The sequence below is a fragment of the Klebsiella sp. CN_Kp073 genome, assembly GCF_040065495.2.
Taxonomy (GTDB): Bacteria; Pseudomonadota; Gammaproteobacteria; order Enterobacterales; family Enterobacteriaceae; genus Klebsiella; species Klebsiella aerogenes.
In genome coordinates this window covers 800,669-1,262,041 of the sequence record NZ_CM198051.1, presented here as the reverse complement: position 1 = coordinate 1,262,041, position 461,373 = coordinate 800,669, and the positions used below count along the sequence as shown (strand labels likewise).

Below are 461,373 nucleotides of genomic sequence, written 5' to 3'. Positions count from 1 at the left end.
GTGTTAATCAAATCAGAGGCCATTGCATCCAGACCGCGATAATCACCTTTGTCATCCAGTACAACCGGATCGGTAATAATTTGCTTGCCACCTCCGTATGACTTCATACGTTCATGCCAGCCTATATTCACATCTTCGCCGTTCGGGTTTTCGTCCGGATTAGTGGTTTTGGCCACACTGGTACCATTGAACCCGATCCGCAACATATCGAGCGCAAAAGCCTGATTCGAGAAGGTTTGAACAAGATTGAAAAACTCGTTCTCATCCTTACCGGCATTAGCCCATACGGACAGCAAATCCCAGCGCAGCGCAGCACAGCTGTCAGTTTCTACCAGCTTGTAATCATTCCCATCCACACCCACGCGGCGAATGAAACGACTGGTTTCATGGCGTCCGGTATGCAGGGCGGATGAACCCACAGAAACAACCTGGCCGGACAGCTGATCCACATCTGCGCAGGTCAGCATGTCCAGGAATTCGACGGACTCAAGCAACGCCTGGCGCAAAGTCGTTTCCTGCGGATCAGTCAGTGAAAAATATAGATTCGCGGATTCCTGCCCATAATTGTCAGCCAGACCAGCGCAATATTGCGCCATCAGGCTTTTTGCTCGTTTATTTAAAAACATAAAGCTCCCTCGCTATAACGCGATAAAAAGTTAATCGTTAATTTGTTTAGCGGGGTGAATTAAAGAAATTTAAATTTCCCGGCTTTTCCCGGAACCGTGCGCCCCGGCTGACGTGAATTCTTTTTCCCCAAATCGCTAAATCGCTTAACAATCTCGGAAGCATTATCACGAATAGCCGCAAACTCTTCCGTATCCACCACTTCAGAAATAGTATCCACATCTTCTGTAACTGAATTAAGCTGGTTTTCAATCGTCGCCACACGACCTTCCAGATCATTAAGAGCACTGGCCAGCGCCTGCAATTTATCATCATCCGGTGACGGATTATCGCCTGGATTCTCTTCTTCAAATTTCGGTTTAATACCAAATAATTTCTGCCAGTTCTTCATTCTTTCTTCCTGTTTAATTTTACCGTCGCGGGAAATTACGCAACTGTAATAACCCTGTTTCGTTAATTTATTGCGCCGACTACTAAAGCGCAGCCGTGTGGTGCCAACGCTGGCCGGGGTATCTGTCACCGCCAGCCCTTTCAGGTAAGTACGCCCACTGCCGCGCCAGTTCTCTTTCGGCTCAATTGAAAAGAACAAAAGCTGGTCTTCATGGTTGGCAAAGATAAGGCGCATATTCGGGCACAGGCTGACAAACAGCCGCGCTAACCCATCGTCGCCATCGTGCCAGGTGGCCTCCAGTACTTCACCAAAATTACCGCAATCATCTTCATGTTCTGGCCAGATTAAAGCGACATAGTGGTTATAGTTGTAGGTTTCCCCCATATCGATAATCCACTGTCTTTTAATCTTCCTGCCGTCTACGGTATCCCCTTCGGTAGCAACACACAGCCAGTCAGTTTTTAAATGCGACACATATTCCCTCCCCTGCCGATTAACTGATTTCCTGCTGTGATTCCAATTATTGCCGGATTGCAGAAAGCACGCACTCGACTTAATTCTGCTTAATTCGGATAACCGCCCTTTGCCGAACAGGTACGAATTAACACCACCGTTTTTTCGTCATAGCCGCGGCATAATTAAATCTATGGCTAAATACTCTGAAGAATTAAAAGGCGTAGTACGGGCGCTGTATTTGCGTCGCTATACGCCAAAAGAAATTGCATCTGAATTAAATCTGCCGAATGCGCGGATCGTTTACTACTGGGCGGAGAAATACAGCTGGGCCGATTTACTCAGCCATGAAAGTACTGAAGAGGCGATTGAACGCCGTTACCAGTTGCTGGCCGGGCGCGATAATAAAACCGATCTCGACCTGAAAGAGATGGATTTACTTATTGCTCATGCCACTAAGCTGCGAGCGCAAAGTAATAAACATAAAGAAAAGATGCTGGCAAACCGGGGGAACGGGCAAGCAGCTGCGGCACAAGACAGCGACGATGGCGAACCCCGCAGCAAACGCAGGTACAAGAAAAACGATATTTCATCGCTAACACAGGAGGATTTTGACACCTGGGCGGAGGAACATCTTTTCGGCTACCAGAAACACCTGCGCCAGAATATTGGTCAGGCGGTGCGCAATATCCTGAAAAGCCGCCAGATCGGGGCAACCTGGTACTTTGCTTATGAGGCATTTGAAAACGCGGTCATGACCGGCGATCCGCAAATTTTCCTGTCAGCGTCCAAAGCCCAGGCAGAGGTTTTTCGCTCGTATATCGTCAATATCGCCGAGCAGTATTTTGGCATCACACTAACCGGCAATCCGATCCGTTTAAGCAACGGCGCGGAATTACGCTTCCTTTCCACCAACAAAAACACCGCCCAGTCCTACAGCGGCCACCTGTACTGTGACGAATATTTTTGGGTACCGAACTTTGCCAGGCTGAATGAAGTGGCCAGCGCGATGGCCACACACGATAAATGGCGTACCACCTATTTTTCCACTCCATCCGCCAAAACGCACCAGGCTTACCCGTTCTGGACTGGCGAGGAATGGAAACAGGGCAGTAAAAAACGCGCGGCTATCAAATTCCCGTCATTTGACGAAATGCGCAACGGTGGCCGGCTCTGCCCGGATGACCAATGGCGTTACATCATCACACTTGAAGATGCAATCGCCGGTGGCTTTAACCTGGCCAGCATCGAGAAGCTACGCCGACGTTATAACGACACTGCATTCAATATGCTGTATATGTGCGTTTTTGTTGATAGCAAAGACTCCGTTTTCAGTTTCTCCGATCTGGAAGCCTGCGGCGTGGAAATTGAGACGTGGCAGGATCACGACCCCAACGCCGCCCGGCCATTTGGCAATCGCCCGGTATGGGGTGGTTTTGACCCGGCACGCAGCGGCGATTTGTCCTGCTTTGTCATTATTGCCCCGCCTGAACTGGCCGCAGAAAAATTCCGCGTACTGGCGGTGTTTAACTGGAAAGGCATGAACTTCCGCTGGCAGGCAAAGCAGATAGAAAGCCTGTTTAAAAAATATAACTTCACTTATCTGGGTGTTGATGTCACCGGCATAGGCCAGGGCGTTTTTGACAATATCCAGCACTTTGCCATGCGCGTGGCCGTGCCTATCCGCTACGACCTGAACACCAAAAACCAGCTGGTACTGAAAGCCGCGGATGTGGTCGAAAGCCAGCGTATCGAGTGGGATAAAAACCTGAAAGAGATCCCGGCCAGCTTCATGGCCATCCGACGCACAACCACGCAAAGCGGGAATGCCATGACCTTTGTCGCAGACCGCAGCCCCGAAACTGGCCATGCAGAATCGTTCTGGGCGATCACGCACGCCCTGCATAACGAACCGCTTAACTATGAAAACAAACCAAAATCCCGCTGGAGAATGAAGAAGGCAGCATGACGAAAAAACGATATAACGCCCGGAATAAGCGCGGCGACAAAGCAAAAAAAATGAGCATCATTTCTTTCGGCAAACCGGAACCTGTACTGACTACCGGCACGGATTACCGGGATATCTGGTACGACAATGCCGCCGACCATTTTACCCAGCCTATTGATCGGCTGGCGCTGGCACAGCTGATTAACCTGAACGGCCAGCACGGTGGCATTATTCATGCCCGTAAAAATATGGTGACGGCAGATTATCTGGGCGGTGGTCTCACGGATGATGAACTGGAAGCGGCCGCATTTGATTATCTGACGTTTGGTGATGTGGCCATTGTGAAAATACGCAACGGCTGGGGTGACGTTATCGGCCTGGAACCTCTTCCCGGCCTTTATCTGCGCCGTCGCAAAGTCCGGGATGATGATCGTAATGTGCCTGGTGATTACGTGGTACTGCAGGAAGGGGAACCGCTGGTATTCCCTGAAGAAGACATCATTTTTATCAAGATGTATGACCCACAGCAGCACATTTACGGCCTGCCGGACTATATCGGCGGCATTCATTCCGCCCTGCTGAACAGTGAAGCGGTGATTTTTCGCCGCCGCTACTACCACAATGGGGCACATACTGGCGGCATCCTGTATACCCGAGACCCCAGCATGACGGATGAAATGGAAGAAGAGATTGAACAGCAGCTGCGTGACAGCAAAGGGATCGGGAACTTCTCCACCATTCTGGTGAATATCCCTGGCGGCGATGGTGACGCCATTAAATTTATCGAAATGGGGGATATTTCTGCAAAGGATGAATTTGCCAGTGTGAAAAATATCAGTGCGCAGGACATTCTGAACGCTCACCGCTTCCCGGCCGGGCTGGCAGGTATTGTGCCGCAGAATACCGCAGGACTGGGCGACCCTGAAAAAGTGGAACGCACCTACAAAAAGAATGAAATTCGCCCCATTCAGCGACGCATGGCCAAAGCAGTGAACAATGATCCGGAAATTCCGGCGTATCTGCATCTTAAATTCGCAGATGAATCAACGGATAAGGATGCAGCATGAGGCGAAAAGGGTTAAAATCCAGGCATATTTTGACAGCCGGAGAGTGGAATATGAGAGTCCTGAAGATTGAATGCCCGGAATGCGGCTCAAAGGCTGTAATTCGAAAGACGAACCGGAAACACCGGCAGATTGCTGATATTTATTGCGCCTGCGCAGATGTGGAGTGTGGGCACACTTTTGTAATGAATTTGACGTTTTCCCACACTCTTAGCCCCAGCGCGAAAACGGGTGATGCTTTAGTACAAACATTGCTAAAAAATCTGTCACCCGATCAAAAGCAGATGGCGCTGGACTTACTGAAAGCGGCACCGGCTGCGTGAATCGCCCCCGTTACGGGGGTATTTTTTTTCATACTCATCCAGTCTTTTACCCAGCGCCATTGTCATTTCACTTAACCAGGCTAACGCTAAATCTTTCTCTTCTTCTGAGCAATCCGCAGTTGCCATAAGTTTTGCAACCAAAGCGATCCGTTGAAAAGCAACGGTTTCAAAAAACAAATCCTGCACAGCATCCTCCCACGCAAAACAACTGTATAAACATACAGTACACCTAAACGCACAATATGTGAAATGAAAATTCATATGATCAATAATTTACGGTATGCATATCACACACTTACACAGCATCACCTCCAGCCTGGCCAGATTTCGTCTTCCGGTTTCATACGGTTTTCCTGCAACCTGTCATTACGGTAAATCAGCGAACTATTGCCAAAACTCAAACCGCCGCCGCGCATCAGAATGGCTATTTCTTCATCCGTGCCGGCAAGCCCCCGGCCAGTTAATTCATTTTTTAACCTTCTCCGGGTTCCTCCCTCCGTACAGTTATTGACAGAACTCCTAGGCGGCGCATTCGCGCCGCTAACAGCTGCCGCCTGTTCGGCGGCTAACTTCGGAACAATCTTCCACTTTGTAATCCGGGTTAAAATGGGCACACCCATGCCAACGGCAGGAGAGAAAACCCCCTTAACCCGCACAATTTCCTCACCATATGCGTTAAATTCCGGGCTGGTTTCATACCATGTGCGTGCGATCAGCTCATCCCGCCTTACGAATGGTCCGCCCTGCTCATTGATATATTTCGCCCAGTCTCCGCTGTCAGCAGCATCATGTACCGCAGCAAATTCAACGCTTAACCCCATCGCGGTATCGTGATCAGCCATCCTGCGCAATTCGCGCCATACCGTTACCGGCGCACCACCTACAAACTGAAACTGGCGGATACGCCAGCATGATGCCCATGCAGCAGCTGCGGCGGCGGCTTCTTTCATTGGCTTGCCGCTTTCGTCGTCCAGTTCATCATCCAGCGCATAACCATCAATATTTTTTGATATGTATTTGGCTACATAACCGGTTGCTGACCCTTTTTCCGGATCGATACTTTCAGCATGAAAGCGTGCCTTTCTGGCTTTATCGGTGATCAGCTCGCCATGGTCTTCATCCATCGCATAATCACGCAGAATGCCGCGCACCTGTTCAACCTCTTCAGGACGCATAAACAGCAACATGTGCCAGTGTGGCGTGCCATCGTGATGCGGCTCCGCAACCCTGATTCCGAACACGCGCAAGTCTTCCCGGTGAAGCTTTGCCCTGATCCGTCCCCAGATTTTACGCAGATATCCCTGGGTATCAGCCGGACTGCTGCCATTCCATTTACGGTTGCGGTGGCCATGAATAGTAGTCGCGTGATATTTAGACGGCGCAGTGATGGTGTAAAACTCCCCCACATACCCCAGCTCATTACAAACGTTTTCAAATCCACGAATACGCACCATCATTTCTGTACGGCGGATCGCGGGATTGGCCACGCTCCCCCAGTACTTATCAATCAGGCTAATCCGGTTGCCGAATTCATCCTCAAGCTCCATCGACTTCAGGAATTCCCGCGTGCGGCGCTTCTGCTCCTTCCAGTCACGAATAAGCTGTTTGCTGGCGTAAGTGCTGACCTTTTTGCTGACGTGATTCAGGGCGATATGTAAATGCTCGCGCCACTCTGACGCATGGCGGCGCAGGCGAAGCGCCCACCACTGATCAGACATCATTTTGGCAAGAGAAGCGGCGGCTTTTGGCTCCTCGAAGCAACGACGCATTAACTTTTCATAATCCGGCGCAGACTGGCGGAATGCATGAGTAATGGCAGCAGCACGGACATAAAGTGCATGCAGCAACTTAAGCGCACCGGCATCCGGCATTTCATCGTTTATGCTACTGAGTTCCATTGTGATGAACGTCGAAACATCCTGCGCCAGCAGGTCAATATCCTCTTTCGACATATCAGGCAGGTGGTTGAAGCGGTACATAAGGCGCACGGTATCGGCGGTCATTTTGCCGATGTGATAACGCTCTGAAACAATATTGATACGCGGCAGAATGCGTTCAAGGAAGGTTTTAGCCAGGTAAGCATTTGCGCGCTTTATACCCTGTTCTTTTTCCAGCTTGCTGGCTGTCGCATTTACCGACATACGAACAATTACAGATTGCTTTTGTAGCAAATCCTGGGCGCAAGCCAGCGCCGCATTCTCTCGATCTCGGCGCTGTAGTTCTTCGTATGTGGGTATCGGGCTTGCAATGGCCTTGCGGGGTGCATTCCAGGAATACGCCCAGTGTGTGATGGCGTGTGCATCTTCAGACTGATTAGCATCACGCCGCGCTGAATCGGCGGCGCAATGTTTGTCTAAGGCCAACGTCATGCGATGGCCTTTGCAATTGAATCAAGTGGGGATTTCAGGATCAGCTCACTGGCCATCTTCTGACTAACAGCCGATGCCCCAACGCTACGGGGCGCATTCACCTGCACCGCCTCAAAACCGGCATACAGGTAATGCACCATCTCCAGATTACTGTTTGAGGCAACAACACTAATCCCTTTACGTGCCAGGCGGCGCAACTTCCGCGCCAGCCTCCCCTGATCCATATGCGTAAAACCGCTTCCATGGTAAGCGGTAAAATTATCGCTTTCCGTCAGGTATGGCGGATCACAATAAATAACGTCATAACCATCCCGGACTAATTCAAGCGTTTCCGAATAGTGAGCGGTGATAAACGTTGCCCGCTTTGCCTTTTCCTTAAATGCATGAATTTCATCTAACGGAAAATAAGGTTTCTTGTACTTACCAAACGGTACATTGAACTGCCCGCGCCGGTTATAGCGGCACAGACCATTAAAACCGTGACGGTTCAGGTACATGAAACGCGCGGCCGATTCCACGCAATTTGCGCCCCCCTTCTCTGACTGATTGAACAAATCCCGGACTGCATAATAGAAAACAGCACGGCTTTCTTCTTCACCCTGCGAACCGGCAGAAAATAGCGTTTCCAGCTCAACAAGGAACGCATCGGTATGATAGGCCATGGCCTTATACAGATTGACCAGATCAGGATTAATGTCACCAATCAGGTACTCGTCATAATCCGTATTCATCATTACGGCGCAGGAACCGGCAAACGGCTCAATCAGGCGTTTACCTTCAGGTAAATGCGGAAGCAGCTGCGGCATAAGGCGGGCTTTACTGCCCACCCATTTCAATGGGGTTTTAACGGTCATGATCCACCCCATTATCAAAGATATAAAACAACGCCTCGGACGGTGACAATGCCTGTACTGACAGGATTGACCATCCCTCTGCTGCCGCGATCACGTCACCAGCGGGCAAAATGTGAGTAATGACAGCTGCCCATTCTCTGCCGGTGTATTTACCGTGCTTCCACTCACAGAGAGTCAGCAGATCACCAACCCTATAATCCCTGTCATGGCGTCGTACCTCAGCCCTTTTCTGACCAGCCACCACTGCGTCCAGATATTGCGGTGCAATTTTTATACTGTGAATTTTTACTGCCATGCTGCACCACCTTTACTGCAAATAGCCTCAGCCTCCTGGCGGATTAATTCGACAATCTCAGCCGCGCTTAAACCTTTATTTGCGGCATGGGTGGCCAGCTTATCCAGACGGGTGGAACACAAATCGGCGGCAACGGCTTTACCTTCGGCAGTTGCTTTGGCCAGCATGGCAAGCAGATCGGTACCGGAATTAATTACGGGCAAATGGTTACGTGTCATATTCATTTTGGTTTCCTTAAGGCAAAAGAATCCCCGGCCACCACAGGGATGGCCAAAAAATCAGGCGATTAATTAGTGGAAAGAAAAGGTAATAGGTACGGCGGTATAACTAGGCGCAGGAACCTTATGCAGCTCATAAGTATTGCGCCACCACTCCTGTATCAGCGCCTTGATTTCACCAGCGCCCAACGATCCTGCGACGTAATACATGGAACGGATGCTGGCCAGCGCTTCCACCTGCTGTAACTGGCTTTCTGCCTCACGGTATACACAGCACCAGTAAGCTGCATTGACTGCCAGCCAGTGGCGCTTGCTGGTCATATGCTCAGTGTCATTAAAGAAAAACGGATGCAGGGCAACACGATTATTTTTTACAGTGCTTTTTTCCACAAAGAGAATGGCGTAATTGTGTGGTACGCCCCATGCGGCCAGCTCGCGCCCCAGCTCTTTAGCGTCTACTGAAATAATGGACATTAGTGATTCTCCTGCTGCATTTTGCTTACGATATGAGGCGCAATAATCATCTGCACCCCGTTGCGGCTATTAATCGGATGCGCTTTTTTAATCGGTCTGTCATGTGCTGTACGGGCTGAAAAATCAGAGTCCCGCAACGATCCGAATCCCTCAAAAGTCAGACGCGCCCTGGATATGCCCTGGCGCAAGTGGATCATGGCGCGATAGTCCAGACGTTCGAAAAGTTCACGCCAGCAACACTTGCTAAGACTGGCTTTAAACTCCCCGGATCCGGAAGAGACGCCCGCAGCATGAAGGACAACCCCGCGCCACTCCGGCGTTAACTTGTCCCACCAATCAGCGGCTTCACTGCTGTTACTGAAATATTTGCGGCGTATGTTGCGCAGCTGCGCAAGCCCCAGCTTTTGCTGTTCCTGATTAATGGCCATACTGCCCCCGGACTAATCCCATCAGGCGATGCCACCAACGGCGGCGCGGTTGATGCGCCGTAAATTTATATACGTGGCTGGGATTCCAGCGCTGACCATCTGGCAGCTCAATCCAGCCAGTTGAACCGCAGGCTAGCTGCATAGGTGGTGACTGGTGCTTCAAATAGGTAACAAAGGCTTTCATTGTTTTCCCTCACATCATTCCTGTGACGTTAGTTGTCACGATATCGACAGCAGCAGCCAGCACCGGCGCGGACTGAATACGGCTTTCAACGGTATAAGCCAGCACGGAAAGGCTGCGGATGGCATCGCGGGCGCGATCAAGGATTTGAGTTCGGCGGGCGGAGGTCATGCACTCCGTTGATACGGCTTCCCCAGCGATCGCACCGACACTGGCGGTGGCGGTCAGGGCACAAAACTGCATATTCCCCGGCGTGGCATTGTTCACTGGAACTGACGGCAGGCAATTAATCTGGCTCAGAAGCCCATCCAGCAGGCGGGCATCTTCTGTGTGGTCAGTAATTGCCAGCAATTCATCGCACGTCAGGCGGTGCGGTTGCACCGGATTCAGTTTATTGCGCAGCATTTGTGGGCGCATCCCTACAGCCGCTGCAACTTCTTCCAGGTTATGTACCATCGCAAACGCTCGGCAAGCAGCATCAAAATGCGCATGTTTAGAAGTTTGATAATCAAACATATGCTTCGCCTCTAACTTAATTCAAAATGAACAAATCAATTCGCTATATGTGACAATTATTTGGCCTGTAGCCAGTCAAACCAGTCGACATATACATGCTCTTTCGGTTTTGACTTAGGAAGGATTCTTATCCGTCCAATCGACACCCAATAACGACCAGTGCGGACTTTTATACCTACACGTTCACAAAATGTTTTAAGGGGTACGTAACGACTTTCTTGATGTGTTGCAGCTACAGTTTTCATAAGGCAAAATCTCCTATCCGATTGTCACTAGCGGTCACTACTGACAACCATCGTTAACAAACTACATTCGACAAGCAAATAAACTACAAACGAAACAATGCGAAGAGTATTTATTAATTTGTCGTTTGTCAACCATTGCGAACTACAAACATGAAAAACTACAACATTAAAACTGGTGCCAGAGAAGCAGTCGAACGCATCTGCGAGGCATATGGTTTTACTTCACGACTGCAGTTATCCAACTACCTAGGCATGTCAGCTAGCGCACTTAGTACAAGGATTATGCGAGATAATTTCCCTGCTGACCTTGTCTTACTTTGTGCTTTAGAAACAGGAGCTTCCATTGAATGGCTGACTACTGGTGAAGGGGTTACATTCGATCCAGTGGCTAGCGATACAAGCCGAATCCCAGCATTCAAAATTGATGGTGCTGACCTAGTCAGACAATCATCCTTCCTTTTTGACAAGGCAATGTTGCCTAACTACAAAGGTGAACTACAAATAATTACAGACGGCAACACACGATATTTTGTTGATATTGCAGCCCATTCAAACACTGATGGAAAATTCCTTATCGAATACTCAGGAACCAAAAGCATCAAAGATTTAGTTGTTTTACCTGGCGATAAGCTACGAATTGATTGGGGTAAATACCCCCTGGACTGCAACGTTTCTGATGTGACTCTTTTGGGGAAGGTAGTTGCCACCTACCTGATTAATGAAAAATGACTGTAAGAAAAACACCAGAAGGGGAATGGTTATGCGATTTACGTCCTAATGGCGTAAAAGGAAAACGCATACGCAAAAAATTCGCCACAAAAGGAGAAGCATTGGCTTATGAAAAGTTCATTTCAAATGAACTAGAAGAAAAACCTTGGCTTGGAGAGAAACAGGACAACCGGCGACTTTCTGAATTAATTGAGCAGTGGCATGCCTTATATGGTCGTACTCTTTCTGATGCAGACCGTATGATGTCAAAATTGAAAGGTATTTGTGCTGGCATGGGAGATCCAATTGCATCACAGATTACCGCCGCTGATTTTAGCGCCTACCGAGAAGGTAGACTTAAAGGTGAAATACCCGATATTAACGGGCGGTGTATGCCCATACAACCACAAACTGTCAATCATGAGCAGCGAAATTTATCTGCTGTATTTGGGACATTGAAAAAACTAGGACATTGGTCTTTAGCAAACCCTTTAGCGGGGATTCCAACATTCAAAGTAGATGAAAAAATGGTCTCTTTTCTTTATCCACAGGAGATCAGAACATTGTTGGAATATTTATCAGACTCCAATAGTCCTCATGTGCTAATCATAGCAAAAATTTGTTTGGCCACTGGTGCCAGGTGGAGTGAAGCAGAGAATTTAGAAGGGGCACAGGTTACTCCTTATCGAATCACATATAAAAACACCAAAAATGGCAAAGTGCGCTCAATTCCTATTTCCAAACAACTTTATGAAGAAATTCCTAAAAAACGTGGGCGGTTATTCACGCCATGCAGAAAAACTTTTGAGCGTGTTGTTGCCAAAGCAGGCATTGAACTACCCGAAGGACAATGCACACATGTGCTTCGCCATACATTCGCCAGTCACTTCATGATGAATGGTGGCAACATACTGGTACTTAAGGAAATTTTAGGTCACTCAGATATTAAAATGACAATGATTTACGCTCATTTCGCACCTACGCATTTAGAAGATGCAATAACAAAAAATCCATTAACCATGCTTGATTAGAGATATCAAAATGTTCACAGCAATTAATCAGTGCATTATTATAATTAACATAATATTCATAATAAGTTATATTTTCTATTTGTTTAAAAATAACTCTTTCGATATGAATGCTGAACCATTGACACGCCAACCACTTTTCAAAGCCGCGCTTCTCATTCCGATTGTTAGCTTTTTACTATTAGGTGGCATCGTATGGAAAGGGCATAGTTTTCAAATTGATGCTGATGGATTTAATAACTTCCTGACAATAAGTAAACTACCTTTAGCAGTTCTTTCGCTGTCAATACCTTTTGGCGTAATTGTTAATAACATACACAGAACCATTCAAACAGACAAACAAATAAAAGAAGCTCAGAAAAAAAACACTATGGATGGATTTTATTCCCATAGAAAAAACACTATGGAGATTATACAAAATATTGAGTTCACCTATACATATTATCTTGCGAGTAAGAAACCATTAGAATTCAGAAATAGCTACTCTTGTTATAAAGTATTCTATCCATATGCCAATGCATCAAGTTTAAACTTTAACACTTCCATATCATTTATTACAAAATCAGAACGTCTTTGGGCACGTATGGCAGAATTAATCATCAAACCTTATATATTAGGAACAGCACAGTATTTTATCCATATTAATAAATTAGAAGAATGCCTGAGAGAAATTCACATTGCATACATGTTTAAAGATATTGATAATGACCAGGTATTTACATATAACTTCATAGAAAATGATGACATCTACGAATTTAGAACCCGTTTCAATTCAGAAAAAGACTTTAGACATAGCTTAGGTGCATATTGGCACGCTCATCTTTCAATTATGGAATTACTTGAACATAAACTTACTGATGATTTTAAAATAAAAGTTAAACCCGTAGTTGATTACACCCTTGAACAAGAACCTCGATTTTCTATATGGGGCGGCAACCGTCTTGTCAACGCAACCATCCCACAAATAGTTAAGACCTGATCCATATTTTGTCCATCCAAGGTGTAAACGACTGTCTACCAGTGTTAACCGTTGTCATTCATTCTTTTGATTTTATTGATAAATATATGTTTTTAAAAGACTAACAAAAGAATGTAGGAATTTCGGACGCGGGTTCAACTCCCGCCAGCTCCACCAAAATTCTCCATCGGTGATTACCAGAGTCATCCGATGAAGTCCTAAGAGCCCGCACGGCGCAAGCCCTGCGGGCTTTTTTGTGCCCTCAATTTGTCCCGTGAAGTCCGAAGAGAACTAATTAAATCCGAACCTTTTAGGCCCATTGATAGGCCCAACGAAAAGCTCTATTGTTTTCGTTGGGCCTAAACGCATGGAGACTCCCCATGGCAAGAAAAACCAAGCCGTTAACCGATACGGAAATCAAAGCCGCCAAACCTAAAGATGCCGATTACCAGCTGTATGATGGTGACGGGCTTACTCTGTTAATCAAGTCCAGTGGTAGTAAGCTCTGGCAGTTCCGTTACTATCGACCTCTGACAAAGCAACGAACCAAGCAGAGCTTCGGTGCCTACCCTGCCGTCTCACTTTCTGATGCGCGTAAACTCAGAGCTGAATCTCGAGTTTTATTGGCGAAAGACATTGATCCTCAGGAACATCAGAAAGAACTGGTGAGAAATTCTCAAGAGGCCAAAACCAACACTTTCCGGTTAGTTGCCGAGCGTTGGTGGAATGTGAAGAAAGCCAGCGTAACAGAGGACTATGCCGACGATATATGGCGCTCACTTGAGAGAGATGTTTTCCCAGCAATCGGTGATATCAGTGTCACTGAGATTAAGGCTCATACTTTGGTTAAAGCAGTTCAGCCGGTTCAGGCCAGAGGTGCATTAGAGACAGTCCGCCGCCTTTGTCAGCGTATTAACGAAGTCATGATTTATGCGCAGAATACAGGCCTGATTGATGCGGTTCCCAGCGTAAATATCGGGAAAGCATTCGAGAAACCGCAAAAGAAAAACATGCCAAGCATCCACCCAGATCAACTTCCACAGCTAATGCAAACTATGCGTACGGCAAGTATCAGCCTGTCCACACGATGCCTGTTCATGTGGCAGCTTCTCACCATCACCCGCCCTGCCGAAGCTGCTGAGGCTCGATGGGATGAGATCGATTTTGATGCTAACGAATGGAAAATTCCGGCAGCTCGAATGAAGATGAACCGGGAGCATACAGTTCCATTATCTGATGGAGCTCTCGCTATTCTGGAAATAATGAAGTCATTCAATGGTGGCCGAGAATTTATCTTTCCCAGTCGCATCAAACCTACCAAGCCAATGAACAGCCAAACAGTGAATGCAGCACTCAAGCGTGCTGGCTTAGGGGGCTTACTCGTATCACACGGTTTACGTTCTATCGCTAGTACGGCACTCAATGAGGAAGGATTTCCGCCTGATGTCATTGAAGCAGCACTGGCTCATGTAGACAAAAATGAGGTACGTCGCGCTTATAACCGCAGTGATTACCTTGAGCAACGTCGCCCTATGATGCAATGGTGGGCTGATTTCGTGATGGCAGCGGATCGCGGAAGCGTGATTGCAGATGGGATAAAAGGGATGCGGTTAGTGGGATGATAAGAATGGGTTAAGTCCAGCTCAGATTTTCCCCATAGATAGGTTAAAACTTAATCTTTGAATCAAATACTTACTGGATCTGACTGTCCTTAACTGGACTAACCCTACCTCAGTAGACATATTCTGTCCTCACGACGAAACCGGTTCTTAAGCCTCCGGACTGACGCCTCCGAGGTTGCTTTGAACCGCTCCAAGTTTCCGGGAGAATGTTGAACCTGTAAACTCAGCCACGGGACCGCTCAACCTACTATCGAACATCTGGTATGAACGTTGCCTCCATAGACGATGGAACCTCCGCCAGCCCACGAAGACTGCTCCTATGTGCTTGTTCCGATGACACAGGTACTAAGTCTATGGGGACGATTCCAGCTCATGGCATATCGGTCCGCCCCCTAGTATATCACTCACGTATTTTTCTTGATTAAATATAACTGCTATGATCGGCACAACTATTCTGATGGTATAGAATAAATTGCAATTCGTAATATTAAAACATTAATGGACGAGGAAATAATATGCAAGGTTTAAATTACCTTTCAGAAATTGAAAAATTAAAGCTTTTCAAAAACATTCGAATTGGAATGAGTTCAGAAGAAGAATTTGATGCTTTCCTTACCTCTGTAGGGAATGATGAAAATAAAAATGAAATAAAAAGGCGAATTAACGGTTTGTTTTTAGAGGATGAATTCGCTTTGCTGTGCTTTTTCATGGAAGTATGTACAAGTCTAACCTCTTTAGGTCAATCACCAGTAAATAACACTGGCATTAAGGTGCCAGATTATCTGGCTAGTTTTAACATGCCAAAAGGGAAGGAATTAAAATGTTTTATTGAGGTAAAGACGAGCAATGCTCTAGAAACTAAAAAAATATCAGGCTCTTTCTTAAATAAGTACAGTGAGTTTTGTCATAAATTCCGACACCCTTTATTTATTGCATCACGCATACATCAAAACAATCTTCTTTTCTGGATATTGCAAAGCGAGAGCGAGTTTATAAACTCTGGTCGAAAAGTAGATGTGAGTAACATAACAAATAATAGTGGATGTATTCTTTTGGATGATTGGTTTATTTCCTCAATTAATGTTTTAACAGTGACAATTAATTTTAGCGAGCACCCTTTAGTATCTCAGGCCAGATATGAGGACAAGGGATATTTACATCAAATTACCGTATCGCAGAAGCATGAAGGAAGTATTTGCGAGTTTGATCTTAACGAGAAAGAATTCGTTTTAAATGCATTCCTAGATGAGTTTCAGTCTAATGATACTTATCATAAAGAAAAAAATATATTAGTAAGAGAAATACCTGAACACTCTTCTAATTTAATAAGCAGTTTATTACTAAAAATGAATATGCGAGTAATTGATTCAGAAAGTCCAGATGACAGATTGAATGCCAGTAGAATGTTGGCAAAAATAGAATCAGGTTATAGTACTTACATAAACAAAAGTTATCTTAAAAAAATAATAGATAGTTTGAATAAAAAATCAATCGTAAGTGGTGCTGGTATTATTTTTGCCCCAATGGGGCTTGGGAGTAGCCATGATAGAAAAAAGAAATTGGGTGAATTACTCAAAATTTCTAGATGATCTAATTATGTACTTAGATGTCTGATGTCCAAGGTTTCTGTTCTGCGCCTTTATTGGCGCTTTTTTTCTTTAGCGTTGCGTTAAAGGCAGCCTTAACTACGGCGTCATTTCTAGACCAATCTTCAATCAACCGGGGAATTCTTGCAAATAATACAGCTAAGTCTTCCTGTTTTTCTTCAGGGGAACCGGGATAGCCATGCTCTTGAATAAATATGCTTACATCCTCATCAATCAACTCTATAGCCTCTCTCCTGTTTCTCCAGCCATCCGCAGGCTTGTTGCAATACAACAAACGGATAATTTCAGCTTTTAGAGGAGCGTAAAGCGATGCTTTTGCTTTACCCCCATTAGTGGCCTGTTCTTTTTTTTTCGCCTCAGTGTTTTGCCATATTTCATGGTGAACAATTCCATGGCACATGTCGAGAAGTTCTGTCGATTTGAGCAACAACGTGAGACCATCACGCCAATCTGAAGCCACGAGATGTATCCCTAGGCACCAGTATATTGCAGCCAGAAAGATCCACTCATCTATTGATTCCTGGATAGTGTCAACCTCTTCATACAATATATGGTACGACTGATTTTCCAATTCACGACGCTTCGCTGTGTCCAGCATAATATCATTGACTATTTTGTTAATATGAGTATCGCCATCATTTAAACAGGTTATACAGCTTTTCCATCCAACCGCACGTAGAGCGAGCACCAGTCTACTTTTCTTTAAGTTGAATGATTCCTTTATCGCATCGACAAAAAAACAGAGATTAAAATCATCCATAAATCAATAACCTAACTCGTGTAAAAAATGAGGTAACGCAGCCGTATACCTTATACCCGCGTTAATGAATAACCTTCCTCTCATCCAAAGCAAACTAAATTAGAGGAAACAACACTATGCAATCATCTACTGTAAAAATCCTACGCATGCGAGCAGTTACGGTCAAACTCGGCATCGCCCGCTCCACCATTTACGACTGGCTCAATCCGAAATCACCACGCTACGATGCAACTTTTCCGCAGCAGCGGCGCTTAGGGCAACAATCTGTGGGTTGGTTGGAGACAGAACTGGATCAATGGCTGCTTCAACGTGAAATACCACCGACATCTATCTAACCGCATGTTGCCTTGACATTACCGGAGGGAGCGCCTCCGGTATGTCATGGCGGATATCGAGAAAATTCCTAGCTATACTTTTAAAACCATGCGTTATTTAAGCAGCCCTTTTGCTGAACTCATTATGCCAGACAAGAATTTTTGTTATATCTGCATTCAATTCATCTGGAGTTGGTAATTCAACAGGAGCTTCGGGTGATTGGCTATGTTCATAGCATGAGTATTTAGTCATTATCTCCTCTATTAAATCACAGTCAGCAACGCTGATTTTAGCTAGCTGATGAATTTTTCCTTGAGTGTTTACGGCACGTCGGTGTCTTTGTATCACGTCAGCTAAAAATACGCACTCTACTATCCGCTCCGTTAATATTCTTAAATCACTGCATATTGCTTTTGCAAGTGGATAGTATGCTTCCTGGCCCAACTCGTCATAGATTTTGCGAGCTTGAGAAACTCTTTCTCCTTGCAAATTCTTAAGAGCTGATTCAGGCTTTTTACCATATAAAGGTACCTCTCCCGATTCACCTGCTCCCCATGGTTCCTGACGTATATGGATAGTATGAATTTCATCAGCTTTCTCTGACAGCATACCTAACATACTTAAACGATGAGTGAAAATTATAACTTGGCGAGTTTGGCTCAATGCAACTAGCCTCTCAATAGTTTTTTCTTCCCATGTTTGATCTAACGATGATATCGGGTCATCAAAGATAAATGGAGCTATATACGGTTTATCAATTACATCAGCAAGAAATGCTGCAAGAGAAATAATTCGACGCTCACCCTCACTAAGGATCGATTCAACACTTACATTATGTTCAGCTGATTTTAATTGTAACCTATGAAGAGATTTACCTTTTTGTGCCTTTGTTTTGACAAGCTCCACTCTCAAACGAGTAGCCCCAAGAGAAGTCAATTCTTGGTTAAATCTTTTTACATATGCGTCAGTAATTATTGCATCAGCGATTACACTTGCTTTTGTTGATATTGAACGTGAGCTTGCGGATGTAATCCACTTATCATACTGTTTTAAACTATTTAATCTAAGTATCTCTTGTTGAACTTGTTCTATTTGCTGAGATATAAAGTATTTAGCTTCAAGGTTAAGTTTTTCTTTTTCCGCTTGAGCTCTATTGAATTGTTGTGAATCTTTCTCAAATTGAAGCGCCTCTGCCTCAATCTGAATACAGTATTTTTGAAGTATGCCTTCATTTTGAGAGAAATCTACTAATTCCTCTAATTGATGTGATGGTTGTTTATCCAGTAAGCCGAGCCTGATTTTTCCTGCTGACTCCCAGAAACTTTTAGCGAATTGTTTCCAATCCTCACCAAGACCTGCGGCTTCGCATTGAGTTTCTATTTGTTCAGATGTTGGTATAAGAGGCAAACTACTTAACATATTAGAGTACAAAACTTCAGACTGCTTTGCTTCTGCTTCTAACTTTCCTTGAATAAATGTCTCAAATTCACGAAGGCGCAATTGTGCTTCAATAGAAAGCTCTTGGTGACATAAAACACAATGAGCATTCTCTATTACAGGAAAATCTTGTGTAGGATAGGCTGAGGCTTGAGAGTACGCTCTGGCAGCTTCCCACATTGCTCGCCATGTTTCTGAACCGATCCCTTCAAAGATGCCGGCACTTACTGATGCCGCTTCGCTTGCCATTCTTCTTGCTTTTTCTGCCTGTTCGCGTAGTGTATCAATATTATTCAGATTATCTTTTTTATATTTTAAAGTAGCTTGCTGTAATTTCTTAATGAACAACTCAACCTGCAGTTTTGTAGCTCTTAACTGCTTTGCTTTTGCCTCTGGATCTGTCTCTTTTAATCGATTAGTTAGTAACGTAATATTTTTTTCATCATCTTCTAACCACGATAATTTGCTACAAACAGATTCTGTCGTGATATTGGGTTTTAATGAATTGTAAAATACAGCAAGGTCTGTATTAGAATAATTAGCAGGAAGCATAGGAAGAGCGGTAGTAAGCTTTCCTTGCTCTTGTTGAAGCCTGCTTTTTACCACATCACAAATCTTAGCTAACTCTTCAAACATACCTATGAGTGGAGGAGTATATGTTGCAGGACTTTCCTTACTGAGGTAATACGTAGCCTCATCGCTATCAAAGATATCAATCCCTTTAAGATTATTGATGGCCCCATCGTTTACAAACCATTCTTGGGTACTCTCTTGTGATGAAACCATATACGACACATCACATTTTTGATGCTTTGGAATAGGCTGAAATACATTATGCCTAATAGATTCAGCCCTTGACTTACCCGTTATATTTTTTAAAATCTTTGTGTAACTAGATTTACCAGAACCATTATTGCCATAAATCACAGTCAAGTTACCAGTTCCAAAAATCAATGGCTTTCTGGGAGCTAGATTCTCAATACCTTGAATATTCTCGATCCTGGTAAGTCTCAACTCAATAGGAATGGATGCTGTTGAAATTAGCTCCACAAATTGCCTATGTGATGTTATTGCTTGCCCGTCCGAAGTTTTAATCTGTTCAGTTAATCTTATAAGATCTTCTTCAGCAGCAGCCCCCTTCCTTAGAAGAATTTCAGCAGCTTCTTGCAGCCAGTCCTGCTGTCCATGTAACCACGTTATTACATCTTGCTGCAAATCATCCATATAGTAAGTCCTTATAAAACAGAGTATTACTTAACTTCTTCTAAGTCGCTCTAAATCGAATAGCAAACACTAGCATAAAAAACAATCGGTTAGGTGTGATAGAGCTCAATAATTGTAGTCGCTACAGGAGTCACAAACCACTTAACTGCAAATGTATAAGGCATGCAGTAGAGTAGCTGACATGATCAACAGTACCTCAACGTTCTACCCGCGGCTCATCCCAATGGAACGATACCCATCGTCATAACATTTGGTATGTTCTTTAGCCAAGTACTCCATACGGTCCAGTAATTCGATAACGTGTTGCATATAGTTAGGTGAATTCCTGTTTAAATAATAACATCCATTTAGAGTCATATTCGCTAAAGCCAAATATTGTACCGGATTAAGTCCTAACGCACTGCACCATGCTTGTTGGATTAAAGCAGCCAGACTGTCATCTGCATCATATCTCCCGGCACCATGGTAGAAGTCTTTATTCAGCAATAGCAGAACATGGTAATGCTTACGACGGTTACGCTCACCGACTTCACGTACCCATACGTACCGTAACCGGTTAGCCCAGTTACGTTTCCAGCGTTTGTTCTTACGCTGACAATCCACCAGCAACTTAGCCTTCAGAGATTCAATAAAACGAGTAACCTCTCGGTTCGAATCACCATACTGATAACGACGAGGAAAACGTAAATCAACACGTAACGCTACGGTACGAGGAAACTCATTTGTTGCATTACGAAGAACATCGTAAAATGCCTGCTGGTAATCAGCACTCAAGGAATTACTTGGCATATAAACACCTGAATAAATAGTTCACTCAATATGTAAAATTGAGAACAGTAAGAGTAAGTAACCATACGATTAACAATCATGGTAATGTTACATGCAGATATGCATATGAACATTATCGGGTGATAGTCATTAACCGTATGATGTCAAATACTTAATATAACTAGCTGACTGCATGGGGTATAGTGTATTAGTATATTAACAACAATTAATCTGGATAAAGAGTAGATGTATTACTAATAAACACCCACCAGTAACAGGTATATATTACCCACAGACACCACTAAATATTCGTAGTGTATATTACTAATAAACATATATTACTATACCGACAATAAATCCATCAGTGGAAATATAACAATAAGCCCCTCCACCTGAGTAAATCTTACGGAAAATGGTAAGTTAGATAATCATTTTACTCTGATATTATTTTTCAACAATTTTGGGTATTTCCACAGGCAAACCTCGCGATTAGTTGCGATCAGTCGCAACTATCGCGGCCAGTAGTGCTTATACGCTGCATTTTTTGTAACCGGATTGTTGCGAAAATAACGGCCTGCATAAACCATTCGTGCCTTGCGTCTTGAGCGAACGATGTTTATCGCGCCTTCCTTTTCAAGTCTCTCAATGACTCTTTCCAGTAACTTGCCTTTACGTAATACATTAGGCCCGGCATTTCGTATTGTATTAAATCTGACATGATCCATCTCTGTTTTATAGTACTCACGACGAATCCATGATAATAGCAGCACTTCATAGTAACTCTCCTGAGCCCCAAAGACCTTTATTGCCTGTTGCATGTACCATTCACACAGCAACCAGGCATTTTCGACATATTCTTTTTTTATCGCGCATTCACCTTCAGTGACAGAAGCGGAGACACTACAAAACAGATTGCTAGGTGGGCTCGATGTAGCAATGAGTACTGTTGAATTAGCCGGAGCTACGATTTTATGCGCGGCTCCTGACCCAACTATGTTGACCAAAGCGGCCTGTGTCGTCGTTGGCGCCCATGGACTCGATAGCCTTCATGCATCAATTGACCAAATCATCACAGGCCGCGATACCCGTACAGCGGCTTACCAGTTAGCTGTTGAAACTGCACGTCAGTTAGGCGCCGACGAAAAGACAGCAATGAGCATTGGCCTGACCGTAGATATTGCTGTCCCGGCTGCATTTGGCCTCGCTTTAGGCGCTGCTCGTGTTGCTTATGTCCGCGCAGGAAATTTTAGAATCATAGATCATGAAGCCGTACGCCCAGTAAAAATTGGCGGTCACACGCTATCCAAACACGTATCGATTTCAGAAAAAGAGTTACTGGAACGTCTGGCGCGAAGCCCTCAGATGAGGTCTGTATCATCATTTTATTCTGTACAACATGCGGAAAAGGCTATCAGTAACGCATTAAAAGCCAATAAACTCAAAGTAGTATATTGGGCAAATTCAGGCGCAGGTTCTCGTCCACTTGAATTGACCTATAAAACCGGTAGTGCAATTGGATACGGGTTCCGGCAAGGACTAAATGTCAAAGAAACCAGTTATACTGTCCGTGTAGTGTTACTGAAACAAGTTTATCAGGGGAAACCGTACTATGTTCTCACGTCTTACCCATATATGGGATAAAAAACCGGGTCGTAAGTACCCTGCCATACAGGATATGCTCACTATTTATTTTAGTAACGAGCACGATGATTTTGGCAATTCGATTAATGAGATTATCGACAGATATCGTGACTATAGTATTTCATCAATTGAAGATGCTAAATTAGAAATTTCCTCTTTATTAGAAATCGAAGATGAAGAAGCGCTTAGCTCCATTATGAAGAAAATTGCGAATGACAGGTTCCATCCCGAACCGTGGGGTGAAACATGGCGTAGCTTCCTGGAAAAAATCCTTTTTTTATTAAAACATTAGCATCAAAAAGATCTTATTCAGTAAGTTCTAATCTGCATTAAGAAGATCGCTTACTGTTAATATTATTTCAGAGTATCGAGTTATTTATATTCAGGCCAGATATTTTTGCCTTGTAAGTCCGGTGCTATTTCTGACTATCGTTTATCCAGATATCTGACATACACTGTAGCATCGGGCCATTGGGTATTGCCGGCCACAGGGGAGAAACTAATATGCAACTAACAGAAGCTCAACTGATGACCCGAGTTCCTGTCTGGCACGCATTATCGGAGCTGTTTACCGGGCGCGAACTCCAGGACTACGACTACCGATGGATGGCGCAGAAGTTAAAGGAGTCTGGTTTAAGTCGGGAAGAGATCTTTGTGATTCTGGATGAGGAGGTTGCCCCTGCCCTCCGGTCAAATCTTCTCTACAACCCAACGCCGGTGATGGACGGTTGGTCAGAGGAAGATATTAAACAGCTCGTTACAGAGTATGTATATAAGAAGCCGACAATTATCGAGCGCATTATTCCAACCCGCTTACTGCTGAAACAGCGACGTAAACATATTCAGGATGAACTCACCAAGCTTTTCGATGAGCTGGATAAATGCTTCTAAAAGGGTTTTAAGCGAAGCGATTGGCATACGTTTAGGTATACACCCAAAAGCCAGGTTCAAGCAGTACAGGAAATAAGACGTTGTGGAATTAGAGATGCCGTGAATATATTCACTTTCACCTGATAAAACGGACACTCCCTTACGGAAGTGTCCGTTTTGTCTTTCAAACGTCAGCTGCGGGTTACGCGCCTACCGGCACATCGTGCGCGGTGTTTTTCAACGCCGGTCCGGTGTACTTCTCGATCTGCAGCTGCGACATCTGGCCACAGTTCCCCTGCGCCAGGCTGGAGGAGCCGACGTCAAAGGTCAGACAGTTGACGTTACCGTTTTTACACAGCGATCCCGGCTGCGACGGATCGGCCGGATCAAACCATGCCCCTTCACTGATGCGCACCACGCCTTCGCGAACGTTATCGGTAATCACCGCTCCGACCAGGATCTGCCCGCGATCGTTAAAGGCGCGAACCAGATCGCCTTCGCTGATGCCGCGTGCGCTCGCATCTTTCGGATGGATCCAGATAGCTTCACGATCGGCCACCGCATATTTCTTGCGCAGCGGCGTATTATCGAGCTGAGAGTGCAGACGGTTAATCGGGTGACCGGTATTGAGCGACAGCGGATATTTCTCGGCTTCCGGCCCGCGATACCACTCGTGCGGCGGCATCCAGGTTGGAATCGCTTTACAGTCCTCGTAGCCCATTTTGGCGATGGCGTCAGAGTAGATCTCGATTTTCCCTGACGGCGTTCCCAGCGGGTTGAGCAGCGGGTTCTCGCGGAAATCGGCGAAACGCACCCATTGGGTGTTCTCTTGCGGGATCGGGAAGCGAATGTAATTGTTGGAAGCCCAGAACATATCAAACGGCGGCAGCGCCACGCGGGCGTTGCGCGCCTGGGCTTTCATCTCGTCATACATGCCCTTCAACCACAGCATCTCATCTTTGCCTTCGGTAAAGGCCTCATGCACCCCAAGGATCTCGGCAATCCCCGCAAAGACATCAAAGTCGTTTTTCGCTTCGTTCTGCGGCGGTACGCACTGGCGCAGCGGGAAGACATAAAGCTGCGAATAGTCGCCGCCCATGTCCATGTCGTTGCGCTCGTAGGTGGTGGTCACCGGCAGTACGATGTCGGCGTGTTTCGCCGTCGCCGTCCAGTACGGTTCGTTCACCACCACGGTTTCCGGATGCTGCCAGGCTTTCACCAGGTTGTTGGTATCCTGATGCTGGTGGAAGGTATTACCGCCCGCCACGTACACCATTTTAATATCCGGATAGGTGACTTTCGTGCCGTTATAGTCGATGGTCTTGCCTGGATTCGCCAGCGCATCGGCGATGCGCGCCACCGGGAACGGCGTAATATCTTTCGCCGCCGGCGACGTTGGGCTACCAGCGGAGATCCCCGCCAGAATGCCGCCGCGCGCGGTTGGGCTACCGCCGGAAGAGTAGTGATAACTAAAGCCGAAACCGCCGCCGGGCAGGCCAATCTGCCCCAGCATCGCCGCCAGCGTCACCATCATCCAGTGGGCCTGTTCGCCATGATGCTGACGCTGAATGCCCCATCCGCCCATGATCATGGTGCGATGCTTCGCCATATCTCGCGCCAGCTGCTTGATGGTCTCAGCATCAACGCCGCTGATATCCGCAGCCCAGTTGGCATCTTTGACGACGCCATCTTCTTTACCGTTCAGGTAGGCTTCAAATTTATCGAACCCTACGGTGTAGGTTTTCAGGAAATCTGGGTTATGTAGATTTTCTGCCAGCAGCGTATGGGCTACCCCCGCCATCAGCGCGCAGTCGGTATAGCTGCGCGGGGCGATCCACTCGGCGCCTAACTCACGCGCGCTGTCGCTGCGCACCGGGTCGATACAGATCATCCGGGTGCCCTTTTTCTTCAGCGCTTCAAAACCCGTCTGGCCGACGTGATCCGGCAGGTTCCAGCTGTTTTTCAGCGTGATCATTGGGTTACAACCGATCATCACCACCAGCTCGCTGTTATCAATCACGTTTGGCCACGCGGTCTGCTGTTCGTAAACTTCAACAGAGCCGACCACGTGCGGCATAATCACCTGCGCCGCGCCGGTGGAGTAGTCACCGGAATAGCCGACAAAGCCGCCCGCCAGGTTCATCATGCGCTGCAGCAGCGTTCTCGGGTTGTGGAACATCCCGACGCTTTTCCAGCCGTAAGAACCGGCATAAATAGATGATGGGCCATGCTCTTTTTGCAGACGGCTGATTTCTCCCGCCACCAGATGCAGGGCTTTATCCCAGCTGACGCGGACCCACTCATCGCGGCCGCGCAGCTCTGGCTTACTGTTTTTCGCTCCGCCTTCTAACCAGCTTTTACGCACCATCGGATATTTAATCCGGTTTTCGGCGTGAACCTGATACGGCGCCATGGTAATCAGTTCGTTGGGATACGGATCGTCTTTGATCGGGCGAACGTCAACCATTTTGCCGTCGCGGACGATGGCTTCAAACGCGCCCCAGTGAGCGCCGGTGAGAATCCCACTTTCCGCCTGGCGCAATGCAATAAACTGCGGCATCGCCTGGCTGATGGCCTCCGCCAGCGCCGAACGCGGCCACAGCCCCGCCAGCAGCGGCGCCGCCATCAGGGCGCTGGCGCCAGCCAGAAAACGGCGACGCGTCAGATTCATACCGGATTCCTGGCTCTGATCCGCCATGTCATAATCGTTATTCTTTTTCATCATGGCTCCTTATTGTTTGTCCTGATTGGCCGCTGCTGGCATGTCGCTCGCATGTTTTTGTACGTACTGGGTCAGGAGACGAACCTGTTCCTGAGTCAGTGAAGTACGGCCGGACATACCTTTAACCACCCCAATCCACTGGTTGGCGTTAAAGCGATTCAACTCGGTCAGGCCATGACAGCCGGTACAGTTGTTAGCCATTAATTCAGAAGCGTAACTCCAGATTTTTTGCTGATCGCCAATCAGATTTTTCGCAGGCAGCCAGACCTGCAGATCGACTTCATGCCAGACCTGTTTAGTCTCTTCATCGGTAACGGAGCCAGACACTTTTAACGCTTTGCGAGCTTCTTCGCCCAGCAGCGCGCTCATGATGCGTTTACCGCGCGCGGCGTAGAAGGCTTCGGTAACGCCATCCTGTTGCCAGCCATGAACATCCGCCAGCACCATGTCGCCTTCACGTTTCACCACTTTCACTTCAGTGGAGGCCATCAGGTTACCGTCGTTATGGTCGCCCGCTTTCTCGCTCAGCCAGAACGGCTGGGTCTGAATGGTGTAAAGGGTGGTCGCGGTCGCCGGGGTTTTCGCCGCCGCGTTAGCGAGCTCGCTCGCCCCTGCCGCCGCCAGGCCGCTCATGTTCGGCAGAATATGCGCCACGCCTTTATGGCAGTCGATGCAGGTTTCGCCCTCTTTGATCGCGACCGGATGCTGCTTACGGGCTTCAGGAGTCTGTGCCAGAATATCCATCGCTTTATAGTCGTGGCAGGAACGGCAGGTCGCCGAATCGCTCTTCTTCAACCCATCCCAGACGCTCTGGGCCATCGCCAGTTTATGCGCCTCGTATTTTTCCGGGGTGTCAATTTTGCCGGTCATTTCACCCCAGACATCTTTCAGGGCGCCAATTTTGGTCAGCATATAATCGATCGGCTGATGAGGAACGTGGCAATCGGCGCACTCGGCGCGAATACCTTTATCGTTCTGGAAATGCACGCTGCCCTGATATTCCGCCAGAGGCTGCTGCATGGTATGACACGACACACAAAATTCGGTATCGCTGGTTTTATGCATAATAGTCGCAGTGCCGGCCAGCAACACCACGCCAATAATGATCCCAACCAGCAAGGCGATAAATATAATTTTTCGCCTACCAGAGCGTTCCAGTGAAAGTTTACTCATCTTATTATTTAACCCTTTTCCTAAATGAAAGACGCAAAAGTCCCTGCCAGATGGCAATCGTTATATAAATAAATTTATAACGATTACACTCACCTTCTAATCCAACTGTGTTTTTGGAGATTTTCGGAGCCAGGATAATCAGCCGGGGATGATTATCCTGTGATTTCAGAGCGATAACCCATTGCAAATCCAATATGCCTTCGAGCAATACTCACGTTATTTTAATTATTTCAGTGTAGCGGCTTGTTCTTTTTTCGCCCGGTCAATACTACGAATGATAATTTCACGTTGAGTATCATCCGCCGGTAACAGTTGCAGCATCAGCTGCCACGCCGCGATCGCTTTGTCATACTGCTGATGTTCAAAGGCGTTAAACGCCGCGAGGCTAAGCACCCGCACATCGTTATGATTATTCTTCAGCAACGTATCGAGCAGTTGCTGGGCTTCACGGCTATCGTTGGGATCCGTAGAGTGAAGTAACGCTTCGGTATATCCCAGCTGCGCATCGGCGTTGCCTGGCGCCAGCTGTCGTGCCTTATCAAACGCCTGTAACGCGGCGCCTGGATTATTGAGCACCAGTTGCAGCCTGCCGAGCATCGTCCAGCTCAGCTGGTCGGCCGGGTATTGCTGCAGGCGGGTACGTAACCCCAGCGCCAGTCGAAACAGCTCTTCTTCCGACAACGGTTTGCCCTGCGGATCCATCACCCGCTGCATCAGCTGCGGCGTTTGCTGGACAACTTGCTGCCACTCAACCACGCGGGTCATGTAACTCGTTCGGATAAAAACCCCTACGCATAAAGAGGTTAGTATAATAACCCCAAGAATATACACCCAATAACTACTATTTTTGTGATTCGTTTCGGCAGATTCAGGCAAATCTTCCAATAAATTCAAGCGTAAATCGTCAACCAGCTGCTGTTGCTGCGCCGCGTTCACCGCTGAAAGATCCTCATCAAGCTCCTGCAGGCGCGCCCGATAAATCATATGGTTCATGGTATTGCGGTCAACGCGCTGCCTGCCGCTCCACGGAATAAACAGCAGCGCCGCGGTTCCCAGCAGTAAAACCAACATGATGAGCAAAGCGACAATCATTTCAGGGTCCTTTTATTGTCATCAAGCAGCGCCTTTAGGCGTTCCTGTTCCTGCGCGCTCAGTTCGCTGACGCGTTCAGCCCGCGAGCGACGGCTTAAACGAAAAATCACCAGCGCGCCGCCCAGTACAAAACAAGCCGGCAGCAGCCAGAGGATAATCGTCGCGGGAGTCACCGGCGGTTCGTAGGTCACGAAGTTGCCGTAGCGCGCCACCATATAATCGGTGATTTGCTGATTGCTTTGTCCCTGCTCCATCAATTGCCAGACCTTTTTGCGCATGTCGGCGGCAATCATCGAGTTCGAATCGGCAATACTGTTGTTCTGGCATTTCGGGCAGCGCAGCTGTTCGGTCAACTGGCGGAACTGCTGCTCCTGGGCCTCATCTTTAAATGGATAGGTATCAATCGCCGCCAGCGCCTGAAACGAGAGCAGCGCCGTCAGTAAAGTGATGAGCGGATATTTCACGCGCCCCCCTGCTGGCTGTATTTATTCCACAGCGGCAGAATCTCCTGCTGCCAGACCCGCTCGTTCACATCGCCGGCATGGCGATAGCGGATAATGCCTTTGCCGTCGATGAGGAAAGTTTCCGGCGCGCCATACACCCCAAGATCCAGCCCCAGCATACCGTCGCCGTCAAACACTCCCAGCGCATACGGGTTGCCCAATTCGTGCAGCCAGTTCACCGCTTTCTGGCGATCGTCTTTATAGTTGATGCCAACGATGCGAATGCCCTGCGCCGCCAGAGAGCGCAAATACTGATGCTCCGCCCGACAGGTGGGGCACCAGGTGGCCCAGACGTTAATCAGCACCGGTTTAACATTGATAATGTTAGAGGGATCCAGCATGACATCCGGTTTTTCCAGTGACGCCAGGCGGAAATCCGGCAGAGGTTTACCCACCAGCGCAGATTCAAGCACGGTAGGATCGTCGCCGTCGCTATTGCGCATCAGTTGCCACATCAGCGCCGCCGCCAGAATCAGGAAGATAGCCAGCGGTAAATATAAGACTTTGCGGTTCATCACGCGTTCTCCGGCAGTGATTTACGTAAGCGGTAACGTGGGTCCAGGATGCACAGCACGCCGCCAAACGCCATTAACATCCCGCCGAACCAGATCCAGCGAACAAAAGGTTTATAGTACAAGCGCACCGCCCAGCTACCGTCGGCCAGCTCTTCACCCAGCGCAGCGTACAGGTCGCGCGCCAGCCCGCCGTCGATGGCGGCTTCGGTCATCTCCATCCGGCTGCTGCTGTAAATGCGTTTCTCCGCCCGCAGCGTACTCACGTGATGGCCATTCTGCGAAACTTCGATCACCCCTTCACCGCCAAAGTAGTTCGGCCCGGTGATATCCCGCACGTCACGGAACACAAAGTGATACTGGTGGATATCGACGCTATCGCCCGGCTTCATTCGCACGTCGCGTTCGATGCTGTAATTCTGACTGAAGGCGATGCCAATGACGGTGACCACCAGCCCCACATGGCCGGCGACCATTCCCCAGTGGCTGCGTCCGAGGCGGGTCAGCCCGCGCCAGAAGGGGTGGCGGTCGGTGGCGCGCTCCACCACTTCCATCACGGTAAGCACGAATGCCCACAGCGACATCAGCAGGCCAACTACGGTCATGGCTTTAATACGATCCTGCATCAGCCACGGCAGTGCGATGGCCAGTACGACGGCAACCACCGCGGCAATCAGCAGCCGCTTACGCAGCTTGTGGAATTCATCGCGACGCCAGCGCACCAGCGGCCCGATCCCAAGCAGCAACGAGAACGGGATCATCAGCGCAATAAAGAGGGAATTAAAGAACGGCTCGCCGATAGAAATGCTGCCTAGCCCCAGTAGCTTGTGTATCAGCGGCAGCAGCGTCCCCAGCAGTACCACCAGCATGGCGGCAATCAGCAGCACATTGTTGCCCAGCAACAGCGACTCGCGCGACCACAGTTCGTGACGCACCCGGGAACGTACCTTGCCGCCTTTGATGGCGAATAACAGCAGCGAACCGCCGATAGTGATCACCAACAGCGCCAGAATAAACATGCCGCGCGTAGGATCGGAAGCGAAGGAGTGTACGGAAATCAGTACCCCGGAACGCACCAGGAAGGTGCCCAGCAGGCACAGCGAGAACGCCAGAATCGCCAGCAGCACGGTCCAGGATTTAAAGCTGCCGCGCTTTTCGGTTACTGAAAGCGAGTGAATCAGCGCGGTTCCCGCCAGCCACGGCATCAGGGAGGCGTTTTCTACCGGATCCCAGAACCACCAGCCGCCCCAGCCGAGCTCATAATAGGCCCACGCCGACCCCAGCACGATACCGACCGTCAGAAAGCTCCACGCCGCCAGCGTCCACGGCCGCGACCAGCGCGCCCACGCGCTATCAAGGCGCCCGGTCATCAGCGACGCAATGGCGAAAGCGAAAGCCACGGAGAAGCCCACGTAGCCCATGTACAGCATAGGCGGGTGGAAGATCAGCCCGATATCCTGCAACATCGGGTTCAGATCGCGCCCTTCGATGGGGAAATCAGGTAGCGTGCGCACGAACGGATTTGAGGTCAGCAGGATAAACGCCAGGAAGCAGAAGGAGATCATCCCCATCACCGCCAGCACGCGCGAAGAGGCTTCCAGCGGAATATTACGGCTCAGGGCCGCGACCGCGCAGGTCCAGCCGCTCATCAGCAATACCCACAGCAACAACGATCCCTCGTGCGCCCCCCAGGTCGCCGCGACGCGATACCACACCGGCAGCAGCGTATTCGAGTTACTGACGACATACAGAACGGTGAAGTCATTCACCACAAAGGCGTACACCAGAATGAGAAACGCCCCGAGGATGGCGGCAAACATCGCTACCGACAGCGGCTTCGCCAGCGCCATCATCCGCGCATCCTGCCGCATCGCGCCCCAGCTGGGAAATAGCGCCAGCAGGCAGGAAATGCCCAACGCCAGGCACAGTAGGAAGAGGCCGATTTCAGGGATCATTGCGCGGCTCCCTGCGGCTTCTCAGCCGGATGATGATTCTCTTCCATCGCTTCTTTCACTTCCGGAGGGGTGTAATTTTCATCGTGTTTCGCCAGCACTTCTTTCGCGCGGATATGCGTCCCGTCCTGCAGCGTCCCCTGGGCTACGACCCCCTGCCCTTCGCGGAACAACGCCGGCAGGATCCCGGTATAGCTCACCTCGACGACGCCGCGGGCATCATAGAGTTTGAAGGTCACATCGAGGGTTTTATCGTCACGCTTCACGCTGCCGGGCATCACCATGCCGCCGATACGTAGACGCTGCCCCGGCTCTGGCTTCTGGCCATTTTCCCGTTTGCCGTATATCACTTCGCCCGGTGTATAGAAGAGATCGATATTGGAGCTTAATGCATACATCACCAGACCAACGGTCAGCGCCAGCCCCCCAATCACTCCGCAGGCGAGCCAGAGACGTACTTTACGCCGAGGATTCACAACGCATCTCCCTTCATTGACCTTTGCTTACGCGCCGCCGATACCCGGCGCTCGCGCGCCATCTGCCGGCGTATATCCGCCAGTAGCGCCCGGCGCTGCCAGCGGGTGTGGATGAACAAAATCAGCAGCGCGATGACCGTCACTGCAACCGCCAGCCAGACATAAAAGGCGTAGCCGCCCATCTGCCAGAAATCGCTCCAGGAGTGAAAAGCGCTGGTCATGAGTTCTCCTCACGCTTACTTGCGCCAGCCAGCGCCACGACCCACGGGCGGCGGCGCTCCTGCAACAGAATTAAATTACGCATACGCATTAATGTCAGAGTAATAAAGAGGAATAAGAAACCGAAAATGGTTAAACGCAACGGCATGCGCATCGACGGGTCGATGGTTTTCTGCATATTGGTCGAGCCCTGATGCAGGGTGTTCCACCACTCCACGGAATAATGAATAATCGGCAGGTTGACCACCCCGACCAGCACCAGTATCCCGGCGGCGCGCCCGGCCAGCCGGCGATCGTCAAAAGCGTGATACAGGCCAATCACCCCGACGTATAAAAACAGCAGGACCAGTTCGGATGTCAGACGCGCATCCCACACCCACCAGGTTCCCCACATCGGTTTTCCCCACGCGGAACCGGTCACCAGCGCAATAAAGGTATAAACCGCGCCTGGCAGCGCCATCGCCATCACCGCTTTATCCGCCATTTTCATCTGCCAGACCAGGCCGACAAAAGCGGTCACGGCCATTGAGCCGTAAATCCCCATCGACCACATCGCCGCCGGGACGTGCAGATACATGATGCGATAGCTTTCACCCTGTTGATAATCTGCCGGGGCGTAGACAAATCCCCAGACGCAGCCCACCACCAGAAACAGCGCGCTGAGGATAGCCATCAGCGGAATGCATCGTCCGCATACGCTATACAGGCGCTCTGGAATGGCGAGTTGATGTAACACTTTCCACATTTTTTTTGCCTCATTGCCCCGAGGGAACGGGAATTATTGCACGCTAATTCTGAGTGCCGCCGCGGTAGCAAACGGACTTAAAGTGGCGCTTCCTGCCAGAAAGGCGCCAAGGATGGCCATATAGCCGTCAACCGGTAACTGCATCTGCGCCGCGCCCACGGCGGCGGTGGCGAAAATCAGTAACGGAATCATCAGCGGCAGCACCAGCAGGCTCAGCAATACGCCGCCGCGCCGAAGGCCGACGGTCAGCCCCACGCCGATGGCACCAATAAAGCTCAGCGTTGGCGTGCCCATCAATAGCGTCAGGGCCAGCACCTGCCACTCCGCCGTCGAAAGTCCGAATAACATGGCGATCAGCGGAGAGATTATCAGCAGCGGCAGCCCGGAGACCACCCAATGCGCCGCAATCTTTGCCAGCACCACCAGCGACAGCGGTACCGGCATCAGCATCATTTGCTGCAGCGAGCCATCCAGCCAGTCATCGCGAAACAGCCGGTCCATTGCCAGCAGCGAAGAGAGCAGCGCCGCCACCCACACAATGCCCGGCGCAATCTGCCGGAGCAGCTGCGGTTCAGGGCCGATACTGAGGGGGAACAGGGTGATAATAATCAGGAAAAACCACAGCGGGTTGATAATTTCGGCGTAATTGCGAAAGGCAAGGCGCAGGTCGCGCCAGAAGATCTGCTTGATCATGCCGCAGCCGCCTCATCGTCATTCAGCATAATCGTGCGTAAGGGAACGCAGAGCGGGCGCAGGGGTTGATGGGTGGTCAGGATGACCGCACCGCCCTGGCCGACGTGCTGCTCCAGCCGGGTGGTCAGCGTTTGTACGCCAGCCGCATCGAGCGCGGTGAAGGGTTCATCTAAAATCCAGAACGTCGCCCGGCTGAGCCATAGTCTCGCCAGCGCGACGCGCCGCTGTTGCCCTGCGGAGAGTTGCGCTACGGGAACATCTTCAAAGCCCACCAGCTCAACCTGCGCCAGCGCCTGCCAGCGCGCCTCAATGGTCGCCTCGGGATGGTAAAAGCGCAGATTTTCGTCCGCCGTGAGCGCCCCTTTCACACCAACCTGATGACCGAGCCATAAGAGCTGCGCGTGCCAGCTATCGCGAGTACGCCGCAGCGGTTTGCCCTGCCAGAGAATTTCCCCTTCTTCTGGCGTCGATAACCCGGTTAAGAGATGTAATAACGAGGTTTTTCCCGCGCCGTTGGGGCCTGAAATTTGAATAATCTCGCCTGGCTGTACCGAAAACGATAAGTGGGTAAAAAGGGTTCGTTCATCCCGCAGGCAGGCGATATTTTGTATGTCCAGCATCAGAAAGCAGGTCCAGTCCGGGCGTCAGCGCATTCAAGTGCCTTATTATAACGAAAGAAAACAATCTGTTTTGCTGAATGTATTAAAAATTTTATACCGGAGCTAAGCGGGTAAAAATGCTAAAAACACATAATCGAACATGCCAGTAGCGGTTGCATTTTCACCACTACCGGCATTCCCTTCTTTAGCGATGCAAGCGTAAGGTGCTGGCAATAGAGGATATTGCCGCAATAGCGCAGGCGAAGCCAAACACATAAACGGCAAACTGTGCGCCGTCTGGGCCGGTTAAGCCGTTCAACAGCGCAATGACCATCGCCACCAGCGCCGCCCCGATGGACTGCCCTGTCGTCCTGGCTGTTGATAGCACGCCGGAGGCCGTTACCGTGCGATTTGCTGAAACATTGGCAAACATCTCCTTGTTGTTTGGCGGCAGGAATAAGCCATACCCCACCCCGCAAACGGCAACGCGCCACAAGAAATCATTCACCGTCGCGGCGTGCGGCAATAGCGCCAACGACCCTAAGCCAAGACAAAAGATAACCACCCCGACGGTAGAAATTTGCGTCGGATTAAAACGGTTTGACAGTCTTCCCGCTACCGGGGCGCAGAAGGCGACAGCCACCGGCCACGGCGTAAAGATAAACGCCGATTCAAGCACTGAATAGTGATAGCTATGTTGCAACACAAACGGTAAGCCGACCAGCGCCATTCCCTGAGCCACGAACATAGAGACGGATGAAAGCACCGCAAAGCTATATTGCCGTGAACGAAATATATCAAGCGGCAATAAGGGGTGCTTTGCTCGTGTCTGGACGATAATAAAGAAAGCAAATAACGCCACTGACGCCGCCGCGCAATAGATAAGCGTCAGGCTCTCCCAGCGGCCAATTTGATCGACTGCCACCACCATCAAGCCCAATGCTGCTGCCGAACTCAGAGCCCCTGCCCAATCAAAGCCCTTCTCCTTTTCGTTATCCGCCCCTAATGAAATCAGGGAGAAAATAATCGCAGCGCCGCCAAGCGGGATATTGATATAGAAAAGCCACGGCCAGGAAAGATACGAAATGATAAGTCCGCCCAACGCCGGACCGATTGCCGTGCCAACCGCAAAGGCCAGCGCATTCAGCCCGAATATCGTTCCTAGCGCGCGAGGTGGAAAAATAACCCGATATAATCCCAGCCCCACGCTTATCATGACCGCATAACTTACCCCTTGTAGTATCCGCATGGTAACCAGTACGCCAAAGGTCGGCGCAAGGCTACAGCCCAGCGAAGAGAGCGTAAATAACACCATTCCCGCCGTGTAAAAACGCTTCTCACCGATTCTGCTGCCCAGCGACGCGCAAATCAGCATCGTCGCCGCGCTGGCTACCTGATAGCCGTTGGTGATCCAGATACTGGACGCCGAATCGACCTGTAACGCACTGGCAATGGTGGGCAATGCGATATTGACAATAGAGCTATCCAGCGCCGCCATCAGCACGCCAATTAATATGGCCGCGGCGGCTAAATAGCGCCTCGGCGCCTCAAAACCTTGATCAAGTGTACTACTACTTACCAACGACATATCCGCAGGTCCTTTATTAGAATGAAATTACGCGCACAGACTTTCGCTCGCGACGCTCGCCCCTTCGAGATAGGTCAGCATCCCAAGCATAAGTACCTCCTCAGGCCGGGCGATAACCGGAGAGCGCGGCGTTTTCCACGGCTGCTTGCTGCCATTAATACGGATGCTCCTGAGGAAGCAGTAAGCGGTGAGGACATAAAAGCGATGGCGCATATTCTCGCCCATTATCGGCAGCAGCCCGGAAATACCGCCAATTTCCGGAATTTCGCTGAGAATATTGCCGTAATCCTGTTTCGCCAGAACAAACATGAGAGCGTCAGACATCGGTACCATTTTCACTGCGTCTTCAACCTCGGCTGCCAGCTCATGCCAGAACGAAAAAGCAAAGCGCGAAAAGCCGAAAAGGGGATCGAGGCCACTGACGGAAAAATCAGGATCGATGAAATGAGTCAATGAACGTTCTTCGTCATAAAGCACGTTGCCAAAGTGAAAATTGAAATGAGCCTTTTCTACCGATCGAAATTCTTCACCACGCGCCATCTCGATCGCTTTTTCGATAACCTCTCTGGCGGTAATGCTAAAACGGACGCCATTCAGTAAAACCGGTTTATCAAACAGATCGTGCGCAAATCGCGTAGCTTCCCACTCCTCCTGCAACCTGGCAGGCATATCGCTGACCCGTGCAGGTTGGTTTTCTATCTCCAGTCCAATCGCGGTTTGGATGTTCTCCAGGGCATTCAGAACTATTTTGCGCCGCGCCGCGAGCGTCCTTTGTTCATCAAGCACGATAGCCGATAGCGGAAGTGAGGCTTTCTTTTCCAGAACATAAAACTGACGTCCGGCGGCAACTCCCTCGTGTAACACCGGCACCATCAGTTCCGGATAAAGAGCATGTAACGCGCGGATTTGCTCAACCTCAGCCTTTAGCTTGCTATTAAAATCAGGAGACATGGCGGTTTTCACCACAAAACCAGAATTTAAAAAATCAACGGTATGGGAACGTGTCATTTTTCAATCTCCTGAAAGGTTGCCACCGGTAGACCTTGGGCAATATTGCGCGCAACGGCGCGAACAACTGCGGTATACCCTACCGAATTGTTAACAAAGGACTGGATAATCACTTCGCTCAGATTCTGCTTCGCCAGATATGCGGGTCGAAGAATGAGTAAATGGTTAGCGTCAGAGAGAATTGTCGAACAGCGGCGCTCATAAGCATAAGCGCGTCCCCCAAGAGGCGACCGCGAGGCCATCACTACATGAGGATGCAGCTTGTTCACGCGCTCAATAGCGGCTTCAATTAAACCAGTCGTTAAAGCACCGTTATCTTCGACGATAAAGCGGTTAATCTGATAGCCAGGGGCATGAACTGGCGCGCGAAGCGACACCGTATTCACCAACGGCGCCCACGGCATAACTTTTTTCTGGCTCATGGCAATTTGCGAGAAGCTGGGACGCAGATTGTCGCGAGCATCCTGCATACGGCCTTCAAAGGAGCGAGTGCCAAGTACGCCATTCGGCGTATCTGGATGCACAATATCGGTTTCAACCGACACAATTTGCGAAGCGTTGCCATGGATAGCATTTAGTGCCTCAACCACAACACGTAATGAAGCATGCATCCCATTGGTCTGGCAGGAACCCAGACAGTACATACCAGAACTTACTACCTTACGCTGAATCGTACTGATATCGTCACTCGTCAGATCGCCAAGGCAGCCATAAATACTTTTTAGGCTATCAGCCTCAGCGACACCCAGCACTACATTGGCCAGCTCCTGCATGTTGCGAGCCACAGGACTGTGCTGATCCATATCCTGTTTGCTGGTGGCAATAAAACCGATATCAAAGCGCCCGTTAACGGGTGGGCACACTTTGGCTAAATCGCCAAAGAAGAAATGAATTTCACGACCGTCAATTTGCAGCGTATCGTCATTGATTATCTCGACCCGGGATTGAATGCCAGGTTGCGCCATCGCCAGACGCGCCACAATGCCATCAATCGGACGTAACTCCGGATAGTGTTTATCAGTAGCAGGCGGATTCGTTACTACGGTCTGCACCACGAAACCATCATTCTGCGGATCGTTTTGAATCAACAGATTTGCGCCAATCTCTGCACCACAGCCAACCAGTATTGCCTTTTTCACTTCATTCACCTTTAGCGTTATAAATTTATGTCAATGATTCAGAAATGGATTAATGCCAGGAAAAAAGTTTCAGGAACTCATTAACAGACATAGTCTCAAGCGCCGGGCCAGTGGTCAGGATATCGGCCAGTCTGTCCGCCCGATCGCGTAGCGGGCTGTCTGAAAGATTCAGATGGAATTTGGTTAACAGTGCGTCAAAACACTCCTCACGACGGCGGACGTGACCAAGCGGATATTCAATAAGCTCGGCAATCTCCTCCGTCATTCCACGACATTTAATGTACAGCGCATTCGGGATCGCGCGTTTTTCTGGGTCGTAGTAGCTTTCGGTAAAAGAAGGACGTTCAGTGCAGGTAATTTTGTGGCGTAAGGCTTCCAGTTGCGGATCGCAGGCCAATGGCTCATGGAAATCCCTAATCGTCAGATTTCCAGTTTGTAGCCCTACCGCTACCATATATTGCAGGCAGTGGTCGCGATCGGCTGAGTTATTCAGCATACCTGATTTATCAATAATTTGAATCGCCGGACGCGTCGTTTCTACGCGAACATATTCGATTGATTCAGGTGAATAACCGGCAGCAAGTATTTTTTCACGCAGGTTAATTGCCGCCTCGACCGCGGTCTGAGCATGATATTCAGCAGGATTGGGAACTTTAAACAATATATTATTGATGACGAAGTCTGAGAGATCTCGCGTCAGGTTGAACGACTGACCGCGTAGCACCGCATCATCAAATCCCCAGCGTTTAGCCGTTAACGCCGTCGGATACCCCATCTCATCTGCCTGGGCAAACAGCGCCAATTGCAGTCCGCGAGCTGTGGCATCGCCGGCGGCCCATGATTTACGGGTGCCTGCATTAGGTGCATGTCGGTAAGTTCTGAGCGCATGGCCATCAATTATCACGTTGGAAAGCGCACTCAGCGCCTGATCCTTCGATAATCCCATGATCTGTGCAGCTGCAATCGCCGAAGCAACCTTGACCAGCACGACATGATCAATACCTAGCGCATTAAAACAGTTCGACAGGCACAGTACGCCATGAATTTCATACGCCCTGACCATGGTGTTCAGAACCGCCGCCATACTTACCTCTGGCTGGGCGCTATCGGAGAGGCTCCGCCACGCGGCAGCGGCCAGGATTGCCCCAAGGTTATCGGACGGATGTCCCCACTCTTGCGCCAGCCAGGTATCGTTAAACTCAAGCCAGCGGATCATCGAACCAATTTGAAAAGCCGCTTCGATTGGCCCTAACCGCAATGACGTCCCCATGACCGGGACCCCCTGAGGGTTGCGACTGAATTGCGCGCTGCGCATGAGTCTGGAACAGTCGGCATCTGTAGAGGCGGCTATCGCGCAGCCTATTGAATCCAGCAGACAAAAACGCGCCATCCGGAGCGTCTCATTATTAAAGGCTGTTTGCTCGTAGGCATAATCAACCAGATCGATCATTATTTTATCAAACTCAGCGTGCGCCATGTTTTATCCCATAAACGAAATGAAGGTTTCATCAATACGAGTAATAAAGGCCAGAAAAGCGAGATGACTGAATACAAGAGGATGCGTAACCACTTGATTATAAAATGAATAATTGGCCTTACTGATTAAATCGTAATTGGCGCAGCAATAAAAAACCAGCGAATAAAATCGAGGTATTCATCGAAAAGATTGATACCTTAATGATATTCAACAGAGCATGGCTCATTGCAATGGAGATTCAGGGCATACGAATTGATATACGAATAAGCTTATTGATGTCGAACGTCTTCGCTGTGACGCTCTCTGGCCAGCACTACCAACACTGGCAATTAGAAACATGATGACAAAACAAACGTCACAAATTATAAATACAATTGCAACATTAAACTAACTTTTAGCATGAGGTCTCAAATGAAGCTAAGTGAACTTCTTGCGTTCGTGACGGTGGTGGAGACAGGGAATATAACCCAAGCCGCAGAGCGCCTGAATCGAGTGCAATCAAGCATTTCCCACCGAATACGAAGTCTCGAGGACAACCTGGATGTCACCCTGTTAGACAGGAAAACCGAAGGATGCACTCCCACAGCGCAAGGCCAGATACTTTATGAGTATGCACTCAAAATTCTGAACCTGGCGGACGATTGCAAAAACAACATTTCCTACTCTAAAAGCAGTCAGTTGACGATAAGAGTTGGAATAATTGAATGTTTACCCCCCTATATTATTAGTTCCTTGATTGATTTAGGCCAGGAGCTGGGCTGGAACATCGACATATCAATCGGCAACACAATTAGTTTGCTCAGCGCCTTTGATAAAAACGAATTTGATGCGGTAATTATTGGCGCCGGATTTTCCAATACACAACATGCACGTTCCATATTGCTCTCAAGCGAGTTGGTAATTATCACCGACAAAAATCAACCTCCCATTACTGATATCTCCAGTCTGGATGGCGAAGTCTTTTTGCTCAGTAGTAAAAAATGTGCAACGTCTACGCGCAACTTCAATGTGCTGTTCAATGAAGGCAATATCACGCCAAAACGTGTCGTTGAATGCGGATCTTATCCAGTGCTGTTCTCAAGCATTGCCGCGGGTAAAGGGGTATCGTTGGTGTTGCGCTGTTCTATTAGTAGTGAAGTTAAGAGCAAGATTAAGATTCATCAGCTCTCCGGGCAGTTCAATGACTTCAAAATAGAGTTGGTGTACCGAACAGACTGTGCCTATCTGGATATCGCCAAATTCACCGGTATGATGACCTCTGTGTTCCAGGATCCTCGGCTGCGCGATATCGGTTATTAACTAACTCATATGAACTGCATAAATTATGCTCGCACCACATTATAAAATACACCTACCTATTGAAGACGATCGGTAAAGGTGATTAGCGGGGATATGTTGTCATTCAAGGAAAATCTTGTAGAAAGCTGCGGCTTTCATACTGATTAAGCAGTAAAGCGTGGGAGTGCATCTCATTGACGCATGCCTCCCACCAGAAATGCTGAATATTCAATCTGTCATCATGAGGGTTCGCGCAGGCTGACCAACCTTCTTTCCCGAAACTTTGCCAGAATCGTTTTCATCATCGGTACTTCGAAGTATTTGTATAAAAAAGCGGCGAAAGCAATTGACAGAACCAGAGCAACAGCGATAAGCCCAATCCCTTCAGCTAAATCAAACTTTCTCCCTGCCGTTAAATTCAAAAAATAAAACAGTACTAAGAAATGAACCATATAGAATGCATAAGAGATCTCTCCTAACCAAACCGAGGTTGGCGAATTCAATGCAGTTTTCCTGGTTTTCAAGTCATCGCCGGCAAAAGAGGTAATTAACAAGCAAACAGGAATGATAAATACGACACTCATACTAAATTGGTATGGAATATACATAGAAGCAATATACGTTGCCACCAGTAAGGCAAGTGATACCGTTTTCGACAACATAATTGCCCGGCCATTGATGAGTAGTCGTGCAGCAAACATACCGGCCAGAAACTCAAAAATACGTGCCGGAGGGAAAATATACGAAATCCAGAAATGATGTTGAGAAATAGGGAATGCTCCCATCATTTTATTCGGTTCAGCCCACAGATAGATCGCAACCTGGACTGCTAACGATGCCATTGTGACCAACAACAGAGCAAATAAATCATGCTTTGTCGGGATCGTCTTCATAATCCGGTAAAGGAATGGAAAAGAGAGATAAAACATAGCTTCGATGCATAAAGACCAACTCGGCCGGTTACCAACGAAAAAGTAATGTACATCGTTAAACCAGGTATTCACCAACAGCAGATTGGTCGACCATAATTTATATTGATAAATACTGACTGCACCAATTAAAAATGCAACCAACCATGTCAGGAAATGTGTTGGATAAATTTTAGCAAAACGCCGCAGATAAAAATCACCAACGGTATCCGTATCTTTCGCGGACCATACCATGATAAACCCGCTCAAAATAAAGAAGTATGACACTCCCAGCCAACCAGCTTTACCGACAATAACGGTATAGATATGTTGAATCGTCGGATTGGCGAATGGGGCGAGATCGCTGGGCAGTGATGCATGAAATAAAAAAACTAAAAAAGCAGCCCAAAACCTGCTTCCGGTGATGGAAGGAAGCTTAGGCCGCACTGAAAATGCTCCTGCCGCTATTGATTGCATCCCTGGCGTGATATGTGCTTCACCGTAAAGCTTATCACTACTCATTTCTTTTGTTATTACAGAACTCATTACACTCCTCCACAGATGGTATTTTTATATCACCAAGTTATTCTGAAATAGAAAGATGATTACTGGTATAAAAATTAATAACGGCAAAGCAGTATCGACTCAGATTAATGTCTATTACTCATCGGTAATAATGCAATATCCTGTGTTAAGCTTTTTAATATAACCAAAACCCTGCTGACCAAAATGCATACCGCCAATAAGAACTTGATCGGAGCTGGCCATCTCAAGGATGCGCGCACGCGTCTCCGCTGCCAACTGTGGATCATAATCAAAGGCGATAGTGACATCCGGCTTTAATAGCTGAATATGTGGGAAATGCACAATATCCCCCCAAATCAATAGGCTGTTATGACTCCCGACAATGCTATAGCCGGTATGTCCAGGTGTATGGCCTTTCAAGGGAATAGCATGTATGCCGGCAAGCACTTCACCATCATCAATTAACTGAAGCCGATCTTGATACTGTTTAAAAACGCTGCGCGCCAACAGGAAATTACCTTTAACGCGATCGCTGACCGTCGCAAACTGGTTATCGTCTTGCAGATAATCATATTCATCACGACTGATGAATAGCTCCGCGCGAGGAAATATAGCTTCTCCCTGAGCATTAACCAGGCCACCAATATGATCGGGATGAGCATGAGTGAGTAGAACGGCATCAATATCATCTGGTTGCAAGCCCAGTTTAGCTAAATTCTTAACTAAACCGCCCCCCCAACCTTTAATGCCACCAGCACCGCTATCAATGAGGATATTCTTCCCCTGCTGTTGCACTAAAAAGGTATTGATATGAACTGAATTTGGTTCCTCAGGACAGGATTTTTGCTGAATGGCCCTGCACTCCGTTTCATCTACATTTGCCAGTAGCCCGAAGTCAACCTGCAAGTAGCCATCGCTAACCGCAGTCACTAAGACATCCCCAAGGTCCTTCATTGGCAATTTTTCATTCATATTTTATCCTTTAATTTTTAGCGAAAATATTATTGGCTTGATAAAGGAAACAGCGAATTCTCGCCACAACGCCGATCCTCTCTTTAATTAACAAATCTACCTGATGTAAAAATTCATTCATCACCGGCTCGCTACGAAATATTTCTTGTCTGAGTTTTGCCTCGACATAAACTGGCGTACCATAGCCGATTTCAGCAGTGAGATAAGTAATGTGGATATTATTGTCTTTAGCTTGCAGTATCTCTTTGGCTAAATTTGCCAGGGCAATCGAAAATTCAGCAAAGGCGGCGGAATCCAACCGATATCTTGCTGATGTAGATACAGTAATACTGGGCATTTAGAAACTACTCCTGCAACAGGTATTTTAGCAACGTGGAACTACACGGTATGGGTAGTCACCAGACGCATGCGTTTAATCACATCCGGATTAACCACCGTGCCCAACTCGGCATCACCACGGCGGAGTTTATCCACCCATTCCATTCCTTTGGTAACCTGACCAAAGACGGTATAATTTTGATCTAAATATCGAGCGCGGGTTGAGGTGATAAAAAATTGATGGCAAGCACTGTGCGGATTTCGCGATCTGGCCATGCCAATAGTGCCGCGTTCAAACGGCAAATGATTAATCTCCGCAGCCAGTTTTGGCATTACGCTGGGATCAAACCGTGTATTTTGTAGCGGCTCACCAGTTTGCGCCATAAACCCATCAATAACCCTGGAAAAAGGCATACCATCATAAAATTTAGACTGTACGAGTGTCTTAATCCGCGCCACATGATTAGGGGCAATATCAGAAAATAACTTTATCGTGACGATGCCACTATCCAACTCCATCTCAATAGTATCATCTGCAGAACCTAGCCATTTTAACGCGGCAGGCAACGCGACGGCTCCCGCACATAATCCCAGGCAGCCGCCAATAAATAACCGACGATTCATATCATTTACTCCATTCTGGCGACAGAAATTACCGCCTGTCGCTGCATTTGCTCATTAGCCGCGCTGATTGGCCCCTTATCGCGGCATTGATCTATTAATGTGTTTGCGCTTTCTCAATAAATGTAATGATCTCATCGGTAAGCGCATCCGGTTTTTCTAAATTAGGTAAATGTGAAGCGCCGGGGATAACATGTAATTCGGCATTACGCTTTTTCGCCAGACGTTGCGCGTAGTCTTGCGGAGTCAGCTTATCTTCCGCTCCCCTGACTATAACCGCACTAACGCCATGGATATTCATATTAGTCAAATCAGTATCGGCAATAGCTAAAGAACACCCGGAGAAAGCTTCGACCGTTGTATTGCGCAGCATTTTCCTCAGACCGTCAGCCTCAGGCGAGTCGATAAATTGCGGCGTGACCCAATTACTGATAATTCCTCTCTCAAGGTGCTCAAGACCATGCTGGAAAACATCCTCCGCCCTTGCGCGCCATAGCGAGGGCGGAGCGGCATTCACCAGCGAAGTATCAATAATCACCATTCCCTGTACGCGTTGCGGTAATTTGAAGCCAATCCATTGTGCTATCGTGCCGCCAATTGAAACACCGACGACATAGAACTTATTGATGTTCAGATGATCGACGACAGCAATAACATCATCGGCAAGATCTTCCATTGAAAAAGGCAACGCGTCGACGGCACTGAGTCCATGTCCGCGAATATCCAGGCGAACTACTCGATAACGCTCGGTTAATCGCGGCATTTGCAGATCCCAAAGATGCATATCCGTTCCTAAAGAGTGAAGAAGAATCACTGTCGTCGCATTTTCTGGGCCCTGTACATCGACGTGCTGAGTTAATTTCAGTGGTCGGATAAACATTTAAAATCTCCGTATGCTTATTTTTACTTTTATCATTGACTCCGGATGCCGGTACACAGGCTCAGACGCACGGTTATACCAAAGTAATGTTTATCTGTTTAAGCTATCCCGCAAGCGCACTCATCAGGAAAAACGTGAGGTTATTTCCCGCATTAACATCGGATAAATGTTCTTATCTTGTTAGTACTGCTAGTATTATTAGAGTAATTTAATCCTGTGCTCTAACGGATAATTTCGATATCGCTATCGAATTTCTTGATGTGGTAAAGCCCCCCAATTCCCACCTGCTACGCTTACTACTCCATTCCATAAAAAAGGCTCAACCATGAATATTGATTTATCGGGGAAAGTCGCGCTGGTGACGGCGTCCACGGCCGGTATTGGTTACGCCATTGCGAAGGGGCTGGCGGCCAGCGGCGCGGAAGTGATTATCAACGGCCGCAGCGAACATAGCGTTAATGCGGCGATGGCGCGGCTGCAACAGGAGGTGCCGGGATTCAGGCCCTATCCCGCAGTGGCCGATCTCAGTGACGCCGCCGGGGTGAGTCAACTGCTGCAGGCGGTGAATGAAGTCGATATCCTGGTGAATAACGCCGGTATTTACGGCCCGCAGGATTTTTACGCCACCGATGACGCCACCTGGGAAAACTACTGGCAAACCAACGTGATGTCAGGCGTTCGCCTGTCACGCGCGCTGTTGCCCGCCATGGTGCGTAAAGGCTGGGGACGGGTGGTCTTTATCTCCTCCGAATCGGCACGCAATATTCCCGCCGATATGATCCACTACGGCGTGACCAAAACCGCGCAGCTGTCGCTGGCCCGCGGGCTGGCGAAATACGTCGCCGGCAGCGGCGTCACCGTAAACAGCGTGCTGCCCGGCCCGACCCTCTCAGACGGTTTTGCCGAAATGATGAAAGAGGAAGTCGCCCGCACCGGTAAGCCGCTGGAACAACTGGCGAAAGAGTTTGTTATGGCGCAGCGCCCCGCTTCCGTTATTCAGCGTGCGGCCTCGGTGGACGAGGTGGCCAATATGGTGGTCTATGTCTGTTCGCCGCAGGCTTCTGCCACCTCCGGCGCCGCGCTGCGGGTCGATGGCGGCGTGGTCGATGATATTGTCTGAATTACCCGCTAAGCAGGGTGAGCAAAGCCCCCCTGAGATTGATGACAAACCTCATGCAACCGTTGGACTTACAGATTGCAAGAGACAAATAACAAGGAAAATCAATTTATTGGTTTTCGGCTGATAACCACAAAGAAGGAAAAACCACGCTTTTTCCTTCTTTGTCAGCAGTCTGGGGGGAGCAAAGCTCCCCTTTCTCACCTGCAGTTGCGCTATTTAGCGCTAAATAGCTCAAAAGGTTTAAAACACGCCGCGATGTCGCACAAAGTGAACAGGAAGCAACATTCATGATACTTATCATTGCTGTTTTGAACATAAATAGTGGTGTTAATGTCTGTCATCAGAAGCTTACTTTTCTTTCTCGGCGCGGCGGCGGCTTCCGCCATCGCGGTACTTTGTCTGTGGGTGGATATCCGGGTGTTTGGCAACGATATTCCGGAGATTTCGCTTACCGAGGTGGTGCAGGAGGGCGTGCTGGCGATAATCGTGCTGATTCACTTCCTGCTGGCGAAAAAATATGAGCTCCTGCGCTACTGTAATATCCTCGTTGGCGGCTTCTTCCTGGCGATGCTGATCCGCGAACTGGACGCGCTTTTTGACCTTATTTCTCACGGTAGCTGGGTATGGTTCGCGCTGGCAACGACAATAGCCGCGCTAATCGTTCCACTGCGCCACTCTCGTCAAACGCTGTCGCAACTGGCGCAATACACCCGCACGCCTTACTACGGCATGATGATAAGCGGCCTGCTGGCGATTCTGGTCTTCTCACGGCTGTTCGGAATGCATGGCTTATGGTACGCCGTACTTGATGAGAACTACGCGCGGGTGGTGAAAAACACCGTTGAAGAGGGTAGCGAGTCGTTCGGCTACATGCTTTGCCTGACCGCCTCGATTGGCTACTACTGCTACTTCCGCTATCAGGCGCGACAGAAAAGCTAATCCACTGCGCCGCCAGAATCTGATGCTCTGGCGGCAGCGCGAATCATGAATTACCCCTGAATTTTCCACTTCCGCTTGAGCACATTTTTGTCCTGGCTGTCCAGCCAGTGGTTCACTTTCTCAAGCAGCGCCGGATTATCCTTATTCATCATATAGACCTTATAGCTGGCGGTACCGGGAAACGGCGTCTCATTCGCTACGCAGAACACGCCGGGCTCCTTGCTCTGGTAATACTCCCCTTCAATCAGGTCGGTCACCATCATATCGGCCGTTTTTTGCCGTAACGCCTGCAGATTATCGACATTGTTCTGCACGCGAATGATCTGCGCATGCTTGATGTGCTCATCAACGAAACTTTGGTTAGTGCCGCCGGGGTTCACAATCACCTTCACATTCGGCTGGTCGATTTTTTCAAGGCTGCCGAGCGCTGGCGCGGCGCTGCAGTTAGCGAGGGCGATTTTGCCATTGGCCACCACCGGATGGCTCAGGGAGAAATCTTTCGCCCGTGCCGCCGTCTCCGTTACGCCGCCCATGGCGATATCAAACTTATCGGCTTTTAAATCAGTCGATAACGTTGGCCAACTGGTGATAATAAACGTCACCTTCACCCCCAGCGTTTTACCCAGATCGTGCGCCATATCGACGTCGTAGCCGATAAGTTCGCCAGCGCCGTTATGAAACGCCAACGGCGCGTAGTCCCCCGGTACGCCGACTTTTAACTCGCCGCTTTGTTGAATCGACTGCATATCGCGCGCATGGCCCGCCAGTGCGGCCAGGGATAGCGTCAGGGCAAGCACCGCCTTCACTTTCATTTTATGATCCTTTTTTAATCATCAGTTTTTTGGTTATCACTCTGTCTGTCGCTGACGGCAAGCAAAATTATCTCTCTACCGCTCCGGCCCACAACCACATTGTTAACGATATGTTTTATTTTTGTGATGCACAACCAGGATTCATTGCACCTGATTTGTGCAATGAATAACCAAATCCTACGCTCAGGATCCGCTCACCTCCCAATAGATTAGCGATATTGCTGGAAATACTATTTCCCGCAATAGCTGGCACACATCGTGCTTTGTTAATTGAGTATCAGAATTCTGTTAAATGAGAGCAAACTATCATTAAGGGCAGAGATGAACGATAGCAACGGCTTGTTTCACATTATTGAATCCACTTTCAGCCAGCTCACGCCGAGCGAAAAGCGTATTGGCAGTTGGCTGTTAAGCCATCGGGAGCATATCCCGTTTGAGACCGCCGACAGCATTGCGCAGGCCACCGGCACCAGCGGGATAACCGTAGGCCGCTATCTGCGCAAGCTGGGCTATCGCAATCTCGATGACGTAAAGCACAGCCTGAAAGAGCCCGCATCAACGCCCTATCGCCAGTGGGGAGTGATTGACCGGCTTGACTCCTGGTCACAGCAGCAGACGCAGCCGGATCGCGCCAGCCTGTCGTTGCAGATGGAGCTGGATGCCATTCGCTATGTCTACCAACTGGCGCAGGAACCGACCTTCGCCCGCGTCAGTCAACGCATCGCCGAGGCCGACGCGGTTATCATCATTGGCATTCAGTCGACTCGCGGCATCGCCAACACGTTCTTCAGCCATCTGGAATACCTGCGCCCGCGCGTGACCTACGCCGACGGCAGCTCCGGTAGCTGGCTGGAATCATTGAATTCTGAATACCAGCACCCCTATGTGGTGCTGACCGATACCCGCGCTTACTCCGTCGCCGCGCGCCAGTTTTGCCGGGTCGCCTGCGAACGCGGAGTTGCCACCGCGCTGGTCACCGATATCTGGTGCCCGTGGGCGCGCGACTATCCGGTTGATTTACTACAGGTGAAAACCGATACCGGCCACTTCTGGGATTCGCTGGCGCCGATCGGTTGTCTTTTTAATCTGCTGCTCTCCGCGGTGGTGGAACGGCTGGGGCCGAGCCTCTCCAGCCGCCTTGCCGCGAACCGCGCGCTGCAGCAGGAATTTGGTCAGTTTGAACGTTAAGGAAATTTTCGATGAGCCATCTTTCCCTGGTGGATATCGCCGCGCGTTTTCCCACGCTGCCTGTCGACCTGAAATACGCCACCGCCGATAACATTACCGGCCAACCGATTTATCGCGAAGCCCGCTGCCTGCTGCACCCCGATGCGGCCGTCGCGCTGGAGAAATCCATCGCCATCGCTGCGCTTGCGGGCTATCGCCTGCTGGTGCTTGACGCCTATCGTCCACAGCGCGCCCAGCAGCTGCTGTGGAATGCCTGCCCGAACCAGGATTACGTCGTGCCGGCCGATATCGGTTCCAACCACAGCCGCGGCACCGCCATCGACGTAACGCTACTCGATGACCACAACAACCTACTCGACATGGGTACCGCCTTTGACGAAATGGACGATCGCTCGCATCCCTACCACCCGGCGGTGGCGCAGGAGGCGCAGCGTAATCGCCTGTTGCTGAACGCCATTATGTTCGGCGGCGGCTTTAAAGGCATTACCACGGAATGGTGGCACTTCGAACTACCGGGCGCGGCCGGTTATCCGCTACTCGACGATGTTTTCGCCTGTTTCTCCCCCGCTCAGATTGACGGAGTTTCACCATGAACATGACTCGCCCAGCATCCTTAGGTTTTCGCCCGTTACTGTTAGCCGCCGCGCTCTGCGCCGCCATCCCTTCCGCCTTTGCCGCGGTGCCGAAAGATATGCTGGTGATCGGCAAAGCCGCTGACCCGCAAACGCTCGACCCGGCCGTCACCATCGATAACAATGACTGGACGGTGACCTACCCGGCCTATCAGCGGCTGGTCAAATACAAAACCGATAATGGTAAAGGTTCCACCGATGTCGAAGGGGATCTCGCCGAAAACTGGCAGGCCTCCGACGACGGCAAAACCTGGACCTTCGCCCTGCGCAAAGGCGCGCAGTTTGACGACGGCTCGCCGGTGACGGCAGAGGCGGTCAAACTCTCTTTTGAACGCCTGATGCGTATTAAACAGGGGCCATCGGAGGCGTTTCCCAGCGGGCTGAAGGTAGATGTCGTCGATCCGGCCACCGTTCGTTTCACGCTGCCGGAATCTTTCGCGCCGTTCCTGCATACCCTCGCCAATGACGGCGCCTCCATCATTAACCCGGCGGTGCTGAAAGCCAACGCCGCCGATGACGCCCGCGCCTATCTGGCCGAGCACACCGCGGGCTCCGGCGCGTATAGCCTGCAGCGCTGGCAGAAAGGCCAACAGTTGGTGCTGGTGCCCAACCCGCACTTCAGCGGCAATAAGCCGGCCTTTAAGCGCGTCACGGTGAAAATCATCGGCGAAAGCGCCGCCCGTCGTCTGCAGTTGACTAAAGGCGACCTGGATATCGCCGACGCCCTGCCGGTCGATCAGTTTGCGGCGTTGAAGAAAGAGGACAAGGTGGCGGTCTACGACTACCCGGCACTGCGCGTCACCTACCTGTATCTCAACAACAGCAAAGCGCCGATGAACCAGGCGGATCTGCGCCGCGCGGTGTCGTGGGCAACGGACTATAAAGGCATGGTCGACGGCATTCTCGGCGGTAACGGTAAGCAGATGCGCGGGCCGATCCCCGATGGCATGTGGGGCTACGACGCCAGCGCCATGCAGTATTCATTAGATCTCGACAAAGCCAAAGCGGCGCTGGATAAGGTGGCGGATAAGCCGAAAACGCTGACGTTCCTCTACTCCGATAACGATCCGAACTGGGAGCCGATTGCGCTCTCCACCCAGGCCAATCTGCAGGCGCTGGGTATCCAGGTCAAGCTGGAGAAACTGGCCAACGCCACCATGCGCGAGCGCGTGGGTAAAGGTGATTACGACATCGCTATCGGTAACTGGAGCCCGGACTTCGCCGACCCCTATATGTTTATGAACTACTGGTTCGAGTCGGACAAAAAAGGGCTGCCGGGAAACCGTGCGTTCTACGACAACCCGCAGGTTGATGCGTTGTTGAAACAGGCGGTCGCCACCACCGATCAGGCGGCGCGAACCAAAGATTATCAGCAGGCGCAAAAGACCGTCATTGATGACGCCGCCTACGTCTATCTGTTCCAGAAAAACTATCAGGTCGCCATGAACAAAGAGGTGAAAGGCTTCGTTTTCAACCCGATGCTTGAGCAGATTTACAATATCGCCGACATGCACAAGTAGCGGGCCGTCTCTCCATCTTGTCTGGTCGGGCCGTCACAGGCCCGGCCGAGGAGCGTCATCATGAGTTTCTGGGGTTTAATACGACAGCGCTGTTGGGGGCTGATATTAGTCGTCGCCGGCGTCTGCGTGATTACGTTTATTATTTCGCACCTGATTCCCGGCGACCCGGCGCGACTGCTGGCGGGCGATCGCGCCAGCGATGAAATCGTCCGCCATATTCGCCAGCAGCTGGGGCTGGATTTACCGCTCTGGCAGCAATTTGCCCGCTACGTTGACGCCCTGCTCCACGGCGATCTCGGCACCTCGATTCGCACCGGCCGCCCGGTACTGGAAGATTTAAAAACCTTCTTCCCGGCGACGCTGGAGCTGGCCTTTTGCGCGCTGCTGATTGCCCTGCTGGTCGGCATCCCGCTCGGCGTGCTGTCGGCGGTATACCGCAATCGCTGGACCGATCACCTGGTGCGCCTGATGGCGCTGACCGGCATCTCGACTCCGGCATTCTGGCTCGGTCTCGGAGTAATCGTCTTGTTTTACGGCAAGCTCGACTGGCTGCCCGGCAGCGGCAGGCTCGATGACTGGTTCGATCCGCCCACCCGCGTCAGCGGTTTTTATCTGCTGGATTCACTGCTGGAAGGCAATGTCGAGGTCTTCTTCAATGCCCTGCAGCACCTCATTTTACCGGCGGCCACCCTTGCCTTCGTTCATCTTGGCATCGTCGCCCGGCAGATCCGCTCGGCGATGCTCGAGCAGCTCAATGAGGACTACATTCGTACCGCGCTGGCCAGCGGCCTGCCGAAATTCACCATTGTGGTGCGCTATGCGCTACCCAACGCGCTGATCCCCTCTATCACCGTGCTCGGGCTGGCGCTGGGCGATCTGCTGTACGGCGCGGTGCTCACGGAGACGGTGTTCGCCTGGCCGGGGATGGGCGCCTACGTGGTGTCTTCGATTCAGGCGCTCGATTTCCCCGCCGTGATGGGCTTCGCCATCGTGGTCTCCTTTGCTTACGTACTGGTCAACCTGGTAGTCGACCTGCTCTATTTATGGATCGACCCGCGCATGGGTCGGGGAGAAAGCTAAGTGATGATGACTCAGGAACAACCGCTTCCACGGCCAAAGGCTGAAAAAAGCGGCCACTGGAAGCGTCGTTGGTGGTTGATCCGCCAGAGCCCGCTAACGCTGATTGGCGCGGCGATCATGCTGGTTATGCTGTTTTTAATGATCTTCTCGCCGTGGCTGACGCCGCACGATCCTAACGCCATTAATCTTGCCGCGCGTCTGCAGGCGCCGTCGTTCGCTCACTGGTTTGGTACCGACGAGGTCGGCCGCGATCTGTTCAGCCGCGTGCTGATCGGCAGCCAGCAGTCGGTGGCCGCCGGGCTGGCGGTGGTATTGATCGCCGGGATCAGCGGTTCGCTGCTGGGCTGCCTATCCGGGGTATTGGGCGGGCGCAGCGACGCGCTAATTATGCGCTTGATGGACATTATGCTGTCGATTCCGTCGCTGGTGCTGACCATGGCGCTGGCGGCGGCGTTAGGCCCGAGCCTGTTCAACGCGATGCTGGCGATCGCCATCGTGCGTATTCCATTTTACGTGCGACTGGCCCGCGGCCAGACGCTGGTCGTGCGTCAGCATACTTTCGTCGAGGCCTCGGTGACGTTTGGCGCCTCGCGCTGGCATCTGATCAGCTGGCATATTCTGCGTAACGCCCTGCCGCCGCTGGTGGTGCAGGCCTCGCTGGATATCGGCAGCGCGATCCTGATGGCCGCCACGCTCGGTTTTATTGGCCTCGGCGCCCAGCAGCCTACCGCGGAATGGGGCGCGATGGTCGCTAACGGTCGCAACTACGTGCTCGATCAGTGGTGGTACTGCGCCTTCCCCGGGGCGGCGATCCTGATCACCGCCGTCGGCTTTAACCTGTTTGGCGATGGCATCCAGGATCTGCTGGATCCCAAGGCCGGAGGACGCAACTAATGGAAAATAGGGTCTTAACTATCGATAACGTTCGCCTGAGTTTCCCGGTCTATCAGGGCCAGGTCAACGTGCTGAATAATATCTCGCTGCACATCGATCGCGGCGAAATCGTCGGCGTGGTGGGCGAGTCGGGTTCCGGTAAATCGGTGACCGCGATGCTGGCGATGCGTCTGCTCTCCGCCGGCAGCTATCATATTCATAGCGGCGCTATCACCCTGATGGGCCACGATATGCTCACCCTGACGGAAAAAACGCTACGCGATATTCGCGGCAGCAAGGTCGCGATGATTTTTCAGGAGCCGATGACCGCGCTTAACCCCACCCGACGCATCGGTAAGCAGATGGTAGACGTCATCCGCCAGCACCGTCCCATGTCGCTGCGTGAGGCGCGCGCCCGCGCCGTCGAGCTGCTGGCGGATATGCAAATCGCCGACCCGCAAAGCGTGCTCAAGCGCTATCCTTTCGAACTCTCCGGCGGCATGCGCCAGCGGGTGATGATCGCTATCGCCTTTTCTTGCGAGCCCGACCTGCTGATTGCCGACGAACCGACCACCGCGCTGGACGTCACCGTGCAGCGTCAGGTGTTGCGCCTGCTGAAGCAAAAGGCCCAGGCGACCGGCACGGCGGTGCTGTTTATCAGCCACGATATGGCGGTGGTTTCTCAGGTGTGCGATCGGCTGTACGTCATGTACGCCGGCGCGGTCATTGAAAGCGGCAAAACCGCAGAGGTGCTGCAACATCCCCAGCATCCCTACTCTATCGGTCTGTTAAACAGCGCCCCCGATAATGGCGAACCGCGCGCGCCGCTACGTTCTATCCCCGGCACCGTGCCGAATCTGGCGCGTCTTCCCGCCGGCTGCGCCTTCCGCGAACGCTGCTTCGCCGCGGGTGAAGCCTGCGGTATTACCCCTACGCTGCAGGCTCATGATAACGCCGCCGACAGACAGGCTGCCTGCTGGTATCCGCAACGGGAGAATGCCCATGTCTGAGACGCTATTAACCCTCAATGATGTGCACCTGACGTTCGCCGCGCAGAAAAACTGGCGCGGGAAAGTCATCGAACGCGTCTATGCGCTAAATGGGCTGGATATGACGGCCAGACGCGGCGAAACCTTAGGGATCGTGGGCGAATCCGGCTGTGGGAAAAGCACCCTGGCGAAGCTGCTGATGGGCATGCTAAAGCCCTCTTCCGGCCACTTCACCCGCGCGCCGGCGCGCGGCGAAAACCAGAGTGGACGCATGCAGATGGTGTTTCAGGATCCGCTCTCGTCGCTGGATCCGCGGCTACCGGTCTGGCGCACCATCACCGAACCGGTGTGGATCCAGTCGCGCATGCCTGAAAAGGCGCGTCGCGATCTCGCCGAGCAGCTGGCGCTACAGGTGGGGATCCGTAGCGAATATCTCGATCGGCTGCCGCACGCTTTTTCCGGCGGCCAGCGCCAGCGTATCGCCATCGCCCGCGCGCTCTCGTCGCAGCCGGAGATTATCGTGCTCGATGAGCCGACTTCGGCGCTGGACATCTCGGTGCAGGCGCAGATCCTTAATCTGCTGGTCGAACTGCAGCAGCGGCAGAATCTCACCTACGTGCTGATTTCGCACAACGTCTCGGTGATACGTCATATGAGCGATCGGGTGGCGGTGATGTATCTCGGGCAAATCGTTGAAATGGGCGAGGCGCGGCAGGTGCTGGATAATCCTGCGCATCCTTATACCCGGCTTTTGATGGAGTCGGTACCGCGCATCGGCTCACCGTTAGGCGAAGGCGTGCGCAATACCGAACTACCGGGCAACCGCCGGCTGCCGACGGGCTGCTACTTTCGGGAACGCTGTCCTCACGCCAGCCAGGGCTGCGAACGGCCTCAGCCGCTGGAGGCGCAAGCGAATGGCGCGCAGGTCCGCTGCTGGAAAGCGCAAACAATAAGATGAGACCGGGCGCCGCCCGGTGCTACTGTTATCGGTTTGCAACGGTTTTGTGTACGGAAAACATGTGCTTTGTGTTAATTCAGAGCACATTGCGCTCCCGATATTTCTTCTGCGTTATGGCTCTCATGGTGCAGGGAGCGCACAGAGGGCGGCCAGTCGCCGCCGCCCTCTGTACTCCCGGGCTCTGGCCGCCAAAATCGCCACTTCGTGGTACCTTCGACTTATCCCTGCAGGCTCCGGGTCGGGCCGAGGCTGCGTCCCTGCAAGTCACGGCCCTCAGCCCGCATCCATGCGGGCTGCCCCGGCCTTCCGGGAACGTCTCAGCGATTTTGAGGCCACCAACACCGGCAGTTTCAGCCAGCATGGTGAATAAATTAAAGGCAGGCCGCACAGACCGTAGGCCGGATAAGGCGAAGCCGCCATCCGGCGCAAAAGCGGCGCCTTATCCGCGGATATTGCCCGGCGGCGCTGCGCTTGCGCGGGCCTACAGATCCAGTGCAATGAGTGGCCCAGTGCCATAGGTAGCCCGGGGAAGGAGCTTACGCCGCCCCCGGGTCAGCCGTTATAAATGAATCAGAACAGCCCCAACGGCGCAGTGCCGTAGCTCACCAGCAGGTTTTTGGTCTGTTGATAGGCTTCCAGCGCCATCTTGTGGGTTTCTCGCCCGACGCCGGACTGCTTATAGCCGCCAAACGCGGCATGCGCCGGATAAACGTGATAGCAGTTGGTCCACACTCGACCGGCCTTGATGCCACGCCCCATGCGGTACGCCAGGTTGGTATCCCGCGTCCATACCCCGGCCCCTAAACCAAACTGCGTCTGGTTAGCAATCGCCAGCGCCTCAGCCTCGTCCTTAAAGGTGGTCACGCCGATGACCGGGCCAAAGATCTCCTCCTGGAAGCTGCGCATCTCGTTGTGCCCTTTAATCAGCGTCGGCTGAATATAGAAGCCGCTATCCAGCTCGGCGGTAATGCTCGCGCGATCGCCGCCGGTGAGGATCTGCCCGCCTTCATCACGAGCAATCTTGATATACGACAGGATCTTATCGAACTGCTGGCGTGATGCCTGAGCGCCGATCATCGTTTCGGTATCAAACGGATCGCCGCGACGGATCTGCATCACTTTCGCCATTACCCGCTCCATAAACGGCTCGTAGATCGATTCGTGGATCAACGCGCGCGATGGACAGGTACAAACTTCCCCCTGATTGAAGAAGCCCAGTACCAGCCCTTCCACCGCCTTCTCGATAAACTCCTCCTCACCATCCATTACGTCGGCGAAATAGATATTCGGCGATTTGCCGCCCAGCTCAACGGTACAGGGAATAATATTCTCCGCCGCGCAGGCCATAATATGACGGCCCACCGGCGTCGAACCGGTAAAGGCAATTTTGGCGATCCGCTTGCTGGTGGCTAGCGCTTCGCCGGCCTCTTTGCCAAAGCCCTGTACCACGTTCAAGACCCCAGCCGGGAACAGATCGCCGATGATTTCCATCAGCAAAGTAATACTTAGCGGCGTCTGCTCCGCCGGTTTTAAGACCACGCAGTTACCTGCCGCCAGCGCGGGCGCCAGTTTCCATGCCGCCATCAGCAGCGGGAAGTTCCACGGAATAATTTGCCCGACCACGCCCAACGGTTCGTGGAAATGATAAGCCACGGTGGTGTCATCAATTTCGGCGGTACTGCCTTCCTGCGCGCGTAGACAACCGGCGAAATAGCGGAAATGATCGACCGCCAGCGGCAGGTCGGCGTTCAGGGTTTCGCGGATCGGTTTGCCGTTATCCCAGCTCTCCGCAACCGCCAGATACTCCAGATTCTCCTGAATGCGGTCGGCAACCTGCAGCAGAAGATGGGAACGCTGCTGTACCGAGGTTCGCCCCCAGGCGTCCGCCGCCCGGTGTGCCGCATCAAGGGCAAAATCAATATCTTTGGCGTCGGAGCGGGGAAACTGCGCAATGTTGCTCCCATCGACGGGAGAAGTATTCATGAAATATTCGCCGCTTAACGGCTCGACGAATTTACCATCTATGAAGTTGCCGTAGGCCGATTTGAATGAAACCAAAGCGCCCGGTTTGCCAGGATGAACATAACGCATAGCAATCTCCTTCTGTAGGGTTAAGGCGCAGCGGCGTGGTGTTTTTTGCTATTGTCCGCTGCACGCTTTCTCCTGTAGCAGGGGTTATGCCAACTTTATGCACTCCTAATAAACTTAATAATTTTCAAATAATTAAATATATCCCCTTGCCAATTCGCGTCCTCTTTGTCGCACAGGATCCCGCTTCTGTGTTGCGAATCGCAACACCAATAAAACCAAATAGCTACAATATTGCAACACAACCCAGCCGACCACGAGGTGCGCCGTGCAAGGAAATCCGTTCACTATCACCCCCGAGGCGCAGTCCAGCGCGCTGCTGAGCGACTCCTGGCAACGCAGCCAGCGCTACGGCCTGCAGCCAACGAGCGACGAGTTTCCGCGCCTGCGCGGCGGCGAACTGGCCGACGTGCTGGAAAGCAACCGCAGCCTACAGCGGCTGGCGCAACCGGTGGCGACGCCGCTGGCGCAACGTGCCGCCGGGCTGCAATCGGTAGTGATTCTTTCCGATGCCAGCGGGCTGGTGCTCCAAACCTTCGGCAATAGCGCGGCAATGAAAAAAGCGCAAAGCTTCGCGCTGGAGCCTGGCAATATCTGGAGCGAAAGCGGTCGCGGCACCAACGCTATCGGTACCGCGCTGGCGATTGACGACAGCTGCGAAGTCGAAGGCCGTCAACACTATTTAACCCGTAATCAGGATTTGTACTGCGCGGCGGTACCCCTACAAAGCCCCGATGGCCAGATTGCCGGGGCGCTGGATATTTCCGGCCCGGCGCATATCCCGCATCCCCACTCTCTGGCGTGGATTAAAGAGGCCGCCAAACAGATTGAATATCTGTGGGTGAAACAGAGCCTGCATCCGCAGCAGTGGTTAATGAGCCTGCACTCGCGGGTGCAGAAGCTCGATAGCGCCGAAGAACTGCTGCTGGTCTTCTCCGATAACCTGCTGACCGCGGCCAATCGGCTGGCCATCCGCGAACTGGGCCTGCAGGCTGGACAGATAGGGCAAATGACCTTCCAGCAGTTGTTCCCCCGCCTGACGCAAACGGCGGTTAGCGTGCCGCTGCCGATGACCTTCCAGCAACGTGGCTACTACTACCGTCTGCGCGCGCCAACCCGCGCCAGCGTCGCCGTCCCCGCGCAACCAGCGCTCAACCTGCCGTTTTGCGCGTCCGGCGAAGGCGAGAAAATGGTCCGCTTACTCAACGCCGGTATCGCATTGTGTATCGAAGGGGAAACCGGCTGCGGTAAAGAGTTCCTCAGCCGTGAGCTGCATGCGCATAGCCGCTGGCGCAGCGGTAAATTCGTCGCCATCAACTGCGCGGCCATCCCCGAATCGCTGATTGAATCGGAGCTTTTCGGTTATCAGGCGGGGGCCTTTACCGGCGCGAATAAAAACGGCTATATCGGCAAAATTCGCGAAGCCGATGGCGGAGTGCTGTTCCTCGATGAAATCGGCGATATGCCGCTGGCTCTGCAAACCCGACTGCTGCGGGTATTGCAGGAAAAAGAGGTCATGCCGCTGGGCGGGAATCGCAGCGCGCCGGTGAACTTCGCCTTAATTTGCGCCACCCACCGTCATCTCGCGCAGCGCGTCGCCGAAGGCGCGTTTCGCGAGGACCTGCTCTACCGCCTGCGCGAATACGCTTTTACCATCCCGCCGCTACGCCAATGGCCTGAACTCAAACATTTTATTCCTGCGCTGTGGCGCTCGCTTGGCGCGGCAGAACGCCATATCACGCTCTCCGATGCGCTGATTCATCAACTGACATTATGTCGTTGGCCGGGTAACGTGCGTCAGTTGCAAAGCCTGCTCAAAGTCCTGTTGGCGCTGGCGGACGATGGCGAATGCCTGGGCGTCGCGGCGCTGCCCGAGGAGTATCAAAGCGCGCAGCAAACCAGCGCTCCAGGCGGGCTTCAACAACATGATGCAAAGCTGATTGCCGATACGCTGGCCCGCTTTAACGGCAATGTGAGTAAAGCGGCGCAGGCGTTAGGCGTCGCGCGCAGCACGCTGTATCGACGGGCCGCGCGCGTACAAAGGAAGTGACTACGGCGTAAAGCGCGCCGGCAGCCAGGAAAAGAGACGGCGACTCAGCGCTTCGCACAGCGCCACCAGCGTCTGCCCCAGCCGTTGCCAGATCACTTTTGCCACGCAGAGGCCCAGTGCTGAAATCAGCGCCGCGCCCAGCATATCCAGCGGGAAATGGACGCCGAGAAAAATACGCGCCCACGCTACCGGTAGCGCCGCCGCCAGCACCAGCAGCCCCATGCCGCGCAGGCGTAATGACAGCAGCGCGAAGGCGGCGCTGAACATTACGGTGCCGTGATCGCTTGGGAAAGAGTTATCCGCCGGGTGGCTTATCCAGGTATGGCCCAGCGGCATCATAAACGGCCGCGGATGGAACCACAGCGTTCCACAGGCAAACCCCAGCCCTAACGCTATCAAAATCGTCATGGCGCAAAACAGCGCCTGTCGATGCCCCTGCCGACCGCCAAGGAACCATAATCCCAGCAATATCGCCGGGACTAAAAGGATAATCCAGCTGGCGGAGAATCGCGCCAGCAGCAATAGGCTGTCCGGCGTACCAGGCCCGGCATTCAGCGCGAGGAAGGCGCTCTGGTTAAACGTTTCTAACAGGTTCATGGCGAGTTCTCGTCACAGTCATCATGCTGTCATTATCGCCAGAATACCTTAAGCCCGGATTAACCTGACGCTGAAGAATCCTCCTGGTTTTTACCACCGGCTAACTGCTGCGGCAGCCGCGCCAGCAGTTCATCTACCACTACGCGAATTTTCTGCGGCACCCATGCCGCTTCCGGCCAGACGGCGCTGATCGCAAAGCTGCCGCTGACCGACGACGGCAATATTTGCTGGAGTTCTCCCCGCACTAGTTCGTCGGCCACCAGCCAATCCGGCAGCCAGGCGATTCCCAGCCCGCTTTTTGCCGCCGCGGCGATGGCGGCGAAATCATCCATTGCCAGTCCGGGCTGAGGGCGAAACGCGAGCGCCGCTCCCTGCGCATCGCGCAAATGCCATTTCTGCATCTGCCCGGCGTAGAGATAGCCAATAGTAAGATGCTCGTGCAGTTCTTCCGGCGTCTGCGGCGCTGGCCGATGTCGTAGATATAACGGCGATGCGCAAAGAATCATGCCGTGCTGGCCTAAACGCCGGGCCTTAAGAAAGCTGGAGTCGCTCAACGCGCCGATACGTATCGCCATATCGAACCCTTCTTCAAACAGATTGACCTGGCGGTCGCTAAACGACAGCTCGAGCTTAAGCTCAGGATAACGTTGGCTAAGAGGAAACAATATCGGCGCCACGCAGCGCTGGCCAAACAGCACCGGCAGGCTGATTCGCAGCCGCCCTTGCACCTGGGTTTTCCCGCGCTGAATTTCATTTTCCGCATCCCGCAGGTTATCCAGCGCCCGGCGGGATTGCAGATAAAAGACCTCGCCTTCTTCGGTCAACGCCTGCCGACGCGTGGTGCGCTGAAACAGCGCGACGCCGAGCCGCTGCTCCAGCCGGGAAATGGTCTTGCCGACGGCGGAGCGCGTCACGCTCAGCTTCTCAGCGGCTTGCGCAAAGTTGCCGCACTCGACGACGGCGACAAATACCGGGATCGCATTTAAATCACTGCGCATTGATTGGTTCCTGAGTGGATACAATGATTAAAAACAATGTCACTACTGGAGAAAAAAAGACAGTGTTACCCTGCGGACCATCAACTTTATAAGGAGTCCGTCATGAGTAACGTATTGATTTTAAAATCCAGCATCAACGGTCCGGCGTCGCTAACCAACCAGCTAATAGATGAATATATGCAGACCCGCCGCGAGGCCGGTCATCAGGATTCGGTCGTCGAACACGATCTGACCACCCTCGCCTTGCCGAAACTCGACGGCGCGCTGTTTGCCGCGCTGCGCGGCGCGCAAGACTCGCGTCCGGCGATTCAGCAAGGGGTTGCCCTCTCTGATTCACTCATCGCCGAGTTAAAGGCCAGCGATCTGCTGGTGATCGGCGCGCCGATGTATAACCTCAACGTGCCAACCGATCTCAAAAACTGGTTCGATCTGGTGGCGCGAGCGCGGGAAACCTTCCGCTATACCGAGGCCTGGCCGCAGGGGTTGGTTGAAGGCGTGCGTGCAGTAGTCATTAGTTCGCGCGGCGGCGTCCATGACGGGCAACCCAGCGATGCGGTCACCCCTTACCTGCGCGCGGTGCTGGGATTGATGGGGATTAGTGACGTTGAATTTATCTATGCCGAAGGGATGGATATTCGCCCGCACGGCCGTGATGCAGGTATCGCCCACGCCCGCCAGCATATTGCCAGGGCCGCTCAGCTGGCGTGAGATCCGCTGCTTCTGCGGGCTGGTAAAGGGTCAGTTTTTATTTTAGAATAATCTAAATTTAGAAAAGACTAAAATAAAATGACCACAGCACAACAACTGCAGGCCAGCGCCGGGGAAGCCGCTGTCCTGCTGAAAGCGATGAGTAATCCCCACCGGCTACTGATTCTGTGCATGCTTTGCGAAGCCCCGCGTACAACCGCGGGAGACCTGGCGCAAATCACCGGCCTGAGCCCTTCCGCCACCTCTCAGCATCTCGCGCGGATGCGCGATGAGGGGCTTATCGACAGCGAACGCGACGCCCAGCGCCTGCGCTATTTCATTACCCATCCCGCCGTTCAGCAGGTTATCGCCACGCTGAAAACCATTTACTGCCCGTAAGGAGTCCTTATGACTATCGCCACCGTTACAGCCAACGAAGCCCAGGCGCTTATCGCCCAGGGCGCACGGCTGATTGATATCCGCGCTGCCGACGAATACGCTCGTGAGCATATTCCGGCGGCGACGCTGCTGCCATTAGAGCAACTGACTCACGGCGCGGCGCTCAATGCGCAGCCGGGAGAAACAATCATTTTTCACTGCCAGGCCGGCTCGCGCACGCAAAATAACGCCAGCCTTCTGGCCACCGCCGCCGCGCCCGCGCAGGTTAAGCTACTGGCTGGCGGTATTCAGGCATGGCGAGCGGCGGGTTTGCCGATAGTCGAAGATAAATCCCAGCCGCTGCCGCTAATGCGCCAGGTGCAAATCGCCGCCGGCGCGCTGATTTTGCTGGGAGTAGTGCTGGGATACGCCGTCAACAGCGGCTTTTTCTTGCTGAGCGGTTTCGTTGGCGCGGGGCTCACTTTCGCTGGCCTCACCGGTTTCTGCGGCATGGCGCGCCTGCTGGCGGTCATGCCGTGGAACCGACGTTAAAACGCCTGCCAGATGAGTAGCGCAATGCCGCCGAAAAGTAGCCATTTGACGATGTAGTAAACCGTTTTATTCCATTTTTTCAAACGCTTGCCGACAATGCGGATTTGATAAATGTAGCGGAAGCTGCGGTTAATCCCGCCGGTACGGTCGCCGATATCGTTCGGCGCGGCGGCGGCGCTCATTAAATTTCGCCCCAGCCAGTGGTTCACCTTCTGCGCCCAGCGGTAACGCATGGGCCGTTCGATATCGCAAAACAGAATCAGCCGGTTCTCACCGCTGGTATTTTCCGCATAGTGAATATAGGTTTCGTCAAATAGCACGCCTTCGCCATCGCGCCAGCTATAGCGTTCGCCGTCCACTTCAATAAAACAGCGATCGTCATTCGGCGTCGCCAGCCCAAGATGAAAACGCAGCGACCCGGCATAAGGGTCACGGTGGCGAGGCAAACGGCTACCATCAGGTAACGTGGCGAACATTGCCGCTTTAACCGAAGGAATGCCGCGCAGCAGTTCAGTCGTTTTTGGACATAGCTGGCTTGCGGAGGGATGCGCGTCTTCATACCATTTCAGGTAAAACCGTTTCCAACCGGTTTTAAAAAATGAGTTAAATCCGGCATCATTATATTTTTCCGCCGCTTTTATTTGCTCCAGACGCTGCAGATTAATCCCCTCTTCACGAATAACCAGCCAGTTCTTTTGTAATATCGCAAGTTCCGGAAACGTCTCCGGACGCAGAAACGGGGTATTCGGCACACGCGAAAAGAGGTACATAAACCCGTTAAGAGGAGCGGTAAAAGTTGAATGGTCGGAAAGCTGACGCCAGAAACGATAGCGAACTTTTCCGCGATAATGGACGTAGAGCACAGCAATTATAATAATAAGTAAAATGATATACTTCATATTCGCTTATCTGACCATGTTCTGTTTTGAATCATTCTGCGCCAGCAGTCTCAGTTTCACTCACCGCAGCGCCACAAAAACCATTAACAAAGATAATACATCTACCCATAAATTGTTTTAACAAAAAGCAGCACGATCGTTGAATCCGTCAGCATCATTGAGCTATCGTTTAGGTTCTTAGTTGTTACCAATGCTCAGGAGAGACACCATGTTTACAACAGGCGATCTGGTACAACCGCGCGTCGGCGGGCCAAAATTGAAGGTAGTGGAAGTGAATGGCGATAGCCTGATCGTTGTTCAGGCGAGTAACGAGCAGGGTGAGAAATTTACTCTGAAAGCGGTTGATGTTACGCCTTATACCGAAGAAGGCGATTTCGGCGTTTGCTAAGCAAAACGGTGGGTTTCCCCACCGTTTAAACAATCTCTGTTTAGATCAGGAAGCTCTCAAGTGATTGCCCCTGCGCGACGGCCAAAGCGATCGGCTTGGGCATACGGCCCTGGCCAGTCCAGGTTTTTTCTGCGCCGGTATGATCGGTGTAACGATATTTAGCCGGGCGCGGCTGACGTTTTTTACTGCTTTTCGCCGGGGCCATTTCATGCAGCGCTAATTCATCAGGTGAAATACCGTCAGCAACCATTAATTCCAGCCAGGTATTAATTTTTTCCTGATATTCCGCCTGCTGCTGTTGCGTCTTCTGCTGCTCTTCACGTTTTTCTTCAGTGACGATCCTGAGTTTTTCCAGCATCTCTTCAAGCACGTCAGTGGAGAATTCACGCGCCATAGCACGCAGTGAGCGAATATTATTCAGTTTTTGTAACGTAAAAGACATAAAGATCAAAAATCCCAAATCGAAAAAATAAAACAAGAATTACCTGGTCAGTTTAATAGATATGTATATTTATTTCCAGCCTTAGCTTATTCAAATAAATATGTACAGGATTACGCCTATGAACGCGCTGAAATTTATTGGTGGGCAATATCGAAATAGAACACAAACTCTGACTGGCGCGGATGAATAATGCATAGCGCGACATAATAATATTCATAATATTATATTTATAGCCACGTCAGTGAGTTATAAAATCATCGCCGGTAAAACAGGAACGCCAATGGCTTTGCGGTGATGAATGAAAATTCACATAATCCGAATAAAAACCATTTTTTACATACAGCAGTAAATGCTAATGAACCGGTATTTATACGGTAAATAACGCCAAAAGCGACAGCCATCACATAATGCATTCAGATACCCGCTTTATCCACCACACTTCTCCTGCCACGCCCGATCGCCATCTGACAAAGCGAAATCATATCTATTTGATATAAAACGAAATAATAAAACAAAGGAACAAAAGTAGCGCAAGTTAAACAAAATGCCAGCTCGCAGAGTGTTTTATCGACAAAAAGGCGATAAATAAAAATTTATAGCTAGTTGTCACTTACTATGCAGAGATATACTCTACACACATCAAAACAGGCAGCCCAAAACCGCTACACCGTGCGCACTTTTCGGCGTTATTGACTTCATTTTTCGAGGAGCATACCGATGTTCTCTGCTCAATCCCGCTTGCGTCATGCGGTAGCAGACACCTTTGCAATGGTGGTCTACTGCACCGTTGTCAATATGATGATCGAAATTTTCCTCTCCGGAATGACTTTTGAGCAGTCGTTATCTTCACGACTGGTCGCGATCCCGGTCAACATTATTATTGCGGTGCCTTATGGCTTCTATCGCGACTTCGCTATGCGCCAGGCGCGCCGAATCAGCACCTCGGGATGGATGAAGAACATTGCTGATGTCGTCGCGTATGTGACTTTCCAGTCGCCGGTGTATGTATTAATTCTGCTGTCGGTAGGCGCAGACTGGCATCAAATTGCCGCCGCGGTCAGTTCAAACATTCTGGTATCAATGATGATGGGTGCAGTATACGGCTACTTTCTCGACTTCTGCCGCCGCCTGTTCCGCGTCAGCCCTTATCAGCAAGCTAAAGCCTGATCCTCATCTTTCGGCGACTGGCCGCTGCCAGTCGCCTGCTTCAAAGCAGCCCGCATTAGATTATTCAGCCGTGAGACATCTGCGGCTGCGCCTCGCCAAACAGACCGTTCAGAAAACGCTCAAGCGCCATCCGCGAACTAAAACCATGTGGAATACCGTAATGCTGCTGCGCATCACCCGCCAAATAGAGCGGGAACTGTTCATAATGGTCGCAAGTTTTAATCTCGCTGGCGGGTTCCGCCAGTGAATTACTGCGCTCTTTAAGCGCCGGATGAATAACTAAAGCGGTACGCCCCATGCGCGCTTCGCGGTTCACATAAACATAATTATCGCCACGGCGATATCCATACGCTTTTTGCGTCACAACATCCATGGTGAAGCCGGCTTTTTCAAGAACACGCGCCACCTCATCGGGTCTTAAATACATACTGATTCCTCGTTATCTTTTACCGCACATTTACCTTACCTTATTCACGAATAGCAGCGCTTTCAGAAAATTCCATAAACTCCCGCAAAAGCATAATGCAAAATCATGTCCTACACTTAATAACTCGAATGGAAAAGAGGGAGAAACCAATGGCTAACCGTGTGAACCGCAACGACATTGATGAAAGCGCCGAGGATATTCATAACGAAGTCAGCCAATTAGCGGATACGCTGGAAGAAGTGCTGAAATCATGGGGTAGCGATGCGAAAGATGAAGCAGAGAACGCGCGTAAAAAAGCGCAGTCGCTGCTGAAAGAGACGCGCGCCCGCCTGAACGGCAATACCCGCCTGCGCCAGGCGGCCTATGATACCGTTGAACGCGCCCGCGATGCCGCCGGCTGCGCCGACAGCTACGTGCGTGATAAACCCTGGCAGAGCGTTGGCGCCGCCGCCGCCGTTGGGGTGTTTATTGGCGTTTTGCTTAATTTGCGTCGATAATAGTATCGATAGACTACATGTGAAGATAACAAATACGCGTCTGACCCTGCGTCCCAATGGTGCGCAGGGTTTTTTATTATTCCACGCTGGCCAGCGCTTGCTTAAGTTCGCCTACCACTTCACGTGCCATCACCGCCGACGTGATATTGGTAAAACTCATCAATAGCCCGCCCTCACCACGGCTAAGCATGCGCCAGTCGCTCAACGCCTGCACCGCCAGCCCGGCACGTTGGCAGCGACGGGCCTGCTCGCGATCGTCCCCCTTCACCGCCATCACCAGTTGGATCCCGCCGGACTGCGGTACCACCTGAAAACCCTGCGCCTGCAGCGCCGACTCCAGCCACTGCCTGCGCAACGCGTAGCTGGCGCGCATTTTTTTTAGATGACGCCAGAAATGCCCGTCAATGATGAAGTCAGCTAACGTCTGCTGCCATAAGGTCGGCACATTACAGTGGCTCAATTCGGCCTGACGACGAAACCGCGCCGCCAACGGCTGCGGTACCACCAGCCACGCGACGCGCAGCGCGGGAAACATCGATTTACTAAATGACCCGGCGTACAGTACCCGCTGCGGCGCATCAAGGCTTTTCAGCGGCGGTAGCGGCTTCCCCTGATAGCGAAATTCACTGTCGTAGTCATCTTCAATAATCCAGCAATCGCGCTGCGCCGCCCACTGTAATATCTGTCGACGTCTCTCCAGCGATAGGGCCACGCCGAGCGGGCTTTGATGCGCTGGAGTTAACAGCGCAAAGCGCGCCTGAGGATAGTGTGCCTGCGCCCAGTCGATATTCATTCCCTGTTGGTCAACCGGTACCGGATCGATATTGACCCCCGCCGCGCTAACCACCGGGCGAATGAACGGATATCCCGGATCCTCCATCCACATATGCTGCCCCGGCTGCGCAAGGGTACGCAAAATCAACGCCATCGAGGCCGCATAGTTGCCGCTAATCACAACCTGCTCCGGCTGGCACTCGATGCTGCGCGACAGGCGCAAATAGTCGACAATCGCCTGACGGAGAACCGGTTCGCCGCAGGGATCGCCGGGCGCGAGGTCGAAGCGCGATTGCGTCCGTAGCCGCCGCCCCATCACCCGCGCCCACAGCCCGCGCGGGAAAAGATCCAGTGCCGGCAACCCCATTTGAAAAGGCAGCGGCGCGGAGGATCCCCGGCCCGTCGCCGGTCGCTGAGCCGTGACCTGCCGCGGGCTCAGCCGCTCGCTGACAAAGGTGCCCGCCTGGCCGCGGCGCTCCAGCCAGCCCTGGGCCACCAGCTCGCCCCAGGCATTTTCAATCGTCGCCCGCGATACGCCAAGCTCCTGCGCATAAACTCTGCTCGCGGGCAGACGGCTTCCCGGCGCCAGCTCGCCATTCTCAATCGCTGATTTCAGCTGGCGGGCGATACGCTGGTAGTGCGGCACTTTTTTGGCTTCCATTATGGTCTGCTTTTTTCATCACAATATGGCTATCTTATGCAGTCCATTATAGTGCTATTTTGCCCGGGTCTTAGAGAGGAGAACTGCAAGATGACCACATTACGTCAGCCGTATAGCGAACTGAGCCCGGAAATCTATAAGGGGTTGGTTCAGGCCAGCATAGCGCTGGAAAAAAGCGAATTGGGCAGCACGATGGTGGAGCTGGTCTATTTGCGGGTGTCGCAAATTAACGGCTGCGCTTTTTGCCTTGAGATGCACAGCAAAGCGCTACGCAAAGCCGGCGTTGACCAGAGCAAACTGGATGCGCTGGCAGGCTGGCGCGTAAGCGCCCACTTCAGCGCTGCGGAACGCGCGGCCCTCGCATGGGCGGAATCGGTAACCGATATCGCAGCCAGCCACGCCGAAGATGAGGTGTACCTGCCTTTAGAAGAGCATTTTACCCCACGCCAGATTAGCGATTTAACCTTCGCCATCAGCCTTATGAACGCCTTTAACCGTCTGGCGGTCGCGATGCGGATGTAATTTTCGCGTATCGACTTCCCTCCCCCGCCGGGCTAGTTGGTGGGGGATAACTTATCGAAAAACTCTATATATTGCGTGGTTGAAGTTTTAAATAACTACATCTAGTATTTCCTGAACGGTAAGCCCATAACGTTCGGCGCGATGTTTTACGCCGTCTTGTTATCTTAAATGGAAATACGAATCATGCGCATTATTATTTACACTCGAAATGACTGCGTGCAATGCCATGCCACCAAACGCGCGATGGAGAGCCGCGGTTTCGCCTTCGATATGGTCAACATCGACCAACACCCGGAAGCCATCGACATGCTGCGCGAGCAGGGATTCCAGCAATTACCGGTGGTGATAGCCGGGGAAACCCGCTGGTCTGGCTTCCGCCCCGATATGATTAATCGCCTGCGTCCCGCCGCGGCTACGGCCAGCCTATGAGCCTCATCGTCTACTTCTCCAGCAGCTCTGAAAATACGCATCGCTTTGTGCGGCGTCTGGCGCTGCCTGCCGTGCGCATCCCGCTCAACGAGCGCGAGCGAATTCAGGTAGACGAACCCTATATTCTCATCGTCCCCAGCTACGGCGGCGGCGGAACGGCAGGCGCCGTGCCGCGCCAGGCGATCCGCTTTTTAAACGACCCGCATAATCGCCGGCTGATTCGCGGCGTCATCGCCGCCGGTAACCGTAACTTCGGCGAGGCCTATGGCCGGGCGGGAGAGGTCATCGCGCAGAAATGCGGCGTGCCGTATCTGTATCGTTTTGAGCTGATGGGTACCCAGCAAGATGTCGACAACGTGCGTAAAGGAGTAAGCGAATTTTGGCAACGACAACCGCAGAACGCGTAACCGCCGGGGCGTCTGATTTCCACGCCCTCAATGCGATGCTGAACTTATACGACAGCAATGGCCGCATTCCCCTGGAAAAGGACCAACAGGCGGTCGAAGCATTTATCCATAGCCACGTGCGCCCCAACAGCGTACCGTTCGCCGGTCTGGAGGAGAAACTGCAATGGCTGAGCGACGAAGGTTATTACGATCCGGCAGTGCTGGCCCGCTATGAACGTCGTTTCGTGCTGGCCCTCTTCGCCCACGCGCATCAACACGGTTTTCGCTTCCGTACTTTCCTCGGCGCGTGGAAGTTCTACACCAGCTATGCCTTACGCACTTTCGACGGCAAACGCTACCTGGAACATTTCGCCGACCGCGCCTGCATGGTGGCGCTAACCCTGGCCCAGGGTGATGAAACCCTGGCGCGACAGCTGGCCGATGAGATCCTCTCCGGGCGCTTTCAGCCAGCGACGCCGACCTTCCTCAACGCCGGTAAACAGCAGCGCGGCGAGCTGGTCTCCTGCTTCCTGCTGCGTATCGAAGATAATATGGAGTCGATTGGCCGGGCGGTGAACTCCGCCCTGCAGCTGTCAAAACGCGGCGGCGGCGTGGCATTTCTGCTCTCCAACTTGCGCGAAGCGGGCGCGCCGATTAAACGTATCGAAAACCAATCCTCCGGGGTGGTGCCGGTGATGAAAATGCTGGAAGACGCCTTCTCTTACGCCAATCAGTTGGGAGCGCGTCAGGGGGCCGGCGCGGTTTACCTGCATGCTCATCACCCCGATATTTTACGTTTCCTCGATACCAAGCGGGAAAACGCGGATGAGAAGATCCGCATCAAAACCCTGTCGCTGGGAGTAGTCATTCCGGATATCACCTTCCAGCTGGCGAAAGAAGACGCGCAGATGGCGCTGTTCTCGCCCTATGACGTTGAGCGGCTGTATGGCAAAGCCTTTGGCGATATCGCGGTCAGCGAGATGTATGCACAACTGGTGGCCGACGACCGCGTTCGCAAACGCTGGATCCGCGCCCGCGATCTGTTCCAGCGGCTGGCGGAAATTCAGTTTGAATCCGGCTATCCGTACATCATGTTCGAGGATACGGTGAACCGCGCCAATCCGATTGCCGGTCGCATTAATATGAGCAATCTGTGTTCGGAGATCCTGCAGGTCAACAGCGCCTCCACCTTTGACGAAAATCTCGATTACGCCACCGTTGGCGAGGACATTTCCTGCAATCTCGGCTCGCTGAATATCGCCCACGCCATGGATTCGCCGGACTTCGCCCGCACCGTCGAAGTGGCGGTCCGCGGCCTGACGGCGGTCTCCGATATGAGCGATATCTGCTCGGTGCCATCGGTGGCGGCGGGTAATGCCGCATCGCACGCCATTGGCCTTGGGCAGATGAACCTGCACGGCTATCTGGCCCGCGAAGGGATCGCCTACGGCAGCCCGGAGGGGCTGGACTTCACTAATCTCTATTTCTACACCGTCACCTGGCACGCCCTGCGCACTTCTATGGCGATGGCGCGCGAGCGCGGAGTACGTTTTGCCGGGTTTGAGCAGTCGCGTTACGCCAGCGGCGACTATTTCCAGCAGTATTTGCAGGGTGAATGGCAGCCGAAAACCGCCAGGGTACGCGAACTGTTCGCCCGTGCGGGGATAACCCTGCCCGACCGTGAGATGTGGCGACAGCTACGCGACGACGTGATGCGCTACGGCATTTATAACCGCAATTTGCAGGCGATCCCGCCGACCGGTTCGATCTCTTATATCAATCATGCCACCTCCAGCATTCATCCGATTGTGGCGAAAATCGAGATCCGTAAAGAAGGTAAAACCGGCCGCGTGTACTATCCGGCGCCGTTTATGACTAACGACAATCTGGCGCTGTATCAGGATGCCTGGGAAATTGGCCCGCAAAAAATTATCGATACCTATGCCGAAGCCACGCGACATGTCGATCAGGGGCTGTCGCTGACGCTGTTCTTCCCGGATACCGCCACCACCCGCGATATCAACAAAGCGCAAATCTACGCGTGGAAGAAAGGTATCAAGACGCTGTATTACATTCGCCTGCGCCAGCTGGCGCTGGAAGGTACCGAAATCGAAGGCTGCGTGTCCTGCGCGCTGTAAGGAGAACAGGATGACCCACTTATCGCGCATCAGCGCCATCAACTGGAACAAAATCGAGGATGACAAAGACCTCGAGGTGTGGAACCGCCTGACCAGCAACTTCTGGTTGCCGGAGAAGGTACCGCTGTCCAACGACATTCCACACTGGCAGACTCTGACGGCTCAGGAGCAGCAGTTGACCATCCGCGTCTTTACCGGACTGACGCTGCTCGACACCATCCAGAATACCGTCGGCGCCCCGGCGTTGATGACCGACGCCCTCACTCCACATGAAGAGGCGGTGCTGTCGAACATCAGCTTTATGGAAGCGGTGCATGCTCGCTCCTATAGTTCGATATTCTCGACCCTGTGTCAGAGCAAGGATGTCGATGCCGCCTACGCCTGGAGCGAGGAGAACGCTCCCCTACAGCGCAAAGCGCAGTTGATGCTCAATTACTACCAGGCCGATGAGCCGCTGAAGAAAAAAATCGCCAGCGTGTTCCTCGAATCTTTTCTTTTCTATTCAGGGTTCTGGCTGCCGATGCATTTTTCCAGCCGCGGCAAGCTGACCAATACCGCCGATTTAATCCGTCTGATTATTCGCGACGAAGCGGTGCATGGTTACTATATTGGCTATAAATATCAAAAAGGGTTGGAAATCGTCAGCGCCGCGAAGCGCGAAGAGTTGAAAAATTTCGCCTTTGATCTGCTGATGGATCTGTACGATAACGAACTGGCCTATACCCGCGAATTGTATGCCGACAGCCCGTGGTTCGACGACGTCAACGCGTTCCTCTGTTACAACGCCAATAAAGCATTGATGAACCTTGGCTATGAGGCGTTATTCCCGGCGGAAATGGCCGCCGTAAACCCAGCCATCCTCGCGGCGCTGTCGCCAAACGCCGATGAAAATCACGACTTTTTCTCCGGCTCCGGTTCTTCTTATGTTATGGGTAAAACCGAAGCAACCGCCGACGACGATTGGGACTTTTAACCGCGCGATCGCTGGGGGATATATCAACATATTCTCCAGTGATCTATTTCACATTATTCTTTATTATCACACAAATAATCTACTGACTATTCCCTCGTCATATTTCCTTCATTTAAGCCAATTTTCCCATTCATTATTCATGCATAATCAAAAAATATCATCAGCCGTATATGATGGCTCAGCCCTTATATCATGGGCAATTCAGCCAGAGTTCTCCTTTCAGATTTTGGCTAGCTATTCACATCGAGGGTTGTCACAGAATCTCAGTATGTTAGGGTGTAAACAGGTAATAAACTTCACCAGGTACGATATCGATATAATTAAAGACAGGAAATCATTTATTGCATGGCAATTAAATTAGAAATTAAGAATCTCTATAAGATATTTGGCGAGCACCCGCAACGCGCGTTCAAATATATTGAAAAAGGACTTAGCAAAGAGCAAATACTGGAAAAAACGGGGCTATCGCTTGGCGTTAAAGACGCCAGTCTGGCCATTGAAGAAGGCGAGATATTCGTCATCATGGGACTTTCCGGCTCAGGAAAATCCACCATGGTTCGCCTTCTCAATCGCCTGATTGAACCCACCCGCGGACAGGTGCTGATTGACGGCGTGGATATCGCCAAAATCTCAGATGCCGAGCTTCGCGAGGTGCGCAGGAAAAAGATTGCGATGGTTTTCCAGTCATTCGCCCTGATGCCGCATATGAACGTGTTGGATAACACCGCCTTCGGTATGGAGCTGGCCGGCGTTTCCGCCGAAGAGCGCCAGCAGAAAGCGCTGGATGCGCTACGCCAGGTGGGGCTGGAAAATTACGCTCACGCCTATCCCGACGAGCTTTCCGGCGGGATGCGCCAGCGCGTCGGCTTAGCGCGCGCATTAGCGATCAACCCCGATATTCTGCTCATGGATGAGGCCTTCTCAGCGCTTGATCCTTTAATTCGTACTGAAATGCAGGATGAGCTCACCAAATTACAGGCGAAGCATCAACGTACCATCGTCTTTATTTCCCACGATCTTGATGAAGCTATGCGTATTGGCGATCGTATTGCCATTATGCAAAATGGCGAAGTGGTGCAAATTGGCACCCCTGACGAAATTCTGAATAACCCGGCGAATGATTACGTTCGTACTTTCTTCCGCGGCGTGGATATTAGCCAGGTATTTAGCGCTAAGGATATTGCCCGCCGTAGCCCGGTTGGCCTGATTCGTAAAACCCCCGGTTTCGGCCCGCGTTCGGCGCTGAAATTATTGCAGGATGAAGACCGCGAATATGGTTACGTCATTGAACGCGGTAATAAGTTTGTCGGCATTGTCTCCATCGACTCTCTGAAAAGCGCGCTGAGCGAAAATCAGGGGCTTGATGCGGCGTTAATTGACTCCCCGCAGCCGGTGGAAGCACAAACGCCGCTCAGCGACCTGCTCTCCCACGTCGGCCAGGCGCCCTGCGCCGTCCCGGTGGTGGATGAAGGGCACCAGTATCTCGGCATTATTTCAAAACGCATGCTGCTACAGGCTTTAGATCGCGAGGGGGCAAACAATGGCTGATCAATCGAATCCATGGGATACCGCTGCGCCAGCGGATAACGCGGCGCAGTCCGCCGACGCCTGGGGCAACCCAACACCCGCGCCCGCTGACGGCGGCGGCGCCGACTGGCTTAATAGCGCGCCTGCGCCGCAGCCAGAACATTTTAATATTATGGATCCGTTCCATAAAACGCTGATCCCGCTTGATAGTTGGGTCACCCACGCCATCGACTGGATCGTGCTGCACTTCCGTCCGCTGTTCCAGGGGATCCGCGTGCCGGTGGATTATATTCTCAGCGCTTTCCAGCAGCTGTTGCTGGGGATGCCGGCGCCGGTGGCGATTATTCTCTTCGCCCTGATCGCCTGGCAGATCTCCAGCGTCGGCATGGGTATCGCCACTCTGGTCTCGCTGGTAGCCATCGGCGCTATTGGCGCATGGTCGCAGGCGATGGTCACTCTGGCGCTGGTGCTTACCGCGCTGCTGTTCTGCATGATAATCGGCCTGCCGCTGGGGATCTGGCTGGCGCGTAGCCCGCGAGCGGCGAAAATCATCCGCCCGCTACTTGACGCGATGCAGACCACACCGGCGTTCGTCTACCTGGTACCGATCGTCATGCTGTTCGGTATCGGCAACGTTCCGGGCGTGGTGGTGACCATTATCTTCGCCCTGCCGCCAATTGTCCGCCTGACCATCCTCGGGATTAACCAGGTACCGGCAGACCTCATTGAAGCTTCACGCTCCTTCGGCGCCAGCCCGCGCCAGCTGCTGTTTAAAGTCCAGCTGCCGCTGGCGATGCCGACCATCATGGCCGGCGTCAACCAGACGCTGATGCTGGCCCTGTCGATGGTCGTTATTGCCTCGATGATCGCCGTCGGCGGCCTCGGTCAAATGGTGCTGCGCGGTATTGGCCGCCTGGATATGGGGCTGGCGAGCGTCGGCGGGGTCGGGATCGTTATCCTCGCGATTATCCTCGACCGCCTGACCCAAGCCGTCGGCCGTGATTCCCGCAGCCGCGGTAATCGCCGCTGGTACGCCACCGGACCTCTGGGGCTGATTACCCGCCCTTTCTGTAAATAAGAGAAGGAATAACGATGCGACATACTACACTCCTTGCCACAGCGTTTACCGCCCTCGTCACGACCAGCGCGTTTGCTGCCGAGCTGCCGGGTAAAGGCATCACCGTGAAACCGGCGCAGAGCACCATTTCGGAAGAAACCTTCCAGACGCTGCTGGTCAGCCGCGCGCTGGAAAAACTGGGCTATACCGTCGAAAAGCCGAGCGAAGTCGACTATAACGTCGCCTACACCTCCATCGCCTCTGGCGATGCCACCTTTATCGCCACCAACTGGCAACCGCTGCACGATGATATGTACGCGGCGGCGGGCGGCGATAAAAAATTCTACCGTGAAGGAACCTTCGTTACCGGCGCGGCACAGGGCTACCTGATCGATAAGAAAACCGCCGAGCAGTACCATATTAAGTCCATCGACCAGTTGAAAGATCCGAAGATCGCCAAACTGTTCGATACCAACGGCGATGGCAAAGCCGACCTCACCGGTTGTACCCCAGGCTGGGGCTGCGAGGCGGTCATCAACCATCAGATTGATGCCTACGGGCTGAACAATAAAGTGGTCCATAACCAGGGCAACTACGCGGCGATGATGGCCGATACCATCGCCCGTTATAAAGAAGGCAAACCGATTCTTTATTATACCTGGACGCCGTACTGGGTCAGCGACGTGCTGAAACCGGGTAAAGATGTGGTCTGGCTGCAGGTGCCGTTCTCCTCCCTGCCGGGAGAACAGAAAGATATCGACACCAAGCTGCCGAACGGCGTCAACTATGGCTTCCCGGTGAACACCATGCACATCGTCGCCAACAAAGCCTGGACCGAGAAGAACCCGGCGGCGGCGAAGCTGTTTAGCCTGATGAAGCTGCCAATTGCCGATATCAACGCCGAAAACGCGATGATGCATGCCGGTCATGCTTCAGAAGCCGACATCAACGGCCACGTTGATGGTTGGATTAAAGCCCACCAGCAGTTGTTCGACGGCTGGGTAAAAGAAGCGCTGGCGGCGCAGAAGTAATTTCTCCCCTCTCCCCACGGCGGTTTGCCGTCGTGGGGCTGCCCTTTCCCCCATAGCAGCATGAAACGAATATGCCTAAAAAAGCGGATATTCTGATTTCCCATTTTCGCGATTGTGAAGCCATCACGCCGTCTGCTAAGGTGAGCAAATCTTTCCAGGCGTAATTTTCACCAGCGTTATCAATAAGTCACCGATATGGAAACGCCTGCTCCCCGACGTCAGCGCCATTGGCTACCAACACGGGTAGGTTGCGCCGCGTTCAGGTTGAGCTTACAGGCGACGAACAGCATTATTATCCCTACGCAACTCAGCGCTTTAGCCTATGGTTTGGCATGGAAAATCGGCGTCTCGCCGGAGATTTTAAGTATTAATAGTGACCGATAATTCATTTGCTTTATTTGTCACAATAGTTATTATATCGGCTGTAATTAATGAGGTTATACCCAAATGGATAGTTCGTTTACTCCCATTGAGCAGATGCTCAAATTCCGCGCCAGCCGCCATGAAGATTTCCCTTTCCAGGAGATTCTCCTCACCCGTCTCTGTATGCACATGCAGGGTAAGCTGCTGGAAAACCGTAACAAAATGCTGAAAGCGCAAGGGATTAACGAGACATTATTTATGGCGCTGATAACGCTTGAGTCTCAGGAAAATCACAGCATTCAACCTTCCGAGCTGAGCTGCGCGCTGGGTTCGTCACGCACTAATGCCACCCGTATCGCCGACGAACTGGAAAAACGCGGCTGGATCGAGCGTCGTGAAAGCGACAACGATCGTCGCTGCCTGCATCTGCAGCTAACCGACAAAGGTCATCAATTCTTGCGCGAGGTATTACCTCCGCAGCACAACTGCCTGCACCAGCTGTGGTCCTCTTTGAGTACTGCGGAAAAAGACCAGCTGGAGCACATCACCCGCAAACTGCTTGGCCGCCTCGACCAAATGGAAGAAGACGGCGCGCTGGCGGGATCCCTGCGCTAAGCACGGAGCCGCACAACATTTTGAGTTGCAAGGAACACGGTCAGGCCAGCAGATTTTCTGCTGGCCTTTCTGGTAAACAGGTCGGCTCAGCCGATGTGAAATAATAAGAATGTAAAATTGTGGAGAATCAGATGAGCGAAAATGCGGCGAGCCAAACTCCGCAGCAATCAGGCAGCAAGAAAGGGAAACGCAAAGGCGCCCTTCTGCTCCTGACCTTGCTCTTTGTTATTGTGGCCGTAGCCTACGGCATTTATTGGTTTTTAGTCCTGCGTCATTATGAAGAGACCGATGACGCTTATGTGGCAGGGAACCAGGTACAGATCATGGCGCAGGTTTCCGGTAGCGTCACCAAGGTCTGGGCCGACAACACCGACTTTGTGCAACAAGGCGATCCGCTGGTCACCCTCGACCAGACCGACGCCCAGCAGGCGTTTGAAAAAGCCAAAACCCAGCTGGCGGCAAGCGTGCGCCAGACTCGCCAGCAGATGATCAACAGCAAGCAGCTGCAGGCGAATATTGACGTCAAAAAAACCGCCCTCGCCCAGGCGCAGGCAGACCTTAATCGCCGTATCCCGCTGGGCGCCGCGAACCTGATTGGCCGCGAAGAACTGCAGCACGCTCGTGACACCGTCGCCAGCGCCCAGGCCGAACTCGACGTCGCTATTCAACAGTACAACGCCAATCAGGCGATCGTACTGGGCACCAAACTGGAACAGCAGCCTGCGGTGCTGCAGGCGGCGACCGAAGTCCGCAACGCCTGGCTGGCGCTGCAGCGTACGCAAATCGTCAGCCCGATTAGCGGCTACGTTTCCCGCCGCTCGGTGCAGCCTGGCGCGCAGATTGGCACCACTACCCCGCTGATGGCGGTGGTTCCGGCTACCAACCTGTGGGTTGACGCCAACTTTAAAGAGACCCAGCTTGCCCATATGCGTATCGGCCAGCCGGCGACCATCGTCAGCGATATCTACGGCGATGACGTGAAGTACACCGGTAAAGTGGTCGGCCTGGATATGGGTACCGGCAGCGCCTTCTCCCTGCTGCCGGCGCAAAACGCCACCGGCAACTGGATCAAAGTCGTCCAGCGTCTGCCGGTTCGTATCGAAATAGATGCTAAACAGCTGGCGCAACATCCGCTGCGCATCGGCCTGTCGACGCTGGTTGAAGTAGACACCAGCAATCGCGAAGGCGAGATGCTGGCAAGCCAGGTACGTAGCTCGCCGGTCTATGAAAGTAATGCCCGTGAAATCGGCCTTGAGCCGGTAAATAAACTGATCGACGGTATCATCCAGGCCAACGCCGGATAATTCGGGGTGAGCGTAATGCAACAGCAAAAACCGCTCGAAGGCGCGCAACTGGTCATCATGACCATTGCGCTGTCGCTGGCGACTTTCATGCAGGTGCTGGACTCCACTATCGCCAACGTGGCTATTCCGACCATTGCCGGTAACCTTGGCTCGTCGCTAAGTCAGGGGACCTGGGTCATCACCTCGTTTGGGGTGGCGAACGCTATCTCCATCCCAATTACCGGCTGGCTGGCTAAGCGCGTCGGCGAAGTGAAACTCTTCGTCTGGTCGACGGTGGCATTCGCCATCGCCTCCTGGGCCTGCGGGGTGTCAAATAGCCTGACGATGCTGATTTTCTTCCGCGTGATTCAGGGGATCGTCGCCGGTCCGCTGATCCCGCTATCGCAGAGTCTGCTGCTCAGCAACTACCCGCCAGCGAAGCGCTCAATCGCGCTGGCGCTGTGGTCGATGACGGTCATCGTCGCGCCGATTTGCGGCCCGATTCTCGGCGGCTATATCAGCGATAACTACCACTGGGGCTGGATCTTCTTCATCAACGTGCCGATTGGCGTGGCGGTGGTTCTCATGACGCTGCAAACCCTGCGCGGCCGCGAAACCCGCACCGAACAGCGGCGTATCGACGGCGTCGGGCTGGCGCTGCTGATTATCGGGATCGGCAGCCTGCAGGTTATGCTCGACCGCGGTAAAGAGCTCGACTGGTTCGCTTCCAACGAGATTATCATCCTGACCATCGTGGCGGTGGTGGCGATAAGTTTCCTCATCGTCTGGGAGTTGACCGACGATAACCCGATAGTCGACCTGTCGCTGTTTAAGTCGCGTAACTTTACCATCGGCTGCTTGTGTATCAGTCTGGCCTATATGCTCTACTTCGGCGCCATTGTATTGCTGCCGCAGCTTCTACAGGAGGTATACGGCTACACCGCCACCTGGGCCGGTTTGGCTTCGGCGCCGGTCGGGGTGATCCCGGTCATTCTGTCGCCGATTATCGGCCGCTTTGCCCATAAGCTCGATATGCGGCGGCTGGTGACCTTCAGCTTTATTATGTATGCGGTGTGCTTCTACTGGCGCGCGTGGACCTTCGAACCGGGAATGGACTTTGGCGCATCGGCCTGGCCGCAGTTTATCCAGGGCTTTGCGGTGGCCTGTTTCTTCATGCCGCTGACCACCATCACTCTCTCTGGCCTCCCGCCGGAGCGGCTGGCGGCGGCATCGAGCTTGTCGAACTTTACCCGAACCCTTGCCGGCTCCATCGGTACCTCAATTACCACCACCATGTGGACCAACCGCGAGGCGCTGCACCATGCGCAGCTCACCGAGTCGGTGACGCCGTTCAACCCCAACGCCCAGCAGATGTACGATCAACTACAGGGCATGGGAATGACCCAGCAGCAGGCTTCCGGCTGGATTGCCCAGCAGATAACCAACCAGGGGTTGATTATCTCCGCCAACGAAATCTTCTGGGTCTCAGCGGGGATCTTTATCCTGCTGCTAAGCCTGGTGTGGTTCGCCAGGCCGCCGTTCAGCGCCGGCGGCGGTGGCGGAGGCGCGCACTAAGTATCAACAAAAGGGACCTACGGGTCCCTTTTTTATTGCCGCGACCTTGTCCATTTCGCGCTAGCTTCTGTCCATTTCGCTAAAGCCGCCGATGCGTTATGTCATGCAGGATAAAGCTCCGACTACAGGAGAACATCATGCTGACCAATCCTTGCGAAAAATACAGCCCTTATCCGCCTATCGCCCTGCCCGATCGCCAGTGGCCCGAGCGGCAAATCACTACCGCGCCGCGCTGGCTTTCCACCGATTTGCGCGACGGCAACCAGGCGCTGGCCGAACCGATGGATGCCGCACGCAAGCTGCAGTTCTGGGATCTGTTGCTTGAGTGCGGTTTTAAAGAAATAGAGGTCGCCTTCCCCTCCGCCTCGCAAACCGACTTCAACTTTGTGCGCCAGCTGATTGACGAGCAGCGCATCCCTGAAGATGTCACCATTCAGGTACTGACTCAGGCGCGGGAAGAACTCATAGCGCGAACCTTTGAAGCGCTGCGCGGCGCCCGACAGGCAACCATCCATCTCTACAATGCCACCGCGCCGCTGTTTCGCGAGCTGGTTTTCGGCATGGAAAAGGCCGAAGTGATCGAGCTCGCCACTCGCGCCACCCGGCTTATTCGTCAGCATTGCGAACATCAGCCGGACACCCGTTGGCAATATGAATATTCACCGGAAACCTTCTGTTTTACCGAGCCGGAATTCGCCCTTGAAATCTGCGAAGCGGTGGCGGAAATCTGGCAGCCCTGCGGCGAACGGCCAATGATTATTAATCTTCCGGCAACGGTCGAAGTCAACACGCCGAACGTCTACGCCGATCGGATTGAATATTTTTGCCGCCACTTCTCGCGCCGCCAGGATGTGTGTATCAGCGTGCATCCGCATAACGATCGCGGTACCGGCGTCGCCAGCGCCGAACTGGCGGTGATGGCCGGCGCCGATCGCGTGGAAGGCTGTCTGTTCGGCAATGGCGAGCGCACCGGCAACGTCTGTCTGGTCACGCTGGCGATGAATCTCTATAGCCAGGGCGTGGATCCGCAGTTGCGCTTTACGCAGATGAATCGGGTAGTGGAGATCGTCGAGAACTGCAACCAGCTCCCGGTACATCCACGGCATCCCTGGGCAGGCAGTCTGGCCTACACCGCCTTTTCCGGTTCGCATCAGGATGCCATTAAAAAAGGGTTTGATGCCCGTAAGCCGGGAGATCGCTGGCAAATGCCGTATTTACCTATCGATCCACAGGATATCGGCTGCAGCTATGAAGCGGTGATCCGTGTTAACAGCCAGTCAGGTAAAAGCGGCAGCGCATGGCTGATTGAGCAGAACCACGGTCTTAAGCTGCCGCGGGCGTTGCAGCAGGACTTCAGCCAGTACGTTCAGCAAGAAACGGATAGCCATGGTAAAGAAATGACCCATAACGCATTATGGCAGCTGTTTCGCAGCCGTTACGGCCTGCTGGCGCAGCCGACGCTGGCGTTACTCGACTATCAGAGCGACGGCCAGCAGGATGGCGAACTGACGTTACAGGCTGCGCTGCGGATGAATGGCGAAACCCGCCGCCTGAACGGACGTGGTAACGGTTTGTTATCCGCCGCCGCTAACGGCCTGAGCGCGCTGTTAAAACGTCATTTCGTTATCAAGGACTACCACGAGCATACCCTCGGGGCGCGCAGCGACAGCCGCTCCGTTGCCTATATTCGCTGCGTCTTTGCCAATGGCGAAAGTCGATGGGGCGTCGGCATTGATAATGACGTTGCCCGCGCCTCGTTACAGGCGTTGTGTAATGCCGTTCACGCCAGGGATTAATCCAACGGGCGAAAATAGTCGCTGGGCGCGGTCCCCATGACCCGGCGGAACATGGCGCTAAAAGCGCTGTGGCTGCCGTAACCCAGATCCAGCGCTACCCGTAGCACCGACTGCCCCTGCGCCAGGCGAACCAGCGCCTCCATCAGCTTCGCCCGGCGCACCCATTCGCTCCACGTCAGGCTGGTCTGCTGTTGAAAATGGCGGTTCAGCGTACGCTCGCTCATTCCGCCTGCTTGCGCCGCCTCACGGCTGCCCCACGGTTCACCGGGCGCTTCGCGCACCCGCTGGCATAACCGACGCAGGCTATCGCTATGCGGTTCCGGCAAACCGAAAGGTAATACTGACATCCCGCGAATTTCATCCAGCATCAGCTCATAGATACGTTCATCGCGGGTGCCGGGGAAATAGCGCTCTTCCAGCGCCAGCGACGCGACGATAAGCTCACGCAGCAGCGGTGAGATCTGCACGATCTGGCAGGTAGAGGGCAGATCGGCACGGGCTAGCGGATCGATAAATAGCGTCCGCGCGGCCACATTGCCGGTTATGCGCAACGCGTGCGGCGTATGTGCCGGTAGCCAGACGCCGCGCCCCGGCGGTACGACCCAGAACCCGACCGGCGTTTCCACCCGAACCACGCCGCTGAGAATATGCAATAACTGAGCGCAGTCGTGGCAATGCATCGGTTCGCTATCGCCGTGGGCGTAATCATGGGCAAATGGCACCAGCGCGCGGTGCTGGAAGGAAAAGGAGAGCGTTGTCGACATGATAGGCGAAGAGCGGCCCGACGCGATAGCCGGGCCGACGCAGGCGCACTAGATGTGCAGTTCTTGCAGTTTTTCTTTCGGCAGCGCCAGCTCATCGTTGCTGTTGATGCGAACATCACGCTCAATGATGTGGCGGGCGATATCCTGCGCTTCTTCCAGCGAGTGCATGGTGTAGGTTCCGCACTGGTAGACGTTCAGCTCAGGGATCTGATTCTGATCTTTGACTTTCAGCACGTCAGCCATCGCCGCTTTCCAGGCATCTGCCACGCGTTGCTCTTCCGGCGTGCCAATCAGGCTCATGTAGAAACCGGTACGGCAGCCCATCGGAGAGATGTCGATAATTTCCACGCCATTACCGTTCAGGTGATCGCGCATGAAACCAGCAAACAGGTGCTCCAGAGTATGAATGCCGCGCTCCGGCATCACTTCCTGGTTCGGTACGCAGAATCGCAGATCGAAAACGGTGATTTGATCGCCGTGCGGCGTGTTCATTTTCTTCGCGACGCGCACCGCAGGCGCTTCCATTCGGGTATGGTCGACTGTGAAACTATCTAACAACGGCATTCTTCACCTCCGATAGTGATTTTTTTTAAAATAAAATGAACTCTTCGTTCAACAGCGAGTCTGAGTATATGAAAGACGCGCATTTATTATCATCATCATCCCTGAATCAGAGATGAAAGTTTGGCCACAGTGATGTGGCCTTTTTCTTTTGTAGCGCTTTTTACTACGCGTGTCGTGCTAAAAGCGCCTCGAACGGCTCGCTATCTTCCGCTTCCACTTTCTTCTGTCGCGCGACCGACGCATCCCGTTCGGCGATAAAATCATCTTCGCTTAAAATTTCCAGCGGTTCATCGCGCAGCATCGTACGATACTCATCAGCCAGCTTACGCCCGGTACCGCCAATCCCTTCTTCAATCATAGAACGCAGAATGCGCGCTGAGAACGTTAATTCCGGATCGTCGAAGCACGCCAGCAGCTCATCGCACACTTGTTGATAGGCCTCGCCGCCGTGGATGCTGTCCAGCGTTTGCGCCACGCGACGTAAATCACGGAACAGATCTTTACCCACCTGCGCCAGCGGGAACTGCGCGCTTTCGCAGCCAATTCCCAGCGTCAGGCCCGGTTTGCGGCCTTCAAGAATCACCCGGTTCCAGTTAGTACGAGTACACAGCAGTTCGCTGCTGCTCATCTCCGGCGCATCGGCCAGTACGCACCAGACCATAAACAGATCGAGGAAGCGCACCTGCTGCTCATCGACGCCGATTGGCGAGAATGGGTTGATATCCAGCGAACGCACTTCGATATACTCAATGCCGCCGCGCAGCAGCGCATCCGACGGCGTTTCACCGCTACGGGTCACCCGTTTCGGGCGAATCGGCGCGTACAGCTCGTTTTCAATCTGCAGAATATTGCTGTTGATCTGCAGATGCTTACCGTCTTTCTCAAGCCCGATTTTAGCGTACTCTTCCGATGGCGTTTTAATCGCCCGCTTCAATCCTGCCACATACTCATGCAGATCGTTAAACGTAATTCCGAGATTGCTTTGCGACTTATTGGTATAACCGAGGTCGCTAAGACGCAGAGAAGTGGCGTATGGCAGGTAGTACATGCCGTTTCCGGCCTTCTCAAACGGCAGAGTCGTCGGTTTGCCTTGCAGGAACGAGGAGCAAATCGCCGGCGACGCGCCGAACAGGTACGGAATTACCCAACCGAAACGGTAGTAGTTACGAATCGAGCGGAAATAACCGGCCGAGATCGCCTCTTTGCCGCTTTCCGCGTCTTCCACGCCGCACTTGGCCTGCCAGAACGCCATCGGCAGCGAGAAGTTATAGTGCACGCCAGAAATGGTTTGCATCAGCGCGCCGTAGCGGTTTTTCAGCCCTTCGCGATACAACGTCTTCAGACGGCCAACGTTAGAGGTACCGTACTGCGCCAGTTCAATTTCCTGACCCGGCGCGATATAGCACGGCATGCTCAGCGGCCACATCCGCTCGTCTCCGAGCTGGCGGGCGGTGAAGCGATGCACATCGCGCAGGAAAGTCAGCATATGATCGACATCGCCATCCACTGGGGTAATAAACTCCAGCAGGGCTTCGGCAAAATCAGTGGTAATCCATTTATGGGTCAGCGCCGAACCTAAAGCTAAAGGATGGCCGGTAGTGGCCAGCGTGCCGTCGGCGTTAACGCGCAGCGTTTCGCGCTCAAGCCCACGTTTAATGCCTTGCAGCGCCTGCGGATTTTTTTCCAGCCAGGCCAGCGCCTGTGATACATCCGGGATCAATTTGACCTCCCGCCTGTCGAAATCGTTTGAATTAGCATAATTGTAATGGTTGAACAATCAGTCCAATTAGTGCCACCACGTCATGCCCTGAAGGGTTGCCGCCGCAATGACGATATAACGCAACGCCTTACCAAGGCATAAAAAAAAGAGCACTGGTCCCCAGGAAATGCGCATCCATCCCGCCAGTAAACACAGCAAATCGCCTATAACAGGCGCCCAGCTCAATAATAATGTCACCGCGCCATAGCGTTTAAGCCAGCCGGTTGCCCTCTCCTGCCAGCGCGACTGCTTGCGCAGCGGAAACAGGCGCCCCAGAATAACGTTAGTTACCCCTCCAAGGCTATTGCCGATTGTTGCTATTAATACCAGCAGCCACGGTTGACTTGCCCCCGTAAGAAGCATAGCAACCAGCAACACTTCCGAGTTGCCGGGCAGTAAAGTGGCGCTTAAAAAGCTGCTGGCAAAAAGCGACAGGAGCGACAGCGCGTCGCTCACAACAGACGCACATCCACAGCATCCATACCCGCGCGCTTCGCCGCTTCCAGACCGAAGTCGGCATCTTCAAAGACCACGCAGGTTTCCGGCGCGACGCCCATGCGCTCCGCGCATAGCAGGAAGGTATCTGGCGCAGGTTTATGTTGCGTCACGTGATCGGCAGCCACCACCGCGGAGAAGTAGTGGCGCAGGCCGAGATGCGCCAGTAGCGCTTCGGCGACGGCGCTTTCGCTACCGGTGCCGACCGACATCGGGCGACGGCCATGCCACTCCTTTACCACGTCAATGAGCGGTAACGGGCGCACGCTATCCAGCAGCATCGCTTTAACGGCCACAGTTTTTTCCTGCGCCAGACGATGCGGATCTAAATCAGCCTGATTCAGCTCAATGATCGCCTGGGCAATACGCCAGGTTGGAGAACCGTTGAGCGCGACCACGGCCTGTTCATCGAAACGCATACCGTAACGGCCCAATACTTCACGCCATGCCTTACGATGCGTCGGCTCGGTATCGAGGATGGTGCCATCCATATCGAAAATCAGTCCTGCGTAACGTTGGTACATCGTGTTCTCACAAACAGGATAAGGAAACGTTACTGTATCGCAAAAGGCGGGTTTTGTCGCGGGGGGCCAGAGACCGCAAAGGCGCCCGCAGGCGCCTTAAGTAATTAGGGAGTGCAAAAATCGCTTTATTTGATTCGCAGGTCGTTCTCAACCACGCGCACGCCCTGTACGCGACGGGTGACCTCTACCGCACGTTTAGCGCTCTCAGCCGACGATACAAAACCGCTCAGCTGTACGCGGCCTTTAAAGGTCTGCACGCTAATTTCTGAGGATTTGATATCTTTTTCGTTAAACAGCGCGCTTTTAACCTTGGTGGTTACCACGGTATCGTCAATATAACCGCCGGTGCTTTCTTTGGTGGACGATCCGGCACAGCCTGCCAGAGATACGGCGACCAGAAGCGTTGCGCAAAAGGCAGGTATTGCTTTGAACCATTTCATTGATTTCTCTCCTTGCATTCATCACACCCGGTTCAGGTAGATCTACAGGGATAAATTATAGTGGAAAGAGCGACTTGCCAATAAGAAATGTGTTGATTATCGAGGAGATAAAATGCGTCGTACTGAGGAGATGAAAATTGGAGAGTTTTATTGAAGAGAAGATGGTGCATCCGGGAGGATTCGAACCTCCGACCGCTCGGTTCGTAGCCGAGTACTCTATCCAGCTGAGCTACGGATGCATCGGAATAACTAGTTTACTACAGAGTTCATCTGAATAATTCAGAATCAGGCAAGAATGGTGCATCCGGGAGGATTCGAACCTCCGACCGCTCGGTTCGTAGCCGAGTACTCTATCCAGCTGAGCTACGGATGCATCGGAATAACTAGTTTACTACAGAATTCATCTGAATAATTCAGAATCAGGCAAGAATGGTGCATCCGGGAGGATGACTCGTCTACGCCTCGCCCTACGGGCCGTTGCTTACGCAACGTTATCCTCCCTGGTGCTGACGAAAATTTCGCAGACCATGTAACAACGATATTGCTGTTACTAAGGAGAATATGGTGCATCCGGGAGGATTCGAACCTCCGACCGCTCGGTTCGTAGCCGAGTACTCTATCCAGCTGAGCTACGGATGCATCGGGAAACTTGCTTTACTACGCGTCAGTGTCACAACTAACACATGCCACACTGAGTATGATGGAGTAATCGGTAGAGTGACTCGATTACGCCTCGCACTGCGGGCCGCTGCTTTCACAGCGTTCTTCTTTCTGTTTACAGAGAGAAGATGGTGCATCCGGGAGGATTCGAACCTCCGACCGCTCGGTTCGTAGCCGAGTACTCTATCCAGCTGAGCTACGGATGCAAAATGGCGGTGAGGCGGGGATTCGAACCCCGGATGCAGCTTTTGACCGCATACTCCCTTAGCAGGGGAGCGCCTTCAGCCTCTCGGCCACCTCACCACACAACACGCCTCTTGCGAGTGCTTCGAAGAACTTGTTTCTGCTCTTCGTCGCTGCGATGGCGCACATATTACTTTCTGAGACTTATAAGTCAAACAATTTTTCGAGAGCTTTTTCCGTTTGCACACTTCACGCGCAATTAGCCTGCAAAAACGGCAAAAAGAGTATTTTATCAACAGGAAATAGCCCTTTACGGCCACTCAAAAGCGACAACGAAAAATGACGCACGGCGAATAAAAACAAAAGAGAGGATGTCGCGAGAGAAGAAAAAGGAGAAGAAAAGAGAAAAACGACCGCCGGAGGGATGCGCCTCACAATAAAGCGAGGCGCGGAAAGCTTAGTAACTGGACTGCTGGGATTTTTCAGCCTGGATACGCTGGTAGATTTCTTCACGATGTACAGAGACTTCTTTAGGGGCGTTGACACCAATACGTACCTGGTTACCCTTAACCCCTAAAACTGTCACAGTGACCTCATCTCCAATCATGAGGGTCTCACCAACTCGACGAGTCAGAATCAGCATTCTTTGCTCCTTGAAAGATTAAAAGAGTCGGGTCTCTCGCATCCCGGCATTATCCATCATATAACGCCAAAAAGTAAGCGATGACAAACACCTCGCGGTGTAAGCAGTCACGGCATCACATTCTGTTAAACCTAAGTTTAGCCGATCTACACAACTTCAACCCGACTTTATCGTTATCAGTACTTATGACGCAAGATGCCGCTCCCATCAGGTTACAGCACCTATACCCGTCATACTTCAAGTTGCATGTATGTTGGCTTTCCTCACTCACCCCAGTCACTTACTTGAGTAAGCTCCTGGGGATTCGCTGCGTCGCCGCCTTCCTGCAACTCGAATTATTTAGGGTAAATGCGTTTATAGTTATTACAGTTTTGCGCTGACCCAGCCTTTCACACTGGCTAACGCAGCAGGGAGAGCAGACGCATCGGTACCGCCGGCTTGCGCCATATCCGGACGACCGCCCCCTTTACCGCCCACCTGCTGGGCGACCATACCAACCAGCTCCCCTGCTTTCACGCGGTCTGTCACATCCTTAGACACACCTGCAATCAGAGAAACCTTACCATCCGCTACCGTAGCTAATACAACGACCGTCGAACCGAGCTGGTTTTTCAGATCATCAACCATGGTACGCAGCATTTTCGGCTCAACGCCAGCCAGCTCGCTAACCAGCAGCTTAACACCGTTAATTTCTTCCGCCTTACTGGAGAGATTAGCGCTCTCCTGCGCCGCAGCCTGCTCTTTCAGCTGCTGCAGCTCTTTTTCCAACTGACGGGTACGCTCAAGCGCCGCGCGAACTTTATCGCCGATGCTGTGGCTATCGCCCTTCAGCAGCTGGGCGATATCGCTGAGCTGATCGCTCTGCGCATGCAGGCTGGCAATCGCCCCTTCGCCGGTCACCGCTTCAATACGGCGCACGCCTGCGGCGGTACCGGATTCAGAGGTAATACGGAACAGGCCGATATCACCGGTACGCGCCGCGTGAGTACCGCCGCACAGCTCGGTGGAGAAATCGCCCATCCGCAGTACGCGAACGCGATCGTCGTATTTCTCGCCGAACAGCGCCATAGCGCCGGATTCACGCGCGGCATCGATATCCATGATATTGGTTTCGATAGCCAGGTTACGGCGGATCTGGGCGTTCACCAGATCTTCCACCGCTCTAATTTCTTCCGGCTTCATCGCTTCAAAATGCGAGAAGTCAAAACGCAGCGCTTTATCGTTAACCAGCGAGCCTTTCTGCGCCACGTGGGTACCGAGAACCTGGCGCAGCGCCGCGTGCATCAGGTGCGTCGCGGAGTGGTTGAGACGAATACGCTGACGGCGAGCCTGATCGACATCGGCCTGCACCGCGTCACCCACTTTCAGGGAACCGCTGGCGACTTTACCGATATGACCAATAGCCTGGCCGTACTTCTGCGTATCGCTGACCGTGAAGGAGAAGCCAGCGCCTTTCAGTTCGCCTTTATCGCCTACCTGACCGCCGGATTCCGCATAGAATGGCGTCTGGTCGAGGACTACAACCGCATCCTGACCCGCGCTGACGCTATCAACCGCTTTGCCGTCGATGAACAGCGCAGTAACTTTGCCGTTCAGTTCCAGATGATCGTAGCCTTTAAATTCCGATGCGCCGTCAACGCGAATCATCGCGTTATAGTCAGCGCCGAAACCGCTGGACTCGCGCGCGCGGCGGCGCTGCTCTTCCATCGCGGCTTCAAAGCCTGCTTCGTCAACCTTGATGTTGCGCTCGCGGCAGACGTCCGCCGTCAGATCAACCGGGAAGCCATAGGTGTCATACAGACGGAAGGCGGTTTCGCCGTCCAGCGTGTCGCCTTTAAGCTTCGACAGTTCCTCGTCCAGCAGCGCCAGTCCGCGCTCCAGTGTGCGCGCAAACTGCTCTTCTTCGGTTTTCAGCACCTGCTCTACCAGAGCCTGCTGCTGTTTCAGCTCTTCACCGGCGGCGCCCATCACGTCGATAAGCGGAGCAACCAGTTTCCAGAAGAAGGTGTCCTTCGCGCCCAGCATGTTGCCGTGACGAATCGCGCGGCGAATGATACGACGCAGCACGTAGCCGCGGTTTTCATTCGACGGGATCACGCCATCAGCAATCAGGAATGCGCAGGAACGAATGTGGTCGGCGATAACACGCAGCGACTTGTTAGTCAGATCGGTCGCGCCGGTGACTTTCGCCACGCTCGCAATCAGATTGCGGAACAGGTCGATGTCATAGTTGGAGTTAACGTGCTGCAGAACAGCGGCAATACGCTCCAGCCCCATACCGGTATCAACGGACGGCTTCGGCAGCGGCTCCATGGTACCGTCAGCCTGACGGTTGAACTGCATGAAGACGATGTTCCAGATCTCAATGTAACGGTCGCCATCTTCTTCCGGGCTTCCCGGAGGGCCGCCCCAGATGTGATCGCCATGGTCAAAGAAGATTTCGGTGCACGGGCCGCACGGACCGGTATCGCCCATCTGCCAGAAGTTATCAGAAGCAAACGGCGCGCCTTTGTTGTCGCCGATGCGGATAATACGCTCGCGCGGAACGCCCACTTCATTGGCCCAGATGTCGAAAGCTTCGTCATCGGTCTCGTAAACGGTAACCCACAGTTTTTCTTTCGGCAGGGCGAACCAGTTCTCACCGGTCAGCAGTTCCCATGCATATTTGATGGCATCCTGCTTGAAGTAATCGCCGAAGCTGAAGTTGCCCAGCATTTCGAAGAAGGTGTGGTGGCGCGCAGTGTAACCGACGTTTTCCAGATCGTTGTGTTTACCGCCCGCACGCACGCAACGCTGCGCGGTGGTCGCGCGCGAATAATTACGTTTGTCGAGACCAAGGAAGACATCCTTGAACTGGTTCATCCCGGCGTTGGTAAACAGCAGGGTCGGATCGTTGTGCGGCACCAGGGAGCTGCTGGCAACTACCTGATGTCCCTTACTATGGAAAAAGTCGAGAAACGCCTGACGGATCTCAGCGGTGCTCTTGCTCATAATTATCCTGAAATCAAGCTACACTTCATCCTTCAAGTCGCCTCTGACCTGGCGGAACGTCCTCTCCCGGTAGTGAACTCACGTACGCCCCAGAAGCTGTTCTCTCTTGCCGCCGTGATGCAGCTTGAATGATTTTGTGTATAAGGAATAATCGCCCTGGACGCTGATTATGCAATCACAAGCAGCGGCCCGACGGAATAAAGTGGGAATAAGATAAGTTTTCTTTAGAGGGAAGTAAAATCCCCGATGGGTCAATCTGCAAAATTTCGCCAGATTTCCTGGATATCTTCCATCAGATAGCCGCGGTAGAGCAAAAAGCGCTGGATTTTAACTTTTTCAGTAAAGGCGGAAGGTAACGGTTCGCCGTATTTACGCTGCGCCTGCTCTTTGGCCAGCGCCGCCCAGTCGATTTCACACTCGCGCATCACGCTTTCGATGTCGCTGCGGCCAATGCCCTTTTGATTCAACTCCTGGCGGATACGCGCCGGGCCGTAGCCCTTGCGGCTCCGGCTGACGATAAACTGGCGTACAAAACGTTGGTCATCAAGATAGCGGTTTTCCAGGCACCAGCCGACCACCTGCTCGAGCTCTTCCGGCGTGATGTCCAGCTTTTCAGGGCCGTTTTTACTCATTACCGGCGCCGCCAGCTTACGCCGCAGTTCCTGTTCGCTATGATCGCGCATCGCCAGAATACGAATTGCGCGATCCAACAGACGCGCGTAGCCGGAGCGGCGTGGTGAAGTCTCAGTCACAGGCACCTCGATAATCTTAGAAAAGCAAAAGGGCCGCATCAGCAGCCCTTTGTCACTCTTTTAGACGATATCAGAAATCTTGTTCGGTTTCTTCTGCATCGTTGCCGTCAACCGCGAAGTCCGGCGTGGAATCCTGGTTGTTGAGCAGCAGTTCGCGAACTTTCTTCTCAATTTCTTTCGCCGCCGCCGGGTTATCTTTCAGCCAGGAGATAGCGTTCGCTTTACCCTGGCCGATTTTGTCGCCGTTGTAGCTATACCAGGCGCCCGCTTTTTCAATCAGCTTCTCTTTCACGCCGAGGTCAACCAGCTCGCCGAAGAAGTTGATACCTTCACCGTAGAGGATCTGGAATTCAGCCTGTTTGAACGGCGCGGCGATTTTGTTTTTCACCACTTTCACGCGGGTTTCGCTGCCGACGACGTTGTCGCCCTCTTTCACCGCGCCGATGCGGCGAATGTCCAGACGCACGGAGGCATAGAACTTCAGCGCGTTACCGCCGGTGGTGGTTTCCGGGTTACCGAACATCACGCCGATTTTCATACGGATCTGGTTGATGAAGATCAGCAGCGTGTTGGACTGCTTCAGGTTACCAGCCAGTTTACGCATCGCCTGGCTCATCATACGCGCCGCGAGGCCCATGTGAGAGTCGCCGATTTCGCCTTCGATTTCCGCCTTCGGCGTCAGCGCCGCCACGGAGTCGACGACGATAACGTCTACCGCGCCGGAACGCGCCAGCGCGTCACAGATTTCCAGAGCCTGCTCGCCGGTATCCGGCTGGGAGCACAGCAGGTTGTCGATATCAACGCCCAGCTTGCGGGCATATACCGGATCCAGCGCGTGTTCGGCATCGATGAACGCACAGGTTTTGCCTTCACGCTGCGCTGCGGCGATAACCTGCAGCGTCAGGGTAGTTTTACCCGATGATTCCGGCCCGTAAATCTCAACGATACGGCCCATTGGCAGACCGCCTGCGCCGAGCGCGATATCCAGAGAAAGCGAACCGGTGGAGATGGTTTCCACGTCCATGGAACGGTCTTCACCCAGGCGCATGATGGAGCCTTTACCGAATTGCTTTTCGATCTGGCCCAGTGCTGCCGCCAACGCTTTCTGTTTGTTTTCGTCGATCGCCATTGTTACTCCTGTCATGCGAGGTGAAGCGCGTTCGCTTCGCCGTTAATATTTGTTCAGTTGAGGCAATTATACTGTATGGTCATACAGTATCAAGTATTTTGTAGAAATTGTTGCCAGAGCAGATTTAACGCATAGGCCGTCGCCTGACGACGCACCGCTTCGCGGTCTCCGGCAAAGCATTCGCGGCGGGTCACGCCCTGCCCGTTCGCACAGGCGACGCCGAACCACACGGTGCCGACGGGCTTCTCCGCGCTGCCGCCGTCCGGGCCGGCGATACCGCTGACCGAGACCGCATAGGTGGCGCGAGCCGCGCGTAGCGCGCCAATCGCCATCTCGACAACCACCGGTTCGCTCACCGCGCCGTTATCCAGTAACGTCACTTCACTCACGCCAATCATCTGCGATTTGGCTTCGTTGCTATAGGTTACGAAACCGCGCTCAAACCACGCTGAGCTACCGGCAATATCGGTCAGCGCTTTGGCTATCCAGCCGCCGGTGCAGGACTCCGCGGTGGTCACCGTCGCGCCCTGCGCTTTCAGCGCCAGCCCAACCTGTTCGCTTAGCTGCATTAATTCTGAATCGGTCATTTTTGCCCCGCTTAAGCCAGATAAAGAGGCCATCAAAGATAGCACTTTCGGCAGAGATATGGGGACGAGGTGGTGATTTTACGAGGGGGGATCCAAAAATGGGCCGTCCCGCTGCAACCGGGACGACCAGACAACCAGTTACTTCATACTGTTGGCGATGAGTTCGACGTTATGGCGCAGCATTTTAACGTAGCTATCGGCTACACCCCCCGGCTTAGACAGCGCTTCCGGATAGAGTTCGCCGCCCGGTTGCGCCCCCGTTGCGCCAGCGATTTGCTGCACCAGACGCGGGTCCAGCTGGTTTTCCATAAACCAGGTATGCACGCCATCGGCTTTGATTTGCTTAATCAACGCCGCCACCTGCGCCGCGCTGGCTTCGCTCTCGGATGAGAGCCCCTGCGGCGCGAGGAACGTCACGTGGTAAGCGCGGCCAAAATAGCCGAAAGCGTCATGGCTGGTCAGCACTTTACGCTTCGCCAGCGGAATAGCGCTAAACTGCGCCTTCGCCCAGCCGTCAATTGCCGTCAGCTGCTCGATATAACGCTTACCGCTGCTCTGGAGCGCCGCTTTATCCTGCGGGTCGGCTTTCACCAGGCCATCAAGGATATTCTGCGCGTACAGCGCGCCATTGGCGGCGCTATTCCAGGCGTGGGGATCGGTCACCGTTTTCCCGTCTTCATCGAGGGTATGCGTCTTAACCCCTTTTGACGCCACCACTAATTCGCCCTTAAAACCGGATGCTTTCACCAGCCGATCCAGCCACCCTTCCAGACCAAGCCCGTTGACCACCACCACGTCGGCTTTGCTGAGCAGCGCGCTATCCTTCGGTGAGGGTTCAAAGGTGTGCGGATCGCCATCCGGCCCTACCAGCGTATCGACATGAACATGCTCGCCGCCTATCTGCTGCGCCATATCGCCCAGCACCGAAAAGCTGCTTACCACGTTCAGCGTTTTTGCCATCGCCCCCTGCGCCATCAGCCCCACGGCTAACACCATCACCACTGCACTTCGTTTCATCATTTCCTTACCCCATTAATTTGCGCCAGCCAACGACCAGCCGGCTGCGCGTGCCAAAAAACACTGAAATAAAAAACAGTACGCTGGCGGTCAGCACGATGGCGGGCCCGGCGGGTAAATTCACTGCCCACGAAAGGCTCAATCCCATCCAGGCGCAAAACGCGCCGATCGCCGCCGCCAGCAACAAAATGCCCGGCAGCGTCCGCGCCCAGCAGCGCGCCGCTACCGCGGGCAACATCATCAGCCCTACCGCCATTAGCGTGCCGAGCACCTGAAACCCCGCCACCAGGTTCAGTACCAAGAGCGCAAGAAACAGGCCGTGCAGCAGCGCCGGTAGCCGCCGCGCGTTGACCTGTAGCCAGGCGCTATCGAACGCCTCGCTGACCAGCCCGCGATAAAACAGCGCAATGCACAGCAGCGTCAGGCTCGCCACGCCGGTGACAAAGAACGCCGCGTCGCTATCCACCGCCAGAATCGAACCAAACAGCAGATGCAGCAGATCGACGCTGGAGCCGCGCAGCGAGACCAGCGTGACGCCAAGGGCCAGCGAGCCGAGGTAAAACCCGGCAAAACTGGCGTCCTCTTTGAGCGGCGTTCGCCGGCTGACCCAGCCTGCCACCAGCGCCACCGCGATCCCGGCGATAAATCCGCCGACGCTCATCGCCAGCAGCGACATACCGTTAAGGAGATAACCCGCCGCCACCCCCGGCAGAATGGCGTGCGACAGCGCATCGCCCATCAGGCTCATCCGCCGCAGCAGCAATAGCACGCCCAGCATGGTGGTGCTCAGCGACAGCGCGAAGCACACCACCAGCGCCCGGCGCATAAAGCCAAATTCAATAAAAGGTTGAAAAAAGGTATGCCAGATCATGCCTGCCTCGCGGTGTTGAAGGCGGGAAGCACGCTTGACGTCTCGCCCCAGCGCGCGTGCTGGGGTTCAAGTAGCAGCGTCTCTGGGAAGAAATCGGCCACGCACTGGTTGTCGTGCAGCACCGCCAGAATCGTTTGCCCCTGGCGATGCATATCGACGATAAGCGCCATCAGCTCGCGGCTGGTGGCCTCATCGATGCCGGTAAACGGCTCGTCCAACATCACCAGCGGCGCCTGTTGCACCATCACCCTGGCAAAGAGCATGCGCTGGAACTGGCCGCCCGAGAGTTCTTCAATCGGCGTATTGGCCATCGCGCTGAGCCCCACCCGCTCCAGCGCCGCCGCGATGCGCCGGCGCTCGCCGCCGCCCAGACCGCGCAGCAGCGAGACCCGCGGCCAGGCCCCCTGGCTGACGACATCGTGCACCAGCAGCGGAAACTGTGATTCCAGGGCATGGCGCTGCGCCAGCCAGCCGACCACGGGCCGCCCTTTGCACCAGTTCAGCCGGCCGCTAACCGGCGGAATAAATCCAGCCAGCGTTTTCAACAGCGTCGATTTACCGCAGCCATTAAGGCCGACTATCGCCGTCAGGCTTCCGGCCGCAATCACGCCGCTCATCGCCGGAGTGATTGCCATGCCTTCATACCCGGCAACCAGATGATCCAGCTCAATCATGGCAGCGCCACCGCCCACCATGTGGCCAGCCATAGCGCCGCCAGCAGTACGCAGGCAATTGCCACGCGCGCCGCGCCGGATGCCATAAAAACCGATGTGAACATATTCCTGCCCCATTAAAATGTTATAACATAACAATATGAGATTCAGAAAAGAATGTAAATCTGCGTCAGCGAGAGGAAATGTAACAAAGGTCAACAACAGGCATGCAGACGGGAAAAACCGGAGGATAAGCGCGGCGTCACGGGGAAGATGTCCCCGGTCGCGCTGCGCTTACCGGGGCTACCAAACGGATACCAGACCGTAGCCCGGATAAGGCGCTACGCGCCGCTATCCGGGGAACTCGAAATATGTCGGCTGGATGAAAGGATCAATACCCGCCGCGGGCCTGCGAAACCGCCAACCCCAGCTGCCAGACAGCCATCGCGTAGTGGGTGCTGTGGTTATATCGGGTGATAGTGTAGAAGTTCGGCAGGCCATACCAGTACTGGTACCCGGTACCGATATCCAGCCGCAGCAGGCTGGCCTGCTGATGGTTGCCCAGCGGCTGCGTTGGGGTTAACCCCGCCGCCGACAGCTGTGAAATGCTGTATTTGGTTTTAAAGCCGTTATCCAGACCCGGCGCCTGGCCCAGCGCCTGCACCGCAACGGTATCGCCGCTCACCCAGCCGTGCTGTTTAAAGTAGTTCGCCACGCTGCCGATGGCATCAACCGGATCCCACAGGTTGATATGTCCATCGCCGTTGAAGTCCACCGCGTATTGCTTATAGGACGACGGCATAAACTGGCCGTAGCCCATCGCGCCGGCAAAGGAGCCTTTCAGATCCAGCGGGTCATCGCTTTCGCTGCGCGCCATCAGCAGGAAGGTTTCCAGCTCAGAGGAGAAGTATTCCGCGCGGCGCGGGTAGTTGAACGACAGCGTCGCCAGCGCATCGAGGATGCGCGTTTTGCCCATCACCCGGCCCCAACGGGTTTCCACGCCGATAATGCCGACGATGATTTCCGGCGGTACGCCGTAGACCTGATACGCGCGGTTCAGCGCGTCCTGATACTGGTTCCAGAACACCACGCCGTTCTGCACGTTATCCGGCGTAATAAACTGTTTCTTATAGCGTAACCAGGCGCCGTTTGGCCCGGTCGGCGGCAGCCCGCTTGGCGCCTGGCGATCCATCAGTCGCAACACGTAGTCCAGGCGCTTGGCCTGCGACAGGATCTCCTGGAGCTGCTGTCTATCGAAGCCGTGCTTCGCCACCATCTTATCGATGAACTGCGCCGCCGCTGGGTTATTGGCGAAATCGCCGCCCATCTGCATCACGTTATGCTGCGGTTCCAGCAAAAAGCCGCCGGTTCCGCTCGCCATCTCCGCTTCCGCGGGGGTCTTAGGTTTGCTGCTGCAGGCAGCGAGAAGTGCACATAAAGGGAGTAAAGCCAGATAGCGACGCTTCAACATGGGAATTCCATTTAACAAAATCGGCAAAGGGTAATTATGGTAAAGCATGCGCCCGCCAACAAGGAAGCGGCAATACATTTGCAGACAAAATAGTTCTTTTTTTGCACGTTCTCCGCATTCGATCCGCACGTTAATTTTTTCACTCATCGCGCATAAACTTTCAAAATAAAATATTTATCTTTCATTTTGCGATCAATTTAACACTTTTAAACCTTTCAAAGTGATTAAAATCAGCCTCCAGTTAGCAAGAAAAATAACACGCTGAAGGAGAGAACAATGATTGAAATCGTTACCCACGGCGCTGAGTGGTTCATCGGCCTGTTTCAGAAAGGCGGCGAGGTGTTTACCGGTATGGTGACCGGGATCCTACCGCTGCTGATAAGCCTGCTGGTGATCATGAACACGCTGATCAACTTTATCGGCCAGCAGCGGATCGAAAAGCTGGCGCAGCGCTGCGCCGGCAACCCGCTTACCCGTTACCTGCTGCTGCCCTGCATCGGCACCTTTGTCTTCTGCAATCCCATGACCTTAAGCCTTGGCCGCTTTATGCCGGAGAAATACAAACCGAGCTACTACGCGGCGGCCTCCTATAGCTGTCATTCGATGAACGGACTGTTTCCGCACATCAACCCCGGCGAGCTGTTTGTTTATCTCGGCATCGCCAACGGCCTCACCACGCTAGGCCTGCCGCTTGGCCCGCTGGCGGTGAGCTACCTGCTGGTTGGCCTGGTAACCAACTTCTTCCGCGGCTGGGTCACCGACCTGACCACCTCTATTTTCGAGAGAAAAATGGCGATTCAACTTGACCAGAAAGTGCGTCTGTCAGGAGCGACATCATGACCCGTATTCGTATTGAAAAAGGGACCGGCGGTTGGGGCGGCCCGCTTGAGCTCGACGTCGTTGAGGGCAAAAAGATTGTCTATATCACCGCAGGCACCCGCCCGGCGATCGTCGATACGCTCGCCAGCCTGACCGGCTGGCAGGCGGTTGATGGATTTAAAGAGGGTGAACCGGCGGAAAGCGAAATCGGCATCGCCATTATTGACTGCGGCGGTACCCTACGCTGCGGCCTCTATCCGAAGCGCCGTATTCCGACCATCAACATCCACGCCACCGGTAAATCCGGGCCGCTGGCGCAGTACATCGTCGAAGATATTTACGTCTCCGGAGTAAAAGAAGAGAACATCAAACTGCTGGAAGATAGCGGCGAGACGGCAGCGCAACCACTCCCCGCCGCGGGCCGCGATTACGATGCCAGCAAGAAGATTACCGAACAGAGCGACGGCCTGCTGGCTAAGGTCGGAATGGGGATGGGTTCGGTGGTCGCGGTACTGTTCCAGGCCGGGCGCGACACCATTGATACGGTGCTTAAAACCATTCTGCCGTTTATGGCCTTCGTCTCGGCGCTGATCGGCATCATCATGGCCTCCGGTATCGGCGACTGGATTGCCCACGGCCTGGCGCCGCTCGCCAGTCATCCGCTGGGGCTGGTGACGCTGGCACTGATCTGCTCCTTCCCGCTGTTATCGCCGTTTCTCGGCCCCGGCGCGGTGATAGCCCAGGTGATCGGCGTGCTGATTGGCGTCCAGATTGGCCTTGGCAACATTCCACCGCACCTCGCCCTGCCCGCGCTGTTTGCCATTAATGCCCAGGCCGCCTGCGATTTTATCCCGGTAGGTCTGTCGCTGGCCGAAGCCCGTCAGGATACCGTGCGCGTCGGCGTGCCGTCGGTGCTGGTCAGCCGCTTCCTCACCGGCGCGCCAACCGTGCTGATCGCGTGGTTCGTTTCCGGATTTATTTACCAGTAAGAGGTTCCTGAAGATGACCGTCATTTACCACACCACCATTACCCGTATCGGCGCCTGCGCGGCGACGGCGCTGGAAGAACAGATGCTCATTACCTTCCGCGAAGGCGCCCCGGCCGATATCGAAGAGTACTGCTTTATTCACAACCACGGCGAGCTGTGCGGCGAGCTGCGCCCGGGCGCAGAGCTACAGCTCGGCGATCGGCGTTACCCGGTGACCGCCGTCGGCGAGGTCGCCGAGCAAAACCTGCGCGAGCTGGGCCACATCACCCTGCGCTTCGACGGCCATCGTCAGGCGGAGTTTCCCGGAACCGTTCACGTCGCGGGCCCGGTGCCGGACGCCATCGCGACCGGCTGTGTACTGAAATTTGTTGCATAGAAGGAGAGAAAGATGAATCAGGTTGCTGTTGTCATTGGTGGCGGACAAACCTTAGGAGAGTTTCTGTGCCGCGGTCTGGCCGCCGAGGGCTACCGCGTGGCGGTGGTCGATATCCAAAGTGAAAAAGCCAGCCGCGTCGCCCAGGAGATCAACGCTGAATATGGAGAAGGTACGGCATACGGCTTCGGCGCCGACGCCACCAGCGAAGCCAGCGTCACGGCGCTGGCCCACGGCGTAGATGAGATTTTCACGCGCGTCGATCTCCTGGTCTACAGCGCCGGTATCGCTAAGGCCGCCTTTATTAGCGACTTCGCGCTGGGCGATTTTGACCGCTCGCTGCAGGTCAACCTGGTGGGCTATTTCCTCTGCGCCCGCGAGTTCTCACGGCTGATGATCCGCGATGGCATCAAAGGTCGCATCATTCAGATTAACTCGAAATCCGGCAAAGTCGGCAGTAAGCATAACTCAGGCTATAGCGCGGCGAAGTTCGGCGGCGTCGGGCTGACCCAGTCGCTGGCGCTGGATCTGGCGGAATACGGCATTACCGTGCATTCGCTAATGCTCGGCAATCTGTTGAAATCACCGATGTTCCAGTCGCTGCTGCCGCAGTACGCCACCAAGCTCGGCATTAATGAGAGCGAAGTCGAGCAGTACTACATCGATAAGGTGCCATTGAAACGCGGCTGCGATTACCAGGATGTGCTGAACGTATTGATGTTTTACGCCAGCCCGCAGGCGTCGTACTGCACCGGGCAGTCGATTAACGTCACCGGCGGCCAGGTGATGTTTTAAAAGGTTCCCGGATGGCGCTGCGCTTATCCGGGCAACAAAACTGTAGGTCGGGTAAGGCGTTAGCCGCCACCCGACAAAAAACGGTACCCGGGTTGTACCCGGCATCACACCTTCAGGAGACATTATGGTTACCGCACTCATTACCGTCGCCGCTATTGCCTGGCTTTGCCAACTGGCGTTCGGCGGCTGGCAGATCCGCCGCTTCAATCGCGCCTTTGATAGCCTTTGCCAGCAGGGCCGCGTTGGCGTCGGCCGTTCCTCTGGGCGCTTTAAACCGCGCGCAATTGTCGCTATCGCCGTCGATGAAAACGATCGTATTTGCGATACGCTGTTGATGAAGGGACTCACCGTCTTCGCCAGCCCGCGAAAAATTCCCACGCTTACCGGTAAACATCTCGAGGAATTGCAGCCTGATGTGATCTTTCCCAATGATCCGCTCTGTCAGAATGCACTATCATTAGCGCTTAATCCGAAACATGCATAATTTCGTTGTGAAAGTTAATATCTTGCGAAATTATCACTTCGAAACTTAAACGCAGGATACAACGCCTATGAAACCACGTCAGCGCCAGGCAGCCATTCTCGAGCACCTGCAATCGCAGGGCAAATGCTCGGTCGAAGAGCTGGCGCAACACTTCGACACCACCGGCACCACTATCCGCAAGGATCTGGTGATTCTGGAGAATGCCGGGACCGTCATCCGCACCTACGGCGGCGTAGTGTTAAATAAAGACGAGGCCGACCCGCCTATCGACCACAAGACGCTGATCAACACTCATAAGAAAGCGCAGATTGCCGAGGCCGCCGTGCGATACATCCACGATGGCGATTCAATTATCCTCGACGCCGGCAGCACCGTGCTGCAGATGGTGCCGTTGCTGAGCCGCTTCAATAACATTACGGTGATGACCAACAGCCTGCATATCGTCAACGCGCTTTCCGAGCTCGATAACGAGCAGACCATCCTGATGCCGGGCGGCACCTTCCGTAAAAAATCGGCCTCTTTTCACGGCCAACTGGCGGAAAATGCCTTCGAACAATTCAGCTTCGACAAGCTGTTTATGGGCACCGACGGCATTGATCTGGTCGCGGGCGTCACCACCTTTAACGAGGTCTATACCGTAAGTAAGGCGATGTGCAACGCCGCCCGCGAAGTGATCCTGATGGCCGACTCATCAAAGTTTGGCCGTAAAAGTCCCAATATTGTCTGCGGCCTTGAGCGCGTGGATAAATTGATTACCGATGCCGATATTGACCCTGAATTCCAGCGGGCGCTGGAAGCAAAAGGTATTGAAGTCATTATTACTGGAGAACATCATGAGTAACTTTTTGTTAGAGGCCGGACGCCAGACCCTGATGCTTGAACTACAGGAGGCGAGCCGCCTGCCGGAGCGCCTGGGCGACGACTTCATCCGCGCGGCGGAAACCATCATCCACTGCGAGGGCAAACTGATTGTCTCCGGTATCGGTAAATCCGGCCACATCGGTAAAAAGCTGGCGGCAACCTTCGCCAGCACCGGCACCCCGGCCTTTTTCGTCCATCCGGCGGAAGCCCTGCACGGCGATCTCGGCATGCTCGATAGCCGCGACGTGATGCTGTTTATCTCCTACTCCGGCAGCGCGAAAGAGCTGGATCTCATCGTGCCGCGGCTGGAAGAGAAATCCATTCCGCTGCTGGCGATGACCGGCAAATCCACCTCGCCGCTGGCGCTGGCGGCGAAAGCGGTGCTGGATATCGCCGTGGAGCGTGAAGCCTGTCCGATGCATCTGGCCCCGACCTCCAGCACCGTCAACACGCTGATGCTGGGCGACGCGCTGGCGATGGCGGTGATGCAGGCGCGCGGTTTCAATGAAGAAGATTTCGCCCGTTCCCACCCGGCGGGCGCCCTCGGCGCGCGTCTGCTGAACAAAGTGCATCACCTGATGCGCCGCGACGAAGAAGTGCCGCGGGTCAATACCGAGGCTAACGTCATGGACGCCATGCTTGAACTAAGCCGAACCGGACTCGGCCTGGTGGCGGTCTGCGATGAAGCCAACCGCGTGCAGGGCGTTTTCACCGACGGCGACCTGCGCCGCTGGCTGGTTGCTGGCGGTACGCTCAACGATGGCGTCACTCAGGCGATGACCCGCAACGGCGTGACGCTGCAGGCGGAAAGCCGCGCGGTGGAAGCCAAAGAGCGGTTGATGAAACACAAAATCAGCGCCGCGCCGGTAGTGGATGAAAACGGCCAACTGGTCGGCGCCATCAACCTGCAGAACTTTTACCAGGCAGGGATCCTTTAAGCCCCAGACGTTTCGCCAGCCGATGCAGGTTGGCGACGTCCAGTTCCAGCGCACGGGCGGTCGCCGCCCAGTTGCGCTGGTTCGCCTCCAGCGCGCGGCTAATCGCTTCTCGCTGAAAAGCTTCGGTCGCCTCGCGCAGATTGACGTTTCCCGTCGCTGGCGCCGCTGCCGCCGTCTCAGTCGGCAACATCGGCGCCGCCACCGCAAACTGGAAATGCTGCGGCTCCAGCACCACTTCATCGCCGGCCTGGGTGGCCCGCGCCAGCACCACCGCCCGGTGAATAGCATGCTCCAGTTCGCGCACGTTGCCCGGCCAGGACCACTGCTGCAGCCTGTTTCGCGCCGCCTCAGCCAAAATGACCCGCGCCAGCCCCATCCGCAGGCGACACTGCTCACAGAAATAGCCCGCCAGCAGCACCACATCGTTTTCTCGCTCGCGTAGCGCCGGAACCGATAGCGGGAAGACGCTCAGCCGATGGTACAGGTCGGCGCGAAAGCGCCCTTCCACCACCTCCTGGCGCAGATCGCGGTTAGTCGCCGCCAGCACCCGCACATCGACCCGCAGGCTGCGGTCATCGCCGACGCGCTGAATATCGCCATACTGCAGCACGCGCAGCAGTTTCGCCTGCAGCGCCAGCGACAGTTCGCCGATTTCGTCAAGGAACAGGGTGCCGTTATCAGCCATCTCAAATTTACCGCTGCGGTTGCTGATAGCCCCGGTAAACGCCCCTTTCACATGGCCGAACAGCTCGCTCTCCGCCACGCTTTCCGGCAGCGCCGCGCAGTTGAGATAGACCAGCGGATTAGCGGCTCGCGGCGACCCCTGATGCACCGCCTTCGCCACCAGTTCTTTACCGGTGCCGGTTTCGCCGCTAATCAGCACGTTTAAATCCGAGGCGGCGACGATATCGATCTCTTTTTTCAGCTGCAGCATGGGCGCCGACAGGCCGATAATCTCCTGACGCTCAGGCTGCGCGTAATTCACCGGCTGCGCCGGCAACACGTTTTGCGCCTCAAGGCGGGCGATGAGCAGCGCGTTATTCAAGGCGCCAGCCACCAGCGCGGCAATCAGCCGCAGCTCTTCATCGCTGAAACTATCGAAACGGTCGGCATCCATGCCGTCCAGGGTCAGCGCGCCAATCAGCGTCTGCCCGGCAAACAGCGGCAGGCCAACGCAGGCGTGAACCTTCAGGCTCTCATGACCGGGGATCAGCCCGTCGTAGGGGTCGGGCAAGTCGCTATCCGCCGGGAAGCGCACCACATCCCCGGCACGCGCAATCGCCTCAAGCCGCGGGTGCCCTTCCAGGGCAAAGCGCCGACCTAGCACATCCTGCGCCAGGCCATCAATCGCCAGCGGCACAAACTGATGCGCCTCATAGCGCAGCAGCGCCGAGGCATCGCAGCCGAGAATCTGCCGCAGGGTAGTAATCAGGCGCGAAAAACGGTCGCTGTGACCGATATCGCTTTGTAAATCAATGGCGATTCTCGCCAGCGCGTCGACGGAAAAACTCATTGCCGCTCCATTGTCATTTTGACAATACACATTGTCATATCGACTATTTTAACAATAGTCATTTTGACAGCAACCAAAATCAGCAAAAATTAAAAATAGATAATTATCAATGAATTAAAAAGTTGGCACGCAACTTGATATAAGCCAATCAACTGAATTTAAACACACTGTATTGATTGAGGTTGCTATGTCTATTGCGGTTAAAAATAACATTCTTTGGGTTGGCCAACGCGATTGGGAAGTGCGTGATTTCCACGGTACCGAATATAAAACGCTGCGCGGCAGCAGCTACAACAGCTATCTCATCCGCGAAGAGAAAAACGTGCTGATCGATACCGTCGATCATAAATTCAGCCGCGAGTTCGTGCAGAACCTGCGCAGCGAAATCGATCTGGCTGACCTCGACTACATCGTCATTAACCACGCCGAAGAGGACCATGCCGGCGCGCTGACCGAACTGATGATGCAGATCCCGGATACGCCGATTTACTGCACCGCCAACGCCATCGACTCGATCAACGGCCACCATCATCATCCAGAGTGGAACTTCCACGTGGTGAAAACCGGCGATACTCTCGATATCGGTAATGGTAAACAGCTGATCTTCGTGGAAACGCCGATGCTGCACTGGCCTGACAGCATGATGACCTACCTGACCGGCGACGCGGTGCTGTTCAGCAACGACGCCTTCGGCCAGCACTACTGCGACGAACACCTGTTCAACGATGAAGTGGACCAGATTGAACTGTACGAACAGTGCCAGCGCTACTACGCCAACATCCTGACGCCCTTCAGCCGCCTGGTGACGCCGAAAATTACTGAAATCCTCGGCTTCAACCTGCCGGTGGATATGATTGCCACCTCCCACGGCGTGGTCTGGCGCGATAACCCGACGCAAATCGTCGAGAAATACCTCGAGTGGGCGGCGGATTATCAGGAAGATCGCATCACCCTCTTCTACGACACCATGTCCAATAACACCCGCATGATGGCGGACGCCATCGCTCAGGGGATCACTGAAGTCGACCCGCGGGTAGCGGTAAAAATCTTCAACGTCGCCCGCAGCGACAAAAACGACATTCTGACCAACGTTTTCCGCTCGAAAGGCGTACTGGTGGGCACCTCCACCATGAACAACGTGATGATGCCGAAAATCGCCGGGCTGGTGGAAGAGATGACCGGGCTGCGTTTTCGCAATAAACGCGCCAGCGCCTTTGGCTCGCACGGCTGGAGCGGCGGCGCGGTAGACCGCCTGTCCACCCGCCTGCAGGATGCCGGTTTTGAGATGTCGCTGAGCCTGAAAGCCAAATGGCGTCCGGATATCGACGCGCTGGAACTGTGCCGCCAACACGGACGCGACATCGCCCGCCAGTGGGCCCTCTCTCCGCTGCCGGTTGCTGAAGCAGCGACAACGCCGGAACCACAGGACTGCGCCTGTGCTGCCGCCGCGGCCGCCGATCTCGGTCCCATGATGCAGTGCAGCGTGTGCCAGTGGGTCTATGACCCGGCGAAAGGCGAACCTAACCAGGATGTACAGCCGGGTACGCCGTGGAGTGAAGTGCCGGACAATTTCCTCTGCCCTGAGTGTTCTCTTGGCAAAGACGTCTTTGACGTACTGGCGACGGAGGCAAAATGAGTGATGGCATCGTCATCATCGGCTCGGGCTTCGCGGCCCGCCAGCTGGTGAAAAATATTCGTAAGCAGGATACGCAAATTCCGCTGACGTTAATCGCCGCCGATAGCATGGATGAGTACAACAAACCGGATCTCAGCCATGTCATCAGCCGCGGGCAGAAGGCCGACGATCTGACCCTGCAAAGCGCAGGCGAGTTCGCCGAGCAGTACAATCTGCGTTTGTTTCCCCATACCTGGGTAAGCGATATCGACGCCGAAAACCGGTTAGTGAAGAGCCAGGATAACCAGTGGCGCTACGACAAACTGGTGCTGGCCACCGGTGCGACGCCGTTTATCCCGCCGGTGCCGGGGCGCGAGCTGATGCTGACGCTGAACAGCCAGCGCGAATATGGCGCGGCGCAGAGCCAGCTGCACGACGCGAAGCGCGTGCTGATCGTCGGCGGCGGCCTGATTGGCTGCGAACTGGCGATGGATTTCTGCCGCGCCGGTAAAGCGGTAACGGTCGTCGATAACTCAGCCAGCGTGCTGGCGGCGCTGATGCCGCCGGAGGCCAGCAGCCGCCTGCAGCATCGGCTTACCGAGATGGGCGTACATCTGATGCTCAAAACGCAGCTTGAGGGGCTGGAGCAAACCGCCGACGGCGTTCGCGTCAGCCTCGACCGCCAGCGCGCGATAACCGTCGATGCGGTCGTTGCCGCCGCCGGCCTGCGCCCGGAAACGTCGCTGGCGCGTCATGCCGGATTGCGGATTAACCGCGGCGTGGTAGTCAATAGCCAACTGCAAACCAGCGATCCGGCGATCTATGCGCTCGGCGACTGTGCGGAAATCAACGGTACGGTACTGCCGTTCCTGCAGCCGATTTTACTCAGCGCCATGTGCCTGAGTAAAAATCTACTGGCGCAAGCGGGCGAGCTCACCTTGCCGCCAATGCTGGTGAAAGTGAAAACGCCGGATCTGCCGCTGCATCTGGCCGGCGACACCCGCCGCGACGATCTGACGTGGAATATCGTGGCCGCTAAAGAGGGGCTGGTGGCGAAAGGTCTGGATGCCGAAAACCAGCTGCGGGCCTTTGTGGTGAGCGAAGATAAAATGAAGGAAGCCTTTGCGCTGCTCAAGCAACTGGTGAGGTGATTACCGTCCAGGCGACCCTGTTATGCCGGGTGGCGCGCTACGCTTACCCGGCCTACGGTCCATGCGGCCTGCCTTTAATTTATTCACCATGCTGGCTGAAACTGCCGCTGTTGGTGGCCACAAAATCGCTGAGACGTTACAGGCAGGCCGGGGCAGCCCGCATGGATGCGGGCTGAGGGCCGTGTTTTGCAAGGAGGCTGCCTCGGCCCGACCCGAAGCCTGCCGGGATAAGTCGAAGGCACCACGAAGTGGCGATTTTGGCGGCCAGAGCCCGGGGGTACAGGGGGCGGCGGCGACTGGCCGCCCCCTGTGCGCTCCCTGCGCCACGGAAAACATATTGCAGAAAAATTAACCGGGAGCGCAATATCCTCTGAAACGACACGCGATAAACGTTTTTCTAAAGCGAAAAAGTTGCAAACCGATAACAGTATCTACAGTTCTGGTGAGGTGATGGTTTTCCCGGCTCGCGGCGTAAACGCCTTAGCCGGGCTACAGTCGGGCTACAGTATTGTCCTGGTAGCCCGGCTAAGCGCAGCGCAAGCCGGGAAAATAACCAGCCTAGCGCGCCAGATTATCGTAGCCGCGCCAGCGATAATTTAGCACCGACAGCGCCCAACAAACGACGAACAGCCCCACCACCACAAACCCGGCATCGCCGAGGTTATCGTTTAACGCCCCTACCCAGCGCCACACCCCGCCGCTTAAGGCGAACTTATCCATTAACAGCCCCAGCGCCTCCAGGCCGCCGATAAACAGCGCCACCACCACCGAGGTACCGGTGATGGTCATATTGTAATAGAGCTTGCGCTGCGGCTTACTGAACGCCCAGCCGTAGGCGCCGACCATCAGCACATTATCAAGCGTATCCACCAGCGCCATACCGCTGGCGAACAGCGCCGGGAAGACCATTATCGACCAAATCGAAATGCCGCTCGACGCGCCGGCGGCGGAAATACCCAGCACGCCGATTTCGGTGGCGGTATCAAAGCCGAGACCAAACAAAAAGCCCACCAGATACATCTGCCAGCTGCGGCTTATCAGCCGGAAGGTTTTGCCAAACAGCCAGCTCATCATGCCGCCGCCGCTAACTATCTCATCGCTGACCTTTTCACCGCGCTTCCACGCCTGGAAGCTGCGCCACACGCTGCGCAAAATCACCAGATTGACCAGCGCCATCGCCAGCAGGAACAGCGCCGATACCGCGGTGCCAATCACGCTGCCGGTATCGTGTAGCCAGCTCATCTGCTGGCTGAAGGCGGTGGCCGTCGCGGCAATCGCCGCCGACGCCAGCACTACGATCGACGAATGCCCTAGCGAAAACCACGCCCCGACGCCAAACGGCCGCCGCCCCTGCTGCATCATCTTGCGGGTGACGCTATCAATCGCCGCAATATGGTCGGCGTCGACCGCATGGCGCAGACCGTAACCCCAGGCCAGCAGACTGGCGGCCATCAATGCCCCGCTATCGCCAAACGCCTGAAACGCCCATAGCCAGGCCAGGGCGTTCGCGGCGATAAGTCCCAGAACCAGCGCCGCCGCACGCGGCTGTTGGCGTAAAATCATCGTTATCATCTTAAATCCTTTGAGACTGCCAGCGGGCGGCGGCCACCACCGCCTGACCGTAGGCGATCGCGCCATCGCCAGCGGGAAGCTGCTGCGGCAAAAGCAAAGTAAAATCAGAAAGGTAATCGCTGAGGCGGGCGGCGAGCAGCTGATTATGCAGTACGCCGCCGCTACAAACGATTGTCGCGATCCCGCGGGAAGCGGCGCAGTCACGCGCCATCGCCGCCAGCCCGCAGGCCAGCGCATCATGAAAGGCCCAGGCTTTCTGCGCGGGCGTCGCCTGCCAGCGCAACCACTGTCGCCAGAAGGTGGATAAGTCCAGCTCGCCGCCGCGCCAGGGCAGCGTGACCGGATGGCTGACGCCCGGACAGCTGGCGGCCAGCGCCTCCAGCCGACAGGCCGCCTCGCCTTCGTAGCTCAGGCTCTCCGGCGCGCAATCCAGCGCGCAGGCGACGGCATCAAACAGCCGTCCGCAGGAAGAGGCGCGCGGCGAATTAATGCCGCGTTCGATGGCCTGCGCCAACAGCGGCCAGTTTCGCTGCCCCAGCGCGGCGGTTGGCGGGTATGACTGCCAGTCGGGAATAAATGTCAGGCACTGGGCCAACAAATTTCGCCACGGCTGGCGTGCCGCCAGATCGCCGCCCGGCAGCGCAACGGCCGGGAGGCCGCCAAGATGTTCACATTCGCGGTAGTTCACCCGCAGGCATTCGCCGCCCCACAGCGCGCCGTTTTCCCCCATCCCGATGCCATCAAGGGTCAGGGCGATCACATCGCCGCCGTCGAGCGGCCAGCGGTGTTCCGCCAGGCAAGCCGCCGCGTGGGCATGGTGATGCAGTACCGGCTCGACCGGTAACGACATTGACGCCGCCCACTGCGTCGAGCGATAGCCGGGATGGGCGTCAACCGCCACCCGCTGCGGCGCAAACGCATAAATGCTCTGCATTAACCGCAGTGCACTGCGCCACTGTTGCTCGACGCCCTCCTCGCCGAGATCGCCAAAATGCTGGCTCAGCACCGCTTCGCCGCCGCGCGCCAGGCAGAAGGTATTTTTCATATCCGCCCCCAGCGCCAGCAGCGGCGGAATATTATCCAGGCCCGGCGGCAGCGGCAGCGCATCCGGCACATAGCCACGGGCGCGGCGCAGCATCTCACCGCTTGAGCGCACCAGCGAATCGTCCATACGTTGCACGATATCGCGATTATGTAGCAGAAAACCGTCGGCTATATCGGCTAAGTCGGTGAGCGCTTCTTGATTACTCAACGCCGGAGGGCGGCCGCTGAGGTTGCCGGAGGTCATCACTATCGGGCGCGCCAGCGCCTGCAGAAGTAAATGCTGCAGCGGATTAGACGGCAGCATCACCCCGACTTCCGCAAGCCCTGGCGCAATCTCGTCACACAGGCCGGGAACCTGCGCTTTAGCCAGCAATACAATCGGCGCGGCGGGCGAGCGCAGCAGCGCCGCCGCCGCCGCGGGTAACTCCGCTGCCGTCGGCAGCATTACCGCCAGCGGTTTTGCCGGGCGCCGTTTTCGCGCGCGCAGCGCTGCCACCGCCACGCTATTGCCGGCATCGCAGGCCAGATGAAAACCGCCAATCCCTTTTATCGCCACAATATCGCCCGCCGCCAGCCGCGCGATGGCCGCCTGCAGCGCCGCTTCAGCGAATAGCGTTAGCGTTCCCGCCCGCCACTCCAGCTGCGGGCCGCAATCGGCACAGGCCACCGGCTGGGCGTGAAAACGGCGATCGGCAGGCTCCCGATACTCGGCAGCGCAGCGCGGACACAGCGGGAACGGCGCCATCGCGGTAAAGGGGCGATCGTATGGCATGGCGCGAATAATGGTGAAGCGCGGCCCGCAGTGGGTACAGTTGATAAAGGGGTAGCGGTAGCGGCGTTCTTGCGGATCGTTCATCTCCGCCAGGCACGCCGGGCAGGTTGCGGCATCGGGAACAATCTGCGTGCGCATACTGCCGCCGCCGCTGTGGCGTATGGTGAAATCCTGAGGAAGCTTATGCCAGTGAAACGGGGTGCAGTCGGTGCTGTCAATACGCGCCAGCGGCGGACAGTGACGGGCCAACGCGGCGGTAAAACCACCGTCGTTGCCGATCAGCCTGACCAGCACGCCGTCGCCGTCGTTACAGACATCGCCGCCGCGCGCCATTTGTCGCGCCAGTTGCCAGACGAAGGGGCGGAAACCCACCCCCTGCACTTTACCGCGAATGCGGATTTGCACCCCGTTCATGCGGCGTATTACCAGGCCAGCGCCGTACGGCGACGTTTTTCGAGGTTCATCTGCTCAAGCTTGTTGCGGTCAACGCAAACCAGCGCGTGCGTCGGACAGGCTTCAATGCAGGCCGGGCCGCTATCGCGCTGGTGGCACAGGTCGCACTTGTTGGCTTCGGCTTTTTCCGCCATGACGTTCAACCCGGCACCGCTGTGGCGAACGACCGGGCGCACCACCACTTCCATCGCCCCATACGGGCAGGCGACAACGCAGGTTTTACAGCCGATGCAGCGCTCCTGCATCACGTGGACAAAGCCTTTATCGCGGCTGATGGCGCCGTTCGGGCAGACGTTGGCGCATGGCGCGTCTTCACATTGACGACAGGCCGTCGCCGTCGACACATTGACGCCTTTGATCACATGAATACGCGGCAGGAACGACTGCGGCGTCAGCGCGGCGCAATCCTGATTTTCCTGATGAGAGACCACGCAGGCCACTTCACAGGTGCGGCAGCCGATGCATTTGCTCGCATCGGCGATAATGAAACGGTTCATCCATTTCTCCAGCGGAAAGAAGTTAACGCGCCGGATTATGCATAATACGTTCCAACTTTTATTTCATTGAAATTTAAGGGGATTAAATTAACAGCCGCTGTCATCGTCACAACTGACGATGACAAATGACGACATCAGGCATGCGGGCCGCGCGCCAACGACTCGCGTTCAATCAGCTCGCCGGGGAAAGTTTGCTGATATTTAAATTCGCCGCCGTCGAGCATAAAGATCAGCCTGTTGATGCTCTCTTTCATCATTTCGGTGACCGGAATTTTAACGCTGGAGAGCGAGGGGATCACATACGGCGCCAGCGCGATGTCATCGAAACCGATCACCGATACCTGCTGCGGCACCGCGATCCCCTGCTGGTGCAGTTGCTTAATCGCACCGATCGCCATGTCGTCATTACTGGCGACCAGCGCGCTGAAACTGACGCCGCGTTGGCTGAGCGCTTCGACAGCGGCGGCGCCGGTGTGCGGCGTCCAGCGCCCTTCAACGATCAGTTCTTGCCGCACGGGAAGCCCCTGGCCTGCCAGCGCGTCTTTATAACCAGAGAGACGCTCAACCCCGGTAGGCGAATCCAGCGAACCGGTGATAAACGCAATGTCGCGATGACCGCTGGTAATTAACTTTTCAACCGCCATCCGCGCCGAGGCTTTGTGATCGGACCATACGCAGTGGCTGGCGTGGCGGCGCAGGCGACGGTTCAGCACCACGATCGGCTGCTCATGATTGTCGATGATCTCATCCATTTCATCGACGCTTAGAAAGCGCGGATAGATGATGATCGCGTCGCAGCGCAGGTCGAGCAGATACTGAATCGCCTCGCGCTCTTCTTGCGCGCTGTGTTTGCCGTCGGCAAGGATCAGCTGCCGCCCCTGATCTTCCGTCAGCCGCGCCACGTGAAACAGCAGTTCGCTGAAATAAACGCCGTGATAAAGGGTGTTGGTTACCACCAGCCCGATGGTCTGGCTTTTTTTGGTCGCCAGATTGCGCGCCAGCAGATTCGGCCGATAGCCGCTTTCGGCAATTGCCTGAAACACCCGGTCTTTGGTTTCCTGGCTGACATAGCCGTTGCCCGACAGCACCCGCGAAACGGTCGCCTTTGATACTCCCGCGCGCTTCGCAACCTCCAGCATCGTTGCCATGGGGTTCTTCCTGTAACTTAAGTTGCCTGCAGTGTACTGCACGTCTCGCCGTTTTTCAGCAGTCGGCATCGCCCTGATGTTGCTCTGCCCCTGCTTATAAAGCGATCAAAATCACAAATTTGCAAAGTGAGTTTTTTAGTTCTTGTATGACTCAATGAAACTCATCATGATTTTGTGGAACCGGTTTCCTATGCATATACCGCGCATAGCCGCCGTCAGGCGCTGGCGTGTAATCAGTACCCTATTGATAAAACAGGATAAAATCCGATGTCTAAAAATTATGCAGCCCTGGCGAACCAGATCCTGACGGCGATCGGCGGCGCAGATAACGTCGTTGCCGTGACCCACTGCATGACCCGCCTGCGCTTCGTGGTGAAAGATAATCAACGCGTGGACGCCCCTGCGCTGAAAGCGCTGCAAGGGGTACTTGGCGTCGTGCGTAGCGATAACCAGTGCCAGGTGATCATCGGCAATACCGTCTCGCAGGCGTATCGCGAGGTGCTGAATTTGCTGCCCGGCGAGTTGCGCCCGGCGGAGCCGCAAGGGAAACCGCCGCTGACCTTAAAACGCATCGGCGCCGGGATCCTTGATGCGCTGATCGGCACCATGTCTCCGCTGATCCCGGCGATTATCGGCGGATCGATGGTCAAACTGCTGGCGATGATCCTGGAGATGAGCGGCGCGTTGCCAAAAGGCTCGCCGACGCTGACCATTCTGACGCTTATCGGCGACGGCGCGTTCTTCTTCCTGCCGCTGATGGTTGCCGCTTCCGCGGCGGTAAAATTCAAAACCAATATGTCGCTGGCTATCGCCATCGCCGGGGTGCTGGTGCATCCGGGGTTCATCGAATTAATGGCTAAAGCCGCGCAGGGCGAGCACGTTGAATTCGCCTTCATTCCGGTTACCGCGGTGAAATACACCTACACGGTGATCCCGGCGCTGGTGATGACCTGGTGTCTCTCTTATATCGAACGTTGGGTCGATCGCATCACCCCGGCGGTGACGAAAAACTTCCTTAAACCGATGCTGATCGTGCTGATTGCCGCGCCGCTGGCGATCCTGCTGATTGGCCCGCTCGGCATCTGGATCGGCAGCGCAATCTCCGCGCTGGTGTACACGATCCATAGCTATCTCGGCTGGCTGTCGGTGGCGATCATGGGTGGACTCTGGCCGCTGCTGGTGATGACCGGGATGCACCGCGTCTTTACGCCAACCATCATTCAAACCATCGCCGAAACCGGCAAAGAAGGCATGGTGATGCCATCGGAAATCGGCGCCAACCTGTCGCTGGGCGGATCGTCGCTGGCGGTGGCGTGGAAAACCAAAAACCCGGAGCTGCGCCAGACCGCATTAGCGGCAGCGGCATCGGCGATTCTGGCCGGGATTTCCGAACCGGCGCTGTACGGCGTGGCGGTACGTCTGAAACGCCCGCTGGTCGCCAGCTTAATCAGCGGCTTTATTTGCGGCGCGGTGGCGGGGATTGCCGGGCTGGCCAGCCATTCGATGGCGGCGCCGGGGCTGTTCACCAGCGTCCAGTTTTTCGATCCGGCCAATCCGATGACTATCGTTTGGGTCTTTGGCGTGATGGCGCTGTCGGTGGTGCTCTCCTTTGTGCTGACGCTGCTGCTCGGTTTTGAAGATATCCCGGTAGAAAATGCCGCCGCCGACGCCAGACAGCGCCAGGGCGCGGCCACTCACGCCTGAACACTTTTTTGAACGCGAGGTAACGCATGTCGAGTTTTCCACACGGATTTTTATGGGGCGGCGCTCTGGCCGCCAACCAGTCTGAAGGCGCTTGTCTTGAAGGCGGCAAAGGGCTGACGACCGTTGATACTATTCCGCACGGCGCCCATCGCCTGGCGGTGAAGCTGGGCCAGGAGAAGCGCTTTACGCTTCGCGAAGATGAATTCTACCCAAGCCACGTGGCGATCGATTTTTACCATCGCTATAAAGAGGATATCGCCCTGATGGCGGAGATGGGGTTTAGCGTCTTTCGTACCTCTATCGCCTGGAGCCGCCTGTTCCCGCGCGGTGATGAACAACAGCCAAACCCGGAAGGTATCGCTTTCTACCGTGCGATGTTCGAGGAGTGCAGAAAGTACGGGATCGAACCGCTGGTCACCCTGTGCCACTTTGATGTACCGATGCATCTGGTGACGGAATATGGCTCCTGGCGTAATCGGAAGATGGTCGATTTCTTCAGCCACTATGCGCGCACCTGCTTTGAAGTATTTGACGGTCTGGTGAAATACTGGCTTACCTTCAATGAAATCAACATCATGCTGCATAGTCCCTACTCCGGCGCCGGTCTGGTGTTTGAGGAGGGAGAAAATCAGGAGCAGGTGAAATACCAGGCCGCGCATCACGAGCTGGTGGCTAGCGCGCTGGCGACAAAAATCGCCCATCAGGTCAACCCGCAAAACCAGGTCGGCTGCATGCTGGCGGGCGGTAACTTCTACCCGTATTCCTGTAAGCCGGAAGATGTCTGGATGGCGCTGGAAAAAGATCGTGAAAACCTGTTCTTTATCGATGTACAGGCACGCGGCGCCTATCCGGTGTGGGCCGCGCGGGTATTCCGCGAGAAAGGCGTCACTATTGCCAAACAGCCGGGCGACGACGAAATCCTTAAAAACACCGTCGATTTCGTCTCCTTTAGCTATTACGCCTCGCGCTGCGCGTCAGCGGAGATGAACGCCAGCAACACCAACGCCGCCAATATCGTCAAGTCGCTGAAGAATCCGTATATTGCCGCCAGCGAATGGGGCTGGGGCATCGATCCGCTCGGCCTGCGCATCACCATGAACATGATGTATGACCGCTATCAGAAACCGCTATTCCTCGTGGAAAACGGGCTCGGCGCGCGCGATGAGATCGACGCCAACGGCGAAATCAACGACGACTACCGCATTAGCTATCTGCGTGAACACATCAAGGCGATGCGCGACGCCATCGATGATGGCATTCCGGTCATCGGCTATACCAGCTGGGGCTGTATCGATTTGGTCTCCGCCTCCACCGGCGAGATGAGCAAGCGCTACGGTTTCGTGTATGTCGATCGCGACGATGCCGGAAACGGCACGCTTGCGCGCAAGCGCAAGAAATCGTTCTGGTGGTATAAGAAGGTCATCGCCAGCAACGGGGCGGATCTGGAGTAGTCGGTATTGCCGGGTGGCGGCTTACGCCTTACCCGGCCTACGGTCCGTACGGCCTGCCGTTATTTTATTCACCACGCTGGCTGAAACTGCCGGTGTTGGTGGCCTCAAAATCGCTGAGACGTTCCCGGAAGGCCGGGGAACGCCTCTTCCTCGGCCGCTTCCAGCGCGGCAAAACCGCCCTGCTCCTGCCAGCCATCAAGCCGCGCGTATACCGTCGCGACGGCATCCTTAACAGGCTGAGTCATCGGGTAATAGAAACCGACTATATCGGGCTGAATGCCCACAAAAATCACCTCGCCAACATCCTCTTTTAACTGATCGATAAGATAGTTAAGCGGCATGTTGTGGGTGGTCATCATAAACATGTCGGCGATATCGTCCGGGTCGACAATACGGATTTCGCCGGGATTAAGCCCCATATCGGTCGCGTCGACGATCAGTAGCCGGGTCGGGCGCAGCTCGCGGATGGCGACGATATCGTTTTCCGGCGCGCTGCCGCCGTCAATCACCACCCAGCCGCCGACCGGATTGGCCGCGCACATTTCCGCCAGCAGCGGGCCTGCGCCGTCATCGCCCATCATGCTGTTGCCGACACACAGTAAAACGTCAGTCACGTAGTCTCCTCACCATCAGATAGATGGCGCTTTCCTGGTGAATATCGTGCAGCATGCTGAGCAGGGTTTTACTCCACGCCTGCTGCTCCGGGGTCTGCGCGGACTGCGCTTTATCAAAGGCATTAGCCAGCATCGCCACGTGATTACTGTCGATAACGATCTCGCCATACTTCGGTACGCCTTCCATTTTGCGCCGCGCGGCGCTGCCCGCCTCCAGCGTACCGATCCACGCCAGATAGTCCTCCCACGGGCAGCTTAACGCCGCTTCCAGGCAGTCGATGACGCCGAGGTGGTGGCCAATCGCCAGGCTGTAATAGACCACCTGCTGCGCCTGATCCGGCGTCGCGTCGTTCTCATCAATAAATTTACGGCTCAGCTGACTGAACACCACCGTCTCGCTCATCGGATACGCGCCCCCTCGACCACCTGATTCAGGTGCGTAACGATCTCGGTCAGACGCGGATCTTTCTCCGCCTCCAGCCAGCGCAGTACCTGATTATCTCCCTGCCCCAGAAGACGCATATAGTCGTCGGCGATCTGGCGGCCATAGCGATAGCCGGCCAGACGGCGCGCTTCGCGATCGATACGTACCCGCAGCGGCTGAACCATGTTGGGATGCAGCAATTCGGTTGGCTGGTCGTCAAGCTCGCCCGGCTGACGGGCGTGGATTTTTTGCTCCAGCAGACCGAGCGCCATCGCAAAACCGTACAGCGTGGCGGCAGGCGTCGGCGGACAGCCCGGAATATAGACATCGACCGGCACAATTTTGTCGGTGCCGCCCCATACGCAGTACAAATCGTGGAAGATACCACCGCTGTTGCCGCAGGCGCCGTAAGAGATGCAGATTTTCGGATCCGGCGCCGATTGCCAGGCGCGCAGCGCCGGCGAACGCATCGCGCGGGTCACCGCGCCGGTAAACAGCAGAATATCGGCATGGCGCGGCGACGGAACTACTTTAATTCCGAAGCGTTCGGCGTCGAATAGCGGCGAAAGGGTGGCGAAAATCTCGATTTCACAGCCGTTACAGCCGCCGCAGTCGACGCGGTAAACATAGGCGGAACGTTTGATTTTTTTCAGCAGCGAGGCCTTCATGCTGGCGATGGATTCATCCACCGTCATCGGCAGCGGAATGCCGTTTTCATCGCGCGGGCCTAATAAATTGCTCATCAGCTGGCCTCCCTCATGTGGCGAGTCAGTTCAATACGATCGGACGGCACCAGGCATTTCTGGCGTTTGCATTCCGGGCAGGTCTCAAAACTTTCGCGGTGCAATTCGGCGCGGGTATCGCCGTTGTGCTTAAGCAGCGCAATGGCGTAGTCGATCTCTTTTTGTACCGCGAAAGGCCGCGCGCAGACCCGACAGTGGCAAATGGCAAAGCGCGATTGCTGGAGGAAATCCTCTTTTTTCCACACCGCCAGTTCATACTCCTGCGACAGCTTAATCGCCGCCGTCGGGCAGACCTCTTCACAGCGGCCGCAGAAAATACAGCGCCCGAGGTTGAACTGCCACGCCAGCTGGTTAGTCGCCAGATCGGTCTCTACCGTCAGGGCGTTAGACGGACAGGCATTCACGCAGGCCGCGCAGCCGATGCACTGCTGCGGATTGTGCTCCGGTTTGCCGCGGAAGTTTTTATCCACCGGCATCGGCTCCAGCGGATAGGAGTGGGTCACGGTGCCGGTCTTGATGACTTTTTTAATAAAGGTAAACATTGTTGCTCCCAGGTTGTGTGCGGCCTTTTTCCCTCACCCTAGCCCTCTCCCTGAAAGGGAGAGGGGACAGCTCTGCCCTTCCCCCTCTCCCCTGTGGGGAGAGGGTCGGGGTGAGGGGCCCCACGCAATGGCTCAATTATTTCAGCGGCGAGTTTTTACGCTCGATGCTGTAGCGCTCCAGCTCTTTGTACGGCACCACTTTGCTTTTCTTCTTACGCACATCGACCACCGTCATGCGGTCGGTACAGGAGTAGCAGGGATCGAGGCTGCCGATAATCAGCGGCGCGTCGGAGACGGTGTTGCCGCGCAGCATATAGCGCAGGGTCGGCCAGTTGGCGTAGGTGGCCGCACGGCAGCGCCAGCGGTACAGTTTTTGGTTGTCGCCGGTCATGCTCCAGTGGATATCGTCGCCGCGCGGCGCTTCCGAGAAGCCCAGCGCGAAGCGGTGCGGAATATAGGTGAAGCCATCCACCATCAGCGGGCCGCCGGGCAGATTGTCGAGACCGAAATCAATCATATTCAGCGCGGTATAAACTTCGTTGATACGCACCTTGAGGCGAGAAATCACGTCGCAGCCCTGCTCACTATGGACTTCCATCGGCAGCAGACCGTAACCGACGAACGGGTGATCGGCGCGGGTATCGCGGGCGTGGCCGCTGGCGCGGACCATCGGGCCGACGTTACTGAAGTCGCGGGCGATTTCTGGATCCAGACGGCCAATACCGACGGTGCGCTGTTCCATGTTCGGCGTGCTGAGCAGCATATCCACCAGTTCCTGCACATCGCGACGCATCTGCTGCGCCAGCTGGCGGGTCTGGATCATGTCCTCTTTCAGCAGATCGCGGCGAATCCCGCCGATCAGGTTCATGCCGTAGGTTTTACGCGCGCCGGTGAGGATCTCCGCCATCTTCATTGAGGTTTCGCGCACGCGGAAGAACTGCATAAAACCGGAGTCAAAGCCGGTGAAGTGGCAGGCCAGGCCAAGGTTCAGCAGGTGCGAGTGCAGGCGTTCCACTTCCAGCAGAATGGCGCGGATCATCTGCGCGCGCTCCGGCACCACGATGCCCATCGCGTTCTCCACCGAGGTGGTATAGGCGGTGCTGTGGGCAAAGCCGCAGATGCCGCATACCCGGTCCGACAGGAACGTTACTTCGTTGTAACCCATGCGGGTTTCCGCCAGCTTTTCCATGCCGCGATGGACATAGAACAGGCGGTAATCGGCGTCGATAATGTTCTCGCCGTCGACAAACAGACGGAAGTGTCCAGGCTCATCGGAGGTGACGTGCAGCGGGCCAATCGGCACCACGTTGTTTTTCTTACTGCCGAGCTCGTTAATGAACTCGTAGGTCTCCGCGTCGGTGGTCGGCGCCGGGCGCTGGCGGTAGTCCATGCTGTCTTTACGCAGCGGATAGAGTTCATCCGGCCAGTCGTCCGGCAGCACCAGGCGGCGCTCGTCCGGCAGGCCCACCGGCACCAGACCGTACATATCGCGCACTTCGCGCTCGCCCCATACCGCCGCCGGCACGCGCGGGGTCACCGACGGATATTCCGGTTTGTTGGCATCGACTTCCACGCGCACGGTGATCCAGCATTTAGTGCCCTGCTCCATCGACAGCACGTAGTAAACCGCATAGTGGCCGTTCAACTTACGTTCGTCGTTGCCGAACAGTACCGACAGCCAGCCGCCCTGTTTGTAGTACAGGAACTCGACCACTTCCGGCAGGTAGTTAACCTTCACGGTGACGGTTAGCTGATCTTTGGTCTGCCAGGCTTCGTCCAGCACCACGCCAGGAAAGGCCTGGTGCAGCGCCGCAAGATAGTGTTGACCGATTTTTTCTTCAGACATGCTCAAATTCTCTTAATCACGCCACCAGCAAGGAGACGAAAGCTAAAAAGGCGAAACCAAACCCGGCCCAGGTGACGCGGGAAGTGGCGCAGAAGCGTAGACGCGCCATGCTGTTTTCGAAGAGCGCGATAATCAGCACTCCCGCTACCAGCTTGACGATGGCGACCACCAGCGCCAGCAGCAGGCCTGGCGCGCTAAAGCTGGTCATCTGTCCCCACGGGATAAATACGCCGACGAACATCTGCAGCACCACCAGCTGTTTCAGGCTGATGCCCCACTTCAGCACCGCAAAACCGCTGCCGCTGTACTCGGAAAGCGGCCCTTCCTGCAGCTCCTGTTCGGCCTCGGCTAAATCGAACGGCAGTTTGCCCATTTCGATAAAGGTGGCGAAAGCGCAGGCGCACAGCGCAAGGATCAGCGGGATGCTGCGCGCGGCGGGCCAGTGGTAAATGGTGTCGGTAATCGCGCTAATATGGGTGGAGCCGGATACCTGCGCCGCGACCCACAGCCCAAGCAGCAGGATCGGTTCGACCAGCACGCCGAGCATCGCTTCACGGCTGCTGCCGATAGCGGTGAACGGACTACCGGTATCCAGGCCGGAAATGGCGAAGAAGAAACGGGCGATGGCGAACAGGTAGATAAGCGTAATCAGGTCGCCCAGCCCCGGCAGCGGTGAATCTACGGTCACTACCGGCAGCGCGGCGGCGATGGTCAGCATCACGCCGACCATCACAAACGGCGTCAGGCGGAATACCCAGCCGGAAGCGTCCGGGCCCACGCTCTGGCGACCCAGCAGTTTCAGGATATCCCGATACTCCTGCAGTACGCCCGGCCCGCGGCGGTTATGCAGGCGCGCGCGGGCAACGCGGGTCAGGCCGGACAGCAGCGGCGCGACGGCAAACAGTACCAGCGCCTGTATTAATGCAACGAATAGGTTCACTCTCAGGCTCCTCGCGAAATCACAATCACCACCAGTACCGCCAGCTCGATCAGCGCCACGCCGCGCAGCAAGGCGGGCGCAGCGGCGTTCTGCCAGCCGGGCACCAGCCGTACCGGATTCAACCAGTGACGCAGCTTCAGCAGCGGCGCAAAGGCTTCTTTCACCGGCATGGCGAAGCCGTGGGCGGTGACCACCATCGATTGTTCATGATCGTAGCCGCAGACCCACGCCGCGCCGCGTGAGCGCGCCGGCAGGCGGTCGCCTTTGAAGAAGATCATCAGCAGGAACGGCAGCAGCGGACAGGCAATCAGCAGAATGGCGATCAGCGGCTGCGATACGACGCTAGTGGCCTGCGCCGGAACCGGAATGACGTGGCCGACCAGCGGCAACAGCCACGGCGCCGCCACGCCGCCGATGACGCAGCACGCGGCGGCCAGCACCACGCTTAAGGTCATCAGCCAGGGCGCGCAGGTGGCGTTTTCCGCCTCTTGACTGCGCGGCGCGCCAAGGAAGGTGACACCGTAGACTTTGGCCATACACATCACCGCCAGCGCCCCGGTAATCGCCAGGCCAACCGCCAGTAGCGGCCCCAGCAGACGGCCGATAAACACCTCGCCGGTGCTCAGCTTGAAGAAGGATTGATAGATAACCCATTCGCCGGCAAAGCCGTTCAGCGGCGGCAGCGCGGCCATCGCCATCAGCCCCACCAGCATGGCGAGTGAAATCAGCGGCATTTTTTTACCGATGCCGCCCAGCTTCTCGATATCGCGATGCCCGGTACGGAACCACACCGCCCCCGCGCCAAGGAACAGCGTGGTTTTGAACAGGCTGTGGTTGATCAGGTGGTACATGCCGCCGATAAAGCCCAGCACCATCAGCGCATTGTTGCCGGTGGCAATACCGGTGACGAAGGCGCCGAGGCCAAGCAGAATAATGCCGATGTTTTCCAGAGTGTGGTAAGCCAGCAGGCGCTGGATGTTATGTTCCATCAGCGCGTACAGCCCGCCAATAAAGGCGGTAATCATCCCCAACACCAGCAGCAGCACGCCCCACCACAGCGGCGGCACGCTACCTGCCAGCGACACGGTCAGGATGCCGTACAGACCGACCTTCATCACCACCGTTGAAAACAGCGCGGCGGCCGGGGCGCTGGCGCCCGCATGCGCCTGCGGCGCCCAGCCGTGCAGCGGGATCACCCCGGCGAGCAGGGCAAAACCGAGCAGACCCGGCAGCCACAGCGCCATGTTCTGCGGCGCGCCGGCGGCCAGCTGGCTAATCGCCGCCAGATCGAGAGTGCCGTAGAACGACCACACCAGCCAGCAGGTCCACGCCAGCAGTAGGGTACCGAGACGCCCCAGCGCAAACCACAGTTTGCCGGACTGCGCGCAACCGGTGAGAAACGCGGCGCACAGCGCCATGATTTCCGCCATCACCACCAGGCTGCCGAAGTTAGTCACCACCACCGCGCAGGTGGCGGCAGCCAGCAGCAGGTTAACCAGCAGGCCATTCGATTTGACCTGCGGATGACGATGCCAGGAAATGTTAAACAGCGAAATCGGCAGCGCCGACAGGCCGATGGCCAACAGCCACAGAGCGTTAATCCCGCCCACCCGCATCGCCAGATGCAGATACTGCAGCATGCCGCCGTTGATCCGCTCCGGCGCGATCAGCGCCGAGAAACCGGCGACGATTAACATCGCGCTGGCGACCGCGCCGCCGATCCCGGCAATCGCGCCGCTCAGCGGTTTACGCAGACTAAACAAAAACGCCAGCACCGCGCTGGCGGCATACCAGGCAACCGCCTGATTCACTAATGCAACCACGCTCATTTCACGCCCCCTTGTTGCGCCTGAAACAGCGACAAATCGCCGAGGTCGGTATTAAAGGTCAGTTCGCGCTTACGCTTGCTGGACTTAGCAATATCGCGAATATCCACCAGCAGTAAGGCTTTGGTCGGGCAGGTCCGCACGCAGGCCGGGCCCTGCTCATCAAAGTGGCAGAGGTCGCATTTCACGGCGATAGCGCGAACGCCAGGCACCCAGTCGAGCAGCGAGCTGACGCGGGCCGGAGCCGGCGGCGCGGCGGGCGCCATCGGCGTGTTAGCGTTGGCGGGAATATCCAACGGGCGGCTGCCGGAGAATTCAATCGCGCCGAACGGGCAGGCGATGCCGCACAGTTTGCAGCTCACGCACAGGCTTTCATTGAGCTGTACCGCGCCGTCAACGCGAGTAATGGCGTTGACCGGGCACACCGCGGCGCAGGGCGCGTCTTCACAGTGGTGGCACATCTGCGGCGCAGACTCTTTTTCATTACGCATGACCTGCAGGCGCGGCATACTTTGCAGGCCATACTGGCGGTGCGTCTCGGAACAGGCGGCTTCGCAGGTGCGGCAGCCAATACAGACGCTGGAATCAGCAATTACAAAACGGTTCACCGGGTCATCCTCGGGTGAAAGTCACTTTTGACGAAATCAGGCCGCGCAGGTGTCGGTTTCGACACTTGTCGACACTTCACAATTAATGGACCTGCGCCAGATGGCTTAAATCCACCGGCTGGTCGCGCTCCATGGCCTCATACAGACGGTCATAGACGGTGGCGATGATCGCCAGGTAGTGTTCCAGCACCGCTTCGCGGGAACGGTTACTGATGCGACCGTCAATTACGCCTTCCGCATCCAGCGTCGCCTGGGCGATCAGCCGTTTGTCATCGCCATTTTTGCTTTCTACGTAGTATTCGATGGTGTGGCTGTTAAAGCCTTCCGCCAGCGCGACATATACCTGAAAGTGGCCGAACAGCACGAAGCACAGCTCTTTGTCCGGCGCGCAGCTCATCGCGTGATGCAGACGCGCTTTCGACAGGGTGATGCCCTGAACCAGCGAGTTGCAGTAGGTGTGCCACTGCTCCTGATGCTGGCGGTGACGATCGGCGATGTAGTCCGCCTTTTCACTTAATTCCCAAATTGTCATCCCGGATCCTCCCGTTACATGAGATGCACCGGTTAAGCATTTTCCATGCCAATATTTATTTATTTGAATTTAAATGAATTATTAAAAACTCGCGCGCCATCACGACATGTCGATGACAGCCGCACGTCGTCGTCATCGACAGTTCCCCCACCGTTTATGGTCTCCTGGCATCGTTATTGCATATAGCCGCCATAGTATTAACGGAGGCCAACATGCACGAAATCACGCTAAGCCAGCGGGCGCTGGAAATTATTGAGCAACAGGCGCGGCAAAACGGCGCGCGCCGGGTCACCGGCGTGTGGCTGAAGGTCGGCGCGTTTTCCTGCGTGGAGGCCAGCGCCCTCACCTTCTGTTTTGAACTGGTGTGCCGCGGCACGCTGGCGGAAGGCTGCGCGTTGCACATTGCCGAACAACAGGCCGAATGCTGGTGTGAACGCTGTCAGCAGTATGTGCATCTTGTCTCTCAGCACGTCCGCCGCTGCCCGCACTGCGATAACGGCCAGTTGCAGATCGTGGCGGATGATGGCTTACAGATTCAGCGTTTAGAATTGGAGTAAAAGATTATGTGTACGACATGCGGCTGCGGAGAAGGCAACCTTTATATCGAAGGCGATGAACATAACCCGCACTCGGCGTTTCGCAGCGCCCCCTTCGCCCCCGCCCCGCGCCAGACCATGACCATCACCGGCGTGAAAATCGATAACTTTGCCCCGACCCGCAGCGCGCAAGGCGATCTGCATTACGGCCACGGCGAAGCGGGTACCCACGCGCCGGGGCAAAGCCAGCGGCGGATGCTGGAAGTCGAAATCGACGTGCTGGATAAAAACAATCGCCTGGCGGCGCGCAACCGCGCGCGCTTCGCGGCGAACAATCAACTGGTGCTGAATCTGGTCTCCAGCCCCGGCTCCGGTAAAACCACCCTGCTCACCGAAACCCTGACGCGCCTGAAAGGCATCGTCGACTGCGCGGTCATTGAAGGCGATCAGCAGACGGTCAACGATGCCGCGCGTATCCGCGCCACCGGCACGCCGGCGATTCAGGTCAATACCGGCAAGGGCTGCCATCTCGATGCGCAAATGATTGCCGACGCCTCTGCGCGTCTGCCGGCTGGCGATAACGGCATTCTGTTTATCGAAAACGTCGGCAACCTGGTCTGCCCGGCCAGCTTCGACCTTGGCGAACGTCATAAAGTGGCGGTGCTGTCGGTCACCGAAGGGGAAGATAAACCGCTGAAGTATCCGCATATGTTTGCCGCCGCCAGCCTGATGCTGCTCAACAAAGTCGACCTGCTGCCGTACCTCAACTTTGACGTCGAGAAGTGCCTCGCCTGCGCGCGGGAAGTGAATCCGCATATCGAGATTATTTTGCTCTCCGCCACCAGTGGCGAAGGCATGGACCAGTGGCTCAACTGGCTGGAGACGCAGCGATGTGCATAGGCATTCCGGGGCAAATTCGCACGATTGACGGCGTGATGGCGAAGGTTGAAGTGTGTGGCATTCAGCGCGAAGTCGATCTGACGCTGGTCGGCGCCGTCGACGAACAGGGCCAGCCGCGCATCGGCCAGTGGGTGCTGGTACACGTCGGGTTCGCCATGAGCGTGATTAACGAAGCCGAAGCGCGCGATACCCTCGAGGCGCTGCAAAACATGTTCGAGGTTGAACCGGACGTCGGCGCGCTGCTGTACGGCGAGGAGCGATAATGCGTTTTGTTGATGAATACCGCGCGCCGGAGCAGGTGCTGCAGCTGGTCGAACATCTGCAGCAGCGCGCCCGGCTGCTGGACTATAGTGAAGCCCGCCCGCTACGGATGATGGAGGTCTGCGGCGGTCATACTCACGCCATCTTTAAATTCGGCCTCGACCAGCTATTACCGAAGAATATTGAATTTATTCACGGCCCCGGCTGCCCGGTGTGCGTCCTGCCGATGGGCCGCATTGACGCGTGTATCGAGATAGCCAGCCGCCCAGAGGTGATTTTCTGCACCTTTGGCGATGCGATGCGCGTGCCGGGAAAAAACGGGTCGCTGCTGCAGGCGAAGAGTCGCGGCGCCGATGTGCGAATCGTTTACTCGCCGATGGACGCCCTGCGGCTGGCGCAGCAGAATCCGCAGCGCGAGGTGGTTTTTTTTGGTCTCGGTTTCGAAACCACCATGCCCGCCACCGCACTGACGCTGCGTCAGGCCCGCGAGCGCAACGTCGACAACTTCTACTTTTTCTGTCAGCACATCACCTTGCTGCCGACGCTGCGCAGCCTGCTGGACCAGCCGGACAACGGTATCGATGCGTTTCTCGCCCCCGGCCACGTCAGTATGGTGATTGGCACCGACGCCTACGGTTTCATCGCCAGCGACTATCATCGGCCATTAGTCGTTGCTGGATTTGAACCACTTGATCTACTGCAAGGCGTGATCATGCTGGTTGAGCAGAAAATAGCGCAGCGCAGTCAGGTAGAGAATCAGTACCGTCGCGTGGTGCCGGATGCCGGTAACGCGCTGGCGCAGGCGGCAATCGCCGAGGTCTTTTGCCTGAGCGGCGATAGCGAATGGCGCGGCCTGGGGACGATCAACGATTCCGGCGTTTGCCTGACGCCAGATTATCAACGCTTTGACGCCGAGGCCCATTTCCGCCCGGCGCCGCAGCGCGTTTGCGACGACCCGCGCGCCCGCTGCGGTGAAGTGCTGACCGGGCGTTGTAAACCACACCAGTGCCCGCTGTTTGGTCGCGTCTGCAACCCGCAGAGCGCCTTTGGCGCGCTGATGGTCTCCTCAGAGGGCGCCTGCGCCGCCTGGTATCAATATCGCAGTCAGGAAAATAAAGCATGAAAAGCATTCAGTTAGCTCACGGTAGCGGCGGTCAGGCGATGCAGCAACTCATTGGCGAGCTGTTTATGCAGGCCTTCGCCAACCCCTGGCTGGCCGAACAGGAAGATCAGGCGCGTTTAGATCTCGCCGGGCTTGCCGCCCAGGGCGATCGGCTGGCCTTCTCAACGGACAGCTACGTCATTGATCCGTTATTTTTCCCCGGCGGCGATATCGGCAAACTGGCAATTTGCGGCACCGCCAACGACGTGGCGGTCAGCGGCGCCGTGCCACGCTATCTCTCCTGCGGGTTTATTCTCGAAGAGGGGCTGGAGATGGCGACGCTGGAAGCGGTGGTGCGCAGCATGGCAACTACCGCTCAGCAAGCAGGGATTGCCATTGTGACCGGCGATACCAAAGTGGTGCCGCGCGGCGCGGCAGATAAAATATTCATCAATACCGCCGGTATTGGCGCCATCCCCGGCGATATTCACTGGGGAGCGCAGCAGATTAGCGCCGGCGATGTGCTGCTGGTCAGCGGCACGCTCGGCGATCACGGCGCCACCATTCTTAACCTGCGCGAACAGCTGGGGCTGGACGGCGCATTATCCAGCGACTGCGCGGTGCTGACGCCGCTTATCCAGACCCTGCGCGAGATTCCGGGCATCAAAGCGCTGCGCGACGCCACCCGCGGCGGCGTCAATGCGGTGGCGCACGAGTTTGCCGCCGCCAGCGGCTGCGGTATCGAACTGCATGAAGCGAAGCTGCCGGTCAACGATACGGTGCGCGGCGTCTGCGAACTGCTGGGGCTCGACGCCCTGAATTTCGCCAACGAAGGTAAACTGGTGATTGCCGTCGCCAGAGAAGCCGCGCCGCGCGTACTTGAGCATTTACGGTCTCACCCGCTCGGGCAGAATGCCGCGATAATTGGTGACGTTGTCGAGCGCGCCGGCGTGCGCTCTGTCGGGTTATATGGCGTTAAACGTACGCTCGATCTTCCCCACGCCGAGCCGCTGCCAAGAATTTGCTAACCACTGAACCGGCCCGGAGGGCGGCAGCCGCCTTATCCTGGCGACTTCAAAGCGGCAACAATTGTTTTATTAACAGACTATTATTTGATTCATCTCTTTATTCTGCGCCGCGCTGCGGCGCTTTTTGGACTTAAGCAATGTCGTATACACCAATGGGCGATCTCGGGCAGCAGGGTCTGTTTGATATCACCCGTATTTTATTACAGCAGCCCGATCTGGCCGCGCTGAGCGAAACGCTAACCCGTCTGGTGCAGCAATCCGCGCTTGCCGACCGGGCGGCGATTATCTTGTGGAACCACGGCAACCATCGCGCCGCCAGGTACGCCTGCGACGACGCCGGGCAGCCGGCAAGCTACGAAGATGAAACCGTACTGGCGCACGGCCCGGTACGCCGCCTGCTGTCGCGCCCCGACGCGCTACATTGCGACAACGCGACCTTCGCCGAAACCTGGCCGCAGCTGGCCGCCAGCGGCATTTACCCGGAATTCGGCTACTACTGCCTGCTGCCGCTGGCGGCAGAAGGCCGCATCTTCGGCGGTTGTGAGTTCATCCGCGACGACAACCGGCCATGGAGCGAAAAAGAGTCCCAGCGCCTGCATACTTTCGCGCAGATTGTCGCCGTCGTCACCGAGCAGATCCAAAACCGGGTCAGCAACAACGTCGATTACGACCTGCTGTGCCACGAGCGCGATAACTTCCGCATCCTGGTGGCCATCACCAACGCCGTCCTGTCGCGCCTCGATATTGACGAGCTGGTCAGCGAGGTGGCGAAAGAGATCCACCGCTATTTCCGCATCGACGCGATCAGCGTGGTGCTGCGCAGCAACCGCAAAGGCAAGCTCAATATCTACTCCACCCACTATCTCGACGCCAGCCATCCGGTCCACGACCAAAGCGAAGTCGATGAAGCCGGCACGCTAACCGAGCGGGTGTTTAAGAGCAAAGAGATGCTGTTGCTCAATCTGCATGAGCACGACTCGCTGGCGCCGTATGAGAAAATGCTCTTCGAGATGTGGGATAACCAGATCCAGACCCTATGCCTGTTGCCGCTCATGTCCGGTAATACGCTGCTCGGGGTGCTGAAGCTGGCGCAGTGCGATGAGCAGGTGTTTACCACTACTAACCTTAAACTGCTGCGGCAAATCGCCGAGCGCGTATCGATAGCTATCGATAATGCCCTCGCCTATCGCGAAATCCAGCGGCTGAAAGAACGGCTGGTGGATGAAAACCTGGCGCTCACCGAACAGCTCAACAACGTCGAAAGCGAGTTTGGCGAAATCATCGGTCGCAGCGAAGCGATGCACAGCGTGCTCAAGCAGGTGGAGATGGTGGCGCAGAGCGACAGTACGGTGCTGATCCTCGGTGAAACCGGCACCGGTAAGGAGTTGATTGCCCGCGCTATTCATAACCTGAGCGGACGCAACGGCCGACGGATGGTGAAAATGAACTGCGCGGCGATGCCCGCGGGCCTGCTGGAAAGCGATCTTTTCGGCCACGAGCGCGGCGCTTTTACCGGCGCCAGCGCCCAGCGCATCGGCCGCTTCGAACTGGCGGACAAAAGCTCGCTGTTCCTCGATGAAGTCGGCGATATGCCGCTGGAGCTGCAGCCGAAGCTGCTGCGCGTTCTTCAGGAGCAGGAATTCGAACGCCTGGGCAGTAATAAACTGATTCAGACCGATGTACGGCTGATCGCCGCCACCAACCGCGATCTCAAACAGATGGTTATCGATCGTGAATTCCGCAGCGATCTTTACTATCGGCTCAATGTGTTCCCGATCCACCTGCCGCCGCTGCGCGAACGGCCGGACGATATTCCGCTGCTGGTGAAAGCGTTCACCTTCAAAATCGCCCGCCGTCTGGGGCGCAACATCGACAGTATTCCGGCGGAGACCCTGCGCACGCTTTCGCGCATGGAGTGGCCAGGCAACGTGCGCGAGCTGGAAAACGTCGTCGAGCGCGCGGTGTTGTTAACCCGCGGCAACGTACTGCAACTGTCGCTGCCGGAAATGCATATTGAACAGGAGACGCTGGCGCCGGAAGTGCTGCCGGAGGAAGGCGAAGATGAATATCAGCTGATCGTCCGGGTATTGAAAGAGAGTAACGGCGTGGTGGCCGGGCCAAAAGGCGCCGCCCAGCGCCTGGGGCTCAAGCGCACGACGCTGCTGTCGCGCATGAAGCGTTTAGGCATTAATAAGGATCGATTAGTCTAGCCCGGCGATATGTCTCTCATGGCGGAGGGATTTTCCCGGAGGCGGCGCATTGCGCCTTCTCCGGGCTACCAAATCGCACAGGACCGTCGGTCGGATAAGCGTAGCGCCATCCGACAAAATAACGGCACAACCGCTTGCGCTCTCCCCGGTGGCGCTTACGCTTACCGGGGCTACCAAATCGCGCATGGACCGTAGGTCGGATAAGCGTAGCGCCATCCGACAAAATAACGCAGCGACCCATCGAATACCGGACCGAACCCGGATTACCCCTCCCAGCCAAATCCTTCTCAACCTAATCATTACCCCAACATCTAAATAAGAATTATTTTCATTTATAAATAGCTTGTGCTATATAACATAGCAAAGGCTATAAACGATGATTAATTAATCGCAATACCGTGAGGGATCCTATGCCGCATCTGCCGCCATTCAAGCACCTGTTGTTCTCCGCCGCATTAGCGCTGCTTGCTATCGCCCCCGCTCAGGCGCAAGAAAAATTCAAAGTCATTACCACCTTCACCGTGATCGCCGATATGGCGCAGAACGTCGCCGGCGACGCCGCTGACGTCAGCTCAATCACCAAACCGGGCGCGGAAATTCACGAATATCAGCCGACGCCGGGCGACATCAAACGCGCGCAGGGGGCGAAGCTTATTCTCGCCAACGGTCTCAACCTCGAACTGTGGTTCGCCCGTTTTTATCAGCACCTGAACGGCGTACCGGAAGTCGTGGTCAGCAACGGTATTCAGCCGATGGGCATCAGCGATGGCCCCTACAACGGCAAGCCCAACCCGCACGCCTGGATGTCGGCGGATAATGCGCTGATCTACGTCGATAATATTCGCGATGCGCTGGTGAAATACGATCCCGTCAATGCCGACACCTATCGCCGTAACGCCGAGGCCTACAAAGATAAAATCCGCCAGACCATGGCGCCGCTGAAGGCCGAACTGGCGAAACTGCCGGCGGACAAACGCTGGCTGGTCACCAGCGAAGGCGCATTCTCCTATCTGGCGCGCGATAACGGCCTGCAGGAGCGTTATCTGTGGCCGATTAACGCCGACCAGCAGGGCACGCCGCAGCAGGTGCGCAAAACCATCGACACCATGAAGAAGGAGCATATCCCGACCATCTTCAGTGAAAGCACCATCTCCGACAAACCGGCGCGACAGGTCGCCCGTGAAGCCGGCGCCCACTATGGCGGCGTACTGTATGTTGACTCGCTGAGCGCCGCCGACGGCCCGGTGCCGACCTATCTTGACCTGCTGCGCGTCACCACCGAAACCATCGTCAAAGGGATCAACGATGGCCTGAGGAAACAGTCATGATTGCGCCACAAGCGGGACTTATCGTCGACCAGGTCACGGTGACCTATCGCAACGGCCACACCGCCCTTCGCGATGCAACGTTCAGCGTACCGCGCGGATCGATTGCCGCGCTGGTGGGGGTCAACGGTTCCGGTAAATCGACGTTGTTCAAAGCGCTGATGGGCTTCGTGCGCGTCGGCCACGGCGATATCGCCATTCTCGGCCAGCCGGTCAACCGCGCGCTCCGGCAAAACCTTGTCGCCTACGTACCACAATCGGAAGAGGTGGACTGGTCCTTTCCTGTGCTGGTGGAAGATGTAGTAATGATGGGCCGCTATGGTCATATGGGCTGGCTGCGGCGGGCGAAGCCCCGCGACCGGCAGATTGTCGATGCCGCGCTGGCCCGCGTAGGGATGAGCGAATACCGCAAAAGACAAATTGGTGAGCTCTCCGGCGGGCAGAAAAAGCGCGTGTTTCTCGCCCGCGCCATTGCTCAGGAAGGCAAAGTGATCCTGCTCGATGAGCCGTTTACCGGCGTCGATGTGCAGACTGAAGCGCGGATCATCACCCTGCTGCGAGAACTGCGCGACGAAGGCTGTACCATGCTGGTCTCTACCCATAACCTCGGTTCAGTCAGCGAATTTTGCGATTACACGGTGATGGTGAAAGGCACCGTACTGGCCAGCGGTCCGACGGAGACCACCTTCACCGCCGAGAACCTGGAGCTGGCCTTCAGCGGCGTGTTGCGTCACGTCACACTCACCGGTGCGGAAGAACGCATTATTACCGACGATGAGCGGCCGTTTATCAGCCATCGCGCGGCGGGGGGCCAACGATGAGCTGGCTGCTGGAGCCGTTTGGCTATCAATACATGCTCAACGCGATGTGGGTCTCGGCATTAGTCGGCGGCGTCTGCGCCTTTCTCTCCTGCTACCTGATGCTCAAAGGCTGGTCGCTGATTGGCGACGCCCTCTCCCACTCGATCGTTCCCGGCGTCGCCGGCGCTTATATGCTCGGCCTGCCCTTTGCGCTCGGCGCGTTTCTCTCCGGCGGCCTGGCGGCAGGCAGCATGCTGTTTCTTAACCAGCGTTCGCGGCTTAAAGAGGACGCCATCATCGGGCTGATTTTCTCATCGTTTTTCGGCATCGGCCTGTTTATGGTGTCGCTGAATCCGACCTCGGTGAACATTCAAACCATTATTCTCGGCAACATTCTCGCCATCGCTCCGGAAGATATTATCCAGCTGGCGGCGATTGGCTTTATTTCGATGGCGATCCTGTTGCTGAAGTGGAAAGACCTGATGGTCACCTTCTTCGATGAGAACCATGCCCGCTCAATTGGCCTTAACACCAGCGGCCTGAAGCTGCTGTTCTTCACTCTGTTGGCTGCCTGCACCGTGGCGGCGCTGCAAACCGTCGGCGCGTTTCTGGTCATCTGTCTGGTCGTGACGCCCGGCGCCACCGCCTGGCTGTTAACCGACCGCTTCCCGCGTCTGCTGGCCATTGCCGTCGCTATCGGCAGCCTGACCAGCTTCTTCGGCGCGTGGCTGAGCTACTATCTTGATGGTGCCACCGGCGGCATCATCGTGGTGGCGCAGACGCTGCTGTTCTTAGCCACCTTTGTCTTCGCGCCGAAGCACGGCCTGCTGGCCAACCGCCGCCGCGCCAGGGAGGCCTCATGCTAACGATGCTCCTTGAACCATTACAGTTTCCGTTTATGGTCAACGCGATGCTGGTGGCGACGATCGTCGCCGTCCCCTGCGCACTGCTGTCGGTATTTCTGGTGTTAAAAGGCTGGGCGCTGATGGGTGATGCCATGAGCCACGCGGTGTTCCCCGGCGTGGTGGTGGCCTACATTATCGGCATCCCCTTCGCCATCGGCGCGTTTATTGCCGGCTTATTTTGCGCCGTCGCCACCGGTTTTCTCGACGATAACAGCCGCATCAAGCGCGATACCATTATGGGGATCGTCTTCTCGGGGATGTTCGGCGCCGGGCTGGTGCTGTACGTGGCGATTCAATCCGAGGTCCATCTCGACCATATTCTGTTTGGCGATATGCTGGGAATATCCGCCAGCGATATCGGGCAAACGGCGGTGATTGCGCTGGCGATTGCGCTGATTATCGGGCTAAAGTGGCGCGATTTTTTACTGCACGCTTTTGATCCGAATCAGGCCAAAGCCAGCGGCCTGCGCTGCGGGCTGCTGCATTATGGCCTGCTGTGCATGATCGCCCTGACTATCGTCGCGACGTTAAAGTCGGTGGGGATTATTCTGTCGATTTCGCTGCTGATAGCGCCCGGCGCTATCGCTCTGCTGCTGACGCGGCGCTTTGTCAGCGCATTATTGCTGGCAACGGTAATCGCCGTGGGCTGTTCGCTGGCGGGCGTCTGGCTGTCGTTTTATCTCGATAGCGCGCCGGCGCCAACCATCGTGGTGCTGTTTACCGCGCTGTTCGTGCTGGCCTTTGTCGCCAGCACGATCCGTGACGGTCAGAAACAGAAGGCGTCAGCAACGCTCTCCGGTAGCGGCTAACGCCAGCATGAATGCCAGGAGCTGTAGCCCTGCTAAACGCAGCGCGAGCAGGGAGAATTGTCGGATGGCGCTACGCTTATCCGGCCTACAGTCCGTGCGGCTTGCCTTTAATTTATTCACCATGCTGACCGAAACTGCCGGTGTTGGCGATCTCAAAACCCCCGGTGGCGCTGCCGCTTACCGGGGCTACAGCGCTGTGCGATTTGGTAGCCCGGAGAAGGCGCAACGCGCCGCGTCCGGGAAAACCCCTTAAAAAAGTTGCCAACCGATAACAGTATCTACGCTCCTTCAACCGCGATCCCCGGTAGCGGCGAAGCGCAGCGCAAGCCGGGGAAAGGCCGCTATTTTTTCGGCCGGTATTTTTCCGGCAGCTCCGGCACCGGCCGCCTGTCGTCAATCAGGTGACGAATGGTCAGAATCGGATGCCGCCAGAGCATCCGCGGCCCGGCCCAGCGCATGATCTGCTTCATCTCTTCCCGCTTCGCCGGTTGATAGCAGTGTACCGGACACTGTTTACAGGCCGGCTTCTCTTCGCCAAATACGCACTTATCCAGGCGCTTATCGGCGTAGGTATTGAGCGCCTGGTAATGTTCATCCTCGTCAAGGGCGTCCGGGCAGCGGCGTTGATACAGCCGAATCATACAGCTGATAGTCTTTTTTTCACGTTCGATGCGCTTACCCATGCCACAGCCTCAAGTTAATAAGACGCATTCATTATACACCTTTGTATCTATCAGGGCATCTCACTGCTTCAGATGCTGAATTAGCTGCAGCGCGGCTCCGGATAACACGCCAAAATGGCTCCAGGCATAGAAATCTCTGACAAACACGCTGCCTTCCGCTTCCAGCGGGCGCAACAATCCAAGCTTCTCTTCCAGTCGATAGACGGGGGCGGGCATTGACGTTAAAAGATCGCTCTCAGCGATAAAGGATTTTATCGCCGCGGATGAAGCGCACTCGATAATCGGAACCGGACAGGGCAGCTGATGCGAGCGAAAAATATCTTCGAGGATAAGCATCGGCGTGCTTAACGGCGGCGGCATGATCCACGGATAATCCAGCATCGCTGCAAGCGACAGGCGCTTGTCTTTTTGCAACGGATGGTCTGGCCTTGAAATGATACAAATACGGTCCTGCCAGTTAATTTTTCCGCGAACCACGATTTTATCGTCGTGGGGCAAGGGCCCGCAAAGGGCGATATCTATTTCATGCATCAGCAGCAGTTTAAATAACTCTGAGTCAATGCGGTCGAAGATTTTGATATGTATCCGGGGATGGCTTTTATGAAAGGCGGCTAATTTATCAATAAAGTGGCTGGTTAACAGGCTGGATACGCAGCCGATTCTCAAAATCCCCTTGCCCGCTCCGCGGATCAGCGCCATCTCCTCTCTGGCCTTGTTCTCCGTGTTCAACATTGTCATGGCATAGGGTAAAAACGCGCTGCCATACTCGCTTAACGCCATTCCATGCTTGTGCCGTTCAAATAAGGTGGCATTCAGATCCTCTTCCAGGGACAGCAACAATCGGCTGAGTCCGGATTGCGTAATCCCCATTTTCTCCGCTGCCAGGGTCATATTCCCTTCTCTGGCGACGGTCAGAAAGGCTTGTATCTGTTTAATTTTCATAGCCATGACAATTACTCATTGAACGGATTGTTTTTACATTTCCCCCTCGCTTCTTTTTGCGTCAAAAATGCAGTAATCAAGGAAAATCAATATTGCAACAGCGGCGAATTTCCAGGGGGGAATCATTCTCAATATTTATAGTTCAACACTCTGTCTCTAACAATAATTTATAATGAGAATACATCACTATGACACAGAACAACATTCTATTAATTCTTGGCGCTATATTACCCGTTATCATTACCGTTCTCATTGGCTATATCAGCGGTAAACGTAAAGACTTCAATTGGCAACAGGCTGGTGATATTAATAAAATTGTAATGCTGTATGCTTTACCACTGAGTATTTTCAGTAATATGGTCATGACGCCGCGGCATATCGTGATGAGCATGGGCCCTGTCGCCATCGCCATTATCCTTGCGCTAATTCTGAGTTTTGTTATTCCTTTAGTTATTGCCCGTTATATCGGCAAACGCTCCCTGGCGCTCAGTACTTTACAGGCTCTGGCCATCGGCTCGCCGGCCGTTCCCTTCATTGGCACCTCGGTACTGGCTTTTTTATTCGGCACCGTCAGCGCCTCATTAATTACTGTTTCCAGTATTACGCAAAATGTCTTCCAGCTTCCGCTGGTGATGATTCTGATGTCCGTTGCAACGGGGGATAAAAGCCAGAATATCTCTTTTACCACGCGGGTCATCAACGCCATCAAGCAGCCGGTGGTATGGTCGCCGGTTGTCGCGCTGATATTAGTATTAATGGATATTCATATTCCTGAAACCGTATCAATGTCGCTAGGCCTGCTGGGTAAGGCCTCCGGCGGACTGGCGCTGTTTGCCGCAGGCATCGTGCTTTATACTCGCAGCATTGTCATCACCTCAGCCACCATTATTACCGTCATCGCTCGTAATATTCTGGTGCCCGGCGCCTGCTATCTCATTTTGTTAAAAATGGGTTTCAGCATGGAGCAAATAAAACAAGTGGTATTAACGATGGCGATTCCTGTGGGTTCGATCGCCATTATTATCGCCATGCAATATAAGTCCGGCGAGCAAGAAATGGCCTCGACCATGGCGCTAAGTATTATTACTTCCATCATTACGATGGGCGCATTTATTTTCCTGACCTTTTAATCACGGCGATAACATCGCGTTAATCCGGAGAGAATATGACTTCTATCACTGTATCGGCCGCTGAATTATTACTGCACCGGCTTCAGGCCCTCGACGTGGCCTATATTTTTATTAATTCGGGTACCGATTATCCCTCGGTTATTGAAGCGTGGGCCAAAATGCGCGCCACGGGACAACAGGTACCGGAGCTGGTGATATGTCCCCACGAGAACGCCGCCATCGGCATGGCCCACGGCTATTATCTCGGGAGCGGGAAAGTGCAGGCCGTCATGGTTCACACCAACGTAGGCCTGGCCAATGCCGCCTGCGGCGTCATCAATCTGGCCAACAGCAATATTCCGGTGCTGATTTTTGGCGGACGCACGCCGATTAGCGAGCATTCACACTTTGGTTGTCGCAACACGCCGATTGGCTACGGCCAGGAGATGCGCGATCAGGCGGCGCTCATTCGTGAGTCGGTGAAATGGGACTTCGAATTACGCATTGCCGATCAGGTCGGCGAGCATGTTGACAGAGCATGGGCGATAGCCCGTTCATTGCCAAAGGGGCCGGTGTATTTGAGCCTGCCCCGCGAGCCGCTATGCGAAACCTTCACCATCGATGAACAAGCGCTTTATGCCTCCCCCACCCAGCAGCCGGTCCGCTATGCGCCAACGCAGGCGGATATTGCCAGCGCCGCCGATGCGATAGCCAATGCCAGACAGCCGGTCATCTTCGCCCAGCGCGGCGCAAGAACGGCTGGAGGCTTTGCGCGGCTCAATACCCTGGTTAAGGAGTGGGCTATTCCGGTGGTGGAATACTGGGGTACTGAAGTCACCCTTAGCAGCGACAATCCTATGCTGGCCGGCAGCGATCCCAAAGGCTGGCTTTCCGCCGCCGACGTCATCATCATTATCGACTCACAGGCCCCGTGGATCATCGAAGAAAGCCGCTGCAACGAAAGCTGTAAGGTGATCCAGATCGGCCCCGACCCGCTTTTTTCCCGCTACCCCGTCCGCGGCTATCGCGCCGATATCAATCTGGCCGGAGAAACCGACGAGGTATTCGAACTTTTACAAGAGGCGCTCCAGCCGCTTGTGGCGGCGAAGCAACAGCAGGTGGCTGAACGTGAAAAGCATGTGCTTAGCCTGATACAACACGCGAAGGACCAACGTGAAGCCCTCCTCCACGCCGGCCAAAAAGGAGCGATTGGCAAACCCTGGCTGAGCTACTGTCTGGGTCAGCTTGCCAACCAACATCAGGGGAAGATCGTCTCCGAACTGACAACAATGCCGCAGTTTGCCGGCCTGATTCAGGCGGACAGTTATTACCAGGAAGCGCTGGCGGGCGGTCTGGGTGAAGCGTTGCCCATCGCCTTAGGGCTGCAGCTCGCCCGACGGGATGAGCTTATCATCGCCGCCGTAGGCGACGGCTCCTATCTCTTTGCCAATCCGGCGGTATGCCACCACATCGCGGAAGTGATGAAGCTCCCCGTACTGGTGGTGGTCGGCAACAATGGCGGCTGGGGAGCGGTGGCGGGCGGCACCAAAGCGCTCTATCCCGACGGCTATGCCGCCAAAATGGAAGCTATTCCGGCCACCGCGTTCTCGTCGTCGCCAGATTTCGCCGCCCTCGCCGCCTCCAGCCGCGCGGCTGCGCTGACGGTTTCGTTGGCGGAAGATCTCCCCGACGTACTGGAAGAGGCGGTATCCATTATCCGCACCCGCCGACAAAGCGTGCTGGTCAACGTTGAGCTAGGACGTTAATCACAGCCAGCCGTTTTAGACCTGCTTCCCGGCATTATCCACGTGCCCCAGCGCTTTTTCCGGGAAGCAGACGTCCCTCACCCGCCGTTTCAGCTCGGCAGCGTCCGGGAAACCGCCGTCCCGTTTGCGCTCCCAGATAAGCGCCTCATCGACGCTCACCGTAAAAATGCCGCCGGTACCGGGCACCAGCGTGACCGAAGCGATATCGGTACTAAAGGTATGCAGCAGCTCCTGGGCCATCCAGCTGGCGCGCAGCATCCAGTTGCATTGGGAACAGTAGGTTATGGTAACCGCCGCTTTATGAGTCATGTTGTGTTGCTCCCGTCCGAAGGAATGTAAACAAAATGCAGAATATACCCGTCAGACTGCAAGTTGCATGTGCGTTGGCTTCCTCGCTCACCCCAGTCACTTATTTGAGTAAGCTCCAGGGGATTCTCTGCGTCGCCGCCTGCCTGCAACTCGAATTATTTAGGGTATAGGTAAATATTTTGTTGCAAACGATAATACCTATCATTACCATTCGCAATTACTAAATCAGGAATACCACTGTCCGCCAGGGAAAACACGGACCAACCTGCACTCTGGAAGTAACGCGTGAGCCGATACTAATAATTATCAAGGCGTGGCTACAAATGTACAAATCGACTCAATCAGCAGCATGGCGTAAGAAAAGCCTGCTGGCGACTTCTCTGCTCGCAGCAATCGCGCAGAATGCCGCTATCGCGGCCGTGACCCAAGATAACACGACGGATAGCGCGGAACAGATGGTGGTGACCGCCCCGGCCCCACAGCTGAAAGCCGGCAACGAGCACTCGGTGAGCGCGCAGGAACTGCAGGACAAAGGCGCCAACGACTTCGGCTCAATCATGCGTTATGAACCCCTCATCAGCGCCACCGGCGCCAGCGGCGGTTCCGGCAACGGTAAAAGCGGTTTCGATCGCGGCGGCTATACCGGCTACAACATCCGCGGCCTCGAAAGCAACCGCGTCGGCATCGATGTTGACGGCATTGCCCAGCCAAACGCCACCGGCCGCGGCTACGTTGGCCGTTCCGGCCTCAACACCTTTGGCATTGGCCGCGATTATATCGACCCCTATATGTACGGCAGCGTGGATATTCAGTCGGGCGCCACCTCAACCGAGACCGCTAACAGCTCAATCGGCGGCAACGTCTCCTTCCGCCCGAAATCAGCGGATGACTATCTGCGCCCGGGCAAAACCAGCGCCTTTGGCTACCAGAGCGGCTACGACTCTTCCGACCGCAGCTGGCATAACGGCGTCACCGTCGCCGGCGGCGATGAAACGCTGCGCGGCATTTTCGTCTACAGCCGCCGCGATGGCCAGGAAACCGAGAACAACAGCGGCAGCGTCGACGCTTACCCGGCAAACTGGCACTCTGACGCGTTTATGGCCTCCGGCATCTGGCAGCCGAACGATGAACATAAGTTCACCAGCACCTTCGACTACTATCACAAGACCAACCACAGCCACTTCGACTCATGGGACTCCAGCGGTAACAGCGTGATCGGTACCGCCAACCAAACCAACCAGACGCGGCGCTGGGGGTTGAGCCTGAAAGACGACTGGACGCCGATGAACGATTACATCGACAGCGTCTCGACCAAGGTTTACTACCAGCATACCGAGGCTCACGACTGGACCTGGATGCCGGATAGCGTCACCCGCAAAATGCAGACGGTCAATTCCGACTACGATACCGATACCTGGGGCCTGCAGACCGCGCTCGCGAAAAGCATCGGCCGTCACGACCTGAGCGCCGGTTTTAACGCCAGCACGACCAAAACCCAGCGGCCGTTTAGCCAGTCGCCGATCCCCAGCGTCTACAGCGAAATTATGCAGCCGGAAGCAGACAGCCGCAGCTACACCCTCGGCGGCTACTTGCAGGATAAGATCAACTTCGATCTCAATAGCCACAATTTCGCGATTATTCCCGGCGTACGCGTGACGCATCAGTCGACTAAACCGGAAGATCTGTCCGATCTTAGCGCCAACAGCAGCGTGCTCACCGAATCGTCGGTGGCGAATCTGTATGGTAAAAACAGCGATACCCAGGTGCTGCCGTCACTGGCGTTCCAGTACGACATCACGCCGCGGCTGATGACCTATCTACAGTACCAGCGCGGCGCACAATTCCCGAATGCCAGCCAGCTGTATGGTTCGTGGAACCTGGGCTCCAGCTATGCCGGCAGCCAGCAGTACGCGTTAATTGGCAACAACGATCTGAAAACCGAGACCAGCGACAATATCGAATGGGGTATCAAGGGCGAAGTCACCGAAGGCATCACCGTGCGTACCGCGCTGTTCTACAACAGCTATAAGAACTTTATCGCCTATACGCGTTATTCGCGCGCCAACAATCCGGGCAAATTCACTAACGTCCCGTCGAATATTTACACCATTTATCAAGCGGAAAACCGCGATAAAGCCTATATCTACGGCGGCGAGATCAGCACTAAATTTAACTTCGGCACCTGGTTTGAGCAGGTGGATGGCCTGAGCGCCACCCTCGCCTGGGGCTATAGCGAAGGGAAATCGAAATCCAGCTACTACGGCGATAAATACGTCGACCTCGACAGCGTCGCGCCGATGAAAGCGATCGTCGGCGTGGCGTGGGACGATCCGGCTAAGCGCTACGGTACGGCGCTGACCGCCACCTTTGTTAAGGGCAAACAGGCCACCGCCACCAGCCGCGAGAGCTATAACAATACCGGCTCCGCCATCGCCGATTCCAGCACCGAATATATGCGCGTGCCGGGCTACGGCATGCTGGACTGGACCGCTTACTGGCAGGTGGCGAAGAACGTTCGTCTCAACGGCGGGGTTTACAACATTACCGACCGTAAATACTGGGATTACCTGAGCAGCCGCAACATCGAGACCAGTACTAATCAGGATGCCAACGATAAAGCGCTGGCGGTGATGCCCGGAAGGACCTGGCAACTGGGCGTGAATATCGATTTCTGATCGCCCGAATAATAACAAACCTGCACCCCGGCCCGCGGGCCGGGGATATTCATCGTAGAGAAGGATGTGGATTATGCAAAACGCACACGACGATCTGTGGCAGCGCTACCAGGCCACCAAAGCCCGCTCCACCGCCAAATATGCCCGCGACATCGCCGCAGAGATGGGAATTAGCGAAGCCGAATTAACCGCCGCGCGCGTTGGTCACGATGCCGTGCGTCTACACGACGACGTACGGGCGATTATCGCCGCCCTGGAGAGCGTCGGCGAAACCAAATGCATCTGCCGCAACGAATACGCGGTGCACGAACAGGTCGGCGAATTTACCCATCAACACCTGAGCGGCCACGCCGGGCTGGTGCTCAACCCGCGGGCGCTCGACCTGCGCCTGTTCCTCAGCCAGTGGTCGAGCGTGTTCCACCTCAACGATAACGGCCGCCAGAGCATCCAGTTCTTTGACCCGCACGGCGATGCGCTGCTAAAGGTTTACGCCACCGGGCAAACCGATATGGCGGCATGGCAAACGCTGGTAGCCAAATTCAGCGAGACGGCGCCCGGCGCGCTGACGATTCGCCCGGCCGACCGCGTAAAGTACGCCGACTCCGCCGACGCCGCGGCGCTGGAAAACGAGTGGCGCGCGATGACCGATGTGCACCAGTTCTTCGGTTTGCTGCGTAAACACAATCTTTCCCGTCAGCAGGCCTTCCGCCTGGTGAGCGACGATCTGGCCTGCCGCATCGACAATAATGCGCTGCCGGGACTGCTGGAAACGGTGCGCCAGGACGGCAATGAAATCATGATCTTCGTCGGCAACCGCGGCTGCGTGCAGATCTTCACCGGCGCGCTGGAAAAGCTGGCGCCGATGCGCGGCTGGATCAACATCTTCAACAGCGCCTTCACCCTACATCTGCGCGAAGACAGCGTGGATGAAATCTGGGTCACCCGTAAACCGACCTCCGATGGCCACGTGACCAGCGTCGAACTGTTTGCCAAAGACGGTACGCAAATCGCCCAACTGTACGGCCAGCGCAGCGAAGGCCACCCGGAGCAAGAACAGTGGCGCGCGCAGGTGGCGCGTCTGTGTGCGGAAGGGCAGCCGGCATGAAACGTTGGGGAATACTGCTTGCCGCACTGCCGCTGTTCGCCAGCGCGGCCGCCGAACGGGTGATTTCCCTCGGCGGCGACGTTACCGAAATCGTCTACGCGCTGAACGCCGGGCAGCAGCTGGTGGCGAAGGACAGCACCAGCACCTGGCCTGCCGCCGCGCAAAAGCTACCGGACGTCGGCTATCTACGGCAATTAAGCGCCGAGGGGATCCTCTCCTTACGCCCGCAGCTGGTACTGGCCAGCGCGCAGGCGCAGCCGTCGCTGGTGCTGCAGAAAGTGCAGGAAAACCAGGTTAAGGTCGTCAACGTGCCGGGCGGCGATAACCTTGCCGCTATCGATAACAAAATCGCCGTTATCGCCGAAGCGTTAGGTAAAACTCCGGCAGGCGACGTGCTGCGCCAGCAGGTCCGGCAGCAGATAGCCGCCCTTCCCACGCGCCCTATCGCCAAACGGGTACTGTTTATCCTCAGCCACGGCGGGATGAACACCATGGTGGCCGGGCAGCACACCGCCGCCGATGGCGCGATTCGCGCCGCCGGGCTGCAAAATGCGATGCAGGGTTTCGACCATTATCGCGCGATGTCGCAGGAAGGGGTGGCCGCAAGCCAGGCGGATCTGGTGGTGATTTCCGCCGATGGCCTCAAAGGGATGGGCGGCGAAAGCGGGCTATGGAAATTGCCCGGTCTGGCGCAAACGCCGGCAGGCCGCCATAAACAGCTACTGGCGATCGACGATATGGCCCTGCTCGGCTTCGGCCCGCGTACGCCGCAGGCGATCCTCGAACTGCGGCAAAAAGCGGAGCAGTCACCCTGATGCGCCCTGCCCTCGTTCGCCATCTGCTGTTGATGACGCTGCTGCTGGTCGTATTGACGCTCTACGCGACCACCCTCGGCGCAATGCAATTGCCATTGATCAACCTGCTACCCTCCGGCGATGAAATCCTGCGCCATATCTGGCTGACGATCCGTCTGCCGCGAGTGCTGCTGGCGCTGCTGGTCGGCGCCGCGCTGGCCCTGTCCGGCTGCGTGATGCAGGGGCTGTTTCGCAACCCGCTCGCCGATCCAGGTCTGCTGGGTATCAGCAGCGGCGCGGCGCTGGCGGTGGCCTGCTGGCTGGTGCTGCCGCTCAGCGTGCCGGTGCTGTTAGCCCTGTATATGCCGATGCTGGCGGCGTTTATCGGCAGCCTGGCGGTGATGGTGGTGATTTTTATCCTCAGCCGCGCAGGCGACGGTTCGCTGTCGCGGCTGCTGCTGGTGGGGATCGCCATCAACGCCTTATGCGGGGCGCTGGTCGGCGTGCTGGCGTGGCTAAGCAACGATGCTCAGCTACGCCAGCTGTCGCTGTGGGGGATGGGTAGCCTGGGCCAGGCCGAATGGCCGACGCTGTTGGTGGCGGCCAGCTTGATTATTCCGGCGTCAATAGCGGTGTGGCGGATGGCAACACGACTTAATCTGCTGCAACTCGGCGATGAAGAGGCGCACTATCTCGGCGTTAACGTGCGGGCGCTGCAGCGGCTGCTGTTGCTATGCAGCGCGGTACTGGTCGCCGCGGCGGTAGCGATAAGCGGCGTCATCGGCTTTATCGGCCTGGTGGTGCCGCATCTGATGCGACTGTGGCTGGGGGCGGACCACCGGGGTCTCATCCCCGGCTCGCTGCTGGCGGGCGCGATTCTGCTGCTGATTGCCGATACCCTGGCACGCACCGTCGCCGCGCCGGCGGAGATGCCAGTGGGGCTGCTAACCAGCCTGTTGGGCGCGCCGTGGTTCCTGTGGCTGATATTTCGTCGGGAGAAACCAATCCATGGATAAAGACTATCGGGCGCAAGGTCTGTCGCTGCGGCTCGGCCAACGACAGGTGATTGACCAGGTTTCGCTGACGCTGCGCGGCGGCGAGATGACCGCGCTGATCGGCCCGAACGGCGCGGGCAAATCCACCCTGCTGCGGCTGCTAACCGGCTTCCTTACCCCGGACAGCGGCGAGCGCATAATGGACGGCAAAACGCTGGAGCGCTGGTCGCCGCAGGCGCTCTCGCGCCGCCGGGCGGTGATGTTGCAGCGCACTCCACTCCAGGCCGACTGGACGGTGGAAACGGTTATCGCCATGGGGCGCTCGCCGTGGGAAGCGACCGCCAGTCCGCAGACTCTGCGCGATGTTATGGCGGAAACCGGCTGCGATCATTTGCGCGGCAGGCGCTATCCGTCGCTTTCCGGCGGCGAGCAGCAGCGGGTACAGCTGGCCCGCTGTCTCGCTCAGCTGTGGCAAAACGGCGCGCCGCAGGGATGGCTGTTTCTGGATGAACCCACCTCGGCGCTGGATCTCTATTACCAGCAGCATCTGTTACGCCTGCTCAAGCGGCTGACCGCTTCCGGCCAGCTACATGTCTGCGTGGTGCTACACGATCTCAACCTCGCCGCCCTGTGGGCCGACCAGATTCTGCTGCTGCACCAGGGACAGGTGGTCGCGCAGGGCACGCCGCGTCAGGTTATCCAGCAGGAAATCATTAGCCGCTGGTACGGCGCGGACGTGCGCCTCGGCCAGCACCCGGAAAAAGCGATTCCACAGGTTTATCTGGCGCCCTGAACGTCACGCGCGGCCAGCTTAGCGATGGCCGCGCGTTTGCATTTGATTAACCAACTGATATTAGCAATATTGTTAAGTTACTCGCTGGAAGTTATGCTTTTATTTCTTACTGATGACGTTCCCTATGAAGAAGCACTCAAAATCGTACTACTCGATGTAAATGATGGCGTGAAAGAAATATTGACGCTGGGTGGCGCGTACCTGACAGATTCGTTCACTGACCTGAAAATACATTCAAATTCAGTCGAGTTCAGCTTTATTGGCGATACGACATGGCGGGTTGAAATACCCTTAAGGCCCTTCATTCAGCTCCCATTCACCGGCGACCCGCGCGGCGTTTCACGTCCTCTGATGTTAAAACATTATATTAAAATCTGCGCTCACCCTGCACCTGCACGCTTCGATGGCAGCCGCTAATATTGTAAGTATCCCGGCAAACGAACCAATCTTCCAAAATGGGTAGAGGGGGCTGGTATTGAACACAAGAGTAAACAGACTAGAGTTCTGGCTAAATAGCTGTGTGAAATAGTACTCCACTTTTAACCAGCTTTTATGAAACAAGAGTTCTATCCATACCCTATCTGGTGAATTAATGTTGGCCCAGCATCAAGATCCCATTGTATTCAAATAGAAACATCAGCATCTGCAGGCGGACGTTTGTTGGGAGGATTACCGGGAGCGCTTTTGCTATACCGTTATTTCAATAATTCACGGGAGTTCAGAGATGCGATATCGGTATTCTTCAAACAGATACTACCGGATATAGCAGGATCTCTTACATATCGAATTAACGATCACTTTCAGGTGCTTAAATCTGCGCCTTGAGGTTTATTGAGTATAATTGTATAGTGGTTGCGCATTTGACTGTAAGGGATTTATTTCAAATGAACGTAATCGACAGTAGACTTATAATCTTCTCAACCCAAAAAAAATTCAATGACAGAAATGCCGATGATATGCAAAGCGGCGATATTGATGTTGACACACTAAAAAAGCATTATCATCTTGGGCAAGTATCAAATTTCATCGACTGGACAACTTTTGGTCCTTCCTATAAACACCCCTATCTGAATTCAATACAGCCCGTAAGCAGAGAAAAAGCCATTGCAATGCTATATGATGAGTTAAGATCGCAGTCGTATGTATTTTCTTTTCAGGGACCATACCAGGGTTTAATCAAAGATCTTTTCAATCATATGCAACGAAATAATGGAAGAGATTATCAAAATCCAGCAATGAATACTGCGTACAGAAATTTAATCCTGGCTGATAACTTCCCGAACAGCGCCAGAGCCATAATAAAAAGAGGCATCGAACAGTTTGATTTTAGCAAATCGAAACTGACCAAAGAAAATTTCACCAATGATCTATATAAAAGTCATTTACCCAAATACACAAGATGGAAAGACTGGGTTAATGGAATGGGTATTACCGTTCATGATGTAAACAGTACAGAGATTTCCATTGAGAGCCTCACTCTCGAAGGAAAAAAATACACTGCGGTTGTTAAATACAGGGCACAGGATCATTTTGGATTAGACAGAGAAGATATAATGAAAGCTAAATTCAATTCGATTGCCTTTTTTAGGATATGGTTTGTTCTGCAGCGTGCAAAGCATTTGGCTCAAAAGCCATTCTTCACTAATTTTGAAGCCACAATAACACTGACAGGAGAAACCAATGTTCAAATATAAAAAAACCGTAACGACTGTAATTGTTTTAATCGTTGCATATTGCATATGGCTGGCTGTCAGACCAACAAAAATTGTCAGAGTCGATAATAGTGCTGTTTTTGTAGAACACTTACCAATGACAACAGAAGGAAAACTAAAATGGTGGTTGAAAAACAAAGAGCTATTGCAGGAAAAATATCACATCATTAATAAACCGTATAACTTCACGGTTACCATCATGAGCTTTGATGGTTATGACGAATTACCTAAAGGAACAATGGACGGTTCTATCGATGATTATACCTGCTTTGATGATACTAATGGAAAGCATGAAAAATGTGTTTATAACAATATAGCTATAATTGTCAGAGGTCAACTTAAAGGAAAACAGTTCATAAACATTGACGGTAAAACATATATCCAGAAAGATGATGGGAAAATTGAATTACAATGAATATTGCTTTCCACACCTAACCATATATATTAAAATGAAACAATGAGAGTCTACTGTATTTCGAAGCATCGCCCAAAAATTGTTTAATCGTGCATTGTGGAGCGGTTGTGTTTAAGTATATAAATTGAAAAAAACAATCTATATACTCATAAAAGATTAATTAGGCACTGATACGAAGGTCGCAGGGCACGCCGCATCAGGTTATCCAGCAGGAAATCATTAGCCGCTGGTACGGCGCGGACGTGCGCCTCGGCCAGCACCCGGAAAAAGCGATTCCGCAGGTTTATCTGGCGCCCTGAACATCACGCGCGGCCAGCTTAGCGATGGCCGCGCGTCTGAGAAGTGGAATCAGGATCGCTGCGTCCACTTCGTCACTTTCCCTCAAATGCCTATCTCCGTTATCATGTCTTCCTCATGCGATAACGACGACAATAATAAAATCGCACTCCATTAAAAATCAGGGACCTGGATAACACCCTATGAGCACAATCGACAATTTAGACGCCCATACCCCCATGATGCAGCAGTACCTGAAGCTGAAGGCTCAGCATCCGGAGATCCTGCTGTTTTACCGGATGGGCGACTTTTACGAGCTGTTTTATGACGACGCCAAACGCGCCTCGCAGCTGCTCGATATCTCGCTGACCAAACGCGGCGCTTCCGCGGGCGAACCGATTCCCATGGCCGGCATCCCCCATCACGCGGTGGAAAACTATCTTGCTAAACTGGTGAATCAGGGCGAGTCGGTTGCGATTTGCGAACAGATTGGCGATCCGGCCACCACCAAAGGGCCGGTAGAACGCAAAGTGGTACGCATCGTTACGCCGGGCACCATCAGCGATGAAGCGCTGCTGCAGGAGCGCCAGGATAACCTGCTGGCCGCCATCTGGCAGGACAGTAAAGGCTTCGGCTACGCGACGCTGGATATCAGCTCCGGTCGCTTTCGCCTGAGCGAACCGGCCGACCGCGAGACCATGGCGGCGGAATTACAACGTACCAATCCGGCGGAACTGCTGTATGCGGAAGATTTTGCCGAATCTTCCCTGATTGAAGGCCGCCGCGGCCTGCGCCGTCGCCCGCTATGGGAGTTCGAAATCGACACCGCACGCCAGCAGCTCAACCTGCAGTTCGGCACCCGCGATCTGGTGGGCTTCGGCGTCGAAAACGCCCCGCGCGGGCTGTGCGCCGCCGGCTGCCTGTTGCAGTACGTCAAAGATACCCAGCGCACCTCGCTGCCGCACATTCGTTCCATCACCATGGAACGCCAGCAGGACAGCATCATTATGGATGCCGCCACCCGTCGCAATCTGGAGATCACCCAGAATCTCGCCGGCGGCGTTGATAACACCCTTGCCTCGGTACTCGACTGCACGGTCACGCCGATGGGCAGCCGCATGCTCAAACGCTGGCTGCATATGCCGGTACGCGATACCGCGGTGCTGGTTGAACGCCAACAAACGATTGGCGCCTTACAGGAACGCTATACCGAGCTGCAGCCGGTGCTGCGTCAGGTCGGCGACCTTGAGCGTATTCTGGCGCGTCTGGCGCTGCGTACCGCCCGCCCGCGCGATTTAGCCCGTATGCGCCATGCCTTCCAGCAGCTGCCGCTGCTGCGCGAGCTGCTGGCCGACGTTGACTGTCAGCCAGTGCAACAGCTGCGCGAGAAAATGGGCGAGTTCGCCGAGCTACGCGAATTGCTGGAACGCGCGATCATCGACGCGCCGCCGGTACTGGTGCGTGACGGCGGCGTTATCGCTCCGGGTTATAATGAAGAGCTGGATGAGTGGCGGGCGCTGGCCGATGGCGCGACCGATTATCTCGACAGACTGGAAATCCGCGAACGCGAGCGGCTTGGCCTTGATACCCTGAAGGTCGGCTACAATGCCGTTCACGGTTACTACATCCAGATCAGCCGCGGCCAGAGCCAGCATGCGCCGATCCACTACGTGCGCCGCCAGACGCTGAAAAACGCCGAGCGCTACATTATTCCGGAACTCAAGGAATACGAAGATAAGGTCCTGACTTCAAAAGGCAAGGCGCTGGCGCTGGAAAAACAGCTCTATGACGACCTGTTCGAAAAACTGCTGCCGCATCTGGCCGACTTACAAACCAGCGCCAGCGCGCTGGCCGAGCTGGACGTACTGGTGAACCTCGCGGAACGTGCGGAAACCCTGAACTACTGCTGCCCGACCTTTATCGATAAACCTGGTATTCGCATTACCGAAGGCCGTCACCCGGTGGTGGAGCAGGTACTGAAAGAGCCATTTATCGCCAACCCGCTGCAGCTGGCGCCGCAGCGCCGCATGCTGATCATCACCGGGCCCAACATGGGCGGTAAAAGTACCTATATGCGCCAGACCGCGCTGATTGCGCTGCTGGCCTATATCGGCAGCTACGTGCCGGCGCAGAAGGTAGAAATTGGCCCGATCGACCGCATCTTTACCCGCGTCGGCGCGGCGGATGACCTGGCGAGCGGCCGTTCCACCTTCATGGTGGAGATGACCGAAACCGCCAATATTCTGCACAACGCCACCGAACACAGCCTGGTGCTGATGGACGAGATTGGTCGCGGCACGTCCACCTACGATGGTCTGTCGCTGGCGTGGGCCTGCGCGGAGAATCTGGCGAATAAGATCAAAGCGTTGACCCTGTTCGCCACCCACTACTTCGAGCTCACCCAGTTGCCGGAGAAAATGGAAGGCGTGGCTAACGTGCACCTCGATGCCCTGGAGCACGGCGATACCATCGCCTTTATGCACAGCGTGCAGGACGGCGCGGCCAGCAAGAGCTATGGCCTGGCGGTCGCCGCGCTGGCGGGAGTGCCGAAAGAGGTGATCAAGCGCGCGCGGCAGAAACTGCGCGAGCTGGAGAGCATTTCGCCAAATGCCGCCGCCACGCAGGTTGATGGTACGCAGATGTCGCTGCTCTCCGCGCCGGAAGAGACCTCACCGGCGCTGGAAGCGCTGGAGAATCTTGACCCGGATTCACTGAGCCCGCGTCAGGCGCTGGAGTGGATTTACCGCCTGAAAAGCCTGGTGTAGCTCCATTAATGTGAATTCTTGATTTAAGCTTCCATAATTGTGCTAAATATAAAAAAGGCCCGTCTTAGCGGGCCCGTTTTATTAACGTTTATCTTCCGGTAATAGCGGCGGTACGTGCGGTACCTGCGGCGCCTCATCAATATCTTTCTGCGTCATGCGGAACGCTTCCGGATAATGTTCGCGGCTGGTACGACGCAGCGGTTCGGTATTACGCCAGGTATAGAGGCAGTGCTGGCACTGATAAACAATCCATACCCCTTTTACCGGCGACGTCGCCATCACTTCAATCTTTTCATCAGCGCAACGTGGACAAATCATCTTTTTCTCCTTATTTACGGTTGGCCAACATGGCGGTCAGTTTTTCAGCCCAGGCTTTGGTTTCCGGTAAATCCTGCACCGGCTGGCTGTAGTGACCGCGAAGGTCCGGCGCAACCGGAGTGGTGGCGTCGATAATCAATTTGTCGGTGATCCCCGCCGGGCTTGAACCAGGATCGAGCTCCAGTACCGACATGTTCGGCAACTGCACCAGGTCGCCCGCCGGGTTGACCTTCGAGGAGAGCGCCCACATCACCTGCGGCAGGTTGAACGGATCGACATCTTCATCGACCATAATGACCATTTTCACGTAGCCGAGTCCGTGCGGGGTAGTCATCGCGCGTAATCCCACCGCGCGGGCAAAACCACCGTAGCGTTTTTTGGTGGAGATAATCGCCAGCAGGCCATGGGTGTACATGGCGTTGACCGCCTGCACCTCCGGGAACTCCGCCTTCAGCTGCTGGTACAGCGGCACGCAGGTCGCCGGGCCCATCAGATAGTCGATTTCGGTCCACGGCATACCGAGATACAACGATTCAAAAATCGGTTTTGTGCGATAAGAGACTTTATCGATACGCACCACCGTCATATTGCGGCCGCCTGAGTAGTGGCCAGTGAACTCGCCGAACGGCCCTTCGATTTCACGCTTGCGCCCTTCAATCACCCCTTCAAGGATCACTTCCGAGCCCCACGGTACGTCAAAGCCGGTCAACGGCGCGGTGGCGATCGGATACGGGCTTTCGCGCAGCGCGCCCGCCATCTCATATTCTGACTGGTCATATTTCAGCGGCGTCGCGCCCATCAGGGTGATAATCGGGTCGTTACCCAGGGTGATGGCAATGGGCAGATCCTCACCGCGCTCTTCCGCTTTATGCAGATGCAGCGCAATATCGTGCATCGGTACCGGCTGCAGGCCCAGCTTGCGCTTGCCTTTCACTTCCATCCGGTAAATACCGACGTTCTGTTTACCGAAGTTGTCCGGGTCAAGCGGATCGCGAGAAACCACACAGGCTTTGTCGAGATAGAAACCACCGTCGCCATCGTTCAGGCGGAACAGCGGCAGAATATCGAACAGGTTGATATCGTCGCCATCAACGGTGTTTTCCGCCCACGCTGGATTAGCGCGACGCTCCGGTGTTATCGGGAATTTATCCCAGCGGCGAATAAATTCATCAATCTGTTTTTTCACCGGCGTGTTTGGCGGCAGCCCCAGCGAAATCGCGTGGTTTTGCCAGGAACCGATGGTGTTCATGGCGACACGGGCATCGGTAAAGCCGCGAATGTTATCGAACCATAGCGCTGGCGCGCCGTCACCGATGCGCCCTGTGGCGTTAGCGGCAGCGGCGAGATCCGGCTCGGCATTCACCTCTTCGCTAATTTTTAGCAGTTGCCCCTGCTCATCAAGCGCCTGCAAAAAGCTGCGTAAATCATCAAAAGCCATGATTAATTCTCCTGTGATAAATTCTCGACCGCGCGCAGGCCGTTCCAGCGGCGCGCTTTGTGATATTCGAGACCAAACTGATCCAGCACCCGGGTCACGATATGGTTGGTGATATCCTCGACCGTTTCCGGATGGTTGTAGTAGGCAGGCATCGGCGGCACCATCGCCACGCCCATGCGCGACAGCGCCAGCATGTTCTCCAGATGAATGGTGCTCAGCGGCATTTCTCGCGGCACCAGAACCAGCTTGCGCCCCTCTTTCAGCACGACGTCCGCCGCGCGGCCGACTAACCCTTCCGCATAGCCAGCGCGGATACCCGCCAGCGTTTTCATGCTGCAGGGGATAACAATCATGCCGTCGGTACGAAACGATCCTGATGAGATGGTCGCGGCCTGATCCGCCGGGCTATGGCAGAAATCCGCCAGCGCGGCGACTTCACGAGCGCTATAGGGCGTTTCCAGCTCAATGGTGGTTTTTGCCCATTTCGACATCACCAGGTGCGTTTCCACATCCGGCATTTCGTTCAGCGCTTGCAACAGCGCGACGCCCAACGGCGCGCCGGTCGCCCCGGTCATCCCAATAATCAGTTTCATTCACTACCTCACACATTGTTCGTATACGAACCTTTGTATTAAAACTACGCTCATTTTTACGGGATCTCAATATCGTTCGCATACGATCCGCATCAATAATCAAAAAAATGAGATGTGAAAAGAAGCCGTAAATGCGGCTATCATAAAGGTGATATTTTTGTGACGGAGTGTTCATGGAGTTACGTAACGAAGCGTTCCACCTTCTGCGCCAGCTTTTTCAACAGCATACCGCGCGCTGGCAACATGAATTACCGGAACTGACCAAGCCGCAATATGCAGTGATGCGCTCGGTAGCCGAACATCCTGGAATCGAGCAGGTGACGCTTATCGAAGCGGCCGTCAGCACGAAAGCGACGCTGGCGGAGATGCTAAGCCGGATGGAAAAACGCGGGCTGGTGCGCCGCGAACACGATCCGACCGATAAACGTCGCCGTTTTGTCTATCTGACGGATGAGGGGCAGGCGCTGCTCGCAAATTCCATGCCGCAGGGCAACCGTGTCGATGAAGAGTTTTTGAGCCGCCTTAACGAAGAGGAGCGCGCGCAGTTTTCCAGGCTGGTCCTGAAAATGATGGAAAATAAAAACGCGGATTAAGCGGTTCGTTCACGCAGAAAATCGATAAATGCCCGGACCTTGGTTGGCACATGCTGCGCGTCCGGGTAGACGGCGAATACACCCTGGGAGGGAAAAATATACTCCGGCAATACCCGCACCAGCTCCTGCCGCGCGATGGCTTCGGCCACCAGCCACTCCGGGAGTAGCGCCACCCCGCTTCCCGCCAGCGCAAAGCCCATTAACGCTTGTGCGCTATCGGCTGAGATCCGCGGCGGTTGCGTAATTTCAAAAGCGATCGATTGCCCTTCGGCGGTCAGGAGCTGCCAGCGTAGCGGCGTCGCCAGGCGCTCGTTAACAATCCACGCCGCCTGCGCCAGGTCGGCAAGCGTGCGCAGCGGATGTTTATCCAGCCATCCCAGTGAGGCCACGGGCACGATGGCGAAACGCGAAATACGAGCCGCGTGATAGCGCGAATCGGCCAGGGTTCCGAGACGTATCGCGACATCAAACCGTTCCGAGATCAAATCCGCATGATACGACGATGAGACGTGGCGCACCCGCAACGCCGGATGTCGACGAGCGAATTCCGCCAGCGCCGGGATGATCACCTGCGCGCCATATTCCGGGGTGGTGGTGATCCGCAGTTCGCCGCTTAACCCGGCGTGGCTGGCGCGCACCTCGTCCTGTAAATTCTCCGCGGCTTTCAGCAGTCCGACGCCGCGCTGGTAAAACACCGCCCCGGCTTCGGTGAGCGTTAACCGGCGCGTCGAACGCAGAAGCAACGTCACTCCCAGTTCACTCTCTAGCTGACGAACGTTAAAACTGACCACCGCTTTGGTTTGCCCAAGCGCCGCCGCCGCCGCGGTAAAGCTCCCGGCATCAACAACGGCGACAAACATGGTAACGCGCTGCAGGTTTAGCATTTGAATGACGCTTATTGTCAAAAAATTTTAGACAGTATATCCCTGAAAAGCGCATTTATCCGCCCCTGACGCGCGGTTTACAGTACTCATCTGCAATCGCCTGCTGCTTAACCCGGAGAAAACATGAACCCATGGATCCAAGAAGTTATCGACGCCCACGTAATCATTGAACAATGGCTGGGCCGGAAAGAAGGTAGCGCGCAAGCGCTGATGAGCCGCTTTGCGCAAGAATTTACAATGGTTCCTATCAGCGGCGCTAAGATGGATTACCCGACGGTAAGCGGTTTTTTCCATAGCGCGGGCGGCAGCCGCCCGGGATTAAGCATCGTGGTTGATAATGCGCAGGTATTGAGCGAATGGCAAGACGGCGGCGCGGTGCTGTACCGCGAAAGCCAGACCCTGCCGGAACAAGGCGAGATCGTGCGCTGGTCCACGGCGATATTTCAGCGCATTGAGGGGAAAATCTTCTGGCGTCACCTGCAGGAAACCCGCATCGGTTAATACAAAGGAAAAGGCCCAATCGCAGGATTGGGCCTTTTTGAGAGAAAACGATTTATTCGCGGAATAGCGCTTCGATGTTTAGCCCCTGTCCCTGCAGGATCTCCCGCAGGCGGCGCAGGCCTTCAACCTGAATCTGACGCACGCGTTCGCGGGTCAGGCCGATTTCACGACCCACATCTTCAAGCGTTGCAGATTCATAACCCAGCAGCCCAAAACGACGAGCCAGTACTTCGCGCTGTTTGGCGTTCAGTTCGAACAACCATTTGACGATGCTTTGTTTCATATCATCGTCCTGCGTGGTGTCTTCCGGGCCGTTGTCTTTTTCATCGGCCAGAATATCCAGCAGCGCTTTTTCTGAGTCACCGCCCAGCGGGGTATCCACTGAGGTAATGCGCTCGTTCAGACGCAGCATACGACTAACGTCATCAACCGGTTTATCCAGCTGTTCGGCTATCTCTTCAGCGCTTGGCTCGTGGTCCAGCTTATGCGACAACTCGCGCGCGGTACGCAGATAAACGTTCAGCTCTTTCACAATATGGATAGGCAAACGAATGGTACGGGTTTGGTTCATAATCGCCCGTTCAATCGTTTGACGGATCCACCAGGTAGCGTAGGTTGAAAAACGGAACCCACGTTCCGGGTCAAACTTCTCAACTGCGCGGATCAGGCCGAGGTTACCTTCTTCAATCAGATCCAGCAGCGCCAGACCACGATTGCTGTAACGACGAGCGATCTTCACCACCAGACGCAGGTTACTTTCAATCATGCGACGGCGTGAAGCAACATCTCCACGTAGTGCGCGACGGGCGAAATAGACTTCTTCTTCGGCCGTCAGCAGCGGGGAATAACCAATCTCACCAAGATACAACTGTGTCGCATCGAGAACGCGCTGGGTGGCGCCTTGCGACAGCAGCTCTTCCTCAGCCAGATCGCTATCACTGGGTTCCTCTTCTACTAAGGCTTTCTCGTCGAAAACCTCCATTCCGTTCTCATCAAATTCCGCGTCTTCATTTAAATCATGAACTTTCAGCGTATTCTGACTCATAAAGGTGGCTCCTACCCGTGATCCCTGAGCAAAGCACCTTCCGCGACCCATCACTAAACGACGCCGGAGTTATCCTCTTTATGCCTCCACTGAAGGAGGCATATCGCGACCGCCCTGGCGCCTTTCATGGTGTTACGCTTATCCGTACTTTGCCAAATTATCGCTGCGGTAAGTACTGCAGCGGGTTGACGGATTTCCCCTTGTAACGAATTTCAAAATGTAATCTTGTTGAGCTGGTTCCGGTGCTACCCATGGTAGCGATTTTCTGCCCCGCTTTGACTTCCTGTTGCTCCCGAACCAGCATGGTATCGTTATGAGCGTAGGCACTCAGGTAATCATCGTTGTGTTTGATGATAATAAGATTACCGTAACCGCGCAGTGCGTTACCGGCATAGACGACGCGCCCATCGGCGGTCGCGACAATAGCCTGTCCTTTACTGCCTGCAATGTCGATACCTTTATTGCCGCCTTCCGCGCCGCTAAAGTTCTCGATAACCTTGCCATCAGTCGGCCAGCGCCATGATGAGATCGGCGAACTGGTAGACGTACTGCTTGCAGTCGGTTGGGTTGTGCTAACGGTTGATGGCGCCGTAACCGGAGCGACCGTCGTCGTGGTCGTTGCTGGTTTATTATTCGGCAACATCTTAGTAGCACTCTGTTCACCTGAAGATTCAGAATACGTAATAGTCGGTTGTGACGCAACCACTGCGGTGGATTTTTGTGCAGAAGTTGTGGTGGCCGTCGCACCGCCGCTTGCCTGCGCGCTAGCCTGAGATACCGGATTTTCGCCGGTGATCGGCTGGCCTGCGGAGTTGCCGACCTGCAGCACCTGACCCACGTTCAGCGCGTACGGCGCCGGGACATTGTTGCGTTCCGCAAGGTCGCGGAAATCGTTGCCGGTGACCCACGCGATATAGAACAGGGTATCGCCGCGCTTAACGGTATAGGTACTACCGCCGGTATAGCTACCTTTCGGAATATCGCCATATTTACGGTTGTAAACAATCTTACCGTTCACCGTCTGCACCGGCTGCTGTGCCATCGGCTGAACCTGGGTCGGCTGAGTCTGAATTGGCTGGGTCTGCATCGGTTGAATCGGCTGAGCCGGAGGAACTTGCTGCCCGCCGGAAGATGGCGGTGTAATCAGCATCCCGGAATTGGTGCTGGAGGACGCAGCGCCGCTTGCCGAATTCACCGGCGCAGGCGGATTATTGGTATTTGTACACCCGGCCAGCCAGAGTGAAACCAGTGACAACGCCGCAATACGGCTTACGGTAAATTTTGGGCTTCCCGCGCTCATTTATCCCCCAGGAATATGTTAACTGCCAATATCTTGCTTACCGGGCAGCGCCCGGCCAGGACACTGAAAAATGTGTCCACCCTACGCCTAAACTTAGGCAAAAAAAACCTGGAATAATCCGGGTTCAGGCCAGCTCCCCTCTGACGAGCGGAACAAAGCGAACGGCTTCAACGGTATCGATGAAAAACTCGCCGCCGCGGCGACGGATCCGCTTCAGATACTGATGTTCTTCACCGACCGGCAAAACCAGCACGCCGCCTTCATCAAGCTGCGCCATCAGCGCGGCCGGAATTTCCGGCGGCGCGGCGGTGACGATAATCGCGTCAAAAGGCGCGCGAGCCTGCCAACCCTGCCATCCATCGCCATGACGGGTTGAAACATTATGTAAATCAAGTTGTTTAAGACGCCGACGCGCCTGCCACTGCAGGCTCTTAATCCGCTCGACCGAGCAGACGTGGTGCACGAGGTGCGCCAGGATCGCCGTCTGATAGCCGGAGCCGGTGCCGATTTCCAGCACCCTTGAGTCCGGCGTCAATTCCAGAAGCTCCGTCATCCGCGCCACCATATAGGGCTGCGAGATAGTTTGCCCCTGGCCAATCGGCAGCGCGGTGTTTTCCCACGCCTTATGTTCAAAAGCTTCATCAACGAATTTTTCGCGCGGAACCTGCGCGATTGCCTCGAGGACTCGCTCATCGACGATGCCCTGAGTGCGTAGCTGATTCAACAAACTTTCAACACGTTTACTTACCATTGCGTATCAACCCCGACGCGTTCTAACCAATCGGTCACCACCTCATGTGCCTGATGAGCGGTTAAATCGACATGCAATGGCGTTACGGAAACATAGCCTTCATCCACCGCCGCAAAATCGGTCCCCGGCCCGGCATCGCGCTTATCACCCGGCGGGCCGATCCAGTACAGCGTATTACCGCGCGGATCTTTTTGCGGAATGACCTGGTCGGCCGGATGGCGGTTGCCGCAACGGGTAACGCGAATACCTTTGATTTGCTCGAGGGGAAGATCCGGCACGTTGATGTTGAGGATCCGCCCGGTACGCAGCGGCTCGCGGCTTAACGCGCGCAGAATGGTGCACGTCACTGCCGCCGCGGTGTCGTAATGTTGATAGCCGTTCAGCGAAACGGCAAGGGCGGGAAAACCAAGATGGCGGCCTTCCATCGCGGCCGCGACGGTGCCGGAATAAATGACATCATCGCCAAGATTAGGGCCCGCGTTGATTCCTGAGACCACGATATCCGGACGCGGACGCATCAGCGCGTTAACGCTGAGATACACGCAGTCGGTCGGCGTGCCCATCTGGACGGCGATATCGCCATTTTCAAAGGTGAACGTGCGTAGAGAAGATTCCAGCGTGAGCGAGTTTGAGGCGCCGCTGCGATTACGATCGGGTGCAACAACCTGGACCTCGGCAAATTCGCGTAAGGCCTTCGCCAGGGTTTGGATCCCCGGCGCGTGGATACCGTCATCGTTACTCAGCAATATTCGCATAGTCACCCGTTGTATTGATAAGTTCCCTTACCACGCTGGTGGCAAAACTTCCCGCTGGCAGCCAGAAGCGCAGTTCAACAGTGACATCATCCCACCAGTTCCAGCACAATTGCTGCGGATACAGCAGCATCGCCCGGCGCGCGGCTTCAACTTTTTCGCGCGCCAGCAGCGCCTGTAGCGACGTTTCTTCGGCTATCGCGGCTTGCTCGGCGGCCAGCGCGTCGCGTTGGCTGCCCCAGTCGCCGCTGCCCGGCAGCGCAGCGGTAATCATCAGCTCGCGGTTATCGACCCGCGCCTGTAATTCCGCCAACTCTTCGGTGGTTGCCACAAACCAGCTTCCGCGCCCCGCTAATTGTAGCGCATCGCCATCAACAACCTGATTAAATTCCGTTTTTTTTAATCTAATTGCAACTTGCTGATTAAACAACGCGCTGCGTGCCGCCGACAACCAAAAACTGCGTTTATTGCGATCGCGCACCGGCTCGCCGCTCTCGGCCCAGCGCAATGCGCCCTGCAGGTTGCTACCGCCGATACCAAAGCGCTGCGCGCCGAAGTAGTTCGGCACGCCGCCGGCGGCAATCGCCTGCAAACGCTTTTCGACATCGTCGCGATCGCTGATTTCCCGCAGGATCAGCGTGAACTGGTTGCCCTTCAGCGCGCCTAAACGCAGCTTACGCTTATGGCGGGCATACTCCAGCACCTGGCAGCCTTCGAGCTGAAATTTGCTCAGATCCGGCATCTCTTTGCCCGGCACGCGGGCGCACAGCCACTGTTCGGTGACAGCGTGCTTATCCTTTTGCCCGGCAAAGCTCACTTCGCGCGCATGGATTTTAAGGAATTTCGCCAGCGCGTCGGCAACGAAACGGGTGTTGCAGCCATTTTTCAGAATCCGCACCAGCACATGTTCGCCTTCGCCATCGGGGGCGAAACCGAGGTCTTCGACCACCAGAAAGTCTTCCGGATTGGCCTTCAGCCGCCCCTGGCTGAGCGGCTTGCCGTGCAGGTATGTTAAGTCATCAAAGGCGATCATTGCGTAACCTTACGCAGCAGCGCCACCGCTTCACAGGCGATGCCTTCGCCACGGCCGGTGAAGCCAAGCTTCTCGGTGGTGGTCGCTTTCACATTGACGTCGTCCATATGGCAACCGAGATCTTCGGCGATAAATACGCGCATCTGCGGGATATGCGGCAGCATTTTTGGCGCCTGGGCAATGATGGTGACGTCAACGTTGCCAAGGGTATATCCCTTCGCCTGAATCCGCCGCCACGCTTCACGCAGCAGCTCGCGGCTATCCGCGCCTTTAAAGGCCGGATCGGTATCCGGGAACAGTTTGCCGATATCGCCCAGCGCCGCGGCGCCCAGCAGCGCGTCGGTCAGCGCATGCAGCGCGACGTCGCCATCGGAATGGGCGAGCAGCCCTTTCTCATAAGGAATACGTACCCCGCCAATAATAATTGGCCCTTCACCGCCAAAAGCGTGTACGTCAAAACCGTGTCCAATTCGCATTAAGCCTTCTCCTGGTGTCGGGAACGGGTAAGGTAAAATTCGGCCAGCGCCAGATCTTCCGGGCGCGTTACTTTAATATTATCAGCTCGTCCGGCGACCAACTCGGGATGGAAGCCACAGTACTCCAGCGCCGACGCTTCATCGGTGATGGTCGCGCCTTCATCCAGCGCGCGCGTCAGGCAGTCAAATAGCAGTTCTCGAGGGAAAAATTGCGGCGTCAGCGCATGCCATAAATCATTGCGTTCGACGGTATGGGCGATCGCGGTTTTGCCCGGTTCGGCACGCTTCATGGTATCGCGCACCGGCGCCGCCAGTATGCCGCCGACGCGGCTGGTCGCGCTTAGCGCCAGCAGCCGCGAGAGATCATCCTGATGCAGGCACGGACGCGCGGCATCATGAACCAGCACCCATTGCGCATCCGCTAAGGCTTTCAGCCCCGCCAGAACCGAATCGGCGCGCTCAGCGCCGCCGTCAACGACGGTGACCTGCGGATGGTGGGCTAAGGGAAGTTGACTAAAGCGGATGTCGCCAGGGCTGACGGCGATCACCACCCGCTGAACGCGTTCGTTCGCCAGCAGCGCGGCGACCGAATGTTCGAGAATCGTTTTGTTACCGATTGAGAGATATTGTTTCGGGCACTCCGTTTGCATACGGCGGCCAAAACCGGCTGCCGGCACCACGGCGCAAACGCCCGGAAAAGTGGCTGCCATATTGTCATCCTGGGCTTGTTTATCGATTATTCTGCGCAGAACCCTGATTGCGTTTTGAGGCATCCGGCACCAGACGATAGAACGTTTCGCCCGGGCGGGTCATGCTGAGTTCATTGCGCGCGCGTTCTTCGATCGCTTCCTGACCGCCGTTGAGATCGTCAATTTCGGCGAAAAGCTGATCGTTGCGCGCTTTTAATTTGGCGTTAGTGGCCTGCTGAGCGGAGACATCGTCATTAACCCGGCTATAGTCGTGCAAACCATTTTTGCCAAACCACAGCGAGTACTGTAGCCAGACCAGCAAAGCTAATAATAGCAGCGTTAATTTACCCATCCTGCCCCCTGAAAAACGGCATCATCATCCCATAACTCGCCGGAGTACTCTACCCTGGCGCGCGGACGATGCCGCGTAACGCGGGGACTGTACCACATTTTTGCGATGGATACCCAGGCTTGATTCATCCCAAAAAGGCTATCCCAACAGCCAGAGGAACAGCAGACCAAACATTAGCCCGACGGTTAAAATCGTCGCGCAAACGCTGTAGATCAGTTTGCCGTCCAGTAATGAATGTAGCGCAATACCGACCACCACGGCGACCGGCATAATGGCAAGAAAGAAAGGCCAGGTATAGAGGAAGAAAAAGAGCGTATTACCGCCATACATGAGGAAGGGAATACCCAGCGCCAGCAGCCATGAAATAAAGCCCACGGCGGCGCCTGACAAAGACCAGGTGGTCTCGTCGCCGGCCGCCGGAGGCGGTTCTGAACGAATAATACTGAGGTTCTGGGTATTGCGCATATTGAATCCTGTTGACCGGGCGACCGGCATCCCTCGATGCCGTTGCCTTTTCAGGATCTGATAATATCGCTCTGTCGAAGCAGGTCTAATAGTTGGTGCACCAAATTTGTTACCAATTGTTCACCATCCAGATGAATTTCAGCATTCTCCGGGGATTCATAGACCGAATCGATACCGGTAAAATTACGCAACTCCCCTGCCCGCGCCTTCTTGTACAATCCTTTCGGATCCCGCGTCTCACAAGTGGCCAGCGGGGTATCGACAAACACTTCGATAAAGCGTCCTTCCCCCAAACGCTCGCGCACCATCTGCCGTTCCGCACGATGCGGAGATATAAACGCGGTCAATACAACCAGCCCGGCATCGACCATCAGCTTAGCTACTTCACCGACGCGGCGAATGTTCTCTTTGCGATCGTCGTCACTGAATCCCAGATCGCTACACAGCCCGTGACGCACATTATCGCCGTCAAGCAAGTAGGTGCTAACGCCAAGCTCGTGCAGCGCCTCCTCCAACGCCCCGGCGACGGTGGATTTACCCGACCCCGAGAGGCCGGTAAACCACAGCACCACGCCGCGATGGCCGTGATGCTGCTCGCGCTGCTCGCGGGTCACCGGATGCGCATGCCAGACGACGTTTTCGTCATGCCGGGCCATTACTTGCCTCCCAGCAGATCGCGCGCGTCCCAGTGCGGGAAGTGTTTACGAATCAGCTGATTCAGCTCCAGCTCAAACGCGCTGTACTGCGACGTCGGCGCCTGCGCCTGCAGGTGCGGTTCGTTGACCATTCCCGCGCCAACCGTCACATTGCTCAGGCGGTCGATAAAGATAAGGCCGCCGGTCACCGGGTTGTCCTGATACGGATCGAGCACCAGCGGCTCGTCAAAGGTCAGCTCCACCAGCCCGATGCCGTTCAGCGGCAGCGCTTCGACTTCACGCTGGGTCAGATTATTGATGTCGACCTGATAGCGGATAGCGTCAACGCGGGCGCGGGTTTTCTTGCCAGCCACTTTAATGTCATAGCTCTGACCCGGCGACAGCGCCTGTTCCGCCATCCACACGACGTCGATGCTGGCACTTTGTACCGCAGGCAGCGAGGCTTCGGCGTCAACCAGCAAATCGCCGCGGCTGATGTCGATTTCATCTTTCAGGACGATAGTGATCGCTTCCCCCGCCCCGGCCTGCGGCAGGTCGCCGTCAAAGGTGACAATACGCGCCACGTTCGACTCCACGCCCGACGGCAGCACCTTCAGACGCTGGCCAACGGTGACCGTACCGGAAGCGACGGTACCGGAGAAGCCGCGGAAATCCAGGTTCGGACGGTTCACGTATTGCACCGGGAAGCGCAGCGGCTGGCTTTCAACATCGCGCTGGATGTCAACGGTTTCCAGCACTTCCAGCAGCGTCGGGCCGCTGTACCACGGCATTTTGTCGCTCTGTGTGGCGACGTTATCCCCTTCCAGCGCCGACAGCGGTACGAAACGGATATCAAGCTTGCCCGGCAGCTGTTCGGCGAAGGTCAGATAATCTTCACGAATTTCATTGAAGCGCGCTTCGCTGAACTCGACGAGATCCATTTTGTTCACCGCGACCACCAGGTGCTTAATCCCTAATAACGTGGAGATAAAGCTGTGGCGGCGAGTCTGGTCGAGCACGCCTTTGCGGGCGTCGATCAGCAGGATCGCCAGATCGCAGGTGGACGCGCCGGTCGCCATATTACGGGTGTACTGCTCGTGGCCCGGGGTGTCGGCAATGATAAATTTGCGTTTTTCGGTCGAGAAGTAGCGATAGGCGACATCAATGGTGATGCCCTGCTCGCGCTCAGCCTGCAGACCATCCACCAGCAGCGCCAGATCCAGTTTCTCGCCCTGAGTACCGTGACGCTTGCTGTCATTGTGCAGAGAAGAGAGCTGATCTTCATAAATCTGGCGCGTATCGTGCAGCAGACGGCCGATCAAGGTGCTTTTGCCGTCATCGACGCTGCCGCAGGTCAGAAAACGCAGCAGGCTTTTGTGCTGTTGCGCGTGCAGGTAAGCTTCTACGCCGCCTTCATTAGCAATTTGTTGTGCAATCGTAGTGTTCATGGCGGCTCCTTAGAAATAACCCTGACGTTTTTTCAGCTCCATGGAGCCTGCCTGGTCGCGGTCAATGACGCGCCCCTGACGTTCGCTGGTGGTGGATACCAGCATCTCTTCAATAATTTCCGGCAGCGTTTGCGCGTTGGACTCTACCGCGCCGGTCAGCGGCCAGCAGCCGAGGGTACGGAAGCGTACCATCTGCTTTTTGATCATCTCGCCCGGCTGCAGATCGATACGGTCGTCATCGATCATCATCAGCATGCCGTCGCGCTCCAGTACCGGGCGTTCTGCCGCCAGGTACAGCGGGACGATTTCAATATTTTCCAGGTAGATGTACTGCCAGATATCCAACTCGGTCCAGTTAGAGAGCGGGAAGACGCGAATGCTTTCGCCTTTGTTAATCTGACCGTTGTAGTTGTGCCACAGCTCCGGACGCTGATTTTTCGGGTCCCAGCGGTGGAAACGATCGCGGAAGGAGTAAATTCGCTCTTTAGCGCGGGATTTCTCTTCATCGCGACGCGCGCCGCCGAATGCGGCATCAAAGCCATATTTGTTCAGCGCCTGCTTCAGGCCTTCGGTTTTCATGATATCGGTGTGCTTAGCGCTGCCGTGAACGAACGGGTTGATGCCCATCGCCACCCCTTCCGGGTTTTTATGCACGAGCAGTTCACAGCCGTAGGCTTTGGCGGTACGGTCACGGAACTCGTACATCTCACGGAATTTCCAGCCGGTATCGACGTGCAGCAGCGGGAACGGCAGGGTTCCCGGATAAAACGCTTTGCGCGCCAGATGCAGCATTACGCTGGAATCTTTACCGATGGAGTACATCATCACCGGGTTAGAGAATTCGGCGGCCACCTCACGAATGATATGGATGCTTTCCGCCTCCAGTTGCCGCAGGTGAGTGAGTCGTTTTTGGTCCATAACCGTTCCTTAAGCCAGATTTACCACCGAAGAGTTAAACCCCTCGCTAGATGTTGTGTGTTGAAACCAGGCGAGCTGCTGATGCAGCTGTACCACTTCGCCCACCACCAGTAGCGCGGGCATTGGGGCATCTTTCGCCAGATGTTCGAGCTGTTGTAACGTGCCGGTCAGCGTCTGCTGATCCTCGCGGGTGCCGCGGGAAATCACCGCCACCGGGGTATTCGCGTCGCGGCCATGGGCGATCAGCTGAGCGCTGATGTCCGCCGCTTTCATGGTGCCCATGTAAATCGCCAGCGTTTGTTGGCTCTTCGCCAGCAGCGCCCAGTCAAACGGCGCGCTGTCAGATTTATAGTGACCGGTGACAAAGACAGCGCTCTGCGCATAATCGCGATGGGTCAGCGGAATGCCGGCATAGGCCGTCGCGCCCGCCGCGGCGGTGACGCCGGGCACCACCTGGAAGGGGATCCCGGCGGCCGCCGCCGCCTGCAGCTCTTCCGCGCCGCGCCCGAAAATAAACGGATCGCCGCCCTTCAGGCGCACCACCGTTTTCCCGGCTTTGGCGGCATCCACCAGCATTTGATTCGTTTCGTGCTGCGGTACGGAGTGCTCGCCCGCGCGCTTACCTACGCAGATCATTTCGGCATCACGGCGCACCAGCTCGCGCACGCTCTCGGTCACCAGGTGGTCATAAAACACCACGTCCGCCTGTTGAATCGCCTGCAGTCCGCGTAGCGTCAGCAGCCCGGCATCTCCCGGCCCGGCGCCAACCAGAATAATTTCACCCACGCTGCGTTCCGGTCTGTCGAGTTCATCCTGCAGCGCCCGTTCCGCAGCCGCGTGGTTACCGGCCACCATCAGGCTGGCAAAACGCCCGGTGAATACGCGCTCCCAGAAGCGACGACGCGCTTCGGTGGTGGTCAGACGGGTTTTCAGATGATGGCGCCAGTAGCTCGCCGTTTCGGCCAGCCGCCCCAGATTGGTGGGCAGTAGCGCTTCGATTTTTTCTCGCAGAATGCGCGACAGCACCGGCGCCTTGCCGCTGGAGGAGATCGCCACCAGCAATGGCGACCTGTCAACAATAGAAGGAAAGACGAATGAGCACAGCGGCTGGTCATCCACCACGTTCACCAGACGGTAGCGGGCGTTAGCCGCGGCAAACACCCGCTGGTTGAGCTCACGATCGTCGGTTGCGGCAATCACCAGAAATACGTCGTCTACCTGCTGTTCATCAAAGGCGGTCGCTCGCCAGCTAATTTGCTGACGTTCCACCTGTTCAGCGAGCTCCGGCGACAGAACGGCGGCGACCACCTGTACCTTCGCCTGCGCCCGCAGCAAGAATTTAATCTTGCGGACGGCAATTTCACCGCCGCCGATAACCAGCACGGGTCTTTCTTTCAACTCGGCAAACAGGGGCAAGTAATCCACGGCGCAACAACTCTCTTACATTCAGCAATAGAGGGACTATAGGGGGCTGCTTTGAGCAAATGAAATTACGAAATGGAATGAGTTGTGACGCAAAAGAATAACGAGCTGGAAATCTAAATATCAAAAAGTGCTTAACGCGCGCATTTTCCGCTATTTAAGAGCAAATGAAATTGTTTAAGCGGCGTCACAGTTTCATACTAACGCCGTCGAAATGTTTTGCTCGTGTAAGGACCCACTATGTTTTCCGCGATGTGCCGCCGTCTGCTTCCGCTGGCGCTTGGCACAGGTTTTGTCTTCTCCGCCGCTCCGGCATTCAGCGCCCTGGGCGACACCGCAAATACGCAGGCCCGCCATATTGCTACCGTCTTTCCTGGAAGAATGACCGGTACGCCGGCCGAGATGCTGTCAGCCGATTATCTTCGTCAACAATTTGCCCAGATGGGTTATCAGAGCGACGTGCGCAGTTTCAATACCCGCTACATCTATACCGACAGCAACCAACGTAAGAACTGGCACAACGCCACCGGCAGTACGGTAATCGCCGCGCATGAGGGCCAGTCTCGCCAGCAAATTATCATTATGGCGCACCTCGATACCTATGCCCCGCAGAGCGATAAAGACGTAGAGAACAACCTCGGCGGCCTGACCCTGCAGGGGATCGACGACAATGCGATGGGGCTCGGCGTATTGCTGGAGCTCGCGGAACATTTAAAGAACGTCCCCACCCGTTACGGCATTCGCTTTATCGCCACCAGCGGCGAGGAAGAAGGCCGCCTGGGCGCGCAAAATTTGCTGAAACGCATGAGCGAGGCGGAAAAGAAAAACACGCTGCTGGTGATAAATCTCGATAACCTGGTGGTCGGCGATAAGCTCTATTTCAACAGCGGGCGCAGCACGCCGGCATCGGTACGTAAGCTGACCCGCGATCGCGCGTTGGCGATTGCCCGGAGCCACGGCATCGCCGCGTTCACCAATCCAGGGCTGAATCCGGAGTTCCCGAAAGGTACTGGCTGCTGTAACGACGCCAGCGTTTTTGACAGCGCCGGGATCCCGGTACTCTCCGTGGAAGCGACTAACTGGTCATTGGGTAAAAAGGATGGATATCAGCAGCGCAGTAAAACCCGCAGCTTCCCGCAGGGTACCAGCTGGCATGACGTGCAACTGGATAACCAACAGTATATCGACAAAGCGCTGCCGGGAAGGATCGAGCATCGCGGGCGCGATGTCGTCAAAGTGATGCTGCCGCTGGTGAAAGAGCTGGCGAAGGCAGGAACGGCTCATTCAGGAAAGTAGTCTCTCTATTTTTCGGATTGCGAGAATAGCGTCGCCCATGAACAATAATGTCTCTACTTAAGACGTTATATCGTTTTAGCCAACATTAAGCGCCGGCCTGGCAGGATGCCAGGCATCTTCGCAAGGAATGCAATATGTCTTTACGCAAATTGTCCCTGGCTGTATTTCTGATTGCCGCGCCTGGAGCAGCCAGCGGCCACGCCTGCGAATCTCCATTGTCGGAATGCCCGGACTATTTTTTTCTGACTAACCGCGAGGCCCACCTGCTCGAATTGCCGCAGGGCAACTTTGCATTTGTCAGCAGCCACCTGTTACCGCCCGACCCGCTCCTGCCGCAATGGCGCGACACCGCCAAAGATAAGCTCGCCACTTCCGCTCAGGGCGCCCAGTTGAAAGCGATCCTCGAGAGCGGCTCAGTAGAGGCCGCCGAGAAGATGACTACTAGTCTTCCAACCGCCAAGCGCCTGTACGCGCTCGGCGCCGTTGCGTACGACAGCGATCGTGAACTAGCACGTGAATATTTCCGCCAGCTGCTTGCGCTACCGGCGGACCGGCAAGGCGAATGGGGATTAAAAGCGCTTTTTGCGCTGGGGCAGGATTTAATCCAGGAGAATCCGCTAGCCAGCTTAAGCGATCTGGAAGCCTTGCCCGACACTAGAGATATTGAGGGTAGCCGTCATGAATCAGCAGAGGCCTTTGCTCTCTTTCAGCAAATTATCGATGCTGTACGTAACGGCCAGGACGATCCGCAGTTACTTTCACTGGCAGGTTTAGTACAACAGGCGCGTATCGCCAGGCAAAATGAAACGGACGGCTTTGTTGCAGAAGCCCATTTTAATGCCCGGCTGGCGGCACAGGGCTCGCTCCCCAGCAGCGTACGTTTGTATCAAGTGGCCGAGAATATCAATCATCCGGAAAATGATGTTTTCCTGCAAAAGCATATTGCTGACCCGCTTGTCCGGCGGTTGCTTATTGCCCATCTGAACGCCACCCCCGTTGATGCTTCAGCCAATGACGGCACCTTTCAGATTGGCGCTTACTACCCTAAAGTGGTGGCCGCGCTGTTAAAAACGGCCAATGATGATTTGCCTTCGGATGTTCATCTTATCGCCCTGGCCTACCGTTACGGGCGATATTCTACGGTTACGCAGCTATTACAACATGCGGAAGAGAATATGCTGACCTCATGGCTGAGGGCTAAAATGGCATTGCGGGAAGGTGATCTAAAAAAGGCGACCGTCTGGTACGAAAAAACGGCCAGTTCACTTCCTGTGGAAGGCGAGAGATGGGTAAATCCATTACTCAGTCAGGAAATCGAAGGGTACTTCTATCAGGTTCCGAGTGAGCGAATTAGCGCAGAGCGGGCATTAGTGGCGTTGAAAAATAATAATTATGCTCAAGCAATGGAGCTGATGTATCGCTCTGGTTACTCCTGGCGAGATCAGATCTGGATCGGCGAGCGGCTGCTCAGCGTAAAAGAGCTAACGGCATTTGTAGACAAACATTTTCCGCCATCAGACTCGTCACAAGCGCAAAATCCACAGCCCGGTAAAGAAGATATAAACGATATCAAATTTCGTACTCTCCTCGCCCGTCGTCTGATGCGCGATGGCCAGTATCAAAAAGCCTTACCCTATTTTGATAATCAGCAGGACCGCCAGCTTGCACAGTCATTTGTTGATTTGCTTCCCGAAAGCGTCTCTAAAATAACCCAGGCCGAGGGCTGGTGGCAGGCAGCGGTCATTCTACGCGAGCATGGCAACAACCTGATGAGCTATTTATGGGATCCAGACCTCACATCTTTTGCTGACACTAGCACGTACTTGTTTTGCGCAGACGCCACAAACAATATCTCTGGAGTACACTCCTGGGTTGGTAGCGAGGAGCAATATCGCATACAGCAATCACGACCCAAACCATTCAATAATGTTGAGCATTATCGCTGGAGGGCGGCAAAACTTGCTGAAAAAGCAGCCAGTTTGCTACCGCGAAAATCTCAGGCTTATGCCGCTATACTTTGCAATGCCAGCAATTGGGTCTCGAGCGACCAACAATCGGTTAAGCGGCTGTACCAGCTTTACGTGAAAAACGGGGCGCCATTCCCCTGGGCTGAGAAATTTGGCCGACAGTGCCCATCTCCGGATTTTTCTGAGCGAAAGGTTAGTGGAGAAAGCTAAAGAGTCGAGAATGAAATGGGAATGAGAAGTGGCAATCGTAACCTAAAACAAATCTACGGTTTGTCCCCGCTGGTGCGGGGAACACGCGAACTACGTAAGGTTTCGACCTGGGAAGCACGGTTTATCCCCGCTGGCGCGGGGAACACAATGCTGAAATCAGCGTCGTCCTCATGAAGGGCGGTTTATCCCCGCTGGCGCGGGGAACACTCCACTACGGTCAGCGGGATAACGTCCAGCGTCGGTTTATCCCCGCTGACGCGGGGAACACCGCCCGAACTGGCGAATGCCGGAGTGGATCCGCGGTTTATCCCCGCTGGCGCGGGGAACACATTCCCACGTCACCCCGACAGACGTCGATTTGCGGTTTATCCCCGCTGCCGCGGGGAACACCCGTGGTGGTGAGCAGCGCCGCGCCCGAATCGCGGTTTATCCCCGCTGCCGCGGGGAACACGGCGGTCAACTTCGTCACTTTCGGCGACGTGGCGGTTTATCCCCGCTGCCGCGGGGAACACCTCCCCGCCCGCGCCCATCCTCAGATCTGCGCCGGTTTATCCCCGCTGCCGCGGGGAACACGCGCTGGTATTTAGCAAAAATTTCAAATCAATCGGTTTATCCCCGCTGGCGCGGGGAACACTTGGGGGCGGGGCTTCTTCAAGCGAAATGCAGCGGTTTATCCCCGCTGGCGCGGGGAACACCATTGAATGCTCACTTGAATCCCTCCCTACGCCGGTTTATCCCCGCTGGCGCGGGGAACACATCGGGACTACGATGATTTATACGCGGCGACCCGGTTTATCCCCGCTGGCGCGGGGAACACGTGTAGTTATAAAGAATGGTAACCCTCCCTTCCGGTTTATCCCCGCTGGCGCGGGGAACACCGTTCACTAACGGTCTGAAATACCTGGCTAAACGGTTTATCCCCGCTGGCGCGGGGAACACCCGACCCGGCCTTAAGGGTAAAAATGAAGATGCGGTTTATCCCCGCTGGCGCGGGGAACACGCAGGGTCTATGCCTACGGCGCCCTGTGTGGGCGGTTTATCCCCGCTGGCGCGGGGAACACGTGGAACGGCTGATGTCTGCCAACCACCCAGACGGTTTATCCCCGCTGGCGCGGGGAACACTCTAAACATATATTACTGTTTTTTAATGCCTTTTTAAGGCACCAACAATCTACCAACTTTATTCCAACAATTTCATATTATTAAAGAACATTCAACTCATTGATTTTCAATGGGAAGAAATGACACCAGTCGTAAGCCATCCAAATCTACCGGCATGCGGCGGTTCTCTCCCCAGGTTTGAAACTCAAAACCAGATTCGCTGTTCGTTGCCCAGGCCATCACCACATTTCCGCAATCGCTAAGCTGTATCACCTGCTGCCAAATCATTTCCCGGATCCGCTTTGAGGTATCGCCAACGTAGACTCCCGCCCGAACCTCCAGCAGCCAGATGGCAAGCCGCCCCCGCAGACGAGGAGGGACATTTTCCGTCACCACCATAAGCATACTCATCAGCCATGCCCTCGATGCCCGCTATCCCCCATTGATTCAGGCTCAGGTATCGCTGGCGGCAGCATATCCGGCGGTGGTTGAGGCGGTTCGATTTCGCCTGCCGACAACACCTCTTCAATCAACGGAATCAATTTTCCTGTCAGTTTTGTGCTGCGGAAAATATCGCGACAGGCCAGCCTTACTTCTTTATCCGGTTCAGCAGGATGACGAGCGGCGATCTCAAATGCCTTGGGCACCACGGCATCGAATTTAATAATGTCAGCAATATCATAAACGAACGAAAGCGGCTTACCGCTGTGGATAAAACCGATGGCTGGCGCATAGCCAGCCGCCAGTATCGCCGCCTCTGAAATGCCATACAGACACGATGTCGCCGCGCTGATGCACTGATTGACGATATCCCCTTTGGCCCAATCTTTCGGATCATAATTACGCCCGTGCCATTTCACGCCGTAACGTTTCGCTAACAGCGCATAGGTTTGGCGAACGCGGGATCCTTCAATGCCGCGCAGCTGTTCAACGGAGCGGCGCGCGGGCGGCGCCTCGCGAAAACGCAGTTCATACATTTTACGCACCACCTTCAGCCGCAAATCGTCATCCAGCGCCAGCTTAGCCTGGTACAACAGTTTGTCGGCCCGCGCACCGCCGGGTTGCCCGGAGGAGTATACCCGTACCCCCGCCTCTCCTACCCATACCAGCAGCGTCCCGACGGTCGAGGCCAGACGCACCGCCGCATGCGAAACCCGCGTTCCCGGCTCCAGCATAATGCAGGCTACCGACCCTACCGGGATATGGGTACGGATCCCGGTTTTGTCGATCAACACAAATGCGCCATCCAGCACATCGATCTGCCCATACTGGAGAAAGATCATCGACGTGCGATCTTTTAGCGGGATAGGATTTAGCGGCACAAAGGTCACTCGTCATCTCCGGGTTTGATCATCATCATCCCACAGCCAAAAGCCCGGCTTTTACCGTATCCCGACGCCTGCCGCTGCAAAAATAACGCAGGATCGCTAATCACCAGCGTGCCGGTATAGTCCACGCTGCTGAACTGGATCGCCTGGCGTGATTTTTCGCGGCGTATCAGCTGCTGACGATAAGCATCCACGTCGGCCTCCGCTAAAGCGAATCCGCTTTGCTCGCCCTGCCGGGTTAACCAGTCCTGCGCGGCCTGCCGTTGATACGCCCAGATATCCTTAGACTCAACGAGCCCTTTAACCTGCCGTTTGGCATCCATTAGCAAATCGTGGCGTTTGCCTGATTTGCAAATCGTTGGGTTTGCCCGCAGGCTAAACCGCAATTTCTGCCCGACACGGAGTTGCGGGTTGAACGCGCGGCTTTGGATCTCAAAAATTTCGCTCTCTGCAGGCAGCTGCGCTGACAGTACAAAGAAACGAAACGCCCCCTGTAGCTCTTCGCGCCGATATAAAAACTGCCGCTGTTGTTCTGCGGGAAAAAGCTGCCACAACCACTGATGCATGACATATTCACCGCGGTCCACCAGGTGCAAGAGACGTAATGGCGATAGCTGCGCGGTATGCAACGTTATTCTTGAGAGGTACACGTTTCCTCCTTGCTAAGCCAGGATCCCTGATTAACGGTACGCTCGCCAAACAGCCACTGCTGGCGGTTCAGCGGACAATCGCGACGCCGCAGTATTTTGTTCGCGACTAAACCGGCGTGCTCGCCCTCCCACCAGCATTGATCCTGCAACTGCCTCAGAGAAAGCCTCAATAGGCTAAATTTCTCCTGATACTGGCGATAAGCCTGGCGAAGTACATCCGCAGCGTGGCCCGCAAGCAACAGCGGCATTAACGGCAGCGCCAACGGATGGCTTTTGCGCCCCAGGTATAGCGGAAATACCGGATGGCGCAGCGCCTCATGCAACTGCTCCAGCGTGTAAGGCGCATCCGGCGTAACCGCAACGGCAACCATCCACCAGGCATCGGTATAATAATCGCGCCGGGAGATCAGCGCGCTGAGCAGTTCAGGATCCTGCAACTCTTCACGGCGACTGAAATAGCGCGCATTACGCACCTCTTTCGGCACCTGTACGGTGTGATAGTCTCGCGCCCAGCGCGGTTCGCTGCTGGCGCAGAGCAAAAAGGTATAGTGCTGGTTAAAGGCCCTTAACCGCTGCTCTTCTTCACGGCGGATCCCTAACGACGCCGCCAACAGCCCCAGCAGCGCAGACCGGGATGGCAGCTCATGGCTGTGACGGACTTCGCCGGGGGCGTCCACGCCCCACGACGCCATCGGCCCATGAAGCTGAAAAACCAGATATTGGCTCATAAGCCGCCCCTTACGCGCAGATGAAATCAAGCACGTCGTTCATGCTTCCCTGCTTATTCATTACATCGAAGCGCTGAAATGCCGTCTGCTGCCCGTAGACCGTATTCATATTTTCCTGCAGGGTCGTAATGCGCTGCACCGCGACATCCAGCTGATCGCCGCCATTAATGGGCTGATAAAATGCCGCCGCCAGTGAGCGCGGTTGATCGGTGCCTTTTTCCGCCAGCGCCCAGGACGCGTAGGCGCGGCTGGCGAAGCTATTCTGTTTGCCAGTTGGAGAGACTTTTAGCGCCGCTTCGGTGAAAGCGCGTAGCGTTTTGTTCGCCAGTTCTTCATTACCATTGAGGTTTTTTACCAGCAGATCTTTATCAATGCAGATATAGGTATAAAACAGCGCCGAGCCAAAACCCGTTTCGCCTAAGTGGCCTGCGCCAGCATCTTCAGAGGCCGCGCGTAAATCATCCACCGCGGTAAAGAAATCGTCCTCAACAATGGTTTCGCTAACGCCAAAAGCGTGCGCCACCTGGCAGGCAGCCTCAACGTTATAGGTTGGTTGATCCGCCAACATGCGGCCAAACATAGCAATATCCACCGCCATGCGGTCGTGGCGCAGCAGCGCCGCTTCCTCTTTGGTTGCTGCACGTTTTTCTTCCGCCAGGCGATGCGCCAGCGCTTTCACTGCGTCAAACTCTGCGGGGCTGATATGCGCCAGCTGTTCAGTTTCAGAACACTTCAGCGGATCGTTTTGATCCGCTTTAGTTTTCACTTTGCCAAAGCATTCAGCGATAGCTTTGACGTAATCCACCGCTTTCTTTGGCTCAATCCCGCTTTTTACCAGAATTTCCGCGGCTTCACGGGCAATGCGGCCGCTACGGATGCCAATATGACCCGCCAGCGCTTGCTCAAAAAGCTCGGAAGTACGCCATGCGCGTTTCAGGCTCTGCGATGAGATGCGTAAGCGGGTCGCGCCGCCAAGCACAACCGTTTTCGGCGCACCGGTGTCGTCGCGGTTCAAGTTAGCGGCAGGATAAGCGGTCAGTAAGTGAAGCTGAATAAAAGTCGTCATTTGAAGTTCCTTTTAAAATCATTCGGCATCGCCGGCCTGGTAATAGTCCAGCGCCCAGCGGATACGGATAAATTCGATTGGCCGCTGCTGACGGCGGCGGTGATTCAGTAAATCGTTTTGTTCCCGGCACCAGCGAAAGACATCATCTGCCAGCGACAACAAATTGACTGAGCCGTGCAGCAGACTTACCGCGCGGCGCAGTTGGCGAAGTAGTTCGTCCGGGGTTTTGACCGCCGACAGCCGAGCGAACCGCAGCCTCGACATCACCGGGTTATCACCCGTTTTCTGTCCCAGTTGAGCGGCGAACGTCTGGCGTTCATCAATTGTTTTCACCTGCGCCGCCAGCGCCGCCACCAGCGCCAACGCGGTAAAGCGCCACTCCTTCCCCTCGGTATTCCACAGAGAATGCGTTTGCATCATCAGGGAGCGGAATCCTTCCGACAGGCAAACATCGTTCAGCGTCGCGCTACGCCGCAGGCTGGCCCGCAGCCCACGCTTCTCCTGCAGCTCTTCATGCCATTGACGCAGCGTGGCCTTATGTTCATCACTTACAACATTCATTGCGCAGCCTCCTGCTTTTTAGGCCTGGCGGCTTTTGCACTCTTCTTTTCGTCCGAAGTAGCGAAATATTTTTTTCGCGCGGTCATGCAGCGCGCCAGATCGTTGTTTTCATAGGGATTGGTAAAGACGCGATCGTCAAAGCAGCGACGAACGAATAACCACAACTCGCTTTGCCATCTATCCAGCCGCTCCTGTACGGATTGGCCATCCTCCAGTTCGTTGATGAGATTCAAAAAGCGCGGCTGGGTCTGGTTCCAGAAATCGATATCGATAAAGCTGAAGTCGCCGCGCGCGCCTTTGGGGTCGTCAAACCACGCCTCTTTGAGCGCGCTGCGCAGCAGGCTTAGCAGGCGTATGGCGGTTTGCGTGGCTTTGCGTAAATGCGGGATCGTGCTTTCGTCCATCAACAGCGGGAAATGGTGTTCGTACCAGCAGCGAATCTTCATGTTGTCGAAGTCGGCGCCGAATCCCCACAGGCCGGCTTTTATATTGTTGAGGCCACGCGCGTTGAACGCCTTGACGACCAGGGCCGGGAATTCGCTGTTGTTTTCCGTTTGATTGTCCTGGCTTAGCCCCAGCCAGTCGCGCCAGATAAGCCCGCCGGGCTGTGGTTTGACGGAAAAGAATCCGCCGTCGCCTTTCAGCGCCAGGCGATACGGCGTGAGCGGGTGGCGCCAGCCATCATAGTTTACGCCGTAGTTTTTGACCGCCATCTGACTGAGTAGCGTATCGCTTTCGCTGGCGCAGATATCACAGGTCCCTCGCCGGGTGGCGACGAAATCCAGACGGATACGGCGCGGCATTCCCCAGTACGCCTGCAACTTATTAACCTGCGCAGGGGTGGTGATGGCGCTGGCCTGCTCACTGGTGCGCGTCGGGGCAAGCCATGGGAAAATGGACTCATCCCAGGAGGCAGGTAACGGCATATCCGCGGCATCCTGCGGTAGCACGTTGAGCCACAACTTGCGCCACAGTGGGGTGAGACGCTCACCTTCATACTCCTGCAGTTCAATCAGCGTGGTCAGCGGCCCGCCGCCGCGCAGCCCGGTGCGGTAGCCTTTGCCGCCAGCGGGCGCATTAAGCTGCAGTGAGAATAACGCCAGCGCCGCGCAGTGCGGGCAAAAGGATGTGGTCACACCACGTTTGATAAAATGATCTTTATTGAATTTGGTGGTCTGCGCGCCAGGAACATCCGGCAACAGAGAGGCAATCGGTATCTCGCCCCCCACTAACGAATCGAAATCCTGCATAAACGCGGGCGCATCCGGGCCAAACTGGAAGGCAGCCTCCAGCGGCGCTAATGCCGCGGCGAGCGTCTCCGCGCATAACCCATCTTCCCAGATATCTTCCCAACCATTGCGGTTTTTGGGCGCCATCGCGCTCTGCAACAGCCCTAACAGAAATTGCCAGGCAGCGCCTTGTAAATCCGCTCGCGTGGCGGCGATATCCACCACGTTTTCATCCGCCAACCCGACCGGCGCCAGCTTACCCGTGGTGCCATCGCGATAACGGACCGGAAGCCAGGGGGTTGTTAAAAGTGATAGCGAAACCATACTTATCCTCTCGCAACGATAACCATCTATATCTATGGTCAGTCATCCCTTACGATACTTTCATATTTATCTGGATCAGAATTTTTATTTTTCCTGATATACGAACGGCACTTTTAAAAAAATATTTAGCCTTTCGGAGTTTTCCAGAAATTCATTCAACAGAGTGATACAAGAAACAAGTTTTATAAAAAATAAAAACACATAATTAAAATCCCTTTTTAATGCACTCAATGGGAAAAAGCATATACCTATTTCCACAAACCTCAATGACTTTAGCGTGCCATTAACTCATAATAAAAAACAGAAACTAAGTATTACGAAGTAATTGATTCACCTTAATTATTCATAGAAAACCACCCATAAATAAAATCAATGACTACATAACACTAATACGTTCATGGCCTCAGGGATTTATTTAGATACCAACCGCACATTGCAAAATAATTTTTAGTTCGATTAATTTGTTTTTAAATAAAACCGTTTGATAAACTGGTATCGTTCCTCTAAAGGGGATAAACCAAGTTATTGGCAAGCTTGCGTTATAAAACGTTCCTCACTAGCGTGAGGATAGCCCGGAGCCGTAAGGTTCCGGGCCATTTATTCAGCTAAACCAATCATCCCCTCATTTCCCGAATAACCGCATTCCGCCGAATCCGTTACCATAATCACGATGGCGAAATCCGGGTTCTGGTGCTGCTCTACGCACCACCGCTGTAGCGGTTCGCCGTCCAGAAGCGCGAATTCTGACTTATGTTTACGCCACCAGCTTTCGCGTACCCGCAACATGCTCATTTCCCACGGATGCGCGCCGCAGGCGTATGGCAGCAATTGTCCACCTTCGCTTTTCGCCAGCCACAGCGTGACTGATTCTTCCGCCAGGCGGGTCGAGAGTTTGTCAGCCAGGAAATCACTGCTATCGGGGCTATATCCCGGCTTAAAGTTCAGGAGCATTTGATGGGCAAACGCGCGATCGCAGTAATATTTCGCCTCTTGCGTTTGCTCTGCTTTCGCTAATCCGTCCGGAATGGCGATATCTTCCCCGTAAACGGATTCAATCAACAATCGGGCAGATTGCGGCATCCGAATGGCCCCCTGCTGTCGCAAAACACGCTGCGTCAGCCACAGACGGCCATGATCGGGATAGATATAAGCGCTGTTGCGCATCGTGCTGGTCAGCCACTCTTCCTGCGGCGCATCATCCCATTCCGGGGCGAGGATCATTAACTGCGGCGCCGCACGTTCATCCTCTCCGCCGTCTTTCAGTCGACCGTGACGATCGCGAATGTGGCGCTGTAGGCGGCCGGCGCGCTGAATCAGTAAATCGATAGGCGCGATATCAGAGATCATTTCGTCCATATCGATATCCAGGCTCTGCTCTATGACCTGGGTGGCAATGAGCACCCTTCCCGCCCGCAGCGAGCAACCGCGCTTACCAAATTGCGATAGCGTTTCCGTCTCAATTCGTTGGCGGTCATAAAAGGCGAATCGGCTATGAAATAAAGAGATTTTTTCGGCGGGAATCACGCCTCTCGCCAGCAGTTGACGATAGATACGCACGGCGTCGTCGATTGAATTGCGTATCCAGGCGATACAGCGCCCTTCGCTGGCGGATTGCTCGATACGGGCAAGGCAGACCTCTTCGTTATCCAGCCAGCCGATATCTACGCTGCGCTCGACCTCTTTGCGGGTCGCAACATGGCGGGAAATAATCTCCTGACCTGCGACTTGCGTCAGCCAGGGGTAGTCTTCATAACCCAATAACGGCGCATCAGCGGTATAGCCGCTGCCGCGACTAAAGGCGGTCACAAGCTTATCGCGCTGCTGTTGCGATAGCGTAGCGGAAAGCAGAATGACGCAATTGCCGCTGCGCGCCTGTTGTTCAATCAGGCTTTCCAGAATCCGCGACATATAAGCATCGTAGGCGTGAATCTCGTCGGCCAGCAGCACTTTATTATCAAGCCCCAGCAACCGCAGATTATTATGTTTAAAAGGCATTACCGCCATCATGGCCTGGTCGAGCGTGCCGACGCCGACCTCCGCCAGCAGCGCTTTTTTATTGCTATCGGCAAACCATGCGGCGCAGCCCTGGCTAAAAGGTTGAGCATCATCAGGCTCTTCCGAACCGGAGAAATCGCCGGACCAGATGGTCTGATTAAAGCTATCCATCAAGCCGCGTGCGCTGTGCGCCAGCATCAGGCTTGGAAGCGCACCGGGTTGATAGAGCGCCAGCCACGATTGAGCCAAACGCTCAAACATGGCATTGGCCGTAGCCATGGTCGGCAAACCGAAAAACAGACCCTGCGCCTTTCCGGCAGACATCAGACGGTGGGTCAGAATTAACGCCGCCTCCGTTTTACCTGCGCCGGTAACATCCTCAAGGATAAACAACTGCGGCCCCGGCTGGCTGATGTCCAGTTCAAGTACCGCCTGTTGCAGCGGTGTGGGATGCTGAATAAAAGGAAATAACGCGTCTATTCCCGTAAATGGCGCAACCGCCGCTGCAGGCGGAAAAACGTTCATCGCCTGTTCCGCCTGCGAGTATGCCTTCCGCCAGTAAATCTCCAGCGGCATGGGTTGGGAAACTCGCGGGAAAAAGCGGGTCGATGAGCCCGTCCAGTCGGCCAGCACGACCGCAGCGGAAATAAACCACGACAGCTGGTTGAACTGTTCAATACCTTCATCGTCATCCCAGCACGGCGGAATATTAACTTGCGGAAACAGCGTCTTAATGGCCAACAGAAAGTCGTGCGCCGCTTCAATATCAGCGGGAAGAAAATTATCCAGATCGCGCATCCCCACCGGTGGACGCCCATGGTGCCCGGTGGTTAACGGCATCCACATAGCAATTACGCGTTTAAGCTTACGCGTTGGGAGCCGGGAGTTAGGGAATAGTTCAGGGCATTCGCTTAAACGAGTGTTCCATAACCAGTAACCCAGCGTTGAATGCGGTATTGTTTCATAGTCCCGACGGCTTTCGACAGCCGCGGCAAGATGGTCATTGGTATAGAGTTGCTGGAAGGAACGGGCAAACTTTCCACAGTCATGCCAGCATAATAACCAGGCAAAGAATTGAGCGGCAGCCTCAATATCGGTGAGGCCCAGACGGCGAAAATAATCCGCGAGGCCATAAATGTTATTCTTTACCATCCAGTAGCCCATCGCGGCTACATCCAGAGAATGCCAGCATAGCAGGTGATAATCGTCGCCGCCGCCGGCATCTCCCCGTCGGGTTTTCCCCCAGTACTTATAAATTGACACGGCATATCCAGTGATATAATAAAAATCGAATATGCAATTTACTCTTTTAAACCATTAAAAAGATGACCTCCCTCAATATAATTACTTATTATTCACACACATAAACAGCCATATAACATTCATAAAACCAATCAAACAACCGTACCAACACAAATATTGTGGCCAGGCAAATAGACACTCTCATTAAAAATGATATGAATCAGCCTAAATATCCAACAGCGCAACGTCATTAATATAAAGATGAAGTGATAGCCAAATTTTGCCTCCAAATTCACAAAACTCAACCATTCAAATTTCAGGATTATAAATTAACGCATAGCAATATCATTTACAAAAACATTCACTCAGATTATTACTGGCAATAGAAATCACCCACCATCCTTCGTCGTCAATATACTCCTGATAACTAATTTAATTTAAATACATTTCACGAAAAAATAAAAGCAAAGCAAGGAAAACAATTCAACGTACTAAAGTGAATTTAAGAAAAACGAACAACCCGTAAAACTAACGAACAAATAATCACATACATCCTTTTGAAATAAAAGACATTTAACAGCACGTGACAAAAATAAAATGGAAGTTAATAAATAAAAATTCATATACCTCTATCCCTAATCATAAACATGCGTGATTGCATCACAATATTGATGAAGGCATCACATTGACTTGTTCATGTTAAGCGAATACATTTTATCTCATCGAGACAAATGTTAATTTTCGTAACCAACCCCATGTTCAATTTGAGAAACATTTAAAGAATAAGCATAAAAACCAATCATAGAAAATAAAACCAATTATTTAAATGTATAAGATGAAATATAAAATTCATGTAAAACGATATTAGCAATACATAAAACTTAATTAACATTGTTCATTGAATTAAACATAACCATATATCTCAAGCTCTGGGATAAAGGGCTATACAACATTAGATAGCCCGGCCTTTTAGTACTCTCTAGATAGATAACTTAGCCATTTGTATTACCGCGCATTAATGACTAATGCGTAATCTAAGGCTCCGGCCCTTAATTTTAAATCAGGATGAATTGTTATGAATAAAAAGGTTCTTGCTATAGCTCTGGTCGCTGCATTTGCAGGTATGGGTGTGGCTCAGGCGGCAACAAGCGTCACCGCGCAGTCCGTTGCCACCTGGTCCGCAACCGCGAAAAAAGATACCACCAGCAAACTGGTTGTCACTCCGCTGGGAAGCCTGACTTTCCAGTATGCTGACGGCATCAAAGGCTTTAACACTCAGAAAGGTCTGTATGACGTCACCGTTGAAGGCGACACCACTGCAACTGGCTTCAAACTAACTTCTCGTCTGCTGACCAACACCCTGACTCAGCTGGATACTTCCGGTTCCACCCTGAGCGTGGGTATCGATTACAACGGCACCGCCATTGATAAGGCTTCCGATACCGTGATGATCGATACCGCGAACAATATTCTGGGCGGTAACCTGAGCGCCCTGTCCAACGGTTATAACACCGCGGGCCGTACCAGCGCCCAGGACAGCTTCACCTTCTCCATCAATGGCGGTACCTCCGACGGTAAAACTGCTGTAACTGATTACAGCACTCTGCCGGAAGGTATCTGGAGCGGCGACGTTAGCGTGCAGTTCGACGCAACCTGGACCAGCTGATTTTTTGTATTGCATAAGCAGGGGTCGCTCCCCTGCTTTTTCATGGATGAATTCATATGAAATGTCGTCTTCTGGCAGTCTGTCTGTTTTTAAGCGGGATCGCCCCCGCCAGTGCGCTGGACGTGGGGGATATTTCCTCTTTTATGAACAGCGGCAGCAGTACATTAAGTAAAGAAGTTAAGAATACAACCGATAGCGGTCGCCTGATTACGATCCAGCTTGAACGCCTCTCTTCCCCGCTGGAAGATGGCCGCGTGATCCCTATGTCATCGCGAGATGAAGTACTACAAACTCCCGCCAGCCTGCTGATGCCGGCAAAGAGCAGCGAACAAATCCGCTTTTTCTATAAAGGCCCTGCCGATGACCAGGAGCGTTATTACCGCATCGTCTGGTTCGATCAGGCCCTGGGCGACGCGCAAAAAACCGGCGCCAGGCGCAATGCGGTAGCCACGGCTTCCGCCCGCATCGGTACCATTCTGGTCGTCGCGCCACGCAAGGTGAACTTCCGCTATCAGTATAACAACGGCTTAATGACCAATACCGGTAACGCCACGTTGCGCATCCTGGCCTATGGCCCCTGCCTGAAAGCCGCTGACGGTAAGGAATGCAAAGAGAGCTATTTTCTGATGCCGGGCAAAGAACGCCGCTTCACCCGCGTGAATGTCGCAGATAACAAAGGGCGAGTCGCGCTGTGGCAGGGTGAGCAGTTTGTACCGGTAAAATAGATTAATAACCACGGGATAGGGATATGTCCTCAATATGGAATCGTCATGGACGTCGTGTATTAATCACGTCTGGAATTGTCGTGTTTTCGTCTCCCTGTTTCGTTATGGCTGACGCTGAAAAAATTTCGCAAATTGGCGGCGTTATTATTCCCCAAACGTTTCGCGTAGCGTTGCAAGACGGCATGAGCTTGCCGCTGTTTATTCATCTCGAAAGCAATACTGGCACGCAGGACGACCAGCGCATCGGTAGCGCTTTTATCTGGCTGGATAACGGCAAGGTGCGCCTGCGACAAATTCGCCTGGAAGATAAAGAGCAAAACGCCACCGTCAGCGATCAGATTAGGCAAGCGCTGACGCAAATGGCGGATGAACCTTTTAACAAATCACTGAGCATCCCGCTGTCGGCCGACGCGAAAATTCAGTTCGACCTGCGCCGGCTGCTGCTGCAGTTGGTGGTGAAAAAAGAGGCGCTTGGCACCGTGCTGCGCTCGCGCAGCGAGGATATCGGCCAATCCAGCATGGATAGCCTGAGCAGTAGCCTGACCTACAACCTCGGAGTCTACAATAACCAGATGAACGGCGGCGGCGACAGCACCTCCAGCTATCTATCGTTGAATAACGTTACCGCATTCCGCGAACACCATCTCGTGCTGGACGGTTCGATATACGGCGCCGGGACCAGCAATCAGAATCAGCAGTTGTATAAAGCAATGTACGAACGCGATTTCGCTGGCCATCGTTTTGCCGGCGGTATGCTCGACACCTGGAATTTACAGTCGCTCGGCCCAATGACCGCCATTTCCGCGGGTAAAATCTATGGCGTCTCCTGGGGGAACCAGGCCAGCTCTACGGTATTTGATAACAGCCAGTCGGTCACCCCAATAGTCGCCTTTTTATCCGCCGCCGGTGAAGTACACCTGAAGCGCGATGGACGACTGCTCAGCGTGCAGAACTTCGCGATGGGTAACCACGAAGTCGATACCCGCGGGCTGCCCTACGGGATCTACGATATTGAAGTTGAAGTCATTATTAACGGCCGCTCGGTCAGCAAACGCACGCAGCGAGTAAACAAGCTGTTCAGCCGCGGGCGCGGCGCGGGAGCGCCGCTGGCCTGGCAGGTGTGGGGCGGCAGCTTCCATATGGATCGCTGGTCGCAAAGCGGTAGAAAAACACAAGAGCCGAAAGACACCTGGCTGGCCGGCGTGTCCTCCTCGGGCGCCATCAGCACCTTAAGCTGGGCGGCAACAGGCTACGGTTACGACACCAGCGCGGTAGCTGAAGCGCGCTTTACCCTGCCGCTAACCAACTCCATTAATGTCAATTTGCAAAATATGGCGGCCAGCGACGGCTCATGGAGCGCCATCAGCAGCGTGAGCGCTACGCTGCCGGGCGGTTTCAGCTCCATATGGGTCAACCAGGAGAAAACCTCAATTGGCGACACGCTGCGCCGTAGCGATGCCGATAACCGGGCCATTGGCGGCTCGTTAAACCTTGGTTCGCTGTGGTCGAAACTGGGTACTTTCAGCATCAGCTACAACGACGACCGAGAAAACAACAGCCACTACTATACCGCCGATTACTATCAGACTATCTATAGCGGCTCGTTCGGCTCTCTGGGTCTGCGCGCCGGGATCCAGCGCTTTAATAACTCAGGAAGCAGCAGCAATAGCGGCAGCGATACCGGGAAATATATCGCCCTCGACCTATCGCTGCCGCTGGGCAACTGGCTAAGCGCCGGTATGTCGCACCAGAACGGCTATTCAACCGCGAACCTCTCGGCGCGTAAGCGCTTTAAAGAAGGCCCAATTCGTACCATCGGCGCCAATTTGTCACGGGCGATTTCCAACAATACCGGCGATGACAAAACTCTCAGCGGCGGCGCCTATGCGCAGTTCGAGACCCGCTATGCCAACGGTACGCTGAACGTCAATAGCGGCGCCGACGGCTATGTCAACACCAACCTGAGCGCCAGCGGTAGCCTCGGCTGGCAGGGTAAACATATCGCCGCCAGCGGCCGCACCGACGGCAACGCCGGGGTGATTTTCCATACCGGGCTTGAGGACGATGGTCAGCTGAGCGCCAAAGTTAACGGCCGCATCGTGCAGCTCTCCGGCAATCGTAACTATCTGCCGCTGTCGCCGTACAACCGTTATGAAGTGGAACTGCAGAACAGCAAAAACTCGCTGGACAGCTACGACATCGTCAGCGGGCGTAAAAGCCGCCTGACGCTCTATCCAGGTAACGTGGCGGTGCTGGAGCCGGAAGTAAAGCAGATGGTGACGGTGTCCGGGCGCATCCGCGCCGAGGACGGCAGCCTGCTGACGAACGCCTACATCAGCAACCATATCGGACGTACCCGCACCGACGATAACGGCGAGTTTGTAATGGATATTGATAAGAAATTCCCGGTCATCGACTTTAACTACGGCAAAGGACAGAGCTGCGAAGTGGCGCTGGACCTGAACCAGGCGCGCGGCGCAGTATGGGTCGGCGACGTCGTGTGCAGCGGTTTGCAGAGCTATGCGGGCGTGCAGGGGGAGGAAGACCAGAATGAAAGTTAAGGGATTACTACGGCTCGCAGCGCTGGCGACGGCGCTTTGCCTGCTGCCGCTGGCCGCGCAGGCGATGTCGGTCGGCAATCTGACCTTCTCCCTCTCCCCGGAGGCGGCGTTTGTCGCCAAACGGGTGCTGAACAACAACAAAAGCTCGCGCCTGTATCAGGTAGCGGTGAGCGCCATCGAACGCCCCGGCGGCAAAGAGGTGCGATCCCGCCCGGCGGACGGCGAACTGCTGTTCGCTCCGCGGCAGATGACCCTGCAGGCCGGGGAAGGCGAATATTTCAAATTTTACTACCACGGCCCGAAGGATAACCGCGAACGTTATTACCGCGTCATGTTTCGCGAAGTTCCCTCCTTTAACCACGTGGCGCGTAAGGCATCGGGAGCCGGCGTTAGCATGGAGCCGGTAGTGGTAATGGACACCATCCTGGTAGTGCGTCCGCGCGACGCGCACTTTAAATGGACCCTCGACCGGGCGAGCGGCGCCCTCAGCAATACCGGCAATACCTGGTTCAAACTGCTGATTAAACCGGGATGCAGCACCACGGAAGAAGAAGGCGACGCCTGGTACCTGCGCCCCGGCGATGTCGTCCGCCAGCCGGGGCTACGCCAGCCGGGCAACCACTATATCGTCTATAACGAAAAATTTATCAAAATAACCGACGACTGCCCGCTGAAGTGAAATACCCCAGCACAGCGGCGCGCAATGGCAGGAGGCCAGTATGAAACTTAAAGGACTAGTAGGGTTAATGGCGCTGAGCGCGGCGCTGTACGCGCCAATTGCCGGGGCGGCGACAAAAAATATTGGTTCCAATATGTCGACATCGTTTGTCTTCGTTGATGACCAAATTGATGGGAACTACTTCATCACTAGTTATATGTACGGTTTTCCAGAAATGGGAGGGAGTAACAATTGGGTACAAACGCTGGATACCGATAGCGGAGGGGGCGCTTTTTACCAGTATTCTCTGGGATATATTGCCACTGATACCCTGGGCGTTTACTCCGGGATGTTCGTAGATATGTGGCTGGAAAATTCGCCGATTTCATACCCTTTACTGGGTAAACCGTGCAGCCGCTCGCAATCTGGTTGCTCATCCTATGTCATTTCAAGCTCGGTAACCGATAGTCAAGGATACTACGGTGCTCCCGCTTCACAAGACGATCCTAATCCTGTGATTAATGGGATGTTATCAAACTCGTTTTATCAGTATTTGCTTCAAATGGGTACCGGCAGCACTCTATCCTTCATTATTAATGAATGCCGCACCAGAGCAAATTACGATCCAAGCTCAGGCGAACGCTGTAAAGACCAGAATGATGATAGAACAAACTGGTATGCATCGGAGGCTACCTTTACCAAAAGCGCACACTTGCGATTAATTAATACCAACGCCGTGGATGAAGTTTTTATCAACAGCGACGGAACTCCAACACCGGGGGAAGGTAATACCAACTGCCGGGTGCAGACCGTGGGCAATCGCTCTGGTTTGGCCTGCAAAATGGTCAGCTACTCACTGCAGGCTAATGGTGAAAATAATGACAGAATTCGCTTTACTCCCGTCTTAAACAATAGTTCTCTATCGTCGGCAATAACGGAGGGGGATATCCAGTTTAGTCTCGATGGAAATAACTGGAAAATAATAGGCGATACCAGTTCAACAAATGATGCTTTATACAATAATCATTACTACTATGATCTCAATGAAATGGGCTCCTCCAGTTCAATTTATTTATTTTTTGCAGATAACTTTTTTAAACGGATGGTCGCCTTGGGCATGAGCGATATTGACAGCCGAAACCTGCTATTTTTCCGCCTATACAATTTTTCCGGGAGCGGTATGCCTGGTTCAAAATCAGCTGGCGCCGTTTACGACTTCAACACCTCCAATTCGCTGGAAATCAAGCCCCGCGAATTCAGCATCAATATCTCCTCTGAAGACTACAGCGACGCCCCGTCGCGCGAAGGCTACGTTGGCCGTGATGAACCCTCGCTGGACTTTAACTACATTGTCACCTCCAGCGGCAAAACCGCCGCCGACGAAGTGCTGATTAAAGCCACCGGACCGACGCAGCAAATTAACGGCCGCGCCTACTGTATCTTCAGCGCCGACGACAGCAGCATTAAGGTCCCCTTCCCGGCCACGCTTTCCTTCACCAAACAGGATGGCAGCATCAACACCTACGATGTCGGCTGCGACGGCAGCTGGCGCGATATGACCGATGCGCTGTGGCTCACCTCGGCATGGACCGATATCTCCGGCGAACCCGGCGTTATGGATAAAGCCACGGTGAAGTTTTCGATTCCCATGAATGATGATATTTCGCAGAAAACGCTGGATAACAACGAGTGGTATGGCGACGTCAGCGCCTCAGGAGAGATTCACGTCCAGGCCACGTGGCGCGATATTGATTAAATGTTTGGCGCCCCTCGCCGCCAAACATTTATCATGCCTCAGCGCGGATAATTAGCCTTCGTGCAATCCGCACTCGCGCTTGAGGCCAAAGAAGCGGGTCTCTTCTTCCGCCATACCGGGTTCCCATTTACGGGTGGTGTGAGTGTCGCCGACGGACAAATACCCCTGCTCCCATAGCGGGTGGTATTTCAGGCCGTGCTTTTGCAGATACTGATAAACCGTCCGGTTATCCCAGTCGATAATCGGCAGCAGCTTAAAGACGCCGCGCTGGATAGCCAGCACCGGCAAATGCGCCCGGCTGCCGGACTGCTCGCGGCGCAGGCCAGCGAACCAGGTTCGGGTATTAAGCTCCTTCAGCGCCCGGTTCATCGGCTCAACTTTGTTGATTTCATTGTACTTCTCAATGCCTTCAACGCCCTGCTCCCACAGTTTGCCATAACGCGCTTCCTGCCAGGCGGCGCTTTCCGTCGCCCGGTAGACTTTGAGGTTCAGGTTGAGCTTCTCGGTTAATTCATCAATGAACTGATAAGTTTCCGGGAACAGATAGCCGGTATCGGTCAGGATCACCGGAATGTCCGGGCGCAGCTGATTCACCAGATGCAGGCTGACCGCTGCCTGAATACCAAAGCTTGAAGAGAGCGCATAGTCGCCGGGCAGGTTTTCCAGCGCCCATGCCACGCGTTCTTCGGCACTGAGTTTTTCCAGCTGAGTGTTAACTTCCGCCAGCGCCATTACGCGTTCTACTTTAGGCAGATCGTTCAGCGCGTTTAGATCGAGTTTGGACATAGATTCCTCACTGTGTGCCTTGCCTGATGGCGCTTCGCTTATCAGGCCTACGCGAATGGTAGGCCGGATAAGGCATTCATGCCGCTATCCGGCAATTCAGGTTATTCCCAGAAATCACGCGCTGGATCGAGCACCGGGCGAATGATGCCCGCACGCACCGTAAAGTCGCCGAAGCCTTCACCCGCTTCGCGCTCTTTCGCCCAGCGCCCTACCAGCTCGTCGAGCGAAGCAAGGATCTCCGGCTCGGTGATATTTTCACGATACATCCGTGGGATGCGCGTCCCGCTACGGTTGCCGCCGATATGCAGGTTATAGCGGCCAGGCGCTTTCCCTACCAGGCCAACTTCCGCCAGCATCGCGCGGCCGCAGCCGTTCGGGCAACCCGTGACGCGGGTTACGATATGCTCATCACCGACGCCGTGCTTGCTCATCACCTCTTCCACTTTGTCGATAAACGATGGCAGGAAACGCTCGGCTTCAGCCATCGCTAACGGACAGGTCGGGAACGACACGCAGGCCATCGAGTTCTCACGCTGCGCCGTGACGGCATTCATCAGGCCATGATCGCGCGCCAGTTTCTCGATCCGCGCTTTCTGATCTTCCGGTACGCTGGCGATGATCAGGTTCTGGTTAGCGGTGATGCGGAATTCACCTTTGTGAATCTTCGCGATCTCCAGCAGGCCAGTTTTCAGCGGGCGGCCCGGATAATCCAGAATACGGCCATTCTCAATAAACAGCGTCAGGTGCCAGTTATTATCGATGCCTTTAACCCAGCCGATGCGATCGCCGCGGCCGGTAAACTCGTAAGGGCGAATCGGCTCGAATTTGATCCCTGCACGGCGCTCAACTTCCGCCTTGAAGGTCTCCACGCCGACGCGCTCGAGGGTATATTTGGTTTTCGCGTTTTTACGATCGGTACGATTACCCCAGTCACGCTGGGTGGTCACGACCGCTTCCGCCACCGCCAGAGTGTGCTCCAGCGGCAGATAGCCAAATTCGCTAGCGGTTCGCGCATAGGTTTTCTTATTCCCATGCTCAATAGACAAACCGCCGCCCACCAGCAGGTTAAAACCAACCAGCTTGCCGTTTTCCGCAATCGCCACGAAGTTCATATCATTGGCGTGCAGATCGATATCGTTCTGCGGCGGGATCACCACCGTCGTTTTGAATTTACGCGGCAGATAGGTCTGGCCGAGGATCGGTTCCTCATCGGTGGTGGCGACCTTTTCCTGATCCAGCCAGATCTCAGCATAGGCGCGAGTACGCGGTAACAGATGCTCGGAGATCTTCTTCGCCCACTCGTAGGCTTCGGCATGCAGCTGCGACTCAAACGGGTTCGAGGTGCACAGCACGTTGCGGTTCATGTCGTTGGCGGTCGCCAGCGCGTCCAGGCCAACGGAGTGCAGCATCTGATGTACCGGCTTCACGTTCTTCTTCAGAATACCGTGGAACTGGAAAGTCTGACGGTTGGTCAGACGAATACTGCCGTAGATGGTGTTATCCGCGGCGAACTTATCGATCGCCTGCCACTGTTTGGTGGTGATAACGCCGCCCGGCAGACGGCAGCGCAGCAGCATCGCGTGGCGCGGCTCCAGTTTCTGCGCCGCGCGTTCCGCGCGAATATCGCGGTCGTCCTGCTGGTACATGCCGTGGAAGCGGATGAGCAGGAAGTTGTCGCCTTTAAAACCGCCGGTCAGGCCGTCATTTAAATCTTCCGCAATGGTGCCGCGCAGGTAGTTACTCTCGATCTTCATACGCTCGGCGTCAGAGAGTTTACCTTCGACCACCAGCGGGCCAGGATGTTTTTCGCTCATTAGTAGACATCTCGCTGATAACGGCGCTCAACGCGCAGCTCACTTAAAAATTCGTCCGCCGCTTCGGCGTCCATCGCGCCGTATTCGGCAATCACTTCCAGTAACGCCTGCTCGACGTCTTTCGCCATACGATTGGCATCGCCGCAGACATAAATATGGGCGCCGTCGTTAATCCAACGCCACACTTCAGCCCCCTGCTCGCGCAGTTTGTCCTGTACATAGATTTTTTGTTGTTGATCGCGGGACCAGGCCAGGTCGATACGGCTCAGCACGCCCTCTTTGACGTAGCTCTGCCATTCCACCTGATAGAGGAAATCTTCCGTGAAGTGCGGATTGCCGAAGAACAACCAGTTCTTCCCTTCCGCCCCTTCCGCCGCGCGCTGCTGCATAAAGGCGCGGAACGGCGCGATCCCGGTTCCAGGGCCAATCATGATAACCGGGGTTTGCGGGTTAGCAGGCAGACGGAAATTGTCATTGTGTTCGATAAAGATACGCACTTCGCCATCTTCTTCCACGCGGTCGGCGAGGAAGCTGGACGCGCCGCCAGCGCGGGCGCGGCCTTCGATGTCATAACGCACGACGCCAACGGTAACGTGAACTTCGTTTTCCGCTTCTGCCTGTGAGGAAGCAATAGAGTAGAGGCGCGGCGTCAGCGGGCGCAGCAGGCCGATTAAGGCTTCTGCGTCCAGCTGTGCCGGCGAGAAGCGCACCATATCGACGATAGGCGTCGTGGCAGCGTAGTGCTGCAACTGCGCTTTATCGCCGACCAGCGGCAGCAGCGTTTCACTGCGGGTCAGGGTGGCATAGTTCTCAACAATATTGGCGGTATTGACCGTCAGCTCAAAATGCCACTCAAGCGCTTGCGCCAGCGGCAGCGTTTTGCCTTCTACCGTGACCGGTTCATCACCCTTCAGCCACAGCAGCTCCACCAGCTCTTTGACCAGCGCCGGATCGTTCTGGTACCAGACGCCAAGAGCATCTCCCGGCTGATAACGCAGGCCGGAATCACCCAGATCGATCTCGATATGACGGACGTCTTTTTCCGAGTCGCGACCGGTTATTTTCTGATTCACTGCAAGCGTCGCCGTCAACGGCGCTTCTTTAGTATATGGGCTGGTGTGAATTTCATTGACCGCGCCGCTGGTAGCAAGCTGGGCCGGCGCAGCCGTCGGCGCGCGCGCCTTCAGCACATCCACTACGCGAGCGCGCCATTCCGCCGCCGCGGCTTGATATTCAACGTCGGCATCAACGCGATCGAGCAGGCGTTCGCCACCCAGCTCGGCCAGTTTGCTGTCGAAATCTTTGCCGGACTGGCAGAAAAACTCATAGGAGGTATCGCCGAGACCAAACACCGCGAAGGCGGTGCCATCAAGCTTCGGCGCTTTCTTTGAAAACAGGAATTTATGCAATGCGACGGCTTCTTCCGGCGGCTCACCTTCGCCCTGGGTCGACGTCACCACGACCAACAGTTTTTCACCGGCGATTTGTTTGAATTTATAGTCGCCAGCGTTCACCAGTTTCACATTCAGCTGCGCGGCCTGCAGATCGTCGCGCAGCGCTTCAGCAACCCGACGCGCGTTGCCGGTTTGCGAAGCGGAAATCAGGGTGATGGCCGGCGCTTCTACCGCCTGAGCGGGCGCGCTTACCGCGGCGCCGGGCTGCTGGTTCAGCATGCCCCAGAAGTAGCCGGATACCCAAGCCAGTTGGGTTGGCGTAAAGTCGGTCGTGGCCGCCTGTAGGCGCGCCAGTTGCTCCGGGTTAAGCGGCAGCAGATTGGAAGGTGGGGCCTGTGTCGTCATGCGTCGTTATGTTCCAGTAAGCAAAGCTGTTATTCACGCCCTGTCAGCGCGACAAAAACAGAAGAGATTGTAAGGTTAACGGCGGGCATACTAACAATTAAAGAAGGGATGGAAATAACAAATAACCAAATGGACTAACCTGTTTTAGTTATAGTTATTAACAACAAAACCGATTAGTTAATCCATTGAAAAGAAAGAAATTGAATCAACAAAAAAGCGCAAAAATGGTGATTTTGCGTTCAGGGCCGTTTTAGTTAATGCTAAAAAATGTACTTTCCGGTACCCTACGGCGGTTTTTTTCGTCCTGTTGAGAGTTAATGATGTCCACCACGCTGTTTAAAGATTTCACCTTCGAAGCCGCCCACCACCTGCCGCACGTACCGAAAGGCCACAAATGCGGTCGCCTGCATGGTCACTCTTTTATGGTGCGTCTGGAGATTACCGGTGAAGTCGATCCCCATACCGGGTGGATCATGGATTTCGCCGAGCTGAAAGCCGCGTTTAAACCGACTTACGATCGTTTAGACCACTATTACCTGAACGATATTCCAGGACTGGAGAATCCCACCAGCGAAGTGCTGGCCAAATGGATTTGGGATCAAATGAAACCGCAGGTTCCTCTGCTGAGCGCGGTAATGGTGAAAGAGACCTGCACCGCAGGCTGCGTCTATCGCGGCGAGTAATTCCCTGCCTATCCGCCATCGGGCTGCTGCCCTGGCGGTTTTCTATTTCATCCAACGCCGTGTGAATCAGCGCACCAGATAGCCGCCATCCACCGCCAGAATATGACCGTTGACGTAGTCCGAGGCCCGGCTGGCGAGGAAAACAACAGCGCCCATTAAATCCTCTGCTTCTCCCCAACGGCCAGCGGGTATATGCGCCAGCACGCGTCGGTTCTCTTTTGGGATGCTGCGGGTAATAGCGGTCATTTCGGTTTCGTAATAGCCGGGCGCGATGCCGTTGACCTGGATATTATATGGGCCCAGCTCATCGCAGTAGGCTTTGGTTAATCCAGCCAGCGCATGTTTGGTGGCGGCATAGGCCGGCGACCAGCTGCCGCCGAGATAAGAAAACACCGAGCAGATGTTAATAATCTTACCGCTTCGCCGCGGGACCATAATTTTAGCGGCTTCGTGGCTGAGCTCAAATGCCGCCGTCAGGTTAGTTTCGATCATCGGATCCCAGTCTGTGCGACCAAAGCGCAGCACCTTATTCAACTGACAAACACCAGCATTGTTCACCAGAATATCAACGGTACCAAAACGCTCGCAGCAGGTGGCGATAATCCGCTGCGGCATGCCGACATCGGTGATATCCGCCAGCATGAATTCCATCTCAACGCCCTGCCGTTCGATAAGTTCGCGGGTTTGAGTATGTTCTTCGCGCAGGGCGGGAATAAACAGATTCGCGCCGGCTGTCGTCAGGGCGACGGCAAAAGCCTGACCAAGGCCGCTATTGCCGCCGGTAACGATAGCGGTTTTCCCCTTGAGCGAGAAGAAGTCCATAGAGAAGGCAGTAGGTCGATCAATTGGCTGCATGGTTAACTCATTCCTTAAGTCAACGTATCAATAGCCCGCCTGAGCGGCTGAATTAACGCGCCAATGATAGCATTGCTGTCATGACGGCGTATCTCAACCCCAGCGCTGGAGCCAAATGCGAAGATGAATTCATATATGAAGAAGAGAGCTGCCGGGCGGTGAGCCACCTACCCGGCAAATAGAGTGGGGATCAGGCGATGTTAAGGTATTTGTGCGTCTGCATGGATAACCGCCAGTTCCGGGCGATACAGGTCTCGATGCACAGACGCGTCGCGTCTTCTTTTTGGCTAATCGGCTGTAATGCAATAATCCGCGGCTTTTCATCTGCCAGCGTTTCCAGCAGTTCATCCAGCGCTTCGATATCGCGCACGCGGCCAACCGGATGCTTGATTTCATCTGCACGTTGCAACGCCTGAGAGAGCACATCGTAGCCGCCGCGCATGTTCACCTTCGGCGAGACCGTAACCCAGGTATTGTGGCTGCAGCGCACTTCATGGGTGCCGCTGGTTTCAATCTGGCAGCTGAAACCGTTTTGCTCAAGCAGGTCGGTCAACGGCGTAAGATCGTGAATACAAGGTTCGCCGCCGGTAATCACTACGTGACGGGCGGTCCACCCCTGACGGCCAATGATTGCCAGCAGATCGTCGCTGGTCGCCGGGCCCCACTTATCGCTCTCTTTGGTTTTAGCGAGGATACTAAATAGAGACACTTCCCGATCGGCCAGCTTATCCCAGGTATGTTTGGTATCGCACCAGGCGCAACCAACCGGGCATCCCTGCAAACGAATAAAAATGGCAGGCACGCCGGTAAAGTAACCCTCGCCTTGCAAGGTCTGGAACATCTCGTTAATCGGGTACTGCATAGTCATCTCTGTTCAGGTGGTAAAAAGGTATTATCGCAGATTCAGGCGCTCAGGTCTTGTCCTCAGCTGCGCTTACCTGAGCCCATGGTCAGCGGGGCGTAAACCCTCTTTTATATTAGTTAGCGAACTATGAAATAAGCACAAAATGTATTTACGATATATTAAGTATTATTTTAGCATGTGCCACACTCACTCATTAACCCGTTCATTGATTACTCTCTTCAGAAGTATCTGCGTGCGGATAAAGATGTAACAAATAATGTTTTTCATGATCGTAATAGCATTATTTACGATTATCCAAATCGATAAAAAATCACAATTAATCAAAGATGTACAAACCGATACATGAAACAATGAATCTTTTATCTATGCATACTGTCCAATTCAATTCACTTAATTTCCATAGCTTAAAATAAGCTTAAGAAACCGACGGTTACAGCATTTTTTATTTAATCTCCGTTTAATTTTCCGCGCCTAGAATCCAGTCGACCAACCATGAGAGACTGCATTCATGAATACATTATTAATTACAGGCGTTACCGGATTTCTGGGTGGAGCGGTATTAGAAAATATCCTTAATAACGAAAATGGGATTAATCTATTGCTCCTGGTGCGAGCCAATAACGATGAAGCGGCTCTGGCCCGGGTGAAGGAAAACCTGCGTAAATTCAATATTGCAGAGGAGAAGCTGGCCGCATTAACTACCCGGCAGATCCTGCTCGGCGATTTGTCATCCCCGGAGGCGTTCCTGAGCGACCCGCGTCTGGAGCAGGTCACTCACGTTATCAACAGCGCCGCCGTCGCCTCATTTGGCAATAACCCCCTCATCTGGAAAGTGAACGTCGAAGGGACGTTCAAATTTGCCCAACGGATGTCCCGCGTAGCTGGACTACAACGTTTTCTCCACGTCGGGACCGCGATGTCCTGTACCCCGGAGCCCGATTCGCTGGTCGCTGAAAGCGCTGAATTCCGCGAGCACGCCGAGCATCTGGTGGAGTATACCCATTCCAAATCGACGATTGAGCGCCTGATGCAGGAGCAGTGCCCGACGTTACCGTTAGCCATCGCCCGCCCTTCTATCGTCGTTGGTCATACTCATCACGGTTGCCAGCCCTCCAGCAGCATTTTTTGGGTGTTCAGCATGGGGCTGATGTTGCAAAAATTCCTCTGCTCCCTGGAAGACCGCGTTGATGTTATCCCGGCCGACTACTGCGCCGACGCGCTGCTGATGTTATTACAGCGCCCGCTGGCGCGCGGCGAAGTGGTGCATATCTCCGCCGGAGAAGAAAACAGCGTGAAATTTGCGGAAATCGATCGCGCGATGGCCTCAGCGCTGGAGCAGGCTCCGGTAGGCGATCGATACGCGCAGGTCAGCTATGAGACGCTGGTTAAAATGCGCCGTGAGTTGAAGGATATTTTTGGCCCGTGCAACGAGCGCCTGATGCTCAAAGCGATGCGCCTGTATGGCGCCTTCGCGACGCTGAACGTCCGCTTCAGCAATGATAAGCTGCTGAGCATGGGCATGCCCAAACCGCCGCGTTTCACCGATTATATCGACCGCTGCGTACAAACCACCCGCGGGCTTTCGATCCCCCAGCAAATGGCCGTCGATTTCAAGTAAGTGCAAATAGCGGATAAAAAAAATGCCAGTCCGCAGACTGGCATTTTTATTTCACAAAAAGTCAGGATTACGCCTGGCCTTTGATCTCTTTACGACCGTTGTACGGCGCTTTTTCACCCAGCGCTTCTTCGATACGAATCAGCTGGTTGTATTTAGCAACGCGGTCAGAACGGCTCATAGAACCAGTTTTGATCTGGCCTGCAGCGGTACCAACAGCCAGGTCAGCGATGGTAGCGTCTTCAGTTTCGCCAGAACGGTGAGAGATGACAGCGGTGTAGCCAGCGTCTTTCGCCATCTTGATTGCAGCCAGAGTTTCGGTCAGAGAACCGATCTGGTTGAATTTGATCAGGATGGAGTTAGCGATGCCTTTCTCGATGCCTTCTTTCAGGATCTTGGTGTTGGTTACGAACAGATCGTCACCAACCAGCTGGATTTTGTCGCCCAGTACTTTGGTCTGGTATGCGAAACCGTCCCAGTCAGACTCGTCCAGACCATCTTCGATGGACACGATCGGGTACTGTTTGGTCAGTTCTTCCAGGAAGTGGGTGAATTCTTCAGAGGTGAACGCTTTGTTGCCTTCGCCAGCCAGAACGTATTTACCGTCTTTGTAGAATTCAGAAGCTGCGCAGTCCATCGCCAGAGTGATGTCTTTGCCCAGTTCGTAGCCTGCTGCTTTAACCGCTTCAGCGATGACAGCCAGCGCTTCAGCGTTGGAACCCAGGTTCGGCGCGTAGCCGCCTTCGTCACCAACTGCAGTGTTCATGCCTTTGGATTTCAGAACTTTCGCCAGGTGATGGAACACTTCAGAACCCATACGTACGGCTTCTTTCAGAGTCGGCGCGCCAACCGGCTGAATCATGAATTCCTGGATGTCGACGTTGTTGTCAGCGTGCTCACCGCCGTTGATGATGTTCATCATCGGAACCGGCATAGAGTATTTGCCCGGAGTGCCGTTCAGTTCAGCAATGTGTTCGAACAGCGGCTGGCCTTTAGAAGCAGCAGCTGCTTTGGCGTTCGCCAGGGATACCGCCAGGATTGCGTTCGCACCGAAGTTGGATTTGTTTTCAGTACCGTCCAGGTCGATCATGATCTTATCGATGCCAGCTTGATCTTTAGCATCTTTACCCAGGACTGCCTGAGCGATCGGGCCGTTTACCGCAGCAACAGCTTTGGTTACGCCTTTACCCAGGAAACGGGATTTGTCGCCATCGCGCAGTTCCAGCGCTTCGCGGGAACCAGTAGAAGCACCTGACGGAGCAGCTGCCATACCGACGAAACCACCTTCCAGGTGTACTTCGGCTTCAACAGTCGGGTTACCACGGGAGTCGATGATTTCACGACCGATGACTTTAACGATTTTGGACATTAGGTTTTCCTCAGTACAAGTTAAACTAAAACTCCAGACAAACAATGCACCCAATTGGGTGCATTGCCGTTCTAACTCTTTTACTTCGCCTGACGTTTCTGGTACTCGCTCGCGGCTTTCACAAAGCCGGCAAACAGCGGGTGGCCGTCACGCGGCGTCGAAGTAAACTCCGGGTGGAACTGGCAGGCCACAAACCACGGATGGTTAGGCACTTCGATGATCTCGACCAACTGATCATCCCCGGAACGGCCCGCAACGCGCAGGCCGGCAGCTTCAATCGGTTTCAACAACATGTTGTTGACTTCGTAGCGGTGACGATGGCGCTCGGTGATTGTCGGCTCGCCGTACAGCTGACGAACCAGAGAATCATCACCCAGCTGGCACTGCTGCGCGCCAAGGCGCATGGTGCCGCCGAGGTCGCTCTTCTCGGAACGAACCTCAACGTTGCCTTCTTCGTCACGCCATTCGGTAATCAGCGCCACCACCGGGTACTTACAGTCTGGCACAAATTCCGTAGAGTTGGCGTTTTCCATGCCCGCTACGTTGCGCGCGAACTCAATCAGCGCAACCTGCATACCCAGGCAGATGCCCAGATATGGAATATTGTTCTCACGCGCATAGCGCGCGGTGGCGATCTTGCCTTCAACGCCGCGGTAGCCGAAGCCGCCCGGGATGAGGATCGCGTCCAAATCTTTGAGGATTTCGACGCCGCGCGTTTCAACATCCTGCGAATCGATAAGCTTGATGTTGACGGTCACGCGGTTTTTCAGACCACCGTGTTTCAGCGCTTCAATCACCGATTTGTAGGCATCCGGCAGTTCAATGTACTTACCGACCATACCAATGGTGACTTCGCCTGCCGGATTAGCTTCTTCATAGATTACCTGTTCCCATTCGGCCAGGTTTGCTTCCGGACAAGTTAAGCTGAATCGTTTACAAATATAATCGTCCAGCCCCTGAGATTTCAACAGGCCTGGAATTTTATAAATGGAATCGACGTCTTTCAGAGAAATCACAGCCTTTTCCGGGACGTTACAGAACAATGCAATTTTTGCACGCTCGTTGGCCGGAACCGCGCGATCGGAGCGGCAAATCAGAATATCAGGCTGGATACCGATGGAGAGCAGCTCTTTCACAGAGTGCTGAGTCGGTTTAGTTTTGACTTCACCCGCCGCCGCCATGTATGGCACCAGGGTCAAGTGCATGAACAGGGTATGCTCACGGCCGATTTCTACCGCCATCTGGCGAATAGCTTCGAGGAACGGCAGGGATTCGATATCGCCTACGGTACCGCCGATTTCAACCAGCACCACGTCATGGCCTTCGCCGCCAGCCAATACACGCTCTTTGATGGCGTTGGTGATGTGCGGGATAACCTGTACGGTTGCGCCCAGATAGTCGCCACGGCGCTCTTTACGCAGAACGTCGGAGTAGATACGACCAGTGGTGAAGTTGTTGCGGCGAGTCATCTTGGTGCGGATGAAACGCTCGTAGTGGCCCAGGTCCAGATCGGTTTCAGCGCCGTCTTCAGTAACGAACACTTCCCCGTGCTGGATTGGGCTCATGGTGCCCGGATCGACGTTGATGTACGGATCCAGTTTCATGATAGTTACATTGAGCCCACGGGCTTCAAGAATGGCTGCCAGGGAAGCTGCGGCAATGCCTTTACCCAGAGAGGATACGACCCCGCCGGTCACAAAAATATAGTTCGTTGTCATGCTGAACCTGAGAAGTTAGGGTAAAACGATGGAATAACCAGGACGGGAAAGTAGTATACCCGAACATGCGTGACGCCACAAACTTTCATTCTCCCCTCCTCTTCTTTCTACCAGCCGCACCTGCGTTGCGACTCGAACAACTCGAAGAGGCAGGCTACATGGTGTTTCAACAACATAACGGAATGAGAAAATAGCCGCTTTTGGCGAAATGTTTTTGACGTAAATCAAGCGCTTGTTATTTATAAAATCACACAAATAGCGCTTGATCACGAAAACTCGTTAGAGATCAGTTTCCTGGCGTTTTACTTCCTGCCACACTTCTTCCATGGTTTCGAGGTCAACGCCGGTCATTTCCAGACCTCTGGCGGCAACAATACGCTCAACTTCGCGGAAGCGGCGCTCAAATTTGAGGTTCGCTTTCTGCAACGCGACCTCGGCTTTGACTCCTAAATGGCGGGATAAATTCACCGTGGCGAACAGCAGATCGCCCACTTCCTCTTCCAGTTTAGCTTCATCAACCACCGCCTGCTGCGCTTCATGCATGACTTCATCTATCTCTTCATGCACCTTATCGAGCACCGGCCCAAGCGAGGTCCAGTCGAAGCCCACCGCCGAGCAGCGACGCTGAATTTTATGCGCGCGCATCAGCGCCGGCAGGCTATGCGGAATATCATCCAGCGCCGAGTGTTGCGCCTTTTCCGCTCGCTCCGCGCTCTTGATCTGCTCCCAGCGCGCCAGCACTTCCGCACTGTTCCCGGCTGAAGCATCGCCGAAAATATGCGGATGGCGACGTTCCAGTTTGTCGCTGATGGCGGCGCAGATATCGTTGAAATCAAAACGCCCCTCTTCTTGCGCCATCTGCGCATAGAACACCACCTGGAATAGCAGGTCGCCAAGCTCGCCGCGCAGATCGTCAAAATCTTCGCGCGCAATGGCGTCCAGCACTTCATAGGTCTCTTCAAGGGTGTAAGGGGCGATAGTGGCAAAGGTCTGTTCTTTATCCCACGGGCAGCCGTTTTCCGGGTCGCGCAGGCGGCGCATGATGCCGAGCAGGCGGTCAATTTGAGTCATGTGACAATCCTGGAAATTTAAAAAATAGTCGGCCGGATAAGGCATTGACACCTTATCCGACGTTACGAAATTGCCGGATGGCGGCTTCGCCTTATCCGGCCTACAGACGAATTAACCGCCGTGCAGCGGTTGTCGCGCGGGCGCTTTTAAGACAAAGCCGCGGACCGTAGGCCGGATAAGGCATTTATGCCGCCATCCGGCGCGACGAAATTAACCGCCGTGCAGACGACGCGCGTCGATCACATCCGGCACCTGGTTCAGCTTGCCGAGCACCCGGCCCAACACCTGCAGGTTATAGATTTCAATGGTCATATCGATGGTCGCCAGCTGCTGTTTAGTATCGCTGCGGCTGGCCACGCCCAACACGTTCACCTTCTCGTTGGCAAGAATAGTGGTAATGTCGCGCAGCAGGCCGCTGCGGTCGTTGGCAACCACGCGCACCACCAGCGAATATCCCGCCGAGTAGCTCTCGCCCCATACCGCATCAACGATGCGTTCCGGCGCGTGAGACTGCAGCTCAGCCAGCTGATCGCAGTCGGCGCGGTGCACCGAGATCCCGCGCCCCTGGGTGATGAAGCCGACGATTTCGTCGCCGGGAATCGGCTGGCAGCAGCGGGCGATGTGATGCATCAGGTTGCCGACGCCCTCAACCACCACCCGGCCATTGTCTTTACTGCGGTTCTGCGGGGTATAGGTTTTCTGCTGCAGCTGCTTCAGCGCGGCGGCATCCTGTTCCGCAGCGCTCGGTTTGTTGAACTGCGCCTGCAGGAAGTTGACCATCTGGTTAAGGCGAATATCGCCGCCGCCGATAGCCGCCAGCAGTTCATCCAGTTCATTAAAGTTGTAGCGCGGCAGCAGATGTTTCTCGGCATCCTTCAGGCTGATCCCCAGATGCTCGAGCTCATCGTCAAGGATCTGCCGCCCGGCGAGAATGTTCTTGTCGCGATCCTGTTTACGGAACCAGGCGTGAATTTTGGAGCGCCCGCGGCTGGTGGTCACGTAGCCGAGGTTCGGGTTCAGCCAGTCGCGGCTTGGGTTGGGCTGCTTCTGAGTAATTATCTCAATCTGGTCGCCCATCTGCAGCTGATAGGTGAACGGCACAATGCGCCCGCCAATTTTCGCGCCGATGCAGCGGTGCCCGACATCGCTATGGATATGGTAGGCAAAGTCGAGCGGAGTGGAGCCCGCCGGCAGGTCAACCACGTCGCCCTTCGGCGTAAACACGTAGACCCGGTCGTCAAAGACCTGGCTGCGCACTTCATCGAGCATTTCGCCGGAGTCGGCCATCTCTTCCTGCCAGGCGATCAGCTTACGCAGCCAGGCGATACGGTCTTCATGGCCGCGGCCGCCGCTCGCCCCGGCGCTGGCGCCCTCTTTATACTTCCAGTGCGCCGCCACGCCGAGCTCGGCGTCTTCATGCATCTGTTTGGTGCGAATTTGGATCTCGACCGTTTTCCCGCCCGGCCCAAGCACTACGGTATGAATAGACTGGTAGCCGTTCGGTTTCGGGTTAGCGACGTAATCATCAAATTCGTCAGGCAGATGACGATAGTGGGTATGCACGATCCCCAGCGCCGCGTAGCAATCCTGTAAACGTTCGGCGACGATACGAACCGCGCGCACGTCAAACAGCTCATCAAAAGCGAGATGCTTCTTCTGCATTTTGCGCCAGATGCTGTAGATATGCTTCGGACGCCCGTACACCTCAGCCTTCACGCCTTCGGTTTTCATTTCTGAGCGCAGATGGCCGACGAACTCATCGATGTAATGTTCGCGATCGATACGGCGTTCGTGCAGCAGTTTGGCAATACGCTTGTATTCGGCTGGATGCAGATAACGGAAGCAGTAGTCTTCCAGTTCCCACTTCAGTTGACCGATCCCTAAGCGGTTCGCCAGCGGCGCATAGATATTGGTACACTCTTTTGCGGCCAGTACGCGCTCATCTTCGGGTTCATCTTTTACCTCGCGCAGGTGAGCGATACGTTCCGCAAGCTTGATAACCACGCAGCGGAAATCATCGACCATCGCCAGCAGCATGCGGCGAATATTGTCGACCTGTTCTGAGGAGACGGTATCGGTGTGCGTGGCTTTGAGCTGGCGAATCGCCGCCATATCACGCACGCCGTGAATCAGGGTAACGACGGATTTGCCGACGCTCTCTTGCAGGACTTCTTCGCTGACGACGTTGCCGTCCGCCAGCGGAAACAGCAAAGCGGCCCGCAAGGTATCGATATCCATATTCAGCATGGAGAGAATTTCAACCATCTCCACGCCGCGCCATAACAGGAGATCCGCCTGCGGGTGCCCCTGCGTTGTTGCGCGACAATAATCCCAGGTCTCGGCTAAGCGCTCACACGACTGCTGGCTGGAAATCCCCAGACTCGCGATCCATTTCTTCGGGTCAAACTCACCAGCTTTATTTAGATGTGCACTTCTTACCGCAACCATTGTCCTCTCCTTAAGGGACTCAGCCTACCGAAGTCAGCAAGCCATATTTATACCCGTCATTCTTCAAGTTGCAGGTGCGTTAGCTTTCCTGCAACTCGAGTTATTGAGGGTATCTACTTCATCCTTCAGTCCACACCGCCACCAGGCATCTTCACTGTCGCCTCGATGCGGGCTGAACAATTTTATGTAAGCTCGCGCTCAAACAATACTATCGATTCCAGGTGCCCGGTGTGCGGGAACATGTCCAGCATCGCCAGACGTTGAATGCGATATCCCGCCTGAAGCAACGCCTCGCTATCGCGCGCCAGCGTCGCCGGGTTACATGAAACATAGACCACTCGCCGCGGAGCCAGCTTGATAATATGCGCCATCACGCCCGGCGCCCCGGCCCTAGCCGGATCGAGTAGAATTTTATCAAAGCCGTGCTTCGCCCAGGCTTGCCGGGTGACATCTTCCTCCAGGTTTTCATGAAAGAAAGTCACGTTTTGCAACCCATTGAGAGCGGCATTTTCCCGCCCCTTTGCCACCAGCGCGGGCACGCCTTCGACGCCCACCACGCTCGCCGCCGCTTTGGCCAGCGGCAGGGTGAAATTACCCATACCGCAAAACAGATCCAGAACGCGGTCCTGCGGCTGAATATCTAACCAGGCCAGCGCCGTACCTACCATCTTCTGGTTTACGCCATCGTTGACCTGGATAAAATCGCGCGGACTGAACACTAAGCGTAGTCCGTCTGACGTGTACCATGGCTCATCGCCGCGAATATGTTCAAGTATCTCGCTTTGCGGCGCGAGGTACAGGGATAGACCGTGAGTTTGCGAAAAACGTTCCAGTTTTTCTTTATCCGCCGCCGTCAGCGCGGCAGTATGGCGTAAAACCATCAGCGGGCCGTTGTCCGCCTGCACCAGTTCAACGTGGCCTAGATGACGCTGTGACTGCAGGCTGGTTAAACACTCGCGCACCGCAGGCAACAACGCCTCAAGTTGGGGCGCCAAAACAGGGCACTGCACCACATCGATGATTTCGCTGGAGTTGGCCTTACGAAAACCCATCTGCAGTTGTTGGGTCTTCGGCTGATAATTCAAGCTCAAACGCGCCCGACGACGATAGCCCCAGGGTTCAGCGGCTATAATGTCGTCAACGTCACGTTTCATCAGGCGGGAGAGCGCGGCGCGCTTGCTTTGCTGCTGTAGTTCAATGCTAGCATGCTGCTGCTGGCATCCGCCGCAGACGCCGAAATGCCCACAGCGCGGCGCAACGCGCTGTGGGCTGTCGTTGAGGCGGCGTTTAACCTGAGCGCGGGCATACTGTTTTTTATCCTCTACCAGCACGACTTCCGCCTGCTCTTGCGGCAACAGGCCGGGGACAAACAGCGCCTTACCCTGATGACGGGCTACGCCCTGGCCAAAGGGATCAAGGTCATTTACCGTCACGGTTATGATCTGGCGCGTCGTCACACGCCGTTTTGCAGAGTAGAATTGCGCCATTGTAGAGGATTATCTCAAAAATATACTGACTCTATACATGAAATCATTCGGGCTATCGATTCAGAAGCCGTCTGAAGGTTGATATGTATATTCTCCCATAATGGAACCGCATGACCAACTACAGCCTACGTGCTCGCATGATGATTCTTATTCTGGCGCCGACCGTTTTGATTGGTTTGCTGCTCAGTATTTTCTTCGTCGCCCACCGCTATAACGACCTGCAGAGGCAGTTGGAGGATGCCGGCGCCAGTATTATCGAACCGCTGGCGGTATCCAGTGAATACGGCATGAATTTGCAAAATCGCGAGGCGATCGGCCAACTTATCAGCGTGCTTCACCGCCGCCATTCCGATATCGTGCGGGCCATTTCAATCTATGATGCAAAAAACCGGCTTTTCGTTACCTCTAACTTCCAGCTCGATCCGCGAGAAATACAGCTCCCGCGCGGCGCCCCCTTCCCTCGCCGTCTAAGCGTCACCCGCCACGGCGATATTATGGTGCTGCGCACGCCTATTGTGTCAGAAAGCTATCTGCCCGATGAGTCGCCGGAGAGCGATGCTAAAATGCCGGGCAACATGCTTGGCTATGTGGCGCTGGAGCTCGACCTCAAATCCGTTCGCTTACAGCAGTACAAAGAGATATTTATCTCAAGCGTCATGATGCTGTTTTGTATCGGCATTGCGCTGATTTTCGGCTGGCGATTGATGCGCGACGTGACCGGGCCGATTCGCAATATGGTCAACACCGTTGACCGCATCCGTCGCGGCCAGTTGGATAGCCGCGTTGAAGGTTTTATGCTCGGCGAGCTGGATATGCTGAAAAACGGCATTAACTCGATGGCGATGTCGCTTGCGGCATACCACGAGGAGATGCAGCACAATGTCGATCAGGCCACCTCGGATCTGCGCGAAACGCTGGAGCAGATGGAGATTCAGAACGTCGAGCTGGATCTGGCGAAAAAGCGCGCCCAGGAGGCCGCGCGCATCAAATCCGAGTTCCTGGCCAATATGTCGCATGAGCTACGAACCCCGCTTAACGGCGTGATTGGCTTTACCCGCCTGACGCTAAAAACCGATCTGAACGCCACTCAGCGCGACCACCTCACCACCATTGAGCGTTCTGCCAACAATCTGTTGGCCATCATTAATGACGTGCTGGATTTCTCCAAGCTGGAAGCGGGCAAGCTGATACTGGAAAGCATTCCTTTCCTGCTGCGCAATACCCTGGATGAAGTGGTGACCCTGCTGGCCCATTCGGCGCACGATAAAGGGCTCGAACTCACCCTCAACATTAAAAGCGATGTCCCGGATAATGTGATTGGCGATCCGCTACGTCTGCAGCAGGTCATCACCAACCTGGTGGGTAACGCCATTAAATTCACCGAGCACGGCAACATTGATGTGCTGGTGGAGCAGCGGGCGATGAGCAATTCCCGCGTGCAAATTGAAGTACAGATCCACGATACCGGCATCGGTATTCCGGAGCGCGATCAGTCGCGGCTGTTCCAGGCATTCCGCCAGGCCGACGCCAGTATCTCGCGCCGCCACGGCGGCACCGGCCTGGGTCTGGTCATCACCCAGCGCCTGGTCAAAGAGATGGGCGGTGATATCTCATTCCATAGTCAGCCGAACCGTGGCTCCACCTTCTGGTTCCATATCAGCCTTGACCTGAACCCGAACGCCGTTACGGACGGTTTCGATACCCATTGCCTGGCGGGCAAGAAGCTGGCCTACATTGAAGCCAATGCCACCGCTGCGCAAAGCACGATGGAACTGCTGGCAACCACGCCATTGGAGGTGGTCTACAGCCCGACGCTGTCAGCGCTGCCGGATGCCCACTACGATATTTTACTGGCCGGTATTCCGGTGTCGATGCGCGATCTCAGCAATCAGCGGGAGAAGCTGGTCCGCGCCTGCTCGCTTTCCGATACCCTGGTACTGGGATTGCCTTGTCACGCGCAGGTCAGCGCCGAAGAGCTGAAAAGAAACGGCGTCGCCGCCTGCCTGCTCAAACCGTTGACCTCCACGCGGCTTTTCCCGGTGCTGATGGCCTCTTGCCGCGCGCAGCCGCCGGTGCCGCAGCCCTATATCGATAGCGATAAACTGGCGATGACGGTCATGGCGGTAGACGACAACCCGGCCAACCTCAAGCTTATCGGCGCATTGCTGGACGATCTGGTGCAGCATGTCATTCTGTGCGATAGCGGCCAGGATGCCGTAGAGCAGGCAAAACAATCGCAGTTGGATCTCATTCTGATGGATATTCAGATGCCGGATATGGACGGTATTCGCGCCTGTGAATTGATCCGCCAACTCCCTCATCAGCAGCAGACACCGGTGATCGCCGTGACCGCTCACGCCCTTGAGGGTCAGCGCGAGAAACTGCTGGCTGCCGGGATGAACGATTATCTGGCGAAGCCAATTGAAGAAGATAAACTCAGCACCCTGCTATTGCGTTATCAGCCCGGCATGCACGTCGTCACGCCGCAAATCGCCGAACCGGTTGAGCCGGTTATCGACCATAACGTCACGCTCAACTGGCAGCTGGCGCTGCGTCAGGCAGCCATGAAGCCAGACCTCGCGCGGGAAATGCTGCAAATGTTGCTCGCCTTTATGCCGGAGGTGCGCAATAAAGTTGAAGAGCAGCTGGTTGGCGAGACGCCGGAAGGATTGCTGGATTTAATCCACAAGCTGCACGGTAGCTGCAGCTATAGCGGCGTACCGCGGCTGAAAAAACTGTGCCATACCCTTGAAAGTCAGTTGCGCGCGGGTACCGCGCCGGAAGAGCTGGAGCCGGAACTGCTGGAACTGCTAGACGAGATGGATAACGTCGCCCGCGAAGCGTGCAAGATGGGAGTGTAAACCCCGGATAGCGGCGCTGCGCGCCTTATCCGGGCTACGCCCTACGGTCCGGTACTCGGTTGGTAGCCCCGGTAAGCGTAAACGCCACCGGGGACGGTTCCCGGATCGCGGTGCTACGCGCCTTAACCGGGCTACAAATCCCACTGCGCTGCCCGGGTTACCGCTTACCGCCCATCTGCAATACCGCGGCCACGTTACGCGCCGTCATCCTCACGTTGGCGGCGGCGTTCGCCAGCGCTTCGTCCAGGGTACAGACGGTATACAGCACGCTAAAGACCGCATCCAAACCATGCTGATGCACGACGCCAACATCGGCGGTCAGGCTGCCGGCAATCCCAATCACCGGCACGTTGAAGCGTTTCGCGACCTTCGCCACCCCCACCGGTACCTTACCGTGAATGGTCTGGCTGTCGATGCGCCCTTCACCGGTAATCACCAAATCAGCATCAGCCACTAAATCCGCCAGCCGCAGCGCATCGGTCACTATCTCGATCCCCGGTCGCAATTTGGCGCCGCAAAACGCATACAACGCCGCCCCCATACCGCCCGCCGCGCCGCCCCCTTCCAGGCTCAGCACGTCGATATCCAAATCGCGGGCGATAATCTGCGCAAAGTGTTGCAGGCCGCTATCAAGACGTTCAATCATCGCCGTCGTCGCCCCTTTTTGCGGGCCGAACACCGCGCTTGCCCCCTGCGGGCCGGTTAACGGGTTGGTGACGTCGCAGGCGACATCAATCCGGCAATCCGCCAATCTTGGATCCAGCTCGCTGAGATCGATTCGCGCCAGCGTCTCCAGCGCGCCGCCGCCCGGCGCAATTTGCTGTTGCTCCGCGGTCAACAATTTCGCCCCCAGCGCCTGCGCCATGCCGGCGCCGCCGTCATTGGTCGCGCTGCCGCCGATCCCAATAATAATCTGCGAGACTCCCGCATCTAACGCGTAACGAATCAGCTCGCCGGTTCCCCAGGAGGTGGTCAGTAGCGGATTACGTCGCGTCGGCGGCACGCTTTCCAGTCCGCTGGCTGCCGCCATTTCAATATAGGCGCAGCGCATATCGCCGGACAGACCGTAAAAGGCTTCGACCGGTTCGCCTAACGGCCCGGTAACGCTGACCTGTACGATATGTCCCTGCGTCGCGGCCACCATCGCCTCAACGGTACCCTCTCCGCCGTCGGCAACCGGGACTTTAACGTACTCCGCATGGGGATAAATCTCGCGGAACCCCGTTTCTATCGCGGTAGCGACATCCAGCGCACTCAGGCTCTCTTTGTAAGAATCCGGCGCGATCACTATCTTCATAAGTGTCCTTAATATGAATAACCCCGGCGACCGGCAGTTGCCGACCCCAACAGGGTCGGCGTTATCTTAGCGAACCATGCAAGGACGTTTGTTATCAAAGGTCCAGTTCGGGATTAAATATTGCATCGCCATGGCGTCATCACGAGCGCCCAGGCCATGTTTCTTATATAGCTCATTAGCCTGCATCACGCGGTCCATATCCAGCTCAACCCCCAAACCTGGCGTCGTCGGCACCTGCACCATACCGCCTTTGATTTCAAACGGCTGTTTGGTCAAACGCTGGTTGCCCTCCTGCCAGATCCAGTGGGTATCGATAGCGGTAATTTTACCCGGCGCCGCCGCGGCCACATGGGTAAACATCGCCAACGACACATCGAAGTGGTTATTAGAGTGCGACCCCCAGGTCAGGCCAAATTCATGACACATTTGCGCCACGCGCACCGATCCCTGCATGGTCCAGAAGTGCGGGTCAGCCAGTGGAATATCCACCGATTGTAACGACAGCGTATGGCCCATCTGCCGCCAGTCGGTGGCAATCATGTTGGTTGCGGTCGGCAGCCCGGTCGCCCGACGGAATTCGGCCATCACTTCGCGGCCGGAGAAACCTTGCTCAGCGCCGCATGGGTCTTCCGCATAGGCCAGTACGCCTTTCAGTTGCTTGCCTATCTGGATGGCTTCATCCAGCAGCCAGGCGCCGTTCGGGTCGAGGGTCACGCGCGCGCCAGGGAAACGCTTCGCCAGCGCGCTAATGGCTTCGGCTTCTTCAAAACCGGCCAGTACCCCACCCTTCAGTTTAAAGTCATTGAAGCCATATTTTTCGTAAGCGGCCTCCGCCAGGCGAACTACCGCATCCGGCGTCATCGCCTCTTCATGACGAATACGGTACCAGTCGCACTGCTCATCCGGTTGGCTTTGATAAGCCAGCGGCGTCGCGTGGCGGTTGCCGACGAAGAACAGATAGCCCAGCATTTCGACTTCACTCCGCTGTTGGCCGTCGCCAAGCAGAGAAGCAACGTTCACGCCCAGATGCTGGCCCAGCAGATCCAGCAGCGCCGCTTCAATCCCGGTCACCACGTGAATAGTGGTGCGCAGATCGAAGGTTTGCAGGCCGCGACCGCCGGCATCGCGGTCGGCAAACTGGTTACGCACGGCATTCAGCACATTTTTGTACTCACCCAGCGTTTTCCCCACTACCAGCGGCGCGGCGTCTTCCAGCGTCTGGCGGATCTTTTCGCCGCCGGGAATTTCGCCGACGCCGGTGTGCCCGGAGTTATCTTTGATGATAACGATATTACGGGTGAAGTACGGCGCGTGCGCGCCGCTCAGGTTCATCAGCATGCTGTCATGCCCGGCGACCGGGATAACCTGCATAGCGGTCACAATTGGCGTTGAAGATGATGTAGTCATGACGTAATCCTTTTTAATTAATGACGGCCGAAAACGGGGCGTTTACGGTCGAATGTCCAACCGGGAATCAGGTACTGCATCGGGCCCGCATCATTACGCGCGCCGCCAGGCAGCGCCTTATAGGCCTCATGAGCTTTATGCACCTGTTCCCAGTCCAGCTCCACGCCGAGTCCCGGCGCGTCTGGCACGGCGATTTTGCCGTTGATAATTTGCAGCGGATTTTGCGTCAGGCGCGAATCGCCCTCCTGCCAAATCCAATGGGTATCGATAGCGGTCGGCTTGCCCGGCGCCGCGGCGCCGACGTGGGTAAACATCGCCAGCGAGATATCAAAATGGTTGTTCGAGTGGCAGCCCCAGGTCAGCCCCCAGTCATCGCACAGCTGCGCCACCCGCACCGCGCCAGAGAGCGTCCAGAAGTGCGGGTCAGCCAGCGGAATATCGACGGCGTTGAGCATCACCGTATGCCCCATCTCGCGCCAGTTGGTGGCTATCATGTTGGTCGCCACCGGTAACCCGGTTGCGCGACGGAACTCGGCCATCACTTCCCGGCCGGAAAAGCCCTGTTCCGCGCCGCACGGATCTTCGGCATAGGTCAGGACATCCTGCAGCCCTTTGCACAGCATAATAGCTTCATCCAACAGCCAGGCGCCGTTCGGATCGACGGTAATGCGCGCGTCAGGGAAGCGTTTTTTCAGCGCGCGAGCGGTGTCGATCTCCTGCTCGCCAGGTAATACGCCGCCTTTTAGCTTAAAGTCTTTAAAACCGTAGCGATCCTGAGCCGCCTCCGCCAGTCGCACCACCGCGTCGCTATTCAACGCCTGCTGATGACGCAGGCGATACCATTCGTGGTTGCCTGGCGTCCGCTCAAGGTATCCGAGATCGGTTTTTTCGCGGTCGCCGATATAGAACAGGTAGCCCAGCACGGTCACCGCATCACGCTGTTTGCCCGGCCCAAGCAGTTCGCAGACCGGGACATTCAACACCTTGCCAAGCAGGTCGAGCAGCGCAGCTTCCAGCGCCGCCACCGCATTGACTTTCAATTCGAAGGTCCATGCGCCTTTGCCGAAGGTGTCGAAATCCGCCGCCTGGTTGCCTTTATGTACCTGCTGCACCACGCGGTTGAGGCGAGCGACTTCCTGCCCAACTACCTGCGGAATCGCCTCCACCAGCGTCTGATAGATGACTTCGCCGCCGGGCGCTTCGCCGACGCCGGTATGGCCAGCGTTATCGGTTAACACCACGATGTTGCGGGTAAACCAGGCGTTATGCGCGCCGCCGATATTCATCAGCATGCTGTCGCGCCCGGCGACCGGAATCACCTTCATTTCGGTAACGATTGGGCTGGATTGGGTATTCATGATTAACGCCCCGCAACCGGTTTAAGTTCGATACGTTTGATATCGCCCACCAGCACCAGGTAGCTGAGAACCGCCACCAGCGCATGGATACCGACGTAAATCAGCGCGCCGTTGAAAGAGCCGGTGGTGCCGACGATATAGCCGATAGCGATAGGGGTTACGATGCCGGAAATATTGCCGAACATGTTGAACAGACCGCCGGACAGGCCGCTAATCTCTTTCGGCGCGGTGTCCGCCATTACCGCCCAGCCCAGCGCGCCGATGCCTTTACCAAAGAAGGCCATCGCCATAAAGCCGATGATCATCCATTCCACATTCACGTAATTACACATCAGCATGGTCATGGACAACAGCATGCCCAGAACGATCGGCGTTTTGCGCGCAATATTCAGCGAGCCGGTACGGCGCATCAACCAGTCGGAAATAATCCCGCCCAACACCCCGCCGACAAAGCCGCACACCGCCGGAATCGAGGCGACAAAGCCCGCTTTAAGGATCGACATGCCGCGCGCCTGCACCAGATAAACCGGGAACCAGGTGATAAAGAAGTAGGTTAAGGCGTTGATGCAGTACTGACCGATATAGATCCCGACCATCATTCGCGAGCCAATCAGCTGCTTGATTTGGCCCATTTTTACGCTAAAAGGCACCTTCTGCGCACTGCTCTTTTGATCCATGTTGATCAACGCGCCGCCTTCGGCGATGTAGTCCAGTTCTTTCTGGTTCACGCCTGGATGGTTATTCGGATCGTGGATCACTTTCAGCCACACGAAGCTGATGACAATACCCAGTCCGCCCATAAAGAAGAATACGTGCGACCAGCCCACTTCATGGGTCAACCACCCCATAATCGGCGCGAAAATAACGGTAGCAAAATACTGCGCGGAGTTAAAAATCGATACCGCCGTCCCTCTCTCCTGCGCCGGGAACCAGGCGGCCACAATACGGCTATTGCCCGGGAACGAGGGCGATTCGGCAAGGCCGACGAGGAAGCGCAGGGTAAACAGCGCGATGATAATGCCAAAACCGCTAAAGATATCCACGAAGCCCTGCAGCAGGGTAAACACGGACCAGATAAAGATGGACCAGAAATAGACGCGTTTAGAACCAAAGCGGTCAAGCAGCCAGCCACCGGGGATCTGTCCGATCACATAGGCCCATGAAAACGCGGAGAAAACGTAACCCATGCCAACAGGATCGAGGCCGATATCCCTGGCCATTTCAGAACCGGCGATCGACAGCGTCGCACGGTCGCCATAGTTAAAGGATGTGACGATAAACAGCATCACCACTATCCAATAGCGAGCATTGGTGCGCTTTTCAGCGGCGCTCGCAGCCTGACTTAATGAACTCATTGTTGTACTCCTGAATCATAGCGTTTAGCTACGTTCATTCTGAACAGCACAACCTGTAGGGTAATCAGAATGACGTGTTAGTGTTTTTTTTCGTTATATCTGGCGTACTGCTTTTGTCACTGGCAGGAAAAGTATAAAAAGAGGCCTCGACGGGCTCACCGTGCATATACACAGCTTTAGCGGGCGGAACTGCGTTAGTTTGTGGCGCATGCCTAAGGTTGTGGGGAGTAGTTCACGGAAATGGAAAACCGTCGCCTGCTTAGAGGAAGATGGGCAATATAACCTTCAGAGTGTGAATCGCCTCTCTTGACGCCGGGGAAACGCAAAGAAAAAAGCCATAGCGATGGCATGGTTATCAGGCACATGCCCGAAGCCGGGAGGAATGGAGAACGTTAAGATAAGCCTGACCGTTTATCCGGCCACTGGCAGCTTAAGCGCGCCCTCTACGTAGGGAGAGGGCGTTCTTAATAGGATTAGTCGAGCAGTTTCGCCCACGCTTCTACCCAAGGATTGGAAACGCTTTCCGGTTCCGGGTCTTCGCTGGCGTCGATGGTGAGCATCTCGCCGATACGTCGCGCTCCCTGTTCCTGCAGCAGCGCATCAAAGGTTTTACCGCCGCCGCAGAAATTGGCGTAGGTGCTATCGCCAAGCGCGATAATGCCGTAGCGCAGATGCGGCTGATACATATCTTTAATGCCTTCGTACAGCGGAACGATACTGTCCGGCAGATCGCCCTGCCCGGTGGTCGACGTCACGACCAGCACGTACTTGCCGGTATAGGATTCCCAGTCTTTCACTTCCGGGTCCTCAAATACCGTCGCTTTATGCCCCAGCCCGCTCAGAATGGCTTCCGCCTCCTCGGCGACCAACAGCGAGTTTCCGTACATTGTGCCGACAAAAATTCCGACTTCTGCCATAGTGATTATCTCCCTGGATTATCCGCGATACTCTCATCCTGACCGCTGTCGTCGGCAAACTCAACCCTTTCATTTAACGGGAGAAGCCCGCGCCAGCCAAACTGCGACAGCGCGCGCATCCAGACGTCATCCAGACCCGCGCGAATCGTTAGCGGCTCGCCGGTAAAGGGATGCGTTAATGACAGCTGGCTGGCGTGCAGCATCAGACGATTGCAGCCGAAATGTTCAGCGGCGCTGCGGTTTTGCCGTAGATCGCCATGTTTGCTGTCGCCGAGGATCGGATGGCGCAGATGGGCCAAATGACGACGCAGCTGATGTTTACGTCCGGTTTTCGGCTCCAGCTCCACCAGCCCGTAGCGGGTGGTCGGGTAACGGCCGGTGGCGACCGGCATTTCTACCGTTGCCAGGCCGCGATAGTGGGTCACCGCCGGCTGCGGGCCTTTATCCTCACGAGCGAACTTATCGGCGATTTTGTCCAGCTCTTCCACCAGCGGGTAATCCAGCACATCCTCTTCAGTCAGCCAGCCGCGAACGATCGCGTGATAACGTTTTTGCATCTGGTGTTGCTCAAACTGCTGCGCCAGCAGCCTGCCCGCCTCGCTCGATAATCCCATCAGCAGCACGCCGGAAGTCGGCCGGTCCAGACGATGAGCGGTGAAGACGTGCTGGCCGATTTGATCGCGCACGGTCTGCATCACCACCACTTTCTCATCGCGGTCCAGCCAGCTGCGGTGCACCAGCCAGCCGGAAGGCTTATTCACCGCCACCAGCCACTCGTCCTGATAAATGATCTCCAGCATCAAGCGTCGTCGTCCGCGAATAATGCATCCAGCAGCAGTAGTTCAGCTACGATAGCTTCGCGCGCCGGATGAGCTTTATCCAGCGCCATCTCGTAATAAGGCGCGACGGCAAAGTTCTGCGGCAGCGGCATACCGCTGGCGATCAGTTGATGCAGACGCGGGATCAGCACCCACTGCAGCCATTCCAGCGGTTCGAGCGTGTCCAGGCAAAACGGCTGTTCGCTGGCGAAAGCGCTGCTATCCGGCGCCTGTTCCTGCCAGTGGTTTGTTTCGCGCAGCAGCGCTTCAATGGCGTGCAGGCGATCGCGCACGCTAGCGTGAAGGGTCATGGGGAAACCTCGATGAATTGTAAACCGGGCGCAGGATAGCAAATCCGCGAGAGAAATAAAAAAAGGGAGCACTGTATAAACAGTGCTCCCGGTTCGTTTTGCAGCATTCCAGCTACATTGGTGCTCCCTGCTCGTCCTTGAAAACTTTTCCTGAGGTCTCCTGACCAAGTTCATCCTTAAACTAGCGCATCCTGCTTTCACACCACCCCGATGTGAAATAACTTATCCCTAAGTGTGTCCAGATCTTCCTGATCCACCGTTCATCCTGAGCGGCTCTCGTTCTCCATCCTGGAGGTGTCCATTACGCAATCCTGCGTTATCCTTGCTTCATCCTGAAGCCTGTCCTTGCAACGCCATCCCGGCGGGTCCTGCAGAAGAGCCATCATCCTGATGTTCTCTTCATTTCGCGACTCCCTGTCGACGTACATAGGATCACTGATTCCGCCTCTTCTTACAAGACTTACTACGACAATCTCTTAAGATTAGTGGCCAGACTAAAAGACCATATAATTATCAAATCATTTTATAACAATAAGTTAGATGTAATCCTTACGTTTAAAATTGCTGAAAATGATGACGATCTCTTACAGGTCTTGTAAGAGATCTCTCACAAACAACCAGGGTAAATGGATTACAGAAGGGGCTCAAGCTGATTCAGGAAACTCGCAAGTGAGTGAGAAAGGGTCTCTCTTTTTCGGGTTCCGAGCGTCTCTTTAATGACTTCGCCGCTCAGGTTGCAGACCGAAATAACCTCCAGTTCGCTATCCAGCGTGGCGATAAACAGCGTCGGCGATAGCTTGAGGCGTTTTTGCACCACCAGGTGACCAATAAGGTTTTCCTGCACTCGCTGGAAGTCATCCGGGCTCCAGGCCTGCAATAAAGTAAGGTCCTGCGCCGCAAAGCGGGCGTGCATATCGCCAGCGAACTGAGTGGTATAATAACTATGAATTGGCTGTTGTACCACAATCTCCAGCGCTCGTTCAACTCCATCGAGATGGCGTGCTAACGTAAACGGCTGCGGCTGCCAGAAAACGGCATCGTTTTCACTGGCGCTGATACAGGGAGATGGGATGCCGTAAAGGTCTTCGCTACGCGGCAGGCTGGCATAACGCTGCTGCCACGCATCGCAGTAACGTTGGGTAAATGATTGCAGCGCTTCTATGGTCTGATGATCCACCGGTTTCTCTCTTCACGTTAGACAGGATACACTTGGCATATAGTGTACCCGCTTTACTATGGTGAAACATGTCTTCTTACGATAATCATCAGGCGCTGGCCGGCCTGACGCTCGGTAAATCAACGGATTACCGTGATACCTATGACGCTTCGTTGCTGCAGGGCGTGCCGCGCAGCCTGAACCGCGACCCGCTTGGCCTGCACGCCGATAATCTGCCATTCCACGGCGCCGATATCTGGACGCTGTATGAGCTGTCGTGGCTGAATGGCAAAGGCCTGCCGCAGGTCGCCGTCGGCTACGTGGAGCTGAGCGACACCACCGTCAATCTGGTGGAATCGAAAAGCTTCAAACTGTACCTGAACAGCTTCAACCAGACCCGCTTCGCCGACTGGCAGGAAGTCCAGGCGACGCTGACGCGCGATCTCAGCGCCTGCGCCCAGGGCGAGGTCAAGGTTTCGCTGTACCGCCTGGATGAGCTGGAAGGGCAACCGATCGCTCATCTGCACGGCGCCTGCATCGACGATCAGGATATCGAGATTGATAACTATCAGTTCAACGCCGACTACCTGCAGGACGCTGCCAGCGGCAAAGTCGTCGAAGAGACGCTGGTCAGCCATCTGCTGAAATCAAATTGTCTGATCACCCACCAGCCGGACTGGGGCTCGGTACAGATTCAGTATCGCGGGCCGAAAATCGATCGCGAAAAACTGCTGCGCTATCTGGTGTCGTTCCGCCATCACAATGAGTTCCACGAACAGTGTGTCGAACGCATCTTTAATGATGTGCTGCGTTTCTGCCGGCCGGAATCGCTTTCTGTGTACGCTCGCTACACCCGCCGCGGCGGCCTGGATATCAATCCGTGGCGCAGCAACGGTGAATTCGTGCCGGCAACCGGCCGTCTGGCGCGGCAATAAGCGAAATTTTTCACACTTTGCGTGCGTTAACGCGTACGCAAGGTTGTGGAAAGACTACGGCCAGGGCTATTGTAATCACAGGAAGACGATAATCGTCCTGTAAGGAGTTCACTTGATTACACACGTTAGCCCGCTTGGTTCAATGGATATGCTGTCACAGCTGGAAGTGGATATGCTTAAACGCACCGCCAGTAGTGACCTGTATCAACTCTTTCGCAACTGCTCGCTTGCTGTGCTCAACTCGGGGAGCCTGACCGATAACAGCAAGGAGCTACTGTCTCGTTTTGAAAACTTCGATATTAACGTGCTGCGCCGCGAACGCGGCGTGAAGCTGGAACTGATCAACCCGCCGGAAGACGCTTTCGTCGATGGCCGTATTATCCGTTCCCTGCAGGCCAACCTGTTTGCCGTGCTGCGCGATATCCTGTTCGTCTACGGGCAGATCCACAACACCGTCCGCTTCCCGAACCTCGATCTCGAAAGCTCAATTCACATCACCAACCTGGTGTTCTCGATTCTGCGTAACGCCCGCGCGCTTCACGTCGGCGAAGCGCCGAATATGATTGTCTGCTGGGGCGGCCACTCTATTAATGAAAATGAGTACCTGTACGCGCGCCGCGTCGGAACCCAGCTTGGCCTGCGCGAACTGAATATCTGCACCGGCTGCGGGCCAGGCGCCATGGAAGCGCCAATGAAAGGCGCCGCCGTCGGCCACGCCCAGCAGCGCTATAAAGACAGCCGCTTTATCGGCATGACCGAACCTTCCATTATCGCCGCTGAGCCGCCAAACCCGCTGGTCAACGAACTGATCATCATGCCGGATATCGAAAAGCGTCTCGAAGCGTTCGTACGCATCGCCCACGGTATTATCATCTTCCCGGGCGGCGTGGGTACTGCGGAAGAGCTGCTTTATCTGCTGGGCATCCTGATGCATCCGGATAACAAGTCGCAGGTGCTGCCGCTTATCCTCACCGGGCCGAAAGAGAGCGCCGACTACTTCCGCGTGCTGGACGAGTTCATCGTTCATACCCTCGGCGAATCGGCTCGCCGCCACTACCGCATTATTATCGACGATGCCGCTGAAGTGGCGCGCCAGATGAAAAAAGCGATGCCATTGGTCAAAGAGAGCCGCCGCGAAACCGACGACGCCTATAGCTTCAACTGGTCGATTCGTATCTCGCCGGACCTGCAGATGCCGTTTGAGCCAACGCACGACAATATGGCCAATCTCAAACTTTATCCGGACCAACCGGTGGAAGTACTGGCCGCCGACCTGCGCCGCGCCTTCTCCGGTATTGTCGCCGGCAACGTGAAAGAAGTCGGTATTCAGGCTATCGAGAAATATGGCCCTTACAAGCTGCATGGCGATCCGGAAATGATGCGCCGCATGGACGATCTGCTGCAGGGCTTCGTTGCCCAGCACCGCATGAAGCTTCCGGGCGGCAGCTCCTACATTCCGTGCTACGAAATCTGCTCCTGATAATGTAATACCTCTCCCGGGCGGCGGTCGATCCCCTGCCCGGGCACTCCCGCCCGTAATTTCCAGTTAATTAATTTTTCTCATTAATGATTCGTAGAGTTTCCACATAGCCAATCGTTTGCGTTTCCAAAAAGAGCAATAAAATTCACCATAAAAATAACATTATGGCGAAAAAACGTCGTTTACATCACTTTTTTGCAGCAAAAACCTCGTTATTTGGTAACAGAGCTTTTATCTCATGTGCTGCAAATGATAGCCTTCGCGCCACATTTATCTGGCTGATCACCATAAACAGACTGTTGGGCTAAAAACGTTCAGGTTTAAAGTGGATTATTGCATTTGGGATCCCGATCACTGATGTATTTTCCATATAAATGTATCTTGCCGCCCAATTGTTACGGAGAAAATTTCTAAAAAACCGTAAAGCAGCGAATTTCATATTATTTAATCGTTTTTATTTACTAGATTTTGTTGATTCCTCCAGGAGATACAGATGGAAACCACACAAACCAGCACTATCGTTTCGGGTGAAACCCGCAGCGGATGGCGCAAAACGGATACCATGTGGATGCTGGGCCTGTACGGCACGGCGATCGGCGCGGGCGTTTTGTTCCTGCCAATCAACGCCGGCGTCGGCGGTATGATCCCACTGATTATCATGGCGATTCTGGCCTTCCCGATGACCTTCTTCGCACACCGCGGTATGACCCGCTTCGTGCTTTCCGGTAAAAACCCGGGCGAAGACATCACTGAAGTCGTTGAAGAACACTTTGGCGTGGGCGCAGGTAAACTGATTACTCTGCTCTACTTCTTCGCAATCTACCCGATCCTGCTGGTTTATAGCGTGGCGATCACCAACACCGTCGAAAGCTTCATGGCGCACCAGCTGCACATGACGCCGCCGCCGCGCGCCATTCTGTCGCTGATCCTGATTGTCGGCATGATGACCATCGTTCGTTTCGGCGAGCAGATGATCGTTAAGGCAATGAGCATCCTGGTATTCCCGTTCGTTATCGCGCTGATGATCCTGGCTCTGTACCTGATCCCGCAATGGAACGGCGCGGCGCTGGAAACCCTGTCGCTGAGCAGCGCGTCAACAACCGGTAACGGTCTGCTGATGACCCTGTGGCTGGCGATCCCAGTGATGGTCTTCTCCTTTAACCACTCGCCGATCATCTCCTCCTTCGCGGTAGCGAAGCGTGAAGAATACGGCGAAGGCGCAGAGAAGAAATGCTCCAGCATCCTGGCGCGCGCTCACATCATGATGGTGCTGACCGTTATGTTCTTCGTCTTCAGCTGCGTACTGAGCCTGTCTCCGGCAGACCTGGCGGCGGCGAAAGAGCAGAACATCTCGATTCTGTCTTACCTGGCGAACCACTTTAACGCACCGGTTATCGCCTGGATGGCGCCGATCATCGCGATGATCGCTATCACCAAATCCTTCCTCGGCCACTACCTGGGCGCTCGTGAAGGTTTCAACGGCATGGTGATTAAGTCTCTGCGCGGCAAAGGCAAAACCATCGAAATCAACAAACTGAACAAGCTGACCGCGCTGTTTATGCTGGTCACCACCTGGATTGTGGCCACGCTGAACCCGAGCATCCTCGGCATGATTGAGACCCTGGGCGGTCCGATTATCGCGATGATCCTGTTCCTGATGCCGATGTACGCAATCCAGAAAGTTCCGGCCATGCGCAAATACAGCGGCCACATCAGCAACGTCTTCGTTGTGATTATGGGCCTGATTGCCATCTCCGCGATTTTCTACTCTCTGTTCAGCTAATTCTTTTAAGACCTCCCCTCGCGCCGCTTAACGGCGGCGCGCTTTCCGACAGTACTGGAATACATCATGATCAGCGTATTCGATATTTTCAAAATCGGCATTGGCCCATCCAGCTCCCATACCGTTGGACCGATGAAAGCGGGCAAACAATTCACCGACGACCTGATTGCGCGCGGCCTGCTGGCTGACGTCAGCAAAGTCGTCGTTGACGTATACGGTTCTCTCTCCCTGACCGGTAAAGGCCACCATACCGATATCGCCATTATCATGGGGCTGGCCGGCAATCTGCCGGATACCGTCGACATCGACGCGATCCCGGGCTTTATCCAGGACGTTAATACCCACGGCCGTCTGCTGCTGGCGAACGGCCAGCACGAAGTCGAGTTCCCTGTCGACCAGTGCATGAATTTCCATGCCGACAACCTATCTCTGCATGAGAACGGCATGCGCATTACCGCGCTGGGCGGCGACAAGGTGCTCTACAGCCAGACCTACTACTCCATCGGCGGCGGCTTTATCGTCGATGAAGAGCACTTCGGCCTGACCACCGAAGCGCCGGTTGCCGTACCTTATCCATACAAAAACGCCGCCGATCTGCAGAAACACTGCAATGAAACCGGCCTGTCGCTCTCCGGGCTGATGATGCAGAACGAGCTGGCGCTGCACAGCAAAGAAGAGCTGGAACAGCACTTCGCCGCGGTGTGGGAAGTGATGAGCGCCGGTATCGAGCGCGGTATCACCACTGAAGGCGTGCTCCCGGGCAAACTCCGCGTTCCGCGCCGCGCCGCCGCCCTGCGCCGTATGCTGGTGAGCCAGGACAATACCAACAGCGACCCAATGGCGGTAGTGGACTGGATCAACATGTTCGCGCTGGCGGTAAACGAAGAGAACGCCGCCGGCGGGCGTGTCGTCACCGCGCCGACTAACGGCGCGTGCGGTATCGTTCCGGCGGTACTGGCCTACTACGACAAGTTTATCCGCAAGGTGAACGCTAACTCTCTGGCCCGCTATATGCTGGTCGCCAGCGCCATTGGTTCGCTGTATAAGATGAACGCCTCTATCTCCGGCGCCGAAGTTGGCTGCCAGGGCGAAGTCGGCGTGGCCTGCTCGATGGCGGCGGCCGGTCTGGCGGAGCTGCTGGGCGCTAGCCCGGCCCAGGTGTGCATCGCCGCGGAAATCGGTATGGAACATAACCTCGGCCTGACCTGCGACCCGGTTGCCGGCCAGGTGCAGGTACCGTGCATCGAGCGTAACGCTATCGCGGCGGTCAAAGCGGTTAACGCCGCGCGTATGGCCCTGCGCCGTACCAGCGAACCGCGCGTGTGCCTCGATAAGGTTATCGAGACCATGTATGAAACGGGCAAAGATATGAACGCCAAGTACCGCGAAACCTCTCGCGGCGGCCTGGCGATGAAAATCGTCGCCTGCGATTAACGCCTCTGGCCCGGCACGCTTCGGCATGTCGGGCCAACTCTCCTCCAGCCCTGGCTCATTCTGCGAGCCTGCTTCCCGAACTTCGCTCTACCAATAGCCTCGTATTGCCACCGATGTTACCCTTATAGCCTGAGAGCAAAGGGAGATATCTTGTGGCTGTTCATCTGTTAATTGTCGACGCGCTCAACCTGATCCGCCGTATTCATGCGGTGCAGGGTTCCCCCTGCGCGGATACCTGCCTGCACGCCCTCGAACAGCTTATCGTCCACAGCCAGCCGACGCATGCCGTGGCGGTGTTCGACGATGAAGACCGCGCTCACGGCTGGCGCCACCAGCGGCTGCCGGAATATAAAGCTGGGCGCGCGCCGATGCCGGAAACGCTGGAAGCGGAAATGCCGGCGCTGCGGGCGGCTTTTGAACAGCGCGGAATACGCTGCTGGGCGCTGCCCGGCAGCGAAGCGGACGATCTGGCGGCCACGCTCGCCGTTAAAGTTGCCCAGGCCGGGCATCAGGCTACCATTGTCTCGACCGATAAAGGCTACTGTCAGCTGCTGTCGCCGACCATTCGCATCCGCGATTATTTCCAGAAACGCTGGCTGGATGCGCCGTTTATCGCCAATGAATTCGGCGTGACGCCGGAACAGCTCCCGGACTACTGGGGTCTGGCGGGGATTAGCAGTTCGAAAGTACCGGGCGTTGCCGGGATTGGGCCGAAAAGCGCGGCGCAGCTGTTAACGGATTATCAGGATTTAGAAGGCATCTACGCGCGGCTTGCGGATGTGCCGGAGAAGTGGCGTAAGAAGCTTGAAGAGCATAAAGAGATGGCGTTTACCTGCCGGGAAATCGCCCGCCTGCAAACGGACTTACAGCTCGATGGCAACCTGCAGCAGCTGCGGTTGCCATCCGCGTGATCCCCGGCCGTGCTGATGCGTGACCGGGGCTGCTGAGCGCTGATTAGCGCTCGTCGCGGCGGCCGCCGACCGCCGCCCACAGGCGACGCACGTGCACGGTCACTTCTTCACGATCGTGATACAGCTGACGGGCCTGAATCTGCGCGTTAATACCGTGCTCATCAAGCTGCGCCTGGATATAGGCCAGGTTTTGCGACACCTCTTCATAGCGCTTTTTCATCGGCAGCTTGAGGTTAAAAATAGTCTCGCGGCACCAGCCGTTCACCAACCACTGAGCCATTAACGCCGCCACTTTCGCCGGTTTCTCAACCATGTCGCACACCATCCACGAGATGTTGTTGCGGTTCGGACGATAGCGGAAGCCATCTTCACGTAGCCAGGTCACCTGTCCGGTATCCATCAGGCTCTGCGCCATCGGGCCGTTATCGACCGAAGAGACCCACATGTTGCGCTTCACCAGCTGATAGGTCCAGCCGCCCGGGCAGGCGCCGAGATCCACCGCGTACATGCCATTCGCCAGACGCTCGTCCCACTCATCCGCCGGAATGAAGACGTGAAATGCCTCTTCCAGCTTCAGCGTCGAACGGCTCGGCGCATCGGAAGGGAACTTCAGGCGCGGGATCCCCATATAAAACGGCGAGTTGTTATTGCTAAAGGAGTAGCCGGTATAGCAACAGCCGGGTGCGATAAAGAACACGTGCACCACCGGACGCTTAGGCGTTTCATAGTTAGTCAGCACGCCAGCTTCACGCAGCGCCGCGCGCAGCGGCACCGTGAACTTGCGGCAGAACTTCATCAGCTCTTTGCTTTCATTGGTATCCGCGACCTCAACGCGCAGATCGCCGCCCTTTTCCACCACGCCCTGCAGCATGCCGACGATCGGCGTGATGCGGTCTTCCGGCGGCAGGTCGCGCAGCAGTTCGCCAACGACGAACATCTGACGCGCGAAAATCAGCGAGCTAAACGGCAGATCGCGCACCAGCTTCTCGTCGTCGCCCTGTTGATAGCACTCAAAAATCACATAGCCGGAGTCGTCTTTGACCCTGGCAAAACCAAATACCTCAAGGCGGGCTGCCTTATCGGTAATTTCTGCTGCGCACTCTTTCTCAAACCCGGGGCGACAATAGAGGACAACCTTATTCATGAACAACGCCCTTACGTTTCAGACGAATTGCACCAATTAACATTAATACCCAACCGGCAAGGAAGCAGACGCCGCCTACCGGGGTAACGAACGCCCACAGGCGTAAATGCGACAGCGCCAGGCAATATAAGCTGCCGCTGAACAACACGGTTCCCAGCGCCAAAAACACGCTGCTCCAGTAAAACCAGATGCTTATCCGCCGCTGCATGGCGACAGACAGGCCTAAAATCGCCAGCGTATGAAACGCCTGATACTCAAGGCCGGTGTGGATCCAGGCCATTTCGGCCGCACCCAGCGATTTACTTAATACGTGTGCGCCAAAGGCGCCCAGAGCCACAAAGATAAAGCCGCTGATGGCGGCAAAAATCAGCATAAAACGGCTGGTCATGTTGATACCCTACAAAGTCAGTTAACGCCTGGTCATCAGGCCGTTATTGTTCGTAACGAAAGCGGAATTTTTCTTGTTCGCTCGCCGCCTTCGCTAAAATCCACTGGCGGAAAGCGGCTATTTTACCCAGTTCAGCCTGACTGTCATGACAAACAAGGTAAAACGCGTTCTTACTGACCAGAACATCATTAAACGGGCAGACCAAACGGCCTGCTTCAATTTCGGACTGGGCCATAACGTTATTGGCCAGTGCGACGCCTTGTCCATGGATTGCCGCCTGCAGCACCATCGCGCTGTGGCTGAATATCGGTCCCTGTTGCACATTGATATGATTTAGACCCAGTTGCCGGGTATAAGTTTGCCAGTCGCGGCGAGAGGCATCATGTAACAGCGTATGTTGCGCCAGATCGGCAGGCGTTTTCAACGCTTTGTCGCCGGTTAACAGCAATGGCGAACAAACCGGCAGTAAATATTCGGCGTACAGTTTTTCAACACGCAACCCCGGCCAATTGCCGCGGCCATAGAAAATCGCCACGTCGACGTCGTCGGCCAGTTTATCTTCCTGACGGTCCACCGCCTGGATCCGCACGTCGATCCCCGGATAAGCTGAGTTAAAGCTTGAGAGTCGCGGCACCAGCCACTGAATGGCGAAACTGGGCAATAAACTAACAGTTAGCGCCCCTTTCGCGCTGCGCGCCTGCAGTTTACGCGTCGCTTCGGTGAGCTGCGAAAAAATCTCTTTAATATCCTGAAAATAGCTTTGCCCCTCTTCCGTTAACAGCAGCGAGCGATTGCGTCGACGAAACAGCTTCAGGCCCAGAAAGTCCTCTAGTGACTTGATTTGGTGACTTACTGCGGCCTGCGTCACAAAAAGCTCATCGGCTGCGCGAGTGAAGCTCAGATGACGTGCGGCTGCATCAAAAACACGTAATGCATTCAGAGGTGGTAATCGCTTCGACATGGTTATTCTGACTGAGATGTTAACGAGTTTTAACAAATAGGAAACAACAGTTAACCTATTAGTTTTTTTTATCTGAGCCATTATAAATTGTCCGTTGAGGTTCTACCAGCAAATACCTATAGTGGCGGCACTTCCTGAGCCGGAACGAAAAGCTTTTTTTGGAATGCGTGTTCCAACAAGCTTTTGGCTTACGGTTGTGATGTTGTGTTGTTGTGTTTGCAATTGGTCTGGGTTTGCAGACCATGGTAGCAAGGCTACCTTTTCACTTCCTGTACATTTACCCTGTCTGTCCATAGTGATTTAATGTAGCACCGCAATGCGCGGTGCTTTTTTTTGCCGAAAAATCACCGTTCTCCCCGCCTCCTCGCTATCACCAGCCTTGCCCTAATGGGGAATTTGCGCGACGATCGTGATATCGATATGAGGAATTCCATGAACGCATTCAATCCCGCCCACTTCCGCGCCCAGTTTCCAGCCCTGGCGGATGCCGGCGTCTATCTGGATAGCGCGGCGACGGCGCTAAAACCGCTGGCCGTAATCGATGCCAGCGACCAGTTTTATCGCCTGAGCGCCGGCAACGTCCACCGCAGCCAGTTTGCCGCCGCCCAGCGTCTTACCGAGCGCTACGAGGCGGCGCGCGAACGCGTCGCAGGCTGGCTTAACGCCCCTTCCGGCAAAGATATCGTCTGGACCCGCGGCACCACCGAAGCTATCAATATGGTCGCGCAGAGCTACGTGCGCCCGCGCCTGCATCCTGGTGATGAAATAATCGTCAGCGAAGCCGAACACCACGCCAACCTGGTACCGTGGCTGATGGTTGCCGAACAAACCGGCGCGCGGGTGGTCAAGTTGCCGCTGGGCGCCGATCGTCTGCCGGATATCGCGCAACTCCCTTCGCTTATCTCTTCACGCAGCCGGGTGCTGGCGATTGGCCAGATGTCTAACGTCACCGGCGGCTGCCCCGACCTGCAGCGTGCCATTGCTCTCGCCCATCAGGCGGGAATGATAGTGATGGTTGACGGCGCGCAGGGCGCGGTGCACTTCCCGGCCGACGTGCAGGCGCTGGATATCGATTTTTATGCCTTCTCCGCCCACAAGCTGTATGGACCAACGGGTATTGGCGCGCTATACGGCAAAAGCGACCTGCTGGCGGAAATGTCGCCATGGCTCGGCGGCGGCAAAATGATTACTGAAGTCTCATTCGATGGTTTTAAAACCCAGCCCGCCCCCTGGCGGCTTGAGGCCGGGACGCCCAACGTCGCCGGCGTTATCGGCCTCAGCGCCGCGCTGGAATGGCTGCAGGAAATCGATCTTGCACAGGCGGAAAACTGGAGCCGTAGCCTGGCGACGCTTGCGGAAGACGAGCTGGCAAAGCGGCCCGGTTTTCGTTCGTTCCGCTGTCAAGATTCGAGCCTGCTGGCCTTTGATTTCAAGGGCGTACACCATAGCGATATGGTTACGCTGCTGGCGGAGTCCGGCATTGCGCTGCGCGCCGGGCAGCATTGCGCGCAACCGCTGCTGGCGGCATTAGGCGTCAGCGGTACGCTGCGCGCCTCATTCGCGCCGTACAATACGCAAGATGATGTTTATGCGCTGGTGCACGCTATCGACCGCGCGCTGGAAATACTGGTGGATTAATGATGACCTCGCAACCTTTAAGCGCCGCGCTCAACGAAGCGACGCTGCGCCAGACCTTCGCCCCGCTGACTCAGTGGGAAGATAAGTACCGCCAGTTGATTTTAGTGGGTAAGAAACTGCCGCCATTAACGGACGCCCAGCGGACGCAGGCGAAAGAGATCGCCGGCTGCGAAAACCGCGTCTGGCTCGGGTATCAGGTTGATGCCGAGTGCAAGATGCACTTCTTTGGCGATAGCGAAGGGCGTATTGTGCGCGGCCTGCTGGCGGTGCTGTTAGCCGCCTGCGAAGGAAAAAGCGCCGCTGAGATTTTAGCGAAAGATCCGTTGGCGCTATTCGATGAGCTGGGTTTGCGCGGGCAGCTTAGCGCCTCGCGCACCCAGGGGCTGCAGGCGCTAAGCGACGCGGTGCTCTCCGCCGCCCGCGAGGGCTAATTCAAACGCCGTCTTCCCGGCTTGCGCTACGCTGAGCCGGGCTACGTTTCTGCGCCGTCCGGAAAAAGTCCCTCAGGCTATCCCCCCTGACGCTGCGCTTTCGCCAACATCTTCTTCAACGCATGGGATACGGCGACAAAACCAAAAGTCGCCGTCACCATGGTCGCCGCGCCAAAGCCGGAGGCGCAATCCATCCGCTTCGGCCCTTCCGCCGTGCTTTTCATTGCGCAGACGCTGCCATCCGCCTGCGGGTAAACCAACGCTTCGGTCGAGAAGACACAATCGACGCCCAGCTTTCCTTTACTATTCTTCACTACGCCGAACTGGCTTTTCAGCCGCTCACGCAGTTTTGCCGCCAGCGGATCCTGAATAGTTTTCGCCAAATCAGCCACCTGGATCTGCGTCGGATCGATTTGACCGCCGGCTCCGCCGGTCGTCACCAACGGCACTTTATAACGACGGCACCAGGCGATCAGCGCCGCTTTTGGCCTGACGCTATCGATAGCGTCGATAACATAGCTAAAGCCCGCTCCCAGGTATTCCGCTACGTTCTCCGGCGTGATGAAATCATCGATCACCGTAACCCGGCACTCCGGGTTAATCAGACGTATACGCTCGGCCATCACTTCCGCTTTCGCCAGCCCAACGTTACCGCCAAGGGCGTGGATTTGGCGATTGGTATTGGTGACGCAAACATCATCCATATCAATCAGCGTAATCGCGCCAATCCCGGTTCGCGCCAGCGCTTCCGCCGCCCATGAACCGACGCCGCCGATGCCGACCACGCAGACATGCGCATCGGCAAAACACTGCAGCGCCTTTTCGCCATATAAACGCGCCGTGCCGCCAAACCGCTGGCGCCAGGCATCGCTGATTACTACAGACATAAAACCTCAGAATAAAGTAGAGACCCCGGATCCGGCGCGTTACGCGGATCCGGGTTAGAAACATACAGACGTTTAAACGTTAACCGCTAAAGACGCTACCGGCGCCTGGCGCGTTTTTCAGTACCCACACGCGGCCATAGTGGTTATACCAACCGGCGCGATGACCGGCATCCGGGCCAATGCCCTGGTAGATATCGAAGTGCTGGCCTTTAATCGCCCCGCCGACATCCAGCGCCACCATCAGGCGTAGCTCGTACTGACCGTTAAACTTACCGTTATTATCCAGCAGAGGCACCTCGGCCAGCAAGGTGGTTCCCGGCGGAATAATCGAACGGTCAGAGGCGACCGACGCGCGGCCAATCAACGGTACCGCGCTGGCCCCTTTCACCGGCGCGTAGGACTGCGGTTTAAAGAAGACGAAAGATGGGTTCTGTTCCAGCAGCTCGCGGACTTCCGCTTCGCTATGCTTTTCGCCCCATTCACGGATCGCCTGCATCGACATATCTTCCCGCTTCACTTCGCCGCGGTCGATAAGCACTTTACCGATACTACGGTAAGGCCAGCCGTTTTTCCCGGCGTAGCTGAAGAAGTTAAGCGGCGAACCGTCGCCGAAATCGATATAGCCGCTGCCCTGAACGTCCATGATGAAGTTATCCATCAGCGAGTTGCTGTACGCCAGCACGTAGTTATCGCTGAGCGCTCCGGCATAGATGCTGGCGCGGGAAGGCAGCTTGCCGTTTTTCGGCGGCATACGGTAAATAGGATACTGGAACTCGCCCTGGCGAGTGTGGCGGGCCTGTACGACCGGGGTGTAGTAGCCGGTAAACTGCACGTTGCCGTAGTTATCGGCACCCTGCATCTGCCAGGCATCAATACCAAACTGGCGTAACGTGCGGGTATCGCCGCCGGAACGCAGCCACTCCTGAATCGCGTTATAAACGCTGCTCTGGCTGTTATAGAGACGCGGAGAGGCGCTACGAATCTGACCAACCTGCTGGGAGAAGTCGCCGGCGTTAATCGGCGCGCCTACCGCATCAGGTTGGTTTACCAATGAAAACGGCTGGGTAAACTTGCCATCACTATATTGCTGACCGCGATCGGTCGGTTTCGAGGAACAGGCGGCGAGCATCGCCAACATCGCCCCTGTCGCTACATATTTTGCCCAACGTCCTTTCATGGTATCTCTTCTTTATTGCTGCTAAGCCTTAGTGCGTGATGAAGATAACAAACCCATGCGGCTAATGAAATGCGCGAAAACGAGCTGCAGCCCAAATTGTGTAAAAATCCGCCCATCGCTGGCTACTTAGTCGCCATTTTTTACAAAATTGACGATTTCTACGAAAAAAGGTTGCATCAGAACGCTAGCGGAGTATAGTGCGCATCCACGGACGCGGGGTGGAGCAGCCTGGTAGCTCGTCGGGCTCATAACCCGAAGGTCGTCGGTTCAAATCCGGCCCCCGCAACCAATTAAAATCTGAAGTAAATCTACTTGATGGAAGAGTAGACGCGGACGCGGGGTGGAGCAGCCTGGTAGCTCGTCGGGCTCATAACCCGAAGGTCGTCGGTTCAAATCCGGCCCCCGCAACCAATTACAATCAGAAGCAAATTTACTCGATGGAAGAGTAAACACGGACGCGGGGTGGAGCAGCCTGGTAGCTCGTCGGGCTCATAACCCGAAGGTCGTCGGTTCAAATCCGGCCCCCGCAACCAACACAATGAACACCCTCAAGGGTGTTTTTTTGTTTCTGTCGTCCGTAGATACCGCTACAAAAAAAGCGCCCGAAGGCGCTATTTTTTTATCCGCGTCTGGCCAACGTCGCCCCATCGGCAAAGTAGGCTTTAATCCCCGCCAGAATCGACTCCGCCACTTCCTGCTGGAATTTCGCGGTCTTCAGTTTACGCTCTTCTTCAACGTTACTGATAAAGGCCGTTTCGACCAGAATCGAAGGGATATCCGGCGCTTTCAATACCGCAAAGCCCGCCTGCTCCACCTGATTTTTATGCAGCTTATTAATATTGCCCATTTTTTGCAGCACCGCCTTACCAAATTTCAGGCTGTCGGCGATGGTCAGGGACTGCACCATATCGAACATGGTGTGGTCGACGTAGCGATCGCCGCTCTTGCTGACCCCGCCGATTAAGTCCGAGGCGTTCTGTGTTTGCGCGAGGTATTTTGCGGCGGTACTGGTAGCGCCCTTGGTCGAGAGCGCGAACACCGAAGAGCCGCTCGGCTGCCGGCTGGTAAAGGCGTCGGCGTGAATCGAAACGAACAGGTCGGCACGCTGCTTCTGCGCCTTGGCGACGCGCACCTTCAAGGGAATAAACACGTCTTCGTTACGGGTCATAAAGACCTTCATATTGCCTTCACGCTCAATGAGCGCGCGCAATCGACGGGCAATCTGCAGCACCACGTCTTTCTCACGGGTACGGTATTTACCAATCGCGCCGGAGTCTTCACCGCCATGGCCGGGATCGAGCATGATAACGATAGGACGATCGCGCCCGGCTTTCCCCGGCTGCGGCCCGCTCTCTGCCGGCGGTACCTGACGTTCCAGATCGCCTTTGTTGTAATCTTCCAGCAGCGCCAGCAGCGGATCCTGCACATCGGTGGCCGTAGAGGGATAAAGATCCATCACCAGACGCTCTTTAAAACCGGCAACCGGCGCCAGCGCAAACAGCTGCGGCTTGACGTTTTGTTTCAGTTCAAACACCATCCGCACGGTTTGCGGGTCGAACTGGCCCACGCGCGCGGATTTAATATACGGGTCGTCGTCGCGGATCTGCCCGCCCATCCCTTTCAGGACCGAGTTCAGGTTAACGCCTTCAATATCAACCACCACTCGCTCAGGATTGCTTAACGCAAACTGCCGATATTTCAGTACATGATTGGATTCCACCGTGACGCGGGTGTAGGTCGACGACGGCCAGATACGCACCGCGACAACCTGCGCGGCGGCGGCCAAACCGACCGGACTCACACTCATTAACCACATGGCGCCCGCCCCTTGTAAAAAACGACGGCGGCTTAATCCCGACTTGTATCCCGACATGCCACTCCCAAGCAAAAAAACGCGTTTGAAGCCAAAATGAACAGATTGACCGGAAACTTTAACCAAAGCCGCATAACCTGTCATCTATAAAAGGGTAAACAAACTTTGACACCCAAGGTTTTATCACAATGTTTTCGCAAATTAGTGACAAATTAGGGGTTGCGCCACGAAGCAAAACAGAATAAAAATACACTTATTACGAATAATCATGCATTGAGGGTTTGTCATGGTGAAGGAGCGTCGCACTGAACTGGTCGAGGGATTCCGCCATTCTGTTCCCTATATAAACGCGCACCGGGGAAAAACGTTTGTCATCATGCTGGGCGGAGAAGCCATCGAGCATGATAACTTTTCCAGCATAGTCAATGACATTGGCTTATTGCATAGCCTCGGTATTCGCCTGGTAGTGGTTTATGGCGCGCGCCCGCAGATTGACGCTAATCTCGCGGAACACCACCACGAGCCGGTTTACCACAAGCAAACCCGCGTCACCGACGCCAAAACCCTTGAGCTGGTGAAGCAGGCCGCCGGTATGCTGCAGTTAGAAATTACCGCCCGCCTGTCGATGAGCCTCGGCAATACGCCCCTGCAGGGGGCGCATATCAACGTGGTGAGCGGCAATTTTATTATCGCTCAACCTCTTGGGGTCGATGATGGCGTGGATTACTGCCACAGCGGCCGTATTCGCCGCATCGACGAAGAAGCCATTCATCGCCAACTGGACAGCGGCGCAATCGTGCTCATGGGCCCGGTCGCGGTATCCGTCACCGGCGAGAGCTTCAACCTCACTTCTGAAGAGATAGCCACCCAGCTGGCGGTAAAGCTGAAAGCTGAAAAGATGATCGGCTTCTGCTCGTCGCAGGGGGTCTACGACCAGCATGGCGAGATCGTTTCCGAACTGTTCCCTAACGAGGCGCAGGCGCGGGTAGAGGAGCTGGAAGCGGAAGAAGACTATAATTCCGGCACCGTACGCTTCCTGCGAGGCGCGGTGAAAGCCTGCCGCAGCGGCGTGCGTCGCTGCCATTTAATTAGCTATCAGGAAGATGGCGCGCTGCTGCAGGAGCTGTTTTCACGTGACGGTATCGGTACGCAGATCGTCATGGAAAGCGCCGAGCAGATCCGCCGGGCAACCATTAACGATATCGGCGGCATCCTCGATCTTATCAGTCCGCTGGAGCAGCAAGGCATTCTGGTGCGCCGCTCGCGCGAACAGCTGGAAATGGAGATAGATAAATTCACCATCATCCAGCGCGATAACACCACCATCGCCTGCGCCGCGCTCTATCCGTTCCCGGAGGAGAAAATCGGCGAAATGGCCTGCGTGGCGGTGCATCCGGATTACCGTAGTTCGTCACGCGGCGAGGTACTGCTGAGCCGTATCGCCGCCCAGGCGAAGCAGATGGGGCTCAGCAAGCTATTCGTGTTGACCACTCGCAGTATCCACTGGTTCCAGGAACGCGGCTTCACCCCGGTGGATATTGATTTGCTGCCGGAGAGTAAAAAACAGATGTACAACTATCAGCGCCGTTCGAAGGTATTGATGGCAGACCTGGGCTGACGGATCCCCCCGGATGGCGGCTTGCGCCTTATCCGGGCTACGGTTCGGTAGTCGGTTGGTAGCCCCGGTAAGCGTAAGCGCCACCGGGGGAGGATTCCCGGATAGCGGCTTGCACCTTATCCGGTCTACCCGACGGCACCGCAACGTCGCCATGCTAAGCGTAGCGCCAGCAGAGATCCCCCCGGATAGCGGCTTGCGCCTTATCCGGACTACGGTTCGGTAGTCGGTTGGTAGCCCCGGTAAGCGTAAGCGCCACCGGGGGAGGATTCCCGGATAGCGGCTTGCGCCTTATCCGGGCTATCCGATTGCAAATAGGCATATCCCACGCCTTCAGGATAGTAATTTTGTTCTATCACCGCCGCATCAGTGACAAATCTTCAGCATCCGGGCTTTATTCCTGGTTTAATGCCGGGGTATATCTTTATCACTGCATCAACGCTATGCTCCTTCCTAAAGAATAAAAAACAACACATTATTGATAAACATGATGAATGATGCATAACTCTGATAGTTGGATTATTAATAGATCTCAGACGGTTATTTCCATCATTGCTATATACCCATGGTTAATAATATTGATTACACATATTAAATACAGCCTCGCGCCCTACAATTTTACGGAAGATGGATTACATCTACTGGTTCCCATCACCGTATTATCTATTATTAACCTGGCGCTTTCGCTTATCACTATTGGATGCATGAGCGTTTTCACATTGCTAAAACCGAGAAAGCTAAAAATCTATTTCTGCGCAATGAATACCATGTCGCCACTCTGGCTATACCTTTATATTTAACAGTAAATTACGATATATTTTGGCAAGGGAATTTCAAAACAAAAACCATCAAGGACAGGTATCATGGATAAGAAACCTAATTGGCTTGTCAGAAACATAAGATTCATTTCAATATCTATTACATTGTATCCCTGGTTTGGCTTACTACTGGTGCACTTAACGAATAATGGCCTTGCAGCATTTTTCGGCTATTTGAAGGTTAGCTTTTTATCATCCATAGCCAACTTAATCATTTCAACAATCATCATTATTAGTGCAAAAAACTCCAAACAACGGATAAGAAGTAGTGCAATATCATATTTCTTTTACATGAATTCAATAGCTCCAGTCTGGATGATATTAATGTTAATTATATCTTAAAAAATCCAAACAGAATAAACCCGTTAATTATTTATATTATCAAGCCACTCCAAAAGATAAGGTTTAACAATGAAAAAGAAAACTAACATAATTACCAGAAACATCAAGAAAATTACTGCCGTAATTTCTACTTACCCTTGGATTTTATTACTTTTAGCAATGATGAACAGTGGACCGTCCTATGCAGCCCTTGCAGCTGGCGCTATGCTTTTTCTTTTATTTATTGTTTTATCCATAGTTAATCTTATTATTTCAGTGGTAATTATTGTTATTGCTGACATATCAACATCACAGACTCCCATAAGCTATGTAGCCTATTTTTTTGCCATGAACTCAGTCTCTTTTCTCTGGCTGTTACTTTTATTTGCTTACTAATCAGAGGTGAAGAGCGTATTCACGCCCTTCACCCCTACCCGTGTCCGGCGAAAATTTCCGCCAGGCCGCTGCGCCGTTCGGTCCGCGTCACGATGGCTTGCGCCAGTACCTGCTCGTCGGCATAAAGCGACAGGCGCCGTTTGGCGCGAGTTATCGCGGTGTAAACCAGCTCGCGGGTTACTAGCGGTACGCTGCGAGAAGGTAAGATCAGCGCCGCATGATCGAACTCCGACCCTTGCGACTTATGCACCGTCATTGCCCAGGCGGTATCGTGTTCCGGCAGGCGGCTTGGCTGCACCGATTTAATGGTGCCATCGGGCATCGGGAACCACACGCGCAGCTCGCCTTCTCTTTCCAGCGCAATGCCGATATCGCCGTTAAACAGCCCCAGCGCGCTATCGTTACGGGAAATCATCACCGGACGGCCATCGTACCAGCGTGAATGGCGCGGTAGCGTAATCGCCCGCTTACGGTGGAGCATCTGCTCCAGCTGTTCATTCACGCCGCTTACCCCGTAAGGCCCTTCACGCAGCGCGCACAGCAGCTGAAACTCGCCGAAGGCGGCAATCATCTGTTCCGGCGCGGCCTGCTCGCGGCGCAGTTGCAGATAACGGCCGTAGCCCTCCTGTGCCGCCATCAGCATCGCTTCATACTCCTCGGTAGTGCTGAGCGGCCGCAGAACGATATCGTCAAACGGCTGGCGTAACGTCGCTTTCACGTCCGCACGCGCACCGGCGTTGACCGCCCGCGCCAGGCTGCCAATGCCGGAGTGACTGCCAAAGCGGTAGCTTTTTTGCAGCAGACATAGACTATCGCGCAGCGCTCCGGCCATCTGCCCCTCGCCCGCCGGCACCGTTGCGCCAGTCAGCCGCGACAGCTCTTGCGCTCGCGCCGCGGTATAGCCGGATGTCGCCCAGGCACAGATATCGCCAAGCACCGCCCCGGCTTCCACGGAGGCAAGCTGATCGCGATCGCCAAGAAAGATCACTCGCCCGTGCTCCGGCAAAGCATCAATCAGGCGCGACATCATCGGTAGGTCGATCATGGACGCTTCATCGACCACCAGCACATCCAGATGCAGCGGATTACCAGCGTGGTAGCGCATGCGCTGACTACCGGGCTGCGCCCCCAGCAGGCGATGCAGGGTACTGGCATCGGCGGGAATCAGCGCTTTTTGCTCCTCGCTAAGCGGAAGTTTTCTTAACGCCGATCCCAGAGATTCTGTCAGGCGCGCTGCCGCTTTACCGGTCGGTGCCGCCAGCCGAATTCGACAGCGCGGCGTGTCGTTAATCTGAATCAGCGCCGCCAGCAGCTTCGCGACGGTGGTGGTCTTGCCGGTGCCGGGGCCGCCGGAAATCACCGAAATGCGCCGGGTCAGCGCCACCGCCGCGGCAACTTTTTGCCAGTCGATATCGTCGGTTGCCGGAAAGAGTTCATTCAGGGTTGCCGTTAGCCGCCCTTCATCGACCTCCAGCACCCGGTTCGTCTCATTAAAGAAGCGGGCGACGGTGAGTTCATTACGCCACATGCGGTTCAGGTACAACCTGTCGCCGCATAAAATCATCGGCGTCGGTTCGTCGCCGCGGCTCACCGCTGACGAAGAAAGCAACAATTGAGGCCAGTCCTGCGGCGCGCCGGCCATCGCCAGCAACTGGTCGCGGATCTCGCCGGCCTTGCCGCTTAGCGCTTCTTCAGCGTTGAGGCGCGACAGCGGCAGACAGACATGCCCCTCGCCGGCATCCCGGCTCAGCAGCGCGGCGGCCAGCTTCACTGCCGGAGGGGCATCCTGCGCCACCATCAGCGCAAACTGTACGTCCAGCGGCCGCAGCAGACGCTGCTCGGCGGCGGCCAACAGCAGTTCATCCATGGTCATAAGCCCACCTCCTGAGTAACACCGGCAAATAACGCATCGAGGCCGTCAATCAGCGGCTGCGCCGGGCGGGTGGTGAAGATCCCCTGCCCGCCTTCCTGCCCGTCCATGCCGCGTAAAAAGAGATAAATGACGCCGCCAAAGTGCCGTTCGTAGTGATAATCGGCAATACGGTGGCGCAGATAGCGATGCAGCGCCAGGCTATACAGCTGGTACTGCAGGTCATAACGATGCAGGCGCATCGCCTGGGTCATCGCCTGTTGGGTGTAAGCTTCGCGGTCTTCTCCCAGCCAGTTAGATTTGTAATCCAGCAGGTAATAGCGGCCATCGTGACGAAATACCAGATCGATAAACCCTTTCAACATGCCGCGGACCTGGCGGAAATCGAGCGCCGGGGTATCAGCCGAGAGCGGATCATAGCGGCGGATCAGCGCGTCCAACTGCAACGGATCCAGCGGTTGTTCAATCGGTAGATAGAAGGCCATTTCCACCTGTTTATCCCGCGCGCCCAGCTGATTCAGGGCGATTTCAGCCCCTGGCAGGCGTGTTCGCAGCACGCCGTCCAGCCATTCGCTCAACACCGGCGCCCACTCTTCGCCAAAACCGTGCAACTGTAGTTTTTGCGCCATCCAGTCAACCGGTACCGGCTGGCTAAAATCGAGATCCTCAAACAGGCTATGCAGAAATGTCCCCGGCGACGCGCCGCGCGGGAACTGATGAGGCGTGAGCTGCGGCTCTTCCGCCACCTCGCCCACGCCCGCGGCATCGATATCAAGACGCGGCAGCAGGTCCTGACCTGCGCTGGAACCATGCTGCTGCAGACCGGAATAACTGGTCACCCGCCAGTCGTCCATAACCTGGCGTTCAAGGGTCCGCGCCGAAAGCGGCGGAAGCGCGTTTTCCGGCGCCTGCCACGGCGTCTGGTCCATGCTATCGGGAATACATAGCGCAATATCATCGCTGCACAATGCCTGTAGCCGCGCGGTTAATCCCGCCGCGTCCATCGGCTCGCCGTCCTGCAGCAGACGGCCGAGGGCGCTGTGATGAAAATCGCTGTTGCCAGGTTTATCGCTACGGCGGGTACTTAACGGCGCAACCCCGAGACTGCAGTGCCACACCGCGCGGGTCAGGGCGACGTACAACAGGCGTAAATCCTCCGCCAGGCGCTCGGCTTCCGCCAGCTCAAGGCTATTCTCCCCTTCTCCAAGGTCGAGGACCGCGGCAAAGGAATCGCGGTCGTGATAAAACGCCTGATCCTGTTTACGAAAGCGCGCGATAAATGGCAGCCAGACCAGCGAATATTCCAGTCCTTTTGATTTGTGGATGGTGACGATTTGCACCAGATGCTTATCGCTCTCCAGACGCATCTGCTGGCTGGAAGCATTGCTGTCCGGTTCGGCGATATGTTGCGTCAGCCAGCGCACCAGCGCGTGCTCGCTCTCCAGCTGATTCGCTGCTTCTTGCAATAATTCGCTGATATGCAAAATATCGGTCAAACGGCGTTCGCCGCCGTGGGTCGCCAGCAGGTTTTCGGCAATATGACGCGCCCCCATCAGCGCGCGCAGCATCGGCATTACGCCGCGCTGGCGCCAGATCTGCCGGTATTCACTGAACTCCTCTACCAGCGCATCCCAGGCACGTTCATCCTGATTGAGGTTTTCGATATCCTGCGCGTTAAGGCCAAACATCGACGTTGCCAGCGCGCTGCGTAGCGTGTTTTCACGCTCTGGCGCCAGTACCGCCTGTAGAACCCACAGTAATTCCTGCGCTTCCGGGGTTTCAAAAACGCTGTCGCGGTTTGAGAGATAGACCGACGGGATTGACAAGAGCTGCAGCGCATCGCGAATAAGCGCCGCTTCGAGACGGTTACGCACCAGCACGGTGATATCGGAGGCGCGCACCGGCTCAGCGTTTTCGCCACGCCACAGCAGCGCGCGTCCCTGCTGGCCGGCGCTGAGCCAGTCGCGGATCTGCGTCGCGCATAATTGCGCCATAAAGGACTGATAATCGCCAGAACCGACGGCTTCGCCAGGCATTAACCACATGTTCATCGCCGGGATCGGCTTCCCATCAATGGTAAAGCGCAACGTCTGATTTTTAGCGGCAGGCTTCACCGGCAAGAAAGGGATCTCGCGGAACATGAAGGGGTTATCACTCAGGCCGAACAGACGATTAACGCTCTGTACCATGCCCGGCGCCGAACGCCAGTTGGTATCCAGCGTATAGTGGGCGGCAACGTCGCCGCGCGCTTTCATATAGGTAAAAATATCGGCGCCGCGGAAGGCGTAAATCGCCTGTTTCGGGTCGCCAATTAACAGCAAAGCCGTATCCGGCTGGCGACGCCAGATGCGGCGGAAGATACGATACTGCTGCGGATCGGTATCCTGGAACTCATCGATCATCGCCACCGGGAAACGCTGGCGGATGGCGCTGGCCAACGCTTCGCCGCTGTCGCCGCGTAGCGCGTCGTCAAGACGGCTTAGCATGTCGTCAAAGCCCAGTTCGCCTCGACGCCGCTTTTCGCGGGCGACCGCTTCGCGGATCTCGACCATCGCCCTGGCGATAACCAGATCGTTTAAGGTCAGCGGTGAGGCAAGCAGCGCCTCTACCGCGCTGAATAGCGGATGCAGCGGCGGTTCGCCGCCGTCTTTGGTGCGCTCAATGAGGAACGGTTGCGAGAATTTTTCCAGCGCATCAGGCAGCTGATAACTTAGCGTTTCTTCCTGCGCCCAGGCGCTTACCTTTTCGATCCACTTGCCCTGGTTACCGCGGTTGAACTTGCGGCGATCGAGCCCTGAGCTTTCCAGCACGTTTTCAATTTCACCCACCTGCTCCCGCCACTGCTGCTTCAGCGCATTGATACGTTCCAGGATTTGCTGATGGCGGCTTGCCAGCGTCTCTTCCGCGGGCGGCGGCGATTTTAGCTGCGGCGCTTCGCCCTGCAGCCAGCGGTCTATAGCCTTGAGCAGATCGCGCGGCCCTTTCCATTGTTCATGGATCACGGCGGCGATATCGCGCGGCAGCGGATAGCAGTGGCGACGCCAGAAGTCGGCGCAGGCCTGATAACGCAGGCGGGATTCGTCTTCGATCAGTTGCTGTTCAAACAGCATGCCGGACTCGAAGGCGTTGAGGCTCAGCATTCGCTGACAGAAACCATGGATGGTAAAGACCGCGGCCTCGTCCATTTGCCGTTCCGCCAGCAACAACGTTTGCGCCGCCTGGTTTTTATCGGCAATTTCCGCAAGCAGAGAAACGTAGAGCGGATCGCTGGCGCTTTCGCGCAGGCAGGCAATCCGCAGCTCGTGGATATTACTACGGATACGCCCGCGCAGCTCTTCCGTCGCCGCTTCGGTAAAGGTCACCACCAGCAGCTCTTCCACGCTGACCGGCCGGGGGAAAGCGGATTCGCCCCCCAACCCCAGCAGCAGCCGGAGATATAGCGCGGCGATGGTAAAAGTTTTTCCGGTGCCCGCGGAGGCTTCTATCAGCCGCTCGCCCGTCAGGGGCAAGCGGAGTGGGTCAAGAGACTCAGCGGTTTCGGTCATTCATTCTCTCGCATCAGGGGTAAGGATTTCTGCAATGCGCTGACGCTTTCCCATACCTTGCCGCCTTCAGGGGCGGCGTATTCCGCCTTGCCGTTCTGGCTGCCGGAAACCTGGGATAACAGTGCCATGCCTTGCGGATCCACCACCGTCTGATGGAAGAAGTCGGCAAGTTTTTGCGGCGTCAGCAGTTTAATCTGAGCCACTACTTTATCACGTGAATCGAAGCGCATATTACCGCGATCGAAATCTTTGCTCAGCTTTGATGCTTCTTCGCTCAACGTTTGCGGCGCCTGCAGCATCTGGCTAATCGCCGCCTGCTGGATCTGGGCAAACTCTTCCGGCTTCATCGCCCGCAGTTTGGCTTCCGCCGTCGGGAAGAAAGCCTGGAAGCGCTGCCAGAGGAAAGCAGGCTGTTTATCGCTACTCTGTAGCAGGAAGCCCATCCCCCACTGGCGGCCAACATTCATTGAGAAGGCAAATACCGCATAGCCGAGTTGTTCTTCAGTACGTAACTGGTTGTAGAACCAGGGCTGAATAATCTGCCCCAACAGTGAACTGGCGGCCATGCTGCTGTATTCATCGACGTTTGGAGGCGCGAAAACCGCCGCCAGCGCGGAGTCGGTGCTGCTGCCTGCTTTTTCAAACATCGCCAGCTGTTTGCTGTCGATCAGCACGTCTTTGTTGCGACACCACTCGTTACCATCGGCGCCAAGCTGTTTTTGGATCTGGCGGGCCAGATCGGTGGACTGCCGGGCGCTCATGTTACCGATAACCAGCAGCTCCGGCCGCCCCCTGGCTTTCAGGTTATCGCGATAGTTAATCACCTCTTTCAGAGTGATGGACGGCAGCAGCGCGCGGCGCGTTTTGCGCTCAAAATAGGGTACCTGCGACAGCATCTGAATCGGCATAATCGCCTGGTCATAGGCTTTGCCTTTGTCCGCCGAATCCATCATCTGGGCATACCAGGACTTCGCCTGCTCAAGCTGCTCTTCGGTCGGCGTATAGCTAAAGTAGCCGTCCAGCAGCGCGGTAAAGAGCTGCGGCAGACGCTGGGTATAGCCGTTGGCGTTAACCATCAGACCGTTGTTGGCGCCGGTCGAGAAGCTGATTCCACCTACCGCGGCCTGGTTGCTGAGCTGGTCAAGCGCAATGCCGGCCAGATAATCATTCAGCGCGAACATCACCTGCCGGCGCGCGCTGTCCATCGCCTGCGGGTTACGCAGCACCAGAGAGACGTCGGCCTTCGGTTCGCTGGCAAAGTACTGGCTGGGGGCATACACCACGCGCAGCGTCGGCTCATCGACGATAAGCTCCGGATGCGGGTACGCCTTATCGCTCTTAATCAGCGTGAAATCATCCGGAATATACGGGTTCAGCGCCGGCAGCTGCAGCTTGATGGCCGCAGATTTTTGCTGCCAGTCGGCGAAGGTCTGGGGGCTAATTTTATCAACCTGGTAAGGCGCATTGACGAAATAAGCGGTTTTGTTGTGCGGCTCATTCGGGCTGATGTACCAGATACGCGCATTTTGCGGGGTCATCATCGCCAGACGGTCTTTAATCGCCTGGGCATCATAGCGGTCGGCGATATTAACCACGTCCAGTACGTGCTCTACCGGCACGCGAATCATGGTATCGGCCAGCCACTCCACATAATCCATATCGCGGTTAATCGACGGATAGCGGAAATCGAGCTCCAGCACGTGGGCTAACTCATCAAAGTAGCGCTTATCAATACCCTGAGTACGCAACAAATTCAGGTAGCTGAAGATTGCTGCGGTAACTTCATCGCGGTGCGCCAGACCTTTATCGGTGAGGGTAGCGGAGATGGCCAGCACGCCGCTATTGCCGTTGACGGCCGGATCGGAATCCGCGCGAATCCCTTCCGCTAGCCCCTGCTTCTGCAGCCAGTCGGATAAGGTGCCGGGGCTGCGGTTGCCGATCATATAGGTCACCAGCTCATCGGTCTTGCTGCGGAACTGAGCGCTGTTGTTATCAATGCGGAACTCAACGCGCAGAACTTTGCGCGGCATCGCCGGCACGTAGTGAATCACAATGCCCTTCTGCGCATCGGTCACAACCGGTACGGTAATTTCCGGCTTGCTGATGTCGTGGTTTGGCACCCGCCCGTAGGTCGCGGCGGCAATGCTTGCCAACTCAGGCAGTGGCTTATTACTGTAGATGACCGCCTTCATCAGGTTTGCCGAGTACCAGCGGTCGCGGAAAGCGTGCAGCGCATCAAGCACCGGGCTACCAGGCTTATCGCTTAGCGTATCGAGGTTACCGCCGGAAAATTGTGAAGCCGGGTGCGCAGGGTTGATGGTTTCAGCGCTCACCTGCGCCATGCGCATCCCGTCCCGGGTGCGCGCCATGGTCAATTCGGCGTTGACCGCGTTACGTTCGCGTTCGGCATATTTTTTATCCAGCAGCGGCGCGGCAATGGCATCAGCCAGCCGATCGACGGCGCCGTTGAGCGCGTCATTTTCCACTTCAAGGTAGAACGCGGTGCGATACGGCGCGGTGCTGGCATTATGGCTGCCGCCGTGCATTTTGAGAAATTCAGCAAGGCTGTCAGGCTGCGGGTACTTCTGCGAGCCCATTAAGGTCATATGCTCGAGATAGTGCGCCAGCCCTTGATGATCGGCCGGATCCTGTAATGAACCCACCGGCACCACCAGCGCCGACAGCGATTTCACCGCCTGCGGATCGGATACCAGCAGCACGACCATGCCGTTTTGCAGGCGAATGGCCTGATATTGACGGGGATCTTTTTCGCTTTTACGAATGGTTTCCTGAATCGGTTGCCATCCGGTGTCTGCCTGACTTAACGGCGCCCAAAGGGCGACCACTACAACAAGAACTTTGAACCATAAACTGCGGGGCATTCACGGACCTCATCATTAACAAACTTCGCGCTGCATAGCATCAGCGTGGATACCCATCATCAGGCAAAACGCCATCTTCAAGGTATTTACAACATCAGTCCGTGATTCGATGCGCATAATAAATGAACAACCTTCTTCTGCGCAATTTTTATACTATTACAATTTTATTCGGACTGATGGAAACGAAATATCGGCAACAGATAACGCTGCGCCTGCGCGATAATCTCTTCATAGTACGCAGGCTCCAGAGTGCGCCAAAGGCGCTGGTACCAGATATCGGCACCTTCGCCGCTCACCACCATATTACCTTCGTAGGCCTGAAGGAACTTGCTACGCGCTTTTTGTTGCGTATCGTCATCCATTAACATGACATCCTTTTCCGCGTCGTAACAGGCTTTTAGCCACGCGCCGCCGCTTTCCGGCAACAGCAGTAGCGGTTTTGACATCCCCTGCAGGTAGCCTTCTACCAGCTCATTCAGATACGTCTGCGCCTGCTCCGCCGCCAGCGGCGGGAAACGCCATTCGCCTTCCTTGCGCACGAACAACCGACTTTCGCCGAGACCGCCGCTAGCACAGTAGACAAGATGTTCCAGCCAAAGTTGCACGCCCTGAGAGACGCTCAGCAGCGACGGTCGCCAGCGTAATAGCCCATCCGGCTGTACCTGCTGTAGCCAGCCAGTGAGATTGATACCGTTGCACTGTAGGTCGATCTCCATACTTTGCGCGGGTTGACGACTGGCGATAACCCGCTCAGCCAGGTTCTGCATTTCCTGACGCTGCGCCTCCCACGCCAGTTCGCCAAACGCGCCAAAGGGCAGCTCACCCGCCGCACGGAAACGACGATACATCGCTGACGCATCCTGTTGTTCGATCAGCGTATTCAGCAACTGTTGGTTCAACTGGTAACGGCTTAGCCCTTCAAGCACGAAAGGCTCATCTTCGGGGATCTCGCTCTCTTCAGAGCGGAAATTCACCCGCAGACGCTGCTGGAAGAAAGCGCGCACCGGATGCTGCCAAAAGCGTAACAGCTGTTCGAACGGCAGCGTGTCGATAGCAAGCGGCGCAAGCGGCTGGATAAATTCACTATGCGCCTCTCCCTGCTGGCTGGCGGCGGCCAGCCACTCTTTTGCATAGCTCTGATCTTCATCCGGCAGATAATTGGCGGCATCGAATGGCATACGCGTATGCAGATGGGTAATGTGCTCCTTAACGCGGCGTTCGCTGGCATCGCAGTCCAGCGCTTCATCGCCTTCAAGGCAGTGGCTCTGACCGATATAGTCCGCCAGTTCCTGTACCAGCACCGAAGGATAGCGCTCGCTGTTATCCTGGATTGAGCGCCCGATGTAGCTGATGTATAGCTTCTGTTCGGCCGACATCAGCGCTTCCAGGAACAGATAACGGTCATCATCGCGACGGCTACGGTCGCCGCGCTGCGGTTTTTGGCTCATTAAATCGAAGCCCAGCGGCGCGAGTGTACGCGGGTAGACGCCATCGTTCATCCCCAGCAGGCAGACGACCTTGAAAGGGATAGAGCGCATCGGCATCAGGGTGCAGATATTCACCGGCCCGGCCAGGAAACGCTGGCTGATCCGCTGCTGATCGAGGCGCTGCGCCAGCTCATCGCGCAGCAGCGATAGCGGCACGGCAGCCCCGTACTGCGCATCCAGACCGCCATCGATGATGGCTTGCCATTGCTGTTCAATCAGCGCCAGCGCCGCTTCGGTGTCGCTATCCGGCAGGAAGAAATCCGTGAGCAAATCGCGGCACACCGGCAGCCACTCTGCCAGTGGGCGATCCTGCGCCAGACCCCGGCGCCACAGATTAAGTTGCATCAGTAACGACGCGAGATTCCCTACCAGTTCGGCAATCAGCCCGCTGGATTCATCATAGGGCAGCACCGACTGCCACTCGCCCTGGCTGCTGTCCATCGCATACCCCAGCAGCATACGCGTTAACCCAAAACGCCAGGTGTGCTGGCCGGTCGCCGGAAGATCCATTTCGCGCACGTTGTCGTCATCCATGCCCCAACGTACGCCGGATTCATTGACCCACTGGCGCAGGTAGCGCAACCCCTCTTCATTAATATTGAAGCGCGCCGCCAGTACCGGCACATCCAGCAGCGCCAGCACATCTTCGCTGGCGAAGCGGCTGTCCGACAGAGAAAGCAACGTGATAAACGCCTGTAGCGCCGGGTGCGATTCCCGCGCCCGACGGTCGGAAATCGCCCACGGCAGCCAGCGTTCGCCGCGCGCTGCGCCGAAGACCGCCTGAATATAGGGACTGTAGCTGTCGATATCGGCGACCATCACGATAATATCGCGCGGCGTCAGCGCCGGGTCTTCTTCCAGCATCCCCAGCAGTCGGTCGTGCAGCACTTCCACTTCACGTTGCGGGCTATGGCAGACGTGGATAGCCAGGCTGCGGTCTTCAATCGCCAGCGGGCGCTTGCTCTTACTGCTGGCGAACTCTTTCGCGGTACGCCCCGCCACCGCGGCGTTGCGCAGCTCAAGAATATCGGCCTGGAGGTTATGCAGCAGGTTATCGGGGGCGATATCGACAAAGGCGTCCAGCTCTTCATAACGCTCCAGCCCGGCTAGCAGATAGATATAATCGCGCCCGAGCTTGCCCCACGAGGCCAGCAGCGGATTGCCAACATCCTGCTCGCCATCATCATTAAACAATCCCGGCGCCTGTTCGGTGTCGCGGAACAGCGGCAGCTCGCGCGCCTCGCGGTGGTGGCGGCGCTGGCGCGACATCAGTTTGGCAAGAAACGCCGGATCTTTAATATCGCCCCAGTAGTAGCGACAAGGGTTAGTGAAGAGTACATAGACATCGACATGCTTGCCCAGCGCCTGCAGGGCCTGCAAATACACCGGCGGCAGCGCCGAAATGCCGCAGATAAAGACCCGCGACGGCAGCCCGGCTGGCGGTTGGTCAGCGTTTTCCAGCGCGCTGATAAAGCGCTGGTACAGATTGGCGCGGTGCCACAGCGGTTGCCCCAGCTCCGCGGTGTATTCGACTAACGCTTTCCACAGCGGCGCCTGCCACTGCTGGGCGTCGCCCAGCCCGTCAACCCGTTCATCGGCCTCCCAGCGCATCAGCCACTCCGGGCGATAGACCAGATACTGGTCATACAGATCGGCTACCCGCGCGGCCAGCTGGAACAGCTTACGTTTGTCGCTATCATCGCTCAGATAGTGGCGCAACAGCGCGAAGGCTTCATCGTCGAGATACTGCGGCAGCAGGGTCATCAGCTTCCAGCTCATGCTCTGTTTACTGAAGGCGCTCTCGCCGGGAATATCGTCAAGCACGCGAACGAACATGTCCCAGATAAAGCTGGCAGGCAGCGGAAACTCGATATTCGCCGCAATGCCGAAGCGCTTCGCCAGCGTCATCTGCAACCATTGCGCCATACCGGTACTTTGCACCAGCACCATTTCCGGCATGAAAGGGTCATCCAGCCGCTGGCGCTCGACGATAAACTCCATCAGCGCTTCAAGCACATCCAGACGGTTTGAGTGGTACACCCTTAACATATTCGCTCCTGACTACTGATTTACCGGGCAATGTAGCCGGGTCATCTGCACCCGCTTAGCGGCGGGCATGGTGATCGTTACCGTGATGCTGACACAACTTTGCCTCGATGTCTGCACGCGGCTTATTTGTCCTTTATAGGGCTGCGCCGAAGGAACAAGCAGGCTCAAGCGCCACGCGTCGCGCCACTGCTGGCGATAGGCGTTCAATTGAGCGGCGCCGCTGGCCAGCCCGCGATGATAGCCGCCAAGCGCCGTGATGGTCATGATTAACAGCGCCATCGCTAATAATGTCTCCGCCAGACTAAAACCGCGCTGGCGCGCTACGGCATCAGGCATAACGCACTCTCCTTCAACGGGCAAAAGTCGCTCCAGCCATGCGCTAAATACCGCAGCTTGCCCTGCTCAATCGACGCTGACTGCCACAGCTGTATCGTGCCGCTGCCGGCGATAAGCAGCGCGCGGCCATCATTAAAAAGCCGCAGACACGCGCGCCAGCGTTGGCTGTTTTCCTGTTGACACGCAACTGCGCTCTGCAGCGGCCAGTTCACCCCTTTGCCCCATTGCAGCGCCGACTGCGCGGCGGCCGTATCGCGAATTGCCTGGGTTTCGGCGCTCACCTGCGCCAGCAGCGATCGCTGCTGCTGATTCATCCCCTGCAATAACAGGCTGCCCAGCGCCAGTAGCAGCAGCACCATCAGCAGTGATGAAACTCCGCGCTGGCGTTTCACAGGTTGAACCCCGTTACCTGATATTGCGCCTCGGCGGAAATACGCGAGTCCGATTGCGCCTGCGCCCCCAGGGTAACGATAAGTTCAGGAGAAAACCCGCTTACCGCCTGCCGCTCAACGTGAAAGCGCGTGACCGTGATAGCGGCGGGATTAGTCATTTTCTCCCAATTTTTTCCGCCGCAGTCAGTAACGCCGCGCCGCGTTTCCAGAGCTCCGTCGCGCAGGCGAAAACCGGTAGAATCGGCATCGGCCTCCGGCGCCAAATCCCAAGTGCCGTTACTGTTACCATCCCAGCGAACGATGACGCACTGTCCGCCGTCGGCTATCGCCAGCGCCTGACCATTACAGTGACCCGCGCAATATCCGGCTCGCTGCAGGTGTTTGGCTAACGCATAGACCCGCTGCCATAGTTCGTTTTCCAGCGCCTGCTGCTGCGTTTGGCGAAGAATCTGGCGCTGTAGCGCCGGAAGGAAACGAGCGGCCCCCAGCAGTAACACAGAGCCTATCGCCATAGCGATTAGCGTTTCAATGAGCGAAAAGCCGCGCACTGCTACTGGCATAATTCCTCTCCTTCCCGGCACAGGCGTATGCGCCCCCAGTTAGAGACAACGATCCGCCACGACCCGACCTCGCTTTGCAGCAGGATATGCTCGGCCCAGGCGCTGTTGCGCAGGCCGTAAAAACCGATGCCTGCCGTCAAATGTTGCAGCGTAATTCCCGGCCACAGCGGCTGCAGGGTAAAAGGCGTTTTCGCGTGACAGTCAGCTTCCACGCCGCTTACGCCCAGACACCAGCCTGCGGGCGAATGTCCGACGTTAATGACGCGATCGCGGTTGTGCCAATTAGCGTCATCGCGTAGCAGCACGAGATAATCGCGCACCTGGCAGGCGACCTGCCACAGGCGCTGTTGCTGTTGCCAGCGCTGCCAGCCGTACATACCGCTGGCGCTGAGGATGACCACCAGCATCATGGTGACCAGCATTTCAATTAGGGTGTAGCCATGCTGTCTGTTCATGGCGCCGAGTATGCGTTGCTCTGAGTGTCAATTCGAATGGTAAATCTACGGTTCGCGTCGCGGCTCGGGAAAATATTTGGCGGTTGCAGGATGTTGAACGACGGCAGGAATCCGGCTCGCAAAATTTTGCGGAGGGCAAAAAAAACCGGCGCTGGTGGCGCCGGTTTGTCATCACTACAGAGACATTAAATCGCCACAGGCGCTTTAATTCCCGGATGCGGGTCATAACCTTCAATTTCGAAGTCTTCAAAACGGTAGTCGAAAATCGACGCCGGTTTGCGTTTTATGACCAGCTTCGGCAGCGGACGCGGTTCGCGGCTCAGCTGCAGGTTAGTCTGCTCCAGGTGATTGCTGTACAGGTGAGTGTCGCCGCCGGTCCAGACAAAATCGCCCACTTGCAGATCGCACTGCTGCGCCACCATATGCACCAGCAGCGCATAGCTGGCGATGTTGAACGGCAGACCGAGGAACACGTCGCAGGAGCGCTGATACAGCTGGCAGGAGAGCTTGCCGTCGGCGACGTAGAACTGGAAGAACGCGTGGCACGGCGCCAGCGCCATTTTATCCAGCTCGCCGACGTTCCACGCCGACACGATGATGCGGCGGGAATCCGGGTCATTTTTCAGCTGTTCCATGACCGTGCCGATCTGGTCGATATGGCGGCCGTCCGGCGCAGGCCAGGAACGCCACTGTTTGCCGTAGACCGGCCCCAGATCGCCATTCTCATCCGCCCACTCGTCCCAGATGGTGACGTTATTTTCGTGCAGATAGGCAATGTTGGTGTCGCCCTGCAGGAACCACAGCAGTTCATGGATGATGGAGCGTAAATGACAGCGCTTGGTGGTCACCAGCGGGAAGCCTTCCTGCAGGTTAAAACGCATCTGATGGCCGAAGATAGAGATCGTGCCAGTACCGGTGCGGTCATTTTTTGGCGTGCCCTCGGCGAGCACTTTCTGCATCAAATCAAGATACTGTTTCATGGTTCCTCAAGAGTTTTGTTGCTGCGGACGGTGACGATAAGCCCAAACCATCATAATGATACCCGCAAGCACCATCGGGATCGAAAGAATCTGCCCCATGCTGATGTACTGCACCCAGCCGCCGGTAAACTGCGCGTCCGGCTGGCGGAAGAATTCCACAATAATGCGGAACAGGCCGTAGCCAATCAGGAACAGGCCGGAAACGGAACCGGTCGGGCGCGGTTTACGGATAAACAGATTCAGGATCAGGAACAGCACCACGCCTTCCAGCGCCAGCTCATAAAGCTGCGAGGCATGACGCGGCAGCGCGCCGTAGGTATCGAATAATGATTGCCATTCCGGATGCGACGGCAGCAGCGCCAGGTCCTCAGCGCGCGAGCCCGGGAAAATCATCGCGTAGTGGAAGTTCGGGTCAACGCGGCCCCACAGCTCGCCGTTGATAAAGTTGCCCAGACGCCCGGCGCCGAGGCCAAACGGGATCAGCGGCGCGATGAAGTCGGAAACCTGGAAGAAGGTGCGCTTGGTGCGTTTGGCGAAGATAATCATCACCAGAATCACGCCGATCAGGCCGCCGTGGAACGACATGCCGCCATCCCAGACGCGGAACAGATATAGCGGGTCGCTAAGGAAGACCGGCAGGTTGTAGAACATCACATAGCCGATACGGCCGCCGAGGAATACGCCGAGGAAGCCCGCGTAGAGCAGGTTTTCCACTTCATTTTTCGTCCAGCCGCTGCCCGGACGATTAGCCCGACGGGTGGCCAGCCACATCGCAAAGACGAAACCAACCAGGTACATTAAGCCGTACCAGTGGAGGGAGACCGGTCCAATGGAAAATATTACCGGATCGAACTCCGGAAAATGCAGGTAGCCACTATTCATCTGTCACCATAAAGACTTGTTATTCCGCCGAAAGTGGACAGCGGTGATGATCCGTGCCCGCATAAAACGGGCACTCCGAAGGAGGCGAATGATAGCATAAGCATGTAGTGCGATCCGCGCCGAACGTGTAAAAGATATGTATACGGATGCTAACAGAGTGCGGTTTTTCCAGGGCTGCCGCTTACGCCTTACCCGGGCTCGCTACTCGCGGTGCCGTTTTTTTTGTCGGGTGGCGGCTAACGCCTTACCCGACCTACGGTCCGTGCCATTGCGAGCTTAAGATCTCTACCTTGTCCCCATGGCTACTGAAACTGCCGGTGTTGGTGGCCTCAAAATCCCCCGGTGGCGCTGCCGCTTACCGGGGCTACAGCACGATGCGATTTGGTAGCCCGGAGAAGGCGCAACGCGCCGCGTCCGGGAAAAACACTTAAAAAGTTGCAAACCGATAACAGTATGTACGTTACCGTCCGCCGCGGATCAGGCCGCCGAGACCGCGGCGCTCCATAAACGCCGCCACCTGGTGGCGCACTTCGGTGGTCATCTGCGCTTCCAGACTGCGCCGCGACAGCTCCTGCGCTTCTTCGATATCGATACGGCGTAGCAGATATTTCACGCGCGCGACCGAACGGCCGTTCATCGACAAATGGCGATAACCGAGGCCCACCAGGATGGTGACGCACATCGGGTCGCCGGCCATTTCACCGCACAGGCGCAGATCGATGCCAAAACGCTCGGCATCATGGGCGATCATCGCCAGCGCCCGCAATACAGCAGGATGCAGGCAGTCGTACATATTGGCGACGCGGGTATTGTTGCGGTCGACCGCGAGGATGTATTGCGTCAGGTCGTTGGTGCCGACCGAGATGAAGTCGATGCGGTTCGCCAACTGCGGCAGCATAAAGACCATAGACGGCACTTCCAGCATCACCCCAAGGCGCGGGCGGGGAATTGCATAGCCAATCATCTCTTCGACTTCACGGCTGGCGCGCTCAATCAGGCGGCGGGCTTCATCAACTTCTTCGAGGCTGGTGACCATCGGCAGCAGTATGCTGAGGTTGCCGGTGGCGGCATTGGCGCGCAGCATGGCGCGCACCTGGATCAAGAAGATCTCCGGCTGATCGAGCGTAATACGGATCCCGCGCCAGCCAAGGCACGGGTTCTCTTCGCTAATCGGCATATACGGCAGTTGCTTATCGGCGCCGATATCCAGCGTACGCAGGGTCACGGGCTTGCTGTTAAACATCTGCAGCATGCCCTGATACTGGGCGACCTGCTCCTCTTCGGAGGGGAAGCCGCTCTGTAACATAAACGGAATTTCGGTGCGGTAAAGCCCGATACCATCGATAAAGCTGCCGAGCTTCTCTTCATGCTCCGGGCTCAGACCGGCGTTGAGCATCACTTTTACCCGCTCGCCGCTTTTCAGCTCGGAAGCGCGTTCGAGATCGTCTTCCGCCAGCCGGCTCAGCTCGTTCTCTTCGCTGATTAACCGCTGATACTCCTGTAGCAGCACCGGTTCGGGATCGACCAATAGATCGCCGCGATAGCCATCAACGATCAGCATATGGCCATGCAGCAGCGACGGCTGAATATCGGCGCCCATCACCGTCGGAATGCCCAGCGCGCGAACCATGATCGCCGCGTGGGAGTTGGCCGCGCCGTCGCGCACCACCACCCCGACTAAGCGGTCCTGTGGCACTTCCGCAAGCGTGGTAGCCGACAGTTCGTCGGCCACCAGGATAATGCGCTCAGGCCAGGTATTCGGCCCCTGGGTGGTGTCGTCGAGATGAAACAACAGCCGCTGTCCGAGAGTACGTAAATCCCCCGCCCGCTCTTTCAGATAGCCATCGCTGAGCGCGGCAAACTGCTCGGCAAATTTTTCAATGACCTTTTTCACCGCCCATTCGGCGACGGAGCCTTTGTCGACTTCATCGAATAGCTCACGGCGCAGGCGCGCATCGGATAGCAGGTGCGAATAGAGGTCAAAAATAGCCGCCGTCTCTTTTTGCGCCCCGGCGGCGTAGCGTTTGCTGTAGCGACGAAACTCATTCGCCGCTTCTTCCAGCGCGCCGGTGAGACGTTCGCGCTCGGAAGCGGTATCCAGCGTCGAGGCCTCGTAGACCTGCTCCATCAATGGCAGGCTGGCATCCATCCAGCCTTCGGCAATCGCTACCCCGGATGATGCCGGCAGCGCGCGGATGCGGGTCTGTCGATACTGCCCAAACAGCGCATTCAGCTGCGATTGGGAGAGAATCGCCGCCATCTGGGTGGCGAGGGTGACAAGGAAGGACTCTTCGCTTTCATCGAACTGGCGCAGCTCACGCTGCTGGACTACCAGCACACCCAGCAGCTGACGCCGCTGGATGATCGGCACGCCAAGGAAGGCGCGGAAACGCTCCTCCTTCACCGCCGGGATGTATTTAAAGCTGGGATGCTTTTGCGCATCGGCCAGGTTGATCGGCTCGGCCAGTCGCCCCACCAGACCCACGAGACCTTCATCAAATGCGAGTGCGACCGTACGTCCGCGAGGTTTTTTCAGCCCGCGCGTGGCCATCAGGTAATAGCAGCGTCGATCGTTGTCAGCCAGATAAACCGAACAAACTTCCGTTTCCATCGCTTTACAGACATCCGTAACCAGGATATCCAGCGCCTCGTTTAAACGCGGCGCGCTGGCGACCTTCTCGACTATTTCTCGCAACCGAGTGAGCATAATGTGCGTGGCTTAACCTCTTTTACGTCGATAAGCAGGCGCGCTTTGCGGCTTTGGTGTGGTTTCAGCAAGCGACATGGTGACGCCCGCGAACTCTTTCATCACCCGGCGGTAAACGTCGCGCTTAAACGACACCACCTGACGAACCGGGTACCAGTAACTTACCCATCGCCAGCCATCAAACTCAGGTGTACTGCTGGTTTGCATATTAATAGCCGTATCGCTGCCGACCAGTTGTAGAAGAAACCACTTCTGCTTCTGACCGATACAAACCGGCTTTGTGTCCCAACGCACCAAACGTTTAGGCAGCTTGTAACGCAGCCAGTTACGGGTTGAGGCCAGGATCCGCACATCTTTGCGGCTTAACCCAACCTCTTCGAACAATTCCCGATACATTGCCTGCTCGGCGGACTCGCCTGGATTAATGCCCCCTTGCGGGAACTGCCACGAGTGCTGACCATAGCGCCGGGCCCACATCACCTGGCCCTGGCGGTTACAGATTACAATGCCGACATTTGGGCGGTAGCCATCGTCATCAATCACCGGACTACCTCAAAATAAGCTTCAATGTGAATGATTGTTTCACACTCGTTGGAAACGGTAAACCACTCTCTGTGTGGCGTGATAACGAATAACATTTGAATAACTCACAGTAATCACCCGAGTTATAAACAGTGAACGCCATCCCCGGGCCATTTTATTCACTTTTTCTGTGGATAGAGTTGTGAAGAAGTACGGAATTAACCAGGGAAAACCCAGAGTAGTCCGAACGACGTAGAGATAGGGCTTCTTAATAATGACATACTATTCATTAAGTTATCATAGTTCATACCGACAAATTACAGCATAACGTGATGATCATCACATATGCGATCCGGCAACTGATGAAAGATCGAACAATGCCGCTTTTATCCACAGATAAAGCACACTCGTCGGGCACATTTTGTCTAAAAATTCGATTTTCGTCGCACGTCAAGGCTGTAAATCGAACCAGTAGTGAGGCTTTTCCCCAGTTATCCCATTTTTCTGTGGATAACATGGTGTAAGATCCTGTTCATTGTCAGTGACCAGTTCTGGAAAACCCGTTTTCACTGTTTTCACAAGCGGAAAAATGGGACAAAAAACATATATAAATCATCACATTGGTATAGTTACCCATAAAAAGGTAAACTCTATCCACAACGCACAAAAATAGCGCTCACTTTTTAACCAGAGGTTTTCCATCATGTCAGCCATCGCTCCGCTTACCGCTCCGCCGCAAAGTCAGGAGCAACTTCTTGCTCAGGCCCAGCGGCTGGCGGGTTATTCACTGGGTGAACTGGCGGCGCTGGCGGGGATCCCCATTCCCCGCGATTTGAAACGCGACAAAGGCTGGATTGGCATCCTGCTGGAGATTTGGCTGGGCGCCAGCGCCGGAAGCAAACCCGAGCAGGATTTCGCCGCCTTAGGCGTGGAGCTGAAAACTATCCCCATCGACCGCCAGGGGCGTCCGCTGGAGACCACGTTTGTTTGCGTGGCGCCGCTAACCGGCAATAGCGGCGTGACCTGGGAAAGCAGCCACGTGCGGCATAAGCTACAGCGCGTGCTGTGGATCCCGGTAGAAGGCGAACGCGAGATCCCGCTCGCGGAACGCCGCGTCGGCGCGCCGCTATTGTGGACGCCAGACGAGGAAGAAGATCGCCAGCTACGCATGGATTGGGAAGAATTAATGGATCTTATCGTGCTTGGCCAGGTTGAACGAATCACCGCCCGCCACGGCGAGGTGCTGCAACTACGCCCAAAGGCGGCCAATAGCAAGGCGCTAACGGAAGCGATCGGCGCCCACGGCGAGCCGATCCTCACCCTGCCGCGCGGCTTTTATCTGAAAAAGAACTTCACCGCCGCGCTGCTGGCGCGACATTTTCTATTAGGTCATGAATAATTTTTTGTTCTGCCATAACGCCTGCATATAATTACCACTTTATTTTTTGCAGGACTTTGAACAATGTTATTTGCATGGATAACCGATCCTAACGCCTGGCTGGCGCTCGGCACGCTGACGCTGCTGGAGATCGTTCTCGGGATCGATAATATTATTTTTCTCTCTCTGGTTGTTGCTAAGCTTCCCACCGCCCAACGCGCCCATGCGCGGCGCATCGGGTTAATGGGAGCCATGCTGATGCGTCTCGGCCTGCTGGCGTCTATCGCCTGGGTCGTTAAACTCACCAACCCGCTCTTCACCGTATTTGGTCAGGAGATCTCGTTTCGCGACCTGATCCTGCTGCTCGGCGGCCTGTTCCTGATCTGGAAAGCGAGTAAAGAGATCCACGAATCGATTGAAGGCGAGGAAGAAGGTCTTAAAACCAACGTCCACTCCTTCTTTGGCGCTATCGTGCAGATCATGCTGTTGGATATCATCTTCAGCCTTGATTCAGTCATTACCGCCGTCGGCCTCTCCGATCATCTGTTTATTATGATGGCCGCGGTGGTGATTGCGGTTGGAGTGATGATGTTTGCCGCACGTCCGATCGGCGACTTCGTTGACCGTCATCCGTCGGTCAAAATGTTGGCGTTGTCGTTTCTGATCCTCGTCGGCTTCACGCTGATGCTGGAGAGCTTCGATGTGCATGTCCCGAAAGGCTACATCTACTTCGCGATGTTCTTCTCTATTGCGGTCGAAACCCTCAACCTGATGCGCAATAAGAAAAACCCGCTGTAAGCCACAAAATTGCAGTCCGGAAGCGGGCTGCAATCCTTTTTAAGACTTTACTGCTTTTTATGTCTCACAAATCAGGCTATTAATATACTGGTACGAGGTGCGGCCATAAGAGAGGTAATGACGATGAAAAAATGGGCAGTATTGATTTCCGCCGTAGGACTGGCGTTCTCGGTTTCCGGTTGCAGCAGCGATTATGTCATGGCGACAAAAGACGGACGTATGATTCTTACCGACGGTAAACCGGCGGTTGACGATGACACCGGTTTGATAAGCTACGAAGATCAGCAAGGCAATAAAATGCAGATCAACCGCGACGACGTGTCACAAATTATTAAGCGTTAAGCTTTTTCGTCGGTTAACAGCATAATTACCGACAACCACAGCCACAGAAAAGAGTCGGGATCCCCCTGCTATATCCCCAGGGCAGCCCCCTTCAGGATCTCCAGACCCGGCTTTTTTGATATTTTCCCTTTCTCTTTTTCTCTCCCTCTGCCATGTTGTTATTCCCATCAGCCTGCAAGCGCTTTGAAGTTTGTGGGGAGATAGTTTTGTCGGGAAACTCCTGACCTTGTTGATAAAAATAAGGAAGCCGGCTATGCAGTATCACCGTATCCCACACAGTTCTCTTGAAATCAGCACGCTGGGGCTGGGCACAATGACCTTTGGTGAGCAAAATAGCGAGGCCGACGCTCATGAACAGCTCGACTACGCCGTAAGTCAGGGAATCAACCTGATTGATGTCGCCGAAATGTATCCTGTCCCGCCGCGCCCGGAAACCCAGGGGCTGACCGAAACCTACGTCGGCAACTGGCTGGCGAAACGCGGCAACCGCGAAAAGCTGGTTATCGCCTCTAAAGTCAGCGGCCCGGCGCGCAATAACGACAGCAGCATTCGCCCGAACCACGCGCTGGATCGCAAAAATATTCGCGACGCGCTGCACGACAGCCTGAAGCGTCTGCAAACCGATTATCTCGACCTCTATCAGGTCCACTGGCCGCAGCGCCAGACCAACTGTTTCGGCAAGCTGGGCTATACCTGGAGCGACTCCGCGCCGGTGGTCACCCTGCTCGATACGCTGGAAGCGCTCACCGAATTCCAGCGCGCCGGTAAAATTCGCTATATCGGCGTCTCTAACGAAACCGCCTTTGGCGTCATGCGCTATCTGCATCTGGCCGATAAGCACGACCTGCCACGCATCGTCACGATTCAAAACCCGTACAGCCTGCTTAACCGCAGCTACGAAGTGGGGCTGGCGGAAGTGAGCCAGTATGAGGGCGTTGAGCTGCTGGCGTATTCATGCCTGGCGTTCGGTACGCTCACCGGTAAGTACCTCAACGGCGCGCAGCCGGCCGGCGCACGCAATACGCTATTTAGCCGCTTTACCCGCTACAGCGGCGAGCAGGCGCAGAAAGCGGTGGCCGCTTATGTGGACATTGCCAAACGCCACAATCTCGATCCGGCGCAAATGGCGCTGGCCTTTGTGCGTCGTCAGCCGTTTGTCGCCAGCACCCTGCTCGGAGCCACGACCATGGAGCAGCTCAAGACCAACGTCGAGAGTTTGCATCTTGAGCTGAGCGAAGAGGTGTTAGCGGAGATTGAAGCGGCGCATAAGGTGTATACCTACCCGGCGCCGTAAGGGAGTAAAGCCCCGGATAGCGGCTGGCGCCTTATCCGGGCTACACCACCAGCGACATTCGGTAGTTCGGCAGCCCGGCTAAGCGTAGCGCAAGCCGCGGGGTGTCCCGGATAGCGGCTGGCGCCTTATCCGGGCTACACAACCCGCGATATTCGGTAGTTCGGTAGCCCGGCTAAGCGTAGCGCAAGCCGGGGGGAGTCCCGGATAGCGGCTGGCGCCTTATCCGGGCTACACCACCAGCGACCCTCGGTAGTTCGGCAGCCCGGCTAAGCGTAGCGCAAGCCGCGGGGTGTCCCGGATAGCGGCTGGCGCCTTATCCGGGCTACACAGCCCGCGATATTCGGTAGTTCGGTAGCCCGGCTAAGCGTAGCGCAAGCCGGGGGGAGTCCCGGATAGCGGCTGGCGCCTTATCCGGGCTACACCACCAGCGACATTCGGTAGTTCGGCAGCCCGGCTAAGCGTAGCGCAAGCCGGGGATTATTTACGCCGTCCCCACCACCACAACGCGGCAATGGCTAGCGCAAAGACCGCGCCAAACCCTATCCCCACGCCAACCGGCGGGATCCCAACGCTGACCGCCAGCGAGTACAGCCCCAGCATTAGCAGCATCGCCACGTTTTCACCGAGGTTCTGCACCGCAATGGCGTTGCCTGCGCCAACGGTATGTTTCCCTCGCTCCTGCAGCAGCGCGTTCAGCGGCACGATAAAGAAGCCGCCGCATACACCGAGCAGCAGCAGTAGGCCAAATGCTGGCAGTAGCGACTGCTGCACCGCGAAGACTATCACCGCGACGCCAATCAATATCCCGGCGGGCATACAGCGCGAGACGGTTTCCAGCGTTACCAGCTTCGCCGCTGCGCCTGCGCCAACTACAATCCCGACGGCGACCATCGCATTGAGGTAGGTCGGCATTGCGTTGCTGGTGATCCCAAGCGCCACCGGCACCCAAATCACCAGCAGGAAGCGCAGCGTCACCCCCGCCCCCCAGAACAAGCTGGTGCCCATCAACGAGAAACGCGTTTCGCTATTACGCCACAGCGTTTTACAGGCGCTGAAGAAGCTATGGGTCATCGGCCGGAAACGCCACGACTGTCCAGGACGAGCCGCCGGTAGTTTCGGGATCCACAGGTTAGCGACCACCGCGCCGCCATAAACCAGCGCACAAACGATAAGCGCCGCCAGCACGTGCCAGTCAGCAAGAATGCCGCCCGCCATTGACCCCAGCAGGATCGCCGCGATGGTCGACGACTCCATCAGCCCGTTAGCCTTCACTAACTTATCGCCGGTGGTCAGTTCGCCGAGAATACCGTATTTCGCCGGCGAATAGGCCGCCGCGCCAACACCCACCAGCGTATAGCCGATAAACGGATTGACGCCAAAGCAAATACATCCGGCGCCGAGCAGCTTCAGGCCGTTAGCGACCATCATCACCCGGCCTTTGGCGAAGCTGTCGGCAAACTGCCCGACAAACGGCGCAAAGAGAATGTAAGCGCCCACAAACAACATCTGCAATACCGGCTGGCTCCACTCCGGATAGTAGAGCTGCTTCATCAGCGCCAGGGTGGCGAACAGCAGCGCGTTATCGCCGAAGGCCGACAGGAACTGGGCGCAGATCACCGCCATCATCCCTTTCGAGTACAGTGAAGCGTTAGTGTGCACTGACTCACTCATTTGAATGTTCCGCCTCTTCTACCATACCTTTCAGGGTGACAAAGTCTGGCTTGCCGCTGCCCAGTACCGGCAGCTGTTTCAGCCAACGAATATCGCGCGGCACCGCCAGTTCCGGTACGCCATGTTCACGTGCGTAGCGCAGCAGCTTTTCGCGATTGAGTTCATTATCGGTGGTAAACAGCACCAGCGCCTCGCCTTTGCTGGCGTCCTGCTTAATGGCCGTGGCGTGCATTTTGTCCGGCGAGACCGCCAAAGCGACCTGCTCGACCATCTCCAGCGAGACCATTTCGCCGGCGATTTTGGCGAAGCGTTTGGCGCGGCCCTGGATACGCACGTATCCCTGCTCGTCAAAGACGACGATATCGCCGGTGTCGTACCAGCCGCTCTCCACTTCACCGTACTGGTTTTCCGCCGTCGGCGCTTCCAGCACGCCGGGGTTTTCTACCCGCAAATAGCCTTTCATGATGTTAGGCCCTTTTAACTGCAGTCGGCCTCCCTGTTCGATGCCGGGCATCGCCAGCAATCGGGCATCCATCCCCGGAAGAATGCGTCCGACGGTGCCGACTTTCGCCGCCATCGGAACGTTGATGGAGACCACCGGCGCGCATTCGGTCACGCCGTAGCCTTCAAGGATGCGCAGGCCGAATTTGTCCTGCCACAGCTGTTTGGTACTGTCCTGCAGTTTTTCCGCCCCTGCCACCACATAGCGCAGACGATAAAAATCATACGGGTTGGCAAAGCGGGCATAGTTGGCGAGGAAGGTTGAGGTGCCGAACAACACGGTACAGTTACGATCGTAGACCAGCTCCGGCACCACCCGATAGTGCAGCGGGCTTGGATAGAGAAACACTTCCGCGCCGGTAAACAGCGGCGTCAGCAGGCCGACCGTCAGGCCGAAGGAGTGGAACAGCGGCAGTGCCGACATAAAGCGATCGTTGGCGGTAAAGTCGGCGATGGTTTTAATCTGTTCCACGTTAGCCAGCAGGCTTTTATGGCTATGCACCACCCCTTTTGGATTCCCCTCCGAGCCGGAGGTAAAGAGGATCATCGCCGCATCTTCCGGCTGCTGCTTGACCTGCGCCAGACGCGGCGCCAGCAGATGGCTAAAAATCCACAGCTTGTCGGCGGTAGTGACATCGCCTTTCAGATCTTCCAGAAACACCCAGCGCACCTGAGTCAGCTGCTCCGGCAGGTGCCAGAGCTTGCCCTTATCGAGGAAGGTACGGGAAGTAAAAATGGTTTTGATTTCCGCGGCGGTAATCGCGCTAGTGAGCCCTTTGACGCCGGCGGTATAGTTCATCATTGCCGGGATACGCCCGCGGGCAATCGCGCCGAAAATCACCGCCGCGCTAATACCGGCGTTAGGCAGCATCAGGCCGATTTTCTCGCCCTGCGCGCTGTATTTTTCCAGAATACGCGCGACGAACAGCGTTTTGGTCAACAGTTTACGGTAGGTATCCGGCTGGAAATTAATATCTTCCACGCAGTTTTTGCGCGCGCCAAAGCGGTCCTGCGCCGCCAGTAGCGACTCATACAACGTTTCACGCGGACGCACGGCCATGCGCGCTTCCATCATAATCTGGTGCAGCATTTCGCCGGCGATTTTTCGCCGATCGCGGGCGCGCGGCGCTTCCGGCATCGGCAGATGCGTCGGCGGCAGTAAATGGAGCTGAATACGCGGGAACAGGCGGCGTTTTACCAGCCCCTTCAGGCGGCTGAACGGCGTAAGTTCGGCGCCTTCAATTCGCAGCGGCACAATAGTCGCTTTCGACTTCGCCGCCACAAACGCCGCGCCGTCATAGATTTTCATCAGCGAACCGCTCACCGAAATACGCCCTTCCGGGAAGATAACGACCGGACGCCCCTGCTCAATCAGGCGCACCAGATGCTTAATTGACATCGGTTTGGTGGGGTCCAGCGGCACAAAGTCGATAAGCGGCGTCAGCGCCCGCATAAACCAGCGCTGGCTAATCGAGGTATAGACCGCAAACACCGGCCGAACGGGCAGAAAGAGCGCCAGTAAAATACCGTCGAGAAATGAGACATGATTTGGCGTAATTAATACTTTTTCCTGATAAAGCGCCTGAGTGTCTCCGGTCAATCGTACCCGGTACAATCCTTTGAACAGTAATCGAAAAAATCCCAACAGCATAACGACTCCGCGTGGCTGATTTAGTATTCCGAGCAGGTTACATGAGAAGGCGGGGAAAAGCAGTGTGGGGGAAGAAAATTCAGAATAAAAAAAACCTGCGCATCCGCGCAGGTCGGTGCAAGATAATCAGTACGAAGTGCGTACTTAAGAAACTCACCAATCAATACCTCTGGGACCCTGATTGTCGCGTTTTTACCCACGACCGCGCCAGCGCGAAAACGCAAGGGAATGAGCCTAAGTGCAACCAGGTATTGCGATTTTCGCTGTCTGTAACAGGCTGAATGACAGGCAAAAAAAAACCTGCGCATCTGCGCAGGTTGGTGTAATTAAGTGGTCAACCTGAAGTTGACTCCACCTATCAATACCTCTGGGATAGCCAGAGTATCAATGCATCACTCAACGAAACCAGCGAACATTCGCAACAGCTAATCGCAAAGTGTAAGCAAAGATGAGAATTCTCTTTTCACCGTTGCATCCCACGCATTGTGCTGTGTAACTTTGTCACCGCTAATCTCTGTCTGCGTCACATTTGTATCAACCAGAATAGCTGTAGCCTTGAATCTGCTGCGCTTTCCCGTAACATAACTATTATGTAAACGCTTACCCTAAAAAAGGTCCGGTATGGCGACAATTAAGGATGTAGCCCGACTCGCTGGAGTGTCCGTCGCTACCGTCTCACGCGTTATCAACAACTCGCCAAAAGCGAGTGAAGCCTCTCGTCAGTCGGTAACGGCGGCGATGGAAACGCTGAACTACCACCCCAACGCCAACGCCCGCGCGCTGGCGCAGCAGTCGACGGAAACCATCGGCCTGGTGGTGGGCGACGTTTCCGATCCCTTCTTCGGCGCGATGGTCAAAGCCGTCGAACAGGTGGCCTACGGCACCGGTAATTTTCTGCTTATCGGCAACGGCTACCACAACGTGCAAAAGGAACGTCAGGCGATTGAACAACTCATTCGCCACCGCTGCGCGGCGCTGGTGGTACACGCTAAAATGATCCCCGACGACGAGCTGGCAGGGCTGATGAAACAAATCCCCGGCATGGTGTTGATCAACCGCATCGTTCCCGGTTTCGAGCAGCGCAGCGTGGCGCTTGACGACCGCTACGGCGCCTGGCTGGCGACCCGCCATCTGATTCAGCAGGGCCACAGCCGCATTGGCTATATTTGCTCCAACCACGCGATTTCCGATGCCGAAGACCGGCTGCAAGGTTATTACGATGCCCTGAAAGAGAGCGGCCTGCCCGTCAATGACCGGCTGGTCACCTTCGCCGAGCCTGACGAAAGCGGCGGCGAGCTGGCGATGACCGAGCTATTAGGCCGCGGCAGAAACTTTACCGCCGTCGCCTGTTACAACGATTCAATGGCCGCCGGCGCAATGGGGGTGCTCAACGACAATGGTATCGAGGTGCCGCAGGAAATTTCGCTGATTGGCTTCGATGACGTACTGATCTCGCGCTACGTGCGCCCCCGCCTGACCACCGTGCGTTATCCGATCGTCACCATGGCGACCCAGGCGGCGGAGCTGGCCCTGGCATTGGCGGAACAGCGCCCGGCGCCGGAAATCACCCACCTCTTCAGCCCGACGCTGGTGCGCCGTCACTCGGTAATAACGCCCGCGGAAGGCGATAAATCGTAGCGGTACAGGTTCACGGCGGAGGCCGGGTAATCCAGCCCCTCGCCGATATAGCGCCAGCCAAAGCGTTCGTAAAAGTCGCGGCAGGCGGAATAGAGATAAAGCTGCGGATAACCGCACTGGCGGGCATAGTCGATAACGTGCTGCTGCAGCTTACCGGCCACCCCCTGCCCGCGCGCCGTTTCGGCGACAAACAGCGCCGCCATCCAGGGGAACAGATCCTGACGGCTTATTAAATCGCAACGCCACAGCCCTACGGTCCCCAGCAGCACCTCGCCTTCGGTGGCGATAAAGGTCAGCGGCAGCGCCCCCGGCGTTTGGCTATGTTCAACAATACTGCTAAAAAACGCCTGCGGTAAGGCATCGTCGGCAAAAGCCTGCCATAGCCACTCCGCCACCTGTGGCGCATGCTGCGGCGCGGCGTACAATGGTTGAATCTGCATTTTTACCCCCTGTGAATCGATGAATTCTAGCGCGCCGAGCCCGCCTGCGCATCATGGGTCGGAAAATGCCTTCAACAGGATTTCCGCAAAAAGCGTGATCGCGATAGTCTTTGCCGTCGTCAGGCTCATATCCCTCTGAATGACTGTGGTAAACTGCGCCCTATCACGGGTTATCAGGAATCGACGAATGGCAACAATGCTGGATGTCTCAATACGCGCAGGCGTCTCGAAAGCGACGGTTTCCCGCGTGTTGAACGGCACAGGTCAGGTAAAAGAGAGTACCCGCCAACAGGTCTTCAAAGCGATGGAAGAGTTGGGCTACCGGCCCAATTTTCTCGCCCGCTCGCTGGCGAATCGCACCAGCAATAGCATTGGCCTGGTGGTATCGACATTCGACGGTTTCTATTTTGGCCGCTTGCTGCAACAGGCGTCGCGTCAAACGGAAGCCTGGGGCAAGCAGCTTATCGTCACCGATGGCCACGATGCGCCCGAGCGGGAAGAAGAAGCGGTGCAAATGTTGGCCGACCGCCAGTGCGACGCCATCGTGCTCTACACCCGCCATATGAGCGAACAGAAAATCATGTCGCTTATCGAGTCCATCGAAACGCCGCTGGTGGTGATTAACCGCGATGTCAGCCAGGCGCGGGAACGCTGCGTGTTCTTCGAACAGCAAGAAGCGGCGTTTCAGGCCGTCGACTATCTGATCTCCCAGGGGCACCGCGATATCGCCTGCCTGACCGTGCCGATGCACACCCCAACGGGTAAAGCGCGCCTGGCGGGCTACCGCAGCGCGCTGGAAAAGCACGGAATTGCGTGGGAACCGGCGCGGGTAAAGTACGGCGATTCGACGATGACTCGCGGTTATGAGCTATGTCGGGAATTATTAGAAGAGAAAACGCCGTTTAGCGCGCTGTTCTCCTGTAACGATGATATGGCGTTGGGGGCCTCGAAAGCGCTGCATCAGGCGGGGTTACGCATTCCGCAGGACGTGTCGCTCTTCGGCTTTGACGACGCACCCAGCGCAAAATGGCTGGAGCCGGGATTATCGACGGTCTACCTGCCGATCGACAATATGATCACCACCGCCATCGACCAGGCGATTAAGCTTGCCAACGAACAGCCGATCGAAACCATCCCGCCGTTCACCGGCACGCTGGTGCTGCGTGAATCGGTGACGACGGGGCCGTTCTTTAAATAAGCTCCAGCGCCAGCAGTTCTTCAATGGTCTGGCGGCGGCGAATCAGGCGCGCGCTGCCGTTATCAAACAGCACTTCCGGCAGCAACGGGCGGCTGTTGTAGTTTGAAGACATCGATGCGCCGTAGGCGCCGGTGTCGTGCAGCACCAGGTAATCCCCCGGCGCGACCGCCGGCAGCAGACGAGTTTCCACTTTACCGCCCTCCTGCTGGGTAAAGACGTCGCCGGATTCGCACAGCGGCCCCGCGACCACGGTTTCCAGCTGTGGTTCGCCGCTCAGGTCGCGCCCGTCCGCCGCCAGCGCGGTAATATGATGATAGCTGCCGTACATGGCCGGGCGCATCAGATCGTTAAAGCCGGCATCGATCAGCACGAAGTGGCGGCTACCCATCTCTTTCACGCTACGCACCTGCGATACCAGCACGCCGGACTCCGCCACCAGGAAACGCCCCGGTTCGATCTCCAGCTTTACCGGATGCCCCAGATGTTTGGCGATCTGCTCGCGCGCGGCATTCCACAGGCCAAAGTAGTGATCGGTATCGATCGCCTCTTCGCCTTCGTGATAGGGGATCGATAAACCGCCGCCGGCGGAGATCGCCTGTAGATCCTGGCCAAACTCCACCACCTGGCGCACCATCGCGCCGCATACTTGCTCAAGATGGCCGTAATCAACGCCGGAGCCAATATGCATATGGATGCCGACCAGCTGCAGCGAATGGCGGCGAATCACCTCCAGCGCTTGCGGCAGTTGGCTGTACCAGATACCGTGTTTGCTGTTTTCGCCGCCGGTATTGGTCTTCTGGCTGTGGCCATGACCAAATCCCGGGTTGACGCGCAGCCAGACGCGGTGGCCCGGCGAGACTTCGCCCAGCTGGCTAAGCATATCCACGGATCCGGCATTTACCGGGATCTGTAACGCTTTTACTCGTTCAAGGGTCGCGCGATCGATCAGATCGGCGGTAAAGACGATATCGTCCGGATGCTGCACGGGATCGTAACCTGCCGCCAGCGCGCGTTCGATCTCGCCAAGCGACACCGAATCCACCTTCACGCCCTGCTCGCGCATCAGACGCAGAATATGAATATTGGAGCAGGCCTTCTGCGCAAAACGCACCACGTCAAACTGGCTAAGTTGGGCAATCTGGCGGCGGATAATCTGCGCGTCATAGACCCATACCGGGCAGCCAAACTCAGCGGGCAGGCGCAGTAGATTGTCGGCGGTCAGATCGGTATCGGTGGCGTTCAGCGAGCGTGGCATAAGGACTCCGGTGCGTACGTGTGTTTGTCGATGTTTTTTTCGATTACGCCACAGCGTGAAGAGAATAAAAAATATCGTTTTATCGCGAGTCTATGCAAAAATGATATGGCTATCTGATGCTAACCGGGAGCCGCCCATGCCAGCCGTCAACTTACGCCATATCGAGATTTTCCACGCGGTGATGACCACCGGCAACCTGACCGAAGCGGCGCGGATGCTGCACACCTCGCAGCCGACGGTCAGCCGTGAGCTGGCGCGTTTTGAGAAAGTACTCGGCTTAAAGCTGTTTGAGCGCGCCCGCGGCCGTCTGCAGCCGACGGTGCAAGGGCTGCGACTGTTTGAAGAAGTACAGCGTTCATGGTACGGGCTGGATCGCATCGTTAGCGCCGCGGAAAGCCTGCGCGAATTCCGCCAGGGGGAGCTGTCGGTAGCCTGTCTGCCGGTCTTTTCGCAGTCATTTCTGCCGCTGCTGCTGCAGCCGTTCCTCGCGCGCTATCCGGACGTCAGCCTGCAGATCGTGCCGCAGGAGTCGCCGCTGCTGGAGGAGTGGCTGTCCGCCCAGCGCCACGATTTAGGGTTAACGGAAACGCTGCATACGCCGACCGGCACCGAGCGCACGCCGCTGCTGACCTTAAATGAGGTCTGCGTCCTGCCGCTGGATCACCCGCTGGCCGCGAAAACCGAACTCACCCCCGCCGACTTCCACGGCGAAAACTATATCAGCCTGTCGCGCACCGACAGCTACCGCCAGCTGCTTGATGCGCTGTTTATGGAGCACCAGGTGAAACGACGGATGGTGGTTGAAACCCACAGCGCGGCGTCGATCTGCGCGCTGGTGCGCGCCGGAGCGGGCATTTCGGTGGTCAACCCGCTCACCGCCCTCGACTACGCTGAGAGCGGCGTGGTGGTGCGGCGCTTCAGCGTCGATGTGCCCTTTACCGTCAGCCTAATCCGCCCGCTACATCGCCCCGGTTCCGCGCTGGTCGACGCCTTTGTTCAGCATCTGCAAACCAGCCTGCCGCGTATCGAACAGCCGCTGGCGGCGGTACTTAAGAGAGCATAAATTCCACCGCGTCGGCGGCATGGATCGCCGCGGTATCAAATACCGGCAGCGGGCTACTCGTTTCCGGTACCAACAGGCCGATTTCGGTGCAGCCGAAGATAACGCCTTCCGCCCCCTGCGCCGCCAGCGCCGCGATGACCTGCAGATAATAGTCGCGCGAGGCGTCGCTAAAGGTGCCGAGGCACAGCTCATCAAAAATAATTTGATTGATGCGCGCCCGATCGTCGGCCTGCGGGATCAGCGTCTCAATGGCAAACTGCTGCTGCAGACGGCCGCGATAAAAATCCTGCTCCATGGTGTAGCGGGTGCCCAATAACGCGACCCGACGCTGACCTTTAGCGCTGATCGCCCGCCCGGTGGCGTCGGCGATATGCAGGAACGGCACTTCGCAGCGGGCTTCAATCGCCTCAGCCACTTTATGCATGGTGTTGGTGCACAGCACGATGCCCTCGGCGCCGGCCTGCTGTAGCCCCAGCGCCGCCGCGGCGAGGATCTCGCCGGCGCGCTCCCACTCACCTGCCGACTGGCAGGCCTCAATCTCATGAAAATCAACGCTATGTAGCAACAGGCTGGCGGAATGCAGGCCGCCGAGCCGCGCTTTAATGCCTTCATTAATTAACCGGTAATAGGGAATGGTGGATTCCCAGCTCATGCCGCCCAGCAGGCCGATGGTTTTCATTATCTGCTCCTTTATGGTTTGCTCCAGTGAAGCAAACCTGCCGATAACTTTCCACTGTTGCTGTTGGGCGGCGACCACATCAGAAGAAATATTTAAAGCGCACGCGCGCGCCGTAGCGTTCGTCGTCGTTCCCGCTCTGCTGGGCCGACGAATCCAGCCATGAGGCATAGGCGCCGAGATAAATATTAAAGTTCGGCATATCCATGATATTCGGCAGTTGCCAGGAGGCATGGATCGTGTGGATGTCATAGCGGCCCGGCGTCAGAATCGCGCAGTCGCCATCGCACTCGCCGCTGACGCCCGCCATATTAAACTGGTCGATTTTGTTGTGCGCGTAGATATATCCCAGCTCGACGCGATGCCACAGCGCGTTGATACCGGCGCTGAAATCCTCTTCATCCGCCGCATCCAGATAAGCGGTGCTGAGGTTCACCACCATGCCATCCTCGGCATCGGTTTTCAGCGTATTCCAGCTCATGGTCAGTCCGTAGCCGGTACGGTTGGACTGATCGACCCAGCGTCCATGCTGGTTTTGATAGCCATAGGCATTGTTCACCAGGTTGCTCTCAACCGCCGCCGCCACTGACCACGGGCCGGATTGCCAGGCCGCCACCGGCCGCACGTAGACCACGTTTTTATGATTTTCGAGCGCGTTGCCGTGATAGTTTTGATCGACGAATAACGAGCTGCCGTCTTCCACCAGCGTGTTGAGCTCAAAGTACCAGTTATCGAGATATTTGCTCAGCAGGAAATTACCGCCGCTGCTGCTACGCCCGCGCCCCTCTTTCATCATGTAGATATAACCGTAACCGTCGCTATAGAGATCGTTGGCGGTATTACCAGAATATTCAATAAACGTATCCTGATTTAGCGGGAACATATCGTAGGCTTCAAAGCGCCCCACTTTTATTTTCCAGTCATTTTCCTGACCAAAGAAAAATACGGCATCATCAAGATTCATTTTCCCGGTCATATCCGCCAGCGGCTGTACGCTAAAGCCGGAATATTTACCATTCGCGCCTTTACGTAAGCCATCAAATCCTAACAAAATACGCCCATTAATATCCCAGCGCTCTTTATCCCCCGGCGCCCAGTTCTTATTCGCGCTGGTTTTTACCGAGGTCAGGCTGCCGGTTCGGCTGGCGCCATCCATATTAAATTCAACATCACCGTAAAATTTTAAATCGACATCTTTATTCACCGCCAGCGCCGGCGCGGCAACCGTCGCGGGCGCTGGCGCGCTGCTTTTAGCCGTCGTGCGCTCCTGCTGCTTCAATTCGCGGATTTCCGCCTCGGCGTTTTGCGCCCGCTGCTCGGTGGCTTTTAAGCGCTGCTCCATCTGCGCCAGGCGCTCCTCAAGCGAAAGCGTTGGCTGCGCGCCGGCGGCGGGAATAAATAAAGACGAGATAAGACATCCAACCCAGATTTTATTCATCGTTAGACCCTGCTTATTATATATTAAAGGTATTGTTTTATTTTTTCGGTAAATATTGAAAACCCGCCGGCGATTGCTAACGGGTTATTCGGGTTAATTACTATTTAATTAGAGCTCCCATGCTCCGCCATCAATTAATGCCGCGCTACCGCTCCAGGAAAATAAAACTAATTCTCTGTGCTGCGCGTCAGGATAAATACGGCTGCTGAGGCAGGCTTCGCCGTCATTGACGAAAACCTCAACGGATGAGCTATCGAAAAATAACCGCAGCTTCAGCGCCGAACCGGTGGGTAACGGAACGCTGCGGGTGCCGCACAAACCATATTGCGGATAGCGGCGCTCCAGTACCAGTCGCTGCATCTGATTGTCGACATATACCTTCAGCCCTTCGCCAAAGCTCAAACCGTACTGCTCGGCGCAGCTATTGGCCGTATCCCAATGCAGGTTGACCTCCATGGTTTCGCAGTGCTCTACCATCGTCAGTTGCTGATTCTTCAACGAACTGACAGGCCACGGGAACCAGTCGCGGCGCAGGCCTTCCACCTCTTTTGCCGGACGCATCAGTAACCGATTATTCGCGCCGAGGCTTAACTCGCGCGGCAGCGAGAGCATACCGGCCCAACCGTCCTGCTGCTCCGGCAGCGGCGACTCCCACATGTCCAGCCAGCCGATAACAATCCGTCGGCCATCAGGGGTGAGGAAGCTTTGCGGCGCATAGAAATCGTGGCCGCTGTCGAGTTCGACAAACGCCTCTTCGCGGACGAAAGGTTGCCCCGGCAGCCAGTCCCCCAGCAGATAGCCGCTCTGGAATAAATTGCGCCGGGCAAAACCGTCCGCGGCCATCCCCTGCGGCGAGAACATCAGCACCCGCTTGCCATCGAGTTCAAAGAAATCCGGGCACTCCCACATGTAGCCCATCCCCGCTTCGGCCTGGGCAAGAATACCGGCATCCTGCCAGTGGCGCAGGTCGTCAGAACGGTACAACCGCACCTGACCGACGTCGTCTACCCGCGCGCCGACCACCATGTACCAGCTTTCACCTTCACGCCATACTTTCGGGTCGCGAAAATGGTGCATCCCCGGCGGGGTATCAATGACCATCCCCTGGCGCTCAAAATGGATGCCGTCGCGGCTGGTCGCCAGACACTGCACCTGGTACAGATTATTTTCATCAGCGGGATCGCCATGAAATTTATGGCCGGTGTAGATGAGCGCCAGCGTATCGCCATCAACCACCGCCGAGCCGGAGAAACAGCCGTCTTTATCTTCCGGCCCTTCCGGCGCCAGCGCCACCGGCAGGTGTTCCCAATGCACAAGGTCCTTGCTGCGCGCGTGGCCCCAGTGCATCGGCCCCCACTGGTTTGAATACGGGTGGTGCTGATAAAACGCGTGGTACCAGCCGTCGAACCATACCAGCCCGTTGGGGTCGTTGATCCAGCCGGCACGGGCAGCCAGGTGATAACGCGGATACCAGCGCGGGTTGAGATCCACGCTTTTCGCCTGCAGTTCCCGCTCCGCGTTACTAATGGAATACATCATATTCATTTCTCTTTTCAGTCAGATAGTGGATGGCTGCGACATGAGCGAATCCGAAGAGGCCTTATTGGATCGCAGCAGGAAGATGGAGATGAAGGTGGTGCAGAACACCAGCAGTCCCATGATCAGATAGGAGTCGGCGAAGCCGTATTTTTCATAGCTATAGCCCGCCAGCGGCGACAGGACGGTGGCGATAACCGAACTGGTGCAGGCGAAACCCACCAGATACAGGGTGGATGAAAGGCGTTTATCAAAGTTCAGGCTGTTGTATTTGAAGATAGAAACCAGCAGCACCGGCAATTCCACGGCGTGCAGCAGTTTCGTAATCGAGATCAGAACCGGACCTTCCACCAGCCCGGAGGCCACCATGCGCATCGCCATCACCATGCCGGCGAAGATCAGACCGTTTTTCGCGCCGATGCGGTTGACCAGCCACGGGGCGCAGAACATCCCCGCCGCTTCGAGGAACACCTGGAAGGAGTTGAGATAGCCATACATGGCGTTCCCTTCATGCAGCGTGGCGAACTGCGAAGAGAAGTAGACCGGGAACTGCTGGTCGTAAACGCCGTAAATACAGGTGCCGACGACGAAAAATACCAGCGCCCAGAAACGCGGCAGCGTCAGCAGGCGCAGCGCGTCTTCCAGCGTGACTTTACCGCCACTGACCGCCTCCTGCATGGCATGCGGCGCTGAAGAGACCTTAAGCCGCGCCAGCAGCATGAAGAAAACCAGACCGGAACAGCTGGCGACGGCGAAGTTCAGCTGTGGGTTTATGTTAAACAGCAGCCCGGCGAAAAAGGTCGCCACCGCCCAGCCCAGCGATCCCCACATCCGCGCTTTGCCGAATTCAAACTGGCTTTGCCGCGCCACGCGCTCGGTATAGGACTCCAGCACGCCAATGCCGCCGTTAAAGGTCAGGCCGATGTAGATGCCGCCAAAAATACTGCCGAGTAGCACGTTGATTTTGAGCAGATAGCCAAACAGCAGATAGGCCGGCCCGGAAAGGATCAGTAAGACCGTGATATACCAGAGTAAATTTTTGCGCAGCCCCAGTTTATCCTGGATAAAACCGTAGCAAATCTGGGCGAATAGCGCCGAGACCGACAGCACCGCGTAGATAATGCCGGTATCCCCGGCTTTCAGCCCCACTTCCTGATGTAGCCAGATGGAAAGCAGCGAGCCGGAAGAAGACCAGGTAACAAAAAAGAAAAACAGTAAGGCACTGAGTAAGGGGTAGCTGTGAGAGTGATGCGTCTTCATCATGACATTCTCGTGTTGGAGTAATGCGCGAATGGTAACGTTAACAAAAAACAACTCTCATCTGGTTTTGTGACGATTCATGATGTTAATCACAAAAGTTAACGTTAACATAATGGAGATGCGATCGCGATCAACTATTCATCGCCATGCTTCACCATCGGGCTGGGATAGACTATCGTATGATCCTTTTACATCAGCGACTTAGTTGTATACCGGAGTAATCACCATGGCATCTCTGAAAGATGTAGCGAAGCTAGCCAATGTCTCACTGATGACGGTATCCCGCGCGCTGAACAGCCCGGAGCGCCTGAAGGCGGATACGCTCGCCCGCGTACAGGCGGCGATTGAACAGACCAATTACGTGCCCGATCTGTCGGCAAAGAAAATTCGCGGCGCCCGGGCAACCCCAAGCACCATCGGCGTGCTGGCGCTGGACACGGTGACCACCCCATTCTCGGTAGAGATAACGCTCTCTATCGAAGAGACGGCGCGGGCCCACGGCTGGAACAGCTTTGTGGTCAACATGTTCTCGGACGACAACCCTGATGCCATACTCGACCTGCTGCTTTCCCATCGCCCGGACGGCATTATCTACACCACCATGGGGCTGCGCCAGGTCCCGCTGCCGAGCAAATTGTTGACGCTGCCCTGCGTGCTGGCCAACTGCGAAAGCCTGAACGAGAACGTCGCCAGCTATATTCCGGATGATGAGCAGGGCCAGTACGACGCGGTGAAAGCGCTACTGGCCGCCGGCTATCGCCGCCCGCTCTGTTTGCATCTTCCGGCCAGGCATCTGGCGACGATACGCCGCCGACAGGGGCTGGAACGCGCCTGCCGTGAGGCGCAGGTTGATCCGGATACGCTCGATCACGGCTATATGACCTACGGTGACGAACACTATCGCGATATTCCCGGCCAGCTGCTGGCCCATATTGAGCAAGGTAAACCGCGGTTTGATTCCGTGGTGTGCGGCAACGATCGCATCGCTTTTATGGTCTACCAGACGCTGCTGGCGCAGGGCCTGCGAATTCCTGAAGATGTGGCGGTGGTGGGTTATGACAACATGGTGGGGATTGGCGATCTGTTCCTGCCGCCGCTGTCGACGGTGCAGTTACCGCATTATGAAATTGGCCGCCTGAGCGCCCTGCATATCATTAACGGCGACAGCCATCGGGATACCGTTAAGGTTCCCAGCCCGTGGCTGCCGCGCGAATCAATGTGATCAGTTGCCGATGTTACGCAGCTTTTCGCCGGACATCAGCTTGCGTTCGATATGCTCCAGCGTCACGTTTTTAGTTTCCGGGATCAGCCAGAAGGTCACGCCGATAAAGGCCACGTTCAGCGCGGTATAGAGCCAGAACGTGCCTGCCGCGCCAATCGCGTCCAGCAGCGTCAGGAAGGTCGCGCCAATAATCATGTTCGATACCCAGTTGGTGGTGGTCGAACAGGTGATACCGAAGTCGCGGCATTTCAGCGGCTGGATCTCAGAGCAGAGGATCCACACTACCGGCGCGGCGCTCATCGCGTATCCGGCAATACACATCATGGTCATCCCCACCGACAGCCAGGAGAGGCCGCTACCGGCGGTACCGTTATCAAACTGCATCAGACAATAGCCCAGCACCAGGGTGCCCAACGCCATCACGCTAAAGCCGATTTTCAACGCCGGTTTACGTCCGGCCTTATCGACGGTAAACACCGCGATAAAGGTCGCGAACATAAAGGTCAGGCCGACCACCAGAGTGGCGATCATCTGCTGCTCGGTGGTGGTAAAACCGGCCATTTTGAAGATCCGCGGCGCGTAATACATGATGATATTCATGCCGGTAAACTGCTGCATCGCCTGCAATAACATGCCGAGGAACACCGCCCGACGCACGTTGCGGTTCACTTTGAACAGCGCCCATCCCCCCTGCTTGAGCTTCAGGCTTTCGCGGATTTCATTCAGCTCATCGCGCGCCTTTTCCGAGGTATCGCGCAGCATGCGCAGCACTTCTTCGGCCTCGATATGGCGGCCTTTTTCCGCCAGCCAGCGCGGGCTGTTAGGCAGGAACACCACCAGGATAATCAGCAATACCGCCGGCAGCGCCAGCACGCCAAGCATCGCTCGCCAGTTGCCGCTGTAGCTGAAAGCGGTATCGGATAAGAACGCCAGCACGATGCCAAGCGTGACCATCAACTGATACATGCTGATCATCTTGCCGCGAACGTTTTCACTCGCCATTTCAGAAAGATAGAGCGGCGCGGTATAGGAGGCGATACCGACGGCGACGCCAAGGACAATGCGCGCCGCCAGCAGCATCTCGACGCTGGTGGCGAATGCCGAGCCGATAGAGCCCGCCACAAATAGCACTGCGCCGACCATCAGGCTGTATTTACGGCCAAGACGGAAAGAGAGCCAGCCGTTGAACAGCGCGCCAATCGCCGCGCCCAGCATCATACTGCTGACTACCCACTCCTGCAGACGGCTGGATAACACGAAATGATCGGTAATGAAGGGGAGCGCCCCGGCAATCACGCCAATATCAAGGCCGAATAACAAACCCGCCACCGCGGCGGCAATGGAGACAAACTGGTTCATGCGCCGGGTGTTGCGCTGCGCATTGGGGAGTAAACCCGGATCGGTGGTCAATGAAGTCATTTTTTTCCTGCCTCAACAGAGTATGCGTGCAGTGAAAGTACGGGATCGCAGGGCTAAGGTGTCAGGCGGGAGATGGCGAAGATATGGATAAAACGGCTGGTAGCATTGTTTTTGTGATGGACATTAAACTTTATCTTATGCAAAAAATGCTGTCCGATCGTCAAAACAACCCTGATGTATGGCGAGTATTTTATTTTCCATTACTAACGAGTATGGATTATTTAAACCTCATGATATGGACGATTATTGTTCAGAAAACAACCCGCCGGTTGGCGGGTTGTTCGACTTATGTCTGTTAGCGCGCCAGCCAACCGCCATCTACCGCCACGGTGTAGCCGTTGATGTAATCGGATGCGCTGGAGGCGAGAAACACCACCGGCCCCATTAAATCGCTCGGCAGGCCCCAGCGGCCGGCCGGGATACGGTCGAGAATTTCCGCGCTGCGCTGTTCATCGGCGCGCAGCTGCTGGGTATTGTTGGTTGCCATGTAGCCGGGGGCAATGGCGTTAACATTGATATTATGCTTTGCCCATTCATTGGCCAGCAGGCGAGTTACGCCCATGACGCCGCTTTTCGAGGCGGTGTAGGACGGCACGCGGATCCCGCCCTGGAACGACAGCATGGAGGCAATATTGATGATCTTGCCACCGTTACCCTGGGCGATGAAGTGCTTCGCCGCGGCCTGGGACATGAAAAAGACGCTTTTGATGTTCAGATTCATGACGTCATCCCAGTCTTTCTCGCTGAATTCGATAGCATCCTGACGGCGGATAAGCCCCGCGTTATTGACCAGAATATCGATGTGGCCAAATTCCGCCACCGCACGCTCAAGCAACTGCGGAATACCATCAATCTGTCGCAGGTCGGCGGTGAGGCTCAAAAAACGACGCCCCAGCGCGGTAACGCGCTCAATGGTTTCCGTCGGTTCAACGATGTTAATACCGACGATATCACAGCCCGCTTCCGCCAGCCCAACCGCCATGCCCTGGCCTAAACCGGTGTCGCAGCCGGTCACTACCGCGACTTTCCCCTGAAGAGAGAATGCATCAAGAATCATATCTGGTTCCTTTCTTTCACGGCCTGCTCACCACAGGCAAGGTTCTGAGGCTAAGAAGAACTCCTGGGGCGTCCCCATCATAAAAATAAAACAGAGTTCCGTTTTGCTAATGGTCACATAGTAGACCGCTGAAAAATCATTTTCAACGACAATTAAAACAACGTTTCATTTTTTGTGATTAAAAATGATAAAAACGCAAAACGGATCACATAGCCAGAAGCTGGTGACCTATACAAAAGCTATAAATACAGTGAGTTAGGTTATCTTTAAAAAATAACCGCGAAGAAAGAAAATCAGGTAAAAAAATGAAGAATGGAAGATCGACGGGGATGATGGGCCTCGCGCCGGGGACGGCGCGAAACCCTATTATGCGCGCTCCACCGCCAGCGCAACGCCCTGCCCGCCGCCGATACACAGCGTCGCGAGCCCTTTACGCGCATCGCGCTTAATCATTTCATGTACCAGCGACACCAGAATCCGGCAGCCGGACGCGCCAATTGGATGGCCAAGGGCGATAGCCCCGCCGTTAACGTTCACCCGGCGTTCATCCCATTCCAGCACTCTGCCAACGGAAATCGCCTGGGCGGCAAAAGCTTCATTGGCTTCGATTAAGTCAACCTCATCCAGCCGCCAGCCCGCGCGCTCAAGGCAGCGCCGGGTAGCATGTACCGGCGCGATACCCATTAGCGCCGGATCGACGCCGACGCTGGCGAAGGCGCGAATGCGCGCCAGAATCGGCAGCCCCAGCTCCTGGGCCTTTGACTCGCTCATCATCATCACCGCCGCCGCGCCATCGTTAATACTCGATGCATTACCCGCTGTCACCGACCCTAACTGGTCGAAGGTGGGCATCAGGCTGGCTAATCCCTCAGCGCTGGCGTCCATCCGCGGCTGCTCGTCGGTATCCACCAGCCGTTTACTGCCGTTATGCTCGGTGGCGACCGGCACGATCTCATCGCGGAACCGCCCGGAGTCTATCGCCCGCCGCGCTTTTTGCTGCGAGCTAAGCGCCCAGGCGTCCTGTAGTTCACGGCTGATCCCATACTCCCGCGCCAGATTTTCCGCCGTTACGCCCATATGGTAATCATTGAAAGCGTCCCACAGACCATCATGCACCAGGCTGTCGATAAGCTGGCTATTGCCCAGCTGCGCGCCGGTTCGGCTGTCGGTAAGCACATGCGGCGCACGGCTCATGTTTTCCTGGCCGCCGGCGATCACTACATCCGCTTCGCCGCACTGGATGGCCTGGGTCGCCAGGTGCAGCGCTTTCAGCCCGGAACCGCAAACGTCGTTGATGGTGATCGCCGAGACGGTATTCGGCAACCCGCCGCGGATCGCCGACTGGCGCGCCGGATTCTGCCCGGTACCCGCGGTCAGCACCTGACCGAGGATCACTTCATCAATGCACTGCGGATCGATTCCGCTCCGCTCGACTAACGCCTTCACCACCACGCTGCCCAATTCCACCGCCGAGTGACGCGCCAGCGTTCCCTGAAAACAGCCGATGGGCGTACGCAACGCGCCGACGATCACGACATCTTTCATCCTTTACCTTCTGCGCAAAGAACCATCAATAGATGCCGTTATAGTAGAGAATTGTTATCAAAAAATTTCGCAATTGTTTAAAAAAAGTGAGGCGGTTCACAAAGTTCGCCGTCACGACTCGCGGCCTTGCCCTTCAAGATGTTGGCGCAGCCAGCTGCCCGCTTCCCCCAGCGGCGTACGCTTGTTCCATAACAGATCCACCGAGATCGACCGCGGCCAGCCGGCGATATTCAACGCTTTAAGCTTGCCGCTACCGGCGAACTCTTCCACCAGCGCGCAGGGCAAAATACACCAGCCAAAGCCCTGAACCGCCATACTCAGCAGCAGCAAATAGTTGGGCGCCGACCATACCTGGCCGCGCGAGGGATCCGGCGCGCTCTCAAGATAAGTGCTAAGCCGCAGTTCACGCCAGCCGTGCAGATCATCCCAGAAAACCCGCCCCTGACCGGCCAGCGGATGCCCCGGCGCAACATAAATCCCCATCGCCGTTTGCAACGGTAAGCGCATGCTGCCGATCTCCATCGGATAACTGTCCCTGGCTTCGATAAGCCCCACCTGCGCACGCTCCTTTTGCAGTAGATCCACCACATCTTCGTCTTCGCCAATCAGGCATTCAAACTCGGTATGCGGAAAACGCCGATCGAACTGTTCCAGCAAATCCTCCAGTACATCCGGGTGCAGGGTATCCGACAAGACGAAGGTCAACCGCGGTTCGGTATTACCCGATAACGAACTGGCGAGCTCATCCAGCCGCGAACTGGCGGCCAGTATTGCTTTCACATAGCCCAGCACCTGCTCGCCCTGCGCGGTTAGCGTCGGCTGGCGAGTGGAACGATCGAACAGAGTTAACCCCAGGTCGGTTTCAAGATTCGAAATCGCGGTACTGATGGTGGATTGGCTTTTACGCATCCGCCGGGCGGCGGCGGAGAACGAACCGCTGGCGGCGGCTTCTACAAAGGCGGTAAGAGCTTCGGGAGAATAGTGCATAACCTATCTACTTTATCGATGGAATCTATCTTTTGTTTATCACATTTTTCCATAAAATGCCGGGTAAATCTGGATGACAGAACTAACAAGAGGTATCCCAAAATGAAAACCAATAACCTGCAACATAAGACGCTACTGGAACGCGTACTCCACGCGGTGAGCTTTGAAGGCCTCGCCACGTTAATTCTGGCCCCGACCGCGGCCTGGTTAATGCAGCGATCGGTGGTCGAAATGGGCGGCTTGGCCATTTTGCTCGCCACCATGGCGATGGTCTGGAACCTGATCTATAACGCCGCCTTCGACCGTCTGTGGCCGGTTTCACGCCTGGCGCGTACGTTGCGGGTGCGCGCGCTGCATGCCATCGGCTTTGAGTGCGGCTTTATCATCATCGGCGTCACCGTTGTCGCGCTGGTACTCGGCGTGTCGCTGGTGCAGGCATTTATGCTGGAAATCGGCTTTATGCTGTTCTTCCTGCCCTACACCATGTTCTTTAACTGGGCGTGGGATACGCTGCGCGTGCGCGTCCTGAAGTATCGCCAGCCGCAGAGTCTGCCGAATAATTAACGTTCTCGATCGCGCGGATCGTCTAACCCTTTGGCGATCCGCGGGTTTATTTATCACCGAAAACTATCACCGCAAACGATTCATAAATGTGGTAAATTGCACTCCTTTTTTTGGGTTATACGGTTGATAAATTCGCATAATGTCTAAAATTTGGTCTAAAGAAGAAACTCTATGGAGTTTTGCTCTATATGGCACTGCCGTAGGCGCCGGCACCCTATTCCTGCCGATTCAACTCGGTTCGGCCGGCGCCATCGTGCTGTTCCTCACCGCTCTGGTTGCCTGGCCGTTAACCTACTGGCCGCACAAAGCACTGTGTCAATTCATCCTGTCGGCCAAAGTGGCTGCCGGTGAAGGGATCACCGGCGCGGTCAATCATTACTACGGCAAAAAAGTCGGCAATCTGATCACCAGCCTGTACTTTCTCGCCTTCTTCGTGGTGATCCTGATCTACGCCGTGGCGATCACTAATTCGCTGGCGGAACAACTGGCGAGACACGTGGCGATGACCCCTGGGGTACGCGCCCTGCTGAGCCTTGCCGTGGTGCTGGTACTGAATCTGATCTTCCTGATGGGGCGCCATATGACCATCAAAGTGATGGGATTCCTCGTCTTCCCGCTGATTGGCTGTTTCCTGTTCCTCTCCATCTACCTGATTGGCAGTTGGCAACCGGAACATCTCACCAGCCAGATGCAGCTGAACGCAAAGACCTGGCACCAAATCTGGATCTCAATTCCCGTGATGGTTTTCGCTTTTAGCCATACGCCGATTATTTCGACCTTCGCTATCGATCAGCAGGAGAAATATGGTGAGCTGGCCATGGGTAAATGCAAAAAAATCATGAAGGTGGCCTACACCATCATCTGCGCCAGCGTGCTGTTTTTTGTCTTCAGTTGCCTGCTGTCCATTCCGCTACCGTACATCGAAGCCGCGCGTAATGAAGGGGTGACGATTCTCTCTGCGCTCTCCATGGCGCCGGGCGCGCCGGGCTGGCTGGCGGTGACCGGCATTATCGTCGCGGTGGTCGCGATGTCGAAATCGTTCCTCGGCACCTATTTTGGGGTGATCGAAGGCGCCAGCGAGATCGTTAAAACGTCTCTCGGCCAGCTCGGTATTCGCAAGAGCCGCGCCTTTAACCGCGCCATGTCGATTATGCTGGTCTCGGCGCTGACTTTCATCGTCTGCTTTATCAATCCGAACGCCATCTCGATGATTTACGCCATCAGCGGCCCGCTTATCGCCATGATTCTGTTCATCATGCCGACGCTGTCGACCTACATTATCCCGGCGCTCAAGCCCTATCGTTCACTGGGTAATCTCATTACCTTGATCGTCGGCCTGCTCTGCGTCTCGGTGATGTTCTTCAGTTAAATCTCTCCTGCGGCGACGCCCTCAGCGTCGCCGCACGTTCTGCCAACATTCTCGCCCATTACCTCTCCCTGACGGGATTACACTTACTCCTTGCCTATCATCGGAGGGAGTCATTATGTCCAACGTAACATTATCCGGGGTCGCGACCTTAGGCGACCGTCAGGTTTACCGGCTTGGATACGGCGCCATGCAGCTCGCCGGCCCCGGCGTATTTGGCCCGCCAAAAGATCCTGACGCCGCCATTCGCGTTCTGCAAGAAGCCGTCGCCGCCGGGGTGAATCATATCGATACCTCCGATTTCTACGGCCCGCACATCACCAATCAGCTGATTCGTCAGGCGCTGCATCCCTATGGCGATGATCTGTGTATCGTTACCAAAGTCAGCGCCCGCCGCGATGAGAAAGGCAACTGGCTACCGGCGATGTCGCCGGCGGAACTCACCCAGGCCGTCGAAGATAACCTGCGTAACCTCGGCCTGGAGAGGCTGGAGGTAGTGAATTTACGCAGTATGCTCGGCACCCACGGCCCGGTGGAAGGCTCGCTGGAAGAACCGCTAACGACCTTACTGGAACTAAAAGCCCGCGGTCTGATTCGCCACATCGGTCTGAGTAACGTCACCGCCAGACAGGTCGCCGATGCGCAGAAGCTGACCCCCATCGTCTGCGTGCAAAACCAATACAACATCGCTAACCGCGGTGACGACGCGTTAATCGACGCGCTGGCGCAGCAAAACATCGCCTACGTGCCGTTCTTCCCGCTGGGTGGTTTTACGCCGCTACAGGCGCGGGAACTTAACGAGGTTGCCGCCGGGCTCAACGCCACGCCGATGCAGGTGGCGCTGGCGTGGCTACTACAGCGCTCACCGAATATTTTGCTGATTCCGGGCACCTCATCGGTGGCGCATTTACGGGAAAATCTCGCCGCCGCGACGCTTTCTCTGCCCGTCGAGGCGCTGGCGACGCTGGATAACATCACCGGCTGATGGCGTCAACTCCCCCCTTTACGGCGTTTGTCGTAAAGGGTTATCCCCTTAATATTAAGCTGGAATTAGGCCATCTCTGCTGGCACTATATATCCTACAAATCGGGTTTTGCTGATTCCTTATCCGGGCAATAACCTTATAAATTGCATTGAGTTACGTTATTTCTTAGGCCTCCTAATTGGGAGGCTGTTGTCGTTTGTATTGTTCTATGGTTTTTGTTAACACTCTTGATTACAGGAAAAAACAATATCGGCTTCGACGTTTATACAAATCAATTTGGCCACAAAGATAGTCAATATCATCGAACGTTCACAAAAACATCTGGTTAACATAATCAGTATGTCGCTATTGCTGTAAAAAAAATTAACTATGCACAGTAACGATTCAACAAGGATTACCCATGATAGAGGGAACGATAAAAACCAGTAAGTATGAAATCATTGCTATTTTCAGAGAGGAACAGAGAAAGCAAACAGAGATAGAAATTTTCTTTAATAACAAAAGCATCAGTACTCAGATTGCGCGTGTCGATTTTGCTGAATTCCATATCCGCAGCGAGAGCAAAATCCCGGCGGGGAATAAATTCAAATTTATTCTGCATAGCGATTCAGGAAAGATCGAGTTCACCTCCCAGCGGCAGAAGAATTCCGCTGGCGGCGCGGAGAATAGCAATAAGGTGGCATTTGCGTTACCAGAATGCATCCAGGTTGTACAAAGACGACGAGATCCCAGATTTCGTTTGCGCGATGAGAATGATTTCTTTTGTCATGGCCGCCATAAAAATGGCGAAAACTATGCTTTTGATATCAAAGATATTTCTGATGGCGGCTGCGCGCTGATTGCGCAAAGTCCAAACCTGAAATTCCTGGCCAACAACTCAACGTTGAAAAACGCCATTCTGTCTCTGGCGGAATATGGCGAAATCACCGTTGATCTGGTTATCAAGAACGTGGCGATGGTCACGCTGGATAGCGAAGAGAAGAATCAGGAAAACTACTATCAGATTTCCTGTCAGTTTAAGTTCCGCCGCAGCGACGACAGGAAGAAAATAGAAAAAACGCTGATCGATTTGATTCTGGAAGCCAAGCGGAAGAAGAGAGTTTAATGCCCTTGAACAATATCTTGCTGTACACCGACGACAATATCATTGGCCAATCTATTCACGATTATCTGAGCGATATTCACCAGGATATCACCCAGGCCAGTTATCAGGACATCGTACAAGGGGGCGTCGCGCCCCTGGCTGAGACGGTGATCCTCAATATGATCCACAAGGATATATCCGCTGCCGATACGGTCGTATTACTCAACAAACTGCGCTTTCATTTCTCGCGCTGTACATTGTTGGTATTGATGGTAAAAAGCGATATCGCCAATCTGTGCCGGGAATTAATAGATCTGGAAAACCTGTTAATCCTGACGGAAAAATCTTCCTTAGACGCATTTTCGGCAATTACCAGAACGCAGGATGAAAACCCGCAGTCCCGGTATTTGCGCACGCAGCGAAAGCTGACGGCCAGAGAGCTGCAGGTACTGGAACTTATTATCGCCTGCAATAACAATAAGCGAATTGCCTCGCTGCTCAATATCGACCATAAGACGGTGCACAGCCATCGCATTCACATCATGAAAAAGTTGGGAATTAATAGCTCGCAGGTGATGCATAAGCAAATCGTCAATATGAATCACTGCTGAACGGGCATACCGTCGCCGGGCCTACAACGCCAGAGCAAAATGTTGACGCAGCGCTCGCTTACCGGGTTCGCTAATTGTCACTTCGCGGTAGCCGGGCACCAGCGTGAACCAACCTTTTTGCACGCCCCACTGCAACAAGGCAGCGCCCGCGGCACCACCCAGATGAAAACGGCGCTCGCTCCAGTCGAGGCAGGCGCAGCAGGCTTTGCGGCGGGATCCGTTATCACACGCTATGCCTAAGCGGGCGAAATTCGCCTTCCCCGCCGCAGTAAGCGCTGCGCCATTTGCCGTAAGCCAGGCTTGCTGTTGCAGAAAATCATAGATGGCGACGGCTACCTCGCCCGCCAGATGATCGTAGCAGGTACGCGCCATACGCAGCGTTCCCGGCGTACGCGTAGTCAACGGCACAGCGCTTTTTCCGGCCATGGTCATCATATTTTCCAGCAATCCGGCGACATCGCCGCCCGCCAGGCGATAGTAGCGATGCCGCCCTTGCGCCAGGCAGATCAGTAAGCGACTGCTGACTAACCGGCTAAGATGCGCGCTGGCAGTCGACGGCGAAATATCCGCCGCGACGGAGAGCTCAGTCGCCGTCCATGCCCGGCCATCCATTAGCGCGCAGAGTATTTTCACTCGTGAAGGATCAGCCATCGCCGAGGCAACCGCCGCCATCGCGACGGCCAGCGCTTCGTCATCATCAATGACAACCGCAGGGTGCAACATAGTGCCTCCGCTTAATATTGGTTACGCAGAACGTGAACTCTGCATCTGGTATTCACGCAGTACCTGCGCCACGCGAATCTGATAATCAGCAAAGATAGACTCCCGCCCTTCCCGCTGCGCCGCCTGATGACAAATATTGCGCTTCCAGGCCGTCACCGCCTGTTCGTCCCGCCACCACGACAGCGACAATATCTTTCCCGGCGCACTGAGGCTTTGAAAACGCTCGATGGCGATAAAGCCGTCGATGGTCTCCAGCAGCGGTTTCAATTGCGCCGCCAGCGCGAGATATCGTTCCTGCTGCGCTGGCGTGACCTGTGCTTCAAAGAGTACCGCAATCATGGTTTTTTCCTCCAGTAACGAATAAAGCCGCACTGTAGCGCGTCGTTCGCAATCAATGCTTCGCCAGCGGGCGAAGTATCGCCGGCGTGACAAGCCAGAAAACGACCAAACCATTCACGCAATCAATATCAAACCCAAATTTGGCGAGGATAAAACGCGAAGCGAAGGAAACCATTAGTATCAGCGATGAATTATAACTAATTGTTTTTAATTATATTTTTAATAAAACGTCAATCATTGGTCATCCAGCCGTCATAAAAATGTGATCTAAATCGCACTTTTTGCAACGTACGTTATAGTTAGCAGGCTTATTATAAACCCATCGAAAGCACAACGCTTTCCACCATAAAAGTTAAAAGGATAAACACCATGAAAAACGTAAAATTACTTGCTGCTGCTGGTATGCTGTCTCTGGTTTCTTTCGCAAGCTTCGCGGCTCACCCGGTGAGCGTGACCTCTGATACCCTGGACAACGCAGAAGCAAAAATCGCTGCTATCGCTAAAGATCAGGGCGCCTCTTACCACATTACCGAAGCCTATACCGGTAATCAGGTACACATGACGGCGGAACTGTCTAAATAACCGAATGGTCGCAGAGGGAGCTGCCGGACAGGTCGTCTCAGGACGGCTGGTCTGGCTCCCGCCACGTAACAAAACACGGCAATGTCGAGCCCCTTTATGGGGCTTTTTTACGTCAACGTTTCGCCAGCGCGCGCTGAATAGAGAGCACACTCGCCAGCACCACAATCAGCCCTGCCAGCGCCATCCCCTCAATTTTCTGCCCGAGAAATATCCACCCCAACAGCACCGCCGTCACCGGGCTAAGCAGGCTCATTGCCGATACCGCCACCGGCGACAATCTGCTGATACCGCGAAACCATAAACCATAGGCCAGCATCGCCCCGGCCACACACAGCCAGACATAACCTGCCGCCTGTAATAGAGTGATGTTGTACAACGGCGGATCCACCAGCAGCGCGATGGGCAGTAACACGATCCCGCCAATCAACAATTGCCAGCCGGTCATCGCCACGACCGGCAGCGATAACGCCCAGCGCCGCGACAGCCAGGTGCCCAGCGCCATACTGACGGCGCCAAGAAAAGCGGCGCCAATACCTAACGAATCCAGCACCGTGCGCGGAGAAAGCAGCAACATCGCCATACCGATGATCCCGGCGCAGGCGGATACCACCGCCAGCCACGGCGAACGCTGACGATCCACGCACCAGGCAAGCAGCATCACCAGCAGCGGCTGAATCGCGCCGATCACCGCCGCCAGCCCGCCGGGCAGCCGGTAGGCGGCGATAAACAGCAGCGCCTGAAAGGCGCCGATATTTAATATTCCGGTAATGACCAGCTTCCACCACTCACCGCGCTGCGGAAACTGACGGCTCCACAGTAACAACGCAATCCCGGCGGGCAACACCCGCAGCAGCGCGGCGATAAAAGGACGGTCCGGCGGTAGGAACTGCGAAGTAACGATATAGGTGGTCCCCCAGATAGCGGGAGCCAGTGCGGTCAGCAGCAGATCGACCGCCAGATGACGAGTAAAAAAGGCCATGATTTTATCTTCATATCAAGTTAAATTGTGTAGCAAGTATGTATCGATAAATATCTTGATATCAAGATAAGTGAGCACACATGGACAAATTACCGCCAACGGATGCCGTTGACCGCATTCTCGCCCAATGGCAGCGCGAGCGCCCGGATCTGGATTGCAGCCCAATGGGGCCAATTGGCCGCCTCAAGCGCTGCGCCATGCTGCTGGAGCCGCGGGTGGAGGCGGCGTTTGTTAAACATGGGCTGGTACGTTGGGAGTTCGACATGCTGGCGACGCTGCGCCGCGCCGGCGAGCCATTCGTGCTGTCGCCGACCCAGCTCTTTTCGACGCTGATGATTACTTCCGGCACGATGACCCATCGCCTTAAGGCGCTGGAAAAACGGGGGTTGATCGCTCGTTTAGCGAATCCTCAGGATGCCCGCAGCATGCTGGTGGCGTTGACGCCAGCGGGACGAGCGCTGATCGATGAGGCGGTTGCCACCCACGTGGCGAATGAGCGACAACTGCTGGCAGGGCTTTCAGAGACCCAACTTCAGCAGTTAGACGAAGCGCTGCGGGTGTTTATGCGCCTGCTTGAGGATGAGCACTAGCCGACGATTAGGTCTTATTACGATGACTTACCTGCGACTCACTGAGAGTCGTCGCTACTGAATCGCAAGGCTATGTTGCTGGCGTATTGCGTTTTGCAATAACCGGCAAATACGCATACCATCTGCACATTCTATCGTCGTCAGGCAAGGAGATGCTTGTGGATAAGACTCACTCTTCGACCCCGCCAGAGAGCCACGAAAGCCGCTTTCATAAAGAAGAGTTCCCCTTTTTTTGGGTGGTTAACGTTTACGCCCGTTATACCCAATTAATGGAAATCGAGCTCAAAAAAATCGACATCGACCTTTCCCGTTTCCGCGTACTGATGCTGGTGCACCAATACCACCGCGCCAGTATTTCGCGGATCACCGAATATGCTGTTAGCAAGATGCCGACGGTGACCAAAATTGTTGGCCGCCTGCGCGATGACGGCCTGCTGACGACCCACGTTAGCGTCAGCGATGGCCGGGTCACCGAAGCAGAACTCACCGCCGCCGGTGAAGCCAAGGTAGCCGAAGCCCGGGCGTTAGCGGAAACCGTGTTTACTAAAGCCTTCAAGGGCATCACCCCGGCGCAAGAAAAAAAGATGAACCAGGTGCTGGCGCTCATTCTGCACAACCTCGATGACTAATCCCCTGCACCAATAACCATTTTCCATAAATGGTTATTGCTTTTGTTTTGCCCTCCCTGCGTTTTTCGCACACTTTTTTATCATTTTTTTAACTTATATTTTTCATTTATTTTTGTGACGCCCTTCAAGAGATTAAAATTTATACATCACATTTTAATGATTTAAATCAATCAGTTAAAAAACACCCCCTCCTTCATAGCATCATCTTATCCTCAATTACGATGTAAAAAACGGGCAACAATTTACTTGAAATTTCAAGTTTTACTGACAAGATTACCTCAAACGCCAGCGGGTCGTTTTTTAGTCATTTCGCGCGGTAATTATCACCCTCACGGAGATGTGAAACATGGTTACTGAACATCGTACAGAGACAGAAAACGCACAATCCGGGTTTATCTCGCGCTTTACCCTTGGCGACGGCGAGCTGACGTTCGCAGTTAAAGACAGTCTCGATATTGCCGGTTTTCCGACCCGCGCCGGCAGCCCGGTATTGCAGGATGCGCCGCCCGCCGTCCGCCATGCCGCCGTAGTCGAGGCGCTGCTGGATAACGGCTGTCAGCTGCGCGGAAAAACCACCCTGCACGAGCTGGCCTTTGGCGTCACCGGCATCAACCCGCATAGCGGTACGCCACGCAATCCGCATTATCCGCAGTTAATCCCCGGCGGTTCGTCCAGCGGCTCTGCCGCCGTGGTCGCGGCCGGTGAAGTCGACTTCGCCGTCGGCACCGATACCGGCGGCTCGGTGCGGATGCCCGCGGCCTGCTGCGGCGTGGCTGGCCTGAAGCCGAGCTTTGGCCGTCTGAGCCGCGCAGGCGTCATGCCGACGGAAAGTTCACTAGACTGCGTCGGCCTGTTCGCCCGCGATATCGCCACATTGCGTCAGGCGCTGGCAAAAGCGCTGAGGGAACCGGCTCCTCCTGCGCGCCGGGAAGCACCCGCGATAAGCTATCTGGCGGGCACGGCAACGCCGGAAATTGAGCAACTGATCGTCTCACGTCTGCAGCAAGCGGGCCTGGCATGGACTCGCGCTGAACTGCCGGGATTCAACGAAGCGCATCAGGCCGGGCTTACGGTGATAAGCCAGGAAAACTGGCTGGCGTTTCACAGCATTATCAACGCGCCGAATCTGGCGCCGGACGTCGCCCAGCGGATCCGCGCCGGCGCGGAAATCGGCCCTCAGCAGCGGCAGGCTGCGGAAAGCGTGCGTCAACAATTTAGCGCCGCGGTGGATGCTCAACTGGCGAAAACACCGCTGATTCTGCTGCCGACCCTGCCGGAATGTCCGCCAACGCTGGAAGAAGCGGCGGATTCGCTCAAGGTGGTCAACCTGACTCGTCTGGTGCGCCCATTTAATTTAAGCGGCCATCCGGCCCTGAGTCTGCCGCTTGGCGAAATTAATCATCGCCCGGTGGCGCTGCAATTAATCGCCAATAAAAATAAAGAGTTCGATTTACTTAATTACGCTGAGTATTTGCTGGAAAAATTAAAATAATAAAACCGTACTTTCATTAACTGGAAGAGGCTAAATCGCATGTTAAACCCCTCTGCAACTTCGCGTGCGGAAAAGACCCTGCACGCCACGACAATAGAGTTTGCCGAATTACTCGAGGATATTAAAAAGCGCAGCGAGGAATTCGAGCAGCAGAAATATATCCCGGCGGATATTATTTCCCGCTTTAAAAAGATTGGTGTTTATCGCGCGCTGGTGCCAAAACGCTACGGCGGCGATGAAATCTCGCCGGCGGAATTTTGCCAGTTAATTGAAACGCTCTCAACGGCGGACGGATCCGCCGGCTGGGTGGCGAGTTTCGGCATGAATCCATTTTATCTTGGCGGCCTGCCGCCGAGCAGTCTCGATGAGCTTTACCGCCACGGACCGGATATCGTCTTTGCCGGTGGGATCTTCCCGCCGCAAAAGGCGACGACTCAGGATGGCGGCTACCGCGTCAGCGGACGCTGGAGCTTCGCCAGCGGCTGCAGCGGCGCCGAACTTATCGGCGTGGGCATTCTGACCGATGACGGCAGCGATCGTCCGCTGCCGCGCATCGCGGTGCTACCCGCCGGGGAGTTCACCATCGATCCGGTCTGGAATACGGTCGGCCTCTCCGGTACCGGCAGCCATGACGTAGTGCTGAATAATGCCTTCGTGCCGCAGGAGTGGACCTTTATTCGCGGCGGCGAACTTAACCTCGAAGGCCCTTTGTATCGCTACCCGGTACTGTCGCTGGCCACTCAGGTACTGTCGGTGGTGGCGCTGGGTATCGCCCGCGCGGCGTTATCGGAAATTTACGCCATTGCCGAACGCCAGAGCTCGGTCACCGGCGCGCCGTGCCTGGCGGATCGTCAATTCGCGCAGATGGAAATCGCCCACTGCGAAGCGGAACTGCGTTCGGCGCGCTGCTGGTTCTATGACGCCATCGACGACGTCTGGCAGGCGATTCTGCGCGGCGATGAACCGGGAGAAGAGCGGATTAACGCCATGCGCCTCTCTTCCACCCACATTACCCGAGTTTCTGCGTCGGTTACCACCCGCGCGCTGAAACTGGCCGGGATGCCGGGCATTTCAATGCGTAGCCCGCTGCAGCGCTATGCCCGCGACTCCATGGTCATCACCCAGCACGCCTTTATGGGCGAGCTGACCTACATCAACGCCGGCAATATGTTCTTCGGCCACTCGCCGCAGCCCGGCTATTTATAAGTCAACACGGAGCCGGCAATGAATGAAGAAATGCTGCAACGCCTGGAGAAGCTGGAAGCCGTAGTGCAGATCCGAAACGCCATCAGCCAGTATATGCATCTCTGTGATGACCTGACGCATCCGGATACCGCCCGGCAAATTGGCGCGCTATTTAGCGAAACGGCTATTTGGGAAGGTATCGGCGAATTATATCAACAAAAGCTCGGGCGCCATTGCGGCAGAGCGGCGATCGTCGGGATGATGAACGCTTATATTAGCGAACCGTCACACTTCGCCATTAACGTACATTATTTAACGGCCGAGCATATTTGCGTTGGCGAAAATAACCACGCGGTTGGTCGCTGGAAAATGCTGCAGGCTTCGACATTTCGCCGTGGCGGCTCGCATTTAAATAGCGCGGAGCTCGTTATTGAATTTATTAAACAAGATCAACAGTGGTTAATTCATCATTTTACCACCCGTAATTTATTTAGCCGCCCGGTAGCTGACTGGCATTCGCTCGCCGATTTACCGGTGCCTGATGGTCATTAAAAGAGATATGTGGAGAGTGACAATGTCTGAATGTATTCCGGTAAAAAATATCGATACCCGCCATACCGCCGAAACGCTGGCGGCACTGGTGCAAAGCGACCGGGTCCATACCTGTCTCTATACTTCCGAGGAAATTTTCGACCTCGAGATCGACAACATTTTTAACCGTACCTGGGTGTGGGTCGCCCACGAGAGCGAAATCCCTGACGCCGGCAGCTATAAATCCTCGATGGTGGGTACCCAGCCGGTGATCGTCGTACGCGATCGCAAAGGCAATATCAACGTGCTGCTCAACCGCTGCCGCCACCGCGCCGCCACCGTTTGCGAACATCGCAGCGGGAAAACGAACGGTTTTACCTGCCCGTATCACGGCTGGGGCTATGGCCTCGACGGCGCGCTGCGCGGGGTACCACATCCGGAGAGCTACGGCGATACGCTGAACAAATCTGAGCTCGGCATGGTGCGCCTGCGCGTTGAAAGCTACGCCGGAATGATTTTCGCCAGCTTCAACCACGACATTGAACCGCTGACCGACTTCCTCGGCCCGGCGATGAAATGGATGGATCTGTTCATGAAACAGGGGGCTGGCTACGCGCTGCAGGCTACCACCGCGCACCGTTTTCGCTTTCCCGGCAACTGGAAAATCCAGCTGGAAAATACCACCGACGGCTATCACTTCCCTATCGTCCATAAGTCGTTTTTAAGCTCGGTCGATAAACAGACCGAAGAGATGCTCAACTTCGTCGACGGCAAAGGTTTCGTGGAAGATCTCGGCAACGGCCACAGCGTGATGGTGATGATCCCCGAGCTTATCGATCTGGAAGCCAATCTCGATGCGCCAATCCCGGAGCGCTTTAGCGAGCTGGCCCAGGCCCTGCGCGAGGAAGGCCACGACGAGCAGCAGGTGCGGCGCATCGTACGCGCGGTGGGCGGCAGCGGTTTTAACCTTAACCTGTTCCCCAATGTCGCCTGTTCAATGGCCTTCTTCCGCGTGCTGCAACCCGTGTCGGTAAAAGAGACGGAAATTCATCACATGGTGCTGACCATGAAGGATGGCCCGACGATCGCCAACCAGGCGCGCCTGCGGCTGCACGAACACTTCCAGGGGCCGATGGGCTTTGGCACCCCCGATGATTCAGAGGCCTGGGAACGCGTTCAGCGCGGCGGCGGCGCGGGCGACGATCTGTGGATCATGCTCAATCGCGGCCTGCCCGGCGAAGTCCGCACCGCAGACGGCCTGCGCAGCGACGTCAGCGCCGAAACCGGCATGCGCGCCGCTTATCAACAATGGAAAAAGTACATGACCGCTGACAATCGGGGGCAATAATGAACACATCACCTATCCTCAACGCCGCCATTCAGTTTATTAACCTGGAAGCGGACCTGCTCGATCAAGGCGAATTTCGTGAATGGCTGGCGCTGTGGCGCACCGAGGGAATGTACATCATTCCCATCGACCAGCAGACCACCGATTTCGCCAACGTGCTCAACTACGCCTACGACAACCACGAGATGCGGGAAAAACGCGTGCAGCGTTTATACAGCGGCGAATCGATCTCCACCACCCCGCGCGCGCGCACTATCCGCATGAGCGGCCGTTATCGCCTGCTCAGCGCCAGCGATGAGGTCGTCGAAGTACGCTGCGCCCAATTCCTTTACGAGTACCGCAAGGGCAATGAACAGCACTACGCCGCTGACGTCACCTGGACGCTGGCGCCGGAGGGCGACAGTTTCCGCATCCTGCAAAAGGTCGTGCGCCTGATTAACGGCGACGATTACCTGCATAGCATTGGCTACATCCTGTGAGGACTTTATGACACGTAGCGTACTTATTACCGGCGCGGCCAACGGCCTCGGGCTGGTTATTAGCCGCCATCTCTGGCAACAGGGCTATCAGGTGGCGATGGCGGATCTCAACCTCGATGCGGTCACCCGTAGCGCCCAGGAGATCGATCCCAGCCAGCAGCGGCTGCTGCCGCTGGCGCTGGATATTCGCCAGCCGCAACAGTTCAGCGACGCGCTGGCGCAGATCCGCGCACGCTTCGGCGAACTCGACGTGCTGGTCAACAACGCCGCCTTAACCCTGACCACACCGATCATGGAGATCGACGTGGAGGAGTTCGATCGCGTCACCAGCACCAATCTGCGCGGTACCTTTGTCGGCTGCCAGACCATCGGCCGCTATTTCAGCCAGCGCCAGCGGGGCAGCATTATTAACCTCGCGTCGCTGGCCGGGCAAAACGGCGGCACCGCCTCCGGCGCCCACTATGCAGCCTCCAAGGGCGGCATTATTACGCTGACCAAAGTCTTCGCCCGCGCCCTGAGCAACGACGGGGTGAGCGTCAACGCGATTGCGCCGGGGCCGCTGGATCTTCCTTCCGTTCGCGCCGCGGTGCCGGAAGAGAAAATGCCGGCGCTGCTGGAGATGATCCCGATGAAGCGGCTTGGCGATCCGCTGCTGGTCGCCCGCGCGGTAGAACTGCTGGCGGCGCCCTCCGCCACCTTTATCACCGGCGCGACCTGGGACATCAACGGCGGCATTTATATGCGTTAAGCCCTTCGCGGGTGGAGAAAAACTATGGCTGAAACATTGACTGTACGCGTCACAGAACGCGAAATTCAGGGAGCCGAGGTGGTAGTCCTGACGCTGGCCTCGCCGGACGGCGCTCCCCTGCCCTCGTTTAGCGCCGGGGCGCATATCGATCTGCATCTTGGCGATGGCATCGTGCGCCAGTATTCGCTGTGCGGCAGCGCCCATCACCCGCAGCGCTATCGGTTGGGGATCCTCAAAGATCGCGCCTCGCGCGGCGGTTCGCTGGCGGCGCACGCTTTACAGCCCGGCGACGAGGTGCAAATTAGCCCCCCGCGCAACCTGTTCGCGCTGGAGATGTCGGCGCCTCATACCATTCTGATCGGCGGCGGCATTGGCATCACGCCGATGCTGGCGATGGCCGATACGCTATTTCGCGCCGGGAAATCCTTCGAAGTGCATTACTGCGGCCACAGCCGTGAGGGAATGGCGTTTCTGGCCGAGCTGGCGGATTGCCACTTTAGCGCCCAGGTTCAGCTACATATCAGCGATGAAAACGGCAGGATCCGCCCTCAGGAACTCCTGACGCCTCACGCCGCCGCCGGTCACCTGTACGTTTGCGGTCCGGAGGGTTTTATGGCGTGGATTAATGAAACGGCTCAGGGGTGCGGTTTCAGCGCGGAGCGGCTGCATCAGGAGTATTTCAACCGCGAGGTAGAAACCAGCGGCGGCAGTTTTGAGGTTGAGGTTCCGGAACTCAACCTTAGCGTTACCGTCGGCGAAAACGAGACCATCGTCGCCGCGCTGCAAAAAGCCGGCATCAAAGTGAAAGTCTCCTGCCAACAGGGCGTCTGCGGCACCTGCCTCGCCAACGTTTGTAGCGGCGTACCTGACCACCGCGACGAGTATTTAACCGAAGAAGAACGCGAAGATAACGACCAGATCCTGCTGTGCTGTTCGCGGGCTAAAACCCCGCGGCTGGTTATTGAAGGCTTCGAATACGTCAAACTGAAATAACGGGTATTACTATGAACCTGACATCTGATTTTCGTAATGCCATGGCGCAGCTGGGCAGCGCGATCACCATCATTACCACCGATGGCCCGGCGGGCCGCTTCGGCTTTACCGCTTCGGCGGTGTGTAGCGTGACGGATTCGCCGCCGACGCTGCTGGTATGTATGAACCGCTCGTCCTTCGCGCACGGCAAATTCCAGCACAACGGCGTGCTGTGCGTTAACGTGCTCTCCGGTCAGCATCAGCAATTGTCCGGGATTTTCGCCAATGGCCAAATCCGCTCTGAAGAACGCTTCCTGCACGACGAATGGCTGGCGCTGGAGACCGGTTCACCGGCGCTGGCTTCCGCCGTGGCGAACTGCGACTGCGTCATTGCCGACAGCCACGAAGTGGGCAGCCACAGCGTATTTTACTGCGAGGTCAAACAGATCCGCTTCGGCAACCCCAGCGACGGGCTGGTCTGGTTTAATCGCCAGTTCCACACCCTTAGCATGGCGTCGTGCCGTTAAGTTTCATCATAACCATAAAAACCCTGCCGACCCATCGCCCGGCGCCAGCAGGCGCCGCCTGATTCACCTGCACTGGAGTTAACCTTATGTCTGGAGCTGTGAGCGGTACAACGGTCCCCCCGGCGCAACCTATGCGCAAATTAATCATCGGATCTTTTCTCGGCAACTCGCTGGAATGGTACGATTTTTTCCTGTATGGCACCGCGGCGGCGCTGGTCTTCGGGCCGCTGTTTTTCCCCGCCAGTAATGACCCGCTGCTCGGATCATTTTTAGCCTTTTCCGGTTTCGCCATCGGCTTTATCGCCCGTCCGCTCGGCGGCGTGATATTCGGCCATCTCGGCGATCGCTACAGCCGTAAAATGACGCTGATCATCACCCTGACGCTGATGGGCGCCAGTACGTTCTTAATTGGCCTGCTGCCAACCTACGCTCACATCGGCGTGTTGGCGCCAATCGCCTTGATTACGCTGCGCTTTGTACAGGGCGTGGCTTCCGGCGGTGAATGGGGCGGCGGCGTATTAATGCTGAGCGAAAACGCGCCGGAAAGCCAAAAAGGGTACTACACCGCCTGGAGCCAGGTGGGCGTCTGCGGCGGGTTTGTTCTTTCTTCGCTGGCATTCTATCTGGTGCAGCTGCTACCGCAGGAAGAGGTGATGTCCTGGGCGTGGCGTATTCCGTTTTTGCTCAGCCTGTTTATCTTTCTGGTGGGCGTCTATATCCGCCGTAATATCCAGGAGAACGCGGAATTCGTGGCGCGCAAAGCAGAAAACGACAGCAAAAATGAGGCCCATCATTTACCGGTGCTCAGCGCCTTTAAAAATCATCCACGAGCGATATTACAGGCTATCGGCCTGCGGCTGGCGGAAAACGGCGCGGTGTATATCTTCTTCACGTTTTCAGTGGTCTATTGCAAACATATTGGCATCGACACCCGCGACCTGATCGCGGCGGTCACCATCGCCATGACGGTGGAGATCGCCACGATTCTCGGCTGGGGATGGCTTTCCGATCGCATTGGCCGTAAGCGGCTTTACTATATCGGCGTGATAGGTATGGCGCTGGTCGCCTTCCCCTTCTTCTGGCTGCTGAATATGCACACCTTCCCGGCGATGCTGCTCGCCATGCTGTTGGCGTTGCCATTGTGCCATGGCGCGATGATTGCCGCGCAGCCGTGTCTGATGGTGGATCTGTTTCCGGTGGAGGTACGCTACACCGGGCTAGCGCTGGGACATGAGATTGGGGCGGTGATTTCCGGCGGTATTAGTCCGATGCTGGCGGTGGCTTTTCTGATGATGTGGGATAGCTATATCCCCATTGCGCTGATGCTGCTGGCCTTCGCGCTACTGGCGCTGGTGGCGCTAATGAGTATTCGCCAGCAGCAGTTGCGACCTGAACCGGTCGCGACCACGTAAACCGCGTACACCGCGCGCAAAGGAAGGCGCGCGGTACAGAGGGCTAGTTATTGTTCACCACGATAATGACCCGGCTTTTAATCGTACCGCCGCGGATATTCTCGCCATATTTCATCGGCTTGATTTGCAGATAGATCGGGTTGTTGCTGCCATGCCGGGCCTCCTCGTCGGAGTGATAAAGGAAACCGCTGCCGTACTGGAGTTCCCCGCCCTGGCTGTCGCGCAGATGAAAACCGACTTCGCCGGCGCCGGTGGCGGCATCCTGATCGTCATTCTTCAATATTTTGCTGGTGCCGGCAAAGCCGGAGGCGGCGACAAAGTAATAATCAATTTTGCCCGGCGTCAGTTCGAATACCGCCGACTCGTCCTGGCTACAGTCGATATCGACGCTTTCCATGCGATATTGCGCTTTGTCTTCTTTAATGTCGAAGTAGCTGTAATCGCCCATATTGATGAGACGGTTCGGGACATTAAAACCGCAGGTCATAATATTAATCTGCAGAGTGACGTTAAAGGTGTAATTGATGGTTATCACATGGCATTCTTTATCGCCTTTACAGTATTCAAAACGCATCGAGTAAAGCAGCGGAAATGATTCTCCTGGCCTGACCTGCGTCCCGGTAGGGGTACCTTCTTTAATCGCATAGCGAATACCGATCACGCTGTTGAAGATATCCGCTAAGTTATAACTCTGATTTTTGCGGATGTTGCCACTCGCAAGCGCGTTGAGTTTTGCAGGATCGAGAGAAAACTCCATCACATAGGTTTTACTGCCAACCACCACGTAGAAGTCTTTATTTTCAGGGGGCGTCGAGGTTACCGAGACGCTGACGTTTTGTGGACTTTGGCAGATAAAGTGAAATCCGTCGGCCTGAATATCACTGTTTTGGACATTCAATTCGCCGCTGGCCGCCAGCGGTTTAAATGTGTAATTACCGCTAGCATCCACCGTCAGCGATTTAACATCCGGGGTGACATCGCAGTTCCCCGCCCGCGCTAAAAAAGAGCATAAGCTTAATACCAGCAAAATTATCCATTTCATGAAAATCGTCCTTTTAGCGGCAGACATAGGTCTTACCTTCATCAATGGTATGTTTAAATGTAATGGTGCAGTAATGGCCCTGCTGCTTATCGACCGCGATGGTAATCGACGGCGGAACGTTATCAGTGCGGATATACAGCATGCTGCCCTGGCCGACGACGCCGACATTCTGTCCATCGTTATCTTCAATTTCATAGCCAAATTTAAGCGGCGTACCGTCCGGGCGTTCGGCGTGAATAAGCCAGGGTTGACGCTGATCGGTATCAAACCGCGCCAGCACCACCGCCCCGCGGTACGGAGCGACCGCTTTACGGTTGCCAATCAACTCGGTTTTGCTCTGCGTATTGGCGGTATTCAGCAGCAGCGAACTTTCACGGAAAGGCAATACGTGATCGAAAATGACCGTTCCCTGACCGTTGGTAGTGCGATATTTCTGACCATTGACGTAAGCATTTTCCAGGCCCGGCGCCTGAATGATGGCGAAGGTTTCCGAAAGCTGGTTAGCGAAATTGACGCCGCCGGACCAGGCCACCACCCCGCCTGACAGGCTGCCGCTGGCCTGGGTATATTTCGACGACTGACTGTAGCTGCCGCTCAGCGTCGCCAGCGGCGCGTTCCAGGTAAGGTTGCCGCCGGCGGTGGTTTCATGGTTTTGCTGCTGACGGCTAAAGTTCACGCCATAGTCAAACTGGTCGCGCTGGCCGCCTGTGCCGCTGATGCCGGTGTTATTGGAGGCAAAACCGTCATTATCGAAGGTCGTCGAATTCGACAGCGTCAAACGACGCGCCAGTACGCTGTCGCTCTCTCCCCAGATAAGCGGAATCGAAATGAAGAGGTTAAAGCGCTTATCTTCATGATGATCTTCATCATAGGTCTGGCTGGCCGAAATGGTCCAGGAAACCCGCTGCCAGTTATTAGAGTAGCTCAGCTGATAATCTTTATTGCTGCCGCTTTTTCCCCAGTAGTCACGCCATAAGGCACTCAGTGAAAAAGACCCCAACCCTTCCGGCAACGACTGGCTGATGTTGGCGGAGAAACTATTTTTACGTCCAAAATCATAGCGATAATAGTCATCAATGTTGTAAACATCATTATCATCATGGTGATAACTATTACGGTTCTTCGCCCAAACATGATCGTTAAAAGTACGATAGTCGCTGGTTGAATAGCGATAAGCCGCCATTCCGAAACGCGTTTTAGTCTGGGTGAGGTATTTGTTGTAGGCAATCTGATAGCTTTGTCCTTCAAAAGTACCGTTATCCTGATCGCTACGCGCCCAGGTGCCGTCAACGGATATCGCGCCGAGATGGGTATTCCATCCGGTTCCCATAGTGAAAGCCTGATAATCGGTGCCTAGCATGGTACCGCCATACAGGGTCAGCAGGTTGTTCAGGCCATATTGATAGCTGGCCTGCATAAAGTCTTCCTGATTGCTGGCGCCTTCGATATGGCTGCGCCCGGCGGCAATGTCATATTTAGATACCCCCTGCTGCAACATATTGGGTACCGAGGAATAAGGCACCAGGTAGGTGGTTACCGAGCCGTCGGCTTCACGGATAGTGACATCAAGATCCGCCCCGCCGCCGGCGAGTTGTAAATCAGCAATCGCGAAAGGCCCTGGCGGGACCTCTTTCTGATAGACGGTGAAGCCGTTCTGCTCAATGGTTACCAGCGCGTTGCTCTGGGCAATCCCCTGCACGATCGGCGTGAAGTTCTGTTTTGAGTTTGGCAACATTTGCATGTCGCGGAACAGACGAACCCCACGAAAGCGTACCGCATCGAACATATCCGCAGAGGTATACATGTCGCCTGCGCGCAAGGTCCCTAAAATCGACGCAAAGCCGCGTTCCAGATACAGGGTATTGCTTTTCCAGTCGCCGCTGCCGCTATCGACTTTGCTGTAAGTGGCATCAGAGTGCAACTGCCAGCTCAACAGGTTCAGCCCGCTATTGAAGCGGGCGTAGGTGCTTTTGTTATTGCCGTTATTTTTATAGTCACTGTAATACTGGCTCAAATAATAAGAGGTATACAGCGCGTTAACGCCGCGGTCCCAACTTTCCGGCGCGACGTAGCCGCGCTCAAGATCCTCCACGTAGGCCTGCGGAATTTCTAAATCAAGCTGAAAAATATTGATATTAAAGGTATAACTACCGCTGCGCACCGCGGATTTTAGCGTCATGCACTGGTTATCCTTTGCCATCTGCGCGCTATCCGCTTTGATTCCCAACTGATTTAATAATGCTGATGACAGGCAGGTATCATCCGGATTACTGGCGACTACGATTGGATATTTACCACGCCATTGCTTATTGACGTAAATATCCAATTCATATTCACCGGGAAGTGGTTGATTATCCGCAAAGCGAAAGCTTGATGATTTTTCACCTTTCATTCCGCCGATCATGAAATTGGTATCAAAAGTCTCTTCGGCGGCCTGCAACTGACCGGATAATAAAACCAACAATATCATTGAGGAAAGCGGCGTCATCCTTAACATGGCCAACTCCATTATTTATTATTTTACATTGAGCCTGTCGCTAATAAAGTTTCCATTATCATCAATCATCGTTAGCGAATACTGGCGGGCGAGATTATTTTTTAAAATGACATCCTGACTGGATAACGGCGCAATCATCACGCTGCGCTCATTAACTTTAACATTACTGACTTTAACTTCAGTAATCGTCAGCCAATTTGCGGTACCATTGGCGATATGCAGAGCGTTTTTTCGGGAAGACAGCGAAATATTTTTAAAGGTATCTTTATTTACCGCCGCAATGCCTTTAGGACGATAAAAAAGCTTAATACGGTTTTGCATGGCAAACCGTAGCGTATTCGCCCCCTCACTTCCTGGCGTATTCGGAGGAATATCGAGTACGTTGAGATAAAACAGCGACTCCTTGTTTGGCGGAAGTTTGTTGGCTAATTTTTTTATTCGCAGCTGCTGTCCGGAGTTACCCGCTATGCGCGCCACCGGCGGCGACAGCAGGAACGGCACGTTGATTTTTTCCGGCGGCAACGAGGTATTGCCATCGTCAATCCACGACTGCACCAGTGAAGAGCGGGCGCCATGATTCATCAACTGTACGACCACTTCTTGTTTCTCAGCCGGATAAACCACCCGGGTACCGAAAATCACCACTCCGGCATGCGCGGGCTGCATAGCGATAAATAAACCTGCTAATAAAATCCGTTTCATAGCACCACACCCTTAGCACAATAATTGCCGGCGAAGCGCCGGCACAGGTCCTTACTCCGCAGAGACGGCAATCGTTAACACCGAGCGGACTTCACCGGCGGTCACCGGAGTGGCGGCATTAATTCGGGCGTATTGCGCAGAGAAGTTCATTTGATAGACGCCATTGCCCATAGAAGTCACCGCCCCCGGCAAATTATTGACGTCATACATGGTATTTTCATTAATCTCCGATTCACCCAGTTTTAATTTAAAACCGACCCCGTTAGCAGAAGTTGTAGTCGCGATAGGATTAAGTATGCCGCCGGCAGTATAGGTCCCGCCACTAATATCAATCGATTTCAATACTGTGCCTTCCGGGCAAACAATAGTTAATGGATCGCTACTGGTGGCGAAATTACCGGATAAGACTTGACCGGCCGACATGCCGGCAAAACGGGTGGCATCAACATCAGCCAATTGAATTGTACTGCTATAATCGGTTTCAAAACGACAAGAAGAATTAATAACATTACCAATAATAACTAACTCACCCTGCTCTTCATTTGGTACCGCGGCAAAAGCATTAACACTCATCAGCACGGTTGAAAATACTGCAGCAGCAATCACTGAACGTTTCATATAATATTCCTTTTATTAACAATTCCATTTAACTTTGCGTGGACCGAGAAAAATCTCATGCCGCGAGCATCGCATGGCTAAATATCCGCCACAATAGGATGAATAAGGATCGTTGATAAAAATCAATGCAAATACTTAAAGCGAATGAGCCCTGATGCCATATTCGTAATCTCTTTAGCGTAATAAGCTAAAATACGTAGCAACGAGAATAATAAAATGAGAATTTACCAAGCTTGTTTAATAATAAACTAAAAAAAGGAGAGTTCAGCACATTTTGTGTCGATTTACATAAGATTACGAACCACAATTATAACCTTCCGTGATTTATTTTTATATTTAAGGTTCCGACAATGAAAAAAATGATCCTGCCTCTGCTTACCGCCGTCCTGCTGCTGCCGACGCTCACCGCGCACGCCACCTACCGCGCGGAAAAACGCCAGGATGCCCGTGATATCCGTCAGGATGCGCGCCAGAGTGGACGCGAAGAAAAACACGACTGTGTGAGAAACGATCAACAGAGCAACATGAGCTGTCGCGTAGATAAACGCGACAACCGCCGTGAGGGTCGTCAGAACGCGCGTGATGAGAAATGGTGATTCGCCATACGAGCGCTAATGCCCTGCCACAGGGCATTAGCGGGAAGCGTTTAACGTCTCCAGTGGGAAAGGACGATCCTGCACCACCGTCTTCATCACCAACGTTGAGCGTAAATGCTGCACGCCCGGCATCGCCGATAGTTTGTCATCATAGAGTTTCTGAAAGGCTGGAAGATCCCGGGTGACGACGTGCATCAGGTAGTCCGGATCGCCAAACAAGCGTTGCACCAGCACAACCTGCGGGATCTCCGCCACCGCCTCCTCAAAAGCGCTGACCGCTTTCTTATCGCCCTCTTTTAACGTGGCGAAAACGATAGCCAGAAAATTGAACCCCATTTTTCCCGGATCGAGATTGGCGCGATAGCCGGTGATTACCCCCTCTTGCTCCAGTGCGCGTAGACGTCGGTGGCAAGGAGAAAGGCTCAAATTCACCCGCTCCGCCAGTTCGGTTATCGACAGACGCCCATCCGCCTGCAGCTCAGCAAGAATTTTTCGATCTATGCTATCCATTTGGAAGATTTTCTCTTTAATCGTCGGTTTTCAACATAACATTGAAAGCTCATTTCGCTTCTATGTCGATATTCTTTCTCACACGATAACCTAATTTTGCGAGTGTGTGATGTCTAATATCGTTGCGGAGCGTTGCTGATGGAAATGAGCCTGATCGCCAGCTTCTGGATAGTTTCGTTTCTATTGATTATTACCCCTGGCGCCGACTGGGCCTATGCCATTAGCGCTGGTATCAACGGTCGTCGCGTCGTTCCGGCGGTGATGGGACTGATGTCAGGCCATTTACTGGCGACCATTATCGTCGTCGCTGGCGTCGGGGTGTTAATCGCCGGTCATCCGCTAGCGCTATCGGCGATCACGCTGGCGGGCGCGGCCTATTTACTGTGGCTCGGGGTTACGATATTACGCCATCCGGCGGTGCCAGGCGCGGCGCAACAATCGGCTGGCAGCTGGAATGCGTGGGCGATGAAAGGATTATGTATTAGCGGCCTTAATCCAAAAGTCTTTCTGTTGTTCCTCGCCCTGCTACCGCAGTTTACCGATCCGCACGGCAGTTGGCCGCTGGCGCTGCAGATGTCGGCGCTGGGCGCGATGCACCTGATGACCTGTACGCTAATTTATCTGTTGGTCGGCTACGGTTCGCGCGCGGTACTGGCAGCCCGCCCGCAGGCGGCTAAGGGAGTAAGCATGGTTTCTGGGGTGATTATGATTGCCATCGCTATTATCCTGTTCTACCAGCAGTTAAGATAATTCGTAAGCAGCGGCGCTCATAGGGTAACTTCTTTAGCGCCGCATGGCCTTACCAACAAATATAATCGTAGGTCACAGGTAGCTATTAAGTTGCTAAACCACGGAAGCTGGCTCATCTATTTCCCTGAGCTCCTGAAGATGAATTATCTATGTATCATAAGTGGTTACGGCTGAATGGCCAACATCGATAACTTCCTAAAACTGCTGAAAAACTCCGATTTAGTCATCCATTAACTGATTACTCGAGCGGAAAATTCCGACTGCTCGATAATAAGTAAAATCTCTCTTTGAAACGTCTGCACATTTATTAACGCTATTCTCTCTACGATTTTTGCAGTATGGTTTAATCGCTGTTGTCGTGTTGCAGTGAATGCTAGCAAGTGCCTGACGCTGTTTGCCTACGGTAAAACATTTACGCAATACCAACCTGTTTATTGAGGCAATTATCCTCATGGATAACGGTCACAACGTTATCCAGCCAGGACTCAGTTTATCAGCTGGTAGTCAATGACCTTGCTGTAAGCGCGCATACTCAAGAGGAGAAAGGATGAACAGGACGTGTAAACCCCCAGGAAAAGCGATATACATCAAATGCCTGAGCGCATCGCATCAAAAATTCGCCAGCGCACTTCACCCCGGCGGCGGGGAGACTTCATTATACCCACTGGATTTCGCGCAGCGTTGCCGCGATACAGTCCTTGTAACTTGAGGGATATTAAAAACGATCCGCATCATGCTTACTCATAAAATGCGAAACCTATCTTCGGATCCTGTAATAGGCCAACCAGAGCCTATGGGATAGTAATGTACGCCTGCAATAGAAAGGGAACATAATGAAGAATAATAGCGAAATAAAAAAAAGGAACTTCCTGACTCAGAATGAAATCGAGTCACTACTTAACGCTGCCAATAGTGGACCACATGCTGCTCGTAATTATTGCCTGACATTGCTTTGTTTTATTCATGGATTTCGTGCCAGTGAAATTTGCCGACTGCGAATTTCAGATATTGATTTACGCTCAAAATGTATTTATATCCACCGTTTAAAAAAAGGGTTCTCAACCACTCATCCGTTGCTTAATAAAGAGATCCAGGCGCTAAAGCGCTGGCTGGATATTCGTGATGAATATCCGCAATCCACCAGCGAGTGGTTATTTTTATCACGCAAAGGTAATCCACTTTCACGCCAACAGTTTTACCAGATTATTTCCGCCTCCGGCGATCAGGCAGGATTACCGCTGGAAATTCATCCGCACATGTTGCGTCACTCCTGCGGCTTTGCGCTGGCCAATATGGGTATCGATACGCGCCTTATCCAGGATTACCTCGGTCACCGTAACATTCGCCATACCGTCTGGTACACGGCCAGCAACGCCGGACGCTTTTACGGGATTTGGGATAAATCCCGTGAGAAGCAGAGAACGTCGCTTTTCCAGTAAGGTAACCTTACGCCACGGATGGCGTTTCGTTATCGGTTCCCCCTACTACTGCCAGCCCCTGCCCGCTATCCCCGGCAAGACTGTTGCAAATTTGCTCTGTTTAGGCTGCGATAAAAAGCAGCTTACCTCATATATAGATTTTTTCTTGCAAAACATTAATAAAAATTAACCATACGTTAAATATGTTTATTGTTCTTAAAAGTTCTTATTTAGAACATGAAAAAAAACGTTTCTATGCACCTGTAATTTATCAGGATATAAGTTCGTTATTTATTGTTAAATTAATCCTTTCAGCACATGTTTTCCGTTCAATAAATAGCTGGCATTAACTTTTTTCCTTGCTATTTTATGCACCTGCCAGCGACCTGGCGCGGCTCTATTGTGGTAAAGAATAAAATAGATAAAAATAAGAATTATCGCGTGGCGAGAATTTATATATCCTAAATAATTCAAGTTGCAGGAAGGCGGCAAGAGCGTGAATCCCCAGGAGCATAGATAACTATGTGACTGGGGTGAACGCACGCAGCCAACACACCTGCAGCTTGAAGTATGACGGATATGCATGTGTAAATGTAATGTGATACCTGTTTTGTCATTAGCCCCTTCAAATAATACGGCCTTTGCATTCAGATTATTTTTTATCCATCCTGGGATCTTTTTCTCAGGATATCCCTTATAAGTTAACGTAAATTCAGGAGCTCAAAATTGTGAACCGACGTCGTTTTCTCACCGCCAAAGAAGTACAGGCAATGATGCAGGCGGCCCAGCACGGCCCAACCGGTGAACGGGATTACTGTCTGATCCTGTTGGCGTTTCGCCACGGGATGCGTATCAGTGAACTACTCGATCTGCACTATCGCGATCTCGATCTCAACGAAGGGCGCATCAATGTACGGCGTTTAAAGAACGGTTTCTCTACCGTGCACCCGCTGCGTTTTGATGAGCGCGAAGCGATAGAGCGCTGGACGCAACAACGGGCCAGTTGGAAGGCCGCAGGCAAAAGCGACGCGCTATTTATCTCGCGCCGCGGTACGCCGCTTTCTCGGCAACAGGCCTATCGCATTATCCGCGCTGCCGGAGAAGAAGCCGGTACCGTCACCCATACGCATCCGCATATGCTGCGTCACGCCTGCGGCTATGAGCTAGCTGAAAGAGGGGCTGATACCCGTTTGATACAAGATTATCTCGGACATCGTAATATTCGCCACACTGTCCGTTACACCGCAAGTAATGCAGCACGTTTTGCCGGGATTTGGGAAAGAAACAACCTTTTGGAGGAAAATTTACAAGCGCGGAAGAAATAAGATAACCAATTGATAAAAGGGAAAATTTTTAATATTGAACAAGTCAATTGGGGCCAAACTGTCTATATCATAAAAATGTTTTGTAATCTTTTGCAACTGACAAGTGCATATTTCATCAAAAAAAATTTTATCTAATTGATTTTCATTAAATTCTCCAACGACCTTTCTTTACTTATCCTCGTCAGATTCTCTCCCATACGCCCGCTTCTCAACATTGAACTCAAACAAGCCGTTTTTCCATGCTCGGCAGATAAGCAGTTATTAAATCCATAAAATAAATAGTTATCAGTATATAAATCCAAAAATATATCAGCATTAACAAAATAAAAGCCATAAATCCCGATGAGTCAAAATGGCCCCAATTGACTCATCAGTGGGGCGAAAACTGTGCAGAACCGGCAGTCGCACCATTCGGCTGATTTATGGAATGCCTGGAAGGCAAAACGGCTGCCAATTTTGGTTCGTAATATCGATTTTGTTTAAAGGAAAACAGCATGAAAATCAAAACACTGGCAATCGTTGTTCTGTCAGCTCTGTCCCTGAGCTCCGCGGCGGCCTTGGCCGATACCACCACGGTAAATGGCGGTACAGTGCATTTTAAAGGAGAAATCGTCAACGCAGCCTGTGCAGTCGATGCCGGTTCTATCGATCAGACCGTTCAGTTAGGCCAGGTTCGTTCAGCAAAACTGGCTACCGCGGGCAGCACCAGCTCCGCTGTAGGCTTCAACATTCAGTTAGACGACTGTGATACCACTGTTGCCACTAAAGCCTCTGTGGCTTTCTCTGGTACCGCGGTTGATAGCACCAACACCAGCGTTCTGGCTCTGCAGAGCTCCGCTGCTGGTGGCGCGACCAACGTCGGCGTACAGATCCTCGACAAAACCGGCACTCCGCTGGGCCTGGATGGCGCAACCTTCAGCGCGGCCACCACGCTGAACGACGGCACCAACATCATTCCTTTCCAGGCGCGTTACTACGCCACTGGCGCGGCTACTGCCGGTACTGCTAACGCAGACGCCACCTTCAAAGTGCAATACGAGTAATTCAAACATCAGACAGGGAAGCATTCCGGGCCAGGATGGCCCGTTATCCACTACGGGATTGGGGTGATAACGATGCAAGGAGTGAAGACAGGTCTGCTGATGTTTCTGCTTTCGCCGCTGGCGCTGGCCGGCAACCACTGGAACGTCACGGTCGCCGGGGGAAACATGCGTTTTCAGGGCGTCATCATCGCCGAGTCCTGCCGCGTTGAAGCCGGCGACCAGCAGATGACCGTCAATATGGGGCAGATCAGCAGTAATCGCTTTCATTCAGCCGGGGAAGATGCCAACCCCGTGCCATTCGATATTCACCTTCAGGATTGCAGCACCGCGGTCAGCCAGCATGTCGGCGTGTCGTTTCGCGGCGTGGCTGATGGCAAAAATCCAGATGTGCTCTCGGTTGGCGAAGGACCGGGTATCGCCACCGGCGTAGGCATCGCGTTATTTGATAAAGAAGATCAATTGATTCCGCTGAATAGCCCGCCGGGCGCCTGGCGGCGGCTGTATACCGGCCCCACCACGCTACATTTCGTAGCCAAATATCGGGCGACCGGCAATCAGGTCACCGGGGGAGCGGCAAACGCGCAAGTTTGGTTCTCTCTGACCTATCAGTAATTAACCAGCAGACATCCGGAAACAGGAAACAACGGTGAGTACAAAAGGGGTAAACGTGAAAAAGAGACTGGGGATGACGCGCGGACTACTGGCGGGATTATTGATGATAGCCGCAAGCGGTTACTCCGCCTGGGCTCAGGCCGGCGTTGCGCTCGGCGCCACGCGGGTTATCTATCCGGCCGGGCAAAAACAGGTTCAGTTAGGGGTGACCAATAATGACGACAGCAGCACCTATCTGATTCAGTCGTGGGTGGAAAACGCCGACGGCGGCAAAGACGGCCGTTTCGTGATTACGCCGCCGCTGTTCGCCATGCAGGGTAAAAAAGAGAATACCCTACGCATCATTGACGCCACTAATAAACAACTGCCGCAGGATCGCGAAAGTCTGTTCTGGATTAACGTGAAAGCCATCCCATCGATGGATAAATCCAAACTGAGCGAAAATACCCTGCAGCTGGCGATTATCAGCCGCATCAAGCTCTACTATCGCCCGGCGAAACTGGCGCTGCCGCCGGATCAGGCGGCGGAAAAGCTGAGCTTTAGCCGCAGCGGTTCGTCGTTAACACTGACTAACCCCACTCCTTATTACCTGACCGTCACCGAACTTAACGCCGGCACCCGGGTGCTGGAAAACGCGCTGGTGCCGCCAATGGGCAAAACCTCCGTCAAGCTGCCGCCGGATGCCGGTAGCAACATTACTTATCGCACGATTAATGATTACGGCGCGCTGACCCCAAAAATGAACGGCGTGCTGCGCTAATACAGGTTTGGCCCGCCGGGCGGGCCATGCCGCGCATAACAATAAGAACTGACAGCCGGGCGAATTCAGACCGGAGGGACTATGTCACATCTCAAATATGGACAGGACCGTTTTGGTTCCCGCAGCGCCTGGCTCCGCCCGCGCGCTATTTTGACCATGGCGAAATTTCCCGTGGCGCTCTGTTTTGTCCTGCAGGCGGGTCACGCGCAGGCTGAACTCTATTTTAACCCGCGTTTTTTGGCTGATGATCCTGCGGCGGTGGCCGATCTTTCCGGTTTTGAAAACGGGCAGGAGGTGCCGCCCGGCACCTACCGCGTCGATATTTACCTTAATGACGGCTTTATGACCACTCGCGATGTCACATTTAACCGCGGCGAAAAAGGCCATGGGTTAAGCCCGTGCCTGACCCGCGGCCAGCTGGCGGGCATGGGGGTCAACACCGCGGCGGTGACCGGGATGAACGCCCTCGCCGCCGACGCCTGCGTGCCGCTGACCGAACTTATCACCGATGCCACGACGCGCTTCGATGTCGGCCAGCAGCGCCTGTACCTCACCGTGCCGCAGGCCTTTATGGGCAACCGCGCGCGCGGCTACATTCCGCCTGAAATGTGGGATGACGGCATCAACGCCGGGCTGCTGAACTATAACTTCACCGGCAACAACGTCCATAACGATACCGGCGGCAGCAGCAATTACGCCTATTTAAACCTGCAAAGCGGCCTTAATCTCGGCGCCTGGCGACTACGTGATAACACCACGTGGAGCTACAGCAGCGGCGGCAGCAGTTCCAGCAATGAGAATAAATGGCAGCATGTTAATACCTGGCTTGAGCGCGACATCACGCCGCTGCGCTCGCGCCTGACCCTCGGCGACAGCTACACCAACGGCGATGTTTTCGACGGCATTAACTTCCGCGGCGCCCAGCTGGCGAGCGATGACAACATGCTGCCGGATAGCCAGAAGGGCTTTGCGCCGGTGATCCACGGTATCGCCCGCGGCACCGCGCAGGTGTCGATCAAACAAAACGGTTATGAGATTTACCAGAGCACAGTACCGCCGGGCCCGTTCACCATTAACGATCTGTATGCCGCAGGCAACGGCGGCGATCTGCAGGTGACGATTAAAGAAAACGACGGCACCAGCCAGGTCTTTAGCGTGCCGTGGTCAACGGTGCCGGTACTGCAGCGCGAAGGGCATACCCGGTACGCGCTGACCGCCGGCGAATACCGCAGCGGCAACGATCAGCAGGAAGAGCCGAAGTTCTTTCAGAGCACCGTGTTACACGGCCTGCCTGCGGGCTGGACCCTATATGGCGGCACTCAGCTCGCCGACCGCTACCGCGCCTTTAATCTCGGCGTGGGGAAAAACATGGGCGATTTCGGCGCCGTCTCGCTGGATGTCACCCAGGCTAACGCCACCCTGCCCGACGACAGCGATCACCAGGGGCAGTCGATTCGCTTCCTCTATAACAAGTCGCTGAGCGATGTCGGCACCAATATCCAACTGGTGGGCTATCGCTACTCCACTAAAGGTTATTACAGCTTTGCCGATACTACCTACCGCCGGATGAGCGGTTACGACGTACAGACCCAGGATGGCGTGATCCAGGTGAAGCCGAAATTCACCGATTACTACAACCTCGCCTATAACAAGCGCGGCAAAGTGCAACTGAGCGTGACCCAACAGTTGGGGCGTACCGCCACGCTCTATCTGAGCGGCAGCCATCAGACCTACTGGTCGACCGGCAAGGCGGACCAGCAACTGCAGGCCGGGCTCAACGCGGCGGTGGACGACATCAACTGGACGCTGAGCTACAGCCTGACCAAAAACGCCTGGCAGCAGGGCCGCGACCAGATGCTGGCGGTCAACGTCAATATTCCGTTCAGCCACTGGCTGCGTTCCGACAGCAAATCGGTATGGCGGCACGCCAGCGCCAGCTACAGCATGTCGCACGATCTTAATGGCCGGATGACCAATCTGGCGGGACTTTACGGCACCCTGCTGGAAGACAATAACCTGAGCTATAGCGTGCAGACCGGCTATGCCAGCGGCGGCGAAGGCGATAGCAGCGGTACCGGCTACGCGGCGCTGAACTACCGCGGCGGCTACGGCAACGCCAACGTCGGCTACAGCCGCAGCGACGGCTTTAAACAGCTGTACTACGGCGTCAGCGGCGGCGTATTGGCCCATGCCAACGGCGTGACCCTGAGCCAGCCGCTGAATGACACGGTGGTGCTGGTGAAAGCGCCGGGCGCCGACAACGTAAAAGTGGAAAACCAGACCGGGGTGCGTACCGACTGGCGCGGCTATGCGGTACTGCCTTACGCCACCGAATATCGCGAAAATCGTGTCGCGCTGGATACCAATACGCTTGCCGATAACGTCGATCTCGATGACGCGGTGGTCAGCGTCGTCCCTACTCACGGCGCTATCGTGCGGGCGGACTTCAAAGCCCACGTCGGGGTCAAGTTACTGATGACGCTGACCCATAACGGCAAACCGGTGCCGTTTGGCGCGATGGTCACCTCGGGCAGCAATCAGAGCGGCAGTATCGTGGCCGATAACGGCCAGGTCTACCTGAGCGGGATGCCGCTCGCCGGCAGCGTGCAGGTGAAATGGGGCGAAGGCGCGAACGCCAGCTGCGTGGCCAACTATCGCCTGCCGGAAGAGAGTCAGCGGCAGGCGCTGAGCCAGCTATCGGCAGAGTGCCGTTAAGGAACGCATGATGATGAAAAAACCACTTAACCTGTTCGGCGCCGTCCTGACGCTGGTCTGCGCCAACGCCTTTGCGGCCGATAGCACCATCACCATCAGCGGCTACGTGCGCGACAACGCCTGCGCGGTCGCCACCGAATCGAAAGAGTTTACCGTCGATCTGATGGATAACGCCGCGAAGCAGTTTAACGCCGTCGGCGCAACCACGCCGCTGGTGCCGTTTCGCATCGTGCTGTCGCCCTGCGGCAGTTCGGTGACGGCGGTAAAAGTCGGCTTTAACGGCACCCCGGATAGCGACAATAACGACCTGTTAAAAATCGACGGCGGCGCCTCCGCGGCGGCGGGCATGGCGGTGCAGATCCTCAACGGCCAGCAGACGATGCTGCCGGTCAACGCGCCCTCTTCGTCGCTCGCCTGGACCACCTTAACGCCGGGGCAGACCAACACCCTCGGTTTTTACGCCCGGCTGATGGCAACCCGCGTACCGGTGACCGCCGGCCACGTCTATGCCACCGCCACCTTTACCCTTGAATTCCAGTAACCGGAGGCTGAGATGAAAGCACACTACGCAGGATGGCTTCTGGCAGGCGCGCTGGCGTTAAACATTACCCCGCTACAGGCCGCCGACATCACCATCACGGTGAACGGCAAAGTGGTGGCCAAGCCGTGTACGGTCTCCACCACCAACGCCAATGTTGACCTCGGCGATCTATATACCTTCAGCCTGGTGTCGGCAGGTTCCGCTTCAGCGTGGCACAGCACCGCGCTGGATTTAAGCAATTGTCCGGTCGGTACATCGCGCGTCGTCGCCACCTTTAGCGGCACCGCGGACAGCACCGGTTATTACAAGAATCAGGGTACCGCGGGCAACATCCAGCTCGAACTACAGGACGACAGCGGCACCACGCTCAATAACGGGGCGCAAAAGTCGGTTCAGGTCGACGATAGCTCACAGTCGGCGCGTTTTCCGCTGCAGGTCCGGGCCCTGTCGGTTAACGGCGGCGCCACCCAGGGAACCATTCAGGCGGTGATTAGCGTCACCTATACCTACGCCTGAGTCAGGAGAGTTTGTTTATGAAAAAAGTCATCGCTCTGTTTACCACCCTGCTGCTGATGGGCTGGTCGATTAACGCCTGGTCCTTCGCCTGTAAAACCGCCACCGGCGCAACTATCCCCATCGGCGGCGGCTCGGCCAACGTATACGTCAATCTGACCCCGGCCGTTAACGTAGGGCAAAACTTGGTGGTTGACCTGTCGACGCAAATTTTCTGCCATAACGACTATCCGCAAACCATTACCGACTATGTGACGCTACAGCGCGGTTCTGCTTACGGCGGCGTGCTGTCGAGCTTTTCCGGTACCGTAAAATATAACGGTACCTCTTATCCGTTCCCGACCACCACGGAAACTTCGCGGGTGATCTACGATTCGACTACCGATAAACCCTGGCCGACCGTACTCTATCTGACTCCGGTCAGCACTGCGGGCGGGGTGGCGATTACCGCCGGATCGCTGATTGCCGTGTTGATCCTGCATCAAACCAACAACTACAACAGCGACTCCTTCCAGTTCGTGTGGAATATTTACGCCAATAACGACGTCGTTGTGCCGACCGGCGGTTGCGATGTCTCCGCCCGCGATGTGACCGTGACGTTACCCGATTATCCGGGCTCGATGGCGGTGCCGGTCACCGTCCACTGCGCGCAGAACCAGAATCTTGGCTATTACCTTTCCGGCACCACCGCCGATAGCGCCAACTCCATTTTCACCAATACCGCTTCCGCTTCGCCAGCGCAGGGTATTGGCGTCCAGATGACGCGCAACGGTAGCGTCGTTCCGGCCAACAGCAATGTTTCATTGGGAACGGTCGGCACTTCACCGGTTAATCTCGGTCTGACCGCTACCTATGCGCGTACCAGCGGCCAGGTGACGGCGGGTAACGTCCAGTCGATTATTGGGGTGACGTTTGTCTACCAGTAAAGCCGATACCCCGCAGGCGACAACGGATTACATCCTGTCGCCCTGCGCCATGGCGGCGGCGGGATTAGCCCGAATGGTCGACGACGGTTGCCGCCATCCGGTGTGGCTACAGCCGCGGGTGCAGAGCATGCTGTCGATATCTGCGCCAGCCGACGTCCGGCAAATTGTGGTTTTTCTGCCCGACGATCCCTGGTGGCTACTGTTCGTCCTGCGCGAAGCCGCCTGGTTACTCACCCAGGCCAAACGACCTTTGCCCATGGTGATCTTAAGCCGCAGTCCGGCGCCGTGGCTGTGGCAAACCTTACTGCACCAGGTTGGCGACCGCCGCCTGCTGGCCGCCGTGCAGGCAATCTCCTCCGATCTACCGTGCCGCCGTCTGGCGGCATTGTTGAAAGGCGGCCTGGTCGGCTACCCCGGCCTGCAACAGCTTTCGGCCATCGAGGCGCTGGCGCGCGGCAAACCGCCGTCGGGCTTAAGCAAAATCGAACTTAACGCCACCCTCGCCCTGCTGTATGGCCACAGCATCACCAGTCAGGCGCAGATCCGCGGCGTCAGTCAGAAAACGCTCTACAACCAAAGAACCTCAGGACTAAACAAGATGGTGGAGTATCATCCGCATCTGGCGAGCCGGTTTCCGGGCAGCCGAAGCAAACGCGTAGCTGGTCAGGGCATGACCGCGCTGACCCCCTTCGAACGTGAGTTTATCCACGCCATTCACAGCCGGCAGATCTTTCCGGTCTTTCAGCCGATTGTTGATGACCGCTTACGCCTGCAGGGCATCGAGATATTATCGCGCTGGCGCAAAGATGGCGTGGTATTGCCGCCGGGCGAGTTTCTCCCGCATATCCGCTCCGAATACGCCTGGCTATTACTGACCGCCTTTGTCCTGCAGGAAGCGGTGCAGAATATCAATCGCTATCAGGGCGAGTTCTATTTTTCGGTCAATATCCCTCCCTGCATTGCCCATCACGATAATCTTGCCCGCATGATGGAAACCGCCTGGCAACAGCTACAGAACCCACTGTGGGCCGACCGACTGGTGCTGGAATTTGCTGAAACCGTTGATTTACAGCAGCAAGGAAAAGCGGTGGCGAATATGAGCAATATTCAGCAGCAGGGCTTTCGCATCTTTCTCGACGACTGCTTCTCGCACAGCAGCGTCATGTTCCCTGTGCGCACGGCGCGTTTTAGCGGCTATAAGCTGGATATGAGTATCGTCAATGATTTTCAGCGCGACCCGCACGCGCTGGTGCTGATTAAAAGCCTGGTCTACTACTGCCAGCTGACGCAGAGCCGCTGTATCGCCGAGGGAGTGGATAGTCTGGAGAAATTTAATCAGCTAAAAGCGCTGGGGGTCGATCGTTTCCAGGGGTATCTGTTCTCACCGCCGGTCACTCGCGAACATCTGGGAGAGATCATTCAGCGATTTTTACCGGATCATGCCACCTGCCGGTTAGCCGGGTAAATCGCGGAGCAGCGCCAGCCACAGCTGGCGCCGTATTTCAGGCGCGAATATCGTCGTACTCGCGGGTGTTATCGAATTCGTGTTTGGCAAACGGGCACAGCGGAATGATTTTGCGCTGTTCCTGGCGCATTTTCTCGACCACTTTCGCGACCAGCTGTTTACCGACGCCCTGGCCTTTCAGGCTGGGATCGACATCGGTATGCTCAATAATGCTCAGATGTTCACCGGTTGGAACAAAGACAATTTCCGCCACCTGGTTTCCCTCGGCGTCATTAACGTAGAACTTGTTGTGACCTTCCAGAATTTCCATCATTTCCTCGCTTATTTGTGGCGATACTTCAATGCGCCGCTGGGACAGGTATCGATCACTTTTACCACCGTCGCCACATCCACCTGATCGGGGATGATCCACGGTTTACGTTTCAGATTGAACAGCTTCGCGCTGCCGCGCACGCAGTTACCCGAGTGCTGACAGATATCGGTATTGAAATAGACATCTATCTTCTCGCCGGTATAGGCCCGGTAGCCCGCTTCCAGTAGTTCCTTATCCATGACATTGCCTCAGTATTTTTATTGTACTTACCTAAGAATAGCTCGCGGCATAGCCGCTGACTATGGAGAAATGAGAAACACCCTATTTCAATTATTTCGCTAATGATAAAGCGACTTTTTAATACCTACGCGAAATTAAACTATTATCAGAGGATAACCATAACTCGGCTAAGCAAACCATCAGCGCTATAATTTAGGCGGTGTATTGAGGGTTTATTTGATTTGCAACGAATAAACTCAATTGTTCAATGGCATGAACATTCAGGTATCTTCCTTTGAAGCAAATTGTAAAACGGGCGCGCCCGGCATTGTTATTACTTCTTTTGGCGGTCTCCGGTTGCTCTTTATCCCCCGCCATACCGGTATTAGGCGCAGCATTCCCCGGCTGGTTCTTCTGCTTTTTAGGCGGCGCATTACTGCTGATCCCTTGCCATATCCTGATTGCCCGTAAAGGCTGGCAGGCGCGCTTTTCCCCGCTGGTATTAAGTTACCTGGCGTTAATGTTTCTATTTGCCACTATTCTGTGGTTTCTTCTTTTCGCACATTAAATACCTATGACTCAATCCAGCCCAAGCGTTTTACGGAAAAAATGGCCCTTGTTGGCTCTCGTCCTCGCCGCCATTGTGGCGCTGATCGTAGTTATCTGGCAGTTACAGACTTCGCCGGAAACCAACGACGCCTACGTCTACGCCGACACCATCGACGTAGTGCCGGAAGTCAGCGGGCGAATCGTTGAGATGCCGATCCGTGATAATCAGCGGGTGCAGAAAGGCGATCTGCTGTTCCGCATCGATCCGCGCCCCTATCAGGCGATGCTGGAGGATGCAAAATCACGGCTGGCGGCGCTTGATGCGCAGATTATGCTGACCCAGCGCACCATTAAAGCCCAGCAGTATAACGCTCAGTCGGTGAGCGCCGCGGTAGAGCGGGCGAAGGCGCTGGTGAAACAGACCACCTCGACCCGTATCCGCCTGGAACCGCTGGTGCCGCAGGGATTCGCCGCGCAGGAGGATCTCGATCAGGCGCGCACCGCGGAAAAAGCCGCCCGCGCCGAACTGGAAGCCACGCTGCTGCAGGCCAAACAGGCTGATGCCGCGGTCACCGGCGTCGATGCGATGGTCGCGCAGCGCGCCGGGATCGTCGCGCAAATCGCCCTGGCGGAACTGCACCTGGAGTTCACCGAAGTCCGTGCGCCGTTTAACGGCGTAGTCATCGCCCTGAAAACCACCGTCGGACAATATGCTTCCGCTCTGAAACCGGTCTTCACGCTGCTGGATAACGACCACTGGTATGTGATTGCGAACTTCCGCGAAACCGATCTGCAAAACGTTCGGCCGGGCGTGCCGGCAACCGTGACGGTGATGACTAACCACAGCCGCCCCTTTGACGGCGTCGTCGATTCCGTTGGTTCAGGCGTACTGCCGGAGGGCGGTAGCGTCATTGGCGGGCTGCCGGTAATTCAGAAGAGCATCAACTGGGTACATGTGTCGCAGCGCTTCCCGGTCAAAATCGCGGTGAAAAATCCCGACCCGGAACTGTTCCGGATGGGCGCCTCCGCCAGCGCCGTGCTGCAGGCGAAATAAGGGTCCGGCATGCATAATTTCTGGTTGTTTCTGCAACGGGAGCTCGCCGACGCGCCGGGGCGGGCCAACTATACCCTGCGCCTGACGCTGAGCTGCGCGGTGCTGATCACCCTGTTTATGACCCTGCAGATCCCGTTTCTCGCCGTGGCGCTGATCGTGGTGTTTTACGTCAGTCAGCCGAACATCCTGATGATTAAGCTGGGCAGCGTCCTGTTTTTTGTCACCATCAGCGTGGCGCTGGGTCTGGTGCTGCTGATCATCAAGTGGACCTATGATTTCCCGCTGATTCGCCTGGTCGCTTCGGTATGCCTGTTCTTTGGCGCGATGTATCTGATGCGCGTGCTGGGCAAACTCGGGCTGGCGTTTTTCGTGGTGGCGCTGGCGGTGATTTATGCCCAGACCTTCCCGTCGATGACCAGCCAAAGTGAAGTTCTGGTGCGCCTGCTGCTGTGGCTTTGGGTGGCGATCAATACCGCAACGCTGGTCACGCTCCTGGTCAACGCCTGCTTTCGCCAGGCCTTTCCCGGCTATCAATTCCGCGCTCAGCTGGTGGTGATGCAGCGGCAGGTCGCCGACGTACTGACGCAGAACGCCGCGCCGCCGACCTTCAAAGAGATCGCCGGGCGTTTTAATCAGTTGCAAGGATTGTTTAAGCAGGCGCGCTTTGCGGCGCCGGAAATTGCCGCCGCTCCGCCGCGCTGGCAGGCGCTGATGGCGGCCACCCTGCGCTGCTATCACCTCGCGGCGCTGCTGCAACCGGGCGATGACCACGCCGCGGCGCGCCAGCAGATCGCCGCCGCGCTACAGGCGCTGGCGCCGTCGATGAACGAGGGTACGCCGTTTTCATTCTCCGCGCCGGTCATTGATGATCGCGGCACCAATACGCTGATTTTACAAGAGATGGCCGATGTGCTGGCGAAGCTGGCGCGCGGTGAAAGCATCGACCTGCCGCAGGGCGAAGCCGAGAAGTCGCCGCTGCTGCTGCCGGACGCCTGGCGCAATCCCGCTTATTTGCATTTCGCCCTGAAAACCCTGCTGGCGACGCTGCTGTGCTACGTCTTCTATACTGCCGCGGACTGGCAAGGGATCCACACCATCATGCTGAGCTGCGTGATTGTCGCCCAGCCGGGGCTGGGGGCGACGATGCAAAAAACCTGGCTGCGTATCGGCGGCGCGCTGCTCGCTACGCTGCTGGCGCTATTGTTGATCGTCTTTGTACAACCGTGGACCGAGTCTATCGTCGGCCTGCTGGCGATGGTTCTGCCGGTAATGGCGCTCTCGGCGTGGATTGCCGCCGGGTCAGAGCGTATTGCCTACGCCGGCATCCAAATCGGCTTTACCTTCTCGCTGGCCTTCCTCAGCTGGTTTGGGCCACTGACCAACCTGACCGAACTGCGCGACCGGGTCATCGGTATTTTGCTCGGCGTACTGGTCTCATCGATCGTCCATCTTTACCTGTGGCCGGATAGCGAAGCGCCGCAGTTGAAATCGCGGCTGGCGCAACTTTATCGCCAGATAGCCGACTTCCTGCGCGCGAAAAATGATAAGCCGCAGATGGTGCCGCTGTTCCAGGCGCTGACCACCAGCGAAACGCTGATGCATCGGGTCGCCGCCGAGCCGCTGGGCACTTTTGCGCATCCGTGGCCGCAGGCGAAATACTGGCCGAGCAAAGCCACCTGGCAGCAGGCGCAGGAGATAGTACGCCTGAGCGAGGGCTACCGGCTGTATGCCGCGCCGGGAGACCCCTTCTTAAGCCGCTGCGCCGAACAGTTACAGACGTATGCCGATGATATTGAACGTCAACAGCCGACGACACCCGTTGCGCCGCTGGTTGTCGATCCGGCTAATCCGTTCGGCGAACCGCTGGCGGCTTTACTGACCACCCTGCCGGACTGGTCAGACAAACCTTCTGAATTTACGCGACAGGCAGAACCGTCATGATAAAAATGGACGCCGCAGCACGTTTTCTGCGCTACTCACCGCTGGCCTTCGCCATCAGCCTGTTAACGGGATGCGCGCTGATTCAGGACGATCCTGGCGAAGTGCCGATCGTTAATCCGCAACAGGCGCAGCTGGCACAGGTGATCCACCTGGCGAATAGCGGCTGGCCGGCGGCCCGCTGGTGGGAGGGGTATCACGATCCCCAGCTCAACATGCTGGTAAACCGCGCGCTGCAAAATTCGCCGACCATGCAGGCGGCGCGGCTGCGCATCTCACAGTCACAATCCACCGTCGAGCTGGCGCAGTCGGCAATGGGCGTGCAGGCGACCGCCGTGGCGGCGCAGAACCGGATGCGTATAACCGATAAATCCTTTAGCTGGCCCTACTCCTATTCTCTGCCGGTGGATAAAAACGGCCCGTGGTACACGCTCAATACCGTGGGCGTCGGCGCGACGCTGAATATCGATTTATGGGGCGCCGACCGGGCCCGCGTCGCGGCAGCTATTGGCGAAAAGAACGCTCGCCAGGCGGAAACCGCCGGTATCGAACTGGATCTCGCCAGCAGCGTGGCGCAGCTGTACTTCGCCATGCAGGCCACCTTCCAGAAGATAGTTCTGCTGCAGCAGCTAGAAGAAATTGCCCGGTTGTCGGTGCAGGCGCATGAACACCGCACCCAGCGCGGCGTGGAGGATAGCGTCGATATCGCCAATGCGCAGGCGGAACTGCTGGGCGCGCAGCAGCAGGTGATTACCGCCCGCGGCACGCTAACCCAGTACCGCGAAACGTTGCGGGCGCTGATTGGCGCCGACGCGCAGAGTATGCCGGAGATCCACCCGGTCGCCCTGCCGGCGTTGCAGGAAACGCTGCCGGATTCACTCTCCTTCGAATTGCTGGCGCGTCGCCCGGATCTGCAGGCCCTGCGCGGTTATGTGACCGCCTCAATGAGCCAGGTAGATGCGGCGAAAGCGGCCTTTTATCCGCATTTTGATATTAAAGCCTTCTGGGGATATAACGCGCTGAGCGTCGGCGATCTGTTTAAGTCGTCCTTCCAGCAGATTAACCTGCTGCCGGGGCTGTATCTGCCGATATTCGATGGCGGACGCCTGAACGCCAATCTGAAGTCGGTACGTACGGCGAGCAATATCCTGATTAAGCAGTACAACCAGGCGGTGCTGGATGCGGTGCGGGATGTGGCGATAAGCTCCAGTCAGCTTAACGATCTCAACCAGCAGGTGGCGCTGCAGGAGCTGAAGGTGACGGCGGCGATGGCCACCACCCGCAGCGCCAGCGCCCATCACCAGCGCGGCCTGTTAAGCCGCTATGCCGCACAAGAAGCGCGGCGACCGGCCATCGCCCAGCAGCTGTTATTGCTGGATATCCAGGCCCAGCGTCTTAGCACCGATATCACGTTGATTAAAGCCCTCGGCGGCGATTACCGCGGCCCGGCGGTGGATTCCGTAGAACCGTAGCCCTGCTAAGCGCAGCGCGAGCAGGGAAATCCCCGGTGGCGCTACCGCTTACCGGGGCTACATGCGACAATAAATTTGCCAACGGACCCGGTCCATAGGCCCACGCAAGCGCAGCGCCGCCGGGCAATATCCACGGATTAGGTGCCGCTTTTGCGCCGGATGGCGGCTGCGCCTTATCCGGCCTACGGTCTGTGCGGTCTGCCTTTAATTTATTCACCACGCTGGCTGAAACTGCCGGTGTTGGTGGCCTCAAAATCGCTGAGACGTTCCCGGAAGGCCGGGGCAGCCCGCATGGATGCGGGCTGAGGGCCGTGATTTGCAGGGACGCTGCCTCGGCCCGACCCGAAGCCTGCCGGGATAAGTCGAAGGAACCACGAAGTGGCGATTTTGGCGGCCAAAGCCCGGGAGTACAGAGGGCGGCGGCGACTGGCCGCCCTTTGTGCGCTCCCTGCGCCACGGAAAACATATTACATAAAGAATCAACCGGGAGCGCAATGTCCTCTGAAGCGACACGCGATAAACATTTTTCTCAAGCGAAAAAGTTGTAAACCGATAACATTATCTACCGTTTTCATCCTCGGCTTACCTGGGGATTGGCCAATAAAAAAGCCGGCGCTCAGCGCCGGCTTTTCATTGACCGCTTGCGCAATCAGGCATTGGTCGCCGGTTTTTGCTCTGCGGATTTGCTGTTCTCCAGCATACGGCGCACCGGCACAATCAGCACGCACAATACCGCGGCGCAGATCAGCAGCGCCGTCGAGCAGCGGGCAAACAGATCCGGCAGCATATCCAGTTGGTCGGCCTTCACGTGGCCGCCAATCAGGCCCGCCGCCAGGTTACCCAGCGCGCTGGCACAGAACCACAGCCCCATCATCTGGCCGCGCATTCTTTCCGGCGCCAGCAGAGTCATGGTCGCCAGGCCGATTGGGCTCAGACACAGTTCGCCCAGCGTCAGCATCAGAATGCTGCCCACCAGCCACAGCGGCGATACGCCGGCGCCGCCGTTGCTCAGCACGTTCTGCGCCGCCAGCATCATCAGGCCGAAGCCCGCCGCCGCGCACAGAATCCCGATAACAAACTTGGTGATGCTGCTCGGACGCACGTTTTTACGCGCCATTGCCGGCCACGCCCAGCTAAATACCGGCGCCAGCAGGATGATAAACAGGGCGTTAATCGACTGGAACCACACCGCCGGGATTTCGAAATCGCCGATCATGCGGTTAGTGTAGTCGTTAGCAAACAGGTTAAACGAAGTCGGTTTCTGCTCGAAGGCTGACCAGAAGAAGGCGGCGGAAACCAGCAGAATAAAGCAGACCAGCAGACGCGCGCGCTCTTTACGGTTGAGACCCGCAAAAACAAACAGATAGATGAAATAGAGAACCACCGACGCGGCAATCACGTACACCAGCATGCTAGCCACCGCCACCGGGTTAATGACTATCACCCCTTGAGCAATCAGCGTAATCACCACCGCCACGCCGACCGCCAGCGCCAGCAGCCAAGCGCCAACGCCGTTTTTCTTCGCCACAGGACTATTCCAGGTAGAGTCGAGACCCACTTCGCTGTCGTAGCGTTTCATCGCCGGGACCGCGAAAAGGCGGAAAATCACCAGCGCCACCAGCATACCGATACCACCGATGCCGAAGCCCCAGTGCCAGCCGTGGGATTTAATCAGCCAGCCGGAAATCAGCGGCGCGATAAACGATCCCATATTGATACCCATATAGAACAGCGAGAAACCGCCATCGCGACGGCTATCGCCTTTCTTATACAGCGTACCGACCATCACCGAGATACAGGTTTTAAACAGGCCGGAACCGAGCACGATAAACATCAGCCCGATAAAGAACAGGTTGTTGCCCATAAACGCTGACAGCGCAATCGACAGATGGCCCAGCGCGATCAGAATCGAGCCGTACCACACCGCTTTCTGCTGGCCGAGCCAGTTGTCCGCCAACCAGCCGCCCGGCAGCGCCGCCAGGTACATGGCGCCGGCGAAGATGCCGACGATGGCCGACGCGTTCTCACGGGCTAAGCCCATACCGCCGTCATAGACGGTGGCCGCCATGAACAGGATCAGTAACGGACGAATGCCATAAAACGAGAATCGCTCCCACATTTCGGTGAAGAACAATGAACCCAGAGGGTAAGGGTGACCAAAGAAGGTCCGGCTTTCATTTTTGTTAACAGAGGAATGCATAACTTCTCCCAATAAGGCGATCTTAGCGCTTAGTCATGCTGAAAAGCGTATTGACCATTTTTTCTACCTGCCTATAGTTCACACAGGCGTTAATTTTATTTAACCATTTGATAACCAGATGGTGGTTTTGTCTAGCCCCTGGGCGATATCTTTTAGATGAAAACTCGACCAGGCTCTCTTTTCCCAGATTTTATGTTGGCAACAAAGGGATAATGATTGACAGCATTTTTTCGTACTACAGGAACCTCTTAATCCTTAATAAACATAATGTTAAGAGGATAGAAGTCAGAAAGTCCCGAGTATACGACATAATTCCGTCATATGGCTGAAATAACGCAATGATTAACCGGTCATTATTCTTTTTAACCACATTGCAACACAATGTATTTACATACAGACAACAAACCAGTGAATAATGTTGGATAAGATCAAAATACCAGCCATTGATATCATAATGAGAGGCTATTAGTGATCGGCGTCACAGATTAAGTCTAAGCCGGATATAGAATATGCCATACCTTCAGTCAATCATTTGAAAGGTGTATATCATGGAAAACAATAACAGGATGATGCCACACATAAGGCGGACAACGCATATTATGATGTTTGCTCACCGTAACAGCTTCGATTTTCATTTCTTTAATGCCCGGTAGTCTTCCGACTACGGGCGCTTCAGCATACAGGTCTTCCTGCATCTTTTGTTGTTAATACAGGCACTCGCCTGTAGCTAACCGCGCTCGCCCTAATAAATCCTGCTATTTACCAGCCACCGGACTGGTAGGGTTTATTGCATCTCAAAAGGTACTCTACTGATATTTATTATATCAGCGGCAGACTATTACCTTTTGTCCGGCGTAATCAATTTCTCATTTGAGAAATTGAGGGCCTGCTATTATCTGAAAATAAAGAGATAACAATGACTGATTTAAAAATTGCCGTTAGCCGTACATGTCCAAACTGTTTTTCTACCCAGCGTAATATTGTCAATACTAGCGAAACCAACTTTATTGATGTGGCCGCGGTAGTATTAACCCTGGAAGATATCGAATGCGGTAAACTCGATGAGTTAAAGGCCACTGGCTATAACATCCCGGTATTTATCGCTATTAATAAAGAAGAGGTTGTCCCGGCCGAATATATGGCTTCGGTGCAGGGGGTATTTGAACACGACGAAACCCGCAACGACTTCTACGGCCGCCAGCTGGAAGCCGCTGCGCATAAATATGAAACCGAGCTGCGTCCGCCATTTTTTAGCGCGCTGGTCGATTACGTCAAACAGGGCAACAGCGCTTTTGACTGCCCGGGGCATCAGGGCGGCGAATTCTTCCGTCGTCACCCGGCCGGTAATCAGTTCGTCGAGTATTTTGGCGAGACGCTGTTCCGCTCCGACCTGTGCAACGCCGACGTCGCCATGGGCGACCTGCTGATCCACGAAGGGGCGCCATGCATTGCCCAGCAGCATGCGGCAAAAGTCTTTAATGCCGATAAGACCTACTTCGTGCTCAACGGCACCTCCTCTTCTAACAAAGTGGTGCTCAACGCGCTGCTGACCCCGGGCGACCTGGTACTGTTCGACCGTAACAACCATAAATCCAACCACCACGGCGCGCTGCTGCAGGCCGGGGCGACACCGGTCTATCTGGAAACCGCGCGTAACCCGTACGGTTTTATCGGCGGTATCGACGCCCACTGTTTCGAAGAACGCTATCTGCGCGAGCTGGTTGGGGAAGTGGCGCCGAATCGGAAACAGGATGCCCGTCCGTTCCGCCTGGCGGTGATCCAGTTAGGTACCTACGACGGCACCATTTATAACGCTCGTCAGGTAGTCGATAAAATTGGTCATCTGTGCGATTACATCCTGTTTGACTCCGCGTGGGTCGGCTATGAACAGTTCATTCCGATGATGGCTGATTGTTCGCCGCTGCTGCTGGAGCTGAATGAAAATGATCCGGGCATTCTGGTGACCCAGTCGGTGCACAAACAGCAGGCCGGTTTCTCCCAGACCTCGCAAATCCATAAAAAAGACAGCCATATCAAAGGTCAACAGCGCTATGTTCCGCACAAGCGTCTGAATAACGCCTTTATGATGCACGCCTCCACCAGCCCGTTCTATCCGCTGTTTGCCGCGCTGGATATCAACGCCAAAATGCATGAAGGCGAGAGCGGCCGCAACATGTGGATGGACTGCGTCATGAACGGTATCAAGGCGCGTAAGCTGATCCTTGAAAGCTGCAAACACATCCGTCCGTTCGTACCCAAAATGGTCGATGGCAAACCGTGGCAGTCATATGAAACCGCGCAAATCGCCGTTGACCTGCGCTTCTTCGAGTTTGGTCCAGGCGAACGCTGGCATGCCTTTGACGGTTATGCCGAGCATCAGTACTTCGTCGATCCGTGCAAACTCCTGCTGACCACGCCGGGTATCAATACCGCCAGCGGCGAATATGACGCCTTCGGCGTACCGGCCACCATTCTCGCCAACTTCCTGCGTGAAAACGGCGTGGTACCGGAAAAATGCGACCTTAACTCCATTCTGTTCCTGCTGACCCCGGCGGAAGATATGGCCAAACTGCAGCAGCTGGTCGCCCTGCTGGCGCGCTTCGATAAGCTGCTCGACGCCGATGCGCCGCTACAGGAGGTTCTGCCGTCTATCTACAGCCAGCACAAAGAGCGTTATGCCGGTTATACCCTGCGCCAGCTGTGCCAGGAAATGCATGACCTGTATGCCCGCCACAACGTCAAACAGCTGCAAAAAGAGATGTTCCGTAAAGATCACTTCCCGCGCGTGGTGATGAACCCGCAAGAGGCTAACTACGCCTATCTGCGCGGCCAGGTCGATCTGGTGCCGTTGCCGCAAGCCGAAGGCCGCGTGGCCGCGGAAGGCGCCCTGCCTTACCCGCCGGGAGTGCTGTGCGTAGTCCCGGGAGAAGTCTGGGGCGGCGCGGTGCTGCAGTACTTCACCGCTCTGGAAGAAGGGATCAACCTGCTGCCGGGCTTCGCGCCGGAACTGCAGGGGGTTTATATCCAGGAGCACGATGGCCGTAAACAGGTCTGGTGCTATGTCATCGCGGAAAGCGAGAAACAAAGCGCGCTGCTGAAAGGGGAAACTGTATGAGCAAATCCAGTAACAAGATGGGAGTGGTACAGCTCACCATCTTAACCATGGTCAACATGATGGGCTCCGGTATCATCATGCTGCCCACCAAGCTGGCGGAGGTGGGGACTATCTCCATCATCTCCTGGCTGGTGACGGCGGTAGGATCGATGGCGCTGGCGTGGGCCTTCGCCAAATGCGGGATGTTTAGCCGTAAATCAGGCGGGATGGGCGGTTACGCCGAGTACGCGTTCGGCAAGTCTGGCAACTTTATGGCCAACTATACCTATGGCGTCTCGCTGCTGATCGCCAACGTCGCCATCGCTATCTCCGCGGTGGGTTACGGCACCGAGCTGTTCGGCGCCACCCTGTCGCCGGTGCAGATTGGCCTGGCGACTATCGGGGTGCTGTGGATCTGTACCGTAGCCAACTTCGGCGGCGCACGCATTACCGGCCAGATCAGTAGCATCACCGTATGGGGGGTCATCATTCCGGTTGTCGGCCTGTGCGTTATCGGCTGGTTCTGGTTTAGCCCGACGATGTACGTCGAGTCCTGGAACCCGCACCACGTACCGTTCTTCGGCGCCGTTGGTTCGTCAATCGCCATGACGCTGTGGGCCTTCCTCGGTCTGGAATCCGCTTGCGCCAACACCGATGTGGTCGAAAACCCGGAACGTAACGTGCCGATCGCCGTACTCGGCGGTACCCTCGGCGCGGCGGTTATCTATATCGTTTCGACCAACGTCATCGCCGGGATCGTGCCGAACATGGATCTGGCTAACTCCACGGCGCCGTTTGGCCTGGCGTTTGCCCAGATGTTCACGCCTGGCGTAGGGAAAGTGATTATGGGGCTGATGGTGATGTCCTGCTGCGGTTCGCTGCTCGGCTGGCAGTTCACCATCGCGCAGGTCTTTAAATCATCGTCTGACGAAGGCTACTTCCCGAAAATCTTCTCCCGCGTCTCGGCTTCCGGCGCGCCGATTCAGGGGATGTTAACCATCGTTATCCTGCAAACCGGCTTGTCGCTGATGACCATTAGCCCGTCGTTGAGCAATCAGTTCAACGTGCTGGTTAACCTGGCGGTGGTGACTAACATCATCCCGTACATTCTGTCGATGGCCGCGCTGGCGATTATCCAGAAAATGGCCAAGGTCGATCCCGGCAAAGCGCGTTCCACCAACGTGATAGCCTTTATCGGCGCGGTGTACAGCTTCTATGCCCTGTACTCCTCCGGCGAAGAGGCGATGCTCTACGGCGCGATCGTGACCTTTATGGGCTGGACGCTGTACGGCCTGGTATCACCGCGTTTTGAGATGAAAAACAAACACAGCTAATGCTGAAGCCGGCGGCGCGTCTGTCGCCGCCGGTACTTTTCGTGGCCGCTATTTGATATAGGAATCCAGCACCTTCAGCACCACGTCCAAATCTTCTTCACGTTTCACTTCATCGCCTTCATGAACGATATGTTCCGTCAGATGGCCCTTGATCACTTCACGCATTAGTCCGTTTACCGCTCCGCGAATAGCGGCAATTTGCTGCAGCACGGCGGCGCATTCGTGCGGCTCATCCAGCATCTTTTTCAGCGCGCTCACCTGCCCTTCAATCTTGCTGGCTCTGGCCTGCAGCTTCTTTTTATCCCGAATCGTATGCGACACGTTAACCTCACTGGCGAACTCAATTTGTCGCTACGCAGATAACTTAATGAACAAGAAAACTAAACGAACTGTCAGTCCTGAGTCCGGACAGGAATATGCGCAGATGGTTGTTGATAGCGCCCTTATAACTGCAAGCCCGTGAAACGATGAATGGGTACCTGTATATGGTGATATGGCAGGACGAGGTTGGGCGACAAATCAGTAGCTATACATAGAGCTATAACAATAGCGTCAGACCTCACCGTCATGATGGTGGGCTGACGCTGGAAGGATCAGACAACAGATACCGTTTTACAGTAAAACTGTGGTCAATATTATTTGTCCACTACAGATTCAAGCACCTTCAAAGTGGTATTTCATGTCTGTGTCATGTGTCAGCTTGCTGAAAACCTGGTTGGTCAGTGAATCCGTCAGCGCCAGCGCATCTTTCATAGTTTTATCCTCAAAACCCTGTAAAAGCGCTTGTGCCTGTTTAGGCTGGGTTTTATACAGTTTAAGATAGTCCTGCTCCATCTCATGTTGGCGCACGGCTGTCTGTTCTTCAAAAGCATGGTAGGCTCGCTGAACATCGGGCGCATACTCATTGTAGTTCTGCATCACCAACGTTTGCAGCTTACGATACTTCCAGTTAACAGAATCATCACTTGCATGGTCAGTGCCTTTGTCATACCCCGGAAGATAATGCGAAATTCCCTGATAATAAGGTACATAGACGCTCAAGGCGGACATACCATAAGCCACATATTCCACTTCACCTATTTCTTTAGGCATATCAGGGCGAACCTGTAAAATGTGGGACTCCTGAGTACGGAAGACTGAGACTGGGCGGTATGGCTCCTTCGGATTATTATTGGCATAAGGATCGTGCGAGGTTCCTTGATAATGGTTGCGTAAAGCTTCTTTCACCTGATCCAGCGTGATCTTTTCTGCAGGTTTGAGAAACTCAGGGAAATGTTTTCCATCATCAATCGTCGTTTTCAACTGTGGGTTGAACAAATGTTGTAACGTCCAAACCCGTGGGTAGTTATACACAACATCATTAGCTAAATCCTGAGAATAAGTTTTGTGAAAATCAAAGGCGCCATCTTTCGGATTATACAGCCCATGCTGTTTTGCAAAATCTACCAGTGTCGGTGAAGCCATATAGTTGGCACTATCTTTCGCGTTGTAATTCTGGAGACGGCCCTGATTTGCGCTGACAAAATAGCTGTCATTCGGTAAACGAACGGCCATCCACTGGTGACCACTACCGGTTTCCAGGTACCAGATATCATGCTGATCGACAAAGGCAACACCAAAACCCTCACCGGCCCCTTTCTCCTCAATAATTTTCCCCAGCAACTCCGCCCCTTCGCGAGCGCTGTGAATACGCGGCAGTAAAACGGTCTGAATAGCATCCTCAGTGATGCCGGTCTTTTCCAAATAAGGGTCAACCTTTAATGCCTGCTGGCCGTTGTAAATGGTTTCTGTTGCCGTTATCCCCACACCTACAGAGTTAAAACCTGCTTCTCCGGTCGACTTATCATTGGTATCAAAGTCATGAATAGCGGTATAGCGCAAAGCGTCTTTTGGCAGCGGCCAAGTGAAATCGTTAGTATGCCCCTTGAACACCCCTGTCTGATTATGCACAGCAGGATGGATCAGCATATGCTTGGCATTTGTCGCTGAGTAATCCTCATTGCGGGCAATAATAAATGAGCCATCTTTACTCGCCTGATTCCCAACCAGAATAGTGGTACATGCGCTTGCTTGACCGATAAACAGCATTGCGAGAGACGATGCAATGAGTGTCTTTTTCATATTAAATTTCCAGACTTTGTTTTGTATGATAAATCCGGAGTTAACTGTATTGGTTTATTACGCTGAATACAAAAATCAAATCAGTAAATACTGTTATACTTTGTAAGTATTTTTTTAATCCTTTAGGATTACCCCATCACACCTAAAAAACGGATAATTTTACAGCACCTGTACCAAATACAAACAAGAGTTTGCCTTAGGTGAATTTTCGCCTCATTGGGCAGCATGTCGGGTATCCTGGGTATTCTCCGAAGTTAACAATTTCGCGGGTTGTTTAATGTGGCATCTTCATTATTCCACATCCCTGACCTACAAATTTACTCACCGAAAGGTGTTTTTTTCGGCATGCCCCCAGGACAAATACCTTCGCGGAAAGATACCCTCACCTGCCTTCATAAAAGGAAAACCCATACCTGCAATCGAATCAAGTCGCCATTATTAGATTATTTCCAGTGAAGGAGTTCATAGCTGACAGGATTATCAGCACACTGCCCAGTGCCGCACTCCAGCAATGTGGACAGCAAATTTCCGACAATCAGCAAAGCGAATACAATATAAAGAATTTGCTTATATTTATTTACAAATGCAAGAATTAAGGAGTTCCTTAAACACAACGCTCTGCCACCTACGGCGATCATGACAGATATAGCAATAACCATACCCACAGATGCTACCAGTGCCCAGGTATAAAAATGCAATCCAAACAGCGCCGAACCATAACCAGGTGTACCTGGCGTAATGTGTAATAAAACCTGTCTACCAGCAATAATGCCAGTAAGTACACACCCCAGAAGAGAAAAACAGTAGTGAAGTCCTTTAATACCGAATCGAAGATTAAACAAAAATCCAAAACCGATAATAATTATCCCTACGCGCTGAAGAAGACATAGAGGACAGGGAAGTTCATCTTTGAAAAATTGATAGTAAAATGCTGTTAGCAGCATAACTGAAACACCAGTAAGCCCAGCAAGATTCAGAATCCAGTCTGATTTTAAATTTTCATACTTCATACAGGCACTCCACAATATCAGAAGAGTAAATTAAGCGGGTCACTGACGTGATGCACAAACGAAAGAATTGCAACAACAAATAACAAAAAGTAACATATATAACTAAGCCGCGCTTTATTAAATATCACACCGACCATGACAATCAATGCCATCAAAAATGGTAAGAACATATACATAGTAGTATTCTCTCTTGCCTTGGGTTAAGGCATATGGGTATGTAACCTGAAAGCTCAATCCTTAATGAGGATAGCATAATCAAATCTGAACTCCTAAGTTATTTCAGTCCCGGCAGGCCATAATTTTCTCTGAGGTTTAAAACCTAGCTCTTAATTTATCTCACACATTGTTAGAACATACTCAAACTGACATAAACTTGCAAAATTAAGAAACACTAACGCTTTTTCTTTTTTATTCATAAATACCCACAAGAAATTCACGGGTAAATGTCATAGAGTGATGGTGAACTTGCTGCTTTAGTTTCGGAGATTATGATTAGATGCGAATCTATTTACTGCCATTAATTTTTTGTTTATCTTTTATCGCAAATGCCACGGAAAAGGTAAGTAACAGTTTTTACCGTGAAGTATCACCGGCAAAGGTAGTTAGTCTGGGTGAAATTTTCAGTATTCGCCTTCCGGTGTCGCTTTCAACCGGATATTCGTGGATCGTGCGTTCTCTTCCACCTCAGGTCGCATTAACAGGAATGGCTTACAGCCCACCAAAACCTGGATTATGCCTGCCTGGATGCTCAGGCTCCACAATATTGTATCTCAAAGCCATTTCCCCCGGCGAAGGGATACTAAAACTTCAGTATGCCAGGATATGGGAAAAGCTGCCAAAACAGGTTCATATCACTGCCATCAATGTTTTAACTAAACAGGACATGAATAGAAAGACTAAGCGATGATGTTTGATCGTCATCAACCTAATTATCACAGTTAAGCACATGATGAAGAAGTTACTTAATCTCATTTTCCTGTTGTTCGTTTATCTTATTTCCTTCTATGCATATGCTGGACACAATGTCCACCATCTCTGGTATCGAAGAAATCACCATAAAACAACTTATCGGCATATTACGGTTAATGTCATTAAGAAAGATATTATGCGAGAATATTACAAATGGAAGGGTGTAAAATATCGTTGGGGTGGTAATAGTAAAAATGGAATCGACTGTTCAGCATTAATGCAAAGATTCTTTCGGGAAACACATTTATTCACACTCCCCAGAACAACATTAGGTCAGATAAACTATGGCCACAGGATACAAAAACGTCGCCTGAAGCCCGGCGACCTTATCTTTTTCAATATCAAGAAAAATGTTCGGCATGTTGGGGTTTACATCGGCCATAACAAGTTTGTTAATTCAGCTAAAAGTAAAGGTGTGACTATCTCGGATCTACGAAATTGTTACTGGCGGGCACATTATTATACTGCAAGGCGTATCCTTAGCTACTAAGTGAGGTGACTCATACTCCATGCAAATTAAAATGTCTCAATTGATCATTACCGCAACCACTGACATTTGTTAGCTCACAACGTAAGCGGCAGCGTGGGTTTCTCATTATTCGGACATGTGACATTGTAAGCGCACCCATTTTAGCTCCACACATTTTTTTAGAGTCCAGTTTTTTCAGCCATCACCGATACTCTTCCGGCGTCGGGTTGTTCAGGGATTCATGAGACTGCTCGTTGTTATATTCCATCAGCCTGCGCTCTGTAATTTCCCGCGCTTCATTCAGCGTTCTGCACAGATAAGTTTCAGCAGGCAGTAAACCCGGTGAACATGTTTATGGCTCCGGGTATTACCCTGCCTGCACAGCAGTTGGAACAGCTTCTTAAAACCGTAGCGCGGGTAGCGTTCTGTCAGTCCTGTCAGGGCATGGATCACCGATTCATTACGCCGGGTATCGGGCTGATAAAAATACACCGTCCTGCTCAGCGATAACGTCCTGCCGGCCCGACATAAACCCATGGCAAATTGCGCCTTCAGATAGCTAACGAGTTTGCGCTGATTAAAGAACCATATTCACCGGCGGTACCGCGCTTTTATCGATCTGTTTACCTAAGGCCTCCAGCGCGGATTGATATGGGCATAACGTGCCCACGCTGGTTTGCTGGCAATCAGGCTGACGCCACTCCTGTTGCAGCATCGGGTGCTGACGATCCGGCATCTGCAGGCGTCGCAGGTCGTCCAGGCTTTGCGCCTGGAAATAGACGCGCAGATAACGTTCGCCGTTTTTGCTGTTGCGCCAGCGCTCTATCACCAGACTGCTACCCGGCGGAATATTGCCCCGGCTGTAACCGGGCAGCTGCCAGCTAAAATTCATCAGCGTGCGCACCATCGCGATATTGGTGTCATGAGCCACCAGCAGCAGCCAGCGTACGTTCGGCGTGGCGTCCGCTTTTACGCCGTCCAGCATCGCGTTGAGCAGCACCGAGCCGCGCTTTTGCGCGGTGTACAGCACGTCATTACTGAGATCGTAGTTTTCCGTTAACAGCGGCAGAATGGCTGTGATCTGGCTGGCGCGGGTAATCTTCCCCCACGCCAACTGGCTTAAGGGCAGGTTTTCACTCCAGCCCAGACGCAGCGTTTCAACCATATTGGCCATCACGCTCAGCCCGCTAATGGTGGTTTTACCGCTTTGGTTTTGCTCCACCTGCCAGGGCTTATCAAAAATGGGGCACGGTTTATCCTGTTGGCAAACCGCGGCTTTTAATAACTGGATCGTCGGCGCCAGCGCCTGCCGACGCTTCGCCAGATCGCCGGCTTTCGCCTTCACTTCCGCCAGCTGGCGGGCGGGATCGGTTTGCGTAGCCGTAAATTTATCGGTCTGGAACAGTGGGTCGGCATCACCGCTGACATAATGAATCGCCACGCCGCAGCCGGGGAATGCCCCATCTACCAGCGCCTGTGCGGTTGCCCGGGTACGCTGTAGCGGGCTGGCGCGAACATAAATATCCTCCGCGCTCGGACACTGCCCCTGCAGCAGGCCAAGCTGGCGATAATACTGCCCTTCCGCGCGCCCTTTATTGGCGACCGCCGCATAGCCATGTCCGGTCAGCTCCCCATCGTGGGTGGTCCATTCGGTCCATGGACGCTGGGTCGCGGCTTCAATAGCTTCACGATTGCCGGGCGTTGGCGGACGAATGCCGTGGCGGCTTAACTCCACCACTTTTTCCAGTTGCCAGTTCGCCGCGACGGCGGATTGCATCACCAGCAGCGGCAGCGCACAGGCGATAAACAGGCGTAAAAAGCCCTGATGTCTTGCAGGCATCATAAAATCTTCCTTATCGATTAATAGGTTATGAGGAGAATGAAGTCTGCCGTTCGACGGCATGGCGTCGGGCGACGATGGCGGCGGTGGTAAAACAGAGTAACGCGGAACCCAATCCGGTGCCTATCCAGAACAACGCCAGCGTGCTGAAATCATAAATCGTTTTCCCGTTTTCGAGGATCGCGGTTTTATCGATAATGATCCCGGTCAGAAATTCACCCAACCCCGCTCCGGCATAGCTGGCGATGCCAATGGTTCCCAGCGCCGCCCCCGCCGCTTTGCGTGAAGAGATATCGACGGCGATCAACCCTCCGAGGAAACAGGTTAACGCGCCGATGGTCGCGCCGAAGACGATCATCGCCAGGATGTCGGTGTAGTAATTATGCGGCGACCAGAGCATTAAGGCGAAACCCGCGGTGTTCAGCAGGCTGATAAATCCGGCCATGACGCTGCGATTGCGCGGGAAAAAGCGGTCAGAGAGCATGCCGGCGATGATGGTCCCGGCGATACCGGCGATCGCGTTAACGCCGATGATGCCTGAAGCCTCAAGGGTGGAATAGGCTTTATCCTGCTCCAGAAAGAAGATCCCCCACGAGTTCACCGCATAACGGTCGATATACATAAATGCCGATGCCAGCGCCAGCGTCCACAGCGCCGGGTTACGCAACGCCAGCAGTTGGTTTTTGAACACCGATCCCCGCGCTTCAGTCTCTTCCTGCGGTTCATCGCGAATCACGTTAATGGAGGGAAAGCCGCAGCTCTGTGGCGAATCGCGCATAAACAGCAGCAACAGCACCACGCCAGCGGCGCCGAGCGCAGCCGTGGAGAGGTAGCCCATTTGCCAGCCAAAACCCGCGATCACCGCGGCGATCACCATGTAGGTCATAGCCTCGCCGATGTTATGCGCCGTGGACCAGATGGCGTAAAACGTTCCCCGCTCTTTAAAGCCGTACCAGCGCGCCAGCGAAACCGCACAAGGGCCAACGCCCATCGACTGCGCCCAGCCGTTGATCCCCCAAAAGATAGCCAGCAGCATGGCGTTGGTGGTCATGCCCATCAGCAGGTTCATCCCGGCGCTGAGCAATAGCCCAAGGCTCATGTAGCGCACCACGTTGGCATGATCGGCGATAAAACCGTTGACCAGTTTGCCGATGGCGTAGCTAAAGAATAGCGTCGAGCCAATCATCCCCAACTCCGTTGGGGTAATGCCTAATTCCACCAGCGCGCTTTTCGCCACGGTGAACGATAAGCGGCAGACGTAGAACGTCACGTAGGCCAGGGTCATGGCAATAAACGTTTGCCAACGTACCCGGCGAAAACGTTTTTCATCAAACGCGGCGCCCGCTTGCGGCGGCGACGCCCGGAAAAAATGAATAATTCCAGACATATAGTTTCTCCGACGGTCGGAGGCTTGACTGATTGATGTGCTTCGTCCGTGAGGGTCGTTATCGTTACTGTGTAGGGTACATAATCAGAAACAGCCCGAACCTGTAAGGGTTAATGTAATGGTTGAAGGATCATCTTTTGTAGTTGGGGATACAGCGTTTGGCTCGCCAGCAGCAGAGGGTTGCCGTGACGAATCCCCTCTTGCGCCAGAAAGTCGTTGGCGACGCCCCCGGCTTCGCGCATCAAAACCAGACCGGGTAAGGCATCCCACGGATTCATGTGCGGTTCATAGTAGCCAATCAGTCGCCCGGCGGCCGCCCATGCGCTCATCAACGCGCCGGAGCCATTGCGGATGAACATGCCGCCATCGCTGAGCAGCGCGTCAAGAAAAGGCAGGAATTCCGCCGGCGTCACCCGATGAGACGTTCCGACGCCCATCACCCCTTCTTTGACCGTTGCTGCGGGATGTGGGCGGATTGGCGTCTCATTGAGCCAGGCGCCATGGCCCCGTAGCGCGTGGAACAGTTCACGATGGTTGGGATCGTAGACGACGCCAACCATCGGCTCGCCGTCAACGACGATCGCCAGCGACAAGCACCAGGTATGCAGCCCATTTAAAAAACAGCTGGTGCCATCAATGGGATCAACCACCCACAGAACCCTGGCGTCCGGCATCTGCGTACCGCTCTCTTCGCCGAGAAAACCATCCTCCGCAAACGCGTCAGTAATGCGCTGCTTAACAAAGGCTTCTACGCGTTTATCGGCCACGCTCACCACGTCCTGTAGATCATTGCCCTTATGCTCTACCGCCAGCGCCTCGCGCTGCTGATAGTATTCGAAAGCCAGCTCGGCACCCGCTTTCGCCAGCTCGCAGGCCAGGCGATAGCGGGCCTGTAGCGCAGAGGAATCCAGTGATGTCATCATTTACTCCTTTTGCACACGTGTGCAATTTTATTTAAAAAAGCCCCGAAGAGCGCAGTGAGTGTGGATGGATTTTAGCGATAATTCTGTGATCGATTCATCATAAAATGAATTTTTCATTTAGCGCTATTACGAATTATTAATTTCACAGCAACTTCACGGTGACGTGAAGGTTGATTGAATTTGGCGATCCGGCTGACCAGCATCTCCACCGCGTGATAAGCCAACTGCGTGGTATCCTGCTGGATAGTGGTAAGTTGATAAGGCTGCCACTCCGCCTGGGGAATATCGTCGAAGCCAATAATTGCCGGCAGGACGGCTGCTGGATTATCCGCTCGTAGCCCATCCATCGCCCCAATCGCCAGCATATCCGTGGCGCAAAACAGCGCCTGCAATCCTGGCCTTTCCGCGGCGAGCCGGCGAGCGGCCGCAAAACCGGACTGATAACCGCCCGTTTCGCAGAAATGCGGCGTAACAGCCAGCCCGCTGGCATGGCGGATAAATCCCTCGTAGCGCTGCCGGGTGCTGAAATTGTCGCGATTTTCGCCAATAAAACCGACGTCCCGGCACTGGCCTGCGTGCAACAGCTCAGCGGCCAGTTTCCCGCCGAGCGCGTTATCGCTGCTGACGCGGTCGCAGCCGGGAAGTTCAGCGTGACGGTTGATAAGCGTAACGGGGATTTTTCGCGCAAGATACTCCTCAGCCAGCTCCAGCGGCGGCGCGCCGGAGGTGATAATGACGCCAGCGACGTGATAGCTGAGAAGATGTTTTAGCGAAGGAGCTAACTGCTGCGGATCATCGGCGTTCATCAACAATGGCATAAATCCATGCAGCGCCAGCTGGTGGATCAGCGGCGCCAGCAGCTTACTGCGAAAAGGGTTATCGAACCCTGAAGTGATGATGCCGATAAAGTTGCTGCTGCCGGTGTTCATCGTACGGGCGATGATATTGACCTGGTAGCCCAGAGCTTCCGCGGCGGCCTGCACTTTGGCGCGGGTTTTCGGCGACACCGAGGCCCCGGGCGTGAAAGCGCGGGAGACGGCTGAACGGGAAACGCCGGCAAGCTTCGCCACGTCTTCTGCTTTAATCCATTTTTTATCGTTCATCACTTTGATTTTTCAGTGAAATCCATCAGGCATAGATGTATCGCTCAACACATTACCCTCGTCACGCTGAAGGCTATGTGTCCCGAGAACACTTTGGCTTTCACTATACCCTGAATCGGGTCGGTGATGCCGGTCAACCGGCGCAGATAATGACATTTTTTATTATCACGTTAACTGAACAGAAGTATAAACTTTTCGTGATATTGTTTCTTTCGTTCGCGCACCAATTATAATAATTATCATGATTCTTCATAAAGAAATAAAAGCGCGGTTAAAGAAAAAACGTAACCAACTAAATTATAATAATTTTATTATGAAATTTATTTCATAAACATTATGTTATAAAAACTTAAACATAATAACGTTAACGGTTAGATATTAATAACAACCCTATATCTTCACGATATTAAACGTGTTCCGCGCGATATATTGCGCGTGACGTGAAATAAAACTTAACGATGGAAACGTCTATGTCAAAACTGGATTTCCGCTCCAAAAATACCTGGCGCGCGCTGGCGTCCATCGCGGTCATCGTCGGGGCAACGGCGGCGGCATTCGCCTGGACCTCAGGCTGGCTGGGCTCGCGAACCACCAGCCAGTCATTAGTCCCCGATCCAGACAAGCCGTTTCCTGCCGGGTTCCGCCGGGCGCACGGTAAAGGGATCTGTTTTACCGGGACGTTCGAGCCAGCCGGTCCAGCCGTTGCTTATTCCACCGCGCGGCTCTTTTCACAGTCGGAGACCCCCGTTGTAGGGCGATTCTCCATTGGCGCAGGTAATCCGCACGCGGCTGATAATTCAACGAAAACCCTGAGCATGGCGCTGCTACTGAAAACGGACGATAAACAGCAATGGCGCATGGCAATGAACAACGAGCCCTACTTCGCCACGCGAAACCCGGAGGGCTTTCTTGCCATGAAAAAGGCCACCGCCGTCGACCCGACCACCGGTAAGCCCGATCCGCAGCGCCTCGCCGCATTTTTACAGGACTACCCGGAAGCCGGTAAATATTTGCAGTGGGCGGCGCAAAAGCCAGCGCCAGGCGGCTTTGCCGGGGCGACATTTTATAGTATTAACGCTTTCTATCTCGTGAACGCCGACCGTCAGCGCCAGCCCGTACGCTGGATGATGCGGCCGCACGATCCATTTGTCTCTATCCCTGATGAACAACGACAGAGAGCCGACCATAACTTCCTGTTCGAACAATTACAGCAGCGGCTTTCTCAGCATCCCATTTACTGGGATTTGGTATTGCAACTCGCCCAACCTGGCGACGCGGTGGATGACCCTTCTCAGCCATGGCCAAACGATCGTCAGCAGGTCGTCGCCGGTACGCTCAAAGTCACCCAACTCGTCGCCCAAGCCGAAGGGGCCTGCCGTGACGTTAACTTTGATCCCTCCATCGTGCCTGCTGGAGTAGAGGTCTCTAACGACCCCATCTTAAATGCGCGCTCTGGCGCCTATTCGCATTCCTGGAGCCGTCGCGAACGGGAAATTGGCTACGGCAAAGCAACCGAAGCCGTGCAAAAACAGGAGGTTAAATGATTTCGAATAAACCTGACCAAGAGCGCGCGCCGCAGCATTTCAACCCTCTGGCGAGATATCTACATTGGCTGATGGCAATCATGATCCTGGCCATGCTGTTCATCGGCGCCGCCATGATGACTTCATTACACCACCGCATTTGGTTGGTGGATGTACATCGGCCATTGGGGATCGCTATTTTGCTGCTGGCGCTCATCCGCCTGGCCAACCGGTTTTATAGCCGGCAGCCACCTCTTCCTGCGGAGCTCTCACGCTGGCAGGTACTGGCGGCAAAAGCGTCACACTGGGCGCTGTACGCGCTGATGCTGGCAATGCCTTTGCTTGGCTGGGCGCAACTGTCGGCTGCGGGCGTTCCGATTGTTATGTTTGAAGGACTTAACCTTCCGGCCATTACCCCGACCAGCCCGGCGCTTTTTGCCTGGTTTCACGACGCCCATCGCCTGTTAGCTAAACTGCTCTTTGCGGTGGTGTTGCTACATCTCTCGGCGGCATTAGTGCACGCATGGATATTCCGCGACGGCGTGTTTGCCAGCATGGCAAAAAGCGCTAGCCGGTCCAGTGAACCACCTGTAAAGCGGTGAAATTTAATAACAAGGTTCGTTGAAGTAAAAATAAGGGGCTTCGGCCCCTTATTTTTTGCATTCGAAAACTCTGCAGCCACTCACTATGGCGCTCACCTATAAAAATTAGCCCGTCCGTTATTTATTGCGCAATCACCAATAGCGTTGATGATTAAATAAAAAAGGGGACGGAGTGAATTACCCAATCACTGTTTAAAAAACATACAGAAATTAATATATATTCGCGCATATCATTTTCAAAAAATGATGTAGATCATATTCCCGCACCTGCCCTGTGAAAAAATGCGTTTAATAACCAAGTAAGCATTTACTTAATACAGAGGGGATATATATGGGAAGCGTCAGCGCGGGTACTGCGCAAAAAATGGGGTTAACGGCACTAACCCTTGTGACCGCATCAAATATGATGGGTTCCGGTGTTTTTATGTTGCCGACCAATCTCGCCGGAGTGGGATATATTTCACTATGGGGATGGTTGTTTACTATTATTGGCGTAATTGCGCTGGCGTTGGTTTTCGCTAAAACCAGTCTTATTACCCCTCGCGCGGGAGGGATCGTGGCCTATGCCAGCGATGCGTTTGGCCCTTTCATCGGTTTTCAGACGACGGTTTGCTACTGGATCAGTGCCTGGATTGGCAACGTCGCGCTCCTCGTCGCCGGGGTCGGCTATCTGAGTTACTTCTTCCCGGCGCTGCATAATCCGGTTTACGGTTGTATCACCGCTATCGCTATTCTGTGGGCATTTATTGCCTTAGGCAGCCTGGGGGCTAAAACGGCTGGGCGCGCGCAGTCCTTCACCGCCAGCTGCATGCTGGTCGTCGTGCTGGGTGTGGGCATTGTCGGCTGGTTCTGGTTTGACCCGAAAATGTTCTCTGAAGTCTACAACGGCACGGGCAACAGCGACAGCTCAGCCATCGTCTCCGCGGCCTCCATTGCGCTGTGGGGTTTCTTAGGGGTGGAATCCGCCGTGGTCTCCAGCGGACAGGTGGAAAACCCTGAACGCACGGTGCCTCGCGCGACCGTATATGGTCTGCTGATTGCCTCCGTATGTTACGTCGGTAGCTGTACCGTTATCATGGGCCTGGTTCCCCACGCTGAACTGGTCAAATCTGCCGCCCCATTCGCCGATGCGGCACGCTATATGTTTGGCGATATGGCCGGCAACATCGCCTCCGCGCTAAGTATTATCGCCTGTTTTGGCTCCATTTCCGGCTGGTTGATCCTGCAGTCAGAAGGCCCGCGCGCAGGGGCGAAACAGGGGTTATTTCCGCAGATTTTCGCCGAGACCAATAAAAATGATGTCCCGATGAAAGGTCTGATTATTTCTGGCGTGCTGATGAGTCTGGTGCTGTTACTGACGGCTTCCCCCGATCTCGCCAAACAGTTCCAGGTGGTGATTCTGATGTCGGTATTTGCCTCCCTGCTGCCTTATATGTATGCCATTATCGCGCTACCTATCATCATGGTTTCTAAAAAGCTCAACCGTGGACGTGGCTTTATGTTTTATTGCGTCCTGACTGTCATCGGTATGATTTACAGTATATTTGCCCTACTCGGTTCGGGTACTGATTCCATTTTCTGGGGCACAATTATGATGATGGTAACCATTCCTCTATTTTCGTTTGTCGCGGCCGGACGTAATAAAAAAGGCCAGGATATCCTTTACCTTCAAAAATAATATTTTATTCACCAACATAAATATGGAGATTCATATGTCTTTATCTATTGCCGATCAAAATAAACTTGATGCATTTTGGTCATACTGTGTAAAAAATCGCTACTTTAATATTGGCTACCCTGAATCTGCTGATTTTGATTACACCATGCTGGAGCGTTTTCTGCGTTTCTCAATTAATAACTGTGGTGACTGGGGGGAGTACTGTAACTATTTACTCAACTCTTTCGACTTTGAAAAAGAAGTCATGGAGTATTTCTCCGGCATATTCAAAATTCCCTTTGCGGAAAGCTGGGGTTATGTCACCAACGGCGGCACAGAAAGTAATATGTTTGGTTGCTATCTGGGAAGAGAGCTGTTCCCGGAAGGCACGCTCTACTATTCAAAAGATACCCACTATTCCGTGGCCAAAATCGTCAAACTGCTGCGTATCAAATCGCAACTGGTGGAATCCCAACCAGACGGAGAAATGGATTATGACGATTTAATCAATAAAATCAGGACCTCAGGCGAACGCCATCCCATCATTTTCGCCAATATTGGCACAACGGTACGCGGGGCTGTTGATAATATCGCTGAGATCCAGAAGCGTATCGCTGCGCTGGGGATCCCACGTGAAGATTATTATCTGCACGCGGATGCCGCGCTAAGCGGCATGATCTTGCCTTTCGTGGAGGACCCACAGCCGTTTACCTTCGCCGATGGTATCGATTCGATTGGCGTTTCCGGACACAAAATGATCGGCTCCCCGATTCCATGCGGCATTGTGGTAGCCAAGAAAGCCAACGTCGACCGTATCAGCGTAGAGATCGACTACATCTCCGCCCACGATAAAACGATTTCAGGGTCACGCAACGGTCATACCCCTTTGATGATGTGGGCCGCCGTTCGCAGCCATACCGATGCCGAATGGCATCGCCGCATTGGTCACAGCCTCAACATGGCGAAATATGCCGTGGATCGCTTTAAAGCAGCAGGTATTGACGCGCTGTGCCACAAAAATTCCATCACGGTGGTCTTTCCGAAGCCTTCTGAATGGGTATGGAAGAAACACTGCCTGGCAACGTCCGGCAACGTGGCCCATCTGATCACCACCGCTCACCACCTGGACAGTTCCCGGATTGATGCGCTGATCGATGACGTAATCGCCGACCTGGCGCAACGGGCGGCATAAGAGTGAGCAGCGGCAACCTGCCGCTGCTCGCTGGACAATCTGGTGGGTTGCAGCGCCAACCGGAACCCGCCAGACCTGCACAGTATATGGGAATTTCGCATCAGGAGTCATAAACGATGAGTGCAAAGTTAAAAGCCATACGTGGTATGCGCGACGTACTGCCCGCCGAAACGCCAATCTGGCAATGGCTTGAAAATAAATTCCGCCGTCTGACCTACCGTTATGGCTACCAGGAGATCCGCTTACCCCTGCTGGAACCGGTCGCCTTATTCGAACGTGCTGTTGGCGAAGCCACAGATATCGTTGCCAAAGAAATGTACAACTTTACGGATAAAAGCGGTGAACAGATTACGCTGCGTCCCGAGGGGACCAGCGGCTGTATGCGTGCGGTGCTGGAAAATAATCTGTGTTACAACAAAACCCAGCGCCTGTGGTATCAGGGCCCGATGTTTCGCTATGAACGCCCGCAGAAGGGACGGCTGCGTCAGTTCACGCAGTTTGGTGCTGAAGCCTTCGGCATGGCCGGGCCGGACGTCGATGCTGAAATGATTTTTATGGTCCGGGATTTGTTCCAGGAGCTGGGCCTGACCCCGCATGTCAGGCTGGAAATTAACTCCCTGGGCACGCCGGATGAGCGGCGGGCCCATAAGGCCGCCCTTGTTGACTGGTTTAATGCTCATCGTGAGCAACTGGATGAAGATAGCCTGAAACGGCTGGAAACCAATCCATTACGTATTCTCGACAGCAAAAACCCGACCATGCAGCCCATGCTGGAACAGGCGCCGCGATTGCTGGATTACCTGTTCGAAGACTCCCGTCACCATTTTTCGCTGCTCTGCGAACTGCTCGATAAGGCCGACATCCCCTATACCATCAATCCGCGTCTGGTGCGTGGGCTGGATTACTACACCCGCACCGTGTTTGAGTGGGTGACTGATGAACTGGGCTCGCAGGGCACCGTCTGCGGCGGCGGCCGCTACGACGGCCTGGCGGAGTTATTTAATCCGAAGGCGTTGCCAGCCTGCGGTTTTGCCATCGGTATCGAACGCCTGCTGTTACTGATTCAGACCGTCAGCCAGAAAGATAATCCGTTGTGGCATTTTCACCCTGACGTGGTCATTACCAGTGAATGTCAGGATGATGGCCTGCGGGCCCAGATGCTGGCGGAGCTTCTGCGCCAACGTATTGAAAAGTTAAGCGTGATGGTGGATTGCAGCGGCAACAAACTTAAACGCCAGCATCAGACCGCCCTGCAAAGTCAGTGTCGCGCGATTATCACGCTGAATACCGACAATGAGATACGGCTGTGGGACCTCGCCAGCTCCCGTCAAATGTCGCTCGAAGAGAAAGCGCTCATTGACTGGCTGCAACAGCACTGCCAGTAAACACGTCCAGATTGGGTACCGTGCGGCAGGACGGTACTCGTCGCGGCGCTTATCCCGCCTTCAGCATTTCACCCTGACAAACAAATAGAGCCTTAACCAGAGAATCGTGGACATGCCGAGAAAAAACAGATTATTTATTCCGGGGATGCCGCATCTGGCGCAGCTTCGCGGGCATAATGGCGAAGCGTTATTCCGCCACGAGGAGGATTACTCTGCCTTCGAACGGTGTATGCAAGACGCGGCGCAACGTTACGCCGTGTCTATTCATAGTTGGTCACTTGCCGTCCCACGTATCCTGCTGCTGGTCAGCGCTCCGGATAAACAGGCGCTAAGCCGTTTTATTCAGCATATTGGACGCAGCTATGTGCCTTATTACAATCGTCGTTACCAGCGGCATGGCGCATTGTGGGACAGCCGCTACTTATGCAGCCCCCTGGAACCAGAAACCTATTTCCTGGCCGTGAAACGCTTTATTGAATGTGACGAGGACGGGAGCCCGGGATGCCATAGTCACGGTAATTTGCCTTCAGGTTTGATAGTCCCCCATCCTGCCTGGCTCAAGCTCGGTGAGAATGAGCCACAGCGACAGGCCCACTTCCAGGAGTTCTGCCGGCAACCGGTAAATCGGGCGCTGGTGACCAGGATCCGTCATGCACTGACGCAAAATTGCCTGCTCGCCTCGCAAGCGTTGAGCCAGCAACTTGAAGCCCAGATGGAAAGGCCGCTACGGGCACGACATTGCGGCCGTCCGCGCAAATATGAATCCTCCCCGTCAGAACAGTGGACCTGGCTGGAGCTTCAGGCTGAACAGTTTCTGCGCCAGCATGGCTATCAACAAATCAGGTTACCCTTACTTGAACATACATCGCTATTTGCGCCAGGCGGCCCGGTGATGGCCGACAAGGGAAAATTACGTGGCGATGGGACAACCGGATGTCTACGCCTGATGGCAGACAATCCTCATACCACGGTAATGAGCCGGATTTGGTATTCAGGCGCCATGTTCCGTCAACGCTCCCTGGATGGAGATATCCGGCAAAATCATCAAATTGGCGTCGAAGCATTCGGCATGCCCGGCGTTGATATCGAACTTGAGCATCTGGTCATGCAGGCGGTTTTCTTCAGGCGTATTGGCCTCGGTGAAATGGCGGAACTGCATATTAATATGCTGGGTGACGAGGCCTCGCTGGCGGCTTTCCGCCGGGCATTGCGCGATTACTATCAGCCCATCGCGCGTTTGCTGAACCCGGAGCAGCAGCAGTGGCTGGAGAAACATCCGGAGTGGTTGATCCATCATGAGGATATCCTTCTTCAGCGTCTTGCTCCTGCGGCGCCCTGTCTGGCGGATTTTATTACCGTCGACTCCCGTCATCGGTTCCAGCGCCTTCAGCATGCCCTGACCCAAGCCGGTATTGCCTGGCAGTACGATCCTGCGCTGTTTCCCGCCAATGACTATTGTCAGCTGGTCTTTGAATGGCGCAGCATCGCCATGGAGCGCGAGTTAATCATCAGCCGCGGCGGCCGATACGACGCCTGCGCCAGCCGTATTGCTGAAAAACCGGTTTCCGCCTGCGGTTTTGCATTCATGATGGAGCCGATTGTCACTCTGCTCGGTTATCGTCCCCAACCCGCCAGAGCACATCCGCCGACCGACATTGTGATTATTGCAGGCCAGCCCCGTGTGGCTGCTAAGGCAATGCTGCTCGGACGTAGCCTGCGTCAGCAATTTCCCTATTTAAGCATCATCAACGACTGCTCCCCCCAACGAATCAGCACTCGCTATAAAAATTCCAGACGTCTGGGGGCAAGATTTATCCTTGAAATCGAAGGCGACGGAGAAACGATCATCCTCTCTGATTCACGGGACCATCGTTTTAAGATTTGCACGCTTGATAACATCACCGATCGGCTCGCGCAGGTCGTTCTGTCTCAGTGATGGGCGCAGGTCGATAAGAGGATTTGCTTATCTCACTCTATTATTTGATTAAAAGGACGTCGCGCATCCTGCAGCCATGGAATACGCCTATCGTTCGGGTATAACAGACAAAAGCGCGTCGCCAGACGATGCGCCTCGGCCAGGTCCCTCTGCTGCAACGCCAGCAAGATCTGCGTGAAGGAGACATTCGGGTCCGGTTGAACACGCACATAGTCAGGCGCCCAGCGGCGAACGGCTGCCAGCCAACGCTCATCACGGGTATGTTGATATCGTTGTAGATACCCCATCTGGACATCAAACCGGTAGCGGGTGGCAAGCAGCCAGCCTCCCACAGGGAGAGATTCGGCCAGACGCCACTGCGTCGATTGTCGCTCCGCCAGCGTCAGTTGCTGTTGTGTCTGCAGCGTGAGAAACAACAATGGAGTGATGACAGCAACCGCGATCGATGCCACGGCACGCAACAGCGACGCCAGGGTGAACGGCAGCCGGGCCCCTTTTCGCCGGCAGTCTGCGCAACGAAGCAACAAAATCAGCAGTAACCAGTGTGGCGTTGACTGCCTGACGGGGTATTCCGTCAACATATGGATAACCACGGGTAGCGCCGCCACCAGGCAGGCGCGATGCCAGCGATTGCCGTATAGCCAGAGCCATAAACCACATGCCATAAAACAAAGCGCTCCTACCAGCCCAACCAGCCCGCCTTCCACCAGCCACAGCGCCAGTTCGTTATGCGGATGCGAGATGCTGCTCAGCCCCAACGGCCCCGCGCGTTCAAGAAACACGGCGGCGAAACTGCCCACGCCCCATCCTGTCCACGGACGTTCGGCAAATAATGCCAGCGATGCTTTCAACACCGTCCAGCGCACCTGAGAGGTCGTCAGGTGATTAACCGTCACCACCGACAAGAAATGGCGGGCAAGCGCGCCCGCAATCATGCCTATCGCCAGCGGCAGCAGGAGTAACAGCAGCGTACGGCGCTGCGCAGGAAAAACAGCCAGCAGCAAGGCCTCGCCTACCGCCACAGACAGGTAACCGGTTTGCGACTGAGACTCATGCAGAACAAATCCCATTATCACCAGAGCAATCGCGATGATAATTCGATATCCGCCACGTAGCCGTAAATAGAGCAATGCTGACAGCAGCACGCCACACGCCGTGAAGCTGGCCATCAGATTAACCTGCTGAAAAATACCGTAGGGGCGCGTACCGCGCCGCCAGGCAAACTCCCAGTAATTCACTCCCGGCCAATGCCAGTATTGATAGGTAAACGCCAGACATTCGAGGACGCACGCGCCCCAGAGCAGAGCCAGCAGTACTGTCAGCGTGTTTGTCGTAAGCGGAATTTGCAACGTCGCCAAATAAACAAGCACGCCTCCCAGCAACGCCCCCGCCACCAGTAGCGCCTCGGACTGCCAAACCTCAGGCGTCAGTAGACAAAGCAGCGTTAGAATGAGCGCACCCATCGTAAACCCCGCTGCGGGTATAGTTATCCGCCAGCGTTGACGAGGTACCAGCATCGATGCGCTAGCTGCCAGCACAACGGCATAAATCCAGGCCGTAATATTTAGCGGCAACGACAAACCGCTGCCGCCGTTATTCGGCCAGTAGAGATGCATTGCCCCGCCCCAGAACAGCAGACTGACAACGAGCAATACTCTCTGCGCCGGCAGCGGCGCAATACGATGCAATACGTTCATCATGCTACTGGTAGTTCAGCGTCCAGGTCCCGCTGGCGCTGAAGGGGCCGTATTCGAGAGTCTGATTTTTTATCGCCGACGGTTCCGCCGCGACCCATGCCAAAAAGTTCAGCGTCATCGAGCCTTCAGTAATCTCTTTGACTGACGTGCTTTCATCAAGGCGGATTGCCGTACCATCCTCTTCGCTCATTCCAATGCCGATTCCGGAGGCGCCTTGTTCACTGCTATCCAGCGCCAGATGATCCGCCAGCTCCGCATCTTCACTGCCGCTGAAAGTGACCGAGATCCCGCGAAAAACCTCCGGGTTGCAGTCGCGTAACTCAATGCTGAATTTTTTAGGCTTACTGCGCCCCGAGAGATAGAGATCCTGCGTCGCGATTTGCCCGAAATCGACCTCGATTTTATCGCCTCCTGGCGCAAGACTGCAGGCCAGCGCTCGAATGGTGCCGTGAAAGTACATATCGCCGCCGACCAGCTTAGTATCGGCCTGCGCCATGCCGCCAAGCAGTAGCGCGCTGGTCGCGATTAACGCCGTAAATCTCATGGCATCCCCCTACTGAAACTGCGCGACAACGGTGGCAGAGGCTTCAAACTCACCTTCTTTCACGCTGCCCACACCCGGTTTTGCCACCGGCGCGGCGGTAAGATTCCAGTCGCCCTGGTTCTGGTAAAACCCCTTCACGTTGTAGAATTGATTGGGCACGACGGTGCCGCCGCTCGCGTCTTTAATCACGATGCCAAGGTCGTCGCGCTTTTGGCCGCCGCTCAGCGTGCCGAGGAGATGATCGTTAAACCCCGCCGTGCCTGACGCCGTGGTAGTTTGTACGCCAAGATTAATGTTCAACGCGCCCTGATCGAAGCTTCCCCCCTCGCAGACCACATGAATGGGGATCGACTTGCTGTAGTTGGTGCCGTTGAGCCGGGCGGCGGAGCCTGGCAAATCGCCAAATTCAATGCTGATTTTGTCCCCGCGATTGAAGGTGCATTTATCCGGCACAGTAATGAGCCCGGATTTAATGACCACACGGGAAATTGGCGTTGTCGGCGTAGGGCCAGCGCTACCCAGACGTCCAGCAACCTCCACCAGCGACTGAGAGGTGATATTGATGCCGTTAATAATGGGTTTAGTGACAATAAACGTCACTTTTCCTTTAGAGCCACTTTCAATGTTAGTGGCTCGCTCGTAGCCCTTGCGCTTTTTGCAGCTGTGGTCGTTGTAGCGATTCGAAAAGTTGGTGAACGGCGCCTGAACATAGTTGTTATACCGCCCGGCGACCCATACCTGGACTTCCACATCCAGGTACTCATTCAGACGAAAACGGTTCGCTCCCTGATTAGAAGGCGGCATGGTGGTCGTGGTGGTGTAGTAAATCGGCTGTCGCGAGATGTCGGCCTGCTCACAATGAAAATCCACGACATACCAACTGCCCAAATTCCAGGTGAACGGATCCGTTCTGCCGCCCTCGTGGTTTTTGCTGACATCCAGCGAGCTCAGTTCAATATCGTACTGATGCGGCGAACCGCCCTGTGGTTCTCCCTCACCGAGGGTAAATGCCTGCCCGGCCAGCGGACAGCCCGCCAGGGCGACCCACAGCAGTGCTTTGTGCAATACGCTCATAGATACTCCAGCTTAAGTCTGACCAGACCGTTAAATTCGCCAGCGGTCACCTCCTGCCCAAAAGATTCCAGCGCGGCAAGAAAGTGAATCGCGTTATCGCCCGGTTTGAGGATCCACATGCGTTGCGGTTGATTCAGGTGGATCAACTGGTTGCGTTCGGTCAGTAGCCGAATGCCCGCGCCGCGCACATCGCCGCGAATCCGCCCAAGATCGCTGTTTTCCGGCGCGCCTTCGGCCATCAGCGTCATTGAAACGCCACGCTCCACCGTACTGTGTGACAACTCAGGGAGCTCGCTGGTCTGCCCAGGGAAGTCCTTTAACGTGTGCCCGGAGCCTTTTAAGCAGCCATTCAGGTGCAGCGTCACCAATACCGGATCGCTGCGATCGCCGCTCTGGCGAAAGCGGCTGGCGGAAATATCGCCGAGATCGATGGTCTGATCGCGTGAAGCCATATCCAGCACGCACGGCGAAACGAAAACCCGGCCATGAAAGCGGACGTTGCCATACTCGCCGGAAACGTTGCTCATATCATGGCGGCCGCTTGTGGCCTGAACCGTGCAGGCCATGCCTGCCATCAGCAGAGCGCAAAGCATCTTTTTCATTTACGAGTCCTTTACCGGGGCTGTTGCTCCATCGGCAATGCTTTACACACATTGCCTGTGCAGCTGAATTTCAATTCAGGGTGACCGCCAAAATCGTTCACATACATCATGCTGAACTGGCTGACGCTGGCGTCCGAAACCTTGAAATCGAGAGAGGATTTCGGCGAGATCATAATCCCCGGGAAATCAGTCAGTCTGCCGCCGCCCTGGGCTTCAGGTTTGCGGCTTAAACCGATTAAGGTCACGAAGTATGGCGTTGGGTTATCCACGGTCCAGCGCTGACCCTGCTTGTGAAAGATCAGTTGGTTTTGCCACACGGCCCCCGGCGTTTCCGGCACGATAGCTGTCGGCCGATAGAACAATTTGATTCGCGACTGCATCGCCAGCTGCAGCACGTTCGGCTTATCCGGTTTTGGCGGAATTTCACGCACGTTCAGATAGAAGAGACTCTCGCGATCCTGCGGCAACGCGTTAATTCCGCTGGTTTTCGTCACGCGGGCGATTCCCTTCTGCCCACCGTTAATCCGTTGCAGCGGCGGTAAGACCATTAATGGCGAGGTAATTTTTGTGCCGTGGGCATCTTCTACCCACGACTGAGCCAGAAAGGGAATGCTCGGGCTGGTGTTGGTTAAGTTCGCACTTACCGAGCGCGCATCGCCGGTGATGATCATGCGGGTACGGTCGAGCGCAATACCCGCCCATGAAGCATTGATCTGGGCAATAAAAAACAGGCCACAGGCCACGGGTTTAAGCCAACGCTGGGCGAAATTAAGAGCTTGATTATTCATGACAAAATTCATTCAGGTTATTGAAATTATTCACAAGGCAACAGTACGTTGCCTTCCGGGTTGATTTGTTGCGGCACCTGCAGATGACACTGCGCGCGGCCAGCCCAGGCAACGGAAAGACGCTCGGAAGGATTCACCCCAGCAATCCATGCCATGCCGTTTTCCATCACCATGGCGACGCTGACGCCGTTGGCGTTAAACACTTCGGCGCCAAACGGCGGCATCGAGCCATCCTTCAGGCGCAGCAGCGCCATCATTTTTTGCCCCTGCGCGACGGCAAAGCGCTGGTAGCCAATGGCGCCTTCCGTCAGGGTGTTAGTCACGATCGCTTTGGTCGCGGAAATGTCCTCGTCCATGGCGTCCACATCGATACGCGTATCAAAGCTGTGATAGCTGACGACATCCGGTACGACGGCAATACCGAAGCGATTTGAGTGCGCCTGTTCGCCGTTAAGCGGCACATTGGCAACGCCATCGGTATCAACCATCACTCTGGCGGTATTCATTGACGCCTGGCTGTTATGTAGCGCCGCGCCGTGACGCGTCGCCGTAAAGCCGCCGCGTACCGTGCCGCCAACGGAGAAATAGCGTGATTGCTGCCAGCTGACGTTGGATTCCAGTTCCGCCATCATGCTGCGGTGCTGGTAATAGCCATCAAATGCCGTATGACCTTCCCCGGAAACCCCTGCGCGCAAGCGCCACGGATTGTTACGATCGCGGTTATCGGAATACGAAACCATTTGGCTGGTCTGGTTACCGCTGTTCTGTAATTCATAATCCATAGAGCGGCCATCGCCCCATGGCACTGAAATTGAAAGCGAGAGACTGTCGTCGCGTTTGCCCTGATACTCAGAGCGATAAGCCGCAAGGTTGGCGCTGATCCCCTGGATACCCGCGAAGGAAAAACTGTGTCCCATCGATAACCCGTAACGATCCTGGGAACCGCGATCCCAATAGTTCTGGTGGGTATAGGTGAGGTAGAGCGTGGTCGCTAAATGCGGATCGTCAGCAAAAAAGGTTTTGTTGCCGGTAACGGTGTACATCTCTTTTTCGTTGCCGGCGCTGTTGTTACTTTCATACTGCTCGTCGAGAAACTGCGAGAAGGTGCGGAAGTTACGCTGTGAAAAGCGGTACCCGGCAAAGGTAATCGCGCTGTTGTACTCATCAAAGGTTTTGGCATAGCTGAGCTTAAAGGACATGCCTTTTTGTTCAGCCTGATGCTTCACCCGACTCACGGATTGCGTCGCATCGGCCGACAGCGCTCCCAGCCAGCTTAAATCCCGTCCAATCCCCATCGACCAGGCGTTGTAGCGCTCGCCGGTGAGCAACGCGCCGCCGTACAGTGACCATGCATTGCTCACCCCCCAGGAAAAATCGCCGCTATAAAACGCAGGGCCCTGAACGTCGTGGTTATAACGCGATGGCTTGCCGACCGCGGCGTTGTAGCGAACATAGCCCGGGCGCGTCAGGTAAGGAATATCAGCCGTATTGACCTGAAAAGTTTGTACGCTGCCATCCTGCTCTTCGACCCGCACATCCAACGTACCGCGTACCGAGCCGTGCAGATCCTGAATATTAAACGGCCCCGCAGGAACGGTGGTTTGATAGATAACACGGCCCTGCTGACTGACGGTAACCTTCGCATTACTACGGGCGATGCCGTGCACTTCAGGCGCGTAGCCCTGCAAATTTGGCGGCAGCATACGCTCGTCGCTGGCAAGGTTGACCCCGGTGAAGCGCACCGAATCAAACACCTGAGAATTCAGATAGATTTCGCCGACCGTCAGTTTTGCAGCCTGCATCGGTAACGGGCGATAAGCATAGATCTGATCCCAGTCGATACGCCCATGATTACCATCTGAAGCGTAATTGGCCTGATACTGGCCACGAAAACGCCATGCGCCGAGGTTAAAACCTGTCTGCCCATAGCCGGACAGCGAGCGATAATGATCGCCGCCCTGTTCGTAATGCGTGGCCTGCCCTGAGATGCTGTAGTCAAAAATCAGCCCGGCGACGCCGTTATCCCAGCGCTCCGGCGGCGTCCAGTCTGGGTCGGTATATTTCATCCATGCCTGAGGCACGGTAATGTCCAGTACGCCTGCGCTATTATTCAGCGCCACACCCGGCAGGCGGGAAATGTCATAGCAGTTTGCGTTAAGCGGATGAATATGGGTCAGCGCCTCTTCTTTGAGCGCCAGTAATTCGAGTTGTTGCGGCGTCAGACACGCCATAGATTTATGTGAATTGGCCGGATCGGCGATATAACGGATTGACTGTTGAGGAATCTCCTGGCTGTTAATACGAACATCCAGCAGATATTCTCCGGGAGCCACAAAGTTGCCTTCGGAAAAACGCTGTAAATCGACATTGTGCCTGTCGCTGGCATCCAGTACGTCGGTATTAAATTCAATGGCCTCATCCGCTTCAGCCCATGAAGCGGCGCAGACCAGAGCAATAAAAAGCGCCAGACGTTTTTTATCTGTTTTCAGCGTGATCATTTTCGTTCGCAACCTTCAGATACCCGAATTGCAGTGCAGCTCAGAGATAATTCACAACAAAATGCGTGACCGCAGTAAATTCGCCAGATGTCATTCTTCCATCGCGGGAGATCAAATAAGCCGTAAATTTGAGCGTATTTTTTCCTGGGTTAAGTACATAGTCCGGTGATGGTTCGCCCAGGTGAATTTGCTGTCCTTTGCTGTCGTATATTTCTATCGCTAAATTTTCAGTTTCCGATTGCACGCTCAGATAATCTGGATTGTCGCTATCGGCTGCGCCGGAAAAGGTAATATTGGCGCGTTGAAACACATTACCGGGATGTTGAGAATCCCCTAGTGAGCATCCCAGCAAATGAATGCTGAAATCATGCGCAGATACTTTTTCAGGTTTTCCGGAAATATCTCTGGCTGAGAGGTCATCAAATTCAACCAGTAGCGACCGGTCGCGCGGATCGACATAACAAGCAGCTTCAATAATATTTCCCCGCATACGCATTTTTCCGGGCGTACTGACAAGACGGTTGGTGTCAGCCAAAACCCATGCAGGCGATATAAAGATAAAAAGCAGTAAAATACGCCATCCAGGCATAACCGCATTTCCTTTCAGTTATTCGCAGGAAGGGTTAAGCAGGCGCGTTAATGCGCCCGCTGCAGATCGTTACTGATAATCGATCTGGAAATTAACGGTAGATTCAAAATCACCCGGAGTTACCGCTGCAGATGCGTTGTTTGCCTGCAGGTAAGCGACGAAATCAATGTCGGTTTCGCCATCGGTAATGTTGACCTGAGAGGCAGCTTTACCCCACTCAACATCCTGGTTGCCGCTGTCAACCATACCGATGCCTGCGCCCTTGGCGGTACCAGAGGTGAAGGCGGCTAGCGCGTTGTTGTCGGCATCAATCGTTGCCGGGGTATAAGTCACAGTAGCGGTTTTTGCGACAGTCGTATCGCAACCCTGCAGAACAATTTTGGCATGTTTAACGCCAGCACGTTGGTTGTCTTTTAACTGAGAAGTTGGGATCTCGCCAAAATTCACCTGCACCGGGCTGGATTCTGGCGCCAGACCACATGCGGAATTAACGAGAGAGCCGGTGAAGTGGATTTTACCGTTAGTCGGTTCAACATTTTTTGCAGCGAAAGCAGAAGATGCAGTAAAAGTCATTCCCGCCATCAGCGCACAGGCCACAGCCACGTTTTTCATTTTCATATTACTACTTAACCTTATATCTGTTTTTGGTTATTCCGACGATCTATTTCCGCAGACAATTCCTGCCCGGGAAAACCCGATCTCGCGGTAGCGGCAGTGCATATCCTTGCAAACAATCCATCTTAAACCGCACCGTATTTTGAAGTTCATTGGTATTCCATCAGAAATACCGTCCACAGTCGTTTACGCTGTTTCGGGGCTTATATTAAGTCGACGAAAAATTGACACAATGCCAAAATACGGAATCAATCAAACTCAGGAAATCGTGTTGCTTTCCCGTCTGCAGATCGATCTTTTACCTAAAAATCAGCCAAAAAACACGCACTCAACAGTTTTAATATCTATTATTTATAGTTTTTATAGAGTTTTTAACTATCAACTATTTTTTAATTTAGAACAGATAACTGGCAAAATATATTTATAAAATATTTTTAAAAATTGAAAGGGATACCAAAAGTGAGTGCTGACAATAAGATAGTGAAAGAAAGGAAGGAGAATGAATGATTACATAAAGAATATTAAAATAATGTTATGTAAATGATAATAAAGCGATCTATGGCACAACCTCTTTTTATAAATGAATTATGTTATGCTGTTGCTTCCCCCACTCGAATGCGAGATATCCTGCTTTAAAGGAGACATCAGTGATTTCTCATATACCAATAAACAAAATTAAATCCGTAATTATTGGTGATGGTTTAGTTTTCAGACCACTTAAAAATACCCTAAAAGACGTGGCATCTGGTGAAATAGCCACATTGAATAATGTGGCCACACAATTACTGCTCTATTTGTTGCAAAATGGTAAAGAGATATCTTCGCGCGATGAAATTCTGCTGAATGTTTTTCAGCAGAATGGCGCCAGAGCGACGGATGCGAATCTTAACCAGCACATTTCATTTTTGCGCAAAGCCATTACGTCAACAGGTCATCCTGCAGAACTCATCGTTACCATTCCTCGTATTGGATTTCGGATGGGCGACGTCAATATCAATATTCAGCAAATGGAAGAAGCGCAAACGGCCGCCAGAGTTGCCTATGTTGCATCGACGCCGAGGAGAAAGAAACCAAACCGGTGGCCTGTCGCTATCACAGCGTTAATTACCAGCATCGCCGTGCTGGCAACAGCGTGGTTAACATGGATACCCAATCATATAGCCATGACGGACGCGGCTATCTTGCGAACCATCGACTACGAGCAATGCCGTGTACATATATTAGGAAATGCCCTCACAGACACGATAACCGAAAAGAAGGCGCTGGATATTTTCAAGTCCGTGGGGATTAGCCCCAACTGCTCGCACCCTAAAGACCTGTATCTTAATACCTGGGCGAGCAACCATAACCTGGTTGATTGGTCGTTTGCCGCTGAATGCGGCCTCAACCTCGGCTATTACCATTGCATCAGCCAGTATCGCCATCATGAGGAATGATATGAAGCAGGAAAGCGATCACTCTTTTTTACTCTGGTCAGTCGTAATTGTCATTATTGGGCTGGCCGCTATCGCTTATTTGATTATCACTGGGAATGCTAAAAAACAAGAAATCAGTTTTTCCTGCTCCTCGGAATTCACGTCGATACTCGACATCCAGAATACCAAAAAGGAACTCCACGGAATCATGCTGATTACCAGCTACAACTCCGGGCACCTTTCATTATCAGTGCAAGGAAAGCTCAAAAGCGATGACGGCGAGTTTGCTGTAAACCGAAAATTGTTCTTTCGGTATGCTCGTCCGCTTGGACATACTGCCGGCGTTTTCATGCTCACTCCCGAGGGACGCGAAAAATCCCCCGATGATGAAGCAACGGACGCTGTCGATTATCTCTTCTTCGACGCTTACGAACGTGCCGACAAGCTGTATATGTTAAAGCGGCTAAATGAGGAAACGGTTCTTATTGGCGATAACTTTTCACCCCGCTTTGCCTGCGTAATGAATCACTTCGCGGATTAATCACCTTCTGGATATGCGTCGGGTTAAGGATGACCTGATGTATCTCTCTGAATCGCCACGGATGATCGGTCATAGAGCCAGCACCAAGCTTTAGCAGATTCTTCGTGTTGAAATTGTCATCAACAGACTTAGGCTCCCCGCACCACAACTGGCGAAATTCCGGGCTGTCACCCAGTCTGGCAAAGCCAGCATGGCGCATCGCTTCCAGTTGGCCCATGCCCCGGCAGATTCTTTTCAGGGTGGAATCATCACAAATCAGGAACTCGCGGCAGGTGTGGGTCTTACGGCCAATTCCGTTCGCCTCTTTCCCTTCACGGAACGACATAACAGAATCGTCAGCGTTAAAGTAAAACTCTTCGGTCTGCGTATTAAACGCAGCCTGTACTAGCTTCCGCTTGATGGGACATTGCTTATTACGCTGGGACGCGCTCGCAGTCCTGCCCGTACTCCAGGACGTTTGAAACGTCGGACAATGAAAAATAGAGAATTACCATGTGGAGTCTCCGAGTTTGATTATGTGTTCGTTCCGCTAAAATCAGACGTTAGGAAAGCATTTCCTGTTGTCTTCGACCTTACTGCACGTAATATGACCAGACACATTTTGGGAAGGAGTCTTTAATGGATATTGCGCTGCTCAACAGGGGCTGGAACAGAACATGGTCAGATACCATGGTGAATCTTGAAGCCCGGAAACTCGTCGAAACAGCAAACCGGCTGTCAGCATTCTATTTGCAAGATGGTCTTACACGAATCAAGTTTGTCGAAGAGATAAAACAGGTTGTAGATAAAGAATTTGAAACAGCACGACGAGCTAAAACCGATGAAGAATGTATTGTATGCATCAAAAATCTTCGTGCTGAAACAGATAATTTGCAAGAACAAGAACGCCTGTTAAGAACCAGAGCCGCCCAACTTTATGCAAAGGTCGAGTTTGTCAGGGAAAACAATAAAATCGTCGGATACGTGATTTCGGCAATCCATATAGTGGTATCTGGAGCAGCATTATTTGGTGGGATGGTTATGATGTCCACTATGACCCCTATTGGAGTTCTTGCAGGAGCAGTTTTATTTGTTGATGGTATTAACGGTATAACAAAAGAAGCAAGCCATCTTCGCTATGGTGAACAATCAAAATCGGAAGGAATTTTTGCTGATGGCGCAATGGAGACCGCACAATTTATGGGGTTTAGCCCAAAAAGTGGATTAGCTCTTTATAATACGGTGACTCTAGGGGCGAGTGTCTATAGTATCTTCGGCTTAGCAAGGAAACCCGGAGCTTGGCGATTATTCCGTTGGCTGCCGCGTGATTACTACCGAAAAGTTGACACAATGAGCAAGCCTAAGCTAACGATGAAAATCGCTGGATATGGTGTCAAAGCGAAAGTCATTTTTGATCTTCTGGCTACTGATAACAGTACTAATTAAGATTTGTTCACTCTACAGAATCGCCAAGATTTATAAGCAAGTACAGGCGGTTGTATAAAAATTGCAACCGCTGCGCCACAAGAAAGGCCAATAGCACCAGAGAAAACACTCTGCTCAGATGCGAACATCACAAGAAAAATGAATACAGCAAGGCAACCGGATACAACCCACACGGCAAGAATAAATCGCCTGGCCAGGTCCCTGATTGCATTCCCCAACGTTCCACCATAGCTTTCAACGTTGTTCTTTATCTTCTTCAAATCCGATGGTGTAAAGCCAGAACGCAACAAAGCCTCATCAGTAACATCCATATTGTCCTCTCCGCATTTCTTAACTGGCAATGGCACACATAATCATAGTGATGAACTTTCCAGCAATCCACATGATGTTTATGCAATGTATCAGATTTCAGACAATAGAAGCCATAACGCCCCGTTAGTGAAGTTTGCAGGGACGACAATACAGCACCACTTGTTACCCCGGATTTTACGTAATGCGGTTAATAGTGCTGTGCAGGATGCTGAGAACATCCCACACAGCGATCCGACAAACAACAAACCACCACGGAGTGTTAGGAATGCCAGACCATCAGATTATAACAATGAGCCTTCGATTACTGAAGGGGAAAGCAGGTACGCCAGTACAGGAAAGGCTGATATACGTATTCGTGTTCCGGCGATGAAAGGTAGCCAACTGAAAGCCTTGCTTGATTACATACGTGCGTTGAAGTGAAACAGAGGGGGGCGGTTTGCCCCCTTATTCTTTGGGATAAGAAAATTCAGCAGTGACTAAATGTGCCCCTGATTTATCAGATTGGACGTCATACGCGAAGTTATACCTCTTTCCAGATGTAAACTTAAATCCGAATACAGGAAGACAGTCACCCTTCGGTATATAAACAGGCTTGTCATCCAAAATCTTGTGAAGAGAGTCGCTATTATCACTATTGATTTGAATAGCAGTGATCCGATCCTGCGGCTCCAGTGGTGACACCACACAAACTTGATTATCTTTGATTAATGCCGTTGTAGATTCACGATCTACCATTCGATCACCAGGCCCAGGGCATCCCGTTAAGAGGAATACAACACCCAGCAACATTTTGTTTTTCATGTTTAACGCCCCTTCCCTGTTACGATTTTCTGGTAAAGCGAAGGGACATCCTGCAACATATCTACGCCCCTGTACATCCCCATGCGCCCCGATCTCTGATAGTAGGACCACTTACTTATCCCATAAACCAGCAGTAACCAGTAATCAGCTAAACCCAGTTAGGCTTTTGTTCACGTTGTACTATCGCGGTATGACTCTGGAACTGCAGCCAACGTTAAGTTTAACTTTCATCTAACCGTTAACTTCACGTGAAAACTAACAGTGTATTTTTGAGTGGTACTACGAGAGATTGCTTATATATACGGGGTCAGTAACCTGTTTCAAAAACAGCAAGTTACAAACATGTGTGACTACAAGAGAAATTCTGGAGCGGGCGAAGGGATTAGAACAAGCCAACCAATAACTTGAAAAACATAGAGTTTTCAAGTTATATCTTAACTTATACCCCCAAAGATACCCCCAAAGCACAGAGGCTTTGAATTCAAGTAATTACCTTTGTCGATAAATCAGCAGGAAGCGAGATGATAGCAAATGGCAGGCATACTCGAAAGCAGCGACACCGTTAGTATCAGACTAATTACGATTTAATAAACCCAGATCCCGGCGGGCCCTCATGATATCAATAATCGTGAGATATGGCGTTTGTTCTTGCCAGCTAAACCCTCTGCGATCGATACGAACCAGTTCGTACTTTTCCACTAGAAAGTTAATGGCATCAGCCAGCGTGATACCGGCATCGATATGTTCCTGTATAACACGTTCCTCACTGAATGGTGTGTCGTTGAGGGTGAGACCATAGTGCTGTTCCAGCAGACATGTCAGTAACATTTGCCAGACATCCACGGGTGACAGGCAGGGCTTCGCCGCCCGCTGACTTGTTGCAGGTTGAGATTTCATGTTTGCTCTCGCGGAAGTTATTAGCGCTGAGTGGGATAAATGGCGATATATACGTAGCCGCAACTGCCAAGGGTATCGGCTTCGCAGGTGAAACCGTTGCGGTACAGAGTGACGCAGTGGGTGTGGCGAGGATTCAGTTCACCGGTAGTCAGCATGGATTCCATCTGGCGGATAAAGTACGGAAATGCCACATCCAGCTTCCGGCATTGTGCGTCACTGAACTGGCCGGTGATGCTGGCCCGGTCAGCTAAATAATGCAGCCGGTTCCCCTCCTGTACCAGACGGGCTCCCAGGCGTGGCGTGATATCCCGCTGCAGGCCCCATGTGATGTTGCTCATTGATAACCTCCGTTATTGTCAGTTCAGGGTAATACTCATCAGGCAGGCATACGGCCCGTTGCGGTCCTGGCGACGTTCGGCGTATACCGCCAGGACACCTGAGATATCCGGCACGTCCCTGCCGGTGTAATGGCAGACGCTACCGTGCCACTGATATTTTCCACTGCAGTATCGAAAAATGCGTGAGGCCGGATGCTGGCGGTATATCGTCATTGCCCGGCGTTTACTGATAATTTTCATGTCTTACCTCACAGCAGACCGTGTTCAGCGAACGAATAAATTTGCCTGCCGCCGACAATCAGGTGGTCAGGGACACGGATATCCACCAGCTGAAGTACCTGCACCAGCCGCTGCGTGAGGGTTTTGTCGGCCAGGCTGGGCGTCGTCTCGCCGGAAGGATGGTTATGCGCCAGTATCACCGCCGCCGCATTGAAGTGCAGTGCACGTTTGACTACTTCCCGGGGATGCACCTCGGTGCGGTTAATCGTGCCGGTAAAGAGCGTCTCATGGGCAATCAGTTGATTCTGGTTGTCCAGATACAATACCCGGAACTCTTCCCGCTCAAGCGCGGCCATATGCAGTCGCAGCCACTCCCGGACGGCGTGAGTGGAGGTGAAGGCCACCCGGGGCTCATGCAGATGCCGGTCAAGAATCCTCAGCGCCCGCTGAATGAGATGCCGGTCCTGTGGCGTCATCTCGCCGGGTAAAAAGGAAAGCTGTTTCATTCGTTGTTCCTCCGGTCAGTCAATGATGCGCAGAATGGCGTGGGCTTCTGGATGCTGCAGGGCGTAGTCCCGCAGGCGGTAATAGTGCGCGGTCATTGCGTCACACTCTGTACGGCAGGCATGGTGGCTGTATTCAATCAGGCAGACCGCGATACCGGCAGCGTCTGCACTCATATCTGCACCATTGCCGTTCATGCTGTTGAACAGATGCCATTTATCGTCACTGTCAGCATCAGGAGCCATAAACGCGCCGCCATTGCTGAGGGTGTAAAAGGACCAGATACCACCGCTGTAATCCGCACAGAAGCGGCCCATCCAGGCGAAAATATGCGGTTCCAGCGTTGTCCATTGTGGAATGGTGCCAAAGTGCTGCGGCCAGAAGCAGATACGCTGTTCGTCAGGTAGCTGCGTTACGGTCAGTTCAAATTCGGATTCGTTAGCAGATGCGAGGTTGTTTTGTGTCGCTGTAATCATGGGTATATCTCCATTAATAAAAAATGCCAGCGACGATGGCTGGCACATGGGGTAATAAAGTGGGTTCAGGAAGGTTAAATATTGGTGGTAAATGATTCGGGGTCAGCGGGTGAAAATGTCAGTGCGGATACCTGACCTGCGGATATAACGGTTAAGCCCTTCACCGGCATCCGGTTCAAAGTTCCATGCCCGCCAGACCATCCGGCCTTCGGCGTCGCGAACCACCAGGCGGAAGTGACTACCCTGGTCGTCTTCAATGCCGATGTTGCGATACCGGCGGGTAACTGCTTCGGCCTGCTGTCGGGTAAAAGGTCCCGGTGGCAGCATGTGAGATTCAGGCATTCGATGTACCTTAAAAACAAAAGCCCCTGACGCAGATGCGTCAGGGGCTGTGGGAGTTTGCATGTGTAGGGGGATTGTCAGTAACCGGTTTGCACCTTATACAGCCGTAAGGTTTTGCTACCCCGGACAATCTTCACATACAGGGCATTATCTTTCGTGCCGCGCACAAACCCGGCCTGCACATCGCCCTTGCAGTCACCACCGTCGTAAGGAATGTTGACACCGGTCTGGTGCACCAGGTCGATAACCCCGAAGCTTAAGTCTTCACAGGCCGGGCCCGGCAGGTCCTGAATCAGGGCAAATTTATGGTCGTCGCTGACACCGGTCAGTGAGCACATGGAGGTGTTGATGTCGTTTCCCTTGCACCAGTACTCCTGGCCGGGATTGTCTTTATCCATCAGACTTGCCGGAAGCTGTGCGGCACCGGCACTGAATGCGGCAAATGACAGAATGAGGGCGGGTACAGCAGAGGTCATTATTTTCAGCATGGTTTTCTTCCTGAATTAATCCAGCCCGCTGTCGGGCAAAATGAAGGAGGTTGATATCGGGTGTTATCAGAAGCGCCGGTAGCGAAACAGCTCTTTGCCCTGGTAAAGTGCCACCAGGTCGTCATATTCCGGCTTTTTCTGGTTGGGCTTAAAAGTCACTACCGTGCCCGGACGGCACAGGTCTTTTACGGTGAGACCGAATTTCTTGTCCGGAGTAATGGTGAATCCCTTCGACACATCGTTGCGCATGATAGTTATCCAGCCCCACAGGCCGCCTTCGCAGTCTTTAAAAGGTGCGGAACGCACCGTGACCATACCGCCCTTACGGTCAGCGAACATGGCTTCACACTTCCCCATGACCTGACGATGGGCATCACACCAGAAAATATTCCCGCTGTTGTCATTGACGACCGCAGGCAGCGTCCGGTTGTAAGGCTGCGCCTGAACGCCTGTACAGAGCAGCAGGCTGCCGGTAATGCTCAGTATCTTAAGCAGTGTTTTCATTATGTTATTCCTCAAAGGGGTAGATATCCGCAGGTGATGGCTCAGGCCATCACCGTCAGAATTAACATCACCAGCCATACCCAGAAGTAAGCCGGTTTCTGACCGAGGGTTTTCGCCCGCCGCCACAGATAGAACGGTACCAGCCAGGCCAGTTTGCCGAACGTGGTGGTATCCACTCCGGCCTTACGCAGACGGCGTTCATCGAGATATCCCAGAGCGATATTGAGCAACAGCGTGATAAACCAGTACTGCCCACCCGAGACGGCCTCATACGCTTCCTCAAACGCCATCCCGTTCAGCCCTGCCGTCCAAAGCTCGAGCGCATAACCAATGAAGGGAGCAAATGCCAGCGTCCACACCACACCGCCCGGAATACGGTGCCCCGGCAGTGCGGGCGGGATGGTGCTTTGCTGCAGTACTGCTGCAAGCGGGGTGGCGGAGACCGGTTGCCATTCCGTCATGCCCTGCCGCCATACCAGCGTAGTTGCCGTCAGTTCACCGCGCACAATCAGGCCGGTGATGTCGTCTTCAGTCACATTGTCATGACGTATGCCATTTTTCTCGTAATGCCAGGTCATTGTTTTTCCTTCTTAACAGAGGTTATTAAATTAGTGTGTTGTCCGGCTTCTCCTCAGAGGGACCGGGAGACAGGACTTCGCGGATACAGCTGAAGTGCGGAAGGGCCCGGATAAAGCCCGCCTGGGTGGTTAAATGGCTGAGACGTTTTCGCGGGGTAAAAGTGGTGTTCAGAACCGTCACCGCATGGATAGTCGCCAGAGGATGCACGGTGATATGCCCGTTAAGTTCACCAGTGAGATACCAGCAGCCGTCGAGTGATATCAGGCGGTACGGGGCCAGCCCGTCACAGCGCTCACCCTCAGCCAGCAGCAGCACCCGCTGACAGGCGGTTATGGCACTGACGAGGCGGTAAAACACCAGCGAGCTGGCCGGTGACACTGACTGTGGGGGTTGCCACACCAGGCAGGGCATCCCTCCTGCGGTGAGCAGCATGCCCGCCAGACGCCGGTCCAGCCCCGGAAAAATATCGGCCAGTCCTGCCCGGTGAGCAAAGGTCAGCGCATCCAACTCGCCCTGTACGCCTCCACCGGTACTGCGCAGGCGGCATTGCCCCCGTCGATACTCAAGGTCGAGGTACATCAGCCGTTCGCGAAAATCCCGTCGCAGGGTACGGACTGACACACCAAACTCTGCAGCCAGCCGCGCCATGTTCAGCGTTTCACCGGCAACCAGGCGGCTGATTATCAGTGACAGCCTGACAGCCAGCCGGTCATGACGGCGCTCTGCCTGTGTCATCTTAAATCTCCGTAATAGTTAACTGACTGAATATGAAATGATTCTAAAGAGGGGGGCGGACAGGGTATGGACATGGAATGAACTATTTTTTATCTGCCACCGGAAGCAGGCCCGACGCGGCACACCGTGAAATGCGGTGATAAAACACCCAACCCAATGGAGGTAAAGCGGACAGGGAGTGTCCTTTCCTAACATGCTGATAACAAGCTCAGGACTGAAACCCACTCAGCATCGCTTCAGCCATCACCCAGAGAGCCCGGTTGAGCTTCACATCTCCGTCGATACCACGCACGGCGCGGGTATGCGTTCGCCCGCCTTTCGCACTCCGACCACTGAGCCCGCCCTTAATCAGGTTCTCCTGAATACGCTGATATGTGGTCCACAGATCATTGCTCTCATCCTGCCAGCGGCGTGGGGAGAGTATCTGAGGTGCTGTCACCGGCTGGTGGTCCTCACCGAAACGGTACGTCAGTGCAGCCTGTGCCAGAGCCTATTGTGCAGGTGGCGGCAGCATCAGCGACTGCATGGCATCCCGCTTCTCTTCTACACGGTCAAAAATACCAAGTACTTCATACGCCCCCTCAATCACCTGACTCACGACATCTCCTTTGTGCGGCACACGCACCTCGCCAAACGACTCACCGCAGACAAGCCCGTTCTGGCATACCGCGCGGAATAATCCCGGCAGCATCTGATACGAGCTGGTGCCGTCATGAGAGTTGAGCAGAATGATTTCCGGGACTTGCTTGCCGGTAATTTGCCCCTCCCGACGCAGGCGCAGCATGTGCTTTGTGTGCTCGCGGCGACCTGGGTCACGCACCCGGGTCTGACAGGCAAAGAACGGCTGAAAACCCTCGCGTTGCAGGCTGTCCAGCAGGGAAATTGTAGGTATATACGTGTACCGCTCGCTGCGGGACGCATGTTTGTCTTCGCTGAACACACTGGGAACTGTGCGGAACAGCTCCTCACGGGTTAACGGACGGTCACGACGAATAAGGTTTGCTGCGCCAAAGCGCGAAGCCAGACGGGTCATAAGCAGACTCCTTGTTGATTCAGAAAACAGATAAAAGAAAGCCCTGTCGCACAGTGGCGACAGGGCTCTAGAAATACTGGAACAGAAAGGGTTAAGCTCTCAGAAGAAGAAATCCCAAACGGCGCGAACCGTGCTCACCACCATATCCCGCACACTGCGAATGAGCGATTTCACCGGCTCCGGCACAAAAGGCAGCGAAGCAACGGCATCAACAACCTCACCTGCAGCTTCACCAAAACGGTCCCGGGCCTGCGATTTTACGGGCTCGCTCCGTAATGTTTCGTGCAGTTGTGCACTGAGCGGACTGCTGGCACGGGCTGGCAGGCTGCGCATCATCGTTTCCACCAGTGACCCGAGCCCCCATCCCGTTCGTGCTGACACCGCGCACATTGGATTTGATGGTGTAAACAACTGTCGGATATCACTGAGCTTGCGGCTGAGATTGATTTTCTGGCGGGATGACGGAGAGCCGCAGGTGGCATCCCATTCATGGCAGGGCTCCAGCTTGTCGACCTGGTTGACCACAAACAGCACCTTGTGACGGTGAGAACCAATCACTTCGCGATAAAAACGCTCATCCACCGACAACGCCCTGTCATCGGCTTTAATCACCCACAGCACCAGGTCCAGTTGTGGCAACTGGCGCCGGTACAGTGCCTGATATTCCCGGTCACGGACCTCGCTTTCACCGACACCCGGCAGGTCCACCAGCACCATGCTGTGCCGTCCAACTCGCAGCCGACAGCGCTGGGGTGCACGGGTACAGGCAGATACATCACTGACCGGGGACACGTCTCCGGCAAACAGGGCATTACACAGCGACGATTTACCGGCCCCGGTTTTGCCCATAATGCCAATCACTGGTTCGTAACTGGTTAACTGGTTCAGTTGCTGCAGAATGCGCTCAGATACCCAGTGCGGCAGACCGGACAGCGAGTGCTGCAGCGGCTCCGTACCTTCAGGATTATTCATTTCTATTCCTCTGAAAAAGAAAACAAAAATGGCAGAACCTTACGGTTCTGCCATTAATTGAGGTATGCTCAAGAGGATGATATATATCTGATTTATTTTAGATTGTTACCGCTAATGCGCTTGAACTCCTCTTCAATCATTTCCTGAAGAGCATCTGCTGTACTGAGATGTCTGTTGCGGGAGATAATTTTCAGCTTCTCCCGGGTTTTAAAGTCGATGAAAACCTGAAGAGAAATCTTATCTGATTTACTGTTTTTATATTTTCTCTGAGCTTTGGCACTATTGAAGGCCAACCTGAAAAGCTTTATGGAATTACTGTCAGTAAAGTGATTTGCGCACCAGATATCAAACGAAAGTTGGATACAGTTAAAAATTTCTCTTGTTCCGGAGAATACTGAATATTTATCCAGTGCAATGTTTGCTTTTTTAAGCTGATCCCATGTCTACTGACATTCATCATTATCTTCTGGTGAGACTTCCCTGAACGGGGTCTTTATCTTAAAGACTTGTATCCATGATTGTTTAATTCTTTCCAGCAGTTCGTTTCTTGCTCGTTGATCAGACATCAAATCGAGAATTCGAATAATCTGGATAAGTTGCCCTCTGGCATTCGAAGGATACTTGTTTTTTGACAGATAATCGGCAATGACAATACTAACGTGACTGTGACGAGATAGTTCCTTTAAAACACCAGAGGGATCTCGGGACAAATGATCCATAAGTGTATGCCAGCCGAAAAAACAAGCCCGTTCACTGCTTTCCAGCCATGAAAAACTCTCAAGTGGAAGAAGAGATTGCCTGCAATTTCGCCGCATATCCTCCAGCAGGCGAAACATTTCAGTATCTGTAAAAGTCGTGGGTAAATCACTCCAGTGCTTACGTATATGTCGGATGTAATCTTCGGGGGCACACCCCGGAGAAGGAGGAGGTAAATCTAACTTCCGTTCATTCAAAAAATGTAAATAATAATTATTTACCCTTTCATTTTCGTCTTCTTTTGTCAAAATCCGGTGTTTCATACAATCCTCTGCTGCCTATTTTTAATACAAAATAATGTGATAATAACTAAATATTAGTAGTATAAAAAGATAATAAAAACGCAATGTAAAGGTAATTATTATTGTTGATAATTTTGCTGTATAGGCCTGTAATCACGGTTTTGAGTAGGGGTTCTTATCATAAATTACCAGCTGCACCTCTGTTCCTGGTGATATTGCCAGAGTTACTGCACTTCAGGTCTGCTATCGCATACGGCTTCTCAGGGACAGCGTCTTCTCTTTTTGTTTACGGTAATGCTTTGGTCGCTTATGGATATCTGGCTAAAGAGAAGTTAAAACACGGTCAGTACTACTACGGTGCCAGCGAAGTGTTCCCATTGAGTGGACTGGGCAGGCCTCGGGGTATCCGCTAAAGCCAACATTTTTTACAGCACCACCGGTATCTATGCCGGAGCGGGCAACAGAAATTCATAACCCGACTCCGATATCCATTTAGCTACCGGAGAATCCAACAATGACCATCAAACCTTCCCTGCTCGAAGATCAGTTTGTCGATATGGTGTTTATCACCCGCCTACTTGGGGTTAGTGATAAATGGATATACCGACTCATCAAGGAAGGGCTTTTCCCTAAACAGATAAAGCTGGGACGCAGCTCTCGCTGGTTGCAAAGCGAAGTGGAAGCCTGGCTTCAGGCCCGTATTGAAGAATCCCGCAAACAGTAGTAAGCCTCACTTCACCAAATAACATTCATCCAGGCCGTGCTTGCACTATCCGCACTCTGCGGAGGCTTACGGCTGCCTGAAATTTAAGAATCAAGGAAAATCACCTATGAAAAACATCCCATTGCTTAACCATTACCAGGCCTGGCTAAATGACTTTACTCGCATCAATTTGTGTCATGGTTTGTGTCAGCAGGAAATAGAGCACTGGCACAAGCTGGCGGTTACATCGTGCCGGTCGCCGGGTGGCGTAATTGTCGTCCCACAGTATCTGTTACAGGTCACTCAAACATCCCACGAGGAAGAGTGTGCCGTTATTCCCCGTCTGAACAAACAAACTGATTATTCTCTGTTGCCTGGCGTGTTGCTCAGTGAATGTTACCGTCTTGGGAAAAGCAGACTGGCGGAACAATTACAAATGCTGTTCCGGCTGCATACACAACCGGGTTCTCGACAGGCGCTTACGCTGCTGTGCTGGTGTGAACTGGTCTCAGGCCGGGATCTAGATGAATGGTATACGCTGCACTTACCGCTTCCTGACACGTTGAAGCAATGGATGTCAGAAAAACAAGAATCATATCGGGGACTGAAAACGTTGACTGAGAATTATATTCGTGCCACCAGGCCAATGTGAGGTCTGGAAAATGCGAGTACAAAAATGTTATATCGCACAGCGTAGAACCGGCGAAATTGTGCCTGCCCGCCAGGTGAATATGGCAGAAAGTGAAGAGTGGCGCTGCCACCATTGTCAGTGCCCATTGATATTCCACCTCCCCACCAGAACTTCACCGTCATGGTTTGAACATGATATTCCACGGGGACAACCGGAAGTCCTTTTGCAGTGCCCCTGGTTGGCACCAGGAAGTGGGAAGTCTTCCACCATAGAGAAACTTCAGCAACTCGTGGCACAACTGCCTCCAGTCATTACAACAACCCAATGGCAGTGCACGATGTGCGGCCTGTCATACGGCGGTGAGAAACGCTGCCCTCAATGCAGAAAAGGGATATACAGTCGGGAGATACGAATTTAGTGATACGTACCAGGCAATCATGGGATTGATTGGTACACCAGAAAGTTATTATATGGGGGCATATAACTTCGGAGTAAAAATCAATCACTTTCCATCATCCGGCCCTTGGTGCTGGTGGATTGGTCATTAGTAGTCCACGACGGGTTGGTAATATTAATTAACCAACTGATATATAAACAATATCATATCAATGCCACACCCGTATACGGCTACTCATACACGATAGCCTTAATGGCTGGTCTTACCCCCCTTTAAATCCTTAATCCCTTTAACTGCCTATTACGGGTAAGGCTTTGCCCTGCCCGTAATTCATTACCCAAGGAAATTATATGTTTGACAATATCTGTCTCGATAGACGACACGCACCATTCAACACCACTTACCTGCAACGTATTCTACGCGTTATCGATAACGCGACTGCAGAACACGCACGCACAATGGCGGTACGGGTAGACCTGCGTCTTCCTGACAATATGCTCATTAACCGACAGGGCCTGATATCTCGCTTCATTGAATCCCTCGATGCGAAGATTGCTGCACGCTACAGAAGTAAGTTGAAACAGGGCACACGAACATATCCATGCCACCTTCGCGATGCCTGGGTTCGGGAGGTGGGTGAGATTAATCAGAAATCGCATTACCACATGGTGTTGTTCGTGAATAACGATACGTTCAATGGACTGGGAAGTTACAAAGAAGGCGGGACGGGCCTGGCGTCTCTGATACGAGAGGCCTGGTTGAGTGCTTTGCAGCTTAGTCACCGCCCAGAGCACTGGACGCTAGCCCGCTTTCCCGATAACCCACTTTATTACCTGGATATTAACTCCCACGGTTACAGCGAGGTATATGATCAACTGACGTTTCGCTTGAGTTACTTCGCTAAAGAGAGAACCAAATCCTACAGCCGTCAAGAGCGTTCTTTTGGCTGTAGTCAGTGTTAATACCTCTTGAGGCATCTATGGAAGAGGGGAATTGCTTCGTAGGCAATTCCAGAAATTAATGAATGCCATTCATAATCCCTATCCTCCCCCCTGTGCTTACAAGTCCGCTTTGAGCGAGGAGCGGACTTTGGCGAGATGATAATTTATTCATGATCCGTAATAGGCTATGTTTATCTATTCAGAAACCATAGCAATGGAGCCACAGTCAGGAAATGAGCTTGTCGAAGAACGCAGAGAACCTTCCTGTTGTACTTATTCCAGGATTTATGCTTGATGAAACGTTGTGGGACGATTTTATCGCTGCATTTCCCGACAGCAGGCTCTTTATTCCTGCGAGCTTGAATGAGGGAACAACAATCCAAGATATAGCCGCCAACATAGCCCAGAAACTACCTGAGCGTTTTGTCCTGGCCGGTTTTTCACTAGGTGGCTACGTAGCCAGAGCTATTTATGAAGCTTTTCCTGAACGGACAGCGGCTATGATCCTCATTGCCACTTCTCTCAGAGAAGATTCGGCAGAACAAAAAAAAACACGCGTAGTGGCTGCGAGTACTCATTCCTCCAGAGAATTCCGTGGACTGAGCACAATAGCAATTAGGAAATCGATTCATGCTGATCTCGCCGATAATATGACCATCATTGAGAAAATCCGGAACATGGGAAAAAGGCTGGGAGCAAATGCATTCAGAGTCCAGTCAGGGCTAAACCGTGAGCGAATAACGTTAAAACCAGTTTCATGTCCTGCATATGTTATTGCTGCTAAACATGACCGGCTGCGTTCAAAAGATGAGGCAGAAGAGTTGGCCAGACTAACCGGCACCTGTGCAGATTATGTTGACGGTTGTGGGCATCTTATTCCTCTGGAAAAACCGGATGAATTAGCCCAACTTTTATCCACATGGCTCAATAAAAAAGGCCTTTAAAACAGTGAGCTACGCGGTTTTATAAACTCTCTGTCGCTTTTCTTTGATGTCCGCTCTAGGTACGGAGCGGACAAGATAATTGAGCTAAAGGTCCGCTGTGAGCGAGGAGCGGACGTTTGTCTCCATGAGGTGGCAAGAAGATATTCATAAATGGATTGCCTATTTTACCGAGATATTTACTAAGAGATGACTTTGAATAGACATACACCTGATTGTTCAAAAAAGTTACGGTACACTACCCATCAAGCATGACCTGCGCTCCAACAACGTAGTCGCAGTGGAAAGATAAAAAAAGCAATATAATAATTTACTCCTTTACATGGTCATTACTACATTTCTGAGAAGAATTGATCCGGTGAATAAAAACTTCGAAGATATTTCCTTTCGCGCCATCTCCACTAGTTCAGCATTATTTTGCGGAAGAAAAGTGGCTTTGTGGCGGTCCTAAACGGACCGCTTGGCAAAACTCTACTGCGAGAAAGAGGTCACATTAGGTGGTGCGATTGTCATCATCTTGCATGAGATGGTTAGCTCGAAAGACCTCCAGCCCTTTTTGTCGAATAGCATCAATCCACAAATCTGCCATCCACGAGCCGATGCCATAATGTTGGATACAACATTCACGTATCAGTCGGTGTTCGTTCACAATGGTTGTTGGCATCAATGCGCTGTCATCCGTATTTAAACACACAGCTAGCGGCCCGCTGCGTAAGCCGTATAGGTTAAATTTACCTCCGGTCGCCAGCCACTCTGGATTAGGTGGATTCCAGCGAAAGAGCGGATGTTCGTGATATTTCTCAAACCGGCCAATATAAATATTTGAAGTTGGACAGGCTTCAAACACTAACCCGAGACGGCTGTATTTTTCGGTCAGGTAATCCTGAATGGCTTCATATAGCGTAAGCTCACCCTGCGAAATAAAATCCTCATCTTCAGATAGGTTAGACAAATAGCTCTCGGTATCGTTAGGACGACAGTTAATAGAAATAATCCTACTAGTAGGATCCGTTTCATGCAAACCACTGTTGAGATAGCGTTGCCATAAACGATAAGCGGTGACATTTTTCGCTGACGCCATATTACCTTCTTGTAACACATCCCAGTCAGGCATCCATTCAAGCTTATTCGCACTAACGAACTCCAAATTAGCATAATCCGGCCAATTGCGTCGCAGCAACCACGCCTGATAAAGCAGGTTGGGCGTATAGATTTCTTTAAATATACGCTGCGACCATTGATGAATCTTATCCCGCAATTCATGCATTACGGGGATATGTGCCGCCGTATGTTGTGACAGTTTTACCGCTTGATGATAGGCCCAGACGAGGTTGTCAATATGCTGTCCGGCTGTGATGTAGACGCGTTTTTGTTCATTCGCCCATTTTATGGCATCGACACCTAAAGCTAAGCCGTGACCAATGCGGTCGCCTTCGCCCAGTTGGCAAAACTCTACTGCTTCATCGATCGCCCTCAAACCACACAGTAAATGACTATAATCTTCTCCGGCATGGACGGTAATAAAGGGCCTTGGCAGCCTGATCGACCAATGCTCACCGGCTGAATATTTCGCCGCACGCAAAACCCTGAGCGCGGGTGCGAACACTTCAATGGGCAAATCGTTTTCATTACCTGCAACATCGTAACCTCTCACCAGTTTACGCACATCAATATTGGTACTCTGTGCGGTTATGTCAGGTTGATACACCGTTTGTTGCATGCTTAACGAGGTAGAGAATTTTTCAAATGTTCTGACTAGTCGGAATAATTTCCCCCGCGTCGATTCGACGCGTTTATCGGTAGGTTTGGCACCAGCCAAACCTCTGCTGAAGTGCACCACAATGTGTGCGTGTTCGGTTTTATTGATTGCATCATGCTGTGTAAAAAAATTCGTAAGTTGATGATGGTAAATATTAGGTGTTTTCTTCCGACCAACTAAAAAGTCAGAGCCAACGCGATACTCACGATAAACGGACGACTGGTTATCAAAATTCACCGTGTCGTTAAATTTTTTCTCGCGCTGCGCGCCCATTCGTGCAGCACCGAAGAAATCCATAAATTGCCCTAATCCTAACGATGAAACGACCATATAGTTACGTAAAATATTGCAGCCGCGTATCAAATTATTCAGAACCAACTGATAGCTAGGTTGTTCTTTTCCCACCATTAAGCCGAAGCAAAAAAGCAGCCATTTAGTATGGCCTGTCAGGTCATTATCCGTCGACAAGTACAATATTCGTTGCTGAGTCGTAGCGGGTTGGTACAAGCTTTTTATATCGCCCAACGTTAATAACTGCGCACCGGTTAGATGGCTGCTTAAATCTAAGGATAACTGATCGTGGTCAATAGAAGCTTGATGGTTAAATATCAGGTTTAACAACGATGAGGTATAAGCACACAGCCAGTGTGGAAGGTTTTCTTTCTGTAGGCGCTGGCTTTCGAAATGGGTATATTCCTGACGATAAGGCCATTTAAACCCATCGCGTACAACGTGAGAACGTTCGATAAAACTCAACATGGATAACGAAGTATAACCATGCCCATTAAAGTGCACGTGGTTATCTGCATAATGGACATGGTTATTTTCAACTGGAAACGCAAAGGGACATTGATTGCCGGTTAGCAAGACCGTCACGTCGCGTTCAGACAGCACATTACTGTGGTATAATTCAGAGTAGCCTGCTGCAATGATCCATGCGGGATCGAATACGGAGCAGAGCATCTGCCAAGATTCTAACTGTTCACGCTTTACTTCGAAGCCATTGCCCCGCCAGACCAAAAAACGCTGTACTAATTTCCTGATAATAAAACAATGGGTTTCTTCACTAACTCCCTCGCGCCAGCATTGCAGGCTGTTGACAATATCTTCTTTGCGCAAACGCCCGCCGAAATAGAATTGATAATCCAATGCGGCCTGAGCAATGCTGTCTTCATAATCCGTTGACGCCTCAACATCACCCTTTCCGCCATCAATATGATGCATAATATGGTGATAAAACAATCGATCAGATGCCATGTAGACAGTGGGTATCAACCAATGCGGATCTTGATTGTACATGGTTTAGTTATCCGCCTGTTGGTTGATGCCTTGTTCTAGCCCACGATACAGCCAGGCAATTTGTGAAGAGCCACCAACCAGAGGGCTGATGTTGGGATTGGCAAGCATCTGGCGTTGCATGGCAATGGCCATTTGCCGATTTGCAGTGGCCCACTCCCGTACCTCGATAATTTTTATCGTGCTTTTGCCGGAGTTTTTATAATAAAAATCTCTCAGTTCCTCAAAATCCATCTGGAGAAAAATATTATCGTCAGTTACTAAATTGTTGGATGCATCTCCAATCGGATACGTTTTCTCTGCCTTTATATTAAAGATGGGATGGCGCCACATCTCAACAGCCAGTTTCGAAAACGGACTATTGCCTAATTGGATAATATTCAGTTCTCCCTCCGTCATCTCAACGCTCATAACACCAGCAATATTTCGTGATAACGTCCGGTCATATTTAGAAAAATGGCTAAAATTACGTACGAGGGACGAACGAGCACCGGTAGCAACGTTGGTATTTACAACCAATCCATCTTTAGTAAATGTGAGAAGGGCATTAATGAATATATATTCAAAACGGCGTGATAAATCAGACAGAAACTCATCTCTGGCCATTTTTCTGTCCGTCAAATTTATACGTAAAACGGTTAACTGCGAAAAAACCTTATTAAAGACTACGCTAAGCAATGGAATAAAATTTTTACCCTTAAGCTCCACAATTTGATGTTCATTCACCCACAGGTATGTTTTGTTGATGAGATTATCAATCTCAGCGGTATAATCGACAGGATTATCCTGATAGTTCGTGTCACCTTCTTCTTCATTGATCTCTTTAGTATGGTTCATCGAAAAAATAGAGTAGAAGGGGGCTCGGTAAAACAGATTTCTAAAAAGGTCTTTGAATTTCTCTTTTTCGTAAAATGTCTCAGGAAGGTTGCCGGTAACTGCAATCAATGACCAAGATAAAAATTCAAAGGCGCGGCTAAAAAAGATATGATAGCGTCGGTTAAGTTGACGGCTGTAGTAGTCATGATGTGTGTATAGCGCCAGCAGTATAGCGCTATCTTGAGCATCATTTGCAACCGGTGTACGGATATACATCGGCTCCATTATAAACTCAAGTGGAGGCATACTGCGTAATATATTACCGAGATTCAGTGAGTGAAGAATGTCTTGATTAGTCTCATGAGCTTTCATTTTCAAGAGCATATCGTATTGCTGACTGAAGAAATCTTTTTCCGCCCAACTATAGCTGACAGCTTGCAGTTTAGGATTGAAGGCAATAAGTTTTGTAAAATCGAATTGTGTGACTGATTGGACGTCTAGAATTGCCAAATAACTTTCGATGTTGGTGACAGACATACCATCTTCATGTTCCTCTGCCCAGCTTAAATATTTCCGCCAAACATCAACCCCATTGAATGTCGCTTCTGATAATAATTTAGGCGGGAGTGTGCGAATCAGTTGAGTGGCTTCACGCGCACTGATCGGCTGTGGCCACTGTGTGCTGCGTTCCTGGCCGTTGCACAATGCATAAAATTTCTCTTTTAGCTGCGTTTCATACTGTGCAAATGAGATTTTTTTTTCTTGCCTAACCTCATTATTTTCATCCTGATAGCGGATCACGAGCTTATTAAGCAATTCATTAATAGGCTGCAGTGGTAACCGGGAATGGCTGGGAAATATTTTCGTTAAATACGATTTTGATAACTGTTCGGAAATAATGCCAGCGCCGTAACCTTTGCCATAACCTTGAGAAAAAGCCTCTTTGGTGACATGACGATAAAGATCTTCATCTCCGCTAACAAGAGGCAGGATCAGTGGGCAAGACAATAAGCAGCGAATATCATCAAGCACAGCAAAGGCGTTGTCGATTTTCATATCAACGTCGTCAATCGGTAAAACTAGGGCATCGCAATCTAAAAGATTAACGCTGGCAACTAAAAACATGTGAAAATAGCGTTCTAAATGAATACCAGAGCGGTACTTCTGAATACGATCGATACCGCGTAGTTCATCAATTTCCTGTTGTTTTCCCAGTGCACCTGACAATGTTTTAAGTGATTGAAAAAAAGCATCTTTTACATTTTGCCTGACATTGGGGTGTTTTAAATTATATTCAACTGCAGCATAGACAGAGGCAATAATGACTTCAGAAAAGCGATCATCGACATTTAAAAGTGTCGGATCGATAACTTCAATAAAATGCAATTTTGGATTGCTCGGGAATTTTCCCCGATAGTCATTCCATACTGCTTGTGCGTTACGCAGAAAAACAGTTTTTCCAGCCCCACGTGCGCCACTGATAAAGATAGCATGATGGTAACTGGTGAGGCGTGCGTAATTATTTTGTTTGAGATGCTCTTTGTATTTCCGTGATTCGCATCCCATTCTGATCAGGTTTTCAATCAGCTTGTTATTTGCCTGGATTTGCCATAATTCACTCTCATTATTTTTTGTTGCACTTGGATTAAATGCATCATGATATTCAGGCGCATCAAGATTTAGAATTATTCTTTCAGTCATAGAATCCTCTGTGTTTATATAACTTACCTGTATTATAGATATGTCGCCATTTCATATTATCAAAGCATAGAGAAATTTAACTTTTCACAACTAATAATACCATTAAAAACAAAGGTTGTTGAGTAGTATTTTTCTTGTCGGATAGTATTTTTAATATTCATTTCTGGTACCAAAAGAATATTATTCGGCTATCATATGTGATACCAAAGCTGATGCGAGAAAGACCTTACCCATTAGCTCCGGTGATATCAGAATGCTTTTTGAGCGCCGGCAGCATATTTCAGCACCTGAATATTGCTCAAATCCGGCAAGAATGCCAATCTTTCACCAGACTAGCCAGCTATAACTACAATATAGCTTTTACTACTTCCGCTCCTGGCCCAAAGCGGACCGCCTGAAGCGTTGCGAGGTCTGCTATGAGCGAAAGGTGGACGCCCGCATAGCGTTAACAGGCGTCCGATATTTTGAAGTGGGCAGATTACTTAACACGCTTCCCCGTTTCGCCAATGACCTTCTCGCCATCCTCTTTGGTAAACGCTCCTTTCTGACGTTCCGGAAGAATATCCAGTACCTCTTCGGAAGGGCGACACAGTTTAGTTCCCAGTGGCGTCACCACAATCGGACGGTTAATCAGAATCGTATGTTGCAGCATAAAGTCGATTAGCTGGTCGTCAGTAAATTTATCTTCTACAAGACCCAGTACCTCATACGGCTCGACGTTCTTACGCAGCAAAGCACGGACGGAAATGCCCATATCCGCAATGAGTTTGACCAGCTCATCGCGTGAAGGTGGGTTTTCGAGGTAAAGAATAACGGTCGGTTCAGTACCGCTGTTTCGGATCATCTCCAACGTATTACGCGACGTGCCGCAGGCTGGATTGTGATAAATGGTGATGTTGCTCATATCAGTATCTCATTACAAAGTGAAAGAGAGACGTAGCGCCAGCGCGGCCAGCGTTACAAACAGCACAGGCAGAGTCATGACGATCCCGGTGCGGAAATAGTATCCCCAGGTGATGGTCATGTTCTTCTGTGAAAGGACATGCAGCCAGAGCAGCGTTGCCAGGCTACCAATCGGTGTAATTTTCGGTCCCAGATCGCAGCCAATCACGTTGGCATAAATCATCGCCTCTTTGATAACGCCTGTTGCGGTGCTGCCATCAATAGAGAGAGCGCCAACCAGCACGGTAGGCATATTGTTCATGATGGAAGACAGGAAAGCCGTCAGGAAGCCGGTACCAAACGTCGCGGCCCAAAGTCCTTTATCTGCCAGCACGTTCAGCACACCGGAGAGGTATTCTGTTAGTCCGGCATTACGCAGACCATAGACCACCAGATACATCCCCAGCGAGAATATGACGATCTGCCATGGCGCACCACGCAGCACTTTGCCAGTGTTAATGGCATGGCCTCGTTTCGCCACCGCAAACAGGATTACAGCGCCAATAGCCGCAATCGCGCTAACGGGAATACCGAGCGGCTCAAGAACGAAAAAGCCAACCAGAAGAAGGATCAACACGATCCAGCCGGTTCTGAAGGTTGCCAGATCTTTAATCGCTTTTGCCGGTGCTTTCAGGAGAGCCAGGTCGTAAGTAGGCGGAATATCTTTGCGGAAGAACAGATGCAGCATAACCAGCGTGGCAAAAATGGCTGCAATATCAACCGGCACCATTACCGACGCATATTTGGTGAATCCCAGACCAAAGAAGTCCACCGAGACGATATTCACCAGGTTCGACACGATAAGCGGCAGACTGGCTGTATCGGCAATAAACCCGGCGGCCATGACAAATGCCAGCGTAGTACCTTTACTGAACCCTAATGCCAGCAGCATGGCGATGACTATCGGCGTCAGAATAAGTGCCGCACCATCGTTGGCAAACAGTGCCGCTACCGCTGCGCCGAGCAGGACGATCCAGGTAAAGAGCAAACGACCACGACCATTCCCCCAACGAGATACGTGCAGCGCTGCCCATTCGAAAAAACCTGATTCATCAAGCAGCAGGCTGATGATAATCACGGCAATAAAGGTCGCTGTCGCGTTCCAGACGATATTCCACACCACCGGAATATCGCTTACATGCACAACACCAGATATCAGAGCCAGCCCCGCACCCAGCATCGCACTCCAGCCAATCCCTAATCCCTTCGGTTGCCAGATAACCAACACGATGGTCAGGACAAAAATAGCGCCTGCCAGTAACATAAAACCTCCTGACAGGGCGACTTTGTCGCCCTGTATATGCCAAAAAATTAACTCATCAACTCTCTGAGCTTTTCAATACCGGCGGGCTCTGACGCCAGCACCGGAACAAGCGCTATACGGTCAGCGTGCTGATTCTTAACAGCCTCAATCTGAGGCACTTCCTGCCGGGCACGCTGGCAAAGCAACGGAGAACACGTATCCGCAATGGAAAGGCTGTTATTGATAATCCAGCCCCACGGATGAATCCCCGCTCTTTCAAGGTCAGTCTGCAGGTTAGCCGCTTCCAGTACCGGTGTGGTTTCAGGCAAAGTGACCAGCAGGACTTTGGTGCGTTCCGGGTCCTGAAGCTGCATCATCGGAGTGGAAAAATGACCTTTATCCCCCATCTTCTTGGCAATCTCACGGTGATAAGCCCCGGTAGCATCAAGCAGTAATAGCGTATGCCCGGTAGGTGCCGTATCCATGACCACAAACCGTTTGCCTGCTTCACGGATTACGCGTGAGAACGCCTGGAACACCGCAATCTCTTCCGTGCAAGGAGAACGTAAATCCTCTTCGAGCAGCCGTTTCCCTGCCTCATCCAGATTCCTGCCTTTCGTCTCAAGAACATGCTGCCGATAGCGTTCAGTTTCATCGTGAGGGTTGATTCGGCTGACCTGCAGATTTTTGAGACTTCCATTGAGCGTTGCACTGAGATGTGCAGCGGGATCTGAGGTGGTGAGATGGACATCAAATCCCATATCCGCCAGCCTGACGGCGATGGCAGCAGCCATCGTGGTTTTACCTACGCCACCTTTGCCCATCAGCATAATCAAACCGTGTTCACTGCGAGCGATATCATCAACCAGGACAGAGAGCGATAAGTTTTCAGGCGTGTACAGGACGTTCGTTGCAGGCAGCGGTAATGCTCTTGCACTGGTGTCCAGTAGTCCCTTCAATGCAGACACGCCAACCATGTTGACTGGCTGGAGTAATAAGGTATCTGTCGATAGCTCAGATAAACCGGCAGGAAGATTTGCCAGTGCTTCCTGTTCCCGTTGCCATATCGCAGCGGCAAGGGCGTCATGTTCAGCTTCTGCTTTAGGCAGCACACCATTAATAACCAGGTACTGGTTTTTCAGGCCAATTGCAGCCAGTTCTTCATGAGTGCGGGCGACTTCCTGCAGCGTAGATTTTTGCAGTCGTGCAACCAGAACCAGGCGGGTACGTTCAGGATCGGATAGCGCCTCTACTGCATGAGCATACTGCTCACGCTGCTTTTCCAGCCCGGCCATTGGGCCAAGACAGGAAGCACCATCTGGATTACTTTCAATGAAGCTACTCCAGGCACCGGGAAGCTGGAGAAGGCGAATCGTGTGGCCCGTCGGCGCTGTATCAAAAATGATGTGATCAAAGCGGGTCAGCAGAGAAGCGTCGGTCAGTAAGCCAGTAAACTCATCGAACGCCGCAATCTCAGTCGTACAGGCTCCTGAAAGCTGTTCGCTGATACTGTTAACAACGTCATCAGGCAGAAGACCTTTGATAGGATCAACGATTCTGGAGCGGTATTGTTGGGCGGCTTCCTGCGGGTCAATCTCCAGAGCAGAAAGCCCAGGAACTGCCGTCACAGGGCGAATGGTGTTACCGATAGCCTGGTCGAATACCTGGCCGACATTCGAGGCAGGATCGGTACTGACCAGCAAAACCCGCTTACCCTGTTCGGCAAGGCGGATAGCCGTCGCGCAGGAAATGGAAGTTTTTCCTACGCCTCCCTTACCGGTAAAAAACAGATAAGGCGGGATGTTCTGTAAGAATTTCATATGTCCTCCTGACATATCAGCAACAGGAAGTATTACCACCACAGCAGCTGGTGGGAGCTAACCCTACCCTCTCCAGCGGTATACCAAACCAGCGAGCTATCTCAGCACGTTTTGGGTACCGCCCTGCCATCACCGTTTCACCGTCCAACAGCAGTAGCGGAAGCCCTTCTGCTCCAGATGCTTCGAGGAATACTTTCGCTTTCTCATTATGAACAAAGCTCATGGGCTGCTGCGCCAGGTTGTAACGTTCAACCTGTACGCCACGTCCTTTCAGCCACTGCACATCAGCAGAGAAATCAACCAGAACCTGATCGACATCTGAGCCACATACGCCGGTACTGCAGCACATTGCCGGGTCAAACACCGTTAACGTCTTCATTCTGAATACCTCACATTCGAAAAAGCATATATGTTCAGGCTAATTTTTTAGATGCAAACAGCCTTACCGCTACCAGAGCAGTTTGCCGATGCCAGCTTACGGGCGATGGCCTGTACGTCGTCCTGTTGGCTTAACCAAGCCTGCTCAATTACCTGAGCAGCCCATGAAGGAATATGCGGAGATAAGCGGTAGTGAACCCACTTGCCCTGCTTGCGATCCAGCAATAGTCCACTTTCCCGGAGCATTGCCAGATGACGGGAGATCTTGGGCTGTGACTGATCCAGCGCCGTGCAGAGATCACACACGCACAGCTCTCCCATCTCCCTGAGCAGCAACACGATACCCAAACGGGTTTCATCGGAGAGGTTTTTGAAGAGTTGTAGGGGGATAAGCGACATTAAGGACTCCTGTTTTTCTCTGATACTAATCAGATTAACATATATGTAAAATCGTATTCAATTTGATATCTATACAACCTGTTTTGATAATTTATTACCTTTAGATACCTACTCTAAAGTGAAAGCATCTCCAATTTTGCTAATCATAGGTTTACAACAATGAATGAGAGGATATTATCATCAAAAGTGTTCATCATGGATGAGACGAAAATGAGTTCGACACAGCAAGATTACCTCTACAGACAGTTCTTTCGGTTAAAAGTACATGAATGTATGGGAGACAGTTTTCAGGCGCTTTTTTCGAAGGTTATGCAATACGCGACTCCTGGCTTTCAAGCTGTTTCCCCTTGGGGAAACTGGGGAGATGGCGGGAATGATGGGTGGATTGCTCATGAGGCTCATTACTTCCAAGTTTATGGACCTAAACCTTCAAATCAAACCAAAGAGCTAGAAGCTGTTAATAAATCGATTGGCGACTTTGATAAATTAGTCGCCAAATGGGGGAAAGTATCAAAATATACTTTTGTAATGAATGATTATTTTAAGGGTATTCCAGCACCTGTTGGACTTTCATTAAATACACTTGCAATCAGTAAAAGTCTTAATCACGCAGGTGCAATGGGCGGGATGGAGCTCCTTCAAAAGTTTATGTCATTATCCGAGGGTGAAAAGCAAGATATTGTAGGTTTCATTCCTGAGGTTGATTTAGACTTTACAGATACTCGAGCTGTTGGCGAAGTATTGACTTTTTTAGCACAAAAATCTTCTTCACCCATGAATTTTTTAAGTGAAACAGCCCCGGACTTCGAAGATAAAATAAAAATAAATGGTATTACAAAACCAATAAAAAGCAGGCTGGAATCTTTTAGCTATCAACTATATTTGATAAATGAATTTTTAGATTCTGTTGATAGCGGTTTTGAACAAACTATAGCTCAAGAAGTTAAAGATACTTATGCAAAAAGTAAATTGGCGATAACTGAAGATAACCACAATTATGCAGATTTAAGATATACTTGGATGATAGATAAACTCCTTCCCCCGCAAGTTCCCACAAGTGCGGTCGCGAGTTATCGATTTGCAGCAGAGTTAATTTTAGCTAAATATTTTGAGACATGTGATGCTTATGAACATCCAAGCAATGCTTCTGCCACATAAGCATGTTAGGTTTAGTAACTCCCTAATTGCGATTGCAGGATACATCCGTTCGTTAATTGATGGACCGGTATCCATAGAAGAATTATGGACAAAAATAGAGCGGAAAAATAAATCAACGATAATCACGCCCTCTTTTACACAATTTATGCTTGCCGTAGACATTCTTTTTTGCATCAAACAAATAACGCTAGATAATGAAAACAGAATAATGCCAATCTGTTGCAATGATGACAAATTACAAAATAAGGAAAGTTAAATGAAGTTAATTCGCTTAACTTGCGATCAGCCAACTTTTCATCCAGTGTATTTCAATGATACAGGACTAACGTTGATCATTGGTGATAGCTCTAAAGAAAAAGAAGGCAGTAGTAACGGAGTCGGTAAGACACTTATTCTCGGTCTCATTCAACATTGTTTAGGAGCTAATGCTGATAAAAAATTAACTTCAGCAGTTCCAGATTGGTGGTTCTCTTTACTTTTTTCTCATAATGGAGTTGAATACTTAATATCTAGAACGGGCAATGGGAAAAAATTATTATTAAATGACAAAACAATATCTTTAAAAGCATTTAAAGATTTATTAGATAAAATAGGGATATTTAATCTTGAGAATAACATTCCGTATTTATCATTCAGATCTTTATTTAAGCGTTTTTCGCGATATACCAGAGATGACTGCATCAGTCCAACTAGGACAAAAAAGGAGCAGGACTTTGAAGCATTGCTTCGCACCGCATTTCTTCTCGGTATAGATCATAATTTAATATTATCTAAAAGAAATAATAAGCAGGAGCTGGATAAAGTAAGTCAATCGCTAAAAAATTGGCAAGACGATGATATTCTAAAAGACATGTTTAGAGCAGGCTCTCAACCTAAAGTACGCTATGAGTGGCTAGAAAGAGAGATCCCAAGACTGCAGGATGAACTGAATGCATTTCAAGTTCACGAGCAATACAGAGCTATTGAGAATGAAACAAACAGTTTAACTATAAAATTACGAGAAGTTAAAAAAAACAAAAATATAGCTGAATTTAAAGTAAATAATATAGAAAAAACTTTATTAGCACATCCTGACATTTCAAGAGAAGACCTTCTTGAACTGTACAATGGCTTACAAGAGATTTTCAAGCCAGAAACATTGGCCCATTTTGAGTCAGTTGAAAATTTTCACAAATCATTATCTTTTAACAGAAAGAAAAGACTTGAAAATGATAAAATAAAACTTTTGTTAGAAATTGAATCTCTTAAAATTGACATTAAGGATATTTCAGCATTGCGTGATTCATATTTGGAATCCCTGCAAGGCAAGAAAGCATTTGACGAATACGCAGTCATAGCTAGACAACTAGCTGAATTTAAAGAAGAAAAAGAAAGGTTACATGATTATTTAAATTTTGCTATTAACCTTCAACAGAAAGCTCAAAATCTAAGAGAACGAAAAGTTGAACAAGACAGATTAGCGGTAAACTATGCTTCTACAAATCCTCTTTCAGAATACGATAAAATTTTTGCTGAGCTCGCAGAAATAATGTACCCAAGGGTACCAGCAGGAATAGTTTTGGATGTTAATACTGGTGACAACAAAATTCGTTATGATCTAAGCATCCAAATCGAGGGTGATGATTCGGATGGGATCAATGATGCTAGGATATTATGCTTTGACTGGTTAGTATTTACATGTGGTGAAAACCATGCCATGGATATGCTATGGCATGATAACCGTCTTTTTGCTGATATAGATCCAGGTGTTCGCGCAAGATGGTTCTCATTTGTCAATCAGTCATTAAAACGAAGCGGAAAGCAATATATAGCATCTTTAAACACTGAAAACTTTAATGCTATGGAAACAACTTTATCTGAAATCGAAATGTTAGAACTGAAATCAAAAATTGTTCTTACTCTACGTGGCGATAAAGCAGAGAATAAACTTCTCGGCATTCAATTTGGAAGTAAAAAGTAATCCTCCGGCAGGCACAGCCTGCCGAGTATCATTTGCTTGCTCGTTATCGGTAGCACTATCAACCTACCCCGAGACTCAAAATTCACTCTCATCTTTTTTCTGTAATGCCACCTCAAGGCTATCAAACAATTTTTCCCCAAGAGATTGTGCATGATCCAGCAACATTTCTAAATCTTTTTCAGTAATCACTACAGAATTACCTTCTTTATCTTTTCCGCCACGATGGACTAAATGATTACGCTTTTGAGTTGCTATTTCGATCGCATCTATTGGCCACTCTTTATGTACTTTTATATCAAATGTAGCTTTATAACGTCCTACAACTTTGTTTGTGCTATGCCAACTTGCACTAATCAAATGCTCTTTAATTACCTTAATTAATTCTGCCCTCATGTTTTCAATAGTTTCACCTTTGAATGGCAAAGCCAATATTTCTTTATTTACCTTAAATTCCGTCTTGCCTTTTTCTATAAAGTCAGCAAGATATGAGTCGTTTTTATCTATAGAGTTAATAAATAGCTCAACATAAAGTGTTTCCAGGGCTGTAATGACATTAATATATAGGATACTAAGCAGATGATCTTTTTGTTTGTCTTTAAATTCGCCTTTAGACAGCAATTTTATTCCATCAATGCTTTCAACGAACTTAGAAAAAGGATGTTCAGAAGATGTAACAGCATCATACAAGTCTTCATCGTACCAATCATTAATGTTATTTGAATTACCAGACCATTCATAGCACTGTTCTTGTAATTCATTGACTAATTCTTGGATATAATCAAATTTCACGTATCCTTCAAACATCGCTTGCAACTCTTCACTTGCTTCGTATGGGCCCCCATAAATGTAAGCATACCCGCCTTCACGGGATTCATACGGGCAAGAGTTCGCGGGATCTTCAAAATTCTCAAAAAACCAATTCCGCATAACTTCGAGTTGATTTGCTTTACTTATATATTGCAGAGATTTGAGCGGAACTTTTTTACCATTAACATTAAAAACGACTTTCACGATGTAACGCCTCTTTGAAAAAGTTATAACATTTTGACTCACTCCTCAAAGACTAACATAGCATGATTTTCATCCCTAACCCCCGCAGATCTTTACATCCAACGGCACAAAAAAATTTGCAAAAAGTATTAACTCAAAAAATAGGTTCACGTTGAGCCTCTTCGCTGAGAAGAGGCTCAACTTGCCCCTTCTCACTCTAATTCAGCAGTAAAGCTAATAGCTGCATAAGCTAGCGGTGATCCGGATTTTCCTGCTTGACCGATGAAATCACCATACCACTGCATCATCTCCCGCCGACCTTCCAAATATTGAGCATGGTTATACGTTCCACGAATTGAGTTCTTGTCGACATGAGCCAGCTGTAGCTCGATCCAGGCCGAATTAAATCCCTGCTCATGCAAAATGGTACTCATCGTGTGGCGGAATCCGTGCCCTGTAACGCGTCCTGCATAGCCGATACGCCTGACCAACACAGTCAATGCCATATCACTCATCGGTTTCTTAGGATTATTACGTCCTGGGAACAGCAACGCTCCTGCTCCCGTTATGGGTTTAAGCTGATTAAGTAGGTCAATTGCCTGGCTTGATAACGGAACCAGATGAGGGCGGCGCATTTTCATGCGTTCCGCTGGTACATTCCACACCTTTTTCTCAAAATCAAATTCCTGCCACTCCGCTTGCCTCAACTCCCCAGGTCTTACTCCAGTCAAAATAAGTAATTGCATCGCAATCTTAACAAGTACACTACCGACATAGGTGTTCAGAGTCCGAAGAAACTCTGGCAATTCATCTTGGGTTAAAAAAGCATAGTGCTCTTTCTCATGAGGAATCACGGCGCTGGCTAGATCAGGTGCTGGATTGTACTCGGCCCTGCCAGTCACAACGGCATACTTCCAGACTTCTCCACAACGCTGGCGAACCTTACGGACCTTCTCAGTTGCTCCTCGTGCTTCTATTTTTGAAAGAACAGCAAGCAACTCCATCGGCTTGATATCTTTGATTGGCCGGTGACCGATATAAGGGAACACATCCTTTTCAAAGGTTCTCAACATTTCTTCGCGGTAGGAGACAGACCAGCGGTCATAGCGACGCTGATACCACTCCCGCGTGATAGCCTCAAAAGAGTTTTCTGCATCTTGTTGACGACTAAGTTTCTCAATTTTCCGTTCAAGAGAAGGATCGTTGCCAGCCGCTAATGTCCTTTTTGCATCCTCACGCTTATTTCTGGCTTCAGCTAAAGAAACATCGGGGTAAACGCCAATAGCGAGCAGCTTCTCTTTACCTAGCGAACGGTATTTGAGACGCCAGTATCTTTTACCGTTGGGATTAACCAGCAGGTAAAGACCACCACCATCAGCGAGTTTGTAGGGCTTATCTTTAGGTTTTGCAGTTTCAACCTGACGAGCTGTCAGCTTCATTGGGGGTACCTCTCAGCAGGGGGTACAATTATACCCCCATCCATACCCCCACATTGAGCTTGACCCTGGGGGAGTACAATTGAGTTCAATAGACTAATAGAATGCTATAACTGCTGATTTATCAGGGGAAAATTGAGTTTGGTAGACTTCAGGAGACTTGAGTTTGGAGCGGGCGAAGGGAATCGAACCCTCGTATAGAGCTTGGGAAGCTCTCGTTCTACCATTGAACTACGCCCGCGAAGAGGTGCGAAAAGCATTATAGACCTTACGCACCCTGTGGCAAGCCCGGATTGGGCTAACTGCTGATAAAATAACCTTTTAGCACTTAGGCTTACTGCCTTGCGGCGGCAGATAACGCAGCGGGTCGATGGCCGTGGCGCGATAGCGAATCTGGAAATGCAGCCGTACGGAATCGGCGTCCGTACTGCCCATGGTCGCAATCTGCTGGCCAATCTTCACGCTCTGGCCGTTATTAACCATCATCTTATCGTTATGCGCATACGCGGTGATGTAATCCTCGTTATGCTTAATCATGATCAGGTTGCCGTAGCCGCGCAGCTGGTTGCCGACGTAGACCACCTTACCGGCGCCGGCGGCGTAAACCGGCTGGCCGCGGGTACCGGCGATATCAATACCTTTATTGCCGCCATCGCGGGTGGAGTACGGCATCACCACCTTACCGCTGGTCGGCCAGCGCCAGCAGCGCTGCCCCACCGGCGGCCATGAGGACTGCGGCACCGCCGATGATGGCGTTACTGCGGCTGTGCGGGTACTGGAGGATTTTTTCCCGGCGGTGCTGCTTTTTGCTTTCGAACCGCCGTTAAGTTTCAGTTTCTGCCCGACTTCAATAGTGTATGGCGGAGAGATGTTATTCAGGCGCGCCAGATCGCGTACGCTGGTGCCGGTGCTACGGGAGATCGCATACAGCGTATCGCCGCGCTTCACGGTATAGGTGGAACCAGAATCCGATGTGCTGGAACAGCCGGCTAACACCAGGCTACCAAGCAGCATCATCGCGATATAAAAGCGTGTTTTCATCAGGCGTCCTGCACTCAACGGTTTCTCATCTCGGCGTCATGGACGAATATCATACCAGCCCGAGGGACAATCCCCAATGTCCTACGGTTTTTCTACGACCTCTACTCCCTTCGGCGCGCTAAATGGATAGCCTCCGGCAATAATATCCATCAGCGCCGGGAGATACGACATCGACGGTAATTTCACCAGCGCCGGATAAAATATCTGCGGCGAGGGGAAGACATCAACCACATAGCAATGAGGCAGTTTTTCAGCATTCACTTCCGAGGATGGCAACAATGTCGCCGCTTCCAACCCGCCCTCCAGCCAGTCGAGGATCACCCCTGGTTGGGTAATATGCATAATCACTTTCGCGCTGACGCCGGATTTACGAAACAGGTCCATCAGCATCTCATAGGTGCCGGAATCTTTCGCCCGGTGAAGCAGCACCAACGGCATCGTCGCCAGCGCGTTATAATCGAAGGGGTTAGACGGCGAATGCGGCAAACATTTTTTATTAATGACGGCTACCAATTTTATCGGGTCGAAGGAGACATAATCGAACCCCTCACTACGGTAGGGACGCTGTATTAAGGCCAGGTCGATAGCGCCTTCATTTAATAACGTTTCCAGATGACTTGAATCGGTCACCGAGATATTTATTGCCGTCTCTGGATTTCGCCGATAGAGCTCCATTAATAAAGGCTGAAAATAGTTTTGATAAAGATGCGTTAAGCCAACGCGCACTTCCGCACGGGTCTTTTGCGCAATATCGGCCGTTTCCCTGGCGGTATCTTCCACCTGGCGTAATATTTCACACCCCTTACGATAAAGAAAATAGCCTGCTTCCGTTGGTTCAATACGGTTGCCGCGGCGTTCAAAAAGCGACACCTGCAGCTCTTCTTCCAGCTCTTGTATCCGCTTACTGAGCGGCGGCTGCGCCATGTTGAGCGATTTCGCCGCCTGGCTAACCGAGCCATGTTCGACCACCCGGCAAAAATAGCGTAAGCGTTTCAGATCCATTATCTAACCCCTCTTTATCTGCAGGTCAGTATTGCACTAATGGTATCAAAGAAAAAGCCGCGGAAAATTCCTCTATTTTAATTAATCATTTCTTAACAGCTTTTTAAATTAAACCTTTTTGATCTACTGAGCATCCGGTAAACGGTATTTGTTTAATTAGTCGAACAAAAATATTGTGCGGTTAGCGAAATTGCTTTCCCAAAGGAACACTCATGGCACACTCAGATAAAAAAGCGCCGTCATCGGTGCATGATTTACGCTCTGCCCTGGCGCTATTAAAAACGCTACCGGGCGAATATGTTGAAACCGATACCGAAGTCGATCCCCACGCCGAACTCTCCGGCGTTTATCGCTACGTGGGCGCCGGTGGTACCTGCCAGCGTCCGACGCGTAAGAACGGCCCGGTGATGGTATTCAACAACATCAAGGGCTTCAACGACATCAGCGTAGCCATCGGTCTGAACGGTTCACGCCAGCGCGTCAGCCAGTTCCTGCAGTGTGAACCGGCGAAACTGGGCCACCTGTTAAAGGACTCCGTTGAAAATGTCATTGCCCCGACCATGGTGCAGGGCGCGGCGGTATGCCAGGAAGTGGTGCACCTCGCCAGCGATGATGATTTCGATCTGCGCAAGCTGCTGCCTGCGCCAACCAACACCGAAGAAGACGCTGGCCCGTATATCACCATGGGCCTGTGCTATGCCTCCGACCCGCAAACCGGTGAATCCGATATCACCATTCATCGTCTGTGCGTACAGAGCCGCGATGAGCTCTCAATGTGGCTGACGCCGGGCCGCCATATCGATGCCTTCCGCATGAAGGCGGAAGCGGCGGGACAGCCGTTGCCGATCTCGATTAGTATCGGCGTGGACCCGGCTATCGAAATCGCCGCCTGCTTTGAACCGCCGACCACCCCGCTGGGCTTTGATGAGCTAAGTATCGCCGGCGCGCTGCGCGGCCATCCGGTGGAGATGGCGCAGTGTAAAACCATTAATGAAAAAGCCATCGCCCACGCCGAAATCGTTATCGAAGGCGAACTGCTGCCGAACGTACGCGTGCGTGAAGATCAAAACACCAATACCGGCCGCGCCATGCCGGAGTTCCCTGGCTATACCGGCGAAGCCAAAGAGGCGATTCCGGTCATTAAAGTTAAAGCGGTTACCCATCGTATCAACCCCATCTGGCGCACCACCGTCGGGCCAGGCGAAGAACATGTCAACATGGCCGGGATCCCGACCGAAGCCAGTATTCTCGATATGGTAGAACGCGCCATGCCGGGCAAATTGCTCAACGTCTTCGCCCACTCGGCGGGCGGTGGCAAGCTGCTCGCGGTGCTGCAATTCAAAAAATCGTCTCCAGCCGATGAAGGCCGCCAGCGCCAGGCTGCGCTACTGGCATTCTCCGCCTTCCCGGAACTCAAACACGTTATTCTGGTAGATGAAGATGTTGATATTTTCGATAGCGACGACGTGCTATGGGCGATGCAAACCCGTTACCAGGGCGATGTCGATACCGTGGTGATCCCTGGCGTACGCTGCCATCCGCTCGACCCGTCGCAGGTGCCGGAATACAGCCCCAGCATTCTGCAGCAGGGAATGTCGTGTAAAACCATTTTCGACTGCACCGTACCGTTCCATCTGAAGCACAACTTTGAGCGCTCTAAGTTCAAAGCGGTTGATGTAAAACGTTTCCTGCCGGATTTCGAATAAGGGCAAAGACCATGACACCACGCATCATCATTGGCATTAGCGGCGCGTCCGGATTCCAGTACGGCGTCAAAGCGCTGGAGCTTCTGCAGCCGCTGGCGGTAGAAGTGCACCTTGTGGTCTCCAAAGGCGCGGAAAAGACCTGCGAGCTGGAAACGGACTACCGCTTAGACGAAGTGATGGCGCTGGCTGACGTGGTACACCCGATTAACCACCTGGGCGCATCTATCTCCAGCGGATCGTTTAAAACGCTGGGGATGTTAGTCGCCCCCTGCTCGATGCGGTCATTGGGCGCTATCGCTCACTGTCTCACCGATAATCTGCTCACCCGCGCGGCGGACGTGGTGCTGAAGGAACGCCGCCGGCTGGTGTTGTTAGCACGCGAGACCCCGCTCAATCTCGGCCATATACGCAATATGGCGGCGGTTACCGAGATGGGCGGCATCATCTTTCCACCGGTTCCGGCGCTCTATCAACGCCCGCAAAGCGCAGATGACATTATTACCCATAGCGTGAACCGCGCGCTCGACCTCTTTGATCTTGAGGTCAATAACATCCCGCGCTGGGGTGAAGGCGCGCTGCATTACGCGTAACAGGAACTCGCAATGTTAATTGGTCCATATGTAAATGGTTCCGCCGTGATTATCGGTGGATTGATCGGCGCAATGGCCGGAGGCAAACTTCCGGAACGCGTCAAAACCGCGCTACCGATGACCTTTGGTCTCTGTTCCGTCGGCCTGGGCATCACCCTGGTGCTGAAGGTGAAATATATGCCGGCGGTAGTGCTGGCGATGGTACTCGGCGCTTTCCTCGGCGAACTGCTGCATCTGGAAAAACGCATCGGCAGCGCGGCGGGTTCAACGCGCGGCTTGATTAATAAAGTTTTGCCGCCCGTTCAGGGGTTAGGCCATGAAGAGTTCACCGAAAAATTCGTCGCTATCCTGGTGCTGTTTTGCGCCAGCGGTACCGGTATTTTCGGCGCCATGACCGAAGGTATGAGCGGCGATCCGTCAATCCTGTACATTAAAACGATCCTCGATCTGTTCACCGCCGGGATATTCGCAACCCTGCTGGGCTACGCGGTGATGACCATCGCTATCCCGCAGATCGTTATTCAGGTGGCGCTGGCGATGCTGGCGGTGTTTATTCTGCCGATGATCACCCCGTCAATAATGGCGGATTTCTCCTGCGCCGGTGGATTGCTGATGGTAGCGACCGGGTTGCGTATCTGTAACATCAAGCTTTTCCCTGTCGCCAACATGCTACCAGGGCTTGTTTTGGTAATGCCTTTCTCCCATTTATGGGCTACCCTAGTGGCCTGAGTACATGACCCGGCGGGTTTGTGCCGGGTCATTTATTTTTTTCAGGAGTCGTCATGGCCGGGGAACACGTCATTTTGCTGGATGAGCAAGATAAACCCACAGGTATGCTGGAGAAGTATGCCGCCCACACGCTCGATACCCCTTTGCATCTCGCGTTTTCCTGCTGGTTGTTCAATGAGCAAGGCCAGTTCCTGGTCACGCGCCGTTCGCTTAGCAAAAAAGCCTGGCCCGGCGTGTGGACTAACTCGGTGTGCGGACATCCGCAACAGGGCGAGACCTTCGAACAGGCCGTCACCCGGCGCTGCCGCTTCGAACTGGGCGTCGAGATCGCTGATATTGCCCCCGTCCACCCGGCTTTCCGCTACCGCGCCGTCGCCCCGAATGGCATCGTCGAAAACGAAGTGTGCCCGGTTTTTGCCGCACGCGTGGTCAGCGAACTACAACCGAATGATGATGAAGTCATGGATTATCAGTGGGTTGAGCTACCGGAAATGTTAAGCGCGCTGGCTGCTACCCCGTGGGCCTTTAGCCCGTGGATGGTGCTGGAAGCCAAAAACAAAAATGCGCGTCAGGCATTGATAGACTTTGTCGCGTGTGTACGCGCGTAACCGCGAGTGACGAGCATTAAAGACCCAGGCTACGCCAGAGACGAACCTTGACATCAGACATAAAAAAACCCGGCAAGCCGGGTTTTTTGCTTTTCGCGAAAAGCGATTATTTCTGCGGACGCATCGCCGGGAACAGAATAACGTCGCGGATGGTGTGGCTGTTAGTGAACAGCATCACCATACGGTCGATACCGATGCCCAGACCGGCGGTCGGCGGCAGGCCGTGTTCCAGCGCGGTGACGTAGTCTTCGTCGTAGAACATCGCTTCGTCGTCGCCGGCGGCTTTCGCATCAACCTGATCCTGGAAGCGCTGCGCCTGGTCTTCCGCATCGTTCAGCTCGCTAAAGCCGTTACCGATTTCGCGGCCGCCGATGAAGAATTCAAAGCGGTCGGTGATTTCCGGGTTCACGTCGTTACGACGGGCCAGCGGAGAGACTTCTGCCGGGTATTCGGTGATGAAGGTTGGCTGGATCAGATGCGCTTCCGCCACTTCTTCGAAGATCTCGGTCACGATACGGCCCAGACCCCAGCTCTTTTCAACTTTGATGCCGATAGACTCAGCGATCGCTTTCGCGGAATCGAAGTTATCCAGATCCGCCATCTCGGTTTCCGGACGGTATTTCTTGATGGCTTCACGCATGGTCAGTTTTTCAAACGGCTTGCCGAAATCGAAAGTCTGATCGCCATAAGGCACCGCGGTATTACCGAGGATGTCCTGCGCCAGGGTGCGGAACAGGGATTCGGTCAGCTCAATCAGATCTTTATAATCCGCATAGGCCATATAGAGTTCCATCATGGTGAACTCTGGGTTGTGGCGAACGGAGATCCCTTCGTTACGGAAGTTACGGTTGATTTCGAAGACGCGTTCGAAGCCGCCAACCACCAGACGCTTGAGGTACAGTTCCGGCGCGATACGCAGGTACATGTCCAGATCCAGCGCGTTATGATGGGTGATGAACGGACGCGCGGAAGCGCCGCCTGGGATCACCTGCATCATCGGGGTTTCCACTTCCATAAAGCCGCGGCCAACCATGAACTGACGGATGCCAGCCAGGATCTGCGAACGTACTTTGAAGGTGTTACGGGATTCGTCGTTGGAGATCAGATCGAGGTAACGCTGACGGTAACGCGCTTCCTGATCCTGCAGGCCGTGGAATTTATCCGGCAGCGGGCGCAGGGCTTTGGTCAGCAGACGCAGCTCGGTGCAGTGGATCGACAGCTCGCCGGTCTTGGTTTTGAATAGCTTACCGCGGGCGGCGATAATGTCGCCGAGATCCCATTTTTTGAACTGATCGTTGTAGACGCCTTCTGCCAGGTCATCGCGCGCGACGTACAGCTGAATGCGGCCGCCGACATCCTGCAGGGTAACGAAAGACGCTTTACCCATGATACGACGGGTCATCATGCGGCCAGCAACGGCCACTTCGACATTCAGCGCTTCCAGCTCTTCGTTTTCTTTGGCATCGAAGTCAGCGTGCAGTTGGTCAGAGGTATGGTCACGACGGAAATCGTTCGGGAATGCGACGCCCTGCTCACGCAGCGCAGCCAGCTTCTCACGACGGGTTTTCAGTTCATTATTAAGGTCAATTGCCGCGTCAGCGCCCTGTGCTTGTTGTTCAGACATGTTGGTTCCTCATAACCCTGCTTTCAAACTTGCTTCGATAAATTGGTCCAGGCTGCCATCGAGCACCGCCTGAGTGTTGCGGGTTTCCACCCCGGTGCGCAGATCTTTAATACGCGAGTCGTCCAGCACGTAAGAGCGGATCTGGCTGCCCCAGCCGATGTCGGATTTGTTATCTTCCATCACCTGCTTCTCGGCATTTTTCTTCTGCATTTCCAGCTCATAAAGCTTCGCTTTCATCTGCTTCATGGCCTGGTCTTTGTTCTTGTGCTGCGAACGGTCGTTCTGACACTGCGTCACCAACCCAGTCGGGATGTGGGTAATACGCACCGCGGATTCCGTACGGTTAACGTGCTGACCACCGGCGCCGGACGCGCGGTATACGTCGATACGCAGGTCGGCTGGGTTAATTTCGATATCGATATCGTCATCAACTTCCGGGTAAACGAACGCCGAGCTAAAGGAGGTATGACGGCGGCCGCCGGAGTCGAACGGGCTTTTACGTACCAGACGGTGAACGCCGGTTTCAGTACGCAGCCAGCCGTAGGCGTAATCGCCCATGATTTTGATGGTCACGGATTTAATGCCCGCGACTTCACCTTCGGATTCTTCGATGATTTCGGTCTTAAAGCCGCGCGCTTCCGCCCAACGCAGGTACATGCGCATCAGCATGCTGGCCCAGTCCTGGGCTTCGGTGCCGCCGGAACCGGCCTGAATATCAAGATAGCAATCGGCGCTGTCATACTCGCCGGAGAACATGCGGCGGAACTCAAGCTGCGCCAGCTTCTCTTCCAGCCCGTCCAGCTCGGCAACCGCTTCGTTGAAGGTCTCTTCGTCTTCGGCTTCTACCGCCAGCTCCAGCAGTCCGGCGACATCTTCCAGACCCTGGGTCATCTGATCCAGCGTTTCGACGATAGCTTCCAGAGAAGAACGTTCTTTACCCAGCGCCTGTGCGCGCTCAGGTTCGTTCCAGACGTCCGGCTGTTCCAGCTCGGCGTTTACTTCTTCGAGACGCTCTTTCTTCGCATCGTAGTCAAAGATACCCCCTAAGAACGTCGGAGCGCTCCGTGAGGTCCTGAATGCGGTTTTTTACCGGATTTATTTCAAACATGGTCGGTTTCTTTTAATGGATTTGTCAAAATGCGGTGATAAGAGCGGAATTCTACCGGATTCGCGCCCTTATTAATACACTGTTGTCAATTTGGCCAGAGGTGATCGATGATCAGCTGCAGGCTACGGTTGCCGCGGAACTCGTTGATGTCGAGCTTGTAGGCTAACTGTACTTCACGCACGCCGTTATCCGGCCAAATGGAAGTATCGATGTTGAAGGCAATACCGTCCAGCAGCGGCCCGCCGTCAACCGGTTCGACCATCACCTTCAGGTGACGCTCGCCCACCAGCCGCTGCTGCAGCAGGCGGAAACGGCCATCAAACAGCGGTTCCGGGAACATCTGCCCCCATGGCCCGGCATCGCGCAGCATCTGCGCCACTTCCATGCTCATCTCCGCCGCCGCCAGCGGGCCGTCGGAAACCACCTCGCCCTGCAATAATGCGGGATCCAGCCACTCGGTCACCAGCTCGCCGAAGCGCTGTTGAAACTCCTCAAAACGCGCCTCTTCCAGCGATAAGCCCGCCGCCATCGCGTGGCCGCCGAACTTCAGGATTAGCCCAGGATAAAGCGTATCAAGGCGCTCCAGCGCATCGCGCATATGCAGCCCCTGAATAGAGCGGCCAGAACCTTTGAGCGTGCCGTCGCCGGTAGGCGCAAAAGCGATAACCGGGCGATGGAAGCGCTCTTTAATCCGGGATGCCAGAATGCCGACCACCCCCTGATGCCATTGCGGATGGTACATCGCCAGCCCGCCGGGCAGGGTTTCGCTACTGCGTTCCAGTTGCTGACACAGGGTCAGCGCTTCGGCCTGCATCCCCTGTTCGATCTCTTTGCGCGTCTGGTTAAGCGCATCGAGCTCACTGGCCAGCACCCGCGCTTCGCCGATGTTATCGCACAGCAGCAGCGCGACGCCGACGGACATATCATCCAGCCGCCCCGCAGCGTTCAGGCGCGGCCCGAGGGCGAAACCGAGGTCGCTGGCGGCAAGCTTTTGCGGATCGCGGTTAGAAATTTCCAGCAGCGCTTTAATGCCTGGCCGACATTTTCCGGCGCGAATGCGGCTTAACCCCTGCCAAGTCAGGATGCGGTTGTTGGCATCCAGCGGCACGACGTCCGCAACGGTGCCCAGCGCCACTAAATCCAGCAGTTCGGCAAGGTTTGGCGCGGCGATACCGCGGGCCTCGAACCAGCCGTTATCTCGCAGGAAAGTGCGCAGCGCCAGCATCAGATAAAACGCCACCCCAACCCCGGCCAGCGATTTTGACGGGAAGTCGCAATCGCGCAGGTTAGGGTTAACGATAGCTTCCGCCGCCGGCAGCGTATCGCCCGGCAGGTGGTGATCGGTCACCAGCACCGGGATACCCAGCGCATGGGCATGATCGACGCCGCTATGCGATGAAATACCGTTATCGACGGTCATGATCATCTGCGCGCCGCGCGCGTGCGCCTGATCGACCACTTCCGGGCTTAAACCATAGCCGTCTTCAAAACGGTTCGGCACCAGATAAGAGACGTTGCCGTAGCCCAGCGCGCGCAGCGCCAGCACGCTAAGGGCGGTACTGGTGGCGCCATCGGCGTCAAAATCGCCGACCACCACAATATGTAACCCTTTCTGGAAAGCGTCATGCAGCATCTCAACGGCTTTTTCAACGCCGGTGAGTTGCGTCCATGGCAACATGCCTTTGACGCCGCGCTCCAGCTCCTGCGCGCTGCGCACGCCGCGGCTGGCATACAGCCGCTGCAGCAGCGGCGGCAGGTCGGCGGGAAGGTCGACGCCGTCAACCGCCTCGCGGCGGCGTAGTTGTGTCTGTTGTTTCACGCGAATCAGTTACCGCTTGTCTGTTTTTGATGCTCGTCGAGGAAAGCTTTAAGCTCTTTCGGCCCCTGATAGCCTGGCAGCACCATACCATTGCTAAGGACCATCGCCGGGGTACCGTTGACGCCCATCTGTACGCCAAGCGTGTAATGTTTAGCGATATCCACATTGCAGCTCGCCGGCTGTACGCCCTTACCGTTCATGGCGTCATCCAGCGCTTTGTTGCGATCTTTCGCACACCAGATCGCTTTCATGTCCTGCTCGGCCTGGCTTTGCAGCCCCTGACGCGGGAAGGCCAGATAGCGCACGGTGATCCCCAGCGCGTTATAGTCGCTCATCTGCTCGTGCAGCTTGTGGCAGTAGCCGCAGGTGATGTCGGTAAAGACGGTAATGACATGCTGCTCCTTCGGCGCTTTATAGACAATCATCTCTTTGGATAAGGCGTTCAGCTTGCCGACCAGCAACTGGTTGGTGACGTTAACCGGCTGCGCGCCGCTGACGTCGTACATCGGTCCTTGAATAATGTGTTTACCATCGTCAGTGACGTACAGCACGCCGCTGTCGGTAAGCACCGTGCTCATCCCGGAAACCGGCGACGGTTGGATATCGGTGCTCTGCACACCCAGTTTCGCCAGCGACTGTTTGATCGCCGCGCTATCGGCATGCGCCGCGCCGGAGAGCGAGGCCGCCAGCAGGGTGAACATCAATAAACCTTTTTTCATACTCAGTCCTTTTATTCAGCACTCACGCCCGCGGGTGATGCTGTTGATGAAGTTGTCGTAAACGTTCGGTCGCCACGTGGGTGTAGATCTGCGTGGTGGAAAGATCGCTGTGTCCTAACAGCATCTGTACCACGCGTAAATCGGCGCCGTGATTGAGCAAATGCGTGGCGAACGCATGACGCAACACGTGCGGGGAGAGCTTCGCGCTGTCGATCCCCGCCAGTACGGCATAGTGTTTAATGCGGTGCCAGAAGGTCTGTCGCGTCATCTGCTGCGCGCGCTGGCTGGGGAAAAGCACGTCCGAAGCCACGCCGTTCAGCAGCCACGGGCGGCCGTATTCAAGGTAATTTTCAACCCATGACACCGCCTCTTCGCCCAGCGGCACCAGCCGCTCTTTGTTGCCTTTACCAATAACCCGCAGTACGCCCTGTCGCAGGCTGATATCGCTCATCGTCAGGCCAACCAGTTCGGATACGCGTAGGCCGGTGGCATACAGCACTTCCAGCATCGCCTTATCGCGCAACTCCAGCGGCTGTTCCACCAGCGGCGCCTGCAGCAGACGCTCAACCTGCGCCTCGCTGAGATCTTTCGGCAGCCGCTGCGGCAGCTTCGGCGAAGCCAGCAGCGCGCTGGGATCGTCCGGGCGGACTTTCTCCCGGTACAAATGCTGGAAGAAGCGGCGCACGGCGCTAAGCAGCCGTGCGGTACTGGTCGCTTTGTAGCCGCCGGTTTGCCGCTCGGCCAGCAGCGCCTGTAAATCGTCGCTGCCGACGCTTGCCAGAGTCAGCCCGCGATGATGCAGCCACTCCACTAGCATCGTCAAATCGCGACGATAGGCGCTGAGCGTGTTCTCCGCCAGATTACGCTCCAGCCAAAGGGCATCGAGAAACTGTTCAATTTGTGCCAGATCCTGTTTCACATCGGCCTCTTTGTTCGTTATACGCCCTCATTATGCCTTAAGAGGCCGCCTTTCTGGTACACTGGGCGCAATTCACGGCAAGAATTGAGACGTTTACGCGATGAATATAGGTCTTTTTTACGGCTCCAGTACCTGCTACACCGAAATGGCCGCGGAAAAAATCCGCGATATCATCGGCCCCGAGCTGGTGACGCTGCATAATCTGAAAGATGACTCCCCCGCGCTGATGAGCCAGTACGACGTGCTGATCCTCGGCATCCCGACCTGGGATTTCGGCGAAATTCAGGAAGACTGGGAAGCGGTCTGGGAACAGCTCGACGCCTTAGATCTGAATGGCAAAATCGTCGCGCTGTACGGCATGGGCGATCAGCTTGGTTACGGCGAATGGTTCCTTGACGCGCTGGGGATGCTGCACGATAAGCTGGCGACCAAAGGCGTGAAGTTTGTCGGCTACTGGCCAACCGAGGGCTATGAGTTCACCAGCCCGAAACCGGTTATCGCCGATGGCCAATTGTTCGTCGGCCTGGCGCTGGATGAAACCAATCAATACGACCTGAGCGATGAGCGCATCCAGAACTGGTGCGAGCAGATCCTCGGCGAAATGGCGGAGCACTTCGCCTGATCCTGAGTTAGTCGTGCGCCGGCTTTTGCAGCACCAGCCGGCGCAAATCCCGCCATTCCCCCGCATCCATGCTATCCGCCGCCACCCATAAATGCTGGCTACGGCCGGTTTCCGCATGCTTCAGGCGCAGCAGCATCCCGCTGCTGATAACCCATGGCGTCCCGACGATATCCCATTCCGTTTTTTGCCACCGTAAACGGGAGTCGATTAACAGCTTAATTTCTCCCTGGCAGGCGTGGATCCGCCGCTGGCTGCGCACGCAGTCAAACACCACCAGCGATAGCAACAGGAGCCAAATCGGGGTGTAGCTTAACGGCCAGGGCATGAGCAGCACTATCGCCGCCACCACCCCGTGCAGCAGCAGCGAGAACCACTGCGAACGCCAGGAAATACGTAAATCAGATTGCCACAGGACCACGTTCCCGATTCCGAGTCTGGATTAAATTAATCATCCGTTGAAGTTGCGCATCTGCCGGCTTGCCGTGATTCATCAGCCAGTTAAACAGATCCGGATCATCGTTCTCCAGCAAACGGATGAACAGGCGCTTGTCGTCATCGCTGAGCGTGTCGTACTCATACTCGAAAAACGGCATGATGGAGATATCGAGTTCGCGCATACCGCGGCGGCATGCCCAGTGGATGCGAGCTTTGTTGTTAATGTCCATGTTGTCCTTCCAGCATCAAGATATAGCTTAGTTTAACCCTTTTTAGGCACTTACTTTACAGTAATATCGCCTTGTGCGAGCAGCATTCCATAAAAGCCCAAAATCCGGTTGGCTATTCACCGCCTCCTGAGGGCACAAATGGCTTGCCGAAAGCGCTTGCATTGCACCATAGCTCTTTTACCATTAGTCATTCACTCTGCGTTAAGCTATTCAGGATATGACTATGGCTTTTACACCTTTTCCTCCGCGTCAGCCCTCTTCTTCCGCTCGTCTGCCGTTAACGCTGATGACGCTGGATGATTGGGCGCTGGCGACGATTACCGGTCCGGATGGCGAGAAGTATCTGCAGGGGCAGATCACCGCCGATGTCAGCCATTTAACCGCCGATCAGCATCTGCTTGCCGCGCACTGTGATGCCAAAGGCAAAATGTGGAGCAACCTGCGCGTCTTCCACCGCGACGGCGGTTTCGCGTGGATTGAGCGCCGCAGCCTGCGCGAAGCGCAGCTGACCGAACTGAAAAAATATGCCGTCTTCTCCAAAGTCACCATCGCCGCAAACGACGATCTGGTCCTGCTGGGCGTGGCCGGTTTCCAGGCGCGCGCCGCGCTGGCTCCATTGTTCGCCGCGCTGCCGGACGCTGGTAAACCGGTGGTCACCGAAGGCGTGACCAGCCTGCTGTGGTTTGAACATCCTGCCGAACGCTTCCTACTGGTGACCGATGCCGACACCGCCAACCGGGTGACAGACGCGCTGCGCGGCGAAGCGCAGCTTAACAACAGCCAGCAGTGGCTGGCGCTGAACATCGAGGCCGGTCTGCCGGTTATCGACAGCGTAAACAGCGCGCAGTTCATTCCGCAGGCGACCAACCTGCAGGCGCTGGGCGGAATCAGCTTTAAGAAAGGCTGCTACACCGGCCAGGAAATGGTCGCCCGGGCGAAATTCCGCGGCGCCAATAAACGCGCGCTGTGGACGCTGGCGGGTACTGCCAGCCGGGTGCCGGAAGCCGGGGAAGATCTGGAGCTGAAAATGGGCGACAACTGGCGCCGCACCGGTACGGTGCTGGCAGCCGTACAGTTGGATGACGGAAGCCTGATGGTCCAGGTGGTGATGAATAACGATATGGAACCGGACAGCGTGTTCCGCGTACGTGACGATGCCGGCAGCCTGAGCATCAAACCATTGCCGTATTCGCTGGAAGAAGATTAAGAACAGTTCCCGGCTTGCGGCGCTTGCGCCTTAGCCGGGCTACCAGCCTGCAGAATATCGTAGCCACGGTAAGCGCAGCGCCACCGTGGAATTTCCAGCCTGCAGAATATCGTGACCACGGTAAGCGCAGCGCCACCGTGGAATTTCCAGACCGCAGAATATCGTCGCCACGGTAAGCGCAGCGCCACCGTGGAATTTCCAGGCCGTAGAATATCGTGACCGCGGCAAGCGCAGCGCCACCGTGGAATTTCCAGACCGTAGAGTATCGTAGCCACGGCAAGCGCAGCGCCACCGTGGAAGTTAAATCAGGACTGGCCGACGTAAAGATAAATCGCCAGGAAGTGACACACGCTGCCGCCGAGCACGAAGCCGTGCCAGATAGCATGGTTATAAGGAATACGTTTGCAGACGTAGAAGATGACCCCCAGCGAGTACACCACCCCGCCAACCGCCAGCAGCGTTACCCCGCCCACCGCTAGCTTCACCGCCAGTTGATAGACCACGATAAGCGACAGCCAGCCCATCGTCAGATAGGTCACCAGCGACAAAATTTTAAAACGGTGCGCGATTGTCAGTTTAAACAGGATCCCCAGTAACGCCAGGCTCCAGATGACAATCATCAGCCCCTTTGCCAGCGGCGAATTCAATCCCACCAGCAAAAATGGCGTGTAGGTTCCGGCAATCAGCAAGTAGATGGCGCAGTGGTCGAATTTCTTCAGCCACTGTTTCGCCCGCTGATGCGGGATAGCGTGATAGAGCGTGGAAGCGAGGAACAGCATAATCATGCTGCCGCCGTACAGGCTGTAGCTGGTGATCGCCGTCGCGCTGGCGTTCGTGTCTACCGCCTGCACCAGCAGCAACACGAGGCCGACAATACCGAACACCAGCCCGATCCCGTGACTGATGCTGTTGGCAACTTCCTCTGCCAGAGAATATCCCTGAGTGATTAATGGTTTGCGAACCATATTTTGACTCCGTGAAAACAAGAACGCTTTCATTACCCACTTAGGTTAACTGAGAATGATTCCAGTGAACACCTGTTAGCTAAAATAAAACAATGTATATTTGTAAACACATTAAAATCATAATGTTACAAGAATATTTCAACTAACAGCTGTGCTGGTTTTATTTAAAGGCGTTTGAATTCAATAACATAAAACCGATCTTCCGCAGGATAGATTTCCCTGATGACCTGCCGCAGCTGTTCGAGGGTCATATTCTCTTGTTGAGCATGCTGTTCAGTTAGCGTGTCGAGCGTCACCGTCGAGGTCGCGGTAACGGCGATAGTGCAAAAGTAGCCGTCATCTTCATAACGTCCGACGCGCAGCACATCACCGACCTTAAAGTGCGACTCCGCCGCATCGCGAATGGTGATCGTTTTGCGCCCGGCGAGGATGTCGTCCTGAAAACGCTGAAAAAAGGTAATGTCATTAGCCTGCATGGTATAATTCCGTCCTGGTCTTTATGAATTGTGAGTTCGCCACTGTGAGTATGTTCTCCCACGCCGCTGTCGCCAGTCTCAATAATCTTGAGATGATGGTCTACCACTACGTCATTAAGAATCGTGACAAAGTGATGTACATGACTATTCGCGAACTGGCCGAGGCCGCCGGGGTCTCCACCACTACCGTGTTGCGCTTCTGCCGCAAACTGCAGTGCGAGGGCTACTCTGAATTTCGCGTACGCTTTAAATTATATCTTGAGCAGAATGAGCCTCAACAGGCAAATATCGGTGCCAGCGAAATAATGAGCTTTTTTAAAAGCGTCAATAATGACGAATTTGATGAATTGCTCGAACAGGCCGTCGATATTATTCTCTCCTCCGAACGTATTATTTTCGTCGGCGCCGGTACTTCCGGCGCGCTAGCGAAATATGGCGCACGTTTCTTTTCCAACGTCGGCAAATTCAGCAACCATATTGACGATCCTTATTTCCCGGTCACCAATGATATGGCCCGCAACGCGCTGGCGATTGTGCTTTCCGTCTCCGGCGAAACCGAAGAAATTCTTCGCTTTGCCAGCCAGTTCAGCCTGCATCACTGCAAGGTGATGTCGATTACCAGCCATGAGCATTCGCGGCTGGCGAAACTGGCTGATTTCAATCTCTCCTGGCACGTGCCGCAAACGCGCATCGGCGGCGTTTACGATATTACAACGCAGATACCGGTGATATATATACTCGAATCACTGGGGCGTAAATTAGCGCGCAAAATCGGCTAAAAGTAACAGCCTGTTTTTTTGATGTAACATATTACCTTTAGCGGGATTTGTTATATCGTGACATTCAATTTCGCTTTGCTAGACTCAATCGCAATAGTGATTCATAGAGATTAGCAAAGATGAAAAAATTGACTCTTCCCAAAGACTTTTTGTGGGGCGGCGCGGTCGCCGCGCATCAGGTTGAAGGCGGCTGGAATAAAGGCGGCAAAGGCCCCAGCATCTGCGATGTGTTGACCGGCGGGGCGCACGGCGTGCCGCGCGAAATCACCCAACAGGTCGAAGCGGGTAAATACTACCCTAACCATGAAGCGGTTGATTTTTACGGCCACTACAAAGAAGACATCAAGCTGTTCGCCGAGATGGGTTTCAAATGCTTCCGCACCTCTATTGCCTGGACCCGCATCTTCCCGCAGGGCGACGAAACTCAGCCAAATGAAGAAGGGCTGAAATTCTACGATGACATGTTTGATGAACTGCTGAAGTACAACATCGAGCCGGTAATCACCCTTTCCCACTTTGAAATGCCGCTGCATCTGGTCCAGCAGTACGGCGGTTGGACCAACCGCAAAGTGGTCGATTTCTTTGTGCGCTTCGCCGAAGTGGTCTTTGAGCGCTATAAGCACAAAGTGAAATACTGGATGACCTTTAACGAGATCAATAACCAGCGTAACTGGCGCGCGCCGCTGTTCGGCTACTGTTGCTCCGGCGTGGTCTATACCGAGCATGAAAACCCGGAAGAGACCATGTACCAGGTGCTGCATCACCAGTTCGTCGCCAGCGCGCTGGCGGTGAAAGCGGCGCGTCGTATCAACCCGGAAATGCAGGTCGGCTGCATGCTGGCGATGGTCGCCCTCTACCCTTACTCCTGCAAACCGGAAGATGTCATGTTCGCCCAGGAATCGATGCGCGAACGCTATGTTTTTACCGATGTCCAGCTACGCGGTTACTACCCGAGCTATGTGTTGAATGAATGGGAGCGCCGCGGCTTCAACATCAAGATGGAAGACGGCGACGCGCAGATCCTGCGTGAAGGAACCTGCGCCTATCTCGGCTTCAGCTACTACATGACCAACGCGGTGAAAGCCGAAGGCGGCACCGGCGATGCCATTTCCGGCTTCGAAGGCAGCGTGCCGAACCCGCACGTGAAAGCCTCCGACTGGGGCTGGCAGATTGACCCGGTTGGCCTGCGTTACGCCCTGTGCGAACTGTATGAGCGCTACCAGAAGCCGCTGTTTATCGTGGAAAACGGCTTTGGCGCCTACGATAAAGTAGAAGCCGACGGCAGCATCAACGATGACTACCGCATCGATTATCTCCGCGCCCACGTCGAAGAGATGATTAAAGCGGTGACTTATGACGGCGTCGATCTGATGGGCTATACCCCCTGGGGCTGCATCGACTGCGTCTCCTTCACTACCGGCCAGTACAGCAAACGCTACGGCTTCATCTACGTCAATAAACACGATGACGGCACCGGCGATATGTCCCGCTCGCGCAAGAAAAGCTTTAACTGGTACAAAGAAGTCATCGCCAGCAACGGCGAGAATCTGTAATTGACCGCCCTCTCCCGGCCGGGAGGGGGCAAATCACTTATCCGCCAGACACTTCTTTACAGCTTTACCATTGCTAAAACGCGTTCGCCCGATAAGATAGGCCTCGTGAATATTTGAGGCGACCATGATTAAGCGACAACGCAAAGCCATTCTTCTTGTACTCCTTGCCTGCCTGGTGGTGCTGATCTGCACCGCCCAGAGAATGGCGGGGATGCATGCGTTGGTGATGAACGTCACGGCCGCCAGCCAATCCGCCCAACCTGGCCCGGATAATGCCGAGGCGCCAGTCTCCCCCTGCGAACTCAGCGCCAAGTCGCTGATGGCCGTTCCGCCGATGCTGTTTGAAGGGGCGCTACTCGCTATCGCCCTGCTGCTGGCGGTGCTGGCGGCGATCCCGCCGCGTATCGAGCGTATCTGGCCTCCCCGCGTCATTTCTCCCCCCCGATTGCGGGTGCATCTACGATTATGCGTCTTCCGTGAGTGATTAATTCTCCTGACAGCTCAGGTTAATTTATTACTTACGGAGAAAATTTATGTTTATGGTATTCAGGCGACTGCTGGTCTGCCTGCTTTGGCTATGGCTGCCCGTCAGCCAGGCCGCCGATAGCGGCTGGCTCCGCGTCGCCGACAATCAACACGCCAGCGTGCGCCTGCGGGCGCAAAGCGAAAGCAATGGCGACACCCGCCTGCTTTTAGACGTAGCGCTGGAAAAGGGCTGGAAAACCTACTGGCGTTCGCCGGGCGAAGGCGGCATCGCGCCGGCTATCGCCTGGCACACGCCGCTGGAGGTTAACTGGCGTTGGCCGACGCCACAACGCTTCGACGTCGCGGGTATTTCCACTCAGGGGTATCACGGCGACGTCAGCTTCCCGATGACCCTGCGCGGCAAAATACCGCCGACGCTTAGCGGCGTACTGACGCTCTCTACCTGCAGCAATGTCTGCATTCTCACTGACTACCCCTTTTCGCTGGATATGACGGCTCCGGCGGGGGAGCGTTTTAATTACGATTTCACCCGCGCGATGGGCACGCTGCCCCTGCGCGACGGTCTCACCTCGGCGCTTAGCGCCAGCTACGTCAGCGGTAAGCTGACGGTAACCGCTCGCCGCGATGCCGGCTGGCAGCAGCCAGCGCTGTTTATCGACAGCATGGAGGATGTCGATTTCGGCAAGCCGAGTTTTACCAGCCGCGGCGATACGTTGACCGCCACCGTACCGGTCACCGATAGCTGGGGCGAAACGGCGCCGGACCTGAGCGGCAAAACGCTGTCGCTGGTGCTGGCCGATAGCGGCCAGGCGCAGGAAAGCCATATCGCCATCGCCGCCGGCAGCGCCGCGCCGGGGCTGGCGTTAGGCTGGGTGCTGCTGATGGCGCTGGCCGGCGGGCTAATCCTCAACGTCATGCCGTGCGTGCTGCCGGTGCTGGCCATGAAACTCGGCTCGCTGGTGCAAACCGAACGTCGCGAACGCGGCGCGGTGCGGCGGCAGTTCCTCGCCTCGGTATGCGGGATCGTCGTCTCCTTCCTGGCGCTGGCGCTGATGATGACCGCGCTACGCTTAGGTAATCAGGCGCTCGGCTGGGGGATCCAGTTCCAGAACCCGTGGTTTATCGGCGCGATGGCGCTGGTGATGCTGCTGTTCAGCGCCAGTTTATTAGGGCTGTTCGAAATCCGTCTCTCCTCCAGCGCCAGTACCTTCCTCGCCACCCGGGGCGGCAACGGCTTAATGGGCCATTTCTGGCAGGGCGCCTTCGCCACTCTGCTGGCGACGCCCTGTACCGCGCCGTTCCTCGGTACCGCCGTTTCAGTGGCGCTGGTGGCGCCGCTGCCGCTGCTGTGGGGTATTTTCTTCGCCATGGGGATCGGCATGAGCCTGCCGTGGCTGCTTATCGTCGCCTGGCCGGGTCTGGCGCAACGTCTACCTCGCCCGGGTCGCTGGATGAATCATCTGCGGGTGGTGCTGGGATTGATGATGCTTGGCTCAGCGCTATGGCTGGTCAGCCTGCTGACGATCCACATCGGCCGTACGCCGGTGCTTACCCTGCTGGTGATTCTGGCCATCGTCCTGCTCCTGGCCACCGCCTGGCGCTACCGCTGGCGTACGGCGCTGCGCGCGGGCGCTCTGGCCATCGTAGCGGCGGGCGCCGTCGTCTTTGTCGCCCAACAGGACGGCCAGGGCCCGCGCCGCGACCGGGTTAACTGGCAGCCGCTCAGCGAGCAGGCTATCACCAGCGCCCTTGCGGAGCATAAGCGGGTGTTTATTGATGTCACCGCCGACTGGTGCGTGACCTGTAAAGCCAATAAATACAACGTGCTGCTGCGCGATGACGTCCAGCAGGCGCTATCAGCGCCAGATGTGGTCGCCTTACGCGGCGACTGGAGCCGCCCCTCCGCCGACATTAGTCAGTTTTTAACCGCTCGCGGCAGCGCCGCGGTGCCGTTTAACCAGATTTACGGACCGGGATTGCCGCAGGGACAAATTCTGCCTGCGCTGTTAGATCGCGAACAACTTCTCGCCACCCTGTCCGCCGCTAAAGGAAAATAACATGAGAGCTATCACCGCCTTATTACTGCTGTGCGTATCGGCCTTCAGCTTCGCCGCCCCGGAGCAAGAACCGCAATCAAATGGTAATGACCAGTTAGCCCAACTGCTGTTTAACGATCCGAACAGCCCGCGCACCGGCGCGAAAGCGCCGAAGCTCACGATCGTCTCGTTTACCGATTACAACTGCCCTTACTGCAAACAGTTTGATCCGATGCTGGAAAAAATCGTCCACGATAATCCGGACATCCAGCTCATCGTTAAGCTGCTGCCGTTTAAAGGGCAGAGTTCGGTGAATGCCGCTAAAGCCGCGCTCTCCACCTGGCGTCAACAGCCCGATAAGTTCTGGGCGCTGCATCAGCGGCTGATGGCGAAAAAAGGCTATCACGATGACGCCAGCATCGCCGCCGCGCAGAAGAAAACCGCCACCGATAGCGTGAATATTGATGACAAGACCATGGATTCGCTGAAAATGAACCTGATTTTGTCGCAGGTGCTGAATATTCAGGGCACCCCGGCGACCATCATCGGCGATCAGATGGTGGCCGGCGCAATCCCTGCTGATGAGCTGGAGGGGCTGGTGAAAGAACAGCTGGCGAAAGCCCATGGCCAGTAAAATCAGGCGCTGGCTGCGCGAGCTGGCGGTGTGGCTGCTGATTGGCGCGGCGGTGAGCCTGGCGGTGGATTATTTTCGCCAGCCCGCGCTACCGCAAAACTTCAGCGCCACATCGCTGCAGACACTCGACGGCAGGACGCTGGATCTGAACGCTATGAGCCAGCAAAAGCCGCTGCTGCTGTACGTCTGGGCGACCTGGTGCGGAGTTTGTCGCTATACCACGCCGTCGGTGGCCTCGCTTGCCGCCGACGGCGGCAATGTGCTGACGGTAGCCCTGCGTTCCGGCGATAACGCCACGCTGGAGAAGTGGCTGACCAGGAAGAAAATGGCGCTGCCGACGGTGAATGATCCGAGCGGCCAGCTGGCGCGGCAGTGGGACGTGCAGGTGACGCCAACGCTGGTGTTCATTTCTCAAGGCGAGGTGAAGTCGGTCACCACCGGCTGGACCAGCAGTTGGGGAATGCGCCTGCGGCTGTGGCTGGCCTCCTGGTAGACCGTCGGGTTCCCGGCTCGCGTTGTTGGGTAACCCGGATAAGGCGTAGCTGCTATCCGGGAAGGTTTCCCCGGCTCGCGCTGCGCTCAGCCGGGCTACGGGTACGCATCGTTGGGTAGCCCGGATAAGGCGTAGCCGCCATCCGGGAAGGTTTCCCCGGCAAGCGCAGCGCTCAGCCGGGCTACGGGTACGCATCGTTGGGTAGCCCGGATAAGGCGTAGCCGCCATCCGGGAAGGTTTCCCCGGCAAGCGCAGCGCTCAGCCGGGCTACGGGTACGCATCGTTAGGTAGCCCGGATAAGGCGTAGCCGCCATCCGGGAAGGTTTCCCCGGCAAGCGCTGCGCTCAATCGGGCTACGGGTACGTATCGTTGGGTAGCCCGGATAAGGCGTAGCCGCCATCCGGGAAGGTTTCCCCGGCAAGCGCTGCGCTCAGCCGGGCTACGGGTACGCATCGTTGGGTAGCCCGGATAAGGCGTAGCCGCCATCCGGGAAGGTTTCCCCAGCTCGCGCTGCGCCGCCGGGCTACGGGTACGCATCGTTGGGTAGCCCGGATAAGGCGTAGCCGCCATCCGGGAAGGTTTCCCCGACAAGCGAAGCGCCGCCGGGCAATAGACATCTACGGGTTATTTACCGCCCGCCAGTTCGAGGAAACTGCCCGTCACATACGACGCTTTGTCGCTCAGCAGCCAGGCAATGGCCTGAGCGACCTCTTCCGGCTGGCCGCCGCGCTGCATCGGTAGCGAACTTTTCACCCTGTCCACGCGTCCCGGTTCGCCGCCGGAGGCGTGCATCTCGGTATAAATCAGCCCCGGACGCACGCCGTTTACCCGAATCCCCTGCGCCGCCACCTCCAGCGCCAGCCCGGTGGTCAGGGTATCTACCGCCCCTTTCGACGCGGCATAGTCAACGTACTCGCCCGGCGCGCCAAGGCGCGACGCCGCCGACGAAACGTTAACTATCGCCCCGCCCTTGCCGCCATGCCGATGCGACATGCGCTTTACCGCCTCGCGACAGCAAAGAAAGTATCCGGTGACGTTGGTGGCCAGCACGCGGTTAATACGCTCGGCGCTCAGGCTCTCTACCGTACATTGGGTAAACAGGATCCCGGCGTTGTTGACCAACGCCGCCAGCGGTTCGCCCATGCGGTCAACCGCCTCAAACATCGCCATCACCTGCGCTTCATCGCTGATATCGGCCCGCAGCGCCGTGGCTTTGCCGCCAGATTCAACAATGGTATTGACCACTTCGGTGGCGGCTTTAATGTTGTGATGATAATTAACCGCGACGGTATACCCTTCCTGCGCCAGCAGCAGCGCCGTCGCCCGGCCTATGCCGCGGCTCGCGCCGCTAATCAGAGCTATCGCCATGCCTTCCCTCCAAAAAATAAAGGCGCCGCAGCGCCTTTAAAAGTTTAGCTAATTCACCACTTACTGGTATTCGCTCATCGGGACGCAGGAGCAGAACAGGTTACGGTCGCCGTACACGTCATCCAGGCGTTTCACCGTTGGCCAGTACTTGTTGTGCAACCCAGCCGGGAATACCGCCAGCTCGCGGCTGTACGGATGGTTCCACTCGCTTACCAGCTCGCCCTGGGTGTGCGGCGCGTTCACCAGCGGGTTATCTTCCAGCGGCCATTCACCGGCTTTAACGCGATCGATTTCCCCGCGAATCGCCAGCATGGCGTCAATAAAGCGGTCCAGCTCTACCTTGCTTTCCGATTCCGTCGGCTCAACCATCAGCGTCCCGGCAACCGGGAAGGACATGGTCGGCGCATGGAAACCAAAGTCGATCAGGCGCTTAGCAATATCCAGCTCGCTAATGCCGGTCTCTTCTTTCAGCGGACGAATATCGAGAATACATTCGTGGGCCACGCGACCGTCGCGGCCGGTATACAGCACCGGATAAGCATCTTTCAGACGAGTAGCGATATAGTTGGCGTTGAGAATCGCGTTCTGGCTCGCCTGCTTCAGCCCTTCCGCGCCCATCATGCGGATATACATCCAGCTGATCGGTAGGATAGAGGCGCTGCCGAACGGCGCGGCGGAAACCGCGCCCTGACGGGTCAGCATGCCTTCAATCTGTACCACGCTGTGGCCCGGTACAAACGGCGCCAGGTGCGCTTTCACGCCGATAGGGCCCATACCCGGACCGCCGCCGCCGTGCGGAATGCAGAAGGTTTTATGCAGGTTGAGGTGCGAAACGTCAGCGCCGATAAAGCCCGGAGAAGTGATCCCGACCTGGGCGTTCATGTTGGCGCCGTCGAGGTAAACCTGGCCGCCGAACTGATGCACTATCTCGCACACTTCACGGATGGTCTCTTCATACACGCCGTGGGTCGACGGATAGGTGACCATGATGCAGGAGAGATTCGCCCCTGCCTGCTCTGCTTTTTCACGCAGATCGGCAAGATCGATGTTGCCGTTTTTATCGCAGGCAACCACCACTACCTGCATACCCGCCATCTGCGCGGAAGCCGGGTTGGTGCCGTGCGCGGAGCTTGGGATCAGGCAGATATCGCGATGGCCTTCGTTGCGGCTCTCGTGATAGTGGCGAATCGCCAGCAGGCCAGCATACTCGCCCTGCGCGCCGGAATTCGGCTGCATACAGACGGCGTCATAGCCGGTCAGTTTAACCAGCCAGTCAGAAAGCTGGGCGATCATCTGATGATAACCTTCCGCCTGCTCGACCGGGCAGAACGGGTGCAGCTCGGCAAATTCCGGCCAGGTGATCGGGATCATTTCCGCCGCGGCGTTCAGTTTCATGGTGCAGGATCCCAGAGGGATCATTGCCTGGTTCAGCGCCAGATCTTTACGCTCCAGCGCGTGCATGTAGCGCATCATCTCGGTTTCGCTATGGTAGCGGTTAAACACCGGATGGGTGAGGATCGCATCATCGCGTAGCATCGCCGCCGGGATCGAACGGCTATCCAGCGCCACGTCTTTATCCAGGGTATCGATATCCAGACCGTGATCGTCGCCAACGATGGCGCGGAACAGATTCAGCACATCTTCGCGGGTGGTCGCTTCATCGAGCGTAATGCCAACCGCGCCGTGAATATCGCTACGCAGGTTAATCTGCAGCGCTTCGGCACGCGCCAGCACCGCGGCTTTATCCGCCACTTCGACGCAAAGGGTGTCGAAGTAGTGCGCATGGCGCAGCTTCAGCCCTTTCTTCTGCAGGCCGTCGGCCAGAATGTCGGTCAGGCGATGAATGCGGCCAGCGATACGTTTCAGGCCCGCCGGGCCGTGGAAAACCGCGTACAGGCTGGCGATGTTGGCCAGCAGGACCTGCGAGGTACAAATGTTGGAGTTCGCTTTCTCGCGGCGGATGTGCTGCTCGCGAGTCTGCATCGCCATGCGCAGCGCGGTATTACCCGCCGCATCTTTCGATACGCCGATAATACGGCCCGGCATGGAGCGTTTGAATTCATCTTTCGCCGCGAAGAAGGCCGCGTGCGGGCCGCCATAGCCCATCGGCACGCCGAAACGTTGGGCGGAACCGAAGACAATATCGGCGCCCTGCTTGCCCGGCGCCGTCAGCAGCACCAGCGCCATAAAGTCAGCGGCGACGCTGACAATCACTTTGCGCGCTTTCAGCTCGGCGATAAGTTTACTGTAATCGTGGATTTCACCGGTGGTGCCGACCTGCTGCAGCAGCACGCCAAAGACATCCTGGTGATCGAGCACTTTGTCGGCGTCATCGACAATCACGTCGAAGCCGAAAGTTTCCGCGCGGGTGCGAACCACGTCCAGGGTTTGCGGATGGACGTCGGCGGCAACGAAGAAGCGGTTGGCGTTCTTCAGTTTGCTCACGCGTTTGGCCATCGCCATTGCTTCGGCGGCGGCGGTGGCTTCATCAAGCAGCGAAGCGGAAGCGATATCCAACCCGGTCAGATCCAGAGTGACCTGCTGGAAGTTGAGCAGCGATTCCAGACGGCCCTGGGATACTTCCGGCTGGTAAGGGGTGTAGGCGGTATACCAACCCGGGTTTTCCAGCATGTTGCGCTGAATGACCGGCGGCAGCTGCACGGCGGTGTAGCCCATGCCGATGTAAGACTTGAAGCGCTTGTTGCGACCGGCGATCGCCTTCAGCTCCGCCAGCGCGGCAAATTCGGTAGTCGCGTCTCCCACCTGCGGTGGGGTCGCCAGCTGGATATCCTGCGGCACAATCTGGCCAATCAGGGCGTTAAGCGAATCCGCGCCGACGGTCTTCAGCATCTCTTGCTGCTGCTGAGCGTCCGAGCCAATGTGACGTTTAATAAAGGCGTCGCGGTTTTCAAGCTGACTTAAAGTCTGAGTCATGAGCGATGGTTCCTGAAACGTGCGGTGAATGTGTTTTCTCCCTCTCCCCTAGGGAGAGGGCTGGGGTGAGGGTATTATCGGTTCCCCTCACCCTTCCCTCTCCCCACAGGGGAGAGGGTAAAGGCTTACTCGTCTTCTAACAGAGCTTCATAGGCGGTCGCATCCAGCAGCGCGGCAACCTGCGCTTCGTCGCTGGCTTTGATTTTGAAGATCCAGCCGTCGGTATACGGGTCGCTGTTGACCAGTTCCGGAGAGTCGTTCAGCTCTTCGTTGACGGCAACGATTTCACCGCTAATCGGCGCGTAGATATCGGAAGCCGCTTTCACGGATTCGGCAACGGCGCAATCGGCGCCCGCTTCAACGGTGGCGCCCACTTCCGGCAGGTCAACGAAAACCATGTCGCCAAGCAGCTCCTGCGCGTGCTCGGTGATCCCAACGGTATAGGTGCCGTCCGCTTCTTTACGCAGCCACTCGTGTTCTTTGCTGTATTTCAGTTCTGCTGGTACGTTGCTCATCAATTCATCTCCAAAAAAGGGAAATCACACAATGGCTTTGCCATTGCGTACAAAACCAGGTTTAGTCACTTTTACCGGCATTTCACGGTTACGAATTTGCACCACCGCGGTGTCGCCAATCCCGGCCGGCACGCGAGCCAGCGCGATGCTGTAGCCCAGCGTCGGCGAGAAGGTGCCGCTGGTGATAATGCCTTCTTTTTGATTACCGTCGCTATCGGTAAAACGTACCGGCAGGCCGCCGCGCAGGACGCCTTTCTCGGTCATCACCAGGCCAACCAACTGCTCGGTGCCTTTTTCGCGCTGCATTTCCAGCGCTTCGCGGCCGATGAAGTTACGATCGGCGGGCTCCCAGGCGATAGTCCAGCCCATGTTCGCCGCCAGCGGCGAGACGCCTTCGTCCATCTCCTGGCCGTACAGGTTCATCCCGGCTTCCAGGCGCAGGGTGTCGCGCGCGCCAAGACCACACGGCTTAACGCCGGCGTCCAGCAGACCGCGCCAGAAATCCGCCGCCTGCTCGTTCGGCATAGCGATTTCATAACCCGCTTCGCCGGTATAACCGGTGGTGGCGATAAACAGGTCGCCGGCCTGTACGCCGAAGAACGGCTTCATGCCTTCCACGGCCTGGCGCTGAGCGTCGGTGAACAGCGTCGCCGCCTTCGCTTTCGCCTGCGGACCCTGCACCGCGATCAGCGACAGATCGTCGCGAACGGTCATTTCAAGACCGTAAGGTTCGGCTTGTTCGGAAATCCAGGCGAGGTCTTTTTCACGAGTGGCGGAGTTAACAACGAGGCGGAAATAATCTTCAGAAAGGAAATAAACAATCAGGTCATCGATGACGCCAGCGGAAGCGGTTAGCATGCCGGTGTAGAGCGCTTTGCCTGGGGTGGTAAGCTTCGCCACATCGTTTGCCAGCAAATAGCGCAAGAACTCTCTGATCCGGCTGCCGTGGAAATCGACGATGGTCATATGCGACACATCGAACATCCCTGCATCGCCGCGCACCGCGTGGTGCTCATCAATCTGGGACCCGTAATGCAGCGGCATCATCCAGCCATGGAAATCCACCATGCGAGCGCCGCACAGCGTGTGTTGTTCATACAACGGAGTCTGTTGAGCCATCTTTTCCTCATCGAATAAAACGGAACCAGCCACGATATTGTCGGCGATTTTGCGCCACGAAATCCGGCGACGGCACCGCTTACGGACGCCGACGCAAACGTTCTCTTTTGCCTGAACTTACCACCGAACCCGGTGCTAAACCATAAGGTAAATCAGGACATCACATTAGCTTATGACCAAAGCGCGCCGAAAAGCCTACAGAGTTATTGACTGGAAAAAAGCGATTTATGCCACATAAAATTAACATAATGAGCAAACCAGTCAGGTGATGATGGTGTTTTATGCGATTTTATGGGCCTAATTTCTTTAACAAAAAAAAGAGCGCATTAATAAAACTAATGCGAAAAAAGAGGTGAAATTAGAATATTTCAAATGAGGGAGAAAACCCGGCGCGCAGGCCGGGTAAAAGAAGTGTGACGGGGTTAACGTAACCAGGCGGGGAGATCGTTGAGGCCCATCGCCTGACGAATCAGCTGCGGTTTTACGCCAGGCAGCGAATCGGCCAGTTTGAGCCCCATGTCGCGGAGGAATTTCTTCGCCGGATGGCTGCCGGAGAACATTTCGCGGAATCCCTGCATACCCGCCAGCATCAGCGCGGCGCTATGCTTGCGGCTGCGCTCATAGCGGCGCAGGTACAAATGCTGACCGATATCTTTACCCTGCGCGTGCAGGCGCTTCAGCTCGTCGATAAGCTCGGCGGCGTCCATAAAGCCAAGGTTCACCCCCTGCCCGGCCAGCGGATGAATAGTGTGGGCGGCATCGCCAACCAGCGCCAGACGATGGGCGGCGAACTGACGCGCGTAGCGTCCGGTCAGCGGGAAAACCTGCCGTTCGCTTTCAAGCTGGCAAAGGCCAAGGCGATTATCAAAAGCGATGTTCAGCGCCTGATTAAACGCGGCTGCATCGGCATGCTGCATCCGCAGCGCCTCTTCCGGCGACAGCGACCAGACGATCGAGCACAGATGCGGATCGCTAAGCGGCAGGAAGGCCAGAATGCCTTCACCGTGGAACGCCTGACGCGCCACCGCCTGATGCGGCTCGGAGGTACGTATCGTCGCCACCAGCGCATGATGGCGATAGTCCCAGAAGGTCAGCGGAATATCGGCTTTATTGCGCAGCCACGAATTGGCGCCATCGGCGCCGACCACCAGCCGCGCGGTCAACATGCTGCCGTCCTGCAGGCTCAGGAAGGCTTCGTTTTCGCCCCACGCCACCTGCTGCAGCTGCGCAGGCGCCAGCAGGGTGACGTCAGCGCAGCGCTGCGCTTTTTGCCACAGCGCGTGATGCACCACGGCATTTTCAATAATATGGCCCAGATGGCTAAAGCCCATGCTCTGGTCATCGAAGCTAATGCGGCCAAAGCTATCTTTGTCCCACACTTCCATGCCGTGATAGCAACTGGCGCGCTGGGAGATGATCTCACTCCAGACATCCAGTTTAGTCAGCAGCTTTTCGCTGGCGGCATTGATTGCCGAAACGCGCAGCGCCGGCGGCGCATCGGCGTCAAGAGGCTGCGGAGCCGCTTGTTCCAGCACCGCGACGCGCAGGCCGCTGCCCTGTAAACCACAGGCCACCGCCAGTCCCACCATTCCGCCGCCAACAATGGCAACATCAACACTTTGCACGTTCTACTCCTTAACGGGGAACCCAACCGAGGGTACGCTGCGCCAGCGCATCGCGCGCCGGGGTAAATAATTCCATCGCCATCAGCCCAACGTTGCGCCCCGCCACCAGCGGCGCCCAACGGTTGGCAAAGAGATGCACCAGCCCATCGGTCACGCCGATGGTGGCGGCTTTATCATCCGCTCGCCGCGCCTGGTAGCGACACAGCAGAGAATAATTGCCCACATCCTCGCCGACCGCGTGGGCGTCGGCAAGCAGTTCAGCCAGGCTCATCACGTCGCGCAGGCCGAGATTAAAGCCCTGCCCGGCGATCGGGTGCAATGTCTGCGCCGCATTGCCGACCAGCGCCAGGCGGTGCGACACCGAACGGATAGCGGTAGTTAACGCCAGCGGATAGACGCTACGCTTACCGGCATGGGTAATGCGCCCCAGCCGCCAGCCGAACGCCTGCTGTAATTGCTGGCAAAAACGTTCGTCAGACCAGCTCAGCACCTCGTCGCGCCGCGACTGCGGATGGCACCACACCAGCAAACAGCGCCCTTGCGACATCGGCAGCATCGCCAGCGGACCATGCTCGGTAAAGCGCTCGAAGGCGCGGCCTTCGTGCGGCAACGCGGTGCTAACGTTGGCGATAATCGCCAGTTGCTCATAGGGCTGCTGCTGCCAGCTAATGCCGCAGCGCGCGCCCAGCGACGAACGCGAACCATCTGCCGCCACCAGCAGCTTACCGTTGATGATTTCGCCGCTATCAAGGGTGAGGCTGACGCTGTCCTGGCTGCGGTTGACCGCTTCCACTTTCGCCGGACAGTGCAGGGTGACGCCCGGCGCCTCGCGCAGCAGGCTAAACAGCCGCTGGCCGACATCGTGGAGTTCAACCACCTGCCCCAGCGCCGACAGACCGTAATCGGCCGCCGCCAGGTTTACAAAACCGGCATGGCCGCGGTCGCTGACGTGTACTCGCTGGATAGGCGTCGCTCGTTTAGCAAGGTTCTGCCAGATACCGATGCGCGCCAGCTGCTGGCAGGTGCCAGCAGCCAGGGCAATCGCCCGATCGTCAAAACCTGGGTGGCGTGACGACGCCGGATCCTGCGCTTCAATCAGATGAACCGGCAGCGCACCGCCGGTCAAACGGGAGATGGCCAGCGCGAGCGTCGCACCGGTCATCCCGCCGCCGACAATCAGCACGCTCATGACTGGCGCGCCGCCGCCATCAGCGCCTCGATCTCATCGGCCTTCTTCACCACGCTGGCGGTGAGATTTTCGTTGCCATCTTCGGTAATCACGATGTCATCTTCAATACGAATGCCGATGCCGCGATACTGCGCCGGTACGTCGGCGTCGGCGGCGATATACAGCCCCGGCTCGACGGTCAGCACCATTCCCGGTTCCAGCACGCGCGAACGGTCGGTGTCGTAATTACCGACATCGTGCACATCCAGACCCAACCAGTGGCTCAGGCCATGCATAAAGTACGGGCGGTGGGCGTTGTTGGCGATAAGCTCGTCAATCTCGCCTTTCAGGATCCCCAGCCGCACCAGGCCGGTAATCATAATGCGCACCACTTCCTGATTAACCTCATAAATGGAGGTACCCGGACGATACAGCTCTAGCGCGGTTTCCAGCGATTCCAGCACAATGTCGTAGATTTCACGCTGCGGTTTGCTGAATTTACCGTTAACCGGGAAGGTACGGGTGATATCGCCCGCATAGCCGCGGTATTCACAGCCGGCGTCAATCAGCACTAAATCGCCATCACGCAGTTCGGATTCGTTTTCGGTGTAGTGCAGGATGCAGGCGTTTTCGCCGCCGCCAACGATGGTGTTATAAGACGGGAAACGCGCGCCGTGGCGGTTGAATTCGTGGAGAATTTCGCCTTCCAGCTGATATTCGAACATCCCCGGGCGGCATTTTTCCATCGCCCGGGTATGGGCAAGGGCGGAAATTTCGCCGGCCCGGCGCATTACTTCCAGCTCTTCCGCGGATTTAAACAGGCGCATTTCATGCACCACAGGCCGCCAGTCGATGACGGAGTTCGGTGCCTGCAGGTTCTGACGTGAACCTTTACGCAGTTTTTCGAGGGCGTTAAACACAATTTCATCGGCATAGGCATATTCGCCCTGGGCAAAATAGATAGCGTCCAGGCCGTTGAGCAGTTGATACAGCTGCTGGTTGATTTCGCTAAACGCCAGCGCGCGATCGACGCCGAGTTTGCCCGGCGCGGCATCCTGCCCCAGACGGCGGCCAAACCAGATTTCCGCCGTCAGATCGCGAACGCGGTTAAACAGCACGCTATGGTTGTGCGTTTCATCGCTTTTGATCAGCACCAGCAGCGCTTCCGGTTCATTGAAGCCGGTGAAGTACCAAAAATCGCTGTTCTGCCGGTAGGGATATTCCGAATCTGCGCTGCGTACCGCTTCCGGCGCGGCAAAAATCAGCGCCGCGCTGCCCGGCTGCATCTGCGCCAATAATGCCTGGCGACGAGAAAGAAACTCCTGCTGTGTCATGACGCCCCCTGAATGTCGTTTTTATTTAGTGTAACGTTGGCTTGCGTACTTCCGGTGCGGTTGGCTGTTGGCGCGCGAAGGTATCGTGGCACAGTAACGCGGCGACGCGTACGTACTCGATAATCTCTTCGAGAGACATCTCCAGCTCTTCCTGGTCTTCATCTTCGTCGTAGCCGAGTTGCGCAATGTTACGCAGATCATCGATGGCTTCGCCGGTCTCATCCTTCACTTTATCCAGCTTCGGCTGGGTCACGCCAAGGCCGAGCAGGAAATGGTTAACCCAGCCCGCCAGCGCGTCGGCGCGGTCGAAAACGCTGACGTTGTCGCCTTCCGGCATATACAGCTGGAACAGAAAACCGTCATCTTCCAGCGAGTCGCTGGTGGCGGAATGCATGCTACGCAGCGCCTGGGCCAGTTCATGACCAAAGGCAAGGCCTTCGTTGGTCAGGTCATGCACCAGCGGCTGCCAGCTGCTGTCGGTGTTGCCGCCGCAGAGGATGCCGCTTATCAAACCGTGCATTTCGGCCGGGGTTAATCCCACCCCTTGTTGGTTCAGTAACTGGTCTACATCGTTGTAACCAGGCATTTCGTTCTGTATAGACATGCGCATTCGTCATCGTTGGGAGGAATATTCATGATATGCTACCACTTTGGACCCTGGTGAACCAGAAAAGGGCTTGTGTCCCCGCACCAGGGTAGCTATAGTGTCGCCCCTTCGCAGAACCGGGCTCGGATGTGAAGGCAGCGCAGTCAATCAGCAGGAAGGTGGCATGTCTGCACAACCCGTAGATCTCCAAATTTTTGGCCGTTCACTGCGAGTGAATTGCCCGCCTGAACAAAGGGATGCCCTGAATCAGGCAGCTGAAGACCTTAATCAGCGGTTGCAAGATTTAAAAGAACGCACTAGAGTCACAAATACTGAGCAGCTGGTCTTCATCGCCGCGTTGAACATCAGCTATGAGTTGACTCAGGAAAAAGCGAAGACCCGCGACTACGCCTCCAGTATGGAACAGCGCATTCGCATGCTTCAGCAGACCATCGAACAGGCATTGCTTGAGCAAGGTCGCATAAGCGAAAGACCGGGGTCGAAGTTTGAATAACACTTTGTCGTTAACTGTGTTAGAGTAATCGCAAGAACAAAATTTCTCTGAGATGTTTGCAAGCGGGCCAGTCCCCTGAGCCGATATTTCATACCACAAGAATGTGGCGCTCCACGGTTGGTGAGCATGCTCGGTTCGCCCGAGAAGCCTTAAAACTGTGACGACGCATTCACCTTGAACCAAGGGTTCAAGGGTTACAGCCTGCGGCGGCATCTCGGAGATTCCCTTCTTAAGTTCGTATTATCCCCTCAACGTTGTTTTCGGCCTGTGCCGCCCTGTATTACACTTTCCCGTATCGTTTCGCCTGCTCGTAATGAGACCAGCATGACTATACAGCCCGATATCCCGCTCTCCAGACAGCAAATTCGCCAACAGATCCGCGAGCGTAGACGCGCGCTTAGCGCTGAACAGCAGCAGCGCTTCGCCCTGCAGGCCGCTGAGCGAATGATGGCGTATCCGCCCGTCGTACTCGCTCATACCGTGGCGCTGTTCCTCTCCTTCGACGGCGAGCTGGATACCCAACCGCTGATCGAGCAATTGTGGCGGGCGGGCAAGCGGGTTTATCTGCCGGTACTGCATCCGTTTAGCCCCAGTAATCTGCTGTTTTTGCATTATCATCCGCAAAGCCAGCTGATTTTCAATCGCCTGAAGATTTATGAACCAAAGCTCGACGTGCGCGACGTCCTGCCGCTTGCCGAGCTCGATGTGCTGATTACCCCGCTGGTCGCCTTCGATGCCAGCGGTCAACGTCTGGGGATGGGCGGCGGCTTCTACGATCGTACCTTACAGAACTGGCGGCAGTATCACCTGCAGCCGGTAGGCTACGCCCACGACTGCCAGCAGGTGGATACCCTGCCGAGCGAACAGTGGGATGTCCCGCTGCCGGCGGTGATTACGCCAGGCAAAACCTGGCGCTGGTAGAGTGTTGTGCGGGTTCGAGAATTACGCCAGGAAGGCGTTAAAAAAATACGGGCAGGTATGCGACCTGCCCGTGAGGCAACAACAAATTAGTACAGCAGACGGGCGCGGATGGTGCCCGGGATCGCTTTCATCGCCAGCAGCGCCTGCTGCGCGACGTCGCCGTCGGCTTCGATATCAATCACCACGTAACCCATCTGCGGGGTGGTCTGCAGATACTGGGCGGCGATGTTGATGTTCTGCGCGGCGAAAATCTGGTTAAGCGCCGTCAGGATGCCAGGGCGGTTTTCATGAATATGCAGCAGACGGCGTCCGCCGTGCAGCGGCAGAGAAACCTCCGGGAAGTTCACCGCCGACAGCGTAGAACCGTTGTCGGAATACTTCGCCAGCTTGCCAGCCACTTCCAGACCAATGTTTTCCTGCGCTTCCTGAGTTGAGCCGCCGATATGCGGCGTCAGGATCACGTTATCGAATTCGCATAGCGGAGAGTTAAACGGATCGCTGTTGGTCGCCGGCTCCGTCGGGAAGACGTCAATGGCCGCGCCGGCCAGGTGCTTACGCGACAGCGCATCGCACAGCGCCGGGATATCCACCACCGTGCCGCGAGAGGCGTTGATCAGCAGCGCGCCCGGCTTCATCAGCGCCAGCTCTTCCGGCCCCATCATGTTTTTGGTGGAGGCGTTTTCCGGCACGTGCAGACTAACGACATCGCTCATGTTCAGCAGGTCGGAGAGGTGCTGAACCTGCGTGGCGTTGCCCAGCGGCAGTTTGTTTTCGATATCATAAAAATAGACGTGCATCCCCAGCGATTCCGCCAGAATGCCGAGCTGGGTGCCGATATGGCCGTAACCGATAATCCCCAGTTTTTTGCCGCGCGCTTCAAAGCTGCCTACCGCCTGCTTATTCCACACGCCGCGATGCGCCTTGGCGTTAGCTTCCGGCACGCCGCGCAGCATCAGCAGTAGCTCGCCGATGACCAGCTCAGCCACCGAACGGGTGTTCGAGAACGGGGCGTTAAATACCGGGATACCGCGCTTCGCCGCCGCATCCAGATCGACCTGGTTGGTGCCGATACAGAAGCAGCCCACCGCCACCAGTTTTTCCGCCGCGGCGAAGATCTCTTCAGTCAGATGAGTACGGGAACGCAGGCCGATAAAATGGGCATCACGGATCGACGCTTTCAGCTCTTCAGTATCCAGCGCGCCTTTGTGAAATTCGATGTTGGTGTAACCTGCCGCACGAAGGTTATCGATTGCTTTCTGATGCACGCCTTCAACTAGCAGAAATTTAATCTTGTCTTTTTCCAGTGATACCTTAGCCATTTCCCCGTCCTGTTTTTATTGGTACTGATGTCGTGCTGAACAAAAACTCTTCCAGCAACATATCAAAAAAAACTATCGCGGCAATATGAACGTTTGCCTCGCCGACCTGAAGAAATATCACGTTGAAGCAAAAGACAGGACAAAACACCAGAAAGAGAATAGATGGCAGATTGTTACTCAGAAAGGTTACGTAAATGTGACACAAGTCACCAAATTAAGGCCATAGAAAAAAATTTAGGGGGAAGCGCGAAACTTCCCCCCGATCGTCTTATTTACTGACGATGGTCTTCACGCCGTCGGCGGTACCGATCAGCGCCACGTCGGCGCCGCGGTTGGCGAACAAGCCGACGGTCACCACGCCCGGGATACCGTTAATGGCGTTTTCCAGCGCGATAGCGTCCAGGATTTCGAGGCCGTGTACATCGAGGATCACGTTGCCGTTATCCGTCACCACGCCCTGACGATATTCCGGGCGGCCGCCCAGCTTCACCAGCTGACGCGCGACGGCGCTGCGCGCCATCGGGATCACTTCCACCGGCAGCGGGAAGTTGCCGAGGATATCAACCTGCTTGGAGGCGTCGGCGATGCAGATAAACTTATCGGCAACCGAGGCGATGATCTTTTCGCGGGTCAGCGCCGCGCCGCCGCCTTTGATCATCTGCATGTGGCCGTTAATTTCATCCGCGCCGTCAACGTAGATGCCCAGGCGGTCGACGGAGTTAAGGTCGAATACCGGGATACCGAGGCTTTTCAGCTTTTCGGTAGAGGCGTCGGAGCTGGATACCGCGCCTTCAATCTGCCCTTTCATGGTCCCCAGCGCATCAATAAAATGCGCCGCCGTGGAGCCGGTGCCGACACCGACAATGGTGCCCGGTTGTACATATTGCAGCGCTGCCCAGCCGACTGCTTTTTTCAGTTCATCCTGCGTCATGATTATCGTCCGAGATGTGAATACTTACCGCGCATTATAGAACATCGACGGATGAAATGTCCCTGCGATGGCGATCACACATCTGAGCAGACCATTTTCGTCTTTATCAAAAACAAATTTATGTCATAGTGCGGGTTAACGAAAAGTTATGGGGGTACGCCAGAATAATGAAACGACCGGACTACAGAACATTACAAGCGCTGGATGCGGTGATTAGGGAACGTGGGTTTGAGCGCGCCGCGCAGAAGCTATGCATTACACAGTCCGCCGTCTCACAGCGTATCAAACAGCTGGAAAACATGTTTGGCCAACCGCTGCTGGTGCGTACCGTACCGCCGCGCCCGACCGAGCAGGGGCAAAAACTGTTGGCTCTGCTGCGCCAGGTTGAGCTGCTGGAAGAAGAGTGGCTTGGCGATGAGCAGACCGGCTCCACGCCGCTGCTGCTGTCGTTGGCGGTCAACGCCGACAGTCTGGCGACCTGGCTGCTGCCGGCGCTGGCCAACGTGCTATCCGACTCCCCTATTCGCCTCAATCTGCAGGTTGAAGATGAAACCCGCACCCAGGAGCGCCTGCGCCGTGGGGAAGTGGTCGGCGCGGTGAGTATTCAGCCGCAGGCGCTGCCAAGCTGCCTGGTCGATCAACTCGGCGCGCTCGATTACCTGTTCGTCGCCTCGAAGGAGTTTGCGCAACGCTACTTCCCTAACGGGGTAACGCGTTCTGCGCTGCTGAAAGCGCCGGTGGTCGCCTTCGATCATCTCGACGATATGCACCAGGCGTTCCTGCAGCAAAACTTCGACCTGCCGCCGGGCAGCGTGCCCTGCCATATCGTCAACTCGTCGGAGGCCTTCGTGCAGCTGGCGCGTCAGGGCACCACCTGCTGTATGATCCCGCATCTGCAGATCGAGAAAGAGCTGAAGAGCGGCGAGCTTATCGACCTGACGCCAGGGCTTTTCCAGCGCCGGATGCTCTACTGGCACCGCTTTGCACCGGAAAGCCGCATGATGCGCCGGGTGACCGATGCGCTTATTGATTACGGCCACAAGGTGCTGCGCCAGGATTAAACGGCGGGCATAAAAAAAGCCACTTCACTGAAGTGGCTTTTTTGTCGCTGCGGCTTACTGAGCCGGTTTCGGCGCTTCAGCTGGTTTCGCCGGCGCGGCAGGCGCGGCGGCCTGTGCTGGCTGCAGTTCGAAGACCACGTCAACCTGATCATCAAACTGGATGGTCGCCTGCTCGTAGGTTTCCTGCGCGGAGACCGGCGCGGCGTCAGCCGCCTTCATCATGCGAACCATCGGGCTCGGCTGATAGTTGGAAACATGGTAACGCACGCTATAGACCGGACCCAGCTTGCTGTGGAAGCCAGCAGCCAGCTCCTGCGCCTGATGTACCGCATCATCGATAGCCGCTTTACGCGCTTTATCTTTGTAGGCATCCGGTTGCGCAACGCCCAGCGATACGGAACGAATTTCGTTCAGCCCCGCTTTCAGCGCGCCGTCCAGCAGGCCATTCAGCTTATCGAGCTGACGCAGGGTAACTTCGACGGTACGCACCGCGCGATAGCCTTTAAGGATGCTTTTCCCGTTCTGATAGTCGTAATCAGGTTGGGTACGCAGGTTCGCCGAGCTGATATCCTTTTTGGCAATGCCGCTCTTTTCAAGGAAAGAGAGATATTGCGCAACGCGATCGTCAGCCTGTTTTTTTGCCGATGCCGCATCTTTTGCCGCGACGTTAACTTCAATCGCCAGAGTGGCGATATCCGGAACCGCTGCAACGCTTGCTGTGCCTGAAGTCACAATATGCGGGCCATCCGGCAATTCACTTGCCTGCGCCGCCATAGTACTGAATCCGAGTGCTGCCGCCAGGGCTAAGACTTTTAACTTCACTGTCGTTTCTCCATCTTGCTTAGGTCGCCCATTTTAAGGACGCATGCCAGCTAGCTTAGCGCTTACGCGCGGAAAGTCCATCGGACTAAGCCTGGTTGATGAGCATCTGTATATGTTGCAGGCCATCTTTTGCCAACTGCAGGGCGATAAACCACATCACCAGCCCGACAAGCACGTTGATGATTCGCTGCGCCCGCGCGGTGCGTAAACGCGGCGCCAGCCACGCGGCCAGCAGCGCCAGGCCGAAGAACCATAAGAATGACGCGCTAATCGTTCCCAGCGCGAACCAGCGTTTGGGCTCAACCGCCAGCTGTCCGCCGAGGCTTCCGAGCACCACAAAGGTATCGAGATACACATGAGGGTTAAGCCAGGTCACCGCCAGCATGGTAACAATGATTTTCCAGCGCCCCTGCTTCATGACCTCGGCGCTGGCCAGCTCGAGATTATTGCTCATCGCCGTCTTCAGCGCGCCGAAGCCATACCATAACAGGAAAGCGACGCCGCCCCAGGTGACCAGCGCCAGCAGCCACGGCGACTGCATCAGCAGCGCGCTACCGCCGAAAATTCCGGCGCAGATCAACGCCAGATCGCTAAGCGCGCACAACAGCGCAATCATTAAATGATACTGGCGGCGGATACCCTGATTCATCACGAAAGCGTTTTGCGGCCCGAGCGGCAGGATCATCGCCGCGCCCAGCGCAAGCCCTTGAAAGTAATAAGATAGCATCGTTTAATTTTCCGGTTTCATCGTTAATGCCGGAGAATATAGCGCGCCGTCAACATTAGCGGAAATTGATAATTTTAATCATTAATAAGTGAAGCTAATAGCTACAGGCTAAAAAAAGACCGGCGATGCCGGTCTTGTGCCATTGCTGGAAAAAATTACTGCGCTTTTTCCTGCTGATTCACCATATGTACGTCCATCTGCGGATACGGGAAGCTGATGCCATTGGCGTCGAAATCGCGCTTAATGCGCTCCAGCACGTCCCAGTAGACGTTTTGCAGGTCGCTGCTTTTGCTCCATACGCGAACCACGAAGTTTACCGAAGAGGCGCCCAGTTCGTTAAGACGAACGGTCATTTCGCGATCGCGCAGAATGCGGTCGTCGGATTCGATAATCGCGGTCAGCAGTTGTTTCACCTTATCGATATCGGCATCGTAGGAGACGCCGATAATAAACTCATTGCGACGCGCCGGCTCACGGGAGAAGTTAATGATATTGCCAGCGATGATTTTGCCGTTCGGCACCACCACGATTTTGCCATCGACGGTACGCAGAGTAGTGGAGAAAATCTGCACGTTCTGCACCGTGCCCGCGATACCGCCGAGATCGACATATTCACCGGCGCGGAACGGGCGGAACATCACCAGCAGCACGCCTGCGGCAAGGTTCGACAACGACCCCTGCAGCGCCAGACCCACGGCCAAACCGGCGGCGCCCAGCACGGCAATCACTGAGGCGGTCTGCACGCCAACGCGGCCCAGGGCGGCAATCAGCGTAAAGGCGATAATCGCATAGCGTACCAGCGCGGAGAGAAAATCGGCGACAGTCGCGTCGATCTTACGCGCCAGCATCAGGCGGTTGACGGTGTTAGAAACGATGCGCGCCACGATCATCCCGATGATCAGGATAACGATAGCGGCAACGATGTTGACGGCATAGCTCAGCAGCAACTCCTGGTTGCGCGCCAGCCAGGTCCCGGCATGGTTGATGCTATCGACAACGTTCAAATCTTCCATTTAGTAATCCTTGGGTCATATCAAAAAAAAGCAAATGAGATCATTCTCACGAAAATGACCTTTTAAAGGTAAACAAAAACCACCGAAGATGCCATTTCTCAATCTGATCCAGATGAAACTAACGCCGCATTACGCTTGCGCAGGACGATCCACCATCCGCAAAAAACCGCTGACTAATGCCTCTTTGCGCTCGAACGCCCTGGCGATTTCACTGACGACTTTACCGCTGCCGGCATTCTTCCAGGCAACGGAGAGCGGCGAAGGCTGGCGGGGGTTGGCGACCGCACGGGCCACCAGCGCGCCGGATTCCAGGTAAGCGCGACACATTCGTTCCGGCAAAAAGCCGACCCCCAGACCGCTAAGATGGCAGGCCAGCTTGGTGCTGAGATCCGGCACCTTGATTTCTTTTTGCCCGTTGAGCAGCCAGGCGACACGACGCGTCAGAGTCCGCGACGTATCCTCAATGTTAATTGCCGGATAGCGGCGTAGCGCGTCGTCGGAGAGTACCGCCGCGGGGTGACTGGCAAGGGGATGATTCTGCGCCACCACAAACTGCCAGCGAATATCGCCGAGCGGCAATAAAGAGATATTGTTGGACAGGGATTCCGAGCCGGTTACGCCAATCGCCAGCTGGAAATCGTCGTATAGCAAAGAGTCCCAGACCCCCATATAGACCTGGCGGGAAAGCTGAAAACGGGTAAAAGGAAACTGCTGATGTAGCCAGGTCAGGAGATCCGCGGCGCTTTGCGGCTGATACAGAAGATTATTGATAACGATATTAACCTGTCTTTCGACGCCGGCATTAATCTGCTGGAGTTCATCGGGCATCACGTCAAGCCAGTTCAGCCACTGCCGACAGTGCTCAAGCAGATGTTGCCCGGCCAGCGTCAGGCTTACCGAGCGAGTCGTGCGTAAAAAGAGCTGCGTTGCCACCTGCTCTTCCAGCGTTTTGATACGATAGCTAATCGCCGCCGGCGTTTTGTGCAGCAGGCTGGCCGCGCGGGAGAAACTCCCGGTCTCGGCGACCTGTATAAACGTACGGATGGTTTCCTGATCGAGCATGCGTTCTCCTTGAATCCACTCTCTGTAACCAATGCTGCGCGAATGCCATCCCCAGCAGCGTATCAGCCCCAGAAGTATGACCTACCGCCAGCAAACGCTGAATTGCTCGCCTGGGATCGCCTGTCGACCGCAGCCCGCGCATTACCTTAACCACCGGCAGCGAAAACTCGCCGCGCCTGGCGCTATTCAGATAGCTACAGCTTACCGAAGTTGTCAGCGATGTAAGTTGATCCGCCGGGGGGATAAACGCGTGCAGGCGGTCAGAAAAACCGGCGCCGTACAGCATCGCCAACATCCCGGCGAGCATATCATCGCCGCTGGGGGTTAATCCGGGTCCCTTGCCAATCAGCCATCCCCAGTCCGGGAACTCGCCGCGTCGCCAGCGCTCCAGTTCGCCCATAATAGATGAATAAAACGACATATCCGCCAACGGCTGATTGAGCGCGGCGCATAGTCCGCTCTGGCATGAATAAGACGTAAGATCGAGAAGAAGCGAGCGGCCGACGGGAATGCGAAGTTTGAGCATCCGACGCGGGCGAATCACAACTCCCGCCCCCCACAATATGCGCCCCTGCTTAACCAGCCGCGGAAGATTAGCCAACTGCGCAAACTGGGTGCTGCTAAGCAGAATACCCGTCGGGCCAATACCTTTGCCGTAGCGAAATAGCGTCAGTAAAGTCCCATCGGCGTGGACGAAATTAACCGCCTGTGAAAATTGACTATGGTGCTGCCACACGCCGTCGGCTAACTGTTCAAGGCCGGTACAGGCCAGCGCATTGAGGGTTTTCATCGGCGTCTCTCCGGGGCGGCAGCGCCGCCCCTCTCTCGACTCAGGCAGTGATGTGGTGCAGTTCCGCCAACGCTTCCAGCGCCTTCTCAAAGCACAGCAGCGGCGCGCGAACGGTTCCCGCTCCCACCTGACCTATCCCCGCCTCGCGATGGGCAATACCGGTATTGATAAGCGGCGTGATACCGGTTTCCACGACCCGCCGAACATCCAGCCCCAGGCAGGCGCCTTTGAAGTCCCATGATGGGATCTGGAACAGCGGGTTGTTGGCAAGATAGATTTCAGACATCTCTTCCGATGTTTCCAGCGCCGCGCCCATTCCGCCAGCGCCGACGAAGCGCGTCACGCCCGGTGCGGCAATCATCGCCGCGCCGCCGATGCCCAGCGTTTCGGTAATCGCGCTATCGCCGATGTCCGGGTTGGCATCCGCCTGACTGTAGCCGGTGAAGAACAGCCCCTGCGGCGTATTCACCGGTGCGGTAAACCAGCGATCGCCGGTACCGCTAACGCGAATGCCGAACTCGCGGCCGTTGCGGGTCATGGCGGTCACCACCGAGCCGGCTTTAATTTCCGCCGCCGCATCCATCACCGCTTTGCTGTAAGCCATCGCCAGGTTGAGGAAGAACTGATCGGTAACGCTGAGGAACTGCAGCACGGCGACAATTTCCGCCTTTGGCCGATCCAGGCCAGCAATGACCGGCGACAGCGTGCGCAGCAGCAGCGACGAGGCGGCGATATTACGCTGGTGGAACTCATCGCCCATGGTAATCGCCTGCGCCATCATCGCCGTCAGGTCAACGCCGTTTTCCATTCGCGACAGCGCTTCTTGCAGCACCGGCGCGAGCGTGTCGCGCATCCAGCGCAGACGCGTTTGCACATCCTCGCCGTAGGCGCCGAAGCGCATCACTTTGCCGATCCCTTCATTCAGGTTGCAGCAGGATTGGTTACCATGAACCACATCGCGCACCACCAGCACCGGCATGTTCGCCGAGGTGATCCCGCCCATCGGCCCCACCGCGCCCACGTGGTGGCAAGGGATGAATTCCACCTCTCCCTGCTCCAGCATCCGCACGGCTTCTTCTTCGCTCGTCGCCCAGCCTTCAAACAACGATGCGCCGATACAGGCTCCGCGCATCGGCCCGGTCATCTCTTGCCAGGCGATTGGCGGCCCGGCGTGCAGTAATTTACGTCCAGAAGATAATTCAGCCACCGCCTCTTTCGCAGGACGGACGGCAACCCAATGCGGGCGCGCGGCTTTAATTCGTTCGATAATGGCTTCGTTAGCCTGTGCAATTGATGAGTACATATCCATACCTCTGAACTTAATGTAACTGCTTGAGTAAACTGGCGAGACGAGCGTTACCGCCGGCAACAGGCGCCCACTGATAATGCACCACTGGCGTACCGCTGCTTTGTAGATCCAGCGCGAAGCTGCGCAACCCGACATTAATGACCTGCACGCCGTCGAGCAGCGGGTTATGCGCTGCCGATTCGCTCTGCGGCTGATGCTGCGTCAGGCTAACCGCCAGTAGCGTCGCCTCTTCGAGGGTTTCAACCACCGCAACCCCGGCATCGCACAGGATGGCTATCTGCTCGCTACGGCCCTGCGGGTCAGCATCGGTACCGGTCATGGTGGCGATAACCACCAACGGCGCGACACGTTTACGGCGGATCTGCTCGATGGCCTCAACCACCGCCCCGGCCGGATCGGCGCAGGCGCCGTAGCCCAGCACCACATCCAGCAACAGCACGCCAACTTCCGGCATGGTCGACAGCTTCTCAATTTCAATGCTGCGGGTGGTGGGGTCGATCATCGGGTGCGGTCTGCCGAGGGTGTAACTATCGTCGCCAAGGTCGACAATGCGATGCCCGCCGGCTTCCAGCATCACGCCGTCGGCGTGGCTGTCGCTGACCGGCACTTCCAGATGAGCGGAAAGCAGCATCGCGGCCTCGGCGGCAAGGGTACCGCCAGCGTACAGGCCATAAATCCCCTTGCCTGCAACCTGCGGCTGGCTCTGCCGCTGTTGCGCGACCCGCATCAGCAGTACCGCCAGCTGCGCGGCGTCCGCCAGCGAGTTCGCCAGCCAGACGTTGCCCTCGCGGCGCTGCTCGGCACGACTACCAAGGAACAGCGCCACCACCGGTTTATTCTGTTTTTGCATCGCGGCAATAATGCGGGTACGCACCTGTGGCGAAGGCGGTTTGGAGACAAAAGCGATAACCTGCGTCGCGCTATCGGCCGCCAGCATCTCCAGCGCGGTCAGGGCACTGATACCGCCGACTTCGGCGCTGAGATCGCGCCCGCCAAGGCCGATGGCGTGGCTAATTCCCTGTTGATGCAGCGCCACCTGGGAGGTGATTTCCTGGATCCCGGTCCCCGATGCGCCGATGACGCCAATTCCGCCCTGCGGTAAAACGTTGGCAAAGGCCAGCGGACTACCGGCAATCATTGCCGTTCCGCAATCCGGCCCCATCACAATGAGCCCCTTCTCGCGAGCCAGCGTTTTCAGTTCAACTTCTTGCTCCAGCGGGACGTTATCGGAAAACAGCATCACGCTCTTATTGGCTAACAATCCCTCTTTCGCCACCCCGGCGGCGTACTCCCCTGCCACCGAAACCAGCAACAGATTCGCGTCCGGTAATTTCTGGCAGGCGCTCTCCCAGCGCCGCGCCTTGACCAGCTGCGTTGAGCTGCCCGATGCATTAGCGATAGCGCTTAGCTCTTTCTCTAATTGTTCACGGATTAAATCGAGAATTTCCGGCTGCGCTTCGTGCGTGCGGACTGCGACACAAATATCGTTGGGCGTCGCCTCGGCGAAATCCGGATGCCAGAATCCGGTCGACTCCAGCATCGATTTATTCGCCGGGGTACCCATCATGACCGAAACCTGATCCACTTCCGGGCGTTCACTTAATTTGCGGGAAATAATCATCAGGCTTACGGAATCCTGGAAGCTTCCCTTTTTAATAAAAGCGTAAATCATTACCGCTACCTCTTTATGTGCGTTTTTCTTTTAAAAACAGCATGGCGACCAGACCAATGACCAGCAGCGCAGCGGAAACATAAAAGCTCGAAGCCAGACTGCCGGTAATATCACGCGCCGCCCCTGCAATAATCGGCGCCAGAATCGATGAGCTCATGCCGATAAAATTAAATAAACCAAACGCGGTACTGTAATTGGTTTCATCGACGCTATCGGCGACCAGTGCCACCAGCACCGGATCCAGCGCCAGTTTGCCAACCAGGCCGTACACGCACAGCGCCACGATGACGCCGGTCATACTCGGCATCCAAATAATGGAAAGCATGCTGGCAATCGCCACCGGCACGAGGAATAAAATTAACGGCTTGCGGCGGCCTAATTTATCCGACAGCCCCGAGAACAACAGCGCGCCGGGAATAGAGATCCACGCGACCAGCGACGAAATAAACCCAGTTTCGCTACCGGCAATACCGCGCTCGTTTTGCAGATAATAAGGAAGCCAGGTCAGAATAACGAAGAAACCAAACAGGCTGCAGAACACCATAATATAGGTCAGAATTAAATTACGATTCTTCAACAGATCGCTAAATTTACCTTTTTGTACCGGTTTGCCCTCAGCGTCGGCGGTGCGTTTTTTCTCTTTCACGAATAGCCAGATAGCAATCCCTACCAGCACCGAAGGTATCGCCATGGCATAAAACGGCATCCGCCACGAGTAACCCTGGTCATAGACCAGCCAGCTGGAGGTCATCAGACCCAGCGCAATGCCAAAGGCCATTCCGCTATTGATAATCGCGCTGCCCAGCGAGCGGAATTTTTTCGGGATCTGCTCGGAAGACAAGCCATACTGCGGGCCATAATATGTCCCCTCGCCTGCGCCGGTGACCACGCGGGCAAATAGCAGCATATACCAGCTTTTTACCCAGCCGGTGACCGCGGTAAAAACGCCAAACAGAATAAACCCAGGCACTAGCACTTTTTTCTTACCGATTTTGTCCCCGAGGATCCCCGCCGGCACCTGTAGCAATGCATAAGAAAAATAAAATACGGAGTTGAGCACTCCTAATTGCGTTCCGCTTAAACCAAACTCTTTTTCCAGCTCACCCATCACCGGATTTAATACCGTGCGATCGGCATACATAAATACCCAACCTAACCAGAAAAGAAATACCGTGACCCACCAGGCGGGTATTCCTTTTCTTTTGGTCACCTCGGTTACCTCATACGTTCCTGACATAAGCTATCTCCCGGCAATATTCACCTCAGGCCATCCCAGAGGATGCGTGAAGGATTGATGTTTTAACTCCGCTAACCATATCGGGGTAACCATGTATTTCATTTGAACAAAGTCACACAAAATCCATTTTTTTAAATTCCTAAAGACTGCTGACGAAATTATTAAAAAAAATCTAATAATCATCTTTAAAAACATTTAAATAAAACCAGCGAATATAATATTTATTAGCGAGATATTTTTTACTCTCGATAAAGTGGCGACCTCATCACATTACCTGGCCGCTAAAACGATATTTTTAGCGCACTTCTATAATTCAATGAGGTCATCATGAAAAAGAAAATCGTTATTGCGCTGGGTGGTAATGCACTGCTTCAGCGCGGAGAAGTGCTCAGCGCGGAAAATCAGCAGCGCAGCATTCAACTTTTTGCCCGGATGGCGGCGGAATTAGCCCGTGATTATCAGCTGGTGATCGTGCACGGTAATGGCCCGCAGGTCGGATTGCTGGCGCTGCAAAACGCCGCCTATCAGGAATCTCCCGCCTGGCCGCTGGATATTCTGGTCGCGGAAAGTCAGGGGATGATAGGCTTTGCTATCGCTCAGGAACTGATGCAATACGCCAGTGCACCGGTCAGTACCCTGATGACGCGCGTAGAGGTGGCGGCAAATGATGACGCTTTCGCGGTGCCGGGGAAATATATTGGCCCGGTCTATCCGCCGCAGCAGCAGGCGGAGCTGGAAAAACGCTATGGTTGGCAGATGAAAGCGGATGGCGACTATATCCGTCGGGTGGTCCCTTCCCCCAAGCCGCTAAATATTGTTGATAGCGCGGCCATTCAGACGCTGATGGATGCCGGTCATCTGGTGATTTGCTGCGGCGGCGGCGGGATCCCGGTGGTTGCCGATACGCACGGTTACCGGGGAGTCGAAGCGGTTATCGATAAAGATTTGACGGCGGCGGCGCTTGCCGGCGCCATTCATGCCGACCACTTGCTGATACTGACGGATGCCGATGCGGTCTATGTTGATTGGGGGACGCCGCAGGCTCGCCCGTTGCGTCAGGCCACCATTGCTACGCTCGCGCCGTTTGCCGCGCCGGACGGCGCAATGGGGCCGAAGGCGGAAGCGGTTATTCAGTTTGTCAAACAGACCGGAAATAACGCCTTCATCGGCGCGTTAAAGGATGCGCCACAGATATTAGCCGGGGAAAAAGGCACCTGCGTAAGTCGCTAAAAAAAAGGCTTCCCGCAGGAAGCCTTTTTTATGCCGGTAATGAAAGGAAACGCCGTTTCCCTTCGTTACGCTCGCAGCAAGCGAAATTACAGAACGTCGATCGCGTTCAGCTCTTTGAATGCCTGCTCCAGACGAGTCACCATAGAGGTCTGAGCGGCACGCAGCCATACGCGCGGATCGTAGTATTTCTTGTTCGGCTGGTCTTCGCCTTTCGGGTTGCCCAGCTGGCCCTGCAGGTAAGCTTCGTTCGCTTTGTAGTACTGCAGGATACCGTCCCAGGTCGCCCATTGGGTGTCGGTATCGATGTTCATTTTGACAACGCCGTAGCTGACGGAGTCTTTGATTTCCTGAGCGGAAGAACCGGAACCGCCGTGGAAGACGAAGTTCAGGCTGTTGTGCGGCAGGTTGTGTTTCTTAGAAACATATTCCTGAGAGTCGCGCAGGATAGTCGGAGTCAGAACCACGTTACCCGGCTTGTAAACGCCGTGTACGTTACCGAAGGAAGCGGCGATGGTGAAGCGCGGGCTGATTTTGCTCAGCTCGGTGTACGCGTAATCAACGTCTTCCGGCTGAGTGTACAGTGCGGAAGCGTCCATGTGGCTGTTGTCCACGCCGTCTTCTTCACCGCCGGTGCAGCCCAGTTCGATTTCCAGAGTCATGCCCATTTTGGCCATGCGAGCCAGGTACTTAGAGCAGATCTCGATGTTTTCGTGCAGGGACTCTTCAGACAGGTCGATCATGTGGGAAGAGAACAGCGGTTTGCCGGTGGCAGCGAAGTGTTTTTCACCCGCGTCCAGCAGGCCGTCGATCCACGGCAGCAGTTTCTTCGCGCAGTGGTCAGTGTGCAGGATAACCGGCACGCCGTAGTGTTCAGCCATCTGGTGCACGTGATGCGCGCCAGAGATAGCGCCGAGGATAGCAGCGCCCTGCGGAACGTCAGTTTTCACGCCTTTGCCCGCGATGAACGCAGCGCCGCCGTTAGAGAACTGAACGATAACCGGAGAACGAACTTTCGCAGCAGCTTCCAGAACGGCGTTGATGGAGTCAGTACCCACGCAGTTTACCGCTGGCAGAGCAAAGTTGTTTTCTTTAGCTACCTGGAACACTTTCTGAACGTCGTCGCCAGTGATGACGCCCGGTTTTACGAAATCAAAAATTTTAGACATGTTACTTAGTCCTGTATCTGTATCTTCGACCGTTGAAGAAGGTTCGCGAGCTGTACAAAATTGTACGTTAGCGCGCTGAAAAACAGGCGGGTTTCCCCGCCTGAACTAAATTACTGCTTAGCGCGCTCTTCGAGCATTGCTACTGCCGGCAGAACTTTGCCTTCCACGAATTCGAGGAATGCGCCGCCGCCAGTGGAGATGTAGGAGATTTTGTCAGCGATGCCGAACAGGTCAATCGCCGCCAGGGTGTCACCGCCGCCTGCGATAGAGAAACCTTCGCTGTCTGCGATAGCATTAGCGACGATTTCAGTACCTTTACGGAAGTTCGGGAATTCGAATACGCCAACCGGGCCATTCCACAGGATGGTTTTGGCGTTTTTCAGGATTTCAGCCAGTTTCTGTGCGGAAACGTCGCCGAGGTCCAGAATCTGCTCGTCATCTTTGATGTCGTTAACGGATTTCAGGGTCGCGGTGGCGGTTTCAGAGAACTCGGTAGCGACGCGAACGTCAGTCGGAACCGGGATATCGCAGGTGCTCAGCAGGCGCTTAGCTTCGTCAACCAGGTCCGCTTCGTACAGGGATTTACCGACGTTGTGGCCTTGAGCGGCAACGAAGGTGTTAGCGATACCGCCGCCTACGATCAGCTGGTCAGCGATTTTGGACAGAGAGTCGAGAACGGTCAGTTTGGTGGAAACTTTAGAACCGCCAACGATAGCAACCATCGGACGAGCCGGCTCTTTCAGCGCTTTACCCAGCGCGTCGAGTTCAGCGGCCAGCAGCGGGCCTGCACAAGCGACATCGGCGAATTTACCGATACCGTGGGTGGAAGCCTGCGCGCGGTGCGCGGTACCGAAAGCGTCCATGACGAATACGTCGCACAGCGCAGCGTATTTCTTAGACAGCTCTTCGTCGTCTTTTTTCTCGCCTTTGTTGAAGCGAACGTTTTCCAGAACCACCAGTTCACCGGCAGCAACGTCAACGCCATCCAGGTAATCTTTAACCAGACGAACCGGGTTAGACAGTTTGTCTTTCAGGTAATTAACAACCGGCAACAGAGAGAATTCTTCGTTGTACTCGCCTTCGGTCGGACGACCCAGGTGAGAAGTAACCATTACTTTAGCACCCTGTTTCAGCGCCAGTTCGATGGTCGGCAGGGAGGCGCGGATACGCGCGTCGCTGGTCACTTTGCCATCTTTAACCGGTACGTTCAGATCAGCACGGATGAAAACGCGTTTACCAGCCAGATCCAAATCGGTCATCTTAATTACAGACATGGTGAATCCTCTCGTTGATTCTTGATAAAGTTTTGCAAGCGCCGCAGCGCCTTACCTGAAACCTTGCGCGGCCATCGCTAACGTCGTGTCGAGCATTCGGTTAGCAAAGCCCCATTCGTTATCGCACCAGACCAACGTTTTGATCAGATGCGCGCCACTGACCCGGGTTTGCGTGCCATCGACGATGGCGCTGTGCGGGTCGTGGTTAAAATCTGTCGAGACCAACGGTAATTCCGTATAGTCAACTATACCATGAAATGCTCCCTGTGCTGCTTTTTGCAGCAACTGGTTGACTTCACAGGCCTTTACCGGTTTTTTCACCGTCACGCTCAGGTCTATTGCGGTGACGTTAATCGTCGGTACGCGTACCGCGATCGCCTCAAAACGGTCGTTAAACTGCGGGAAAATACGGGTGATCCCCGCCGCAAGTTTAGTATCAACCGGAATAATTGACTGGCTGGCCGCACGGGTGCGCCGCAGATCCGGATGATAGGCATCGATCACCTGCTGGTCGTGCATCGCGGAGTGGATTGTCGTGACCGTTCCTGACTCAATGCCGTAGGCATCATCTAGCAGTTTAATGACCGGAATAATGCAGTTGGTAGTGCAGGAGGCGTTGGAGACAATGCGGTGCTCCGCGCGCAGTTCATCATGGTTGACGCCGAAGACTACCGTTGCGTCGAGATCGTTGCCGCCAGGATGTGAAAAGAGCACTTTCTTCGCGCCAGCCTGAAGATGGGCTTCGCCATGTTCACGGCTACCGTATACGCCGGTACAGTCCAGCACCACATCCACCGCCAGCTCCTGCCAGGGCAGCGCGGCGATAGAAGGCTCATGCAGTAGACGAATGACGTCATCGCCGACATACAGCTGTTCCCGCTCCTGGCGAACATCCCAGGAAAAACGGCCATGGCTGGTGTCGTACTTCAATAAATGCGCGATGCCTGCGGCATCCGCCAGTTCATTGATCGCCACCACGGTGATTTCCGCACGACGCCCGGATTCATACAAAGCGCGAACCACGTTGCGTCCTATGCGACCGAAGCCATTAATCGCGATGCGTATGGTCATAGGTCTCCTGCAAGGTTATCCCTGATTTGAGGTGGCTGACAGAGTAATCCAGCAACGCCTTTAGGGGAACCTTACCTGTCGCAAACTGCGACTGATTGATTAATTGTCGAACATTTATACGACTGAAACGCTTCAGCTAGAATAAGCCAAAGTCGGAATAAAAGGAATGTTTGTCCAGAGCAATAAACCAGCTATATGACTTGCGTCACATTTTCTTTGGAATAATTTACAGGGTAGTTACATGTTCGAGGAATAGTGCCTACAAAAAAACCGGGTGGCGAGATAAAAGCAAAACGGTAACCCAGGGGTTACCGTTTTTGGTGTTCGCACCCTCTCCTGTGGGAGAGGGTTGGGGTGAGGGCATCAGCCCGCACCGTACCAGCGATTACAGCAGCGCTTTCGCTTTAGCGACAACGTTGTCAACGGTGAAGCCGAACTCTTCGAACAGCTGCTCAGCCGGCGCAGACTCACCGAAGGTGGTCATGCCAACGATGGCGCCGTTCAGGCCCACGTATTTGAACCAGTAGTCCGCGATACCGGCTTCTACCGCTACGCGGGCAGAAACGGCTTTCGGCAGTACGGATTCACGATAGGCCGCATCCTGCTTGTCGAATGCGTCGGTGGACGGCATGGAGACCACGCGCGCCTTCACGCCTTCGGCGGTCAGTTTGTCCCACGCGGCAACCGCCAGTTCCACTTCTGAACCGGTAGCGATGAAGATCAGTTCCGGCTGGCCGGCGCAATCTTTCAGCACATAACCGCCGCGGGCCACGTTTGCCAGCTGCTCTGCGGTACGCTCCTGCTGCGCCAGGTTCTGACGGGAGAGGATCAGCGCGGTCGGGCCGTCCTGACGCTCTACGCCATATTTCCACGCAATTGCGGATTCAACCTGGTCACACGGACGCCAGGTGGACATGTTCGGCGTGACGCGCAGGGAAGCGACCTGCTCTACCGGCTGGTGAGTCGGGCCATCTTCGCCCAGACCGATGGAGTCGTGGGTGTAGACCATCACCTGACGCTGTTTCATCAGCGCCGCCATACGTACCGCGTTACGCGCATACTCGACGAACATCAGGAAGGTGGAGGTGTACGGCAGGAAACCGCCGTGCAGCGCGATACCGTTGGCAATCGCGGTCATACCGAATTCACGTACGCCGTAATGGATGTAGTTACCGGCGGTGTCTTCGTTGATCGGCTTAGAACCGGACCACAGGGTCAGGTTGGACGGCGCCAGGTCGGCAGAACCGCCGAGGAATTCCGGCAGCAGCGGGCCAAACGCTTCGATGGCGTTCTGCGATGCTTTACGGCTGGCGATCTTCGCCGGATTCGCCTGCAGCTTAGCGATGAACTCGTTAGCTTTCGCGTCGAAGTCAGACGGCATTTCGCCTTTCATACGGCGGGTGAATTCGGCTGCTTCCTGCGGGAAGGCTTTGGCGTAGGCGGCAAACTTCTCGTTCCACGCGGCTTCTTTCGCCTGGCCGGCTTCTTTCGCATCCCACTGCGCATAGATGTCAGACGGGATTTCAAACGGAGCGTATTTCCAGCCCAGCGCTTCGCGGGTCAGCGCGATTTCAGCGTCGCCCAGCGGCGCGCCGTGGGAATCATGGGTGCCTGCTTTGTTCGGCGAACCGAAGCCGATGATGGTTTTGCACATCAGCAGGGACGGTTTGTCGGTGACCGCGCGCGCTTCTTCTACCGCGCGTTTGATGGCGTCAGCGTCGTGACCGTCAACGCCGCGCACCACGTGCCAGCCGTAGGCTTCAAAGCGTTTCGCGGTATCGTCGGTGAACCAGCCTTCAACGTGACCATCAATGGAGATGCCGTTGTCATCATAGAACGCCACCAGTTTACCCAGTTTCAGGGTACCGGCCAGGGAGCACACTTCGTGAGAAATACCTTCCATCATGCAGCCGTCGCCCATGAAGGCGTAGGTGAAGTGATCGACGATGTCGTGCCCTGGACGGTTAAACTGCGCCGCCAGCGTTTTTTCCGCGATAGCCATACCGACTGCGTTAGCGATACCCTGACCCAGCGGGCCGGTGGTGGTTTCCACGCCTGCGGTGTAGCCGACTTCCGGGTGGCCCGGAGTCTTAGAGTGCAGCTGACGGAAGTTTTTCAGTTCTTCAATCGGCAGATCATAACCGGTGAGGTGCAGCAGGCTGTAAATCAGCATGGAACCGTGACCGTTGGACAGCACGAAGCGGTCGCGATCGGCCCAGGACGGGTTCTGCGGGTTATGGTTCAGGAAATCACGCCACAGGACTTCGGCAATGTCAGCCATGCCCATCGGGGCGCCAGGGTGGCCGGATTTGGCTTTCTGTACAGCGTCCATGCTCAGCGCACGAATAGCGTTGGCAAGCTCTTTACGTGAGGACATTTTGACTCCAGTTCGGATGTTATAAGGCCATGCCCTTAACGACTTGACGAGAGCGCGTTTTGGGCTACGCCGGAAAAAAGTGTGAACAATGTAACCCAAGCGACAAAGCATGTACATGGAGCATCCTTTTGCCCATTAAGAAATCTCTGGAACACGTTGTGCTGCCGCGGAATCCACTCGCCCGGATCATGAGATACTATTTATACTTTGCACAGGACGAGGCGGGTCCGTCGTCGCCCATTATTCAGATAAAAAACCATAAGATTGTGGAAGATAAAAATGAAAATTCGCTCAACCCTTCTTGCCTTCGGGATCGCAGCAACATTAACCGGATGTCAGAACATGGATTCCAACGCCCTACTGAGCTCCGGCGCGGAAGCATTCCAGGCCTACTCTCTTAGCGACGAACAGGTAAAAACCTTAAGCGACCAGGCGTGTAAAGAGATGGACGCCAAAGCCACTATTTCCCCGGCCAGCAGCGAGTACAGCAAACGCCTGAGCAAGATTGCCGCCGCGCTGGGCGATAACATCAACGGCCAGCCGGTCAACTACAAGGTCTATGAAACGAAAGACGTCAACGCCTTCGCGATGGCCAACGGCTGCATCCGCGTTTACAGCGGCCTGATGGACCTGATGAACGATAACGAAGTAGAAGCGGTTATCGGCCACGAAATGGGCCACGTTGCGTTGGGTCACGTGAAGAAAGGCATGCAGGTCGCGCTGGGCACTAACGCCGTGCGCGCGGCGGCGGCCTCCGCTGGCGGCATCGTCGGCAGCCTGTCGCAGTCGCAGCTGGGCGATCTCGGCGAAAAACTGGTGAACTCGCAGTTCTCCCAGCGCCAGGAGTCGGAAGCGGACGACTACTCTTACGACCTGCTGCGTAAACGCGGCATCAATCCATCGGGGCTGGCCACCAGCTTCGAAAAACTGGCCAAGCTGGAAGCCGGCCGTCAGAGCTCCATGTTTGACGATCACCCGGCGTCGGAAGCCCGCGCGCAGCATATTCGCGATCGCATGAAGGCCGACGGCATTAAATAAGCGACAGCGGGAGGCATTATCGCCTCCCTTTTTTATATACCCGTAAAAATATTTAGCCGCATCAATTGATAATTTAAGCGCACAAACCGTTAATTATTATCACAGCGCATCACAGCCAATTATTTTATACCCGGCGATTCAGAAATATATTATTTGGTAAATTAAAAAGGTCGCACATTATCTGGCTTTCAGAATCGTCTTTACCCGAATAATAAATAGTCCACCCCTTACTGCCTGGCGCACGGCTCACGCGCCATACAGCCTGTTTCCGGCTGCAATAACTGCTCACACAATGATTGCTTTCGACATTATTTCAGGAGAATATCTGACTGGCAGTGATTCCCATGAATATATCGACAGACAGAGAAGTGCCCTCAGTGAAAAAAGAATTACCATTAATCGCACTTGGCATTATTGCCGCCGCGCCGGCTTTCGCCAGCCAACAATCTACCAGTCAGGGCTTTATTGAAGACAGCCACCTGGATCTCTTTTTACGTAACGCTTATATCAAACGCGATTATCGCGATGGATTGCCGGATAAAGCCGAATGGGGTCAGGGTATTATCGCTACCTTCGAATCCGGCTTCACCCAGGGACCGGTCGGCTTCGGCGTTGACGGCATTGCGCAGTACGCCGTGCGCCTCGACGGCGGTCGCGGCCGCAGCGGCGCGGGCGGTATCGACTTTTTCGCCCAGGATGATGATGGCCGCGCGAAGTCCGATTTAGCCAAATTCGGCGCTACCGCCAAAATGCGCTTCTCGAATACCGTACTCAGCTACGGCAGCCAGCGCCCGATGCTGCCTATCGTCTACGCCGATGACTCGCGGCTGCTGTACGAGAGCTATACCGGTACCATGCTGACCTCAAGAGAAATCGACGGTCTGGAAATTAACGCCGGTTATCTCACCGATCAGCAGCGCAAAAGCGACGACAGCCACAACAGCGGCCTGAAGAGCCTGACCTTTGGCGGCGCCAGCTATCAATTCAACGACCAGCTCAGCGGCGCGCTATACGCTTCTCACGTCGAGGACGTGCTGAATAAGCAGTATCTCGGCCTGAACTACAAGCAGCCGTTCGCCGCCGACCAGCAGCTGATTGTTGACTTCAACGGCTATAACTCGCGCTTAGATCAAGAATATGCCGACGCCAATGACACCGGGCGCAGCAACAGCATCTGGAGCCTGGCCGCCAGCTATATCTGGGATATTCATACCTTTAAAGTCGCGTACCAGCAAAGCAGCGGCAGCACCGGCTACCACTACGGCGGGTATCAGAATCAGGGCGGCGTCGGCGATGGCGGTAACACCATCTGGCTGGCTAACTCCTACTGGTCAGATTTTAACGGCGAGGATGAGCGTTCCTGGCAGGCCTCCTATGGCCTGGATTTTGCCGGACTGGGCGTACCGGGCTTGAGCTGGACTACCGCCTACGTTCGCGGCGATAACATTAAAACCGCCGAGACCAGCAACGGTAAAGAACACGAATGGTTCAACCAGGTGCAGTACCAGGTGCAAAACGGCATGGCGAAAGATTTGAAATTGAGACTCCGCTATTCGGTGCTGCGCGTTTCCAGCAACGCCAGCGACTATAACGTCAGCGGTAATGAAGTGCGGTTCTACGTCGAATATCCGTTTAACGTGTTTTAACCGTGTAATGAACCCTCTCCTGCGGGCCGGCCCTCTCCCGGCGCGCAGGAGCAACCGTCCGGCGCCTTGATTAACCCCCTGTGCCGTGCGGTACCCTCTCCCCGGAAGGGAGAGGGTTGGGGTCACTGGGTTATCATTAATACAGCGTTTTCTGCGGCGGGCCGGCAAAGCGCAGCGCGCCAATCTGGCCCATTTTCACTTCCACCACCGATGGCCCAGGCATCGCCAGCGCTTCGGTCATCACCGCCTGGAAATCCTCAGCGCTTTCCACGCTCCACGCCTGCAGACCAATCGCCTGCGCCAGCAGGGTAAAGTCCGGCGTGTGCAGCTCGTTGTAATACTGGCGGCCGCCAAAGTATTTATCCTGAATACCGCGCATCACGCCGTAGCCGCCATCGTTCATAATCAATAGCATCACGTTGGCCTTCTCCTGCGCCAGGGTCGCCAGCTCGCCAAGGTTGAGGCTCAGGCCGCCGTCGCCGACCAGGCCGACCACTTTCCGTTGCGGATTGGCAATCGCGGTGCCCACCGCCATCGGTAGCCCCATACCGATGGCTCCGGCCAGAGAATGGATATTCATCAGCGGACCGTGAGCGCGGAACAGACGGCTGCCCCACAGGCTGCCGGAAACGGTAATATCGCGCACCAGAATGCCGTCATCGGGCAGCGCCTGCGCAATCGCGTCATTCAATTTAGCGTAAGCGCCGCACTGGTCGCGCAGCCCCTGCTCCGCCGCCTCTACCGCCGCTTTAAGCTGGCTATCCCAACGCGCATCGCCCCACATCCGGCCCTGTACCCGCGCTGCCAGCGCCGCTAATAGCGCCCGGCAGTCCGCCACCAGCGTGTTGTCCATCAGGTAGTTACGGCTGGCCGCCGCCGGGTCGATATCAATCTGCACCCGCGGCGCGGGCAGCTCCAGCGTCCAGGAACGCGTTTCGTTGCTGCGCAGCCGGGAACCGGCCACAAGTGTGAAATCACATTGTGAAATCAGCGCTTCAACCGAGGGAGAATTATGAAACGCGCGCAGGCTGGCGCGATGGCTATCCGCCAGAATGCCGCGGCCGTGGGTACTGGAAATCACCGTCACTCCGGCATCCGCCAGCGTCTTCACCGCCTCAACGCTCTCTAACGCGCCGCCGCCAAGCCACAGCAGCGGCTGCTTCGCCTGCTTAAGCTGCGCCCACAGCGCATCGACCATCGACGCCTCCGGCTCAATCGCCGGAGCGCGTTTCAACGGCGCGGTCAGCAGCGAAAGCGGAATTTTGGCGCTCTGAATGTCGATTGGGATCTCCACCGAGACCGGGCCGCACGGCGGCGTCTGCGCCTCCTGAATCGCCTTATGCAGTATTGCCACCGCCTGGTTGGCGTTGCTAATGCGGTAAGCGCGCTTCGAACTGGCTTTCAGGAAGGTCAACTGATCGCGGGTTTCATGAATAAAACCGGTATCGGCGTCCAGCCAGGCTTTTTCGACCTGTCCGGTCAGGTGCAGCAGCGGCGTACCGGCGTTCATCGCCTCAACCAGCGCGCCGACCGCATTACCCGCGCCCGCGCCGGTGCTGGTCAGCGCCACGCCGAGCCCGGAAAAACGGCCATGGGCGTCGGCCATGGTCACCGAGCCCGCTTCGCCGCGCGCCGGAACAAAGCGGATTTTGTCCCGCTGGCCGACGGCGTCGGCGATCGGCAGGTTATGGATAGAAATGACGCCATAAATGGCTTCAACGTGATACTGCTCCAGCGTTCTGGCGATGGCATCGCCGACGGTTATCATTTCGCTCATTGCTCACCCTTTCTCAGTCGCACCAGTGGTTGACGCTATTACCCGTCGCCAGATAAATGCTCTTTTGTTGCATCCAGGCTTTCAGCCCCTGGATCCCTTTTTCGCGGCCCAGACCGCTCTCTTTAAAGCCCCCGAACGGGGTCGAAATGGAGAAAACTTTGTAGGTGTTGATCCACACCGTACCGGCTTCCAGTTGTTCGCTCAGACGCAGCGCGCGGCCGGTATCGCGCGTCCAGATCCCCGCCGCCAGACCGAAGACCGAATCATTGGCCTCGCGGATCAGCGCCGCTTCATCGCGAAAACGCATCGCCACCAGCACCGGCCCGAAGATCTCTTCCTGACAAACGCGGGCCTGATTGTTCAGCCCTTCAATGATGGTCGGCAGGAAATAGCTCCCCGCCGCCAGCGCCGGATCCGCCGGGATCTCGCCGCCGCATAGCACGCTGCCGCCTTCGCGTTTCGCCAGCTCGACGTACTCCAGCACGCTCTGGCGATGTTTATCGTTGATCAGCGGCCCGACGTGGGTGCCAGCGCTGAACGGATGACCAACCCGCAGCCCTTGGGTTAACTCCAGCAGGCGGGCCATTAATTGCGGATACACTTTTTCATGGACAAACAGCCGCGAGCCGGCAATACAGGCCTGGCCGCCGGAGCTGAAAATGCCGTAGCAGATGCCCCGCGCCGCCTGTTCGATATCGGCATCTTCCAGCACGATGGTCGGCGATTTACCGCCCAGCTCTAGCGACGCCGGGATCAGCTTTTCCGCCGCTACGTGCGCCAGGTGACGCCCGGTGCTGGTGCCGCCGGTAAAGGAAATTTTGCGTACCTTAGGATGGCGGGCCAGCGCATCGCCGATAATCGATCCTTTACCCGGCAGCACGCTCAGCAGTCCAGCGGGTAAACCGGCCTGCTCGAAGATCTTCGCCAGCTCCAGCGCCATGAGCGGCGTGGCTTCCGCCGGTTTGAGGATCACCGCGTTCCCGGCGGCGATCGCCGGGGCCACCTTCTGCATTTCACTGGCGATCGGCGAGTTCCACGGCGTGATCGCCGCCACCACGCCCAACGGCTCATAGCGGCTCAGGGTCAATAGATCCGCCTGCCGCGGCGTCGGCAGCTCGCCCTCCAGCAACTCGCAGGCGGCGGCAAAATAGCGTGCGGTACCGGCGGCGCTCATCACCAGCCCTCGCGCTTCCGCCAGCGGTTTACCGTTATCGCGGCTCTGTTTTTGGGTGAGCTCATCAACCTGTGCTTCAATCAGATCGGCAACCTTATGCAGGATCTTCGCCCGCTGATGCGGCAGCATCGCCCGCCACGTTGGCTCCCGCCAGGCGCGGTCGGCGCAGTCGATCGCCTCCTGCAAATCATCGAGGCTTGCCGCATGCAGCGCCGCGTTAATAGCGCCCTCTGCCGGAAACAGGCTGTGCATTAAATTGCCGCCGCCGCGACGCCACTGGCCGCCGATAAAAATGTCTAATTCGTCCATCTCAGCCTCTCTGCGTTATGCCAGTTCACGGCAGGCGCGTACCGCGCTCAGTGCCGCGAGGGTCGATGTTTTCGGATTGCTGGCGAGCGGCAGGCCGCTCAGCTCCAGGTGAAACTCGCCGAACAGTCCTTCGGCGTGTAGCGTATGGGTGTTGCGTTGCGTCGCCGGATCGACCATCAATTGCACCCGAGTCGCGTCAAGGCCGATACCGCCCAGCGCGATGGTTGCCGCCACGTTGGCATTTGCCGGGAATAGTCGCGCCGCCTCGCGGGCGCTGCCTTCAAAGAAAATTTGCGCTTCATTGATCGCGCTGAGGTCGATAAGCTGTTCGGCATAGCTGCCGCGCCAGCTGGCCGGGCTTTTACGCGACTGATAGGTCACTCGTTCAAGACCGCCCTCTTTCGCCGCCGCCAGGCCGTCAATCCCGGCGACTGCGCCAGCCAGCAGCGTCAGCCTGCCGCCCGCCTGGCGTAAACGCTGTTCCAGTTCGCTGTCCGCCAGCGCGCCGGTTGAGATCACCGCCAGATGCCAGCCGCGCGCCAGCACCGCTTCGCCGTACTGCGCGACCGCCTGCTGGCTGGCGCATTCCAGCACCAGGTCCGGTGTCTCTTCGCACTGCAGCGGATCGGTAAGCGGCGTCACCGCGTGGCCGAACTGCTGGCGGATCGCCGCATGATGCGATTCGCGGGCGACGATCCAACCCAACGTCACCTGCGGCGGCAGGCGTTCAATCACCGCCTGCGCCATCGCGCCATAGCCGATTAACATGACCTTTTTCATCATCTTTCCTTACAGATGGCGGCAGAAACCGCCGGAAACGTCCAGCGCCGCGCCGGTGGTAAAGGAGGCCAGCGGCGAAGCGAGGAATAGCAGCGCCTGTGCCGGTTCCTGCGGTTTGCCGAGGCGCGCCATCGGGATCCCACGCTTGCGGGCGATTTCGGCGGTCCACTGCGGCCAGCTCTGGCTCCTATCGCTGCGGTTTTCGAAACGGCGCTGCCACTGCCCGGATTCGACCATTCCCAGCAGGATGGAATTCACGCGGATGCCTTTCTCCACCAGCTCTTTCGACAGGGTCAGCGTCATATTGAGCAGCGCGGCACGGGCAGCAGAGGTGGCAATCATGTGCTCTTCCGGCTGCAGAGCCAGCAGCGAGTTCACACAGGTAATTGAGGCGATATCCGACTGTTCAAGCTGCGGCTGGAAGGCCTTTACCGGGTTAATCACGCCGAACAGTTTCAGTTCGGCTTCGTGCAGCCAGGCCTCGCGCGGCGTATCGGCGAAGTGGGCGACATAGCCCTGCCCGGCGTTATTAATCAGCATGTCGGCGCCGCCGAAACGCGCGGCGACCGCGTCAGCGAAGGCCTGAACTTCCGCTTCGTTCAGTACGTCGCAGCGCCAGGAGAACACCTCGCCTTCTGGATATTCGTTTTGCAACGCCGCATGGGCGCTGGCCAGCCGATCCGGGTTGCGGCCGCAAAAGGCGACCTTCGCCCCTTCGCCCAGCAGCAGGCGCAGCGTTTCAAAGCCGATCCCTGACGAGCCGCCGGTGACTACCGCGACGCGTCCTTCAATTTGTGCATTCATCGCGCACCTCTTCCCCTATGCGTAAAAGCTGTTGATTAAAAAAGGTTTCGTTATCGAGATAGCTGGCATGTCCAGCCTGCGGGATGGCGATGTAAGGGGCGCCGTAACGCAGCGCCACTCCCTGCACCAGCTCCGGTTGGGTAATGGCATCCTGCTCGCCACACCACACCGTGAGACGGCCGCGATAGTCGGCGAGCCAGCGGTGGATGTCGTCATGCGCCAGCATCCAGGCAGCGGCGAGGTAGCCTTCGCTACGCAGCCTGCGCATGCCTGCCGCCACCGTCGCCACATCGGCTTCGCGCGCGCCGGGGCGCAGCAGTTTTGCCGCCCGCCCCTGCGCCATCGCCTCGCCGCCCAGCGCCATCTGCTGTTGACGTCCCTGCCAGACTTTTTCCCGCTGCGCGGCTTCCGCCTGACCGTAGCCCTGCGCGACGTCGGCGAGTACCAGATAAAGCACCCGCTGCGGGTATTTCGCGGCGAAGGCGGCCGCCACCAGCGCACCCAGCGAATGGCCGACCAGTATGGTTTGCTCTACTCCAGCGCGGTCCAGCATTCGCGCCAGCGCGTCGGCGTAATCACCGGCATCCGCCGGCGTTGCCGACAGCATCGGGCTCTCGCCATAACCGGGCATATCCCAGGCCAGCACGCGGTAGCCGGGCAACGCCATCTGTTTATGCCAGGAGGACGCGCCGGAACTGATGCCGTGCAGCAGCGTCAGCGGAATGCCGCTTCCTTGTTCACGAAAACCCGTCATCATCGCCCCTTAGTTACGTTTTACTTTTGCCAGCGGATGATCTTCCGGGTAGGTCGGAATATGTGGCTTATGGGTGCCGAGCATCACGCACATCAGCGCCTCTTCTTCGCCGTGGTTGAACAAACCGCGGTAGATTCCGGGCGGTACCGAGATCAGATCGCGTTCGCGCAGTACGGTTTCGGTATAGTTGTCGCCGTCCTGAATCATCAGGGTGATCTGCCCTTTGAGCATGAAGAACACCTCTTCTACGTCATCATGCAGGTGCAGCGGGCCTTCACATTTGGACGGCAACACCATGGTGGAGAAGGTGAAGTGCTCTGCCGGAACGGTGTTGGTATCGCTGGCGACGCCGGTGGCGCCGGTGCCGATGTAGCGCATCTGCGCGCGGCGATATTTCGGGTCGAAATCGGCCTGGAATTTCAGCGCATTCCAGTCGTATTTACGGCCTTCGAAGCGCGCGATACGCGACTCCACCCACTCTTCCATCGTCAAATGTTCAGGTTTCAGACTCTGTTTTGCAGTTACGGTTGAATCAGTCATCGTTTTATCCTCAGTAACGTCTCAGCAGCGGCAGTAACAGGGCGCAGCCCACCGCCGCCATCACCGCCAGAAAAATCAGCCCGGAATCCATGCTATGGGTGAAGGCGATAAGCGCGCCCATCACCGCCGGCGATAAGGCCCCGGCAAAGTTTCCCAGCCCGTTGAAAATCCCGCCCGCCGTGGCGCTGACCCGTGGATGGGTCGCTTTAGCCAGCAGCGCGAAAATGTTTGGCGCGCCGGTGCCCCACATAAAGGTGCTAAAGCTCATCGCCGCAATCACCGGTAATGGCGCGCTAAAATGCATCACCGCCGCCAAACCGATTCCGGCGCCCGCCAGGGAAATAAAGCAGGCGGCGGCGCGCTTATCGACGCGGTCGGACAGCCAGGCGCCGATAATTTCGCCCAGCAGCATGGCGATAAACGGCATCGACGACAGCCAGCCGGCGTGTTCCAGATGAATGCCTTTGCCTTTAATCAGGTAGCCCGGCAGCCAGCCGTTGATCCCCCACAGATAGGCGAGAAAGGCGATATTGAAGATGCAGATCATCCAGAAATGCGGGCTAACGAAGAGCTCGCGCCGCGCGCTGCGGCGCGCTTCCTGCGACGTTTTATCGCTGCCGACTTTCGCCTCCAGCTGCACGCCGCGCAGCCCGATACGCACAAAAATCAGCACCGGCACCGTCAGCATCGCCATCACGAAAAAGGTGCTCTGCCAGCCGAAGGTATTGAGTAGCCAAATTGACAGCGGGAAACCTAGCGCCGCGCCAACCGGCGTGCCGAGCAGCCACAGCATGGTGGCGCGAGCCTGCAGCCGCTGCGGGAAGGTGTGGCGCACCACGGCGAACGCCAGCGGGAACAGCGGCCCTTCGGCGATGCCCAACAGGATGCGCAGCGTCACCATCAGCGCGTAGTTGTGGGTGAAGCCCATGATCACCATCAGGATGCACCACACCACCATCATTCCAGTTAGCAAGCGCAGCGGCGCAATCCGGTCGCCAAGACCGCTTAATAACACTGACGAGAAGCCGTAGCTCAGCAGAAAGGCGCTCATCAAAATACCCAGTCGGGTGGTATCGAAATCGATCCCCATCGCCTGCTGGAAGTGGCTATCGGAAAACAGCGCGGCGATACTGATTTTGTCGAAAAACGCCAGCAGTACGCAGGCCAGCAGCGACAGCGGAATGGCCCAACGCACCGCCTTTTCAGGCGTGCGGACGCCCTCGCCGCGCGCCTCAGCAGGCGCGGCGTTAGTCTCTAATGTGGTCATTTCTCCCCCTTAAGGGTTCGCGTTAATTATCGCAATGACATCAGCGAGAAAGTCGGGTCAGCGAGCGGGACGTCAGAGAGATCCCTCCCCGCCGCCATCCAGCGCTTCGCCAGCTTCACGGTACGTGCATTATTGAAGGCCACCAGCTGCGTTAAACGTCCATCGGCATTGAGCGAGAAATAGAGCGCGCCCTGCGGCTCGTCACGCACGATGGTACGGCTGCCCGCCTGCGGGATCCCCAGGATCTGGATATTGCGATCGTATTGATCCGACCACAGCCATGGCGCCTCGTCGTAGCCGCTGGCCTGCGGATCGAGCATCGCTTTCGCCGTCGCGATGGCCTGATTTTGCGCAAAGGCCCACGACTGAATGCACAGGCCATACTGATGATGCTGAGCGACATCGCCGGCGGCGAAAATCGCCGGATCGCTGCTGCGTCCCTGGGCATCGACGACAATCCCGCGCTCGACAGCGAGCCCGGCATCGCGCGCCAGTTCCAGATTGAGATCGACGCCGATCCCCACCACCACCGCATCGAAGGTTTCCCGCTGGCCGTCGCAGTGCAGCGTCGGCAGGCCGTTATCATCTTCCAGCTCCAGCGCGCCGCAGCCGCGGCGAATATCAACGCCCTGCCGGCGATGCAACTCATCCAGCGCCTGCGAGACCTCCATACTGACCGAGCGCATGCACAGCGCCGGCTGCTGTTCATAAAGGGTCACGGCTACGCCGCTTTTGCGCGCCGAGGCGGCGATTTCGAGGCCAATCCAGCCGCCGCCGACGATCGCCAGCCGCGTTGCCGATGCCAGCCGCTGCTTCAGACGCTGCGCGTCCTGCCAGTGGCGCAGGGTATAGACCTGCGGATGCTGCGCCCAGGCCTCGGACGGCAGGCGCGCGCGGCCGCCGGTGGCGATCAGCAGTTGGTCGTACGCCAGCGTTTCGCCGTTGCTCAGCGCCAGGGTTTTATTTTGCCGGTCGATCGATTCCGCGCGCAGCGGGCGGTACCAGCGCAGATCCAGCGCCTGTTGCGCCTCGGCGCTGAATAATCGCGGCAGCGCCGGTTCGGCCTCCAGCAATGCCGCTTTCGACAGCGGCGGGCGCTCGTAAAAATCCCATTGCTCTTCGGCAACCACGCAAATCTCGCCGCTAAACCCTTCATCACGCAGCGTTTTCGCCGCCCAGCCGCCAGCCTGACCGCCGCCGATAATGACTATCCGCGCCGTCATACCGCCTCCGGTTTTTTCTGCTGGCGACGGGTATCGTGATCGATACCGCCTTCCACCGCCCATTCGGTAAAGGACACGAGTGAATGCTCCAGCTCGCGCGGCTGCCAGTTTTCCGTCAGATAGTCATCGTTGGTGTAGTACTCAAAAGCGCCGCCGGTCGGGCTGTTGACATACCAGAAGTAGGCCGAGGAGACCGGATGGCGGCCGGGGCCGATAAACGTGCTCCAGGCGTTTTTATTCATCGCAATGCCGCCGCCGATCACTTCGTGAATATCACGTACGGTAAATGCGACGTGGTTAAGTCCACGTTTGCGGTTGGGCAACTGCAATAAGAAGAGGTTATGGTGGCCGCCGCGCACGCCGCAGCGCAGGAACACCGCGCGATTGATATAGCGGTCTGACACCTGGAAGCCGAGCACTTCGCGATAGAAACTTTCCACCGCCGCCAGTTCTTCCACGAAGAACACCACGTGGCCGACGTTAATCGGCTGCGCGCGGTCGTACACCGGGCTCGGGGTGTCGATGCGACGTACATCGCCCCACTGGTTGATCGGCTCGACGTTCAGTTCCACCGCCGTTTGCTGGCTTACCTGCACCCGCAGCGTCATACCGTTAGGGTCGCGGCACTCCAGCGCGCCGTCGATTTCACGGAAAGCGGGCTGACGTTCCAGCTTCGGGCGCAGCGCATCCAGCGCCGCCCGATCCGCCACGCCCCAGGTCATGCGACGCAGGGTGTTGCCCGCCTCAAAGGCTGGCGGCAGGTCGGCGCTATCGGTCGGGTTAAGTTCGACCCGCGCGCCGCTGAGGGTGGTAAATGCGCGGCCGCTGGCGTCGCCGGTCAGGCCAAAATCGCGCATGAATTTCGCGCTGTGGTTCAGGTCGTCTACGCCAAATTCCAGCTTTTCAATTCCGGTAATACTCATTCTTCGTCGCCTCTTTACCGTTCAGTCGCCCGAATTGGGCGTAAAACATGCCCGACGCAATCAAGCGCCTGCCGTTAAGTTGTTGATTTAACTTGCCTGTGACAAATATCCGAGGAAACCGGAAATTTTGTCCGCCGCCATACTGACTTCGTTCTGTAACCGCTCGCGATCGCTTTGCGGGATCTCGTCCGACGGCACCAGAATGCTAACGACCGCCGCCACCCGGCCGCTGCGGTCAAAGACTGGATAGACAATCGATGAGATACCGTGGCGATAGAACGATTCGCCAATCACATAGCCGCGGGCTTTATCCTGCTGCACCATCTGCCACAGCGCTTCGCGGTCGTATAGCTGGCCCGGCGTATTGCCCGGCAGACGTTCATCCGGGAACAATTGCTCAAACTCGCTGCGGGAAACATCGGTCAGCAGCATGCGGCCAAGCGAGGTGCAGTGCACCGGTAGCCGCGTTCCGACGCTGACCTGGTTGATACGCGAACCGGCGGCACTGACGCGGGCGATGTAAATGATGTCGCGGCCATCGCGGATCGCCAGATGGCTGCTGCACTGGCTGATATCGCGCAGTTGCTCGATGACCGGCTGACCCACCTGGGCGACATCCAGTGAAGCGATATATTCAAAGCCCAGACGCAGTACGTTCATGCCCAGCGAAAAGGTATTGGTGCGGGCGTTACGCTCGAGAAAGCCCATATATTCCAGCGTCTGCACCACGCGATAGGCGGTCGCTTTCGGCATATCCACCAGCCGATGCAGCTCGGCAAAGGTCAGATCGCGATGCTGCTCGCCAAACGCCAGCAGCAGTTGTAAACCGCGCTCAAGCCCCGGTACCAGGTACTTCACTTCCTGATCGTTCGCCATACCGCCTCACTTGTTAGTTAAAAACAAAACCGCCGTTGACCGGGATCAGCTGACCGGTGATAAAGCGCGAAAGATCGCTCAGTAGCCAGACCACGCTGCCGGTGACATCTTCCGGCTGCTGCGCGCCGCTGAGCGCGCGGCCGTTCTCATACAGCTGATGACGCTCGGCGGGAACATATTCCGTGGCCTCGACGCGAGTCAGCCCCGGCGCAATGGCGTTGATACGGATCCGCTTTTCACCCAGCTCGCGGGCCATGGAGCGGGTCATCGCAATTACCGCGCCCTTGCTGGCGACATAGGCCATCAGCCGCGGCGCGCCCCACAGCGCGGTGTCCGAAGCGACGTTAACGATCGCCGCTCCTTCCCGCAACAGCGGTACCGCCTCGCGGGTCACCAGCCAGGTGCCTTTGACGTTGACCGTCATCACCCGATCCCACAGATCCGGATCGTAATCGATCATGTTTTTACCGCCGACGCCGGTCGCCATCGCTGCGTTATTGACTAAGCCATCAATCGGCCCCTGCGCGCCGATGGCGCTAAAGACCTGCTCGATCGACGTTTGACTGGCAAGATCGATGGCGTGGGATTCGACCTGATAGCCCTTCTGCTGCAGGCGATGAGCGCTTTCCGCCAGCTCCCCCTGCAGGATGTCGCACATCACCACCGTCGCGCCCTGCGCGGCGCAGGCTTCGGCAAAGTGGTAACCCAGGCCGCGCGCCGCGCCGGTGACGACAATGCGTTTACCGTTCAGCAGGCCGTTCATCAGGCGGCACCCTGCTGCGCTTCGCGAAGCGCTAACTGCTCTTTCGCCGCTTTCTGCATCATGCGGCGCAGGCGGGACAAACCGACGTCATGTTGATAGAGATATTCATGATCGCGGGCGTTCGGCGCCAGGCTCTCCAGCACCACGCGATCCTGTTCCAGTACTTCCCAGTGCAGTTTTTCCAGACGGTTGCGGTACATAAAGCGCCACAGATCGCGCTGCCAGCCTTGAACGCCGCGGATGCGCCAGAAGAAGACGCGGCAGTTGTCGTTATCTTCCGGAACCACCATGCCGACGATCCAGAAGTGGCCACCCGGCCCGAAACGCTTTTTGTACGGAATAGACAGGCGCATCCAGTAGGCGCCGCTGTTGCCCAGTTCAACCCAGTCAAAGTTGACGCCGCTCTGCCCTTTTTTCTCGAAGATAAAGCCGGTTTTCGTCGGCTGCAGCACCATATCGGCTTTGCGATCGCCCTCCGCCATCGAGTGCGATGACGAGTGCAGATAGGTACCGTGCATCGGGTCCATCACGTTTTCCAGCGCGTACTGGTAGTTGCATTTCCACGCCGCGGTGCACAGGAAGTTACTGTATGTTTCGTGGTCGGCCAGTTCCTCCGGGAAGCTCAGTTCATCAGGCTGCTGGTCGGCGGTGACGCCGAACCACAGGAAGATTGCCCCATGCGCTTCCTTCACGCTGTAGCTGCGCACGCACTGCTGGCCGACCAGCGGGCAGCGGTCAACCGCCGGGACGTCTTTGACTTCGCCGTTACCGGCGACTTCCACGCCGTGATACCAGCAGGCGATACGATCGCCTAAGTTCCAGCCCATTGACAGACGCGCGCCGCGATGCGGGCAGCGGTCTTCCAGCGCCTGCACCTGACCGTCTTTATTCCGCCAGACCACGATCTGCTCACCGAGACGGGTAATGCCCACCGGCGCAGACTGCACCTCCCAGCTCGCCAGCACCGGATACCACAGGCCGCGCAACCCTTTATCAAGATAGTTTTGTACCGTTGTCGTCATTACTGTGTCCTCAGTAGCCGTTGACCTGTAAAAATGCCTGGAAGCTGCTTTCACTCCACGGTTCGCCCTGCTGGTCATGCATCCTGACGCCATTGAGACCGTTCACCAGCTCACCGAGGCTTTCCGCGCCCTGTTCGAACAGCGTTTCCAGGGTCGCGATAAGCTGAAGCTCCCAGTTTTCCGGCACCCGGCTGCGGGTTTGCCAAATCAGATTGTGATAGTCGCCAGGCTTATGGATATTGCCGTTTCCACCTTCCGCCGGTGGCGTAAACTGGCGGCTTTCCGGTAGCGCCGGGTTGAAGTCCAGGGATTCGCTCATGCCACGTTCTCCTCGATAAAAGTAATCTGGATCTGATTGTCGTATACCCGCACCGGGTAACGATTAAGGTTGCGGCCGCCGGGGCCATGCAGGCACTGGCCGGTTTTGACGTCGAATACCGCCTCATGCAGCGGGCATTCCACCTTGCCATCTTCGACAAAGCCCTGGCTCAGGAGCGCATAGGCATGAGGGCAAACGTCTTCCAGCGCGTAATATTCGCCATCAATCAGATAAATACCGATTTCCTTACCGTCGATATTGCCGCTATATGGGAAATCTTCCTGTACTTGCTCCGCGTCACATACGCCTATCCAGCTCATCGCAATCCTCCAGGCTTTTGTTTCATATATGAAACTCTGTTTCTTATTTAATACGGTCAATATAAAAGCGGTGAATGTTTCGTCAAGCGTTAATGTGACGAAGTTGTTAATGAAAGGCTTTTAAATTAGCTAAGTGTGCAATTGATCACGAAAAACTGCATTCAGATGAAATGATGATATTTAAAGCGGTGATCCATTATAAATAAAAATGCCGATTTAAATTTCACATGCCGCTATTGACTTCTTTTCAAGACGATCATTAAAAATGTGCAATAGCGGAAACCATGGTGTTTCACCTATGAAACAACCATTTATTTAATTGTTTAAAAACAATGAGTTTCACAGGTGAATCATTTTACTCATGTGACTATTTCTGGCGTTAAAAAATAATAACCGGCAATCATTAAATTAAGCGTGGAGATAACGAATGGCGGCAAGATGGCAAGGGGTAATAGCACTACTTTTGTTAATAATTATTTCCTACGTCGATCGGGTAAATATCTCGGTGATGATCCTTAACCCGGAATTCGCTGCCCATTTTCAGTTAAATGAAAACAGAATGTTACAAGGAATGCTAATGACATGCTTTCTTCTGGGTTATGGTTTTTCGGCATTATTATTAACACCAGTTATAGAAAGTAGATGGCATTATCGTCAGGGACTGTTAAGCAGCATTGCGATATGGGCGCTGGTGTGCGCCATTTCCCCGTTACTCGGTTCACTAATGGGAATGTTAATCGCGCGCATCGTTCTTGGCGTGGCGGAGGGGCCGCTATTCTCACTGAAAACGCGCTTTATCAACGACAACTTCGCCGCCGATGAAATAGGTAAACCGAATGCGGTGACCGCCCTCGGCGTATCGTTGGGGCTGGCGGTAGGCTTCCCGCTGGTCACCTGGCTGATGGCGCACGTTGGCTGGATCGGCACGTTCTACGCGCTGGCGCTGCTGAATTTGCTGCTCGGCGGTGGATTAATCTGGCGGTTTCTCCCCGCGCCGCAAGTGACCGCACAGCGCGCGAAGCCGGGCTTCAGCCAAACTTTTGCCCTCGCCTGGCGTACGCCGCTACTTGGCTGGATCCTGCTGGTGGAAATCGCCACGCTCAGCTATCTATGGGGGAGCAGCGCCTGGTTGCCCGCCTGGCTGCGCGATGAGCACCACTTCTCACTACAGGCCACCGGGCTGCTGGCGGCAGTCCCCTTTCTGTTAAGCCTGGGCTCAAAGTTTCTTGGCGGCGTGCTCCTCGACAAAATGCGCCCGGAGCAGGCGCCGCTGCTGTTTATTATCGGCGGCCTACTCACCGCCGGTTCCGTGTTGGCGCTGATGCTCAGCCAGCAGCCGGCGATGCTGGCGCTATTTATGCTGGCGGCGAACGTTTTCTGGGGATTACAGGGGGCGGCGATCCCGGCGGTGGTGCAGCATCATGCCCCGCGCGAAGCGGTGGGCAGCGCCTATGGGATCATTAACGGCATTGGCAACATCTGCGCGGCGTTTATTCCGCTGCTAATGGGAGTGGTGATGAAATCGGTGGGATCGGTCAGTTCTGGTTTTTCCGTTCTGGTGGCCTCCCAGCTGATCACGCTGTGCGCCGGCGGCGTACTGCTGCTGCGCATGCGTCGCGCAGCAGCAGCAGTAAACGCTTAAAAATTAGTCGCCTTTCTTCGCCGCCTGAATATAAAGCATCTCCAGCGCCAGAGTCGCCGCCGCCAGGGCGGTGATTTCGGACTGGTCATAGGCCGGGGCGACTTCAACCACGTCCATCCCGACGATGTTCAGATCCTTCAGGCCGCGCACCAGTTTGATCGCACGGTCGGAGGTGAGTCCACCGATCACCGGCGTACCGGTACCTGGCGCAAATGCCGGATCCAGACAGTCGATATCGAAGGTCAGGTACACCGGCATATCACCGACGATCTGCTTCACCTGAGCGATGATGTCATCGACGCTGCGGTCGTTAACCTGGCCCGCATCAAGCACGGTGAAACCGTTATCTTTATCAAATTCGGTACGAATACCGATCTGCACGGAGTGGTTCGGATCGATAAGCCCTTCATTCGGCGCGGTGTAGAACATGGTACCGTGGTCGAATTCACAGCCGTTGGCGTAGGTATCGGTGTGGGCATCGAAGTGTACCAGCGCCATTTTACCGAAATGCTTGGCGTGGGCGCGCAGCAGCGGCAGGGTGACGAAATGGTCGCCGCCGAAGGAGAGCATGCGTTTACCGGCCGCCAGCAGTTTCTCCGCGTGCGCCTGCAGTTTCTCGCTCATTTCGCGGGCGTCGCCGAAGGCGTAGACCAGATCGCCGCAGTCCACGACGTTCAGGCGTTCGCGCATGTCGAAGTTCCATGGGAAACGGTTGTGCTCCCAGGCGAGGTTGGTTGACACCTGACGGATCGCCGCCGGGCCATGGCGGCCACCCGCGCGCCCGGAGGTCGCCATATCAAACGGCACGCCGGTGATGACCCAATCCGCATCGCTTTCATACGGCATAAAGTTCATCGGCAGACGCAGGAAACCAAAAGCGTTGGATACCAGGGAGTTATCGTATTGATGACCTAAAGTGCTCATGGATATGACCTCTTTTCACAGTCGTGGAACGTAAAAAATAAGTATAAAAAAACCCCTCCGCGTCGTTAGGCCCGACGAGGAAGGGTTTGAATTGGGTTACTGCTTATAAGGACAAATTATCGCCTGAAAACCGCCCGGCGGCAAGCGGGACGTTTATTTTTGACAAGGCGCTGGGGCTTTTCCGCGTAAGGCAAAAGCGGCAAAACCGATTGCCCCGACGTTGCGACCAATCTCCTGGGCAGATTGGACAGCGTAAGACGCTGAGACGTTTGAAAACTCAAATGCCGTTTCAACGCGGCTGTTTTTACGAAAACCTTTGATCGCCAGCGAGCCGCCAGCCGGCACAATATAGCCGCTATTATTGAGCGAAGCGGCCTTACCGCTCAGCACATCAAGACCATCTACCGTGGCGACAATTTCATAATCCATGCTGCGGCTATAATTGCGGACGTATAATTGATACTGCGTACCATTATGCGCCTCAATGGCATATTGCCATTCGCCCGTATCATGATTATAACTACGAGTGATAGGAAGAAAATTATAATTAGCATCACGTACCGTATATTCCAGGTCACCTTGATGAATATTATACTGTTGATCAAAACCAGTTTGATACGGGCCGGAATAATCAATCGATACCATTTCGTCAGGGTAACGACCCATGCGTTCCGCGGACCTGTGTTTAATCGTTGAGCGCAGGTCGTTCTCTTCATGAGGGCCGGCCACAGAGGGGCGCGCCGCGCAACTATTGTTTGCTATTGGGCGCGAACAGCCGCTTAATAGTAATACACCGATAATAAAACCGTAATACGGCATGCTTTTCATATACCATCCCTGTCCCACTGCTGTAATTTCCTTGCGGCAGTGTACGGGCCTTTACGGTTTTAAAAAGCATGCAATATGATGTTTCAGATTTCATTTATAAAAAAGGCCGGTTTATGAATCTAAACCGGCCTTTCCGCAGAGGGCTCTTAATTACTCATCTTCAAGATAAGTATATCCGTATAGCCCCGCTTCGAACTCTTCAAGGAACTGCTGCTGCAGCTCGGCGTCGAGACCAGTATTTTTCACCTGATCGCGGAACTGGGTCAGCAACGTATTCGGATCCAGCTGGACGTACTGCAGCATATCAGCCACCGTATCGCCCTCATCGGAGAGCTCAACCTCAACGCTACCATCAGGGAAAACGAAAACGTCTACCGCTTCGGTATCACCAAACAGGTTGTGCATGTTGCCGAGGATCTCCTGATAGGCGCCAACCATGAAGAAGCCCAGCATCGGCGGGTTCTCCGGGTCGTATTCCGGCATCGGCATGGTGGTGGCGATCCCGTCGCCGTCAACGTAATGATCGATGGCGCCATCGGAGTCACAGGTAATATCCAGCAGCACCGCGCGGCGTTCCGGAGACTTGTTCAGCCCTTCCAGCGGCATTACCGGGAACAGCTGATCGATACCCCAGGCATCCGGCATCGACTGGAACAGCGAGAAGTTGACGTAGATTTTATCCGCCATACGTTCCTGCAGCTCATCGATGATCGGGCGATGGGCGCGGTTGCTCGGATCAAGCTGTTTTTGCACCTCATGGCACATGTTCAGATACAGCTGTTCCGCCCACGCGCGCTCCTGCAGATTGAAGGTGCCGGAGGAGTAGCCGATATGGATATCGTGCAGATCCATTTGGCTGTCATGCAGCCATTCACGCAGCGAGCGGCGGTTGCCGGTTTCGTGCATCTCCAGCCAGGTTTCCCACATGCTCTGCAGCGGACGCGCGGCGTCTTCCGCCGGCGGGGTCGCCTCGGTGTATTCGTTGCGTTCAACGCCGATGATATTGGAAACCAATACGGTGTGGTGCGCGGTCACCGCGCGGCCGGACTCCGTAATCACCGTCGGGTGCGGCAGGCCGTTCTCTTCACAGGCATCGCCGATAGCCCAGATGATATTGTTGGCGTACTCATTCAGGCCGTAGTTCACCGAGCAGTCGGACTGCGAGCGGGTCCCTTCGTAATCGACACCCAGACCGCCGCCGACGTCGAAGCACTGAATATTGACGCCCAGCTTATGCAGCTCGACGTAGAAACGCGCCGATTCGCGCACGCCGGTGGCGATATCGCGAATGTTGGCCATCTGCGAGCCGAGGTGGAAGTGCAGCAGTTGCAGGCTCTCAAGATGGCCTGCCTCGCGCAGAATCTCGACCAGTTGCAGCACCTGCGTCGCCGCGAGGCCAAATTTAGATTTCTCGCCGCCGGAGGACTGCCATTTACCGGATCCCTGCGAAGCCAGACGCGCACGCACGCCAAGGCGCGGCACCACGTTCAGACGGGCGGCCTCTTCCAGCACGATGGCGATTTCCGACATCTTCTCGATGACCAGATAGACCTTATGGCCCATCTTCTCGCCCACCAGCGCCAGACGGATGTATTCGCGATCTTTATAACCGTTGCAGACGATCACGCTACGGGTCATGCCCGCGTGCGCCAGCACCGCCATCAGTTCAGCCTTCGAACCGGCCTCCAGCCCCAGCGGTTCGCCGGAGTGGATCAAGGATTCAATCACGCGACGGTGCTGGTTGACCTTGATCGGGTAGACAAGGAAATAGTCGCCGTTGTAACCGTAGGATTCACGCGCGCGCTTGAAGGCGGCGTTAATCGAGCGCAGACGGTGTTGCAGGATCTGCGGGAAGCAGAACAGCGCCGGCAGGCGTTGTCCCTGGGCTTCGCGCGCTTTGACCAGCTCGGCCAGATCGACGCGCGCTTCCGGGACGTCAGGATCGGGGCAAACGCTGATATGGCCCAGTTCGTTAACGTCGTAATAGTTATTACCCCACCAGGCAATATTGTAGGTACGTAGCATTTTGCTGGCTTCCTGGGAGCTCATCGCAACCTCCTGCATGGAACGTAGTACACCGTGTTCGCCTGCTGACGAAAGCGAACCCAAAGACATGTCGTCAGACATAGCGAACCTCAACTTGTAATATTAACTACTATCGCAGTCGACAGACGCGATAACAACCCATGAACAGCCTTTAATCCCAGCAGATAGTGCTGGCACTGCAGCTGCGCGACCGGTTTCTTATTCATATATAGTAAAACACGTACCCGAAGCTGGTATGACAGCCCGGAGAAACCACGAGAAAACCCTTGCTCACGCAAGAGCGCCCTTGTTCAGTTTTCAAAAAGCCTGGAGGCCCTGGAATCCTGAGAAGCGCCGAGATGGGTAGAACATCGGCAGGTTTGCACGAAAGAGATGCAGATTGCGGGATAGAATTGCGCGACAGAACGACGCGACGAATCAGGCGAAAAACGTTGGTTCATTATCTGGTATCACCTCCACACTGCCCCGAAAAAGGCCAGCGACAAGCCAAAGCTATACATATCGAACAGCTGGCGAAACCGCCGCTGTGTAACAGAGTGCTTAACCCGGCTGGAAGTGGCGTCACGAGATGGAGCTTCGTGCGCTTTTTTAATGAGCCGCGCGCGGCGTTTTATACCGAGAAGCGGGGTAAAATGCAAAATAAAAATACGCGCCTTGCCGGGGTTGTCAGGAAAAATTTCCACCACGCTTTTTCCATTAATGCGGGCGATGTCAAAAAAATGTGGAAATGCGATGAAGTTCTGACCTAAAATAGCCATCCAGAAGTTAATCCATCTATACTGATTAACACTCAGACTGCTCGTGTCACTACCTGCAAGCTTTGGTAGGGTCATCTAACAAAGCCTCTCTACACAACAGTATGAGCTACACGAATACTCACAGGTAAAATAAAACATGGCAAAACACCTCTTTACGTCCGAGTCTGTATCAGAAGGGCATCCAGACAAAATTGCTGACCAAATCTCCGATGCCGTGCTGGACGCGATCCTCGAGCAGGATCCGAAAGCGCGCGTAGCGTGCGAAACCTATGTCAAAACCGGCATGGTTCTGGTTGGCGGTGAAATCACCACCAGCGCATGGGTTGATATCGAAGAGATCACCCGTAACACGGTGCGTGAAATTGGCTACGTGCATTCCGATATGGGCTTTGACGCCAACTCTTGCGCCGTCCTGAGCGCCATTGGTAAACAGTCCCCGGATATCAACCAGGGCGTTGACCGTGCCGACCCGCTGGAACAGGGCGCGGGCGACCAGGGCCTGATGTTTGGCTATGCCACTAACGAAACTGACGTGCTGATGCCGGCGCCGGTGACTTACGCGCACCGTCTGGTACAGCGCCAGGCTGAAGTTCGCAAAAACGGTACCCTGCCGTGGCTGCGTCCGGATGCGAAAAGCCAGGTCACTTTCCAGTATGACGACGGCAAAATCGTCGGCATCGATGCGGTTGTGCTTTCCACTCAGCACGCTGAAGATATCGATCAGAAATCCCTGCAGGAAGCAGTGATGGAAGAGATCATCAAGCCGATTCTGCCGACCGAATGGCTGAACGCTTCCACCAAGTTCTTCATCAACCCGACCGGACGTTTCGTCATCGGCGGCCCGATGGGCGACTGCGGTCTGACCGGTCGTAAGATCATCGTTGATACCTACGGCGGCATGGCTCGTCACGGCGGCGGCGCGTTCTCCGGTAAAGATCCATCTAAAGTTGACCGTTCCGCAGCCTACGCGGCGCGCTATGTGGCGAAAAACATCGTTGCCGCAGGCCTTGCTGACCGTTGTGAGATTCAGGTTTCCTACGCTATCGGCGTCGCTGAACCGACTTCAATCATGGTCGAAACCTTCGGCACCGAAAAAGTGCCTTCTGAACAGCTAACCCTGCTGGTACGCGAGTTCTTCGACCTGCGTCCGTACGGCCTGATTCAGATGCTGGATCTGCTGCACCCAATCTACAAAGAGACCGCGGCTTACGGTCACTTTGGTCGCGAACATTTCCCATGGGAAAAAACCGACAAAGCAGCCCTGCTGCGCGAAGCGGCTGGCCTGAAATAAGCCACCCCGCTTGACTGCTTAAGGCCAGCCCCGCGCTGGCCTTTTTGTTGCCCTGAATCTCTCTCCCCGACGTTTGACCATCGTTGATCCATTTCCCTCCTCCACGTGATGAAAGCGATTACATATATACCGCAAGGGCGGGATTGTTTTAGCTGCCAGTAGGCACGAACTCTTTTCACAATGTTACATAACATGTCGAATATTGCCGTTTCAGCGCAATCTTATTGGCGAGGTTTGATTTTTATATCTATGATTTGAATATATTTTTACTGATTACATATCTTTACCTTAGTGTAACCGATTACACAGTCGTGATTGTAATCACGTTTTTTTGTCCGGCACTGCCCTACTCTTAGCAGCGACAGAATCAATCACTCAACTGGAGGGCGTTATGCCTGACAACAAAAAACAAGGGCGTTCAAACAAGACGATGACGTTCTTTGTCTGTTTCCTCGCCGCGCTGGCCGGCTTATTGTTCGGCCTTGATATCGGCGTTATTGCCGGCGCCTTACCGTTCATTGCTAATGAATTCCAGATCAGCGCACACACCCAGGAGTGGGTGGTCAGCTCCATGATGTTCGGCGCCGCCGTCGGCGCAGTGGGCAGCGGCTGGCTCTCTTTCAAACTTGGGCGTAAAAAAAGCCTGATGATCGGCGCGATCCTGTTTGTGGCCGGTTCACTCTTTTCCGCCGCCGCGCCGAACGTCGAAATTCTGCTGATTTCCCGCGTATTGCTGGGGCTGGCGGTTGGCGTCGCCTCTTACACCGCGCCGCTGTACTTGTCGGAAATCGCACCGGAGAAAATCCGCGGCAGTATGATTTCGATGTACCAGTTGATGATCACCATCGGCATCCTCGGCGCCTACCTCTCTGACACCGCCTTCAGCTACAGCGGCGCGTGGCGCTGGATGCTCGGCGTGATTATCATCCCGGCAATCCTGCTGCTGATCGGCGTAATCTTCCTGCCGGATAGCCCGCGCTGGTTTGCCGCTAAACGCCGTTTCGTCGATGCCGAGCGCGTCCTGCTGCGCCTGCGCGATACCAGCGCGGAAGCCAAACGCGAGCTCGATGAAATCCGCGAAAGCCTGAAAGTCAAACAGTCCGGCTGGGCGCTGTTCAAAGAGAACAGCAACTTCCGCCGCGCGGTGTTCCTCGGCGTACTGCTGCAGATCATGCAACAGTTCACCGGGATGAACGTCATCATGTACTATGCGCCGAAGATTTTTGAACTGGCGGGCTATGCCAATACCACTGAGCAAATGTGGGGCACGGTGATCGTCGGCCTGACCAACGTACTGGCCACCTTTATCGCCATCGGCCTGGTCGATCGCTGGGGCCGTAAACCGACGCTGATCCTCGGCTTTATCGTGATGGCCGCCGGTATGGGCGTGCTGGGCAGCATGATGCATATCGGTATTCATTCTGCTACCGCGCAGTACTTCGCGGTACTGATGCTGCTGATGTTTATCGTCGGCTTCGCGATGAGCGCCGGCCCGCTGATTTGGGTACTGTGTTCTGAAATCCAGCCGTTGAAAGGCCGTGATTTCGGCATCACCTGCTCCACCGCGACCAACTGGATTGCCAATATGATCGTCGGCGCCACCTTCCTGACCATGCTGAACTCTCTCGGCAGCGCCAATACCTTCTGGGTCTACGGCGGTCTGAACGTGCTGTTTATCCTGCTGACTATCTGGCTGATTCCGGAAACCAAAAACGTCTCGTTGGAACATATCGAACGCAACCTGATGCAGGGACGTCCGCTGCGCGAAATCGGCGCCCGCGATTAATCCCCTCTGTGCTTCCTCCCCATCCGGGAGGAAGCTTCTTCTTGCTCTCCCCCGCGCGGCGCACTATCCTCTGGCGCTATGAAAACACCCCGAATTCCCATCGCTATCCAGCAGGCCGTCATGCGTAGCCTACGGGAGCATCTCGCCACCGCCAATCTCAAGCTGGAACGCCGCTATGCGGAACCGACGCTGGTTTATCAGCAGCGCGGCACCTCCGCCGGCACCGCGTGGCTGGAGAAAAACGAGATCCGCCTCAATCCAGTGCTATTGCTGGAAAATCAGCAGGCGTTTATCGATGAAGTGGTGCCGCACGAACTGGCGCATCTACTGGTGTGGAAGCACTTTGGCCGCGTCGCGCCGCACGGCAAAGAGTGGAAATGGATGATGGAGGCCGTGCTGGGCGTCCCCGCCCGCCGCACCCATCGCTTTGAGCTCGATTCAGTCCGCCAGAACACCTTCTCCTATCGCTGCCAGTGCCAGCAGCATCAGCTCACCGTCCGTCGCCATAACCGCGTGGTGCGCGGTGAAGCCACTTACCGCTGCGTTCGCTGCGGCGATCTGCTGGTGGCCGAAAAGTAACCACTGGAATTAATTAGAAACTTTCTGATCTGACTGATTGCATCTGACACCCTCATTCGCTACGTTGCGGGCTCGTTTTGACACGGAGTTTACGATGTCCCGTATGTATGTTTTCGCCGTCGCGTTATTCAGCGTGGCAGCCAGCGGCCAGCTTGCGGCCGCTGGTATTAATAGTTTTTCCCAAGCGAAAGCCGCTGGCGTAAAAGTGAATGCCGACGTCCCCGGCGACTTTTATTGCGGCTGTAAAATCGACTGGCAGGGTAAAAAAGGCGTTATCGATCTGGAATCTTGCGGCTACAAAGTGCGTAAAAATGAGAACCGCGCCAGCCGGGTCGAATGGGAACATGTGGTCCCGGCATGGCAGTTCGGCCACCAGCGCCAGTGCTGGCAGGATGGCGGGCGTAAAAACTGCGCCAAAGATCCGGAATACCGCAAAATGGAAAGCGATATGCATAACCTGCAGCCTGCGGTCGGCGAGGTCAATGGCGATCGCGGCAACTTTATGTACAGCCAGTGGAACGGCGGCGATGGACAGTATGGTCAATGCGCCATGAAGGTCGATTTCAAAGATAAAGTCGCCGAACCGCCAGTACGCGCCCGCGGCTCGATCGCCCGCACCTACTTCTATATGCGCGACCGCTATCAGCTAAATCTTTCCCGCCAGCAAACCCAGCTATTTACCGCCTGGGATAAGCAGTATCCGGTGACCTCCTGGGAATGCGAGCGCGATGAGCGAATCGCCAAAGTTCAGGGCAACCATAATCCTTACGTCCAGCAGGCTTGCCAGGCGCAAAAGAGCTAACCTACACTAGCGGCAATTGTTAATTTGCAGCCGCCGCCTTCTCCGCCGAGGGGAAGGCGCAATCTGCGCGAAGAACGGAATATCAAGCATGCGCATCCCCCGCATCCACCACCCGGAACGCATTACCCCCGGCAGCCACATCGCCCTCAGCGAAGATGCAGCCAACCACGTTGGCCGCGTCCTGCGCATGAGCAAAGGCCAGGAAATACAGCTATTTGATGGCAGCAATCAGGTTTTCGACGCGGTCATCACCGAAGCGGGCAAGAAAAACGTCATGGTCGAGGTTATCCGCGGCCAGATCGACGATCGTGAATCTCCGCTGCATATCCATCTCGGCCAGGTGATGTCACGTGGCGAAAAAATGGAATTCACCATCCAGAAATCGATCGAACTTGGCGTAAGCCTCATAACGCCACTGTTTTCCGAGCGCTGCGGCGTTAAACTGGATGCCGAACGCTTGCAGAAGAAGATTCAGCAATGGCAGAAAATCGCTATTGCCGCCTGCGAACAGAGCGGCCGTAACATCGTGCCGGAAATACGCCCGGCGATGCAGCTGGAAGCCTGGTGCGCCGAGGAAGAAAACGGCCTCAAGCTCAACCTGCACCCGCGCGCCAGCGCCAGTATCAATACGCTGCCGCTGCCGGTTGAACGTGTTCGCCTGCTGATTGGCCCGGAAGGCGGCCTGTCGGCGGAAGAGATAGCGATGACCGCTCGCTACCAGTTTACTGATATCCTGTTGGGACCGCGCGTTCTGCGTACTGAGACTACCGCGCTCACCGCCATCACCGCGCTGCAGGTGCGTTTTGGCGATCTGGGCTAAAATCTGGCGCAACGATCCGCAAACACGACAGCGCTAATGGAGAGAACAATGATCAAGCTCGGCATCGTGATGGACCCTATCGCATCCATCAACATTAAAAAAGACACCAGCTTCGCGATGTTGCTGGAAGCGCAGCGTCGCGGCTATGAACTCCATTATATGGAGATGAACGACCTGTACCTCATCAACGGCGAATCCCGCGCCCGTACGCGCACGCTGAGCGTCGAGCAGAATTACGACAAATGGTACGCGTTCACCGGCGAACAGGATCTTCCGCTGGCGGATCTCGACGTTATCCTGATGCGTAAAGACCCGCCGTTCGATACCGAGTTTATCTACGCCACCTACATTCTCGAGCGCGCCGAAGAAAAAGGTACGCTTATCGTCAACAAGCCGCAGAGCCTGCGCGACTGTAACGAAAAGCTGTTTACCGCCTGGTTCTCCGAACTCACCCCGGAAACGCTGGTGACCCGTAATAAAGCCCAGTTGAAAGCGTTCTGGGAGAAACACGGCGATATCATTCTCAAACCGC

At 54.7% G+C, this 461,373-nt stretch carries 437 protein-coding genes, 9 tRNA genes, 1 other RNA gene, 5 pseudogenes and 1 CRISPR repeat array (2 of these 453 only partly in view); of the genes and pseudogenes, 190 read left to right on the top strand and 262 right to left on the bottom strand.

All coding sequences use genetic code 11. From position 1 onward, the window contains the following. Both ABLV66_RS06150 and ABLV66_RS06145 read right to left on the bottom strand, forming a co-directional pair. Positions 1-626, bottom strand: the 5' portion of a protein-coding gene (locus tag ABLV66_RS06150) for a phage major capsid protein, P2 family (RefSeq protein ID WP_348876846.1). The gene continues 397 nt to the left of window position 1, outside the view; 626 of the gene's 1,023 nt are visible here — the first part of the coding sequence; its start codon is at positions 624-626; its stop codon lies off the left edge, out of view. 59 nt (positions 627-685) lie between these two features. Further along, on the bottom strand, positions 686-1,489 hold the full coding sequence (locus ABLV66_RS06145) for a GPO family capsid scaffolding protein (protein ID WP_348876845.1): 804 nt from the start codon (positions 1,487-1,489) through the stop codon (positions 686-688). A 172-nt stretch (positions 1,490-1,661) separates the two neighbouring features. Between ABLV66_RS06145 and ABLV66_RS06140 the strand changes: the two genes are divergently transcribed. Genes ABLV66_RS06140 through ABLV66_RS06130 form a run of 3 tightly spaced genes read left to right on the top strand, consistent with a single transcriptional unit; the run spans position 1,662 to position 4,803 of the window. Beyond that, a complete protein-coding gene (locus ABLV66_RS06140) occupies positions 1,662-3,437 on the top strand; it encodes a terminase large subunit domain-containing protein (RefSeq protein ID WP_348876844.1) in 1,776 nt (591 codons plus the stop codon). Further along, the gene (locus ABLV66_RS06135; RefSeq protein ID WP_348876843.1) at positions 3,434-4,483 is read left to right on the top strand and encodes a phage portal protein; all 1,050 of its coding nucleotides are present in this window, start codon (positions 3,434-3,436) and stop codon (positions 4,481-4,483) included. Before ABLV66_RS06140 ends, ABLV66_RS06135 begins: the two co-directional genes overlap by 4 nt. Further along, positions 4,480-4,803, top strand: a complete 324-nt coding sequence (locus tag ABLV66_RS06130; protein ID WP_047043583.1) for an Ogr/Delta-like zinc finger protein — start codon at positions 4,480-4,482, stop codon at positions 4,801-4,803. Before ABLV66_RS06135 ends, ABLV66_RS06130 begins: the two co-directional genes overlap by 4 nt. On the opposite strand, the gene ABLV66_RS06125 is transcribed toward ABLV66_RS06130, so the two are convergent. From ABLV66_RS06125 to ABLV66_RS06085, 9 genes are all read right to left on the bottom strand, one after another. Further along, the gene (locus ABLV66_RS06125; protein WP_141146380.1) at positions 4,777-4,989 is read right to left on the bottom strand and encodes a hypothetical protein; all 213 of its coding nucleotides are present in this window, start codon (positions 4,987-4,989) and stop codon (positions 4,777-4,779) included. The two genes, ABLV66_RS06130 and ABLV66_RS06125, sit on opposite strands and share 27 nt — an antisense overlap. Positions 4,990-5,108: 119 nt before the next feature. Continuing rightward, a complete protein-coding gene (locus tag ABLV66_RS06120) occupies positions 5,109-7,172 on the bottom strand; it encodes a replication endonuclease (protein ID WP_348876842.1) in 2,064 nt (687 codons plus the stop codon). Beyond that, positions 7,169-8,026 (bottom strand): DNA adenine methylase, encoded by an 858-nt coding sequence (locus tag ABLV66_RS06115; RefSeq protein ID WP_336186097.1) that lies wholly within the window; start codon positions 8,024-8,026, stop codon positions 7,169-7,171. The genes ABLV66_RS06120 and ABLV66_RS06115 overlap by 4 nt, the downstream gene beginning before the upstream one ends. Continuing rightward, a complete protein-coding gene (locus tag ABLV66_RS06110) occupies positions 8,016-8,321 on the bottom strand; it encodes a DUF3850 domain-containing protein (protein WP_336186096.1) in 306 nt (101 codons plus the stop codon). Before ABLV66_RS06110 ends, ABLV66_RS06115 begins: the two co-directional genes overlap by 11 nt. Further along, the gene (locus ABLV66_RS06105; RefSeq protein WP_336186095.1) at positions 8,312-8,545 is read right to left on the bottom strand and encodes a DUF2732 family protein; all 234 of its coding nucleotides are present in this window, start codon (positions 8,543-8,545) and stop codon (positions 8,312-8,314) included. The genes ABLV66_RS06110 and ABLV66_RS06105 overlap by 10 nt, the downstream gene beginning before the upstream one ends. 66 nt (positions 8,546-8,611) lie before the next feature. After that, entirely contained in the window at positions 8,612-9,013 is a 402-nt protein-coding gene (locus tag ABLV66_RS06100; RefSeq protein WP_115667901.1) for a hypothetical protein, read from the bottom strand. Further along, on the bottom strand, positions 9,013-9,441 hold the full coding sequence (locus ABLV66_RS06095) for a hypothetical protein (protein ID WP_032411117.1): 429 nt from the start codon (positions 9,439-9,441) through the stop codon (positions 9,013-9,015). The genes ABLV66_RS06100 and ABLV66_RS06095 overlap by 1 nt, the downstream gene beginning before the upstream one ends. Further along, a complete protein-coding gene (locus tag ABLV66_RS06090) occupies positions 9,431-9,625 on the bottom strand; it encodes a phage filamentation protein Fil family protein (protein ID WP_336186094.1) in 195 nt (64 codons plus the stop codon). The genes ABLV66_RS06095 and ABLV66_RS06090 overlap by 11 nt, the downstream gene beginning before the upstream one ends. A 9-nt stretch (positions 9,626-9,634) precedes the next feature. Then, positions 9,635-10,138 (bottom strand): phage regulatory CII family protein, encoded by a 504-nt coding sequence (locus ABLV66_RS06085; RefSeq protein ID WP_336186093.1) that lies wholly within the window; start codon positions 10,136-10,138, stop codon positions 9,635-9,637. A gap of 395 nt (positions 10,139-10,533) precedes the next feature. Between ABLV66_RS06085 and ABLV66_RS06080 the strand changes: the two genes are divergently transcribed. The 5 genes from ABLV66_RS06080 to ABLV66_RS06060 all read left to right on the top strand — a co-directional run bounded on the left by ABLV66_RS06080 (position 10,534) and on the right by ABLV66_RS06060 (position 16,288). Then, positions 10,534-11,112 carry a phage repressor protein CI gene (locus tag ABLV66_RS06080; protein ID WP_064783709.1) on the top strand — a complete coding sequence of 193 codons (579 nt, stop codon included), beginning with the start codon at positions 10,534-10,536 and terminating at the stop codon, positions 11,110-11,112. Next, positions 11,109-12,122, top strand: a complete 1,014-nt coding sequence (locus ABLV66_RS06075) for a phage integrase (RefSeq protein WP_336186092.1) — start codon at positions 11,109-11,111, stop codon at positions 12,120-12,122. The genes ABLV66_RS06080 and ABLV66_RS06075 overlap by 4 nt, the downstream gene beginning before the upstream one ends. 103 nt (positions 12,123-12,225) lie before the next feature. After that, a complete protein-coding gene (locus ABLV66_RS06070) occupies positions 12,226-13,098 on the top strand; it encodes a hypothetical protein (RefSeq protein ID WP_348876840.1) in 873 nt (290 codons plus the stop codon). A 359-nt stretch (positions 13,099-13,457) separates the two neighbouring features. Continuing rightward, complete coding sequence (locus ABLV66_RS06065; protein ID WP_059312510.1) at positions 13,458-14,699, top strand: integrase; 1,242 nt, start codon at positions 13,458-13,460, stop codon at positions 14,697-14,699. Positions 14,700-15,214: 515 nt separating this feature from the next. Further along, the gene (locus ABLV66_RS06060; protein WP_348876839.1) at positions 15,215-16,288 is read left to right on the top strand and encodes a hypothetical protein; all 1,074 of its coding nucleotides are present in this window, start codon (positions 15,215-15,217) and stop codon (positions 16,286-16,288) included. Positions 16,289-16,301: 13 nt separating this feature from the next. Here ABLV66_RS06060 and ABLV66_RS06055 read toward each other — a convergent pair whose 3' ends face one another. Further along, positions 16,302-17,066 (bottom strand): hypothetical protein, encoded by a 765-nt coding sequence (locus ABLV66_RS06055; protein ID WP_059312508.1) that lies wholly within the window; start codon positions 17,064-17,066, stop codon positions 16,302-16,304. 116 nt (positions 17,067-17,182) lie between these two features. Between ABLV66_RS06055 and ABLV66_RS06050 the strand changes: the two genes are divergently transcribed. Further along, a complete protein-coding gene (locus tag ABLV66_RS06050; RefSeq protein WP_071549037.1) occupies positions 17,183-17,401 on the top strand; it encodes an AlpA family phage regulatory protein in 219 nt (72 codons plus the stop codon). A 97-nt stretch (positions 17,402-17,498) separates the two neighbouring features. On the opposite strand, the gene ABLV66_RS06045 is transcribed toward ABLV66_RS06050, so the two are convergent. The 3 genes from ABLV66_RS06045 to ABLV66_RS06035 all read right to left on the bottom strand — a co-directional run bounded on the left by ABLV66_RS06045 (position 17,499) and on the right by ABLV66_RS06035 (position 21,628). Further along, positions 17,499-20,042, bottom strand: coding sequence for an AAA family ATPase (locus ABLV66_RS06045; protein WP_348876838.1), 2,544 nt, complete (start codon positions 20,040-20,042; stop codon positions 17,499-17,501). A gap of 204 nt (positions 20,043-20,246) precedes the next feature. Then, on the bottom strand, positions 20,247-20,831 hold the full coding sequence (locus tag ABLV66_RS06040; protein WP_348876837.1) for an inovirus Gp2 family protein: 585 nt from the start codon (positions 20,829-20,831) through the stop codon (positions 20,247-20,249). Between the two features lie 488 nt (positions 20,832-21,319). Further along, positions 21,320-21,628 carry a hypothetical protein gene (locus ABLV66_RS06035; protein ID WP_348876836.1) on the bottom strand — a complete coding sequence of 103 codons (309 nt, stop codon included), beginning with the start codon at positions 21,626-21,628 and terminating at the stop codon, positions 21,320-21,322. 118 nt (positions 21,629-21,746) lie between these two features. Between ABLV66_RS06035 and ABLV66_RS06030 the strand changes: the two genes are divergently transcribed. From ABLV66_RS06030 to ABLV66_RS06020, 3 genes are all read left to right on the top strand, one after another. Continuing rightward, on the top strand, positions 21,747-22,451 hold the full coding sequence (locus ABLV66_RS06030; protein ID WP_348876835.1) for an RNase A-like domain-containing protein: 705 nt from the start codon (positions 21,747-21,749) through the stop codon (positions 22,449-22,451). Further along, entirely contained in the window at positions 22,420-22,743 is a 324-nt protein-coding gene (locus ABLV66_RS06025; protein ID WP_047044412.1) for a contact-dependent growth inhibition system immunity protein, read from the top strand. Before ABLV66_RS06030 ends, ABLV66_RS06025 begins: the two co-directional genes overlap by 32 nt. Before the next feature lie 212 nt (positions 22,744-22,955). Next, positions 22,956-23,342, top strand: coding sequence for a DUF7079 family protein (locus tag ABLV66_RS06020; RefSeq protein WP_348876834.1), 387 nt, complete (start codon positions 22,956-22,958; stop codon positions 23,340-23,342). Positions 23,343-23,523: 181 nt separating this feature from the next. Here ABLV66_RS06020 and torA read toward each other — a convergent pair whose 3' ends face one another. The 15 genes from torA to ABLV66_RS05945 all read right to left on the bottom strand — a co-directional run bounded on the left by torA (position 23,524) and on the right by ABLV66_RS05945 (position 39,192). After that, on the bottom strand, positions 23,524-26,043 hold the full coding sequence (gene torA, locus ABLV66_RS06015) for a trimethylamine-N-oxide reductase TorA (RefSeq protein WP_348876833.1): 2,520 nt from the start codon (positions 26,041-26,043) through the stop codon (positions 23,524-23,526). A gap of 9 nt (positions 26,044-26,052) precedes the next feature. Further along, positions 26,053-27,216, bottom strand: coding sequence for a NapC/NirT family cytochrome c (locus tag ABLV66_RS06010; RefSeq protein WP_006798114.1), 1,164 nt, complete (start codon positions 27,214-27,216; stop codon positions 26,053-26,055). Between the two features lie 225 nt (positions 27,217-27,441). After that, entirely contained in the window at positions 27,442-28,308 is an 867-nt protein-coding gene (gene ccmI, locus ABLV66_RS06005) for a c-type cytochrome biogenesis protein CcmI (RefSeq protein ID WP_045395133.1), read from the bottom strand. Beyond that, a complete protein-coding gene (locus ABLV66_RS06000) occupies positions 28,305-28,772 on the bottom strand; it encodes a cytochrome c-type biogenesis protein (protein ID WP_348876832.1) in 468 nt (155 codons plus the stop codon). The genes ccmI and ABLV66_RS06000 overlap by 4 nt, the downstream gene beginning before the upstream one ends. Continuing rightward, on the bottom strand, positions 28,769-29,326 hold the full coding sequence (locus tag ABLV66_RS05995) for a DsbE family thiol:disulfide interchange protein (protein WP_348876831.1): 558 nt from the start codon (positions 29,324-29,326) through the stop codon (positions 28,769-28,771). The genes ABLV66_RS06000 and ABLV66_RS05995 overlap by 4 nt, the downstream gene beginning before the upstream one ends. After that, positions 29,326-31,278: a heme lyase CcmF/NrfE family subunit gene (locus ABLV66_RS05990; protein WP_020078141.1), complete on the bottom strand. Its 1,953-nt coding sequence runs from the start codon at positions 31,276-31,278 to the stop codon at positions 29,326-29,328. Before ABLV66_RS05990 ends, ABLV66_RS05995 begins: the two co-directional genes overlap by 1 nt. Continuing rightward, positions 31,275-31,751, bottom strand: coding sequence for a cytochrome c maturation protein CcmE (gene ccmE, locus ABLV66_RS05985; RefSeq protein WP_015703212.1), 477 nt, complete (start codon positions 31,749-31,751; stop codon positions 31,275-31,277). The genes ABLV66_RS05990 and ccmE overlap by 4 nt, the downstream gene beginning before the upstream one ends. Then, the gene (ccmD, locus tag ABLV66_RS05980) at positions 31,748-31,972 is read right to left on the bottom strand and encodes a heme exporter protein CcmD (RefSeq protein WP_045395139.1); all 225 of its coding nucleotides are present in this window, start codon (positions 31,970-31,972) and stop codon (positions 31,748-31,750) included. The genes ccmE and ccmD overlap by 4 nt, the downstream gene beginning before the upstream one ends. Next, the gene (locus ABLV66_RS05975; protein WP_045378274.1) at positions 31,969-32,715 is read right to left on the bottom strand and encodes a heme ABC transporter permease; all 747 of its coding nucleotides are present in this window, start codon (positions 32,713-32,715) and stop codon (positions 31,969-31,971) included. The genes ccmD and ABLV66_RS05975 overlap by 4 nt, the downstream gene beginning before the upstream one ends. Positions 32,716-32,748: 33 nt before the next feature. Next, positions 32,749-33,408 (bottom strand): heme exporter protein CcmB, encoded by a 660-nt coding sequence (ccmB, locus tag ABLV66_RS05970; RefSeq protein ID WP_045378271.1) that lies wholly within the window; start codon positions 33,406-33,408, stop codon positions 32,749-32,751. Beyond that, on the bottom strand, positions 33,405-34,028 hold the full coding sequence (ccmA, locus tag ABLV66_RS05965) for a cytochrome c biogenesis heme-transporting ATPase CcmA (RefSeq protein WP_316423518.1): 624 nt from the start codon (positions 34,026-34,028) through the stop codon (positions 33,405-33,407). Before ccmA ends, ccmB begins: the two co-directional genes overlap by 4 nt. A gap of 184 nt (positions 34,029-34,212) precedes the next feature. Then, entirely contained in the window at positions 34,213-35,595 is a 1,383-nt protein-coding gene (locus ABLV66_RS05960) for an MFS transporter (RefSeq protein WP_348876830.1), read from the bottom strand. Positions 35,596-35,622: 27 nt separating this feature from the next. Continuing rightward, positions 35,623-36,603 carry an aminoglycoside phosphotransferase family protein gene (locus ABLV66_RS05955; RefSeq protein WP_047044398.1) on the bottom strand — a complete coding sequence of 327 codons (981 nt, stop codon included), beginning with the start codon at positions 36,601-36,603 and terminating at the stop codon, positions 35,623-35,625. Then, the gene (locus ABLV66_RS05950; protein WP_045395149.1) at positions 36,600-37,742 is read right to left on the bottom strand and encodes a hypothetical protein; all 1,143 of its coding nucleotides are present in this window, start codon (positions 37,740-37,742) and stop codon (positions 36,600-36,602) included. Before ABLV66_RS05950 ends, ABLV66_RS05955 begins: the two co-directional genes overlap by 4 nt. Positions 37,743-37,791: 49 nt before the next feature. Then, positions 37,792-39,192, bottom strand: a complete 1,401-nt coding sequence (locus tag ABLV66_RS05945; protein WP_512173903.1) for a bifunctional 2-methylcitrate dehydratase/aconitate hydratase — start codon at positions 39,190-39,192, stop codon at positions 37,792-37,794. A gap of 438 nt (positions 39,193-39,630) precedes the next feature. On the opposite strand from ABLV66_RS05945, the gene ABLV66_RS05940 reads away from it, so the two are divergent. After that, on the top strand, positions 39,631-40,518 hold the full coding sequence (locus tag ABLV66_RS05940; protein ID WP_045395153.1) for a LysR family transcriptional regulator: 888 nt from the start codon (positions 39,631-39,633) through the stop codon (positions 40,516-40,518). 218 nt (positions 40,519-40,736) lie between these two features. Here the strand turns inward: ABLV66_RS05940 and ABLV66_RS05935 are convergent, their stop codons facing one another. The 5 genes from ABLV66_RS05935 to ABLV66_RS05915 form a co-directional block, all read right to left on the bottom strand. Next, on the bottom strand, positions 40,737-41,951 hold the full coding sequence (locus tag ABLV66_RS05935) for an acyltransferase family protein (RefSeq protein ID WP_047078457.1): 1,215 nt from the start codon (positions 41,949-41,951) through the stop codon (positions 40,737-40,739). Between the two features lie 114 nt (positions 41,952-42,065). Beyond that, the gene (locus tag ABLV66_RS05930) at positions 42,066-42,902 is read right to left on the bottom strand and encodes an MBL fold metallo-hydrolase (protein ID WP_348876828.1); all 837 of its coding nucleotides are present in this window, start codon (positions 42,900-42,902) and stop codon (positions 42,066-42,068) included. Between the two features lie 10 nt (positions 42,903-42,912). Then, positions 42,913-43,239 (bottom strand): hypothetical protein, encoded by a 327-nt coding sequence (locus ABLV66_RS05925; RefSeq protein ID WP_045395158.1) that lies wholly within the window; start codon positions 43,237-43,239, stop codon positions 42,913-42,915. A 41-nt stretch (positions 43,240-43,280) separates the two neighbouring features. After that, on the bottom strand, positions 43,281-43,844 hold the full coding sequence (locus ABLV66_RS05920) for a peptidylprolyl isomerase (protein ID WP_047044385.1): 564 nt from the start codon (positions 43,842-43,844) through the stop codon (positions 43,281-43,283). A 94-nt stretch (positions 43,845-43,938) separates the two neighbouring features. Then, positions 43,939-44,721, bottom strand: coding sequence for an alpha/beta fold hydrolase (locus tag ABLV66_RS05915; RefSeq protein ID WP_047078455.1), 783 nt, complete (start codon positions 44,719-44,721; stop codon positions 43,939-43,941). A 325-nt stretch (positions 44,722-45,046) separates the two neighbouring features. On the opposite strand from ABLV66_RS05915, the gene ABLV66_RS05910 reads away from it, so the two are divergent. Further along, positions 45,047-45,841 (top strand): SDR family NAD(P)-dependent oxidoreductase, encoded by a 795-nt coding sequence (locus ABLV66_RS05910; protein WP_045395163.1) that lies wholly within the window; start codon positions 45,047-45,049, stop codon positions 45,839-45,841. Between the two features lie 330 nt (positions 45,842-46,171). After that, positions 46,172-46,780, top strand: a complete 609-nt coding sequence (locus ABLV66_RS05905) for a hypothetical protein (protein WP_047078453.1) — start codon at positions 46,172-46,174, stop codon at positions 46,778-46,780. 50 nt (positions 46,781-46,830) lie between these two features. On the opposite strand, the gene ABLV66_RS05900 is transcribed toward ABLV66_RS05905, so the two are convergent. Then, a complete protein-coding gene (locus ABLV66_RS05900; protein ID WP_047044377.1) occupies positions 46,831-47,592 on the bottom strand; it encodes a transporter substrate-binding domain-containing protein in 762 nt (253 codons plus the stop codon). Positions 47,593-47,913: 321 nt separating this feature from the next. Between ABLV66_RS05900 and ABLV66_RS05895 the strand changes: the two genes are divergently transcribed. From ABLV66_RS05895 to ABLV66_RS05865, 7 genes are read left to right on the top strand one after another with little or no spacing between them, the layout of a single operon-like run. Beyond that, on the top strand, positions 47,914-48,780 hold the full coding sequence (locus tag ABLV66_RS05895; protein WP_316423527.1) for a MurR/RpiR family transcriptional regulator: 867 nt from the start codon (positions 47,914-47,916) through the stop codon (positions 48,778-48,780). Positions 48,781-48,791: 11 nt separating this feature from the next. Then, positions 48,792-49,373, top strand: a complete 582-nt coding sequence (ddpX, locus tag ABLV66_RS05890) for a D-alanyl-D-alanine dipeptidase (RefSeq protein ID WP_045378241.1) — start codon at positions 48,792-48,794, stop codon at positions 49,371-49,373. Further along, positions 49,370-50,932 (top strand): ABC transporter substrate-binding protein, encoded by a 1,563-nt coding sequence (locus ABLV66_RS05885; protein ID WP_047078451.1) that lies wholly within the window; start codon positions 49,370-49,372, stop codon positions 50,930-50,932. Before ddpX ends, ABLV66_RS05885 begins: the two co-directional genes overlap by 4 nt. A gap of 60 nt (positions 50,933-50,992) precedes the next feature. Continuing rightward, entirely contained in the window at positions 50,993-52,012 is a 1,020-nt protein-coding gene (locus ABLV66_RS05880; RefSeq protein ID WP_047044374.1) for an ABC transporter permease, read from the top strand. Beyond that, positions 52,013-52,906 (top strand): D,D-dipeptide ABC transporter permease, encoded by an 894-nt coding sequence (ddpC, locus tag ABLV66_RS05875; RefSeq protein WP_047044371.1) that lies wholly within the window; start codon positions 52,013-52,015, stop codon positions 52,904-52,906. Then, complete coding sequence (locus ABLV66_RS05870) at positions 52,906-53,895, top strand: ABC transporter ATP-binding protein (protein WP_047044369.1); 990 nt, start codon at positions 52,906-52,908, stop codon at positions 53,893-53,895. The genes ddpC and ABLV66_RS05870 overlap by 1 nt, the downstream gene beginning before the upstream one ends. Next, the gene (locus ABLV66_RS05865; protein ID WP_289578170.1) at positions 53,888-54,832 is read left to right on the top strand and encodes an oligopeptide/dipeptide ABC transporter ATP-binding protein; all 945 of its coding nucleotides are present in this window, start codon (positions 53,888-53,890) and stop codon (positions 54,830-54,832) included. Before ABLV66_RS05870 ends, ABLV66_RS05865 begins: the two co-directional genes overlap by 8 nt. 570 nt (positions 54,833-55,402) lie before the next feature. On the opposite strand, the gene exaC is transcribed toward ABLV66_RS05865, so the two are convergent. After that, positions 55,403-56,923 (bottom strand): acetaldehyde dehydrogenase ExaC, encoded by a 1,521-nt coding sequence (gene exaC, locus ABLV66_RS05860; protein ID WP_045395180.1) that lies wholly within the window; start codon positions 56,921-56,923, stop codon positions 55,403-55,405. A 265-nt stretch (positions 56,924-57,188) separates the two neighbouring features. Between exaC and ABLV66_RS05855 the strand changes: the two genes are divergently transcribed. Continuing rightward, the gene (locus ABLV66_RS05855; RefSeq protein WP_063447419.1) at positions 57,189-58,970 is read left to right on the top strand and encodes a sigma-54-dependent Fis family transcriptional regulator; all 1,782 of its coding nucleotides are present in this window, start codon (positions 57,189-57,191) and stop codon (positions 58,968-58,970) included. On the opposite strand, the gene ABLV66_RS05850 is transcribed toward ABLV66_RS05855, so the two are convergent. Together ABLV66_RS05850 and ABLV66_RS05845 are read right to left on the bottom strand one after the other, a co-directional pair. Further along, entirely contained in the window at positions 58,971-59,567 is a 597-nt protein-coding gene (locus ABLV66_RS05850) for an undecaprenyl-diphosphatase (protein WP_262831157.1), read from the bottom strand. It lies immediately after the preceding gene. 59 nt (positions 59,568-59,626) lie between these two features. Then, positions 59,627-60,565, bottom strand: a complete 939-nt coding sequence (locus ABLV66_RS05845; protein ID WP_348876826.1) for a LysR family transcriptional regulator — start codon at positions 60,563-60,565, stop codon at positions 59,627-59,629. A 102-nt stretch (positions 60,566-60,667) separates the two neighbouring features. Here ABLV66_RS05845 and ABLV66_RS05840 point away from each other — a divergent pair, with 102 nt between their 5' ends. The 3 genes from ABLV66_RS05840 (at position 60,668) to ABLV66_RS05830 (ending at position 62,182) form a co-directional block, all read left to right on the top strand. Continuing rightward, positions 60,668-61,273: an FMN-dependent NADH-azoreductase gene (locus ABLV66_RS05840; RefSeq protein WP_348876825.1), complete on the top strand. Its 606-nt coding sequence runs from the start codon at positions 60,668-60,670 to the stop codon at positions 61,271-61,273. Between the two features lie 78 nt (positions 61,274-61,351). Further along, positions 61,352-61,651, top strand: coding sequence for an ArsR/SmtB family transcription factor (locus ABLV66_RS05835; protein ID WP_047044355.1), 300 nt, complete (start codon positions 61,352-61,354; stop codon positions 61,649-61,651). A gap of 9 nt (positions 61,652-61,660) precedes the next feature. Next, positions 61,661-62,182, top strand: coding sequence for a rhodanese family protein (locus tag ABLV66_RS05830; protein ID WP_045395190.1), 522 nt, complete (start codon positions 61,661-61,663; stop codon positions 62,180-62,182). Here ABLV66_RS05830 and lpxO read toward each other — a convergent pair. Continuing rightward, entirely contained in the window at positions 62,179-63,081 is a 903-nt protein-coding gene (gene lpxO, locus ABLV66_RS05825) for a lipid A hydroxylase LpxO (RefSeq protein ID WP_045395192.1), read from the bottom strand. The genes ABLV66_RS05830 and lpxO overlap by 4 nt on opposite strands. Before the next feature lie 208 nt (positions 63,082-63,289). Here lpxO and ABLV66_RS05820 point away from each other — a divergent pair, with 208 nt between their 5' ends. Then, a complete protein-coding gene (locus ABLV66_RS05820; RefSeq protein ID WP_045395194.1) occupies positions 63,290-63,469 on the top strand; it encodes a GDFGVC terminal motif YodC-like protein in 180 nt (59 codons plus the stop codon). A gap of 40 nt (positions 63,470-63,509) precedes the next feature. Here ABLV66_RS05820 and stpA read toward each other — a convergent pair whose 3' ends face one another. Further along, a complete protein-coding gene (gene stpA, locus ABLV66_RS05815; RefSeq protein ID WP_348876824.1) occupies positions 63,510-63,911 on the bottom strand; it encodes a DNA-binding protein StpA in 402 nt (133 codons plus the stop codon). A 717-nt stretch (positions 63,912-64,628) separates the two neighbouring features. On the opposite strand from stpA, the gene alaE reads away from it, so the two are divergent. Then, positions 64,629-65,078, top strand: a complete 450-nt coding sequence (gene alaE / locus ABLV66_RS05810) for an L-alanine exporter AlaE (protein WP_015370082.1) — start codon at positions 64,629-64,631, stop codon at positions 65,076-65,078. Between the two features lie 64 nt (positions 65,079-65,142). Here the strand turns inward: alaE and ABLV66_RS05805 are convergent, their stop codons facing one another. Then, the gene (locus tag ABLV66_RS05805; RefSeq protein WP_015370081.1) at positions 65,143-65,505 is read right to left on the bottom strand and encodes a DUF2002 family protein; all 363 of its coding nucleotides are present in this window, start codon (positions 65,503-65,505) and stop codon (positions 65,143-65,145) included. A 149-nt stretch (positions 65,506-65,654) separates the two neighbouring features. On the opposite strand from ABLV66_RS05805, the gene ABLV66_RS05800 reads away from it, so the two are divergent. Continuing rightward, complete coding sequence (locus ABLV66_RS05800) at positions 65,655-66,002, top strand: DUF883 family protein (RefSeq protein ID WP_015370080.1); 348 nt, start codon at positions 65,655-65,657, stop codon at positions 66,000-66,002. A gap of 76 nt (positions 66,003-66,078) precedes the next feature. Here ABLV66_RS05800 and pdxR read toward each other — a convergent pair whose 3' ends face one another. Next, complete coding sequence (gene pdxR, locus ABLV66_RS05795) at positions 66,079-67,437, bottom strand: MocR-like pyridoxine biosynthesis transcription factor PdxR (RefSeq protein ID WP_348876823.1); 1,359 nt, start codon at positions 67,435-67,437, stop codon at positions 66,079-66,081. Between the two features lie 90 nt (positions 67,438-67,527). Here pdxR and ABLV66_RS05790 point away from each other — a divergent pair, with 90 nt between their 5' ends. From ABLV66_RS05790 to leuA, 13 genes and pseudogenes are all read left to right on the top strand, one after another. After that, the gene (locus ABLV66_RS05790) at positions 67,528-67,959 is read left to right on the top strand and encodes a carboxymuconolactone decarboxylase family protein (RefSeq protein WP_047044343.1); all 432 of its coding nucleotides are present in this window, start codon (positions 67,528-67,530) and stop codon (positions 67,957-67,959) included. A 183-nt stretch (positions 67,960-68,142) separates the two neighbouring features. Beyond that, complete coding sequence (gene nrdH / locus ABLV66_RS05785) at positions 68,143-68,388, top strand: glutaredoxin-like protein NrdH (RefSeq protein ID WP_047044340.1); 246 nt, start codon at positions 68,143-68,145, stop codon at positions 68,386-68,388. After that, complete coding sequence (nrdI, locus tag ABLV66_RS05780) at positions 68,385-68,795, top strand: class Ib ribonucleoside-diphosphate reductase assembly flavoprotein NrdI (RefSeq protein ID WP_063415927.1); 411 nt, start codon at positions 68,385-68,387, stop codon at positions 68,793-68,795. Before nrdH ends, nrdI begins: the two co-directional genes overlap by 4 nt. After that, complete coding sequence (gene nrdE, locus ABLV66_RS05775) at positions 68,768-70,912, top strand: class 1b ribonucleoside-diphosphate reductase subunit alpha (RefSeq protein ID WP_348876822.1); 2,145 nt, start codon at positions 68,768-68,770, stop codon at positions 70,910-70,912. The genes nrdI and nrdE overlap by 28 nt, the downstream gene beginning before the upstream one ends. 10 nt (positions 70,913-70,922) lie before the next feature. Beyond that, on the top strand, positions 70,923-71,885 hold the full coding sequence (gene nrdF, locus ABLV66_RS05770; protein WP_348876820.1) for a class 1b ribonucleoside-diphosphate reductase subunit beta: 963 nt from the start codon (positions 70,923-70,925) through the stop codon (positions 71,883-71,885). A 345-nt stretch (positions 71,886-72,230) separates the two neighbouring features. Then, positions 72,231-73,433 carry a glycine betaine/L-proline ABC transporter ATP-binding protein ProV gene (proV, locus tag ABLV66_RS05765; RefSeq protein ID WP_045395207.1) on the top strand — a complete coding sequence of 401 codons (1,203 nt, stop codon included), beginning with the start codon at positions 72,231-72,233 and terminating at the stop codon, positions 73,431-73,433. Then, entirely contained in the window at positions 73,426-74,490 is a 1,065-nt protein-coding gene (proW, locus tag ABLV66_RS05760; protein WP_045395210.1) for a glycine betaine/L-proline ABC transporter permease ProW, read from the top strand. Before proV ends, proW begins: the two co-directional genes overlap by 8 nt. A 14-nt stretch (positions 74,491-74,504) precedes the next feature. Further along, on the top strand, positions 74,505-75,500 hold the full coding sequence (gene proX / locus ABLV66_RS05755; protein ID WP_045395213.1) for a glycine betaine/L-proline ABC transporter substrate-binding protein ProX: 996 nt from the start codon (positions 74,505-74,507) through the stop codon (positions 75,498-75,500). Between the two features lie 228 nt (positions 75,501-75,728). Next, positions 75,729-75,884, top strand: a pseudogene (locus ABLV66_RS05750) (hypothetical protein); the annotation flags it as partial. Positions 75,885-75,947: 63 nt separating this feature from the next. Continuing rightward, positions 75,948-76,478, top strand: a complete 531-nt coding sequence (gene mprA, locus ABLV66_RS05745) for a transcriptional repressor MprA (RefSeq protein ID WP_015370069.1) — start codon at positions 75,948-75,950, stop codon at positions 76,476-76,478. A 131-nt stretch (positions 76,479-76,609) separates the two neighbouring features. Continuing rightward, a complete protein-coding gene (emrA, locus tag ABLV66_RS05740) occupies positions 76,610-77,782 on the top strand; it encodes a multidrug efflux MFS transporter periplasmic adaptor subunit EmrA (RefSeq protein WP_015370068.1) in 1,173 nt (390 codons plus the stop codon). Positions 77,783-77,797: 15 nt separating this feature from the next. Beyond that, on the top strand, positions 77,798-79,336 hold the full coding sequence (gene emrB, locus ABLV66_RS05735) for a multidrug efflux MFS transporter permease subunit EmrB (RefSeq protein ID WP_045395214.1): 1,539 nt from the start codon (positions 77,798-77,800) through the stop codon (positions 79,334-79,336). Positions 79,337-79,473: 137 nt separating this feature from the next. Continuing rightward, the gene (gene leuA / locus ABLV66_RS05730) at positions 79,474-81,132 is read left to right on the top strand and encodes a 2-isopropylmalate synthase (protein WP_315711292.1); all 1,659 of its coding nucleotides are present in this window, start codon (positions 79,474-79,476) and stop codon (positions 81,130-81,132) included. Here leuA and ABLV66_RS05725 read toward each other — a convergent pair. From ABLV66_RS05725 to mltB, 20 genes are all read right to left on the bottom strand, one after another. Then, positions 81,129-81,896, bottom strand: a complete 768-nt coding sequence (locus ABLV66_RS05725; RefSeq protein WP_015370065.1) for an AraC family transcriptional regulator — start codon at positions 81,894-81,896, stop codon at positions 81,129-81,131. The two genes, leuA and ABLV66_RS05725, sit on opposite strands and share 4 nt — an antisense overlap. Positions 81,897-81,944: 48 nt before the next feature. Further along, a complete protein-coding gene (luxS, locus tag ABLV66_RS05720; protein WP_015370064.1) occupies positions 81,945-82,460 on the bottom strand; it encodes an S-ribosylhomocysteine lyase in 516 nt (171 codons plus the stop codon). A 163-nt stretch (positions 82,461-82,623) separates the two neighbouring features. Continuing rightward, positions 82,624-84,180 (bottom strand): glutamate--cysteine ligase, encoded by a 1,557-nt coding sequence (gene gshA, locus ABLV66_RS05715; RefSeq protein ID WP_045395218.1) that lies wholly within the window; start codon positions 84,178-84,180, stop codon positions 82,624-82,626. Between the two features lie 66 nt (positions 84,181-84,246). Next, positions 84,247-84,675: a YqaA family protein gene (locus tag ABLV66_RS05710; protein WP_045395221.1), complete on the bottom strand. Its 429-nt coding sequence runs from the start codon at positions 84,673-84,675 to the stop codon at positions 84,247-84,249. Next, positions 84,672-85,238 carry a fructose-1-phosphate/6-phosphogluconate phosphatase gene (gene yqaB, locus ABLV66_RS05705; protein ID WP_045395223.1) on the bottom strand — a complete coding sequence of 189 codons (567 nt, stop codon included), beginning with the start codon at positions 85,236-85,238 and terminating at the stop codon, positions 84,672-84,674. Before yqaB ends, ABLV66_RS05710 begins: the two co-directional genes overlap by 4 nt. A 125-nt stretch (positions 85,239-85,363) precedes the next feature. Continuing rightward, the gene (locus ABLV66_RS05700; RefSeq protein WP_015370060.1) at positions 85,364-85,678 is read right to left on the bottom strand and encodes a BON domain-containing protein; all 315 of its coding nucleotides are present in this window, start codon (positions 85,676-85,678) and stop codon (positions 85,364-85,366) included. Between the two features lie 162 nt (positions 85,679-85,840). Beyond that, positions 85,841-85,917: transfer RNA gene (locus ABLV66_RS05695), tRNA-Arg, on the bottom strand. Positions 85,918-85,974: 57 nt separating this feature from the next. Further along, positions 85,975-86,051, bottom strand: a tRNA-Arg gene (locus tag ABLV66_RS05690). Between the two features lie 189 nt (positions 86,052-86,240). Beyond that, positions 86,241-86,317: transfer RNA gene (locus ABLV66_RS05685), tRNA-Arg, on the bottom strand. Positions 86,318-86,467: 150 nt separating this feature from the next. Beyond that, positions 86,468-86,544 (bottom strand) — tRNA-Arg (locus ABLV66_RS05680). A 4-nt stretch (positions 86,545-86,548) separates the two neighbouring features. After that, positions 86,549-86,641: transfer RNA gene (locus ABLV66_RS05675), tRNA-Ser, on the bottom strand. A 337-nt stretch (positions 86,642-86,978) separates the two neighbouring features. Next, positions 86,979-87,164 (bottom strand): carbon storage regulator CsrA, encoded by a 186-nt coding sequence (gene csrA, locus ABLV66_RS05670; RefSeq protein WP_000906486.1) that lies wholly within the window; start codon positions 87,162-87,164, stop codon positions 86,979-86,981. Positions 87,165-87,527: 363 nt separating this feature from the next. Then, positions 87,528-90,155, bottom strand: coding sequence for an alanine--tRNA ligase (alaS, locus tag ABLV66_RS05665; protein ID WP_045395419.1), 2,628 nt, complete (start codon positions 90,153-90,155; stop codon positions 87,528-87,530). Positions 90,156-90,406: 251 nt separating this feature from the next. Beyond that, positions 90,407-90,907, bottom strand: coding sequence for a recombination regulator RecX (gene recX / locus ABLV66_RS05660; RefSeq protein ID WP_047044138.1), 501 nt, complete (start codon positions 90,905-90,907; stop codon positions 90,407-90,409). Between the two features lie 70 nt (positions 90,908-90,977). Next, entirely contained in the window at positions 90,978-92,036 is a 1,059-nt protein-coding gene (gene recA, locus ABLV66_RS05655; protein ID WP_015370055.1) for a recombinase RecA, read from the bottom strand. Positions 92,037-92,125: 89 nt separating this feature from the next. Next, entirely contained in the window at positions 92,126-92,623 is a 498-nt protein-coding gene (pncC, locus tag ABLV66_RS05650) for a nicotinamide-nucleotide amidase (RefSeq protein ID WP_020078118.1), read from the bottom strand. A gap of 138 nt (positions 92,624-92,761) precedes the next feature. Further along, positions 92,762-93,640, bottom strand: coding sequence for a metal ABC transporter substrate-binding protein (locus tag ABLV66_RS05645; protein ID WP_047049993.1), 879 nt, complete (start codon positions 93,638-93,640; stop codon positions 92,762-92,764). A 7-nt stretch (positions 93,641-93,647) separates the two neighbouring features. Further along, positions 93,648-94,511: a metal ABC transporter permease gene (locus ABLV66_RS05640; protein ID WP_015370052.1), complete on the bottom strand. Its 864-nt coding sequence runs from the start codon at positions 94,509-94,511 to the stop codon at positions 93,648-93,650. Continuing rightward, positions 94,508-95,218, bottom strand: coding sequence for a metal ABC transporter ATP-binding protein (locus ABLV66_RS05635; RefSeq protein ID WP_165430580.1), 711 nt, complete (start codon positions 95,216-95,218; stop codon positions 94,508-94,510). Before ABLV66_RS05635 ends, ABLV66_RS05640 begins: the two co-directional genes overlap by 4 nt. A 337-nt stretch (positions 95,219-95,555) precedes the next feature. Continuing rightward, entirely contained in the window at positions 95,556-96,635 is a 1,080-nt protein-coding gene (mltB, locus tag ABLV66_RS05630) for a lytic murein transglycosylase B (protein ID WP_045395411.1), read from the bottom strand. Positions 96,636-96,911: 276 nt separating this feature from the next. Here mltB and srlA point away from each other — a divergent pair, with 276 nt between their 5' ends. The 7 genes from srlA to gutQ all read left to right on the top strand — a co-directional run bounded on the left by srlA (position 96,912) and on the right by gutQ (position 101,894). Then, complete coding sequence (srlA, locus tag ABLV66_RS05625; RefSeq protein WP_348876965.1) at positions 96,912-97,475, top strand: PTS glucitol/sorbitol transporter subunit IIC; 564 nt, start codon at positions 96,912-96,914, stop codon at positions 97,473-97,475. Then, positions 97,472-98,443, top strand: coding sequence for a PTS glucitol/sorbitol transporter subunit IIB (srlE, locus tag ABLV66_RS05620; protein ID WP_045377322.1), 972 nt, complete (start codon positions 97,472-97,474; stop codon positions 98,441-98,443). The genes srlA and srlE overlap by 4 nt, the downstream gene beginning before the upstream one ends. Positions 98,444-98,456: 13 nt before the next feature. Next, positions 98,457-98,819 carry a PTS glucitol/sorbitol transporter subunit IIA gene (gene srlB, locus ABLV66_RS05615; RefSeq protein ID WP_348876966.1) on the top strand — a complete coding sequence of 121 codons (363 nt, stop codon included), beginning with the start codon at positions 98,457-98,459 and terminating at the stop codon, positions 98,817-98,819. A 12-nt stretch (positions 98,820-98,831) separates the two neighbouring features. Further along, a complete protein-coding gene (gene srlD / locus ABLV66_RS05610) occupies positions 98,832-99,611 on the top strand; it encodes a sorbitol-6-phosphate dehydrogenase (RefSeq protein ID WP_049164119.1) in 780 nt (259 codons plus the stop codon). 124 nt (positions 99,612-99,735) lie between these two features. Then, on the top strand, positions 99,736-100,095 hold the full coding sequence (gene gutM / locus ABLV66_RS05605) for a transcriptional regulator GutM (RefSeq protein ID WP_047067140.1): 360 nt from the start codon (positions 99,736-99,738) through the stop codon (positions 100,093-100,095). A 67-nt stretch (positions 100,096-100,162) separates the two neighbouring features. Next, positions 100,163-100,936, top strand: a complete 774-nt coding sequence (gene srlR / locus ABLV66_RS05600) for a glucitol operon DNA-binding transcriptional repressor SrlR (protein ID WP_020078110.1) — start codon at positions 100,163-100,165, stop codon at positions 100,934-100,936. Continuing rightward, positions 100,929-101,894, top strand: a complete 966-nt coding sequence (gene gutQ, locus ABLV66_RS05595; protein WP_047044133.1) for an arabinose-5-phosphate isomerase GutQ — start codon at positions 100,929-100,931, stop codon at positions 101,892-101,894. Before srlR ends, gutQ begins: the two co-directional genes overlap by 8 nt. Here gutQ and norR read toward each other — a convergent pair. Beyond that, positions 101,857-103,407, bottom strand: coding sequence for a nitric oxide reductase transcriptional regulator NorR (norR, locus tag ABLV66_RS05590; RefSeq protein ID WP_045395403.1), 1,551 nt, complete (start codon positions 103,405-103,407; stop codon positions 101,857-101,859). The genes gutQ and norR overlap by 38 nt on opposite strands. Before the next feature lie 187 nt (positions 103,408-103,594). On the opposite strand from norR, the gene norV reads away from it, so the two are divergent. Together norV and norW are read left to right on the top strand one after the other, a co-directional pair. After that, positions 103,595-105,043 (top strand): anaerobic nitric oxide reductase flavorubredoxin, encoded by a 1,449-nt coding sequence (norV, locus tag ABLV66_RS05585; RefSeq protein ID WP_047067143.1) that lies wholly within the window; start codon positions 103,595-103,597, stop codon positions 105,041-105,043. Further along, entirely contained in the window at positions 105,040-106,173 is a 1,134-nt protein-coding gene (gene norW, locus ABLV66_RS05580) for an NADH:flavorubredoxin reductase NorW (RefSeq protein ID WP_348876967.1), read from the top strand. Before norV ends, norW begins: the two co-directional genes overlap by 4 nt. A 558-nt stretch (positions 106,174-106,731) precedes the next feature. Here the strand turns inward: norW and ABLV66_RS05575 are convergent. From ABLV66_RS05575 to ABLV66_RS05560, 4 genes are all read right to left on the bottom strand, one after another. Further along, positions 106,732-107,745: a HoxN/HupN/NixA family nickel/cobalt transporter gene (locus tag ABLV66_RS05575; protein ID WP_047044127.1), complete on the bottom strand. Its 1,014-nt coding sequence runs from the start codon at positions 107,743-107,745 to the stop codon at positions 106,732-106,734. Position 107,746: 1 nt separating this feature from the next. After that, on the bottom strand, positions 107,747-109,975 hold the full coding sequence (gene hypF, locus ABLV66_RS05570) for a carbamoyltransferase HypF (protein ID WP_348876968.1): 2,229 nt from the start codon (positions 109,973-109,975) through the stop codon (positions 107,747-107,749). 8 nt (positions 109,976-109,983) lie between these two features. Continuing rightward, positions 109,984-110,511, bottom strand: coding sequence for an electron transport protein HydN (gene hydN, locus ABLV66_RS05565; RefSeq protein ID WP_015370036.1), 528 nt, complete (start codon positions 110,509-110,511; stop codon positions 109,984-109,986). Between the two features lie 134 nt (positions 110,512-110,645). Further along, positions 110,646-111,659, bottom strand: coding sequence for a LacI family DNA-binding transcriptional regulator (locus tag ABLV66_RS05560; protein ID WP_045395394.1), 1,014 nt, complete (start codon positions 111,657-111,659; stop codon positions 110,646-110,648). 267 nt (positions 111,660-111,926) lie between these two features. Between ABLV66_RS05560 and ascF the strand changes: the two genes are divergently transcribed. Together ascF and ABLV66_RS05550 are read left to right on the top strand one after the other, a co-directional pair. Continuing rightward, positions 111,927-113,363 (top strand): PTS cellobiose/arbutin/salicin transporter subunit IIBC, encoded by a 1,437-nt coding sequence (gene ascF / locus ABLV66_RS05555; protein WP_047044120.1) that lies wholly within the window; start codon positions 111,927-111,929, stop codon positions 113,361-113,363. A gap of 26 nt (positions 113,364-113,389) precedes the next feature. Beyond that, positions 113,390-114,814, top strand: coding sequence for a 6-phospho-beta-glucosidase (locus ABLV66_RS05550; RefSeq protein ID WP_348876969.1), 1,425 nt, complete (start codon positions 113,390-113,392; stop codon positions 114,812-114,814). A 104-nt stretch (positions 114,815-114,918) separates the two neighbouring features. On the opposite strand, the gene hycI is transcribed toward ABLV66_RS05550, so the two are convergent. From hycI to hycA, 9 genes are all read right to left on the bottom strand, one after another. Further along, positions 114,919-115,428, bottom strand: coding sequence for a hydrogenase maturation peptidase HycI (gene hycI / locus ABLV66_RS05545; RefSeq protein WP_047064112.1), 510 nt, complete (start codon positions 115,426-115,428; stop codon positions 114,919-114,921). Next, positions 115,421-115,831 (bottom strand): formate hydrogenlyase maturation HycH family protein, encoded by a 411-nt coding sequence (locus ABLV66_RS05540; RefSeq protein ID WP_045395386.1) that lies wholly within the window; start codon positions 115,829-115,831, stop codon positions 115,421-115,423. Before ABLV66_RS05540 ends, hycI begins: the two co-directional genes overlap by 8 nt. Next, the gene (locus tag ABLV66_RS05535) at positions 115,828-116,595 is read right to left on the bottom strand and encodes an NADH-quinone oxidoreductase subunit B family protein (RefSeq protein ID WP_015370030.1); all 768 of its coding nucleotides are present in this window, start codon (positions 116,593-116,595) and stop codon (positions 115,828-115,830) included. The genes ABLV66_RS05540 and ABLV66_RS05535 overlap by 4 nt, the downstream gene beginning before the upstream one ends. After that, positions 116,595-117,137 (bottom strand): formate hydrogenlyase complex iron-sulfur subunit, encoded by a 543-nt coding sequence (locus ABLV66_RS05530; protein ID WP_348876970.1) that lies wholly within the window; start codon positions 117,135-117,137, stop codon positions 116,595-116,597. Before ABLV66_RS05530 ends, ABLV66_RS05535 begins: the two co-directional genes overlap by 1 nt. A gap of 136 nt (positions 117,138-117,273) precedes the next feature. After that, positions 117,274-118,983, bottom strand: a complete 1,710-nt coding sequence (gene hycE / locus ABLV66_RS05525; RefSeq protein ID WP_015370028.1) for a formate hydrogenlyase subunit HycE — start codon at positions 118,981-118,983, stop codon at positions 117,274-117,276. Positions 118,984-118,999: 16 nt separating this feature from the next. Next, positions 119,000-119,923 (bottom strand): respiratory chain complex I subunit 1 family protein, encoded by a 924-nt coding sequence (locus ABLV66_RS05520; RefSeq protein ID WP_348876971.1) that lies wholly within the window; start codon positions 119,921-119,923, stop codon positions 119,000-119,002. 2 nt (positions 119,924-119,925) lie between these two features. Next, positions 119,926-121,752, bottom strand: coding sequence for a formate hydrogenlyase subunit 3 (gene hycC, locus ABLV66_RS05515; protein WP_348876972.1), 1,827 nt, complete (start codon positions 121,750-121,752; stop codon positions 119,926-119,928). Then, positions 121,749-122,357, bottom strand: a complete 609-nt coding sequence (locus tag ABLV66_RS05510; protein WP_047044110.1) for a 4Fe-4S dicluster domain-containing protein — start codon at positions 122,355-122,357, stop codon at positions 121,749-121,751. The genes hycC and ABLV66_RS05510 overlap by 4 nt, the downstream gene beginning before the upstream one ends. 82 nt (positions 122,358-122,439) lie before the next feature. Continuing rightward, complete coding sequence (gene hycA, locus ABLV66_RS05505; protein ID WP_015370024.1) at positions 122,440-122,889, bottom strand: formate hydrogenlyase regulator HycA; 450 nt, start codon at positions 122,887-122,889, stop codon at positions 122,440-122,442. Between the two features lie 212 nt (positions 122,890-123,101). On the opposite strand from hycA, the gene hypA reads away from it, so the two are divergent. From hypA to ABLV66_RS05455, 10 genes are all read left to right on the top strand, one after another. Continuing rightward, positions 123,102-123,446 carry a hydrogenase maturation nickel metallochaperone HypA gene (gene hypA / locus ABLV66_RS05500; protein WP_315711300.1) on the top strand — a complete coding sequence of 115 codons (345 nt, stop codon included), beginning with the start codon at positions 123,102-123,104 and terminating at the stop codon, positions 123,444-123,446. 6 nt (positions 123,447-123,452) lie between these two features. Beyond that, positions 123,453-124,325 (top strand): hydrogenase nickel incorporation protein HypB, encoded by an 873-nt coding sequence (gene hypB, locus ABLV66_RS05495; RefSeq protein WP_063416270.1) that lies wholly within the window; start codon positions 123,453-123,455, stop codon positions 124,323-124,325. Then, positions 124,316-124,588, top strand: a complete 273-nt coding sequence (locus ABLV66_RS05490) for a HypC/HybG/HupF family hydrogenase formation chaperone (protein WP_015703264.1) — start codon at positions 124,316-124,318, stop codon at positions 124,586-124,588. The genes hypB and ABLV66_RS05490 overlap by 10 nt, the downstream gene beginning before the upstream one ends. Further along, a complete protein-coding gene (gene hypD / locus ABLV66_RS05485) occupies positions 124,588-125,709 on the top strand; it encodes a hydrogenase formation protein HypD (RefSeq protein ID WP_047044106.1) in 1,122 nt (373 codons plus the stop codon). Before ABLV66_RS05490 ends, hypD begins: the two co-directional genes overlap by 1 nt. Then, on the top strand, positions 125,706-126,716 hold the full coding sequence (gene hypE / locus ABLV66_RS05480; RefSeq protein ID WP_047067151.1) for a hydrogenase expression/formation protein HypE: 1,011 nt from the start codon (positions 125,706-125,708) through the stop codon (positions 126,714-126,716). Before hypD ends, hypE begins: the two co-directional genes overlap by 4 nt. Before the next feature lie 137 nt (positions 126,717-126,853). After that, positions 126,854-128,926 (top strand): formate hydrogenlyase transcriptional activator FlhA, encoded by a 2,073-nt coding sequence (gene flhA, locus ABLV66_RS05475; protein ID WP_063416275.1) that lies wholly within the window; start codon positions 126,854-126,856, stop codon positions 128,924-128,926. A gap of 410 nt (positions 128,927-129,336) precedes the next feature. Beyond that, complete coding sequence (locus ABLV66_RS05470; RefSeq protein ID WP_045395373.1) at positions 129,337-130,254, top strand: metal ABC transporter substrate-binding protein; 918 nt, start codon at positions 129,337-129,339, stop codon at positions 130,252-130,254. Next, positions 130,251-131,072, top strand: a complete 822-nt coding sequence (locus tag ABLV66_RS05465; RefSeq protein WP_047044102.1) for a manganese/iron ABC transporter ATP-binding protein — start codon at positions 130,251-130,253, stop codon at positions 131,070-131,072. Before ABLV66_RS05470 ends, ABLV66_RS05465 begins: the two co-directional genes overlap by 4 nt. Beyond that, a complete protein-coding gene (gene sitC / locus ABLV66_RS05460; RefSeq protein WP_015370015.1) occupies positions 131,069-131,917 on the top strand; it encodes an iron/manganese ABC transporter permease subunit SitC in 849 nt (282 codons plus the stop codon). The genes ABLV66_RS05465 and sitC overlap by 4 nt, the downstream gene beginning before the upstream one ends. Beyond that, the gene (locus ABLV66_RS05455) at positions 131,911-132,765 is read left to right on the top strand and encodes a metal ABC transporter permease (RefSeq protein WP_045395370.1); all 855 of its coding nucleotides are present in this window, start codon (positions 131,911-131,913) and stop codon (positions 132,763-132,765) included. The genes sitC and ABLV66_RS05455 overlap by 7 nt, the downstream gene beginning before the upstream one ends. A gap of 341 nt (positions 132,766-133,106) precedes the next feature. Here the strand turns inward: ABLV66_RS05455 and ABLV66_RS05450 are convergent, their stop codons facing one another. Next, positions 133,107-133,448, bottom strand: coding sequence for a nitrous oxide-stimulated promoter family protein (locus ABLV66_RS05450; protein ID WP_047044316.1), 342 nt, complete (start codon positions 133,446-133,448; stop codon positions 133,107-133,109). A gap of 60 nt (positions 133,449-133,508) precedes the next feature. After that, positions 133,509-134,396 carry a LysR family transcriptional regulator gene (locus ABLV66_RS05445; RefSeq protein WP_047044314.1) on the bottom strand — a complete coding sequence of 296 codons (888 nt, stop codon included), beginning with the start codon at positions 134,394-134,396 and terminating at the stop codon, positions 133,509-133,511. 182 nt (positions 134,397-134,578) lie between these two features. Between ABLV66_RS05445 and ABLV66_RS05440 the strand changes: the two genes are divergently transcribed. Together ABLV66_RS05440 and ABLV66_RS05435 are read left to right on the top strand one after the other, a co-directional pair. After that, the gene (locus tag ABLV66_RS05440) at positions 134,579-135,520 is read left to right on the top strand and encodes an AEC family transporter (protein ID WP_289578207.1); all 942 of its coding nucleotides are present in this window, start codon (positions 134,579-134,581) and stop codon (positions 135,518-135,520) included. 35 nt (positions 135,521-135,555) lie between these two features. Then, positions 135,556-137,265: a thiamine pyrophosphate-requiring protein gene (locus ABLV66_RS05435; protein ID WP_348876973.1), complete on the top strand. Its 1,710-nt coding sequence runs from the start codon at positions 135,556-135,558 to the stop codon at positions 137,263-137,265. A 15-nt stretch (positions 137,266-137,280) separates the two neighbouring features. Here ABLV66_RS05435 and ABLV66_RS05430 read toward each other — a convergent pair whose 3' ends face one another. Further along, positions 137,281-137,574, bottom strand: a complete 294-nt coding sequence (locus tag ABLV66_RS05430; protein WP_047067069.1) for an Rdx family protein — start codon at positions 137,572-137,574, stop codon at positions 137,281-137,283. Between the two features lie 323 nt (positions 137,575-137,897). Here ABLV66_RS05430 and ABLV66_RS05425 point away from each other — a divergent pair, with 323 nt between their 5' ends. From ABLV66_RS05425 to mutS, 11 genes and pseudogenes are all read left to right on the top strand, one after another. Further along, the gene (locus tag ABLV66_RS05425) at positions 137,898-140,249 is read left to right on the top strand and encodes a TonB-dependent receptor domain-containing protein (protein WP_348876974.1); all 2,352 of its coding nucleotides are present in this window, start codon (positions 137,898-137,900) and stop codon (positions 140,247-140,249) included. A gap of 73 nt (positions 140,250-140,322) precedes the next feature. Beyond that, on the top strand, positions 140,323-141,354 hold the full coding sequence (locus tag ABLV66_RS05420) for a hemin-degrading factor (RefSeq protein ID WP_348876975.1): 1,032 nt from the start codon (positions 140,323-140,325) through the stop codon (positions 141,352-141,354). Then, on the top strand, positions 141,351-142,169 hold the full coding sequence (locus tag ABLV66_RS05415) for a heme/hemin ABC transporter substrate-binding protein (RefSeq protein WP_348876976.1): 819 nt from the start codon (positions 141,351-141,353) through the stop codon (positions 142,167-142,169). The genes ABLV66_RS05420 and ABLV66_RS05415 overlap by 4 nt, the downstream gene beginning before the upstream one ends. Continuing rightward, positions 142,169-143,164 carry a FecCD family ABC transporter permease gene (locus ABLV66_RS05410; RefSeq protein WP_348876977.1) on the top strand — a complete coding sequence of 332 codons (996 nt, stop codon included), beginning with the start codon at positions 142,169-142,171 and terminating at the stop codon, positions 143,162-143,164. Before ABLV66_RS05415 ends, ABLV66_RS05410 begins: the two co-directional genes overlap by 1 nt. Further along, on the top strand, positions 143,157-143,936 hold the full coding sequence (locus tag ABLV66_RS05405; RefSeq protein ID WP_348876978.1) for a heme ABC transporter ATP-binding protein: 780 nt from the start codon (positions 143,157-143,159) through the stop codon (positions 143,934-143,936). Before ABLV66_RS05410 ends, ABLV66_RS05405 begins: the two co-directional genes overlap by 8 nt. Positions 143,937-143,960: 24 nt before the next feature. Further along, positions 143,961-144,353, top strand: coding sequence for a hypothetical protein (locus ABLV66_RS05400; RefSeq protein ID WP_348876979.1), 393 nt, complete (start codon positions 143,961-143,963; stop codon positions 144,351-144,353). 276 nt (positions 144,354-144,629) lie between these two features. Continuing rightward, a pseudogene (locus ABLV66_RS05395) lies at positions 144,630-144,761 on the top strand (IS630 family transposase); the annotation flags it as partial. Positions 144,762-144,820: 59 nt separating this feature from the next. Then, positions 144,821-145,630, top strand: a complete 810-nt coding sequence (locus tag ABLV66_RS05390) for a DUF3289 family protein (protein WP_320482825.1) — start codon at positions 144,821-144,823, stop codon at positions 145,628-145,630. Next, positions 145,617-146,063: a DUF943 family protein gene (locus ABLV66_RS05385; protein ID WP_045395350.1), complete on the top strand. Its 447-nt coding sequence runs from the start codon at positions 145,617-145,619 to the stop codon at positions 146,061-146,063. The genes ABLV66_RS05390 and ABLV66_RS05385 overlap by 14 nt, the downstream gene beginning before the upstream one ends. Before the next feature lie 179 nt (positions 146,064-146,242). Next, a pseudogene (gene hmuV / locus ABLV66_RS05380) lies at positions 146,243-146,362 on the top strand (heme ABC transporter ATP-binding protein); the annotation flags it as partial. Between the two features lie 180 nt (positions 146,363-146,542). Then, positions 146,543-149,104: a DNA mismatch repair protein MutS gene (mutS, locus tag ABLV66_RS05375; RefSeq protein ID WP_348876980.1), complete on the top strand. Its 2,562-nt coding sequence runs from the start codon at positions 146,543-146,545 to the stop codon at positions 149,102-149,104. 81 nt (positions 149,105-149,185) lie between these two features. Here the strand turns inward: mutS and ABLV66_RS05370 are convergent, their stop codons facing one another. Genes ABLV66_RS05370 through ABLV66_RS05360 form a run of 3 tightly spaced genes read right to left on the bottom strand, consistent with a single transcriptional unit; the run spans position 149,186 to position 151,453 of the window. After that, on the bottom strand, positions 149,186-149,422 hold the full coding sequence (locus tag ABLV66_RS05370) for a non-oxidative hydroxyarylic acid decarboxylases subunit D (RefSeq protein WP_047078988.1): 237 nt from the start codon (positions 149,420-149,422) through the stop codon (positions 149,186-149,188). A gap of 10 nt (positions 149,423-149,432) precedes the next feature. Then, entirely contained in the window at positions 149,433-150,860 is a 1,428-nt protein-coding gene (locus ABLV66_RS05365) for a non-oxidative hydroxyarylic acid decarboxylases subunit C (RefSeq protein WP_285177531.1), read from the bottom strand. A 2-nt stretch (positions 150,861-150,862) separates the two neighbouring features. Beyond that, positions 150,863-151,453: a non-oxidative hydroxyarylic acid decarboxylases subunit B gene (locus tag ABLV66_RS05360; protein ID WP_047041933.1), complete on the bottom strand. Its 591-nt coding sequence runs from the start codon at positions 151,451-151,453 to the stop codon at positions 150,863-150,865. A 173-nt stretch (positions 151,454-151,626) separates the two neighbouring features. On the opposite strand from ABLV66_RS05360, the gene ABLV66_RS05355 reads away from it, so the two are divergent. Continuing rightward, positions 151,627-152,046, top strand: coding sequence for a MarR family winged helix-turn-helix transcriptional regulator (locus ABLV66_RS05355; protein ID WP_047044293.1), 420 nt, complete (start codon positions 151,627-151,629; stop codon positions 152,044-152,046). On the opposite strand, the gene ABLV66_RS05350 is transcribed toward ABLV66_RS05355, so the two are convergent. Further along, the gene (locus tag ABLV66_RS05350; RefSeq protein ID WP_320483163.1) at positions 152,043-152,930 is read right to left on the bottom strand and encodes a LysR family transcriptional regulator; all 888 of its coding nucleotides are present in this window, start codon (positions 152,928-152,930) and stop codon (positions 152,043-152,045) included. The genes ABLV66_RS05355 and ABLV66_RS05350 overlap by 4 nt on opposite strands. A 123-nt stretch (positions 152,931-153,053) precedes the next feature. Between ABLV66_RS05350 and ABLV66_RS05345 the strand changes: the two genes are divergently transcribed. Further along, on the top strand, positions 153,054-153,431 hold the full coding sequence (locus ABLV66_RS05345; RefSeq protein ID WP_047044290.1) for a DUF4440 domain-containing protein: 378 nt from the start codon (positions 153,054-153,056) through the stop codon (positions 153,429-153,431). A 52-nt stretch (positions 153,432-153,483) separates the two neighbouring features. Here ABLV66_RS05345 and rpoS read toward each other — a convergent pair whose 3' ends face one another. The 13 genes from rpoS to cysG all read right to left on the bottom strand — a co-directional run bounded on the left by rpoS (position 153,484) and on the right by cysG (position 164,720). After that, positions 153,484-154,476, bottom strand: coding sequence for an RNA polymerase sigma factor RpoS (gene rpoS / locus ABLV66_RS05340; RefSeq protein WP_015369990.1), 993 nt, complete (start codon positions 154,474-154,476; stop codon positions 153,484-153,486). Positions 154,477-154,633: 157 nt separating this feature from the next. Continuing rightward, positions 154,634-155,776 (bottom strand): murein hydrolase activator NlpD, encoded by a 1,143-nt coding sequence (gene nlpD / locus ABLV66_RS05335; RefSeq protein ID WP_047044288.1) that lies wholly within the window; start codon positions 155,774-155,776, stop codon positions 154,634-154,636. 124 nt (positions 155,777-155,900) lie between these two features. Beyond that, positions 155,901-156,527 (bottom strand): protein-L-isoaspartate(D-aspartate) O-methyltransferase, encoded by a 627-nt coding sequence (locus tag ABLV66_RS05330; protein ID WP_015369988.1) that lies wholly within the window; start codon positions 156,525-156,527, stop codon positions 155,901-155,903. Beyond that, positions 156,521-157,282 (bottom strand): 5'/3'-nucleotidase SurE, encoded by a 762-nt coding sequence (gene surE, locus ABLV66_RS05325; protein WP_348876981.1) that lies wholly within the window; start codon positions 157,280-157,282, stop codon positions 156,521-156,523. Before surE ends, ABLV66_RS05330 begins: the two co-directional genes overlap by 7 nt. Next, entirely contained in the window at positions 157,263-158,312 is a 1,050-nt protein-coding gene (truD, locus tag ABLV66_RS05320; protein WP_047044285.1) for a tRNA pseudouridine(13) synthase TruD, read from the bottom strand. Before truD ends, surE begins: the two co-directional genes overlap by 20 nt. Next, positions 158,309-158,788: a 2-C-methyl-D-erythritol 2,4-cyclodiphosphate synthase gene (gene ispF / locus ABLV66_RS05315; RefSeq protein ID WP_047044283.1), complete on the bottom strand. Its 480-nt coding sequence runs from the start codon at positions 158,786-158,788 to the stop codon at positions 158,309-158,311. Before ispF ends, truD begins: the two co-directional genes overlap by 4 nt. After that, positions 158,788-159,498 (bottom strand): 2-C-methyl-D-erythritol 4-phosphate cytidylyltransferase, encoded by a 711-nt coding sequence (gene ispD / locus ABLV66_RS05310; RefSeq protein ID WP_047039060.1) that lies wholly within the window; start codon positions 159,496-159,498, stop codon positions 158,788-158,790. The genes ispF and ispD overlap by 1 nt, the downstream gene beginning before the upstream one ends. A gap of 19 nt (positions 159,499-159,517) precedes the next feature. Continuing rightward, complete coding sequence (gene ftsB / locus ABLV66_RS05305) at positions 159,518-159,829, bottom strand: cell division protein FtsB (protein ID WP_015369983.1); 312 nt, start codon at positions 159,827-159,829, stop codon at positions 159,518-159,520. Between the two features lie 138 nt (positions 159,830-159,967). After that, complete coding sequence (locus tag ABLV66_RS05300) at positions 159,968-160,294, bottom strand: DUF3561 family protein (protein WP_047044281.1); 327 nt, start codon at positions 160,292-160,294, stop codon at positions 159,968-159,970. 50 nt (positions 160,295-160,344) lie between these two features. Continuing rightward, positions 160,345-160,950, bottom strand: a complete 606-nt coding sequence (gene cysC, locus ABLV66_RS05295) for an adenylyl-sulfate kinase (RefSeq protein ID WP_047044279.1) — start codon at positions 160,948-160,950, stop codon at positions 160,345-160,347. Beyond that, positions 160,950-162,377 (bottom strand): sulfate adenylyltransferase subunit CysN, encoded by a 1,428-nt coding sequence (gene cysN / locus ABLV66_RS05290; protein ID WP_047044277.1) that lies wholly within the window; start codon positions 162,375-162,377, stop codon positions 160,950-160,952. Before cysN ends, cysC begins: the two co-directional genes overlap by 1 nt. A 9-nt stretch (positions 162,378-162,386) precedes the next feature. After that, the gene (gene cysD, locus ABLV66_RS05285; protein ID WP_015369979.1) at positions 162,387-163,295 is read right to left on the bottom strand and encodes a sulfate adenylyltransferase subunit CysD; all 909 of its coding nucleotides are present in this window, start codon (positions 163,293-163,295) and stop codon (positions 162,387-162,389) included. 9 nt (positions 163,296-163,304) lie between these two features. After that, positions 163,305-164,720: a siroheme synthase CysG gene (cysG, locus tag ABLV66_RS05280; protein WP_047067057.1), complete on the bottom strand. Its 1,416-nt coding sequence runs from the start codon at positions 164,718-164,720 to the stop codon at positions 163,305-163,307. A gap of 237 nt (positions 164,721-164,957) precedes the next feature. Here cysG and ABLV66_RS05275 point away from each other — a divergent pair, with 237 nt between their 5' ends. Continuing rightward, entirely contained in the window at positions 164,958-166,013 is a 1,056-nt protein-coding gene (locus ABLV66_RS05275; RefSeq protein ID WP_047044273.1) for an aminopeptidase, read from the top strand. Between the two features lie 134 nt (positions 166,014-166,147). Then, positions 166,148-168,190 carry a hypothetical protein gene (locus ABLV66_RS05270; protein WP_348876982.1) on the top strand — a complete coding sequence of 681 codons (2,043 nt, stop codon included), beginning with the start codon at positions 166,148-166,150 and terminating at the stop codon, positions 168,188-168,190. Between the two features lie 56 nt (positions 168,191-168,246). Further along, positions 168,247-169,312: a CRISPR direct-repeat array (repeat unit 29 nt; unit sequence CGGTTTATCCCCGCTGGCGCGGGGAACAC). Between the two features lie 96 nt (positions 169,313-169,408). Here the strand turns inward: ABLV66_RS05270 and cas2e are convergent. From cas2e to cas3, 8 genes are all read right to left on the bottom strand, one after another. After that, positions 169,409-169,702, bottom strand: coding sequence for a type I-E CRISPR-associated endoribonuclease Cas2e (cas2e, locus tag ABLV66_RS05265; protein WP_047044269.1), 294 nt, complete (start codon positions 169,700-169,702; stop codon positions 169,409-169,411). Then, positions 169,702-170,622 carry a type I-E CRISPR-associated endonuclease Cas1e gene (gene cas1e, locus ABLV66_RS05260; RefSeq protein ID WP_047067054.1) on the bottom strand — a complete coding sequence of 307 codons (921 nt, stop codon included), beginning with the start codon at positions 170,620-170,622 and terminating at the stop codon, positions 169,702-169,704. The genes cas2e and cas1e overlap by 1 nt, the downstream gene beginning before the upstream one ends. Further along, the gene (gene cas6e, locus ABLV66_RS05255) at positions 170,619-171,269 is read right to left on the bottom strand and encodes a type I-E CRISPR-associated protein Cas6/Cse3/CasE (RefSeq protein ID WP_348876983.1); all 651 of its coding nucleotides are present in this window, start codon (positions 171,267-171,269) and stop codon (positions 170,619-170,621) included. Before cas6e ends, cas1e begins: the two co-directional genes overlap by 4 nt. Then, a complete protein-coding gene (gene cas5e, locus ABLV66_RS05250; RefSeq protein ID WP_047044262.1) occupies positions 171,251-171,997 on the bottom strand; it encodes a type I-E CRISPR-associated protein Cas5/CasD in 747 nt (248 codons plus the stop codon). The genes cas6e and cas5e overlap by 19 nt, the downstream gene beginning before the upstream one ends. Positions 171,998-172,007: 10 nt before the next feature. Then, entirely contained in the window at positions 172,008-173,063 is a 1,056-nt protein-coding gene (gene cas7e / locus ABLV66_RS05245; protein ID WP_047044260.1) for a type I-E CRISPR-associated protein Cas7/Cse4/CasC, read from the bottom strand. An 18-nt stretch (positions 173,064-173,081) separates the two neighbouring features. Next, complete coding sequence (gene casB, locus ABLV66_RS05240) at positions 173,082-173,624, bottom strand: type I-E CRISPR-associated protein Cse2/CasB (RefSeq protein WP_047044258.1); 543 nt, start codon at positions 173,622-173,624, stop codon at positions 173,082-173,084. After that, positions 173,621-175,177 carry a type I-E CRISPR-associated protein Cse1/CasA gene (gene casA, locus ABLV66_RS05235; RefSeq protein ID WP_348876984.1) on the bottom strand — a complete coding sequence of 519 codons (1,557 nt, stop codon included), beginning with the start codon at positions 175,175-175,177 and terminating at the stop codon, positions 173,621-173,623. The genes casB and casA overlap by 4 nt, the downstream gene beginning before the upstream one ends. A 597-nt stretch (positions 175,178-175,774) precedes the next feature. Then, the gene (gene cas3, locus ABLV66_RS05230; RefSeq protein WP_348876985.1) at positions 175,775-178,435 is read right to left on the bottom strand and encodes a CRISPR-associated helicase Cas3'; all 2,661 of its coding nucleotides are present in this window, start codon (positions 178,433-178,435) and stop codon (positions 175,775-175,777) included. Between the two features lie 1,054 nt (positions 178,436-179,489). On the opposite strand from cas3, the gene ecpA reads away from it, so the two are divergent. The 5 genes from ecpA to ABLV66_RS05205 are packed head-to-tail and all read left to right on the top strand — an operon-like array spanning position 179,490 to position 185,780. Further along, a complete protein-coding gene (ecpA, locus tag ABLV66_RS05225) occupies positions 179,490-180,080 on the top strand; it encodes a common pilus major fimbrillin subunit EcpA (protein ID WP_047044252.1) in 591 nt (196 codons plus the stop codon). Positions 180,081-180,136: 56 nt separating this feature from the next. After that, positions 180,137-180,805, top strand: a complete 669-nt coding sequence (locus ABLV66_RS05220) for an EcpB family pilus assembly chaperone (RefSeq protein WP_047044250.1) — start codon at positions 180,137-180,139, stop codon at positions 180,803-180,805. A gap of 23 nt (positions 180,806-180,828) precedes the next feature. Next, entirely contained in the window at positions 180,829-183,366 is a 2,538-nt protein-coding gene (locus ABLV66_RS05215; RefSeq protein WP_348876986.1) for a fimbrial biogenesis outer membrane usher protein, read from the top strand. Further along, a complete protein-coding gene (locus ABLV66_RS05210) occupies positions 183,356-184,045 on the top strand; it encodes a fimbrial biogenesis chaperone (RefSeq protein WP_348876987.1) in 690 nt (229 codons plus the stop codon). The genes ABLV66_RS05215 and ABLV66_RS05210 overlap by 11 nt, the downstream gene beginning before the upstream one ends. Positions 184,046-184,085: 40 nt before the next feature. Then, positions 184,086-185,780: a fimbrial adhesin EcpD family protein gene (locus tag ABLV66_RS05205; RefSeq protein WP_348876988.1), complete on the top strand. Its 1,695-nt coding sequence runs from the start codon at positions 184,086-184,088 to the stop codon at positions 185,778-185,780. Positions 185,781-185,831: 51 nt separating this feature from the next. Here ABLV66_RS05205 and cysH read toward each other — a convergent pair whose 3' ends face one another. The 3 genes from cysH to cysJ all read right to left on the bottom strand — a co-directional run bounded on the left by cysH (position 185,832) and on the right by cysJ (position 190,179). Then, positions 185,832-186,566 (bottom strand): phosphoadenosine phosphosulfate reductase, encoded by a 735-nt coding sequence (gene cysH, locus ABLV66_RS05200; protein ID WP_015369976.1) that lies wholly within the window; start codon positions 186,564-186,566, stop codon positions 185,832-185,834. Between the two features lie 101 nt (positions 186,567-186,667). Then, complete coding sequence (cysI, locus tag ABLV66_RS05195; protein WP_015369975.1) at positions 186,668-188,380, bottom strand: assimilatory sulfite reductase (NADPH) hemoprotein subunit; 1,713 nt, start codon at positions 188,378-188,380, stop codon at positions 186,668-186,670. Next, on the bottom strand, positions 188,380-190,179 hold the full coding sequence (gene cysJ / locus ABLV66_RS05190) for an NADPH-dependent assimilatory sulfite reductase flavoprotein subunit (protein ID WP_047044245.1): 1,800 nt from the start codon (positions 190,177-190,179) through the stop codon (positions 188,380-188,382). The genes cysI and cysJ overlap by 1 nt, the downstream gene beginning before the upstream one ends. 317 nt (positions 190,180-190,496) lie before the next feature. Here cysJ and queD point away from each other — a divergent pair, with 317 nt between their 5' ends. Further along, positions 190,497-190,862, top strand: coding sequence for a 6-carboxytetrahydropterin synthase QueD (gene queD, locus ABLV66_RS05185; RefSeq protein ID WP_162866946.1), 366 nt, complete (start codon positions 190,497-190,499; stop codon positions 190,860-190,862). Between the two features lie 66 nt (positions 190,863-190,928). On the opposite strand, the gene ABLV66_RS05180 is transcribed toward queD, so the two are convergent. Both ABLV66_RS05180 and queE read right to left on the bottom strand, forming a co-directional pair. After that, a complete protein-coding gene (locus ABLV66_RS05180) occupies positions 190,929-191,717 on the bottom strand; it encodes an SDR family oxidoreductase (RefSeq protein WP_348876989.1) in 789 nt (262 codons plus the stop codon). Positions 191,718-191,907: 190 nt separating this feature from the next. After that, positions 191,908-192,579, bottom strand: a complete 672-nt coding sequence (gene queE, locus ABLV66_RS05175; protein WP_047044321.1) for a 7-carboxy-7-deazaguanine synthase QueE — start codon at positions 192,577-192,579, stop codon at positions 191,908-191,910. Positions 192,580-193,090: 511 nt separating this feature from the next. Between queE and ABLV66_RS05170 the strand changes: the two genes are divergently transcribed. Next, positions 193,091-194,200: an SDR family oxidoreductase gene (locus tag ABLV66_RS05170; protein ID WP_348876990.1), complete on the top strand. Its 1,110-nt coding sequence runs from the start codon at positions 193,091-193,093 to the stop codon at positions 194,198-194,200. 67 nt (positions 194,201-194,267) lie between these two features. Here ABLV66_RS05170 and eno read toward each other — a convergent pair whose 3' ends face one another. From eno to rlmD, 5 genes are all read right to left on the bottom strand, one after another. Next, positions 194,268-195,566: a phosphopyruvate hydratase gene (gene eno, locus ABLV66_RS05165; RefSeq protein ID WP_015369968.1), complete on the bottom strand. Its 1,299-nt coding sequence runs from the start codon at positions 195,564-195,566 to the stop codon at positions 194,268-194,270. Between the two features lie 80 nt (positions 195,567-195,646). After that, positions 195,647-197,284 carry a glutamine hydrolyzing CTP synthase gene (gene pyrG, locus ABLV66_RS05160; RefSeq protein WP_015703305.1) on the bottom strand — a complete coding sequence of 546 codons (1,638 nt, stop codon included), beginning with the start codon at positions 197,282-197,284 and terminating at the stop codon, positions 195,647-195,649. A 279-nt stretch (positions 197,285-197,563) separates the two neighbouring features. Next, the gene (mazG, locus tag ABLV66_RS05155) at positions 197,564-198,355 is read right to left on the bottom strand and encodes a nucleoside triphosphate pyrophosphohydrolase (protein WP_015703306.1); all 792 of its coding nucleotides are present in this window, start codon (positions 198,353-198,355) and stop codon (positions 197,564-197,566) included. 210 nt (positions 198,356-198,565) lie between these two features. After that, a complete protein-coding gene (gene relA / locus ABLV66_RS05150; protein ID WP_045397579.1) occupies positions 198,566-200,803 on the bottom strand; it encodes a GTP diphosphokinase in 2,238 nt (745 codons plus the stop codon). A 182-nt stretch (positions 200,804-200,985) separates the two neighbouring features. After that, on the bottom strand, positions 200,986-202,290 hold the full coding sequence (rlmD, locus tag ABLV66_RS05145; RefSeq protein WP_348876991.1) for a 23S rRNA (uracil(1939)-C(5))-methyltransferase RlmD: 1,305 nt from the start codon (positions 202,288-202,290) through the stop codon (positions 200,986-200,988). Positions 202,291-202,400: 110 nt separating this feature from the next. Here rlmD and barA point away from each other — a divergent pair, with 110 nt between their 5' ends. After that, positions 202,401-205,151 carry a two-component sensor histidine kinase BarA gene (gene barA / locus ABLV66_RS05140; RefSeq protein WP_047044241.1) on the top strand — a complete coding sequence of 917 codons (2,751 nt, stop codon included), beginning with the start codon at positions 202,401-202,403 and terminating at the stop codon, positions 205,149-205,151. 157 nt (positions 205,152-205,308) lie between these two features. Here the strand turns inward: barA and ABLV66_RS05135 are convergent, their stop codons facing one another. From ABLV66_RS05135 to syd, 8 genes are all read right to left on the bottom strand, one after another. After that, the gene (locus tag ABLV66_RS05135) at positions 205,309-206,448 is read right to left on the bottom strand and encodes a glycerate kinase (RefSeq protein ID WP_047065257.1); all 1,140 of its coding nucleotides are present in this window, start codon (positions 206,446-206,448) and stop codon (positions 205,309-205,311) included. Positions 206,449-206,514: 66 nt separating this feature from the next. Continuing rightward, positions 206,515-207,855 (bottom strand): glucarate dehydratase, encoded by a 1,341-nt coding sequence (gene gudD, locus ABLV66_RS05130; RefSeq protein WP_320483160.1) that lies wholly within the window; start codon positions 207,853-207,855, stop codon positions 206,515-206,517. Positions 207,856-207,872: 17 nt separating this feature from the next. After that, positions 207,873-209,213 (bottom strand): enolase C-terminal domain-like protein, encoded by a 1,341-nt coding sequence (locus ABLV66_RS05125; protein WP_348875099.1) that lies wholly within the window; start codon positions 209,211-209,213, stop codon positions 207,873-207,875. 2 nt (positions 209,214-209,215) lie between these two features. Next, positions 209,216-210,568, bottom strand: a complete 1,353-nt coding sequence (locus ABLV66_RS05120) for an MFS transporter (protein WP_045397599.1) — start codon at positions 210,566-210,568, stop codon at positions 209,216-209,218. A gap of 473 nt (positions 210,569-211,041) precedes the next feature. Further along, positions 211,042-211,485, bottom strand: a complete 444-nt coding sequence (locus ABLV66_RS05115) for a flavodoxin (RefSeq protein WP_015369957.1) — start codon at positions 211,483-211,485, stop codon at positions 211,042-211,044. Between the two features lie 5 nt (positions 211,486-211,490). After that, entirely contained in the window at positions 211,491-212,285 is a 795-nt protein-coding gene (gene truC / locus ABLV66_RS05110) for a tRNA pseudouridine(65) synthase TruC (protein WP_045397602.1), read from the bottom strand. Beyond that, the gene (locus ABLV66_RS05105; RefSeq protein ID WP_045397605.1) at positions 212,285-212,614 is read right to left on the bottom strand and encodes a YqcC family protein; all 330 of its coding nucleotides are present in this window, start codon (positions 212,612-212,614) and stop codon (positions 212,285-212,287) included. Before ABLV66_RS05105 ends, truC begins: the two co-directional genes overlap by 1 nt. A gap of 631 nt (positions 212,615-213,245) precedes the next feature. Further along, on the bottom strand, positions 213,246-213,791 hold the full coding sequence (syd, locus tag ABLV66_RS05100; RefSeq protein ID WP_047044234.1) for a SecY-interacting protein: 546 nt from the start codon (positions 213,789-213,791) through the stop codon (positions 213,246-213,248). A gap of 68 nt (positions 213,792-213,859) precedes the next feature. On the opposite strand from syd, the gene queF reads away from it, so the two are divergent. From queF to xni, 5 genes are all read left to right on the top strand, one after another. After that, positions 213,860-214,705 carry an NADPH-dependent 7-cyano-7-deazaguanine reductase QueF gene (queF, locus tag ABLV66_RS05095; protein WP_047044232.1) on the top strand — a complete coding sequence of 282 codons (846 nt, stop codon included), beginning with the start codon at positions 213,860-213,862 and terminating at the stop codon, positions 214,703-214,705. A 112-nt stretch (positions 214,706-214,817) separates the two neighbouring features. Beyond that, positions 214,818-216,185, top strand: coding sequence for a nucleotide 5'-monophosphate nucleosidase PpnN (gene ppnN / locus ABLV66_RS05090; protein WP_348876992.1), 1,368 nt, complete (start codon positions 214,818-214,820; stop codon positions 216,183-216,185). 493 nt (positions 216,186-216,678) lie between these two features. Further along, positions 216,679-217,968 (top strand): HAAAP family serine/threonine permease, encoded by a 1,290-nt coding sequence (locus ABLV66_RS05085; RefSeq protein WP_045377485.1) that lies wholly within the window; start codon positions 216,679-216,681, stop codon positions 217,966-217,968. 66 nt (positions 217,969-218,034) lie between these two features. After that, positions 218,035-219,402 carry an L-serine ammonia-lyase gene (locus ABLV66_RS05080; RefSeq protein ID WP_015369949.1) on the top strand — a complete coding sequence of 456 codons (1,368 nt, stop codon included), beginning with the start codon at positions 218,035-218,037 and terminating at the stop codon, positions 219,400-219,402. Between the two features lie 152 nt (positions 219,403-219,554). After that, positions 219,555-220,313: a flap endonuclease Xni gene (gene xni / locus ABLV66_RS05075; RefSeq protein WP_045397621.1), complete on the top strand. Its 759-nt coding sequence runs from the start codon at positions 219,555-219,557 to the stop codon at positions 220,311-220,313. A 43-nt stretch (positions 220,314-220,356) separates the two neighbouring features. Here the strand turns inward: xni and rlmM are convergent, their stop codons facing one another. The 3 genes from rlmM to gcvA are packed head-to-tail and all read right to left on the bottom strand — an operon-like array spanning position 220,357 to position 222,806. Next, a complete protein-coding gene (gene rlmM, locus ABLV66_RS05070) occupies positions 220,357-221,457 on the bottom strand; it encodes a 23S rRNA (cytidine(2498)-2'-O)-methyltransferase RlmM (protein WP_348876993.1) in 1,101 nt (366 codons plus the stop codon). Further along, a complete protein-coding gene (locus ABLV66_RS05065) occupies positions 221,450-221,845 on the bottom strand; it encodes a DUF423 domain-containing protein (RefSeq protein WP_015369946.1) in 396 nt (131 codons plus the stop codon). The genes rlmM and ABLV66_RS05065 overlap by 8 nt, the downstream gene beginning before the upstream one ends. A gap of 43 nt (positions 221,846-221,888) precedes the next feature. Further along, positions 221,889-222,806, bottom strand: coding sequence for a glycine cleavage system transcriptional regulator GcvA (gcvA, locus tag ABLV66_RS05060; protein WP_015369945.1), 918 nt, complete (start codon positions 222,804-222,806; stop codon positions 221,889-221,891). 432 nt (positions 222,807-223,238) lie between these two features. On the opposite strand from gcvA, the gene csdA reads away from it, so the two are divergent. Together csdA and csdE are read left to right on the top strand one after the other, a co-directional pair. Further along, on the top strand, positions 223,239-224,444 hold the full coding sequence (gene csdA / locus ABLV66_RS05055; protein ID WP_320483158.1) for a cysteine desulfurase CsdA: 1,206 nt from the start codon (positions 223,239-223,241) through the stop codon (positions 224,442-224,444). Beyond that, complete coding sequence (gene csdE / locus ABLV66_RS05050; RefSeq protein ID WP_320483157.1) at positions 224,444-224,875, top strand: cysteine desulfurase sulfur acceptor subunit CsdE; 432 nt, start codon at positions 224,444-224,446, stop codon at positions 224,873-224,875. Before csdA ends, csdE begins: the two co-directional genes overlap by 1 nt. Before the next feature lie 77 nt (positions 224,876-224,952). Here the strand turns inward: csdE and tcdA are convergent, their stop codons facing one another. Continuing rightward, complete coding sequence (tcdA, locus tag ABLV66_RS05045) at positions 224,953-225,762, bottom strand: tRNA cyclic N6-threonylcarbamoyladenosine(37) synthase TcdA (protein WP_348876994.1); 810 nt, start codon at positions 225,760-225,762, stop codon at positions 224,953-224,955. A 79-nt stretch (positions 225,763-225,841) separates the two neighbouring features. Continuing rightward, positions 225,842-226,939: a murein transglycosylase A gene (gene mltA, locus ABLV66_RS05040; RefSeq protein ID WP_045377497.1), complete on the bottom strand. Its 1,098-nt coding sequence runs from the start codon at positions 226,937-226,939 to the stop codon at positions 225,842-225,844. 212 nt (positions 226,940-227,151) lie between these two features. On the opposite strand from mltA, the gene ABLV66_RS05035 reads away from it, so the two are divergent. From ABLV66_RS05035 to ABLV66_RS05025, 3 genes are all read left to right on the top strand, one after another. After that, positions 227,152-227,228 (top strand) — tRNA-Met (locus tag ABLV66_RS05035). A gap of 45 nt (positions 227,229-227,273) precedes the next feature. Then, positions 227,274-227,350, top strand: a tRNA-Met gene (locus ABLV66_RS05030). 45 nt (positions 227,351-227,395) lie between these two features. Further along, positions 227,396-227,472: transfer RNA gene (locus tag ABLV66_RS05025), tRNA-Met, on the top strand. Positions 227,473-227,558: 86 nt separating this feature from the next. On the opposite strand, the gene amiC is transcribed toward ABLV66_RS05025, so the two are convergent. Then, a complete protein-coding gene (gene amiC / locus ABLV66_RS05020; RefSeq protein ID WP_015703319.1) occupies positions 227,559-228,812 on the bottom strand; it encodes an N-acetylmuramoyl-L-alanine amidase AmiC in 1,254 nt (417 codons plus the stop codon). A gap of 226 nt (positions 228,813-229,038) precedes the next feature. Here amiC and argA point away from each other — a divergent pair, with 226 nt between their 5' ends. Beyond that, positions 229,039-230,370 (top strand): amino-acid N-acetyltransferase, encoded by a 1,332-nt coding sequence (gene argA / locus ABLV66_RS05015; protein WP_015369939.1) that lies wholly within the window; start codon positions 229,039-229,041, stop codon positions 230,368-230,370. A 1,226-nt stretch (positions 230,371-231,596) separates the two neighbouring features. Beyond that, positions 231,597-231,902 (top strand): hypothetical protein, encoded by a 306-nt coding sequence (locus ABLV66_RS05010; RefSeq protein ID WP_348876508.1) that lies wholly within the window; start codon positions 231,597-231,599, stop codon positions 231,900-231,902. A 34-nt stretch (positions 231,903-231,936) separates the two neighbouring features. Here the strand turns inward: ABLV66_RS05010 and recD are convergent, their stop codons facing one another. The 12 genes from recD to rppH form a co-directional block, all read right to left on the bottom strand. Continuing rightward, the gene (recD, locus tag ABLV66_RS05005; RefSeq protein WP_045398106.1) at positions 231,937-233,775 is read right to left on the bottom strand and encodes an exodeoxyribonuclease V subunit alpha; all 1,839 of its coding nucleotides are present in this window, start codon (positions 233,773-233,775) and stop codon (positions 231,937-231,939) included. Beyond that, a complete protein-coding gene (gene recB / locus ABLV66_RS05000) occupies positions 233,772-237,317 on the bottom strand; it encodes an exodeoxyribonuclease V subunit beta (protein ID WP_348876507.1) in 3,546 nt (1,181 codons plus the stop codon). Before recB ends, recD begins: the two co-directional genes overlap by 4 nt. Further along, a complete protein-coding gene (ptrA, locus tag ABLV66_RS04995) occupies positions 237,314-240,199 on the bottom strand; it encodes a pitrilysin (protein WP_047065271.1) in 2,886 nt (961 codons plus the stop codon). The genes recB and ptrA overlap by 4 nt, the downstream gene beginning before the upstream one ends. A gap of 164 nt (positions 240,200-240,363) precedes the next feature. Further along, positions 240,364-243,735: an exodeoxyribonuclease V subunit gamma gene (gene recC / locus ABLV66_RS04990; RefSeq protein ID WP_348876506.1), complete on the bottom strand. Its 3,372-nt coding sequence runs from the start codon at positions 243,733-243,735 to the stop codon at positions 240,364-240,366. A gap of 12 nt (positions 243,736-243,747) precedes the next feature. Beyond that, positions 243,748-244,071, bottom strand: coding sequence for a prepilin-type N-terminal cleavage/methylation domain-containing protein (locus tag ABLV66_RS04985; protein WP_045398118.1), 324 nt, complete (start codon positions 244,069-244,071; stop codon positions 243,748-243,750). Continuing rightward, positions 244,056-244,463: a DUF2509 family protein gene (locus ABLV66_RS04980; protein WP_047065274.1), complete on the bottom strand. Its 408-nt coding sequence runs from the start codon at positions 244,461-244,463 to the stop codon at positions 244,056-244,058. The genes ABLV66_RS04985 and ABLV66_RS04980 overlap by 16 nt, the downstream gene beginning before the upstream one ends. Continuing rightward, the gene (locus ABLV66_RS04975) at positions 244,460-245,023 is read right to left on the bottom strand and encodes a prepilin peptidase-dependent protein (RefSeq protein ID WP_348876505.1); all 564 of its coding nucleotides are present in this window, start codon (positions 245,021-245,023) and stop codon (positions 244,460-244,462) included. Before ABLV66_RS04975 ends, ABLV66_RS04980 begins: the two co-directional genes overlap by 4 nt. Beyond that, positions 245,014-245,478, bottom strand: a complete 465-nt coding sequence (locus tag ABLV66_RS04970) for a prepilin peptidase-dependent protein (RefSeq protein WP_348876504.1) — start codon at positions 245,476-245,478, stop codon at positions 245,014-245,016. Before ABLV66_RS04970 ends, ABLV66_RS04975 begins: the two co-directional genes overlap by 10 nt. A 185-nt stretch (positions 245,479-245,663) precedes the next feature. Next, positions 245,664-246,458 carry a thymidylate synthase gene (thyA, locus tag ABLV66_RS04965; RefSeq protein WP_045398131.1) on the bottom strand — a complete coding sequence of 265 codons (795 nt, stop codon included), beginning with the start codon at positions 246,456-246,458 and terminating at the stop codon, positions 245,664-245,666. Between the two features lie 6 nt (positions 246,459-246,464). Beyond that, positions 246,465-247,340 carry a prolipoprotein diacylglyceryl transferase gene (gene lgt, locus ABLV66_RS04960; protein WP_015369928.1) on the bottom strand — a complete coding sequence of 292 codons (876 nt, stop codon included), beginning with the start codon at positions 247,338-247,340 and terminating at the stop codon, positions 246,465-246,467. Positions 247,341-247,800: 460 nt separating this feature from the next. Next, the gene (ptsP, locus tag ABLV66_RS04955; RefSeq protein WP_015369927.1) at positions 247,801-250,047 is read right to left on the bottom strand and encodes a phosphoenolpyruvate--protein phosphotransferase; all 2,247 of its coding nucleotides are present in this window, start codon (positions 250,045-250,047) and stop codon (positions 247,801-247,803) included. A gap of 12 nt (positions 250,048-250,059) precedes the next feature. Next, positions 250,060-250,590 (bottom strand): RNA pyrophosphohydrolase, encoded by a 531-nt coding sequence (rppH, locus tag ABLV66_RS04950; RefSeq protein WP_015703328.1) that lies wholly within the window; start codon positions 250,588-250,590, stop codon positions 250,060-250,062. 453 nt (positions 250,591-251,043) lie between these two features. On the opposite strand from rppH, the gene ABLV66_RS04945 reads away from it, so the two are divergent. The 5 genes from ABLV66_RS04945 to ABLV66_RS04925 all read left to right on the top strand — a co-directional run bounded on the left by ABLV66_RS04945 (position 251,044) and on the right by ABLV66_RS04925 (position 254,381). Further along, a complete protein-coding gene (locus ABLV66_RS04945; protein WP_223683768.1) occupies positions 251,044-251,208 on the top strand; it encodes a hypothetical protein in 165 nt (54 codons plus the stop codon). A 64-nt stretch (positions 251,209-251,272) separates the two neighbouring features. Further along, entirely contained in the window at positions 251,273-251,968 is a 696-nt protein-coding gene (mutH, locus tag ABLV66_RS04940) for a DNA mismatch repair endonuclease MutH (RefSeq protein WP_047044200.1), read from the top strand. Positions 251,969-252,031: 63 nt separating this feature from the next. Continuing rightward, entirely contained in the window at positions 252,032-252,745 is a 714-nt protein-coding gene (locus tag ABLV66_RS04935; RefSeq protein WP_045396707.1) for a TerC family protein, read from the top strand. Positions 252,746-252,868: 123 nt separating this feature from the next. Next, positions 252,869-253,087, top strand: coding sequence for a YgdI/YgdR family lipoprotein (locus ABLV66_RS04930; RefSeq protein ID WP_004867116.1), 219 nt, complete (start codon positions 252,869-252,871; stop codon positions 253,085-253,087). Between the two features lie 253 nt (positions 253,088-253,340). Beyond that, complete coding sequence (locus ABLV66_RS04925) at positions 253,341-254,381, top strand: NADP(H)-dependent aldo-keto reductase (protein WP_047044198.1); 1,041 nt, start codon at positions 253,341-253,343, stop codon at positions 254,379-254,381. A gap of 477 nt (positions 254,382-254,858) precedes the next feature. Here ABLV66_RS04925 and lplT read toward each other — a convergent pair whose 3' ends face one another. Beyond that, entirely contained in the window at positions 254,859-256,052 is a 1,194-nt protein-coding gene (gene lplT, locus ABLV66_RS04920) for a lysophospholipid transporter LplT (RefSeq protein WP_348876502.1), read from the bottom strand. Continuing rightward, a complete protein-coding gene (aas, locus tag ABLV66_RS04915; protein WP_045396698.1) occupies positions 256,045-258,204 on the bottom strand; it encodes a bifunctional acyl-ACP--phospholipid O-acyltransferase/long-chain-fatty-acid--ACP ligase in 2,160 nt (719 codons plus the stop codon). The genes lplT and aas overlap by 8 nt, the downstream gene beginning before the upstream one ends. A 621-nt stretch (positions 258,205-258,825) precedes the next feature. Here aas and galR point away from each other — a divergent pair. Further along, positions 258,826-259,842, top strand: coding sequence for an HTH-type transcriptional regulator GalR (gene galR / locus ABLV66_RS04910; RefSeq protein ID WP_045396693.1), 1,017 nt, complete (start codon positions 258,826-258,828; stop codon positions 259,840-259,842). Here the strand turns inward: galR and ABLV66_RS04905 are convergent. Continuing rightward, the gene (locus ABLV66_RS04905; protein WP_348876501.1) at positions 259,803-260,282 is read right to left on the bottom strand and encodes a GNAT family N-acetyltransferase; all 480 of its coding nucleotides are present in this window, start codon (positions 260,280-260,282) and stop codon (positions 259,803-259,805) included. The two genes, galR and ABLV66_RS04905, sit on opposite strands and share 40 nt — an antisense overlap. 196 nt (positions 260,283-260,478) lie before the next feature. On the opposite strand from ABLV66_RS04905, the gene ABLV66_RS04900 reads away from it, so the two are divergent. Beyond that, entirely contained in the window at positions 260,479-261,480 is a 1,002-nt protein-coding gene (locus ABLV66_RS04900; protein ID WP_161801907.1) for a LacI family DNA-binding transcriptional regulator, read from the top strand. On the opposite strand, the gene lysA is transcribed toward ABLV66_RS04900, so the two are convergent. Beyond that, a complete protein-coding gene (gene lysA, locus ABLV66_RS04895; RefSeq protein ID WP_316422597.1) occupies positions 261,473-262,735 on the bottom strand; it encodes a diaminopimelate decarboxylase in 1,263 nt (420 codons plus the stop codon). The two genes, ABLV66_RS04900 and lysA, sit on opposite strands and share 8 nt — an antisense overlap. A gap of 136 nt (positions 262,736-262,871) precedes the next feature. Here lysA and ABLV66_RS04890 point away from each other — a divergent pair, with 136 nt between their 5' ends. Further along, positions 262,872-263,798: a LysR family transcriptional regulator gene (locus tag ABLV66_RS04890; RefSeq protein ID WP_348876499.1), complete on the top strand. Its 927-nt coding sequence runs from the start codon at positions 262,872-262,874 to the stop codon at positions 263,796-263,798. On the opposite strand, the gene ABLV66_RS04885 is transcribed toward ABLV66_RS04890, so the two are convergent. From ABLV66_RS04885 to ABLV66_RS04870, 4 genes are all read right to left on the bottom strand, one after another. Further along, the gene (locus ABLV66_RS04885; protein WP_047044188.1) at positions 263,785-264,477 is read right to left on the bottom strand and encodes an aspartate/glutamate racemase; all 693 of its coding nucleotides are present in this window, start codon (positions 264,475-264,477) and stop codon (positions 263,785-263,787) included. The two genes, ABLV66_RS04890 and ABLV66_RS04885, sit on opposite strands and share 14 nt — an antisense overlap. 79 nt (positions 264,478-264,556) lie before the next feature. After that, positions 264,557-265,912, bottom strand: coding sequence for a carbohydrate porin (locus ABLV66_RS04880; RefSeq protein ID WP_063416339.1), 1,356 nt, complete (start codon positions 265,910-265,912; stop codon positions 264,557-264,559). A gap of 108 nt (positions 265,913-266,020) precedes the next feature. Next, positions 266,021-267,451, bottom strand: coding sequence for a glycoside hydrolase family 32 protein (locus ABLV66_RS04875; protein WP_047044319.1), 1,431 nt, complete (start codon positions 267,449-267,451; stop codon positions 266,021-266,023). Positions 267,452-267,469: 18 nt separating this feature from the next. Further along, positions 267,470-268,711, bottom strand: a complete 1,242-nt coding sequence (locus ABLV66_RS04870; RefSeq protein ID WP_045373827.1) for an MFS transporter — start codon at positions 268,709-268,711, stop codon at positions 267,470-267,472. Between the two features lie 223 nt (positions 268,712-268,934). Here ABLV66_RS04870 and ABLV66_RS04865 point away from each other — a divergent pair, with 223 nt between their 5' ends. After that, complete coding sequence (locus tag ABLV66_RS04865) at positions 268,935-269,930, top strand: LacI family DNA-binding transcriptional regulator (RefSeq protein WP_047044184.1); 996 nt, start codon at positions 268,935-268,937, stop codon at positions 269,928-269,930. Here the strand turns inward: ABLV66_RS04865 and araE are convergent, their stop codons facing one another. The 4 genes from araE to ABLV66_RS04845 form a co-directional block, all read right to left on the bottom strand. Further along, positions 269,931-271,349: an arabinose-proton symporter AraE gene (araE, locus tag ABLV66_RS04860; protein WP_015369908.1), complete on the bottom strand. Its 1,419-nt coding sequence runs from the start codon at positions 271,347-271,349 to the stop codon at positions 269,931-269,933. It abuts the gene before it with no gap. Between the two features lie 295 nt (positions 271,350-271,644). After that, positions 271,645-272,406: a 2-dehydro-3-deoxy-D-gluconate 5-dehydrogenase KduD gene (gene kduD / locus ABLV66_RS04855; protein ID WP_015703339.1), complete on the bottom strand. Its 762-nt coding sequence runs from the start codon at positions 272,404-272,406 to the stop codon at positions 271,645-271,647. A gap of 366 nt (positions 272,407-272,772) precedes the next feature. Then, entirely contained in the window at positions 272,773-273,951 is a 1,179-nt protein-coding gene (locus ABLV66_RS04850) for an acetyl-CoA C-acetyltransferase (protein ID WP_045396653.1), read from the bottom strand. A 111-nt stretch (positions 273,952-274,062) separates the two neighbouring features. Beyond that, the gene (locus tag ABLV66_RS04845) at positions 274,063-274,938 is read right to left on the bottom strand and encodes a LysR family transcriptional regulator (protein ID WP_015369904.1); all 876 of its coding nucleotides are present in this window, start codon (positions 274,936-274,938) and stop codon (positions 274,063-274,065) included. Between the two features lie 102 nt (positions 274,939-275,040). Here ABLV66_RS04845 and ABLV66_RS04840 point away from each other — a divergent pair, with 102 nt between their 5' ends. The 5 genes from ABLV66_RS04840 (at position 275,041) to ABLV66_RS04820 (ending at position 279,548) form a co-directional block, all read left to right on the top strand. Next, positions 275,041-275,502, top strand: coding sequence for a multidrug/biocide efflux PACE transporter (locus tag ABLV66_RS04840; protein WP_045396647.1), 462 nt, complete (start codon positions 275,041-275,043; stop codon positions 275,500-275,502). Positions 275,503-275,641: 139 nt separating this feature from the next. Then, entirely contained in the window at positions 275,642-276,871 is a 1,230-nt protein-coding gene (locus ABLV66_RS04835; RefSeq protein WP_015369902.1) for an amino acid permease, read from the top strand. A gap of 115 nt (positions 276,872-276,986) precedes the next feature. Beyond that, a complete protein-coding gene (locus tag ABLV66_RS04830) occupies positions 276,987-277,853 on the top strand; it encodes an aldo/keto reductase family oxidoreductase (RefSeq protein WP_047078956.1) in 867 nt (288 codons plus the stop codon). Between the two features lie 400 nt (positions 277,854-278,253). Continuing rightward, positions 278,254-278,958, top strand: coding sequence for a flagellar brake protein (locus ABLV66_RS04825; protein ID WP_045396640.1), 705 nt, complete (start codon positions 278,254-278,256; stop codon positions 278,956-278,958). A 5-nt stretch (positions 278,959-278,963) separates the two neighbouring features. Continuing rightward, positions 278,964-279,548, top strand: coding sequence for a helix-turn-helix transcriptional regulator (locus tag ABLV66_RS04820; protein ID WP_512174153.1), 585 nt, complete (start codon positions 278,964-278,966; stop codon positions 279,546-279,548). Positions 279,549-279,569: 21 nt separating this feature from the next. Here the strand turns inward: ABLV66_RS04820 and ABLV66_RS04815 are convergent, their stop codons facing one another. Both ABLV66_RS04815 and ABLV66_RS04810 read right to left on the bottom strand, forming a co-directional pair. Further along, entirely contained in the window at positions 279,570-280,271 is a 702-nt protein-coding gene (locus tag ABLV66_RS04815; protein ID WP_047044179.1) for an ArsR/SmtB family transcription factor, read from the bottom strand. 21 nt (positions 280,272-280,292) lie between these two features. After that, positions 280,293-280,610 (bottom strand): antibiotic biosynthesis monooxygenase family protein, encoded by a 318-nt coding sequence (locus tag ABLV66_RS04810; protein WP_032709056.1) that lies wholly within the window; start codon positions 280,608-280,610, stop codon positions 280,293-280,295. A 369-nt stretch (positions 280,611-280,979) separates the two neighbouring features. Between ABLV66_RS04810 and ABLV66_RS04805 the strand changes: the two genes are divergently transcribed. Continuing rightward, positions 280,980-281,192: a YdgH/BhsA/McbA-like domain containing protein gene (locus ABLV66_RS04805; protein WP_015369896.1), complete on the top strand. Its 213-nt coding sequence runs from the start codon at positions 280,980-280,982 to the stop codon at positions 281,190-281,192. A gap of 112 nt (positions 281,193-281,304) precedes the next feature. Here ABLV66_RS04805 and ABLV66_RS04800 read toward each other — a convergent pair whose 3' ends face one another. After that, positions 281,305-282,171 carry an EamA family transporter gene (locus ABLV66_RS04800; RefSeq protein WP_045396634.1) on the bottom strand — a complete coding sequence of 289 codons (867 nt, stop codon included), beginning with the start codon at positions 282,169-282,171 and terminating at the stop codon, positions 281,305-281,307. A gap of 80 nt (positions 282,172-282,251) precedes the next feature. On the opposite strand from ABLV66_RS04800, the gene ABLV66_RS04795 reads away from it, so the two are divergent. The 11 genes from ABLV66_RS04795 to ABLV66_RS04745 all read left to right on the top strand — a co-directional run bounded on the left by ABLV66_RS04795 (position 282,252) and on the right by ABLV66_RS04745 (position 292,084). After that, the gene (locus ABLV66_RS04795) at positions 282,252-282,761 is read left to right on the top strand and encodes a MarR family winged helix-turn-helix transcriptional regulator (protein ID WP_047078955.1); all 510 of its coding nucleotides are present in this window, start codon (positions 282,252-282,254) and stop codon (positions 282,759-282,761) included. 152 nt (positions 282,762-282,913) lie between these two features. Next, positions 282,914-283,390: a MarR family winged helix-turn-helix transcriptional regulator gene (locus tag ABLV66_RS04790; RefSeq protein WP_045373865.1), complete on the top strand. Its 477-nt coding sequence runs from the start codon at positions 282,914-282,916 to the stop codon at positions 283,388-283,390. 346 nt (positions 283,391-283,736) lie between these two features. Beyond that, positions 283,737-284,882, top strand: coding sequence for an amidase (locus ABLV66_RS04785; protein ID WP_063416383.1), 1,146 nt, complete (start codon positions 283,737-283,739; stop codon positions 284,880-284,882). Between the two features lie 39 nt (positions 284,883-284,921). Further along, entirely contained in the window at positions 284,922-286,088 is a 1,167-nt protein-coding gene (locus ABLV66_RS04780) for an acyl-CoA dehydrogenase family protein (protein ID WP_063416381.1), read from the top strand. Positions 286,089-286,106: 18 nt separating this feature from the next. Continuing rightward, positions 286,107-286,619: a nuclear transport factor 2 family protein gene (locus tag ABLV66_RS04775; protein ID WP_047065297.1), complete on the top strand. Its 513-nt coding sequence runs from the start codon at positions 286,107-286,109 to the stop codon at positions 286,617-286,619. A gap of 22 nt (positions 286,620-286,641) precedes the next feature. Then, positions 286,642-287,946, top strand: a complete 1,305-nt coding sequence (locus ABLV66_RS04770; RefSeq protein ID WP_348876494.1) for an aromatic ring-hydroxylating oxygenase subunit alpha — start codon at positions 286,642-286,644, stop codon at positions 287,944-287,946. Further along, a complete protein-coding gene (locus ABLV66_RS04765; RefSeq protein WP_045396614.1) occupies positions 287,946-288,425 on the top strand; it encodes an aromatic-ring-hydroxylating dioxygenase subunit beta in 480 nt (159 codons plus the stop codon). Before ABLV66_RS04770 ends, ABLV66_RS04765 begins: the two co-directional genes overlap by 1 nt. 7 nt (positions 288,426-288,432) lie before the next feature. After that, positions 288,433-289,173, top strand: a complete 741-nt coding sequence (locus ABLV66_RS04760; RefSeq protein ID WP_047044170.1) for an SDR family NAD(P)-dependent oxidoreductase — start codon at positions 288,433-288,435, stop codon at positions 289,171-289,173. 24 nt (positions 289,174-289,197) lie between these two features. Beyond that, positions 289,198-290,166, top strand: coding sequence for a PDR/VanB family oxidoreductase (locus ABLV66_RS04755; RefSeq protein WP_045396606.1), 969 nt, complete (start codon positions 289,198-289,200; stop codon positions 290,164-290,166). A gap of 11 nt (positions 290,167-290,177) precedes the next feature. Further along, positions 290,178-290,672, top strand: a complete 495-nt coding sequence (locus ABLV66_RS04750; protein ID WP_015703350.1) for a flavin reductase — start codon at positions 290,178-290,180, stop codon at positions 290,670-290,672. 131 nt (positions 290,673-290,803) lie between these two features. Then, the gene (locus ABLV66_RS04745; protein ID WP_047044168.1) at positions 290,804-292,084 is read left to right on the top strand and encodes an MFS transporter; all 1,281 of its coding nucleotides are present in this window, start codon (positions 290,804-290,806) and stop codon (positions 292,082-292,084) included. A 43-nt stretch (positions 292,085-292,127) separates the two neighbouring features. Here ABLV66_RS04745 and ABLV66_RS04740 read toward each other — a convergent pair whose 3' ends face one another. Genes ABLV66_RS04740 through ABLV66_RS04725 form a run of 4 tightly spaced genes read right to left on the bottom strand, consistent with a single transcriptional unit; the run spans position 292,128 to position 296,943 of the window. Beyond that, a complete protein-coding gene (locus tag ABLV66_RS04740) occupies positions 292,128-293,126 on the bottom strand; it encodes a fimbrial protein (RefSeq protein ID WP_047078950.1) in 999 nt (332 codons plus the stop codon). A 13-nt stretch (positions 293,127-293,139) separates the two neighbouring features. Beyond that, positions 293,140-295,623: a fimbrial biogenesis outer membrane usher protein gene (locus tag ABLV66_RS04735; RefSeq protein ID WP_348876493.1), complete on the bottom strand. Its 2,484-nt coding sequence runs from the start codon at positions 295,621-295,623 to the stop codon at positions 293,140-293,142. Positions 295,624-295,641: 18 nt separating this feature from the next. Beyond that, positions 295,642-296,325 (bottom strand): fimbria/pilus periplasmic chaperone, encoded by a 684-nt coding sequence (locus ABLV66_RS04730; protein ID WP_047044161.1) that lies wholly within the window; start codon positions 296,323-296,325, stop codon positions 295,642-295,644. Between the two features lie 51 nt (positions 296,326-296,376). Next, positions 296,377-296,943: a fimbrial protein gene (locus ABLV66_RS04725; protein WP_348876491.1), complete on the bottom strand. Its 567-nt coding sequence runs from the start codon at positions 296,941-296,943 to the stop codon at positions 296,377-296,379. 350 nt (positions 296,944-297,293) lie between these two features. Here ABLV66_RS04725 and ABLV66_RS04720 point away from each other — a divergent pair, with 350 nt between their 5' ends. Then, a complete protein-coding gene (locus tag ABLV66_RS04720; protein WP_063415450.1) occupies positions 297,294-297,539 on the top strand; it encodes a hypothetical protein in 246 nt (81 codons plus the stop codon). A gap of 36 nt (positions 297,540-297,575) precedes the next feature. On the opposite strand, the gene ABLV66_RS04715 is transcribed toward ABLV66_RS04720, so the two are convergent. Continuing rightward, a complete protein-coding gene (locus ABLV66_RS04715) occupies positions 297,576-298,049 on the bottom strand; it encodes an Lrp/AsnC family transcriptional regulator (RefSeq protein ID WP_348876488.1) in 474 nt (157 codons plus the stop codon). 138 nt (positions 298,050-298,187) lie between these two features. Here ABLV66_RS04715 and ABLV66_RS04710 point away from each other — a divergent pair, with 138 nt between their 5' ends. The 11 genes from ABLV66_RS04710 to ABLV66_RS04660 all read left to right on the top strand — a co-directional run bounded on the left by ABLV66_RS04710 (position 298,188) and on the right by ABLV66_RS04660 (position 310,117). Beyond that, entirely contained in the window at positions 298,188-298,799 is a 612-nt protein-coding gene (locus ABLV66_RS04710) for a LysE family translocator (protein WP_047078948.1), read from the top strand. Between the two features lie 833 nt (positions 298,800-299,632). After that, positions 299,633-300,238, top strand: a complete 606-nt coding sequence (locus tag ABLV66_RS04705; protein ID WP_045396578.1) for a tyrosine-type DNA invertase — start codon at positions 299,633-299,635, stop codon at positions 300,236-300,238. Positions 300,239-300,945: 707 nt separating this feature from the next. Further along, a complete protein-coding gene (fimE, locus tag ABLV66_RS04700; RefSeq protein WP_045373908.1) occupies positions 300,946-301,542 on the top strand; it encodes a type 1 fimbria switch DNA invertase FimE in 597 nt (198 codons plus the stop codon). A 494-nt stretch (positions 301,543-302,036) separates the two neighbouring features. Continuing rightward, on the top strand, positions 302,037-302,585 hold the full coding sequence (gene fimA / locus ABLV66_RS04695) for a type 1 fimbrial major subunit FimA (protein WP_045373910.1): 549 nt from the start codon (positions 302,037-302,039) through the stop codon (positions 302,583-302,585). Between the two features lie 72 nt (positions 302,586-302,657). Next, positions 302,658-303,197, top strand: a complete 540-nt coding sequence (gene fimI, locus ABLV66_RS04690; RefSeq protein WP_045396575.1) for a type 1 fimbrial minor subunit FimI — start codon at positions 302,658-302,660, stop codon at positions 303,195-303,197. 73 nt (positions 303,198-303,270) lie between these two features. Beyond that, on the top strand, positions 303,271-303,957 hold the full coding sequence (locus tag ABLV66_RS04685) for a fimbria/pilus periplasmic chaperone (protein WP_047078947.1): 687 nt from the start codon (positions 303,271-303,273) through the stop codon (positions 303,955-303,957). A gap of 81 nt (positions 303,958-304,038) precedes the next feature. Further along, positions 304,039-306,672, top strand: a complete 2,634-nt coding sequence (locus ABLV66_RS04680) for a fimbrial biogenesis usher protein (RefSeq protein ID WP_047044156.1) — start codon at positions 304,039-304,041, stop codon at positions 306,670-306,672. A 10-nt stretch (positions 306,673-306,682) separates the two neighbouring features. Next, entirely contained in the window at positions 306,683-307,213 is a 531-nt protein-coding gene (gene fimF, locus ABLV66_RS04675; protein WP_045396567.1) for a type 1 fimbrial adaptor subunit FimF, read from the top strand. Positions 307,214-307,225: 12 nt separating this feature from the next. Next, entirely contained in the window at positions 307,226-307,729 is a 504-nt protein-coding gene (gene fimG / locus ABLV66_RS04670) for a type 1 fimbrial minor subunit FimG (RefSeq protein ID WP_045396563.1), read from the top strand. A 17-nt stretch (positions 307,730-307,746) separates the two neighbouring features. Further along, a complete protein-coding gene (locus ABLV66_RS04665; RefSeq protein WP_047044154.1) occupies positions 307,747-308,652 on the top strand; it encodes a fimbrial protein in 906 nt (301 codons plus the stop codon). Next, positions 308,639-310,117, top strand: a complete 1,479-nt coding sequence (locus ABLV66_RS04660) for an EAL domain-containing protein (RefSeq protein WP_047065316.1) — start codon at positions 308,639-308,641, stop codon at positions 310,115-310,117. The genes ABLV66_RS04665 and ABLV66_RS04660 overlap by 14 nt, the downstream gene beginning before the upstream one ends. 37 nt (positions 310,118-310,154) lie before the next feature. On the opposite strand, the gene ABLV66_RS04655 is transcribed toward ABLV66_RS04660, so the two are convergent. Then, positions 310,155-310,427 carry a GNAT family N-acetyltransferase gene (locus tag ABLV66_RS04655; RefSeq protein WP_015369862.1) on the bottom strand — a complete coding sequence of 91 codons (273 nt, stop codon included), beginning with the start codon at positions 310,425-310,427 and terminating at the stop codon, positions 310,155-310,157. 11 nt (positions 310,428-310,438) lie between these two features. After that, on the bottom strand, positions 310,439-310,669 hold the full coding sequence (gene yjdI, locus ABLV66_RS04650; RefSeq protein ID WP_015369861.1) for a 4Fe-4S mono-cluster protein YjdI: 231 nt from the start codon (positions 310,667-310,669) through the stop codon (positions 310,439-310,441). 275 nt (positions 310,670-310,944) lie between these two features. Here yjdI and ABLV66_RS04645 point away from each other — a divergent pair, with 275 nt between their 5' ends. The 4 genes from ABLV66_RS04645 to ABLV66_RS04630 are packed head-to-tail and all read left to right on the top strand — an operon-like array spanning position 310,945 to position 315,662. After that, the gene (locus ABLV66_RS04645; RefSeq protein WP_015369860.1) at positions 310,945-311,217 is read left to right on the top strand and encodes a YtcA family lipoprotein; all 273 of its coding nucleotides are present in this window, start codon (positions 310,945-310,947) and stop codon (positions 311,215-311,217) included. 6 nt (positions 311,218-311,223) lie between these two features. After that, on the top strand, positions 311,224-312,252 hold the full coding sequence (gene mdtN / locus ABLV66_RS04640) for a multidrug transporter subunit MdtN (protein WP_047078946.1): 1,029 nt from the start codon (positions 311,224-311,226) through the stop codon (positions 312,250-312,252). Positions 312,253-312,261: 9 nt separating this feature from the next. Beyond that, complete coding sequence (locus ABLV66_RS04635; RefSeq protein WP_348876487.1) at positions 312,262-314,193, top strand: FUSC family protein; 1,932 nt, start codon at positions 312,262-312,264, stop codon at positions 314,191-314,193. A gap of 5 nt (positions 314,194-314,198) precedes the next feature. Next, the gene (locus ABLV66_RS04630; RefSeq protein WP_396280088.1) at positions 314,199-315,662 is read left to right on the top strand and encodes an MdtP family multidrug efflux transporter outer membrane subunit; all 1,464 of its coding nucleotides are present in this window, start codon (positions 314,199-314,201) and stop codon (positions 315,660-315,662) included. Between the two features lie 649 nt (positions 315,663-316,311). Here ABLV66_RS04630 and ABLV66_RS04625 read toward each other — a convergent pair. Beyond that, on the bottom strand, positions 316,312-317,862 hold the full coding sequence (locus ABLV66_RS04625) for a peptide MFS transporter (RefSeq protein ID WP_045391925.1): 1,551 nt from the start codon (positions 317,860-317,862) through the stop codon (positions 316,312-316,314). 548 nt (positions 317,863-318,410) lie between these two features. Here ABLV66_RS04625 and speFL point away from each other — a divergent pair. The 3 genes from speFL to potE all read left to right on the top strand — a co-directional run bounded on the left by speFL (position 318,411) and on the right by potE (position 322,290). Then, a complete protein-coding gene (gene speFL, locus ABLV66_RS04620) occupies positions 318,411-318,515 on the top strand; it encodes a leader peptide SpeFL (RefSeq protein ID WP_006819052.1) in 105 nt (34 codons plus the stop codon). Positions 318,516-318,778: 263 nt separating this feature from the next. Beyond that, positions 318,779-320,977 (top strand): ornithine decarboxylase SpeF, encoded by a 2,199-nt coding sequence (speF, locus tag ABLV66_RS04615; RefSeq protein ID WP_015369855.1) that lies wholly within the window; start codon positions 318,779-318,781, stop codon positions 320,975-320,977. Beyond that, positions 320,974-322,290: a putrescine-ornithine antiporter gene (gene potE / locus ABLV66_RS04610; protein WP_045391927.1), complete on the top strand. Its 1,317-nt coding sequence runs from the start codon at positions 320,974-320,976 to the stop codon at positions 322,288-322,290. Before speF ends, potE begins: the two co-directional genes overlap by 4 nt. A 48-nt stretch (positions 322,291-322,338) precedes the next feature. On the opposite strand, the gene rcnR is transcribed toward potE, so the two are convergent. The 4 genes from rcnR to ABLV66_RS04590 form a co-directional block, all read right to left on the bottom strand. After that, positions 322,339-322,611: a Ni(II)/Co(II)-binding transcriptional repressor RcnR gene (gene rcnR / locus ABLV66_RS04605; RefSeq protein WP_015369853.1), complete on the bottom strand. Its 273-nt coding sequence runs from the start codon at positions 322,609-322,611 to the stop codon at positions 322,339-322,341. A gap of 333 nt (positions 322,612-322,944) precedes the next feature. Next, the gene (locus ABLV66_RS04600) at positions 322,945-324,411 is read right to left on the bottom strand and encodes a C69 family dipeptidase (RefSeq protein ID WP_348876486.1); all 1,467 of its coding nucleotides are present in this window, start codon (positions 324,409-324,411) and stop codon (positions 322,945-322,947) included. Between the two features lie 443 nt (positions 324,412-324,854). Beyond that, a complete protein-coding gene (locus ABLV66_RS04595) occupies positions 324,855-325,421 on the bottom strand; it encodes a disulfide bond formation protein B (protein ID WP_063415441.1) in 567 nt (188 codons plus the stop codon). A gap of 17 nt (positions 325,422-325,438) precedes the next feature. Beyond that, positions 325,439-325,558: a DUF5993 family protein gene (locus ABLV66_RS04590; protein WP_242436977.1), complete on the bottom strand. Its 120-nt coding sequence runs from the start codon at positions 325,556-325,558 to the stop codon at positions 325,439-325,441. A 359-nt stretch (positions 325,559-325,917) separates the two neighbouring features. Between ABLV66_RS04590 and ABLV66_RS04585 the strand changes: the two genes are divergently transcribed. Both ABLV66_RS04585 and ABLV66_RS04580 read left to right on the top strand, forming a co-directional pair. Continuing rightward, a complete protein-coding gene (locus ABLV66_RS04585) occupies positions 325,918-326,328 on the top strand; it encodes a protease inhibitor I42 family protein (RefSeq protein ID WP_072058204.1) in 411 nt (136 codons plus the stop codon). 39 nt (positions 326,329-326,367) lie between these two features. After that, positions 326,368-326,880, top strand: a complete 513-nt coding sequence (locus ABLV66_RS04580; protein ID WP_196796337.1) for an NlpC/P60 family protein — start codon at positions 326,368-326,370, stop codon at positions 326,878-326,880. 297 nt (positions 326,881-327,177) lie between these two features. Here ABLV66_RS04580 and ABLV66_RS04575 read toward each other — a convergent pair. The 5 genes and pseudogenes from ABLV66_RS04575 to ABLV66_RS04555 all read right to left on the bottom strand — a co-directional run. Then, positions 327,178-327,435, bottom strand: a pseudogene (locus ABLV66_RS04575) (IS3 family transposase); the annotation flags it as partial. 1 nt (position 327,436) lies between these two features. Next, a complete protein-coding gene (locus tag ABLV66_RS04570) occupies positions 327,437-328,702 on the bottom strand; it encodes a histidine-type phosphatase (protein WP_348876485.1) in 1,266 nt (421 codons plus the stop codon). A 25-nt stretch (positions 328,703-328,727) separates the two neighbouring features. Next, complete coding sequence (locus ABLV66_RS04565; protein ID WP_047065333.1) at positions 328,728-330,086, bottom strand: MFS transporter; 1,359 nt, start codon at positions 330,084-330,086, stop codon at positions 328,728-328,730. Between the two features lie 110 nt (positions 330,087-330,196). After that, positions 330,197-331,006: an inositol monophosphatase family protein gene (locus ABLV66_RS04560; RefSeq protein WP_348876510.1), complete on the bottom strand. Its 810-nt coding sequence runs from the start codon at positions 331,004-331,006 to the stop codon at positions 330,197-330,199. Positions 331,007-331,122: 116 nt separating this feature from the next. Further along, on the bottom strand, positions 331,123-332,079 hold the full coding sequence (locus tag ABLV66_RS04555; RefSeq protein WP_161801926.1) for a LacI family DNA-binding transcriptional regulator: 957 nt from the start codon (positions 332,077-332,079) through the stop codon (positions 331,123-331,125). Positions 332,080-332,582: 503 nt separating this feature from the next. Here ABLV66_RS04555 and ABLV66_RS04550 point away from each other — a divergent pair. The 6 genes from ABLV66_RS04550 (at position 332,583) to ABLV66_RS04525 (ending at position 340,407) form a co-directional block, all read left to right on the top strand. Beyond that, a complete protein-coding gene (locus ABLV66_RS04550; RefSeq protein WP_348876483.1) occupies positions 332,583-333,656 on the top strand; it encodes a catalase family peroxidase in 1,074 nt (357 codons plus the stop codon). Next, positions 333,653-334,237, top strand: a complete 585-nt coding sequence (locus tag ABLV66_RS04545; RefSeq protein ID WP_045391946.1) for a cytochrome b — start codon at positions 333,653-333,655, stop codon at positions 334,235-334,237. Before ABLV66_RS04550 ends, ABLV66_RS04545 begins: the two co-directional genes overlap by 4 nt. A 331-nt stretch (positions 334,238-334,568) precedes the next feature. Next, on the top strand, positions 334,569-335,915 hold the full coding sequence (gene hdcC / locus ABLV66_RS04540) for a histidine-histamine antiporter (RefSeq protein WP_045373958.1): 1,347 nt from the start codon (positions 334,569-334,571) through the stop codon (positions 335,913-335,915). 34 nt (positions 335,916-335,949) lie between these two features. After that, positions 335,950-337,086: a histidine decarboxylase gene (locus tag ABLV66_RS04535; protein ID WP_015369839.1), complete on the top strand. Its 1,137-nt coding sequence runs from the start codon at positions 335,950-335,952 to the stop codon at positions 337,084-337,086. Between the two features lie 116 nt (positions 337,087-337,202). Next, on the top strand, positions 337,203-338,471 hold the full coding sequence (gene hisS, locus ABLV66_RS04530) for a histidine--tRNA ligase (protein ID WP_045373961.1): 1,269 nt from the start codon (positions 337,203-337,205) through the stop codon (positions 338,469-338,471). A 145-nt stretch (positions 338,472-338,616) separates the two neighbouring features. Beyond that, complete coding sequence (locus ABLV66_RS04525) at positions 338,617-340,407, top strand: ATP phosphoribosyltransferase regulatory subunit (protein ID WP_223683769.1); 1,791 nt, start codon at positions 338,617-338,619, stop codon at positions 340,405-340,407. Positions 340,408-340,439: 32 nt separating this feature from the next. On the opposite strand, the gene ABLV66_RS04520 is transcribed toward ABLV66_RS04525, so the two are convergent. The 8 genes from ABLV66_RS04520 to ABLV66_RS04485 all read right to left on the bottom strand — a co-directional run bounded on the left by ABLV66_RS04520 (position 340,440) and on the right by ABLV66_RS04485 (position 348,817). Then, positions 340,440-342,107 (bottom strand): O-antigen ligase family protein, encoded by a 1,668-nt coding sequence (locus tag ABLV66_RS04520; protein ID WP_348876481.1) that lies wholly within the window; start codon positions 342,105-342,107, stop codon positions 340,440-340,442. A 1-nt stretch (position 342,108) separates the two neighbouring features. Next, positions 342,109-342,648 (bottom strand): fimbrial protein, encoded by a 540-nt coding sequence (locus tag ABLV66_RS04515; protein ID WP_049056550.1) that lies wholly within the window; start codon positions 342,646-342,648, stop codon positions 342,109-342,111. A gap of 9 nt (positions 342,649-342,657) precedes the next feature. After that, positions 342,658-343,722 (bottom strand): fimbrial protein, encoded by a 1,065-nt coding sequence (locus ABLV66_RS04510; protein ID WP_045391956.1) that lies wholly within the window; start codon positions 343,720-343,722, stop codon positions 342,658-342,660. Next, entirely contained in the window at positions 343,719-344,324 is a 606-nt protein-coding gene (locus ABLV66_RS04505; protein ID WP_045391958.1) for a fimbrial protein, read from the bottom strand. The genes ABLV66_RS04510 and ABLV66_RS04505 overlap by 4 nt, the downstream gene beginning before the upstream one ends. Positions 344,325-344,335: 11 nt before the next feature. After that, entirely contained in the window at positions 344,336-345,112 is a 777-nt protein-coding gene (locus ABLV66_RS04500) for a fimbrial biogenesis chaperone (protein ID WP_047044003.1), read from the bottom strand. A 26-nt stretch (positions 345,113-345,138) separates the two neighbouring features. Beyond that, positions 345,139-347,610, bottom strand: a complete 2,472-nt coding sequence (locus ABLV66_RS04495) for a fimbria/pilus outer membrane usher protein (protein WP_049061316.1) — start codon at positions 347,608-347,610, stop codon at positions 345,139-345,141. Between the two features lie 40 nt (positions 347,611-347,650). Then, entirely contained in the window at positions 347,651-348,199 is a 549-nt protein-coding gene (locus tag ABLV66_RS04490) for a fimbrial protein (RefSeq protein WP_045391965.1), read from the bottom strand. 69 nt (positions 348,200-348,268) lie between these two features. Then, positions 348,269-348,817, bottom strand: coding sequence for a fimbrial protein (locus ABLV66_RS04485; protein ID WP_015369827.1), 549 nt, complete (start codon positions 348,815-348,817; stop codon positions 348,269-348,271). A 644-nt stretch (positions 348,818-349,461) separates the two neighbouring features. Between ABLV66_RS04485 and ABLV66_RS04480 the strand changes: the two genes are divergently transcribed. Next, a complete protein-coding gene (locus ABLV66_RS04480) occupies positions 349,462-350,250 on the top strand; it encodes a winged helix-turn-helix domain-containing protein (protein WP_045391968.1) in 789 nt (262 codons plus the stop codon). A 1-nt stretch (position 350,251) separates the two neighbouring features. Beyond that, positions 350,252-350,770: a FidL-like protein gene (locus tag ABLV66_RS04475; protein WP_045391971.1), complete on the top strand. Its 519-nt coding sequence runs from the start codon at positions 350,252-350,254 to the stop codon at positions 350,768-350,770. Here ABLV66_RS04475 and ABLV66_RS04470 read toward each other — a convergent pair. Next, positions 350,712-351,095, bottom strand: a complete 384-nt coding sequence (locus ABLV66_RS04470) for a hypothetical protein (RefSeq protein WP_141097045.1) — start codon at positions 351,093-351,095, stop codon at positions 350,712-350,714. The genes ABLV66_RS04475 and ABLV66_RS04470 overlap by 59 nt on opposite strands. A 293-nt stretch (positions 351,096-351,388) precedes the next feature. On the opposite strand from ABLV66_RS04470, the gene ABLV66_RS04465 reads away from it, so the two are divergent. Continuing rightward, positions 351,389-352,195 (top strand): DUF4225 domain-containing protein, encoded by an 807-nt coding sequence (locus ABLV66_RS04465; protein ID WP_047044010.1) that lies wholly within the window; start codon positions 351,389-351,391, stop codon positions 352,193-352,195. On the opposite strand, the gene ABLV66_RS04460 is transcribed toward ABLV66_RS04465, so the two are convergent. From ABLV66_RS04460 to ABLV66_RS04390, 15 genes and pseudogenes are all read right to left on the bottom strand, one after another. Beyond that, entirely contained in the window at positions 352,192-352,506 is a 315-nt protein-coding gene (locus ABLV66_RS04460) for a hypothetical protein (protein ID WP_289575881.1), read from the bottom strand. The genes ABLV66_RS04465 and ABLV66_RS04460 overlap by 4 nt on opposite strands. Before the next feature lie 445 nt (positions 352,507-352,951). Continuing rightward, positions 352,952-353,308 carry a putative T6SS immunity periplasmic lipoprotein gene (locus tag ABLV66_RS04455; RefSeq protein WP_289575883.1) on the bottom strand — a complete coding sequence of 119 codons (357 nt, stop codon included), beginning with the start codon at positions 353,306-353,308 and terminating at the stop codon, positions 352,952-352,954. Between the two features lie 573 nt (positions 353,309-353,881). Continuing rightward, the gene (locus tag ABLV66_RS04450) at positions 353,882-354,205 is read right to left on the bottom strand and encodes a TA system toxin CbtA family protein (protein ID WP_348798502.1); all 324 of its coding nucleotides are present in this window, start codon (positions 354,203-354,205) and stop codon (positions 353,882-353,884) included. A 20-nt stretch (positions 354,206-354,225) separates the two neighbouring features. Beyond that, entirely contained in the window at positions 354,226-354,543 is a 318-nt protein-coding gene (locus ABLV66_RS04445) for a type IV toxin-antitoxin system YeeU family antitoxin (RefSeq protein ID WP_348876478.1), read from the bottom strand. 18 nt (positions 354,544-354,561) lie between these two features. After that, positions 354,562-354,783, bottom strand: a complete 222-nt coding sequence (locus ABLV66_RS04440; protein WP_048997881.1) for a DUF987 domain-containing protein — start codon at positions 354,781-354,783, stop codon at positions 354,562-354,564. A gap of 8 nt (positions 354,784-354,791) precedes the next feature. Next, a complete protein-coding gene (locus tag ABLV66_RS04435) occupies positions 354,792-355,268 on the bottom strand; it encodes a JAB domain-containing protein (protein ID WP_348798507.1) in 477 nt (158 codons plus the stop codon). A 15-nt stretch (positions 355,269-355,283) separates the two neighbouring features. Beyond that, complete coding sequence (locus ABLV66_RS04430) at positions 355,284-355,742, bottom strand: antirestriction protein (protein ID WP_348798509.1); 459 nt, start codon at positions 355,740-355,742, stop codon at positions 355,284-355,286. Positions 355,743-355,844: 102 nt separating this feature from the next. Continuing rightward, complete coding sequence (locus ABLV66_RS04425) at positions 355,845-356,084, bottom strand: DUF905 domain-containing protein (RefSeq protein ID WP_048998188.1); 240 nt, start codon at positions 356,082-356,084, stop codon at positions 355,845-355,847. 77 nt (positions 356,085-356,161) lie between these two features. Then, positions 356,162-356,572: a hypothetical protein gene (locus ABLV66_RS04420; protein WP_348798512.1), complete on the bottom strand. Its 411-nt coding sequence runs from the start codon at positions 356,570-356,572 to the stop codon at positions 356,162-356,164. Positions 356,573-356,638: 66 nt separating this feature from the next. Then, the gene (locus ABLV66_RS04415) at positions 356,639-357,076 is read right to left on the bottom strand and encodes a hypothetical protein (RefSeq protein WP_049002977.1); all 438 of its coding nucleotides are present in this window, start codon (positions 357,074-357,076) and stop codon (positions 356,639-356,641) included. Positions 357,077-357,117: 41 nt separating this feature from the next. After that, the gene (locus ABLV66_RS04410; RefSeq protein ID WP_049002976.1) at positions 357,118-357,654 is read right to left on the bottom strand and encodes a DUF4339 domain-containing protein; all 537 of its coding nucleotides are present in this window, start codon (positions 357,652-357,654) and stop codon (positions 357,118-357,120) included. Between the two features lie 25 nt (positions 357,655-357,679). Further along, the gene (locus tag ABLV66_RS04405) at positions 357,680-358,390 is read right to left on the bottom strand and encodes a DeoR family transcriptional regulator (RefSeq protein WP_348798515.1); all 711 of its coding nucleotides are present in this window, start codon (positions 358,388-358,390) and stop codon (positions 357,680-357,682) included. 208 nt (positions 358,391-358,598) lie between these two features. Beyond that, a pseudogene (locus ABLV66_RS04400) lies at positions 358,599-359,423 on the bottom strand (DUF932 domain-containing protein). A gap of 99 nt (positions 359,424-359,522) precedes the next feature. After that, entirely contained in the window at positions 359,523-360,395 is an 873-nt protein-coding gene (locus tag ABLV66_RS04395) for a GTPase family protein (RefSeq protein WP_248538262.1), read from the bottom strand. Between the two features lie 443 nt (positions 360,396-360,838). Further along, positions 360,839-361,414, bottom strand: a complete 576-nt coding sequence (locus ABLV66_RS04390) for a hypothetical protein (RefSeq protein ID WP_348876475.1) — start codon at positions 361,412-361,414, stop codon at positions 360,839-360,841. Positions 361,415-361,907: 493 nt separating this feature from the next. Between ABLV66_RS04390 and ABLV66_RS04385 the strand changes: the two genes are divergently transcribed. The 5 genes from ABLV66_RS04385 to ABLV66_RS04365 all read left to right on the top strand — a co-directional run bounded on the left by ABLV66_RS04385 (position 361,908) and on the right by ABLV66_RS04365 (position 365,009). Next, positions 361,908-362,117, top strand: a complete 210-nt coding sequence (locus ABLV66_RS04385; RefSeq protein ID WP_049003182.1) for a helix-turn-helix transcriptional regulator — start codon at positions 361,908-361,910, stop codon at positions 362,115-362,117. A 106-nt stretch (positions 362,118-362,223) separates the two neighbouring features. Then, a complete protein-coding gene (locus ABLV66_RS04380; protein ID WP_049003181.1) occupies positions 362,224-362,748 on the top strand; it encodes a hypothetical protein in 525 nt (174 codons plus the stop codon). A gap of 10 nt (positions 362,749-362,758) precedes the next feature. Beyond that, a complete protein-coding gene (locus tag ABLV66_RS04375; RefSeq protein ID WP_348798521.1) occupies positions 362,759-363,145 on the top strand; it encodes a putative zinc ribbon protein in 387 nt (128 codons plus the stop codon). Positions 363,146-363,474: 329 nt separating this feature from the next. Further along, on the top strand, positions 363,475-364,086 hold the full coding sequence (locus tag ABLV66_RS04370; RefSeq protein WP_048998200.1) for an inovirus Gp2 family protein: 612 nt from the start codon (positions 363,475-363,477) through the stop codon (positions 364,084-364,086). A gap of 212 nt (positions 364,087-364,298) precedes the next feature. Next, a complete protein-coding gene (locus ABLV66_RS04365) occupies positions 364,299-365,009 on the top strand; it encodes an alpha/beta fold hydrolase (protein WP_512173848.1) in 711 nt (236 codons plus the stop codon). Between the two features lie 490 nt (positions 365,010-365,499). Here ABLV66_RS04365 and rdrB read toward each other — a convergent pair whose 3' ends face one another. The 7 genes from rdrB to arsR form a co-directional block, all read right to left on the bottom strand. After that, the gene (rdrB, locus tag ABLV66_RS04360; RefSeq protein ID WP_348876471.1) at positions 365,500-368,064 is read right to left on the bottom strand and encodes an antiviral RADAR system adenosine deaminase RdrB; all 2,565 of its coding nucleotides are present in this window, start codon (positions 368,062-368,064) and stop codon (positions 365,500-365,502) included. Between the two features lie 3 nt (positions 368,065-368,067). Next, entirely contained in the window at positions 368,068-370,578 is a 2,511-nt protein-coding gene (gene rdrA / locus ABLV66_RS04355; protein ID WP_348798528.1) for an antiviral RADAR system adenosine triphosphatase RdrA, read from the bottom strand. Between the two features lie 478 nt (positions 370,579-371,056). After that, complete coding sequence (arsC, locus tag ABLV66_RS04350; RefSeq protein ID WP_048998205.1) at positions 371,057-371,482, bottom strand: glutaredoxin-dependent arsenate reductase; 426 nt, start codon at positions 371,480-371,482, stop codon at positions 371,057-371,059. A 12-nt stretch (positions 371,483-371,494) separates the two neighbouring features. Beyond that, positions 371,495-372,784, bottom strand: a complete 1,290-nt coding sequence (arsB, locus tag ABLV66_RS04345; RefSeq protein ID WP_348876470.1) for an arsenite efflux transporter membrane subunit ArsB — start codon at positions 372,782-372,784, stop codon at positions 371,495-371,497. A gap of 47 nt (positions 372,785-372,831) precedes the next feature. Next, entirely contained in the window at positions 372,832-374,583 is a 1,752-nt protein-coding gene (gene arsA, locus ABLV66_RS04340; protein WP_286563708.1) for an arsenite efflux transporter ATPase subunit ArsA, read from the bottom strand. A gap of 16 nt (positions 374,584-374,599) precedes the next feature. Beyond that, positions 374,600-374,962, bottom strand: coding sequence for an arsenite efflux transporter metallochaperone ArsD (arsD, locus tag ABLV66_RS04335; protein WP_046449097.1), 363 nt, complete (start codon positions 374,960-374,962; stop codon positions 374,600-374,602). 47 nt (positions 374,963-375,009) lie between these two features. Further along, positions 375,010-375,360 carry a transcriptional regulator gene (gene arsR, locus ABLV66_RS04330; protein ID WP_248188261.1) on the bottom strand — a complete coding sequence of 117 codons (351 nt, stop codon included), beginning with the start codon at positions 375,358-375,360 and terminating at the stop codon, positions 375,010-375,012. A gap of 210 nt (positions 375,361-375,570) precedes the next feature. Between arsR and ABLV66_RS04325 the strand changes: the two genes are divergently transcribed. The 3 genes from ABLV66_RS04325 to ABLV66_RS04315 are packed head-to-tail and all read left to right on the top strand — an operon-like array spanning position 375,571 to position 378,478. After that, a complete protein-coding gene (locus ABLV66_RS04325) occupies positions 375,571-376,518 on the top strand; it encodes an ABC-three component system protein (protein ID WP_348876468.1) in 948 nt (315 codons plus the stop codon). Further along, positions 376,481-376,774, top strand: coding sequence for an ABC-three component system middle component 6 (locus tag ABLV66_RS04320; RefSeq protein WP_046449099.1), 294 nt, complete (start codon positions 376,481-376,483; stop codon positions 376,772-376,774). The genes ABLV66_RS04325 and ABLV66_RS04320 overlap by 38 nt, the downstream gene beginning before the upstream one ends. Next, positions 376,775-378,478, top strand: a complete 1,704-nt coding sequence (locus tag ABLV66_RS04315; protein WP_348876467.1) for a DUF2326 domain-containing protein — start codon at positions 376,775-376,777, stop codon at positions 378,476-378,478. A 75-nt stretch (positions 378,479-378,553) separates the two neighbouring features. Here ABLV66_RS04315 and ABLV66_RS04310 read toward each other — a convergent pair whose 3' ends face one another. The 5 genes from ABLV66_RS04310 to ABLV66_RS04290 all read right to left on the bottom strand — a co-directional run bounded on the left by ABLV66_RS04310 (position 378,554) and on the right by ABLV66_RS04290 (position 382,947). Beyond that, a complete protein-coding gene (locus tag ABLV66_RS04310; protein WP_046449101.1) occupies positions 378,554-379,489 on the bottom strand; it encodes a hypothetical protein in 936 nt (311 codons plus the stop codon). A gap of 191 nt (positions 379,490-379,680) precedes the next feature. Continuing rightward, positions 379,681-380,907, bottom strand: coding sequence for a tyrosine-type recombinase/integrase (locus ABLV66_RS04305; RefSeq protein ID WP_248188263.1), 1,227 nt, complete (start codon positions 380,905-380,907; stop codon positions 379,681-379,683). Positions 380,908-381,071: 164 nt separating this feature from the next. After that, positions 381,072-381,145 (bottom strand) — tRNA-Gly (locus ABLV66_RS04300). A gap of 80 nt (positions 381,146-381,225) precedes the next feature. Further along, on the bottom strand, positions 381,226-381,945 hold the full coding sequence (actS, locus tag ABLV66_RS04295; protein ID WP_045391979.1) for an amidase activator ActS: 720 nt from the start codon (positions 381,943-381,945) through the stop codon (positions 381,226-381,228). A gap of 81 nt (positions 381,946-382,026) precedes the next feature. Next, positions 382,027-382,947, bottom strand: coding sequence for a LysR family transcriptional regulator (locus tag ABLV66_RS04290; protein WP_289575886.1), 921 nt, complete (start codon positions 382,945-382,947; stop codon positions 382,027-382,029). A 212-nt stretch (positions 382,948-383,159) separates the two neighbouring features. On the opposite strand from ABLV66_RS04290, the gene ABLV66_RS04285 reads away from it, so the two are divergent. Genes ABLV66_RS04285 through idi form a run of 4 tightly spaced genes read left to right on the top strand, consistent with a single transcriptional unit; the run spans position 383,160 to position 386,580 of the window. Further along, positions 383,160-384,653 (top strand): UbiD family decarboxylase, encoded by a 1,494-nt coding sequence (locus ABLV66_RS04285; RefSeq protein ID WP_289575887.1) that lies wholly within the window; start codon positions 383,160-383,162, stop codon positions 384,651-384,653. Between the two features lie 11 nt (positions 384,654-384,664). Next, on the top strand, positions 384,665-385,243 hold the full coding sequence (locus ABLV66_RS04280; RefSeq protein ID WP_015369800.1) for a UbiX family flavin prenyltransferase: 579 nt from the start codon (positions 384,665-384,667) through the stop codon (positions 385,241-385,243). A gap of 12 nt (positions 385,244-385,255) precedes the next feature. Then, complete coding sequence (locus tag ABLV66_RS04275) at positions 385,256-385,972, top strand: DUF554 domain-containing protein (RefSeq protein ID WP_348876466.1); 717 nt, start codon at positions 385,256-385,258, stop codon at positions 385,970-385,972. A 53-nt stretch (positions 385,973-386,025) separates the two neighbouring features. After that, the gene (gene idi / locus ABLV66_RS04270) at positions 386,026-386,580 is read left to right on the top strand and encodes an isopentenyl-diphosphate Delta-isomerase (RefSeq protein ID WP_348876465.1); all 555 of its coding nucleotides are present in this window, start codon (positions 386,026-386,028) and stop codon (positions 386,578-386,580) included. A 106-nt stretch (positions 386,581-386,686) separates the two neighbouring features. On the opposite strand, the gene lysS is transcribed toward idi, so the two are convergent. The 5 genes from lysS to xerD form a co-directional block, all read right to left on the bottom strand. After that, positions 386,687-388,204, bottom strand: coding sequence for a lysine--tRNA ligase (gene lysS / locus ABLV66_RS04265; protein WP_015369798.1), 1,518 nt, complete (start codon positions 388,202-388,204; stop codon positions 386,687-386,689). A 9-nt stretch (positions 388,205-388,213) separates the two neighbouring features. Next, positions 388,214-389,312, bottom strand: a protein-coding gene (prfB, locus tag ABLV66_RS04260; protein ID WP_108418699.1) for a peptide chain release factor 2 whose coding sequence is annotated in 2 segments (ribosomal slippage) — positions 388,214-389,236 and positions 389,238-389,312 — 1,098 coding nt in all. Because the reading frame shifts where the segments join, the coding sequence is not laid out codon by codon here. 85 nt (positions 389,313-389,397) lie between these two features. Then, positions 389,398-391,131: a single-stranded-DNA-specific exonuclease RecJ gene (recJ, locus tag ABLV66_RS04255; RefSeq protein ID WP_348876464.1), complete on the bottom strand. Its 1,734-nt coding sequence runs from the start codon at positions 391,129-391,131 to the stop codon at positions 389,398-389,400. Between the two features lie 5 nt (positions 391,132-391,136). Further along, entirely contained in the window at positions 391,137-391,850 is a 714-nt protein-coding gene (gene dsbC, locus ABLV66_RS04250; protein WP_045374003.1) for a bifunctional protein-disulfide isomerase/oxidoreductase DsbC, read from the bottom strand. A gap of 22 nt (positions 391,851-391,872) precedes the next feature. Then, positions 391,873-392,769, bottom strand: a complete 897-nt coding sequence (gene xerD / locus ABLV66_RS04245) for a site-specific tyrosine recombinase XerD (protein ID WP_032715787.1) — start codon at positions 392,767-392,769, stop codon at positions 391,873-391,875. 100 nt (positions 392,770-392,869) lie between these two features. Here xerD and fldB point away from each other — a divergent pair, with 100 nt between their 5' ends. Next, positions 392,870-393,391 (top strand): flavodoxin FldB, encoded by a 522-nt coding sequence (fldB, locus tag ABLV66_RS04240; protein ID WP_015369793.1) that lies wholly within the window; start codon positions 392,870-392,872, stop codon positions 393,389-393,391. Positions 393,392-393,398: 7 nt separating this feature from the next. Here the strand turns inward: fldB and ABLV66_RS04235 are convergent, their stop codons facing one another. Both ABLV66_RS04235 and sdhE read right to left on the bottom strand, forming a co-directional pair. After that, positions 393,399-393,809 carry a protein YgfX gene (locus tag ABLV66_RS04235; RefSeq protein ID WP_015369792.1) on the bottom strand — a complete coding sequence of 137 codons (411 nt, stop codon included), beginning with the start codon at positions 393,807-393,809 and terminating at the stop codon, positions 393,399-393,401. Further along, positions 393,790-394,056 carry an FAD assembly factor SdhE gene (sdhE, locus tag ABLV66_RS04230; protein ID WP_015369791.1) on the bottom strand — a complete coding sequence of 89 codons (267 nt, stop codon included), beginning with the start codon at positions 394,054-394,056 and terminating at the stop codon, positions 393,790-393,792. Before sdhE ends, ABLV66_RS04235 begins: the two co-directional genes overlap by 20 nt. A gap of 223 nt (positions 394,057-394,279) precedes the next feature. Here sdhE and ygfZ point away from each other — a divergent pair, with 223 nt between their 5' ends. After that, positions 394,280-395,263 carry a tRNA-modifying protein YgfZ gene (gene ygfZ, locus ABLV66_RS04225; RefSeq protein ID WP_015369790.1) on the top strand — a complete coding sequence of 328 codons (984 nt, stop codon included), beginning with the start codon at positions 394,280-394,282 and terminating at the stop codon, positions 395,261-395,263. On the opposite strand, the gene ABLV66_RS04220 is transcribed toward ygfZ, so the two are convergent. The 3 genes from ABLV66_RS04220 to yqfB all read right to left on the bottom strand — a co-directional run bounded on the left by ABLV66_RS04220 (position 395,260) and on the right by yqfB (position 396,704). After that, positions 395,260-395,538 carry a hypothetical protein gene (locus tag ABLV66_RS04220; protein ID WP_155960949.1) on the bottom strand — a complete coding sequence of 93 codons (279 nt, stop codon included), beginning with the start codon at positions 395,536-395,538 and terminating at the stop codon, positions 395,260-395,262. The genes ygfZ and ABLV66_RS04220 overlap by 4 nt on opposite strands. A 30-nt stretch (positions 395,539-395,568) precedes the next feature. Further along, entirely contained in the window at positions 395,569-396,228 is a 660-nt protein-coding gene (gene trhA / locus ABLV66_RS04215; RefSeq protein ID WP_008806429.1) for a PAQR family membrane homeostasis protein TrhA, read from the bottom strand. Between the two features lie 164 nt (positions 396,229-396,392). Next, positions 396,393-396,704, bottom strand: coding sequence for a N(4)-acetylcytidine aminohydrolase (yqfB, locus tag ABLV66_RS04210; RefSeq protein ID WP_047065379.1), 312 nt, complete (start codon positions 396,702-396,704; stop codon positions 396,393-396,395). Positions 396,705-396,754: 50 nt separating this feature from the next. On the opposite strand from yqfB, the gene ABLV66_RS04205 reads away from it, so the two are divergent. From ABLV66_RS04205 to ABLV66_RS04180, 6 genes are all read left to right on the top strand, one after another. Continuing rightward, positions 396,755-397,483, top strand: a complete 729-nt coding sequence (locus ABLV66_RS04205; protein ID WP_045391997.1) for a MurR/RpiR family transcriptional regulator — start codon at positions 396,755-396,757, stop codon at positions 397,481-397,483. 119 nt (positions 397,484-397,602) lie between these two features. After that, entirely contained in the window at positions 397,603-399,036 is a 1,434-nt protein-coding gene (bglA, locus tag ABLV66_RS04200) for a 6-phospho-beta-glucosidase BglA (RefSeq protein ID WP_032712496.1), read from the top strand. Positions 399,037-399,160: 124 nt separating this feature from the next. Next, positions 399,161-399,520 carry a copper resistance protein gene (locus tag ABLV66_RS04195; protein ID WP_015369786.1) on the top strand — a complete coding sequence of 120 codons (360 nt, stop codon included), beginning with the start codon at positions 399,161-399,163 and terminating at the stop codon, positions 399,518-399,520. 49 nt (positions 399,521-399,569) lie between these two features. After that, positions 399,570-401,579: a protein-disulfide reductase DsbD family protein gene (locus ABLV66_RS04190; protein ID WP_348876463.1), complete on the top strand. Its 2,010-nt coding sequence runs from the start codon at positions 399,570-399,572 to the stop codon at positions 401,577-401,579. 1 nt (position 401,580) lies between these two features. Further along, a complete protein-coding gene (locus ABLV66_RS04185; RefSeq protein ID WP_348876462.1) occupies positions 401,581-402,192 on the top strand; it encodes a DsbA family protein in 612 nt (203 codons plus the stop codon). After that, the gene (locus tag ABLV66_RS04180) at positions 402,182-402,685 is read left to right on the top strand and encodes a protein disulfide oxidoreductase (protein WP_045392003.1); all 504 of its coding nucleotides are present in this window, start codon (positions 402,182-402,184) and stop codon (positions 402,683-402,685) included. The genes ABLV66_RS04185 and ABLV66_RS04180 overlap by 11 nt, the downstream gene beginning before the upstream one ends. A 267-nt stretch (positions 402,686-402,952) precedes the next feature. Here the strand turns inward: ABLV66_RS04180 and ABLV66_RS04175 are convergent, their stop codons facing one another. The 9 genes from ABLV66_RS04175 to ABLV66_RS04135 all read right to left on the bottom strand — a co-directional run bounded on the left by ABLV66_RS04175 (position 402,953) and on the right by ABLV66_RS04135 (position 413,352). Continuing rightward, positions 402,953-403,255, bottom strand: a complete 303-nt coding sequence (locus ABLV66_RS04175; protein ID WP_512173837.1) for a hypothetical protein — start codon at positions 403,253-403,255, stop codon at positions 402,953-402,955. 54 nt (positions 403,256-403,309) lie between these two features. Further along, entirely contained in the window at positions 403,310-404,053 is a 744-nt protein-coding gene (locus ABLV66_RS04170; protein ID WP_045392005.1) for an SDR family oxidoreductase, read from the bottom strand. Between the two features lie 60 nt (positions 404,054-404,113). Further along, complete coding sequence (gcvP, locus tag ABLV66_RS04165) at positions 404,114-406,987, bottom strand: aminomethyl-transferring glycine dehydrogenase (protein WP_348877273.1); 2,874 nt, start codon at positions 406,985-406,987, stop codon at positions 404,114-404,116. Positions 406,988-407,112: 125 nt separating this feature from the next. Next, complete coding sequence (gene gcvH, locus ABLV66_RS04160) at positions 407,113-407,502, bottom strand: glycine cleavage system protein GcvH (protein WP_023290979.1); 390 nt, start codon at positions 407,500-407,502, stop codon at positions 407,113-407,115. A gap of 24 nt (positions 407,503-407,526) precedes the next feature. Beyond that, complete coding sequence (gcvT, locus tag ABLV66_RS04155; RefSeq protein WP_316422629.1) at positions 407,527-408,621, bottom strand: glycine cleavage system aminomethyltransferase GcvT; 1,095 nt, start codon at positions 408,619-408,621, stop codon at positions 407,527-407,529. A gap of 422 nt (positions 408,622-409,043) precedes the next feature. Continuing rightward, positions 409,044-410,246 (bottom strand): FAD-dependent 2-octaprenylphenol hydroxylase, encoded by a 1,203-nt coding sequence (gene ubiI / locus ABLV66_RS04150; RefSeq protein WP_315711404.1) that lies wholly within the window; start codon positions 410,244-410,246, stop codon positions 409,044-409,046. 10 nt (positions 410,247-410,256) lie between these two features. Further along, a complete protein-coding gene (ubiH, locus tag ABLV66_RS04145) occupies positions 410,257-411,435 on the bottom strand; it encodes a 2-octaprenyl-6-methoxyphenyl hydroxylase (protein WP_348877272.1) in 1,179 nt (392 codons plus the stop codon). Further along, complete coding sequence (pepP, locus tag ABLV66_RS04140) at positions 411,432-412,748, bottom strand: Xaa-Pro aminopeptidase (RefSeq protein ID WP_047065735.1); 1,317 nt, start codon at positions 412,746-412,748, stop codon at positions 411,432-411,434. The genes ubiH and pepP overlap by 4 nt, the downstream gene beginning before the upstream one ends. A gap of 25 nt (positions 412,749-412,773) precedes the next feature. Beyond that, positions 412,774-413,352, bottom strand: a complete 579-nt coding sequence (locus ABLV66_RS04135) for a YecA/YgfB family protein (RefSeq protein ID WP_015703432.1) — start codon at positions 413,350-413,352, stop codon at positions 412,774-412,776. Between the two features lie 166 nt (positions 413,353-413,518). Here ABLV66_RS04135 and zapA point away from each other — a divergent pair, with 166 nt between their 5' ends. From zapA to ABLV66_RS04120, 3 genes are all read left to right on the top strand, one after another. Continuing rightward, positions 413,519-413,848: a cell division protein ZapA gene (gene zapA / locus ABLV66_RS04130; protein WP_004205298.1), complete on the top strand. Its 330-nt coding sequence runs from the start codon at positions 413,519-413,521 to the stop codon at positions 413,846-413,848. 41 nt (positions 413,849-413,889) lie between these two features. Beyond that, positions 413,890-414,073, top strand: a non-coding RNA gene (gene ssrS, locus ABLV66_RS04125) — 6S RNA. Positions 414,074-414,172: 99 nt separating this feature from the next. After that, positions 414,173-414,769, top strand: coding sequence for a 5-formyltetrahydrofolate cyclo-ligase (locus ABLV66_RS04120; RefSeq protein WP_348877270.1), 597 nt, complete (start codon positions 414,173-414,175; stop codon positions 414,767-414,769). An 86-nt stretch (positions 414,770-414,855) separates the two neighbouring features. On the opposite strand, the gene serA is transcribed toward ABLV66_RS04120, so the two are convergent. Further along, positions 414,856-416,088: a phosphoglycerate dehydrogenase gene (gene serA / locus ABLV66_RS04115; protein WP_015369774.1), complete on the bottom strand. Its 1,233-nt coding sequence runs from the start codon at positions 416,086-416,088 to the stop codon at positions 414,856-414,858. Positions 416,089-416,356: 268 nt separating this feature from the next. Then, positions 416,357-417,019: a ribose-5-phosphate isomerase RpiA gene (gene rpiA / locus ABLV66_RS04110; protein WP_045392023.1), complete on the bottom strand. Its 663-nt coding sequence runs from the start codon at positions 417,017-417,019 to the stop codon at positions 416,357-416,359. Positions 417,020-417,186: 167 nt separating this feature from the next. Here rpiA and argP point away from each other — a divergent pair, with 167 nt between their 5' ends. Continuing rightward, complete coding sequence (gene argP / locus ABLV66_RS04105) at positions 417,187-418,080, top strand: DNA-binding transcriptional regulator ArgP (protein ID WP_008806448.1); 894 nt, start codon at positions 417,187-417,189, stop codon at positions 418,078-418,080. A 54-nt stretch (positions 418,081-418,134) separates the two neighbouring features. Here the strand turns inward: argP and ABLV66_RS04100 are convergent, their stop codons facing one another. The 8 genes from ABLV66_RS04100 to ABLV66_RS04065 all read right to left on the bottom strand — a co-directional run bounded on the left by ABLV66_RS04100 (position 418,135) and on the right by ABLV66_RS04065 (position 426,712). Continuing rightward, on the bottom strand, positions 418,135-418,902 hold the full coding sequence (locus ABLV66_RS04100) for an oxidative stress defense protein (RefSeq protein WP_015369771.1): 768 nt from the start codon (positions 418,900-418,902) through the stop codon (positions 418,135-418,137). 85 nt (positions 418,903-418,987) lie between these two features. Next, positions 418,988-419,629, bottom strand: coding sequence for an arginine exporter ArgO (gene argO, locus ABLV66_RS04095; protein WP_015703435.1), 642 nt, complete (start codon positions 419,627-419,629; stop codon positions 418,988-418,990). Between the two features lie 155 nt (positions 419,630-419,784). Next, on the bottom strand, positions 419,785-420,642 hold the full coding sequence (locus ABLV66_RS04090) for a small-conductance mechanosensitive channel MscS (RefSeq protein WP_015369769.1): 858 nt from the start codon (positions 420,640-420,642) through the stop codon (positions 419,785-419,787). Between the two features lie 129 nt (positions 420,643-420,771). After that, positions 420,772-421,704, bottom strand: a complete 933-nt coding sequence (gene allS, locus ABLV66_RS04085; RefSeq protein ID WP_046883085.1) for an HTH-type transcriptional activator AllS — start codon at positions 421,702-421,704, stop codon at positions 420,772-420,774. Then, positions 421,604-422,494: an oxamate carbamoyltransferase subunit AllH family protein gene (locus tag ABLV66_RS04080; protein ID WP_348877269.1), complete on the bottom strand. Its 891-nt coding sequence runs from the start codon at positions 422,492-422,494 to the stop codon at positions 421,604-421,606. The genes allS and ABLV66_RS04080 overlap by 101 nt, the downstream gene beginning before the upstream one ends. 40 nt (positions 422,495-422,534) lie before the next feature. Further along, the gene (locus ABLV66_RS04075; protein ID WP_063415661.1) at positions 422,535-423,797 is read right to left on the bottom strand and encodes a YlbE family protein; all 1,263 of its coding nucleotides are present in this window, start codon (positions 423,795-423,797) and stop codon (positions 422,535-422,537) included. Positions 423,798-423,813: 16 nt separating this feature from the next. Then, positions 423,814-425,475, bottom strand: a complete 1,662-nt coding sequence (locus ABLV66_RS04070) for an acyl-CoA synthetase FdrA (protein WP_348877268.1) — start codon at positions 425,473-425,475, stop codon at positions 423,814-423,816. A gap of 13 nt (positions 425,476-425,488) precedes the next feature. Beyond that, entirely contained in the window at positions 425,489-426,712 is a 1,224-nt protein-coding gene (locus ABLV66_RS04065; RefSeq protein WP_047044047.1) for an MFS transporter, read from the bottom strand. A gap of 327 nt (positions 426,713-427,039) precedes the next feature. Here ABLV66_RS04065 and ABLV66_RS04060 point away from each other — a divergent pair, with 327 nt between their 5' ends. Continuing rightward, positions 427,040-427,942: a carbamate kinase gene (locus ABLV66_RS04060; protein WP_348877267.1), complete on the top strand. Its 903-nt coding sequence runs from the start codon at positions 427,040-427,042 to the stop codon at positions 427,940-427,942. Between the two features lie 86 nt (positions 427,943-428,028). Here ABLV66_RS04060 and fbaA read toward each other — a convergent pair whose 3' ends face one another. The 4 genes from fbaA to tkt all read right to left on the bottom strand — a co-directional run bounded on the left by fbaA (position 428,029) and on the right by tkt (position 433,830). Continuing rightward, a complete protein-coding gene (gene fbaA / locus ABLV66_RS04055; protein WP_004144748.1) occupies positions 428,029-429,108 on the bottom strand; it encodes a class II fructose-bisphosphate aldolase in 1,080 nt (359 codons plus the stop codon). Between the two features lie 110 nt (positions 429,109-429,218). Further along, positions 429,219-430,382 (bottom strand): phosphoglycerate kinase, encoded by a 1,164-nt coding sequence (gene pgk / locus ABLV66_RS04050; RefSeq protein ID WP_015369762.1) that lies wholly within the window; start codon positions 430,380-430,382, stop codon positions 429,219-429,221. Between the two features lie 51 nt (positions 430,383-430,433). After that, positions 430,434-431,453 (bottom strand): erythrose-4-phosphate dehydrogenase, encoded by a 1,020-nt coding sequence (gene epd / locus ABLV66_RS04045; protein WP_015369761.1) that lies wholly within the window; start codon positions 431,451-431,453, stop codon positions 430,434-430,436. A gap of 385 nt (positions 431,454-431,838) precedes the next feature. Next, positions 431,839-433,830 carry a transketolase gene (gene tkt, locus ABLV66_RS04040; RefSeq protein ID WP_045392025.1) on the bottom strand — a complete coding sequence of 664 codons (1,992 nt, stop codon included), beginning with the start codon at positions 433,828-433,830 and terminating at the stop codon, positions 431,839-431,841. 279 nt (positions 433,831-434,109) lie between these two features. Between tkt and loiP the strand changes: the two genes are divergently transcribed. Continuing rightward, positions 434,110-434,868: a metalloprotease LoiP gene (gene loiP, locus ABLV66_RS04035; RefSeq protein ID WP_015703437.1), complete on the top strand. Its 759-nt coding sequence runs from the start codon at positions 434,110-434,112 to the stop codon at positions 434,866-434,868. Between the two features lie 377 nt (positions 434,869-435,245). Next, a complete protein-coding gene (locus ABLV66_RS04030; RefSeq protein WP_015958965.1) occupies positions 435,246-436,514 on the top strand; it encodes an OprD family outer membrane porin in 1,269 nt (422 codons plus the stop codon). Between the two features lie 136 nt (positions 436,515-436,650). Here ABLV66_RS04030 and ABLV66_RS04025 read toward each other — a convergent pair whose 3' ends face one another. The 14 genes from ABLV66_RS04025 to ABLV66_RS03960 form a co-directional block, all read right to left on the bottom strand. Then, positions 436,651-438,291 carry a thiamine pyrophosphate-binding protein gene (locus ABLV66_RS04025; protein ID WP_348877266.1) on the bottom strand — a complete coding sequence of 547 codons (1,641 nt, stop codon included), beginning with the start codon at positions 438,289-438,291 and terminating at the stop codon, positions 436,651-436,653. Between the two features lie 13 nt (positions 438,292-438,304). Next, entirely contained in the window at positions 438,305-439,774 is a 1,470-nt protein-coding gene (locus ABLV66_RS04020) for an aldehyde dehydrogenase (RefSeq protein ID WP_348877264.1), read from the bottom strand. A 15-nt stretch (positions 439,775-439,789) separates the two neighbouring features. Next, positions 439,790-440,554, bottom strand: coding sequence for an aspartate dehydrogenase (locus ABLV66_RS04015; protein ID WP_063415655.1), 765 nt, complete (start codon positions 440,552-440,554; stop codon positions 439,790-439,792). A gap of 9 nt (positions 440,555-440,563) precedes the next feature. After that, positions 440,564-441,358 carry an SDR family oxidoreductase gene (locus ABLV66_RS04010; RefSeq protein ID WP_348877263.1) on the bottom strand — a complete coding sequence of 265 codons (795 nt, stop codon included), beginning with the start codon at positions 441,356-441,358 and terminating at the stop codon, positions 440,564-440,566. After that, positions 441,342-442,112 carry an alpha/beta fold hydrolase gene (locus tag ABLV66_RS04005; RefSeq protein ID WP_122542288.1) on the bottom strand — a complete coding sequence of 257 codons (771 nt, stop codon included), beginning with the start codon at positions 442,110-442,112 and terminating at the stop codon, positions 441,342-441,344. The genes ABLV66_RS04010 and ABLV66_RS04005 overlap by 17 nt, the downstream gene beginning before the upstream one ends. Before the next feature lie 9 nt (positions 442,113-442,121). Continuing rightward, entirely contained in the window at positions 442,122-442,652 is a 531-nt protein-coding gene (locus ABLV66_RS04000) for a cupin domain-containing protein (protein ID WP_045392044.1), read from the bottom strand. A 10-nt stretch (positions 442,653-442,662) separates the two neighbouring features. Beyond that, positions 442,663-443,919 (bottom strand): MFS transporter, encoded by a 1,257-nt coding sequence (locus tag ABLV66_RS03995; protein ID WP_047078918.1) that lies wholly within the window; start codon positions 443,917-443,919, stop codon positions 442,663-442,665. A gap of 26 nt (positions 443,920-443,945) precedes the next feature. Then, complete coding sequence (locus ABLV66_RS03990) at positions 443,946-445,142, bottom strand: NAD(P)/FAD-dependent oxidoreductase (protein WP_289575920.1); 1,197 nt, start codon at positions 445,140-445,142, stop codon at positions 443,946-443,948. Continuing rightward, positions 445,139-446,065, bottom strand: a complete 927-nt coding sequence (locus ABLV66_RS03985) for a VOC family protein (RefSeq protein WP_045379551.1) — start codon at positions 446,063-446,065, stop codon at positions 445,139-445,141. Before ABLV66_RS03985 ends, ABLV66_RS03990 begins: the two co-directional genes overlap by 4 nt. A gap of 87 nt (positions 446,066-446,152) precedes the next feature. Continuing rightward, positions 446,153-446,941 carry an IclR family transcriptional regulator gene (locus ABLV66_RS03980; RefSeq protein WP_045392053.1) on the bottom strand — a complete coding sequence of 263 codons (789 nt, stop codon included), beginning with the start codon at positions 446,939-446,941 and terminating at the stop codon, positions 446,153-446,155. Between the two features lie 13 nt (positions 446,942-446,954). Next, positions 446,955-447,704, bottom strand: a complete 750-nt coding sequence (locus ABLV66_RS03975; protein ID WP_047044069.1) for an SDR family oxidoreductase — start codon at positions 447,702-447,704, stop codon at positions 446,955-446,957. Then, positions 447,704-448,726 carry a Rieske 2Fe-2S domain-containing protein gene (locus tag ABLV66_RS03970; protein WP_047078915.1) on the bottom strand — a complete coding sequence of 341 codons (1,023 nt, stop codon included), beginning with the start codon at positions 448,724-448,726 and terminating at the stop codon, positions 447,704-447,706. Before ABLV66_RS03970 ends, ABLV66_RS03975 begins: the two co-directional genes overlap by 1 nt. Before the next feature lie 10 nt (positions 448,727-448,736). Beyond that, positions 448,737-449,045: a recombinase-like helix-turn-helix domain-containing protein gene (locus ABLV66_RS03965; RefSeq protein ID WP_004144765.1), complete on the bottom strand. Its 309-nt coding sequence runs from the start codon at positions 449,043-449,045 to the stop codon at positions 448,737-448,739. Further along, positions 449,042-449,365: a Rieske (2Fe-2S) protein gene (locus ABLV66_RS03960; RefSeq protein ID WP_004151769.1), complete on the bottom strand. Its 324-nt coding sequence runs from the start codon at positions 449,363-449,365 to the stop codon at positions 449,042-449,044. The genes ABLV66_RS03965 and ABLV66_RS03960 overlap by 4 nt, the downstream gene beginning before the upstream one ends. A 427-nt stretch (positions 449,366-449,792) precedes the next feature. On the opposite strand from ABLV66_RS03960, the gene ABLV66_RS03955 reads away from it, so the two are divergent. Then, positions 449,793-451,007 (top strand): MFS transporter, encoded by a 1,215-nt coding sequence (locus ABLV66_RS03955; RefSeq protein WP_348877262.1) that lies wholly within the window; start codon positions 449,793-449,795, stop codon positions 451,005-451,007. A 3-nt stretch (positions 451,008-451,010) separates the two neighbouring features. Here ABLV66_RS03955 and speB read toward each other — a convergent pair whose 3' ends face one another. The 6 genes from speB to ABLV66_RS03925 all read right to left on the bottom strand — a co-directional run bounded on the left by speB (position 451,011) and on the right by ABLV66_RS03925 (position 455,563). Further along, positions 451,011-451,931, bottom strand: a complete 921-nt coding sequence (gene speB, locus ABLV66_RS03950; RefSeq protein WP_015369744.1) for an agmatinase — start codon at positions 451,929-451,931, stop codon at positions 451,011-451,013. Between the two features lie 153 nt (positions 451,932-452,084). Further along, positions 452,085-452,759, bottom strand: a complete 675-nt coding sequence (locus tag ABLV66_RS03945) for a hypothetical protein (RefSeq protein WP_047078912.1) — start codon at positions 452,757-452,759, stop codon at positions 452,085-452,087. Between the two features lie 150 nt (positions 452,760-452,909). After that, positions 452,910-454,886: a biosynthetic arginine decarboxylase gene (gene speA / locus ABLV66_RS03940; RefSeq protein WP_020077953.1), complete on the bottom strand. Its 1,977-nt coding sequence runs from the start codon at positions 454,884-454,886 to the stop codon at positions 452,910-452,912. Between the two features lie 8 nt (positions 454,887-454,894). After that, the gene (gene yqgB / locus ABLV66_RS03935; RefSeq protein ID WP_015369741.1) at positions 454,895-455,011 is read right to left on the bottom strand and encodes an acid stress response protein YqgB; all 117 of its coding nucleotides are present in this window, start codon (positions 455,009-455,011) and stop codon (positions 454,895-454,897) included. An 84-nt stretch (positions 455,012-455,095) separates the two neighbouring features. Then, entirely contained in the window at positions 455,096-455,245 is a 150-nt protein-coding gene (gene yqgG, locus ABLV66_RS03930) for a small protein YqgG (RefSeq protein ID WP_418269008.1), read from the bottom strand. Positions 455,246-455,254: 9 nt separating this feature from the next. Continuing rightward, positions 455,255-455,563 (bottom strand): hypothetical protein, encoded by a 309-nt coding sequence (locus tag ABLV66_RS03925; RefSeq protein ID WP_141097048.1) that lies wholly within the window; start codon positions 455,561-455,563, stop codon positions 455,255-455,257. 136 nt (positions 455,564-455,699) lie between these two features. Here ABLV66_RS03925 and metK point away from each other — a divergent pair, with 136 nt between their 5' ends. The 6 genes from metK to gshB form a co-directional block, all read left to right on the top strand. Further along, positions 455,700-456,854, top strand: a complete 1,155-nt coding sequence (gene metK / locus ABLV66_RS03920) for a methionine adenosyltransferase (protein ID WP_004149807.1) — start codon at positions 455,700-455,702, stop codon at positions 456,852-456,854. Positions 456,855-457,245: 391 nt separating this feature from the next. Then, positions 457,246-458,640: a sugar porter family MFS transporter gene (locus ABLV66_RS03915; protein ID WP_045379571.1), complete on the top strand. Its 1,395-nt coding sequence runs from the start codon at positions 457,246-457,248 to the stop codon at positions 458,638-458,640. Between the two features lie 78 nt (positions 458,641-458,718). Beyond that, a complete protein-coding gene (locus ABLV66_RS03910; RefSeq protein ID WP_047044079.1) occupies positions 458,719-459,219 on the top strand; it encodes a SprT family zinc-dependent metalloprotease in 501 nt (166 codons plus the stop codon). A gap of 94 nt (positions 459,220-459,313) precedes the next feature. Then, positions 459,314-460,021, top strand: coding sequence for a deoxyribonuclease I (gene endA, locus ABLV66_RS03905; RefSeq protein ID WP_045392065.1), 708 nt, complete (start codon positions 459,314-459,316; stop codon positions 460,019-460,021). A gap of 88 nt (positions 460,022-460,109) precedes the next feature. After that, positions 460,110-460,841, top strand: coding sequence for a 16S rRNA (uracil(1498)-N(3))-methyltransferase (gene rsmE, locus ABLV66_RS03900; protein ID WP_015369736.1), 732 nt, complete (start codon positions 460,110-460,112; stop codon positions 460,839-460,841). Positions 460,842-460,889: 48 nt separating this feature from the next. Continuing rightward, on the top strand, positions 460,890-461,373 hold the 5' portion of the coding sequence (gene gshB, locus ABLV66_RS03895) for a glutathione synthase (RefSeq protein ID WP_045392071.1). It continues 467 nt past the right edge of the window; the window shows 484 of its 951 coding nt (coding positions 1-484); the start codon lies at positions 460,890-460,892; its stop codon lies off the right edge, out of view.

What these genes read in the sequence shown, in the direction of transcription:
- ABLV66_RS06140 (WP_348876844.1), top strand. Translation starts at nt 1,662, where the DNA reads ATGGCTAAATACTCTGAAGAATTAAAAGGCGTAGTACGGGCGCTGTAT.
- ABLV66_RS06135 (WP_348876843.1), top strand. Translation starts at nt 3,434, where the DNA reads ATGACGAAAAAACGATATAACGCCCGGAATAAGCGCGGCGACAAAGCA.
- ABLV66_RS06130 (WP_047043583.1), top strand. Translation starts at nt 4,480, where the DNA reads ATGAGGCGAAAAGGGTTAAAATCCAGGCATATTTTGACAGCCGGAGAG.
- ABLV66_RS06120 (WP_348876842.1), bottom strand. Translation starts at nt 7,172, where the DNA reads ATGACGTTGGCCTTAGACAAACATTGCGCCGCCGATTCAGCGCGGCGT.
- ABLV66_RS06115 (WP_336186097.1), bottom strand. Translation starts at nt 8,026, where the DNA reads ATGACCGTTAAAACCCCATTGAAATGGGTGGGCAGTAAAGCCCGCCTT.
- ABLV66_RS06110 (WP_336186096.1), bottom strand. Translation starts at nt 8,321, where the DNA reads ATGGCAGTAAAAATTCACAGTATAAAAATTGCACCGCAATATCTGGAC.
- ABLV66_RS06105 (WP_336186095.1), bottom strand. Translation starts at nt 8,545, where the DNA reads ATGAATATGACACGTAACCATTTGCCCGTAATTAATTCCGGTACCGAT.
- ABLV66_RS06100 (WP_115667901.1), bottom strand. Translation starts at nt 9,013, where the DNA reads ATGTCCATTATTTCAGTAGACGCTAAAGAGCTGGGGCGCGAGCTGGCC.
- ABLV66_RS06095 (WP_032411117.1), bottom strand. Translation starts at nt 9,441, where the DNA reads ATGGCCATTAATCAGGAACAGCAAAAGCTGGGGCTTGCGCAGCTGCGC.
- ABLV66_RS06090 (WP_336186094.1), bottom strand. Translation starts at nt 9,625, where the DNA reads ATGAAAGCCTTTGTTACCTATTTGAAGCACCAGTCACCACCTATGCAG.
- ABLV66_RS06085 (WP_336186093.1), bottom strand. Translation starts at nt 10,138, where the DNA reads ATGTTTGATTATCAAACTTCTAAACATGCGCATTTTGATGCTGCTTGC.
- ABLV66_RS06080 (WP_064783709.1), top strand. Translation starts at nt 10,534, where the DNA reads ATGAAAAACTACAACATTAAAACTGGTGCCAGAGAAGCAGTCGAACGC.
- ABLV66_RS06075 (WP_336186092.1), top strand. Translation starts at nt 11,109, where the DNA reads ATGACTGTAAGAAAAACACCAGAAGGGGAATGGTTATGCGATTTACGT.
- ABLV66_RS06070 (WP_348876840.1), top strand. Translation starts at nt 12,226, where the DNA reads ATGAATGCTGAACCATTGACACGCCAACCACTTTTCAAAGCCGCGCTT.
- ABLV66_RS06065 (WP_059312510.1), top strand. Translation starts at nt 13,458, where the DNA reads ATGGCAAGAAAAACCAAGCCGTTAACCGATACGGAAATCAAAGCCGCC.
- ABLV66_RS06060 (WP_348876839.1), top strand. Translation starts at nt 15,215, where the DNA reads ATGCAAGGTTTAAATTACCTTTCAGAAATTGAAAAATTAAAGCTTTTC.
- ABLV66_RS06055 (WP_059312508.1), bottom strand. Translation starts at nt 17,066, where the DNA reads ATGGATGATTTTAATCTCTGTTTTTTTGTCGATGCGATAAAGGAATCA.
- ABLV66_RS06050 (WP_071549037.1), top strand. Translation starts at nt 17,183, where the DNA reads ATGCAATCATCTACTGTAAAAATCCTACGCATGCGAGCAGTTACGGTC.
- ABLV66_RS06045 (WP_348876838.1), bottom strand. Translation starts at nt 20,042, where the DNA reads ATGGATGATTTGCAGCAAGATGTAATAACGTGGTTACATGGACAGCAG.
- ABLV66_RS06040 (WP_348876837.1), bottom strand. Translation starts at nt 20,831, where the DNA reads ATGCCAAGTAATTCCTTGAGTGCTGATTACCAGCAGGCATTTTACGAT.
- ABLV66_RS06035 (WP_348876836.1), bottom strand. Translation starts at nt 21,628, where the DNA reads ATGCAACAGGCAATAAAGGTCTTTGGGGCTCAGGAGAGTTACTATGAA.
- ABLV66_RS06030 (WP_348876835.1), top strand. Translation starts at nt 21,747, where the DNA reads ATGAGTACTGTTGAATTAGCCGGAGCTACGATTTTATGCGCGGCTCCT.
- ABLV66_RS06025 (WP_047044412.1), top strand. Translation starts at nt 22,420, where the DNA reads ATGTTCTCACGTCTTACCCATATATGGGATAAAAAACCGGGTCGTAAG.
- ABLV66_RS06020 (WP_348876834.1), top strand. Translation starts at nt 22,956, where the DNA reads ATGCAACTAACAGAAGCTCAACTGATGACCCGAGTTCCTGTCTGGCAC.
- torA (WP_348876833.1), bottom strand. Translation starts at nt 26,043, where the DNA reads ATGAAAAAGAATAACGATTATGACATGGCGGATCAGAGCCAGGAATCC.
- ABLV66_RS06010 (WP_006798114.1), bottom strand. Translation starts at nt 27,216, where the DNA reads ATGAGTAAACTTTCACTGGAACGCTCTGGTAGGCGAAAAATTATATTT.
- ccmI (WP_045395133.1), bottom strand. Translation starts at nt 28,308, where the DNA reads ATGATTGTCGCTTTGCTCATCATGTTGGTTTTACTGCTGGGAACCGCG.
- ABLV66_RS05995 (WP_348876831.1), bottom strand. Translation starts at nt 29,326, where the DNA reads ATGAACCGCAAAGTCTTATATTTACCGCTGGCTATCTTCCTGATTCTG.
- ABLV66_RS05990 (WP_020078141.1), bottom strand. Translation starts at nt 31,278, where the DNA reads ATGATCCCTGAAATCGGCCTCTTCCTACTGTGCCTGGCGTTGGGCATT.
- ccmD (WP_045395139.1), bottom strand. Translation starts at nt 31,972, where the DNA reads ATGACCAGCGCTTTTCACTCCTGGAGCGATTTCTGGCAGATGGGCGGC.
- ABLV66_RS05975 (WP_045378274.1), bottom strand. Translation starts at nt 32,715, where the DNA reads ATGTGGAAAGTGTTACATCAACTCGCCATTCCAGAGCGCCTGTATAGC.
- ccmB (WP_045378271.1), bottom strand. Translation starts at nt 33,408, where the DNA reads ATGATCAAGCAGATCTTCTGGCGCGACCTGCGCCTTGCCTTTCGCAAT.
- ccmA (WP_316423518.1), bottom strand. Translation starts at nt 34,028, where the DNA reads ATGCTGGACATACAAAATATCGCCTGCCTGCGGGATGAACGAACCCTT.
- ABLV66_RS05960 (WP_348876830.1), bottom strand. Translation starts at nt 35,595, where the DNA reads ATGTCGTTGGTAAGTAGTAGTACACTTGATCAAGGTTTTGAGGCGCCG.
- ABLV66_RS05955 (WP_047044398.1), bottom strand. Translation starts at nt 36,603, where the DNA reads ATGACACGTTCCCATACCGTTGATTTTTTAAATTCTGGTTTTGTGGTG.
- ABLV66_RS05945 (WP_512173903.1), bottom strand. Translation starts at nt 39,192, where the DNA reads ATGATCGATCTGGTTGATTATGCCTACGAGCAAACAGCCTTTAATAAT.
- ABLV66_RS05940 (WP_045395153.1), top strand. Translation starts at nt 39,631, where the DNA reads ATGAAGCTAAGTGAACTTCTTGCGTTCGTGACGGTGGTGGAGACAGGG.
- ABLV66_RS05935 (WP_047078457.1), bottom strand. Translation starts at nt 41,951, where the DNA reads ATGAGTTCTGTAATAACAAAAGAAATGAGTAGTGATAAGCTTTACGGT.
- ABLV66_RS05930 (WP_348876828.1), bottom strand. Translation starts at nt 42,902, where the DNA reads ATGAATGAAAAATTGCCAATGAAGGACCTTGGGGATGTCTTAGTGACT.
- ABLV66_RS05925 (WP_045395158.1), bottom strand. Translation starts at nt 43,239, where the DNA reads ATGCCCAGTATTACTGTATCTACATCAGCAAGATATCGGTTGGATTCC.
- ABLV66_RS05920 (WP_047044385.1), bottom strand. Translation starts at nt 43,844, where the DNA reads ATGAATCGTCGGTTATTTATTGGCGGCTGCCTGGGATTATGTGCGGGA.
- ABLV66_RS05915 (WP_047078455.1), bottom strand. Translation starts at nt 44,721, where the DNA reads ATGTTTATCCGACCACTGAAATTAACTCAGCACGTCGATGTACAGGGC.
- ABLV66_RS05910 (WP_045395163.1), top strand. Translation starts at nt 45,047, where the DNA reads ATGAATATTGATTTATCGGGGAAAGTCGCGCTGGTGACGGCGTCCACG.
- ABLV66_RS05905 (WP_047078453.1), top strand. Translation starts at nt 46,172, where the DNA reads ATGTCTGTCATCAGAAGCTTACTTTTCTTTCTCGGCGCGGCGGCGGCT.
- ABLV66_RS05900 (WP_047044377.1), bottom strand. Translation starts at nt 47,592, where the DNA reads ATGAAAGTGAAGGCGGTGCTTGCCCTGACGCTATCCCTGGCCGCACTG.
- ABLV66_RS05895 (WP_316423527.1), top strand. Translation starts at nt 47,914, where the DNA reads ATGAACGATAGCAACGGCTTGTTTCACATTATTGAATCCACTTTCAGC.
- ddpX (WP_045378241.1), top strand. Translation starts at nt 48,792, where the DNA reads ATGAGCCATCTTTCCCTGGTGGATATCGCCGCGCGTTTTCCCACGCTG.
- ABLV66_RS05885 (WP_047078451.1), top strand. Translation starts at nt 49,370, where the DNA reads ATGAACATGACTCGCCCAGCATCCTTAGGTTTTCGCCCGTTACTGTTA.
- ABLV66_RS05880 (WP_047044374.1), top strand. Translation starts at nt 50,993, where the DNA reads ATGAGTTTCTGGGGTTTAATACGACAGCGCTGTTGGGGGCTGATATTA.
- ABLV66_RS05870 (WP_047044369.1), top strand. Translation starts at nt 52,906, where the DNA reads ATGGAAAATAGGGTCTTAACTATCGATAACGTTCGCCTGAGTTTCCCG.
- ABLV66_RS05865 (WP_289578170.1), top strand. Translation starts at nt 53,888, where the DNA reads ATGTCTGAGACGCTATTAACCCTCAATGATGTGCACCTGACGTTCGCC.
- exaC (WP_045395180.1), bottom strand. Translation starts at nt 56,923, where the DNA reads ATGCGTTATGTTCATCCTGGCAAACCGGGCGCTTTGGTTTCATTCAAA.
- ABLV66_RS05850 (WP_262831157.1), bottom strand. Translation starts at nt 59,567, where the DNA reads ATGAACCTGTTAGAAACGTTTAACCAGAGCGCCTTCCTCGCGCTGAAT.
- ABLV66_RS05845 (WP_348876826.1), bottom strand. Translation starts at nt 60,565, where the DNA reads ATGCGCAGTGATTTAAATGCGATCCCGGTATTTGTCGCCGTCGTCGAG.
- ABLV66_RS05840 (WP_348876825.1), top strand. Translation starts at nt 60,668, where the DNA reads ATGAGTAACGTATTGATTTTAAAATCCAGCATCAACGGTCCGGCGTCG.
- ABLV66_RS05835 (WP_047044355.1), top strand. Translation starts at nt 61,352, where the DNA reads ATGACCACAGCACAACAACTGCAGGCCAGCGCCGGGGAAGCCGCTGTC.
- ABLV66_RS05830 (WP_045395190.1), top strand. Translation starts at nt 61,661, where the DNA reads ATGACTATCGCCACCGTTACAGCCAACGAAGCCCAGGCGCTTATCGCC.
- lpxO (WP_045395192.1), bottom strand. Translation starts at nt 63,081, where the DNA reads ATGAAGTATATCATTTTACTTATTATTATAATTGCTGTGCTCTACGTC.
- ABLV66_RS05820 (WP_045395194.1), top strand. Translation starts at nt 63,290, where the DNA reads ATGTTTACAACAGGCGATCTGGTACAACCGCGCGTCGGCGGGCCAAAA.
- stpA (WP_348876824.1), bottom strand. Translation starts at nt 63,911, where the DNA reads ATGTCTTTTACGTTACAAAAACTGAATAATATTCGCTCACTGCGTGCT.
- alaE (WP_015370082.1), top strand. Translation starts at nt 64,629, where the DNA reads ATGTTCTCTGCTCAATCCCGCTTGCGTCATGCGGTAGCAGACACCTTT.
- ABLV66_RS05805 (WP_015370081.1), bottom strand. Translation starts at nt 65,505, where the DNA reads ATGTATTTAAGACCCGATGAGGTGGCGCGTGTTCTTGAAAAAGCCGGC.
- ABLV66_RS05800 (WP_015370080.1), top strand. Translation starts at nt 65,655, where the DNA reads ATGGCTAACCGTGTGAACCGCAACGACATTGATGAAAGCGCCGAGGAT.
- pdxR (WP_348876823.1), bottom strand. Translation starts at nt 67,437, where the DNA reads ATGGAAGCCAAAAAAGTGCCGCACTACCAGCGTATCGCCCGCCAGCTG.
- ABLV66_RS05790 (WP_047044343.1), top strand. Translation starts at nt 67,528, where the DNA reads ATGACCACATTACGTCAGCCGTATAGCGAACTGAGCCCGGAAATCTAT.
- nrdH (WP_047044340.1), top strand. Translation starts at nt 68,143, where the DNA reads ATGCGCATTATTATTTACACTCGAAATGACTGCGTGCAATGCCATGCC.
- nrdI (WP_063415927.1), top strand. Translation starts at nt 68,385, where the DNA reads ATGAGCCTCATCGTCTACTTCTCCAGCAGCTCTGAAAATACGCATCGC.
- nrdF (WP_348876820.1), top strand. Translation starts at nt 70,923, where the DNA reads ATGACCCACTTATCGCGCATCAGCGCCATCAACTGGAACAAAATCGAG.
- proV (WP_045395207.1), top strand. Translation starts at nt 72,231, where the DNA reads ATGGCAATTAAATTAGAAATTAAGAATCTCTATAAGATATTTGGCGAG.
- proW (WP_045395210.1), top strand. Translation starts at nt 73,426, where the DNA reads ATGGCTGATCAATCGAATCCATGGGATACCGCTGCGCCAGCGGATAAC.
- proX (WP_045395213.1), top strand. Translation starts at nt 74,505, where the DNA reads ATGCGACATACTACACTCCTTGCCACAGCGTTTACCGCCCTCGTCACG.
- mprA (WP_015370069.1), top strand. Translation starts at nt 75,948, where the DNA reads ATGGATAGTTCGTTTACTCCCATTGAGCAGATGCTCAAATTCCGCGCC.
- emrA (WP_015370068.1), top strand. Translation starts at nt 76,610, where the DNA reads ATGAGCGAAAATGCGGCGAGCCAAACTCCGCAGCAATCAGGCAGCAAG.
- emrB (WP_045395214.1), top strand. Translation starts at nt 77,798, where the DNA reads ATGCAACAGCAAAAACCGCTCGAAGGCGCGCAACTGGTCATCATGACC.
- leuA (WP_315711292.1), top strand. Translation starts at nt 79,474, where the DNA reads ATGCTGACCAATCCTTGCGAAAAATACAGCCCTTATCCGCCTATCGCC.
- ABLV66_RS05725 (WP_015370065.1), bottom strand. Translation starts at nt 81,896, where the DNA reads ATGTCGACAACGCTCTCCTTTTCCTTCCAGCACCGCGCGCTGGTGCCA.
- luxS (WP_015370064.1), bottom strand. Translation starts at nt 82,460, where the DNA reads ATGCCGTTGTTAGATAGTTTCACAGTCGACCATACCCGAATGGAAGCG.
- yqaB (WP_045395223.1), bottom strand. Translation starts at nt 85,238, where the DNA reads ATGTACCAACGTTACGCAGGACTGATTTTCGATATGGATGGCACCATC.
- ABLV66_RS05700 (WP_015370060.1), bottom strand. Translation starts at nt 85,678, where the DNA reads ATGAAATGGTTCAAAGCAATACCTGCCTTTTGCGCAACGCTTCTGGTC.
- csrA (WP_000906486.1), bottom strand. Translation starts at nt 87,164, where the DNA reads ATGCTGATTCTGACTCGTCGAGTTGGTGAGACCCTCATGATTGGAGAT.
- alaS (WP_045395419.1), bottom strand. Translation starts at nt 90,155, where the DNA reads ATGAGCAAGAGCACCGCTGAGATCCGTCAGGCGTTTCTCGACTTTTTC.
- recA (WP_015370055.1), bottom strand. Translation starts at nt 92,036, where the DNA reads ATGGCGATCGACGAAAACAAACAGAAAGCGTTGGCGGCAGCACTGGGC.
- pncC (WP_020078118.1), bottom strand. Translation starts at nt 92,623, where the DNA reads ATGACCGATTCAGAATTAATGCAGCTAAGCGAACAGGTTGGGCTGGCG.
- ABLV66_RS05645 (WP_047049993.1), bottom strand. Translation starts at nt 93,640, where the DNA reads ATGAAACGAAGTGCAGTGGTGATGGTGTTAGCCGTGGGGCTGATGGCG.
- ABLV66_RS05640 (WP_015370052.1), bottom strand. Translation starts at nt 94,511, where the DNA reads ATGATCTGGCATACCTTTTTTCAACCTTTTATTGAATTTGGCTTTATG.
- ABLV66_RS05635 (WP_165430580.1), bottom strand. Translation starts at nt 95,218, where the DNA reads ATGGCTGGCCACATGGTGGGCGGTGGCGCTGCCATGATTGAGCTGGAT.
- mltB (WP_045395411.1), bottom strand. Translation starts at nt 96,635, where the DNA reads ATGTTGAAGCGTCGCTATCTGGCTTTACTCCCTTTATGTGCACTTCTC.
- srlA (WP_348876965.1), top strand. Translation starts at nt 96,912, where the DNA reads ATGATTGAAATCGTTACCCACGGCGCTGAGTGGTTCATCGGCCTGTTT.
- srlE (WP_045377322.1), top strand. Translation starts at nt 97,472, where the DNA reads ATGACCCGTATTCGTATTGAAAAAGGGACCGGCGGTTGGGGCGGCCCG.
- srlB (WP_348876966.1), top strand. Translation starts at nt 98,457, where the DNA reads ATGACCGTCATTTACCACACCACCATTACCCGTATCGGCGCCTGCGCG.
- srlD (WP_049164119.1), top strand. Translation starts at nt 98,832, where the DNA reads ATGAATCAGGTTGCTGTTGTCATTGGTGGCGGACAAACCTTAGGAGAG.
- gutM (WP_047067140.1), top strand. Translation starts at nt 99,736, where the DNA reads ATGGTTACCGCACTCATTACCGTCGCCGCTATTGCCTGGCTTTGCCAA.
- srlR (WP_020078110.1), top strand. Translation starts at nt 100,163, where the DNA reads ATGAAACCACGTCAGCGCCAGGCAGCCATTCTCGAGCACCTGCAATCG.
- gutQ (WP_047044133.1), top strand. Translation starts at nt 100,929, where the DNA reads ATGAGTAACTTTTTGTTAGAGGCCGGACGCCAGACCCTGATGCTTGAA.
- norR (WP_045395403.1), bottom strand. Translation starts at nt 103,407, where the DNA reads ATGAGTTTTTCCGTCGACGCGCTGGCGAGAATCGCCATTGATTTACAA.
- norV (WP_047067143.1), top strand. Translation starts at nt 103,595, where the DNA reads ATGTCTATTGCGGTTAAAAATAACATTCTTTGGGTTGGCCAACGCGAT.
- norW (WP_348876967.1), top strand. Translation starts at nt 105,040, where the DNA reads ATGAGTGATGGCATCGTCATCATCGGCTCGGGCTTCGCGGCCCGCCAG.
- ABLV66_RS05575 (WP_047044127.1), bottom strand. Translation starts at nt 107,745, where the DNA reads ATGATAACGATGATTTTACGCCAACAGCCGCGTGCGGCGGCGCTGGTT.
- hypF (WP_348876968.1), bottom strand. Translation starts at nt 109,975, where the DNA reads ATGAACGGGGTGCAAATCCGCATTCGCGGTAAAGTGCAGGGGGTGGGT.
- hydN (WP_015370036.1), bottom strand. Translation starts at nt 110,511, where the DNA reads ATGAACCGTTTCATTATCGCCGATGCGAGCAAATGCATCGGCTGCCGC.
- ABLV66_RS05560 (WP_045395394.1), bottom strand. Translation starts at nt 111,659, where the DNA reads ATGGCAACGATGCTGGAGGTTGCGAAGCGCGCGGGAGTATCAAAGGCG.
- ascF (WP_047044120.1), top strand. Translation starts at nt 111,927, where the DNA reads ATGTCTAAAAATTATGCAGCCCTGGCGAACCAGATCCTGACGGCGATC.
- ABLV66_RS05550 (WP_348876969.1), top strand. Translation starts at nt 113,390, where the DNA reads ATGTCGAGTTTTCCACACGGATTTTTATGGGGCGGCGCTCTGGCCGCC.
- ABLV66_RS05540 (WP_045395386.1), bottom strand. Translation starts at nt 115,831, where the DNA reads ATGAGCGAGACGGTGGTGTTCAGTCAGCTGAGCCGTAAATTTATTGAT.
- ABLV66_RS05535 (WP_015370030.1), bottom strand. Translation starts at nt 116,595, where the DNA reads ATGAGCAATTTATTAGGCCCGCGCGATGAAAACGGCATTCCGCTGCCG.
- ABLV66_RS05530 (WP_348876970.1), bottom strand. Translation starts at nt 117,137, where the DNA reads ATGTTTACCTTTATTAAAAAAGTCATCAAGACCGGCACCGTGACCCAC.
- hycE (WP_015370028.1), bottom strand. Translation starts at nt 118,983, where the DNA reads ATGTCTGAAGAAAAAATCGGTCAACACTATCTTGCGGCGCTGCACCAG.
- hycC (WP_348876972.1), bottom strand. Translation starts at nt 121,752, where the DNA reads ATGAGCGTGGTTGCATTAGTGAATCAGGCGGTTGCCTGGTATGCCGCC.
- hycA (WP_015370024.1), bottom strand. Translation starts at nt 122,889, where the DNA reads ATGACAATTTGGGAATTAAGTGAAAAGGCGGACTACATCGCCGATCGT.
- hypA (WP_315711300.1), top strand. Translation starts at nt 123,102, where the DNA reads ATGCACGAAATCACGCTAAGCCAGCGGGCGCTGGAAATTATTGAGCAA.
- hypB (WP_063416270.1), top strand. Translation starts at nt 123,453, where the DNA reads ATGTGTACGACATGCGGCTGCGGAGAAGGCAACCTTTATATCGAAGGC.
- ABLV66_RS05490 (WP_015703264.1), top strand. Translation starts at nt 124,316, where the DNA reads ATGTGCATAGGCATTCCGGGGCAAATTCGCACGATTGACGGCGTGATG.
- hypD (WP_047044106.1), top strand. Translation starts at nt 124,588, where the DNA reads ATGCGTTTTGTTGATGAATACCGCGCGCCGGAGCAGGTGCTGCAGCTG.
- hypE (WP_047067151.1), top strand. Translation starts at nt 125,706, where the DNA reads ATGAAAAGCATTCAGTTAGCTCACGGTAGCGGCGGTCAGGCGATGCAG.
- flhA (WP_063416275.1), top strand. Translation starts at nt 126,854, where the DNA reads ATGTCGTATACACCAATGGGCGATCTCGGGCAGCAGGGTCTGTTTGAT.
- ABLV66_RS05470 (WP_045395373.1), top strand. Translation starts at nt 129,337, where the DNA reads ATGCCGCATCTGCCGCCATTCAAGCACCTGTTGTTCTCCGCCGCATTA.
- ABLV66_RS05465 (WP_047044102.1), top strand. Translation starts at nt 130,251, where the DNA reads ATGATTGCGCCACAAGCGGGACTTATCGTCGACCAGGTCACGGTGACC.
- sitC (WP_015370015.1), top strand. Translation starts at nt 131,069, where the DNA reads ATGAGCTGGCTGCTGGAGCCGTTTGGCTATCAATACATGCTCAACGCG.
- ABLV66_RS05455 (WP_045395370.1), top strand. Translation starts at nt 131,911, where the DNA reads ATGCTAACGATGCTCCTTGAACCATTACAGTTTCCGTTTATGGTCAAC.
- ABLV66_RS05450 (WP_047044316.1), bottom strand. Translation starts at nt 133,448, where the DNA reads ATGGGTAAGCGCATCGAACGTGAAAAAAAGACTATCAGCTGTATGATT.
- ABLV66_RS05445 (WP_047044314.1), bottom strand. Translation starts at nt 134,396, where the DNA reads ATGGCTATGAAAATTAAACAGATACAAGCCTTTCTGACCGTCGCCAGA.
- ABLV66_RS05440 (WP_289578207.1), top strand. Translation starts at nt 134,579, where the DNA reads ATGACACAGAACAACATTCTATTAATTCTTGGCGCTATATTACCCGTT.
- ABLV66_RS05435 (WP_348876973.1), top strand. Translation starts at nt 135,556, where the DNA reads ATGACTTCTATCACTGTATCGGCCGCTGAATTATTACTGCACCGGCTT.
- ABLV66_RS05430 (WP_047067069.1), bottom strand. Translation starts at nt 137,574, where the DNA reads ATGACTCATAAAGCGGCGGTTACCATAACCTACTGTTCCCAATGCAAC.
- ABLV66_RS05425 (WP_348876974.1), top strand. Translation starts at nt 137,898, where the DNA reads ATGTACAAATCGACTCAATCAGCAGCATGGCGTAAGAAAAGCCTGCTG.
- ABLV66_RS05420 (WP_348876975.1), top strand. Translation starts at nt 140,323, where the DNA reads ATGCAAAACGCACACGACGATCTGTGGCAGCGCTACCAGGCCACCAAA.
- ABLV66_RS05415 (WP_348876976.1), top strand. Translation starts at nt 141,351, where the DNA reads ATGAAACGTTGGGGAATACTGCTTGCCGCACTGCCGCTGTTCGCCAGC.
- ABLV66_RS05410 (WP_348876977.1), top strand. Translation starts at nt 142,169, where the DNA reads ATGCGCCCTGCCCTCGTTCGCCATCTGCTGTTGATGACGCTGCTGCTG.
- ABLV66_RS05405 (WP_348876978.1), top strand. Translation starts at nt 143,157, where the DNA reads ATGGATAAAGACTATCGGGCGCAAGGTCTGTCGCTGCGGCTCGGCCAA.
- ABLV66_RS05400 (WP_348876979.1), top strand. Translation starts at nt 143,961, where the DNA reads ATGGCCGCGCGTTTGCATTTGATTAACCAACTGATATTAGCAATATTG.
- ABLV66_RS05390 (WP_320482825.1), top strand. Translation starts at nt 144,821, where the DNA reads ATGAACGTAATCGACAGTAGACTTATAATCTTCTCAACCCAAAAAAAA.
- ABLV66_RS05385 (WP_045395350.1), top strand. Translation starts at nt 145,617, where the DNA reads ATGTTCAAATATAAAAAAACCGTAACGACTGTAATTGTTTTAATCGTT.
- mutS (WP_348876980.1), top strand. Translation starts at nt 146,543, where the DNA reads ATGAGCACAATCGACAATTTAGACGCCCATACCCCCATGATGCAGCAG.
- ABLV66_RS05370 (WP_047078988.1), bottom strand. Translation starts at nt 149,422, where the DNA reads ATGATTTGTCCACGTTGCGCTGATGAAAAGATTGAAGTGATGGCGACG.
- ABLV66_RS05365 (WP_285177531.1), bottom strand. Translation starts at nt 150,860, where the DNA reads ATGGCTTTTGATGATTTACGCAGCTTTTTGCAGGCGCTTGATGAGCAG.
- ABLV66_RS05360 (WP_047041933.1), bottom strand. Translation starts at nt 151,453, where the DNA reads ATGAAACTGATTATTGGGATGACCGGGGCGACCGGCGCGCCGTTGGGC.
- ABLV66_RS05355 (WP_047044293.1), top strand. Translation starts at nt 151,627, where the DNA reads ATGGAGTTACGTAACGAAGCGTTCCACCTTCTGCGCCAGCTTTTTCAA.
- ABLV66_RS05350 (WP_320483163.1), bottom strand. Translation starts at nt 152,930, where the DNA reads ATGCTAAACCTGCAGCGCGTTACCATGTTTGTCGCCGTTGTTGATGCC.
- ABLV66_RS05345 (WP_047044290.1), top strand. Translation starts at nt 153,054, where the DNA reads ATGAACCCATGGATCCAAGAAGTTATCGACGCCCACGTAATCATTGAA.
- rpoS (WP_015369990.1), bottom strand. Translation starts at nt 154,476, where the DNA reads ATGAGTCAGAATACGCTGAAAGTTCATGATTTAAATGAAGACGCGGAA.
- nlpD (WP_047044288.1), bottom strand. Translation starts at nt 155,776, where the DNA reads ATGAGCGCGGGAAGCCCAAAATTTACCGTAAGCCGTATTGCGGCGTTG.
- ABLV66_RS05330 (WP_015369988.1), bottom strand. Translation starts at nt 156,527, where the DNA reads ATGGTAAGTAAACGTGTTGAAAGTTTGTTGAATCAGCTACGCACTCAG.
- surE (WP_348876981.1), bottom strand. Translation starts at nt 157,282, where the DNA reads ATGCGAATATTGCTGAGTAACGATGACGGTATCCACGCGCCGGGGATC.
- truD (WP_047044285.1), bottom strand. Translation starts at nt 158,312, where the DNA reads ATGATCGCCTTTGATGACTTAACATACCTGCACGGCAAGCCGCTCAGC.
- ispF (WP_047044283.1), bottom strand. Translation starts at nt 158,788, where the DNA reads ATGCGAATTGGACACGGTTTTGACGTACACGCTTTTGGCGGTGAAGGG.
- ispD (WP_047039060.1), bottom strand. Translation starts at nt 159,498, where the DNA reads ATGGCAGCCACTTTTCCGGGCGTTTGCGCCGTGGTGCCGGCAGCCGGT.
- ftsB (WP_015369983.1), bottom strand. Translation starts at nt 159,829, where the DNA reads ATGGGTAAATTAACGCTGCTATTATTAGCTTTGCTGGTCTGGCTACAG.
- ABLV66_RS05300 (WP_047044281.1), bottom strand. Translation starts at nt 160,294, where the DNA reads ATGCGCAATACCCAGAACCTCAGTATTATTCGTTCAGAACCGCCTCCG.
- cysC (WP_047044279.1), bottom strand. Translation starts at nt 160,950, where the DNA reads ATGGCCCGGCATGACGAAAACGTCGTCTGGCATGCGCATCCGGTGACC.
- cysN (WP_047044277.1), bottom strand. Translation starts at nt 162,377, where the DNA reads ATGAACACTACGATTGCACAACAAATTGCTAATGAAGGCGGCGTAGAA.
- cysD (WP_015369979.1), bottom strand. Translation starts at nt 163,295, where the DNA reads ATGGACCAAAAACGACTCACTCACCTGCGGCAACTGGAGGCGGAAAGC.
- ABLV66_RS05275 (WP_047044273.1), top strand. Translation starts at nt 164,958, where the DNA reads ATGTTTTCCGCGATGTGCCGCCGTCTGCTTCCGCTGGCGCTTGGCACA.
- ABLV66_RS05270 (WP_348876982.1), top strand. Translation starts at nt 166,148, where the DNA reads ATGTCTTTACGCAAATTGTCCCTGGCTGTATTTCTGATTGCCGCGCCT.
- cas2e (WP_047044269.1), bottom strand. Translation starts at nt 169,702, where the DNA reads ATGAGTATGCTTATGGTGGTGACGGAAAATGTCCCTCCTCGTCTGCGG.
- cas5e (WP_047044262.1), bottom strand. Translation starts at nt 171,997, where the DNA reads ATGAGCCAATATCTGGTTTTTCAGCTTCATGGGCCGATGGCGTCGTGG.
- cas7e (WP_047044260.1), bottom strand. Translation starts at nt 173,063, where the DNA reads ATGACGACTTTTATTCAGCTTCACTTACTGACCGCTTATCCTGCCGCT.
- casB (WP_047044258.1), bottom strand. Translation starts at nt 173,624, where the DNA reads ATGAATGTTGTAAGTGATGAACATAAGGCCACGCTGCGTCAATGGCAT.
- casA (WP_348876984.1), bottom strand. Translation starts at nt 175,177, where the DNA reads ATGGTTTCGCTATCACTTTTAACAACCCCCTGGCTTCCGGTCCGTTAT.
- ecpA (WP_047044252.1), top strand. Translation starts at nt 179,490, where the DNA reads ATGAATAAAAAGGTTCTTGCTATAGCTCTGGTCGCTGCATTTGCAGGT.
- ABLV66_RS05220 (WP_047044250.1), top strand. Translation starts at nt 180,137, where the DNA reads ATGAAATGTCGTCTTCTGGCAGTCTGTCTGTTTTTAAGCGGGATCGCC.
- ABLV66_RS05215 (WP_348876986.1), top strand. Translation starts at nt 180,829, where the DNA reads ATGTCCTCAATATGGAATCGTCATGGACGTCGTGTATTAATCACGTCT.
- ABLV66_RS05210 (WP_348876987.1), top strand. Translation starts at nt 183,356, where the DNA reads ATGAAAGTTAAGGGATTACTACGGCTCGCAGCGCTGGCGACGGCGCTT.
- ABLV66_RS05205 (WP_348876988.1), top strand. Translation starts at nt 184,086, where the DNA reads ATGAAACTTAAAGGACTAGTAGGGTTAATGGCGCTGAGCGCGGCGCTG.
- cysH (WP_015369976.1), bottom strand. Translation starts at nt 186,566, where the DNA reads ATGTCCAAACTCGATCTAAACGCGCTGAACGATCTGCCTAAAGTAGAA.
- cysI (WP_015369975.1), bottom strand. Translation starts at nt 188,380, where the DNA reads ATGAGCGAAAAACATCCTGGCCCGCTGGTGGTCGAAGGTAAACTCTCT.
- cysJ (WP_047044245.1), bottom strand. Translation starts at nt 190,179, where the DNA reads ATGACGACACAGGCCCCACCTTCCAATCTGCTGCCGCTTAACCCGGAG.
- queD (WP_162866946.1), top strand. Translation starts at nt 190,497, where the DNA reads ATGATGTCCACCACGCTGTTTAAAGATTTCACCTTCGAAGCCGCCCAC.
- ABLV66_RS05180 (WP_348876989.1), bottom strand. Translation starts at nt 191,717, where the DNA reads ATGCAGCCAATTGATCGACCTACTGCCTTCTCTATGGACTTCTTCTCG.
- queE (WP_047044321.1), bottom strand. Translation starts at nt 192,579, where the DNA reads ATGCAGTACCCGATTAACGAGATGTTCCAGACCTTGCAAGGCGAGGGT.
- ABLV66_RS05170 (WP_348876990.1), top strand. Translation starts at nt 193,091, where the DNA reads ATGAATACATTATTAATTACAGGCGTTACCGGATTTCTGGGTGGAGCG.
- eno (WP_015369968.1), bottom strand. Translation starts at nt 195,566, where the DNA reads ATGTCCAAAATCGTTAAAGTCATCGGTCGTGAAATCATCGACTCCCGT.
- pyrG (WP_015703305.1), bottom strand. Translation starts at nt 197,284, where the DNA reads ATGACAACGAACTATATTTTTGTGACCGGCGGGGTCGTATCCTCTCTG.
- mazG (WP_015703306.1), bottom strand. Translation starts at nt 198,355, where the DNA reads ATGACTCAAATTGACCGCCTGCTCGGCATCATGCGCCGCCTGCGCGAC.
- relA (WP_045397579.1), bottom strand. Translation starts at nt 200,803, where the DNA reads ATGGTTGCGGTAAGAAGTGCACATCTAAATAAAGCTGGTGAGTTTGAC.
- rlmD (WP_348876991.1), bottom strand. Translation starts at nt 202,290, where the DNA reads ATGGCGCAATTCTACTCTGCAAAACGGCGTGTGACGACGCGCCAGATC.
- barA (WP_047044241.1), top strand. Translation starts at nt 202,401, where the DNA reads ATGACCAACTACAGCCTACGTGCTCGCATGATGATTCTTATTCTGGCG.
- ABLV66_RS05135 (WP_047065257.1), bottom strand. Translation starts at nt 206,448, where the DNA reads ATGAAGATAGTGATCGCGCCGGATTCTTACAAAGAGAGCCTGAGTGCG.
- gudD (WP_320483160.1), bottom strand. Translation starts at nt 207,855, where the DNA reads ATGACTACATCATCTTCAACGCCAATTGTGACCGCTATGCAGGTTATC.
- ABLV66_RS05125 (WP_348875099.1), bottom strand. Translation starts at nt 209,213, where the DNA reads ATGAATACCCAATCCAGCCCAATCGTTACCGAAATGAAGGTGATTCCG.
- ABLV66_RS05120 (WP_045397599.1), bottom strand. Translation starts at nt 210,568, where the DNA reads ATGAGTTCATTAAGTCAGGCTGCGAGCGCCGCTGAAAAGCGCACCAAT.
- ABLV66_RS05115 (WP_015369957.1), bottom strand. Translation starts at nt 211,485, where the DNA reads ATGGCAGAAGTCGGAATTTTTGTCGGCACAATGTACGGAAACTCGCTG.
- truC (WP_045397602.1), bottom strand. Translation starts at nt 212,285, where the DNA reads ATGCTGGAGATCATTTATCAGGACGAGTGGCTGGTGGCGGTGAATAAG.
- ABLV66_RS05105 (WP_045397605.1), bottom strand. Translation starts at nt 212,614, where the DNA reads ATGACCCTTCACGCTAGCGTGCGCGATCGCCTGCACGCCATTGAAGCG.
- queF (WP_047044232.1), top strand. Translation starts at nt 213,860, where the DNA reads ATGTCTTCTTACGATAATCATCAGGCGCTGGCCGGCCTGACGCTCGGT.
- ABLV66_RS05085 (WP_045377485.1), top strand. Translation starts at nt 216,679, where the DNA reads ATGGAAACCACACAAACCAGCACTATCGTTTCGGGTGAAACCCGCAGC.
- ABLV66_RS05080 (WP_015369949.1), top strand. Translation starts at nt 218,035, where the DNA reads ATGATCAGCGTATTCGATATTTTCAAAATCGGCATTGGCCCATCCAGC.
- rlmM (WP_348876993.1), bottom strand. Translation starts at nt 221,457, where the DNA reads ATGAATAAGGTTGTCCTCTATTGTCGCCCCGGGTTTGAGAAAGAGTGC.
- ABLV66_RS05065 (WP_015369946.1), bottom strand. Translation starts at nt 221,845, where the DNA reads ATGACCAGCCGTTTTATGCTGATTTTTGCCGCCATCAGCGGCTTTATC.
- gcvA (WP_015369945.1), bottom strand. Translation starts at nt 222,806, where the DNA reads ATGTCGAAGCGATTACCACCTCTGAATGCATTACGTGTTTTTGATGCA.
- csdA (WP_320483158.1), top strand. Translation starts at nt 223,239, where the DNA reads ATGAACGCATTCAATCCCGCCCACTTCCGCGCCCAGTTTCCAGCCCTG.
- csdE (WP_320483157.1), top strand. Translation starts at nt 224,444, where the DNA reads ATGATGACCTCGCAACCTTTAAGCGCCGCGCTCAACGAAGCGACGCTG.
- tcdA (WP_348876994.1), bottom strand. Translation starts at nt 225,762, where the DNA reads ATGTCTGTAGTAATCAGCGATGCCTGGCGCCAGCGGTTTGGCGGCACG.
- mltA (WP_045377497.1), bottom strand. Translation starts at nt 226,939, where the DNA reads ATGAAAGGACGTTGGGCAAAATATGTAGCGACAGGGGCGATGTTGGCG.
- amiC (WP_015703319.1), bottom strand. Translation starts at nt 228,812, where the DNA reads ATGTCGGGATACAAGTCGGGATTAAGCCGCCGTCGTTTTTTACAAGGG.
- argA (WP_015369939.1), top strand. Translation starts at nt 229,039, where the DNA reads ATGGTGAAGGAGCGTCGCACTGAACTGGTCGAGGGATTCCGCCATTCT.
- ABLV66_RS05010 (WP_348876508.1), top strand. Translation starts at nt 231,597, where the DNA reads ATGAAAAAGAAAACTAACATAATTACCAGAAACATCAAGAAAATTACT.
- recD (WP_045398106.1), bottom strand. Translation starts at nt 233,775, where the DNA reads ATGACCATGGATGAACTGCTGTTGGCCGCCGCCGAGCAGCGTCTGCTG.
- recB (WP_348876507.1), bottom strand. Translation starts at nt 237,317, where the DNA reads ATGACCGAAACCGCTGAGTCTCTTGACCCACTCCGCTTGCCCCTGACG.
- ptrA (WP_047065271.1), bottom strand. Translation starts at nt 240,199, where the DNA reads ATGCCCCGCAGTTTATGGTTCAAAGTTCTTGTTGTAGTGGTCGCCCTT.
- recC (WP_348876506.1), bottom strand. Translation starts at nt 243,735, where the DNA reads ATGTTAAGGGTGTACCACTCAAACCGTCTGGATGTGCTTGAAGCGCTG.
- ABLV66_RS04985 (WP_045398118.1), bottom strand. Translation starts at nt 244,071, where the DNA reads ATGCCTGATGCCGTAGCGCGCCAGCGCGGTTTTAGTCTGGCGGAGACA.
- ABLV66_RS04975 (WP_348876505.1), bottom strand. Translation starts at nt 245,023, where the DNA reads ATGCCAGTAGCAGTGCGCGGCTTTTCGCTCATTGAAACGCTAATCGCT.
- ABLV66_RS04970 (WP_348876504.1), bottom strand. Translation starts at nt 245,478, where the DNA reads ATGAACAGACAGCATGGCTACACCCTAATTGAAATGCTGGTCACCATG.
- thyA (WP_045398131.1), bottom strand. Translation starts at nt 246,458, where the DNA reads ATGAAACAGTATCTTGATTTGATGCAGAAAGTGCTCGCCGAGGGCACG.
- lgt (WP_015369928.1), bottom strand. Translation starts at nt 247,340, where the DNA reads ATGAATAGTGGCTACCTGCATTTTCCGGAGTTCGATCCGGTAATATTT.
- ptsP (WP_015369927.1), bottom strand. Translation starts at nt 250,047, where the DNA reads ATGCTCACTCGGTTGCGAGAAATAGTCGAGAAGGTCGCCAGCGCGCCG.
- mutH (WP_047044200.1), top strand. Translation starts at nt 251,273, where the DNA reads ATGTCAGCCATCGCTCCGCTTACCGCTCCGCCGCAAAGTCAGGAGCAA.
- ABLV66_RS04935 (WP_045396707.1), top strand. Translation starts at nt 252,032, where the DNA reads ATGTTATTTGCATGGATAACCGATCCTAACGCCTGGCTGGCGCTCGGC.
- ABLV66_RS04930 (WP_004867116.1), top strand. Translation starts at nt 252,869, where the DNA reads ATGAAAAAATGGGCAGTATTGATTTCCGCCGTAGGACTGGCGTTCTCG.
- ABLV66_RS04925 (WP_047044198.1), top strand. Translation starts at nt 253,341, where the DNA reads ATGCAGTATCACCGTATCCCACACAGTTCTCTTGAAATCAGCACGCTG.
- lplT (WP_348876502.1), bottom strand. Translation starts at nt 256,052, where the DNA reads ATGAGTGAGTCAGTGCACACTAACGCTTCACTGTACTCGAAAGGGATG.
- aas (WP_045396698.1), bottom strand. Translation starts at nt 258,204, where the DNA reads ATGCTGTTGGGATTTTTTCGATTACTGTTCAAAGGATTGTACCGGGTA.
- galR (WP_045396693.1), top strand. Translation starts at nt 258,826, where the DNA reads ATGGCGACAATTAAGGATGTAGCCCGACTCGCTGGAGTGTCCGTCGCT.
- ABLV66_RS04905 (WP_348876501.1), bottom strand. Translation starts at nt 260,282, where the DNA reads ATGCAGATTCAACCATTGTACGCCGCGCCGCAGCATGCGCCACAGGTG.
- ABLV66_RS04900 (WP_161801907.1), top strand. Translation starts at nt 260,479, where the DNA reads ATGCTGGATGTCTCAATACGCGCAGGCGTCTCGAAAGCGACGGTTTCC.
- lysA (WP_316422597.1), bottom strand. Translation starts at nt 262,735, where the DNA reads ATGCCACGCTCGCTGAACGCCACCGATACCGATCTGACCGCCGACAAT.
- ABLV66_RS04890 (WP_348876499.1), top strand. Translation starts at nt 262,872, where the DNA reads ATGCCAGCCGTCAACTTACGCCATATCGAGATTTTCCACGCGGTGATG.
- ABLV66_RS04885 (WP_047044188.1), bottom strand. Translation starts at nt 264,477, where the DNA reads ATGAAAACCATCGGCCTGCTGGGCGGCATGAGCTGGGAATCCACCATT.
- ABLV66_RS04880 (WP_063416339.1), bottom strand. Translation starts at nt 265,912, where the DNA reads ATGAATAAAATCTGGGTTGGATGTCTTATCTCGTCTTTATTTATTCCC.
- ABLV66_RS04875 (WP_047044319.1), bottom strand. Translation starts at nt 267,451, where the DNA reads ATGATGTATTCCATTAGTAACGCGGAGCGGGAACTGCAGGCGAAAAGC.
- ABLV66_RS04870 (WP_045373827.1), bottom strand. Translation starts at nt 268,711, where the DNA reads ATGATGAAGACGCATCACTCTCACAGCTACCCCTTACTCAGTGCCTTA.
- ABLV66_RS04865 (WP_047044184.1), top strand. Translation starts at nt 268,935, where the DNA reads ATGGCATCTCTGAAAGATGTAGCGAAGCTAGCCAATGTCTCACTGATG.
- araE (WP_015369908.1), bottom strand. Translation starts at nt 271,349, where the DNA reads ATGACTTCATTGACCACCGATCCGGGTTTACTCCCCAATGCGCAGCGC.
- kduD (WP_015703339.1), bottom strand. Translation starts at nt 272,406, where the DNA reads ATGATTCTTGATGCATTCTCTCTTCAGGGGAAAGTCGCGGTAGTGACC.
- ABLV66_RS04850 (WP_045396653.1), bottom strand. Translation starts at nt 273,951, where the DNA reads ATGAAAGATGTCGTGATCGTCGGCGCGTTGCGTACGCCCATCGGCTGT.
- ABLV66_RS04845 (WP_015369904.1), bottom strand. Translation starts at nt 274,938, where the DNA reads ATGCACTATTCTCCCGAAGCTCTTACCGCCTTTGTAGAAGCCGCCGCC.
- ABLV66_RS04840 (WP_045396647.1), top strand. Translation starts at nt 275,041, where the DNA reads ATGAAAACCAATAACCTGCAACATAAGACGCTACTGGAACGCGTACTC.
- ABLV66_RS04835 (WP_015369902.1), top strand. Translation starts at nt 275,642, where the DNA reads ATGTCTAAAATTTGGTCTAAAGAAGAAACTCTATGGAGTTTTGCTCTA.
- ABLV66_RS04830 (WP_047078956.1), top strand. Translation starts at nt 276,987, where the DNA reads ATGTCCAACGTAACATTATCCGGGGTCGCGACCTTAGGCGACCGTCAG.
- ABLV66_RS04825 (WP_045396640.1), top strand. Translation starts at nt 278,254, where the DNA reads ATGATAGAGGGAACGATAAAAACCAGTAAGTATGAAATCATTGCTATT.
- ABLV66_RS04815 (WP_047044179.1), bottom strand. Translation starts at nt 280,271, where the DNA reads ATGTTGCACCCTGCGGTTGTCATTGATGATGACGAAGCGCTGGCCGTC.
- ABLV66_RS04810 (WP_032709056.1), bottom strand. Translation starts at nt 280,610, where the DNA reads ATGATTGCGGTACTCTTTGAAGCACAGGTCACGCCAGCGCAGCAGGAA.
- ABLV66_RS04805 (WP_015369896.1), top strand. Translation starts at nt 280,980, where the DNA reads ATGAAAAACGTAAAATTACTTGCTGCTGCTGGTATGCTGTCTCTGGTT.
- ABLV66_RS04800 (WP_045396634.1), bottom strand. Translation starts at nt 282,171, where the DNA reads ATGGCCTTTTTTACTCGTCATCTGGCGGTCGATCTGCTGCTGACCGCA.
- ABLV66_RS04795 (WP_047078955.1), top strand. Translation starts at nt 282,252, where the DNA reads ATGGACAAATTACCGCCAACGGATGCCGTTGACCGCATTCTCGCCCAA.
- ABLV66_RS04790 (WP_045373865.1), top strand. Translation starts at nt 282,914, where the DNA reads ATGCTTGTGGATAAGACTCACTCTTCGACCCCGCCAGAGAGCCACGAA.
- ABLV66_RS04785 (WP_063416383.1), top strand. Translation starts at nt 283,737, where the DNA reads ATGGTTACTGAACATCGTACAGAGACAGAAAACGCACAATCCGGGTTT.
- ABLV66_RS04780 (WP_063416381.1), top strand. Translation starts at nt 284,922, where the DNA reads ATGTTAAACCCCTCTGCAACTTCGCGTGCGGAAAAGACCCTGCACGCC.
- ABLV66_RS04775 (WP_047065297.1), top strand. Translation starts at nt 286,107, where the DNA reads ATGAATGAAGAAATGCTGCAACGCCTGGAGAAGCTGGAAGCCGTAGTG.
- ABLV66_RS04770 (WP_348876494.1), top strand. Translation starts at nt 286,642, where the DNA reads ATGTCTGAATGTATTCCGGTAAAAAATATCGATACCCGCCATACCGCC.
- ABLV66_RS04765 (WP_045396614.1), top strand. Translation starts at nt 287,946, where the DNA reads ATGAACACATCACCTATCCTCAACGCCGCCATTCAGTTTATTAACCTG.
- ABLV66_RS04760 (WP_047044170.1), top strand. Translation starts at nt 288,433, where the DNA reads ATGACACGTAGCGTACTTATTACCGGCGCGGCCAACGGCCTCGGGCTG.
- ABLV66_RS04755 (WP_045396606.1), top strand. Translation starts at nt 289,198, where the DNA reads ATGGCTGAAACATTGACTGTACGCGTCACAGAACGCGAAATTCAGGGA.
- ABLV66_RS04750 (WP_015703350.1), top strand. Translation starts at nt 290,178, where the DNA reads ATGAACCTGACATCTGATTTTCGTAATGCCATGGCGCAGCTGGGCAGC.
- ABLV66_RS04745 (WP_047044168.1), top strand. Translation starts at nt 290,804, where the DNA reads ATGCGCAAATTAATCATCGGATCTTTTCTCGGCAACTCGCTGGAATGG.
- ABLV66_RS04740 (WP_047078950.1), bottom strand. Translation starts at nt 293,126, where the DNA reads ATGAAATGGATAATTTTGCTGGTATTAAGCTTATGCTCTTTTTTAGCG.
- ABLV66_RS04735 (WP_348876493.1), bottom strand. Translation starts at nt 295,623, where the DNA reads ATGTTAAGGATGACGCCGCTTTCCTCAATGATATTGTTGGTTTTATTA.
- ABLV66_RS04730 (WP_047044161.1), bottom strand. Translation starts at nt 296,325, where the DNA reads ATGAAACGGATTTTATTAGCAGGTTTATTTATCGCTATGCAGCCCGCG.
- ABLV66_RS04725 (WP_348876491.1), bottom strand. Translation starts at nt 296,943, where the DNA reads ATGAAACGTTCAGTGATTGCTGCTGCAGTATTTTCAACCGTGCTGATG.
- ABLV66_RS04720 (WP_063415450.1), top strand. Translation starts at nt 297,294, where the DNA reads ATGAAAAAAATGATCCTGCCTCTGCTTACCGCCGTCCTGCTGCTGCCG.
- ABLV66_RS04715 (WP_348876488.1), bottom strand. Translation starts at nt 298,049, where the DNA reads ATGGATAGCATAGATCGAAAAATTCTTGCTGAGCTGCAGGCGGATGGG.
- ABLV66_RS04710 (WP_047078948.1), top strand. Translation starts at nt 298,188, where the DNA reads ATGGAAATGAGCCTGATCGCCAGCTTCTGGATAGTTTCGTTTCTATTG.
- ABLV66_RS04705 (WP_045396578.1), top strand. Translation starts at nt 299,633, where the DNA reads ATGAAGAATAATAGCGAAATAAAAAAAAGGAACTTCCTGACTCAGAAT.
- fimA (WP_045373910.1), top strand. Translation starts at nt 302,037, where the DNA reads ATGAAAATCAAAACACTGGCAATCGTTGTTCTGTCAGCTCTGTCCCTG.
- fimI (WP_045396575.1), top strand. Translation starts at nt 302,658, where the DNA reads ATGCAAGGAGTGAAGACAGGTCTGCTGATGTTTCTGCTTTCGCCGCTG.
- ABLV66_RS04685 (WP_047078947.1), top strand. Translation starts at nt 303,271, where the DNA reads ATGACGCGCGGACTACTGGCGGGATTATTGATGATAGCCGCAAGCGGT.
- ABLV66_RS04680 (WP_047044156.1), top strand. Translation starts at nt 304,039, where the DNA reads ATGTCACATCTCAAATATGGACAGGACCGTTTTGGTTCCCGCAGCGCC.
- fimF (WP_045396567.1), top strand. Translation starts at nt 306,683, where the DNA reads ATGATGAAAAAACCACTTAACCTGTTCGGCGCCGTCCTGACGCTGGTC.
- fimG (WP_045396563.1), top strand. Translation starts at nt 307,226, where the DNA reads ATGAAAGCACACTACGCAGGATGGCTTCTGGCAGGCGCGCTGGCGTTA.
- ABLV66_RS04665 (WP_047044154.1), top strand. Translation starts at nt 307,747, where the DNA reads ATGAAAAAAGTCATCGCTCTGTTTACCACCCTGCTGCTGATGGGCTGG.
- ABLV66_RS04655 (WP_015369862.1), bottom strand. Translation starts at nt 310,427, where the DNA reads ATGGAAATTCTGGAAGGTCACAACAAGTTCTACGTTAATGACGCCGAG.
- yjdI (WP_015369861.1), bottom strand. Translation starts at nt 310,669, where the DNA reads ATGGATAAGGAACTACTGGAAGCGGGCTACCGGGCCTATACCGGCGAG.
- mdtN (WP_047078946.1), top strand. Translation starts at nt 311,224, where the DNA reads ATGACTCAATCCAGCCCAAGCGTTTTACGGAAAAAATGGCCCTTGTTG.
- ABLV66_RS04635 (WP_348876487.1), top strand. Translation starts at nt 312,262, where the DNA reads ATGCATAATTTCTGGTTGTTTCTGCAACGGGAGCTCGCCGACGCGCCG.
- ABLV66_RS04630 (WP_396280088.1), top strand. Translation starts at nt 314,199, where the DNA reads ATGGACGCCGCAGCACGTTTTCTGCGCTACTCACCGCTGGCCTTCGCC.
- ABLV66_RS04625 (WP_045391925.1), bottom strand. Translation starts at nt 317,862, where the DNA reads ATGCATTCCTCTGTTAACAAAAATGAAAGCCGGACCTTCTTTGGTCAC.
- speFL (WP_006819052.1), top strand. Translation starts at nt 318,411, where the DNA reads ATGGAAAACAATAACAGGATGATGCCACACATAAGGCGGACAACGCAT.
- speF (WP_015369855.1), top strand. Translation starts at nt 318,779, where the DNA reads ATGACTGATTTAAAAATTGCCGTTAGCCGTACATGTCCAAACTGTTTT.
- potE (WP_045391927.1), top strand. Translation starts at nt 320,974, where the DNA reads ATGAGCAAATCCAGTAACAAGATGGGAGTGGTACAGCTCACCATCTTA.
- ABLV66_RS04600 (WP_348876486.1), bottom strand. Translation starts at nt 324,411, where the DNA reads ATGAAAAAGACACTCATTGCATCGTCTCTCGCAATGCTGTTTATCGGT.
- ABLV66_RS04595 (WP_063415441.1), bottom strand. Translation starts at nt 325,421, where the DNA reads ATGAAGTATGAAAATTTAAAATCAGACTGGATTCTGAATCTTGCTGGG.
- ABLV66_RS04590 (WP_242436977.1), bottom strand. Translation starts at nt 325,558, where the DNA reads ATGGTCGGTGTGATATTTAATAAAGCGCGGCTTAGTTATATATGTTAC.
- ABLV66_RS04585 (WP_072058204.1), top strand. Translation starts at nt 325,918, where the DNA reads ATGCGAATCTATTTACTGCCATTAATTTTTTGTTTATCTTTTATCGCA.
- ABLV66_RS04580 (WP_196796337.1), top strand. Translation starts at nt 326,368, where the DNA reads ATGATGAAGAAGTTACTTAATCTCATTTTCCTGTTGTTCGTTTATCTT.
- ABLV66_RS04570 (WP_348876485.1), bottom strand. Translation starts at nt 328,702, where the DNA reads ATGATGCCTGCAAGACATCAGGGCTTTTTACGCCTGTTTATCGCCTGT.
- ABLV66_RS04565 (WP_047065333.1), bottom strand. Translation starts at nt 330,086, where the DNA reads ATGTCTGGAATTATTCATTTTTTCCGGGCGTCGCCGCCGCAAGCGGGC.
- ABLV66_RS04560 (WP_348876510.1), bottom strand. Translation starts at nt 331,006, where the DNA reads ATGACATCACTGGATTCCTCTGCGCTACAGGCCCGCTATCGCCTGGCC.
- ABLV66_RS04550 (WP_348876483.1), top strand. Translation starts at nt 332,583, where the DNA reads ATGTCAAAACTGGATTTCCGCTCCAAAAATACCTGGCGCGCGCTGGCG.
- ABLV66_RS04545 (WP_045391946.1), top strand. Translation starts at nt 333,653, where the DNA reads ATGATTTCGAATAAACCTGACCAAGAGCGCGCGCCGCAGCATTTCAAC.
- hdcC (WP_045373958.1), top strand. Translation starts at nt 334,569, where the DNA reads ATGGGAAGCGTCAGCGCGGGTACTGCGCAAAAAATGGGGTTAACGGCA.
- ABLV66_RS04535 (WP_015369839.1), top strand. Translation starts at nt 335,950, where the DNA reads ATGTCTTTATCTATTGCCGATCAAAATAAACTTGATGCATTTTGGTCA.
- hisS (WP_045373961.1), top strand. Translation starts at nt 337,203, where the DNA reads ATGAGTGCAAAGTTAAAAGCCATACGTGGTATGCGCGACGTACTGCCC.
- ABLV66_RS04525 (WP_223683769.1), top strand. Translation starts at nt 338,617, where the DNA reads ATGCCGCATCTGGCGCAGCTTCGCGGGCATAATGGCGAAGCGTTATTC.
- ABLV66_RS04520 (WP_348876481.1), bottom strand. Translation starts at nt 342,107, where the DNA reads ATGATGAACGTATTGCATCGTATTGCGCCGCTGCCGGCGCAGAGAGTA.
- ABLV66_RS04515 (WP_049056550.1), bottom strand. Translation starts at nt 342,648, where the DNA reads ATGAGATTTACGGCGTTAATCGCGACCAGCGCGCTACTGCTTGGCGGC.
- ABLV66_RS04510 (WP_045391956.1), bottom strand. Translation starts at nt 343,722, where the DNA reads ATGAGCGTATTGCACAAAGCACTGCTGTGGGTCGCCCTGGCGGGCTGT.
- ABLV66_RS04505 (WP_045391958.1), bottom strand. Translation starts at nt 344,324, where the DNA reads ATGAAAAAGATGCTTTGCGCTCTGCTGATGGCAGGCATGGCCTGCACG.
- ABLV66_RS04500 (WP_047044003.1), bottom strand. Translation starts at nt 345,112, where the DNA reads ATGAATAATCAAGCTCTTAATTTCGCCCAGCGTTGGCTTAAACCCGTG.
- ABLV66_RS04495 (WP_049061316.1), bottom strand. Translation starts at nt 347,610, where the DNA reads ATGATCACGCTGAAAACAGATAAAAAACGTCTGGCGCTTTTTATTGCT.
- ABLV66_RS04490 (WP_045391965.1), bottom strand. Translation starts at nt 348,199, where the DNA reads ATGCCTGGATGGCGTATTTTACTGCTTTTTATCTTTATATCGCCTGCA.
- ABLV66_RS04485 (WP_015369827.1), bottom strand. Translation starts at nt 348,817, where the DNA reads ATGAAAATGAAAAACGTGGCTGTGGCCTGTGCGCTGATGGCGGGAATG.
- ABLV66_RS04475 (WP_045391971.1), top strand. Translation starts at nt 350,252, where the DNA reads ATGAAGCAGGAAAGCGATCACTCTTTTTTACTCTGGTCAGTCGTAATT.
- ABLV66_RS04470 (WP_141097045.1), bottom strand. Translation starts at nt 351,095, where the DNA reads ATGTCGTTCCGTGAAGGGAAAGAGGCGAACGGAATTGGCCGTAAGACC.
- ABLV66_RS04465 (WP_047044010.1), top strand. Translation starts at nt 351,389, where the DNA reads ATGGATATTGCGCTGCTCAACAGGGGCTGGAACAGAACATGGTCAGAT.
- ABLV66_RS04460 (WP_289575881.1), bottom strand. Translation starts at nt 352,506, where the DNA reads ATGGATGTTACTGATGAGGCTTTGTTGCGTTCTGGCTTTACACCATCG.
- ABLV66_RS04455 (WP_289575883.1), bottom strand. Translation starts at nt 353,308, where the DNA reads ATGAAAAACAAAATGTTGCTGGGTGTTGTATTCCTCTTAACGGGATGC.
- ABLV66_RS04450 (WP_348798502.1), bottom strand. Translation starts at nt 354,205, where the DNA reads ATGAAATCTCAACCTGCAACAAGTCAGCGGGCGGCGAAGCCCTGCCTG.
- ABLV66_RS04445 (WP_348876478.1), bottom strand. Translation starts at nt 354,543, where the DNA reads ATGAGCAACATCACATGGGGCCTGCAGCGGGATATCACGCCACGCCTG.
- ABLV66_RS04440 (WP_048997881.1), bottom strand. Translation starts at nt 354,783, where the DNA reads ATGAAAATTATCAGTAAACGCCGGGCAATGACGATATACCGCCAGCAT.
- ABLV66_RS04435 (WP_348798507.1), bottom strand. Translation starts at nt 355,268, where the DNA reads ATGAAACAGCTTTCCTTTTTACCCGGCGAGATGACGCCACAGGACCGG.
- ABLV66_RS04430 (WP_348798509.1), bottom strand. Translation starts at nt 355,742, where the DNA reads ATGATTACAGCGACACAAAACAACCTCGCATCTGCTAACGAATCCGAA.
- ABLV66_RS04425 (WP_048998188.1), bottom strand. Translation starts at nt 356,084, where the DNA reads ATGCCTGAATCTCACATGCTGCCACCGGGACCTTTTACCCGACAGCAG.
- ABLV66_RS04420 (WP_348798512.1), bottom strand. Translation starts at nt 356,572, where the DNA reads ATGCTGAAAATAATGACCTCTGCTGTACCCGCCCTCATTCTGTCATTT.
- ABLV66_RS04415 (WP_049002977.1), bottom strand. Translation starts at nt 357,076, where the DNA reads ATGAAAACACTGCTTAAGATACTGAGCATTACCGGCAGCCTGCTGCTC.
- ABLV66_RS04410 (WP_049002976.1), bottom strand. Translation starts at nt 357,654, where the DNA reads ATGACCTGGCATTACGAGAAAAATGGCATACGTCATGACAATGTGACT.
- ABLV66_RS04405 (WP_348798515.1), bottom strand. Translation starts at nt 358,390, where the DNA reads ATGACACAGGCAGAGCGCCGTCATGACCGGCTGGCTGTCAGGCTGTCA.
- ABLV66_RS04395 (WP_248538262.1), bottom strand. Translation starts at nt 360,395, where the DNA reads ATGAATAATCCTGAAGGTACGGAGCCGCTGCAGCACTCGCTGTCCGGT.
- ABLV66_RS04390 (WP_348876475.1), bottom strand. Translation starts at nt 361,414, where the DNA reads ATGAAACACCGGATTTTGACAAAAGAAGACGAAAATGAAAGGGTAAAT.
- ABLV66_RS04385 (WP_049003182.1), top strand. Translation starts at nt 361,908, where the DNA reads ATGACCATCAAACCTTCCCTGCTCGAAGATCAGTTTGTCGATATGGTG.
- ABLV66_RS04380 (WP_049003181.1), top strand. Translation starts at nt 362,224, where the DNA reads ATGAAAAACATCCCATTGCTTAACCATTACCAGGCCTGGCTAAATGAC.
- ABLV66_RS04375 (WP_348798521.1), top strand. Translation starts at nt 362,759, where the DNA reads ATGCGAGTACAAAAATGTTATATCGCACAGCGTAGAACCGGCGAAATT.
- ABLV66_RS04370 (WP_048998200.1), top strand. Translation starts at nt 363,475, where the DNA reads ATGTTTGACAATATCTGTCTCGATAGACGACACGCACCATTCAACACC.
- ABLV66_RS04365 (WP_512173848.1), top strand. Translation starts at nt 364,299, where the DNA reads ATGAGCTTGTCGAAGAACGCAGAGAACCTTCCTGTTGTACTTATTCCA.
- rdrB (WP_348876471.1), bottom strand. Translation starts at nt 368,064, where the DNA reads ATGTACAATCAAGATCCGCATTGGTTGATACCCACTGTCTACATGGCA.
- rdrA (WP_348798528.1), bottom strand. Translation starts at nt 370,578, where the DNA reads ATGACTGAAAGAATAATTCTAAATCTTGATGCGCCTGAATATCATGAT.
- arsC (WP_048998205.1), bottom strand. Translation starts at nt 371,482, where the DNA reads ATGAGCAACATCACCATTTATCACAATCCAGCCTGCGGCACGTCGCGT.
- arsB (WP_348876470.1), bottom strand. Translation starts at nt 372,784, where the DNA reads ATGTTACTGGCAGGCGCTATTTTTGTCCTGACCATCGTGTTGGTTATC.
- arsA (WP_286563708.1), bottom strand. Translation starts at nt 374,583, where the DNA reads ATGAAATTCTTACAGAACATCCCGCCTTATCTGTTTTTTACCGGTAAG.
- arsD (WP_046449097.1), bottom strand. Translation starts at nt 374,962, where the DNA reads ATGAAGACGTTAACGGTGTTTGACCCGGCAATGTGCTGCAGTACCGGC.
- arsR (WP_248188261.1), bottom strand. Translation starts at nt 375,360, where the DNA reads ATGTCGCTTATCCCCCTACAACTCTTCAAAAACCTCTCCGATGAAACC.
- ABLV66_RS04325 (WP_348876468.1), top strand. Translation starts at nt 375,571, where the DNA reads ATGAGTTCGACACAGCAAGATTACCTCTACAGACAGTTCTTTCGGTTA.
- ABLV66_RS04320 (WP_046449099.1), top strand. Translation starts at nt 376,481, where the DNA reads ATGCTTATGAACATCCAAGCAATGCTTCTGCCACATAAGCATGTTAGG.
- ABLV66_RS04315 (WP_348876467.1), top strand. Translation starts at nt 376,775, where the DNA reads ATGAAGTTAATTCGCTTAACTTGCGATCAGCCAACTTTTCATCCAGTG.
- ABLV66_RS04305 (WP_248188263.1), bottom strand. Translation starts at nt 380,907, where the DNA reads ATGAAGCTGACAGCTCGTCAGGTTGAAACTGCAAAACCTAAAGATAAG.
- actS (WP_045391979.1), bottom strand. Translation starts at nt 381,945, where the DNA reads ATGAAAACACGCTTTTATATCGCGATGATGCTGCTTGGTAGCCTGGTG.
- ABLV66_RS04290 (WP_289575886.1), bottom strand. Translation starts at nt 382,947, where the DNA reads ATGGATCTGAAACGCTTACGCTATTTTTGCCGGGTGGTCGAACATGGC.
- ABLV66_RS04285 (WP_289575887.1), top strand. Translation starts at nt 383,160, where the DNA reads ATGGCACACTCAGATAAAAAAGCGCCGTCATCGGTGCATGATTTACGC.
- ABLV66_RS04280 (WP_015369800.1), top strand. Translation starts at nt 384,665, where the DNA reads ATGACACCACGCATCATCATTGGCATTAGCGGCGCGTCCGGATTCCAG.
- ABLV66_RS04275 (WP_348876466.1), top strand. Translation starts at nt 385,256, where the DNA reads ATGTTAATTGGTCCATATGTAAATGGTTCCGCCGTGATTATCGGTGGA.
- idi (WP_348876465.1), top strand. Translation starts at nt 386,026, where the DNA reads ATGGCCGGGGAACACGTCATTTTGCTGGATGAGCAAGATAAACCCACA.
- lysS (WP_015369798.1), bottom strand. Translation starts at nt 388,204, where the DNA reads ATGTCTGAACAACAAGCACAGGGCGCTGACGCGGCAATTGACCTTAAT.
- dsbC (WP_045374003.1), bottom strand. Translation starts at nt 391,850, where the DNA reads ATGAAAAAAGGTTTATTGATGTTCACCCTGCTGGCGGCCTCGCTCTCC.
- fldB (WP_015369793.1), top strand. Translation starts at nt 392,870, where the DNA reads ATGAATATAGGTCTTTTTTACGGCTCCAGTACCTGCTACACCGAAATG.
- sdhE (WP_015369791.1), bottom strand. Translation starts at nt 394,056, where the DNA reads ATGGACATTAACAACAAAGCTCGCATCCACTGGGCATGCCGCCGCGGT.
- ygfZ (WP_015369790.1), top strand. Translation starts at nt 394,280, where the DNA reads ATGGCTTTTACACCTTTTCCTCCGCGTCAGCCCTCTTCTTCCGCTCGT.
- trhA (WP_008806429.1), bottom strand. Translation starts at nt 396,228, where the DNA reads ATGGTTCGCAAACCATTAATCACTCAGGGATATTCTCTGGCAGAGGAA.
- yqfB (WP_047065379.1), bottom strand. Translation starts at nt 396,704, where the DNA reads ATGCAGGCTAATGACATTACCTTTTTTCAGCGTTTTCAGGACGACATC.
- ABLV66_RS04205 (WP_045391997.1), top strand. Translation starts at nt 396,755, where the DNA reads ATGTTCTCCCACGCCGCTGTCGCCAGTCTCAATAATCTTGAGATGATG.
- bglA (WP_032712496.1), top strand. Translation starts at nt 397,603, where the DNA reads ATGAAAAAATTGACTCTTCCCAAAGACTTTTTGTGGGGCGGCGCGGTC.
- ABLV66_RS04195 (WP_015369786.1), top strand. Translation starts at nt 399,161, where the DNA reads ATGATTAAGCGACAACGCAAAGCCATTCTTCTTGTACTCCTTGCCTGC.
- ABLV66_RS04190 (WP_348876463.1), top strand. Translation starts at nt 399,570, where the DNA reads ATGTTTATGGTATTCAGGCGACTGCTGGTCTGCCTGCTTTGGCTATGG.
- ABLV66_RS04185 (WP_348876462.1), top strand. Translation starts at nt 401,581, where the DNA reads ATGAGAGCTATCACCGCCTTATTACTGCTGTGCGTATCGGCCTTCAGC.
- ABLV66_RS04180 (WP_045392003.1), top strand. Translation starts at nt 402,182, where the DNA reads ATGGCCAGTAAAATCAGGCGCTGGCTGCGCGAGCTGGCGGTGTGGCTG.
- ABLV66_RS04175 (WP_512173837.1), bottom strand. Translation starts at nt 403,255, where the DNA reads ATGGCGGCTACGCCTTATCCGGGCTACCCAACGATGCGTACCCGTAGC.
- ABLV66_RS04170 (WP_045392005.1), bottom strand. Translation starts at nt 404,053, where the DNA reads ATGGCGATAGCTCTGATTAGCGGCGCGAGCCGCGGCATAGGCCGGGCG.
- gcvP (WP_348877273.1), bottom strand. Translation starts at nt 406,987, where the DNA reads ATGACTCAGACTTTAAGTCAGCTTGAAAACCGCGACGCCTTTATTAAA.
- gcvH (WP_023290979.1), bottom strand. Translation starts at nt 407,502, where the DNA reads ATGAGCAACGTACCAGCAGAACTGAAATACAGCAAAGAACACGAGTGG.
- gcvT (WP_316422629.1), bottom strand. Translation starts at nt 408,621, where the DNA reads ATGGCTCAACAGACTCCGTTGTATGAACAACACACGCTGTGCGGCGCT.
- ubiH (WP_348877272.1), bottom strand. Translation starts at nt 411,435, where the DNA reads ATGAGCGTGCTGATTGTCGGCGGCGGGATGACCGGTGCGACGCTCGCG.
- pepP (WP_047065735.1), bottom strand. Translation starts at nt 412,748, where the DNA reads ATGACACAGCAGGAGTTTCTTTCTCGTCGCCAGGCATTATTGGCGCAG.
- ABLV66_RS04135 (WP_015703432.1), bottom strand. Translation starts at nt 413,352, where the DNA reads ATGTCTATACAGAACGAAATGCCTGGTTACAACGATGTAGACCAGTTA.
- zapA (WP_004205298.1), top strand. Translation starts at nt 413,519, where the DNA reads ATGTCTGCACAACCCGTAGATCTCCAAATTTTTGGCCGTTCACTGCGA.
- ABLV66_RS04120 (WP_348877270.1), top strand. Translation starts at nt 414,173, where the DNA reads ATGACTATACAGCCCGATATCCCGCTCTCCAGACAGCAAATTCGCCAA.
- serA (WP_015369774.1), bottom strand. Translation starts at nt 416,088, where the DNA reads ATGGCTAAGGTATCACTGGAAAAAGACAAGATTAAATTTCTGCTAGTT.
- rpiA (WP_045392023.1), bottom strand. Translation starts at nt 417,019, where the DNA reads ATGACGCAGGATGAACTGAAAAAAGCAGTCGGCTGGGCAGCGCTGCAA.
- argP (WP_008806448.1), top strand. Translation starts at nt 417,187, where the DNA reads ATGAAACGACCGGACTACAGAACATTACAAGCGCTGGATGCGGTGATT.
- argO (WP_015703435.1), bottom strand. Translation starts at nt 419,629, where the DNA reads ATGCTATCTTATTACTTTCAAGGGCTTGCGCTGGGCGCGGCGATGATC.
- ABLV66_RS04090 (WP_015369769.1), bottom strand. Translation starts at nt 420,642, where the DNA reads ATGGAAGATTTGAACGTTGTCGATAGCATCAACCATGCCGGGACCTGG.
- allS (WP_046883085.1), bottom strand. Translation starts at nt 421,704, where the DNA reads ATGCTCGATCAGGAAACCATCCGTACGTTTATACAGGTCGCCGAGACC.
- ABLV66_RS04080 (WP_348877269.1), bottom strand. Translation starts at nt 422,494, where the DNA reads ATGAAAACCCTCAATGCGCTGGCCTGTACCGGCCTTGAACAGTTAGCC.
- ABLV66_RS04075 (WP_063415661.1), bottom strand. Translation starts at nt 423,797, where the DNA reads ATGTACTCATCAATTGCACAGGCTAACGAAGCCATTATCGAACGAATT.
- ABLV66_RS04070 (WP_348877268.1), bottom strand. Translation starts at nt 425,475, where the DNA reads ATGATTTACGCTTTTATTAAAAAGGGAAGCTTCCAGGATTCCGTAAGC.
- ABLV66_RS04065 (WP_047044047.1), bottom strand. Translation starts at nt 426,712, where the DNA reads ATGTCAGGAACGTATGAGGTAACCGAGGTGACCAAAAGAAAAGGAATA.
- ABLV66_RS04060 (WP_348877267.1), top strand. Translation starts at nt 427,040, where the DNA reads ATGAAAAAGAAAATCGTTATTGCGCTGGGTGGTAATGCACTGCTTCAG.
- fbaA (WP_004144748.1), bottom strand. Translation starts at nt 429,108, where the DNA reads ATGTCTAAAATTTTTGATTTCGTAAAACCGGGCGTCATCACTGGCGAC.
- pgk (WP_015369762.1), bottom strand. Translation starts at nt 430,382, where the DNA reads ATGTCTGTAATTAAGATGACCGATTTGGATCTGGCTGGTAAACGCGTT.
- epd (WP_015369761.1), bottom strand. Translation starts at nt 431,453, where the DNA reads ATGACCATACGCATCGCGATTAATGGCTTCGGTCGCATAGGACGCAAC.
- tkt (WP_045392025.1), bottom strand. Translation starts at nt 433,830, where the DNA reads ATGTCCTCACGTAAAGAGCTTGCCAACGCTATTCGTGCGCTGAGCATG.
- loiP (WP_015703437.1), top strand. Translation starts at nt 434,110, where the DNA reads ATGAAAATTCGCTCAACCCTTCTTGCCTTCGGGATCGCAGCAACATTA.
- ABLV66_RS04025 (WP_348877266.1), bottom strand. Translation starts at nt 438,291, where the DNA reads ATGAGCGAAATGATAACCGTCGGCGATGCCATCGCCAGAACGCTGGAG.
- ABLV66_RS04020 (WP_348877264.1), bottom strand. Translation starts at nt 439,774, where the DNA reads ATGGACGAATTAGACATTTTTATCGGCGGCCAGTGGCGTCGCGGCGGC.
- ABLV66_RS04015 (WP_063415655.1), bottom strand. Translation starts at nt 440,554, where the DNA reads ATGAAAAAGGTCATGTTAATCGGCTATGGCGCGATGGCGCAGGCGGTG.
- ABLV66_RS04010 (WP_348877263.1), bottom strand. Translation starts at nt 441,358, where the DNA reads ATGAATGCACAAATTGAAGGACGCGTCGCGGTAGTCACCGGCGGCTCG.
- ABLV66_RS04005 (WP_122542288.1), bottom strand. Translation starts at nt 442,112, where the DNA reads ATGACGGGTTTTCGTGAACAAGGAAGCGGCATTCCGCTGACGCTGCTG.
- ABLV66_RS04000 (WP_045392044.1), bottom strand. Translation starts at nt 442,652, where the DNA reads ATGACTGATTCAACCGTAACTGCAAAACAGAGTCTGAAACCTGAACAT.
- ABLV66_RS03995 (WP_047078918.1), bottom strand. Translation starts at nt 443,919, where the DNA reads ATGACCACATTAGAGACTAACGCCGCGCCTGCTGAGGCGCGCGGCGAG.
- ABLV66_RS03990 (WP_289575920.1), bottom strand. Translation starts at nt 445,142, where the DNA reads ATGACGGCGCGGATAGTCATTATCGGCGGCGGTCAGGCTGGCGGCTGG.
- ABLV66_RS03985 (WP_045379551.1), bottom strand. Translation starts at nt 446,065, where the DNA reads ATGAGTATTACCGGAATTGAAAAGCTGGAATTTGGCGTAGACGACCTG.
- ABLV66_RS03980 (WP_045392053.1), bottom strand. Translation starts at nt 446,941, where the DNA reads ATGGCGAACGATCAGGAAGTGAAGTACCTGGTACCGGGGCTTGAGCGC.
- ABLV66_RS03975 (WP_047044069.1), bottom strand. Translation starts at nt 447,704, where the DNA reads ATGAACGGCCTGCTGAACGGTAAACGCATTGTCGTCACCGGCGCGGCG.
- ABLV66_RS03970 (WP_047078915.1), bottom strand. Translation starts at nt 448,726, where the DNA reads ATGACGACAACGGTACAAAACTATCTTGATAAAGGGTTGCGCGGCCTG.
- ABLV66_RS03965 (WP_004144765.1), bottom strand. Translation starts at nt 449,045, where the DNA reads ATGAGCGAATCCCTGGACTTCAACCCGGCGCTACCGGAAAGCCGCCAG.
- ABLV66_RS03960 (WP_004151769.1), bottom strand. Translation starts at nt 449,365, where the DNA reads ATGAGCTGGATAGGCGTATGTGACGCGGAGCAAGTACAGGAAGATTTC.
- ABLV66_RS03955 (WP_348877262.1), top strand. Translation starts at nt 449,793, where the DNA reads ATGGCGGCAAGATGGCAAGGGGTAATAGCACTACTTTTGTTAATAATT.
- speB (WP_015369744.1), bottom strand. Translation starts at nt 451,931, where the DNA reads ATGAGCACTTTAGGTCATCAATACGATAACTCCCTGGTATCCAACGCT.
- ABLV66_RS03945 (WP_047078912.1), bottom strand. Translation starts at nt 452,759, where the DNA reads ATGAAAAGCATGCCGTATTACGGTTTTATTATCGGTGTATTACTATTA.
- speA (WP_020077953.1), bottom strand. Translation starts at nt 454,886, where the DNA reads ATGTCTGACGACATGTCTTTGGGTTCGCTTTCGTCAGCAGGCGAACAC.
- yqgB (WP_015369741.1), bottom strand. Translation starts at nt 455,011, where the DNA reads ATGAATAAGAAACCGGTCGCGCAGCTGCAGTGCCAGCACTATCTGCTG.
- yqgG (WP_418269008.1), bottom strand. Translation starts at nt 455,245, where the DNA reads ATGAACCAACGTTTTTCGCCTGATTCGTCGCGTCGTTCTGTCGCGCAA.
- ABLV66_RS03925 (WP_141097048.1), bottom strand. Translation starts at nt 455,563, where the DNA reads ATGGCTATTTTAGGTCAGAACTTCATCGCATTTCCACATTTTTTTGAC.
- metK (WP_004149807.1), top strand. Translation starts at nt 455,700, where the DNA reads ATGGCAAAACACCTCTTTACGTCCGAGTCTGTATCAGAAGGGCATCCA.
- ABLV66_RS03915 (WP_045379571.1), top strand. Translation starts at nt 457,246, where the DNA reads ATGCCTGACAACAAAAAACAAGGGCGTTCAAACAAGACGATGACGTTC.
- ABLV66_RS03910 (WP_047044079.1), top strand. Translation starts at nt 458,719, where the DNA reads ATGAAAACACCCCGAATTCCCATCGCTATCCAGCAGGCCGTCATGCGT.
- endA (WP_045392065.1), top strand. Translation starts at nt 459,314, where the DNA reads ATGTCCCGTATGTATGTTTTCGCCGTCGCGTTATTCAGCGTGGCAGCC.
- rsmE (WP_015369736.1), top strand. Translation starts at nt 460,110, where the DNA reads ATGCGCATCCCCCGCATCCACCACCCGGAACGCATTACCCCCGGCAGC.